426 protein-coding genes, 10 pseudogenes and 2 riboswitches (2 of these 438 cut by a window edge) are annotated in these 450,307 nt (G+C 72.5%); of the genes and pseudogenes, 227 read left to right on the plus strand and 209 right to left on the minus strand.

The window, feature by feature from the left end; translation table 11 throughout:
- The 3 genes in view from AC4BDD_RS28140 to AC4BDD_RS28150 are tightly spaced (each overlapping or abutting the next) and all read left to right on the plus strand, a layout consistent with a single transcriptional unit that may run on beyond the window.
- On the plus strand, nt 1-436 hold the 3' end of the coding sequence (locus tag AC4BDD_RS28140; RefSeq protein WP_490688270.1) for an ABC transporter permease. The gene continues 518 nt to the left of window position 1, outside the view; only the last 436 of its 954 coding nucleotides appear in the window; the start codon falls outside the window, past its left edge; it ends in the stop codon at nt 434-436.
- The gene (locus tag AC4BDD_RS28145; protein WP_490688271.1) at nt 433-1,353 is read left to right on the plus strand and encodes an ABC transporter permease; all 921 of its coding nucleotides are present in this window, start codon (nt 433-435) and stop codon (nt 1,351-1,353) included. Before AC4BDD_RS28140 ends, AC4BDD_RS28145 begins: the two co-directional genes overlap by 4 nt.
- Nucleotides 1,350-3,053: an ABC transporter ATP-binding protein gene (locus AC4BDD_RS28150; protein ID WP_490688272.1), complete on the plus strand. Its 1,704-nt coding sequence runs from the start codon at nt 1,350-1,352 to the stop codon at nt 3,051-3,053. Before AC4BDD_RS28145 ends, AC4BDD_RS28150 begins: the two co-directional genes overlap by 4 nt.
- Here the strand turns inward: AC4BDD_RS28150 and AC4BDD_RS28155 are convergent.
- On the minus strand, nt 3,017-3,583 hold the full coding sequence (locus tag AC4BDD_RS28155) for a putative glycolipid-binding domain-containing protein (protein WP_490688273.1): 567 nt from the start codon (nt 3,581-3,583) through the stop codon (nt 3,017-3,019). The genes AC4BDD_RS28150 and AC4BDD_RS28155 overlap by 37 nt on opposite strands.
- 191 nt (nt 3,584-3,774) lie before the next feature.
- Here AC4BDD_RS28155 and AC4BDD_RS28160 point away from each other — a divergent pair, with 191 nt between their 5' ends.
- From AC4BDD_RS28160 to AC4BDD_RS28170, 3 genes are all read left to right on the plus strand, one after another.
- Entirely contained in the window at nt 3,775-4,674 is a 900-nt protein-coding gene (locus tag AC4BDD_RS28160; protein ID WP_490688274.1) for an Fpg/Nei family DNA glycosylase, read from the plus strand.
- Nucleotides 4,675-4,853: 179 nt separating this feature from the next.
- Nucleotides 4,854-5,351: a nucleotide exchange factor GrpE gene (gene grpE, locus AC4BDD_RS28165; protein WP_490688275.1), complete on the plus strand. Its 498-nt coding sequence runs from the start codon at nt 4,854-4,856 to the stop codon at nt 5,349-5,351.
- A gap of 122 nt (nt 5,352-5,473) precedes the next feature.
- Entirely contained in the window at nt 5,474-6,727 is a 1,254-nt protein-coding gene (locus AC4BDD_RS28170) for an FAD-dependent monooxygenase (RefSeq protein WP_490688276.1), read from the plus strand.
- A 151-nt stretch (nt 6,728-6,878) separates the two neighbouring features.
- On the opposite strand, the gene AC4BDD_RS28175 is transcribed toward AC4BDD_RS28170, so the two are convergent.
- Nucleotides 6,879-7,112, minus strand: a complete 234-nt coding sequence (locus AC4BDD_RS28175; protein ID WP_490688277.1) for a dodecin — start codon at nt 7,110-7,112, stop codon at nt 6,879-6,881.
- A 248-nt stretch (nt 7,113-7,360) separates the two neighbouring features.
- Here AC4BDD_RS28175 and AC4BDD_RS28180 point away from each other — a divergent pair, with 248 nt between their 5' ends.
- Nucleotides 7,361-8,212: a metallophosphoesterase family protein gene (locus tag AC4BDD_RS28180; protein WP_490688278.1), complete on the plus strand. Its 852-nt coding sequence runs from the start codon at nt 7,361-7,363 to the stop codon at nt 8,210-8,212.
- Between the two features lie 2 nt (nt 8,213-8,214).
- Nucleotides 8,215-8,913 carry a phosphatase PAP2 family protein gene (locus AC4BDD_RS28185; protein ID WP_490688279.1) on the plus strand — a complete coding sequence of 233 codons (699 nt, stop codon included), beginning with the start codon at nt 8,215-8,217 and terminating at the stop codon, nt 8,911-8,913.
- Nucleotides 8,914-8,931: 18 nt separating this feature from the next.
- On the opposite strand, the gene AC4BDD_RS28190 is transcribed toward AC4BDD_RS28185, so the two are convergent.
- The 23 genes from AC4BDD_RS28190 to AC4BDD_RS28300 form a co-directional block, all read right to left on the minus strand.
- Complete coding sequence (locus AC4BDD_RS28190; RefSeq protein WP_490688280.1) at nt 8,932-10,257, minus strand: glutamate-1-semialdehyde 2,1-aminomutase; 1,326 nt, start codon at nt 10,255-10,257, stop codon at nt 8,932-8,934.
- A 7-nt stretch (nt 10,258-10,264) separates the two neighbouring features.
- Nucleotides 10,265-10,816 (minus strand): dTDP-4-dehydrorhamnose 3,5-epimerase family protein, encoded by a 552-nt coding sequence (locus tag AC4BDD_RS28195; RefSeq protein ID WP_490688281.1) that lies wholly within the window; start codon nt 10,814-10,816, stop codon nt 10,265-10,267.
- Complete coding sequence (locus AC4BDD_RS28200) at nt 10,813-12,075, minus strand: polysaccharide pyruvyl transferase family protein (RefSeq protein WP_490688282.1); 1,263 nt, start codon at nt 12,073-12,075, stop codon at nt 10,813-10,815. The genes AC4BDD_RS28195 and AC4BDD_RS28200 overlap by 4 nt, the downstream gene beginning before the upstream one ends.
- Nucleotides 12,072-13,019: a glycosyltransferase family 2 protein gene (locus tag AC4BDD_RS28205; protein WP_490688283.1), complete on the minus strand. Its 948-nt coding sequence runs from the start codon at nt 13,017-13,019 to the stop codon at nt 12,072-12,074. The genes AC4BDD_RS28200 and AC4BDD_RS28205 overlap by 4 nt, the downstream gene beginning before the upstream one ends.
- Nucleotides 13,016-14,323 carry a hypothetical protein gene (locus AC4BDD_RS28210; RefSeq protein ID WP_490688284.1) on the minus strand — a complete coding sequence of 436 codons (1,308 nt, stop codon included), beginning with the start codon at nt 14,321-14,323 and terminating at the stop codon, nt 13,016-13,018. Before AC4BDD_RS28210 ends, AC4BDD_RS28205 begins: the two co-directional genes overlap by 4 nt.
- Complete coding sequence (locus AC4BDD_RS28215; RefSeq protein ID WP_490688285.1) at nt 14,320-15,618, minus strand: DUF4910 domain-containing protein; 1,299 nt, start codon at nt 15,616-15,618, stop codon at nt 14,320-14,322. The genes AC4BDD_RS28210 and AC4BDD_RS28215 overlap by 4 nt, the downstream gene beginning before the upstream one ends.
- On the minus strand, nt 15,615-16,640 hold the full coding sequence (locus AC4BDD_RS28220) for an NAD-dependent epimerase/dehydratase family protein (RefSeq protein WP_490688286.1): 1,026 nt from the start codon (nt 16,638-16,640) through the stop codon (nt 15,615-15,617). Before AC4BDD_RS28220 ends, AC4BDD_RS28215 begins: the two co-directional genes overlap by 4 nt.
- A gap of 3 nt (nt 16,641-16,643) precedes the next feature.
- Complete coding sequence (locus tag AC4BDD_RS28225) at nt 16,644-17,309, minus strand: PIG-L deacetylase family protein (protein ID WP_490688287.1); 666 nt, start codon at nt 17,307-17,309, stop codon at nt 16,644-16,646.
- A complete protein-coding gene (locus tag AC4BDD_RS28230; RefSeq protein ID WP_490688288.1) occupies nt 17,306-18,100 on the minus strand; it encodes a glycosyltransferase family protein in 795 nt (264 codons plus the stop codon). The genes AC4BDD_RS28225 and AC4BDD_RS28230 overlap by 4 nt, the downstream gene beginning before the upstream one ends.
- A complete protein-coding gene (locus AC4BDD_RS28235; protein WP_490688289.1) occupies nt 18,097-19,380 on the minus strand; it encodes a class I SAM-dependent methyltransferase in 1,284 nt (427 codons plus the stop codon). Before AC4BDD_RS28235 ends, AC4BDD_RS28230 begins: the two co-directional genes overlap by 4 nt.
- Complete coding sequence (locus tag AC4BDD_RS28240; RefSeq protein WP_490691966.1) at nt 19,381-20,655, minus strand: glycosyltransferase; 1,275 nt, start codon at nt 20,653-20,655, stop codon at nt 19,381-19,383.
- 2 nt (nt 20,656-20,657) lie between these two features.
- Entirely contained in the window at nt 20,658-21,908 is a 1,251-nt protein-coding gene (locus tag AC4BDD_RS28245) for an O-antigen ligase domain-containing protein (protein ID WP_490688290.1), read from the minus strand.
- Between the two features lies 1 nt (nt 21,909).
- Nucleotides 21,910-23,427, minus strand: a complete 1,518-nt coding sequence (locus AC4BDD_RS28250; RefSeq protein WP_490688291.1) for a right-handed parallel beta-helix repeat-containing protein — start codon at nt 23,425-23,427, stop codon at nt 21,910-21,912.
- A gap of 8 nt (nt 23,428-23,435) precedes the next feature.
- Nucleotides 23,436-25,424, minus strand: coding sequence for a heparinase II/III family protein (locus AC4BDD_RS28255; protein ID WP_490688292.1), 1,989 nt, complete (start codon nt 25,422-25,424; stop codon nt 23,436-23,438).
- Nucleotides 25,421-27,634, minus strand: coding sequence for a bi-domain-containing oxidoreductase (locus AC4BDD_RS28260; RefSeq protein ID WP_490688293.1), 2,214 nt, complete (start codon nt 27,632-27,634; stop codon nt 25,421-25,423). The genes AC4BDD_RS28255 and AC4BDD_RS28260 overlap by 4 nt, the downstream gene beginning before the upstream one ends.
- Nucleotides 27,635-27,651: 17 nt before the next feature.
- Nucleotides 27,652-29,586, minus strand: a complete 1,935-nt coding sequence (asnB, locus tag AC4BDD_RS28265) for an asparagine synthase (glutamine-hydrolyzing) (RefSeq protein ID WP_490688294.1) — start codon at nt 29,584-29,586, stop codon at nt 27,652-27,654.
- A gap of 3 nt (nt 29,587-29,589) precedes the next feature.
- Nucleotides 29,590-31,179, minus strand: coding sequence for a Wzz/FepE/Etk N-terminal domain-containing protein (locus AC4BDD_RS28270; protein WP_490688295.1), 1,590 nt, complete (start codon nt 31,177-31,179; stop codon nt 29,590-29,592).
- Entirely contained in the window at nt 31,176-32,573 is a 1,398-nt protein-coding gene (locus tag AC4BDD_RS28275) for a Wzz/FepE/Etk N-terminal domain-containing protein (protein WP_490688296.1), read from the minus strand. Before AC4BDD_RS28275 ends, AC4BDD_RS28270 begins: the two co-directional genes overlap by 4 nt.
- On the minus strand, nt 32,570-33,835 hold the full coding sequence (locus AC4BDD_RS28280) for a glycosyltransferase family 4 protein (RefSeq protein WP_490688297.1): 1,266 nt from the start codon (nt 33,833-33,835) through the stop codon (nt 32,570-32,572). Before AC4BDD_RS28280 ends, AC4BDD_RS28275 begins: the two co-directional genes overlap by 4 nt.
- Nucleotides 33,825-35,150 (minus strand): nucleotide sugar dehydrogenase, encoded by a 1,326-nt coding sequence (locus AC4BDD_RS28285; protein ID WP_490688298.1) that lies wholly within the window; start codon nt 35,148-35,150, stop codon nt 33,825-33,827. The genes AC4BDD_RS28280 and AC4BDD_RS28285 overlap by 11 nt, the downstream gene beginning before the upstream one ends.
- A 76-nt stretch (nt 35,151-35,226) precedes the next feature.
- Entirely contained in the window at nt 35,227-36,705 is a 1,479-nt protein-coding gene (locus AC4BDD_RS28290) for a sugar transferase (protein WP_490688299.1), read from the minus strand.
- A 545-nt stretch (nt 36,706-37,250) separates the two neighbouring features.
- Entirely contained in the window at nt 37,251-38,006 is a 756-nt protein-coding gene (locus tag AC4BDD_RS28295; protein WP_490688300.1) for a bestrophin-like domain, read from the minus strand.
- Nucleotides 38,007-38,025: 19 nt separating this feature from the next.
- Entirely contained in the window at nt 38,026-38,247 is a 222-nt protein-coding gene (locus tag AC4BDD_RS28300) for a hypothetical protein (protein ID WP_490688301.1), read from the minus strand.
- 624 nt (nt 38,248-38,871) lie between these two features.
- Here AC4BDD_RS28300 and AC4BDD_RS28305 point away from each other — a divergent pair.
- Nucleotides 38,872-39,255 carry a YciI family protein gene (locus AC4BDD_RS28305; RefSeq protein ID WP_490688302.1) on the plus strand — a complete coding sequence of 128 codons (384 nt, stop codon included), beginning with the start codon at nt 38,872-38,874 and terminating at the stop codon, nt 39,253-39,255.
- Between the two features lie 151 nt (nt 39,256-39,406).
- Here the strand turns inward: AC4BDD_RS28305 and AC4BDD_RS28310 are convergent, their stop codons facing one another.
- A complete protein-coding gene (locus AC4BDD_RS28310) occupies nt 39,407-40,216 on the minus strand; it encodes a crotonase/enoyl-CoA hydratase family protein (protein WP_490688303.1) in 810 nt (269 codons plus the stop codon).
- Nucleotides 40,213-41,859: an acyl-CoA dehydrogenase family protein gene (locus tag AC4BDD_RS28315; protein WP_490688304.1), complete on the minus strand. Its 1,647-nt coding sequence runs from the start codon at nt 41,857-41,859 to the stop codon at nt 40,213-40,215. The genes AC4BDD_RS28310 and AC4BDD_RS28315 overlap by 4 nt, the downstream gene beginning before the upstream one ends.
- 116 nt (nt 41,860-41,975) lie before the next feature.
- Here AC4BDD_RS28315 and AC4BDD_RS28320 point away from each other — a divergent pair, with 116 nt between their 5' ends.
- Nucleotides 41,976-42,884, plus strand: a complete 909-nt coding sequence (locus AC4BDD_RS28320; RefSeq protein WP_490688305.1) for a PaaX family transcriptional regulator C-terminal domain-containing protein — start codon at nt 41,976-41,978, stop codon at nt 42,882-42,884.
- Between the two features lie 12 nt (nt 42,885-42,896).
- On the opposite strand, the gene AC4BDD_RS28325 is transcribed toward AC4BDD_RS28320, so the two are convergent.
- The 3 genes from AC4BDD_RS28325 to AC4BDD_RS28335 all read right to left on the minus strand — a co-directional run bounded on the left by AC4BDD_RS28325 (nt 42,897) and on the right by AC4BDD_RS28335 (nt 45,872).
- The gene (locus AC4BDD_RS28325) at nt 42,897-43,577 is read right to left on the minus strand and encodes a class I SAM-dependent DNA methyltransferase (RefSeq protein WP_490688306.1); all 681 of its coding nucleotides are present in this window, start codon (nt 43,575-43,577) and stop codon (nt 42,897-42,899) included.
- Nucleotides 43,578-43,640: 63 nt separating this feature from the next.
- Complete coding sequence (locus AC4BDD_RS28330; RefSeq protein ID WP_490688307.1) at nt 43,641-44,645, minus strand: LacI family DNA-binding transcriptional regulator; 1,005 nt, start codon at nt 44,643-44,645, stop codon at nt 43,641-43,643.
- 186 nt (nt 44,646-44,831) lie between these two features.
- On the minus strand, nt 44,832-45,872 hold the full coding sequence (locus tag AC4BDD_RS28335; RefSeq protein ID WP_490688308.1) for an isopenicillin N synthase family dioxygenase: 1,041 nt from the start codon (nt 45,870-45,872) through the stop codon (nt 44,832-44,834).
- Nucleotides 45,873-46,254: 382 nt separating this feature from the next.
- Between AC4BDD_RS28335 and AC4BDD_RS28340 the strand changes: the two genes are divergently transcribed.
- From AC4BDD_RS28340 to AC4BDD_RS28350, 3 genes are all read left to right on the plus strand, one after another.
- Nucleotides 46,255-46,863, plus strand: a complete 609-nt coding sequence (locus tag AC4BDD_RS28340) for a TetR/AcrR family transcriptional regulator (protein ID WP_490688309.1) — start codon at nt 46,255-46,257, stop codon at nt 46,861-46,863.
- A 35-nt stretch (nt 46,864-46,898) separates the two neighbouring features.
- Nucleotides 46,899-48,056: an acetyl-CoA C-acetyltransferase gene (locus AC4BDD_RS28345; RefSeq protein ID WP_490688310.1), complete on the plus strand. Its 1,158-nt coding sequence runs from the start codon at nt 46,899-46,901 to the stop codon at nt 48,054-48,056.
- Nucleotides 48,057-48,137: 81 nt separating this feature from the next.
- Nucleotides 48,138-49,562 (plus strand): FAD-binding protein, encoded by a 1,425-nt coding sequence (locus tag AC4BDD_RS28350; protein ID WP_490688311.1) that lies wholly within the window; start codon nt 48,138-48,140, stop codon nt 49,560-49,562.
- A 270-nt stretch (nt 49,563-49,832) separates the two neighbouring features.
- Here AC4BDD_RS28350 and AC4BDD_RS28355 read toward each other — a convergent pair whose 3' ends face one another.
- The 6 genes from AC4BDD_RS28355 to AC4BDD_RS28380 all read right to left on the minus strand — a co-directional run bounded on the left by AC4BDD_RS28355 (nt 49,833) and on the right by AC4BDD_RS28380 (nt 59,670).
- Nucleotides 49,833-52,880 carry an alpha-mannosidase gene (locus tag AC4BDD_RS28355; RefSeq protein ID WP_490688312.1) on the minus strand — a complete coding sequence of 1,016 codons (3,048 nt, stop codon included), beginning with the start codon at nt 52,878-52,880 and terminating at the stop codon, nt 49,833-49,835.
- 110 nt (nt 52,881-52,990) lie between these two features.
- Nucleotides 52,991-55,144, minus strand: coding sequence for an endo-beta-N-acetylglucosaminidase (locus tag AC4BDD_RS28360; protein WP_490688313.1), 2,154 nt, complete (start codon nt 55,142-55,144; stop codon nt 52,991-52,993).
- 123 nt (nt 55,145-55,267) lie between these two features.
- The gene (locus tag AC4BDD_RS28365) at nt 55,268-56,497 is read right to left on the minus strand and encodes a glycoside hydrolase 5 family protein (protein ID WP_490688314.1); all 1,230 of its coding nucleotides are present in this window, start codon (nt 56,495-56,497) and stop codon (nt 55,268-55,270) included.
- 25 nt (nt 56,498-56,522) lie between these two features.
- Nucleotides 56,523-57,344 (minus strand): carbohydrate ABC transporter permease, encoded by an 822-nt coding sequence (locus tag AC4BDD_RS28370; RefSeq protein WP_490691967.1) that lies wholly within the window; start codon nt 57,342-57,344, stop codon nt 56,523-56,525.
- A 50-nt stretch (nt 57,345-57,394) separates the two neighbouring features.
- Nucleotides 57,395-58,351 carry a carbohydrate ABC transporter permease gene (locus AC4BDD_RS28375; protein ID WP_490688315.1) on the minus strand — a complete coding sequence of 319 codons (957 nt, stop codon included), beginning with the start codon at nt 58,349-58,351 and terminating at the stop codon, nt 57,395-57,397.
- Complete coding sequence (locus tag AC4BDD_RS28380) at nt 58,351-59,670, minus strand: ABC transporter substrate-binding protein (RefSeq protein WP_490688316.1); 1,320 nt, start codon at nt 59,668-59,670, stop codon at nt 58,351-58,353. Before AC4BDD_RS28380 ends, AC4BDD_RS28375 begins: the two co-directional genes overlap by 1 nt.
- 165 nt (nt 59,671-59,835) lie before the next feature.
- Between AC4BDD_RS28380 and AC4BDD_RS28385 the strand changes: the two genes are divergently transcribed.
- Complete coding sequence (locus AC4BDD_RS28385; protein WP_490688317.1) at nt 59,836-60,891, plus strand: LacI family DNA-binding transcriptional regulator; 1,056 nt, start codon at nt 59,836-59,838, stop codon at nt 60,889-60,891.
- Here the strand turns inward: AC4BDD_RS28385 and egtD are convergent.
- From egtD to egtA, 4 genes are read right to left on the minus strand one after another with little or no spacing between them, the layout of a single operon-like run.
- Nucleotides 60,871-61,830: an L-histidine N(alpha)-methyltransferase gene (gene egtD / locus AC4BDD_RS28390; RefSeq protein ID WP_490688318.1), complete on the minus strand. Its 960-nt coding sequence runs from the start codon at nt 61,828-61,830 to the stop codon at nt 60,871-60,873. The genes AC4BDD_RS28385 and egtD overlap by 21 nt on opposite strands.
- Entirely contained in the window at nt 61,827-62,582 is a 756-nt protein-coding gene (gene egtC, locus AC4BDD_RS28395) for an ergothioneine biosynthesis protein EgtC (RefSeq protein ID WP_490688319.1), read from the minus strand. Before egtC ends, egtD begins: the two co-directional genes overlap by 4 nt.
- 28 nt (nt 62,583-62,610) lie before the next feature.
- Entirely contained in the window at nt 62,611-63,990 is a 1,380-nt protein-coding gene (gene egtB / locus AC4BDD_RS28400) for an ergothioneine biosynthesis protein EgtB (protein WP_490688320.1), read from the minus strand.
- Entirely contained in the window at nt 63,987-65,255 is a 1,269-nt protein-coding gene (gene egtA / locus AC4BDD_RS28405) for an ergothioneine biosynthesis glutamate--cysteine ligase EgtA (protein WP_490688321.1), read from the minus strand. The genes egtB and egtA overlap by 4 nt, the downstream gene beginning before the upstream one ends.
- 286 nt (nt 65,256-65,541) lie before the next feature.
- Here egtA and AC4BDD_RS28410 point away from each other — a divergent pair, with 286 nt between their 5' ends.
- From AC4BDD_RS28410 to AC4BDD_RS28425, 4 genes are all read left to right on the plus strand, one after another.
- Nucleotides 65,542-66,570 carry an NADPH:quinone oxidoreductase family protein gene (locus AC4BDD_RS28410; protein ID WP_490688322.1) on the plus strand — a complete coding sequence of 343 codons (1,029 nt, stop codon included), beginning with the start codon at nt 65,542-65,544 and terminating at the stop codon, nt 66,568-66,570.
- The gene (locus AC4BDD_RS28415) at nt 66,567-67,760 is read left to right on the plus strand and encodes an acyl-CoA dehydrogenase family protein (protein ID WP_490688323.1); all 1,194 of its coding nucleotides are present in this window, start codon (nt 66,567-66,569) and stop codon (nt 67,758-67,760) included. The genes AC4BDD_RS28410 and AC4BDD_RS28415 overlap by 4 nt, the downstream gene beginning before the upstream one ends.
- The gene (locus AC4BDD_RS28420) at nt 67,757-68,902 is read left to right on the plus strand and encodes an acyl-CoA dehydrogenase family protein (RefSeq protein WP_490688324.1); all 1,146 of its coding nucleotides are present in this window, start codon (nt 67,757-67,759) and stop codon (nt 68,900-68,902) included. The genes AC4BDD_RS28415 and AC4BDD_RS28420 overlap by 4 nt, the downstream gene beginning before the upstream one ends.
- A 190-nt stretch (nt 68,903-69,092) precedes the next feature.
- Nucleotides 69,093-69,287, plus strand: a complete 195-nt coding sequence (locus tag AC4BDD_RS28425; RefSeq protein ID WP_490688325.1) for a hypothetical protein — start codon at nt 69,093-69,095, stop codon at nt 69,285-69,287.
- Nucleotides 69,288-69,337: 50 nt separating this feature from the next.
- On the opposite strand, the gene AC4BDD_RS28430 is transcribed toward AC4BDD_RS28425, so the two are convergent.
- From AC4BDD_RS28430 to AC4BDD_RS28440, 3 genes are all read right to left on the minus strand, one after another.
- Nucleotides 69,338-70,726, minus strand: a complete 1,389-nt coding sequence (locus AC4BDD_RS28430; protein ID WP_490688326.1) for a family 2B encapsulin nanocompartment shell protein — start codon at nt 70,724-70,726, stop codon at nt 69,338-69,340.
- 57 nt (nt 70,727-70,783) lie between these two features.
- Nucleotides 70,784-72,196: a family 2B encapsulin nanocompartment shell protein gene (locus AC4BDD_RS28435; RefSeq protein ID WP_490688327.1), complete on the minus strand. Its 1,413-nt coding sequence runs from the start codon at nt 72,194-72,196 to the stop codon at nt 70,784-70,786.
- A 165-nt stretch (nt 72,197-72,361) separates the two neighbouring features.
- Nucleotides 72,362-73,633, minus strand: coding sequence for a phosphodiester glycosidase family protein (locus tag AC4BDD_RS28440; protein WP_490688328.1), 1,272 nt, complete (start codon nt 73,631-73,633; stop codon nt 72,362-72,364).
- Between the two features lie 218 nt (nt 73,634-73,851).
- Between AC4BDD_RS28440 and AC4BDD_RS28445 the strand changes: the two genes are divergently transcribed.
- Complete coding sequence (locus tag AC4BDD_RS28445; protein ID WP_490688329.1) at nt 73,852-74,697, plus strand: phosphatidylinositol-specific phospholipase C/glycerophosphodiester phosphodiesterase family protein; 846 nt, start codon at nt 73,852-73,854, stop codon at nt 74,695-74,697.
- 62 nt (nt 74,698-74,759) lie between these two features.
- On the plus strand, nt 74,760-75,248 hold the full coding sequence (locus AC4BDD_RS28450; RefSeq protein ID WP_490688330.1) for a GNAT family N-acetyltransferase: 489 nt from the start codon (nt 74,760-74,762) through the stop codon (nt 75,246-75,248).
- Nucleotides 75,249-75,340: 92 nt separating this feature from the next.
- Here AC4BDD_RS28450 and AC4BDD_RS28455 read toward each other — a convergent pair whose 3' ends face one another.
- The 6 genes from AC4BDD_RS28455 to AC4BDD_RS28480 form a co-directional block, all read right to left on the minus strand.
- On the minus strand, nt 75,341-76,798 hold the full coding sequence (locus AC4BDD_RS28455) for an FGGY family carbohydrate kinase (RefSeq protein ID WP_490688331.1): 1,458 nt from the start codon (nt 76,796-76,798) through the stop codon (nt 75,341-75,343).
- Nucleotides 76,799-77,283: 485 nt separating this feature from the next.
- Entirely contained in the window at nt 77,284-78,669 is a 1,386-nt protein-coding gene (locus tag AC4BDD_RS28460; protein WP_490688332.1) for an SWIM zinc finger family protein, read from the minus strand.
- Nucleotides 78,666-81,662 carry an SCO1167/SCO6262 family helicase gene (locus AC4BDD_RS28465; RefSeq protein ID WP_490688333.1) on the minus strand — a complete coding sequence of 999 codons (2,997 nt, stop codon included), beginning with the start codon at nt 81,660-81,662 and terminating at the stop codon, nt 78,666-78,668. Before AC4BDD_RS28465 ends, AC4BDD_RS28460 begins: the two co-directional genes overlap by 4 nt.
- A 114-nt stretch (nt 81,663-81,776) precedes the next feature.
- Nucleotides 81,777-83,189: a tannase/feruloyl esterase family alpha/beta hydrolase gene (locus AC4BDD_RS28470; protein ID WP_490688334.1), complete on the minus strand. Its 1,413-nt coding sequence runs from the start codon at nt 83,187-83,189 to the stop codon at nt 81,777-81,779.
- A gap of 175 nt (nt 83,190-83,364) precedes the next feature.
- Nucleotides 83,365-84,183 carry a hypothetical protein gene (locus tag AC4BDD_RS28475; RefSeq protein ID WP_490688335.1) on the minus strand — a complete coding sequence of 273 codons (819 nt, stop codon included), beginning with the start codon at nt 84,181-84,183 and terminating at the stop codon, nt 83,365-83,367.
- A gap of 166 nt (nt 84,184-84,349) precedes the next feature.
- A complete protein-coding gene (locus AC4BDD_RS28480; RefSeq protein WP_490688336.1) occupies nt 84,350-84,886 on the minus strand; it encodes a PadR family transcriptional regulator in 537 nt (178 codons plus the stop codon).
- Between the two features lie 190 nt (nt 84,887-85,076).
- Between AC4BDD_RS28480 and AC4BDD_RS28485 the strand changes: the two genes are divergently transcribed.
- The gene (locus AC4BDD_RS28485; protein ID WP_490688337.1) at nt 85,077-85,835 is read left to right on the plus strand and encodes an alpha/beta fold hydrolase; all 759 of its coding nucleotides are present in this window, start codon (nt 85,077-85,079) and stop codon (nt 85,833-85,835) included.
- A gap of 24 nt (nt 85,836-85,859) precedes the next feature.
- Here AC4BDD_RS28485 and AC4BDD_RS28490 read toward each other — a convergent pair whose 3' ends face one another.
- On the minus strand, nt 85,860-86,459 hold the full coding sequence (locus AC4BDD_RS28490; protein WP_490688338.1) for a class I SAM-dependent methyltransferase: 600 nt from the start codon (nt 86,457-86,459) through the stop codon (nt 85,860-85,862).
- A gap of 154 nt (nt 86,460-86,613) precedes the next feature.
- Here AC4BDD_RS28490 and AC4BDD_RS28495 point away from each other — a divergent pair, with 154 nt between their 5' ends.
- The gene (locus AC4BDD_RS28495; RefSeq protein WP_490688339.1) at nt 86,614-87,024 is read left to right on the plus strand and encodes a roadblock/LC7 domain-containing protein; all 411 of its coding nucleotides are present in this window, start codon (nt 86,614-86,616) and stop codon (nt 87,022-87,024) included.
- A gap of 52 nt (nt 87,025-87,076) precedes the next feature.
- Here the strand turns inward: AC4BDD_RS28495 and AC4BDD_RS28500 are convergent, their stop codons facing one another.
- From AC4BDD_RS28500 to AC4BDD_RS28510, 3 genes are all read right to left on the minus strand, one after another.
- Nucleotides 87,077-88,465 carry an FAD-dependent oxidoreductase gene (locus tag AC4BDD_RS28500; protein ID WP_490688340.1) on the minus strand — a complete coding sequence of 463 codons (1,389 nt, stop codon included), beginning with the start codon at nt 88,463-88,465 and terminating at the stop codon, nt 87,077-87,079.
- A gap of 107 nt (nt 88,466-88,572) precedes the next feature.
- On the minus strand, nt 88,573-89,436 hold the full coding sequence (locus tag AC4BDD_RS28505) for an acyl-CoA thioesterase (RefSeq protein WP_490688341.1): 864 nt from the start codon (nt 89,434-89,436) through the stop codon (nt 88,573-88,575).
- A 57-nt stretch (nt 89,437-89,493) separates the two neighbouring features.
- On the minus strand, nt 89,494-92,010 hold the full coding sequence (locus AC4BDD_RS28510) for a DEAD/DEAH box helicase (RefSeq protein WP_490688342.1): 2,517 nt from the start codon (nt 92,008-92,010) through the stop codon (nt 89,494-89,496).
- Nucleotides 92,011-92,147: 137 nt separating this feature from the next.
- On the opposite strand from AC4BDD_RS28510, the gene AC4BDD_RS28515 reads away from it, so the two are divergent.
- Entirely contained in the window at nt 92,148-92,939 is a 792-nt protein-coding gene (locus AC4BDD_RS28515) for a metal-dependent hydrolase (protein WP_490688343.1), read from the plus strand.
- A gap of 87 nt (nt 92,940-93,026) precedes the next feature.
- On the opposite strand, the gene AC4BDD_RS28520 is transcribed toward AC4BDD_RS28515, so the two are convergent.
- A complete protein-coding gene (locus AC4BDD_RS28520; protein WP_490688344.1) occupies nt 93,027-94,808 on the minus strand; it encodes an ABC transporter ATP-binding protein in 1,782 nt (593 codons plus the stop codon).
- Nucleotides 94,805-96,763, minus strand: coding sequence for an ABC transporter transmembrane domain-containing protein (locus AC4BDD_RS28525; RefSeq protein WP_490688345.1), 1,959 nt, complete (start codon nt 96,761-96,763; stop codon nt 94,805-94,807). The genes AC4BDD_RS28520 and AC4BDD_RS28525 overlap by 4 nt, the downstream gene beginning before the upstream one ends.
- 233 nt (nt 96,764-96,996) lie before the next feature.
- Between AC4BDD_RS28525 and AC4BDD_RS28530 the strand changes: the two genes are divergently transcribed.
- Nucleotides 96,997-97,737, plus strand: coding sequence for a L,D-transpeptidase family protein (locus AC4BDD_RS28530; protein ID WP_490688346.1), 741 nt, complete (start codon nt 96,997-96,999; stop codon nt 97,735-97,737).
- A 26-nt stretch (nt 97,738-97,763) separates the two neighbouring features.
- Here AC4BDD_RS28530 and AC4BDD_RS28535 read toward each other — a convergent pair whose 3' ends face one another.
- Nucleotides 97,764-98,225, minus strand: a complete 462-nt coding sequence (locus AC4BDD_RS28535) for a MarR family winged helix-turn-helix transcriptional regulator (RefSeq protein WP_490688347.1) — start codon at nt 98,223-98,225, stop codon at nt 97,764-97,766.
- Between the two features lie 114 nt (nt 98,226-98,339).
- On the opposite strand from AC4BDD_RS28535, the gene AC4BDD_RS28540 reads away from it, so the two are divergent.
- The gene (locus AC4BDD_RS28540; RefSeq protein ID WP_490688348.1) at nt 98,340-100,202 is read left to right on the plus strand and encodes an ABC transporter ATP-binding protein; all 1,863 of its coding nucleotides are present in this window, start codon (nt 98,340-98,342) and stop codon (nt 100,200-100,202) included.
- On the opposite strand, the gene AC4BDD_RS28545 is transcribed toward AC4BDD_RS28540, so the two are convergent.
- The gene (locus AC4BDD_RS28545; protein ID WP_490688349.1) at nt 100,192-102,249 is read right to left on the minus strand and encodes a phosphocholine-specific phospholipase C; all 2,058 of its coding nucleotides are present in this window, start codon (nt 102,247-102,249) and stop codon (nt 100,192-100,194) included. The two genes, AC4BDD_RS28540 and AC4BDD_RS28545, sit on opposite strands and share 11 nt — an antisense overlap.
- A gap of 132 nt (nt 102,250-102,381) precedes the next feature.
- Entirely contained in the window at nt 102,382-102,996 is a 615-nt protein-coding gene (locus tag AC4BDD_RS28550) for a TetR/AcrR family transcriptional regulator (protein WP_490688350.1), read from the minus strand.
- 164 nt (nt 102,997-103,160) lie between these two features.
- Between AC4BDD_RS28550 and AC4BDD_RS28555 the strand changes: the two are divergent.
- Nucleotides 103,161-104,081, plus strand: a pseudogene (locus tag AC4BDD_RS28555) (DMT family protein); the annotation flags it as partial.
- On the opposite strand, the gene AC4BDD_RS28560 reads toward AC4BDD_RS28555, so the two are convergent.
- The 6 genes from AC4BDD_RS28560 to AC4BDD_RS28585 form a co-directional block, all read right to left on the minus strand.
- A complete protein-coding gene (locus tag AC4BDD_RS28560; protein ID WP_490688351.1) occupies nt 104,036-105,169 on the minus strand; it encodes a CaiB/BaiF CoA transferase family protein in 1,134 nt (377 codons plus the stop codon). The pseudogene AC4BDD_RS28555 and the gene AC4BDD_RS28560 sit on opposite strands and share 46 nt — an antisense overlap.
- Before the next feature lie 6 nt (nt 105,170-105,175).
- Nucleotides 105,176-106,147 carry an acetylxylan esterase gene (locus AC4BDD_RS28565; RefSeq protein ID WP_490688352.1) on the minus strand — a complete coding sequence of 324 codons (972 nt, stop codon included), beginning with the start codon at nt 106,145-106,147 and terminating at the stop codon, nt 105,176-105,178.
- A 78-nt stretch (nt 106,148-106,225) separates the two neighbouring features.
- Nucleotides 106,226-107,104 carry an amino acid ABC transporter ATP-binding protein gene (locus AC4BDD_RS28570; RefSeq protein WP_490688353.1) on the minus strand — a complete coding sequence of 293 codons (879 nt, stop codon included), beginning with the start codon at nt 107,102-107,104 and terminating at the stop codon, nt 106,226-106,228.
- A gap of 8 nt (nt 107,105-107,112) precedes the next feature.
- Nucleotides 107,113-107,898, minus strand: coding sequence for an amino acid ABC transporter permease (locus AC4BDD_RS28575; protein ID WP_490688354.1), 786 nt, complete (start codon nt 107,896-107,898; stop codon nt 107,113-107,115).
- Nucleotides 107,899-107,951: 53 nt separating this feature from the next.
- Entirely contained in the window at nt 107,952-108,743 is a 792-nt protein-coding gene (locus AC4BDD_RS28580) for a basic amino acid ABC transporter substrate-binding protein (RefSeq protein ID WP_490688355.1), read from the minus strand.
- A gap of 139 nt (nt 108,744-108,882) precedes the next feature.
- Nucleotides 108,883-109,890 carry a hydroxyacid dehydrogenase gene (locus AC4BDD_RS28585; RefSeq protein ID WP_490688356.1) on the minus strand — a complete coding sequence of 336 codons (1,008 nt, stop codon included), beginning with the start codon at nt 109,888-109,890 and terminating at the stop codon, nt 108,883-108,885.
- A gap of 89 nt (nt 109,891-109,979) precedes the next feature.
- On the opposite strand from AC4BDD_RS28585, the gene AC4BDD_RS28590 reads away from it, so the two are divergent.
- The 3 genes from AC4BDD_RS28590 (at nt 109,980) to AC4BDD_RS28600 (ending at nt 113,863) form a co-directional block, all read left to right on the plus strand.
- A complete protein-coding gene (locus AC4BDD_RS28590) occupies nt 109,980-111,149 on the plus strand; it encodes a CobW family GTP-binding protein (protein ID WP_490688357.1) in 1,170 nt (389 codons plus the stop codon).
- A 117-nt stretch (nt 111,150-111,266) separates the two neighbouring features.
- On the plus strand, nt 111,267-111,422 hold the full coding sequence (locus tag AC4BDD_RS28595; RefSeq protein ID WP_490688358.1) for a hypothetical protein: 156 nt from the start codon (nt 111,267-111,269) through the stop codon (nt 111,420-111,422).
- A 41-nt stretch (nt 111,423-111,463) separates the two neighbouring features.
- Entirely contained in the window at nt 111,464-113,863 is a 2,400-nt protein-coding gene (locus AC4BDD_RS28600) for a glycoside hydrolase family 65 protein (RefSeq protein ID WP_490688359.1), read from the plus strand.
- Here the strand turns inward: AC4BDD_RS28600 and AC4BDD_RS28605 are convergent.
- The gene (locus tag AC4BDD_RS28605) at nt 113,838-114,425 is read right to left on the minus strand and encodes a TetR/AcrR family transcriptional regulator (RefSeq protein ID WP_490688360.1); all 588 of its coding nucleotides are present in this window, start codon (nt 114,423-114,425) and stop codon (nt 113,838-113,840) included. The two genes, AC4BDD_RS28600 and AC4BDD_RS28605, sit on opposite strands and share 26 nt — an antisense overlap.
- 109 nt (nt 114,426-114,534) lie before the next feature.
- On the opposite strand from AC4BDD_RS28605, the gene AC4BDD_RS28610 reads away from it, so the two are divergent.
- On the plus strand, nt 114,535-114,993 hold the full coding sequence (locus AC4BDD_RS28610; RefSeq protein ID WP_490688361.1) for a nuclear transport factor 2 family protein: 459 nt from the start codon (nt 114,535-114,537) through the stop codon (nt 114,991-114,993).
- 35 nt (nt 114,994-115,028) lie between these two features.
- Here the strand turns inward: AC4BDD_RS28610 and AC4BDD_RS28615 are convergent, their stop codons facing one another.
- From AC4BDD_RS28615 to AC4BDD_RS28625, 3 genes are read right to left on the minus strand one after another with little or no spacing between them, the layout of a single operon-like run.
- Nucleotides 115,029-116,057 carry an alpha/beta hydrolase gene (locus tag AC4BDD_RS28615; protein ID WP_490688362.1) on the minus strand — a complete coding sequence of 343 codons (1,029 nt, stop codon included), beginning with the start codon at nt 116,055-116,057 and terminating at the stop codon, nt 115,029-115,031.
- A gap of 32 nt (nt 116,058-116,089) precedes the next feature.
- Nucleotides 116,090-120,409, minus strand: coding sequence for a beta-ketoacyl synthase N-terminal-like domain-containing protein (locus AC4BDD_RS28620; protein WP_490688363.1), 4,320 nt, complete (start codon nt 120,407-120,409; stop codon nt 116,090-116,092).
- On the minus strand, nt 120,406-122,175 hold the full coding sequence (locus tag AC4BDD_RS28625) for a fatty acyl-AMP ligase (RefSeq protein ID WP_490688364.1): 1,770 nt from the start codon (nt 122,173-122,175) through the stop codon (nt 120,406-120,408). Before AC4BDD_RS28625 ends, AC4BDD_RS28620 begins: the two co-directional genes overlap by 4 nt.
- A 389-nt stretch (nt 122,176-122,564) precedes the next feature.
- Here AC4BDD_RS28625 and AC4BDD_RS28630 point away from each other — a divergent pair, with 389 nt between their 5' ends.
- Nucleotides 122,565-123,815, plus strand: coding sequence for a PucR family transcriptional regulator (locus tag AC4BDD_RS28630; protein WP_490688365.1), 1,251 nt, complete (start codon nt 122,565-122,567; stop codon nt 123,813-123,815).
- A gap of 80 nt (nt 123,816-123,895) precedes the next feature.
- Here the strand turns inward: AC4BDD_RS28630 and AC4BDD_RS28635 are convergent, their stop codons facing one another.
- Nucleotides 123,896-124,783 carry a GNAT family N-acetyltransferase gene (locus AC4BDD_RS28635; protein ID WP_490688366.1) on the minus strand — a complete coding sequence of 296 codons (888 nt, stop codon included), beginning with the start codon at nt 124,781-124,783 and terminating at the stop codon, nt 123,896-123,898.
- A gap of 308 nt (nt 124,784-125,091) precedes the next feature.
- Here AC4BDD_RS28635 and AC4BDD_RS28640 point away from each other — a divergent pair, with 308 nt between their 5' ends.
- Nucleotides 125,092-125,580, plus strand: coding sequence for a hypothetical protein (locus tag AC4BDD_RS28640; protein WP_490691968.1), 489 nt, complete (start codon nt 125,092-125,094; stop codon nt 125,578-125,580).
- Nucleotides 125,581-125,668: 88 nt separating this feature from the next.
- Nucleotides 125,669-126,352, plus strand: a complete 684-nt coding sequence (locus tag AC4BDD_RS28645) for a DUF6766 family protein (RefSeq protein ID WP_490688367.1) — start codon at nt 125,669-125,671, stop codon at nt 126,350-126,352.
- 76 nt (nt 126,353-126,428) lie between these two features.
- Here AC4BDD_RS28645 and AC4BDD_RS28650 read toward each other — a convergent pair whose 3' ends face one another.
- Nucleotides 126,429-127,040 (minus strand): TetR/AcrR family transcriptional regulator, encoded by a 612-nt coding sequence (locus AC4BDD_RS28650; RefSeq protein ID WP_490688368.1) that lies wholly within the window; start codon nt 127,038-127,040, stop codon nt 126,429-126,431.
- A gap of 209 nt (nt 127,041-127,249) precedes the next feature.
- Nucleotides 127,250-128,095: a thioesterase family protein gene (locus tag AC4BDD_RS28655; protein WP_490688369.1), complete on the minus strand. Its 846-nt coding sequence runs from the start codon at nt 128,093-128,095 to the stop codon at nt 127,250-127,252.
- Between the two features lie 507 nt (nt 128,096-128,602).
- Here AC4BDD_RS28655 and AC4BDD_RS28660 point away from each other — a divergent pair.
- Nucleotides 128,603-128,917: a hypothetical protein gene (locus AC4BDD_RS28660; protein ID WP_490688370.1), complete on the plus strand. Its 315-nt coding sequence runs from the start codon at nt 128,603-128,605 to the stop codon at nt 128,915-128,917.
- A 201-nt stretch (nt 128,918-129,118) separates the two neighbouring features.
- Here the strand turns inward: AC4BDD_RS28660 and AC4BDD_RS28665 are convergent, their stop codons facing one another.
- Entirely contained in the window at nt 129,119-131,317 is a 2,199-nt protein-coding gene (locus tag AC4BDD_RS28665; protein ID WP_490691969.1) for an MMPL family transporter, read from the minus strand.
- 86 nt (nt 131,318-131,403) lie between these two features.
- On the opposite strand from AC4BDD_RS28665, the gene AC4BDD_RS28670 reads away from it, so the two are divergent.
- Nucleotides 131,404-132,057 (plus strand): TetR/AcrR family transcriptional regulator, encoded by a 654-nt coding sequence (locus tag AC4BDD_RS28670; protein WP_490688371.1) that lies wholly within the window; start codon nt 131,404-131,406, stop codon nt 132,055-132,057.
- Between the two features lie 57 nt (nt 132,058-132,114).
- Here AC4BDD_RS28670 and AC4BDD_RS28675 read toward each other — a convergent pair whose 3' ends face one another.
- Entirely contained in the window at nt 132,115-132,912 is a 798-nt protein-coding gene (locus AC4BDD_RS28675) for a VOC family protein (RefSeq protein ID WP_490688372.1), read from the minus strand.
- 220 nt (nt 132,913-133,132) lie between these two features.
- Between AC4BDD_RS28675 and AC4BDD_RS28680 the strand changes: the two genes are divergently transcribed.
- The 11 genes from AC4BDD_RS28680 (at nt 133,133) to AC4BDD_RS28730 (ending at nt 142,933) form a co-directional block, all read left to right on the plus strand.
- Nucleotides 133,133-133,549, plus strand: a complete 417-nt coding sequence (locus tag AC4BDD_RS28680) for a VOC family protein (RefSeq protein ID WP_490688373.1) — start codon at nt 133,133-133,135, stop codon at nt 133,547-133,549.
- Nucleotides 133,550-133,772: 223 nt separating this feature from the next.
- Nucleotides 133,773-134,411, plus strand: coding sequence for a hypothetical protein (locus AC4BDD_RS28685; RefSeq protein WP_490688374.1), 639 nt, complete (start codon nt 133,773-133,775; stop codon nt 134,409-134,411).
- The gene (locus tag AC4BDD_RS28690) at nt 134,398-136,083 is read left to right on the plus strand and encodes a GH3 auxin-responsive promoter family protein (RefSeq protein ID WP_490688375.1); all 1,686 of its coding nucleotides are present in this window, start codon (nt 134,398-134,400) and stop codon (nt 136,081-136,083) included. The genes AC4BDD_RS28685 and AC4BDD_RS28690 overlap by 14 nt, the downstream gene beginning before the upstream one ends.
- Before the next feature lie 11 nt (nt 136,084-136,094).
- A complete protein-coding gene (locus AC4BDD_RS28695; protein WP_490688376.1) occupies nt 136,095-136,949 on the plus strand; it encodes an SAM-dependent methyltransferase in 855 nt (284 codons plus the stop codon).
- Complete coding sequence (locus AC4BDD_RS28700) at nt 136,946-138,469, plus strand: FAD-dependent oxidoreductase (protein ID WP_490688377.1); 1,524 nt, start codon at nt 136,946-136,948, stop codon at nt 138,467-138,469. Before AC4BDD_RS28695 ends, AC4BDD_RS28700 begins: the two co-directional genes overlap by 4 nt.
- On the plus strand, nt 138,469-139,593 hold the full coding sequence (locus AC4BDD_RS28705) for a hypothetical protein (RefSeq protein WP_490688378.1): 1,125 nt from the start codon (nt 138,469-138,471) through the stop codon (nt 139,591-139,593). Before AC4BDD_RS28700 ends, AC4BDD_RS28705 begins: the two co-directional genes overlap by 1 nt.
- Entirely contained in the window at nt 139,590-140,363 is a 774-nt protein-coding gene (locus tag AC4BDD_RS28710; RefSeq protein ID WP_490688379.1) for a DUF6182 family protein, read from the plus strand. Before AC4BDD_RS28705 ends, AC4BDD_RS28710 begins: the two co-directional genes overlap by 4 nt.
- Before the next feature lies 1 nt (nt 140,364).
- Complete coding sequence (locus tag AC4BDD_RS28715; RefSeq protein WP_490688380.1) at nt 140,365-141,012, plus strand: LysR family transcriptional regulator substrate-binding protein; 648 nt, start codon at nt 140,365-140,367, stop codon at nt 141,010-141,012.
- Nucleotides 141,009-141,806 (plus strand): alpha/beta fold hydrolase, encoded by a 798-nt coding sequence (locus tag AC4BDD_RS28720; RefSeq protein ID WP_490688381.1) that lies wholly within the window; start codon nt 141,009-141,011, stop codon nt 141,804-141,806. Before AC4BDD_RS28715 ends, AC4BDD_RS28720 begins: the two co-directional genes overlap by 4 nt.
- Nucleotides 141,800-142,672, plus strand: a complete 873-nt coding sequence (locus AC4BDD_RS28725; protein ID WP_490688382.1) for a class I SAM-dependent methyltransferase — start codon at nt 141,800-141,802, stop codon at nt 142,670-142,672. The genes AC4BDD_RS28720 and AC4BDD_RS28725 overlap by 7 nt, the downstream gene beginning before the upstream one ends.
- Nucleotides 142,673-142,747: 75 nt before the next feature.
- Nucleotides 142,748-142,933 (plus strand): DUF6381 family protein, encoded by a 186-nt coding sequence (locus AC4BDD_RS28730; protein ID WP_490688383.1) that lies wholly within the window; start codon nt 142,748-142,750, stop codon nt 142,931-142,933.
- A gap of 173 nt (nt 142,934-143,106) precedes the next feature.
- Here the strand turns inward: AC4BDD_RS28730 and AC4BDD_RS28735 are convergent, their stop codons facing one another.
- From AC4BDD_RS28735 to AC4BDD_RS28745, 3 genes are all read right to left on the minus strand, one after another.
- Nucleotides 143,107-144,402: an MFS transporter gene (locus tag AC4BDD_RS28735; protein ID WP_490688384.1), complete on the minus strand. Its 1,296-nt coding sequence runs from the start codon at nt 144,400-144,402 to the stop codon at nt 143,107-143,109.
- Nucleotides 144,399-145,463 carry a PLP-dependent cysteine synthase family protein gene (locus tag AC4BDD_RS28740; RefSeq protein WP_490688385.1) on the minus strand — a complete coding sequence of 355 codons (1,065 nt, stop codon included), beginning with the start codon at nt 145,461-145,463 and terminating at the stop codon, nt 144,399-144,401. The genes AC4BDD_RS28735 and AC4BDD_RS28740 overlap by 4 nt, the downstream gene beginning before the upstream one ends.
- Before the next feature lie 426 nt (nt 145,464-145,889).
- On the minus strand, nt 145,890-146,375 hold the full coding sequence (locus AC4BDD_RS28745) for a DUF6153 family protein (protein WP_490688386.1): 486 nt from the start codon (nt 146,373-146,375) through the stop codon (nt 145,890-145,892).
- A 158-nt stretch (nt 146,376-146,533) separates the two neighbouring features.
- Nucleotides 146,534-146,771: riboswitch (cobalamin riboswitch) on the plus strand.
- 132 nt (nt 146,772-146,903) lie between these two features.
- Here AC4BDD_RS28745 and metE point away from each other — a divergent pair.
- From metE to AC4BDD_RS28760, 3 genes are all read left to right on the plus strand, one after another.
- A complete protein-coding gene (metE, locus tag AC4BDD_RS28750) occupies nt 146,904-149,261 on the plus strand; it encodes a 5-methyltetrahydropteroyltriglutamate--homocysteine S-methyltransferase (protein ID WP_490688387.1) in 2,358 nt (785 codons plus the stop codon).
- Complete coding sequence (locus AC4BDD_RS28755) at nt 149,258-149,710, plus strand: acyl-CoA thioesterase (protein WP_490688388.1); 453 nt, start codon at nt 149,258-149,260, stop codon at nt 149,708-149,710. The genes metE and AC4BDD_RS28755 overlap by 4 nt, the downstream gene beginning before the upstream one ends.
- A 215-nt stretch (nt 149,711-149,925) precedes the next feature.
- Nucleotides 149,926-151,071 carry a site-2 protease family protein gene (locus tag AC4BDD_RS28760; RefSeq protein WP_490688389.1) on the plus strand — a complete coding sequence of 382 codons (1,146 nt, stop codon included), beginning with the start codon at nt 149,926-149,928 and terminating at the stop codon, nt 151,069-151,071.
- 61 nt (nt 151,072-151,132) lie between these two features.
- On the opposite strand, the gene AC4BDD_RS28765 is transcribed toward AC4BDD_RS28760, so the two are convergent.
- The 3 genes from AC4BDD_RS28765 to pdxR (AC4BDD_RS28775) all read right to left on the minus strand — a co-directional run bounded on the left by AC4BDD_RS28765 (nt 151,133) and on the right by pdxR (AC4BDD_RS28775) (nt 155,698).
- Nucleotides 151,133-153,622: a helicase associated domain-containing protein gene (locus AC4BDD_RS28765; RefSeq protein ID WP_490688390.1), complete on the minus strand. Its 2,490-nt coding sequence runs from the start codon at nt 153,620-153,622 to the stop codon at nt 151,133-151,135.
- A gap of 72 nt (nt 153,623-153,694) precedes the next feature.
- A complete protein-coding gene (locus AC4BDD_RS28770) occupies nt 153,695-154,105 on the minus strand; it encodes a hypothetical protein (protein ID WP_490688391.1) in 411 nt (136 codons plus the stop codon).
- A 9-nt stretch (nt 154,106-154,114) separates the two neighbouring features.
- Nucleotides 154,115-155,698: a MocR-like pyridoxine biosynthesis transcription factor PdxR gene (gene pdxR, locus AC4BDD_RS28775; RefSeq protein WP_490688392.1), complete on the minus strand. Its 1,584-nt coding sequence runs from the start codon at nt 155,696-155,698 to the stop codon at nt 154,115-154,117.
- Nucleotides 155,699-155,726: 28 nt separating this feature from the next.
- Between pdxR (AC4BDD_RS28775) and AC4BDD_RS28780 the strand changes: the two genes are divergently transcribed.
- Nucleotides 155,727-156,566: a methyltransferase domain-containing protein gene (locus AC4BDD_RS28780; protein ID WP_490688393.1), complete on the plus strand. Its 840-nt coding sequence runs from the start codon at nt 155,727-155,729 to the stop codon at nt 156,564-156,566.
- Nucleotides 156,567-156,631: 65 nt separating this feature from the next.
- Here the strand turns inward: AC4BDD_RS28780 and AC4BDD_RS28785 are convergent, their stop codons facing one another.
- On the minus strand, nt 156,632-157,846 hold the full coding sequence (locus AC4BDD_RS28785; RefSeq protein WP_490688394.1) for an MFS transporter: 1,215 nt from the start codon (nt 157,844-157,846) through the stop codon (nt 156,632-156,634).
- Nucleotides 157,847-157,893: 47 nt separating this feature from the next.
- On the opposite strand from AC4BDD_RS28785, the gene pdxR (AC4BDD_RS28790) reads away from it, so the two are divergent.
- Complete coding sequence (gene pdxR / locus AC4BDD_RS28790; protein WP_490688395.1) at nt 157,894-159,432, plus strand: MocR-like pyridoxine biosynthesis transcription factor PdxR; 1,539 nt, start codon at nt 157,894-157,896, stop codon at nt 159,430-159,432.
- Nucleotides 159,433-159,468: 36 nt separating this feature from the next.
- Nucleotides 159,469-159,792, plus strand: coding sequence for a plasmid stabilization protein (locus AC4BDD_RS28795; RefSeq protein WP_490688396.1), 324 nt, complete (start codon nt 159,469-159,471; stop codon nt 159,790-159,792).
- A 72-nt stretch (nt 159,793-159,864) separates the two neighbouring features.
- On the opposite strand, the gene AC4BDD_RS28800 is transcribed toward AC4BDD_RS28795, so the two are convergent.
- Nucleotides 159,865-160,131, minus strand: coding sequence for a GlsB/YeaQ/YmgE family stress response membrane protein (locus AC4BDD_RS28800; RefSeq protein ID WP_490688397.1), 267 nt, complete (start codon nt 160,129-160,131; stop codon nt 159,865-159,867).
- Between the two features lie 105 nt (nt 160,132-160,236).
- Here AC4BDD_RS28800 and AC4BDD_RS28805 point away from each other — a divergent pair, with 105 nt between their 5' ends.
- From AC4BDD_RS28805 to AC4BDD_RS28815, 3 genes are all read left to right on the plus strand, one after another.
- Entirely contained in the window at nt 160,237-160,821 is a 585-nt protein-coding gene (locus tag AC4BDD_RS28805) for a TetR/AcrR family transcriptional regulator (protein WP_490688398.1), read from the plus strand.
- On the plus strand, nt 160,818-162,230 hold the full coding sequence (locus AC4BDD_RS28810) for an MFS transporter (RefSeq protein ID WP_490688399.1): 1,413 nt from the start codon (nt 160,818-160,820) through the stop codon (nt 162,228-162,230). The genes AC4BDD_RS28805 and AC4BDD_RS28810 overlap by 4 nt, the downstream gene beginning before the upstream one ends.
- 150 nt (nt 162,231-162,380) lie before the next feature.
- Entirely contained in the window at nt 162,381-163,505 is a 1,125-nt protein-coding gene (locus tag AC4BDD_RS28815; RefSeq protein WP_490688400.1) for an amidase domain-containing protein, read from the plus strand.
- Nucleotides 163,506-163,592: 87 nt separating this feature from the next.
- Here the strand turns inward: AC4BDD_RS28815 and AC4BDD_RS28820 are convergent, their stop codons facing one another.
- A complete protein-coding gene (locus AC4BDD_RS28820; protein ID WP_490688401.1) occupies nt 163,593-164,354 on the minus strand; it encodes an SDR family NAD(P)-dependent oxidoreductase in 762 nt (253 codons plus the stop codon).
- Nucleotides 164,355-164,566: 212 nt separating this feature from the next.
- Here AC4BDD_RS28820 and AC4BDD_RS28825 point away from each other — a divergent pair, with 212 nt between their 5' ends.
- Both AC4BDD_RS28825 and AC4BDD_RS28830 read left to right on the plus strand, forming a co-directional pair.
- The gene (locus AC4BDD_RS28825) at nt 164,567-166,147 is read left to right on the plus strand and encodes an FAD-dependent oxidoreductase (protein ID WP_490691970.1); all 1,581 of its coding nucleotides are present in this window, start codon (nt 164,567-164,569) and stop codon (nt 166,145-166,147) included.
- Entirely contained in the window at nt 166,147-167,187 is a 1,041-nt protein-coding gene (locus AC4BDD_RS28830) for an SDR family oxidoreductase (RefSeq protein WP_490688402.1), read from the plus strand. The genes AC4BDD_RS28825 and AC4BDD_RS28830 overlap by 1 nt, the downstream gene beginning before the upstream one ends.
- A 66-nt stretch (nt 167,188-167,253) precedes the next feature.
- Here AC4BDD_RS28830 and AC4BDD_RS28835 read toward each other — a convergent pair whose 3' ends face one another.
- A complete protein-coding gene (locus AC4BDD_RS28835) occupies nt 167,254-168,264 on the minus strand; it encodes an SDR family oxidoreductase (RefSeq protein WP_490688403.1) in 1,011 nt (336 codons plus the stop codon).
- 181 nt (nt 168,265-168,445) lie between these two features.
- Between AC4BDD_RS28835 and ctaD the strand changes: the two genes are divergently transcribed.
- Nucleotides 168,446-170,155 carry an aa3-type cytochrome oxidase subunit I gene (ctaD, locus tag AC4BDD_RS28840; protein ID WP_490688404.1) on the plus strand — a complete coding sequence of 570 codons (1,710 nt, stop codon included), beginning with the start codon at nt 168,446-168,448 and terminating at the stop codon, nt 170,153-170,155.
- Complete coding sequence (ctaF, locus tag AC4BDD_RS28845; RefSeq protein WP_490688405.1) at nt 170,152-170,556, plus strand: aa3-type cytochrome oxidase subunit IV; 405 nt, start codon at nt 170,152-170,154, stop codon at nt 170,554-170,556. The genes ctaD and ctaF overlap by 4 nt, the downstream gene beginning before the upstream one ends.
- 4 nt (nt 170,557-170,560) lie before the next feature.
- Here the strand turns inward: ctaF and qcrB are convergent, their stop codons facing one another.
- The 5 genes from qcrB to AC4BDD_RS28870 all read right to left on the minus strand — a co-directional run bounded on the left by qcrB (nt 170,561) and on the right by AC4BDD_RS28870 (nt 175,489).
- Nucleotides 170,561-172,228 carry a cytochrome bc1 complex cytochrome b subunit gene (gene qcrB, locus AC4BDD_RS28850; protein ID WP_490688406.1) on the minus strand — a complete coding sequence of 556 codons (1,668 nt, stop codon included), beginning with the start codon at nt 172,226-172,228 and terminating at the stop codon, nt 170,561-170,563.
- 86 nt (nt 172,229-172,314) lie between these two features.
- Nucleotides 172,315-172,875, minus strand: a complete 561-nt coding sequence (locus AC4BDD_RS28855) for a hemerythrin domain-containing protein (protein ID WP_490688407.1) — start codon at nt 172,873-172,875, stop codon at nt 172,315-172,317.
- 300 nt (nt 172,876-173,175) lie between these two features.
- Entirely contained in the window at nt 173,176-173,700 is a 525-nt protein-coding gene (locus AC4BDD_RS28860) for a hypothetical protein (protein WP_490688408.1), read from the minus strand.
- A 91-nt stretch (nt 173,701-173,791) separates the two neighbouring features.
- A complete protein-coding gene (locus AC4BDD_RS28865) occupies nt 173,792-174,190 on the minus strand; it encodes a ChaB family protein (RefSeq protein WP_490688409.1) in 399 nt (132 codons plus the stop codon).
- Nucleotides 174,191-174,253: 63 nt separating this feature from the next.
- Entirely contained in the window at nt 174,254-175,489 is a 1,236-nt protein-coding gene (locus AC4BDD_RS28870; RefSeq protein WP_490691971.1) for an MFS transporter, read from the minus strand.
- Nucleotides 175,490-176,393: 904 nt separating this feature from the next.
- On the opposite strand from AC4BDD_RS28870, the gene AC4BDD_RS28875 reads away from it, so the two are divergent.
- The 12 genes and pseudogenes from AC4BDD_RS28875 to AC4BDD_RS28930 form a co-directional block, all read left to right on the plus strand.
- On the plus strand, nt 176,394-177,419 hold the full coding sequence (locus tag AC4BDD_RS28875) for a glycosyltransferase family 9 protein (RefSeq protein WP_490688410.1): 1,026 nt from the start codon (nt 176,394-176,396) through the stop codon (nt 177,417-177,419).
- Nucleotides 177,420-177,558: 139 nt separating this feature from the next.
- Entirely contained in the window at nt 177,559-178,422 is an 864-nt protein-coding gene (locus AC4BDD_RS28880) for a polysaccharide pyruvyl transferase family protein (protein ID WP_490688411.1), read from the plus strand.
- 159 nt (nt 178,423-178,581) lie between these two features.
- Nucleotides 178,582-179,544, plus strand: a complete 963-nt coding sequence (locus tag AC4BDD_RS28885; protein WP_490688412.1) for an NAD-dependent epimerase/dehydratase family protein — start codon at nt 178,582-178,584, stop codon at nt 179,542-179,544.
- A 69-nt stretch (nt 179,545-179,613) separates the two neighbouring features.
- Nucleotides 179,614-181,425 (plus strand): carbamoyltransferase family protein, encoded by a 1,812-nt coding sequence (locus AC4BDD_RS28890; protein ID WP_490688413.1) that lies wholly within the window; start codon nt 179,614-179,616, stop codon nt 181,423-181,425.
- The gene (locus AC4BDD_RS28895; protein ID WP_490688414.1) at nt 181,422-182,483 is read left to right on the plus strand and encodes a glycosyltransferase family 2 protein; all 1,062 of its coding nucleotides are present in this window, start codon (nt 181,422-181,424) and stop codon (nt 182,481-182,483) included. Before AC4BDD_RS28890 ends, AC4BDD_RS28895 begins: the two co-directional genes overlap by 4 nt.
- A 237-nt stretch (nt 182,484-182,720) precedes the next feature.
- Nucleotides 182,721-183,620, plus strand: coding sequence for a D-glycero-alpha-D-manno-heptose-1,7-bisphosphate 7-phosphatase (locus tag AC4BDD_RS28900; protein WP_490688415.1), 900 nt, complete (start codon nt 182,721-182,723; stop codon nt 183,618-183,620).
- Nucleotides 183,617-184,693, plus strand: a complete 1,077-nt coding sequence (locus AC4BDD_RS28905) for a glycosyltransferase family 9 protein (protein WP_490688416.1) — start codon at nt 183,617-183,619, stop codon at nt 184,691-184,693. The genes AC4BDD_RS28900 and AC4BDD_RS28905 overlap by 4 nt, the downstream gene beginning before the upstream one ends.
- Nucleotides 184,690-185,655 (plus strand): glycosyltransferase, encoded by a 966-nt coding sequence (locus AC4BDD_RS28910; protein WP_490688417.1) that lies wholly within the window; start codon nt 184,690-184,692, stop codon nt 185,653-185,655. The genes AC4BDD_RS28905 and AC4BDD_RS28910 overlap by 4 nt, the downstream gene beginning before the upstream one ends.
- Nucleotides 185,652-186,887, plus strand: a complete 1,236-nt coding sequence (locus tag AC4BDD_RS28915) for a glycosyltransferase (protein ID WP_490688418.1) — start codon at nt 185,652-185,654, stop codon at nt 186,885-186,887. The genes AC4BDD_RS28910 and AC4BDD_RS28915 overlap by 4 nt, the downstream gene beginning before the upstream one ends.
- A 222-nt stretch (nt 186,888-187,109) precedes the next feature.
- Nucleotides 187,110-187,694 (plus strand): annotated as a pseudogene (locus AC4BDD_RS28920) (D-sedoheptulose-7-phosphate isomerase); the annotation flags it as partial.
- Nucleotides 187,691-189,096, plus strand: a pseudogene (gene rfaE2 / locus AC4BDD_RS28925) (D-glycero-beta-D-manno-heptose 1-phosphate adenylyltransferase). The pseudogenes AC4BDD_RS28920 and rfaE2, both read left to right, overlap by 4 nt.
- A gap of 63 nt (nt 189,097-189,159) precedes the next feature.
- A pseudogene (locus AC4BDD_RS28930) lies at nt 189,160-189,459 on the plus strand (glycosyltransferase family 2 protein); the annotation flags it as partial.
- 76 nt (nt 189,460-189,535) lie between these two features.
- On the opposite strand, the gene AC4BDD_RS28935 reads toward AC4BDD_RS28930, so the two are convergent.
- Nucleotides 189,536-190,720, minus strand: a complete 1,185-nt coding sequence (locus tag AC4BDD_RS28935; protein WP_490688419.1) for a zinc-dependent alcohol dehydrogenase — start codon at nt 190,718-190,720, stop codon at nt 189,536-189,538.
- Between the two features lie 200 nt (nt 190,721-190,920).
- Between AC4BDD_RS28935 and AC4BDD_RS28940 the strand changes: the two genes are divergently transcribed.
- Complete coding sequence (locus tag AC4BDD_RS28940) at nt 190,921-191,151, plus strand: DUF6480 family protein (protein WP_490688420.1); 231 nt, start codon at nt 190,921-190,923, stop codon at nt 191,149-191,151.
- A 72-nt stretch (nt 191,152-191,223) separates the two neighbouring features.
- Here AC4BDD_RS28940 and AC4BDD_RS28945 read toward each other — a convergent pair whose 3' ends face one another.
- Nucleotides 191,224-192,291: a YihY/virulence factor BrkB family protein gene (locus AC4BDD_RS28945; protein WP_490688421.1), complete on the minus strand. Its 1,068-nt coding sequence runs from the start codon at nt 192,289-192,291 to the stop codon at nt 191,224-191,226.
- A 366-nt stretch (nt 192,292-192,657) separates the two neighbouring features.
- Here AC4BDD_RS28945 and AC4BDD_RS28950 point away from each other — a divergent pair, with 366 nt between their 5' ends.
- Nucleotides 192,658-193,620, plus strand: a complete 963-nt coding sequence (locus AC4BDD_RS28950; RefSeq protein WP_490688422.1) for a hypothetical protein — start codon at nt 192,658-192,660, stop codon at nt 193,618-193,620.
- A 109-nt stretch (nt 193,621-193,729) separates the two neighbouring features.
- On the opposite strand, the gene AC4BDD_RS28955 is transcribed toward AC4BDD_RS28950, so the two are convergent.
- The 4 genes from AC4BDD_RS28955 to AC4BDD_RS28970 all read right to left on the minus strand — a co-directional run bounded on the left by AC4BDD_RS28955 (nt 193,730) and on the right by AC4BDD_RS28970 (nt 197,387).
- Nucleotides 193,730-194,191 carry a GNAT family N-acetyltransferase gene (locus AC4BDD_RS28955; protein WP_490688423.1) on the minus strand — a complete coding sequence of 154 codons (462 nt, stop codon included), beginning with the start codon at nt 194,189-194,191 and terminating at the stop codon, nt 193,730-193,732.
- A 9-nt stretch (nt 194,192-194,200) separates the two neighbouring features.
- A complete protein-coding gene (locus AC4BDD_RS28960; RefSeq protein ID WP_490688424.1) occupies nt 194,201-195,385 on the minus strand; it encodes a S1 family peptidase in 1,185 nt (394 codons plus the stop codon).
- Nucleotides 195,386-195,607: 222 nt separating this feature from the next.
- Nucleotides 195,608-196,300 (minus strand): RraA family protein, encoded by a 693-nt coding sequence (locus tag AC4BDD_RS28965; protein WP_490688425.1) that lies wholly within the window; start codon nt 196,298-196,300, stop codon nt 195,608-195,610.
- Between the two features lie 115 nt (nt 196,301-196,415).
- Complete coding sequence (locus AC4BDD_RS28970) at nt 196,416-197,387, minus strand: ArsR/SmtB family transcription factor (protein WP_490688426.1); 972 nt, start codon at nt 197,385-197,387, stop codon at nt 196,416-196,418.
- A 79-nt stretch (nt 197,388-197,466) separates the two neighbouring features.
- Between AC4BDD_RS28970 and AC4BDD_RS28975 the strand changes: the two genes are divergently transcribed.
- The 11 genes from AC4BDD_RS28975 (at nt 197,467) to AC4BDD_RS29025 (ending at nt 207,969) form a co-directional block, all read left to right on the plus strand.
- Nucleotides 197,467-198,750 carry an MFS transporter gene (locus AC4BDD_RS28975; RefSeq protein WP_490688427.1) on the plus strand — a complete coding sequence of 428 codons (1,284 nt, stop codon included), beginning with the start codon at nt 197,467-197,469 and terminating at the stop codon, nt 198,748-198,750.
- 4 nt (nt 198,751-198,754) lie between these two features.
- Nucleotides 198,755-199,012, plus strand: coding sequence for a hypothetical protein (locus tag AC4BDD_RS28980; RefSeq protein ID WP_490688428.1), 258 nt, complete (start codon nt 198,755-198,757; stop codon nt 199,010-199,012).
- 339 nt (nt 199,013-199,351) lie between these two features.
- Nucleotides 199,352-199,972, plus strand: a complete 621-nt coding sequence (locus AC4BDD_RS28985; protein WP_490688429.1) for a carbonic anhydrase — start codon at nt 199,352-199,354, stop codon at nt 199,970-199,972.
- A 35-nt stretch (nt 199,973-200,007) separates the two neighbouring features.
- Complete coding sequence (locus tag AC4BDD_RS28990) at nt 200,008-201,528, plus strand: SulP family inorganic anion transporter (RefSeq protein WP_490688430.1); 1,521 nt, start codon at nt 200,008-200,010, stop codon at nt 201,526-201,528.
- 242 nt (nt 201,529-201,770) lie between these two features.
- Complete coding sequence (locus AC4BDD_RS28995) at nt 201,771-201,923, plus strand: hypothetical protein (protein WP_490688431.1); 153 nt, start codon at nt 201,771-201,773, stop codon at nt 201,921-201,923.
- 135 nt (nt 201,924-202,058) lie between these two features.
- A complete protein-coding gene (locus AC4BDD_RS29000) occupies nt 202,059-203,327 on the plus strand; it encodes a hypothetical protein (RefSeq protein ID WP_490691972.1) in 1,269 nt (422 codons plus the stop codon).
- Nucleotides 203,324-203,845 carry a glycine-rich domain-containing protein gene (locus tag AC4BDD_RS29005; RefSeq protein ID WP_490688432.1) on the plus strand — a complete coding sequence of 174 codons (522 nt, stop codon included), beginning with the start codon at nt 203,324-203,326 and terminating at the stop codon, nt 203,843-203,845. The genes AC4BDD_RS29000 and AC4BDD_RS29005 overlap by 4 nt, the downstream gene beginning before the upstream one ends.
- A 40-nt stretch (nt 203,846-203,885) precedes the next feature.
- Complete coding sequence (locus AC4BDD_RS29010; protein ID WP_490688433.1) at nt 203,886-205,175, plus strand: MFS transporter; 1,290 nt, start codon at nt 203,886-203,888, stop codon at nt 205,173-205,175.
- 131 nt (nt 205,176-205,306) lie between these two features.
- Nucleotides 205,307-206,272 carry an LLM class F420-dependent oxidoreductase gene (locus AC4BDD_RS29015; protein ID WP_490688434.1) on the plus strand — a complete coding sequence of 322 codons (966 nt, stop codon included), beginning with the start codon at nt 205,307-205,309 and terminating at the stop codon, nt 206,270-206,272.
- Nucleotides 206,273-206,375: 103 nt separating this feature from the next.
- Complete coding sequence (locus AC4BDD_RS29020; protein ID WP_490688435.1) at nt 206,376-206,795, plus strand: hypothetical protein; 420 nt, start codon at nt 206,376-206,378, stop codon at nt 206,793-206,795.
- Between the two features lie 586 nt (nt 206,796-207,381).
- The gene (locus AC4BDD_RS29025; RefSeq protein WP_490688436.1) at nt 207,382-207,969 is read left to right on the plus strand and encodes a TetR/AcrR family transcriptional regulator; all 588 of its coding nucleotides are present in this window, start codon (nt 207,382-207,384) and stop codon (nt 207,967-207,969) included.
- Between the two features lie 27 nt (nt 207,970-207,996).
- Here AC4BDD_RS29025 and AC4BDD_RS29030 read toward each other — a convergent pair whose 3' ends face one another.
- From AC4BDD_RS29030 to AC4BDD_RS29040, 3 genes are all read right to left on the minus strand, one after another.
- Complete coding sequence (locus tag AC4BDD_RS29030; RefSeq protein WP_490688437.1) at nt 207,997-208,977, minus strand: DMT family transporter; 981 nt, start codon at nt 208,975-208,977, stop codon at nt 207,997-207,999.
- Nucleotides 208,978-209,086: 109 nt separating this feature from the next.
- A complete protein-coding gene (locus AC4BDD_RS29035; protein ID WP_490688438.1) occupies nt 209,087-210,646 on the minus strand; it encodes a CocE/NonD family hydrolase in 1,560 nt (519 codons plus the stop codon).
- Between the two features lie 135 nt (nt 210,647-210,781).
- Entirely contained in the window at nt 210,782-211,759 is a 978-nt protein-coding gene (locus AC4BDD_RS29040) for an NADP-dependent oxidoreductase (RefSeq protein WP_490688439.1), read from the minus strand.
- Between the two features lie 128 nt (nt 211,760-211,887).
- On the opposite strand from AC4BDD_RS29040, the gene AC4BDD_RS29045 reads away from it, so the two are divergent.
- On the plus strand, nt 211,888-212,859 hold the full coding sequence (locus AC4BDD_RS29045) for a GlxA family transcriptional regulator (RefSeq protein ID WP_490688440.1): 972 nt from the start codon (nt 211,888-211,890) through the stop codon (nt 212,857-212,859).
- A 25-nt stretch (nt 212,860-212,884) separates the two neighbouring features.
- On the opposite strand, the gene AC4BDD_RS29050 is transcribed toward AC4BDD_RS29045, so the two are convergent.
- The 3 genes from AC4BDD_RS29050 to AC4BDD_RS29060 all read right to left on the minus strand — a co-directional run bounded on the left by AC4BDD_RS29050 (nt 212,885) and on the right by AC4BDD_RS29060 (nt 214,686).
- The gene (locus AC4BDD_RS29050) at nt 212,885-213,709 is read right to left on the minus strand and encodes an alpha/beta fold hydrolase (RefSeq protein ID WP_490688441.1); all 825 of its coding nucleotides are present in this window, start codon (nt 213,707-213,709) and stop codon (nt 212,885-212,887) included.
- Nucleotides 213,706-214,293, minus strand: coding sequence for a TetR/AcrR family transcriptional regulator (locus tag AC4BDD_RS29055; RefSeq protein ID WP_490688442.1), 588 nt, complete (start codon nt 214,291-214,293; stop codon nt 213,706-213,708). Before AC4BDD_RS29055 ends, AC4BDD_RS29050 begins: the two co-directional genes overlap by 4 nt.
- A 153-nt stretch (nt 214,294-214,446) precedes the next feature.
- On the minus strand, nt 214,447-214,686 hold the full coding sequence (locus tag AC4BDD_RS29060; RefSeq protein WP_490688443.1) for a hypothetical protein: 240 nt from the start codon (nt 214,684-214,686) through the stop codon (nt 214,447-214,449).
- Nucleotides 214,687-215,001: 315 nt separating this feature from the next.
- On the opposite strand from AC4BDD_RS29060, the gene AC4BDD_RS29065 reads away from it, so the two are divergent.
- From AC4BDD_RS29065 to AC4BDD_RS29085, 5 genes are all read left to right on the plus strand, one after another.
- Nucleotides 215,002-216,021, plus strand: coding sequence for an aKG-HExxH-type peptide beta-hydroxylase (locus AC4BDD_RS29065; protein ID WP_490688444.1), 1,020 nt, complete (start codon nt 215,002-215,004; stop codon nt 216,019-216,021).
- Nucleotides 216,022-216,049: 28 nt separating this feature from the next.
- Entirely contained in the window at nt 216,050-216,811 is a 762-nt protein-coding gene (locus AC4BDD_RS29070) for a class I SAM-dependent DNA methyltransferase (RefSeq protein ID WP_490688445.1), read from the plus strand.
- Nucleotides 216,812-217,260: 449 nt separating this feature from the next.
- Nucleotides 217,261-218,595, plus strand: a complete 1,335-nt coding sequence (locus tag AC4BDD_RS29075; protein ID WP_490688446.1) for a YcaO-like family protein — start codon at nt 217,261-217,263, stop codon at nt 218,593-218,595.
- A 36-nt stretch (nt 218,596-218,631) separates the two neighbouring features.
- On the plus strand, nt 218,632-219,045 hold the full coding sequence (locus AC4BDD_RS29080) for a hypothetical protein (RefSeq protein ID WP_490688447.1): 414 nt from the start codon (nt 218,632-218,634) through the stop codon (nt 219,043-219,045).
- Entirely contained in the window at nt 219,042-219,884 is an 843-nt protein-coding gene (locus AC4BDD_RS29085; protein ID WP_490688448.1) for a hypothetical protein, read from the plus strand. The genes AC4BDD_RS29080 and AC4BDD_RS29085 overlap by 4 nt, the downstream gene beginning before the upstream one ends.
- On the opposite strand, the gene AC4BDD_RS29090 is transcribed toward AC4BDD_RS29085, so the two are convergent.
- Nucleotides 219,805-220,878 (minus strand): serine/threonine-protein kinase, encoded by a 1,074-nt coding sequence (locus AC4BDD_RS29090; RefSeq protein WP_490688449.1) that lies wholly within the window; start codon nt 220,876-220,878, stop codon nt 219,805-219,807. The two genes, AC4BDD_RS29085 and AC4BDD_RS29090, sit on opposite strands and share 80 nt — an antisense overlap.
- Nucleotides 220,869-222,146: a cupin domain-containing protein gene (locus tag AC4BDD_RS29095; protein ID WP_490688450.1), complete on the minus strand. Its 1,278-nt coding sequence runs from the start codon at nt 222,144-222,146 to the stop codon at nt 220,869-220,871. Before AC4BDD_RS29095 ends, AC4BDD_RS29090 begins: the two co-directional genes overlap by 10 nt.
- 175 nt (nt 222,147-222,321) lie before the next feature.
- Here AC4BDD_RS29095 and AC4BDD_RS29100 point away from each other — a divergent pair, with 175 nt between their 5' ends.
- On the plus strand, nt 222,322-223,485 hold the full coding sequence (locus AC4BDD_RS29100) for a mechanosensitive ion channel family protein (protein WP_490688451.1): 1,164 nt from the start codon (nt 222,322-222,324) through the stop codon (nt 223,483-223,485).
- A 37-nt stretch (nt 223,486-223,522) separates the two neighbouring features.
- Here the strand turns inward: AC4BDD_RS29100 and AC4BDD_RS29105 are convergent, their stop codons facing one another.
- On the minus strand, nt 223,523-223,876 hold the full coding sequence (locus tag AC4BDD_RS29105; RefSeq protein ID WP_490688452.1) for a MerR family transcriptional regulator: 354 nt from the start codon (nt 223,874-223,876) through the stop codon (nt 223,523-223,525).
- A 71-nt stretch (nt 223,877-223,947) separates the two neighbouring features.
- On the opposite strand from AC4BDD_RS29105, the gene AC4BDD_RS29110 reads away from it, so the two are divergent.
- Nucleotides 223,948-224,412: a nitroreductase/quinone reductase family protein gene (locus tag AC4BDD_RS29110; RefSeq protein ID WP_490688453.1), complete on the plus strand. Its 465-nt coding sequence runs from the start codon at nt 223,948-223,950 to the stop codon at nt 224,410-224,412.
- A 90-nt stretch (nt 224,413-224,502) separates the two neighbouring features.
- Nucleotides 224,503-224,724, plus strand: a complete 222-nt coding sequence (locus tag AC4BDD_RS29115; protein WP_490688454.1) for a hypothetical protein — start codon at nt 224,503-224,505, stop codon at nt 224,722-224,724.
- A gap of 175 nt (nt 224,725-224,899) precedes the next feature.
- Here AC4BDD_RS29115 and AC4BDD_RS29120 read toward each other — a convergent pair whose 3' ends face one another.
- Nucleotides 224,900-225,130, minus strand: a complete 231-nt coding sequence (locus AC4BDD_RS29120; RefSeq protein WP_490688455.1) for a hypothetical protein — start codon at nt 225,128-225,130, stop codon at nt 224,900-224,902.
- Between the two features lie 349 nt (nt 225,131-225,479).
- On the opposite strand from AC4BDD_RS29120, the gene AC4BDD_RS29125 reads away from it, so the two are divergent.
- The 3 genes from AC4BDD_RS29125 (at nt 225,480) to AC4BDD_RS29135 (ending at nt 227,500) form a co-directional block, all read left to right on the plus strand.
- Complete coding sequence (locus AC4BDD_RS29125) at nt 225,480-226,001, plus strand: MarR family winged helix-turn-helix transcriptional regulator (protein WP_490688456.1); 522 nt, start codon at nt 225,480-225,482, stop codon at nt 225,999-226,001.
- A gap of 118 nt (nt 226,002-226,119) precedes the next feature.
- Nucleotides 226,120-226,581, plus strand: coding sequence for a hypothetical protein (locus tag AC4BDD_RS29130; protein WP_490688457.1), 462 nt, complete (start codon nt 226,120-226,122; stop codon nt 226,579-226,581).
- 52 nt (nt 226,582-226,633) lie between these two features.
- Nucleotides 226,634-227,500, plus strand: a complete 867-nt coding sequence (locus AC4BDD_RS29135; protein ID WP_490688458.1) for an NmrA family NAD(P)-binding protein — start codon at nt 226,634-226,636, stop codon at nt 227,498-227,500.
- 107 nt (nt 227,501-227,607) lie between these two features.
- On the opposite strand, the gene AC4BDD_RS29140 is transcribed toward AC4BDD_RS29135, so the two are convergent.
- From AC4BDD_RS29140 to AC4BDD_RS29150, 3 genes are all read right to left on the minus strand, one after another.
- Nucleotides 227,608-227,829 (minus strand): hypothetical protein, encoded by a 222-nt coding sequence (locus AC4BDD_RS29140; protein WP_490688459.1) that lies wholly within the window; start codon nt 227,827-227,829, stop codon nt 227,608-227,610.
- A gap of 49 nt (nt 227,830-227,878) precedes the next feature.
- Complete coding sequence (locus AC4BDD_RS29145; protein WP_490688460.1) at nt 227,879-229,354, minus strand: membrane-associated oxidoreductase; 1,476 nt, start codon at nt 229,352-229,354, stop codon at nt 227,879-227,881.
- A gap of 92 nt (nt 229,355-229,446) precedes the next feature.
- Entirely contained in the window at nt 229,447-230,805 is a 1,359-nt protein-coding gene (locus AC4BDD_RS29150; RefSeq protein WP_490688461.1) for a helix-turn-helix domain-containing protein, read from the minus strand.
- A gap of 141 nt (nt 230,806-230,946) precedes the next feature.
- Here AC4BDD_RS29150 and AC4BDD_RS29155 point away from each other — a divergent pair, with 141 nt between their 5' ends.
- The gene (locus AC4BDD_RS29155; protein ID WP_490688462.1) at nt 230,947-231,153 is read left to right on the plus strand and encodes a hypothetical protein; all 207 of its coding nucleotides are present in this window, start codon (nt 230,947-230,949) and stop codon (nt 231,151-231,153) included.
- Here the strand turns inward: AC4BDD_RS29155 and AC4BDD_RS29160 are convergent.
- Complete coding sequence (locus AC4BDD_RS29160) at nt 231,146-231,574, minus strand: tautomerase family protein (protein ID WP_490688463.1); 429 nt, start codon at nt 231,572-231,574, stop codon at nt 231,146-231,148. The two genes, AC4BDD_RS29155 and AC4BDD_RS29160, sit on opposite strands and share 8 nt — an antisense overlap.
- A gap of 114 nt (nt 231,575-231,688) precedes the next feature.
- On the opposite strand from AC4BDD_RS29160, the gene AC4BDD_RS29165 reads away from it, so the two are divergent.
- Nucleotides 231,689-232,609 (plus strand): LysR family transcriptional regulator, encoded by a 921-nt coding sequence (locus tag AC4BDD_RS29165; RefSeq protein ID WP_490688464.1) that lies wholly within the window; start codon nt 231,689-231,691, stop codon nt 232,607-232,609.
- Between the two features lie 102 nt (nt 232,610-232,711).
- Here the strand turns inward: AC4BDD_RS29165 and AC4BDD_RS29170 are convergent, their stop codons facing one another.
- Nucleotides 232,712-233,452 carry an SOS response-associated peptidase gene (locus tag AC4BDD_RS29170; protein WP_490688465.1) on the minus strand — a complete coding sequence of 247 codons (741 nt, stop codon included), beginning with the start codon at nt 233,450-233,452 and terminating at the stop codon, nt 232,712-232,714.
- Nucleotides 233,453-233,604: 152 nt separating this feature from the next.
- Between AC4BDD_RS29170 and AC4BDD_RS29175 the strand changes: the two genes are divergently transcribed.
- Complete coding sequence (locus AC4BDD_RS29175) at nt 233,605-234,021, plus strand: hypothetical protein (protein ID WP_490688466.1); 417 nt, start codon at nt 233,605-233,607, stop codon at nt 234,019-234,021.
- Between the two features lie 195 nt (nt 234,022-234,216).
- On the opposite strand, the gene AC4BDD_RS29180 is transcribed toward AC4BDD_RS29175, so the two are convergent.
- The 3 genes from AC4BDD_RS29180 to AC4BDD_RS29190 form a co-directional block, all read right to left on the minus strand.
- Nucleotides 234,217-235,008 (minus strand): N-acetyltransferase, encoded by a 792-nt coding sequence (locus AC4BDD_RS29180; protein WP_490688467.1) that lies wholly within the window; start codon nt 235,006-235,008, stop codon nt 234,217-234,219.
- Between the two features lie 65 nt (nt 235,009-235,073).
- Nucleotides 235,074-235,958, minus strand: coding sequence for an aldo/keto reductase (locus tag AC4BDD_RS29185; protein ID WP_490688468.1), 885 nt, complete (start codon nt 235,956-235,958; stop codon nt 235,074-235,076).
- A 1-nt stretch (nt 235,959) separates the two neighbouring features.
- Nucleotides 235,960-236,928 (minus strand): NAD-dependent epimerase/dehydratase family protein, encoded by a 969-nt coding sequence (locus tag AC4BDD_RS29190; RefSeq protein ID WP_490688469.1) that lies wholly within the window; start codon nt 236,926-236,928, stop codon nt 235,960-235,962.
- 154 nt (nt 236,929-237,082) lie between these two features.
- Between AC4BDD_RS29190 and AC4BDD_RS29195 the strand changes: the two genes are divergently transcribed.
- Together AC4BDD_RS29195 and AC4BDD_RS29200 are read left to right on the plus strand one after the other, a co-directional pair.
- Nucleotides 237,083-237,535 (plus strand): Lrp/AsnC family transcriptional regulator, encoded by a 453-nt coding sequence (locus tag AC4BDD_RS29195; protein ID WP_490688470.1) that lies wholly within the window; start codon nt 237,083-237,085, stop codon nt 237,533-237,535.
- Between the two features lie 105 nt (nt 237,536-237,640).
- Nucleotides 237,641-238,573, plus strand: a complete 933-nt coding sequence (locus tag AC4BDD_RS29200) for an NADP-dependent oxidoreductase (RefSeq protein WP_490688471.1) — start codon at nt 237,641-237,643, stop codon at nt 238,571-238,573.
- Between the two features lie 97 nt (nt 238,574-238,670).
- On the opposite strand, the gene AC4BDD_RS29205 is transcribed toward AC4BDD_RS29200, so the two are convergent.
- The 3 genes from AC4BDD_RS29205 to AC4BDD_RS29215 form a co-directional block, all read right to left on the minus strand.
- Nucleotides 238,671-238,940 carry a hypothetical protein gene (locus tag AC4BDD_RS29205; RefSeq protein WP_490688472.1) on the minus strand — a complete coding sequence of 90 codons (270 nt, stop codon included), beginning with the start codon at nt 238,938-238,940 and terminating at the stop codon, nt 238,671-238,673.
- A gap of 66 nt (nt 238,941-239,006) precedes the next feature.
- Entirely contained in the window at nt 239,007-239,372 is a 366-nt protein-coding gene (locus AC4BDD_RS29210) for a hypothetical protein (protein WP_490688473.1), read from the minus strand.
- Nucleotides 239,373-239,389: 17 nt separating this feature from the next.
- Complete coding sequence (locus AC4BDD_RS29215) at nt 239,390-239,701, minus strand: hypothetical protein (protein WP_490688474.1); 312 nt, start codon at nt 239,699-239,701, stop codon at nt 239,390-239,392.
- A gap of 6 nt (nt 239,702-239,707) precedes the next feature.
- On the opposite strand from AC4BDD_RS29215, the gene AC4BDD_RS29220 reads away from it, so the two are divergent.
- Nucleotides 239,708-240,250, plus strand: a complete 543-nt coding sequence (locus AC4BDD_RS29220; protein WP_490688475.1) for a hypothetical protein — start codon at nt 239,708-239,710, stop codon at nt 240,248-240,250.
- On the opposite strand, the gene AC4BDD_RS29225 is transcribed toward AC4BDD_RS29220, so the two are convergent.
- Nucleotides 240,148-241,182 (minus strand): phospholipase A2, encoded by a 1,035-nt coding sequence (locus AC4BDD_RS29225; protein ID WP_490688476.1) that lies wholly within the window; start codon nt 241,180-241,182, stop codon nt 240,148-240,150. The genes AC4BDD_RS29220 and AC4BDD_RS29225 overlap by 103 nt on opposite strands.
- A gap of 237 nt (nt 241,183-241,419) precedes the next feature.
- Here AC4BDD_RS29225 and gvpO point away from each other — a divergent pair.
- The 13 genes and pseudogenes from gvpO to AC4BDD_RS29290 all read left to right on the plus strand — a co-directional run.
- A pseudogene (gene gvpO / locus AC4BDD_RS29230) lies at nt 241,420-241,683 on the plus strand (gas vesicle protein GvpO); the annotation flags it as partial.
- Nucleotide 241,684: 1 nt separating this feature from the next.
- Nucleotides 241,685-242,035, plus strand: a pseudogene (locus tag AC4BDD_RS29235) (gas vesicle protein); the annotation flags it as partial.
- A 3-nt stretch (nt 242,036-242,038) separates the two neighbouring features.
- Nucleotides 242,039-242,779: a GvpL/GvpF family gas vesicle protein gene (locus tag AC4BDD_RS29240; protein WP_490688477.1), complete on the plus strand. Its 741-nt coding sequence runs from the start codon at nt 242,039-242,041 to the stop codon at nt 242,777-242,779.
- Nucleotides 242,780-242,788: 9 nt separating this feature from the next.
- Complete coding sequence (locus AC4BDD_RS29245; protein WP_490688478.1) at nt 242,789-243,082, plus strand: gas vesicle protein GvpG; 294 nt, start codon at nt 242,789-242,791, stop codon at nt 243,080-243,082.
- Nucleotides 243,083-243,096: 14 nt separating this feature from the next.
- Entirely contained in the window at nt 243,097-243,702 is a 606-nt protein-coding gene (locus AC4BDD_RS29250) for an ABC transporter substrate-binding protein (RefSeq protein ID WP_490688479.1), read from the plus strand.
- On the plus strand, nt 243,695-244,870 hold the full coding sequence (locus AC4BDD_RS29255; RefSeq protein WP_490688480.1) for an SRPBCC family protein: 1,176 nt from the start codon (nt 243,695-243,697) through the stop codon (nt 244,868-244,870). Before AC4BDD_RS29250 ends, AC4BDD_RS29255 begins: the two co-directional genes overlap by 8 nt.
- Nucleotides 244,871-244,915: 45 nt before the next feature.
- The gene (locus AC4BDD_RS29260) at nt 244,916-245,389 is read left to right on the plus strand and encodes a gas vesicle protein (protein ID WP_490688481.1); all 474 of its coding nucleotides are present in this window, start codon (nt 244,916-244,918) and stop codon (nt 245,387-245,389) included.
- A 5-nt stretch (nt 245,390-245,394) separates the two neighbouring features.
- The gene (locus tag AC4BDD_RS29265) at nt 245,395-246,210 is read left to right on the plus strand and encodes a GvpL/GvpF family gas vesicle protein (protein WP_490688482.1); all 816 of its coding nucleotides are present in this window, start codon (nt 245,395-245,397) and stop codon (nt 246,208-246,210) included.
- On the plus strand, nt 246,207-246,446 hold the full coding sequence (locus tag AC4BDD_RS29270; RefSeq protein WP_490688483.1) for a gas vesicle protein: 240 nt from the start codon (nt 246,207-246,209) through the stop codon (nt 246,444-246,446). Before AC4BDD_RS29265 ends, AC4BDD_RS29270 begins: the two co-directional genes overlap by 4 nt.
- Nucleotides 246,443-246,931 (plus strand): gas vesicle protein K, encoded by a 489-nt coding sequence (locus tag AC4BDD_RS29275; protein WP_490688484.1) that lies wholly within the window; start codon nt 246,443-246,445, stop codon nt 246,929-246,931. The genes AC4BDD_RS29270 and AC4BDD_RS29275 overlap by 4 nt, the downstream gene beginning before the upstream one ends.
- 58 nt (nt 246,932-246,989) lie before the next feature.
- Nucleotides 246,990-247,193: a cupin domain-containing protein gene (locus AC4BDD_RS29280; RefSeq protein WP_490688485.1), complete on the plus strand. Its 204-nt coding sequence runs from the start codon at nt 246,990-246,992 to the stop codon at nt 247,191-247,193.
- 159 nt (nt 247,194-247,352) lie between these two features.
- Nucleotides 247,353-248,054 (plus strand): ABC transporter ATP-binding protein, encoded by a 702-nt coding sequence (locus tag AC4BDD_RS29285; RefSeq protein WP_490688486.1) that lies wholly within the window; start codon nt 247,353-247,355, stop codon nt 248,052-248,054.
- Nucleotides 248,051-249,772 (plus strand): hypothetical protein, encoded by a 1,722-nt coding sequence (locus AC4BDD_RS29290; RefSeq protein WP_490688487.1) that lies wholly within the window; start codon nt 248,051-248,053, stop codon nt 249,770-249,772. The genes AC4BDD_RS29285 and AC4BDD_RS29290 overlap by 4 nt, the downstream gene beginning before the upstream one ends.
- Nucleotides 249,773-249,850: 78 nt before the next feature.
- On the opposite strand, the gene AC4BDD_RS29295 is transcribed toward AC4BDD_RS29290, so the two are convergent.
- The gene (locus AC4BDD_RS29295; RefSeq protein WP_490688488.1) at nt 249,851-250,597 is read right to left on the minus strand and encodes a tyrosine-protein phosphatase; all 747 of its coding nucleotides are present in this window, start codon (nt 250,595-250,597) and stop codon (nt 249,851-249,853) included.
- A 159-nt stretch (nt 250,598-250,756) separates the two neighbouring features.
- Between AC4BDD_RS29295 and AC4BDD_RS29300 the strand changes: the two genes are divergently transcribed.
- The 6 genes from AC4BDD_RS29300 (at nt 250,757) to AC4BDD_RS29325 (ending at nt 257,238) form a co-directional block, all read left to right on the plus strand.
- On the plus strand, nt 250,757-251,728 hold the full coding sequence (locus AC4BDD_RS29300) for an ArsR/SmtB family transcription factor (RefSeq protein WP_490688489.1): 972 nt from the start codon (nt 250,757-250,759) through the stop codon (nt 251,726-251,728).
- A gap of 57 nt (nt 251,729-251,785) precedes the next feature.
- On the plus strand, nt 251,786-252,403 hold the full coding sequence (locus tag AC4BDD_RS29305) for a hypothetical protein (protein ID WP_490688490.1): 618 nt from the start codon (nt 251,786-251,788) through the stop codon (nt 252,401-252,403).
- A 71-nt stretch (nt 252,404-252,474) separates the two neighbouring features.
- Complete coding sequence (locus AC4BDD_RS29310; protein WP_490688491.1) at nt 252,475-253,116, plus strand: class I SAM-dependent methyltransferase; 642 nt, start codon at nt 252,475-252,477, stop codon at nt 253,114-253,116.
- Between the two features lie 222 nt (nt 253,117-253,338).
- On the plus strand, nt 253,339-254,307 hold the full coding sequence (locus tag AC4BDD_RS29315; RefSeq protein WP_490688492.1) for an AAA family ATPase: 969 nt from the start codon (nt 253,339-253,341) through the stop codon (nt 254,305-254,307).
- Entirely contained in the window at nt 254,307-255,692 is a 1,386-nt protein-coding gene (locus AC4BDD_RS29320) for a DUF58 domain-containing protein (RefSeq protein ID WP_490688493.1), read from the plus strand. The genes AC4BDD_RS29315 and AC4BDD_RS29320 overlap by 1 nt, the downstream gene beginning before the upstream one ends.
- Nucleotides 255,679-257,238: a transglutaminase domain-containing protein gene (locus AC4BDD_RS29325; protein ID WP_490688494.1), complete on the plus strand. Its 1,560-nt coding sequence runs from the start codon at nt 255,679-255,681 to the stop codon at nt 257,236-257,238. Before AC4BDD_RS29320 ends, AC4BDD_RS29325 begins: the two co-directional genes overlap by 14 nt.
- 9 nt (nt 257,239-257,247) lie before the next feature.
- Here AC4BDD_RS29325 and AC4BDD_RS29330 read toward each other — a convergent pair whose 3' ends face one another.
- Both AC4BDD_RS29330 and AC4BDD_RS29335 read right to left on the minus strand, forming a co-directional pair.
- Complete coding sequence (locus tag AC4BDD_RS29330; protein ID WP_490688495.1) at nt 257,248-258,183, minus strand: hypothetical protein; 936 nt, start codon at nt 258,181-258,183, stop codon at nt 257,248-257,250.
- 66 nt (nt 258,184-258,249) lie between these two features.
- A complete protein-coding gene (locus AC4BDD_RS29335) occupies nt 258,250-259,200 on the minus strand; it encodes a hypothetical protein (RefSeq protein ID WP_490688496.1) in 951 nt (316 codons plus the stop codon).
- Between the two features lie 260 nt (nt 259,201-259,460).
- On the opposite strand from AC4BDD_RS29335, the gene AC4BDD_RS29340 reads away from it, so the two are divergent.
- The 6 genes from AC4BDD_RS29340 (at nt 259,461) to AC4BDD_RS29365 (ending at nt 266,005) form a co-directional block, all read left to right on the plus strand.
- Complete coding sequence (locus AC4BDD_RS29340) at nt 259,461-260,000, plus strand: hypothetical protein (RefSeq protein WP_490688497.1); 540 nt, start codon at nt 259,461-259,463, stop codon at nt 259,998-260,000.
- A gap of 164 nt (nt 260,001-260,164) precedes the next feature.
- Nucleotides 260,165-262,141 (plus strand): serine/threonine-protein kinase, encoded by a 1,977-nt coding sequence (locus tag AC4BDD_RS29345; RefSeq protein WP_490688498.1) that lies wholly within the window; start codon nt 260,165-260,167, stop codon nt 262,139-262,141.
- Between the two features lie 130 nt (nt 262,142-262,271).
- Nucleotides 262,272-263,087, plus strand: coding sequence for a serine protease (locus tag AC4BDD_RS29350; RefSeq protein WP_490688499.1), 816 nt, complete (start codon nt 262,272-262,274; stop codon nt 263,085-263,087).
- 275 nt (nt 263,088-263,362) lie between these two features.
- Nucleotides 263,363-264,397: an esterase/lipase family protein gene (locus tag AC4BDD_RS29355; protein WP_490688500.1), complete on the plus strand. Its 1,035-nt coding sequence runs from the start codon at nt 263,363-263,365 to the stop codon at nt 264,395-264,397.
- 166 nt (nt 264,398-264,563) lie between these two features.
- On the plus strand, nt 264,564-265,361 hold the full coding sequence (locus AC4BDD_RS29360) for an alpha/beta fold hydrolase (protein ID WP_490688501.1): 798 nt from the start codon (nt 264,564-264,566) through the stop codon (nt 265,359-265,361).
- 137 nt (nt 265,362-265,498) lie between these two features.
- The gene (locus AC4BDD_RS29365) at nt 265,499-266,005 is read left to right on the plus strand and encodes a DUF6174 domain-containing protein (protein ID WP_490688502.1); all 507 of its coding nucleotides are present in this window, start codon (nt 265,499-265,501) and stop codon (nt 266,003-266,005) included.
- A gap of 7 nt (nt 266,006-266,012) precedes the next feature.
- On the opposite strand, the gene AC4BDD_RS29370 is transcribed toward AC4BDD_RS29365, so the two are convergent.
- A complete protein-coding gene (locus AC4BDD_RS29370; protein WP_490688503.1) occupies nt 266,013-266,936 on the minus strand; it encodes a LysR family transcriptional regulator in 924 nt (307 codons plus the stop codon).
- 93 nt (nt 266,937-267,029) lie between these two features.
- Here AC4BDD_RS29370 and AC4BDD_RS29375 point away from each other — a divergent pair, with 93 nt between their 5' ends.
- Entirely contained in the window at nt 267,030-267,986 is a 957-nt protein-coding gene (locus AC4BDD_RS29375) for a DMT family transporter (protein WP_490688504.1), read from the plus strand.
- Nucleotides 267,987-268,023: 37 nt separating this feature from the next.
- Nucleotides 268,024-268,899: an SCO4651 family lipoprotein gene (locus AC4BDD_RS29380; RefSeq protein ID WP_490688505.1), complete on the plus strand. Its 876-nt coding sequence runs from the start codon at nt 268,024-268,026 to the stop codon at nt 268,897-268,899.
- Nucleotides 268,900-268,969: 70 nt separating this feature from the next.
- Here AC4BDD_RS29380 and AC4BDD_RS29385 read toward each other — a convergent pair whose 3' ends face one another.
- Genes AC4BDD_RS29385 through AC4BDD_RS29405 form a run of 5 tightly spaced genes read right to left on the minus strand, consistent with a single transcriptional unit; the run spans nt 268,970 to nt 276,651 of the window.
- Nucleotides 268,970-271,516: an acyl-CoA reductase gene (locus AC4BDD_RS29385; protein ID WP_490688506.1), complete on the minus strand. Its 2,547-nt coding sequence runs from the start codon at nt 271,514-271,516 to the stop codon at nt 268,970-268,972.
- A complete protein-coding gene (locus AC4BDD_RS29390; protein ID WP_490688507.1) occupies nt 271,513-272,700 on the minus strand; it encodes a LuxE/PaaK family acyltransferase in 1,188 nt (395 codons plus the stop codon). The genes AC4BDD_RS29385 and AC4BDD_RS29390 overlap by 4 nt, the downstream gene beginning before the upstream one ends.
- Nucleotides 272,697-273,917: a GNAT family N-acetyltransferase gene (locus AC4BDD_RS29395; RefSeq protein WP_490688508.1), complete on the minus strand. Its 1,221-nt coding sequence runs from the start codon at nt 273,915-273,917 to the stop codon at nt 272,697-272,699. Before AC4BDD_RS29395 ends, AC4BDD_RS29390 begins: the two co-directional genes overlap by 4 nt.
- The gene (locus tag AC4BDD_RS29400) at nt 273,914-275,386 is read right to left on the minus strand and encodes an MFS transporter (protein ID WP_490688509.1); all 1,473 of its coding nucleotides are present in this window, start codon (nt 275,384-275,386) and stop codon (nt 273,914-273,916) included. The genes AC4BDD_RS29395 and AC4BDD_RS29400 overlap by 4 nt, the downstream gene beginning before the upstream one ends.
- Nucleotides 275,383-276,651, minus strand: a complete 1,269-nt coding sequence (locus AC4BDD_RS29405) for a phenylacetate--CoA ligase family protein (RefSeq protein ID WP_490688510.1) — start codon at nt 276,649-276,651, stop codon at nt 275,383-275,385. Before AC4BDD_RS29405 ends, AC4BDD_RS29400 begins: the two co-directional genes overlap by 4 nt.
- Nucleotides 276,652-277,132: 481 nt before the next feature.
- Between AC4BDD_RS29405 and AC4BDD_RS29410 the strand changes: the two genes are divergently transcribed.
- From AC4BDD_RS29410 to AC4BDD_RS29420, 3 genes are all read left to right on the plus strand, one after another.
- Entirely contained in the window at nt 277,133-278,041 is a 909-nt protein-coding gene (locus AC4BDD_RS29410) for an oxidoreductase (RefSeq protein ID WP_490688511.1), read from the plus strand.
- 76 nt (nt 278,042-278,117) lie between these two features.
- The gene (locus AC4BDD_RS29415; protein WP_490688512.1) at nt 278,118-278,642 is read left to right on the plus strand and encodes an ArsR/SmtB family transcription factor; all 525 of its coding nucleotides are present in this window, start codon (nt 278,118-278,120) and stop codon (nt 278,640-278,642) included.
- A 3-nt stretch (nt 278,643-278,645) separates the two neighbouring features.
- The gene (locus AC4BDD_RS29420) at nt 278,646-279,749 is read left to right on the plus strand and encodes a serine hydrolase domain-containing protein (protein WP_490688513.1); all 1,104 of its coding nucleotides are present in this window, start codon (nt 278,646-278,648) and stop codon (nt 279,747-279,749) included.
- Between the two features lie 25 nt (nt 279,750-279,774).
- On the opposite strand, the gene AC4BDD_RS29425 is transcribed toward AC4BDD_RS29420, so the two are convergent.
- Nucleotides 279,775-280,503 (minus strand): DUF4097 family beta strand repeat-containing protein, encoded by a 729-nt coding sequence (locus AC4BDD_RS29425; RefSeq protein WP_490688514.1) that lies wholly within the window; start codon nt 280,501-280,503, stop codon nt 279,775-279,777.
- Nucleotides 280,504-280,597: 94 nt separating this feature from the next.
- Here AC4BDD_RS29425 and AC4BDD_RS29430 point away from each other — a divergent pair, with 94 nt between their 5' ends.
- Together AC4BDD_RS29430 and AC4BDD_RS29435 are read left to right on the plus strand one after the other, a co-directional pair.
- Nucleotides 280,598-280,987, plus strand: coding sequence for a hypothetical protein (locus AC4BDD_RS29430; RefSeq protein ID WP_490688515.1), 390 nt, complete (start codon nt 280,598-280,600; stop codon nt 280,985-280,987).
- A 40-nt stretch (nt 280,988-281,027) separates the two neighbouring features.
- The gene (locus tag AC4BDD_RS29435) at nt 281,028-281,693 is read left to right on the plus strand and encodes a class I SAM-dependent methyltransferase (RefSeq protein WP_490688516.1); all 666 of its coding nucleotides are present in this window, start codon (nt 281,028-281,030) and stop codon (nt 281,691-281,693) included.
- Nucleotides 281,694-281,704: 11 nt separating this feature from the next.
- Here AC4BDD_RS29435 and AC4BDD_RS29440 read toward each other — a convergent pair whose 3' ends face one another.
- Both AC4BDD_RS29440 and AC4BDD_RS29445 read right to left on the minus strand, forming a co-directional pair.
- Nucleotides 281,705-283,618, minus strand: a complete 1,914-nt coding sequence (locus AC4BDD_RS29440; protein WP_490691973.1) for a bifunctional serine/threonine-protein kinase/glutamate ABC transporter substrate-binding protein — start codon at nt 283,616-283,618, stop codon at nt 281,705-281,707.
- A 174-nt stretch (nt 283,619-283,792) separates the two neighbouring features.
- Complete coding sequence (locus AC4BDD_RS29445) at nt 283,793-284,995, minus strand: MFS transporter (RefSeq protein WP_490688517.1); 1,203 nt, start codon at nt 284,993-284,995, stop codon at nt 283,793-283,795.
- A 115-nt stretch (nt 284,996-285,110) separates the two neighbouring features.
- Here AC4BDD_RS29445 and AC4BDD_RS29450 point away from each other — a divergent pair, with 115 nt between their 5' ends.
- A complete protein-coding gene (locus tag AC4BDD_RS29450; protein ID WP_490688518.1) occupies nt 285,111-286,097 on the plus strand; it encodes an ArsR/SmtB family transcription factor in 987 nt (328 codons plus the stop codon).
- Nucleotides 286,098-286,169: 72 nt separating this feature from the next.
- Here AC4BDD_RS29450 and AC4BDD_RS29455 read toward each other — a convergent pair whose 3' ends face one another.
- From AC4BDD_RS29455 to AC4BDD_RS29485, 7 genes are all read right to left on the minus strand, one after another.
- On the minus strand, nt 286,170-286,439 hold the full coding sequence (locus tag AC4BDD_RS29455) for a hypothetical protein (protein WP_490688519.1): 270 nt from the start codon (nt 286,437-286,439) through the stop codon (nt 286,170-286,172).
- Nucleotides 286,440-286,467: 28 nt separating this feature from the next.
- A complete protein-coding gene (locus tag AC4BDD_RS29460) occupies nt 286,468-286,623 on the minus strand; it encodes a hypothetical protein (protein WP_490688520.1) in 156 nt (51 codons plus the stop codon).
- Between the two features lie 193 nt (nt 286,624-286,816).
- Nucleotides 286,817-288,535, minus strand: a complete 1,719-nt coding sequence (locus tag AC4BDD_RS29465) for an acyl-CoA dehydrogenase family protein (protein ID WP_490688521.1) — start codon at nt 288,533-288,535, stop codon at nt 286,817-286,819.
- Between the two features lie 108 nt (nt 288,536-288,643).
- Nucleotides 288,644-289,192 (minus strand): PadR family transcriptional regulator, encoded by a 549-nt coding sequence (locus AC4BDD_RS29470; RefSeq protein WP_490688522.1) that lies wholly within the window; start codon nt 289,190-289,192, stop codon nt 288,644-288,646.
- An 88-nt stretch (nt 289,193-289,280) separates the two neighbouring features.
- A complete protein-coding gene (locus AC4BDD_RS29475) occupies nt 289,281-289,904 on the minus strand; it encodes an isochorismatase family protein (RefSeq protein ID WP_490688523.1) in 624 nt (207 codons plus the stop codon).
- 138 nt (nt 289,905-290,042) lie between these two features.
- Entirely contained in the window at nt 290,043-291,035 is a 993-nt protein-coding gene (locus AC4BDD_RS29480) for a GlxA family transcriptional regulator (RefSeq protein WP_490688524.1), read from the minus strand.
- A gap of 49 nt (nt 291,036-291,084) precedes the next feature.
- Nucleotides 291,085-291,828 carry an AraC family transcriptional regulator gene (locus tag AC4BDD_RS29485; protein WP_490688525.1) on the minus strand — a complete coding sequence of 248 codons (744 nt, stop codon included), beginning with the start codon at nt 291,826-291,828 and terminating at the stop codon, nt 291,085-291,087.
- 54 nt (nt 291,829-291,882) lie between these two features.
- Between AC4BDD_RS29485 and AC4BDD_RS29490 the strand changes: the two genes are divergently transcribed.
- From AC4BDD_RS29490 to AC4BDD_RS29500, 3 genes are all read left to right on the plus strand, one after another.
- Nucleotides 291,883-293,043, plus strand: a complete 1,161-nt coding sequence (locus tag AC4BDD_RS29490; protein ID WP_490688526.1) for an MFS transporter — start codon at nt 291,883-291,885, stop codon at nt 293,041-293,043.
- A gap of 175 nt (nt 293,044-293,218) precedes the next feature.
- Nucleotides 293,219-294,145 carry an NADP-dependent oxidoreductase gene (locus AC4BDD_RS29495; RefSeq protein ID WP_490688527.1) on the plus strand — a complete coding sequence of 309 codons (927 nt, stop codon included), beginning with the start codon at nt 293,219-293,221 and terminating at the stop codon, nt 294,143-294,145.
- A 5-nt stretch (nt 294,146-294,150) separates the two neighbouring features.
- On the plus strand, nt 294,151-295,092 hold the full coding sequence (locus AC4BDD_RS29500; RefSeq protein ID WP_490688528.1) for an AraC family transcriptional regulator: 942 nt from the start codon (nt 294,151-294,153) through the stop codon (nt 295,090-295,092).
- 104 nt (nt 295,093-295,196) lie between these two features.
- Here the strand turns inward: AC4BDD_RS29500 and aspA are convergent, their stop codons facing one another.
- Complete coding sequence (gene aspA / locus AC4BDD_RS29505; RefSeq protein ID WP_490688529.1) at nt 295,197-296,672, minus strand: aspartate ammonia-lyase; 1,476 nt, start codon at nt 296,670-296,672, stop codon at nt 295,197-295,199.
- 60 nt (nt 296,673-296,732) lie between these two features.
- Nucleotides 296,733-297,755: an asparaginase gene (locus AC4BDD_RS29510; RefSeq protein ID WP_490688530.1), complete on the minus strand. Its 1,023-nt coding sequence runs from the start codon at nt 297,753-297,755 to the stop codon at nt 296,733-296,735.
- A 132-nt stretch (nt 297,756-297,887) separates the two neighbouring features.
- Between AC4BDD_RS29510 and AC4BDD_RS29515 the strand changes: the two genes are divergently transcribed.
- Both AC4BDD_RS29515 and AC4BDD_RS29520 read left to right on the plus strand, forming a co-directional pair.
- Nucleotides 297,888-298,343 carry an Lrp/AsnC family transcriptional regulator gene (locus AC4BDD_RS29515; protein ID WP_490688531.1) on the plus strand — a complete coding sequence of 152 codons (456 nt, stop codon included), beginning with the start codon at nt 297,888-297,890 and terminating at the stop codon, nt 298,341-298,343.
- Nucleotides 298,344-298,504: 161 nt separating this feature from the next.
- Entirely contained in the window at nt 298,505-301,276 is a 2,772-nt protein-coding gene (locus AC4BDD_RS29520; RefSeq protein WP_490688532.1) for an ATP-binding protein, read from the plus strand.
- On the opposite strand, the gene AC4BDD_RS29525 is transcribed toward AC4BDD_RS29520, so the two are convergent.
- On the minus strand, nt 301,263-302,690 hold the full coding sequence (locus AC4BDD_RS29525; protein WP_490688533.1) for an MFS transporter: 1,428 nt from the start codon (nt 302,688-302,690) through the stop codon (nt 301,263-301,265). The two genes, AC4BDD_RS29520 and AC4BDD_RS29525, sit on opposite strands and share 14 nt — an antisense overlap.
- 299 nt (nt 302,691-302,989) lie before the next feature.
- Here AC4BDD_RS29525 and AC4BDD_RS29530 point away from each other — a divergent pair, with 299 nt between their 5' ends.
- Nucleotides 302,990-303,112 (plus strand): hypothetical protein, encoded by a 123-nt coding sequence (locus AC4BDD_RS29530; protein WP_490688534.1) that lies wholly within the window; start codon nt 302,990-302,992, stop codon nt 303,110-303,112.
- 96 nt (nt 303,113-303,208) lie between these two features.
- Here the strand turns inward: AC4BDD_RS29530 and AC4BDD_RS29535 are convergent, their stop codons facing one another.
- On the minus strand, nt 303,209-303,490 hold the full coding sequence (locus AC4BDD_RS29535; RefSeq protein WP_490688535.1) for a hypothetical protein: 282 nt from the start codon (nt 303,488-303,490) through the stop codon (nt 303,209-303,211).
- Nucleotides 303,491-303,656: 166 nt separating this feature from the next.
- Between AC4BDD_RS29535 and AC4BDD_RS29540 the strand changes: the two genes are divergently transcribed.
- The 8 genes from AC4BDD_RS29540 (at nt 303,657) to AC4BDD_RS29575 (ending at nt 310,535) form a co-directional block, all read left to right on the plus strand.
- Nucleotides 303,657-304,094, plus strand: coding sequence for a peptidoglycan-binding protein (locus tag AC4BDD_RS29540; RefSeq protein ID WP_490688536.1), 438 nt, complete (start codon nt 303,657-303,659; stop codon nt 304,092-304,094).
- Nucleotides 304,095-304,136: 42 nt separating this feature from the next.
- Nucleotides 304,137-304,403 (plus strand): peptidoglycan-binding domain-containing protein, encoded by a 267-nt coding sequence (locus AC4BDD_RS29545; protein WP_490688537.1) that lies wholly within the window; start codon nt 304,137-304,139, stop codon nt 304,401-304,403.
- 24 nt (nt 304,404-304,427) lie between these two features.
- Nucleotides 304,428-305,234, plus strand: a complete 807-nt coding sequence (locus tag AC4BDD_RS29550) for an SDR family oxidoreductase (RefSeq protein ID WP_490688538.1) — start codon at nt 304,428-304,430, stop codon at nt 305,232-305,234.
- A 175-nt stretch (nt 305,235-305,409) separates the two neighbouring features.
- On the plus strand, nt 305,410-306,306 hold the full coding sequence (locus AC4BDD_RS29555; protein ID WP_490688539.1) for a GDSL-type esterase/lipase family protein: 897 nt from the start codon (nt 305,410-305,412) through the stop codon (nt 306,304-306,306).
- Between the two features lie 144 nt (nt 306,307-306,450).
- Nucleotides 306,451-306,636 (plus strand): hypothetical protein, encoded by a 186-nt coding sequence (locus AC4BDD_RS29560; protein WP_490688540.1) that lies wholly within the window; start codon nt 306,451-306,453, stop codon nt 306,634-306,636.
- A 260-nt stretch (nt 306,637-306,896) separates the two neighbouring features.
- Nucleotides 306,897-307,829 (plus strand): S41 family peptidase, encoded by a 933-nt coding sequence (locus tag AC4BDD_RS29565; RefSeq protein WP_490688541.1) that lies wholly within the window; start codon nt 306,897-306,899, stop codon nt 307,827-307,829.
- A 42-nt stretch (nt 307,830-307,871) separates the two neighbouring features.
- On the plus strand, nt 307,872-308,702 hold the full coding sequence (nadE, locus tag AC4BDD_RS29570; RefSeq protein WP_490688542.1) for an NAD(+) synthase: 831 nt from the start codon (nt 307,872-307,874) through the stop codon (nt 308,700-308,702).
- Nucleotides 308,703-308,918: 216 nt separating this feature from the next.
- Nucleotides 308,919-310,535, plus strand: coding sequence for a beta-N-acetylhexosaminidase (locus tag AC4BDD_RS29575; protein WP_490688543.1), 1,617 nt, complete (start codon nt 308,919-308,921; stop codon nt 310,533-310,535).
- Between the two features lie 76 nt (nt 310,536-310,611).
- On the opposite strand, the gene AC4BDD_RS29580 is transcribed toward AC4BDD_RS29575, so the two are convergent.
- The gene (locus AC4BDD_RS29580; RefSeq protein WP_490688544.1) at nt 310,612-311,007 is read right to left on the minus strand and encodes a cupin domain-containing protein; all 396 of its coding nucleotides are present in this window, start codon (nt 311,005-311,007) and stop codon (nt 310,612-310,614) included.
- A 52-nt stretch (nt 311,008-311,059) separates the two neighbouring features.
- On the opposite strand from AC4BDD_RS29580, the gene AC4BDD_RS29585 reads away from it, so the two are divergent.
- Entirely contained in the window at nt 311,060-312,058 is a 999-nt protein-coding gene (locus AC4BDD_RS29585; protein WP_490688545.1) for a GlxA family transcriptional regulator, read from the plus strand.
- Here AC4BDD_RS29585 and AC4BDD_RS29590 read toward each other — a convergent pair.
- Together AC4BDD_RS29590 and AC4BDD_RS29595 are read right to left on the minus strand one after the other, a co-directional pair.
- Complete coding sequence (locus AC4BDD_RS29590; RefSeq protein ID WP_490688546.1) at nt 312,051-313,067, minus strand: DUF6670 family protein; 1,017 nt, start codon at nt 313,065-313,067, stop codon at nt 312,051-312,053. The two genes, AC4BDD_RS29585 and AC4BDD_RS29590, sit on opposite strands and share 8 nt — an antisense overlap.
- Nucleotides 313,068-313,069: 2 nt before the next feature.
- Nucleotides 313,070-314,089 carry an MDR family NADP-dependent oxidoreductase gene (locus tag AC4BDD_RS29595; protein ID WP_490688547.1) on the minus strand — a complete coding sequence of 340 codons (1,020 nt, stop codon included), beginning with the start codon at nt 314,087-314,089 and terminating at the stop codon, nt 313,070-313,072.
- A 209-nt stretch (nt 314,090-314,298) separates the two neighbouring features.
- On the opposite strand from AC4BDD_RS29595, the gene AC4BDD_RS29600 reads away from it, so the two are divergent.
- The 9 genes and pseudogenes from AC4BDD_RS29600 to AC4BDD_RS29640 all read left to right on the plus strand — a co-directional run bounded on the left by AC4BDD_RS29600 (nt 314,299) and on the right by AC4BDD_RS29640 (nt 321,524).
- The gene (locus tag AC4BDD_RS29600) at nt 314,299-314,688 is read left to right on the plus strand and encodes a cupin domain-containing protein (RefSeq protein WP_490688548.1); all 390 of its coding nucleotides are present in this window, start codon (nt 314,299-314,301) and stop codon (nt 314,686-314,688) included.
- Nucleotides 314,689-314,735: 47 nt separating this feature from the next.
- Nucleotides 314,736-315,950: a beta-ketoacyl-[acyl-carrier-protein] synthase family protein gene (locus AC4BDD_RS29605; RefSeq protein WP_490691974.1), complete on the plus strand. Its 1,215-nt coding sequence runs from the start codon at nt 314,736-314,738 to the stop codon at nt 315,948-315,950.
- On the plus strand, nt 315,947-317,269 hold the full coding sequence (locus AC4BDD_RS29610) for a ketosynthase chain-length factor (protein ID WP_490688549.1): 1,323 nt from the start codon (nt 315,947-315,949) through the stop codon (nt 317,267-317,269). The genes AC4BDD_RS29605 and AC4BDD_RS29610 overlap by 4 nt, the downstream gene beginning before the upstream one ends.
- Nucleotides 317,266-317,436, plus strand: a pseudogene (locus AC4BDD_RS29615) (phosphopantetheine-binding protein); the annotation flags it as partial. The gene AC4BDD_RS29610 and the pseudogene AC4BDD_RS29615, both read left to right, overlap by 4 nt.
- Before the next feature lie 75 nt (nt 317,437-317,511).
- On the plus strand, nt 317,512-318,015 hold the full coding sequence (locus tag AC4BDD_RS29620; protein WP_490691975.1) for an SRPBCC family protein: 504 nt from the start codon (nt 317,512-317,514) through the stop codon (nt 318,013-318,015).
- Between the two features lie 26 nt (nt 318,016-318,041).
- On the plus strand, nt 318,042-318,395 hold the full coding sequence (locus AC4BDD_RS29625) for a TcmI family type II polyketide cyclase (RefSeq protein ID WP_490688550.1): 354 nt from the start codon (nt 318,042-318,044) through the stop codon (nt 318,393-318,395).
- A gap of 51 nt (nt 318,396-318,446) precedes the next feature.
- Complete coding sequence (locus AC4BDD_RS29630) at nt 318,447-319,514, plus strand: methyltransferase (RefSeq protein WP_490688551.1); 1,068 nt, start codon at nt 318,447-318,449, stop codon at nt 319,512-319,514.
- Nucleotides 319,515-319,630: 116 nt separating this feature from the next.
- Complete coding sequence (locus AC4BDD_RS29635) at nt 319,631-320,764, plus strand: methyltransferase (RefSeq protein ID WP_490688552.1); 1,134 nt, start codon at nt 319,631-319,633, stop codon at nt 320,762-320,764.
- 13 nt (nt 320,765-320,777) lie between these two features.
- A complete protein-coding gene (locus AC4BDD_RS29640) occupies nt 320,778-321,524 on the plus strand; it encodes a SchA/CurD-like domain-containing protein (RefSeq protein ID WP_490688553.1) in 747 nt (248 codons plus the stop codon).
- Here the strand turns inward: AC4BDD_RS29640 and AC4BDD_RS29645 are convergent.
- A complete protein-coding gene (locus AC4BDD_RS29645; protein ID WP_490688554.1) occupies nt 321,494-322,042 on the minus strand; it encodes a hypothetical protein in 549 nt (182 codons plus the stop codon). The genes AC4BDD_RS29640 and AC4BDD_RS29645 overlap by 31 nt on opposite strands.
- Nucleotides 322,043-322,387: 345 nt before the next feature.
- Here AC4BDD_RS29645 and AC4BDD_RS29650 point away from each other — a divergent pair, with 345 nt between their 5' ends.
- A complete protein-coding gene (locus AC4BDD_RS29650; RefSeq protein WP_490688555.1) occupies nt 322,388-323,020 on the plus strand; it encodes a LysE family transporter in 633 nt (210 codons plus the stop codon).
- A 39-nt stretch (nt 323,021-323,059) separates the two neighbouring features.
- Here the strand turns inward: AC4BDD_RS29650 and bla are convergent, their stop codons facing one another.
- Nucleotides 323,060-323,986, minus strand: coding sequence for a class A beta-lactamase (bla, locus tag AC4BDD_RS29655; protein ID WP_490688556.1), 927 nt, complete (start codon nt 323,984-323,986; stop codon nt 323,060-323,062).
- 168 nt (nt 323,987-324,154) lie between these two features.
- Between bla and AC4BDD_RS29660 the strand changes: the two genes are divergently transcribed.
- From AC4BDD_RS29660 to AC4BDD_RS29670, 3 genes are all read left to right on the plus strand, one after another.
- On the plus strand, nt 324,155-325,087 hold the full coding sequence (locus AC4BDD_RS29660; RefSeq protein ID WP_490688557.1) for a LysR family transcriptional regulator: 933 nt from the start codon (nt 324,155-324,157) through the stop codon (nt 325,085-325,087).
- Nucleotides 325,084-325,986: a serine hydrolase gene (locus AC4BDD_RS29665; protein ID WP_490688558.1), complete on the plus strand. Its 903-nt coding sequence runs from the start codon at nt 325,084-325,086 to the stop codon at nt 325,984-325,986. The genes AC4BDD_RS29660 and AC4BDD_RS29665 overlap by 4 nt, the downstream gene beginning before the upstream one ends.
- A gap of 122 nt (nt 325,987-326,108) precedes the next feature.
- Entirely contained in the window at nt 326,109-326,885 is a 777-nt protein-coding gene (locus AC4BDD_RS29670) for a MerR family transcriptional regulator (RefSeq protein ID WP_490688559.1), read from the plus strand.
- A 67-nt stretch (nt 326,886-326,952) separates the two neighbouring features.
- Here AC4BDD_RS29670 and AC4BDD_RS29675 read toward each other — a convergent pair whose 3' ends face one another.
- From AC4BDD_RS29675 to AC4BDD_RS29690, 4 genes are all read right to left on the minus strand, one after another.
- A complete protein-coding gene (locus AC4BDD_RS29675; protein ID WP_490688560.1) occupies nt 326,953-327,891 on the minus strand; it encodes an aminoglycoside phosphotransferase family protein in 939 nt (312 codons plus the stop codon).
- A gap of 65 nt (nt 327,892-327,956) precedes the next feature.
- The gene (locus AC4BDD_RS29680) at nt 327,957-329,159 is read right to left on the minus strand and encodes a DUF418 domain-containing protein (protein ID WP_490691976.1); all 1,203 of its coding nucleotides are present in this window, start codon (nt 329,157-329,159) and stop codon (nt 327,957-327,959) included.
- A gap of 143 nt (nt 329,160-329,302) precedes the next feature.
- The gene (locus tag AC4BDD_RS29685) at nt 329,303-331,141 is read right to left on the minus strand and encodes an IclR family transcriptional regulator domain-containing protein (RefSeq protein WP_490688561.1); all 1,839 of its coding nucleotides are present in this window, start codon (nt 331,139-331,141) and stop codon (nt 329,303-329,305) included.
- Nucleotides 331,138-331,683: an RNA polymerase sigma factor gene (locus AC4BDD_RS29690; protein ID WP_490688562.1), complete on the minus strand. Its 546-nt coding sequence runs from the start codon at nt 331,681-331,683 to the stop codon at nt 331,138-331,140. Before AC4BDD_RS29690 ends, AC4BDD_RS29685 begins: the two co-directional genes overlap by 4 nt.
- 527 nt (nt 331,684-332,210) lie before the next feature.
- Between AC4BDD_RS29690 and AC4BDD_RS29695 the strand changes: the two are divergent.
- Nucleotides 332,211-332,774, plus strand: a pseudogene (locus AC4BDD_RS29695) (serine protease); the annotation flags it as partial.
- A 194-nt stretch (nt 332,775-332,968) separates the two neighbouring features.
- Here AC4BDD_RS29695 and AC4BDD_RS29700 read toward each other — a convergent pair.
- The 3 genes from AC4BDD_RS29700 to AC4BDD_RS29710 all read right to left on the minus strand — a co-directional run bounded on the left by AC4BDD_RS29700 (nt 332,969) and on the right by AC4BDD_RS29710 (nt 336,250).
- A complete protein-coding gene (locus AC4BDD_RS29700; RefSeq protein WP_490688563.1) occupies nt 332,969-333,931 on the minus strand; it encodes an ornithine carbamoyltransferase in 963 nt (320 codons plus the stop codon).
- 88 nt (nt 333,932-334,019) lie between these two features.
- Nucleotides 334,020-335,084, minus strand: a complete 1,065-nt coding sequence (locus tag AC4BDD_RS29705; protein WP_490688564.1) for a hypothetical protein — start codon at nt 335,082-335,084, stop codon at nt 334,020-334,022.
- The gene (locus tag AC4BDD_RS29710; RefSeq protein WP_490688565.1) at nt 335,081-336,250 is read right to left on the minus strand and encodes a pyridoxal-phosphate dependent enzyme; all 1,170 of its coding nucleotides are present in this window, start codon (nt 336,248-336,250) and stop codon (nt 335,081-335,083) included. The genes AC4BDD_RS29705 and AC4BDD_RS29710 overlap by 4 nt, the downstream gene beginning before the upstream one ends.
- Before the next feature lie 668 nt (nt 336,251-336,918).
- Between AC4BDD_RS29710 and AC4BDD_RS29715 the strand changes: the two genes are divergently transcribed.
- From AC4BDD_RS29715 to AC4BDD_RS29725, 3 genes are read left to right on the plus strand one after another with little or no spacing between them, the layout of a single operon-like run.
- The gene (locus AC4BDD_RS29715) at nt 336,919-337,845 is read left to right on the plus strand and encodes a methyltransferase domain-containing protein (RefSeq protein WP_490688566.1); all 927 of its coding nucleotides are present in this window, start codon (nt 336,919-336,921) and stop codon (nt 337,843-337,845) included.
- Nucleotides 337,838-338,989: a carboxylate-amine ligase gene (locus tag AC4BDD_RS29720; protein WP_490688567.1), complete on the plus strand. Its 1,152-nt coding sequence runs from the start codon at nt 337,838-337,840 to the stop codon at nt 338,987-338,989. Before AC4BDD_RS29715 ends, AC4BDD_RS29720 begins: the two co-directional genes overlap by 8 nt.
- Before the next feature lie 36 nt (nt 338,990-339,025).
- Nucleotides 339,026-339,316 (plus strand): CDGSH iron-sulfur domain-containing protein, encoded by a 291-nt coding sequence (locus AC4BDD_RS29725; protein WP_490688568.1) that lies wholly within the window; start codon nt 339,026-339,028, stop codon nt 339,314-339,316.
- Nucleotides 339,317-339,338: 22 nt separating this feature from the next.
- Here AC4BDD_RS29725 and AC4BDD_RS29730 read toward each other — a convergent pair whose 3' ends face one another.
- From AC4BDD_RS29730 to AC4BDD_RS29740, 3 genes are all read right to left on the minus strand, one after another.
- The gene (locus AC4BDD_RS29730; protein ID WP_490688569.1) at nt 339,339-340,385 is read right to left on the minus strand and encodes an iron-containing redox enzyme family protein; all 1,047 of its coding nucleotides are present in this window, start codon (nt 340,383-340,385) and stop codon (nt 339,339-339,341) included.
- 133 nt (nt 340,386-340,518) lie between these two features.
- Nucleotides 340,519-341,721: an ABC transporter substrate-binding protein gene (locus tag AC4BDD_RS29735; RefSeq protein ID WP_490688570.1), complete on the minus strand. Its 1,203-nt coding sequence runs from the start codon at nt 341,719-341,721 to the stop codon at nt 340,519-340,521.
- 90 nt (nt 341,722-341,811) lie between these two features.
- A complete protein-coding gene (locus AC4BDD_RS29740) occupies nt 341,812-342,339 on the minus strand; it encodes a DUF4188 domain-containing protein (protein WP_490688571.1) in 528 nt (175 codons plus the stop codon).
- Between the two features lie 182 nt (nt 342,340-342,521).
- Here AC4BDD_RS29740 and AC4BDD_RS29745 point away from each other — a divergent pair, with 182 nt between their 5' ends.
- The 4 genes from AC4BDD_RS29745 (at nt 342,522) to AC4BDD_RS29760 (ending at nt 346,557) form a co-directional block, all read left to right on the plus strand.
- Nucleotides 342,522-343,145, plus strand: a complete 624-nt coding sequence (locus AC4BDD_RS29745) for a TetR/AcrR family transcriptional regulator (RefSeq protein WP_490688572.1) — start codon at nt 342,522-342,524, stop codon at nt 343,143-343,145.
- Between the two features lie 297 nt (nt 343,146-343,442).
- A complete protein-coding gene (locus AC4BDD_RS29750; RefSeq protein WP_490688573.1) occupies nt 343,443-344,186 on the plus strand; it encodes a L,D-transpeptidase family protein in 744 nt (247 codons plus the stop codon).
- Between the two features lie 181 nt (nt 344,187-344,367).
- Nucleotides 344,368-344,901 carry a GNAT family N-acetyltransferase gene (locus AC4BDD_RS29755; RefSeq protein ID WP_490688574.1) on the plus strand — a complete coding sequence of 178 codons (534 nt, stop codon included), beginning with the start codon at nt 344,368-344,370 and terminating at the stop codon, nt 344,899-344,901.
- Nucleotides 344,902-345,045: 144 nt separating this feature from the next.
- Nucleotides 345,046-346,557, plus strand: coding sequence for a serine/threonine-protein kinase (locus tag AC4BDD_RS29760; protein WP_490688575.1), 1,512 nt, complete (start codon nt 345,046-345,048; stop codon nt 346,555-346,557).
- 21 nt (nt 346,558-346,578) lie between these two features.
- Here the strand turns inward: AC4BDD_RS29760 and AC4BDD_RS29765 are convergent, their stop codons facing one another.
- The gene (locus AC4BDD_RS29765) at nt 346,579-348,003 is read right to left on the minus strand and encodes a short-chain fatty acyl-CoA regulator family protein (protein ID WP_490688576.1); all 1,425 of its coding nucleotides are present in this window, start codon (nt 348,001-348,003) and stop codon (nt 346,579-346,581) included.
- 365 nt (nt 348,004-348,368) lie between these two features.
- Between AC4BDD_RS29765 and aceA the strand changes: the two genes are divergently transcribed.
- From aceA to AC4BDD_RS29780, 3 genes are all read left to right on the plus strand, one after another.
- Nucleotides 348,369-349,649, plus strand: coding sequence for an isocitrate lyase (aceA, locus tag AC4BDD_RS29770; protein ID WP_490688577.1), 1,281 nt, complete (start codon nt 348,369-348,371; stop codon nt 349,647-349,649).
- Between the two features lie 322 nt (nt 349,650-349,971).
- Entirely contained in the window at nt 349,972-350,790 is an 819-nt protein-coding gene (locus tag AC4BDD_RS29775; RefSeq protein WP_490691977.1) for a 3-hydroxybutyryl-CoA dehydrogenase, read from the plus strand.
- A 533-nt stretch (nt 350,791-351,323) separates the two neighbouring features.
- A complete protein-coding gene (locus tag AC4BDD_RS29780) occupies nt 351,324-351,557 on the plus strand; it encodes a chaplin (RefSeq protein WP_490688578.1) in 234 nt (77 codons plus the stop codon).
- A gap of 620 nt (nt 351,558-352,177) precedes the next feature.
- Here AC4BDD_RS29780 and AC4BDD_RS29785 read toward each other — a convergent pair.
- The 5 genes from AC4BDD_RS29785 to AC4BDD_RS29805 form a co-directional block, all read right to left on the minus strand.
- Entirely contained in the window at nt 352,178-352,327 is a 150-nt protein-coding gene (locus AC4BDD_RS29785; RefSeq protein ID WP_490688579.1) for a hypothetical protein, read from the minus strand.
- 361 nt (nt 352,328-352,688) lie between these two features.
- On the minus strand, nt 352,689-354,074 hold the full coding sequence (locus AC4BDD_RS29790) for a helix-turn-helix domain-containing protein (RefSeq protein WP_490688580.1): 1,386 nt from the start codon (nt 354,072-354,074) through the stop codon (nt 352,689-352,691).
- A gap of 667 nt (nt 354,075-354,741) precedes the next feature.
- The gene (locus AC4BDD_RS29795; RefSeq protein ID WP_490688581.1) at nt 354,742-355,392 is read right to left on the minus strand and encodes a TIGR03086 family metal-binding protein; all 651 of its coding nucleotides are present in this window, start codon (nt 355,390-355,392) and stop codon (nt 354,742-354,744) included.
- Between the two features lie 65 nt (nt 355,393-355,457).
- Nucleotides 355,458-356,114 carry a maleylpyruvate isomerase N-terminal domain-containing protein gene (locus tag AC4BDD_RS29800; RefSeq protein ID WP_490688582.1) on the minus strand — a complete coding sequence of 219 codons (657 nt, stop codon included), beginning with the start codon at nt 356,112-356,114 and terminating at the stop codon, nt 355,458-355,460.
- A gap of 95 nt (nt 356,115-356,209) precedes the next feature.
- On the minus strand, nt 356,210-358,600 hold the full coding sequence (locus tag AC4BDD_RS29805; RefSeq protein ID WP_490688583.1) for a SpoIIE family protein phosphatase: 2,391 nt from the start codon (nt 358,598-358,600) through the stop codon (nt 356,210-356,212).
- 435 nt (nt 358,601-359,035) lie between these two features.
- On the opposite strand from AC4BDD_RS29805, the gene AC4BDD_RS29810 reads away from it, so the two are divergent.
- Nucleotides 359,036-359,188, plus strand: coding sequence for a hypothetical protein (locus AC4BDD_RS29810; RefSeq protein WP_490688584.1), 153 nt, complete (start codon nt 359,036-359,038; stop codon nt 359,186-359,188).
- Nucleotides 359,189-359,373: 185 nt separating this feature from the next.
- On the opposite strand, the gene AC4BDD_RS29815 is transcribed toward AC4BDD_RS29810, so the two are convergent.
- Nucleotides 359,374-359,862 carry a MarR family winged helix-turn-helix transcriptional regulator gene (locus tag AC4BDD_RS29815; RefSeq protein WP_490688585.1) on the minus strand — a complete coding sequence of 163 codons (489 nt, stop codon included), beginning with the start codon at nt 359,860-359,862 and terminating at the stop codon, nt 359,374-359,376.
- 91 nt (nt 359,863-359,953) lie between these two features.
- Here AC4BDD_RS29815 and AC4BDD_RS29820 point away from each other — a divergent pair, with 91 nt between their 5' ends.
- Together AC4BDD_RS29820 and AC4BDD_RS29825 are read left to right on the plus strand one after the other, a co-directional pair.
- Nucleotides 359,954-360,835: an NmrA/HSCARG family protein gene (locus tag AC4BDD_RS29820; protein ID WP_490688586.1), complete on the plus strand. Its 882-nt coding sequence runs from the start codon at nt 359,954-359,956 to the stop codon at nt 360,833-360,835.
- A 48-nt stretch (nt 360,836-360,883) separates the two neighbouring features.
- Entirely contained in the window at nt 360,884-361,306 is a 423-nt protein-coding gene (locus AC4BDD_RS29825) for a MarR family winged helix-turn-helix transcriptional regulator (RefSeq protein WP_490688587.1), read from the plus strand.
- Between the two features lie 43 nt (nt 361,307-361,349).
- Here AC4BDD_RS29825 and AC4BDD_RS29830 read toward each other — a convergent pair whose 3' ends face one another.
- Nucleotides 361,350-362,336 (minus strand): GlxA family transcriptional regulator, encoded by a 987-nt coding sequence (locus AC4BDD_RS29830; RefSeq protein ID WP_490688588.1) that lies wholly within the window; start codon nt 362,334-362,336, stop codon nt 361,350-361,352.
- A gap of 71 nt (nt 362,337-362,407) precedes the next feature.
- Here AC4BDD_RS29830 and AC4BDD_RS29835 point away from each other — a divergent pair, with 71 nt between their 5' ends.
- A complete protein-coding gene (locus AC4BDD_RS29835) occupies nt 362,408-363,802 on the plus strand; it encodes an MFS transporter (protein ID WP_490688589.1) in 1,395 nt (464 codons plus the stop codon).
- A gap of 209 nt (nt 363,803-364,011) precedes the next feature.
- Nucleotides 364,012-364,638, plus strand: coding sequence for an HAD family hydrolase (locus tag AC4BDD_RS29840; RefSeq protein ID WP_490688590.1), 627 nt, complete (start codon nt 364,012-364,014; stop codon nt 364,636-364,638).
- Nucleotides 364,639-364,822: 184 nt separating this feature from the next.
- Here AC4BDD_RS29840 and AC4BDD_RS29845 read toward each other — a convergent pair whose 3' ends face one another.
- Nucleotides 364,823-365,698, minus strand: a complete 876-nt coding sequence (locus AC4BDD_RS29845; RefSeq protein WP_490688591.1) for a universal stress protein — start codon at nt 365,696-365,698, stop codon at nt 364,823-364,825.
- Between the two features lie 230 nt (nt 365,699-365,928).
- Here AC4BDD_RS29845 and AC4BDD_RS29850 point away from each other — a divergent pair, with 230 nt between their 5' ends.
- Nucleotides 365,929-367,293: a cytochrome P450 gene (locus tag AC4BDD_RS29850; protein WP_490688592.1), complete on the plus strand. Its 1,365-nt coding sequence runs from the start codon at nt 365,929-365,931 to the stop codon at nt 367,291-367,293.
- 77 nt (nt 367,294-367,370) lie between these two features.
- On the opposite strand, the gene AC4BDD_RS29855 is transcribed toward AC4BDD_RS29850, so the two are convergent.
- Nucleotides 367,371-368,024: a TetR/AcrR family transcriptional regulator gene (locus tag AC4BDD_RS29855; RefSeq protein WP_490688593.1), complete on the minus strand. Its 654-nt coding sequence runs from the start codon at nt 368,022-368,024 to the stop codon at nt 367,371-367,373.
- A gap of 127 nt (nt 368,025-368,151) precedes the next feature.
- Between AC4BDD_RS29855 and AC4BDD_RS29860 the strand changes: the two genes are divergently transcribed.
- The gene (locus tag AC4BDD_RS29860; protein WP_490688594.1) at nt 368,152-369,630 is read left to right on the plus strand and encodes an MFS transporter; all 1,479 of its coding nucleotides are present in this window, start codon (nt 368,152-368,154) and stop codon (nt 369,628-369,630) included.
- A gap of 96 nt (nt 369,631-369,726) precedes the next feature.
- Here AC4BDD_RS29860 and AC4BDD_RS29865 read toward each other — a convergent pair whose 3' ends face one another.
- Nucleotides 369,727-370,311: a TetR/AcrR family transcriptional regulator gene (locus AC4BDD_RS29865; protein ID WP_490688595.1), complete on the minus strand. Its 585-nt coding sequence runs from the start codon at nt 370,309-370,311 to the stop codon at nt 369,727-369,729.
- A 105-nt stretch (nt 370,312-370,416) separates the two neighbouring features.
- On the opposite strand from AC4BDD_RS29865, the gene AC4BDD_RS29870 reads away from it, so the two are divergent.
- A complete protein-coding gene (locus AC4BDD_RS29870) occupies nt 370,417-371,031 on the plus strand; it encodes a DUF2867 domain-containing protein (RefSeq protein WP_490688596.1) in 615 nt (204 codons plus the stop codon).
- A 72-nt stretch (nt 371,032-371,103) separates the two neighbouring features.
- Here AC4BDD_RS29870 and AC4BDD_RS29875 read toward each other — a convergent pair whose 3' ends face one another.
- Nucleotides 371,104-371,541: a nuclear transport factor 2 family protein gene (locus AC4BDD_RS29875; protein WP_490688597.1), complete on the minus strand. Its 438-nt coding sequence runs from the start codon at nt 371,539-371,541 to the stop codon at nt 371,104-371,106.
- 138 nt (nt 371,542-371,679) lie between these two features.
- Here AC4BDD_RS29875 and AC4BDD_RS29880 point away from each other — a divergent pair, with 138 nt between their 5' ends.
- The gene (locus AC4BDD_RS29880; protein WP_490688598.1) at nt 371,680-372,249 is read left to right on the plus strand and encodes a PadR family transcriptional regulator; all 570 of its coding nucleotides are present in this window, start codon (nt 371,680-371,682) and stop codon (nt 372,247-372,249) included.
- A 190-nt stretch (nt 372,250-372,439) separates the two neighbouring features.
- A complete protein-coding gene (locus tag AC4BDD_RS29885; RefSeq protein ID WP_490688599.1) occupies nt 372,440-372,700 on the plus strand; it encodes a hypothetical protein in 261 nt (86 codons plus the stop codon).
- Between the two features lie 97 nt (nt 372,701-372,797).
- On the opposite strand, the gene AC4BDD_RS29890 is transcribed toward AC4BDD_RS29885, so the two are convergent.
- On the minus strand, nt 372,798-373,265 hold the full coding sequence (locus tag AC4BDD_RS29890; protein WP_490688600.1) for a C40 family peptidase: 468 nt from the start codon (nt 373,263-373,265) through the stop codon (nt 372,798-372,800).
- A 28-nt stretch (nt 373,266-373,293) separates the two neighbouring features.
- Nucleotides 373,294-373,470, minus strand: a riboswitch (cyclic di-AMP (ydaO/yuaA leader).
- Nucleotides 373,471-374,058: 588 nt separating this feature from the next.
- On the opposite strand from AC4BDD_RS29890, the gene AC4BDD_RS29895 reads away from it, so the two are divergent.
- On the plus strand, nt 374,059-374,526 hold the full coding sequence (locus AC4BDD_RS29895; RefSeq protein WP_490688601.1) for an RICIN domain-containing protein: 468 nt from the start codon (nt 374,059-374,061) through the stop codon (nt 374,524-374,526).
- A 118-nt stretch (nt 374,527-374,644) separates the two neighbouring features.
- On the opposite strand, the gene helR is transcribed toward AC4BDD_RS29895, so the two are convergent.
- Nucleotides 374,645-376,807, minus strand: a complete 2,163-nt coding sequence (gene helR, locus AC4BDD_RS29900; protein ID WP_490688602.1) for an RNA polymerase recycling motor ATPase HelR — start codon at nt 376,805-376,807, stop codon at nt 374,645-374,647.
- Nucleotides 376,808-377,109: 302 nt separating this feature from the next.
- Here helR and AC4BDD_RS29905 point away from each other — a divergent pair, with 302 nt between their 5' ends.
- Together AC4BDD_RS29905 and AC4BDD_RS29910 are read left to right on the plus strand one after the other, a co-directional pair.
- A complete protein-coding gene (locus tag AC4BDD_RS29905; RefSeq protein ID WP_490688603.1) occupies nt 377,110-378,231 on the plus strand; it encodes an amidohydrolase family protein in 1,122 nt (373 codons plus the stop codon).
- A 99-nt stretch (nt 378,232-378,330) separates the two neighbouring features.
- Complete coding sequence (locus AC4BDD_RS29910; RefSeq protein ID WP_490691978.1) at nt 378,331-379,197, plus strand: AraC family transcriptional regulator; 867 nt, start codon at nt 378,331-378,333, stop codon at nt 379,195-379,197.
- 57 nt (nt 379,198-379,254) lie between these two features.
- On the opposite strand, the gene AC4BDD_RS29915 is transcribed toward AC4BDD_RS29910, so the two are convergent.
- The 4 genes from AC4BDD_RS29915 to rox form a co-directional block, all read right to left on the minus strand.
- On the minus strand, nt 379,255-380,175 hold the full coding sequence (locus AC4BDD_RS29915; protein WP_490688604.1) for a LysR family transcriptional regulator: 921 nt from the start codon (nt 380,173-380,175) through the stop codon (nt 379,255-379,257).
- A gap of 10 nt (nt 380,176-380,185) precedes the next feature.
- Nucleotides 380,186-381,367, minus strand: coding sequence for a glycine C-acetyltransferase (locus AC4BDD_RS29920; protein WP_490688605.1), 1,182 nt, complete (start codon nt 381,365-381,367; stop codon nt 380,186-380,188).
- A gap of 22 nt (nt 381,368-381,389) precedes the next feature.
- A complete protein-coding gene (gene tdh, locus AC4BDD_RS29925; RefSeq protein WP_490688606.1) occupies nt 381,390-382,418 on the minus strand; it encodes an L-threonine 3-dehydrogenase in 1,029 nt (342 codons plus the stop codon).
- 205 nt (nt 382,419-382,623) lie between these two features.
- Complete coding sequence (gene rox, locus AC4BDD_RS29930) at nt 382,624-384,090, minus strand: rifampin monooxygenase (RefSeq protein ID WP_490688607.1); 1,467 nt, start codon at nt 384,088-384,090, stop codon at nt 382,624-382,626.
- Between the two features lie 367 nt (nt 384,091-384,457).
- Here rox and murJ point away from each other — a divergent pair, with 367 nt between their 5' ends.
- Nucleotides 384,458-386,041 carry a murein biosynthesis integral membrane protein MurJ gene (gene murJ / locus AC4BDD_RS29935; protein ID WP_490691979.1) on the plus strand — a complete coding sequence of 528 codons (1,584 nt, stop codon included), beginning with the start codon at nt 384,458-384,460 and terminating at the stop codon, nt 386,039-386,041.
- Between the two features lie 37 nt (nt 386,042-386,078).
- Here the strand turns inward: murJ and AC4BDD_RS29940 are convergent, their stop codons facing one another.
- On the minus strand, nt 386,079-386,990 hold the full coding sequence (locus tag AC4BDD_RS29940) for a potassium channel family protein (RefSeq protein ID WP_490688608.1): 912 nt from the start codon (nt 386,988-386,990) through the stop codon (nt 386,079-386,081).
- 209 nt (nt 386,991-387,199) lie between these two features.
- Between AC4BDD_RS29940 and AC4BDD_RS29945 the strand changes: the two genes are divergently transcribed.
- The gene (locus tag AC4BDD_RS29945) at nt 387,200-387,910 is read left to right on the plus strand and encodes a helix-turn-helix domain-containing protein (protein ID WP_490688609.1); all 711 of its coding nucleotides are present in this window, start codon (nt 387,200-387,202) and stop codon (nt 387,908-387,910) included.
- Nucleotides 387,911-388,032: 122 nt separating this feature from the next.
- On the opposite strand, the gene AC4BDD_RS29950 is transcribed toward AC4BDD_RS29945, so the two are convergent.
- Together AC4BDD_RS29950 and AC4BDD_RS29955 are read right to left on the minus strand one after the other, a co-directional pair.
- Nucleotides 388,033-388,389 (minus strand): GntR family transcriptional regulator, encoded by a 357-nt coding sequence (locus AC4BDD_RS29950; RefSeq protein WP_490688610.1) that lies wholly within the window; start codon nt 388,387-388,389, stop codon nt 388,033-388,035.
- 1 nt (nt 388,390) lies between these two features.
- Nucleotides 388,391-389,386 carry a hypothetical protein gene (locus AC4BDD_RS29955; RefSeq protein WP_490688611.1) on the minus strand — a complete coding sequence of 332 codons (996 nt, stop codon included), beginning with the start codon at nt 389,384-389,386 and terminating at the stop codon, nt 388,391-388,393.
- Between the two features lie 280 nt (nt 389,387-389,666).
- Between AC4BDD_RS29955 and AC4BDD_RS29960 the strand changes: the two genes are divergently transcribed.
- From AC4BDD_RS29960 to AC4BDD_RS29970, 3 genes are all read left to right on the plus strand, one after another.
- Nucleotides 389,667-390,425, plus strand: coding sequence for a hypothetical protein (locus tag AC4BDD_RS29960; RefSeq protein ID WP_490688612.1), 759 nt, complete (start codon nt 389,667-389,669; stop codon nt 390,423-390,425).
- Between the two features lie 293 nt (nt 390,426-390,718).
- Entirely contained in the window at nt 390,719-392,848 is a 2,130-nt protein-coding gene (locus AC4BDD_RS29965; protein ID WP_490688613.1) for a hypothetical protein, read from the plus strand.
- Nucleotides 392,849-392,876: 28 nt separating this feature from the next.
- On the plus strand, nt 392,877-393,920 hold the full coding sequence (locus AC4BDD_RS29970; RefSeq protein ID WP_490688614.1) for a ferritin-like domain-containing protein: 1,044 nt from the start codon (nt 392,877-392,879) through the stop codon (nt 393,918-393,920).
- A 62-nt stretch (nt 393,921-393,982) separates the two neighbouring features.
- Here AC4BDD_RS29970 and AC4BDD_RS29975 read toward each other — a convergent pair whose 3' ends face one another.
- Together AC4BDD_RS29975 and AC4BDD_RS29980 are read right to left on the minus strand one after the other, a co-directional pair.
- On the minus strand, nt 393,983-394,369 hold the full coding sequence (locus tag AC4BDD_RS29975; RefSeq protein ID WP_490688615.1) for a hypothetical protein: 387 nt from the start codon (nt 394,367-394,369) through the stop codon (nt 393,983-393,985).
- A 42-nt stretch (nt 394,370-394,411) separates the two neighbouring features.
- Nucleotides 394,412-394,843, minus strand: a complete 432-nt coding sequence (locus tag AC4BDD_RS29980; protein WP_490688616.1) for a PaaI family thioesterase — start codon at nt 394,841-394,843, stop codon at nt 394,412-394,414.
- A gap of 284 nt (nt 394,844-395,127) precedes the next feature.
- Between AC4BDD_RS29980 and AC4BDD_RS29985 the strand changes: the two genes are divergently transcribed.
- Nucleotides 395,128-396,306: a winged helix DNA-binding domain-containing protein gene (locus AC4BDD_RS29985; RefSeq protein WP_490688617.1), complete on the plus strand. Its 1,179-nt coding sequence runs from the start codon at nt 395,128-395,130 to the stop codon at nt 396,304-396,306.
- Nucleotides 396,307-396,363: 57 nt separating this feature from the next.
- Here the strand turns inward: AC4BDD_RS29985 and AC4BDD_RS29990 are convergent, their stop codons facing one another.
- Together AC4BDD_RS29990 and AC4BDD_RS29995 are read right to left on the minus strand one after the other, a co-directional pair.
- On the minus strand, nt 396,364-396,525 hold the full coding sequence (locus AC4BDD_RS29990; protein ID WP_490692006.1) for a hypothetical protein: 162 nt from the start codon (nt 396,523-396,525) through the stop codon (nt 396,364-396,366).
- A pseudogene (locus tag AC4BDD_RS29995) lies at nt 396,477-396,587 on the minus strand (HTH domain-containing protein); the annotation flags it as partial. The gene AC4BDD_RS29990 and the pseudogene AC4BDD_RS29995, both read right to left, overlap by 49 nt.
- A gap of 93 nt (nt 396,588-396,680) precedes the next feature.
- Between AC4BDD_RS29995 and AC4BDD_RS30000 the strand changes: the two are divergent.
- Nucleotides 396,681-397,394, plus strand: a complete 714-nt coding sequence (locus AC4BDD_RS30000) for an NADPH-dependent F420 reductase (protein ID WP_490688618.1) — start codon at nt 396,681-396,683, stop codon at nt 397,392-397,394.
- A gap of 133 nt (nt 397,395-397,527) precedes the next feature.
- Nucleotides 397,528-398,205 carry a superoxide dismutase family protein gene (locus AC4BDD_RS30005; protein WP_490688619.1) on the plus strand — a complete coding sequence of 226 codons (678 nt, stop codon included), beginning with the start codon at nt 397,528-397,530 and terminating at the stop codon, nt 398,203-398,205.
- Nucleotides 398,206-398,221: 16 nt separating this feature from the next.
- Here the strand turns inward: AC4BDD_RS30005 and AC4BDD_RS30010 are convergent, their stop codons facing one another.
- Entirely contained in the window at nt 398,222-398,704 is a 483-nt protein-coding gene (locus tag AC4BDD_RS30010) for a hypothetical protein (RefSeq protein WP_490688620.1), read from the minus strand.
- Between the two features lie 691 nt (nt 398,705-399,395).
- Between AC4BDD_RS30010 and AC4BDD_RS30015 the strand changes: the two genes are divergently transcribed.
- Nucleotides 399,396-400,499, plus strand: coding sequence for a glycoside hydrolase family 113 protein (locus AC4BDD_RS30015; protein ID WP_490688621.1), 1,104 nt, complete (start codon nt 399,396-399,398; stop codon nt 400,497-400,499).
- Nucleotides 400,500-400,586: 87 nt separating this feature from the next.
- Here AC4BDD_RS30015 and AC4BDD_RS30020 read toward each other — a convergent pair whose 3' ends face one another.
- Complete coding sequence (locus AC4BDD_RS30020) at nt 400,587-401,417, minus strand: TSUP family transporter (RefSeq protein ID WP_490688622.1); 831 nt, start codon at nt 401,415-401,417, stop codon at nt 400,587-400,589.
- 85 nt (nt 401,418-401,502) lie between these two features.
- On the opposite strand from AC4BDD_RS30020, the gene AC4BDD_RS30025 reads away from it, so the two are divergent.
- A complete protein-coding gene (locus AC4BDD_RS30025) occupies nt 401,503-402,291 on the plus strand; it encodes an AraC family transcriptional regulator (protein WP_490688623.1) in 789 nt (262 codons plus the stop codon).
- Nucleotides 402,292-402,327: 36 nt separating this feature from the next.
- Here the strand turns inward: AC4BDD_RS30025 and AC4BDD_RS30030 are convergent, their stop codons facing one another.
- The 4 genes from AC4BDD_RS30030 to AC4BDD_RS30045 all read right to left on the minus strand — a co-directional run bounded on the left by AC4BDD_RS30030 (nt 402,328) and on the right by AC4BDD_RS30045 (nt 406,542).
- Nucleotides 402,328-404,124 carry an ABC transporter ATP-binding protein gene (locus AC4BDD_RS30030; protein ID WP_490688624.1) on the minus strand — a complete coding sequence of 599 codons (1,797 nt, stop codon included), beginning with the start codon at nt 404,122-404,124 and terminating at the stop codon, nt 402,328-402,330.
- 96 nt (nt 404,125-404,220) lie between these two features.
- Complete coding sequence (locus AC4BDD_RS30035; protein WP_490688625.1) at nt 404,221-405,180, minus strand: dimethylarginine dimethylaminohydrolase family protein; 960 nt, start codon at nt 405,178-405,180, stop codon at nt 404,221-404,223.
- A 27-nt stretch (nt 405,181-405,207) separates the two neighbouring features.
- On the minus strand, nt 405,208-405,948 hold the full coding sequence (locus AC4BDD_RS30040; RefSeq protein ID WP_490688626.1) for a phosphatidylserine decarboxylase: 741 nt from the start codon (nt 405,946-405,948) through the stop codon (nt 405,208-405,210).
- A gap of 306 nt (nt 405,949-406,254) precedes the next feature.
- The gene (locus AC4BDD_RS30045) at nt 406,255-406,542 is read right to left on the minus strand and encodes an acylphosphatase (RefSeq protein WP_490688627.1); all 288 of its coding nucleotides are present in this window, start codon (nt 406,540-406,542) and stop codon (nt 406,255-406,257) included.
- A 166-nt stretch (nt 406,543-406,708) separates the two neighbouring features.
- Here AC4BDD_RS30045 and AC4BDD_RS30050 point away from each other — a divergent pair, with 166 nt between their 5' ends.
- Nucleotides 406,709-407,365 carry a GNAT family N-acetyltransferase gene (locus AC4BDD_RS30050; RefSeq protein ID WP_490688628.1) on the plus strand — a complete coding sequence of 219 codons (657 nt, stop codon included), beginning with the start codon at nt 406,709-406,711 and terminating at the stop codon, nt 407,363-407,365.
- A gap of 116 nt (nt 407,366-407,481) precedes the next feature.
- On the opposite strand, the gene AC4BDD_RS30055 is transcribed toward AC4BDD_RS30050, so the two are convergent.
- Together AC4BDD_RS30055 and AC4BDD_RS30060 are read right to left on the minus strand one after the other, a co-directional pair.
- Nucleotides 407,482-408,624, minus strand: coding sequence for an ABC transporter substrate-binding protein (locus tag AC4BDD_RS30055; RefSeq protein WP_490688629.1), 1,143 nt, complete (start codon nt 408,622-408,624; stop codon nt 407,482-407,484).
- Between the two features lie 195 nt (nt 408,625-408,819).
- The gene (locus AC4BDD_RS30060) at nt 408,820-411,693 is read right to left on the minus strand and encodes a SpoIIE family protein phosphatase (RefSeq protein ID WP_490688630.1); all 2,874 of its coding nucleotides are present in this window, start codon (nt 411,691-411,693) and stop codon (nt 408,820-408,822) included.
- A gap of 297 nt (nt 411,694-411,990) precedes the next feature.
- On the opposite strand from AC4BDD_RS30060, the gene AC4BDD_RS30065 reads away from it, so the two are divergent.
- The 3 genes from AC4BDD_RS30065 to melC2 (AC4BDD_RS30075) all read left to right on the plus strand — a co-directional run bounded on the left by AC4BDD_RS30065 (nt 411,991) and on the right by melC2 (AC4BDD_RS30075) (nt 414,910).
- On the plus strand, nt 411,991-413,049 hold the full coding sequence (locus tag AC4BDD_RS30065) for a PP2C family protein-serine/threonine phosphatase (RefSeq protein WP_490688631.1): 1,059 nt from the start codon (nt 411,991-411,993) through the stop codon (nt 413,047-413,049).
- Nucleotides 413,050-413,538: 489 nt separating this feature from the next.
- Nucleotides 413,539-414,054 (plus strand): tyrosinase family oxidase copper chaperone, encoded by a 516-nt coding sequence (locus AC4BDD_RS30070; RefSeq protein ID WP_490688632.1) that lies wholly within the window; start codon nt 413,539-413,541, stop codon nt 414,052-414,054.
- A 37-nt stretch (nt 414,055-414,091) separates the two neighbouring features.
- A complete protein-coding gene (gene melC2 / locus AC4BDD_RS30075; RefSeq protein WP_490688633.1) occupies nt 414,092-414,910 on the plus strand; it encodes a tyrosinase MelC2 in 819 nt (272 codons plus the stop codon).
- 36 nt (nt 414,911-414,946) lie between these two features.
- Here the strand turns inward: melC2 (AC4BDD_RS30075) and AC4BDD_RS30080 are convergent, their stop codons facing one another.
- Entirely contained in the window at nt 414,947-415,549 is a 603-nt protein-coding gene (locus AC4BDD_RS30080) for a GNAT family N-acetyltransferase (protein WP_490688634.1), read from the minus strand.
- Nucleotides 415,550-415,666: 117 nt separating this feature from the next.
- Entirely contained in the window at nt 415,667-416,083 is a 417-nt protein-coding gene (locus AC4BDD_RS30085) for a nuclear transport factor 2 family protein (RefSeq protein ID WP_490688635.1), read from the minus strand.
- Between the two features lie 114 nt (nt 416,084-416,197).
- Between AC4BDD_RS30085 and AC4BDD_RS30090 the strand changes: the two genes are divergently transcribed.
- Complete coding sequence (locus tag AC4BDD_RS30090) at nt 416,198-417,067, plus strand: LysR family transcriptional regulator (protein WP_490688636.1); 870 nt, start codon at nt 416,198-416,200, stop codon at nt 417,065-417,067.
- 22 nt (nt 417,068-417,089) lie between these two features.
- On the opposite strand, the gene AC4BDD_RS30095 is transcribed toward AC4BDD_RS30090, so the two are convergent.
- Entirely contained in the window at nt 417,090-417,215 is a 126-nt protein-coding gene (locus tag AC4BDD_RS30095; protein WP_490688637.1) for a hypothetical protein, read from the minus strand.
- A gap of 3 nt (nt 417,216-417,218) precedes the next feature.
- Between AC4BDD_RS30095 and AC4BDD_RS30100 the strand changes: the two genes are divergently transcribed.
- Complete coding sequence (locus AC4BDD_RS30100) at nt 417,219-417,569, plus strand: GvpU-like protein (RefSeq protein ID WP_490688638.1); 351 nt, start codon at nt 417,219-417,221, stop codon at nt 417,567-417,569.
- 41 nt (nt 417,570-417,610) lie between these two features.
- Here the strand turns inward: AC4BDD_RS30100 and AC4BDD_RS30105 are convergent, their stop codons facing one another.
- The 3 genes from AC4BDD_RS30105 to AC4BDD_RS30115 are packed head-to-tail and all read right to left on the minus strand — an operon-like array spanning nt 417,611 to nt 419,014.
- Nucleotides 417,611-418,063, minus strand: coding sequence for a hypothetical protein (locus tag AC4BDD_RS30105; RefSeq protein WP_490688639.1), 453 nt, complete (start codon nt 418,061-418,063; stop codon nt 417,611-417,613).
- Nucleotides 418,060-418,581, minus strand: a complete 522-nt coding sequence (locus AC4BDD_RS30110) for an RNA polymerase sigma factor (protein ID WP_490688640.1) — start codon at nt 418,579-418,581, stop codon at nt 418,060-418,062. Before AC4BDD_RS30110 ends, AC4BDD_RS30105 begins: the two co-directional genes overlap by 4 nt.
- Nucleotides 418,562-419,014, minus strand: coding sequence for a DUF3995 domain-containing protein (locus tag AC4BDD_RS30115; RefSeq protein WP_490688641.1), 453 nt, complete (start codon nt 419,012-419,014; stop codon nt 418,562-418,564). Before AC4BDD_RS30115 ends, AC4BDD_RS30110 begins: the two co-directional genes overlap by 20 nt.
- 236 nt (nt 419,015-419,250) lie before the next feature.
- On the opposite strand from AC4BDD_RS30115, the gene AC4BDD_RS30120 reads away from it, so the two are divergent.
- Both AC4BDD_RS30120 and AC4BDD_RS30125 read left to right on the plus strand, forming a co-directional pair.
- A complete protein-coding gene (locus AC4BDD_RS30120; protein WP_490688642.1) occupies nt 419,251-419,796 on the plus strand; it encodes a phospholipase A2 in 546 nt (181 codons plus the stop codon).
- A 41-nt stretch (nt 419,797-419,837) separates the two neighbouring features.
- Complete coding sequence (locus AC4BDD_RS30125) at nt 419,838-420,368, plus strand: GNAT family N-acetyltransferase (RefSeq protein WP_490688643.1); 531 nt, start codon at nt 419,838-419,840, stop codon at nt 420,366-420,368.
- 83 nt (nt 420,369-420,451) lie between these two features.
- On the opposite strand, the gene AC4BDD_RS30130 is transcribed toward AC4BDD_RS30125, so the two are convergent.
- Nucleotides 420,452-421,081: a TetR/AcrR family transcriptional regulator gene (locus tag AC4BDD_RS30130; RefSeq protein ID WP_490688644.1), complete on the minus strand. Its 630-nt coding sequence runs from the start codon at nt 421,079-421,081 to the stop codon at nt 420,452-420,454.
- A gap of 96 nt (nt 421,082-421,177) precedes the next feature.
- Here AC4BDD_RS30130 and AC4BDD_RS30135 point away from each other — a divergent pair, with 96 nt between their 5' ends.
- The 5 genes from AC4BDD_RS30135 (at nt 421,178) to AC4BDD_RS30155 (ending at nt 425,702) form a co-directional block, all read left to right on the plus strand.
- Nucleotides 421,178-422,236, plus strand: a complete 1,059-nt coding sequence (locus AC4BDD_RS30135; protein ID WP_490688645.1) for an aldo/keto reductase — start codon at nt 421,178-421,180, stop codon at nt 422,234-422,236.
- A 341-nt stretch (nt 422,237-422,577) separates the two neighbouring features.
- A complete protein-coding gene (melC1, locus tag AC4BDD_RS30140; protein ID WP_490688646.1) occupies nt 422,578-423,003 on the plus strand; it encodes an apotyrosinase chaperone MelC1 in 426 nt (141 codons plus the stop codon).
- Nucleotides 423,004-423,066: 63 nt separating this feature from the next.
- A complete protein-coding gene (melC2, locus tag AC4BDD_RS30145; protein ID WP_490688647.1) occupies nt 423,067-423,888 on the plus strand; it encodes a tyrosinase MelC2 in 822 nt (273 codons plus the stop codon).
- Between the two features lie 171 nt (nt 423,889-424,059).
- A complete protein-coding gene (locus tag AC4BDD_RS30150; protein WP_490688648.1) occupies nt 424,060-424,968 on the plus strand; it encodes an ABC transporter ATP-binding protein in 909 nt (302 codons plus the stop codon).
- Nucleotides 424,965-425,702 (plus strand): ABC transporter permease, encoded by a 738-nt coding sequence (locus AC4BDD_RS30155; RefSeq protein ID WP_490688649.1) that lies wholly within the window; start codon nt 424,965-424,967, stop codon nt 425,700-425,702. Before AC4BDD_RS30150 ends, AC4BDD_RS30155 begins: the two co-directional genes overlap by 4 nt.
- 54 nt (nt 425,703-425,756) lie before the next feature.
- Here AC4BDD_RS30155 and AC4BDD_RS30160 read toward each other — a convergent pair whose 3' ends face one another.
- Together AC4BDD_RS30160 and AC4BDD_RS30165 are read right to left on the minus strand one after the other, a co-directional pair.
- On the minus strand, nt 425,757-426,200 hold the full coding sequence (locus AC4BDD_RS30160; RefSeq protein ID WP_490688650.1) for a cupin domain-containing protein: 444 nt from the start codon (nt 426,198-426,200) through the stop codon (nt 425,757-425,759).
- Nucleotides 426,201-426,447: 247 nt separating this feature from the next.
- Nucleotides 426,448-427,317 carry a helix-turn-helix transcriptional regulator gene (locus tag AC4BDD_RS30165; RefSeq protein ID WP_490688651.1) on the minus strand — a complete coding sequence of 290 codons (870 nt, stop codon included), beginning with the start codon at nt 427,315-427,317 and terminating at the stop codon, nt 426,448-426,450.
- Nucleotides 427,318-427,507: 190 nt separating this feature from the next.
- Between AC4BDD_RS30165 and AC4BDD_RS30170 the strand changes: the two genes are divergently transcribed.
- Complete coding sequence (locus AC4BDD_RS30170) at nt 427,508-428,563, plus strand: aldo/keto reductase (RefSeq protein ID WP_490688652.1); 1,056 nt, start codon at nt 427,508-427,510, stop codon at nt 428,561-428,563.
- 58 nt (nt 428,564-428,621) lie between these two features.
- A complete protein-coding gene (locus AC4BDD_RS30175; protein ID WP_490688653.1) occupies nt 428,622-428,918 on the plus strand; it encodes a putative quinol monooxygenase in 297 nt (98 codons plus the stop codon).
- A 57-nt stretch (nt 428,919-428,975) separates the two neighbouring features.
- Here AC4BDD_RS30175 and AC4BDD_RS30180 read toward each other — a convergent pair whose 3' ends face one another.
- Nucleotides 428,976-430,112, minus strand: a complete 1,137-nt coding sequence (locus AC4BDD_RS30180; RefSeq protein ID WP_490688654.1) for an LUD domain-containing protein — start codon at nt 430,110-430,112, stop codon at nt 428,976-428,978.
- Nucleotides 430,113-430,263: 151 nt separating this feature from the next.
- Here AC4BDD_RS30180 and sigJ (AC4BDD_RS30185) point away from each other — a divergent pair, with 151 nt between their 5' ends.
- The gene (gene sigJ / locus AC4BDD_RS30185) at nt 430,264-431,217 is read left to right on the plus strand and encodes an RNA polymerase sigma factor SigJ (protein ID WP_490688655.1); all 954 of its coding nucleotides are present in this window, start codon (nt 430,264-430,266) and stop codon (nt 431,215-431,217) included.
- 125 nt (nt 431,218-431,342) lie between these two features.
- Here sigJ (AC4BDD_RS30185) and AC4BDD_RS30190 read toward each other — a convergent pair whose 3' ends face one another.
- Together AC4BDD_RS30190 and AC4BDD_RS30195 are read right to left on the minus strand one after the other, a co-directional pair.
- The gene (locus AC4BDD_RS30190) at nt 431,343-432,014 is read right to left on the minus strand and encodes a DUF2278 family protein (protein ID WP_490688656.1); all 672 of its coding nucleotides are present in this window, start codon (nt 432,012-432,014) and stop codon (nt 431,343-431,345) included.
- A gap of 427 nt (nt 432,015-432,441) precedes the next feature.
- The gene (locus AC4BDD_RS30195) at nt 432,442-433,482 is read right to left on the minus strand and encodes a vWA domain-containing protein (RefSeq protein WP_490688657.1); all 1,041 of its coding nucleotides are present in this window, start codon (nt 433,480-433,482) and stop codon (nt 432,442-432,444) included.
- A gap of 264 nt (nt 433,483-433,746) precedes the next feature.
- Between AC4BDD_RS30195 and AC4BDD_RS30200 the strand changes: the two genes are divergently transcribed.
- The gene (locus AC4BDD_RS30200; RefSeq protein ID WP_490688658.1) at nt 433,747-433,986 is read left to right on the plus strand and encodes a hypothetical protein; all 240 of its coding nucleotides are present in this window, start codon (nt 433,747-433,749) and stop codon (nt 433,984-433,986) included.
- A gap of 90 nt (nt 433,987-434,076) precedes the next feature.
- On the opposite strand, the gene AC4BDD_RS30205 is transcribed toward AC4BDD_RS30200, so the two are convergent.
- Nucleotides 434,077-434,529, minus strand: coding sequence for a winged helix-turn-helix transcriptional regulator (locus tag AC4BDD_RS30205; RefSeq protein ID WP_490688659.1), 453 nt, complete (start codon nt 434,527-434,529; stop codon nt 434,077-434,079).
- 250 nt (nt 434,530-434,779) lie between these two features.
- Between AC4BDD_RS30205 and AC4BDD_RS30210 the strand changes: the two genes are divergently transcribed.
- Both AC4BDD_RS30210 and AC4BDD_RS30215 read left to right on the plus strand, forming a co-directional pair.
- Nucleotides 434,780-435,943 carry an MFS transporter gene (locus AC4BDD_RS30210; RefSeq protein ID WP_490688660.1) on the plus strand — a complete coding sequence of 388 codons (1,164 nt, stop codon included), beginning with the start codon at nt 434,780-434,782 and terminating at the stop codon, nt 435,941-435,943.
- A 70-nt stretch (nt 435,944-436,013) separates the two neighbouring features.
- Complete coding sequence (locus AC4BDD_RS30215; RefSeq protein WP_490688661.1) at nt 436,014-436,778, plus strand: NAD(P)-binding domain-containing protein; 765 nt, start codon at nt 436,014-436,016, stop codon at nt 436,776-436,778.
- Nucleotides 436,779-436,788: 10 nt separating this feature from the next.
- Here AC4BDD_RS30215 and AC4BDD_RS30220 read toward each other — a convergent pair whose 3' ends face one another.
- On the minus strand, nt 436,789-437,268 hold the full coding sequence (locus AC4BDD_RS30220) for a hypothetical protein (protein ID WP_490688662.1): 480 nt from the start codon (nt 437,266-437,268) through the stop codon (nt 436,789-436,791).
- A 107-nt stretch (nt 437,269-437,375) separates the two neighbouring features.
- Nucleotides 437,376-437,831, minus strand: coding sequence for a MarR family winged helix-turn-helix transcriptional regulator (locus tag AC4BDD_RS30225; RefSeq protein WP_490688663.1), 456 nt, complete (start codon nt 437,829-437,831; stop codon nt 437,376-437,378).
- A 52-nt stretch (nt 437,832-437,883) separates the two neighbouring features.
- On the opposite strand from AC4BDD_RS30225, the gene AC4BDD_RS30230 reads away from it, so the two are divergent.
- Nucleotides 437,884-438,519: a TIGR03086 family metal-binding protein gene (locus tag AC4BDD_RS30230; protein ID WP_490688664.1), complete on the plus strand. Its 636-nt coding sequence runs from the start codon at nt 437,884-437,886 to the stop codon at nt 438,517-438,519.
- Nucleotides 438,520-438,530: 11 nt separating this feature from the next.
- Nucleotides 438,531-438,941, plus strand: coding sequence for a RidA family protein (locus AC4BDD_RS30235; RefSeq protein WP_490688665.1), 411 nt, complete (start codon nt 438,531-438,533; stop codon nt 438,939-438,941).
- 114 nt (nt 438,942-439,055) lie between these two features.
- Here the strand turns inward: AC4BDD_RS30235 and AC4BDD_RS30240 are convergent, their stop codons facing one another.
- The gene (locus AC4BDD_RS30240; RefSeq protein WP_490688666.1) at nt 439,056-439,616 is read right to left on the minus strand and encodes a hypothetical protein; all 561 of its coding nucleotides are present in this window, start codon (nt 439,614-439,616) and stop codon (nt 439,056-439,058) included.
- A gap of 47 nt (nt 439,617-439,663) precedes the next feature.
- Entirely contained in the window at nt 439,664-440,275 is a 612-nt protein-coding gene (locus AC4BDD_RS30245; RefSeq protein WP_490688667.1) for a TetR/AcrR family transcriptional regulator, read from the minus strand.
- A gap of 86 nt (nt 440,276-440,361) precedes the next feature.
- On the opposite strand from AC4BDD_RS30245, the gene AC4BDD_RS30250 reads away from it, so the two are divergent.
- Together AC4BDD_RS30250 and AC4BDD_RS30255 are read left to right on the plus strand one after the other, a co-directional pair.
- The gene (locus AC4BDD_RS30250) at nt 440,362-440,790 is read left to right on the plus strand and encodes a nuclear transport factor 2 family protein (protein WP_490688668.1); all 429 of its coding nucleotides are present in this window, start codon (nt 440,362-440,364) and stop codon (nt 440,788-440,790) included.
- The gene (locus AC4BDD_RS30255; protein WP_490688669.1) at nt 440,787-441,674 is read left to right on the plus strand and encodes an NmrA family NAD(P)-binding protein; all 888 of its coding nucleotides are present in this window, start codon (nt 440,787-440,789) and stop codon (nt 441,672-441,674) included. The genes AC4BDD_RS30250 and AC4BDD_RS30255 overlap by 4 nt, the downstream gene beginning before the upstream one ends.
- Nucleotides 441,675-441,728: 54 nt before the next feature.
- Here AC4BDD_RS30255 and AC4BDD_RS30260 read toward each other — a convergent pair whose 3' ends face one another.
- Complete coding sequence (locus AC4BDD_RS30260) at nt 441,729-442,058, minus strand: hypothetical protein (protein WP_490688670.1); 330 nt, start codon at nt 442,056-442,058, stop codon at nt 441,729-441,731.
- 334 nt (nt 442,059-442,392) lie between these two features.
- Here AC4BDD_RS30260 and AC4BDD_RS30265 point away from each other — a divergent pair, with 334 nt between their 5' ends.
- From AC4BDD_RS30265 to AC4BDD_RS30285, 5 genes are all read left to right on the plus strand, one after another.
- Nucleotides 442,393-442,593, plus strand: coding sequence for an SCO3870 family protein (locus tag AC4BDD_RS30265; RefSeq protein ID WP_490688671.1), 201 nt, complete (start codon nt 442,393-442,395; stop codon nt 442,591-442,593).
- Nucleotides 442,594-442,633: 40 nt separating this feature from the next.
- Nucleotides 442,634-443,008: a VOC family protein gene (locus AC4BDD_RS30270; RefSeq protein WP_490688672.1), complete on the plus strand. Its 375-nt coding sequence runs from the start codon at nt 442,634-442,636 to the stop codon at nt 443,006-443,008.
- Nucleotides 443,009-443,098: 90 nt separating this feature from the next.
- A complete protein-coding gene (locus AC4BDD_RS30275; protein ID WP_490688673.1) occupies nt 443,099-443,317 on the plus strand; it encodes a hypothetical protein in 219 nt (72 codons plus the stop codon).
- Nucleotides 443,318-443,526: 209 nt separating this feature from the next.
- Nucleotides 443,527-443,778 (plus strand): NfeD C-terminal domain-containing protein, encoded by a 252-nt coding sequence (locus AC4BDD_RS30280; protein ID WP_490688674.1) that lies wholly within the window; start codon nt 443,527-443,529, stop codon nt 443,776-443,778.
- 13 nt (nt 443,779-443,791) lie between these two features.
- On the plus strand, nt 443,792-444,928 hold the full coding sequence (locus tag AC4BDD_RS30285; RefSeq protein ID WP_490688675.1) for an SPFH domain-containing protein: 1,137 nt from the start codon (nt 443,792-443,794) through the stop codon (nt 444,926-444,928).
- 77 nt (nt 444,929-445,005) lie between these two features.
- Here AC4BDD_RS30285 and AC4BDD_RS30290 read toward each other — a convergent pair.
- A pseudogene (locus AC4BDD_RS30290) lies at nt 445,006-445,452 on the minus strand (ABC transporter permease); the annotation flags it as partial.
- Nucleotides 445,453-445,454: 2 nt separating this feature from the next.
- Nucleotides 445,455-445,742, minus strand: a complete 288-nt coding sequence (locus AC4BDD_RS30295; protein WP_490688676.1) for a DUF8746 domain-containing protein — start codon at nt 445,740-445,742, stop codon at nt 445,455-445,457.
- On the opposite strand from AC4BDD_RS30295, the gene AC4BDD_RS30300 reads away from it, so the two are divergent.
- Complete coding sequence (locus AC4BDD_RS30300) at nt 445,711-446,322, plus strand: response regulator (protein WP_490688677.1); 612 nt, start codon at nt 445,711-445,713, stop codon at nt 446,320-446,322. The genes AC4BDD_RS30295 and AC4BDD_RS30300 overlap by 32 nt on opposite strands.
- Before the next feature lie 55 nt (nt 446,323-446,377).
- Here AC4BDD_RS30300 and AC4BDD_RS30305 read toward each other — a convergent pair whose 3' ends face one another.
- Together AC4BDD_RS30305 and katG are read right to left on the minus strand one after the other, a co-directional pair.
- The gene (locus AC4BDD_RS30305) at nt 446,378-446,791 is read right to left on the minus strand and encodes a PaaI family thioesterase (protein ID WP_490688678.1); all 414 of its coding nucleotides are present in this window, start codon (nt 446,789-446,791) and stop codon (nt 446,378-446,380) included.
- 134 nt (nt 446,792-446,925) lie between these two features.
- Nucleotides 446,926-449,115 (minus strand): catalase/peroxidase HPI, encoded by a 2,190-nt coding sequence (gene katG, locus AC4BDD_RS30310; RefSeq protein ID WP_490688679.1) that lies wholly within the window; start codon nt 449,113-449,115, stop codon nt 446,926-446,928.
- Nucleotides 449,116-449,469: 354 nt separating this feature from the next.
- Here katG and sigJ (AC4BDD_RS30315) point away from each other — a divergent pair, with 354 nt between their 5' ends.
- Nucleotides 449,470-450,307 carry the 5' portion of an RNA polymerase sigma factor SigJ gene (sigJ, locus tag AC4BDD_RS30315; RefSeq protein ID WP_490688680.1) on the plus strand. 104 nt of this gene lie beyond the right edge of the window, so 838 of the gene's 942 nt are visible here — the first part of the coding sequence; its start codon is at nt 449,470-449,472; the stop codon falls past the right edge of the window.

Below are 450,307 nucleotides of genomic sequence, written 5' to 3' on the forward strand. Positions count from 1 at the left end.
CACCGACCTGGCCGCTCATCCGGCGGCGCTGGTGCTGCCGGTGCTGGTGCTGCTGTCCCGGCCGGTGTGCTCGATCAGCCGGCTGGTGCGCGCCGGCATGATCGACGCGCTGGCCTCGCCGTACGTCGCCCAGGCGCGCCGCTACGGGGTCTCCCGAGCCCGCGTCCGCTATGCCCACGCACTGCCCAACGCCGTCTCGCCGGCGGCACAACAGCTGGCCCGCACCGTCGACTGGCTGCTGTGCGGGGTGATCGTGGTGGAGGCGCTCTTCGTCATCCCGGGCCTGGGCACGGTCCTCATGGACGCGGTGGCGGCGCGGGACGTGCCGGTGGTCCAGGGCCTCGCGGTCGTCTTCGGGCTGGTTTCCGTCACGCTCAATCTCGGCGCCGACCTGGTCGCGCACCGCTTGGCGCCCCGGGCGGGGGTGGCGGCATGACCGGTCGGACGAAGCGGGGCGGACCGAAGCCGGGCGGACCGCGGCAGACCGGGGCGCGGCCGGGTACCTACGGGCCGGCCGGGCCGGGGCGGGGCAGATGCGGACCGGCCAGGGCGAGGCTGGGCAGATACGGGCTGGGCGCGCTGCTGGTCGCGGCCCCGCTGCTGCTGGCCCTGCTCGGGCCGCTGTTCGCAGGTGACCCGGGCGACCGTGCGGCCTCCTTCACCCTCGGCGGCGGCCACTGGCTCGGCACCGACTTCGTCGGACGCGACGTGTGGCGGCAGGTGCTGCTCGGCGGCCGGTCGGTGGTGGTGGTCGCGCTCGCGGCGACCGCGCTGGCCTACGCCGTCGCCCTGCCCCTGGGCCTCACTGCCGCGCTCACCCACCGGCCGTGGCTGGAGGAGGTGCTGATGCGGCCGCTGGATGTGCTGCTGGCGGTGCCGTCCCTGCTGGCGGTACTGCTGGTCGCCTCCGTCTACGCGCCAGGTGCGGCGGGACTGGCGCTGCTGGTCGCCCTGGTGAACATCCCCGACGCGGCCCGCATCGTGCGGGCCACCGCGGCCGAGGTGGCCGCCCGCCCGGCGGTGGAGGCGCTGCGCATGCAGGGCGAGAGCTGGGGGCGGATCGCGCTCGGCTACGTCGGCCGGGCTGTCTTGCGCACCCTCACCGCCGACGCGGGCGTCCGCCTGACCGGGGTCCTCTACCTGGTGGCGACCGCCGCCTTCCTGGGGGTGGGCGTCGAACCGGACGCCGCCGACTGGGCCGTGATGGTGGACCGCAACCGCACCGGGCTGTTCGTGCAGCCCTGGGCCGTGGTCGTCCCCGCCTTGCTGATCGTCGCCCTCTCGATGGGCACCAACCTGCTGTTCGACGCCGCGCTGGCGCGCGACGGCCGGCGAAGGGAGTCCCACCGATGAGCGCGGTGGCCGAAATCCGGGAACTGCGGGTCGAGATCGCCGGCCGGGCCATCGTCGACGGGGTGAGCCTGACCGCCCGTCCCGGCGCGGTGACCGCCCTGATCGGCGCGTCCGGCAGCGGCAAGACCACCACCGGCCTGGCGCTGCTCGGCGAGTACCCGCCCGGCGCGGTGGTGTCGGGCGAGGTCCGGGTCGAGGAAGGGCTGGTCGGCTATGTGCCGCAGCACCCCGCCGCCGTACTCAACCCGGTCCGCCGCGTCGGGGCTCTGCTGCAGGACATCGCCCGCACCCGGGCGCGCGCGCTGCCGCGCCGCGAACGGCGGGACGCGATCCGGGCACGCGTGCTGCGCGCCCTGGAACTCGCCCAGCTCCCGGACGGTGAGGAACTGCTGCGCCGCTACCCGCACCAGCTCTCCGGCGGCCAGCAGCAGCGGGTCGTCATCGCCCAGGCTCTGCTGCTCGGCGCGCGGGTGGTGGTGGCCGACGAACCCACCACCGGACAGGACGCGCTGACCAAGCGGCGGATCGTCGGCGAACTCGCCGCGCTCGCCGCCCAGGGCATCGCGGTGCTGTTGCTCAGCCACGACCTGGAGGTGGTCCGCGAACTCGCCGATGAGATCGTGGTGATGAAGGACGGGCGGGTGGTGGAGTCCGGCCCGGCCGAGCGGATCCGGCTGGCGCCGCGCCACCCGTGGACCCGCGAACTCCTCGCCGCCGCGGCCGCCTCCGCCGCCCGGCCCGCCGCCACCGGGGCCCAGCCTGCCGCCACCTCAGGGCCCGCCGGCGCGCCCGGCTCGGCCGCCCCGGGCGCCGAGACCGCCGCATCCGGCGGATCGGCCGCGCCGCGCCGGCCCGCGGCGCCGGGCGCGGCTGCCGCGCCCGGCGCCCGGCCCTCCGGGGGCGACGGCGCGGTGGTGCTGCGGGCGCGGGCGCTCACCGCGCGGCACGGCCGCGTCGCCGTGCTGCGCGAAGCCGGCCTCGCCGTGCGCTCCGGCCGCTGCCTGGCCGTCGTCGGCCGGTCCGGCAGCGGAAAGACCACCCTCGCCCGGTGCCTGGCCGGGCTGCACCGCGACTACCAGGGCGAGGTGCGACTGGACGGCACACCGCTGCCGCGCAGCCTGCGCGCCCGCAGCCGCGCGCAACTCGCCGCGGTGCAGTACGTCTTCCAGGACGCCCGGGCGGCCTTCGACCCGTACCGGCCGGTGCTCGGCCAGGTGGCCCGTACCGCGGTGCGGCTGCGCGGCGCCACCCCCGGCGAGGCCGCCGCCGAGGCGCGGGAGACGCTCGCCGGGATGGGGCTGGACGAGAAGCTGGTGCGGCGGCGGCCCGGCGAACTCTCCGGCGGGGAACTCCAGCGCGCCGCGCTCGCCCGCGCGCTGCTGGCCCGGCCCCGGGTGCTGATCTGTGACGAGATCACCTCCGGCCTGGACCCGGTCACCCGGCGCGGCATCCTCGACCTGCTGGCAGGGCCGCTGCGGGAACGCGACGACCTGGCCCTGGTGCTGATCACCCATGACCTGGACGCCGCGGCGCCGGCCGACCGGATCGCCGTCCTCGACGCGGGCGAGATCGTCGAACAGGGCCCCACCGCCCAGGTGCTGGACCGGCCCGCCCACCCGTTCACCGCGGCTCTGGTGGCGGCGTCAGGCCGACCGCCGGGGCATCAGTCGGTGCGGAGCAGGTGTCCGATGCCGGGGTAGGTGAGCACCAGCCCGTCCCGGCCGAACTCGACATCGCTGGAGAAGTCCCCCGACGCGTAGCGGATCCGCGCCCCGCGCTCCGTCACCCCCACATGCGTGTACGTCTGCCGGGACGGTCGGACGGTCAGATCGGGCACCGACACCCAGGCCATCAGGAACTCCCGCTCACCCGGATTGGTGTGCAACTGATGGCGGAGCACCGGCATCGTGTTGGTCATCGGCGACATGCCCAGATCGCAGTCGAGCGCGCCGTCCACCTCGGGCAGCGGCTTGCCGCCGGCCGTCCAGGTGCCGCCGTCGTGCCGCAGGTCCAGGCGGCGGCTGCCGGACACCGTCTCGGCGGTGATCTGGAGGCGCCGGGTCACATAGCCGTGGCCGGTCTCCAGCTCGTACGCCATCCAGTACGGCTCGGGGCGCAGCGCCAGCACCCGGCCCTGGGCCCGCAGTCCGGTGCCCGAGATCGTCACCCACGCCGTCTCGTACCCGCCGCTCCCGGTGACCTCCCAGGTCACCACATGCTGCTCGGTCATCCGTCCCCTCCAGGGCAGCCGGGCGCAAGGAGCACTCGCGCATGAGCCGGACATACCGCCATCGCGCAGGCTACCGGCATCGCCCAGGGGCGCCGGATGCCATGTCACCGCCGGATCGACCGCCGTCAGCACCGGCAGACCGGGAGGCCGGCTGCGGTTGCCGGGCGGGCGGGCTGCGGCAGACTGGTGCCATGCCGGAGCTGCCCGAGGTGGAGGCCCTCGCCGGGTTTCTGACCGAGCACGCCGTCGGCCGGGAGATCGCCCATGTGTACCCGGTCGCGGTGAGCGTGCTGAAGACCTACGATCCGCCGGTCGGCGCGCTGGAGGGGCGTACCGTCCGCGCGGCCCGGCGGCACGGCAAGTTCCTCGACCTCACCACCGAGGACGGTCCGCATCTGATCGTCCATCTCGCGCGGGCCGGCTGGCTGCGCTGGCGGACCGATCTGCCGCCCATCCCGCCGCGCCCGGGCCGGGGGCCGCTGGCGCTGCGCGCCGTGCTGGCGGAGCCGGCGGGCGGCCCCGCCGGGGAGGGCGCGGGGCAGGGCAGCGGCTTCGACCTCACCGAGGCGGGCACCAAGAAGGGGCTCGCGGTGTACGTCGTGCACGACCCGCAGGCGGTGCCGGGCATCGCCCGGCTGGGTCCGGACCCGCTCGCCGAGGGTTTCGGCCCGGAGGTGTTCGCCGGGCTGCTGCGGGGTGTGCGGCACCAGATCAAAGGGGTCCTGCGTGACCAGTCCGTCATCGCGGGCATCGGCAACGCCTACTCGGACGAGATCCTGCACGCGGCGCGGATGTCACCCTTCCGGCTCGCGGCCGACCTGACCGAGAACGAGACCGAAGCCCTCTACCAGGCGCTGCGTTCCACACTGTCGGACGCCGTCGAGCGCTCCCGCGGGCTGGCGGCCGGAGATCTCAAGGCGGAGAAGAAGACCGGGATGCGGGTGCACGGGCGGACCGGCGAGCCCTGCCCGGTCTGCGGTGACACCATCCTGGAAGTGTCCTATCGGGACTCCTCCCTCCAGTACTGCCCCACCTGCCAGACCGGTGGCAAGCCGCTGGCCGACCGACGGATGTCCCGCCTGCTGAAGTAGCCGGGACACGCCGGTGAAGGAACATGGCGATGTGCTGTACGCGCCGGTGGCCTGGCGGCACACTGGGCATCCCCACCACCGCCTCCGTACGGAGACCGCCCTTGGCCCCCGCCTTGGCATGATCAGGATGAACCGACGCCGTCGGCGATGGCCCGGACATCGCCACAGGGGAGACGACGATGTCATGGAACCCACTCACCCGAAGCCGGCTGGCCCGGCTGCGCGCCGAGAACGAACTGCTGCGCGCCGAGGCCGCCGAACTCCGCGCCGAGCAGCTGAGCCGGCGCGCCGAGGCGGACCAACCGCACCCGGTGGTGCCCGAACTGCTCCGGCTGGCCGACTGGTTGACCGACCTCACCGAGGGCGGCGACGGACCGGCCGACCCTGAGCAGGCGGCGGTCGCGTTGCGCTGGCTGGACGGCCGGCTCATCCGGCTCTTCGCCGCCTGCGACGTCGCCGATGTGCACGACGAGGGCGCGATCGACCCGTCCCGGCACGAGATCGTCGGCAGCCGGCCGGCGGACGACGGCCGTCCGGTCGGCTCGATAGCCCGGACGGTGCGGCGCGGATACGTCTGGCGCGGCCAGGTGCTCCGCCCCCAGCAGGTGATCGCCTACACCGAGGCCCCCTCCGAGCAGCTCGCCGAGAAACCCGCTGACGACGCGCAAACCGGCTGAACTCCCCCTGCTGCTCGCACGGTTGACCGGCTCGTAGCCGGTCCGGGGTCTGGACGGTGCGGATCGGTCCTGATAGCGCTGTTCCGCGAACGCATGCCCGACCCCGACCCGTATGGAGCAGCATGACCAACGCCCTGATCATCGGTGGCGGTATCGCCGGAGTGGTGACCGCCATGGCCCTGCGGAAGGCCGGGATCGACGCGGTCGTCCACGAGGCGTACCCCAGTGGCGCGGACGACGTGGGCGCGTTCCTCACCGTCTTCGCCAACGGGGTCGAGGCGCTGCGCACCATCGACGCCCACGAGCCGCTGCTCGCCCACTCCTTCCCCGCCGACCGGGTCGACTTCGTCAGCAACACCGGCAAGCGGCTCGGCTCGCGGCCGATCGCCGGACGCCGGGACCGCGCACCCGGCGCGGCGGGACCCCGCACGCTCAAGCGCGCCACCCTCTACCGGGTGCTGCACGAGGAGGCGGAGCGGCGTGGGGTGCGCATCGAGCACGGCAAGCGCTTCGTCGCCGCGCACACCACGCCGCACGGGACCATGGTTGCCTCCTTCGCCGACGGCGGCCGCGCGCAGGGCGACGTGCTCATCGGCGCGGACGGCATCCACTCGACGACCCGGAAGTTCATCGACGCGGCGGCGCCGCGGCCCCGGTACACGGGCCAGACCACGGTCTGCGGCTACACCCGGGACGTCCCCGAACCCCCCGAGCCCGGCGCCTACACCATGATCTACGGCAGGCACGCCTTCTTCGGCTGCACGGTGGCCCCGGACGGTGAGGTCTGGTGGTTCGCCAACGTGCCCGGCCCCGAACTGCCCAAGGAGCAGCTGGCGGCCGTCACGCCGGACCAGTGGCGGGACCGCGTCGCCGGGCTCTTCGCGGAGGACCGGACCCCGGCCGCCGGCATCGTCCGCGCCACCGGGGACTCCATCGTCGCCAGCGGCGCCTACGACATCGCCTCCACCCCCACCTGGTCCCGCGAGGCGATGATCGTCATCGGGGACGCGGCGCACGCCGCCGCGCCCAACGCCGCCCAGGGTGCCTCGATGGCGATCGAGGACGGTGTGATGCTCGCCAGGTGTCTGCGCGACCTGCCCCCGCGACGGGCGTTCGCCGCCTTCGAGGCGCTGCGCCGGGAGCGGGTGGAGCGGGTGGTGGCCGCCAGCGCCGCGATGTCACGCCACACCACCCCGGGCCCGGTGGGCCGGATACTGCGGGACACCGTGCTGCCGTACCGGCTGGGCCGGGCGAGCGCGGGCGCCGACGACTGGCTCACCGGCCACCGCATCGACTGGGAGGCGCCCGTCAGGGACCGCCCCGCCGGTCAGGGGGCGTCCGGGGCGTCCGACGGGGCCGCGCGGCGTCGGGCCTGAGGCGCCTGTGTGCCCCCGCGTCAACTCCCGTACGCTGCTGCTCAGGCAGGACGCGCGGCACGCGCGGGCCGGACACGGATGAGCGGGACGATGCCGGACCGCTGAAGAGGGGGAGACATGGGGAAGCACAGGCGTGGCGACTGAGGGCGCCTCAGGAGCCGCTGGAGCCGCTCCCCGGGTCCTCCAGACGGAAGCCGACCTTCAGACCCACCTGGTAGTGCTCCGGCCTGCCGTCCAGCATCTGGCCGCGGATCTGCGTGACCTCGAACCAGTCCAGGTTGCGCAGGGTCTGCGCGGCGCGCGCGAGGCCGTTGCGGATGGCGTCGTCGAGGCCCTCGTGCGAAGAGCCGACGATCTCGGTCACCCGATAGGTGTGCTGGGACATGGCGGCCCTTCCGTTCCGTGCCGTGGTCCGGTTCGCGCTCCGTGCGGTGGTCCGGTTGTCCCTCCCACGGTGCCCCAGCGGGCCGGGGTGCGCGAGCCGGACGTGGCGATGGTGCCGCCGGGGCCCGCGGCCCGCCGGCCGGGCGGCCACCGCACCGCGGCGGGCCGGGGCACCGGACGGTGTCCCGCCGTGGCAGGACACACCGCGACCGAACCGACGACGATGACCTTCGGGAGACAGGAGAAGTAATGGGCGGCACGCACCGGGGCGAGCTTCTCGCCATCAGCGACCTGCACGTGGCCTACGAGGAGAACCGGGCGATCGTGGAGCGGCTGCGGCCGGGCTCCGACGACGACTGGGTGATCGTCGCCGGGGACGTCGGCGAGTTGTCCACGGACATCGAATGGGCACTGGGCCTGCTGAGCGAACGGTTCGCCAAGGTCATCTGGTCGCCGGGCAACCACGAGCTGTGGACCCATCCCAAGGATCCGCTCGACCTGCGCGGCGTCGCCCGCTACCAGCACCTGGTCGAGATGTGCCGCGCCAAGGGAATCGTCACCCCCGAGGACCCGTACCCGGTGTGGCGGGGCAGCGGCGGCCCGCTGACCATCGCGCCGCTGTTCCTCCTCTACGACTACACCTTCCGGATCGACGGCATCCACACCAAGGAAGCGGCGCTCGCCCACGCCCACGAGGCCGGTGTGATCTGCACCGACGAGCACTTCCTGCACCCGGACCCGTACCCGACCCTCGACGCCTGGTGCCGGGCCCGGGTCGCGGAGACCGAGCGGCGGCTCGCCGCCTGCGACCCCGAGCTGCGGACCGTGCTCATCAACCACTGGCCGCTCACCCGGCTGCCCACCCAGGTGCTCCGCTACCCCGACTTCGCGCTGTGGTGCGGCACCGAGCTGACCGCCGACTGGCATGTGCGGTTCCGCGCCGAGACGGTCGTCTACGGCCATCTGCACATCCCGCGGGTGACCGTGGAGGACGGGGTGCGCTTCCAGGAGGTGTCCGTCGGGTACCCCCGGGAGTGGAAGCGACACGGCAGGCTCCCGCAGGACCCGCTGCGCCGCATCCTGCCCGTCCCGGTGAGCTGACGGTGACCGGCCGGCCGGCGCCCGCGGTGCTGCCCCGGGGCCTGCGCGCGTGGCTCGGGCTGATCGCGGCGCTCGCCGCGCTGGTGGTCGCCGTGCTCGGGGTCGTGTACGCCGGGCACGGCGAGCCCGGCGGGGTGGATGGATGGATCGTCGAGCCGACGGCGGACAGTGTGCGACCGCCGTGGCGGCGCGTCGCCCTGGCCATCGACTTCCTGGGGGAGCCCGCCGGAGCGGCGACGCTGGTCGTGGCCGCCGTGACGGGCTGCCTGCTCCTTCGGCGTCCTCGCGCGGCGGTGCTCCTCGTCGCCGGCGCCGGCATGGCCGTGGGGACGGCGACGCTCCTCAAGCACCTGGTGGGACGCACCATCCACGGCGACGCCAACCTGTCCTACCCGAGCGGGCACACCGCCTTCCTCACCGCGCTCGCGCTCGTGGTGGCGCTGCTCGTGACCGGCCGGCTCGGCCTCGGCAGGACGGCCGGCATGTCACTCGTGCTCGCCGCGGCCCTGGTTGCCGGCGCCGCCATGGGCTGGGCGCAGGTCGCCCTGGGCGCGCACTACCCGACCGATGTCCTCGGCGGCTGGTGCACCGCGCTGGCGGTGACACCCGCGGCCGCCTGGCTGGTCGACCGGCTGGCCGATCGGATGGCCGATCGGATGGCCGATCCGATGGCCGACGCCGGTCGGCAGGAGTGCCGCTGACGGCCCGTCGCGCGGGCGTCACGCCAAGCGGCGGAACACGGGCTTCACCGGTCGTCCGGCCAGCCAGGGGGTGGGGTCGGCGGCGTCCAGTGCCTTCCGGTACACCGCACACGCCTGGGCCACCACGTCGACGGTGTGGTCGATGTCGGCGTCGGTGAGCGCGCTGCTCACCACGAACGACGGGGCCAGCACCCCGCCCGCGAGGAGCCGCCGCAGGAACAGGGTGCGGTACTGCTGCGAGGGCTGCCGGTTCTCGTCGAGGGTGGCGAAGACCAGGTTGCTGGCCCGGCCCCGGACGACGACGTGGTCGCCGACGCCCATGACGGCCGCGGCGTCGCGGACCCCGGCGGCCAACCGCTCGCCGAGGGCGTGCAGCCGCGCGGTGACGCCCTCTTCGGCGTAGGTGGTCTGCACGGCCATCGCGGCGGCCAGGGAGTGCGTCTCCGCACCGTGCGTGGTGGACAGCAGGAACACCCGGTCGCCGGAGTGACGCAGGCCGCCCCGCTCCATCAGGTCGCGGCGCCCGGCCAGCGCGGAGACGGCGAACCCGTTGCCCAGCGCCTTGCCGAACGTGGAGAGGTCGGGGACGACGCCGTACAGGCCCTGGGCGCCCGCCTCGGACCAGCGGAAGCCGGTGATCATCTCGTCGAAGACCAGCACGCAGCCGTGCCGGTCGGCCAGTTCGCGGAGGCCCTCGAGGTAGCCGGGCGGAGGCTCGGTGTGGGTGGCGGGTTCGAGGATCAGGCAGGCGACCTCGTTGTGGTGGCGGGTGAGCAACTCCTCCGTGGCGGTCAGGTCTCCGTACGGGAACGTCACGGTGAGGTCGGACGTCGGCGCCGGAATGCCGGCGGACATCGGCGTGGTGGCGATGAACCAGTCGTCGGTGGAGAAGAACGGATGGTCGGCGCAGATGGCCACCCGCGGGCGCCCGGTGGCGGCGCGGGCGAGGCGCACCGCGGCGGTGGTGGCGTCGGAGCCGTTCTTCGCGAACTTCACCATCTCGGCGGTCGGCACCGTGGCCAGGAAGCGTTCCGCGGCCGCCACCTCCATGATGGACGGCCGGACGAAGTTGCTGCCGCGGTCGAGTTCCCGCCGCACCGCCTCGATCACCCGTGGGTGGGCGTGGCCCAGGCTGACCGACCGCAGGCCGGAGCCGTACTCGATGTAGCGGTTGCCGTCGATGTCCCACACGTGGGCGCCGTGGCCGTGGCTGATGACCGGGGCCAGGTTCTCGGGGTACTGGTCGTCGCCCTTGGCGTAGGTGTGCGCGCCCCCGGGGATCATGGCGTGCAGCCGCTCGTTGGCCGCCCGCGACCGGGGCAGGCGGAACTCTTCGGGTCCCAAACCGACTTCACCCTTCCTTGTGCCGCAGTATCTCGGCAAGGCTCGGCGCCTTCCGGTCCCGCTGGGACATCGAGGTGACCGGCAGCGGCCAGGGGATGGCGAGCTCCGGGTCGTCGAAGGCGATCGTCACGTCCTCGGCCGGATCGTGCGGGCGGTCGATCCGGTAGGAGGTGTCAGCGGTTTCGGTGAGCGCCTGGAAGCCGTGCGCGCACCCCGCCGGGATGTAGAGGGTCGCCTGCGTCTCGCCGGACAGCTCGAAGAAGGCCCGGCCCCGGTACGTCGGCGAGTCGGGCCGCAGGTCCACGACGACGTCGAAGATCCTCCCGTACGAGCACCGCACCAGCTTGGCCTCGCCGGCGCCGGAGCGCAGGTGCATGCCGCGCAGCACGCCCCGGACCGAGCGGGACAGGCTGTCCTGGACGAAGGCGTCCGGGTCGAGACCCACCGAGCGGGCCACGTCGGCGTCGAAGGTGCGGCAGAAGAAGCCGCGCTCGTCGGCGTACGGCGTCGGCTCGAACAGGTACGCCCCGGCGATCTCCGGGACTTCGGTCGCTTTCATGGGGCCTTCCGTAGGGCGTGGGTGTGGGCGTGGTCTGTCGTCGGGAACAGGGCCGCGGTCAAGGCGGTGAACTGGTGCTCCAGTTGCCGGGCGGCGGCCTGGTTCCGCTCGGTGAGGGTCTGCCGCAGCTCGGCCGAGTGCTTCTCCAGCGCCCGGAACTGCTCGAGCAGCCGGTCGGCGTCGACCTCGCGCGCCGGGTGGCAGTAGGCGCCAAGGCCCATCCGGTCCATGAGCGCGTCGCTCTTCGCCGCATAGCTGAGGGCGAGCACCGGTGTGCCGGTCTTCAGCGCGCAGATCAGGTTGTGGTAGCGGACCGCGACCACGGTCTCGGCGGCCGCCATCTCCTTCATCAGATCGGCCAGTGAGGCCGGCTCGGCGGCGGTGACCAGCGGCGAGTCCACCGCGTCGAGGATCGCGGCGACCACCGACGCGTCGCACTGGTCGCCGGTGAGCAGCCGGACCGGCCTGCCCTCCTCGACCAGCGCGCGGACGAACCGGATCGTCCCGTCGAGGTAGCGCCGGTGTATCTCCTCGGCCCGGGCGCGGTCGTCGTCGCCGCCGTGGAAGTCCATGACACCGACGCAGACTCGGCCCGGCGCGCCCGGAGGCGCTTCCCCAAGCTCTCCGACAAGCTCCGAGCAGGGGATACCCCAATCCGGCGCCGGCAGGGAGAACGCGAGGTCCGGGTAGACCTCGTCGCGCGCGGTGTCCACGCCCATCGCCCGCATCGCGTCGCGCGACTGGGCGTCCCGGTACGACCGGTACGCGGCCAGCCGCGCCGACCAGCGCACCAGGGCCCGGGTCGGCCGGTTGCCGATCTCGGCGGCACCGACGCTCACCAGCGCGACCTTGGTGCCGAGCACCCGGCCGCTCGCGCAGAGCAGGAACAGCGAGTACGGGAAGCCCCACGGCCGCAGTGGTAGTGTGGCCTCCAGGACGCCCATGCCCGGCACGATCACCACGTCGTGCCGGCGCACCCAGGCGGCGGTGCGGAAGACGTCGACGAGCTTGCCCAGGCCCTTCCCCGCGATCGCGCCCGCACGCGACGCGGTCCGGTACTCCCCGCGGTACCAGTGCAGCCGCGTCGCGGGGATGCCGAACCGGGCCGTGACGGCCTCGGGTCCGCCGCACAGCGCGTCCACGACCGCCTCCGGGTGCTCGGCGCTCAGGTAGCCGAGCACGGCCTCGAGCGACCCGTCGTTGCCGAGGTTGCCGGAGCCGAGCAGCCCGAACACCCCCACCCGTGTCGCGCGCTTCACGCCCGCCTCCCCTCACGGCCGGCGACGAGGGCGTCGACGGAGATCGTGAGCCCGCCCGGGTCGACCGGGGCGCGGTCCTCGACCCGCTCGCCGGCGCCCGGCCGGACCCGGCTGGTCATCCACGCGGCCAGGTGGCGGTAGCAGGCGCGCCGGTCGGCCGCGGAGAGCGGCGCCCGCCGGATCGCCGAGGCGAAACCCCAGACGTACTCGGCGAGCAGCCGGGGCGTCGGGTGCAGCGGCCCGGCCCGGCGCGGGTCCAGGTTGACGCACCGGGCGCGCTTGGAGGGGTTCGCCCGCTCGGCGCGGGTGGGGTGGTCGCGGCGGAAGTACAGCAGCTCCGGCACCTGGTGGAAGCGCCCGTGCAGGGCGATCTCGGCGACGAACGTGCGGTCCGCGTGGTGGTAGCTGTCCATCGGCTTGACCCGGCGCAGCGCGTCGGCCCGGATCACCCCGTAGAAGTCGTCACCGCCGGGCTCGAACAGCATGCTGCGGAAGCGCTCCGGCGGGTGCGGTGAGTCGGTGGCGAGCGTGTACTCGTAGGGGACCTTCACCTGGCCGTCGCCGTCGATGACGGCCTGGTCGGCGTGGGCGAGGATCACGTCCGGCCGCTCGTCCAGCGCCTCCACGCAAGCCCGCAGCAGGTCCCGGCCGTAGAGGTCGTCGTGCGAGGCCCACTTGAACAGCTCGCCGCGGCACTCGGCGAACACCCGGTTGTGGTTGGGTGTGGCGCCGATGTTCCGGCGCAGCCGGAGGTACCGGACGCGCGAGTCCCGCGCGGCGTACTCGCGGCAGATGCCCTCGGTCCCGTCGGTCGAGGCGTTGTCGGAGATGACCAGTTCGAAGTCCTCGTAGGTCTGGCCGAGCAGGGCGTCGAGCGACTCGGCCAGGTACTCCTCGCCGTTGTACACGGGCAGGCCGATGCTCAGCCTGGGTCGGTCGGTCATGAGGTCCTCACTTCGGGAACGGAGTCGTGGTGGTGCTCGCGCAGGGCGGACCGCAGTTGCAGCCACCACACAGCCGAGCCGCTGACGGTCGCGGCGGCGACGCCCCAGGCCGAGCCGACCGTGCCGGCCGCGGCGGCTCCGCCGAGCCCGCCACCGACGTAACAGCAGGAGGCGAACAGCTGGCAGCGCAGGCTGTGCCGGGCCGCGCCGAGCGCACGCAGCCCGGCCGCCGCGCCGGTGCCGAGGCCCGCGCCCGCGACGCCGAGGGTGATCGGCAGGATGAGCTGCGAGGCGGAGTGCCAGACGCCGCCCAGGACGAGCTCGCCGAGCCGGTCCGGCATCAGCAGTAGCGGCCCGCCCCAGATCAGCGCTGCGGCGGCCTGCCCGCCGCCCAGTCGGAGGCAGAACGGGCCGAGGCGGTGCGGGGCCTGCCGCAGCACCCGTGCCGCCTCCGGGACGGTGACCAGCGACAGACCCATCAGCACGGCGAGGAACGGGCCCATCAGGAGCTCGGCGCCCCGCACCGCACCCACCGCGCCGACCCCGGCGATCGCGCCGAGCCCGTACGCCCGCAGCTGGCTGGCGCCGCTGAGGCTGACGTTCTCGACCAGGTACCGGTAGCCGAGGTCGCGCTGCTCGCGAAGCCACCCGCGCGCCTCGGCCATCCGGGGCCGGATGCCGGACTGGACGTAGCCGTACCCCGCCGCCACCGTGGCGGACGCGCCCCAGGCGAGCAGATACGCGGCCACGGTGCCCACGCGGGCCGCGACGACCATGGCGGGGACGAGCGCGACGCCCCACACGAGGTCGTTGAGACACGCCTTCCGCCCGGCGCCCGCGGCGAAGAACGAGAACCGCCAGGCGTCCTGGAGCAGCAGCCCCGGCAGCATGACCCCGAGGCAGACGAACGCGGGCCCCACCCGGCCGCCGAGGCCCAGCCCGGCCAGCACGGACACCACGCCGAGGGCGGTACCGACGCCGAGCGCGGTACCCGACGACCGGGCCACCGCCCCGCGCCAGGAGGTGTCCGACACGCCGCTGAAGCGCACCACGAGCGGGTCGGTGGAAAGGCCGCGGGAGACGTTGAGCACCACGCCGTAGGTCACCCAGGCCAGGCTGAACACCCCGAACGCGGACACCCCCAGCGAGCGGGCCACGTAGATGCCCACCGCGAAGTTGGACATGCTGGAGACCGCCTGGTCGGCCAGTCCCCAGGACAGCCGGCCGGCGAGGGTCCGCTTGGCGGATCCGGCCGGTGGCGCTGTTGTCCGCGGATTCTCCCCCTCGGTGGTCATCGGCGTCATGCCTTGATCAACCCGGCGCCGAGCAGGGCGCCGGCCGCGGCGGCGACGGTGGCGAACGGCAGCCCGGACCGCTCGGCGACCTCCAGCAGACTGTGCTCGCCGTCGGAGAGATTGAGCACCCAGAGCATGGCCATCTGGGCCTGCTTGGTGTCGCTGCGGCCGCCGAGCGCGTCGTACAACCCGCGCCGGCCCAGCTGCGGTTCGCCGTAGGGGCTGAGGTTGACGTACCGCCGGTTGCGGTCGAGGACGGCGAACGCCTCCCGGCAGACCGCGAGGGTGTCGGCCATCGCCTCCGGGGAGACGAAGTGCAGGTTGTCCGCCGAGGTGTGGTACTCGGGGTAGCCCGCGTACGGGGTCCGGGTGAGCGAGCCCACGCCCAGATCGAACCCGGGCGAGCAGAACTGCCGCTCGTCATAGCCGTACGGAGTGAACTCGGCGACGCGGTGCGGGCGTTCGGACGCGGCCAGCACGTGCTCCATCACCCGGTCGATCTCCGCGTCACCGCGCCTGCTCTGCTTGTACGTAAGTTGACCCCGGTCCCCGGCGCAGGCCAGCACCAGCCCGTGCTTGACCCGGTTCACCCGCTCCGCGTTGCGGGCCAGCCAGGTGATCGCCCCGATGGTGCCGGGCGCGAACAAGAACCGGTAGGTGTAGTAGGGCGTCTCCCGCGCCAGCGCCCGGGCCAGGAACGTCGCCACCGCGATGCCGGCCAGGTTGTCGTTGGCCAGCGACGGGTGGCAGACGTGGCAGGAGACGATCACCTCGTCGGGGACCTGCCCGGGGACCACGTGCTCGGCGTAGGTGAGGTGGCCGTCGGCGAGTGTGGAGTCGACGCGCACCTCGTACTCGCCGTCCGGCATCGCGTCCAGGGTCTCCTGGGCCAGGCAGAACCCCCACTCCGGCTTGTAGTAGCTGGTGCGGTACGGCACCCAGGACGGGTGGTCCGGCAGGGTGTGCAGGTGCGCGCGCAGCTCGGCCAGCGGCATGGTCGCCGACACCGGCACGCTGTAGCCGAGCACGTGCAGGCTGGACGCGGCGAAGTCGACGACCCGGTGGCCGTCGGCGTCGGCGATGTACGCGTCCCGGATGTTCCACTCCTGCGGCACCGTCCAGTCGAGCACCTGGGTCCCGGTCGGCACCTCGTGCACCCGCAGCGGGATGTACTCCCCGACGATGTCCAAGGTGGCGCGCACCCCGTCGCCGGTGATGCTGCGGCACAGCGGGTACAGCCGCTCCACCAGCGCGTACATCTCGTCGCCGGTCGAGGTCACCGGCTGTTCGCCGGCCGCGGTCATCCGCGCCACCGCAGGGTGTCGTCGACTGCGCCGGCCTCGGACGCGGCGCGCAGCACGGCGAGCCGGGTGAAGCGCCGCTCGAAGTCCTCCCGGGTCAGCCCGTGTTTCCGGTAGGCGTCGGCGAGGTCGAGGGCGCCCTGCTTCACCGTCCACTCGCACTCGAAGCCGGGGATCGCGGCGCGGAACCGGGAGAAGTCCACGCGGTACGACCGCGGATCGGCACCGGTCTCCCCGGTGATCACCACCTTCGCCCCGGACACCGCCTCGGCTACCTGCTCGGCGATCTCGGCGACCGTCACGTTGTTGATCTCGCTGCCGATGTTGAACGCCCGGTCGTGCACCGCTTCGCGCGGCGCGGTCAGCGCGGCGGTGAAGGCCCGGGCGATGTCGGCGGCGTGCACCAGCGGGCGCCAGGGGGTGCCGTCGGAGAGCACCAGGACCTCGCCGGAGAGGAGCGCGTGGCCCACCAGGTTGTTCAGCACGATGTCGGCGCGCAGCCGGGGTGAGTAGCCGAAGGCGGTGGCGTTGCGCATGTACACCGGGGTGAAGTCGGCGTCCGCCAGCTCGTGCAGGTCGTCCTCGACCCGCACCTTGGACTCCGCGTACGGCGTCACCGGGCGCAGCGGGGCGTCCTCGCCGACCAGGTCCTCGCCGCCGGCGGCGCCGTAGACCGAGCAGGTCGACGCGTACAGGAAGCGCCGCACGCCGGCGTCGCGGGCCAGCCGGGCCAGCGTTACGGACGCGTGGTGGTTGATGTCGTAGGTGAGTTCCGGCGCCAGCGATCCCAGCGGGTCGTTGGAGAGCGCGGCCAGGTGGATCACGGCGTCCACCCCCGCCACGTGCTCGGCCGTGACGTCGCGCAGGTCCACCCGGTGCCCCTTCGGGTCCGCGGGTGCCGGGCCGAGGACGCAGTCGGCGAACAGGCCGGAGTCAAGGCCGACGACTTCGTGTCCGGCGGCGGCGAGGACCGGGGCCATCACGGTGCCCAGGTAGCCCTGGTGTCCGGTCAGTAGTACGCGCAAGGTTCAGTCCCCCACAGTGAAAGTGCCCAGGTCGAGCGTGAGTTTGGTGACGGCGAACGCCTCGGCGTAGCGCTCGTGGCATTCGATGCCGCGGATCCGGGCCAGGCCGAGGAAGGCCTCCCGGTCGTACCAGGGCCGGTGGAGCTGCGAGGGGTAGTGCTCCTGCAGCAGCCGTACCTTCTCTTCGGCGATCTCCGGCGACAGCGGCTGGTACGCGGCCATCCGGCCGAGGTCGCCGTCCCACTTGACGATCTCGTAGCCGAGGACCAGGTGGTCGCGGAAGGCGGTGGGTATCAGCTGCGCCAGGCCGCGGTGGTCCTGGTGCGCGTCGTCGGTGCGCGGGGCCAGGATCAGATCCGGGTCGGTCCGCTCGCGCAGCTCCTCGACCGCGGCCTTCGCCTCGTCCCAGTGCACGGGTATCCGGCCGTCCGGCAGCTTGTGCACGGTCAGCCGCAGGTCGGCGCCCGGGCAGAAGGCGGCGAGCGCGGCCCGCTCCTCCTGCTCCCGCTCGGTGCCGCCGCCGGAGAGCACCAGCGCGTCGACGCGGATACCCGGCCGCGTATGGCAGAGCGTCAGCAGCGTGCCGCCGGCGCCGATGGCGATGTCGTCGCAGTGCGCGCCCACCGCGACGATCCGGTCCGGGCGCCGCCCGGCCCCGAGCCGGATCACGCGCTCACCGCCGCGCTGTCCCGCTCCCACACGGCCCACGGGCGGTCGCCCCGGGCGTAGGCCTCGTCGAGCGCGGCCCGCTCCTTCACGGTGTCGGTCGGCTTCCAGAAGCCGCGGTGCTGGTGCGCCACCAGGCGGCCCCGCTTGGCCAGTTGGGCGCATCCGTCGGCGACCAGGTCCCCGTTCTCCGGTATGTGGTCGAAGACCTCCTGGCGGAGCACGAAGTAGCCGCCGTTCTCCCACAGCGGCAGTTCGCTCACCGCGGTGATGCCCCCCACCAGGCCGTCCTCGCCCAGGTCCACGCAGTGGAACGAGGACTGGGGCGGCACCACCATCATCGACGCACCGGCGTCGCGCCGGGCGAAGTTCTCGATCATCTCCGGCAGCGGGGCGTCGGTGAGCACGTCGGCATAGTTGGCGAGGAACATCTCGTCGCCGTCCAGGTGGTGCCGCACCCGGCGCAGCCGCTCGCCGATCGGTGACTCGATGCCGGTCTGCGCGAAGGTGATCGTCCACTCCGCGATGTCGGTGGACAGCAGCTCGGTCCGCCCGCCTCGCAGCACGAAGTCGTTGGAGGTGGTCTCCTCGTAGTTGAGGAAGAAGTCCTTGATGTGGTGGGCGCCGTAGCCGAGGCAGAGGATGAACTCCTTGTGCCCGAAGTGCGCGTAGTAGCGCATGACGTGCCAGATCAGCGGCCGCGGGCCGACCATCGCCATCGGCTTGGGCACGTCGTCGGCGGCACCGCTGCGCATCCGCATCCCGTAACCGCCGCAGAACAGCACGACCTTCATCGATTGACCTCGACAATGCTCAGTTCCGGGATGGGGAAGACCAGCCGGCCGCCCCACTCGTGCACGAAGGACAGCTGCTCGGTCAGCTCGGCCCGCAGGTTCCACGGGAGGACGAGGACGTAGTCCGGTTTGTCGGCGGCTATCCGCTCGGGCGGCAGGATCGGGATGCGGGTCCCCGGGGTGAACCTGCCGTGCTTGTAGGGGTTGCGGTCGACCGTGTACGCGAGCAGGTCGGGCCGGATGCCGCAGTGGTTGAGCAGGGTGTTGCCCTTGCCCGGGGCGCCGTAGCCGACGACCGTCCTGCCCTGCTCGGCCGCCTCGATGAGGAACTTGAGGAGGTCCCGGCGCACCTTGGCCACCCGGGCGGAGAACTCCGCGTACCCGGACAGCTCCTGCAGCCCGGCGGCCTTCTCCCGGGCCAGCACGTCCGCCACCCTTTCCCAAGCTCTCGGCTCCGCTCGAGCAGGGGATACCCCATCCGTCGGCTCACCGGCCACCTCGGCCGGCCGGGCCCACAGCCGGATGGAGCCGCCGTGCGTGGGCAGCAGCTCGACGTCCACGAGCGTCAGTCCGCCGCTCGCCAGCGCCCGGATCGCGGAGGCGACCGTGTAGTACTGGAAGTGCTCGTGGTAGATCGTGTCGTACTGGTTCTCCTCGATCAGGGTCAGCAGGTGCTGCACCTCGATGGAGACCCAGCCGTCGTCGGCGACCAGGGCGCGCAGCCCCTGGGTGAACCCGACCACGTCGGGGATGTGCGCGTACACGTTGTTGGCCACGACGAGATCCGCCGGACCGTGCTCTTCGCGGACGGCCGAGCCGGTCTCCGGGCTCAGGAACTCCGTGAGCGTGGGCACCCCCGCCTCCCGCGCCGCGGCGCCGACGTTCACCGACGGCTCGATGCCCAGGCAGCGGATTCCCCGGTCCACCACGTGCCTCAGCAGGTACCCGTCGTTGCTCGCCACCTCGACCACGAAGGCGTCGGAGCCTTCAGCGTCGAGTCCGACCCGCTGTACGGCGTCGGCGACGAACGTGCGCGCGTGCTCCACCCAGGAGGTCGAGTAGGAGGAGAAGTACGCGTACTCGCTGAACGTCTCCTCCGGCGTGATCAGCGGCGGGATCTGCGCCAGCCAGCAGTCGGTGCAGACCCGCAGGTGCAGCGGGTACGCCGGCTCCGGCCGGTCCAGTTGGTCCGCGGCGAGAAAGCTCTCACATGGTGGCGTCGCCCCGAGGTCGACGACGCTCGCCATCGCTTCCGAGCCGCAGAGTCGGCATCGTGTCATCTACTGTCTCCATCCCCCCTGCTCGCGCGGGCGTCCCGTCGCGAGCCGGTGCTTTTCGTTTCCTGTCGGCGGCGGGCTGTCCCCGCCGCCTGACCGCACCGCGATCGCGGTGCGGTACCCCTCCACCAGGCGCTCCAGCCCGACGGCCGGGCTGAAGCCCTGCTCGTAACGGCGCCGGGCCGCCTGGCCCATCTCCCGGTTGCGGGCCGGCTCGGCCGCGATCCGGCGTATGCGGGACGCGAGCGAGGTGGACTCGCCCGGCCGGTGCAGCAGCCCGGTCACGCCGTCCTCGACGAGTTCGACGAAGGCGCCGTGACCGGCGGCGACGGCCGGGACCCCGGCCGCCATCGCCTCCACGACCACCAGGCCGAACGCCTCCAGCCACGTGGAGGGAGCCACCACGGCGACCGCTCGCGCGACGGCCTTCCGGCTCTCCGCCGCGTCCAACAGGCCGACGCAGCGCACGTCGTCCCGGCCCGCCGCCCAGGCGGTCACCTCGCGCTCCAGCGGCCCCGCGCCGGCGACCACGAGCGGCACGCCCACACCACCGCCCGCCGCGATCTCGTCCCACGCGGCCATGAGCAGCCGCACGCCCTTGGCCGCCGCGAGCCGGCCCAGATAGAGCAGATGCTCGCCCTCGCCCACCCGGCGGTCGTCCGGATCGGGCACGAAGTTGTGCTTCACCGCCAGCCGCTCGGCCGGCATGCCGGACCGCACCAGGACCTCGCGCTGCGCCGCGGAGATGCAGAAGAACCGCTCCACGCCGGACCACCACCGCCGCCGGTTGACCGACAGGCTGACCGCGAGCGGCACCGTCGCCAGCCGGGAGTCGCGGTAGCAGCCGTGCCGGACGGCGGGCAGCGGCGCGGCCCCGACGCACTCGGTGCACGGCCGTCCGTCCCGCTGCAGCGTGCCGGGCGGGCAGACCTGGGTGTAGTTGTGCAGCGTGGCGACGACGGGCACACCGGCGTCGGCGCAGGCGGCCAGCACCGCCGGCGACAGCAGCGGGAAGACGTTGTGGACGTGCACAACGTCCGGCCGCTCGCTGCGCAGCCGGGCGGCGAGCTCAGCGCGGACCGCCGGGTTCCACGGCACCAGCAGCGGTACCGCGGCCTTGCCCAGCAGGGACCGGGCGGCGATGTCGTCGCTGCGCCGCTCGAACACCTCGACCCGGTGGCCGGCCCCGCGCAGCAGCGCCACCTCCTGGTCGACGACCTTGTTCTCCCCGCTCGGCTGCGCCGAGGCGTAGCGGTTGTGCACCACGAGGACGTGCATGCTCAAGGAACCTCCGATCTGCGGGCCCATCGCGGGACGCGTTGCCGTGGGACTTCGGGCGTCGAGGGGGGAGTGGCCGCGGCAGGTGCCGCCAGCAGCGAGGCGGCCACGGCCAGGTGCAGCAGATACGGCGAGGCGTCCCCCAGCCCGGCCTCGGTGTACGACGCGATCGCGCAGTAGCTGATCAGGAAGATCGCGCAGGCCCGCTGCAACGACGGTGGCCGCAGCAGCGCGACGCCGCCCAGCACGATGATGATCGCCGCCACGAGGGCGACGCCGGTCAGACCCTGCTCGTGGTAGACGGCCAGCCAGCTGTTGTCGATCGGCAGCCCGCCGAACGACTTGTCGCCCAGGCCCACGCCGAACAACTTCTCCGAGGTCGACCGGGGCGCGGCCAGCAGGGCGTCCCAGACCTTGGCCCGACCGGTGAGGTTGGAGAAGTTCTCCTGGCTCTGTCCGCGCAGGAACCACGCCCGCAGCGCGGAGGCGAAACCCACCGCGGCCACCACGGCGCACAGCACCGCCCAGGTGAAGAACCGGCGGGCGGCGGCGCTGGTCAGGATGAGGGAGCCGATCGCCAACGCCAGACCGATGATCATGCCGAGCGTGGCCGTGCGGGTATGGGTCAGGGCGAGCAGGACGAGCGACGGCACGATGACCACCACCGCACTGGCCCGGTCGATCCGGCGGCCCAGCACGAGCAGCACGGTGAGCCCGGTGATCACCGCCGCGTACTGTCCGATCTGCGGCGGGGTGAGCGGCCACACCGCGCCGACCAGCCGCCCGCCGTAGAGCTCGGGCAGGGCCGCGCCCGGTGAGATGACCAGGCCGGCGGCGACCGTCCCGAGCACCGCGAAGTACATCCGGATGTGGTGCCGGACGAACGACAGGCCGCCGTCCCACCAGCGGCTGAGCAGCCACAGCGTGCCGACGAAGAGAGCCAGTCGGGTGCAGCGGAACAGCGCGCCGAACCCGGACTCCAGGTTCGCGCTGGAGATCACGCTCGGTACCAGCAGCAGGGTGAGCAGGAACACGTAGGCGCTGGCCCGGACGCGCAGCCGGAGATTGAGTATGAGCGCCAGCGCGAACGCGGTGACCAGCGCGCCCATGGTGACCATCTGGATGAGGGACCGGGGGAGCGGGACGATGGTCTTCGCCCCGGCGGAGCCGAGCGTGTTGAGGACCAGCAGCCCCCAGACTGTCCCGACGATCTTCGGCGTGTGGTCGGTGTGGTCGGTGTGGTCCGGGCTCATCTCAACCACCGTCCCGTGCGCGGAAGGTGCTGCCCGCGTCCTGCCGGTACGGCGTGCCCTGCCACTGCGCGGAGTCCAGGGTCCGGCTCGGGTCGTGGGCGACGAACGTCCATGGTCCGAGGTAGACGTTGTCGTGCCAGCGGTTGTGCTGCTTGCGGGTGATCGCCTCGGCGACCCGCTCGCCCTTGTACGGCGACCAGTCCGGATAGGTGCCGTAGTTGGCCAGCACCGCCATGCGGTCGCACTTCACCGTGCACTTGACGACGGACTTGTCCAGCACGAAGCGGTTGTCGTGGATGTCCACCCGCTGGGTCTTCCACCGGCAGTCGGCGTGGAGCGGTGGCTTGGCGATCGCCGGCTGTGCGCAGCGTGCGGTCTTCTTCACCAGCAACGTGCAGTCACCGGAGGAGGTGTTGGCCGGGCTGTTGCAGAACCGGTCGGCGTTCTCCCACAGGGTGATCCCGGACCAGTTGTTCTCCAGCACGTTCCGGTAGATCTCGATCTTGTCGGTGCGGGCTCGGATCCGTGGTTCGCCACCGGACTCGGACAGGTAGATGGCCGGGTACGGGAAGTTGTCGCCGCGGGAGGCGCCCCCGCGGCCCTCGACCCAGTTGTTCCGCCGGATCCTGTTGTTCCGGATGACCGCGTTGTAGCTGGTCTCGTAGATCAGCGCCGCACCGTCGTTGGCCTCGAGCACGTTGTTCTCGATGCGGAAGTCGTTGTTGTTGGTGTCCGCCCACAACCCCGTTCCGCGGTTGTCGTGCACCCAGTTGCCGCGGATGTCGGCGCCGTCGACGGCCCAGAACTTGATGCCGCCGGTGCAGCCGCAGCCCTTCCGCCGCCGCTCCCAGCCGCCGGTGTTGTTGCCAACGATCTCGTTGCCCTCGACCACCAGGCCGCTGATACGGCCCTTGGCCTTGTACGCGTTCATGCCGTACTGACCGTTGCCGCGCAGGCAGCTGGCGCGGACCCGCTGGCGGGCACCGGCCATCAGCCCGGCGGCGGAGTTGTACTGGATCGTCGCGTGCTCGATCACCCACCCGTCGGCCGAGTCATGGTTGACCACGCCCTCGTCGTGCGGCGCGACGAAACGCTGCACGGTCAGGTGGCGGATGGTGACGTCGCGGGCGCCACCGCCGAACGCGTACTGGTTCTTCTTCCCGCCGTCGAGCACCGCGCCCGGCGCACCGAGGTAGCGGTCGCCCTCCTTGGGGATGACCTGGGCATAGCGGTCCGAGGCGAGCCTGTGCCGGCCCGGTCGAAGCCAGAACGTGGTGTGCGCGGGGTTGCTCCTGGTCTTCGCCGCCAGGTCACCGACGACCGCGGGGTCGACCGTCACCGCGCCCGCCGGTGCCTTCGCCGGCCCGGCCGCGGGCTTGGCGCACACCCGGGCCACGGGCGTGGACGACGCGGCGGTCGGCTTCGCCTCGGCGTGCGAGGTGCTCTCACAGCCGGTCGCCGCCGGCAGGGCCAGTGCCAGCGATGCCGCCCACGCCCAGTGCCGCTTCTTGATCCCCACGCGCCCCCCTAGCCGCGGAACCTGAGCACGGTGGTGAAGCCCTCCGCGCCGTCGGTGAAGCCGGTGCCGACCAGCGTGGTGGCGGGTTCCTTGCGCCCGAATCCGGCGGAGTACCAGCCCAGCATGGGGTATCCCCTGCTCGAAGAGCTTGGGGAAGGATCGGTCTCGCCGCGGTGCGCCCGCCAGGACAGCTGTCCGGGCAGGTCGAGCACCGCGGAGCGGTCCTCGCCGTCCCGGGTCCAGGTGAGCTGTGCCCGGTTTCCCGCCAGGTCCGCGGCGATCGCCGGGCCGAGGTGGAACGCCAGCTGCACGGCCCGGCGCGGGCCGCGCACCTCGTCGACCACCCGCAGCTCCTTGGCTGCGGCGGTCAGCTCCACCCGGCGGCGGTGCACGGAGGGCTGGTAACCGTCGTGCTCGGCACACCAGCGGGCCACACCCGCGCCGGAGGTCTCCGCGACCAGGACCCGGCTCCTGGCATGCCGGGTCCACAGGAACGGGCCGCCGGAGACGGACTGGTCAGCGCCGTCCAGTCGCAGGGTGTTGTGGCCGAGGGTCGACCTGAAGTACTGCCGCCACTCGGGCTGCCCGTGGTAGCAGAACGTCCCCGGGTCGGCGAGCACGTCGACCCCGTCGTGCCGGACCTCCACGGACAGCGCGTCCGCGTGGGCGTGCGCGGCGATGGACAGGAAGCCGTGCGGACCCCCGTCGCAGCGGCACCAGATCTCTCCCGGACCGCGCAGGATGGTGAGCCCCGCGTCGGCGAAGTGGGCCGGTCGGCTTGGAGGACGGGACACGGCCGGTGCGGTTCCGTCTTTCGAGTACGGCCGGATGAGCGCGGCCAGCAACGGGGTGCGCACATCGGTGCCGGTCACTGCCGGCCACCAGGCGAGCCGGCCGAACACGGCGTCCCCGGTGGCCAGCAGCGAGCCCCAGCGGTCGGTGCCCACGCCGTCCAGGATCAGACCGTGCCCGTCGTCCGCGTCCCCCTGGCGCGGCGGCCGCAACCGGCTGTCCACGACGGCCGCGAGCGCGTCGGTCATCCGCAGCAGCACCAGCCGGACCGTCGCCGGGACCGGCACGCCCGCGGCATCCGCCTCGGCCACCGCGGCCAGACCGAGTTCCAGCACCAGCCCGTGGTACTCGGAGGCCAGCTCGCGGTTGAGGCCGGAGAGGAAGGTGTTGCCGCGCAGATGCCGCTCCAGCGACCGCAGCGCGTCGGCCCGCCAGCGCTCCGAGGAGGGGAACCAGCCGAACGCGCAGGCCGCGGCGAATTGCCCGGCGGCCTCGGCGATGACGTGGTTGTTCGCCGATGACCCCCGGCTGGGGAAGGCGGCCAGCCAGCGCTGGTGGTGCCAGATCTGGTTCAGCGCCACCGGGTTGTCCTCGAACAGACCGGCCGCGCCCGGCCAGCCGTCGAGCAGCCGGCGGATCCACACCCAGGACAGCAGCCGGATGCCCAGCTCGATGCCGCTGATCCAGTGCACGCCGCGCAGCGGCGGGTTGGCCGCCCACCACGACCGCAGGTGCTCGGCGACGCGCTCGGCGTACCGCTCGTCCCCGGTGATCGCGTAGGCGGCGGCGAGCCGGGTGAGGTACTGATGCCGGGACGGCTCCCAGATCTGCTTGATGTCGCCGACCGTGTCCTCGTTCCGGTACGGCACGTCGAAGGCGTAGCCCCCCGGCGCCCGGCGCCCGGTCTTCGGGTCCGACCACCAGTCCGGATCGGCCAGGTCGTCGCGGACCACCCCGAAGAACTCGGCGTGCCCGTCCATCAGCCGGTCCGCCTCGGCGATGAGGCGTTTCGCGGCGTCCGGTGGCACCGCGGCGATCGTCCCCGCGGGCAGTACCGCGGTGAACCGGGCGCCGGTCACGCTCGGGCAGTCGGGCAGCGCGGACCGCCACCGCCGTCTGCGCACCGTGTCGCTCACCCGGCCGGCGACCTCCTGCGGCCCCATCCGGGACAGCCGCCGCAGATACCAGCCCGCGCTCATCGTCATCGTGCCTGCTCCAACGTCACCGGCGCACCGCTCGCCAGGCCGGCCTGCACGGCGAGGGTGGCGGCAGTGGTGGCGGCCAGCGACTGAAGCGGCACCGGCATCGGCCCGCCGGTCCGCACGGCCTTGACGAACGCGGCCAGTTCGGCGTTCTGGCCCTTGTCCCGGGCCTTGGGCAGCCGCGAGCTGATCCACCGCTTGCGGCCGGCTGTGCTGTTCTCGAAGTACACCGAGGCACGGACGAAGTCGTCGAGCCGCAGCGCCTTGCCGTCGGCGACCAGGTCCAGCGTCTCCTTGGGGAGGCCGGCCGGGCCGGTGGTGAGGTAGCTGATGGTGGCGGTGGATCCGTCCGGGTAGCCGAGCACGACCTGCAGGTCCTCGTTGCCGGAGGTGGCGACCGTGTACACCGAGACCGGGTCGGCATCGAGCAGCCAGCTCGCCGTGTCGATGAAGTGTCCGCCCTCGCCGGCGAACCGCGAGCCCTCGGTGCCCTGCCGGAGGTACCAGCTGCCGGGCTGCAGCCGGCCCGCGTTGACCAGGTAGCGGAGGCTCGCCGGACCGGTCCGGGCGCCGAACCGCCGCTTGGCCTCCCGCAGCAGCGGCGCGAACCGGCGGTTGAAGCCCACCTGCAGCCGGTCGTTGCCGGACTCCTCCACCGCCGCGAGCACGCCGGCCAGTTCGTCCTGGTCAAGCGCCAGGGGCTTCTCCACGAAGACCGTCTTGCCGGCCAGCAGCGCCTGTCGGGTCAGTTCGGCGTGCGAGCTGTGCCGGGTGACCACGAACACCGCGTCGATGGACTTGTCGCCGAGCACGGCGTCGAGATCCGTGGTCGCCTCGGCGAAGCCGAACTTCCGCTGCGCGTTGGCCGCGGAGAGCGCCGTCGTGGTGACGACGGTCGACAACTCGATACCCTCGCGCTGGGCCAGGTGCGGCAGCAGCATCGACGTCGCGTAGTTTCCCGCGCCGACGAACGCGAGCCGCACCGGCGTCGTGGCGGCCCGGGCCGGACTCCGCTTCATGCCTTTGGTGGGCACAGCCACCGCGGGCACGACCACCGCCGGGGCCCCCGCCTCCTCCGCCCTCCCCTCCTGCTGGGGATACCGGAACAGCACGGCCACGGCCTTCAGGTCGCCGTCCTTCAGGCGCTGGTACGTCTCGACGGCGTCGTCGAAGTCGGCGATGTGGGAGATCAGGGGCTCCACGTCGACGCTGCCGCGGGCGAGGAGATCGAGGAAGCACGCCAGGTTGCGGCGCTCGGTCCAGCGCACATAGCCGATCGGGTAGTCGCGCCCCTGAAGCTCGTACTCCGGGTCGTAGCGTCCGGGGCCGTAACTGCGGGAGAACCGGACGTCGAGCTCCTTCTCGTAGTACGCGTTCCACGGCAGGTCCAGGCGGCACTTGCCGATGTCGACGACCCGGCCGCGGTCCCGGCACAGCTTGGCGGCCAGCTCGACGGGCTGGTTGCTGCCGCCGCCGGCGGCCAGGTACACCTGATCCACGCCGTGTCCGTCGGTGAGTTCGGCGACGGCGGTCTCCACGGCCGCGGAGGCGGGATCGCCGCAGGCCGCGGCACCCAGGCGCGCGGCGAGCTCGCAGCGCACCGGGTCGGGGTCGGCGCCGACGACGCGGACCCCCGAGGCGGCGAGGAGCTGCACCACCAGCTGGCCGATCAGCCCGAGGCCGATGACCAGCGCCACTTCGCCGAGGTGCGGCTCGCCCTGGCGGACGCCCTGCATGGCGATCGACCCGACGGTGCCGAAGGCCGCGTGCCGCGGCGCGAGGGCGTCCGGCACGGGGACGTACAGGTTCTTCGGCACCCAGTTGAGCTCGGCGTGCAACGCGTGCTCGTTGCCGGCGCAGGCCACGAGGTCGCCGACCTTCACGTCGTCGATCCCGGCGCCCACCTGCTCCACCACCCCGCACAGCGAGTAGCCCAGCGGCGTGTAGGAGTCGAGCTTGCCCATCACCTTGCGGTAGGTGGCGGGGACCCCGTTGGTGGCCACGCTCTGCATGACCTTGGCCACCTGGTCAGGCCGGGAGCGGGCCTTGCCCAGCATCGACATGCCGGCCTCGGACACCTTCATGAGCTCGGTCCCGGTGGAGATCAGCGAGAAGGCGCTGCGGACCAGCACACCACCCGGCTTGCACCCCGGCACCGGCACGTCGAGCACCGCCAGCTCGCCGCTCTTGTAGTTCTGTACAACCTGCTTCACCCGAACTCCTCTGATTCCTAAGCCGTCAACCGAGTGCGCTGGCCGGACCCAGAGGTCGCGTCGCGATACCAGTACTCGAGGGTCAGTACGTGCCACAGATGCTTGGAGTAGTCCCGCTGCCCGGAGGCGTCCTCGGCGACGAGCCGCTGAAGCGCGTCGCGGCGCAGGATCCCGGAACGGACGAGCACGCCGTCGTTGACCACCTCGCGCACCAGCGGTGCCAGATCCCGGCTCATCCAGGCGCGCAGCGGGGCGCTGAAGAGGCCCTTGGGCCGGTACACGATCTCCCGGGGCAGGATCGAGCAGGCCGCCTCCTTGAGGACGGCCTTGCCCTGCCGTCCGACGATCTTGCGATCACCGGGCACGGCGAACGCCGCCTTGACCACCTCGACGTCCACATACGGCACCCGCACCTCGGTCGACGCGGCCATGCTGGAGCGGTCCGTGTAGGCGAGGTTCAGACCCGGCAGGAACATCCGGGCATCACCCAGGCACATGCGGTTGACGAAGTCGTCGAGATCGTTGTCCTGGTAGACGTCCGCGTGCTCGGTCAGCACGTCCTCGACCGTCCCGGCCAGGTCCGGATCGACCAGGGCGAGCAGCTCGTCCTGGTCGTACATGGTGTAGCTGCGCCGGAACGCGGTCTCCTCCGGCAGATCGGCGAAGGAGAGGAACCGCTTCGCGAAGCGCACCGACCGGAACCCCCGGCGGCGCGTCGCGACCGGCAGCCGGTCCACGGCCGCGGACACCCCGCGCCGCAGCGGCCGCGGGACGCGCTGGTAGCGCAGCGCGATCAGATTGGCCAGGTGCTTGCGGTAACCGGCGAACAGCTCGTCGGCGCCCATCCCCGAGAGCATCACCTTCACCCCCGCCTCCCGGGCGGCCGAGCAGATCAGGAACGTGTTGATCGCGGCGGGATCGCCGATCGGCTCGTCCAGGTGGTACGTCATCCGCGGCAGCAGGTCGAGCACATCGGGAGCGATCTCGATCTCATGCAGGTCGACGCCGAACCGCTCGGCCACCCGCCGGGCATAGCGCAGGTCGTCCGGCATCGCCTCGAACCTGGCGTCCGCTGCGCGGAACCCGATCGTGTAAGCGGAGATCCCGGGCCGGTCGCGGGCCGCCAGCGCGGTCAGGTAGCTGGAGTCGAGACCGCCGGAGAGGAAGGTCGCCACGGGTACGTCGGAGAGCAGGTGGCGCCGGGTCGACTCCTCGACGATGGCCGCCAGGTCCGGCTGCTCGCCGCCGCGGGCCCGCTCCCGGCCCTCGGCGGCGACGTCCCTCAGGTTCCAGAACCGGCCGCGCTCCACCCGGCCGTCGGGCCGGCACCGCAGCCAGCTCCCCGGCGGCAGCTTCTCCGCCTCGCGGAACGCGCACCGCGAGTCCGGCACCCAGTAGTACAGCAGCGAGGCCACCAGCGCCGCATGGTCCACCTCCAGCGACCCGCCGGTGGCGGCGGCGAGCGCCTTGAGCTCGGAGGCGAACACCAGACCCTCGCCGCGCCGGAGCAGGAACAGCGGCTTGATGCCGAGCTGGTCGCGGGCGAGCACCAGGTCGCCGGTGCGCTCGTCGAAGATCCCGAACGCGAACATGCCGCGCAGCCGGGGCAGGCAGTCGGTGCCCCAGCGCCGCCAGGCCTCCAGCAGCACCTCGGTGTCGGAGGTACCGCGGAAGCGCACCCCGGCGGCCGCCAGTTCGGCACGCAGCTCGGGCGCGTTGTACAACTCGCCGTTGTAGGTAAGGACGAGGCCGCCCGAGACCATCGGCTGGGCGCCGGTCTCGGACAGGTCGACGATGGCCAGCCGGCGGTGCCCGAGGTGCACCTCGCCGTCACCGACGGGATGGCCGTACCGGCCCGCCCCGTCCGGACCGCGGTGGGCGAGGGTCTCGGTGAGCCGGTCGGTCACCACCTTCCCGTCCGGCCATCGGTACGTGCCTGCGATGCCACACATGTACTACCGCGCCTCCTGGTTGCTGTCCGCGACCCGTGCCGCCCACATCGGCAGCCACTCCGTCCGCCGCCGGCCCTCTCCCACTGCCTGAACGGCGTGGGTGGGGGTGCCCCCAGCGGTAGCTGGGGGAGTACCCCCACCGTTCTGCCGGGCCGGCCGCTCGTGGTGGCCCCGCGGCGTGATGTGCGGCCCGTCCCACAGCGTGCCGTCGGTCCGGTCACGCGGATCGGGGTCGATCAGCACCACACCGATCACCTCGATGCCCTGCTCCGCGAGCTGCCGCGCCACGGTGTGCAGCCATGCGGCGCTGCCGTGCCCGGCACGCACCACGAGCACGGTCCGGGTGCCGAGGTACTGCAGGTCGGTCCACGCCGTGCCGGGCGCGACCGAGCCGACGCCGAGCCGGAGCCCCTGCGGCGACGCGGCCGCGGCACGGTCGCCGCTGACCACGTCCGGGTCGCCTGGCTTCGGGCTGCGGGACGCGAGCTGCTGGCCGGGCAGAGCATCGATGACGACCACTGGCCCCTCCTCCGCCAGCGCCCTGGCGACGTTCAGGGCGATCACGCTCGTGCTGCGCGCACAGCCCAGTTCCAGCAGCGACACCGGTTCCGCGGAGCGGCGCACGGTGCGGGCCAGGGAGGCGGTGAGCCTTGTCCGCGCCGCCCGGGTCCTTCGGCGCTGCCACAGCCTGGCCGGCCGGCGGGGCGCGCGGGGCAGCTCCGCGATGACCGAGGCGCCGAGGTTCGCCGCGATCTCCCGGCGCAGTACGGGGCGGTCCGCCACCACCGCGCCGACCGCGGCAACCGCGAGCCCGAGGGCCAGCCCCAGGACGAGCCCGATCACGGCGTTGGTGACAGCGGCCCTGGGCAGGGAGTGCCGCACCGCGCGCGGGGCGTCCACGATCTGCGTGCCGGCGATGACCTGGGGCGTGCCGATGCGCGCCTCCTCGGCGCGCTGGTCGAAGTCGGCGATCCTTGACGCGAGCTCGGCCCGGCGGGCGAAGAGCGACTCCATGCTCGCCGACGTCTTCCGGCCGCTGACCGGCGGCCCGTCTCCGATCGCCTCGTTGACCTCGGCGAGTTCCTTCCGCATGCGGTCACGCTGGTCGAGCAGGGCCTTGGCCTCGGCCTTCGCGGTCTCCCGCATCCGCCTCACATGGTCCGCGACGAACGCGTCGGCCAGAGCCTCGGCCCGGGCCACCGCTTCCTCGTCGCTGTCACCTGTCACCTCGATCTGCAGCAGGTTGTTGGTCAGGCCGGTACCCCGGTAGTCCTGCATGAAGTCCTCCGGGTTCTCCGGGGACTTCAGGGACTGCAGGGCCTTGTCGGCGATCCGCGTGGTCTGCAGCAGCGCGACGTCGGTGCGGATCAGCGTCCCGGTGTCGTTCGGCTGGTCCTCCTTGTGCACGACCAGCACCTTGGTCACCGCGGTCGGCGGCGGCGGTCGCAGGACCGCCACCGCCGCGCCGACCAGCAGCCCCAGCAGCGCCAGGGAGCACCACAGGCGGCGGCGCCGGCGCACTGCCGCCACCAGTGCCTGAAGGTCCAGCAGCGGAGCGGCGGCCGACGACTTCGGCGTCTCGCTCGTCGTCACACCGAACCTCCCGTCGCCTGGCCGCGACCCGCGAGCGCCAAGGTGGCCTCGTCGGGAGGAGGGCCGGCGGACCGCGTCGGACGGGCCCGGACCGTGCCGGCGACAACGGTGCCGACGACCTCATGCCCCGCCTCCGCACACGCCTCGGCGATGCCGGCGAGCTCCTCCGCGGTCCAGCTGCCCGCGCTGAGCACCACCAGGGCACCGGACTCGGTGTCGCGGTCCGGCACCAGCGGCCGGGACACCGAGACCCCCACCACCCGCAGCACGGGGTATCCCCTGCTCGAAGAGGTCGGGGAAGGATCGCTCTCGGCCTCGGCGACGAGCTGCCCGGTGGCCCGGCGGGCGATCTCGTCGCCATCCGGTACGACAACCAGCAGCCGCCGGGGGGCCGGCGACTGGTCCCGCAGGCGAGCACACACCCGCCGGTAGCGGATCCGCCTGCCGGCCTCGTCGCCGGACATCCGCGGGGCCGGCACGTCCCACCGGGTGTCGACGCCCAGCAGCCAGTGGATCCAGGCCCGCGGGCCACCGCCCTTCGGCCGGTGCGCGGGCCGTTCACCGGTCACTTCGACGCTACCCAGCAGCGCGGAGCCCAGCGCCGCGGCGATCTCCGGCGCGGTGCGCAGCCGGCGACTCACCCGTGCGGCGGCGAGATGGCCGATGACCGCGAACAGGAAGAACAGCAGCGCTCCGCCGACGATGAACTGCGTCCTCGTCGGCGCCGCCTCGCCGGTCGGCCGGGCCGCCGGCCCCATGACGACCATGCCGGCCTGGTTGGTCGCCGGGTCGGCCTCGTCCAGCTTCCGCATGGCCTCCTGCAGCGCCGTACGCAGCTTTTCGAGCTCGGTGCGGGCCTGCACGCTCTCCACCGTCCGCCCTGGATCGGCCGCCTCGGCCAGCTCGGTGATGTGGCGGTCGGTCTGTACCACCATCTTCCGTAAGTCCTCGGGCGACACCGCTGATTCGGGGTCGGTGGCATCGCCCGCGAGCCGCGCGGCGAAGGCGACGAACTCCTGGGCCACCTGGTCGGAGAGCCGCTGCGCACGCTCCGGGGTCTCGGCCGTACCCGAGATCTTGATGATGTTCCCGTTGGCGGCCTTGGCGCTCACTCGATCCCGCAGCTCGCTTCCGCTGACCCCGGACCAGCCGAGGGCTACGGCCGCGCGGTCGACCACCACCGAACTGGTCGCGACCTCCACCTGGGTCAGCAGCTCGCGTTCCTCCCACTGCCCCGGCAGCAGTACCGATGCCGACGTCGTGTACCGCGGCGGAAGCAGCAGCGAGGCGCCGTAGCCGACGAGCGCGCCCAGCACGGCGAGGATGGCGAGAAGCCGCCGGCGCCGACGGAGAATCCGCCCGATCGTGACCAGGCGTATCGTCTCATCGCTCAACTGCGCGGCCTCTTCCCTGTCCTGACCGGGACGCCCGACGACACCGGAGCGTGGTCACGGCAGGCAGCGGCGTAGGCGGCGAGCAGCGATGCTTGCGAGTTCCGCCAGGAGAGCGGCCCGCTGATCCGCTCCTGGCCGATCTTGCCCATCCGGGCCCGCTTCTCCGGATCGTCCAGCAGCAGCGCGATCAGCCCCGCGAACTCGGCCTCGTCATCGGCGGGCGCGTAGACGGCGGCCTCACCGGCGGAGACGCGCGCCTCCTTCAGGTCGAACGAGACGATCGGCCGGCCCATCGCCATGTACTCCAGGACCTTGTTCATGGTCGACACGTCGTTGAGCGGGTTGCGCGGGTCGGGGGAGAGGCACACGTCCGCGGTGGACAGATAGCGCACCAGGTCGGCGTCCGGAACGCGCCCGGTGAACTGCACCTGCTCGGCGAGCCCGAGCCGCCGGGACAGCTCCACCATCGCGTCGAAGGCGTCGCCGGCGCCGACGAACACCGCATGCCAGTCGGTCCGTCCAAGCTCGTCGCGCAGCTTCGCCAGGGCCCGCAGGGCGTAGTCGACGCCGTCCTGAGGGCCCATGACGCCGAGGTAGCAGAGCAGATGGGGCTTGCCGCGCTTCAGCTCCGGCTCGGGCGGCACCGGCTGGAACCGCTCGATCGCGGGCGCGCTGCGCACCACGAAGACGTCCTCCGGCCGCTGTCCGCCGCGGCGCACAGCGACGTCCCGGTAGCTCTCGTTCGTCGCGAGCACGACGTCCGCGGCCCGGTAGGTCCGCCGCTCCAGCGCGCACACGGCGCGGTAGAGCAGATCCTCGCCACGGTCGAACCGGGAGAGGTACAGCTCGGGTACCAGGTCGTGCTGGTCGAAGACGAACCGCGCCCCGCGCCGCTTCAGCCACAGCGCGGGCAGGAACAGCAGGTCGGGCGGGTTGCAGGCGTGGACCACGTCGACCGGGCCGACCTTGCGGGCCAGTCGCATCGTGTGCCACAAAGCCGATCCGTACTCCCGCAGGTACCCGGCCGGACCCCCGGTGGCCGCGCGTAACGGGTAGCGGTGGATCCGCACCCCGTCGATCACCGCCTCCGGCTCGGTGTCCCGCTTCTCCCCCCGCGGGCAGATGACGTGCACCTCCCAGCCCGCGTCGCGCAGCGTCGTGCACTCCTGCCACACCCGCCGGTCGAAGGGCACCGACAGGTTCTCCACCAGGATCAGCGCGCGCCGGGCCGGCCCGGCGCCGCTGGTTATGTCACCAAGCAAGACCCATGTACCCCGGTTCGGTCCGGCGCGCCTCGGCGTCGGGAAGGCGGACGAGATCGACGATCACCGGGCTGTCACCATGGGGCAGCGCCGACAGCACGGCCGGATCCCTGGTTCCGACCAGGCACACCTCGGCGTGTTCGAGCACCTCCTCGACGGAGTCCGCGAGCAGCTGCGCGAGGTGCGGCAGCCGGCTCTCGATGTACTCGCGGTTCGCGCCGAGAAGCCGGGAGAGGCTCACGTTGGCGTCGTGGATCTTGAGGTCGTAGCCCTTGCCGAAGAGCCTCTCCGCCAGCTCGACCAGCGGGCTCTCGCGGAGGTCGTCGGTGCCGGGTTTGAAGGACAGCCCGAAGAGGCCCACCCGGCGCTTGCCGGTGCGCTCGACCAGCTCCACCGCGCGCTGCAGATGGTCGGAGTTGGAGGGCAGGACGTGGGCGAGGATGGGCACCGAGACGTCGGCCCGCTGCGCCGCGTGGACCAGGCTGCGCAGGTCCTTGGGCAGGCAGGAGCCACCGAAGGCGAAGCCGGGCCGCAGGTAGGCGGGGCTGATGTTCAGCTTGCGGTCGGCCAGGAACACGTCCATCACCTGGTGCGAGTCCACCCCGAGCGCCTGGCACACCGCGCCCAGCTCGTTGGCGAAGCCGATCTTGAGGCCGTGGAACGCGTTGTCCGCGTACTTGATCGCCTCGGCGGTCGGGACCGGCACTCGGAACACCTCGCCGGGCAAGCCGTCGTACAGTGCCATCACCGCGTCGCCGCTGGCCGCGTCGAGCTCGCCGATGACGGTCTTGGGCGGGTCGAAGAAGTCCCGCACGCTCGTGCCCTCGCGCAGGAATTCCGGGTTGACCGCGACCCCGATGTCCACCCCGGCCGTGCCGCCGACGTACTTCTCCAGGATCGGCACCAGCAGGTTCATACAGGTGCCCGGCAGCATGGTGGAGCGGAACACGACGGTGTGCCGGCCCCCCTGCTCGGCCGCCTCGGCCAGCGCGGCGCCGATCTGCTCGGTGACCCGCTCCAGGTACGTGGTGCACAGGCTGCCGTTGGCCTCCGACGGCGTGCCCACGCAGACCAGCGACACCTCGCTGCCCATGATCGCCTCGCGCACGTCGCCGGTGGCGCGTAACGCTCCGGTGCGCACGACCTCGGCGATGAGCTCGCCGATCCGCTCCTCGACCACCGGGGCCTTGCCGCTGTTGACCAGGTCGACCTTCACCTGGTTGACGTCCACCCCGATGACCTCGTGCCCCAGGCTCGCCAGGCACGCGGCCGACACGCAGCCCACGTAGCCGAGCCCGAAAACGCTGACTCTCATGACCCGTTCCTCCCCCCAGGCAGGCCCCTGCGGCCTGCGGTCCGTGCGCCGGCTGTACGGCGCCGCCCCCCGCGCATCAGTAGGCCCCCTGCCCTTGGAGCACCGCACGCAGCGTCTTCCACAAGATCACCGTGTCCAGGGCGAGCGACCAGTCCTCCACGTACCGCAGGTCCAGCCGGACGGCCTCCTCCCACGGCAGGTCGCTGCGTCCGCTGATCTGCCACAGGCCGGTGAGTCCGGGCTTGACCAGCAGCCGCCGCCGGATGTCCGGGCCGTAGGCGGCGGACTCCTCCGGTAACGGAGGCCGCGGTCCGACGAGCGACATCGATCCGGTGAGCACGTTGAAAAGCTGCGGGAGCTCGTCGATCGAGTACCGGCGCAGCACCGCTCCCACCCGGGTCACCCGCGGATCCCGGCGGAGCTTGAACAGCAGGCCGGCGCCCTCGTTGCGGTGGGCCAGCCCGGCACGTGCCCCGTGGGCCCCGGCGACCATGGTGCGGAACTTGAGAATGGTGAACTCGCGGCCGTCCTTGCCGACCCTGCGCTGGCGGTAGAACACCCCGCCCCGGCTGTCCACCGCCACGAGCAGCCCGACGAGCACCATCAGCGGCGCGAACAGCATCAGCAGGATCGCCGCGCCCATCCTGTCGACGACCGCTTTGACCGCCCGGCGGCCCCCGGTGAAGGTCGGCATGCTGACCCGCAGCAGCGGAATCCCGAGCACCGCGTCGACGTGCAGCCGCGGGCCGGCCACCTCCATCAGCACCGGGGCCACGACCATCTCGGCATCGCTGCCCTCGAGGTTCCAGGCCAGCCGCTGCAGCCGGTCCGGTGACCAGTGCGGGTCCGGTGTGACCGCGACGACACGGTAGCCGTCGCGGCGGACGTTGCCCGCGACGTCCGTCAGTCGGCCGACGACCGGCACTCCGTCCAGTCGGTCACCGCCCGGCCCGGCACCGTCCGTGGTGCACACCGCGTCCACCCGCCAGCCGAGGTGCGGGAACTTACGGGTCCGGGTGATCAGGTCGCGCACGGTGGCCAGGCTCCCGGCAGCGAGCACCGATCGCAGGCACCGTCCTTCCTTCCGCTGTTTGTGCAGCCAGAGGCGGAGCAGATACCGCGCGGTCATGGTGACGAGCGCGATCGCGGGGATCGCGACGAAGATCCAGAGCTTGATGTTGCGCGAGGTGAGGGCGATCCCGCCGAGCGCCAGCACGACGGTCGCCATGAACAGCGAGCGGCCGAGCCGGCGGAATTCCTCGGCGCCCTGGCCGAGCACGGCCGGAGCCCACGACCGGCTCACCGCAAGCGCCCCCAGCACCAGCAGCTCGGTGCCGAACGCGAGAATTCCCCACTTCTCGTGCCAGTTGGCCGCGTCCCGGGCCCCGAAGAAGTTGCCGATCGCCGCCACCACGAAGGCGGTGGTCACGGTATCGCTGGTGATCACGGTACGGCGGTACCGCTGCTCCCAATCGATCGCGGGCCGACTGATTGCCCCGTTCGCCAGATGCCCGCACTCTGACGAAAACGGGCTGACTAATCCCCCTCGCCGCACAGAACCCCCCAGGTCCCCAGTGATTCGACGTGCTCGGAGCCGCTTGAACAACCCACCCTGGCGGCAGCCAACCCGCATGCCCTGCCAGATTTTTGAGGTGCGCCGGAACCCGTCCTGACCCCGGGTGCTCCCCACACCCAAGGCCCCCTCACGGGCTCCGAGAATTGATCACCCACACGTCCGGCGCCGCGGACGCGACTGCTGGCCATCCGTAGCGCCGGACCTGTAGACCACTAGTGCTCGCCTCGTGGAACAGCTGAAGCACGGTCAATCTAGACCATCGGGGCCCATATGAAGAGAGGGATGTGTGGAATTTGTGGTCAAGTTGTGAGGCTGGATCCGCCGATCGGTGACCGCCCACGGGTGCCTCGACACCAACGCGCGCTCAGCGGCTCGCCCGGCCCCCGGGCGCGGCACGCGGCCGGCGCGGGTCCGGAGGTGCGTCATGCTCCGCAGTGTGCTCGGCCAAATGCCCGGACCCGCGGCGCGCGGGCGCCGCGGGTCCGGGCAACCGGAACCTCCGCAACAGGTCAAGCACCTGCCCGTCAGGTGGGAAACAGGTCGGTGAACGCCCCCGTCGAATCGCTCACCGAATGCCCGAAGGGCGCGTCGAAGTCCCAGACCAGGAAGAGCAGAAAGGCGATGAGCATGCTGAACAGCCCCGCCAGCAGCAACTCGCGTCCGGAGCGCCGGATCTGCAGGGTGAAGATGAGACCGACGGTCAGCACCGCGCCGAGGAGCAGTCCGAACCAGACCACCCCCGGCAGGGTGGGTCCCGCGTTCTGCTGGCGGGCACCCCGCGCGTCGGCGGCCGCGGCGACCTGGTCCACCAGCGGCTGATAGGTCTGCGCCTCGATGTCGTTGCGCGGCGCGTGGTGGATCACGTCGAGACGGATCTGACGCAGCAGGTCGTCACCGCGCTCGGTCAGCTCCCCCTTGTCGATCATGACCTTCCACTCCGTGCCGACCACGTGGTCGACATAGGCGCTGACATCACCACGGATCCGGTCCCGCACCGGCGCGGGATAGGCGGCCGCCCGTTCACTCACCTCGTGGAGCGCCTGGGCTTCCAGCCGCACGCCGTCCTGGGCGGCCCCGCGTGACTCCCAGACTCCCGCGATCGCCAGCCCGAGCACGATCGCGTAGACCACCCCGACCATCATCGTCATGTACTCGATGACGTCCGGGGTCTCCGACGGGTCGTAGTCCTCGCCCACCCGCCGTTCCTTGAGCACGGTGATGATCAGGACGACCGCGCACGCCGCGGCCATCGCGATCAGCAGCACCAGCCATTCGGACATGGATGACCTCCCAGGGTCGTCAGCCGCGCCGCCGGCCACCGGAGCCGGCGCGCGAACGGGGACGGAGCGCGGCGGCCGCGAGCACGGCGGGCGCGGTGAGCAGCAGGGTGGAGGTGACCGGCGAGGTGCCGCGATCGGGCTCGCGGCGCGCCGACTGGTGATAAGTGGGTATGTCGACGGCCCGGTGTGGCGTGTCCGCCGGCTTGGGCACCGGTGCGCGGGTCGGGGACGGCTCGGTCACCGGGGCCGCCTGCCGGATCGGGGGCGGTGGCGCGGCGCGGCTGGGTTCGGGAGCCGGGGGAGCGGCGGGGGTCGGCCGCGGGGGGCTGGGGGACGGCCTGACGGCACTCGGGGTCGGGGTGGGCGTCGGTGTCGGGCTCGGCGTGGGTGTGGGCGTCGGGCTGGGTGTGGGTGTGGGGCTCGGGGTGGGGGTCGGAGTCGGGGTGGGTGTCGGCGTGGGGCACCGGCCCACCCAGGCTTCGCCCCGGCCCGGGCTGGCGGACGCGATGGCGCACAGGCCCGGGGGACCTCCGCGCCGCCCGTGTCCATGCCCCCTGCCGTTACCGTCGTCCGCGATGGCTATCGCCGCCGCCGAGGCGACGAGCAGCGCCGTTGTTGCCAGGCCCGCACGTCGTGCGCGCTTCCATCGGTTCACGATGATGATGTTGTGCCGTGCGCGAGACCGGCACCCGTTCGGGCGCGATGATTCGCCCGATAGGCGGAATCGAGGCCTGATTCGCCTGCGTGGTGTTTAAGGCTGGTCCACGGATCCGGTGGCTCGGCCGACGCATGCCCTCGACTGCGCGGAGCCCACCTGGAGCGAGAAGCCCGCCCCGGGACGAGGAGCTTGAGAAGGATGCAGTTCATGGTGCAGCTGTTCGGAAAGCAGAACAGCTGGGACGCCGATATCGATGCCTACTCCGCCGAGGAGTTCCAGGCCATGGTCGAGCACATGGTCGCCATCAACGACGACCTGTCGCGGACCGGGGAGCTGGTGGAGGCGCGCGGGCTGGGCGGGCCGAGCCAGGTCACGACGGTACGGGCCACGGAGGGCGAGGAGCCCGAGGTGACGACGGGGCCGCACGCCGCGGCGGAGGAGATCCTCGCCGGCTACTGGGTGATCGACGTGGCGAGCCGGGAGCGCGCGGTCGAGATCGCCGCCCGCGCCTCCGCGGTCCCCGGGCGGGGCGGACGGCCGGAGAACTGCCCGGTCGAGCTGCACCTCCTGCCCTCCGGCCCACCTCGCTGACCTGGCCTGCGCCGAGCCGGACTCCCGCTGATCCGCCTGCTGCCGAACCGGCCTCCTGCTGACCTGGCCTGCGCCGAGCCGGCCTGCCACGGAGTGGCCGCCGCCGCATCGCCCCCGGCGACGCCGTCGCGGGTGGTGGTCAGTGCGCGGCCTAGCGGCCGTCCGCGATCCCGCTCTCGGTTCCCAGGGCGGTGAAGTCGCCGTGCCGGCCCGCTCCCGCCGCGAAGCGGGCGGCACCGGCCAGCCCCTCGGCGAGCACGGCCTGCCCACCGCGCAGTTCGGCCGCCATCGCCTCCGTCTCGCCCAGCCCCTGCTGCGCCAGCAGGGACTCCCGGTCGGCGCGCAGGCAGCGCTGCGGGAAGCGCGCGATCTCGGCGGCCAGCCGCTCGGCCTCGGCCCGCGCCCGGCCGGGCGGTACGAGGCGGTTGGCCAGCCCCATCGCGTACGCCTCGGCGGCCGGGACCGGACGGCCGGTCAGCACCAGATCCATGGCACGGCTCATCCCGATGAGGCGCGGCAGCCGCACCGTGCCGCCGTCGATCAGCGGTACGCCCCAGCGGCGGCAGAACACGCCGAACACCGCGTCCTCCTCGACGACCCGCAGATCGCACCAGAGCGCCAGTTCCAGCCCGCCGGCGACCGCGTGCCCGCTGACCGCCGCGATCACCGGCTTGGACAGGCGCAGCCGGGTGGGCCCCATCGGCCCGTCCCCCTCCGCCGCCACCCGGTTGCCCCGCTCGGTGCCCGCGGCCTTGAGGTCGGCGCCCGAACAGAAGGTGCCGCCCTCGCCCCAGACCACCGCGACCTTGGCCGCCGGGTCGGCGTCGAAGGCGCGGAAGGCGTCGGTCAGCGCGGCGGCCGTCGCGCCGTCCACCGCGTTGCGCACCTCGGGGCGGGAGAGCACGACCGTGGTGACCGGGCCCGCCCGCTCGGTACGCACCGTGGCCGGGCGAGCCGTCACCGCGCCTCCTTGAACCGCGCCCGGTCGAGGATCCGGCCGGTGTCGACGCCCGGCGGCAGCGTGCCGAAGGCGTGCCCCCAGTCCCCGCTCAGCCGCGAGGCGCAGAAGGCGTCCGCCACCGCCGGGTCGCTGTACCGCACCAGCAGGCTGCCCTGGAGCACGAGCGTCAGCTGTTCGGCGAGCCGCCGGGCCAGCGCCTGCGCGGACTGCGGATCGGCGAGCTGCGGCAGCAGCTTGTGCAGCCGGGAGATGGCCGCGTCCAGCCGCGGGTCGGCACCCGCTGCCGTGTCCACCTCGGCGAAGAACGCCTCCAGCGCGCCCTGCTCGCGGCTGAGCGCCCGCAGTACGTCGAGCGCGGCCACATTGCCCGAGCCCTCCCAGATCGACAGCAGCGGCGCCTCCCGGTAGAGCCGGGGCATGCCCGAGTCCTCGACGTAGCCGTTGCCGCCGAGGCACTCCAGCGCCTCCGCGGCGTGCGCGCTGCCCCGCTTGCACACCCAGTACTTGCCCGCGGCCAGCGCCAGCCGGCGGAACGCCGCCTCGGCCATGTCCCCGGCCTCGGACCGGTCCAGGGCCGCCGCCAGCCGCATCGCCAAGGTGGTGGCCGCCTCGGACTCCACCGCCAGATCCGCCAGCACATTGCGCATCAGCGGCTGGTCGATCAGCTCGGCGCCGAACGCCCGCCGGTGCTCGGCGTGGTGCAGGGCCTGCCGCAGTCCGACCCGCATGCCCGCGGCCGAGCCGATCACACAGTCCAGCCGGGTCACGTTGACCATCTCCACGATGGTGCGCACCCCCCGGCCCGGCTCGCCGACCCGCCACGCCACGGCCTGCTCGTACTCGACCTCGGAGGAGGCGTTGGAGCGGTTGCCCAGCTTGTTCTTGAGCCGCTGGAGCCGCATCGGATTGAGCGAGCCGTCGGGCAGCACCCGGGGGACGAGGAAGCAGGTCAGCCCCTCCGGCGCCTGCGCCAGGGTGAGGAAGACATCGCTCATCGGGGCCGAGGTGAACCACTTGTGCCCGGTGAGCAGATAGCTGCCGTCGGCCGCCGGCACCGCGGCGGTGGTGTTGGCGCGCACGTCCGAGCCGCCCTGCTTCTCGGTCATCGACATGCCCGCGATCAGTCCGCGCTTGCCGAGCGGCGGCCGCAGCCCGAAGTCGTAGGCACGGGCGCCCAGCAGCGGCTCGTAGACGGCGGCCAGGTCCGGCTGGGCGCGCAGCGCCGGGACCGCGGCGTAGGTCATCGAGATGGGGCAGCCGTGGCCCGGCTCGGCCTGCGCGAAGGCGTAGAACTTGGCGGCCCGCACCAGATGGGCGCCGGTCAGGGACTCCCGCCACGCCGCGGCGTGCTGGCCGCTGTTCACCGCGGCGGCCATCAACTGGTGGTAGGCCGGGTGGTACTCGACCTCGTCCACCCGGTGACCGTAGCGGTCGTGGGTGTGCAGCACCGGCGGGTGCGCCTCGGCCAGCCGCGCCCACTCCTGCACCTCGGCGGAGCCCGCCAGCGCTCCCAGCTCCCGGACCTCCGGCTCGCCCCACTCGGCTCCCTCGCGGCGCAGCGCCTCCAGCAGCGCGGCATCGTCCGCCGTGCTGAAGCCGATCAGCGGCGGAGTCTGGTTGAGGACCTCGTGCGTTGCGCTCACAGCAACCTCCGGACAGCGGGGCACGGCGGTAGATCAGTCTGACAACAGTCGGACATCGGTCTTACACTTCCATCATGCGTGATGAGGAACTGTAAGGGATAGAGTTCCGGACACCCATGGAAGAGATCGCATCCGACACGCCACCGACCGGCGGTGCCCCACGAACCGGCGACCGGCCCGGGGCGGAACACCCCCCGGCGACCGAGACCGCCCCGCCCGGCGCGGCCCCGCCCGAGGCTGCCCGGCCCGGTGCCGCCCGGCCCCGCCGCGCGCCAGACGCCGCGGACGGCGGCGCCGACCTGCCGGCGCCGCGCCCGCTGACCGCCCGATCCATCGTGCTCAGCACCCTGCTGGGGCACCATCCGCCCCAGCTGCCCGCTCGTTCCCTGGTGCGGGTGGGTGCCCTCTTCGGCACCGCCGAGGGCACCATCCGGGTCGCCCTGACCCGTATGGTCGCCGCCGGCGACCTTGAACAGCACGAGGGGACGTACCGCCTCACCGAGCGCCTGCTGTCCCGTCAGGCCCGGCAGGATGACAGCCGTGTCCCGCGCACCCGCCGCTGGCACGGCGGCTGGGAGATCGCGGTGGTCACCTCGGACCGCCGTCCTCCCGCCGAGCGCGGCGCCCTGCGCGCCGCCATGGCCGACCTGCGCCTCGCCGAGCTCCGCGAGGGCACCTGGCTGCGGCCGGACAACCTGGTCCGCCCGTATCCGGCCGTGGTCACCGAGCAGTGCACCCTGCTCAGCGGCGCGCCCAGGGACGACCCGGAGCGGCTCGCGGCACACCTGTGGGACCTGGACGGCTGGGCCCGGCAGGCCCGGGGCCTGCTCACGGCGCTGGCCCGGGCGGACGGCCCGGCCGGCCGGTTCACCGTCGCGGCGGCCATCCTGCGCCATCTGCTCACCGATCCGGTGCTGCCCGCCCGGCTGCTGCCCGCCGACTGGCCGGGGGCCGAGCTGCGGGCCCGCTACGATGACTTCGAACGCGAGCTGCGCGCCCTGCTGCCCCGCCACACCGGCGCTTGAGCCTCTCGCCGCTCATACCAGCACGGCGCCGGACGCCTCCTCGCGGTCCATCGGCTTGCGGGCCAGCAGGTGCGCCTGCGGGGCCGTCTCGGCCCCCTCGCGCTCGCGCAGCAGCCGGGCCCCCACCTCGAAGCCGGCCGCGCCCAGCAGCTCGGCGACCCGGTCGGGCTGCCACCGGCGGAAGTCGAGCGACACGGCGTGGCCGAACGGCCGGTCCAGCCGCAGCGGCTCCTCACCGACCTGGAAGCCGAGCAGCAGGCGGCCACCCGGCGCCAGCATCCGGTGGAACTCGGCGAAGACGGCCGGCACCCGCTCCGGCGGGGTGTGGATGATGGAGTACCAGGCGACGATGGCGCCGAGCCGGCCGTCCGCCAGGTCCAGGGCGGTCATCGAACCCTCCTCGAACCGCAGCCCCGGATGCGCCTGCCGGGCCAGGGCGACCATCGCCGGTGACAGGTCGACGCCGAAGACGTCGAGCCCGAGGGAGTGCAGATGGGCCGTCACCAGGCCGGGGCCGCAGCCCAGATCGGCCACCGGCCCGCCGCCGTCGGCCCGTACGAGCTCGGCGAACGCGCCGAGCGTGGCCCGGTCCAGCGGCCTGTCGTCGAGCACGGCCTTGAAGTGTTCGGCGTACTCCACGGCGACGGTGTCGTAGAAGGCCCGGGTGGTTCGCAGGTATGAGGGTTCGGTCATGCCCGAGGAGCGTAGCGAGGCCGGGCCGCCGGATCGCCGCCTGCTGCGCTTCAGGCCGCGCTTTCAGGCCGACTCGCGGACCACCAGCCGCGTCGGCAGCACGACCGACGGCTCGATGGACTCACCCGAGGCCAGCCGCAGCAGCTGACGGGCCAGCCGGCTGCCCATCTCGGTGATCGGCTGGCGGACGGTGGTCAGCGGCGGCTCGGTGTAGCGGGCGGTGTCGATGTCGTCGAAGCCCACCACGGCGACGTCGTCCGGCACCCGGCGCCCCGCCCGGCGCAGCGCCCGCAGCACCCCGACCGCCATCAGGTCCGAGGCGACGAAGACCGCGTCCAGCGCCGGGTCCTTCTCCAGCAGCTCGAGCATCGCGGCCACCCCCGACTCCTGGGTGAAGTCGCCCACCGCGACCTGGCCGGCCAGCCCCGATTCGGCCAGCTCCGCCCGGTATCCGGCGAGCCGGTCGATCCCCGCGACCATGTCCTGGGGACCGGCGACCGTCGCGATCCGGGTCCGCCCGGCGGCCGCCAGATGGCGCACCGCGGCGGCCGCGCCCTGGGCGTTGTCGACTCCGACGTACGGCAGCGACACCGACCCGAGCAGCCGCTCGTTGCAGACCACCGGAATGCCCATCCGGGCCAGCGCCGCGGGCAGCGGGTCGTCGCCGTGCAGCGAGGCGACCATCACCCCGTCCACGTGCCGGGCCAGCGCGAAGCGCTCGATCCGGTCCCGGCTGGCGGCCGAGCGCGCCATCATCAGCACCAGCTGCTTGTCCGCCTCCTCCAGCTCCTGGCTGACGCCGCGGACGATGCCGGGGAAGAACTGGTCGTCGGAGAAGACCCGGCCGGGCTCCTCCGGCAGCACCAGCGCGAAGGAGTCGGTGCGCTGGGTGACCAGGCTGCGCGCCGCCTGGTTCGGGACGTACCCCAGCTCCTGGATCGCGCGCAGTACGGCCTCCCGGCTCTCCTCGGCGACCTTGGGGGAGCCGTTGACCACGCGGGACACCGTGGCGCGCGAGACGCCGGCGTGCAGCGCGACGTTCTCCAGAGTGGGCCGGGTCCGGTACATGCGCGCATACCTCACTCGTCGTCTGGCCGCGTCCACGCGGGCGGGGGCCGCGGACCACCTCGGTCCACAGACCCAGCATGGATCACGCGGCCGGACCGGTGGCCCGGTTCGCGCGAACTGCGGCCGCTCAGGGGGTGCCGGGAGGGCCGCCGCGACGCCGCGCGGCCCCCCCGACGCCTCCTGGCGCTACGAGGCGACCGGCACCGGCCCGGGCTGGGCCGAGGCCTGCTCCAGGAGGGCGGTGTGGTGACGGAGGGCGACCCCGGGGTGGGCGCGCAGCCAGCCCTTGAGCTCGTTCCGGCCGAACTCCGCGAAGAGCGGGTTGGCCGGATCCTGGGTGGCCCCGGGCGCGTGCTGGGCGTGGGCGAACGGCAGCGGCTCGATCCTGGCGTCCAGCCGCGGGTTGAAGAAGAACGGAACCGAGAAGCGCTCGCGCTCGCCGGGCGGGCTGACCACCCGGTGATGGGTGGCCTTGAGGTAGCCGTCGGTGGCCACCTCCAGCAGCTCGCCCAGGTTGACCACGAAGGCGCCGGGTAGCGGCGGCACATCGTGGAAGAGGCCGTCGGACCGCTCCACCTGGAGCCCGCCGATGTCGTCCTGGAGCAGCAGGGTCAGGAAGCCGTAGTCCTTGTGGGCGCCCACGCCCTGGTCGGCGCCGTCCGGGGCGCGGCCCGGGTAGCGCACCATCTTCAGGTGCAGATGCGGCTGGTCGCCGAAGGCGTCGTCGTAGAAGTCCGGCGGGGCGCCGATCGAGGCCAGCAGCTCGTGCAGCAGGCGCCGCGCGACGCCGCTGAGCCGGTCGACCCAGGCCAGCGCGCGGGTCCGCAGCTCCGGCAGCGCGTCAGGCCACTGGTTCGGGCCCTCCAGCCACCAGTACCCGGGATCATCGGGGCCGGGGATGCGCGGCGGGCGCTCGGCGCCGATGTCGAGCTGGTCGCGCCAGTCCCGGCTGCCGCCGGTCTGCTCGTCGCCTATGCGGGTGTAGCCGCGGAAATGCGGCGAGTGGAGGTTGGAGATCGCCATCCGGTCGGCTTCCGGGAGGGCGAAGAAGGAGCGCATGACGCGCATCAGCGCGGCGGTCTCCTCGGGGCTGATGCCGTGACCGGTCAGTTGGAAGAAGCCGACGTCGTGCGCGGCCGAGTGCAGATCGGCGTGGAGGCGGGCACGGTCCTCGGGGCCACGCGAGGCGGCGGAGAGGTCGATCACGGGAAGCTGCTGGAAGGACATGGGTACATCCGCGGAAGTGAGGACCCGGCACTGCCCGTGATGAACGGGCCTTGCGCGACGGCGCGCCGGGGTGGGGCGGGGCCGCGGAACCGGGTGGGCTGAGCTGGAGACAGGGGGCCGGCCCGAGATCGGGCGGCCGGGAAACGCACGTCAGCGGGTGCGCGGACAGGACATGCTCGTGACGCGGACGAAGTCCACGTGGCGGCGGCGAACGAGCGGGGTCATGTCGGACAGGTTACTGCCTGTCGCGGGATACGTCGGTGACGCCGGTCACGTCCACCGCCCCTCGGGCTCGCGTGGAGCCTCTCCGCGCGCCGCTGACCTGCGGACGACCGCGTCCCGGAGCCTGTCTAACAAGTGTTTGGTAGGTTACCGTGCTGGTGTGAACAGCAAGAAGACGGCCGTGAGCGCGTCCCCCGAACGCCGCCGCGAACTGCTGGCGACCGCCGCCGAGGTCTTCGCCGCGCACGGCTACAACGCCACCACCGTCCGCCGGATCGCGGACGAGGCCGGCCTGCTCGCGGGCAGCCTCTACTACCACTTCGACTCCAAGGAGTCGATGATCGACGAGATCCTCTCCACCTTCCTGGACGAGCTGTGGGCGGGGTACGACGCCGTGCTGGCCGCCGGGCTCGGCCCCCGGGAGACCCTGGAGGCGCTCGTCACCGAATCCTTCCGGGAGATCGACCGGCACCGCGCCGCGGTGGCGATCTACCAGAAGGAATCCCGGCACCTGGCCGCCCAGCCGCGCTTCGGCTACCTCGCCGAGTCGCAGCGGCGGTTCGAGACGGCGTGGCTGAGCACCCTGGAGCGCGGCGTGGCCGCCGGGGTCTTCCGCGCCGACCTCGACATCCGGCTCACCTACCGGTTCGTGCGCGACACCGTCTGGGTCGCCGCCTCCTGGTACCGGCCGGGCGGCCTGCACACCCCCGAGGAAATCGCCCGCCAGTACCTGTCGATGGTGCTGGACGGCATCGCCCTGCGCGAATGACGACGGTCACGGACACCGTGACATAGGGAGCGGACATGGCTGAGGCATACATCGTCGAAGCGGTACGCACACCGGTCGGCCGGCGGCGCGGCGGACTCTCCGCCGTCCACCCCGCGGACCTCGGCGCTCATGTGCTGCGCGCCCTGATGGAGCGCTCCGGCGCCGATCCCTCCGCCGTCGAGGACGTCGTCTTCGGCTGCCTGGACACGGTCGGCCCGCAGGCCGGGGACATCGCGCGCACCTGCTGGCTGGCCGCCGGGCTGCCCGAGGAGGTTCCCGGGGTGACCGTCGACCGGCAGTGCGGATCCTCCCAGCAGGCCCTGCACTTCGCGGCCCAGGCCGTCCTGTCGGGCACCCAGGACCTGGTCGTCGCGGGCGGCGTGCAGAACATGTCGCAGGTGCCCATCGGCTTCGCCAGCCGCCAGGCCGCGGTGCCGCTCGGCCTTGACCGGGGGCCGTTCGCCGGCTCCGAGGGCTGGCGGGCCCGCTACGGCGACCGGCCGGTCAGCCAGTTCCACGGAGCCGAGCAGATCGCCACCGAATGGGGCATATCCCGGGCCGAGATGGAGGAGTTCGCGCTCACCTCCCACCAGCGGGCGGTCACTGCCCTGGACACCGGACGCTTCGTACCGGAGACCGTGCCGTACGCCGAGGTGACCGCCGACGAGGGCCCGCGGCGCGACACCTCACGGGAGAAGATGGCGGCACTGCCCCCGCTGCTGGAGGGCGGCCGGATCACGGCCGCGCTCTCCTCCCAGGTCTCCGACGGGGCCGCCGCACTGCTCATCGCCTCCGAACAGGCCGTCCGCGACCAGGGCCTGCGGCCGCGCGCCCGGATCCACCAGCTCGCCGTGCGCGGCGAGGACCCCATCCGGATGCTCACCGCGCCCATCCCGGCCACCGCGCACGCCCTGCGCAGGGCCGGGCTGACCATCGACGACATCGACCTGGTCGAGATCAACGAGGCGTTCGCGCCGGTGGTGCTGGCCTGGCTGAAGGAGACCGGCGCCGACCCGGCCCGGGTCAACGTCAACGGCGGAGCCATCGCGCTGGGCCACCCGCTGGGCGCCACCGGCGCCCGGCTGATGACCACCCTGCTGCACGAACTGGAGCGCACCGGCGGCAGGTACGGCCTGCAGACCATGTGCGAGGGTGGCGGCCAGGCCAATGTGACCATCATCGAACGGCTGTGAGCCGCCTCGTCACGGCCGACGGCGACTGACCGTCAGAGGCCGGGGGATCGGCCGTACTTACGCGGGGCGCGGGGGATTACGGTGGAGGACCGACCGATCACCACGCGTCCCGCGGAGGGCTCCCGGCACATGATCCCCGTTCCCGACGTCAACCTCCCCGCCCTGCCCGAAGTCGACGGCAGCTGGCACACCGGCCCGCACATACCGCCCTGGGCCTGCGACGACTTCGGCCACACCGTGCGCACCCGTCCGCTGGCCGTCCTCACCCCCGGCTCGGCGCGGGACATACGGGAGCTGATGGCCGCGGCCGGACCGCGGGGCATACCGGTCGCCGCGCGCGGCGGCGGGCACTCGGTGCACGGCCAGGGACAGGCCCAGGACGGTGTCGTCGTCGACATGCGCGGACTGGGCCGGATACTGCGCATGTCGGAAGACGAGGTCACCGTCGAGGCGGGCGCGCTGTGGCGGGACGTGCTCGCCGCCACGCTGCCGCACGGCCGCACCCCGCCGGTGCTCACCGACTACCTCGGCAGCAGCGTCGGCGGCACCCTCTCCGTCGGCGGCATAGGCGGGATGAGCCACCGTCACGGCATGCAGACCGACTCCGTGCTGCGGCTGGACGTGGTGACCGGCGCGGGGGAGGAGGTGAGCTGCTCGGCGGAGCACAACCGCGAGCTGTTCGACGCCGTCCGCGCCGGGCTGAGCCAGTGCGCGATCATCGTCCGGGCCACCATCCGGCTGGTCCGCGCCCCCGCCCGGGTCCGCCGCTACGAGCTGTCCTACCGCGATCCGGCGGCCTACCTCTCCGACCAGAGCCGGCTCGCCCACGACGGCAGGTTCGACTACCTGGAGGGCCAGGCCAGGCTCGCACCGGACGGCACCTGGACGTACCTGATCGAGGCCGTGGCGTACGACACCTGCGACCGCTCGGCCTGGCCGCCGCCGGACCGGGAGCTGCTGGGCAACCTGCGCCACGACCGCGCCACCGAGACCAGCGAGGACCTCGCCTACGCGGACTTCCTGGACCGGCTGGCACCCGGCGAGGAACTGCTGCGCGAGACCGGCGAGTGGTTCCACCCGCACCCCTGGCTCAACCTCTTCCTCCCCGAGGCGGCGGCCCACGCCCTGGTCACCGGCGAACTGGCCGGACTCACCCAGCACGACCTTGGCGACTCCGGGCTGGTGCTGCTCTACCCGGTGCCCACCGCGCGGCTGCGCACCCCGATGCTGCGCCGGCCGGCCGGGGAGCTGATGTACCTGTTCGCCCTGCTGCGCACCGCGCCCGCTGACGACCCGGCCGCCCGCGACGCGCTGATCGCGGCCAACCGCGCCGTGCACGACCGGGCGCTGGCCGCCGGCGCGGTGGCCTACCCGATCAACACGCTGCGGATGTCGGAGGAGGACTGGCGGGCCCACTTCGGGCCGGTGTGGGAGCGGTTGGCGGACGCCAGACGCCGCCATGACCCGTACGGCATCCTCACCCCCGGCCAGGGGCTGCCGCGCTGACCGGAGCGCGGGCCCGAAACCGGTCACCGTCCCCGCGAACGCCGCCTCGGCGGCGCCCGCGGGGACGGTTTCCGTGCCGGCTGCCGGGCGACGGCCGGATCCTGCCCGCGGCCGGCGGGGGAGGCGTCCGCCGGTGCGACGGCGCCGGCCAGCGGCTTTGCGAATGCGACCGAGTGTGAGCCGAGCTGTCGAGCGGCCACAGCGTAGACGGGCGCCTCTCCTGCCTACAAGGGCCTTGACCGATCATCGACTTGCCTGCGAGCGGACCTGTCACAGACCGGGCTTCTCCGCGCGGGACAGCCGCAGGGTGACGATCTCATGCGGGCGCAGCGTCAGCGCCACGTTCACCCCCTCGTGCTCGGCGGGCCCGGTCGGACGCTCCAGCAGATCGCACACCTCGACCGACGCGAACGCGAATCCGGCGGTCAGCCAGGTGCGGGCCCGGCCGCCCAGCGACTCGTACAGCCGCACCACCACATCGCCGCTGCCGTCGTCCGCGAGCTTGACCGCGCTCAGCACCACCGCGTCGTCGCCCGCCGACACCAGCGGCACCACCTCGGCGTTACCCGGCACCCGCCGCTCCGGCAGGTTGATGCGGTAGCCCTCGCGGACCGCGTCCTGGATCCCGGCGCCCGGCACCAGGGCATACCGGAAGCGGTGCATCCCCTGGTCGGTACGCGGGTCGGGGAAGCGCGGCGCACGCAGCAGCGACAGCCGCACCGTGGTGGTGGTCCCGCCGGTGCCCGGTGCCGGCGTCTTGGGGCGGACGGCGCGGGTGACGTCGTAGCCGTAGGTCGAGTCGTTGACCACGGCCACCCCCCAGCCCGGCTCCGCCACGTGGACGAAGCGGTGCGCGCAGGCCTCGAACTTCGCCGCGTCCCAGCTGGTGTTGGTGTGGGTGGGCCGGTACAGATGCCCGAACTGGGTCTCGGCCGCCGCCCGGTCGGCGTGCACATCGAGCGGGAAGGCGACCTTGAGGAACTTCTCCGTCTCGTGCCAGTCCACCTCGGTGTCGAACTCCACCCGCCGCTCACCCGCCGGCAGGGTCACCCGCTGCTCGACCCGGGAGGAGCCGAAGCCCCGCACGATCCGCACCGACCCGTCGTCCAGCAGCTCCACACTCTCCGCCCGCGTCAGATCGGTGACCGTGTTGCGGTAGAAGTGGTCGACGTCCCAGGCGTCCCACATGTTCGGGAAGTCGGTGTGCAACTGGAGCAGGCCGGCGGCCGTGCCCGGCGCCACCGTCTCGCGGTCCGCCGCGATGTCGTACACCGACACCAGCAGTCCGCGGTCGTCGACCGCCACCCGCAGCCGCCCGTTGTCCAGCACGAACCCGCCCTCGGCACGGGGGACCGCGGACACCGCCCGCCCGCCGTCCTCCACCGCCGGTGCCGCGCCGCCGGCCGCCACCCCGCCCCGCTCGTGCGGCGCCGCGTTGAAGACCACCGAGCTCCCCGCCGCTCCGTCACCGGCCAGCGCCGCCTGCGCCCGCGCGATGATCCGCTCCAGCTCTGCGGCCACCTCCGCGTACCTGGCCTCCGCCTCCCGGTGCACCCAGGCGATCGACGAGCCCGGCAGGATGTCGTGGAACTGGAGCAGCAGCACCGTCTTCCACAGCCGGTCCAGCTCCTCGTACGGATAGGAGAAGCCCGCCCGCACCGCCGCCGTCGCCGCCCACAACTCCGCCTCGCGCAGCAGATGCTCGCCGCGCCGGTTGCCCTGCTTGGTCTTCGCCTGGCTGGTCAGCGTCGCCCGGTGCAGCTCCAGATACAGCTCGCCCACCCACACCGGGGCGTGCGCGTACTCCGCCTGCGCCTTCTCGAAGAAGGCCGCGGGCCGCTCGAAGACCACCTTCGCCGAGCCTTCCAGATCCGCCAGCCGCTTGGCCCGCGCCAGCATCTCCCGGGTGGTGCCGCCCCCGCCGTCCCCCCAGCCGGTGGGCGCCAGCGAGCGGGTGGCGGACCCCTTCTCCCGGAAGTTGCGCACCGCGTGCGCCACCTCCCTGCCGGACAGCTGGGAGTTGTAGGTGTCGATGGGCGGGAAGTGGGTGAAGACCCGGGTGCCGTCCAGCCCCTCCCACCAGAAGGTGTGGTGCGGGAACGTGTTCGTCTGGCTCCAGGAGATCTTCTGGGTCAGGAACCACTTCGCCCCCGCCTGTTTGACCAGCTGCGGCAGCGCGGCCGAGTAGCCGAAGGTGTCCGGCAGCCACACCTCCTCGGTCTCGATCCCGAACTCCTCCAGGAAGAAGCGCTTGCCGTGGACGAACTGCCGGGCCAGCGCCTCCGAACCGGGCATGTTGGTGTCGGACTCCACCCACATGCCGCCCACCGGCACGAAGCGGCCCTCGGCCACCGCCTTCTTGACCCGCGCGTACACCTCCGGGCGGTGCTCCTTGATCCACGCGAACTGCTGCGCCTGCGACATCGCGTAGACGAAGTCCGGCTCGTCCTCCAGCAGCGCCGTCATGTTCGCCGTGGTGCGCGCCACCTTGCGCACCGTCTCGCGCAACGGCCACAGCCATGCCGAGTCGATGTGCGCGTGCCCGACCGCGCTCAGGGTGTGCGCCGAGGCGTGCGCGGGGGCGGCGAGCACATCCGCCAGCAGCTCCCGGGCGCGGCCCGCCGTGGAGCCCACGTCCTGCAGATCGACCGCGTCCAGCGCCCGCTCCACCGCGCGCAGGATCTCCCAGCGGCGCGGGGAGTCCTCGGGCAGCTCGACCATCAGCTCGCCCAGCACCTCCAGGTCCTGGACCAGCTCCCAGACCGTCTCGTCGAAGACGGTGAGATCCATCCGGCCCAGCCGGTACTGCGGCTCGCTGCCGGCTGTCTCCTTGTCGCCCAGCTCGGTCGGCCGGAACGGGTGGTAGTCGAGCACCACCGGATTGGACGCGGCCTCGATGTGCAGCTCCACCTCCTCGCCGCCGGCCACCGGCGCGCCCACGCGCACCCACTGGTTGCGCGGATGGAGCCCCTTCACCGGCGAGCCGTCGGGCCGGTAGACCAGCCCCTCGCACTGGAAGCCGGTCATGTTCTCATCGAAGCCCAGGTCCAGCACGGCCTCCACGGTCCGGCCCGCCCACTCCTTGGGCACCGTGCCGGTCACGGTGAACCAGCTGGTGCCCCACGGCGGGCCCCACGCCGCCCCGGCCGCGATCGGGGTGCGCGGGGCGGCCAGCCCCTCGGCGACCGGCACCGGCTCGTCGGGCGCCTGCCACACCCCGACGGTGAGCGGGACGGACGCCGGACGGACGGCCGGGCGGATCCTCTCCTGAAGGACACGCTGGAGACGGGCTTCGGTGACGGCGCGATCGTTGTGCACGGGGAATCGAGCTCCTCGAGTCGTGGCCGGCTGACCAGATGTGACGTGCTACCAGGTGAACGAGGCGGACGGGGCGGATAGCGGCGGCCTGCCGGCGCATTGCCGGCGGTTTACCAGCGGTACGAGACGGTGGCCGGTGCGGAGGAGGCGAACAGCTCGTCCACGGCCCGTATCTCCACCCGGGTCGCCGCCTCGCCGCCACCGCGGCGCAGCGCGGCGACATGGAACGCGCTGCCGCAGGTGCCGCCGAGGAAGCGGCGGCCGCCGCCCGGAAGCACCTGGTGCAGCTCGTAGTGGCGCACCGCGCCCGCGGCCTTGCCCCAGACCACCCGGAGCGCCGCGGTGCCGTCCGGGTTCCGCGCCGCGTCGGCCACCCGCGGCGCGGCCGGGCTCCCCGGCGCGGCGGGCAGCGCGTCGCGCACCGTCAGCGCGCCCAGCCGCCACCGGACGGTGCCCCCGTCGGGTGCGGTCAGCCGGACGCCCAGGGCGTGTACCGTGCCCGCGCGGGGCCCGTGCAGCTTCCGGCCGATCCGCAGCGTCGCGGTGGCCCATCCGCTCCGCGTCCCCGCTCCCTGCGAGCCCGGCCCCGCCCGGAGCGTGCCGGCCGGCACATAACTGAAGCGGTACGGCTCGCCCGGCGAGCCCGGCTGCTCCAGTGCCACCGCCAGCTCCACCCGCACCGCGGCCGAGCCGGCGTCGAGGCGGTGCGCCAGCTCCACCACCGTCGTCCCCGACAGCGGCAGCCGCACCGAGTGCAGTTCGACGGTGGCCGGGGAGGGCAGTGCCCCCTCCACCAGGACGCTGCTCCCGCCGCGCCAGGCGTCGGCGAAGTCGAAGCCGACGCGCGGCCGGGCGCCGTCGGTGCGCACCACCCAGCGGCGGCCGGGCAGCCGGTCCTGGAGCCCGAGATGGTTCCACTCGCTGTCGGAGACCGCCTTGCCCCGCTCATACCAGCGCACCCCGTGCCCGGTGTTGAAGGTGGTGGCGAACGGCAGCGCGGTGACCGTGGACCGGTCCGCGACCGAGAGCGCCGGCGCCCGCCAGCCCCCGCCGCCACGCGGCGCCCGCCGCACACCGGAGGCGGCCGGTGCCGAGGGGTCGAGCGACGCGCCGGTCCAGAAGCGGTCGTCGCGCCGGTGGAACGCGCCGGGCGTGCGCTGGTCGGCGGGGAGGCTGGTCCAGGTCCACTCCGGCCGGTAGAAGCCGTACGACGCCACGTGCGGCCCGTCCGCCGGCACGATGGCGTCCCAGTCCACCGGGGTGTCCCAGCCGCGCGCCTCGGTGTCGATCCCGGCCCACAGCTCGTAGCGGTCCCGCTCCAGGTCCTCGGCGAGACGTGCGGAGGAGAGCAGTCCGGAGGCGGACCAGCCGAAATTGACGAACATCGAGTCGGCGGCCCGGAAGAAGGCGGAGTTACGGTCGTTGAGCTCGTCCTGCCAGCTGACCGCCCCGGTGTCGATCATGGAGTCGTACCAGGTCACCCGGAGCCCCTCGGCCCGGTCGCGGAGGTGGTGCAGGAAATCCCGCATGTCGGCGGCGAGTAGCGCGTCCCCGCCGCCGGTCTCGGCGTTCACGAACCAGCCGTCGAAGCCGTACGCCCTGGCCACCTCGATCAGCTTGTCGGCGAGCGGGAAACCGCCGGACGCGTCGCGCCGCACCAGATCCCGCGTCCAGCGCAGCTGCCCGCCGTACGCCACCGGCGGCAGGAAGATGTTGCCGAGCACCGGGACGCCGTTGCGGTGCGCCGCGTCCACCACGGGGGCGTTGGGCGCCAGGATCAGGCCCTCGCCCGAGGAGCCGCCCCAGAACACCAGCTCGTCGATGTACGCCCAGTGGGTCGGGGCGTAGACGTCCGCCTTCGGCGCGCCCTGGGAGGGGTTGAGCGAGGTCGGGGCGAACGCGGCCAGCGCCTGGACGCGGGCCTGCCCGGCGCGCGCGGTGCGGTTGACCGGGACCGGGGTGAAGCGGGCGGCGAGGGGGACGGCCGCGGTGTTGTACGGCAGATCGGCGTCGGCCTGCGGGCTCCACGACGCAAGGCTCCGCCAGACCACGCCGGGCTCCGGACTGCCGCTGGGCAGGCTGTCGGGGAACCAGTACGAGGCGTACGGCTGGAGTGCGGGGGCGGCGCCGGCGCCGCGAGGTGTGGGATCCGCGGCGGCGCGGCCCGCCGCCAGCCCGGCCATCGCGGCGGCGGCGCCGACGGCCAGCACGCCCCGCCGCGCGGGGCCGGCCGGGGGGAGCGCTGTATGCGGTCTGTTGGCCATGAGGTGCTCCTTTCTGCTCAGCTTTCGAGCCCATTGAGGACACGCCCGGAGGGCGTTCGGGGGTCCGGGGGCTTGCCCCCGGTTACGGGAAAGGGCGGGGTGGGGAAGGAGCGGCCGGCACGGCTAGTCCGTTCCGGCCGGGGTGACCAGCTCCGTGATGCCGCGCGCCGCCAAGTACGCCGGATCATCCGCCCGCCCGGCGCAGACGCACGCCGGCCGCACACCGTCCGCCGCCAGCCGCATCCACGCCTCGAAGTACCTGCCGCCCGGCGCGCACGCCGCACGCGCCTCCGGCTCCACCACCAGCGCCGTGGTGCGCGGCGCCGGCCGCGGCGCCGCGGCCCGGTACTCCCGGACGACCGAGGCGACGGCGGCCCCGGCCGGCTTGACCCGGCGGTCGTTGGTGAGCAGCCCCAGCCCGTACTCCAGCTCGGGGAAGTCGGCCAGCGCCCGGTCGACGTCGTGCGAGCACCACCAGGTCACGCCCCACAGATCGGGGCAGTCCAGGGCGTGGGAGAGGGTCGCCTCGGTGAAGGCCGCGGCCCGGTCGGCCGGGATGTGCGGGGCCGGGGCGCCGACTTCCTGGAGCCAGACCGGGCGGTGCGGGTCGGCCGCCCACGCCTTGGAGAGCTCGATCAGATAGGCGGCGTGCCGCTCGGTGGCGGCGCCCTCGGCGCCGTGCAGCTGGGCGGTGCCGTTGAACACCCAGGAGTGCACCGCGGTCGCGGCGCCGATCCGGGCCGCGTGCTCCGGGGTGAAGGGGTGATCCGACCGGTACCAGGCGGCGTCGTAACAGGCGTGCACGTGCAGGCGGCCCGGGGCGCCCTTCTCGCACGCCTCCAGCATCCGCCGCAGCCACGCGTCGGCCTGCCGGGGGTTGATCCGGTCGGGGTCGGGGTGCGGGTCCGCCGCGAACTGGTTGACCTCGTTGCCCACGGTCATGCCGATGAAGTGTGCCCGGTCGGCGAGGGCCTCGGCCAGGGTGCGCAGATAGGCCGCCTGGGCCTCGATTATGTCGGGGTCGGTGAAGAGGTTGCGCCGGTGCCAGGTCGTGGTCCAGGACGGCAGGAAGTCGAAGCTCGACAGGTGCCCCTGGAGGCCGTCCACGCTCAACGCCAGGCCGCGTTCGCCGGCCGCGTCGGCCAGCAGCACCAGTTGCTCGACGGCGCGCGGCCGGATCAGGGCGCGGTTGGGCTGGAAGAGGGGCCACAGCGGGAAGACCCGGATGTGGTCGAGTCCGAGTGCCGCGATGGAGTCCAGGTCGGCGCGGACCTCGTCGAGATCGAAGTCCAGCCAGTGGTGGAACCAGCCGCGGGTGGGGGTGTAGTTGACGCCGAAGCGCAAGGAAGTCATCCCTTCTGCAACCTGCGGTGCCCGGTCAGCCCTTGACGGCGCCCTCGCTCACGCCGCGGAAGAAGTAGCGCTGGAGGCAGAGGAACAGCGTGATCAGCGGGGCGACCGCGATGATCGCGCCGGCCGCCACCAGCCGGGGGTTGTTGGCGAAGGTGCCGTGCAGATAGTTGAGGCCGACGGTCAGGGTGAACTTGTCGGAGTCGGAGAGCACGATCAGCGGCCAGAGGAAGTCGTCCCAGGCGAACATGAAGGAGAAGATGGCCACCACCGCCAGGGTGCCCTTGACCGACGGCAGCGCGATGCGGAGGAACCGCTGCCACACATTGGCGCCGTCGATGACGGCCGCCTCCTCCACCTCGTACGGCAGGCCGGCGAAGGCGTTCCGCATCAGCAGTACGTTCAGCGCGCCGACCGAGCCGGGCAGCACCACCGCGATCAGGGAGTTGTCGAGCTCCAGGTCCCGCACCATGGTGAACTGCGCGATGATGATGGACTCCACCGGGACCAGCAGCGCCACCACGAAGGCCAGCGAGGCGGCCCGCCGGCCGCGGAAGCGCAGCCGGGCGAGGGCGTATCCGGCCAGCGAGGCGCCGACGCAGTTGGTCACCACATTGGCCACCGCGACCTTCAGGGAGTTCAGCGCGTAGTCCCAGACGGGGATGATGTCGGCCACGGCGGAGTAGTTGTCCAGCGTCGGGTCCTCGGGGACGAAACGCGGCGGCGAGGTGTAGATGTCCTCCGTGGTGCTCTTGAGCGAGGTGGACAGCTGCCACAGGAACGGTCCGACGCAGATCAGCAGGACCACGACGAGCAGCAGGTAACGGAGCGCCTTCTCCCAGCCGGACATCCGCCTCGCCGGCCCGGCCTTCCTGCCTGCCCGCTTCACCGGCCCTCGCTTCACCCGTCCTCCTTCCGGTCGGCGCGCAGCACCAGCAGCATCAGCAGCAGCGCGATACAGAAGATCACCAGCGAGATCGCGGAGGCATAGCCGACCCGGCCGTTGAGCCCGGTGCCCACGCGCTGGACGAGCATCACCAAGGTGGTGTCCTCACCGGCCGGACCGCCGCTCGGCCCCGCCAGCAGGTACACCTCGGAGAACACCTTGAACGCGGCGACCGAGGAGAGCGCCCCGACCAGCACCATGGTCGAGCGGATCGACGGCAGGGTGACGTGGAAGAACCGCCGGACGGCGCCGGCCCCGTCCACCGCCGCCGCCTCGTGCAGCTCCTGGGGCACATGGGCCAGCGCGGCCAGATAAACGATCATGTAGTAGCCCAGGCCCTTCCACACCGTCAGCGCCATGGCGCTGAACAGCAGCAGCCACTGGTCGCCCAGGAAGGCCACCGGCCCGGCCCCGAAGACGTCGAGGATGGCGTTGATCAGCCCCCGGTCGTCCAGCATCCAGCTCCAGATCAGCGACACCACGACGACCGAGGCCACCACCGGGGTGTAGAAGGCGGCGCGGAAGAAGGCGATGCCGGGGATCTGCCGGTGCACCAGGAGGGCCAGCAGCAGCGGCAGCACCACGGTGAACGGCACCACCAGCGCGACGTACAGCAGGCTGTTGCGCAGGGCGATCCAGAACTGCTCGTCGTCCAGCATCGCGCGGAAGTTCTCCAGCCCCACCCACCGGCCCCCGGTGAGTGTGCGGGCGTCGGTGAACGACGCCTGCACCGTGCTCAGGAACGGATAGATCTGGAAGGCGACGATGACCGCCAGGCCCGGGAGCAGGAAGAGCCAGGGGCTCGCGGCCCGGTGGGTGCGCGGCCGCGATGCGCGGCGCCGCGCCGGGGCCGGGCGGCCGGGCACCGGCGGCGCGGCGGTGCGCACCGGCGAGGTGACGGGCCCTGCCATCAGCTCTGCTTCAGCAGCTTGTTGCTCTGCTCCACCGCGTCGTCGAGCGCCTGCCGCGGGGACTTCCTGCCTTGCAGGGCCTTGGCCACCTCGTTCTGCAGGATCGTCTTCATCTCGTCGCTCATCACGACGGGGGTGTAGTTCACCGCGTCCTTGAGCATCCTGGCCGCGGCCACCCGGACGCGGCCCTCGTCGGTGCCGTCGTCCTTCGCCCAGTACTCCTTCTCCAGCGACCCCTTGGTGCTGGGGAAGATCGCCACCTTGTGGGCGAACGACTCCTGGTGCCGCTGATCGGTCACGAAGTGGGCGAAGGCGATCGCGGCGGCCTTGTGGTCGCTTCGCTCGTTCACCGCCAGGCCCATCACATACATATTGGGCTTGCCGTTCTCGGTCGGGGTGTCGGTGATTCCGAGATTCCGGTACAGGCTCGGCGCGTCCCGTTTGAAGGTCGCCAGATCGTGGGCGCCGCCCGGATTCATCGCCACCTTCTGTTCCAGGAATTTCTGTCCGGCCTTCTCCGGGGTCATGATCAGCGCCTGCGAGTCCAGTCCGCCGTTGTCGTACAGCTCCTGGTAGCGGGTGAGCAGCTCGACGCCCCTGGGCTCGTTGTAGGTGAACTCGGTGGCGTCGTCGTTCATCAGCCGCACGCCGTACCGGCCGAAGTCCTCGATCGTCGGAGTGCCGGCCAGCGTGGCGATCCCGCCGCCCGACTCCTTCGCCATCGTGTTGGCGGCCGAGAAGAGTTCGTCGTAATTCCGCGGCGGCTTCGCGGGGTCGAGCCCGGCCTTGACGAAGAGCGCCTTGTTGTAGAACAGCGGACCGGTGTTGAGGTACCAGGGAAAGGCATAGCTGCCGTTCAGGCCGGGCAGCGACGTGCCCTGCCACGCCTGCGGGGTGTACTCATCCCTGAACCGGGAGCTTGCCTTCTCCTTGTCCAGATTCATCAGCAGCCCGGCCTTGGCCAGCGGATACGACAGGTCCGGCGAGACATTGACGACATCCGCGAGATTCCCCGCCCCCGCGTCCGCGCTCAGCTTCTCCGCGTAGTTCTCCCCGGGAGCGTCCTGCCACTCGACCTTCACATCCGGGTACTTCTCCTCGAAGTCACTGATCAGACCCTGGAAGTAGTCCTTGAAGTTCGCCCGCAGATTCCAGGTCTGGAAGGTGATCTCCCCCTCGATTTTCCCGTCCGCACGGGAGCCGCCGTCGTCACCGGAGCCGCAACCGGTCACTGTCAGGGCGGAGATGACGAGCGGGACGGTGAGGGCGACCGCGGCGCGGAGGGTTCTGCGGGAGGAGGTGCCAGATGAGTCAGACATGACCGACGAGCTCCTTCGCTTCTGTCCAGGAGGTGGCGGACCAAAAGCTGCCCCCAGGCCGCCGGTGGAGTCAAGACTGCCGTCGCGAACTAATGCGCTTTAGCATGAAGGAGCTCAAGCGCTTTAGTACAGACCCCCGTTCACTGCGGGGGCGGGAGGTGACCCATGCGCCGGACCCCGGCCCGACGCCCCACCATGAAGGACATCGCACGCCGCGCCGGAGTCTCCGAGAGCGCCGTGTCCTTCGCGCTCAACGACCGGCCCGGCGTCTCGTCCGCCACCCGCGAACGGGTGCGCCGCGTCGCCGAACAGCTCGGCTGGCAGCCGAGCACGGCCGCGCGGGCGCTCTCCGGCGAGGGCTCGGCCACGGTCGGGCTGGTGCTGGCCCGGCCCGCCAGCACCCTCGGCGTGGAGTCCTTCTTCCTGCGCCTGGTCTCCGGCGTCCAGGAGGCCCTCGCCCGCCGCGGGCTGGGGCTGCTCTTCCAGGTGGTGGAGGACATCGAGGCGGAGGCCGCGGTCTACCGCCGCTGGTGGGCCGAGCATCGGGTCGACGGACTGCTCGTCGTCGACCCGCGCCAGCACGACCCCCGCCCCGCGCTGCTGGACGAACTCGGCCTGCCCGCCGTGGTGATCGGCTCACTGCCCGCCCCGGCCCCGCCCGGCATCTCCAACCTCTGGGCGGACGACGCCGGCGCGATGGCCTCCATCGTCAGCCATCTGCACGACCTCGGCCACCGCCGGATCGTGCACATCGCCGGCCTCCCGGAACTCACCCACACCCGGCGCCGGATGGACTCGCTGCGCGAAGAGGCCGCCCGCCGCGGTCTGGCCGAGGTGCGCTCGGTGCCCACCGACTACTCCGACGCCCAGGGCGCCGCGGCCACCGCCCGGGTGCTCGCGGAAGGCCCGCCGCCCACCGCGATCGTCTACGACAACGATGTGATGGCCGTCGCCGGGCTGGCCGTCGCCGCCGAACGCGGACTCCGCGTCCCGGCCGAGTTGTCCATCGTGGCCTGGGACGACTCGGTGCTGTGCCGCAGCACCCACCCCTCGCTCACCGCACTGGTCCGCGACACCGCCGCCTTCGGGCGGCACGCCGCCGAGCAGCTGATCGCGCTGCTCGACGGCGGCCTGGCGGTGCGCGTCCAGGACGACCTGCCGCGGCTGGTCCCCCGGGGCAGCACCGCCGCACCCCCTGGCTCAACCGCGCAGCGCCAGTGACAGCGCGAAGCGGCCCGCCCGGTCCGTCCACCACTCGCGCAAGGCGAATCCGGCCGCCTCCAGCTCGGCGCCCACCCGCTCCCGGCGGAACTTCGCGGACACCTCGGTGCGCATCTCCTCACCGGCGGCGAAGTGCGCCGCCAGGTCGAGCGCCGGGACCTTCACGGTGAGGTCGCTCCGCGCCCGCAGCCGCATCTCGATCCACTCGTGCCCGCTGTCCCAGACCGCGACATGGTCGAACGCCTCCGGGTCGAAATCGGCCCCCAGCTCCCGGTTGACGACCGACAGGACGTTCTTGTTGAACTCCGCGGTGACGCCCTGGGCGTCGTCGTACGCGGCCACCAGCGTCGCCTCGTCCTTGACCAGGTCGGTGCCGAGCAGCAGCGCGTCACCGGGGGCCAGCAGACCGGCGACCGAGGACAGGAACGCGGCGCGCTCCTCGGGCAGCAGATTGCCGATGGTGCCGCCGAGGAACGCCACCAGCCGCGGCCCCGGGGCCTTGGGCAGCACCAGACCGGACTGGAAGTCGGCGATCAGGGCGTGCACGGTCAGCTCCGGATGCGTCTCCAGCAGCGCCCGCCCGGCCAGGGTCAGCGCGCTCTCGCTGACGTCCACCGGGATGTAGGTGCCCGGGCGCAGCGCGCGCAGCAGATGACGGGTCTTCTCCGACGAGCCGGAACCCAGCTCCACCAGGGTGCGGGCCCCGGTGGCCGCGGCGATCTCGCTCGCCCGGTCGCCGAGGATCTCCCGCTCGGCACGGGTCGGGTAGTACTCGGGCAGCTCGGTGATCCGCTCGAACAGCTCGCTGCCGCGCGCGTCGTAGAACCACTTGGGTGGCAGGGACTTGGGAACACAGGCCAGCCCGCGGGCCACATCGGCGCGCAGGGCCGCGGCCGTGGCATCGGCGGGAAGGGTGCGGGTGACGGTGAACGGGCTCACGGGGAAGGCTCCTTGAGCGGGGTGAGAAGTACCTCGGTGCGGGTGGCGGTCAGCAGGGTGCGATCGGAAACCTCCGTCCACAGCGGGTCGTCGTCGTACGGCTCGGAGGCGACCACCGTGCCCCGCGCCGGGTCGGTCCGGTACCACAGGGTGTCGCCCCAGGCGGTCGCGGCGATCGCCCGGTCCTCGAGGAGCAGCAGGTTCAGCCGCGAGCCGGGCGCAGCCGCGGCGACGGCCCGGGTGGTGTCGGCCAGCGCCTCCGGGGCGGAGTAGCCGTCCCGCAACCGGCGCAGTACCAGGGCCCACACCAGCGCCGAGTCGCAGCGGGCCGCGAGACCCAGCAGGTCGACCGGTGGCAGCCCGGCGGCCAGCCGGGCCACCGAGTGCGGCCAGCCGCGCACCGCCCCGTTGTGGCTGAACAGCCGCCCCTCGCCCGCGTACGGCGCCGCGGCGGCCTCCCCGTCCGGGTCGGCCAGCGTGGCGTCCCGGACCGCGCCGAGCAGCGCTTCGGAGCGCACCACACGCGCCAGATCGAGGAAGGAGGCATCCGCCCAGATCGGCCCGGCCCGCCGGTAGCGGGCCGGTTCCGGGTCGTCCGGGGCGTACCAGCCGACGCCGAAACCGTCGGCGTTGACGGTGCCGTGCGCCTGCCGGCGTGGCGCCCAGGACTGCCGGAACAGGCTGTGCTGGGGCCGCAGCAGGACCTCACCCAGGGGAATCCCGGGCCCGAGATAGGCCAGATGGCGGCACATCAGCGCCTCCCGCACGTCATGGCGGCCATCACGCCACCCCCTGCGGGCCGGCGTCCCGCGCGGTGCGGAAGCCGGAGAAGATCTGGCGCCGGACGGGCAGGTCCCAGTTGCGGAAGGTGCCCCGGCAGGCGACCGGGTCGACCGCGAAGGAACCGCCCCGCAGCACCTTGTAGTCGGCGCCGAAGAAGACCTCGGAGTACTCGCGGTAGGGGAAGGCGGCGAAGCCCGGATAGGGCAGGAAGTCGCTGGCGGTCCACTCCCACACATCGCCGATCAGCTGCCGGACCCCCAGCGGCGAGGCGCCCTGCGGATAGCTGCCGGCCGGCGCCGGCCGCAGGTGCCGCTGCCCGAGATTGGCGTGCGCGGGGGTGGGATCGGCGTCGCCCCACGGATACCGCCGGGAGCGGTCCGCCCCCGGGTCGTACCGGGCGGCCTTCTCCCACTCGGCCTCGGTGGGCAGCCGGCGCCCGGCCCAGCGGGCGTAGGCGTCGGCCTCGTACCAGCTGACATGGAGCACCGGCTCGGCCGGCGGCACCGGCTCGGTCACCCCGAAGCGGCGGCGCAGCCACTGGCCGCCCTCCCGCCGCCAGAACAGCGGGGCGCTCAGCCCCGTCTTGCGCACATGGGCCCAGCCGGTCCCGGTCCACCAGCGCGGCTCGCGGTAGCCGCCGTCCTCGATGAAACGCAGGTAGGCGCCGCAGGTCACCGGCACGGTGTCGATGAAGAAGGCGGGCAGTATCCGGCGGTGCGCCGGGCGCTCGTTGTCCAGCGCCCAGGGCTCGGTGGAGGTGCCCATGGTGAACGGACCGGCCGGCACCAGGACTTCGGGCGGCAGCAGCTCGGCGGTGCCGTCCGGCGGCCCCGGCGGCTCGGGCGCGGACAGTGCCGCCGGGCCGCGCCGCAGCTGATGGGTGATGAGCATGGTCTCGTCGTGCTGCTGCTCGTGCTGGGCGATCATGCCGAACGCGAAACCGGCGTCGACCAGCGGGGCGCCGTCCATTGGGGTGCGCTCCAGGACGTCCAGCACCCGTCCGCGGACCTCGGCGACATAGCGGCGGGCCTCGTCGGGCGGCAGCAGCGGCAGGGTGGGGCGCTCGGCACGCGGGTGCTCGAAGGCGTCGTACACCGAGTCGATCTCGGGACGCAGCGCCTCCCGGCCGCCGACGGCGCGCAGCAGCCACTGCTCCTCCTGATTGCCGATGTGGGCGAGATCCCACACCAGCGGCGACATCAAGGGGGAGTGCTGGGCGGTGAGGTCATGGTCGTCGACGCAGGTGGTGAGGGTGTGGGTGCGGTCCCGGGCGGTGCGCAGCACCTGCTCGGCGCGGCGCCGCAGCACCTCGGGGTCACCCTGCGGGCCGCCGGGCTTCCGGGCGGCGCCCGGGCGGGGGGTGCGGGGGGCGGTCATGACGGGCTTCCCTTCCCGGCGGTGGCGAGCAGATCGTCGGCCGGACATCGGCCACGGGCGACGTACCGGTCGGTGAAGGCGGCCACCGCGTCGCGGATGGACACCGAGGCACCCATCCGGGGCAGGGCCTCCTGGGCGGCGGCGAAGCAGGTGAGCGCCGCGGCGTGCAGCTCGGGATCGGCGAGCGCCTGCCGTGCGGCGCTGCGCCACAGCGGGTTGCGCGGCGCGGGGTGCCCGCCGGCCGTCTCGGCGAGCGGTTTGACGGCCCGGTAGACGGTCTCGGCGGCCTGCGGGTCGTCGAAGAGCGCGGCCGCGACGGCGAGCGGCACCACCCAGCCGTCGTCCCCCGACTGGGCGTCGATCATGCGCAACTCCAGATGGCCGCGCGGCCGGACCGGCGGGAAGAGGGTGGTGATGTGGTAGTCGAGGTCGTCCAGGGTGGGCGGGCGCGGGAGCCCGCCGCGCACCCACTCCCGGAAGGTGAGACCCTCGGGGATCGGCCAGGGCCCCTCCGGGGTCCGGAAGAACATCACCGGGGCGTCCATGACGTACGCCGCCCAGGCGGCGCGCGGATCGTGCCCGTCGGCGGGGGCGAGGGTGCGGCCGGGGTCCATGGTGGACCACAGCACCTGGCGGGTGGAGCGGTAGCCGGTGGGCACGCCCTGGCTGAGCGGCGAGTTGGCGAACGCGGCGGTGAGCACGGCGCCCAGCAGGTGCGCCAGCTGCCAGCGTCTGCCCATGCCCAGCGGCCCCGGCTCGGCGTGTCCGGCGTCGACGCACACCTGCACCGAGGCCGTGCAGCACATCATGGAGCGGCCGGACGGCCCCCAGCGGTCGAAGTACCGCTCCATCGAGGTGTACCGGTGGTCGGTGAGCAGCCGGCGCGGCGGATGCCAGGGATTGTGACCGTGGCCCGCGAGGGCGAGACCGGCTCCGGCGAGGAGGTTCCGTACGAGGGCGAGATCGGCCGCGGTGCCTTCCACGCAGGCGATCAGTGACGCGGTCGGCGGGGAGCTGAGCTCCAGCTGGCCGCCGGGCTCGACGGTGAGGGCGGACCGCAGGGGCAGTGCGCGCAGCGCGGCGAGGGCGGCGGTGAGCCGGTCCGGGGCCACCGGGGTCGCCGGGTCGTGCAGATCGTGGACGAGCCATTCGAGTTCGACGCCGATGAGCCGCGGCGGCCCGGTCTTGAAGCAGATGCCGCGCAGATGGGCCTCCAGTTCGGCCTCGGCTATCGGGTCCTGGTCGGTCACCTCGTGTTCGGGCACAGCTGTCATCTCCTGTCCCGTTCCGGTCCTCGGCCCGTCGTCGGATCCGGGCCGGAATGCCGCCCACCACCCTCACGCGCCGCGGTCGCCGGTCTCAAGGGCGCCTCCAGCCTTGCATAGGAGTTCTTGATGTGCAGGGCGAGGCGGTGACGGCATGGATACGCTCCGGAGTCGGCCGGAATCCGGACCGGCGGCGGAGACGGTTCCCAGGCGGCCAACCGACCGCTTAGTATGCCGCCGGGGCGGGACACCCCCTGTCCTCACGACCCTTGTGGGAGGCCACCGGATGCAGGCATGGCGAGTGCACGAGACGGGCGAGCCGCGCGAGGTGATGCGCCTGGAGGAAGTACCGGATCCGGTCGCCGGCCCCGGTGAACTCCTCCTCCGGGTCCGCGCGGCGAACGTCAACTTCCCCGACGCGCTGCTGTGCCGGGGCCAGTACCAGGTGCGGCCGCCGCTGCCGTTCACCCCCGGATTCGAACTCTGCGCCGAGGTCCTCGCCGTCGGCGACGGCGCGCGCGCCGAGATCGGCGCCCGGGTGCTGGCGACCGCGGCACTCCCCGCCGGCGGCTTCGCCGAGCGCACGGTCGTGCCCGCCACCGCGGTACTGCCCGCCCCCGACACCTTCGACGACGCCCAGGCCGCCGCCCTGCACATCGGCTACCAGACCGGCTGGTTCGGCCTGCACCGCCGGGCCCGGCTGCAGGCCGGCGAGACGCTGCTGGTGCACGCCGCCGCGGGCGGCGTCGGCAGCGCGGCCGTGCAGCTCGGCAAGGCCGCCGGAGCCACCGTCATCGGCGTCGTCGGCGGCCCGGACAAGGCCCGCACCGCCCGCGAGCTGGGCTGCGACCTGGTGATCGACCGGCGTGCCGAGGACTTCGTACCCGCCGTCAAGGAAGCCACCGGCGGCCGCGGCGCGGACGTCGTCTACGACCCGGTGGGCGGCGACGCCTTCACCCGCTCCACCAAGTGCGTCGCCTTCGAGGGCCGGATCGTCGTCGTCGGCTTCGCCAGTGGCACCATCCCCAGCGCGGCCCTGGGCCACGCCCTGGTCAAGAACTACGCCATCCTCGGCCTGCACTGGGGCCTGTACAACACCCACGACCCGGCCGCGGTGCGCGCCTGCCACGAGGCGCTCACCGAATTGGCGGCCAAGGGCGCCATCACCCCCCTGGTCAGCGAACGTGTGCCGCTCGGCGCCGCGGCCGACGCGGTCCAGCGGGTGGCCGACGGCACCACCACCGGCCGCGTCATCGTGCTGCCCGGCGAGGGGACCACCGGCCGGGGCCCGGGCGAGGAAGGCGGCGCCCGATGAGCCCCGTCGACGCCGAGGAGCTGCGCCGCCGCGTCGCCGCCCTGCTCGCCGACCACCCACCGCGCACCACCGCCCGGCTCGACTTCCTCCGCGCCCGCTTCGACGCCGGACTCGCCTGGGTGCACTACCCGGTCGGGCTCGGCGGACTCGACGCCCCGCGCTCCCTGCAGCCCGTCGTCGACGCCGCACTCGAAACAGCGGGCGCCCCCGACAACGACCCGCGCCGCATCGGCATCGGCCTGGGCATGGCCGCCCCGACCATCCTCGGCTTCGGCAGCGACGCGCAGCGGCAGCGGCTGCTGCGCCCGCTGTGGACCGGCGAGGAGGTGTGGTGCCAGCTGTTCAGCGAACCCGGCGCCGGCTCCGACCTCGCCGCGCTCGGCACCCGCGCGGTCCGCGATCCGGCCACCGGGGACTGGATCGTCGACGGGCAGAAGGTGTGGACCTCCAGCGCGCACCTGGCCCGCTGGGCGATCCTCATCGCCCGCACCGATCCCGACGTGCCCAAGCACCGCGGCATCACCTACTTCGTCTGTGACATGACCGACCCCGGCGTCGAGGTCCGGCCGCTGCGCCAGATCACCGGCGAGGCCGAGTTCAACGAGGTCTTCCTCACCGGTGTGCGGATCCCCGACAGCGCCCGTCTCGGCGAGGTCGGCGAGGGCTGGCGCGTCGCCCAGACCACTCTGATGAACGAGCGCGTCGCCATCGGCGGCGGCAGCGCCCCCAGGGAGGGCGGGATGATCGGCGTGGTCGCGGACCGCTGGCGGCAGCGGCCCGAACTGCGCACCCACGACCTGCACCAGCGGCTGCTGCGGCTGTGGGTGGACGCCGAAGCCGCCCGGCTGGCGGGCGCCCGCCTGAGCCAGCAGCTGGCACTGGGCCAGCCCGGCCCGGAGGGCTCGGCGATGAAACTCGCCTTCGCCCGGCTCAACCAGGAGATCAGCGGCCTGGAGGTCGAACTGCTCGCCGAGGAGGGGCTCGGTTACGACGACTGGACGCTGCGCCGCCCCGAACTCGTCGACTTCACCGGCCGCGAGGCGGGCTACCGCTACCTGCGGGCCAAGGGCAACTCCATCGAGGGCGGCACCTCCGAAGTGCTGCTCAACATCATCGCCGAACGCGTTCTCGGCCTGCCGCCCGAGCCGCGCAACGACAAGGACGCCGCCTGGAAGGACCTCCCGCGATGAGTGCACCGGACCTGCTCTACTCCGAGGCCGAGGAGGACCTGCGCGCGGCCGTCCGGTCCCTGCTCACCAACGACTGCCCGCCCACCGCGGTGCTTACGGCGGCCGAGACCGGGAGCCCGCACGACCCGCGGCTGTGGCAGTCGCTGGCCACCGGCATGGGAACCGCCGGACTGCTGGTGCCCGAGGACCTCGGCGGGCAGGGCGCCACCGCACGCGAGACCGCCGTCGTCCTTGAGGAACTGGGCCGGGCCGTCGCCCCGGTGCCGTATCTGACCAGCGCCGTCCTCGCCGCCACGGCACTGCTGGGCTGCGACACCGGGCAGCGGCGGGTGCGCCGGCTGCTCGGCGAGGTGGCGGGCGGCCACACGGTCGCGGCCCTGGCGCTGCCGCTGTCCACCGCACCCGGCAGCACCGCCGCGCCGGCGGTACGAGCCGGGTCCGGCGGCCGGCTCAGCGGCCAGGTCCGCGCGGTGGCCGGGGCAGCCGGCGCCCGGCTGCTGCTCGTCCCAGCGGACAACGAGGCGGACACCGGGGCGGACATGGGGCTGTACGCCGTGGACACCTCGGCCGACGGCGTCGTGATCGAGCCCGCCACCTCGCTGGACCTGACCCGCCCGATCGCCACCGTCACCTTCGACCGGGCCGCCGCCGAGCTGCTCGCCGAGGGCGACCGGGCGCGGGAGGCCGTCGATCACGCGCTGCTCACCGGGGCGGGGCTGCTCGCCTCCGAGCAGCTGGGGGTCGCCGAGTGGTGCCTGACCGAGACCGTCCGGCACACCGCCGAGCGGCACCAGTTCGGCCGCCCCATCGGCTCCTTCCAGGCGCTCAAGCACCGGATGGCGGCCCTGTGGCTGGAGTTGGTCACCGCCCGCGCCGCCGCGCGGGCGGCGGCCGACGCGCTCGCCACCGGCAGCCCGGACACCCCGGTGCTGGTCTCCGTGGCCCAGTCCTACGCCGCGCAGGTCGCGGTGCACGCGGCGCAGGAGTGCGTGCAGTTGCACGGCGGGATCGGGATGACCTGGGAGCACCCGGCGCATCTGTACCTCAAGCGCGCCAAGAGCGCGGAGATCGCGCTGGGCACGCCCGGACGCCACCGTGAGCGGCTGGCCGCGCTGGTGGACCTGCCCCCGCCGACCGGCTGATCCCGACGGGCCGACCGCGACCGGCCGACCCTGACGGGCCGGCCCGGCCGTTGGCCCTGACTGGTTTCGAACCGGCGATCTTCACCCGTATGCAGCACCTCGCCTGCCCAGGTCAGAGGCGTGCGGTAGGCGAGACTGGCGGTCCGACCACGAAACCGGTCCGGCGATGCGGCCGTAAGGAGGCCCCGTCATGGTCATCTCGATCTCCGCGGTCCTGCTGCTCCTGATCCTGGCGGTGGTCTTCCTGCGCACCGGCGGGCTGAAGTTCTCCCACTTCCTGATCTGCGCCCTGCTGGGCTTCTGCCTGGCGGGCAGCAGCATCGCGCCGACCATCTCCCAGGGCATCGCCGCCACCGCGGACGTGGTCAGCAGTGTGCGCCCCTGACCGGAGCCGGGGCGCACGACCGAGGAGGGCGGAGCTGAGGAGGCGTCGGATCAGCGGCCGATCTCGACGTCCTCCAGTACGCCCAGCGCGTCCGGGACCAGGACGGCCGCGGAGAAGTAGGCGCTGACCAGGTAGGACGTCACGGCCTTCTCGCTGATCCCCATGAACCGGACGTTGAGGCTCGGCTCGTACTCGTCGGGAATCCCGGTCTGGTGCAGCCCGATCACACCCTGGCTCTCCTCGCCGGTGCGCAGCGCCAGGATGGCGCTGGTGCCGGTCTCGCTGATCGGGATCTTGTTGCACGGCAGCAGCGGCACCCCGCGCCAGGCCCGCACCGCGGTCCCCATCACCTCGATGCCCTGCGGATACAGACCCCGGCTGTTGCACTCGCGGCCGAACGCGGCGATCGTGCGCGGATGCGCCAGCAGATACTGCGTCTTGCGGCGCCGGGAGAGCAGTTCGTCGAGGTCGTCGGGGGTGGGCGGGCCGGTGCGGGTGTGGATGCGCTGGGAGTGGTCGGCGTTGTGCAGGAGGCCGAAGTCGCGGTTGTTGACGAGTTCGTGTTCCTGTCGTTCGCGGAGTGCTTCGACGGTGAGCCGCAGCTGTTCCTCGACCTGGTTCATCGGGTCGTTGTAGAGGTCGGCGACGCGGGTGTGGATCCGGAGCACGGTCTGGGCCACGCTCAGTTCGTACTCCCGCGGCGCCGGCTCGTAGTCGGCGAAGGTCCCGGGCAGCGCCGGCTCGCCGGAGTGGCCGGAGGCGATGGCGATGTCCGCCTCGCCGCGCCGGTTCCGCGGCGGCTGGGGGCTGTCCGCCGCACTGTCGAGATGGGCGCGCAGCGCTGCCGAGCGGTCGGCCAGCTCCTGGAAGGCACTGCGGGAGAGCGCCAGCACCGTGGTGCGGGTGACCGCCTTGACGGTGAACTCCCAGTCCTGCTCCGGACCGGTCAGGGTGTCGTCGCCGAAGTGGTCGCCGTCCGCGAGCACGCCCACCGAGGCAGCCGCGTCGTACTCGCCGGGGCTGAGCTTGTTCACCTTGCCGTGCGCGATGAGGATCACCTCACCCGCCGGCCGCCCGGCCTCCACGATCACATCGCCGGGCGCGTACTGCCGCTGGATGAACCGGTCGGCGAGATTCTCCAGCACCCCGGTGTCCGAAAAGCCCCGCAGCAGGGGGAGTTCGCCGAGCTCCGGCGGGATGACCCGGATGTCCGGGCCGGTCGAGACGAACTCCACCCGGCCGTCCCCGACGGTGTAGGTCAGCCGCCGGTTGACCCGGTACGTGCCGGCCGAGACCTGCACCCAGGGCAGCACGCGCAGCAGCCACCGGGAGGAGATGCCCTGCATCTGCGGGACGGACTTGGTCGTCGTCGCGAGTTGCCGGGCCGCCGGAGTGCCAAGGCTCAGCTGTGGCTCTCCGGACTCGACTGACGTGGTCATAAGTGATCTTCACCCGTTTCTGTGCATGGACAGGAAGAAAGCTGAACCAGGACCCGCTCAGTGGCCGACTTCCACGCTCTCCAGAATTCCCAGCGCATCGGGCACCAGGACGGCGGCGGAATAGTACGTGCTGACGAGATAGGAGATGATGGCCTTTTCGCTGATCCCCATGAAGCGCACCGAAAGTCCCGGCTGGTATTCGTCGGGAATTCCCGTCCGGTGCAGCCCGACGACGCCCTGCTCCGCCTCGCCGGTGCGCAGCACCATGATCGAGCTGGTCCCGCTGCGGCTGACCGGGATCTTGTTGCACGGGAAGATCGGCACCCCGCGCCAGGCCGGCACACTGTGGCCGCCGACCTGTGCGCTCTGCGGCGCCAGACCGCGGCTGTTCAGCTCCCGGCCGATCGCGGCGATCGCCCGCGGATGGGCCAGGATCAGGCCCGGGTCCTTCCAGACGGTGGCCAGCAGGTCGTCGAGGTCGTCGGGGGTGGGCGGGCCGGTGCGGGTGTGGATGCGCTGGGAGAGGTGGGCGTTGTGCAGGAGGCCGAAGTCGCGGTTGTTGACGAGTTCGTGTTCCTGTCGTTCGCGCAGTGCTTCGACGGTGAGCCGCAGCTGTTCCTCGACCTGGTTCATCGGGTCGTTGTAGAGGTCGGCGACGCGGGTGTGGATCCGGAGCACGGTCTGGGCCACGCTCAGTTCGTACTCCCGCGGCGCCGGCTCGTAGTCCGCGAAGACGCCCGGCAGCGCCGGCTCGCCGCTGTGGCCGGAAGCGACGTCGATGTCCGCCTCGCCGTGCGCGTTCTGCGCGGGGTGCGGGGCCGACCGGAACGCCTCGAGGTGCCTGCGCAGCTCCGGGGCGCGCTCCAGCAGCTCCTGGAACTCCGCCCGGTCCAGCGCCAGGACGGTGACCGAGGTCGTGGCCCGGACGGTGAACTCCCAGTCGCCGCCCGCCTCCGTGGCCAGTTGCCGGTCACCCAGGTAGTCGCCGTCGGCCAGCGTGCCCAGCACGGTCGGCTGGTCGTACGCTCCGGGGCCGAGCTTGTCGAGCTTGCCGTGCGCGATCAGCACCAGCTCGTCGGCCGGCCGGCCCGCCTCGACCAGGACGTCACCGGGCGCCAGCTCGCGCTGGCGGAAACGGTCCGCCAGTGCCTGGAGCACCTCGGTGTCCTCGAAGTCGCGCAGCAGCGGGAGCTCGCGCAGCTCGACCGGGATGACCCGGATCTCGGCGCCGGTGGAGACGAACTCCACCCGGCCGTCGCCGAGGGTGTGCGTCAGCCGGCGGTTCACCCGGTACGTACCGCCGGGGACCTGCACCCAGGGAAGCAGCCGCAGCAGCCACCGCGAGGTGATTCCCTGCATTTGCGGGACGGACTTGGTCGTGGTCGCCAGATTCCGTGCGGCCGCCGTGCCGAGACTGAGCTGCGGATGCGGATTTTCGGCTCCGGAACGAGGGTCCACCGAAGTCGTCATGAAGAATGTCCACCCACCCTGTACGGACCTGCGGAATGCTTTCCGCTGAGCAACTCCGAAGCTAGCAGCGGACTTTGAGACTCCGCAGTCACTCAAATGGGTGGCATGATCTCTTGAGTTCGAGTCCCGGCCACTGTCCTCAAACTCCTTCCGCGGAGGCCCCGTTCACACCCGGGAGGCGCCCCCACCGGTGAATACCCCGATGCCATTGGGGACCGGCCGCTCGGTCCCCCCGGAGGGGTGGTTGCGTGCCGTGGCGCCCGCCTCGCCCGCCTCCCGCATGGCCAGGGTGGTGGAACCGCCGCCGTCCAGGTTGATCGCGTCCTCGGCGCCGAGCTCCACCATGAGGTCGGCCAGTTCGTCGACGGTCAGCCCGGTGCGGTAGTCCGGGCCGCCGTCCAGCGCCAGCAGGTAGAAGCGGTGTCCGTCCGCGCCGACACCCGCGCTGGTGCGCACCGCGGCGGTGCGGGTGTCCAGCCCGTCCAGCGGAGTGTCGTCACGCACGATGGGGAAGCCCCCGACCGCGAAGGTGAGCGGGACCCGCCCGGTGCCCCGCAGTCGGTGCCGGACCCGGACCGGATCGCCGACGCGCAGCTCGCGCAGCTGCCGCGCCCCCGCCTCCCGGCCCACCAGCACGGTCGCACCCTCGGGGATCGCCCCCCTGCCGGGGGTCTCGGCGACCGCCGTGACCCGTCCCTGCTCCACCGTCACCTCGTAGGTCTCCTCGCTGCACGGGGCGGCCCGGTCGGTGTCCGTGCCACAGGTGGCGCGGATCCGCGAGGTGGTGCCCCAGCGGGAGGTGAACGCCCCGATGCCGTCCACGGCGACCGCGTAACTGTTCACTCCGCGCAATGGCAGCCGGCCCCGGGCGGTGTCCACCGTGCCCTGGAGGGAGAGCCGGTCGAGCCGGGCGGTGCCGTCGGCGGCAACCCCGATGACGTCCTCGGCGGAGGTCCCAGGCGGCAGCGCGGGACCGAACCGCTGCCCGTCCGGCACCGCCGTCTTCAGATCCCGTCCGCCGGCCACGGCCGGGCCGACCGGCGCGCCCGTCGCCTCCACCCCCGGATGCTGGTTCTCCGAGATGTTGAAGAAGTCGCCGTTGACGGCCGCCACCGCACCGCTGGCGTCGGCGAGCCGGGAGACCGGGGCCCGGGCGCCCACCGCGTCCGGATACACCAGGTCCAGCGCCACCCGCGGATCGCGCAGGTCGATGGTGAGCAGATGGCCGTACGCCGTGCCGTGCGAGGCCTCCACGGCGAACTCCTGGTACGTCACCCCCGGCGCCGGCGCCTCTTGCTCGGTGAGGCGGAGCCGGGACGCGGCGCCCTGCGCCGGGGCCGCCGCGATCAGACCGGTGGCGAACAGCGCGGCCCAGGTGCTGAGGACCGCGACCGCCGCGCGCGACCCGACCCGGCGCCTGACGAGCCGTGGTGTCATGATCCCCCCAGAAGAGGCGACAACGGACAACTTTCCCATGCCATCGGCGAGTTCACCATGGACCGGTGGAATGCCGGGGAAATGTTCGAGGACCGGGCACGGAACTCTTCCCGCCCCTCTGCCCAACGGGCCCTGGGCGCCCGATACTCACTGGCGTCCACCGTGCACGACCGCGAGCACCCCCGGCCGTGCGCCGGGACGACAGCCAGGAGGTCCTCTTGATCCGTCACAGCCGCCGAGCCTTCGTCGTCACCCTCGGCACCGCCCTGGCCGGCTCGGCGGTGGCTGTCCTCGCGCACGCCGAGGTGGTCGTACCGGAGCCGCTGCCCAAGGCCCACGCCCACAACGACTACGAGCATCCGCGCCCGCTCGCCGACGCGCTCGCCCACGGGTTCGCCAGCGTGGAGGCCGACATCTGGCTGGTGGACGGCCGGCTGCTGGTCGCCCATGACGAGGCCGACCTCGACCCCGCCCGCACTCTGGAGGCGCTCTACCTCGACCCGCTCGCCCAGCGCGTCAAGGCCAACCGCGGCCGCGTCTACGAGGGATACGACCTCTCGCTCCAGCTGCTCATCGACATCAAGTCCGCGGGCGACGCGACCTACCGGGAGCTGTCCCGACGGCTGCGCCGCTACGCCCCGATGCTGAGCTTCGCCGTGGACGGACGGGTGCGCCGGGGCGCCGTTACCGCGGTCATCTCCGGTGACCGCGCCGCCCGGGTGCCCATGGAGGCGGAGCGGGTCCGCCGCGCCTTCTACGACGGACGCCTCGACGACCTCGGGGCAGGGGCCCCGGCGTCCTTCATCCCGCTCGTCAGCGGCAACTGGACGCAGAGCTTCACCTGGCAGGGCGATGGGCCGATGCCGCGGGCCGAACGGGCCAGGCTGCGGCAGATCGTGGCGGACGCGCATCGGGAAGGGCGCCGGGTCCGCTTCTGGGCCACCCCCGACCTGCCCGGCTCGGCACGCGAAGCGGTGTGGGGTGAGCTGCTCGCCGCCGACGTCGATCACATCAACACCGACGATCTGACCGGACTGGAGAATTTTCTTCGCAAAATACGCTGATCGGTCACGGTGGGCATGGTAAATGGCTGGCCCGCGACGAACTGTGAAGCCATGCTGATCACATGCTGATCAGAAGCGCGACCCCCGCCGACTGGCCCACCATCTGGCCATTCCTCCGTCAGATAGTCGCCGCGGGCGAGACATTCACCTATCCGCGGGACATAGGTGAGGAGCTGGCCCGGGACATCTGGATGATGACGGCGCCCGGCCGCACCGTGGTCGCGGTCGACGAGGCGGGGACCGTGCTGGGCACCGCCAAGATGAACCCCAACCAGATGGGGCCCGGCGCCCATGTCTCCAGCGCCAGCTTCATGGTCGACCCGGCGCACCAGCGCCGCGGGGTGGGCCGTGCGCTGTGCGGTCACGCTCTGGAGTGGGCGCGCGCCGAGGGCTACCGGGCGATGCAGTTCAACGCGGTGGTCGAGACGAACAAGCACGCCGTGGCGCTCTACCGCGACCTCGGGTTCGAGGTGATCGGCACCATCCCGGAGGGCTTCCACCATCCGGCACACGGATATGTCGGACTGCACGTCATGTACTGCCGTCTGTAGCCGGCGGGGGCGTGCGGCCCGGGGAAGCGGCTCGGGCGTGTGGCGGGTGCATGCGGCCCGGGCTTGCGACGGGGGAAGGCGCGCGGGGAGCGTCAGCCGTGCCGGAGCAGGCCCTCCGCGCCGGCCAGCACCGCCGCGATCCGCTCCAGCGCCTCGTCGTCCCGCGGCACCGGCTCGAAGAGGGGCCCGGCATCGGTGCCCCAGCGCCGGGCCACCGCCGCCGCGTCCTCGCCCAGCAGCAGGCCGGCCGCCTGGGCGGCCGCGCCGAGGGCGGCCAGGTCCCGTGCGCGCGGCACCAGCACCGGATGTCCGGTCAGCCGCCGGACCGTCTCCCGCCACGCCGCCCGCTGCGCGCCGTCGCCGATCAGCAGCAGCGGGGCCTCGGGCGAGCTGTCCGGTCCGGCGACCCGGCCGACCGCGGTGAGCTGGGAGAACACTGCCCCGTCATACGCCGCCTGGAGCACCTGGCCGGCCGTCGTGGAGTGCCGCAGGCCGTGCAGCAGACCGGAGGCGAACGGCAGTCGGGGCGTGCGCTCGCCGTCCAGGAACGGCAGCAGCACGGCCGTCCCGCCCGCCTCGACGGCCTCCCGGTCCCGCCCGAGCAGCTCCGCGACCCGGTCCACGGCGCGCGTGCAGTTGAGCGTGCGGGCCAGCGGCAGCCAGGCCTCGCGGGCGTCCGCGAACCCGGCGACCACGCCGGTGGGATCGGCCGGACGCCGCGTCGAGACGGCGAAGACGGTGCCGGAGGTGCCCAGGCTCAGCACCGGTCGGCCGGGGCGCAGGCCGAGCCCGAGCGCGGCGGCCATGGGAGCCCCGGTGCCGACCGCCACCAGTGCGCCGGCGGGCAGCGGCAGTCCGGCCCGGCCGTGCACCGTGCCGGCCGCCTCGCCGTGGCGCAGCACGCGCGGCAGCAGGGCCGGGTCCAGGCCGATGTGCCGAAGGATCTCCTCGTCGTAAGCCTCGGTGGCCGGAGCCCACCAGCCGGTGCCGGAGGCGTCACCACGGTCGGTGGTGCCCTGGCCGGTGAGCCGCTCGGTGAGGTAGTCGTGGGGGAGCCGCACGGCGGCGGTGGCCCGTGCCGCGTCCGGCTCGTTCTCCCGCAGCCAGGCCCACTTGGTGACGGTGAAGTCCGGGCCGGGGACGCTGCCGGCTCGTGCCGCCCAGGCCGCCGGGCCGCCCAGCTCGGCCACCAGCCGCTCGCTCTGCGGCGCGGAGCGCACGTCGTTGGCCGGCAGAGCGGGGCGTACCGGGCGGCCGGCGGCGTCCAGGGTGACCAGCCCGTGCTGCTGGGCGGCGACGGAGACCGCGGTGGCCTGGTGGACCGCCGCCCCGCAACTCCGCAGCGCCTCGCCCAGCGCCCGCCACCACTCCTCGGGGCCGGTCTCCTGGCCCGCTTCGCCCACCCCGCCGCCGAGCGCGTGCGGCTCCCGGCCACGGGCGACGATCCGCCCGGTCGCGGCGTCCACCACCAGCGCCGTGGTCGACCGGGCCGAGCTGTCCACGCCCACGACGAGTGGTCCCTGCGGAGCGGGCAACGGAGCTGCGGCCATCGCGTGCTCTCCCTCCTGCGTCGGTGACGCCACGCCGCGGACGTGGGCCGCGGCCCCGGCGAGCGACTGCCCGCCGGGACCGCGGCCCCGTGCCCGGTGACAAGTTCCCGGCGCCGGGATGAGACCAGCTCCTCCGGCTCCGAGGAGCGGGATCCGGTGCGGAGCCCCGGGGCGTGGCCGGTGCGGGACGCCGTTCCCGTCCCCCAGCATGCTGACGCATTCGGCTCCCCGGACGGCGGAGGCAGGCGCGCGCTCCGGCGGCGAGCCGGGCCGGCGCGCGCACAGGGCGTGCCCGGCGATCGTGCGGACGGGCGGTGCCGGGCCAGGCACCGGCCGCCGCCGCGACGCCGGCGTGCGGGCGGCTCGGGTCGACGCATGGCGTCGGCCCGCCGGGCGACATCCGCCGTCACGGTGACGGCACCAAGGGGCCACCGTGCCATGCGCCGCCGACGGCACCAGGGCGCCGCCGGCTTCCTGACGTCCGGTCAGGTCAGCAGGGTCGCCAGTGCGGCCGCCGGGTCGGTGTCGCCTGGGCCGGCCGGCCACCAGGTGCCGTGCTCCTTGCGGTACGGCCACCAGCGGCCGTCCGGCCCGTAGCGCAGCTGGGTGTCCGTGCCGACCGCCGTCCAGCGGTTGCCGGTGGCGCGCAGGGTCGGCGGGCGGTCGTCCTCCGCCCAGGCGGTGGCGAGCCGGTCGCGGGCGCGGGCCAGCTCCTCCGGGCCCGGCGCCCACTCCTCCTCCAGCACCGCCAGTGCCGGGGCACCGCCCAGCTGCCAGGCGCGTACGGCCCGGCCCAGCCCGGGTCGGTCGCGGCCGCAGCCCTCGACCAGCCGGGCGGATATCCGGGCGGTGATCGGGGCCCGCGAATCCGCCGCGGCGACCATCCGGACCGCGTCCTGCCAGACCGTCAGGCCGGCCGGCGGGGGAGTCGTGCCGTGGTCCGGGGAGAGCGCCTCCCGCAGCAGCCGGTGGGCGCGTGCGGCCGCGTCGGCCGCCAGGAACTCCAGCGCCGCCGGATCGAGACCGGCTGCCGGATCGGCGCCGTCCAGGCCCGGCGGCCGGCCGGGCGCGAGCTCGGCGGGCGGCGGACCGGGCAGCGGCGGCCGGGCGGCTTGTGCCGCCGCCGCGAACGCCTCGGCCGCCGGCACGCCCTCGGGCCGTGCCGCCGCGGCGCCGCGCACCGCATCCGCCTCCTCGGCCGCCCGCGCCGCGCCGTGCGCGACGCTGCGCGCCTGGAGTTCGTCCAGCAGCTCCCGCTCGCCCCGGCCACGCATCAGCAGCAGCACGAACGGATCCTGGTCCAGCAGCCTGGCCACCTGGTAGCACAGCGCCGCGGTGTGCGGGCAGTGGTCCCATGCCTCGCAGGCGCACTCCGGCTCCAGATCGCCGATGCCGGGCAGCAGCTCGACACCGGCCGCCGCCGCGTCCTCGGCCAGGTGCGGAGGCATGTCGCGGTCGAGCAGCGCGGCGATGTGCCCGGCCCGCTCCGCGACCACCCCCAGCAGCCGGTCCCAGGCGGCCCCGTCCAGCTCCTGGACCAGCACGTCCGCGCGGTGCGAGGTGCCGTCGCGGTCCCGGACGACCGCGGTGATCCGGCCCGGTCGCACCGACACCGCGCCCACCGCCCCCTCCCGGGCGTGCTTGCGGCCGCGCTTGAGCAGCCGCTCCCCGTCCAGCGCGGTGTCCTCCAGCGCCCGCAGCCACGCCTGGCCCCACCAGGTGTTCGCGAACCCCCGGCCGTGGATGGGGGGCAGCGCCGCGAAGGTCCGCTCCCGGCGGTCCGCCGGCCCGGCGTGCTCCTCCGGCTCCTCGTCCTCCTCGCCCCCGTACTCCCCGTCGGTCCAGATGTCGTCGTCGTAGCCCTCGGTCATCGTCCCGTCCCCCTCAACTCCACCAGCTCGGCCAGCTCCGCGTCGGTCAGTTCGGTCAGCGCGGCCTCCCCGGAGCCCAGTACCGCGTCCGCCAGGTCGCGCTTGCGCTCCAGCATCGCCGCGATCCGGTCCTCCACCGTGCCCTCCGCGATGAGCCGGTGGACCTGCACCGGGCGGTTCTGCCCGATGCGGTAGGCCCGGTCGGTGGCCTGCGCCTCGACGGCCGGATTCCACCAGCGGTCGAAGTGCACGACATGCTCCGCGCGGGTGAGGTTCAGCCCGGTCCCGGCCGCCTTCAGCGACAGCAGGAACACCGGCGCCTCGCCGCGCTGGAAGGCCGCCACCATCTCCTCGCGGCGGGCCACCGGCGTACCGCCGTGCAGCAGCAGGGTGGGCACCCCGCGGGCCGCCAGGTGCCGCTCCAGCAGGCGGGCCATCCGCACGTACTGCGTGAAGACCAGCACGCTCGTGTCCTCGGCCAGGATCGTGTCCAGCAGCTCGTCCAGCAGTTCCAGCTTGCCGGAGCGGCCCGCCAGCCGTGGCTGGTCCTCCTTGAGGAACTGCGCCGGGTGGTTGCAGATCTGCTTCAGCCCGGTCAGGAGTTTGACGATCAGTCCGCGGCGGGCGAAGGCGTCGGCGCCGGAGATCTCCGCCATGATCTCGCGTACCACCGCCTCGTACAGCGCCGCCTGCTCGGTGGTGAGCGAGACCGCGCGGTCGGTCTCGGTCTTCGGCGGCAGCTCCGGGGCGATGCCCGGGTCGGACTTGCGGCGGCGCAGCAGGAACGGGCGGATCAGGCCGGCCAGCCGCGCCGCGGCGGCCGGATCGCCGCCGGGGCCGCCGTCCGGGCCCGGGACGCCCCCTTCGACGGGGTCGGCGTAGCGCCTGCGGAAGGCGGCGAGGGTGCCCAGCAGCCCGGGGGTGGTCCAGTCGAGGATCGCCCACAGCTCGGTGAGGTTGTTCTCCACCGGGGTGCCGGAGAGCGCGACCCGGGCCCTGGCGCCGATGGTGCGCAGCGCCTTGGCGGTGGCCGAGTACGGGTTCTTGACGTGCTGCGCCTCGTCGGCCACCACCATGCCCCAGGGGCCGGCGTCGGCGAGCCGGGGCGCGTCCAGCCGCATGGTGCCGTAGGTGGTGAGCACGAACTCGCCGTCCGCCAGGGCGTCCAGAGCGCGCGCCGGACCGTGGAAGCGGCGCACCGGCGTGCCGGGCGCGAACTTCTCGATCTCCCGCTGCCAGTTGCCCATCAGCGACGCCGGGCAGACCACCAGGGTGGGCCCGGCGGCCTCGGGCGAGGTCTGCCGGTGCAGATGCAGGGCGATCACGGTGATGGTCTTGCCCAGGCCCATGTCGTCGGCGAGACAGCCGCCGAGCCCCAGCGAGGTCATCCGGTCCAGCCAGCGCAGACCGCGCAGCTGGTAGTCGCGCAGGGTCGCGGCGAGCGCGGCGGGCTGCGGCAGCGGCTCGCGGCCGGGCGCCTCCGGGTGGGCGATCCGCTCCCGCAGGGCGGCCAGCAGGCCCGTGGCCTCCACCTCCACGGTGCCGTCGGCGGTCTCGGTACGGCCGGTGAGCGCGGCGCCGAGCGCCTCGACCGTGGTGAGGCGCGGCTCCTTGGCGGCCTGGTCCCGGGCCCGGCGGACCGACTCCGGGTCGATCAGGACCCATTGGTCGCGCAGCCGGACGACGGGGCGGCTGGCCTCGGCGAGCCGGTCGAGTTCGGCGCGGGTCACCTCCTGGTCGCCCAGGGCGAAACGCCAGTCGAAGCGGAACAGCGCGTCGGCGGAGAGGAAGGACGGCAGCCCGGACTCCATCCGGTCGGCCGTGCCGCCGCCTTCCTCGCCGGTGCCGCCGATGCCGCCGGTTTCGCCGTCCGCGCCAACCACGGCGCGGGCGGTCAGGCCGCGCACCAGCTCCTTGGGCCAGTGCACCCGCACCCCGGCGGCCTCCAGCGACCGCGCGGCGGCCCCCAGCAGTTCGGTGACCTCCTCGTCGGCGAGGGCGATGGCGTCGGGGACGGCCGCGGACAGCAGCGGGGTCAGGGCGGGCCAGGCGCGGGCGGCGCGCCGCAGGGTGAGCAGGGCGTCCATCCGGGCCCGGGTGCCGAGCGCGGCGGCGACCGGGGTGCCGCCCGCCCAGACCTCGGCGGCGTCCGCGACCAGCGCCGGGTCGGTGAGGCTGTGCAGTTGGAGCACCGCGCGGAAGCGCGGCCCGCCGGCCGGGCCGCCGTCCGCGCCGCCGTCCGTCCGTGCGGCCCGGCCGTCGCCGTCCAGCAGCTCACCCGGCGCGCTCTCGGCGGTCAGTCCGGCGACCTCGATACGCAGCGAGAGCCGCACCCCGGCGTCGTGCCCGGCGGCGATGTCGGCGGCCCAGGCCCGCTGCCCGGGCAGGTGCTGGGGCTCGTCGGAGGCGAAGGCGGGCGCGCCGGCGGCCAAGGCGGCCGCGGGCGAGCGCGGAAGGCCGTCCGCCACGGCGTCCAGGAAGGCGCGGAGCAGTCCCTCGGGTTCGGGCAGCAGCACAGGGTCGGTGCCGGGCAGCGGCACCGCGTGAGCCTCGGGCGGCATGGCGGCGGCCAGTTCGCGGACCCGGCGCAGATCGTCCGGGGTGAGGGGCCCCATCCGCCAGGCGTCGTGGTCGGTGGCGGTCAGTCCTGGCAGCAGCCGTCCCCGGGCGGCGAGTTGCAGGCCCAGCACGGCGGCGGCGCCCCAGAACGCGGCCGTGGGATCGGCCTGCGCGGCGGCCCGTGCCCGGGTGAGCGCGGGCAGCGCCGCGCGGACGGGCAGCAGCAGGGCCGGTACGGAACGGGTGACGGTCCCGGTGCCTTCCGGGACGACGACGGTGAGGTCTTGGACGGTGCCGCAGGCGGCGGCCGGGGGACCGTCCTGGCTCCAGAAGGCGACCTGCCCGGTGCGTGCCGGGTCGGCGGGCAGGAACACGGCGGTGCGGTGGATGAGTTGGGCGATCTCACGGGGCGTTGCCGCAGAGGCTAGGGTCACAGCGATGACGCATTCCTCAAACTTGACTAGTGGAGACGTGGAGCCGCCGAGGGTACCCGACGCCCACCCCATCCGGACGCCGCCGCGGTGTGAGACACCTCACCCCCGGACGCTTCACCCCGGTCGTCCGCCCAGCGCGCAGGTGTTGACGACGTCTCCGGTCGGCGGCCGCTCCACGACGTGGTCGGACGGCGGGGTGCGGCCGTCCTCCACCCAGGCGGTCAGCGCGTCGAAGGCCGACCGGTAGCAGGGCAGGATCGGCCGCAGCCGGTCGGGATGGGTGTCGTAGAGGGCGTCGACGTGGTTGCCGTCCCGCACCGTGTAGTAGCGGTGCAGCCCGCCCCGGCCCTGGCCCCGCACCATGGCCGCGTACACATCGGAGTCGGTGGCGATCGGCAGCAGCGCGTCCAGGTCGCCGTGGAGGGTGATCAGCGGCTTGCCGATCCGCCCGGTGAGCCCGATCCGGTCGACGGCGCGCCGCACCGACGCCGGCCGGGAGGCGTAGTCGTACCGGGCGTCGGACGGGCAGGGTGCCAGGATCCGCTCCGGCGTCGAACCCGCCGACGCCCCCGGGCAGTCCGGGTCGTAGGTGGGGTCGAACTCCGCCCGGTACGTCTTCTGCGACACGCCCCAGTACGCCGACCAGTGGTACGGCCACAAGAACGCCGAGGCGGGCGCGAATCCGGCCGCGGCCATGTCCTGGTCGGTGGCCTGGCCCAGCCCGTAGGCGATCGCGGTCGGCATCGTGCGCAGCGGATTGGCGCCCCCGCCGGCCGCCCACAGCACGCCCTGCCAGTCCACCCCGCCGTCGTAGAGCTCGGGGTGGCGCTCCAGTTGGTGGCGCACCAGGTAACCGCCGTTGGAGACACCGGTGATGTACGTGTGGCGCGGCGCCCGGCCGTAGTGGCGGTCGACCGCCGTCCTGGCCGCCCGGGTCAGCTCGGTGGCGCGGCGGTTCCACTCGGCGACGGCGTCACCCGGGCGCTCGCCGTCGGTGTAGAAGTCCGGGCCGGTGTTGCCCTTGTCGGTGGCCGCGTAGGCGTAGCCCTGGGCCAGCACCCGGTCGGCGATCAGCACGTCCGTCGCGTACTGCCTGCGGGAGCCCGGGGCACCGGTGACCACCAGCCCGCCGTTCCAGTGGTCCGGCAGCCGGATGACGAACTGCGCGTCATGCTGCCAGCCGTGGGTGGGGTTGGACGACGAGGAGTCGGGGAAGTAGCCGTCGATCTGCATGCCCGGTACGCCCGAAGGGGTGATGGTGCCCTTCGCGGTCAGACCGGCCTGGTCGTCGGTGTCGGTGTAGCCGGTGCCGGCCAGCGCCGTCGTCGTCAGATCCGGCAGGCACACCGACTCCTGGTGCTCGGCCCCGGGCACCAGGGATTCCGGCCCCCGGCGGCAGGCGTCGGCCACCGGCGCGGCGGACGCGCCGCCCGTGCCGGGCAGGGACGTGCCGAGCAGCAGCGCACCGCAGACCGCGGTGAGAGTGCGGAATCGATGTCGGATGCGTACGGAACCGGGATCGGACATGGGTGTCCTCCGCGGTGCGGATGGGGAAGTGCCGGTCGCCGCTCCGCCCGGCCCGCGCCCCTCGCGGTCACGGGCGCGACGCGCGCCGCCCGGCATACCGTCCTACGCCTCGAGGGCGTCCTGTACGGCTCAATGGTAAGAGCGCATCACCTCGACCGACCAGTCGGGCAGTGGCTCAGCCCGGTCGGACCGCCAGCTTGTCCAGGGCGGTCAGCAGGCCGGGCAACTCCGGGCCCCTGCCGACCGGCAGCACCTCGCCGGGCGCGTCGTCCAGCAGGACGAAGGCGATGTCGTCGGTGCGCGCCACCATGCTCCACCCCGGTCCGTCGGCCCGCAGCGTGCGCGCCTCACCGGAGGCGAAGGCGGAGCGGATCCGGCCCAGCGGCGGCGGGTCGTCGAGATAGCCGCGGGCCTCCTCCAGCACCCGGCGCACGCCGTCGTGCGGCTGCTCCCCGGCGGAGACGAAGGTCTCGTCGTCGCTGATCTGCTCCCGCCAGGTCGCCCACTGGAGCGCTATCTCGTCCGCGCCCAGCCGCCGTTGCGCGGGACCCCACCGGTCGGTGTCCGGTGGAGCGAGCGGCGCGGAAGCCGCGTCCCCCGCCTGCGGATCGGGTGCCGGGTCGTGCGGCGCCGGCACATCGGGTGCGGCCACGGCGACCGCGAGCGGCCACCCCGGGAGGGAGGCCACCACCGACCGGTCGGCGATGGACAGGTCGTACTCCATACCGCAGTCCCAGGCGGCGATGGCGCAGGCGACCAGCGAGACGTCGTCGGTCACCACGGTCCAGCGGGCCCCGGCGCCGTCCTGGCCGAGGACCAGGCCGAACCCGGCCTCGTGCGGGGTCAGGCCGAGCACCGCGCACGCCTGGGGGAAGTCGTCACCGAGCACGCTCGGGAACTGCGCGGGCGTCAGCAGGACCGCCGTCAGCACATACAGCGCGTCGTCGCCGGACTCCTCCGGCTCCGTCGGGGACACCCCCACCGTCGCGGCCACGGCAGCCTCCTCTTCCCGAACCGTTCCGTCGTGCGGGCGCACCTTAACCAGCGAGTAGCCACGGCGTCGAGAGGTGGCGCGGCACGGAAGAACCGCTCGCCGGGAGGGAGGCGCGCGCCGGGTCCGGGCCGGGCACCCTCGCCGTCGGCCGGCCGCTCGCCGTCGATCAGTCGCCCGCCGCCGCGCCCAGCGCGTCCAGCGTCCTGCGCAACCACGCCAGCTCCGCCTCGCTGGTGGCGCGCGCGATGGTGAGCAGGCCGCTGCGGAACGGATCCGCGATCTCCTCGGCGCGCAGCGGCCGGTCGCCGTCGTAGAAGAAGCTCGTGGGCTGCCGGAGGAACTCCAGGCGGCGCCGGAGGACGGCCGCCTGGGCGCGCGGGTCGTCCAGATGGCGGAGGAACGCCAGCAGGGTGAACCAGCGGTTCTCGTCGCTGATCTCGCGGTCCGCCGGGTCGGCGAGGCGGCGGCGCAGCTCGGCGCGTCCGGCCTCGGTGGGCGTCAGCACGTGCCGGGGCGCGGCGCCGGCGCCCGGCTGCGTCTCGCGGGCCACCAGCCCGGCCTTCTCCAGCCGCTTGATGGCCGGGTAGAGCGTGCTCTCGGCCACCGGCCGGACGTGTCCGGTCAGCGCGGCGATCCGTTTGCGCAGCTCGTAGCCGTGCAGCGGGGTGTCGTAGAGGAAGCCGAGGATGACGAGTTCGAGCATGCCCGCATTCTGCCGCATCCGCTGTACCTCGGCTACGGGATGCATCGATACCGCAATACCTCGGAGACGATGTATGGTGAGCGTCCTCGGACGTCAGACCTCCGAGAGTCGAAGGTCAGAAGTCGGAAGTCAGAAGAAGTCGGCAAGACCGGTCGGACGATCGGTTACGGACAGGACGGCGGGGCGGGGCATGCGGCACACCGAGTTCACATCCAACGGGGATCTCATCGCCTGGACCGAGGCGGCCGGGGACGGCCCGCCCCGGGTCTATGTGCACGGCCTCGGCGCCGCCTGCGCCCCGTACCACGCGCATATCGCGGCGAGTCCGCGGCTCGCCGGGCGCCGTTCGCTCTTCGTCGACCTGCCCGGCCATGGACTCAGCGACCGGCCGCGGGACTTCGGCTACACCTTGGAGGACCACGCGGACGCGCTCGCCCGGGTGCTGGACGCAGCCGGAGCCGAGCGCGCGCAGCTGGTCGGCCACAGCATGGGGGGAGCCGTGGCGATCGTGCTCGCCCACCGCCGCCCCGACCTGGTCTCCCGGCTGGTGCTCGTCGAGGCGAACCTCGACCCGCACCCGCCGGTCACCGCCGGCAGCAGCGGCATCGCCACGCACTCGGAGGAGGAGTTCGTCCGGGGCGGCGGACGGGAGCGCACCCTGGAGCGGGTCGGGCCGGTGTGGCGGGCGACGATGCGCCTGGCCGATCCCACCGCCCTGTACCGCAGCGCGCGCGGCCTGGTACGCGGCACCGACCCCACCATGCGGCAGATGCTCCTCGGCCTGTCGATCCCGCGTACCTACCTCCAGGGCGAGCTGAGCGGCGAGTTGGACGGGCGCGGGGCGCTGGCGGCCGCCGGGGTGACGGTGGTGACCGTCCCCGGCGCCGGGCACAACGTGATGTTCGACAACCCGCCCGCGTACGCCGCGGCCATCGCCGAGCAGCCCTGACGCCTCGCCACAGGCGTCCGGATCTCAGCCCTGCCTGACCGCCAGGGCCAGGAAGCGGGTGTCCACGTCGGTGTACGAGACCAGCTCCCAGCCCGAACGCTCCAGCAGCGGGCGGAGGTTGGGCTCGGCGCGCAGATCGTCCGGGGTGATCTGCCGCCCGTGCCGGGCCGCCAGCGCCGCCCGCCCCACCGGGTGGAAGAGCGCCAGCCGGCCCTGTGCCCTCACGCATCTGGCCAGTTCGGCGAGGCCGGCGCCGGGGTCGGCGAGGTGGGAGATCAACCCGGCGGCGAACACCGCGTCCAGCACGCCGTCCCGCAGCGGCAGCCGGGCCACGTCGGCCACCATCAGCAGCCCGGTGCGCTCCCGGCCGGCGTCCACCGCCGCGTCCAGCATCGCCGGGGTCAGATCCGCGCCGAGGACCGTCCCGGTGCCGCCGACCGCGTCCCGCAGCGCGGGGAGTGCCCGGCCGGTGCCGCACCCCGCGTCCAGCACGGTGTCCCCGGCGCGCAGCCCCAGATCGGCGACGGCGGCGGCGTACGCCGGGCCGTCGTCGGGGAAGCGGGTGTCCCAGTCGGCGGCGCGGGGGGTGAAGAAGTCCCTCACCTCGTCGTGGTCGTCTCTCACGGGTCCTCCTCGGGTGCGGTCGTCCCACCCATGATCCACCGGAGGGCCGCCGTGTCGATCCGGGCGCCGCCGCGCGGGTCGGGTTGCTCCCAGGGCGCTGTTGAGCAAGGCTGGGCCGCTGAGTGGGGAACAGCTGTGAACGGGGAGGCGCTGCATGGCATTCAGCAAGGGACTCGACTGGCTGCTGGACGACCTGACCGAGCGGATCGAACACATACGGCACGCGCTGGTGCTGTCCAACGACGGCCTGGTGACCGCCGCGAGCACATCGCTCGCCCAACAGGACGCCGAACACCTCGCCGCCGTCTCATCCGGTCTGCACAGCCTCGCCAAGGGCTCCGGTCAGCACTTCGGGACCGGCCGGGTGCGGCAGACCATGGTGGAGTACGAGGAGGGCGTGCTCTTCGTGACGGCGGCGGGGGACGGCAGCTGTCTGTGCGTGCTCAGCGGCCCGGAGAGCGACGTGGGCCAGATCGCCTACGAGATGGCGCTCATGGTGAACCGCGTGGGGGAGCACCTGGGCGTCGAGGCACGGCAGCAGGGCGGCACGACCAGCCACCTGTGAGCCACGCCCCGCCCCGTGGCGGGACGGGGGAGGCCCACGGGCCGGCGCGAGGTCAGGTGGCGCCGCGACCGCGGCGGGACAGGGCCTGGCCCACGACCTTGGACACCACCTTGGGGTGGAACAGCACGGCGGGTGAGGCCACCATGTTGGCGACCCGCACAAAGCGCGACCACACATGGGCGTCACGGACGGACACCGCGAAGAGGTGCTTGTTGTACCAGTGGGCGATCCTCGCCCCGAGGGGCTGGTGGTGCGGGTTCCACATCAGGTCGGAGTTGACCGACAGGGTCCAGGGCACCAGCACCAGGCGCGCCACCGCGCGCTGATAGCTCCTGCTCAGCCCGTCCAGGCCGGTCCTGACCCGCCGGCGTGCGGCCAGCGAGCGGTGGAGGAGGTCGGCTTCCATCGCGGCCACCGTCAGGCCCTGTCCGTAGACGGGGTTGAACACGCAGACCGCGTCGCCGAGGGCGACCAGGCGGTCCGGCCAGTCCCTGACCTTGTGGTACGGGCGCCACTGGTTGTTGACGTTGGTGTACCGGTAGGTCGGCTCCTGGCTGGTGCGACGCTCGATCTGCTCGGCCAGGTGCGTGTTCTTCAGACTCTTCGCGAACGCCAGGTACGCCTCGTCCTCGGTCGGCGGCATGTGCTCCTCGAAGCCGAAGAGCGAGCACGTCCAGCGGTTCCGCTCCACGGCCAGCACCACACCGCCCCGCGGGGTGTGCGGGGCGAACACCATCTGGTAGGCGATGTGGAAGTCCCGGTCGGGCTTCTCTTCCCGGTCGAAGTTCATCGAGGTGTACGTGATCTTCGCCTTCACCACGCGCTTGTCCGGCACGGACAGGCCCATCTCACCGAGCCACTTGTCCAGTGCGCTGGACCGCCCCGAGGCGTCGACGACCAGGTCCGCCTCGACCTCCACCGGCCGCTCGGCGCCGTCCGTCCGGTACCTGACCCGGCTCACCCTGCCGGGCCTGCCCATCGTCAGCCCCTCGCACCGGGTGGCGGGGAGCAGTGTCACCTCGGGCAGGGCCAGCACCCTGCGGCGCAGGCGGCGCTCCAGCTCGTCCCGGGTGAACGTCTGGATCTCCACGCCCGTCCGGCTGCGCGGCGCGAAGCCGGACGGCAGCAGGAAACTGATGTGCTCTCCGTAGTCGAAGACCGGTGCCCCGATCTCCGCCAGCTCCGCGCGGAGGCCGGGGAAGAGCCGCTCCAGGACCTCCGCGCCCTTGGCCAGCATGGCGTGGGCGTGGTAGCCCTGCGGTACGTTCGGATGGGTGCCGGTGTGTTCGTCCACCGGGTCCCGCTCCAGGATGACCACGTCGCCGAAGTGGTCGGCCAGGACCCGGGCCGTGACCAGCCCGGCGTATCCGCCACCGATGACGACGGCCTTGCCCCACCGGGAACCGGATCGGGTTCTGGCCTGGGAAGCTCTGCTCTGCATGGGCACATCCCTCCCTCAAGGGGAGCGTAGGGCTTGCGCCGCCCGGAATCCGGCATTTGCGGCAGTGTCCCGGCGCGGGCGGCCCCAACCGGCCGGGAAGCCTCACCTCAAGGGAGCTTGCGGAACAGGCCCTCCTGGACGACGGAGACCAGCAGCCGCCCCTGCCGGTCGAAGATCTGACCCCGGGCCAGGCCCCTGCCGCCCGTGGCGATGGGCGACTCCTGCTGGTAGAGGAACCACTCGTCCGCCCGGAAGGGGCGGTGGAACCACATGGCGTGGTCCAGCGAGGCCATGTCGAAGCCGCGCGGCCCCCACAGCGGCTCGATCGGAATGCGCACCGCGTCCAGCAGCGTCATGTCGCTGGCGTAGGTGAGCGCGCAGGTGTGGACCAGCGGATCGTTGCCGAGCGGGCCCACCGCCCGCATCCACACCCCGCTGCGCGGCTCCACACCGGCCAACTCCGGCGCGGACCAGCGCAGCCGCTCCACATAGCGGATGTCGAACGCCTGCCGGCGCTCCATGCGCTGCAGGGCTTCGGGGAGTTCGCCCAGGTGCTCGCGGAGCTCCTCACCGATCCGCGGCAGACTCTCCGGATCCGGCACGCCCGGCATCGGAACCTGGTGCTCGAAGCCGGGCTCCGGCTCGTGGAAGGAGGCCGTGAGGTTGAAGATCGGGCGGCCCTGCTGGACCGCCACCACCCGCCGGGTGGTGAAGGACCGCCCGTCGCGCACCCGCTCCACCTGGTAGACGATCGGCACCCCGGGCACGCCCGGGCGCAGGAAGTAGGCGTGCAGCGAGTGCACCGGCCGCCGTCCGTCGGTGGTACGCCCGGCGGCCACCAGCGCCTGCCCCGCCACCTGCCCGCCGAACACCCGCTGCAGTGACTCATCAGGGCTGCGGCCGCGGAAGATGTTCAGCTCGATCTGCTCCAGGTCCAGCAGGTCGACCAGGCGCTCGGCGGGATTGGTCATGACGGGTGCCCTTCGCTTGAGGTACCGGTGCTCGCCGTGGGGGGCGCGCCGGTGAGACTACAGTTGCCCCACGTCGGTGACCCGGATGACCGCGCGGCCCTCCTCGTCGGAGGCCGCCAGATCCACCTCCGCGGAGATGCCCCAGTCGTGGTCGCCGCTGGGGTCCGCGAAGGTCTGCCGCACCCGCCACAGCCCGTGCTCCGGCTGCTCCTCGATGCTCAGCAGCTTCGGCCCGCGGGCGTCCGGACCGGTGCCCAGGTCCTCGTACTCGTCCCAGTAGGCGTCCATCGCCTCGGCCCAGCGGGCCTCGTCCCAGCCCGCCTCCTCGTCCAGCTCGCCCAGCTCCGCCACCTTGTCCAGGGCGGCCAGCTCCACCCGGCGGAACATCGCGTTGCGCACCAGCACCCGGAACGCCCGCGCGTTGGTGGTGACCGGCTTGACCTCGTCGGCCCGCTCCTGCGCCTCCTCGGCCGTCATCTCCTCCGGGTTGGCCAGCTGCTCCCACTCGTCCAGCAGGCTGGAGTCGACCTGCCGCACCATCTCGCCCAGCCAGGCGATCAGGTCTTCCAGGTCGTCCGACTTCAGGTCGTCCGGGACCGTGTGGTCCAGGGCCTTGTAGGCGCTGGCGAGGTAGCGCAGCACGATGCCCTCGGTGCGCGCCAGGTCGTAGAAGGAGGTGAACTCGGTGAAGGTCATCGCCCGCTCGTACATGTCGCGGATGACCGACTTGGGGGAGAGGGGGTGGTCGCCCACCCACGGGTGGCTCTTGCGGTACAGGCCGTAGGCGTGGAAGAGCAGCTCCTCCAGCGGCTTGGGGTACGACACGTCCTGGAGCCGCTCCATCCGCTCCTCGTACTCGACGCCGTCGGCCTTCATGGCGTTGACCGCCTCGCCGCGCGCCTTGTTCTGCTGCGCCGCCAGGATCTGCCGCGGATCGTCCAGCGTCGACTCCACGACCGACACCATGTCCAGGGCGTAGGACGGGGACTCCGGGTCCAGCAGCTCGAAGGCGGCCAGCGCGAAGGTGGACAGCGGCTGGTTGAGCGCGAAGTCCTGCTGGAGGTCGACCGTCAGCCGGACGATCCGGCCCTCCGCGTCCGGCGTCGCCAGCCGCTCGACGATCCCGCCGTCCAGCAGCGAACGGTAGATCGCGATGGCCCGCCGGATGTGCCGCAGCTGGTTGCGGCGCGGCTCGTGGTTGTCCTCCAGCAGCCTGCGCAGCGCCTCGAAGGCGTTGCCCGGGCGGGCGATGACGGACAGCAGCATGGTGTGGCTGACGTGGAAGCGGGAGGTCAGCGGCTCGGGATCGGAGGCGATCAGCTTCTCGAAGGTGTTCTGCCCCCAGTTGACGAAGCCCTCCGGGGCCTTCTTGCGGACCACCTTGCGGCGCTTCTTCGGGTCGTCCCCGGCCTTGGCGAGCGCCTTCTCGTTCTCGATGACGTGCTCGGGCGCCTGCCCGACGACGAAGCCGGCCGTGTCGAAACCGGCCCGCCCGGCCCGGCCGGCGATCTGGTGGAACTCCCGGGCGCGCAGCGTGCGCACCCGCTGCCCGTCGTACTTGGTCAGCGCGGTGAACAGCACGGTGCGGATCGGGACGTTGACCCCCACCCCCAGGGTGTCGGTGCCGCAGATGACCTTCAGCAGACCGGCCTGCGCCAGCTTCTCCACCAGCCGCCGGTATTTCGGCAGCATCCCGGCGTGGTGCACCCCGATGCCGTGCCGGACATAACGCGACAGATTGCGGCCGAACTTCGTGGTGAAGCGGAAATTGCCGATGAGCGCCGCGATCTCGTCCTTCTCGGCGCGGGTGCACATGTTGATGCTCATCAACGCCTGCGCCCGCTCCACCGCCGCCGCCTGGGTGAAGTGCACGATGTAGACCGGCGCCTGCCGGGTCTCCAGCAGCTCGGTGAGCGTCTCGGTCAGCGGCGTGGTGACGTACTCGTAGCTCAGCGGCACCGGCCGGGTCGCGGACCGGACCACGGCGGTGGGGCGCCCGGTGCGCCGGGTGAGGTCCTCCTCGAAGCGCGCCACGTCGCCCAGGGTCGCCGACATCAGGACGAACTGGGCCTGCGGCAGCTCCAGCAGCGGGATCTGCCAGGCCCAGCCGCGGTCCGGCTCGGCGTAGAAATGGAACTCGTCCATCACCACCTGGCCGATGTCGGCGTCCTTGCCGTCCCGCAGCGCGATGGACGCCAGCACCTCGGCGGTGCAGCAGATCACCGGAGCGTCCGCGTTGACCGAGGCGTCGCCGGTGAGCATGCCGACGTTCTCGGTGCCGAAGATCTTGCACAGCTCGAAGAACTTCTCCGACACCAGGGCCTTGATCGGCGCGGTGTAGAAGGTCACCTGATCGTTGGCGAGTGCGGTGAAATGGGCGCCGGCCGCCACCAGGCTCTTGCCCGAGCCGGTGGGCGTGGACAGGATGACGTTCGCCCCCGACACCACCTCGATCAGCGCTTCCTCCTGAGCGGGGTACAGCGAGATGCCCCGCTCCTCCACCCAGGTCGAGAACGCCTCGAAAAGCGCATCGGGGTCGGCGTCGCTCGGCAGCTGATCGATAAGAGTCTTCACGCTCCTATACTGCCTGGTCTTCCGCACCGCCCGGGACCGGCCGTGCCGGCGAAGATCACTCGCCGCTAGGGTGGGCCGCGCCGAGTACGACCAACTCCCGCAATCGCGGGCACGAAACACAGGGGCGGGATCAGACCATGATGGGACCGGCGCACTCGCTGTCCGGAGCGGCGGCCTGGCTGGGCGTGGGCGCGGCAGCCGGCGCGGCCGGTCACGCGATGCCCTGGCCGGTGCTCGTCGTCGGCGCGCTGATCTGCGCCGGAGCCGCCCTCGCACCCGACCTGGACCACAAGTCGGCGACCATCTCGCGGGCCTTCGGCCCCGTCTCCCGCGGCCTGTGCGAAGTGATAGACAAGCTCTCGCACGCCGTCTACAAGGCGACGAGGAAGCCGGGCGACCCGCGCCGCTCCGGCGGGCACCGCACCCTCACCCACACCTGGCTGTGGGCGGTGCTGATCGGCGCCGGCGCCTCGGCGCTGGCGGTGGCCGGCGGCCGGTGGGCGGTGCTGGGCATCCTCTTCGTGCACATGGTGCTCGCCGTCGAGGGCCTGCTGTGGCGGATGGCGCGCGTCTCCAGCGACGTCCTGGTGTGGCTGCTCGGCGCGACCAGCGCCTGGATCCTCGCCGAGGTGCTGAACAAGCCCGGCAACGGCTCCGACTGGCTGTTCACCGGGGACGGCCAGGAGTATCTGTGGCTCGGACTGCCCATCGTGCTGGGCGCGCTGGTACACGACATCGGCGACGCGCTGACCGTCTCCGGCTGCCCGATCCTGTGGCCCATCCCGATCGGCCGCAAGCGCTGGTACCCGGTGGGACCGCCGAAGGGGATGCGCTTCCGGGCGGGCAGCTGGGTCGAGCTGAAGGTGCTGATGCCCGCCTTCATGGTGGTCGGCGGGCTCAGCGGACTGGGCGCGCTCGGCTATCTCTGAGCCGCCCGGCCTCCTCCGGCACCGGCGCCAAGGGGGTGTCCGGTGGGTCGCCTCGAAGACCCACCGGGCACCCCTTACCGCTGCCGGTTACTGCTGCCAGGAGCGCCACAGCGCGGCGTACGCGCCGTCCGCCGTGACCAGCTCGTCGTGGCTGCCCAGCTCGGTGATCCGGCCGTCCGCCACCACCGCGATCAGATCGGCGTCGTGTGCGGTGTGCAGCCGGTGCGCGATGGCGATCACCGTCCGCCCCTGAAGCACCCGGGCCAGCGAACGCTCCAGATGACGGGCCGCCCGCGGGTCGAGCAGCGAAGTGGCCTCGTCCAGCACCAGGGTGTGCGGGTCGGCGAGGACCAGCCGGGCCAGCGCCACCTGCTGCGCCTGCGCCGGGGTGAGCGCCAGCCCTCCCGAACCGACCTCGGTGTCCAGCCCGTCCGCCAGCGCCCGCGCCCAGCCGTCCGCGTCCACCGCCGCCAGCGCCGCCCACAGTTCGGTGTCCCGCGCGGAGGTCCGGGCCAGCAGCAGATTGTCGCGCAGCGAACCCACGAACACATGGTGCTCCTGGTTGACCAGCGCGACATGGAGCCGCACGTGCTCCGCCGGCATCCGCGCCAGCTCCGCCCCGCCGAGGGTGACCTCGCCCGCCCGCGGCTGGTAGATCCCGGCGAGCAGCCGGCCCAGGGTGGACTTGCCCGCGCCGGACGGCCCGACCAGCGCCAGCCGGCTGCCCGGCCGCACCCGCATCGACACCCCGTGCAGCACATCGACGTCCGGCCGGTAGCCGAAGCGCACCTGATCGGCCTGGACCTCCCGGCCGTCGGGCGCCACCGCCGCGTCCCCGGCGTCCGCCTCGATCTCCCGCACCCCGACCAGCCGGGCCAGCGACACCTGGGCGATCTGCAACTCGTCGTACCAGCGGAGGATCATCCCGATCGGCTCGACCAGCATCTGAGCCAGCAGCGCCCCGGTGGTCAGCTCGCCCACCGTCATCCAGCCCTGGAGGACGAAGGCGCCGCCGATCATCAGCACCGACCCGGTGATCACCGTGAAGCTTCCGTTGATCACCGGGAAGAGCACACAGCGCAGCCAGAGGGTGTAGCGCTCCCAGGCGGTCCACTCGCGGATGCGCTGGTCGGACAGTGCGACCCGCCGCTCACCCAGCCGGTGCGCCTCGATGGTCCGCCCGGCGTCCACCGTCTCGGTGAGCGAGGCGGCCACCGCGGCGTAGCCGGCCGACTCGGAGCGGTACGCGCTCGGCGCCCGGCGGAAGTACCAGCGGCAGCCGATCACCAGGCCGGGCAGCGCCACCAGCACCGCCAGCCCCAGCTCGGGCGCGGTCACGGTGAGCGCGCCGAGCAGCAGACCCACCCACACCACACCGATCGACAGCTGCGGCACCGCCTCCCGCATCGCCTCCGCCAGCCGGTCGACGTCGGTGGTGATCCGGGAGAGCAGGTCTCCGGTGCCCGCCCGCTCCAGCACGCCCGGCGGCAGTTTCACCGAGCGGACCAGGAAGTCCTCGCGCAGATCGGCCAGCATCCGCTCGCCGAGCACCGCGCCGCGCAGCCGCACCTCCCGGACGAACACCGCCTGCACCGCCAGCGCCACCGCGAACAGCGCGACGGTACGCCCGATGTGGAGGTCCTCGGTGCCCTCCGCCATGTCCTGCACCAGCTCGCCGAGGAGGTAGGGACCGGCCATGGAGGCGAGCACGGCGGTGACGTTCACCGCGATCAGCACCGCGAAGGCTCTCCGGTGCCGGCGCAGCAGCTCCCGCGCATAGGCCCGCACCGTCGCCGGTGTGCCCACCGGCAGGATGGTGGACGACTCCGGGGCCGCCGGGTCGTACGCCGGTGGCGCCACGCCGATCATGCCGACTCCTCGATCTGCTCGGTCCGAGTGCTGTGTTCGCTGTGGTCGCCGTGCAGGCCGTGTTCGCCCTGGCCGACGGGGTGCCGGGCGGCCTCGCGCGGGCCGGGGGTGGCCGGCGCGTGCTCCGGCTCGGTCTCCCGGGTGACCTGGGCCCGGTAGCCGGGGTGGGTGCGCAGCAGTTCGCGGTGGGTGCCGGAGGCCGCCGCCGTGCCATCGGGCACGAACACCACCCGGTCGGCGCGGTCCAGCAGCAGCGGGCTGGAGGTGAGCACCACCGTGGTCCGCCCCTTGCGCAGCTCCCGCAGCCCGTCCGCGATCCGCGCCTCGGTGTGCGAGTCGACGGCCGAGGTGGGCTCGTCCAGCACCAGCACCTCGGGGTCGGTCACCAGCGAGCGGGCCAGGGCGAGCCGCTGCCGCTGCCCGCCCGACAGCGACCGTCCGCGCTCGGTGATCCGCGCGCCCATCGGGTCGGCCGGCCCTTCCCGGCCGCCCTGGGCGAGCGCGTCCAGCACATCACCGCACTGGGCGGCCGCCAGCGCGTCGGCCACCGCCACCGCGCCCGAGGCCGGCACGTCCAGCAGCTCGGCGAGCGTGCCCGACAGCAGTACCGGGTCCTTGTCCTGGACCAGGACGGCGGTGCGCGCGGCCGCCAGCGGCACCTCGTCCAGCGGCACCCCGCCCAGCCGCACCGACGGCGCCGAGGACCGCGCCGGCTCGCCGGTCCGGTCCTCGTCCCGGTCCTTGACCAGGTCCTCGCCCCGGTTTTCGTCCCGGGCCGGGTCCTCGTCCCGCGCGGGGTGCCCGCCGAGCCGCTCGGCCAGTCGGCCCGCCGCGTCCGGGTCTCCGCACACCACCGCGGTCAGGTGGCCGGCCGGCGCCAGCAGGCCGCTGGCCGGGTCGTACAGATCGCCGCTCAGCGGCTTGCCGCTCCAGGTGCCGCTCGGCTCGGCGGCCGGCGCCGACCGGGTGAGGGCCAGCACCCGGGCGGCGCGCTGTGCGGAGGGCCGGGAGAAGGAGTACGCCTGGGCGATCTCCTCGAAGTGGCGCAGCGGGAAGAGCAGGAAGGTGACGGCGCTGTAGACGGTGACCAGCTCGCCGACGCCGATCCGGCCGTCCCGGGCCAGCTCCGACCCGTACCAGACCACGCCGATCAGCAGCAGCCCGGGCAGCAGCACCTGTACGGCCGCGATCAGCGCCCAGGTGCGGGCACTGCGCACCGCCGCCGCGCGCACCTCCTGGGACGCCTGGCGGTAGCGGTCCAGGAACAGCTCCTCACCGCCGATGCCCCGCAGCACCCGCAGCCCGGCGACCGTGTCGGAGGCCAGCTCGGTGGCCCGGCCCGCCTTCTCCCGCTGCTCGTCGGCCCGGCGGGTCGCCCGCGGCAGCAGCGGCAGGACGGCAAGGGCCAGCGCCGGCACACCGAGCGCCACCACACCGCCCAGCGCGGGCTGATAGACCACCAGGGCCACGCTCACCCCGATGGTGGTGAGCAGGGCGGCCGTGAAGCGGGACAGTGCCTCCACGAACCAGCCGATCTTCTCCACGTCACTGGTGGACACGGCCACCACCTCACCGGCCGCGACCTGCCGGGTGAGCCCGGAGCCGAGCTCCGCGGTCTTGCGGGCCAGCAGCTGCTGGACGCGCGCGGCCGCGGTGATCCAGTTGGTGACGGCCACCCGGTGCAGCATCGAGTCGCCGAGCGCGGACGCCACGCCGAGCAGCACCATCAGCCCGCCGGCCAGCGCCAGACGCTCTCCGGAGCGGTCCACCACCGCCTGCACGGCGAGGCCGACCGCCACCGGGAAGGCCGCCACGGCCCCCATGTGCAGCAGGCCCCACAGCACCGCGCGGAGCTGACCGCCGAGCTGGTTTCTGCCCAGCCAGAGCAGGAACCGCGGGCCGGATCGGACGTCCGGCCGGCCCGGATCGGGATACGGAAGATCGCGAATCTGCATGACGTCCCAAAGCTCGGGTGCGGGCAGGGCAAGGGGCAGGGGCAGCGGGGGAAAGAGGGCATACGGGGGCCCTGGACAGCGGCACGGCCGCCGGGGGCCGTGAAAGGTTCGCTTCGTCAGGCGCCGGGATTCAACTGGTTTTCCGCGTCGGAACGCCGGATCTGGCCACAGTCGTCCGAGCGGGACGCCAGGCCGCGTGCGGCGCCGCGGCGGCGGGGTGCGACCATGGCGACATGCGTACTTCCGGCACGATGTGGAGCGTTACGGCCGCGCTGACCGCCGCGGTCGCCGTCCTGGTCACGGGATGCGGCGGCTCCGGCTCCGAGAGCGGCGGCGAAAAAGGCGGCGGCAGGGCCGGGAAGCCGGGGCGCAGCGCCTCACCCGCCGCCGACATGACGCGTATTCCGCGGGTCGGGGACGCACTCCAGTCCCGTATTCCGGCCAATTCCCGGCAGGTGGTGGCTGTGTACGGCGAGGGCGAGGACTCGGCCGAGGCGACCGTGGTCCTCTACGCCAAACGGGGCCGGGTATGGGAGCGGACCCGCAGCTGGTCCGGGCACAACGGCAAGCGCGGCTGGACCACCGACCACCGGGAGGGCGACAAGCGCAGCCCGGTCGGTGTCTTCACGCTCAGCGACGCGGGCGGTGTGCTGGCCGATCCCGGGGCCAAGCTGCCCTATGCGGGAGATGCGGCCTTCGCCGCCCCGCACTACTGGCCCAAGTCCCACTGGCACGACTTCGATTACGTCATCGCGATCGACTACAACCGGCTGAGGGGCACCAGCCCGCTGGAGCCGACCCGCCCCCAGGGCCGGCGGAAGGGCGGCAGCATCTGGCTGCACATGGACCACGGCAGCGGGACCTCCGGCTGTGTGAGCCTGTCCAAGTCCGGGATGGAGTACCTGCTCAAGACCCTGGACCCGGCCGCGCACCCGGTGGTGGTGATGGGGGACGAGGCCCATCTGGCCACCTGATCAGGGTGCTTGACGGGCGGGCCGCGTCAGCAGCCGTGGCCCGGGTCGCCGGCCAGCGCGTCCAGCAGTCCGCCCAGTGCTTCGCGCTGCGCTTGCGACAGCGGGGCGAGGATGTCCTCGGCGGCGGCGCGGCGGGCGTCGCGCAGGGTGCGCAGCGTCTCCCGGCCGGTGTCCGTGAGCTCGATGCGGATCACCCGGCGATTGGCCGGATCCGGTGCCCGGCGCACCGAGCCGTGCGTCTCCAGCGCGTCCACCAGCGAGGTCACCGCGCGCGGGACCACCTCCAGCCGCTGGGCGAGATCCGCCATCCGCGGCGGCCGGCCGTCCCGGCCGTGGTGGGCGACGGTGCGCAGCAGCCGCGCCTGCGCCGGGGTGATCCCCAACGGCTCCAGATGCCGCTGCTGGGCGCGGTGCAGCCGGCGGGTGAGGCGCAGCAGCTGCTCGGCGAGCTGGCCGGAGGTGTCGGGAGCGGGGACGGAGCTGGGCATGGCCCGACTGTATCAGGATGATGTTCATTGTGAGCTTAGGTAACAATGAGCTATGCTCGGCTCGCTGTGCCGGCCCCTGCCCGCAGCCGCCGTTCCCTGTCTCAGAAGGAGCCCATGCGACCCGACATACCCGAGTGGACCCCGCCCCCCGCAGACCCCGAGCAGCCCGCCCAGGTGCGGCGCATCCTCGGGCTCTTCCGCCCCTATCGCGGCCGGCTCGCCCTCGTCGGCCTGCTGGTCGCCGCCGCCTCGCTGGTGTCGGTCGCCACGCCGTTCCTGCTCCGCGAGATCCTCGACACCGCCATCCCCGAGGGCCGCACCGGGCTGCTGAGCCTGCTGGCCCTCGGCATGATCGCCGCCGCCGTGATCGGCGGTGTCTTCGGTGTCCTGCAGACCCTGCTGTCCACCACCGTCGGGCAGCGCGTCATGCACGACCTGCGTACCGCGGTCTACGACCGGCTGCAGCGCATGCCGCTCGCCTTCTTCACCCGGACCCGCACCGGTGAGGTGCAGTCCCGCATCGCCAACGACATCGGCGGCATGCAGGCCACCGTCACCTCCACCGCCACCTCCCTGGTCTCCAATCTGACCGGTGTCGTCGCCACCGTGGTCGCGATGCTGGCCCTCGACTGGCGGCTGACCGCGGTCTCGCTGCTGCTGCTCCCGCTGTTCGTGTGGATCAGCCGGCGCGTCGGCCAGGAGCGCAAGAAGATCACCTCACAGCGGCAGAAGCAGATGGCCGCGATGTCCGCGATGGTCACCGAGTCGCTGTCGGTCAGCGGCATCCTGCTGGGCCGCACCATGGGCCGCGCCGACTCGCTGACCGAGGCGTTCGCCCGGGAGTCCGACCGGCTGGTGGATCTGGAGGTGCGCTCCAGCATGGCGGGCCGCTGGCGGATGTCCACCATCGGCGTGGTGATGGCCGCCATGCCCGCCGTCATCTACTGGGCCGCCGGCATCGCCTTGGAGACCGGCGGCCCCAGCGTGTCCATCGGCACCCTGGTCGCCTTCGTCTCCCTCCAGCAGGGCCTGTTCCGGCCGACCGTGAGCCTGCTCTCCACCGGCGTGCAGATCCAGACCTCGCTCGCCCTCTTCCAGCGCATCTTCGAGTACCTCGACATGCCCAACGACATCACCGAGCCCGCCGATCCGGTGCGGCTGGAGAAGATCCGCGGTGAGGTGCGCTTCGACGCCGTCGACTTCCACTACGACCCGCCGGAGCCGGGCCGCACCGCGCCCCCGGCCCGCCCGACACTCAGCGGGATCGACCTGACCGTTCCGGCCGGCAGCAGCCTGGCCGTCGTCGGACCCACCGGCTCCGGCAAGAGCACCCTGAGCTATCTGGTGCCCCGGCTGTACGACGTGACCGGCGGGCGGGTACTGCTCGACGGGGTCGACGTCCGCTCCCTGGACTTCGACACCCTCGCCCGCGCGGTCGGTGTCGTCTCCCAGGAGACATACCTCTTCCACGCCTCGGTCGCGGACAATCTGCGGTTCGCCAAGCCCGACGCGACGGACGAGGAGATCGCCGCGGCCGCGGCCGCCGCCCAGATACACGACCACATCGCCGCACTGCCCGAGGGCTACGACACCGTGGTCGGCGAGCGCGGCTACCGCTTCTCCGGCGGCGAGAAGCAGCGCCTGGCCATCGCCCGCACCATCCTGCGCGATCCGCCCGTCCTCATCCTCGACGAGGCCACCAGCGCCCTGGACACCCGTACCGAACACGCCGTACAGCAGGCCATCGACGCGCTCTCCGCGGGCCGCACCACCATCACCATCGCGCACCGGCTCTCCACCGTCCGCGACGCCGACCGGATCGTCGTCCTGGACGGCGGCCGCGTCGTCGAACAGGGCACCCACGACCAGCTGCTGGAGCGGGACGGCCGCTACGCGGCACTCGTCCGCCGGGACGCCCGCCCGGTACCGGGTCCGGCCCGGGGCACGGACCCGGTACGCGAGCCCGTCAGCCGGTGATGATCGCCGGGTCGCTCACACCCGGTTGGCCGTTCTCGACGTGCCCGGCGAACCGCCGCAGATAGCCGCTGTCCTTGTCGGACACCACGGACACGTCGTACCAGCGCTTGCTTCCGCGCAGGTCGACGGTGTGCACCACGCGCGCGCCCGGGCGCACCGCGAAGGTCTCCCGGGCGCCCGTGTAGGCATGGGTGACCGTCAGCTGGCAGGTGGCGTTGGACGCGTTGGTCATGGTCAGCTCGAGGTTGCCGCAGGCGGTCAGGTGCCGGGCGGTGACCTCCGGGCCCGCGGTCCTGCCCGGGCCCTTGAAGGTGCGCAGGAAGCCGTTGGGGCCGTGCACCGTCAGATCGTGCTTCCCGCCGGAGTACTCCGAGTTCCAGGTGTCGGAGATCGTCTTGCCGGCGGCGGTGGTGTAGGTCCACGGGGCGTCGGTGCGGTTGCCGGAGGTGACGTAGAACTGCGCGCCCGCCTGGTCGCCGCTGCCGAAGGTCAGCGTGAGGCGGCCGGTCGAGGGGGTCGCGGAGGCGTCCACGAACGGCGCGTACGGCAGCGGCCGGGTAGGCCGGGAGCCGGCCTCCTGCTTGGGCAGCGCCGGACGGGCCGGAGGCTTGGGCACGTAGTCGGGGTGCCGCTCGTGGTCGGGCGGCAGGTAGCCGTCGGTGCCCGGCAGTGAGGCCGGGGCGGTGTCCTTCAGGCCGAAGTCGAAGGCCGAGGTCAGGTCGCCGCAGATGGCCCGCCGCCAGGGCGAGATCTGCGGTTCGGCCACCTTGAAGCGGCGCTCCATGAAACGCAGGATCGAAGTGTGGTCGAAGGTCTCGGAGCAGACGTAGCCACCGGTGCTCCAGGGCGAGACCACCAGCATGGGCACGCGCTGGCCCAGGCCGTAGGGCCCCGCGGCGTAGCTCGCGTTGCCGCCGAAGTAGTCCAGGGTGGTGTCCACGGTGGACAGGCCCTGGGAGGCGGAGGACGGCGGGTAGGGCGGCACGACGTGGTCGAAGTAGCCGTCGTTCTCGTCGTAGGTGATGAACAGGGCCGTCCTGCTCCACACCTCGGGGTTGGAGGTGAGGGCGTCCAGCACCTGGGAGATGTACCAGGCGCCGTAGTTCGCGGGCCAGTTGGGGTGCTCGGAGAAGGCCTCGGGGGCGGCGATCCAGGAGACCTGCGGCAGCTTCCCGGCCTTCACGTCGGCCCGGAGGATGTCGAAGTAGCCCTCGCCCGCCTTGGCGTTGGTGCCGGTGCGCGCCTTGTCGTAGAGCGGGTCGCCGGGCTTGGCGTTGCGGTACTTGTTGAAGTAGAGCAGCGAGTTGTCGCCGTAGTTGCCGCGGTAGGCGTCCTCGATCCAGCCCCAGTGCCCGGCCGCGTCCAGGCCGTCACCGATGTCCTGGTAGACCTTCCAGGAGACCCCGGCCGCCTCCAGGCGCTCGGCGTACGTCGTCCAGTCGTAGCCGAGTTCCTGGTTGCCCAGGACCGGCCCGCCGCCCTTCCCGTCGTTGCCCACATGGCCGGTGAGCATGTAGTAGCGGTTGGGGTCGGTGGCCCCGATGAACGAGCAGTGGTAGGCGTCGCACACGGTGAAGGCGTCGGCGAGCGCGTAGTGGAAGGGGATGTCCGCACGGGTCAGGTGCGCCATCGTGCCCACCGACTTGGCGGGTATCCACTGGTCGTACTTCCCCTGGTTGAAGGCCTTGTGGCCGCCTGCCCAGTCGTGGTCCAGGCCCGCGATGAACTGCATGCCGAGGTCCTCGACGTCCGGGTGGTACGGCAGCACCTCCTTGCCGCCGCCCTGCTGGTGCCAGACCGACTTGCCGCTCGGCAGCGTCACCGGGCGCGGGTCGCCGAAGCCCCGTACGCCCTTGAGCGAGCCGAAGTAGTGGTCGAAGGATCGGTTCTCCTGCATCAGCACCACGATGTGCTCGACGTCCTCGATGGTGCCGGACAGGCGCCGGGCGGGGATGGCCGCGGCACGGTCGATGCTGCTCGACAGGGCGGAGTAGCCCGCGGTGGCACCGGCGATCTGGAGGAACCGCCGCCGATTGAGTTCAGGCATGAGTCTGGGACCTCTTGGGGTGTGGGGAACAGCAGCGAGCGAAGTGTTCCAAGTCCAGTGAGCCCCAGGGAAGGGTCTGGTGTCCTCGACACCAACATCAGATGTCGGCGAGCGTTCCCCGCCGCGCGGCGGTTACTCCCGGATCCCGAGCGCGGGCAGCACCGCCGCCTCCAGAAAGCGGGTCAGATACGCCGCGTCCCCGTACCGCCCTTCCACCAGCGGCCTGACCCGCAGCACACCGAGGAGTTGCAGCGCGACGTAGTCGGCGGCCGGGTTGTCCGCCGCGATCTCGCCGCGCTCCACGGCCCGGCGGACCATCGCGCCGACACCCGCGAGGTAGGGCTCGATCAGCGCCTCGCGCAGCGCCTCCTGCAAGTCCGGATTGTGCAGGGTGGCATGGCTGAGGGCGTGCACCAGCGGCGTGTCGTGACACGCCCCCGCACCGACGGACCGCGCGACCTCGCGCAGGTCTCCGGCGAGCGTGCCGGTGTCGATCCCGGAGACGCGGCCCTGCTCCGCGCGGCGCAGTGCCGCGGCGACCAGCCGCGGCTTGGTCTGCCACTGCCGGTAGAGCGTGGCCCGGCTCGCCTTCGCCCGGGTGGCGACCGCGTCCAGGGTCAGGGCCTCGTACCCGCTCTCCCTGAGCAGGTCCAGTACGGCCTGGAAGATCTCCCGCGCCCGCTCCGGGGTGATCTTGGAGCGAGGCGACGAGACCGCGGTGTCCCGCGGCGCGTTCTCCGACGTCATCACTGCCTCTCCCTCGACCGAATCACGACCACCGATACATCAGTGTATCGGTACACTGATGTATCGATACAGGAGTGTCTCGATGTGCTGGGCGGTGCATCGACAGCGCGAGCGAAGGGCCGGTGGATGAGTCCCCGAACCGAACCCCCCGAAGTGAGGGCAGGGTGAGCGCCTCCGCGATAGCCGTGGCCACCTCGCTCGCCTCGGCCGTCGCCTACGCCACCGCGGCGACCACCCAGGAACGCCTCGCCTCGCGCCCCGGCACCGGGGTCCGGCGACTGCTGGCCACCGCCGCCTGGTGGGCTTCGGTCGGGCTGAACGCCCTCGGCGCGCTGCTGCATGTGGTGGCCCTGAACTACGGCCCGCTCACCCTGGTCCAGCCCCTGGGCGCGCTCACCCTGGTGGTCGCCGTCCCGCTGGGCGCGCACCTGGCCGGCCGCCCGGTGCGGCGCGCCGAGTGGTGGGGCATCGGCTGGACGCTGCTGGGCCTGGCCGCGCTGCTCGGCGTCACCGCCGGGCCCGGACCCCGCGACAGCCTCGCCGCGGGCGAGCTGGCGGCGGTGGCGGGAACGTCGACGGTGGTGATCGCGCTCCTGGCGTGCCCCGGCGCACGGATCGGCTTGCGGCACGCCGCCGCCTCCGGCATCGCCTCCGGGGTGGCGTCCACGCTCGCCCAGACCCTGACGGTCGCCGTCACCGGCCGCGGCGCGCACCTGCCCTCCGTATGGTTGGCCCTGGGCGTCCTGCTCGGCGTCGCCGCCTTCGCGGTGGCCGGACTCCTGCTCTCCCAGGTCGCCTACCGCAGCGGACTCGGCGGCCCGCTCACCGTGGTGACCCTGGCCAATCCGCTCGCCGCCTCGGCCATCGGACTGACCCTGCTGGGCGAGGGGGTCCGGGGCGGCTGGGCCGGGCTGCTCCTGGCCCTCACCGGAGCACTGGCGGCCGGCCGCGGCGTCATGCTCCTCGCCACCACTCCACCGGCCGACGCCACCACCCCGCCGGCCGGCGCGACCCCCGCCCGGGCCATCCCGGCACCCGCTCAGCCGAACTCCGCCCGGATCGCCTCCGTGTGCTCCCCCAACCCCGGCACCGCCCGCATGGGCGCCTCCCGCCCCAGCACCTCGACCGGCGGCAGCAACCCCCGCAACCGCCCCACCGGCGAGTCGAATTCCCGCCACCGGTCCCGCGCCGCCAACTGCGGGTGATCGGCGAACTCGCCCACCGTCCGCAGCCGCGCGCTCGCGATCCCCGCCCCGTCGAGCAGCGCGACCAGCCCGTCCGCGGTGTGCCCGGCGAAACACCGCTCCAGCTCCGCCGTCAGCTCCTCGTCGTGCGCGTGCCGCAGGGGGTTCTCCGCGAACCGCGGATCGCGCGTGAGGTCCGGGCGGCGCAGCACCCGCTCGCACAGCGCCACCCACTCCCGGTCGTTCTGCACGCTGAGGAAGACCCTGGCCCCGTCCCCGCAGGTGTACGGCCCGTACGGGGAGATCGACGGATGCCGGGCCCCGCTGGGCCGCACCGGCTCCCCGCCGAAGCCCTGCGCGTAGTAGGGGTGCCCCATCCACTCGCCGAGCGCGTCCAGCAGGGACACCGACAGCGCCGTCCCCTCGCCGGTCCGCTCCCGCTCGAACAGGGCGGTGAGGATGCCGCTGTAGGCGTACATTCCGCCCGCTATGTCGGCGATCGAGATGCCCGCTCGCGCCGGGGCCCCGGACTCACCCGTGACCGACACCAGCCCCGTCTCGCACTGCACCAGCAGGTCGTACGCCTTCTTGTCACGGTACGGCCCGGTGCTCCCGTAGCCGGTGATCTCGCAGGTGATCAGCCGCGGATGGCGGGCGCGCAGGACGTCCGCGCCGAGCCCCAGCCGCTCGCAGGCACCCGGCTTGAGGTTCTGCACGAAGACATCCGCCCCGGCGAGCAGCGCGTCCAGCAGCGCCCGGTCGCCGTCGTCCCGCAGGTCCAGGACCACGCTCTCCTTGCCGCGGTTGACCCAGACGAAGTACGCCGACATGCCCTTGACGGCGCGGTCGTAGTCCCGTGCGAAGTCGCCGCGCCCCGGGCGCTCCACCTTGATGACCCGGGCGCCGAGGTCGGCCAGCTGCCGGGTCGCGTACGGCGCCGCGACGGCCTGCTCCAGAGCGACGACGGTGATGCCTTGCAGCGGAAGCACGGTGCCTCAGACCCCCAGCAGTCCGGTCAGGAAGCGGACCTGCTCCGCCTCCTGGTGCACGTTCCCACCCTCGTGCCCGTTGAACGGCCACACTGTGAGCTCTTTCTCACCCGCGTAGTGGTGGTACGCGGCGAAGCCGCCGGACGGGGGAGTGACCTCGTCGCGCAGCGCCGTCGAGAAGAGCGCCGGCGCACCCGCGCGAGCGGCGAAGTTCAGACCGTCGAAATGGTCGAGCGTGTGGAAGACCCGCTCCACCAGACGCCGTTGCCCCGCCAGGAAGCGGGCCACCTCGCCGTAGGGGTCCGCGTCCGTGATCTCGACCGCCCGGCGGATGTGTGTCATGAACGGCACGTCGACCAGCGCGCCGGCCAGGTCCGGCACCAGCCCGGCCGCCGCCAGCGCCATCGCGCCGCCCTGGCTCTCGCCGCTGACCACGATCCGCGCCGGATCGGCCACCGGATGCGCGCGGGCGGCCTCCACGGCACGCACCGCGTCGGTGTACAGCCGCCGGTAGTAGTAGTCCTCGGGGGAGAGCACGCCTCGGGTCAGCAGCCCCGGCGCCTCCGGTCCGGTGCCGCCGGCCGGGTCCGGTGTGTCTCCCGGACGGGACCGGCTCCAGCCCTGGCCGCGGCTGTCCATGACGAACACCGCGTATCCGACCGACGGCCACAGCAGCCAGCTGTACGGCAGGCTCCGGCCGCCCTTGTAGCCGACGTACTGCACCACGCACGGCAGCGGGCCGGCGGCCTCGCGCGGCGCCAGCAGCCAGCCGCGGATCCGGTGGCCGCCGAAGCCGGAGAACTCCACGTCCCAGGTATCCAGGCGCGCCAGACCGACCTCGGACTCGGTGAACACCGCGTCCAGATCGTGCTCCCGCGCCTCGCCGAGGGTCCGCGCCCAGAAGGCGTCGAACCCCTCGGGCTCGGGCAGCGGCGGCCGGTAGCCGCGCAGTTCTTCCACGGGCAGGTCGACGAACACGCTGCTGAACCTCCGATGACGCGACGCCTTGAGACGGACCTCAGTGGTTCTCAGTGGTTCTCAGCGGCCTCAGTGGCCTCAGCGGTCGACTCGGGCGTCGTGCGGACCGGCGTCCTCCACCTCGCCGACGCGCGCGGCCGCCGGGTCCAGCACCCGGGTCAGGAACGCCCGCGTCCGCGGCTGCCGCGGCGCGCCGATAACCTGCTCTGGGCTGCCCTCCTCGACGACCATGCCATGGTCCATGAAGACGACACGATCCGCGACCTCCCGCGCGAAACTCATCTCATGGGTGACGACCAGCATGGTCATGCCCTCGTCGGCCAGGGAGCGCATCACCGCCAGCACGTCCCCGACCAGCTCCGGGTCGAGTGCCGAGGTCGGCTCGTCGAACAGCATCAGCTCCGGGCCCATCGACAGCGCCCGCGCGATCGCCACCCGCTGCTGCTGCCCGCCCGACAACTGGGCCGGGTAGGCCGACTCCTTCTCCGCGAGCCCGACCCGGTCCAGATTGCGCCGGGCCACCTCGGCCGCCGCCGCCTTGTCCCGGCGCAGTACCCGCCGCTGGGCGATGGTGAGGTTCTCCAGGGCGGTGAGATGCGGGAAGAGGTTGAACGACTGGAAGACCATGCCGATCCGCCGCCGCACCCGGTCGATGTCCACATCCGGATCGGTGACCTCGGTGCCCGCCACCCAGACCGTCCCCGCGGTCGGCTCCTCCAGCAGGTTGACGCAGCGCAGCAGCGTGGACTTCCCCGATCCGGACGGGCCGATGACACACACCACCTCACCGCGGCCGACGGTGAAGTCGATGCCCCGCAGCACCTCCGTCTCACCGAACGACTTGTGCAGCCCCTGGACCCGGATCGCGGCTTCGTCCACCGCACCGGTCCCGTCCACCGCGCCGGCTTCCGCTTCCGCGCCGGACCGCGGCTCCTTCTCCGTGCTCCCGGTCGCCATCGCCCGGTTCACCTCGCCTTCGCGGTACGGGCCTCCAGCCGCCGCACCAGATGGCCCAGCGGGAGGGTGATCAGCAGATAGCACAGCCCGGCCACCATGATCGGCGTGAGGCTGCGGTGCTGGTTGAGCGCGTCCCGGCCGAACTTGGCCAGCTCGTACTGGTCGAGGGAGAGCCCGAGCAGATACACCAGCGACGAATCCTTGGTGAGCAGGATCAGCTCATTGGTGAGCGGCGGCAGCACGATCCGGAACGCCTGCGGGATGATGATCGAGACCATCGCCCAGGTGTGTGACATGCCCAGCGAACGGGCCGCCTCCAGCTGCCCCTTGGGCACCGCCTGGATGCCCGCGCGGATCGTCTCCGCCATGTACGCCGCGCCGACCAGACCCAGCGCCAGCATCACGGTGACGTAGCGGTCCAGCGCCACATGGAAGGCCAGCGGCACACCGAAGCCCAGCGCGATGAACACCAGCAGCGCCGGCACACCCCGGAAGAACTCGATGTAGGCGATGGACAGCCAGCGGTACGGCGGCACCTGGGACAGCCGCATCAGGGCGAGCAGCAGCCCCAGCAGCAGGCCGAACCCGAAGCCGAACAGTGTGTAGACGACGGTGTTGACCAGCGCGGTGGTGATGATCTCGGGGAACAGGGCCTTGGCGACCTCGACGTCGAAGAACGCCCGGCGCAGCTCACCCCAGTCCGCTGCCAGCACGAAGACGAGCAGGGCGGCCACCAGCACCGCGTACTGCACCGTGCGTATCACCCGGGTCCGCTGCCGACGGGTCATTGCCATAAGCGGGCTTACTCCTCAACTCCGGCGGGACGACGAAGGGTGGGATAAGGACCTCACTTCTTCGGCGCGGTACCGAACCACTTCTTGTAGATGGCGTCGTACCGGCCGTCCGCCTTGGCCTCCTTGATCACCTTGTTGATCTTCTTGCGCAGCGCGTCGCTGCCGGTGCGCACCGCGATCCCGTACGCCTCGCCGGTGTCGAACTCGGCGGTCACCTCGGTGTCGGCGTTGGACTTGACGTAGTCGTAGAGCACGCCGTTGTCGTTGATCCCGGCGTCGACCTGTCCGGTCTTGACGGCGGTCAGCAGCAGCGCGAGATCCTCGAACTGCACCAGCTCGACGTCCTCGCCGTGCTCCTTGGCGTACTCCTCGCCGGTGGTCGACTGCTGCACGCCCAGCTTCTTGCCGCCCAGGTCGGCGAGGGACTTGTACGTGGCACCCTTCTTGGTGATCAGGGCCTGCGTCGCCTCGAAGTAGGGGACGGAGAAGTCCAGGTTCTTCTCCCGCACGTCGGTGATGGTCATCCCGGCGGCGGCCACATCGCACTTGCCGATGTTGAGGTCCTCGCCGGACTGGATCCCCTCGAAGGGCGTGTCCACGATCTCCTGCTCGACGTCGAGCTCCTTCGCGACGAGGTCGACGAGGTCCACGTCGAAGCCGACGACCTTGTTGTCCTTCTTCACCTGGAACGGCGCGTAGGGCAGATGGGTGCAGGTGGTCAGTTTCCCGGAGTCGACCAGTTCGATCTTCGAACCGTCCCCGGACGACTCGGTACTGGTGCAGCTCGCCACCAGCAGAACGGCGGCGGTCGTCGCTATGACGGGCAGTGCGGAACGAGCGGACACGGTACCTCCAGGGCACGCCAGGGCACACACGGTCGGCAGAACGTCACATCTGATCTTGCGGTTGGCCCGCATCCTGCCATCGACCGTGGCCCGTGTCGCGGCCGCGCGCGTTGCGAGCGCGTAACGACCCCGCCGCGGGTCAGGCGATCCGGTCCAGATCGCCGCGCAGCACCCGGTGCCGGGGCGGAACCCCCGAAAGCAGCCGCTCCGCTTCCTCCGTCACCGCCGTTCCCAGCCGCCGCAGTTCATTGCCGAGCGCGCCCGCGACATGCGGCGTCAGCAGCACGTTCGGCAGCTCGTAGAGGGGTGAGCCGGCAGGTAGCGGCTCCGGCTCGGTGACATCGAGCACCGCCGAGATACGCCCCGAGACCAGCTCCCCGGTGAGCGCGGCGGTGTCCACCAGCGACCCCCGCGCGGTGTTCACCAGGGCCGCGCCGTCCGGCATCGAGGCCAGCCGCCGGGCATCGAGCATGTGCCGCGTCTCCGGCAGCGCCGGCGCGTGCAGACTCACCACCGAGCTGGTCGCCACCAGCTCGTCCAGCGGCAGCGGGAGCACCCCGAGGCCCCGCGCCTGAAGAGGCGGCAGATGCGGGTCGTACACCGCCACCTCCAGGTCGAACGGCCGCAGCAGCTCGATCACCCGCCGGCCGATCCGCGACGCCCCGACCAGACCGACCCGCCGGCCGAGGTTGCCGACGCCCGCCGTGGCCTCCGCGGCGGGGAAGCGCCGGCGGGCCGCGTACCAGCCGCGCATCCGCAGCGCGTCCTTGCCGGACAGCAGGATCGCGGCGAGGGTGAACTCGGCGACCGGCAGCGCGTTGGCACCGGCCGCCGAGCACACCACCAGCCCGCGGTCCCAGCAGGCTTCGGTGATGTGCTCCTTCACACTCCCGGCCGCGTGCAGCACCGCGCGCAGCCGGGGCAGCCCGTCCAGCACCCCGGCGGTCAGCGGCGGGCACCCCCAGCCGGTGATCAGCACCTCCACCTCGGCCGGATCCACCCCGTCCACGGCCGCCGGCCGGGGCACGGCCCGGTGTGGAACGCGCAGCGAGGCGGACAGTCTTTCGAGCAGCGGCCCGGGGAAGAGCCGTGGGAGATGGACCGGATCCATCACGAACAGCGCGGCGGGCAGGTCGGGCACGGGCACTCCCGGTGGTGATCGGTGAGGTGCGGGTGACACTACGATGGCTGGCTCGGCGATTCAGCGATTTCTCGGCGTTTCATGGAGGCACCGCCTTGGCAGGGCAGCGGATACCGGTCATCCTCATCGCGGGCTTCCTGGGCTCCGGAAAGACGACACTCCTCAATCACCTGCTGCGCAACAGCGGGGAGACCCGTGTCGGCGTCATCGTGAACGACTTCGGCTCGATCAACATCGACGCCCTGGCCGTCGCCGGGCAGGTCGATTCGATGATCCCGATCGAGAACGGCTGCCTGTGCTGCGCCGCCGACGCCTCCGAGCTGGACCGGATGGTCGACCGGCTGGCCCGCCCGGCCGCGGGCATCGACGTGATCGTGATCGAGGCGAGCGGGCTGGCCGAGCCGCAGGCCATGATCCGGATGCTGCTCGCCAGCGGCGACGACCGCATCACCTACGGCGGTCTGGTCGAGGTCGTCGACGCCGCGGAATTCGACGCCACCCGCGACCGGCACCCGGAGGTCGGCCGGCATCTGAGGGCCGCCGACCTCGTCGTGCTCAACAAGACCGACCGGATCGACACCGCCGCCCGCGAGCGCGTCCTCACCACCGTGCGCGGCCTCAGCCCCGGCACCCCCGTCATCGAGGCGGAGCACGGCCGGATCGATCCCGCCTTCCTCTTCGACGAGCGCACCCGCCCGGCGGCCGAGGAGGCGTTCCGCCAGCTCTCCTTCGCCGACCTGTGCACCGACGACCACGGCCACGGCCACGAGCACGGCCGGCATCTGCACACCGCGTACCAGAGCGTGGAATTCCTCGCCGACCGGCCCCTGCACCCGCGGCGCTTCATGGAATTCCTCGACTCCCGCCCCGCCGGGCTCTACCGGATCAAGGGGTTCGTCGATTTCGCGCCGCCCGGCCAGGGCACGGCCTTCTCCCTGCACGCCGTCGGAGCGTTCCTCCGCTTCCAGCGGGAGCCACCGAGCGGCGACGACGGGCGCGGCACCCAGCTGGTCCTCATCGGCACGGACATCGACGCCGCCGCCGTGACAAAAGCGCTGGCCGCCTGCGTCGCCGATGAGCCCGACCGGGTCGACGAGCACCTGATGCTCGGCGTGCTGCGCTATGTGGACCGCCCGGCCGACCACGCCGCGTCCCCCGACCCCGCCGACCCCGCCGAGTACGTCGAGGACCCCGACCCCGAGGACGCGGCGGACCCCGAGGACCCGGAGGACGCCGAGGACCCCGAGGTCGCCGCGCACCCGTAGGCCGCCGCGGAGAACGGTTTGCTCCCGCCGACAGGCGTCGATCCCGCCCAGCCGGGTACCCGGGAACGTCGGCGACGGGGCGCAGCGGGCCCCGGGCCGGTCGGGTAAGGAGGAGCCATGTGGGAGCAGACCCCCTCCCAGGCCGAGGGAGAACGGGACGACGACGAGCAGAACGCGACGCCGGGTAAGCGACTGCCCGCGACGGAGAAGCATCCGGACGTGCCCCGGACCACCCCCTCCCAGGCGGAGGGCGAGGTCGACGAGAGCGGCTGACGGGCTCACCACGCTTCAGTGCGGTCTTCAGGGGTGAACGGATGCCGGACTGGACATGGGCTTACGAGGGCTATGACCCCGCCACGGAACGGCTGCGGGAATCCCTGTGCACGCTCGGCAACGGCTACTTCGCCACCCGGGGCGCGGCGTCCGAGTCCGACGCGGACGGCATCCACTACCCGGGCACCTACGTCGCCGGCTGCTACAACCGGCTGACCTCCGTCGTCGCCGGGCGTCAGGTGGAGAACGAGGACCTGGTCAACCTGCCGAACTGGCTGCCGCTGCGCTACCGCGCCTGCCCCGAGGACGCCCCGGCCGGGCCCTGGCTGACACCCGACGGGCAGGAACTGCAGGAGCACCGGCAGATCCTGGACCTGGAGTCCGGCACCCTGACCCGCCGGACCCGGTACGAGGACCAGGACGGCCGCGGCCTGGAGGTCGAACAGCAGCGCCTGGTCCACATGGGCGACCCCCACCTGGCGGCGCTGCGCACCACCCTCACCGCGTGGAACTGGACGGGCAGCGTCGAGATCCTCTCCGCACTCGACGGGGACGTCACCAACTCCGGTGTGGAGCGGTACCGCGACCTGGACGGTCACCACCTGACCCAGCCGGCCACCGGCGCCGAGGAATCCGACACGGTATGGCTGAGCTGCCGCACCGCCGACTCCGGCCTGCGTATCGCGATGGCGGCCCGCACCCGGCTGACCCGGGGCATGCCGGTGGCCTCCCGGCCCGCGCTGTCCGCCAGCACGGCCGCCTGGCAGCTCACCGTCCCCGTCACGCCGGGCACGCCGGTCACCGTGGAGAAGACGGTCGCCCTGCACACCTCGCGCGACGCCGCGATCAGCCGGCCGCTGCGGGCCGCGGTGGAACGGGTGGGGCACGCCCCCGGCTTCGACGAACTCCTCGCCGGGCACCGGACCGCCTGGCGGCATCTGTGGCGGCGCACCGAACTGGACGTGCCGGGCGAGGCCGGCCGGATCCTGCGCCTGCACCTGTTCCACCTGCTGCAGACCCTCTCGCCGCACACCGCCGAGCTGGACGCCGGCGTGCCGGCCCGCGGACTGCACGGCGAGTCCTACCGCGGCCATGTCTTCTGGGACGAGCTGTTCGTCCTGCCGTTCCTCAACCTGCACTTCCCCGAGGTGTCCCGGGCACTGCTGAGCTACCGGCACCGGCGGCTCGCCCGGGCGTGCCGGGCCGCCGCCGAGGCCGGGCGCCGCGGGGCCATGTACCCGTGGCAGAGCGGCAGCGACGGCCGCGAGGAGACGCAGACCCTGCACCTCAACCCGCGGTCCGGACGCTGGCTGCTGGACCATTCGCGGCTCCAGCACCATGTGGGCTCCGCCGTGGCGTACAACGTCTGGCAGTACTGCCAGGCCAGCGGGGACACCGCCTTCCTGCACGGCAAGGGCGCCGAGACGCTGCTCCAGATCGCCCGCTTCTGGGCCGACGCCGCCACCTGGGACCCCGACTTCGAGCGGTACCGGATCCGAGGGGTGATGGGGCCGGACGAATACCACGACGGATACCCGGACTCCGACGCCCCGGGCCTGGACGACAACGCGTACACCAATGTGACCGCCGCCTGGGTGCTGGCTCGCGCCCTCGACCTCGTCGGCGCGCTGCCCGAGCCGCACCGCCGCGAGCTGTTCGAACGCATGGCGCTGGACGGCGGCGAGCTCCGGCTGTGGGAGGACGTCTCGCGGCGGCTGCGGGTGCCCCATCACCGCGGAGTGATCAGCCAGTTCGAGGGCTACGGGGACCTGGCGGAACTCGACTGGGACGCCTACCGCGAGAGGTACGGCGACATCCGTCGGCTGGACCGCATCCTGGAGGCCGAGGGCGACACCGTCAACCGGTACCAGGCGTCCAAACAGCCCGACGCCCTGATGCTCGGCTACCTCTTCTCGCCCGGCGAGCTGGCCGGTCTCTTCCGGCAGTTGGGCTACCGGCTCGATGACGAGACCTGGCACGCCACGGTGGAGTACTACCTGCGGCGCACCAGCCACGGATCGACGCTGAGCGGTCTGGTGCACAGCTGGGTGCTGGCACGGGCGCGCCGGGGCGAGGCATGGCAGTACTTCCAGGAGGCGCTCGCCGGTGATGTGGCCGATCTCCAGGGCGGGACGACGGCCGAGGGCATCCACCTGGGCGCGATGGCGGGCACCCTGGACCTGGTCCAGCGGGGTCTGACCGGCCTGGAGACGCGCGAGGACGCGCTGTGGCTGGATCCGGTGCCGCTGCCGGAGCTGTCGGAGTACGGCTTCTGCCTGCGCTACCGGGACGACTGGGGTGTCCATGTGCAGATGCGCTCCGGCGAGGTGGGGATCAGTGTCCCCGCTTCGGACCCGGCGCCGATCCGGGTGATGCTCGCCGACCGCGCGGTGACCATCGCGCCCGGTGACTCCTTCACTCTCCGGCTGAGCTGCCGCTGAACGGCGGCTGAGCCAGCAGCGTGGTGGCCGCGGCCCGCGCGTGCCGGGCCGCGGCCGGGTCGCCGGTGATCGCGGCCGTGACGATGGCCCCCTCGACCAGCAGCAGCAACTGCTCGGCCGGCACCGAGGGATCACCGACCGGCAGACCCCGGCACAGACCGGTCAGATAGCCGCGCAGGGCCTGCTTGTGGTCGCGGGCGGCCCGCGCCACGCCCTCCGAGACCGCGCCCAGTTCGCCGAACGCGTTGATGAAGGCGCAGCCCCGGAAGCCGGGCTCGCCGAACCAGCCGTGCAACCAGTCGAACACCGCCAGCGGCCTGGCCTCGGCGGTGACGGCCTGGGCGGCGACATAGCCGGACAGGGAGGCGCGCCAGCGGTCGTCACGCCGCCGCAGATACGCCTCGACCAGATCCCCCTTGGAGGCGAAGCACTGGTAGAGCCGCTTCAGCGACACCCCGGAGGCCGCACGGATCTCGTCCATGCCCACCGCCTGGATGCCGCGCTCGTAGAACAGCCGCGCAGCCGCGTCAAGCAGCCGTGACCGGGCTTCCTCCTGATCCACCGGACCTCCCCACTACCGCCGAGAACGATCGTTCTCTAGAGTAGCCGACGCCTGGAGAACGCTCGTTCTCTGGGCAGGTTCCGATGAATCCGACGTAGAGGAGTCCGCCATGACGTCACGGCCGCCGTTCCCGCCCTTCGACGAGGAGACCGCGCTGCGGAAGGTCCAGGCCGCCGAGGACGCCTGGAACACCCGCGACCCGGAGCGCGTCGCGCTCGCCTACACCGAGGACTCGGTCTGGCGGAACCGCGACACCTTCATCACCGGCCGGGCCGAGATCGTGGCCTTTCTCCGCGAGAAGTGGGCCCGGGAGTCGGAGTACGCCCTGCGCAAGGAGCTGTGGGCCTACCAGGGCAACCGGATCGCGGTGCGGTTCCAGTACGAGTGCCGTGACGCGGCGGGCCAGTGGTGGCGCTCCTACGGCAACGAACTGTGGGAGTTCACCGAGGACGGGCTGATGAGCCGGCGGGAGGCCAGCATCGACGACGTCCGCATCACCGAAGCCGAACGACGCATCCTCGGCCCGCGCCCGGAGGCCGAGCGAGGAGCACGGATACCCGTCCGCTGAGGTTTGTACGGGGCCGCTGACCGGGCCGCGGCGGCTCAGGGCTGAACGCCCAGCCCGGCGGCGAGCACCGGCCAGGAGGCCCGGAACTCCCGCTGCCAGTACCGCCAGGCGTGCGACCCGCCGGAGTAGAGATGGACCTCGGCGGGGATGCCCAGCCGGTCCAGCTGCCGGGTGAAGCGCCGCGCCTGACCCCACAGGGTGCCCTCGAGCACGGCCCCTTCGAGGTTTCCGAAGTCGCCGCCCGGCAGCCCGCTGCCCTGGGAGATGTAGAGCCGGGTGCCGGCCAGCCGCCCGGCCTGGGCGTACGGGTTGTGCGCGGCCCAGATGTGCCGCTGGAGCAGCGCGTCCCCCCACAGGTCGAAGGGGCGCCGGCCCTCGCGGGCGACGATGGCGCGTACCACCGTCGGCATCCCCGGGGCCGTGGTGTCCAGCACCCCGCTGTAGGAGGCGGCCGCGCCGAACGAGCCGGGGTGCCGGGCGGCGAAGGCCAGCGCGCCGTATCCGCCGGTCGACACCCCGGCCACCGCGCGCGTGCCGCTCGCCCGGAAGTTCTCCCGCAGCAGCCGCATCACCTCCTCCACCTGGAACGTCTCGTAGTCCGGTGCCGCCGGCCGGCCGCCCTGCCACCAGGCGGTCGGGATACCGGTGGGCCCGGACGACGGCATCACCGTGATGACCCCCTTGTCCGCCAGGAAGTCCTCGGCATCGGTCTCCCGGGCCCAGGAGGTGTAGTCGTCGTGGGCGCCCTGGAGGAGATAGAGCACCGGCCAGGTGCGATCCGGCCGGGCGTCGAAACCGGCCGGCAGGACGACCCGGACCGGCAGTTCCGCACCGACGGCGGGGGAGCGCACCGTCAGGTCGACGGTGCGCCGGTCGAGCCACGTCTGCGACACGATCCGGGGCTCCTCGCCCTCCCGGGCCGGGGCGGTGGCGGTGGACGTGCCGAGCGCGGCGGGGGTGCCGAGCACGCCGCCGGCCGCCAGGAGAGCGGTGGCCGCCGCGAGTGCGGCGAGCCTCCGGCGGGCTCCGGCCCTGCGGTGGCGCGCGGAAGGGGTGATGGGCATGGCGGGGCCCTCGTCTCGTCGTGGCGTCGCGGTCACAGATCGGGCAGGTCACGGGCGAGCAGCTCGGCGAGCGTCCCGACGACCGGGGGGTCGAGCAGCGACAAGTGGTGGCCGGGCAGCGGGACCACGGTGAGCTCCGGGCAGTACGCGTCCCAGCCCAGCGCCTCGTCGGTCCGCTCGTAGCGCGGATCGCGCACGGTGTGCGGGGCCGGCTCGCTCGCCCGGTACAGCAGCGTCCGCCCGGCGAACCGGCCCGGAGTGTGGCGCTCGCCGCTGCGCAGATCCACGTAGGAGGCGCGCTGGTGCTCCAGCACGGCGGGCGGCAGCTCCACGGCCTGCTCCAGCACCTTCAGGACCAGGTCGACCTGCCCGGTGTCATCGAGCACGGCCAGCTCCTCGTACGGGAGCGGCAGCGGGGTGCCGTAGGCGCGCTCGACGAACTCGGCGAAGCCCGCGAAGCGTTCCCGCGCCTGCTCGGCGGCCGTCCGCCCGGCGGGCGCCGGCAGCGGCAGCACCGAATCGAGCAGGACCAGGGCGGCGACCGTGCCGCGCGCGGCCAGCAGCCGCGCGGCCTCCTGGGCCACGACCCCGCCGTACGACCAGCCGCCCACCAGCCAGGGACCTTCGGGCCGGACCTCGCGGACCCGCCGGGCGAACTCCGCGGCCCGCCCGGCCACATCCCCCGGCTCGGCCAGCCGGTCGAAGCCGAGCACCGGGCGGTGCCCGTCGAGATGCCCGGCGAGCCGCCCGTAGACATCCGAGCGGCCACCCGCCGCGTGGGCGAGGAAGAGCGGGGCCCGCTCGCCGGTGCCGGGGAAGACACGCAGCCGTCCCGGCGTGCCGGTGATGGCTGCTGACGGCGCGCCGGACGCGAGCCGGGGCCCCTCGGCCGGCGCCGCGCCGCTCGCGCCCTCGCCCGCTTCGCCGCCCGCCGCGTCGTGCGGCGCGGCTTGGGCGGCGCCGGGGGCTGACGCGCCGGTGGTGCCGGGCAGCAGGGCGGCGACGGCCCGCAGGGTGCCCTGCCGCAGCAGCAGCCCCGGCTCGATCACGGTGCCGAACTCCCGCTCCACGACGGTGCGGATCCGCACCGCGGTCAGCGAGTCCAGGCCCAGCTCGGTGAGCGGGGTGTCGGGATCGATGCGCTCCGGGCTGTACCCCATCACCCCGGCGACGCAGCCGCGCAGCCGGTCCATGGTGCTCGCGGCGCGGTCTGCCGGGAGCGGCGCGGCGGGCAGTTCCGGGGCCGGCTCCCCGGCCCAGAAGCGGCGGTGCCGCCACCGCGGCGTCGGCACATCGACGATCCGGCCGCCCGGATGGAGGCTTTCCCGGGCCGACGGCAGGGGCACCCCGTGGACCAGGAGGCAGGCGAGCGACGAGCGGAAGGTGAGCGCGTCATCGGTGTCCCGGCGCAGCGTCGGCACCACGAGCGCACCGGGGGCGTCCGCCTCCCGCAGGGTCTCGGTCAGCGGGTGCAGCAGGGCCGGGTGGGGCGCGACCTCGACGAACACCCGGTGGCCGTCCTCCGCCGCGGCCCGTACCGCCTGGGCGAAGCGGACCGGCCGGCGCAGATTGGCCACCCAGTACCGGACGTCGCGGGGCGCGGCCGAACGCGGATCGCCCAGGACGGTGGAGTAGGAGCGGCAGCCGGGCGGCGCGGCGGGCACCGAGCCCAGCTCCCGGGTGAACTCCTCCATCAGGGGCTCGACGGCGGGCGAGTGCCCGGCGACCGTCACCGGCAGCGGCCGGGCGAAGCCGCCCTCCGCGGTGATCCGGGCGATGAGCCCCGCCACGTCCGCGGCGGAGCCGGTGACGACGCTCTGCACCGGCGAGGAGTGCACCGCGATCTCCACCGTGGGGAAGTCGCGGGCCAGCTCCGGGAGGTCCGCGCCCGGGCGGTCCACCACGGCCATGGCACCACCGGTCAGCCGGGACAGCAGCCGGGAGCGGACGGCGACGATCCGAGCCCCGGTGGCCGGATCCAGCGCACCGGAGACCACTGTCGCGGCGATCTCGCCGAGAGAGTGGCCGATGACGGCGGCCGGCGCGAAGCCGTAGGACCTCCACAACGCGGCCAGGGCGAGCTGGATCCCGTAGAGCACCGGCATGACGGTGACGGGCGAGGACAGATCGGCGTCCGGTCGCAGGCCCGCCCGCAGGGAGATTCCGGCCGCCTCGCTCAGCAGCGGCTCCAGCTCGTCGACCGCGGCGGCGAACGCCGGCTCCGCGGCCAGCAGCCGCCGCGCCATGCCGGGCCACTGGGTGCCGTATCCGGAGAAGACCCACACCGGGCCGGGACCGGCCGGCAGCCGGGCGCCGGTGACCAGATGCGGATCCGGCGCGCCCGCGCCGAAGCGGGCCAGCGCCGCGACGGTCTCCGCACGGCCGCGCGCCACCACGGCCGCCCGGCGGTGTCCCCGGCCGGTGCGGCCGGCCAGGGTGCGGCCCAGATCGGCCGGCCGCACCGAGCGCGCCTGCGGGGTGCCCAGCCAGTGCGCCAGCTCGGCCGCGTAGCCGCGCAGCCGGTCCTCGGTCAGCGCCTCCAGCAGCACGACGGCGGGCCGGTCGGTGCCCTCCGTGGAGCCGGCGCGCGCCGGCCGGACCGGGGCGGCGGCCGGCCGGTGTTCGGCAAGCACCACATGGGCGTTGGTGCCGCTGAAGCCGAACGCCGAGACGCCCGCGGTGGCGGTGCCGGAGTAGCGCGGCCACGGCTCGGTCGCGGTGACCACGCGCAGCCCCAGGCCCTCCAGATCGGCGTACGGGCCGGGCGCGGTGAAGTGCAGCTGCGGTGGGAGCTCGCCGTGGTGCAGGGCGAGCACGGTCTTGATCAGACCCGTGATCCCCGCGGCGGCCTCCAGGTGGCCGAGGTTGGTCTTCGCGGAGCCGATGAGCAGCGGCTGGTCCGCGGGGCGGCCGCGGCCGCTGCCGAGCGCCGCGCCCAGCGCACCGGCCTCGATCGGGTCGCCCAGAGCGGTGCCGGTGCCGTGCGCCTCGACGTAGTCGACCGTCGTGGGGGCGGCGTGGACCTGCTCCAGCAGAGCCTGCTGGGCGGCGGCGCTGGGGGCGGTCAGCCCGTTGGAACGGCCGTCGGAGTTGACGGCCGAGCCATGGATGACGGCCAGCACGCGGTCACCGTCGCGTTCCGCGTCCGCCAGCCGCTTCAGCACCACGACCCCGCAGCCCTCGCCCCGGGCGATGCCGTCGGCCGCCGCGTCGAACGCCTTGCACCGGCCGTCCGCCGCCAGTGCTCCGGCCCGCTGGAGGCCGAGCGTGACCGCGGGAGTGAGCAGCAGGTTGACGCCCGCGGCGAGCGCGGTGTCGCTCTCCCCGGCGACCAGAGAGCGCACCGCCTGGTCCACGGCGACCAGTGAGGAGGAGCACGCGGTGTCCACCGACAGGCTGGGGCCGCGCAGATCCAGGGCGTACGACAGCCGTCCGGCGGCGACGCTCAGCGCGGCGCCGGGCGGTGTCCAGCCGTTCACCGCGCCCGGATCGGCCGTGGTCAGCAGGGCGTACTCGGTGCCGCTGATGCCGACGAAGACACCGGTGCGGGTGCCGGCGAGAGAGGCGGCGGAGACCGCGGCGTGATCGAGGGCCTCGCGGGCGACTTCCAGCAGCATGCGCTGCTGCGGATCCATGGCGGTGGCCTCGTCCGCGCCGATGCCGAAGAACTCGGCGTCGAATCCGGCGACGGCCTCGATGCCGCCGAGGAAGGCGCCGTGCCGGCTGATGTCCTCGGGCAGGCTGGTGGACGCGGGAACGAAGGGCGGCCAGCGGTCCTCGGGCACCGTGCCGACCGCGTCCCGCCCCTCGCTGACCAGGCGCCAGAAGTCGGCGGGCGAGGCGACCCCGCCCGGCATCCGGCACCCGATACCGATCACCGCGACCCCGGCCCCGGGACCAGCACCGGCTCCGGCCGCCGACCCGGGCCCGGGCGCGGCCCCGCCACCGTACGAGGGTCCGGCCCCCGCCCCGGTACCAGCCGCGGCCGCGGACCCAGGCCCGGACCCAGCCCCGGCCGCGGTCCCGCGCCCGCAGTCCTCACCGGCCTCGGAGCCGGAGCCCGCCTGCCCGCCCGGCTCCGCCGCCCGCCCCGGCTCCGCCGCCATGGACGCCTCGGCCCGGGCCAGCCGCTCCAGCAGGGCCCCGATCGTCGGCGCCTCCCAGATCAGCGTGGCCGGCAGCCGGAGGCCGGTGAGTTCGCCGAGCCGGGCCGCCAGGGCCACCGCACCGCGCGAGGTGAGCCCCAGCTCGGCCAGCGGCTGCTCATCGGTGATCGCCTCCGGCTCCAGCCCGTACCAGGCGGACAGCCGCTCGGTGATCTCGGCCCGCAGCTCGGCATCGCGCGAACTCACCGGCCACCCCCCACGGTGTCGAGGACGCCCGCGAGCCGCCGGGCGCGGCAGGCCGCACGCGCCACCTTGCCGCTGGAGGTCCTGGGCACCGAACCCGGCGGCACCAGCAGGAGTTCGCCGAGCCGCAGGCCGTGCCGGGCCGAGACCGCGGCACGGGCGGCGCGGACCGCCGCGCGTGTCTCCTCCTCGCCCGGCTCGGCATCCCGGCGTACCTCCGCCACCACCACCAGTTCCTCCGCCTCCGCGTCGGGGCCCGGCACACAGAACGCCGCCAGCCGGTCCCGGCGCACCAGGGCGACCGCCGACTGCACCGTCTCCTCGATGTCCTGGGGGTAGTGGTTCCGGCCGTCCACGATGATCAGGTCCTTGAGCCGCCCGGTGACCAGCAGCCGCCCCTCGTACAGCGCGCCGAGGTCACCGGTGCGCAGCCAGCCGCCGTCCTCGTCGGCCGCGCCGGGCTCGCGGGCGGCGAAGGTCTCGGCGGAGAGACCGGCCCGCTTCCAGTAGCCCAGGCCGACGTTGGGCCCCCGCAGCTGGATCTCGCCGACCTCTCCCGGCGCCAGCACCACGCCGGTGACCGGGTCGGTGACCCGAAGCTCCTGGCCGACCGGCGCACCGCAGACCACCAGCCGGGTGAACCGGCCACCGCCCAGGTCTTCGGCAGGCCGCGGCTCGATGCGTCCGGCGGCCAGGGCGTCGGCGTCGCAGAGCACCGTGCCGGGCGCGCCGGCGGGGGAGTCGGCGGTCACGAAGACCGTGGCCTCGGCGAGCCCGTACGCCGGGCAGTGCGCCTCGGGCCGCAGCCCCGCGGGCGCGAAGGCTTCCTGGAAGCGGTCGATGGTGCCGGGGCGGACCGGCTCGCTGCCGTTGATGAGGACCGCCACCCGGTCCAGGCGCAGCTCCTCGACCGCCGCCTCCTCCGCCCGCGCGGCGCAGTAGTCGAAGGCGAAGTTCGGGGCGGCGCTGATCGTCCCCGGGTACGAGCCGAGCAGCCGCGGCCAGCGCAGCGGCTGCTCCAGGAACGCGGGCGGGTCCATCAGCACGGACGGGAATCCGCCCACGACGGGAGCGGCGACGCTGAGCACCAGCCCCATGTCGTGGAAGAGCGGCAGCCAGCCCACCGCCGTGCTGGTACCGGCGCCGGCCCCGAACGCGTCGATCGCCTGCCGGGCGTTGGCGACCACGTTGGCGTGGCTGATCACGACCCCGGCCGGGGTCCGGGTGGAGCCCGAGGTGTACTGGAGGTACGCGATGTCCTCCGGCCGGGGCGGCGGCCCGAGCTCGGCAGGCGAGGGGGCGGGGGCGCCCGGCCGGTCCACCACGACCAGCGGGAGCGGCGGCAGGCCCTGCGCGGCGGTGAACGCCCCGACCGCCGCGGTGGTGGCCCGATCGGTGATCAGGCAGACCGGCTCGCAGTCCTCGATCACGGCCGTCAGCCGCCCCTCGTGGCCGGGGAGTTCGGGGCTGAACAGCGGTACGGCGATCACTCCCGCGTACAGGCAGCCGAGGAAGGCCGCGGCGTAGTCGAGCCCTTGCGGCAGCAGCAGAGCGGCCCGCTCACCGGGCCCCGCGACCGCGGCCAGCCGTCCGGCGATGGCACGGGCCCGCGTCTGGAGGCCGCGCCAGCCCAGGGTGCGGTGCAGACCGGCCGATCCGGCGTCGGGGAAGTCCACGAAGGTGAAGGCGCGTTGGTGGGGGCGCTGGTCGGCCCAGTGTCCGAGATGGTCGGTCAGCAGACCGGCCGCGGGGGGTGGAATATCCGTCATGGCGGCTCCAACTGATCAGGCGGGGGAGGCGATCGGCGGGGACATCCCTGACGGGGCCGATGATGAGGACAGGTTCCGCCGCCGCGGGCGGTGCGCAGAAGACGGACGGCTGACAGATCCCCCGGCTCCTTCTGTCACTTCGCTGACAACAAGCGGCGGCGGACACGCTCGGCAGAGCACGGGCGGCGCGAGGCGAGCGGCCATGACCGGCACCGCGTCGGCGACCGGAGACCCCCTGGGCAGTCACCTCCATGACTGCCGGCGGCCGCTGGTTGTCACGCGGGTGACAACCAGCGGCCGCGGATCTGTCCGCGCGGGTCGTGCCCCTGGCAGAGCGCGGCGAATATGGTCGCCAAGCCCCTGTCGTCGTGACCTGAGGAGCGTCGACCATGGCAAGCGCTTCCCGGCTGTTGGCGAGCCGAGCGGAAGAAGTGGAAGGACACCACCCGAATGACGAGCCGTACACGCCCTTCAAGGCGTTCCCTTCCGGCCTCCACGACCATCTGACGCCGTTCATCGGCGACATCACCGAGGAGGTCGTCCGAGCCATCCGGACGGAGATCCCCGAATACGCCCGCCCGATGGACGACACCTACATGCACGTCGTGCACAAGGGCGTGGCGGAGGCGCTCGACGGCTTCCTGGCCCGCATCGCCCAGCCGGACACCGGCTGGGACTCCGTCAAGGCCACCTACCAGAGCATCGGCCGCGGAGAGGCGGAGGAGGGCCGCAGCCTGGACTCCTTCCAGTCGGCGCTGCGCCTCGGCGCCCGCGTCACCTGGCGCAGCGTCAACGCGCTGGTCAGCGGCGGAGTGCTGCCGCGGCACATCCTCGCCCCGTTCGGCGAGGCGCTCTTCCTCCACCTCGACGAGATGGCGGCGGCGGCCACCATCGGCTACACCGAGGCCAGACTGCACGCCGCGGGCGAACTCCAGCTGCGCCGCACCCGGCTGGTCAACCTGCTCACCGCCGACCCGGCCGTCCCACTGGAGGTGATCAGCGACCTGGCGCACACCGCGCAGTGGCTGCTGCCGCGTGAACTGGCAGTCGTCGTCACCGACCAGGCCATGCTGCCGGAGTACGTCCGCCCCATCGTGCCGCCCGAGTTCCTCGCCCGTTTCGACGACGGGCCCGGCCGCATCGTCGTACCGGACCCGGACGGCCCGGGGCGGACCCGCGCCATCGCCGGAGCGCTGCGCGGAGTGCACGCGGTCATCGGCCCCACGGTCCCCCTCCAGGAGGGAGCCCGCTCGCTGCGCTGGGCACTGGACGCGCTGGAGCTGTCCCGCCGCGGCATCCTGCCCGCCCAGCCCATGCTGCGCTGCACCGACCACCTGGCCACCCTGCTGCTCTTCCGCGACGAGTCGCTGGTGGACGCGCTCGCCGAGCGGCACCTTCGACCGCTGGAGCAGGTGCGCTCCCCGCAGCGCGAGCGCCTGGCCGAGACGCTGCTGTACTGGCTCCGCTGCGGTCGCAACGCCAGCGAGGTCGCGACGCGGCTCGCCGTCCACCCGCAGACCGTCCGCTACCGGCTGCGCCAGCTGGACGAGGTGTTCGGCGACCGGTTGCACGACCCCGACGCGCAGTTCGAGATGCAACTCGCCCTGCACGCCCGCAGCCTGCGGCGGGCCGGCGGATGACGCGAGGCCGGGAGATGAGCCGGCGCCGGCGGGGATGATCCGCGGGCGGCGGACGAGCCGAGGGCCGGCTCCCGGCGGGATCAGAGCGTGCGGGTGAAGGAGCGGCAGACGTCGACCTCGGAGAAGCCCGTCGAGGCGCAGAGCCGGTGGGCGGCCGTGTCCCCGGCGTCCTGCGGGGACGGCTCGTCGAGGTAGGCGATGACCTCGCTCGCCTGGTGTTCGGCCAGGACCTTGAAGCACTGGGCGAGCAGACCATGACCGAGCCCGCGGCCCCGGCGCGCCGGGTCGGTGCTGAGCCACCGCAGCATCCCGACGCCCGCGAGGGGGCGGCAGACGCTCGCCTCGGCGACCCGGGTGCCGTCCGGTTCCCGCAGCCGCAGGTCCCAGCCGGGCGGGTCGGCGCGCTCGCTCACCTCGGCGACCGGGTAGGTGAGGACCCCCTCGGCGTCGGCTGTCCGCAGCGTCCGGCGCAGATACCGGTAGGCGTCCCGGCCGGTGAAGCCCGAGGCCTCCAGCGCCTTGCGGATCGTCGGCCGATGGCGCAGCGGCAGCCCCTTGAGCCCGAGGGTCAGGGCGGAGGCGGCCGCGAAGGCATGGACCGGGCGCGGACCCAGATGCTCCAGCGCGTGGCTGAGCAGCGCCTCGGCGAGCAGCTGGTCCTGGTGGAAGCAGTGCAGCCACAGGATCAGCCCGGCGCCGTCCAGAGGCCGCCGCGCCCATGAGACCGCGCCCAGCACCTCGCCCGCGGCGTCGGTCACCACTTCGGTGTGCGGCGGGTCCAGCTGCGCCCACCAGGCGGCGTCCAGCCGCGAGCGGCCCGCCAGCGCCGCGGCCAGCATCTCCCTGGTCGTCGGCGGCTGGCCGGCCAGCCGGTCGGCGTTGACCAGGGCGAGCACGGCCTGCTCGTCCGCCGCGGTGTACGGCCGGGCGGACAGGCGTGTCGCCGGGCCGAGCGTCCTGATCGCCACGCGGACCTCCTGGAATCACGCCCGCCCCGGCCCGGTTCCCGGCCCGGGCTTGCCGTGTCCTTCAGCGTAACCAGCGCTGAAATGAACGTCCTGTCGAGCGTGGCCGGATCGCGGCTGTCCGGGGAATCGGGGCGGTGCGCCCGGGCCCGGGGCGCCGGTGCGGCCCGGACCGGAACCCGGATGACTGACCGGTACGCCATTGGGGGAGGCGCTGGACGGGGGCCATGCGTCCATCGTGCTGGTTCGGGTGGTTATGGGTACCGTCGGACGACCGGTGGCAACGGACAAGGAGGCGGACTTTCGTGGAGATGCAGCGCGCTACCGCCCCGCCGACGGCGGCGGCCGTCCGGCGCGCGGTACGCCTTCCACGTCGGTGCCCGAGCGGTCCGGTCGTCCTGTCCGTCCGGGCCGCGATCTTTGTATGCGCCGTGCTGCTGCTCTGCGCGGGCTGCGCCACGCCCGGCGAGCGCCGTGCCTCCGCACGCGCCGAGGCGCTCCGCTTCGAGCGGGCGCTGGGGGAGCGGAACGTCGCCGGGCTCTGTGCGGCGCTCGCCCCGGGTACCCGGGAGGAGCTGACGCGGTCGGCCGGGACGAACTGCCGCGAGGGCATCCTCGAGGAGGACCTGCCGCCGGCCGGCGAGGTGCGCCGGGTCGACGTCCACGGCCGGCAGGCCCGGGTGGTGTTCGCCGCCGACACGCTCTTCCTGTCGCGGTTCTCCGGCGACTGGCGCGTGGTCGCCGCGGGCTGCGAGCCGCGCCCCGGCCGGCCCTACCAGTGCTCCCTGAAGGGCGGGTGACCCGGCGGATGAAGCTCATGTTCTGTCTGTGCCTGTTCGTCATCGTCACCGGTCTGACGTACAGCATCGTGATCGGGGCGATGCAGCGATGAGTGCCGTGCGGCGGTTCCTCAGGGACAACGGCCTGGGGCTGGCCTTCGGCACCGCCTTTCTGCTGGCCCTGGCCGGCCAGGCGATCGCCGGGCACGCGGAGTTCAACGACCAGCTCGAGGCCGATGGGCTCCAGTCGATCGGCATCGGCGCCTATCTGACGTCCTCGGACTTCGGCGTCGACGTCATGGAGAACTGGCAGTCGGAGTACCTGCAGTTCTTCCTGTACCTCTATCTCACCGTCTGGCTGGTGCAACGCGGTTCGCCGGAGTCGAAGGCGCCGGGCCGGGAGGGACGGGAGAGCGAGCGGGAACAGCGGTTGGGCGCTCACGCGTCCCCCGCCTCGCCCCGCTGGGCGAGGGCCGGCGGCATCCGGCAGAGGCTCTACGCCACCTCGCTGGGCCTGGTGATGGGTGGCGTCTTCCTTCTCTCATGGTTCGCGCAGTCCGTCACCGGCGTGGCGGCGTACAACGAGCAGCGGCTGCGCCGGCTTCAGGCGCCGGTGAGCTGGGGCGAGTATCTGGGCTCGGCCGACTTCTGGAGCCGCACCCTGCAGAACTGGCAGTCGGAGTTCCTCGCCATCGCCTCGATGGCCATCCTCTCCATCTACCTGCGGCAGCGCGGCTCGCCGGAGTCCAAGCCGGTGGGGGCGCCGCACAGCGCGACCGGGGTCGAGGGCTGAGCGGGCTGAACCGGCCGCCGGAAGCCGTGGCCGCCGGCTCCGGCTTCCCTGTCAGCCGCGACTGCCCGCGGTTGCGTCAGCCGCGAGTGCCCGCCGTTGCCCGCGGCGGGCCGAGCAGCTGGGCGGTGCACTGCTCGGCGAGGTCCTCGGCGTGGTCCGGCAGCGGTGTGCCGGTCCGCAGGTGGCGGCGGACCAGGGAGAGCGGCAGATCGATCACCGCCAGCGCCACCCGCTCGGTGGCCTGGGGGCCTTCCTCTCCCAGGGCCCGGGTGAGCGCGGCTACGCATCTGCGGACCCGCTCGTGGCCGCGGTCGGCGCGCTCGATGTGCTCCGCCGACCAGTCGGCGCGGCCGAAGTCCCTGGCGCCGTAGAGGAGGAGGGCGGCCTCCTGCGGGTTGGCGCGGCTCCAGGCGACGATATGGCGGGCGGCCGCGCACCCCGCGCGCAGCGCGTCCCCGTCGGCTTCGATCGCCGCGAAGTAGCCCTCCTGGAAACGCTCGACCGTCCGCAGCCACACCTCGGCGAGGAGTGCGGACCGGCTGGTGAAGCGGTGGTAGACCGAGCCGCTGGGCGCCCCGACCTCGCTCGCGACCGCGGACATGGTCACCCCGGCGGGGCCTGATGCCGCGGAGAGACGCACCGCGGCGTCGAGCAGCTGCTGAGCGTCGAAACGGGGAGGTCGGGCCATGAGTTGGAGGGTACCGCCCCAGTATTGGAGAGGCGCCTCTAGAATGGTGGGCGTCGGGGGACCGCGGCTGTCCGCGCCGCATCACAGGGGAATGCGGCGCGGACAGGCGTGCGGACGGGCCTGCGGACAGGCGTGCTTCGATCCCGTCGGCCGGGCCGTTCCCGCGAGCGGTGTCGTCGGGGCGGTGCCGGCCGACGGGCCTCGCGGTGTCAGTCGCGCGGTGCCTTCGCCAGCTGGCGGGACTGGGCCACCAGGCGGCCCGCGGTGTCCCAGACCTCCGCGTCCTCCTCCAGGAAGCCGCCGGCCAGGTTGCGGGTGGTGATGGCGACCCGTAGCGGTCCGGGCGCCGGGCGGCAGCGGACATGCGCGGTGAGCTCCACCGTGGGCGTCCAGCCGCGCAGGCCCAGTTCGAAGGCGGTCGGCGGCAGCGCGTCCACCGTCAGCAGCAGCGAGAGCGGGTCCGCGTCACGGCCGTCCGCGAGCTGGAACCATCCGCGCATCTCACCCTTGCCGGAGGGCGCGCCGACCGCCCAGCCGGAGGTGGCCGGGTCGAGCCGGATGCTCAGGCGCTCGGTGATCGCGGAGCTGCCGGGGATCGGGGCCGGGCCGTCCGAGGGGCCCAGACAGTGCTCGATCGGCGGGAGGTCCGGCGGCGTCGCGGTGGTGCGGACCTCCTCGGGCAGCGCGTCCAGGTCGCCGTACGAGGCGATGACGCGCAGCCGCTCCACCTCGCTGCCGTCCTCCGCGAGCTGGAAGAGGGACGCCTGGCCGGTGGAGAGCGTGCGGCCGGTGCGTATGACCTCGGTGCGGATCAGCGCGGGCCCCGGCTGGGACGCGGTGAGGTAGTGCGCCGAGACGGTGATCGGATCCGGGTGCGGCAGGGCCTCGCCGAGTGCGCGGCCGAGCAGGGCCAGCAGATAGCCGCCGTTCACGGCGGCGATGATGGTCCAGCCCGCCGAGAGTTCCGCGTGGTAGATGCCCGGTTCGCCGGGGGTGACGGCGGTGTCGCGGTCGAACTCGCTGTCCCCGATGGTTGCCTGTGTCGCCTGAGCCATGGCCGAAACGGTACGGGAAAAAACTACTGAGCGGTAGCTTTGTTTCTTCGTTGACGGGCGCCCCACGGGGAAACCGCTGGTGTGCCGCATGTGTGGCGCCCACGGCACAGATGAGCCGAACGGCCGATCGCCGATCAAGGTCATCGCTCGTTGACAGAGCGTGATCACTAACGCTGCGAAGACTGCGAAGACGGTGACGCGATGAGCAGACACAAGAAGGGGCGTAAGCACCGCACGGTCAACCGGACCCCCCGTCCGGTCGGCCCGGCGCGACCGTCGGCCGGCCGGGCCAAACCGCCGCCCGCGGCGCGGGCCGGCAGGGCGGCCTCGGCCGGGAAGACGGCTCCGACCGGGGAGGAAGTCCCCGCGGCGGAGCGGGCGCCGACCGATGAGGAGGCGCCGGCCGCAAGGCCCCCGGAGGCGGGGCCCGCGCGGGCCAGAACCACGACGGGGACCGCGACCGCGAACAGAGGATCCGCGCCTGCGGGAGCCACGCCCGCGGGAGCGGTGGAGAACGAGGCGGACGGGCCGCTCTTCTCCACCACGGCGCGCGACGGCGGGCTGGGCCAGCACGCGGCCCGCACCTGGGAGCAGTTGAAATCCATGGGGACCGCCGGGGCCACGGTCGACGATCTCTGCCGGACCGTGGGCTATCAGGCGCCCACCATCCTCAAACACCTCAAGGGCCTGGCCCGCTACGGAATGGCCGAGCAGCGCGAGGACCGGTGGGCCCCGACGGGCAAGAGCCAGTGGGAAGCGGCTTTCGAACACGGCCTGACGGAACGGCCGTCCCCCGCCGCCCGGGCCGTCGCCCAGGTCTGAACCCCGCCCGCCGCGCCGCCGCCGTGTCCGACGGCGGCCGGTGTCCCGGCGACGTCCGGAGCATGGCGGGCGGACGCAAGGCGGGCGCGCCTGCCCGGTCCCCTCGGGGGTGACCGGGCAGGCGCGCGAGCCGCCGGGCTCCGGACACTAGGGGGTGTCCGATGGGTCGCCGCGACGCCGCGCAGACCCACCGGGCACCCCCTAGACCCCGGCGGGTGTCCGCTCCGGCTCCGAGGGGGCCTCGGAGAGCCCCACCCGGCGGTGGAGTCCGCGCAGCCCGGGCGGCGCGTACCAGGCGGTGCGTCCCAGGACGCGCATCGCGGCGGGCACCAGCACCCCGCGCACCAGGACCGCGTCGATGACCACGGCCAGACCGCTGCCGAGGCCGAACATCATCAGGAAGCTGATCTGACTGGTGCCGAAGGCGAAGAAGCTCACCGAGAGCAGACCGGCCGCCACGCTGACGATCCGCCCCGTCCTGGCCAGGCCCTGGACCACCGAGGTCTCCTGGTCGGCGCCGGCGTCGTGGAGTTCCTTCATCCGGCTGGTGACGAAGACCTCGTAGTCCATGGAGAGGCCGAAGACCACGCAGAACAGCAGCACCGTCATCGAGGTGTCCAGCGGCTGCGGGGTGAAGCCGAGCAGCGAGGACAGATGGCCGTCCTCGAAGATCCACACCATCGCGCCCAGGGAGGCGGCCAGGCTGACGGCGTTGAGCAGCAGCGCGCGCAGGGGCTGGACGACGCTGCCGGTGAACAGGAAGAGCAGGAAGAAGGTGGTCACCGCGATCAGCGCGGCCGCGATCGGCAGTCGCACCGCGATGGAGTGCTTGGAGTCCACCAGTCGCGCGTCGGGTCCGCCGACGAGGGCCTCGGAGCCGGCCGGCGGGTCGACCGCGCGGATGTCCCGCACCAGCTCCTGCGCCCGGTCCGAGGCGCCCGTGAGGCCGGTGACCACGACCAGCCGCTGGGCGTCGGGCCGGCCGAGCGCCGCGGCGGCGGGTCCGGGCCGACCCGTCGTGCCGTGCCGGAAGCTCCCGGCGCTGGTGTCCACCCGCTCCACGCCGTCCAGCCGGGAGATCTTCTCGGCGTAACCGCGCAGCGGGGCGGGGGCGACGGCGCCGGTGGTGACGATCTGGACGGCACCGTCATCGTCCTGCGCGAAGTCCTCCGCCAGCTGGGTCGCGACCTGTCGGCTGGCCGCGTCCTTCGGCAGCACCCGCTCGTCGGGGGTGCCGAAGGTGACGCCGAGCAGCGGGCTGGCGACGAGCAGCAGCACCGCGAGGACCGGGAGCGCGATGAGGGCCGGGCGGCGCATGACCGCCCCGGCCAGCCGGCCCCAGGCGGGGGCGTCGGCCCGGGGCACCGAACCCGCCCAGGGCATCCGTCCCTTGTTGACCCGGTGCCCGAGGACCGCGAGCAGCGGCGGGATGACGAACAGGGCGCTCAGCGCGGCCACGATCACCACGCCGATGCCGGCGTAGGCGAAGGAGCGCAGGAAGAAGGGCGGGAAGATCAGCAGCGCGGCGAGCGCCGCGACCACGGTGGACGCCGAGAAGACGATGGTGCGGCCCGCCGTCCGCACCGTGCGGCGCAGCGCGTCCTCCACCTCGGCGCCCGAGGCCAGCTGCTCCCGGAAGCGGCTGACCAGCAGCAGCGCGTAGTCGATACCGAGACCCAGGCCGAGCGCGGTGGTCAGGTTGATGGAGAAGACGGAGACGTCGGTGAGGCTGCCGAGCACGAAGAGCTCGGCGAAGGTGCCCACGATGGCGATGACTCCGATGACCAGCGGCAGCAGCGCCGCGACGATGCTGCCGAAGGCGAGCACCAGCAGGACCAGGGTCAGCGGCACCGCGAAGCTCTCCGCCACCGCGAGGTCCTTGCCGACCTGCGCGGTGACGTCGTGAGTGACCGCGGCCTCCCCGCCGGCCTGGACCAGCACCCCGTTCCGCTCGCCGGTGTAGCGGTCGATCAGCGACTCGGTCCGGTCCGCGCGGGTGTCGCCGTCGCCCTTCACATGGGCCAGCACGAGCGCCTTCTCGCCGTCCTTGGAGACCAGCGCGGGGCTCTTGGTGTCCCAGTAGGACAGGACGCCCGTAACGTCCGGGTCCTTGGCGAGCTTCTCGGCGATCGAGCGGCCGCCCTTCTCCATGGCCGGGCCGTGCGGCCCCGATCCGTCGCTCGCCCGCACCAGGAAGACCAGATCGGTCTCGCCGCCGAACTTCTCGTCGATGACGGATTTCGCGCGGCTCGACGGAGCATCCGGATCGTCGAATCCGCCGCCCTTCAGCGCGCCGAACGCCCCCAGTCCGGCCGCTGCCATCGCCACCACGGCCACGGCGCTGACGACGAGCAGCAGCCGGGCCCTGCGCAGGGCCAACTCGGCGATCCTGCTCAGCACGGTCCCCACCCCTCTCAATGTTGACGGTATTAACATCGACTCTGGCATGCAATGTTAATGCCGTCAACATCGGGCAGGATGAAGCCATGGAGACGAAGCCGGGCACCAGGTCGGGGTACCACCACGGCGATCTGCGGAACGCGCTGATCGCCGCCGCGGTCGACCTGGCCAGTCAGGGAGGCCCCGAGCGGGTGGTGCTGCGCGAGGTGGCGCGGCGGGTCGGCGTCTCGCCGACCGCGGCCTACCGCCACTTCGACGGCCAGGCGGATCTGATGTACGAGGTCAAGACCCGCGGCCAGGTGGCGCTCGCGGACTGCCTGGAGCGGGCCGCGGCCGAGGTGCCCGGCACCGATGACCCGGGCGTGACGGCGGCGCTGCGGTTCACCGCCATGGGGCGCGGTTACATCCACTTCGCCATGGAGAGCCCCGGCCTGTTCCGCTCGGCCTTCTGCCACTTCCCCGGGGGTCCGGACGGCGACTGGGCCGGCACCGCGCCCGGCGGCTCCGGAGCCGAGTACCGCGCCTTCAACCTGCTCACCGCGGCGCTCGACGAACTCGCCGCGCACGGCAGGCTCGCCGCCCACCGGCGGGGCTCCGCCGAGGTCACCGCCTGGTCCGCGGTGCACGGCCTGTCCCTGCTGATACTGGAAGGCCCGCTCGCCCGCCTCCCCGACGAGCAGCGCGAGGCGCTGATAGAAGGCGCTCTGGAGACGATGCTGGCCGGCTTCACCGCGCCTTAGGACCGGCTTCACCGCGCCTTAGGAGGTGACCTGGGGGCTCTCGCCGGTCGAGGGCGTTCAGGACTCCCGCGTCATCGGCGGCAGCACGCCCGTCTTCGCGCTGACATCGATCACCGCGAACGTCGCGTCCTGCGGATCCGTCAGCACCGCGAACCGGCCGAACGGAGTGTCCACCGCCCCGAAGCGCAACGTCCCGCCGAGCTCGATCGCCCTGGTCACCGCCGCGTCGCAGTTCTCCACGGTGAAGAAGACGTTGATGTACGGCAGGATCTCCGGCGGGAACCTCTCGGGCATCCGCATCCGCCCCAGCACGGGCTCCTCGCCCAGGCTGAAGATCTTGAAGTTGATCGCGTCGTCCTCCAGGCGCCGCACGCCATAGGGGAAGACCGCGGGGAAGAAGGCGTCCGCCTTGTCGGGCTCGCGGGTGAAGACCTCCGCCCAGCAGTAGGCGCCCGGCTCACCGCGCTTCTCGAACCCTTCGTGGCTGCCCGCCTGCCAGACGCCGAAGGTGGCGCCGCTGGGCTCGCGGGCCAGCAGCATCGAGCCGAAGTCGCCGACCCGCATCGGCTCCATCAGCAGATCGCCGCCGGCGCCGCGGATCTTCTCCGCGGTGGCGGCGACGTCCGGCGACGCGAGGTACAGGCACCAGGCCGACCCGGCCTCCTGGCCGGGCATCGGGGGGACGACGGCCGCGACCGCCTTCCCGTCCGAGTACGCCTGGGTGTAGTTGCCGTACTCCGACGCCGCTTCGCCGAAGGTCCAGCCCAGCACCGCGCCGTAGAAGTGCTTCGCGCCCTCCAGGTCGGTGAACATCGCGTCGGCCCAGCAGGGCATTCCCTCGGGTGATGCGGCCACGACCTCAGCCCCCTTCCGCTCGGTGGGCGGTTCCTGCCTCTGTTTTCACGCTAACCAGACATGTGCCCTTCTCGCGCGGGGAGCCGGGACCGGCGGCCCCACCGGTCCCGCACCACTCGATGGGGTGAGAGTGCCCGCCGTCTTCTTTCGGAACAACCACTCAGGTAAGGCGGACAAGCGGCCCCGGCCTGCCGGGCCGCCCGAAACCCATGGAGCACTCATGTTGCGAGGACTGAGCACCGTCAGGTACCACACCAACGACCTCGTGGCGGCGAAGCGGTGGTACACCGAGCTGCTCGGCGTCGAGCCCTGTGTCGAGACCCCGGCCTATGTCGAGTTCCGGGTCGGCGACTACCAGCACGAGCTGGGTCTGTTCGACCGGAGGTACGCGCCGGAGCTGGGCCACGGCGACCGGTGGTCCAAGGAGACGGCCGGCGAGGTCACCTACTGGCACGTGGACGACGTGCCGGTGACCATGGAGCGGCTGATCTCCCTCGGGGCGACCGAGCTGGAGGCGCCCAAGGACTTCGGCGAGGGATACGTGGGCGCCTCCGTCCTCGACCCCTTCGGGAACGTGCTGGGGATCATGTACAACCCGCACTACCTGGACGTGCTGGAGACGGCCCAGGGGGCCTGACGCCCCACCCCACCCCGCCCCGCCCGCGCCGCCCGCCCACCCACCTCGCCCGGCCGGTCGGCCCGGCCGCTCCCCGCTTGCCCCCGGTCACGGCGCCGCCCGCTTCCTGCTGGTCACCGGCTCGAGCGGCGCCCGAGCCCCGGATGAACACATGAGAGACGGCAGATCACCGGGATACGAACGCACACCGGACACCGAGCCGGTCCGCGTTGAGGGGAGCGGAGTGAACAGTCGCCGGTTCGTCGTCCTGCTGGGCCCCGACGGGGCGGGAAAGTCCTCCGTCATGGCGGAGGTGGCGGCCAGACGCCCCGTCTGGCGCACGGCATCGGTGGACGACGCGTTCACCGAGGCCGAATACGGGCTCATACCGCGGCTGCGCCGGGCCGTGACCGAGGACGTACTGCCGCGCCTCGGAGAGGGATACTCCGTCGAATTCCTGGCCAGTCTGCTGCAGACCGCCGTGGTGCATCTGAAGGACCGCCTGGACCGGTCCGACCCCGGAACACCCCTGCTGATGGACTCCTATTACTACAAGATCCTGGCGAAGTGCAGGCTCGCCGGAATGGCGGAGAACCCCATGTACGCCTGGTGGCGTTCCTTTCCGCAGCCCTCCGCGGTGGTCTTCCTCGACGTCTCGCCCGAAACCGCGTGGCGGCGCGCGGCGAACGGGACCCGGCTCAATCGCCTGGAGTACTTCGGGCCCACCCCTGAGCCCAGCGGCTTCGAGAGCTATCAGGCGAGCCTGCGGAAACTGATGCTGGAGGAGGTACGGGAGTTGCCGGTGACGGTGATCGAGGAACAGCCCAGTGCGGCACGGGCCGCGGACGCGGTGCTGGAGGTGCTCGCCGATGAGCTCGCCTGACTGGACCGACCCCGGGCGGCTCGCCCGCTACCGCGACCGGGTCCGCGACGAGCGGGACGGGCTGCGGACCGCGCTGGCGGACGCCGCCGGCCATCAGCGCCGCACCCTCACCGAGCTGCTGCGATTCAACGCCGATACCGACTTCGGTGTCGAGCACGGCTTTAGCCGCGTCCGTACCCTGGACGACTTCCGCAAGGCCGTCCCCATACGGCGCTACGCGGACCTGGCGCCCTGGATCGAGCGCGCCGCCGCCGGTGAGCCCGGCGTGCTCAGCGCCGACCCGCCGACGGTCTTCTTCACCAGCAGCGGCAGCACCGGCGCGCACAAGAAGATCCCGGTGACCCCGCGCTTCATGCGCACCACCTTCTTCCCCTTCTACTACGCCGCCTGGGCACCGCTGATCGAGCACTTCCCGGACGTGCTCGGCCGCCCCGACGCCGCCCTCAACCTCAAGCACGATCCGCTCGCCGCGCCACCGACCACCGCCTCCGGCCGGCCCCATGTCGGCGCCAGCCAGGTCGACTTCGGCGAGCGGTTCGGCGAGCCGCTGTCCGCCGAGCCGGGCACCGGCGCCCCCTGGGCCACCCTCCCGGTCCCCGTCGAGGCGGGCGACCACCTGGAGAAGACGTACTTGAGGCTGCGCCTGGCCGTGGAGAGCGACGTACGCCTGGTCATCGGCATCAACCCGGCGATGGTCGCCGCGCTGCCGTACCAGCTGAACCTGTGGTGGCCGCGGATCGTCAAGGAGGTCCGCGACGGCACCCTCGGCGGCGTGCCGCACACCACGCCCAACCCGGCCCGCGCGGCCGAGCTGGAGCGGCTCGCCGAGCACTTCGGCACCGTCCGGCCCGCCCACGTCTGGCCGCACATGCGAGCCCTGTTCTGCTGGACCACCGGCGTCGCCTCCCTCTACCTGCCCCGGCTGCGGGAGGAGTTCGGAGTCGGCGTGACCGCGCTGCCCGCGCCCGTCGCCGCATCCGAGGGGCCGGTGGCCGTGGCCCTGGACCGGCACGGCTCGGCCGGCAGCCCGGTGGTGAACGCCGCGGTGTACGAGTTCGCCGACGCCGACGAGGACCTCCACCCGGACACCGCCACCCGCCGGCTGGACGAACTCGAACCCGGCCGCGACTACCACGTGGTCTTCAGCCACATCGGCGGCCTGTACCGCTACGCCGTCGGCGACGTCGTCCGCGTCGTCGACCAGGAGGCGGGCGTGCCGCGCCTGGAGTACGCCGGCCGCGACACGCGCTCCGACGCTGCCGGGGAGCGGCTGCGCGAAGCCCAGGTCATCCGCGCGCTGCGCACCGCGCTGCAGGCCACCGGGATGGAACTGCGCAACGTCAGCTGCCGGGTGGAGGACCGGACCCCGGGCACCCCCGGCTATGTCTTCGCGGTGGCCCCGCACACCCCCTGGCAGGACGAGGAGACGGCGCGCTTCACCGCCCGTCTCGACGCCGAGCTGGGCCGGGAGTCGCGGAGCTACGCGCGGGCCCGCGCCGACCGCCGGCTCGCTCCACCGGCGGTGCGGCCGCTCCCCGCGGAGGCGTTCCACCGCGACTGGCACACCGCCGTGGGCAGCGGCATCCGCCCCACCCAGGTCAAGGACCGCCTGTTCCGGCAGGACGACACCTTGTGGCAGCGGCTCACCGCCCGTACGACATCGGCCTGTTGAGGAGAGCGACGATGACCGACCTGAACCCCGTGGAGCAGACCGCCCTGCTCACCGCCGCCCTGCGGGCCGCGGAGACCCGGCGCGAGGACCGGCTCTACGAGGACCCCTACGCCGCGCGGCTGTGCGGCGAGAAGGGTCCCGGTCTGCTGGCCGAGGTCCGCGCCGCCACCTTCCCGGCCGACCGGGAGCGCACCCTGCCGAGCACCCCCGACTACAACGCCATCCGCACCCGGTTCTTCGACGACTTCCTCCAGGACGCGGCCCGCGAAGAGGGCATGACCCAGATCGTGCTCGCCCCCGCCGGCATGGACTCCCGTGCCTACCGGCTCGGCTGGCCGGAGCACCTCACCTACTTCGAGGTCGACCGGCCGGCCGTGCTCGACTTCAAGGCGGCCCGGCTCAGCGGCGTCCGGCCGCGGGTCAGCCACCGCTCCGTCGCCGTCGACCTGACCGCGGACGACTGGGAGAGCGAGCTCGTCGCGGCCGGCTACGACCCCACCCGGCCCTCCACCTGGCTGCTCGAAGGGCTGCTCTACTACATACCCGAGCCCGACACCCACCGCATGCTGGAGCGGGTGGCCGCCATCACCGCCCCGGGCAGCCGCATCGCCGCCGACATCGTCAACGCCGCCGCCCTCACCCTGCCGCACATGCGCGGGCTGCTGGACGTCTTCGAAGGCTGGGGCTGCCCCTGGCTCTTCGGCAGCGACGAACCCGAGCAGCTGTTCCAGCCGTACGGGTTCGACGTGCGGGCGGTCCAGCCCGGTGAGCCGGAGGCGGACTTCGGCCGCTGGCCGGACCCGGTCCCGCCACGTCACGTCAAGGACGTGCGCCGGGTCTTCTTCGTCCACGGGCGGCGCCGGTGAGCGGCCCGGCCGTCGTCGTCGGCGGAAGCCTCGCCGGCCTCACCACCGCCTGGGCGCTCGCCCGGCGCGGCCGGCGGGTGCGGATCCTGGAGCGCGCCGAGCCGCCGCCGCTGGGCCCGGCCGCCAAGGCCGCCGAGACCTGGGAGCGGCCCACCGTCCCCCAAGGCGCCCACTCCCACACCCTCACCTCGCTCGGCGTGCGCGAGCTGCGCCGCCACGCGCCCGAACTGCTCGATGCGGCGCTGGAGGAAGGGGCGCGGCTGCTCGACCTCACCGAGGCGGTGCCCCCCGGGGCGCGGGGCTTCGTCCGCGAGCCGGCCGACGACGAGCTGGTCGCCCTCGCCGTACGCCGCCCGGTGCTGGAACTCGTCCTGCACCGTGCCGTCTCCGCGCTGCCCGGCGTCACCATCAGCCATGGCACGACCGTCCGGGCCCTGAGCCTGGACCCGGCCGGAGCGCGGGTCACCGGCGTGGTGACCGGCAGCGGCGAGCACGTCCCCGCCCGGATCGTCGTCGACGCCACCGGGCGCAGGGCGGAGAGCCGGTCCTGGCTGGCCGCGGCCGGCAGACCGGTGGCGGACGACCTGACCAGCGCCACCCATATGCGCGGCTTCACCCGCTACTTCCGGCTCGGCTCCCCGGACGCCTGGCCCGGGCCGCTCAACCGGGGGAACGCCGCCGGAGGCATCTGGGACCACTACGCCGCCGTGGTGCACCCGTGCGACAACGGTGTCTTCGCCATCGCGCTCGCGGTGCCGACGGCCGACCGGGCCACCACCTGCCTGCGCGGGCCCGGCACCTTCACCGCTGTCGCCCGCCTCTCGCCGTACCTGCGGCCGTGGATCGCCCCGGGCGTCTCGGTGCCGATCAGTCCGGTGCGGGCCATCACGCTGCCGCCGAACATGCTCAGCGGCACCGTCAGCGGCCGCCGCGCGCCGGTCGCCGGACTCTTCCCGGTGGGCGACGCGGCATGCGTCACCGATCCGATCCACGGGCGCGGCATGTCGCTCGCCTTCCAGCACGCCTTCCGGCTCGCCGAGCTGCTCGACGACCACCCCGAGGGCGACTCCCGGACCGAGCGGGCGCTCGCCCTCGCGGAGGAGGTGTACCGACCCTGGTACGAGCAGGCGGCCCGGGACAGCGCGCTGCGCGCCCGGCAGTGGCGGGCACAGGTCGAGGGCGCGCAGCACCCGCCAGGCACGGCGGGCCCGGCGGACGGGAGCCGGCCGGAGCGGCCGGCGGGGACGCGGCCCCCGGAGAGCGCCACATGGCTCCCGGAGTCCGGGGCGGAGGCCGGCCGCCCCCCGCTGCCCGCCGTGGCGGCGGCCGCCGCCACCGACGCCGCCGTCTGGCGCGGCCTCACCCGGATCCTGATGAGTCTGGACACGCCCGCCGGGATCCTGGACGACGAAGCCTTCCGGGCCCGGGTGCGCGACGCCCCCGTGCCCGTCCCGGCGGGCCCCCGGCCACCCACCCGCCAGGAGCTGCTGCACGCCATCGCCGGGGCGGAGGAGGTCTGATGCCGTCCCGCCGGAAGGTGCTGCTCGCCCCGGTCACCATCACCCCCTCCAAACCGCTGACCCCCAGCCACCTCAAGGGGCTGCTGTGGACGGACGTGATGTACCGGGCGACCGGACAGCTGGCCGACGTCACCTACCGATGCAGCCCCACCACCTACCACCCCACCGAACAGACCCTGGGATTCTGGGAGTTCCTCGACCGCACCCAGGGCGAGGCGGACTACTCCGCGCTCTCGGAGGAGGAGATCGGCGAACTCTACGTCCGCTACCGGGCCGAGGACACGCGGCCCACGGCCGAAGCCCTGCGCCCCTACGCGGAGGCCGTCGAGAGCAACGGCTGGGTGCACCCCGCCGGCGCGCGGGTGCTGCGGATATGGACCGGCCACTACGCCCGGCTCGGCCTGCACGACCCGGGACTCCTCGCCCACACCCCGCCCGGTCTGGGGCTGGAGGAGATGATCGAGCGGCTGGTCGCCGCCGGGATGGGGCTAGACCAGCGGGAGTGCGGCGGCCCCGTCTACCTCGACGCGACGCGCTTCGGCCTGCCGCTCCGGCAGATCGTCTCGGCCGACGGGCGCCCCAACTACCTCGCCTGCGCGCTGCGCGAACTGCTGCCGCTCGCCCCTGGTTACGACGAGGTCGTGCTGCTGTACGACCGCGAGCTCGACCCGGACTACCAGTTCCTGGAGCGGGTGCTGACCGGGGCGGGGCCGGTGGTGCACCGGGTCCCGATCGGCCGGGTGCCGATCGACGGGAAGATCACCTCCGCCCGGCACGGCGGCTGGCACGGGCACACCGTCGGCGCGCTGCTGCGCGCGATGGGCGCCGACCACCCGCCCGAGGTGTGCCGCCTGGGCCTGCGGCTGTACTTCATCGCCACCCTCGGACCCGGCGACACCGAGTCCTTCCGGTACGAACTGCTGCACAAGTCGCTGACCCGCGCCGAGCAACTGCTGAGCCGCTCGGCGTCGGCGTCCGAGGCCGGCCACGAGGACCTGGCCGGCACCCTCGGCCGCCACCGGCGCGACCACACCCACGTCGACCCCTACCGGCTGACCTCCTCGCTGCTCGGCAGAAGGGGCCGGCCGCCCAGCCACCGACTCCTGACCGCGGTGTACCTATGACCTCTGTACTCCATGCCGTTCCCACGCCCCTCACGACACTCACCCCCGAACTCCTGCTCTCCGCGGCCGCCGCCCGCGTCCGTGCCGCCCGCCCCGACCTCCCCGGCGACCTGGACCTGTCCACCCCGCGGGCGCTGCGCGCCCTGAAGGCCGAGCTCGCCGAGGACTCGGCACACCGGGCAGGCGAGGCCGAGGTCGTCGCCGTCGTCAGCGGCTTCCGGCTCGCCGACTGGGTGCGCGAGAGCTGCCGGTTCGCCCTCTCCCTGGAGCCGGAGCGCGCCGAAGCCTGGCGGCGCTCCTTCACCCGGACGGTCTTCCTCGCCGGACGCCCGGCCAACCTGGAGGAACGATTCGCCTTCGACCACGTGGCCACCGACGGATCGGTGGCCTGGGCCGGCCCCGCACCCGCGCAGGCCACCAGCGGCCTGCGCAGGCTGCTCAAGACGTTCAGCGGCCGGCGGGGCCTGGGCACCTGGACCCCGACGACCGTCGCGATCCCGGCCGCCCCGGACACCGAGCGCCGCCCGGCCCGGCGTGAGCTGTACGTCGCCACCGCGCGGGTCACCGTCTCCGACGCCCTCGTCCAGCTGCATCACCTCCTCGCCGAGGCGGCCATGGACGGGCTCATCGCCCCCGGCGACCGGCTGACCCTGCGCTCCGCGCCCCGCCTGACGGGCCTGACCGCCCGCTTCGCGGCCCTGCGCGTCGACACCGACCGGCACCGTCCGGACGCACTCCAGGCATACGCCGCCCTGACCGAGGAGACGTGAGTTGCCCGAACCGTCCCTGCCCGCCTCCGAGCGGGCCGCCCGCCCCGTCCGCTTCGGCATCCACGGATCGTCGCTCCAGGCCGAGCACATCATCGCCGCGGCCGGCCATGACCCGGCCGGGGTCGACTTCGTCCAGTACGAGGTCGCCGACCCCTTCCGCCTGCTCCGCGACGGCGAGGCGGACGTCATGCTCGTCAAATACCCGCTGCGGGAACCGGACATCGTCTGCGGCCGGCCGGTGACCTTCGACGGCCGGGCCGCGATCGTCTCCGCGGGACATCCCCTGGCCGGCCGGTCGGCGGTGTCGCTGGAGGACGTCGCCGGCTACGACGCCTTCGAGTGTCCCGGGAACTTCCCGCCCTACGTCTGGGACGAGATGGTCCCGCGGCACACCCCCGCGGGCGTGCCGATCCGCCGGGTCCACCCGATGTCCACGGTGCGGGCCATGGCGGACATCCTCGCCAGGACCGACGCCGTGCACCTGTCCTTCCAGTCGCTCGAGGCCTTCGTGCCCCCGCACATCTCGGTGGTGCCCATCCGCGATCTGCCCCCCGCACCGGTCTCGCTCGCCTGGCTGCGCGACGCGGAACTTCCGCGGGCCGCGCGCACCCTCATCGCCGACGCCGAACGAGGGGCGGCGGCACCGTGAGCACCAGGAGCGACGCCCGCCTGCCCGTCGTGCTGCTGCACGCCCTGCCGCTGAACGCCTCGATGTGGGACGCCCAGGCCCGCGCCCTCGCCGCACGCGGGCACCCGGTCATCGCCTTCGACCAGCGCGGCTTCGGGGCCACCCCGCTGGGCACCGACCCGCCCTCGCTCGAGGTGGCGGCCGACGACCTCGCCCGCCACCTCGACGAACAGAACATCGACCGCGCCGTCCTGGCCGGATGCTCGATGGGCGGCTACCTGGCCATGGCCTTCCTGCGCCGCCACCGCCACCGCGTCCGGGGCCTGGCGCTGCTGGCCACCCGGGCCACCGCGGACACCGCGGAAGCAGCCGCCGGGCGCGAGGCGTTCGCGGAGCAGATCACCGACGACGCCCGGCGCGAGGCGCTGCTGGCCCGCACCACGCCGCTGCTGGTCGGCGCCACCACCCGTACCCGACGCCCCGCGACGCTGGCGCGCGTGCTGGCGCTGGCCGAGGCGGCCGACCCGCGCGCCGTGGCCTGGGCACAGCGTGCCGTCGCGGCCCGCCCGGACTCCATGGAGCTGCTGCGCACCGCCGACATCCCGGCCCGGGTCGTCACCGGGGAGGAGGACGAACTCGTCTCGCCGGACGAGGCCGGGGCCATGGCCCGGGCACTGCCCCGGGGCAGCCTCCACACCATCCCCGCAGCAGGCCACCTCCAGCCCCTGGAGACCCCCGACCGGATCACCGAACTCCTCATCGAACTGCTCGACGAGACCGCGACCGACGAACGTCAGGGGCCGCCGCCATGCTGACCGACGACCACGCGTCCTGGGGCTACACCGCCTCCACGGGCCTGGGCTTCACCCACGACCAGATCGTCGACGCCCACTTCGACGCCTGCGCCCCGCACTACCGGGCGGCCCTCGACCAGGCGGGGATCGAAGCCGGCTGGCATGTGCTGGACGCCGGCTGCGGCAGCGGCGCCTTCCTGCCCTGGCTGGCCGAGCTGGTCGGACCGCACGGCCGGATCTCGGCGATCGACCTGGCCGAGGAGAACGCGGCGCTCGCCGCCGCGCGGATCCGCTCCCGGGCACCGGGCCGGGCGGTGGACGTCCGGCAGGGCGACATCCTCGACCTGCCCTACCCGGACGACACCTTCGACGCCGTCTGGTGCGCGAACACCACCCAGTACCTGGGCGACGAGGAACTCCGGCGGGCCTTGAGCGAACTGCGCCGCGTCGTCCGGCCCGGGGGAGTCGTCGCGGTCAAGGACCTCGACGCCACCTTGATCACCGCCCGTCCCGCCGATCCGTTCCTCTTCACGGACTTCTTCCGGGCGGCGGCCGCGACGCCGGGGTACGCCCGCCAACTGCTCCGCACCCGGGACCTGTACCGGTGGCTGAGCGAGGCGGGACTGGCCTCGGTACGGCAGCGGACCCTGCTGATCGAGCACCACGCGCCGCTGGAGCCGAAGGTGCTGCGCTTCTACGGGCTCGCCTGCGCGCGCATCGCCGAGCAGGCGCGCACGGCGGGACTCGACGGCGACTGGGCACCCTTCCTCGACCCCGACGGGGCGGCCAACCCGCTGCGCGACCGGCACGGCTACATCACCGAGGGCAATGTCGTGGCCGTCGGCACCGTGGCGGAGGCGACGGTCGAGGGCGGTAGCGGTGGGTGACGGTTCGAGATGCGCGGGCGCGGGGGCGCTGGTTCGCTGTGGGGAGAGCCGCTCTCCCCACAGCAAGGAGTGACCATGAGTGAGGCACGCGAAACCCGCGGCCAGGCCCGGCAGCTGCGCGAGAAGGCCCAGGAGCTGAAGAAGGCCGCCGAGCGCTCGAAGGACCCCGACGAGCGTCAGCGGCTGATGGAGAAGGCCGACCGGCTGCAGTCGCAGAGCGAGCAGGCGAGCAGCGGCGGGGACATCTACCCTCCGGAGTGACGCCGTCGGCTTCGTCCTGGAGCACCCCGAGAGCCTCGGCGCGTACGGTCACAGTCAGGGCGCCGTCGAGTTCGGGTACGGCATCGTGCCTTCCCGGCGCGGCCGCGGCTACGCCACCGAGGCGGCCCGCGCCATCGTGGAGTTCGCCCTGACCACGCCGGGCGTGGTGAAGGTCAGGCCGCGGCGGGCCGCCTTGCCCCGGTCGTGGAGGCCGGGGTCAGGCGTCCGCCGCGGTGCAGAGCGAGGACGGCCAGCGCGCACCCCCCGCCGACGGCCGCCAGGATCAGCCACGGCACGGCGGGCGCCCCGGCGGCGCGGGCCGCGTCCAGGGCCGCGCCGGTGAGCAGGTTCCCGAGGGTGATGCCGACGCCGCAGATGGTGTTGTAGAGGCCGTAGTGGGTGGCGACGTACCGGTTCCCGGACAGGGCGACGATGGTGTCCATCTCGAAGGGATAGGCCAGCATCGTCCCCAGCGCCAGCAGCAGCGCCGAGGCGAGCGGCGGCAGCACGGCCAGCGCCCAGCGGGCCGGCCCGTCCGCCGGCACGGGCGCGGCGGTGGCGGCGAGCAGCGGCAGGAACGCGGCCCCGAGGGTGGCCAGCCCGGCGACCAGCGCGCGCCCGGCCCCCAGACGCCGCTTGCACCAGGCGGTCAGCCGGGTCTGCCACAGGATGGTCGACAGCCCCGAGGCGGCGAACAGCAGGGCCACCCCGACGGTGTTGAGCGTCCCGTCCCCGGCCACCCGTCGCACCTCCAGGGGCAGCGCGAGGTACACCTGGAAGGAGAGCGCGTAGGAGCCGATCATCGCGGCCGAGAAGAGCAGGAACGGCCGGTTGGTGATAACCGTGCGCCACTGGGCGAGGACCGGGACGACCGAGGCGCCGGAGTCGCGCGCGGCGGTGCGGTGCGGCAGCGCCCGTATCTGCACGGCGGCCAGCACGGTGAAGACGCCCGCGGCGACCAGGCAGGTGAGGCGGAAACTCACCCCCGTCAGTGCCAGACCCACCAGCGGACCCAGCAGTATCCCGGCCTGGTAGAAGACGTTGAACAGCGCGAACGCCTCCACCCGGCGGTCGCCGGAGTCCTGGGCCAGATAGGCCCTGACGGCCGGGTTGAACAGCGCGCCGGCCAGCCCGGTCGCCGCCGAGGCGGCCAGCAGCGCGGGCAGCGAGTCGACCAGCCCGAGCACCGCGAAGCCGACGATGCGCAGCGACAGGCCGGCAATGATCATCGGCTTGAAACCGAACCGGTCGGCCAGGGTCCCGCCGAACAGGAACATGCCCTGCTGGCTGAAGTTGCGCACCCCCAGGATCAGCCCGACCGTCCAGGCGGCCAGCCCCAGATCCCCGGCCAGATGCTGCGCCAGATAGGGCATGAGCATGTAGAAGCCGAGATTGATGGTGAACTGATTCACCATCAGCAGCTGCACACTGCGCGGATAGGAGCGCGCCTGCGCCAGGGTGCTCCTCACGCCTCCTCCCGCGCGGTCCGCCGGTCGGCGCCGGGCAGCGTCAGGGGGTCGGTCACGGTGGTGCACCGGGTCCAGCAGGTGACCTCCTTCTCGTCGACCCTGCCGACCACTTCGGGTTCCACCGCGGGCGGGGAGTCCAGCAGCCCGTGGGCGGCGCAGTAGTCGTCGTCGAAGACGGTGCTCAGATAGCGCTGCGGCCCGTCCGGGAAGACGGCCGCGATGCGGGTCTGGGCGGGCAGCGTCCGGGCCAGCCAGCCGGCGACCAGGGCGACCGCGCCGACGCTCCAGCCGCCGGTGGCGTAGTGCGAGGCGGCGAGCTGACGGCAGGTCCACACCGCCTCCGCGGGGGCCACCCAGTGCACCTCACCGAAGTGCTCGTAGGCGACGTTGCGCGGATAGATGCTGGAGCCCAGGCCGCGCATCAGGCGGGGGCGGGCGGGCTGTCCGAAGATGGTGGAGCCGATGGTGTCCACGCCGACCAGACGCAGTTCGGGGTTGAGCTGGCGCAGCACCCGGGAGACGCCGGCGGAGTGCCCGCCGGTGCCCACGCTGCACACCAGGACGTCGATGTGGCCGAGTTCGGCCGCGAGCTCCAGCGCGAGCGGGGTGTACGCGGCGACGTTGTCCGGGTTGTTGTACTGGTCCGGGCACCAGGAGTCGGGGTGCCGGGCCATGAGCTGGGCCACCCGGTCGCGGCGGGCCTGCTGCCAGCCCCCGGTGGGATGGGGTTCGGCGACGACGTTGACCTGGGCCCCGTAGGCGGTCAGCAGCCGGGTCATGGACCCCTCAAGGCCCGGGTCGGTGACCAGGGTGACGGGGTGGCCGTGGACCAGGCCGGCCAGCGCCAGCCCGAGCCCGAGGGTGCCGCTGGTGGACTCGATGATCCGGCCGCCGGGGCGCAGGTCGCCGCGGGCCCGGGCCCGCTCGACCATGTGCAGACCGGGACGGTCCTTGATGCCGCCGGGGTTGAACCCCTCCAGCTTGGCCCAGAAGCCCCGCCCGGCGGGGGCCAGCGGCTCGGAGACCCGCAGCAGTGGGGTCTGGCCGACCAGTTTGGACATGCCATGAGGCGTCGGTGCCGCCGCCGGCCCGGCGGGTCGGGCGGGCTCGGCGGGTGCGGAGTGCTGCGGGGACGCGGATGTGGGGGTGTGAGCGCGCATGGTTTCCTCTCGGATGCGGTACGCGTGCGGATTCCTCGGCCGTTCGCCGCGCGTGCCGGACGGGGCCGATCGGCCACCGTCGTGGGCGTCGGTCATCGCACCGGGCGTGCGAGGAGCGGCCGGTCGGGGCAGGGGACAGGGGGGTGTGCCGGAGGTGCTGGAGGTGCCAGGGGTGACAGGGCGCGCCGGAGCGCGGCCGTGGGCCGTGTCGGGGGCGCGTACGGGAGCGGGGGCCGGCAACGAGCGGTGTGGTCGGCCTGCTCGCGGGGGAGCGGCGCGCACAAGGGCGCGCCGGCGCGCCGACGGCCGGCTTGTCGGGCTGTCGGTCTAGATTCGCAGGATCGCTGGATCAGGGGGTGTCGGCGGTGGCGACTGGGCCGCACCCCATCGCGTCACCGCGCCCCGGGGAGCGGCCGGGAAGGCGGCCGTGCCGAAGACGGCCGTGCACGGATCCGGCAGGTCGAGACCGTGCTGCGGCTGGCCGGACAGGCAGTCCTGGGCCGCGTGGCCCGAGGCGCTGTCATGGTGGCCGGGACCGGGCTCGTGCCGGTGCGTCGCGGCAGAGGCCGGGGCGTTCGACGGCGGTGCCGTCGGCGTGCCGGTGAAGGCGTCCGTGATGACGAAAGCGCCGGTGGCGGACGAGGTACCGGTCGCGGACGAAGCGCCGGTGGTGTGCGCGGCGGTGCTCTCCCCGCTCAGGCCGTGCGAGTACAACAGGCCCAGCAGCAGCACCACAAGCCCCAGCACGCGCAGCGAGCCCGCCGGCGCGCGGCGGGTCCGCAGCAGGCGGCACAGGGGCCGGGCCGTGACCATGTCGTGATCCTAGCCGCACGCCGGATCGGTTCGTCAGCCAGTCGCCCGAACATTGGCGCGAACCCGCCGTCCGGTCGTCAACGGCGGTGCGGGCAGCGGAGATCGGTCACCTGATCGGTCATCTGATCGGTATTCGCCAACAGGTGCCGGTCGGCGGGTAGGCTGGCGCACGCAGCTGGTTCGCCCCGTCCGCCAGACGGGATGCGTCGTAAGAGGGAACCCGGTGGGAATCCGGGACTGCCCCGCAGCGGTGAGCGGGAACGACCGCCGTCATACGCACTGGACCCGGAAGTCCCGGGTGTGGGAAGCGACGGCCAGTAGGAGCCCCGCCCGTCCTCGTGACGGGCGGCAGGCATGCCCGTGAGTCCGAAGACCTGCCACTGCCCGCGCCCCGCAGCGGGGTGCGGTCCAACCGGGACCTCGTGGGCGGGTCCGCGGCGGCAGGGCTGCCCCTTCACAGCACGGGCGCCCGTCCTTCGCGTACCCACGCCGGCGTTGGTCCCCTCCGGACTCGCGAAGGAGAGTTCCGTGGCCCGACCCAACCCCACCACGCCCTGCGCACCGACCCGCGAGGCCCTGGCCACCGTGCACGGCTACCCCCGCCAGGGCCCGCACCGCGAACTGAAGAAGGCCATCGAGGGCTACTGGCGCGGACGTGTCACCGCCGACGCCCTGCGCGCCGACGCCGCGGCACTGCGCCGCGGCAACTGGCGGCAGCTGGCCGACGCGGGCATCGCCGAGGTGCCCACCGGTGACTTCTCGCTCTACGACCACGTCCTGGACACCGCCGTGATGGTCGGAGCCATTCCCGAGCGGCACCGCGCCGCCTTCCACGCCGACCGGCTGGACGGCTACTTCGCGATGGCGCGCGGCACCGAGGACGTGCCGCCGCTGGAGATGACGAAGTGGTTCGACACCAACTACCACTACCTGGTGCCCGAGCTGGCACCGGACACGGTCTTCAGCGCCGACTCCGGCAAGCAGGTGACGGAGTTCCGGGAGGCCGCCGCGCAGGGACACACCGGCCGCCCGGTCCTTGTCGGACCGGTCACCTTCCTGCTGCTGGCCAAGCCCGCGGCCGGCGCCCCGGCCGGCTTCCAGCCGCTGACGCTGCTGGACCGGCTGCTGCCTGTCTACGCCGAGGTGCTGGCCGACCTGCGGGCAGCGGGCGCGCGGTGGGTGCAGCTGGACGAGCCCGCCCTGGTCCAGGACCAGCCGCCGGCCGTACTGGACGCCGTCCGCCGCGCCTACGGCGACCTCAGCCTGATCGCCGACCGGCCCCGGCTGCTGGTCGCCTCCTACTTCGACCGGCTCGGCGAGGCCCTGCCGGTGCTCGCCGCGACGGACGTCGACGGGCTCGCCCTGGACTTCACCGGGCCCGCGGCCGCCAACCTCGACGCGCTCGCCGCGGTCGGCGGACTGCCCGGCAAGCGGCTGGTCGCGGGCGTCGTCGACGGACGCAATGTGTGGCTGGCCGACCTGGAGCGGTCACTCGCCACCCTCGCCACCCTGCTGGGCCTCGCCGACCGGGTCGACGTGGCGCCCTCCTGCTCCCTGCTCCATGTGCCGCTGGACGCCACGGCGGAGCGCGACCTCGACCCGCAGGTGGCGCGCTGGCTCTCCTTCGCCCGGCAGAAGACCGGCGAGGTGGTGACCCTCGCGCGCGGCCTGACCGAGGGCACCGACGCCATCGCCCCGCAGCTCGCCGCCAACCGGGCGGCCCGCGCCGCGCGCGCCGCCTCCGCCCTCACCCGCGACCCCGAGGTGCGGGCCCGCGGCGCCGCCGTCACCGACGCCGACACCCGGCGCCCGCAGCCCTACGCCGAACGGGCCGCCGCCCAGCAGGCCCGGCTCGGCCTGCCGCCGCTGCCCACCACCACCATCGGCTCCTTCCCGCAGACCACCGAAGTGCGCACCGCCCGCGCCGATCTGCGCGCCGGACGCATCGACGAGGCGGCCTACCAGGAGCGGATCGCGGCCGAGATCCGGGAGGTGGTCGGCTTCCAGGAGAAGGCCGGCCTGGACGTGCTGGTGCACGGCGAGCCCGAACGCAACGACATGGTCCAGTACTTCGCCGAACAGCTCTCCGGCTACCTCGCCACCCAGCACGGCTGGGTGCAGTCCTACGGCACCCGCTATGTGCGGCCCCCGATCCTGGCCGGTGACGTCTCCCGGCCGGCGCCCATGACGCTGAAGTGGACCTCCTACGCCCAGTCGCTGACCGACCGGCCGGTCAAGGGCATGCTCACCGGGCCGGTCACCATGCTCGCCTGGTCCTTCGTCCGCGACGACCTGCCGCTGGCCGAGACCGCGCGGCAGGTCGCCCTCGCCCTGCGGGACGAGGTCGGCGACCTGGAGGCGGCGGGTACGACGGTGATCCAGGTCGACGAGCCCGCGCTGCGCGAGACGCTGCCGCTGCGCGCCGCCGACCGGCCCGGCTACCTCGCCTGGGCCACCGAGGCGTTCCGGCTGACCACCGCCGGCGTGCGCGCCGACACCCAGATCCACACCCACATGTGCTACGCCGAGTTCGGCGACATCCTCGCCGCCATCGAGGAGCTGGACGCCGACGTGATCAGCCTGGAGGCCGCCCGCTCCCGGATGCAGATCGCCGGCGAACTGGCCGCCGCCGGATATCCGCGCGAGGTCGGCCCCGGCGTCTACGACATCCACTCGCCGCGCGTCCCCGACGGATCCGAGATCGCGGACCTGATCGGCCGCGCCCTGCCCGCGGTGCCCGCCCACCGTCTGTGGGTGAACCCCGACTGCGGCCTGAAGACCCGGCGGTGGGAGGAGGTCCGCCCGGCCCTGGAAGGAATGGCGAGCGCGGCCCGGCAGGCCCGCCGGAACCTGGACACCGCACCCGACGGGGGCCCGGCGTCATGACCACCTCCACCACGGCGGACGCGGGCCCGGGGCGCAAGACCCCGGACGCCTCCGGTGTCACCCTCGTGCACATCATGAGCGAGCACGACACCAACCTGTACGGCACCATCCACGGCGGCGTGGTGATGCGGCTGATCGACGATGCCGCCGCGGCGGCCGCGGGGCGCCACGCGGACGGCCCGGCGGTGACTGTCTCGGTCAACCGCATGGCCTTCATCGCCCCGGCCAGGGCCGGCGACCTGCTCACCGTGGAAGCGGTGCTGGAGCGGGCCGGCCGCACCTCGATGGACGTCGGCGTCCGGGTGTTCGCCGAGCGGTGGAACGCCTCCGGGCCCACCGCCGAGGTGGCCACCGCCCACCTCACCTTCGTCGCCATCGACGCCCAGGGCCGGCCGCGCCCGGTTCCGGCGCTCACCACACCGGCCCCGCAGACGGCGGACGGCGGGTGACGGACCGCGGATGACGGCATGGCGGGGGCGCCCACGGCGGCGCCCCCGCCTGCTTCCGCTGGACCGGACCGAAATCGTCCGGTTTACTGAAAGTGACGAGGAGGACAGACAGACGCGGGGTAGCGGAGAGAGACCGTGCACCGCGCAATCCGGATCCGCGAGAAGTGGATTGTCCTCCTCGCCTCTTGCATCGCGATCGCGCTTGAGGAAGTGCCGTGCGGGCGACGTTCGTACTGGGGCGGATCGCCGGGGTCCGCGTCGGCGTGCACTGGAGCGTCCTGCTCATCTTCGCCTTCATCGGCCTCGGACTCGCCGAGAGCCGCCTGCCGGACGCCTATCCCGGGCATCCGTGGCCGGTGTACTGGGCGCTGGGGCTCATCACCGCGGTGGTGTTCTTCGCCTCGCTGCTCGCGCACGAGCTGGCGCACGCCGCCGTCGCCCGGCGCAACGGCATCGAAGTGGAGGACATCGTCCTGTGGCTGCTCGGCGGCGCGGCGCGGCTGAAGTCGGAGGCCGCCACCCCGGGGGCCGAGCTGCGGATGGCGGGCGTGGGCCCGCTGGTCAGTCTGCTGCTCGCCGTGGTCTTCGGGCTCATCGCCTGGCTGGCCGACCTCGCCTCCGCGCCCGGACTCGTGGTCGAGTCCCTGACCTGGCTGGCGGCGATCAACTTCCTGCTGGCCCTGTTCAACGCCATCCCCGCCGCCCCGCTCGACGGCGGGCGGCTGCTGCGCGCCGTGCTGTGGTGGCGCACCGGGGACCGGATACGGGCCACCGCCGGGGCGAGCACGGCCGGCCGGATCTTCGGCTGGTTCCTGGTGGTGACGGGCTTGTACCTGTTCCTGCGCGGTGGCGGGTTCGGCGGGGTGTGGATGGCGCTGATCGGCTGGTTCCTGGTCGCGGCCGCCACCGCGGAAGGGCGCGAGGCCCAGCTGCGCGGAGTGCTCGGCGGGATCCCGGTACGGCAGGCCATGACATCGGATCCGGTCACCGTCCCGGTCGTCAGCCCGGTCGCGGACTTCCTGGCCGGGGACCGGTACCGCTACCGGCATTCGGCGTTCCCGGTCACCGCGCAGGACGGCACCCCGGTCGGATTGGTGACCTGGGACGCGGCCAAGCGGGTGCCCGCCGAGCGGCGGCCCGCGGTCACCGTGGGAGACGTCATGCTGCCGCTGGAGCAGGCCACGACCGCTTCCCCGGACGACCCGCTGGCGGACCTGCTGACGCGGATGGAGCCGGGCGCCGAGCACCGGGTGCTGGTGATCGAGGGCGGCCGCCTGGTCGGGATCGTCTCCTCCTCCGACGTCAACCGCACCGTGAGCCGGCTGATGAGACCCCCGCCGCCGCGCTGGGGCGGCCGCTGAGGCTCCCTTCGCCACGGACCTCCGGGGCGAGGGCTCCGGCCGATGCCCCGGTCGCCCGCCGCTACGCCCAGCGCATGCCGATCACGGAGAGTTCCTCGCGCCGCTCGGGCGTGAGCTGCCCGGCTCGCAGGCGGCTGTTGGAGATGAAGGTGCCCAGCCGCACGGCGTGCTCCCGACCGTCCTCGTCGACGACCCGCTCCACATGGGAACGGGGCACGGTCAGATGCCCCGTCCGCTCGCGGAACTGCCGGGCGGCGCGCACGTTGAGCGCCCACTTCTGCGCATGGCTCCGCCTGGGCTTCGGCTTCTCCTCCTCGTCCGCGGGCTCGATGCCCAGCACATGGGTGACCATCCACTGCTGCGCGGCGCTGAGCCTGTCGTACCCCAGCCGCTGCGCGGCGATCCACCGGCCGAGGTCCTCGCCCTGGGTGGTCACCTCGCCCGGCCCGGTGGGCAGCGCCCCGCCCGCCTCCACCCGCCGCGCCACGAGCCGGAAGGCGCGCAGCCAGTCGACCGGCCAGGCCGGGCACCAGCCCGGGTCGATGTCCTCCAGGGCCGCCTGGCGCTCCTCGCTCAGCGCGGTCACCCGGCTCGGCCCGGCAGGGCGTCCCTCCGCGCGGCAGCGCTCGATCTCCAGCGCGCGCCGGGCCGCGGCCCGCTGGTTCTTCAGCCACACCCCGACCGGATACCCCTCGAAGGCAGCGTCGACCGGCGCCGCCAGACCCACGCCGTGCAGCCGCGCCCACCCCTCGGCCGCGGCGAGCCCCTCCTCCCAGGCCACGTCGAAGTGGGACCAGGTCATCCCGAGCCTCGCCAGCTGCGCGGCACGCTCCGGATCCAGCCGCCCGGCGTTGTGGCCGCGCCGGCAGTCGGCGATCCAGCGGCCCAGCGGGAAGCCCGCGGGCGCGGCCTCCCAGTCCCTCGGCACCCGGAAACCGAACGGCACCTTCAGATCCCCGACCTCGCGCACATACGCGGCGGCCGCCTGCATCCCGCGCCGCCAGTGCTCCCGCTCCGGGTTCAGCACCCGCAGCTCGACGAAGGCCGCCAGTCGCGCCGGATCCCGGGGGGTGGAGAAGCGCAGCAGCTCCCGCGCCGGACCGCTGACCCCCTCCGGCGCGCCGGGCCCGCCCTCGCCCGCCTCCCGCCCCTCGCGCCGGTACCGGCTGGGGGCCTGCGGCTCGGCCAGCGCCTCCACCACCCGCGCGTCATGCGCGCGCAGCGCGGCGAGCAGTTTGGCGAGCCCGTCGTACGCCCGTGAGGTGAGCATCGAGTCGGGCGACTCTCCCGGCCCGAGGAGGACCGGCACGACCAGGCAGGCGAGCTTCCCCTGGCCCGGGTGCATGCGCAGCGCCCGGCCCACGGCCTGCACCAGGTCCGGCATCGAGCCGCGCACGTCCGCCCAGAACACCGCGTCGCACTCGCGGATGTCCACGCCTTCCCCGAGCACCCTCACCGAGCTCAGGAACGCCGCGTCGGCCACCGCGCCGTCCGGGCCGGCCCCCGCGGCGAAATCCGCCAGCACCCGGCGGCGATGGGCGGGCCGGTGCTCGCCGTGCAGCCAGTCGGCCCACACCGTGGGCGGATACCGCTCCGGATCCTCCGCCCGCAGCTTCGCCGCGACCTCGGGCAGCCCGTGGGCGAAGGCCTCCGCCTCGCTGACCCGGTGATGGAAGACCAGCACCCGCCGCAGGTCCTGCTCCGCGGCGGCCTTCACCACCGCGGTCTGCAACGCCGCCAGCCGGGCCCCGCGCACCCGGTCGGAGCGGGCGTCGCCCAGCAGCTGCGCCGCCTGCAACGCGGTGTCCGTGACGTCGACGCACACCACCTGGTAGGGGGCGACGATTCCCCGGTCGATGGCCTCCGAGAGCGACAGCCGGTACGCCACCGCGCCGAAGACCCCGGCGGGGTCGTCGTCCATCGAGGCGACCAGCTCGGCCGGCCCCCGGGCCGCCCCGCCCTCGCTCTCCTCCGCCTCCCTGGCCTGCCACAGCCGGGGCGTGGCGGTCAGATGGAGGCGGCGGGCGGCGGGGATGCGGGTGTTGTCGTGCACCGCGGCCCACGGCTTGCCCAGTCGGCCGCTGGTGCGGTGCGCCTCGTCCACCACGATCAGGTCCCAGGGCTCCAGACCGGCGGCATGGGCGCGCTCCAGGGTGCCCAGCCCCACCGAGGCGTAGGTGGCGAACACGGTCACCCTCGGCAGGCCGCGGGTCCACGCCACCAGCTCCGCCACGTCCGTGGTGCTGGGGAAGCCGAACTCGTCGCCGCGCAGCGAGGAGACCCCGAGCAGGGGGCCGGTGCGGCCGCCCTCCCGCCAGGCGGCCACGGTCTGCGCCAGCAGGTCGAGCGAGGGGACGAGTACCAGGACCCGGCCGGCTCCCAGCTCCTGCGCGGCCTCGACGGCCACCAGGGTCTTCCCGGAACCGGTCGCCATGATCACCTGGGTGCGGAGGCCGCCCGGCGGCAGCAGTACCCCGGCGGGCCGCTCCAGCGCACGCAGCACCGCGTCGACGGCTTCCCGCTGGTGGGGCCTGAGCTTTCTGTGCGCCATGCGGCCAAAGCTACCTGGCGGTGTTCCGCGACACGGCCGGTGACCGGATCGCCCCGGGGCGGGGCGCGCTGTTCAGTGCGGGTCCGGGCCCTCTTCGCCGTACTGCTCCCGCCAGCGGCGGTAGTGCTCGTTCTGCCAGGTGACGGCGCGTTGGATCTGGAGCGGGTCCAATCCGGTCTCCTCGATCAGGTTCTCCTCGTCGAGGCCCTGCGGATTCTCCTCCAGGGCGCGGGTGATCTTCCCCGCCCACAGCTCCTCGTCGACGAACGGACGCCGGCGGTACTGCTCCTGGAGTTCGGCGAGATGGCCGGTGCTGCACGCGGTCAGCAGGCGCCGCCCGTCCAGCTTGGGGTCATGGGCATGGAGAGCGGAGGAGTCCGGTACCAGCGTGTAGACCTCGGACCCGTTGGTGATCACCGCACCGCACAGGTCGCACAACTCGGGAAGCGGCTCCTCCTCGTCCGGCTCCTCAGCGTCACTCACCCTGGCTTTCTATCCGACGCCGGCGGCCTGATTCTCATTCGGCTCGCCGCCGCGCCCCGGACGGACTACGGGTGCCCGGTCGGTCTCCCGGCGCAGCTCCCGCAACGCGGCGCCGATCGCGGCCACCCCCTCGCCGATCGCGGTGGGCGCGCTCGCCGCGTAGCCGAGCACCAGCCCCGGCCGCTGCGGGCGCGGGCTGTGCCATGACAGCGGCTGGGTCTTCACCCCCCGGGCCAGCGCCGCGGCCGCCAGATCGGTGTCGGCGAAGCCGGCGTCGAAGGTGACCATCAGGTGCAGGCCCGCCGCGGCGCCGTGCACGACCGCGCTCGGCAGGTGGGTGCGAATCGCGTGGATCATGGCGTCCCGGCGGCGCCGGTGGCGGCCGCGCAGCAGGCGCAGATGACGCTCCAGGTCGCCCGATTCCATCAGGCGGGCCAGCACCAGCTGCGGCAGGGCGGCGTTGCCGAGATCGGCGAAGCGTTTGGCCGCGATCACGGCGTCCCGGTACCTCGGCGGCGGCAGCACCCAGCCGATCCGCAGCGCCGGGGCGAGCAGCTTGGACACGCTCCCGGCGTAGCAGACGTGCTCGGCGAGCATCGATCGCAGGGCGGGCGCCGGGGGCCGGTCGTAGCGGTGCTCGGCGTCGTAGTCGTCCTCCACGATCAGCCCGCCGGTATCCGCGGCCCAGCGCATCAGCTCGCGACGCCGTTCGCCGCCGAGCACCACGCCGGTCGGGAACTGGTGTGCCGGGGTGAGCAGCACGGCCCGGGCGCCGGTGGCGTACAGGGCGTCGACCCGCAGCCCCTCGGAGTCGACCGGCACACAGGGAGCGTCCAGCCCGCCGTTGCGCAGGTGCTGACGCGCTCCGAGTGATCCGGGGTCCTCCACGGCCATCGAGGAGATGCCGTCGGCGCGCAGCACCGGCCCGAGCAGGCTGAGGGTCTGCGCGGTCCCGGCCACGATGACGACCTCGGCCGGGTCCGCCTTGATCCCGCGGTTGCGGGCGAGCCAGTCGGCGACGGCACGGCGCAGCGCCGGTGTCCCGCGCGGATCCGGGTATCCCAGGCCGGGCGCCGCCAACTCCGCCAGCAGCGCCCGCTCGGCGCGCAGCCACGCGTTCCGCGGAAAGGCGGCGAGATCGGGCAGGCCGGGCGACAGATCGACACGGGCCGGCGCCGCGCGCATCGCGTCGAAGACGTCCACCCCGGGCGCGGCGCCGAACAGTTCGTGCGGCGGCGGCGCGACGGGCTCCGGAGGCGGGGGATCGGCCGCTGCCGGCGGCGCGGCGACGACCACCGTCCCCTGCCGCCGGTTTCCGGCGGTGTGTCCGTCCTCGGACAGCCGGCGGTATGCCTCGGTGACCACCCCACGGGAGACCCGCAGTTCGCCGGCGAGCACCCGGGTGGCGGGAAGTCTGCTGCCCACCGGCAGGCGGCCGTCCGAGATCGCGAGGCGGAGCTGCCGGGCCAGCCAGTCGGCCCGCCCGCCCACCGGTGCGTCGCCGATGGAGAGCTGGAGGAAGTCCGAACCGGACGCGCGGGCCGTGCCGGTGGTTATGGTCCGGTGCGAAGGGTCGTCATTGGACCTGTCCATCGGGCCATAGTGGCAGCAGGGTGAGGGCATGCACACAGCCACACCCTCTCCCGCCGGCCACCCCGCGATCGATTACGTGCACGGGTACTCGGAGCACGAGACCCGCAGACTGGGCGACCAGGCGGACACACTCGCGGCGTTGCTGCACACCGGCACGGCCTACCCCGCGGGCAGCCGCGTGCTGGAGGTCGGCTGCGGCGTCGGCGCCCAGACGGTCCACCTGGTCGAGTCCGGTCCGCAAGCCCGTATCGTCGCGGTCGACCACTCCGCCGAATCCCTGGCCCAGGCCCGTGCCCGCGTCGCGGAGCACGCCCCCGGGGCGGACGTGGAGTGGTACCGCGCCGATCTGTTCGACCTGCCCTTCCCCGAAGCCGAGTTCGACCATGTCTTCGTCTGCTTCGTCCTGGAGCACCTGGCGGACCCCCGGCGGGCGCTGGCCGGACTGCGGCGCCTGCTCAGGCCCCGGGGCACCATCACCGTGATCGAGGGCGACCACGGTTCGGTGCTGTTCCACCCCGACAGCGCCCCCGCCCGAGCGGTGATCGACTGCCAGGTCCGGTTGCAGTCCCTGGCCGGCGGCAACGCGCTGATCGGCCGGCGGTTGGGAGCGCTGCTGCGGGATGCCGGATACGCCGACATCGAGGTGCGACCCCGCACGGTCTACGCCGACTGGACCAGGCCCGCGCTGGTCGACGGCTTCACCCGGAACACCTTCATCGCGATGATCGAATCCGTCCGGGAGGACGCGCTGGCCGCCGGACTCATCACCGGCGCCGACTGGGACCGGGGCACCGCCGACCTGCGTCGCGCGGCCGAGAACGATGGCGCCTTCCACTACACCTTCTTCAAGGCCGTCGCGGTGAACTGAATCCCTCCAGCGCTCTTCGGTGGGGTGTGCGGGATTGACGACGGCCCGCCGCCACCGGCGGGCCGTCAGCCGTTGCCGGCCGGCGTCCCGTCGGGGGCGGCCGGGCGGTCCCGCCGGGCGGGGACGACGGCCGTGACCATCAGCGCGGCGGTCAGCACGAACGCCACCGGGTAGCCGGTCCGGTCCGCGAGCACCCCGAAGCCGACGGCGCCGAGGCCCATCCCGGCGTCGTAGGCGAAGTTCCACAGCGCGCTGACGGTCCCGTAGCCGGCGGGGGCGACGCGTGCGTACATCAGTGTCAGCGTGGCGTTCTGGGTGACGCCGAAGCCGAACCCGAACAGCGCCGCCCCGACGACGACCGCGGGCCCGCTGTGCGTCAGCGCGGTGACGAGCGTCCCGGCGGCCGCGAGGAGCAGCCCCGGCGGGATCAGCCGGGACTGTCCGCGCCGGTCGCCGAGCCTGCCCGCGATCCAGCGCGCCACGGTCGACGCCGCGGAGTGGGTGAACAGCGCCACGGTGACCACGCCGGTGAACGCCGACGGGACGGCGAGCGGCAGGAAGGTGACGATGATCCCGGCGCCCAGCGCGGTGACGCCGAAGACTGCGGCGGGCCGGGTGAGCGCCGGAGTACGGAAACCGGACCGCACGCCGACCGGCCGCCCCGGCATCAGCTCCCGGTCCGGCAGGCCCGGCACCGAGACGACCGCGCCCAGCGCGGCCACGCCACCGGCCACCGCGACCGGCCCGTAGCCCACCTGTTCGGCGAGCCACACCCCCAGCGGCAGGGCGACCAGCGACGGCACCCCGGACACGATGCCGACCAGGGCCAGCCCCTCGCCGCGGCGCTCGGCCGGGATCAGCGACGCCGTCAGCGCGCCCCCGGCGACGACCGTGACCGCGAACCCCAGCCCGCGCACCAGGCAGACCGCCACGATCCACGCCATGCCCTCGAAGGCGGTCAGCACCAGCGCGGGCGCGCCCATCAGGACCAGCCCGGCCGCCAGCGCGACGCGGTACCCCCAGCGGGCGACGAAACGGGGGGCGGCCAGCTCGCCGACGACCGTGGACAGCATCAGCGCTCCGGTGGCCAGCCCGGCCGCGTCACCCCCGCCGCCGGACGCCTCGGCGTAGAGCGGGACGACCGACAGCAGCAGCGAGAAGCTGGACGAGGCGCCGATCAGGCTCACGAAGCGCAGCAGCAGCGCCCGCGTCACCAGCGGCGGCCGAACTGCCTCGGCCGGGGCGGGGATTGGGGCTGGGGAGTTCGTCGATGGGGACATGGGATGGACGCTAGGGTCCAAGCGGATCGCCGGTAAGCTCCAATTCCATGCCTGTTCAGTGGTCCGGTTTCTCTCCCGACCTGTTGCTCACCATCGACCGGGAGAGCGCCGAACCGCTGCGCTCCCAGGTGGAACGCCAGGTGCGTGACGCCATCAGGACCGGGCGGTTGCAGGTCGGGGAACGACTGCCGTCCTCGCGCGAACTCGCCCGCGGGCTGGGACTCTCACGCGGTCTGGTCCAGGACTGCTACGCCCAGCTCCAGGCCGAGGGCTACCTCGTCTCCCGGGTCGGCTCCGCCACCCGGGTGGCGGCCGGGGCGTGCACGCCGCGGCCCTCCGCGACGCGGGCCGCGGCGCCCGGCCGGCCGCCGGTGGGCACCGACTTCCGGTGGGGAGTCCCCGACCTGAACAGCTTTCCGCTCGGCGACTGGATGTGGGCGATGCGGGAGGCGGGACGGGCCATGCCGGTGTCCGGGCTCGACTACGGTGACCCGGCCGGCAGCGCGGCCCTGCGCGAGGTCCTGGCCGGATATCTGCGGCGGGTGCGCGCGGCCGAGGCGACCGGTGACCGGATCGTGGTCTGCTCCGGCTACACCCAGGGCCTGGGCCTGGCGTTGCGCGCTCTGGCCCGCGCGGGCGTGCGCACCCTGGCGTACGAGGATCCCGGCTCACCCGCCCTGGCCTCCGCGGCCGCGGCCTCGGCGGGTATGACGGCCGTCCCCGTGCCGGTCGACGAAGCGGGCATCGACGTCCGCGCGCTCGCGGCCACCGACGCCCGAGCGGTCATCGTCACCCCCGCCCACCAGTGGCCGACGGGCGTCGCCCTGGCCCCCGAGCGGCGGCTGGCCCTCCTGGAGTGGGCGGCTCGCCGGGACGCCTTCGTCATCGAGGACGACTACGACGCGGAATTCCGCTACGACCGGGAGCCGCTGGGCGTCTTGCAAGGGCTCGCCGCGGACCGGGTGATCTCCATCGGCACCGTCAGCAAGTCCCTGGCGCCGGCGCTGCGCATCGGGTGGCTGCTGTGCCCGCCCGCGCTGACCGGACCGATCACCGCGGTCAAGCACCTGAGCGACCGCGGCTCACCCACCCTCGACCAGCTCGCCCTCGCCAGGCTGATCGAGTCCGGCCGGTTCGACCGGCACCTGCGCCGTATGCGGACGACCTATGCCGCGCGGCGCTCCGCACTGGTGGCGGCGGTCGCCGAACACGCCCCGGGCGTCGAGGTCACCGGCCTCGCGGCGGGCTTCCACGCCGTCGCCCATCTCCGCGGGCGAGCCGGCGAGCAGGAGCTCGTCACCGCCGCCCGGGCCCGGTCCGTCGGGCTGTACGGGATGAGCGTGTGCCGGTCGTCGCGGGCCACCTCGCCGGTGCAACTGGTCCTGGGGTTCGGCAACGTCGGCGAGCGAGCCATCGCGGCGGGCATCGCCGCGGTCGGCGACCTGCTCGGCGCCACGGACGACGCAGACGCCGACAAGTCGCCGGACAGGTCGCCGGATAAGTCGCTGGACGGGTCGCCGGACAAGGGCAACGGCTCAGATATGCGTGAGGGGTCGGAGGGTGATGTCATGGGCAATACCGGATGAAATAGATGAAATGGATGAAACAGAAGGGAGCCGGTCGTGCCCCGAGGATCGAGTGCCAAGCGCGAGCGACAGTACGAGCACATCAAGGAGAGTGCGAAGAAGCGCGGAGAGGGCGAGAAGAGGGCCAAGGAGATCGCCGCCCGGACGGTGAACAAGGAGCGGGCCAGGTCGGGGGAGTCCCGGACCGCGAGCCGCACCTCCACGCAGGACAAGTCCTCCTCCCGCCGCGGTGGCGAGCGGTCGTCGTCCGGGTCCCAGGGCCCGACCAAGGACCAGCTCTACGAAGAGGCCAAGAAGCGCAACATCGAGGGCCGCTCCCAGATGAACAAGTCACAGCTCAGGGACGCGCTCGGCAAGTGACAGGCGGCGCGGCCCGGCCGGCGGAGGGGGATCCGGCCGGATCGCGCGATCAACGGGCGGAGGGCCGCCGGCTCAGCGGCGCCGTGGTCGCCTCCGGTCCGCGAGGGAGATGCCGAATGCCGCCAGACCGATCTGGATCAGCCATTCGATCCAGTCGACGCCGTTGGTGTCATCGACGCTCAACGCATGGGCGAGGGCCGATCCGATGAGGGCGGCGACGATGCCGATGAGGATCATCAGCCAGACCGGAACCCGCTGCCTGCCGCGCAGCACCAGACGCCCGAGCAGGCCGATCACGAGTCCGATCACCAGTGCGCTGAGGATGCCGGAGATTTCCATGGGGGCCTCGTTTTTTCGCGTTCTCGGATGGCTCATTGTAGGACTTTTGCCGCATCGGGGCATGCTGGCGTAGACACTGTCTACTCACTCCGGTAGACAGTGTCTATGAATGAGCAGGAAGCGGGTCTGCGGGCCCGCCTGATCGATGTCGGCGTCGACTTGGTGACCCGGGAGGGGATCGCCCCTCTCACCCTGCGGGAGATCGCCCGCAGGGCCGGGGTCTCGCACGGGGCGCCGCGACGCTACTTCCCGACCCACCTGGCCCTGCTCTCCGCCATCGCGCGACGGGGCTTCGCGGACCTGTCCGGCAAGGTCTCCGAGACGATCGGCGACGGCCGTGCCGACCCCCGCGACCAGCTTCTGGCGCTCGGCCGGGTCTACCTCGACTTCGCGCTGACCCACCGCGGCATGTTCGAGCTGATGTTCCGCCACGACCTGCTGGAGAGCGACCACCTCGGCCTGCGGGAGACCAGCCTGCCGCTCTTCGAGGTGTTCACCGACCTGGTCACCCGGGCGCGGCCGCCGGCCGACGCGCCGCCGGCCGTCGTCGCGGGCGCGCTCTGGGCCAACCTGCACGGCATCGCCCAGCTGTGGGGATGGGGAAGCCTCTCCTTCGCCACCGGGACCGACGACGTCGAACCACTGCTGCGCGCCGCGCTGGACGCACACCTGGGGCCGGTGCGCCGATGAGTACGCGACGCCACCGGTACCTGGCCCTCACCGCCAGCATCACCGGCGCCGTGATCGTCGCCCTCGACGGAACGGTGCTCACCATCGCGCAGCCCGCCATGCAGCGGGATCTGCACGCCTCCTTCGTACAGGTCCAGTGGACCAGCACCGGATACCTCATCGCGGTGGCCGCCCTGCTGGTCTTCGGCGGCCGCCTCGGCGACCGGTACGGCCACTGGCGGATGTTCGCCGTCGGGATCCTCGGCTTCGGCGCCACCTCAGCGGCCATCGGACTCGCGCCCGGCGTCGGCTGGGTGATCGGCCTGCGCGTCGCCCAGGGCGTTTCCGGCGCGATACTGCAACCGGCCACCCTCGGAATGCTGCGCGCCGCCTACCCGCGCGACCGGCTCTCCATGCCCATCGCGGTGCGCACCAGTGCCATCGGGGTGGCGGCCGCGGCCGGCCCGGTCGTCGGCGGAGCGCTCACCGACCACTTCGGCTGGCGGGCCGTCTTCTTCCTCAACGTCGCTCCCGCTCTGCTGACCGGTGCGCTGGCGCTCGCCGTTCGCACCCCCGCGCCCGGGAAGGGCTCCGAGGTCCGGCTCGACCTGCCCGGCGCCTGCCTGCTCGCGGCGGCCCTGGCCTGCCTGGTCCACACCCTCGTCGGCATACCCGAACACGGCTGGACGACGGCGACCGCGCTCGGCCTGGCCGCCGCGGCGGCGGCCGGCGCCGCGCTCGTCCGGCACGCTCGGCGCACCACCAACCCCCTGGTGCCGCCGAGCGTGCTGCGGTCGGCCATGGTCACCTCGGCCCTGGGCACCCTGGTCGCCGCCTCGGCCTCGCTGTTCGGCGCGCTGTTCATCGGCACCTACTTCCTTCAGGACGTGCTCGCGCTGGACCCGGTGCGCAGCGCGGTGCGGGTGCTGCCGCTGGCCGTGACGATGGTGCTGGCCGCACCGCCTGCCGCGCTGCTGGCGCGCCGGTACGGGTCTCGCCGCACGGCTGTCGCGGGGATGGCGCTCCTCACCCTCGGCATCCTGCTGTTCTCCCGGCTCGACCAGGCGTCGACGGCCCCGGCGATCGGATGCTGCTTCCTGCTGATGGGCGCCGGCTTCGGCACCGTGATGGTCACCGCGACGGCCGTCATCGTGCACCACGCCTCGGCGGACGACGCGGGTGTCGCCGGCGGACTCCAGCAGACCGCCATGAACGTCGGCCCGGCCCTCGGCGTCGCCGCGGCGACCATGCTGATGAGCCTGACCGCGTCGGGCTCCGCCACCGGCCCGGCGCGCGGCGGGCTCAGCGGGCTCAGCGATGGCTTCCTGCCGGCGATGAGTTCCGCGGCGGCCGTCCTCGCGGCCGTCGCCGCGATCGGCACGCTACTGGCCACCAGACTGCCCGGCCGCACCACGGCGGCGTCCGGCTGAACGGTGCCGGCAGACCGTCAACGCCCTGCCGGACAACAAGGGAACCACGCACCCCGCACACCCCCTCCACGAGATCGGAGTTTGTGCGAAGATTCCGTGCCCAGGTCCGCTCCGGACCGGGAGAGCAAGGGGGTTCATCTCTTGAGATCAATGACGCTTCGGCCCGCTGTGGGAGCGGTGCTGACCGTGGCTCTCTCCGCTGTGCTGCTGCCCGCGACGGCAGCCGGCGCGGCGGAGAACACCACGGCCGCACCCGGCACCGCGGACCGCGCCACGGCCGAGTCCTTCGACCGCATAGCCGACGCCGTGCTGACCGACCGTACGGCGGCGCTGCTGGACGCCCGGCCGGCACGGCGGCTGGCACCGGGAGCGCACACCGGTGTCCGCCTCTCGGCGGGCCTGGCCCGGAAGGAGGACAGCGCGCTGTCCGGCCTGCGGGCCCGCAAGGCCCGACTGCGGGCCCTGGGTGAGGCGTACACCGCCGCCGACACCCGCACCACCGTGGACAAGGTCCGCGTCAAGGACGGCCGCGCCACGGTTCGCGTCACCGAGACCACGGTCCTCACCTACAAGAAGATCCGCGGTGACGAGCCGGCGACGACCGGCTTCCAGGCCCACCACAAGCTGAGCTTCGCCGCCAAGGCGGACGGGACGTGGGAGCTGACGGGCATCACTTCCGCGGACGACGGCCCCCGGGCCGTCAACGCGCCGGCCCCGAAGGTGGCGACGACCGCGGAGTCCGTGCCCCGCGCGACTCCCGCCTCCACCTCGTGGCCGGCCACGTCGAAGCCCAAGACCACCGGGGCTTACGACTACAAGGCCATGGCCGCCTATGCGGAGAAGTACTGGAAGAACTACAACCCGGCCTACCGGAAGTTCAACGACGCCGGCGGGGACTGCACCAACTTCGTCAGCCAGTCTCTGAAGGCGGGCGGCTGGAAGCACGATTCGGGCGTGTACTCGGACTACCGCAACTGGTGGTACGACGCCTCCTACCAGACCTCTTCCTGGGTGGGTGCCGACGAGTGGTCCTGGTTCACCCTCTCCTCCAAGCGGGCGTCCAACCTGTCCAACGTGTACCAGCTGGGCGTGGGGGACATCCTGCAGATGGACTTCGACAAGGACGGGTCCAAGGATCACTCGATGATCACCACTTACCGCAGCAGGACCGGTGTCCCCTACATGACCTACCACTCGGTCAACACCTACCGGAAGTCGGTGGCGAGCATCGTGGTGTCCAACCCGGACGCGGCGTACTACGCCTACCGCACCTGACGGTCGGCCGCCCGCCGAGGGCGCTTGACGGAACGCGGTAGTGGGCCCCGCCGGTGCGGGGCCCACTGTCGTTCCTCCGGCGCCGGGTCAGGTCAGATAGCCGCCGTCTATGACGAGGACGGTGCCGGTGATGAAGGACGCCCCCGGCCCGGCGAGGAACGCGATTCCCGCCGCGATCTCCTCCGGCCGGCCGAAGCGGCCCATGGCGTTGGTCGCGCGCTGCGCGTCCGCGAAGGGCCCGTCCGGCGGGTTCATGTCGGTGGCCACCGAACCGGACTGGACGACGTTGACGGTGATGCCCCGCGCCGCCAGGTCCCGGGCCGCTCCCTTGCTGTAGCCGACGATCGCGGCCTTGGTCGACGCGTAGTCGGCCGAGCCGGGGAAGCCGGGCCGGGTGGCCACACTGGATCCCACGGTGATGATCCGTCCGCCGTCGCCGAGGACGCGGGCGGCGGACCGGATCCCCGCGATGACACCGCCGACGTTGACGGCGAACTGCCGGTCGAAGGCCGCCAGATCGCTCTTCGGGTCGTCCACCTTGCCGCTGACGGCCATCCCGGCGTTGTTGACCAGGATGTCGAGCTGCCCGAAGTCGGCCACCACCGCGTTGACCAGGTCGCTGACCTGCCGCGGGTCGCCCTGGTCGGCGCGGTAGGCGGCTGCCCGCAACCCGGCGCGCGTCAGGTCCGCGACCACTGCCTCGGCCTTGTCCGGGGACGCGACATAGCTGACCGCCACCGACGCCCCCTCGGACGCCAGCGCCCGCGCCGTCGCCGCCCCTATGCCGCGCGAACCACCGGTCACCAAAGCGACCTTGCCCGCCAGAGTGCTGCCTGCGGTGTCCCCCACAAATCCCCCTAGTTCACCGTGACTTACCGGTCGGTATGCACGCTGACCAGGCTACCGACCGACCTCGAGTCCGGCTCCGCCGCCGGCTGAGCGCCCGGCGCGCGCCCCGCCGGGCCCGGTGCCGGCACCCCGCCGAGGCCGCCGCGGTTTCACCGGATCGCTCAGGGGTACCCGCGGGGGCCGGAAGCAGGAAGGGGCGTGCCTTGGTGACGATGCCCGGTGTGCCGCGCTCGTACTGGATGGACACCACGCCCGCGACCGCCTGCCCACGGCCGCCGGCGACCCTGCGGGTGGACGCGGCCGTCGTCGGGGGCGGCATCGCCGGGATGTGCACGGCGTGGGAACTGGCCCGCTCCGGGCGGTCCGTCGCGGTCCTGGAGGCGGACCGGATCGGGGCCGGCGTGACCGGCTTCACCACGGCGAAGGTCTCCGCGCTGCACACTCTGAGCTACGCCTGGCTGCGCGACCACCACGGCCCGCGCGCCGCCCGGCTGCACGCCGCCGCACAGACGGACGCGGTCGCCGCCATCGCCCGGACCACCGAGGAACTGGGAATCGACTGCGATCTGGAGCGCGTCCCGGCGTACACCTACGTCACCGAGGACGAGCGGCGGGACTCGGTGCGGCAGGAGGCCGAGGCCGCGGCGGCGGCCGGCCTGCCGGTGTCGCTGGTCAGCGAGACCGAGCTGCCGTTCCCGGTGGCCGCCGCGGTGTGCGCCCCCAACCAGGCGCAGTTCCACCCGCGCCGCTTCCTGCTCGCCCTCGCCGACGACATCAGGGCACACGGCGGGCAGATCTTCGAACACGCCCGGGTCACCGGCCTGCGACCGGGCAGCCCGCCGGTGCTCAGCACCGAGGACGGGGCGACCATAACCGCCCGCGACGTCGTCGTCGCCACCCACTACCCGGTCTTCGACCGGGCGCTGATGTTCCTCCGCCTGGAACCGGTCCGGGAACTCGTCGTCGCCGCGGCGATGCCCGCCGAGTCCGCGCCGCGCGGGATGTACATCACCCCCGAGCAGAGCACCCGCTCGGTCCGCACCGCCCCGATGGCGGACGGGCGACGGCTGCTCATCGTCACCGGGGAGAAGTTCACCCCGGGCGCCGGTGACGTCCCGGCCCGCTACCTGCGGCTGGCCGCATGGCTGCGGGAGCACTTCCCGGACGCGGAGATCACCCACCGCTGGGCTGCGCAGGACAACACCACCACCGACCGGCTGCCGTGCATCGGGCCGCTCCACCCCGGCGCCGCCCACACTTACGTCGCGGCGGGTTTCGGCGGCTGGGGCATCGCCTCCGGAGCGCTCTCCGGCCGGCTGATCCGGTCCCTGATCACCGGCGAACGGGTGCCCTGGGCGCGGCTGTACGACCCGCGGCGGCTGAAACCCTCGGTGGAGGTCCGCCCGGCGCTCGGGCTCCAGGCGAAGGCCGTCCGGCACCTGATCGGAGACCGGCTGACCGCTCCCCAGGTGACCTCGCTGAAGGACATCGCCCCCGGAACCGGGGGTGTGGTGCGCCTGAACGGCGCGCTCCGCGCGGTCCACCGCGACACCTCCGGCGCCCTGCACGTGCTCTCCGCCCGGTGCACCCACCTGGGCTGCGTGGTGAGTTTCAACGAGGCGGAGCGCACCTGGGAGTGCCCCTGCCACGGCTCCCGTTTCGCCGTGGACGGGGCGGTGCTCCAGGGCCCGGCGGTGCGTCCGCTGAGCAGGGCGACGGCCGTGGACGACAGCCCTCCGGCCGACCCTCCGGCCGAGCCCTCGACCGACCCTCCGACGAAGGGGATGAGCTGATGACGAGCCGGATCAGTGCGGATGACGGACCGCTGCGCGTCGTGGTCGTCGGAGCCACGGGCAATGTCGGCACCGGGGTGGTGCGCGCGCTCTCCCGGGACCCCGGCATCGGGTCGATCGTGGGCATCGCCCGGCGCACCCCCAGCTGGTCGGTGCCGAAGACCGAGTGGGTGAGCGCGGACGTGGCCGACGAACGGGCCGGACTCACCGGATACTTCGCCGGCGCCGACGTGGTGGTCCACCTCGCCTGGATGATCCAGCCCGCCCGCCATCCGGCCACCACCTGGCGCACCAACGTGCTCGGGAGCATCCGGGTCTTCGACGCGGTCGCGGCCGCGGGCGTGCCGGCCCTGGTCTACGCCTCGTCCATCGGCGCGTACTCGCCCGGCCCCAAGGACCGGGCGGTGGACGAGTCGTGGCCCACCCACGGCTGGCCGGAGGCCCCCTATCCCCGGGAGAAGGCGTACGTCGAACGCCTGCTGGACACCTTCGAGTTCCGCCACCCCGGGGTGCGCGTCGTGCGGATGCGGCCCGGCTTCATCTTCCAGCGGGAGGCGGCCGCCGAGCAGCGCCGCCTCTTCGCCGGCCCGCTGGTGCCGGGCCGGCTGGTCCGCGCCGAGACCGTGCCGGCGGTGCCCGACCTGCCGGGCCTGCGGTTCCAGGTGCTGCACACCGATGACGCGGCCGAGGCCTACCGGCTCGCTGTCACCCGCCCGGTGCGCGGCGCGTTCAACCTCGCCGCCGACCCGGTGGTCGACGCCCGGCTGCTGGCCGAGCTGCTGAACGCCCGGGTGGTGCGGCTGCCCGCCGCCGCGGCGACCGCCGCGCTGACCGTGCTCTGGCAGCTGCACGCCGTGCCCGTCCCGCCCGGATTGCTGCGTACCTTCCTGCGGCTGCCGGTGATGGACACGGCCCGGGCCAGGACCGAGCTGGGCTGGCAGCCCCGGTCGAGCGCCCGCGAGGCCCTGGACCAACTGCTGCGCGGACTGCGGGAGGCCGAGGGCGGGCGCACCCCGCCTCTGAAGGCCGGCGCCCGCTGAGCCGACGGCTCTCACCAGCCCCGCGCCGCCGCTCAGCCCCCGTAGCGCCGCCGCGCGAGAGCGAGCTCAGCCCCCGCGGTGCCGGCGCGCCAGAGCGAGCAGGGCGGCCGCCGCCCCGGTGCCCGCCGCCACCGCCAGCGTCCGCCGGTGCCAGGACAGCCACAGCTGCGGGGCCCGCTCGTGTGCCTCGTCGTCGAAGACGCCCCGCGCGCCGAAGTCGCGGCCGCCGTCGCCGTCCAGCGGATCCCACAGATTGTGCGGCCGTTCCCCCGCCATCTCCTCGCCGGTCTGCTGGGATTCCGTGCCGGTGCGCGCCAGGTAGCGGTCGAGCAGCCCCGGCACGGCCCGGTTGAAGGCAACCGTCGCGACCGTGGAGCCCCCCACCCAGTACTGCTTGCGCTCCGGATGGTCCGCGGCGCGCACGACGCCCCGGGCCGCCACCTCGGGCTGGTAGACGGGCGGCACCGGGCGCGGGTGCCGCGGCAGCCGGTTCAGCACCCAGGAGAACTGCGGGGTGTTGACCGCCGGCAGCTGCACCACGGTGATCCGCACCCCGCTCCCGGAGTGCATCAGCTCGGTGCGCACCGCGGAGGTGAAGCCGTTGATCGCGTGCTTGGCGCCGCAGTACGCGGACTGCAGCGGCACGGATCGCTCGCCGAGCGCCGAGCCCACCTGCACGATGGTCCCCGCGTCCCGGGGGAGCATCCGCGACAGCGCCGCCCGGGTGCCGTGCACACAGCCCAGGTAGGTGACCTCGGTGACGCGGCGGAACTCCTCCGGCGTGATGTCCGGGAACGGGGCGAAGACGGTGCAGAAGGCGGCGTTGATCCAGACGTCGATGGGGCCGAAGGCGGCGTCCACGGCCGCGGCGGCCGCCTCGACCTGCGCGTGGTCGGCCACATCGGTGGGAACGGCCAGCGCCCGGCCGCCCGCCTCCTGAACCTCGCGTGCGGCCGCCGCCAGCCCGGCCCGGCCGCGGGCGAGCAGGCCGACGGCCGCGCCGCGCCGGGCGTACTCGCGGGCCACCGCGCGGCCCACACCCGCGCTGGCCCCGGTGATGACGACCGTCCGGGCCATGCGACCACCTCCACAGCCCATCACACCACGCCGCTCGCCCCGGCACCGCCGGGCCGCGCCCGGCGGCCCGGCGCGGCCGAATGGAGCACAGGCCGGTTTGGAAAGACCAGGGCGCGGCAACACAGGTCAGGCCCGCTGGGGGACACGAGCTGTCACCACACGTCTGGCGTACGGAGGGCTGATGACGCGGCTGGGCCATCGGACAGCGGCCCCGCGCGCGGGGCCGGATCGCCACCGCGACATCGGCCACCGGCTGCGGGAGTGGCTCACCACGACCGATCACAAGACCATCGGCTACCTCTACATGGTCACCGCGTTCGGCTTCTTCGTGCTGGGCGGAGTGCTGGCCATGCTGATGCGGGCCGAACTGGCCCGGCCCGGGCTGCAGATCGTCAGCAGCGAACAGTACAACCAGCTGTTCACCATCCACGGCACCATCATGATGCTGCTCTTCGCCACGCCGATGTTCGCCGGATTCGCCAACGCCGTCATGCCCCTGCAGATCGGCGCCCCGGACGTCGCGTTCCCCCGGCTGAACGCGCTGACGTACTGGCTGTTCCTGCTCGGGGGTCTCACCGTGGCCTCCGGATTCCTGGTGCCGGGCGGGGCGGCGTCCTTCGGCTGGTTCGCCTACGCCCCGCTCAACAGCGCCGTGCGCTCGCCCGGCGCGGGCGGCGATCTGTGGGCCATGGGCCTGGTGCTCTCCGGGCTCAGCACCACCCTGGGATCGGTCAACTTCATCGCCACCATCGTCTGCCTGCGCGCGCCGGGCATGACGATGTTCCGGATGCCGATCTTCACCTGGAACGTGCTGTTCACCTCCCTCCTCGCCCTGCTGGCGTTCCCGGTCCTGACGGCCGCCCTGCTGGCCCTGGAGGCCGACCGGAAGTTCGGCGCCCATGTCTACGACCCCGCGAACGGCGGCGCCGTGCTGTGGCAGCACCTGTTCTGGTTCTTCGGCCATCCGGAGGTCTACATCGTCGCCCTGCCGTTCTTCGGGGTCGTCAGCGAGATCATCCCGGTCTTCAGCCGCAGACCGCTCTTCGGATACGCCGGGATGGTGGGGGCCACCATCACCATCACGGTGCTCTCCGCGGCGGTGTGGGCGCACCACATGTTCGTCACCGGCGCGGTCCTGCTGCCGTTCTTCTCCATGATGTCCTTCGCGATCGCGGTACCGACCGGGGTGAAGTTCTTCAACTGGATCGGCACGATGTGGCGCGGCAGCCTCTCCTTCGAGACCCCCATGCTCTGGGCCGCCGGATTCCTGGTGACCTTCCTCCTCGGCGGCCTCAGCGGCGTCCTCATCGCCTCCCCGCCGCTGGACTTCCACGTCACCGACAGCTACTTCATCGTCGCCCACCTGCACTACGTCCTCTTCGGCACGGTGGTCTTCGCGATGTTCGGCGGCTTCTACTTCTGGTGGCCGAAATGGACCGGCCGCCGGCTCGACGAACGCCTGGGGAAGATCCACTTCTGGACCCTCTTCGCCGGATTCCAGACCACCTTCCTCGTCCAGCACTGGCTGGGGGAGACCGGCATGCCGCGCCGGTACGCCGACTACCTCGCCGCGGACGGCTTCACCACGCTCAACACCGTCTCCTCGATCGGGGCGTTCCTGCTGGGACTGTCCACCCTGCCCTTCCTGTACAACGTGTGGCACACCGCCCGGTACGCGCCGCCGGTGGACGTCGAGGACCCCTGGGGCCACGGCCGCTCACTGGAGTGGGCCACCTCCTGCCCGCCGCCGCGCCACAACTTCCACGCCCTGCCGCGCATCCGGTCCGACTCCCCGGCCTTCCAGCTCCACCACCCCGAGGTCGCGCGGCGGGAGCAGCCCGTGGCGGGCCCGTTGCCGGTCCGCGAACCGGACGGGGAGCAGCGCCCATGAAGATGGAGGCCCTGCTGTTCGCCGGGGTGGCGGCGTTCTTCCTCGTCACCGACATCGTCTACGCGTGGTCGGCGCAGGAGCCGGCCGGGACGGCGGCGCTGACGGTGTCCTGCGTGATGCTGTCCCTGCTCTCCTTCTTCTGCGCCATGAACCACCGCCGCAGGGGCGCCCGGCCGGAGGACCGGAAGGAGTCCGAGATCGCCGAACGCAGCGGCCGGCTCGACTTCTTCCCGCCGCAGAGCGTCCATCCCGTGGTGACGGCGCTGGGCACCTGGCTCGCCGCCCTCGGCATCGTCTACGGCCTGTGGATCTTCGTGCTCGGTATCGGGCTGCTCGCGGGCGGTGTCTTCGGGATGGTCTTCCAGTTCGCCGGGCGCGAGGACGACGCCGAGTCCGACTGAGCGTCTAGTCCTTCTGCTCCGCTACCGGTTCCGTGACCGGTTCCGCGACCGACTCGGCGCCCGGCTCGGCGAACCGTTCGGCGATCTCGCGCCGCTGCTTGGAGGTGACCGGCAGGTCCACCCGGTCCCGGTAGTACCACGCGCTCAGCGCCGCGCGCAGCCGCTGCCGCCGCGGCGCGCCCTTCTCCGGCGCCACCAGGGGCTCGGGCATCTCCCGGGCGAGGATCGTGTAGCGGCGGCGGCGCGGCAGCGCGCGGCGCCCCTCGCTCAGCCCGCCGTACACGCTCTGCGTCACCTCACCGGTCTCCGCGCCCTCGCCGAGCAGCCGGCGGTCATGGGCCTGCAGGGCCAGGCAGATCCGTTTGGTGAGATAGAAGGCGAGCGGCGGACCGGCGAGAAACGCGACGCGGAGGATCCAGGTCAGGGTGTTGACCGAGATCTCGAAGACGAAGGCGGTCACGTCATTGCCGCCGGCGAGCAGCAGCACGGCGTATCCGACGACTCCGGCGACGCCCAGACCGGTCCGGGTGGGACGGTTGCGCGGCCGGTCGCAGAAATGATGCTCGACCAGGTCCCCGGTGACCCATTTCTCCAGGAACGGATAGGCGTACAGCCCGAGGAAGAGCACCCCCGGGAGCACCACCGTCGGCAGCAGCACGTTCCACATGAGGGTGTGTCCGGCCAGGCTCGTCTGCCAGGGTGGCATGACGCGCAGCGCCCCCTCCAGGAAACCCACGTACCAGTCGGGCTGCACATCGGTGGAGACATGGTCGGTGCGGTACGGCCCGTACGCCCAGACCGGATTGACCTGCGCGATCGCGCTGAGCCCGGCCAGCAGCCCGAAGACCATCAGGAACAGCCCCGTGGAGCGGGTCATGAACTGCGGGAAGAACGGCTGCCCCAGGACGTTGCGGTTGGTCCGCCCCTGGGCCGGCCACTGGGTGTGCTTCAGATAGACGACCAGCAGCAGATGCACCACGATCAGCGCGATCAGCGCCCCGGGGACGAACAGCACATGCATGATGTACAGCCGCGGAATGACGCTGTGCCCGGGATATTCGCCGCCCCAGATGAAGAAACTCAGGACGGTACCGACCACCGGGATCGACATCACGATGGTGTTGGCGGTGCGCATCCCGGTGCCGGAGAGCAGGTCGTCGGGGAGTGAGTAGCCGCAGAAACCCTCCAGGAGCGCCAGGACGAAGAGGGTCATGCCGATCAGCCAGTTCGCCTCGCGCGGCCTGCGGAAGGCGCCGGTGAAGAAGATCCGCAGCATGTGGACGGCGATGGCGGCGACGAAGACCAGCGCGGCCCAGTGGTGGATCTGCCGGACCAGCAGTCCGCCGCGGATCTCGAAGCTGATGTGCAGCGTGGACGCGTACGCCTGCGACATGCGCAACCCGTGCAGCGGCACGTACGCCCCGTGGTACACGCTCTGCGCCATGCTCGGATCGAAGAACAGCGTGAGGAACGTCCCGGTGAGGAGCAGCACCACGAAGCTGTAGAGGGCCAACTCGCCGAGCAGGAAGGACCAGTGGTCCGGAAACGCCTTGCGCAGCAGCCCCCTGGCCAGATCGGCGGCCGGCAGCCGCCGGTCGAGCGCGATGAAGCCGCCGGCCGCCGCCGGCCCGGCTTCCGCCCTCCAGCGCGACAACCGCTTCCGGAACAGCATGCACCACCCTCCCTCTCAGCCCGGGCCGGGCGTGGTCGCGGCCCAGGCCGCGCCGCGGCGGGGGACACCTGGCGAGGACGGTGCCTTCAGGACTTGCCGCGCCCGCTGAGCGCGTCGCGGGCCCGGTCCACCAGGCCCATGCCGGGCGCGAGGAGCTTGTTGGCGGGCGGGGTGTGGGGTGCGGCGGGGTGCGGACGCGTCGGCGCCATCTTCTTCGCCTGCCGCACCCGGTCGCCCAGCTTCTCCAGGAAGTCCTCGGCGCAGGCCCCGCGCAGCAGCGTGAACAGCCGCTGCTCCTCGTCCTGCACATGGGCGGTGACCTCGTTCATCAGCTGGGTGACGAGGCCGTCGAACGCGGAGTCGGTGGCCTCCCGCCGCTCCAGCTCCTTCAGGAGCTTCTCCACCCGCGCGTGGTCGGCGAGCTCCTTGTCCGCCAGGGCGTTCCCCTCCTCGACGTGTTCGCGCACCGCCGGATACAGGTACTGCTCCTCCGCGACGGCGTGCCGCACCAGCTCGATCGTGACCTCGTTGACCAGCCGCTTGCGCTCGGGGTCACCGGGCAGCACCGACCGGATGCGTTCGAACAGCCCTTCCACCTCCCGGTGGTCGGAGGTCAGTTCCGCGATCACGTCTCCGCCATGAGCCATGGTCTTCCACCTTCCGTAGGGTCCAGCGCGGGTGGGCCCGGGCCGCCGGGCGGGCCCCGGTGGCGGCCGGAGCCTCGCCGCACGGGCGCACGGCTCGCCGCACCGGGCGCAGAGGGACAGCGGACCTCACTCACTGGGCGTGCCCGCCCGAATGGACCGCCCGTGGGCGTGTCGGCCGGCCCGCGCCGGCGGGCAGCGGCTGATACCGGCGGGCAGCGGCGGCCCGGCCCTACGGCGGCGGGCCAGGCGGTGCCGGCGGTGTTCAGGCGGTACGGGGCGGGTCAGGCGGTACGGGGCGGCTCAGGCGGTGTGGGCCGGGCCGGTTCCGAGGAGCTCCACGAGCTGGGCCCGGTGCAGCCGGGCGACCCGGGCCATCAGGTCGGGATGGCGCAGCAGGCGGGTGGCGAGGTGGTCGTGCTCACCCGGCGCGGTCAGACGGCCGAATTCCACGGTGGCCGTCGAGCCGTGCTCGCTGCCTGCCGCCGCGGCCACCGCCGCCCGGGCCAGTGCGGGATCGGTGAGCAGGCAGGCGGCCCAGCTGGCCACCACCTCGTCCACCCAGGAGCGCCAGGCGTCAGCCTCCGGATCGGGCGGCACGGCGTCCGCGCCCGCCTGCCCGTCCAGCCGGTCGGAGCCGCCCGGCCCGAGCAGGGCCACCAGCCCGGCGTCCATCGAGGTGGGGTAGCGGAGCCAGGCGGCGACCGTCACCGCCTGGCGGGCCTGGGCCTCGGCGAGCGCCGCGCTCAGCGGGCCGCCGACCGGGGGATAGGCGCGCAGCAGCCACTGGGTGGTCGCCGCGATGACGGAAGTGAGCTCCACGTGCATGGCGTGGCGGACCCTCCTTCCCAGCGCCGGAGAGCCCCGGGCCGGTGGGGGCGCTCAGCCGCACCCTGGCCATGAGCCACCGGTCCGGGCGTCACCGGGCCTCGCGGGTGCTGCGCCGGTTGGCCTTGCGGATCGCCTCCAGCAGCTGAGGCTTGTCCATGGTCGAGCGGCCCTCGATGTCCAGCCGCTTCGCGATGCCGTACAGATGCGCCTTGCTGGCCTGCTCGTCGACGCCCTCCCCGCTGCGGCCGCCCACCTGCCGGGGCCGTGCGCCGAGCGGGTCCGACGGGCCCTTCCGGCCGCCTTCCTTGCGCTCCCAGTGGTCGCCGACCTTCTCGTACGTGTGCTTGAGCGCGGCGAACGCCACCCGGTGGGAGCGTTCGCCCTCTCCGTACTGCTCCACCGCCGCGTCATGCGCCTTGATCCAGGTGCGCTGGGCGTCCCTGGGCGAGCGTTCCAGCGTCGACGGCAGTTCCTGCTCCCCTGGCATGCCGATTCACCTCCGGTCTGCCGGTACGGGTCCCCGGCATCGGCCCGGTGAAACCGGCCCTGGCTACGCGGTGGCCGGAGCGAGCGCGGCCGGACGGCCGCGCAGGGCGGCGCCCGCGCCGATCGAGGCCGCGATGATCAGCCCGCCGACGACCAGCGCCCCGCGGGCACCGGCCAGCTCCATCAGCAGTCCCAGCAGCGGCGGCCCGGCCAGCCCCCACAGGGTGCTCGCGCTGCGCCACACACCCAGCACCCGTCCGCGCATGTGCGCCGGCGGGTCGGTCTGGAGCACGGTGGTGCCGGCGGTGTCGGAGATCGACTCGACCACGGCCATCGGCAGCACCAGGATCAGCAGCACCGACATGGAAGGCGAGAGACCGGCCACCATCTGGAGCACCGCACCGGCGGCCGCCAGTCCGGCCACCAGCCGCACCGAGGGGCTGCGCAGCCGGGCGGCGAGCACCGCGCCGACGATGCCACCGGCGGCCAGCACCGAGGAGACCATGCCGAAGGCACCCTCGCCGCCGCCCAGCGGGCCGGTGACGAGGACGGCCAGCGTCAGCTGGTAGTTCCGTCCGAAGATCGCGCTCAGCCCGGTGACCACGGCCAGGGCCACCAGGCGGGGGCGGCGCCGGAAGAAGGACAGGCCCTCGCGGGCGGTCATGCCGGTCTCCGGCTTCCCCGGCCGCTCGGAGGCGGTCTTCCCCGGTCGCGCGGACGGGGCCTTCGCCTCGGCCGGGCCGTGCTCCGCCCCTGGCACCAGGACGAGGAACGGGATGACCGCGGCGACGAAGAGGAACGACAGCCCGTTCGCCGCGTAGGCGGCCTGGGTGCCGAGGAAGGCGACGACCACGCCCGCCGCGGCCGTGCCCGCCAGCCGTCCGACGCTGTGCACCAGTGAGCCCACCGCGATCGCGGACGGCACGTCCTCCTTCGGTACCAGGTCGTTGCCGAGCAGGGCGCAGGCCGGGGCCTCGACCGTGGCGATGAGACCGGTGACGGCGGCCAGCGTCATCAGCACGGCCACATTGAGCTGGTCGAAGGCGACCAGGGCGGCGGTGGTGAAGGCCACCAGGGCCAGGGCCACCTGGCTGACCGCGGCGGTCACCTTCCTGGGCCACCGGTCGACGGCGGCACCGCCCAGCAGCCCCATGAGCAGACCGGGCGCCGCCTGCACCGACAGTGACAGTCCGGTGGCCGCGGCCGATCCGGTGACCTGGAGCACCAGCAGGTTCTGCACGGTCAGCTGCATCCAGGTGCCGGCGTTCGACACCAGATTCGCCAGGGACCACCAGCGCATGCTGCGGTGGCGCAGCGAACGCCACGGGGCGCGGTCCGGGCCGTCGGCCGACCGGCGCCGCCGGAGACGGCGCCGCGGGCCGGGCACCGTGGCCCGGCCGGCGGGCTCGGCTCGGTCGGCGCGATCCGCCTGGGCGGGGATGGTCCGCGCGGTCGCCGGGGTCTTGATGACGACGGTGTCGAGGGTGTCGATGGCTTCGGGGGCCTCGGGGGCCTCGGGGGCCTCGGGGGCCTCGGGGGCCTCGGGGGCCTCGGGGGTGACGTCGCGAGGGGCAGCGTCGGGGCAGGTCACGGTGGCAGTGGACACGGTGAGCACTTCGTGAAGAGCCCAGCAGGCTCGGAAAGCGGAATCGGCGTCTGCGGAGACCGGCGGAGGGCCGCCGGGCAGATGCCGGTTTCGGTCAGTGCTGCGCCGCGGAGCACTGCCTCGCAGTCGTTCTCTTCGCGAGGCTGTCCCGGCCAGCAGTCCTACATGTTCACAGACGAAGGGGCGCAGTGGTCTGTCAATCCACGGCCACGCCCCAACCGAGGGCCTCGGATCCCTTGGTACGCAAGGGATCGGGCACCCTCGGTGAGCTTGACCACACGGTTCGCCAAGGGCCGCGCGGCCGGCGTCCGCCCGCCGGCGACCGGCGCACCGCCGTGCCTGGCGATCACCCCGTCGGAACGCCTGAGCGTCAGGCGTGCAACTCTGCGTCCGCATAGGGGAAATGGCACACTTTCCACAGCTATCGACAGCCATGCTCGGGCATGGGCTGTGATGGGCGGACAGTCGTGATGTGACCTGGATCCCCGCCGGATCCCCCGCCGCAGGAGGAGATGCCCATGCGCGGCTCTCGACGGACGCCGCACTCCACCCCCACCGCGCCCCGCGGCCAGGCCGCACCGGCCGACGGGAGGGGCCGATGACCGGCCGCCGGGACGACCGGGCGCGCGCGGGCCGGCCCGCCCTGCTGGTGCTGCGGGCCCTGGGCCTCGGCGACCTGCTCACCGCGGTACCCGCGCTGCGGGCGCTGCGCCGGGCCCATCCCGACCACGAACTCGTGCTGGCCTCCCCGGCCCGGCTTGCCGACGCGGCCGCGGCGACCGGAGTGGTCGACCGCGTACTGCCCACCGCGGCAGGCCCCGGCCGACCGGTGCCGCAGGCCCTCGACTGGTCCGGCCCGCCGCCCGAGGTCGCCGTGGACCTGCACGGCAACGGTCCGCCCAGCCACCGGCTCCTGCGCTCCCTTGCCCCGGCCCGGCTGCTCGCCTACGCGCACGCCGAGACCCCGGACATCCCCGGGCCCGAATGGCGGGAGGACGAGCACGAGCGCGCCCGCTGGTGCCGCCTGGTCGCCTGGTACGGCGTCCCCGCCGACCCCGCCGACCTGCGCATCCCGCCTCCGGCGGGTGCCTCCCCGGCGCCCGGAGCGGTCGTGGTCCACCCCGGTGCGGACGCCGCGGCCAGGCGCTGGCCGGCGGAGCGCTTCGCCGCGGTGGCCCACGCCCTGCACGCCGCCGGCCGCCGGGTCGTCGTCACCGCGGGGACCGGCGAAAGCCCGCTGGCCCAGCGCGTCGCCGCGCTGGCCGGCCTTCCCCCGGCCGCCGTGCTGGGCGGGGCCGCGGACGTGCCGTTCGCGGACCTCGCGGCGCTGGTCGGCCAGGCCCGGGCCGTGATCGCCGGGGACACCGGGCTCGCGCACCTCGCCAGCGCCCTCGGCACCCCCTCGGTGACCCTCTTCGGACCGGTGGCCCCCCGGCTGTGGGGGCCGCCCGCGGACCACCGGCACCAGGTGCTCTGGCATCCGGACCCGGGCGACCCGCCGCGCCCCGGCGACGCGCACGGCGACCGGCCCGACCAACGGCTGCTGCGCATCACCGCGGCCGAAGTCCTCACCGCCCTGAACCGGCTGCCCGCGGCGGACAGGCCCCCCGCCCCCGTGCCATGAGCGCCGGTCGCCCCCCCGGAATCCGGTCGCCCCCCGGATGCCGCCCGCCGCCCGGAAGCCGGCCGCTCCCCGGATGCCGCCCGCGTGCTGCTCACCGGATGGTTCAGCTTGCTGCACGGCGAAGGTGACGGCGGGCGACATGCTCGCGGCGGACAGCGTGCGGCGGGCGCTGCGCGCGGCGGCCATCGACGTCGGCACCGCCTGGTCGCCGGTGTTCCGGCCGGAGGCGCTGCACCTGGCGGCGGCCGACCCCGCCGACTACACCCACCTGGTCTTCGCCTGCGGGCCGGTGCACTCCACCTCCGCGCCCGGCGCGGGCCCGAGCCCGCTGCTGGAGCTGCACACCCGCTTCGCCCACTGCCACCGCATCGCCGTCGGCGTCTCCGTCCCCGATCCGGACGATCCGGCCCTCACCGCCTTCCACGACGTGCTGCCGCGCGACACCGTGCACGCAGCGGCCGCGGCCGCCGACCTGAGCGTGCACGTCCCCGCACCGACCCGGGTGCCGCCGATCGACGGTGTGATCCTGACGCACGGTCAGCTGGAGTACGGACCGCGCCGGCGCCACGACGAGGCCGCCTCGGCGCTGACCCGGTGGCTGGGCTCCGCCGACGTGGCCACCCTTCCGCTCGACACCCGTCTGGACGCACGCGACTGGCGCCTGCCCTCCACCCCGGACCGACTCCACGCCGTCCTCGCCCGAACGGACGCTGTCGTCACCACCCGGCTGCACGGCATGGTGCTGGCGCTGCGGGCCGGTACCCCGGCGCTGGCCGTCGACCCGGTGACCGGCGGCGCGAAGGTCAGCGCGCAGGCCGCCGCGCTGGACTGGCCGGCCGTGCTGCCCGGCGAGCGGCTGCGGACCACGGACCTGGACCGGCTGCTGTCCTGGTGCCTGTCCCCGCGGGGCCGCGCCCGGGCCGCCCGGCACGCCACGCCGCCCCCGTGCAGCGGCCTGCTGACCGGACTGGTGCGCCGGATCCAGGCAGGCCCCCAGCGGTAGGGGTGTCCCGGCCGCCCGCCCGCGCGGTTGCTGCCTCGAACGGAGGATCTCGCCTCGCAACTCGGGGCATTTCCACCTCATCCTGATGGGGGACCCGGAGAGATCCGCAACCCGGGCGCCCCTGCCCGGAGTCCGCCCGACGAGCCTTGAGGAGACCGCATGAGCACCGCACTCTCGCGCACCTGGCAGCACGCCGTGGTCACCGGCGGCGCGGGATTCGTCGGCTCGCACCTGTGTACCGCCCTACTCGACCAAGGCACGTCGGTGACCTGCGTCGACGACTTCTCCACCGGCTCGCCGGAGAACATAGCCCACTTGCGGGACAGGCCGGGGTTCACCGTCCTCGAGGCCAATGTCGCCGAGCGGTTCGAGACAGGCCCCAACGCCGACCTGGTGCTGCACTTCGCCTCTCCCGCGTCCCCGGCCGACTATCTGCGGCTGCCCCTGCACACCCTGGAGACCGGCAGCCTCGGCACCCGCAACGCCCTGGCGCTGGCCCGGTCCCGCGGCGCCCGCTTCATCCTCGCCTCCACCTCCGAGGTGTACGGCGACCCCCAGCAGCACCCGCAGAGCGAGAACTACTGGGGCAACGTCAACCCGGTCGGTCCGCGCAGCGTCTACGACGAGGCCAAGCGCTTCGGTGAGGCCCTCACCACCGCCGAGGCCGGCAGCCACGGCACCGACACCGGCATCGTGCGCCTGTTCAACACCTATGGGCCGTTCATGCGCGGCCACGACGGCCGGGCCGTCCCCACCTTCATCCGGCAGGCCCTCGCCGGCGACCCGCTCACCGTCACCGGCGACGGAAACCAGACCCGTTCGCTGTGCTACGTCGACGACACCGTCCGAGGCATCCTCGCGGCAGCGGCCTCCGACCTCCGCGGCCCGGTGAACCTGGGCAACCCCACCGAGATCAGCATGCTCGAACTGGCCCGCACCGTCGTGGAACTGACCGGGTCCCGGTCCACGATCACCTTCATCGAGCGGCCGACGGACGACCCGGCGGTCCGCTGCCCGGACATCACCCTGGCCCGCGGCAAGCTCCAGTGGGAGCCGCGCGTGGGGCACCGGGACGGCCTGCGGCGCACCATCTCCTGGTTCCGCGAGCGTCTCGCCGCCTGAACTCGACCGCCGCCCTCCCGCTCCAAGGAACCGGCGCCCCACGCACTTGACGGAAAGGCCGCCAATCCCATGCGCGTTCTCGGCATCAACGCCCTCTTCCACGACCCGGCCGCCGCTCTGGTCATCGACGGCAGGACCGTCGCCGCCGCGGAGGAGGAGCGGTTCTCCCGGCGCAAGCACGGCAAACGCCCGGTCCCCTTCTCGGCCTGGGAACTGCCGGAGAAGGCCGCGGCATGGTGCCTGGAGCAGGCCGGGCTGCGCCCGGCGGACCTCGACGCGGTGACGTACTCCTTCGACCCCGCGCTGGCCCAGCCGGCCGAGCAGATGGGCCTGGACGACCCCTGGGACCACCTCCGCCTCAGCTACGCGGCACAGGCACCGGACTTCCTGCGGACCGTACTGCCGGGCCTGGACCCGGAGATCGTGCGCTTCGTCCCGCACCACATGGCCCACGCGGCCTCCGGAGCCTTCGCCGCCCCCGACGCCGGCTCCTGCGCCGTCCTCGTCCTCGACGGGCGTGGCGAGTCCACCTCGCACCTCGCCGCCCGCCGCGTCCAGGACAAGCTGGAACCCCTCCACGGGCAGCGGCTGCCGCACTCCCTGGGGCTCGTCTACGAGGAGCTCACCGAACACCTCGGATTCCTGCGCTCCAGCGACGAGTTCAAGGTGATGGCGCTCGCCTCGCACGGCACCCCCCGGATGCTGGCCGAACTCCGCCGCCACATCCACCCCACCGGCGACGGCGGCTTCCGCGCCACCGGCGTCCCCTGGCGCGAACTGTGCCCGCCCCGCCGCCCCGACCAGGCGTGGACCCAAGACCACGCCGACCTCGCCGCCAGCGCCCAGGCGTGCCTGGAGGAGACGCTGCTGGACCTGGTGCGCTGGCTGCACGGCCGCACCCACGACACCCTGCTCACCATGGCCGGGGGAGTCGCCCTCAACTGCGTGGCCAACGCGCGGATCGCCCGCGAAGGCCCCTTCGACCGGGTCTGGGTGCAGCCGGCCGCCGGCGACGCCGGCACCGCACTGGGCGGGGCGCTGCTGCACGCCGCCGACGGCGGTGACCAGCCGCTGCCGATGCCCGGCGCCGACCTCGGCCGCGGCTGGTCCGACGCCGAGATCGAAGCCTGGCTGAAGACGGCCGCGGTGCCCTTCGAACGCTGCGAGGACATCGCCGAGACCGTCGCCGAGGCGCTGGCCGGCAACGCCATCGTGGCCTGGTTCCAGGGGCGTTCGGAGTACGGGCCCAGGGCGCTGGGGCACCGCTCGCTGCTGGCCCACCCCGGCCACTCGGGCAACCTCGAACGGCTCAACGACGTCAAGGGCCGCGAGCAGTTCCGTCCGGTCGCGCCCATGGTGCTCGCCGACCGGGCGGACCGGATCTTCGACGGACCGCTGCCCAGCCCGTACATGCTCTTCGTGCACGACGTCGCCCCGCGCTGGCGGACGCGCATCCCCGCCGTCGTCCACGTCGACGGCACCGCGCGCATCCAGACCGTCGACGCCGCGAGCGAACCGCTGGTGGCCAGGATGCTCGCCGCGTTCGAGCGCCGCACCGGGCTGCCGGTCGTCGTCAACACCAGCCTCAACACGGCCGGCCGGCCCATGGTGGACGATCCCCGGGACGCCCTGGAGTGCTTCGGCTCGGCGCCGGTCGACCTGCTCGCCATCGGACCGTTCGCCATCCGCCGCCGCGACTTCTTCGCCACGCGGGCGCCGGACGCGGGCCACACGGCGAAGACCCTCCCCACGGCCTCCGCGGTGGCCGCGGCGTCCGCCGCCAGGGACGCCTTCGCCGCCCTCTCCGGCCACGAACGCATGGCCGACGCCGACGGCCACCCGCTGCGCCTGGCCCCGGACGAGGGCGGGAGCACCCGATGAGCCCGGCCGGAACCGGCAGCACCGACTACGCCGTCGTCATCCCCACGCTCGGCAGGCCGAGTCTGGCCGTCTGCCTGAAGGCGCTCGCGGCCGCGCCGGGGCCGCGGCCGGCCCGCGTCGTCCTCGTCGACGACCGGCCGCCGGACGCCTGCGACCCGCTCCCGGTGCCGGTGCCCGAGGCGCTGCGGGACCGCGTCGAGACCGTCTCCGGCTGCGCCCACGGCCCGGCCGCCGCGCGGAACACCGGCTGGCGGGCCGCCCCGGAGACGACCTGGGTGGTCTTCCTCGACGACGACGTGGTGCCCGGCCCCTCCTGGGCCGCCGACCTCGCCGCCGACCTCGCCGCGGCGACCCCGGGCACCGCCGGTGTCGCCGCGCGTATCACCGTCCCGCTGCCCTGCGAGCGCAGGCCCACCGACTGGGAACGCAACACCGCCGGGCTCGCGACCGCCCGCTGGATCACCGCCGACATGGCCTACCGCCGCTCCGCGCTGGAGGCCGTCGGCGGCTTCGACGAGCGGTTCCCGCGCGCCTTCCGGGAGGACGCGGATCTGGCCCTGCGGGTGCTCGCGGCCGGCTGGACACTGGCCACCGGCAGCCGCCGCACCACGCATCCGGTGCGCCCCGCCGACCGCTGGGTCTCCGTACGGCTCCAAGCGGGCAACGCCGACGACGTGCTGATGACCCGCCGGCACGGCCGGGACTGGTGGGACCGGGCGGGCGCACCGCGCGGCCGCCTGCCCGGGCACCTGGCCGTCACCGCCGCGGCCACGGCCGCACTGGGCTGCGCCGCGGCCCGCCGCTTCCGCCCCGCCGCCGCCTGCGCGGCCCTCTGGCTCGCCGGCACCGCCGAGTTCGGCTGGGCGCGGATCGCCCCGGGGCCCCGGACCCGCGCCGAGATCTCCACCATGCTCCTGACCAGCGCCCTCATCCCGCCGGTGGCCACCGGCCACTGGCTGCGGGGCCTGATCCGCCACCGGCACACCGAACGCCACGCGCCGCCGGAGACCGCCGGGCCGGTGCGGGAGCGGCCCGGCGCGGCCCGGGAACGGGTGTAGCCGATGGACACCCACCCCCGTTCGCGGCCCCGAGCCGCCGCTCACCACCAGACGCCCGGCACGTGCCCCGCCTGCCCGACCCGCGCCGATGGCCCCGGCGGCCGTGCTGTCCTTTCCGCGGACCGTGCCGGTCTGCCTGGCGGCCGTGCCGGTCTGTCTGGCGACCCTGCCGGCCTGCCTGCGGGCCGTGCCGCCTTGCCTGGCGACTGCGTCGGCTTGTACGGCGACCGCGCCGCCGTGCCTGGGGACCGTGCTGCCCTGCCCGCCGACCGCGCCGGTCTGCCCGGCGGCCCGGGCCTCCGGCCGGATGGGCCGGCTCCCGGTCCGGATGGGCCGGCTCTCGGACCGGAGGGACTGGCCCCCGGGCCGGACGAGCCGGCCCCCGGGCCGGAGTGGCTGCCCACCGGGCCGGAGGGTCTGCCGCCGAGGCGAGATGGTCTGCTCCCCGGGCCGGACGTGCCGCGCACGCTGACGGACGGGCCGCGCCTCTTCGCGGAGCGGCCCGGGACGACCCCGCCCGGGCCCTGGTTGTACGTCCCGGGGCCCGGTGCGGCCGGCACCGGGCGGCCCCCGGCGTCGCCGAGCGGGACCGACGAGGAACTGCCGCAGGCTGTGCTCTTCGACCGGGACGGCACGCTGGTCGCCGACGTGCCGTACAACGGCGACCCGGAGCGGGTCCGTCCGATGGAGTCGGCGCTCGCCGCGGTGCGGGCCGTCCGCGCCCGAGGCATCCCCGTCGGCGTGGTCAGCAACCAGTCCGGGGTGGCGCGCGGGCTGCTGACCCGCGATCAGGTGGAGGCGGTGCAGCGGCGGGTGGAGCGGCTGCTGGGCCCGTTCGACGTCTGGGCGGTGTGCCCGCACGGGCCCGGCGACGGGTGCGGCTGCCGCAAGCCCGCCCCCGGACTCGTCCTCGCCGCCTGCCGACGGCTCGGTGTCTCCCCGTCCCGCACCGTCGTCATCGGCGACATCGGCGCCGACCTCGCCGCGGCCCGCGCCGCCGGCGCGCGCGGGGTGCTGGTGCCGACGTCCGTGACCCGCCCGGCGGAGACCGCCGAGGCGAAGGAGTGCGCCGAGGACCTGCTCGGCGCCGTCCGGCTGGTGCTGGCCGGGCGCCGCCCGCCCGGGGGCGGGTCATGACCGGCCCGCGCACCCTGGTCGTCCGGCTGGACAGCGCCGGCGACGTCCTGCTGGCCGGCCCCGCGGTACGCGCGGTCGCCGCGAGCTCCTCCCACACCACCCTGCTCTGCGGCCCGCTGGGTGAACCCGCGGCACGGCTGCTGCCGGGGGTCGACGAGATCCTGGTGCACGACGCGCCCTGGGTGGGACTGCGGCCCGCGCCCGTCAGCCGGGCCGCCACCGACGCCCTGATCGACACCCTGGCGGCCGGCCGCTTCGACCGGGCGCTGATCCTCGTCTCCTACCACCAGAGCCCGCTGCCGGCCGCGCTGCTGCTCAAGCTGGCCGGCATCCCCTGGACGGGGGCCGACAGCGAGGACTACCCCGGCGCCCTGCTGGAGTTGCGGCACCACCGCGCGCCGTACCGCCACGAGGCCGAGGCGGCGCTGGACCTCGCCCGGGCCGCCGGCTTCACCCTGCCGCCCGGCGACGACGGGGCGCTGCGGGTCGTCGACCCGCCCGACACCAGCCACCTCACCGGCCCCGGCCCGTACGTCGTCCTGCACCCCGGGGCGGCGGTCCCGGCCCGCGCCTGGAGCGCCGAGCGGGCCGCGCGCGCCGCCGCCGCGCTGGCCGCCGCGGGCCACCGGGTGGTGGTCACCGGGGCCGCGGGGGAGAAGGAACTCACCGCCAAGGTCGCCGGCGACCACTCACTCGACCTGGGCGGGCGCACCGACGCGCACCAGCTGGCCGGGGTGCTCGCCGGGGCCCGGGCCGTGGTCGTCGGCAACACCGGACCGGCGCACCTGGCCGCCGCGGTGGGCACCCCGGTGGCCTGTCTGTTCGCGCCGGTGGTCCCGGCCGCCCTGTGGGCCCCGTACGGCGTGCCGCACGTGCTCCTCGGCGACCAGCGCGCACCCTGCGCGGGCAGCCGGGCCCGGCGCTGCCCGGTGCCCGGCCACCCCTGCCTCGACGCGGTACCCGACTGCGCGGTGGTGGCCGCGGTACGGGTGCTGGCCGCGGGGGCGGACCACGGCCGCCCGCCGGCCGCCACCGACCGAACATCGGACACCGAACGAGGGGCGAGCGTATGAACATCCTGCTGTGGCATGTGCACGGCTCCTGGACGACCGCGTTCGTCCAGGGCCCGCACACCTATCTGGTGCCGGTCACCGAGGACCGCGGGCCGGACGGGCTCGGCCGGGCCCGCACCTTCTCCTGGCCGGACTCGGTACGCGAGCTGACGCCGGAGCAGCTGCGCGACGAGCCGGTCGACCTGGTCATCCTCCAGCGGCCGCACGAGGTGGAGCTCGCCACCCGCTGGCTGGGCGGCCGCCGCCCGGGCCGCGACCTGCCGGCCGTCTACCTGGAGCACAACGCGCCGGACGGCGACGTACCGCGCACCCGGCACCCGTTCGCCGACCGCGACGACCTGACCCTGGTGCACGTCACCCACTTCAACCGGCTGTTCTGGGACAACGGCTCCACCCGCACCGAGGTGATCGAACACGGCATCGTCGACCCCGGCCACCAGTACACCGGCCGGCTGGCGCGCGCCGCGGTCGTGATCAACGAACCGGTGCGCCGTGGCCGGACCGTCGGCTGCGACCTGCTGCCCGCCCTGGCGGCCGCCGCCCCGCTGGACGTCTTCGGCATGCGCACCGAGGACCTCCCCGCGCACCTGGGCCTGACCTCGGACTGCTGCCGCACCGCCGACCTGCCGCAGAGCGAACTGCACACCGCGATGGCCGAGCGCCGCGTCTACCTCCACCCGGTGCGCTGGACCTCGCTGGGACTGTCCCTGCTGGAGGCCATGCACCTGGGCATGCCGGTGGTCGCCCTGGCCACCACCGAGGTCACCGAGGCCGTACCCGCCGGGGCCGGGACCCTGTCCAACCGGCCGCAGACCCTGGCCCGGGCCATCCGCACCTACCTGCACGAGCCGGAGGCGGCCGCCGAGGACGGCGCCCGGGCCCGCCAGGCGGCGCTCGGCCGGTACGGCCTCAAACGCTTTCTCCACGACTGGGAACGCCTGTTGACGGAGGTACGCACATGACCGCCCTCGGTACCACCGGCCTGTCCATCGCGCTGGTCTCCGAGCACGCCAGCCCGCTCGCGACCCTGGGCGGAGTCGACGCGGGCGGGCAGAACGTCCATGTGGCGCGCCTCGCCGGCGCGCTGGCGGACCGCGGGCACCGCGTCACCGTCTACACCCGGCGGGACAGCACCGACCTGCCCGCCCGGGTCCCGCTGCGGCCGGGGGTCCAGGTCCAGCACGTCCCGGCCGGGCCCGCCGAGCACATACCCAAGGACGCGCTGCTGCCGTACATGGTGTCCTTCGGGCGCTTCCTGGCCGAGGAGTGGCGGCTGCGGCCACCCGACGTCGTCCACTCGCACTTCTGGATGTCCGGCCTCGCCGCGCTGCGGGCGACGCGCGCCCGCGGCCTGCCGCTCGCCCACACCTATCACGCCCTGGGCACCGTCAAACGCCGTCACCAGCGGGACGCCGACACCAGCCCGCCCAGCCGCGTCCGGCACGAGACCCAGGTGGGCCAGGGCTGCCGGCGCATCATCGCCACCTGCCACGACGAGGTCGCGGAACTGACCTGGATGGGCATCCCCGGGGAACGGATCAGCGTGGTGCCCTGCGGAGTCGACACCGACCACTTCACCCCCAACGGGCTGACCGCCCGCCGCGGCCCGCACCGCCACCAACTCCTCCAGATCGGCCGGTTGGTGCCGCGGAAGGGAGCCGCGGTCTCCATCGCCGCCCTCGCCCAGCTGCCCGACGCCGAACTGGTGATCGCCGGCGGCCCGCCGGCGGACCGGCTGGAGGAGGATCCCGAGGTGCGGCGGCTGCGCGCCCTCGCCCGGGAGGCCGGGGTGGCGGACCGGGTCCGCTTCACCGGCGGCGTTCCTCCCAGGGAGGTCCCGGCTTTGCTGCGCGCCGCGGATGTGGTGCTGTGCCCGGCGGACTACGAGCCGTTCGGCATCGTGCCGCTGGAGGCGATGTCCTGCGGCACCCCGGTCGTCGCCAGCGCCGTCGGCGGCCAACTGGACACCGTCTCCGACCCGGAGACCGGCCGGCTCGTCCCGCCCGGCGACGCCAAGGCCCTGGCGCGCGCCACCGCCGAACTCCTCGGCGACCGCGAACGGCGCCTCGCCTGCGGCGCGGCGGGCCGCCGACGGGTCGTCACCCACTACCGCTGGGAGAAGGTCGCGGCCGCCACCGAAGGCTGCTACCTGGACATCCTCGCCCGGCGACCCGCCGTGACAGGAGCGGCCTGACCCGACGTACGCCCCGGTCCACGCCGCCGAATCCTCAACTCCGAAGGAGGTGCGGGCACCGCCGGCGTCCGAACGGGACACGGCCGCCCGATCAGCCATGAGCCATTCCGCAAGCCCACCGAGCCCGTCCAGCCCGTCGAGCCCCTCGAGCCCCTCGGACCCGTCAGGCCCCACCAGCCCGTCGAGCCGGTCGAGCCCGGCGAGCGCGTCGAGTCCCCCTACGAGGCCGCCCACCAGCACTGCCAGTCGCTCCAGGACGCGCTCGGCCGCTTCCGCCGGCACAGCCTGCCCCGGATCGCGGAGTGGGGCGCCCACCTCGCCGCCGTACTGCCCGTCGGCGGGCGGCCGCTGGCCGCCGGAAACGGCGGCAGCGCGGCCCAGGCCCAGCACCTGACCGCCGAACTGGTCGGCCGCTACCAGCAGGACCGGCCCGCGTACTCCGCCATCGCCCTGCACGCCGAGACCTCCAGTGTGACCGCCATCGGCAACGACTACGGCTTCGACCAGGTCTACGCCCGGCAGGTCGCGGCGCACGGTCGCCCCGGAGACGTCCTCGTGCTGCTCTCCACCTCCGGCCGCAGCGCCAACCTCCTCGCCGCCGCCGAGACCGGCCGGGCCGCCGGGCTGCGGGTGTGGGCGATGACCGGCCCGCGGCCCAACCCGCTGGCCGCGGCGGCCCACGAGACCGTGTCCATCGACGCGGACAGCACCGCCACCGTCCAGGAGGCCCACCTCCTCGCGGTGCACCTGCTCTGCGAGACCCTGGACGCCGCCGGCGCCCGCCCCACCGCCCGGAGGTGCCCGTGAGCACCCGGCAGCCCCTGGTGATCGTCGGAGACGTCCTGCTGGACCGGGACATCGAGGGCGTCTCCTCACGGCTGGCACCCGACGCGCCCGCCCCGGTGGTGGACGTCACCGGCAGCCGGACCCGCCCCGGCGGCGCAGGCCTGGCCGCCGCGCTCGCCGCCCGCGGCGGACGCGAGGTGGTCCTCGTCACCGCGCTCGGAGACGACCCGGCCAGCGGCACCGTCCGCCGCGCGCTGCGCCGCGTGGTCCGGCTGGTGGAGATCCCGCTGAGCGGATCGCTGCCGGTCAAGACCCGGGTCATCGCCGGCGGCCGCCCGCTGGTGCGGGTGGACCGCGGCGGCGGCTCGCCCGGGGCGCCCAACGACGACGTGCGCACCGCACTGGCCGAGGCGGGCACCGTACTCGTCGCCGACTACGGCCAGGGCGCGGCGAGCACGGTCCGGGACCACCTGGCCGACGCCGCGCACCGGATGCCGCTGCTGTGGGACCCGCACCCCAAGGGCACCGAGCCGTCGCCGGGGCCCGGCTGATCACCCCCAACGCGGCCGAGGCCTGCGCGCTGTGCCCGGACGACGACGAGTCGCTGCGCGCCTACGCGCTGCGCGGTACCCGGCTGGCCTCCCGGTGGCAGGCCGCCGCCGTGGCGGTGACCCTCGGCGAGCGCGGCGTGCTGCTGGCGCGCGCCGGAACCGACACACCCATGCTCATGCCGGTGCCCTACCGGGCCACCGGCGACCCGTGCGGCGCCGGCGACTGCTTCGCCACCACGGCGGCCTGGGCCCTGGCCGACGGAGCGCTGCCCGAGGAGGCCGTGCAGCGCGCCGTCGCCGAGGCCGCGGCCTTCGTCGCGGCCGGCGGCGCGGGCAACCGCTCCCTGTGGCACGGCCCGCGGGCCGAGCCCGCCCGTCCGGTGCGGGAGACCGACCCGTTCGCCCTCGCCGAGTCAGTCCGCGCCCGCGGCGGCACGGTGGTGGCCACCGGAGGCTGCTTCGACCTGCTCCACGCCGGCCATGTGGGCCTGCTGGAAAGCGCTCGCAGGATCGGCGACTGCCTCATCGTCTGCATCAACTCCGACGAGTCCGTCACCCGGCTCAAGGGCCCCGGCCGCCCCCTCACCCTCGCCGCCGACCGCGCCCGGGTGCTCGCCGGCCTCGGCAGCGTCGACGCGGTCGCCGTCTTCTGCGAGGACTCCCCGGAGGAACTGCTGCGCCGGCTGCGCCCGGATGTGTGGGTCAAGGGCGGGGACTACGCCGTCGACGCCCTGCCGGAGGCCGAGACCCTGCACGAATGGGGCGGCCAGGCGCTCGTGCTGCCCTACCTCGACGGGCGGTCGACCACCGCGCTGGCCGAGCGGGCCGCCCGTGCCGCGGCCGCCACCGCCAGGCCGGGCGGCCGGCCATGACCGGCCCCGCCGCCGGCCGCCGCGGACCGCACCCCGCACCCCCCCGCGAGCCACCCGGCGGGGACCGTCCACCACCGCGCCTCCCCGCACCGGGACCCCACCCTCAGGCGCCGCCAGGGCATCCGCAACACCCTGTGGTTCACCTGGCTCCGGCGGCCCTGGCCCACCGCGCTGCGCCGGACCGTGCGGCTGGCCGCCACCGTGCCCCGGGCCGCCGCCTCGGCGCGCGCCTTCGCCGAAGCCGCCGGCGGGCTGCCGTGGGTGCTGCGGGAGCGGCGCCCGCTGCCCCGGGAGGTCGAGAGGCGGCTGAAACCGCTCGACGGCCCCCAGCGCACCTCGACCGCCCGCCGCTACCGCGGCTGAACCACCCGGGGCACAGGACGCACCTCGCACGCGACCGGCAGGGCGCAGGTGATCAGCAGGACTCACCGGGTCGGACTCAAGGAATCAGCAGGGTCTTGATCATCCCGTCCTGCTTGGTCTGGAAGGTCCGGTACGCCTGCGGCGCCTCCTCCAGCGGGAGTTGGTGCGTCGCGAAGCCCTCCACCCCCAGCGGGTCGCCGTCGTCGAGCATCGGCATCAGGTCGTCCACCCACCGCCGGACGTTCGCCTGGCCCATCCTCAGCTGGATCTGCTTGTCGAACATCGTCAGCATCGGCACCGGGTCCGTCATGCCGCCGTAGACGCCGACCACGGAGACCGTACCGCCGCGGCGCACGGCGTCGACCGCCGTGGTGAACGCCGCCATCCGGTCCATGCCCACATGCTCCATCAGCCGCTCGGCCAGGGCGTCCGGCAGCAGCCCGACGAACTGCTGCGCCGCCTTGGTCCCCGGGGCGCCGTGGGCTTCCATCCCCACGGCTTCGATGACCGCGTCCGTGCCCCGGCCCTCGGTGAGCCGGCGGACCTCTTCCCCGACGTCCTTGCCGAACTCGTTCAGATCCAGGGTGTGCACACCGTGGGCCGCCGCCCGGATCAGCCGCTCGGGCACCAGGTCCACGCCGATGACCTGCCCGGCGCCCCGGTGCAGGGCGATCCGGGCCGCCATCTCGCCGATCGGGCCAAGACCCAGCACGGTGACGCTTCCACCGGGGGGAATGTCCGCGTAGACGACGGCCTGCCAGGCCGTGGGCAGGACGTCGGAGAGGTAGACGAACCGCTCGTCCGGCGGGCCGTGCGGCACCTTGATCGGCAGGGTGTCACCGAACGGCACCCGCAGGTACTCCGCCTGACCTCCCGGCACCTCTCCGTAGAGCTTGGTGTAGCCGAAGAGGGCCGCGCCCATTCCGCGGTGGCGCACCTGCGTGGTCTCGCACTGAGAGTGCAGCCCCTGCTCGCACATCCAGCAGGTGCCGCACGAGACGTTGAACGGCACCACCACCCGGTCGCCCGCGGACACCGTGGCGACCTGCGAGCCCACCTCCTCGACGATCCCCATCGGCTCATGTCCCAGGATGTCGCCCGGCTCCAGGAAGGGCCCCAGGACCTCGTAGAGATGCAGGTCGGAACCGCAGATACCGGTGGACGTGACCTTCACGATGACGTCGGTCGGCTCGGTGATCTGCGGATCGGGGACGGTCTCGACGCGCACGTCCCGCTTGCCGTGCCATGTCAGTGCCCGCATGGACTCCTCCTGTCGCCTCCTGCCCGGCGCCGCGGGCGTTCGGCTTGGCGGGTAACCCCGAGCGCGCCGGGGAAACCCGGCCGATCGCGACGGTGTGCCGGTTTCCCCCGGCCGCACCCGGGAACCCGGCTGGGCACACAGGCATCGGACGCATGTGCCGGCGGCAGGCGGGACGGGGGCCCGCCGGAAGGAGAGCGGTCATGGCTCACAACCCCGATCCCGACCCCTGGGACACCCCCGGACTGGAGCCCGGCGGCGGTGTGCCGCCCGGCGAGACCCCGCCGGGCGAGTCGAGCATGTCCGGGGCGGGGCCCGAGGAGATCCCGCACAACCCCGCCAAGGGCTGGGCCGCCGGGCCCACGCTCCTCATCGTCGTCCTCTCGCTGCTCTTCGTGGTCTTCTTCGTGGCCTTCGCCGTGGCGCTGTGGTGAGCCGCTGTCGTGGTGAGCCGCCGTCGCAGTGAACGCTGCCGCAGTGAACCGCGGTCGCAGTGAGCCGCCGCGTCAGAGTTTGCGGGTGTCGCGGGGCTCGACGTACGGCTCCTCGCCCGGTGGGTGGCCGGTCTCGATGGCGCGGCCACGCTCGATCTCGGCGTTGAACTCCAGGCCGAGCAGGATCGCGAGATTGGAGATCCACAGCCAGACCAGGAAGACGATGACCGCGGCCATGCTGCCGTACGTCCTGTCGTAGCCGGCGAAGCTCGCCACGTACAGCGCGAAGACGGTGGAGGCCACCATCCAGATGAGCACGGCGAGCACACTGCCGGGGGTGACCCAGCGGAAGCCGTGTCTGACGTTCGGACTGGCCCAGTGCAGCACGGCGATGACCAGGCTGAACAGGAAGACCAGCACCGGCCACTTGGCGAAGTTCCACGCCGTGATCCCCGCGTCGCCCACGCCCAGGACCTCCCCGGTCTTGCGGGCCAGGTTGCCGGTGAAGACCACGCCCACCGCGATGAGGGCCAGCAGCACCACGACGACGAGGGTGATGGCGAGCCGGATGGGCAGCGTCTTCCACACCGGCCGGCCCTCGCCGATGTCGTAGACGGCGTTCGAGGCGCGCATGAAGGCCGCGATGTAGGCCGAGGCGGACCACAGGGCGACCACGATGCCGACGACCAGCGCGAACCCTGCCCGGCCCTGGTTGCGCTCCAACTGCTCCAGCATGCTGGTGAGCGTGGAGCGGGCCGCCCCGGGAGCCAGGTCGCCGAGGTTGTCGATCAGCGGCCTGATGCTGGAGCTGCCCAGCAGGCCCAGGATCGACATCAGCACCAGCAGGGCCGGGAAGAGCGACAGCACACCGTAGTAGGTCAGGGCGGCGGCCCAGTCGGTCAGGCCATCGTCCTTGAACTCCTTGACGGTCCGTTTGAGCACCGCCCACCAGGAGCGCTTGAGCAGATCCGTCGGCTTCTCGGCCGGTGGCCGTGCATCGGCCTGTGACCCGTCCTGCGCCCCGTTCTGCGAATCGCCCTGCGCCCCGTTCTGCGAATCGCCCTGCGCCCCGTTCTGCGAATCGCCCTGCGAATCGCTCTCCACCTCGTCACCCTCGGGCTCGTCCGCTTCGCGTGGCATGGTCGGCACCTCCTCGTCCTTCCAGCATCTGCCTGACGGGCGAGGCGGACCACTTGTGCGCATACCGCTCGACATTGGCCGGTGTATGCCTCATCCACGCATGGGAACAGGCCGATTTGCCGGTGCGCCCGCTCCTCGGCGCCGCCCCGAGCGGACGCCGGGGCAGCCGTGCGGCGCCCGCACCCCCCGGGCTTCACCCAGGTGGGCGGCCGATCACCAGGACGGGCCACGTCTCGACGCACCCGCGGAGGCGGTGTCAACACCGCATGTCGCGGCATATGCGCATCTTGGTGACACGGCTAGCTTTCTCCTCGCCCCGACGCCTGGTCAGGGAAAACGAGAAAACTTCGCGAGAGAGGCTGGTCGATGAAGAACAGAAGAGAAGTGCTGAGGGCGGCAGGCGCCATCGCCGGAGCCGCCGCCGTCACGGCCGTGGGCAGCGGGGCGGCGACCGCCGCACCCAGATCCGCGGTGAGACAGCCCAGACGGGTGCTCAGCTCGGTGGGGACACGGCTCAACACCTTCCGCGACGCGTCGGGCAAGGTGACCGTTTCGGTCTTCTCCCACCACGGAAACCCCGCCCAGCAGCACTGGATCAACGAGACCGTGCTCGTCGGCGACGGCGACATGATCGCCATCGGCGGCGGCGCCCGGGCGACGGACACCGGCAACGGCGCGCTGCTGACCGCCTCCCACCCCACCGACGACCTCTCGGGCTGGACCGTCAGCTCCAAGGACCACATCGACCCCCAGGCGCATGAGCTGGAGACCTACGTCATCGGCATGAAGATCGCCGGGATGAGCCGCGACCAGCTGCTGCGCTCGGTGTACGTCTCCCGCGCGGACAGCGGCACGGCCCCGCATCCGGAGGCCGAGGCCGGCATCCCCTCGTCCAACGACTACGTGCTCGTCGGCGGCGGCTTCCGGGTGGACTGGCACGGTTCGGGCAACCTCGGCACGGCCTCCTTCCCCGCCACCGAGACCTCCTGGAAGGTGCGGTCGAAGGACCACATCGTCTCCGACCCGGCCAACATCCGCGCGTACGCCATCGCGCTGCGCCGGTACCTGCCGGTCGGCACCGTCCTGAACAGCTTCTCCCGGGCCGACTCCGGGCAGTCCCCGCACCCCGCCGCGGTGGCGTCGGTGCAGCAGGGATACGCGCTCACGGGCGGCGGCGCCGAGGTGCACTGGCGCGGCGCGGGCAACCTGCTGTGGTGCCTGGAACCGGCCACCACCCAGACCCCCAGCTTCAGTGCGGCCTCCAAGGACCACCACATATCGGACCCGGCCACGATCACCGCCTGGGCCCTCGGCATCCGCATCGTGTGACCCGGCGGCCGCGGCTCGGCACACCGCCACCGCACGGCTGATCGCCGGACGGCCGGGGCGTCCACCGGAAGTGGACGCCCCGGCCGCCGCTCAGCGCCCGGCGGGGCGCTCAGCGCGGCGCGTAGCGCACGGTGCCGAAGGGCCAGCTGGTGGCGAGCCACTCGGACACCGCGTCGTACAGCACCTTGTCGAGCTCGGCGCGGTCGGCCCGCACCCAGGAGCGGACATCGGTGACACCCGCTTCGGTACGGGAGGGGTAGATGTACAGACAGCCCAGCACCTCGCCTTCGGCCACCGGGTCGAGCACGGTGTAGGTGAAGCCGGTGCGCTCCCGGAAGTCGGCCGCGTGGCGCTCCAGGTCGCGGAGGTTGTCAGCCGCGGACATACCGCCGGGCGGCGGCCAGTCCCGGCCCTCGAAACCGGGCGTGGACCGGATGTGCTCGATCCCCGCGGTCCAGGCGGCGAGATCGGCGGTGTTGTGCTGCGGGCCCAGCGGCTCCAGCCGGAACCCGGGGGTGACCAGCTCCTCGGGCACGGCGAAGTCGGCAGGGACCAATGGCGCGTTCGACATGGACCGAGGCTACGGGAGCCCGCCGGTCGGAGGGGCGCCGGCCTGAGGGCCGCTGGTCTGGGAGCCACCGTCCTGGGAGGCACCGTCCGGGGCAGCGAGGACGGCGCCGGTGGCCTCCAGCGCGTCGGAGACCGGCTGGAAGAAGGTCTCGCCGCCCCGCGTGCAGTCGCCGCTGCCGCCGGAGGTGAGACCGACGGCCGCGTCGCCGGAGAACATCGCGCCGCCGCTGTCGCCCGGCTCCGCGCACACGTCCGTCTGGATGAGGCCGTTCACGATGTCGCCGTTGCCGTAGTTGACCGTGGCGTCGAGCCCGGTGACCGTCCCCTGGCTCCGGCCGGTGGTGCTGCCGCTGCGCTGCACCTCCATGCCCACCGCGGCCTCGGCGACCCGGGTGATCTCCTGGGTGCCGCCGTCCTGGAGGTCGACGCTGCCGGAGGCCCCGGCGGCGGGGTCGTCATACGTCACCAGCGCGAAGTCACTGCCCGGGAAGCGGGATTCGCGCGTGGTGCCCAGCGGCCGCAACCCCTGCTGGTCGCTGGTCCAGCTCCGGGCGATATTGCCGCAGTGCCCGGCGGTCAGGAACGCCGGAGCTCCGTCGACGGTGACGTTGAAGCCGAGCGAGCAGCGGGACCCGCCGCCGAATATCGCGTCGCCGCCGTTGACGCCGCCGTCCGTGTCGAAGGCCCGGAACTCGCCACCGGACCGCCGCACGGACACCAGGCCGCCCATCCGCTCCAGGTCGCGGGTCCAGGCGCGCAGCCGCTGACCCGTCACCGTCCTGTCGGCGAGCACCCGCACCTTGTTGGTCCGCGGGTCGATGGACCAGGCGGTGCCGGGCGGCGCCGCCGAGGCGCGCAACGCGCGGGTGGTGGAGCGCAGTTCGGCCATGCTGTGCCGCACGGTCCTGGCCACGGCCCCGGTCTCCCGGACCCGCCGGGCGGCGCTCTCCTCCGTCACGTTCACCACCAGCCGCCGGCTGCGGCCGTCGTAGTACCAGCCCGCGGCGTCCGCGCCCAGATCGGACGCGAGGGTGGTGCCGAGCCGCGTCGCGGACCGGGCGGTGAAGGCCCGCACGGCGGACTTCTCGTCCGGGCTCGCGTTGGCGTCCGGGAGCAGGATCGCCGCCGCCAGGAGGGCGGTTCCGGCGGCCGCCGCCATCACAGTCGTCCGCTTGTTCACTCGTCGGTGGCTCAACTCACACAACCTCCGGTCGGGGGAGCGCAGCGAAGCCGACCGGAGCCGGGCTCGGCCCCTTCGGCGTTCCGCTGCGCGCTGGCCACCCATTGGTACGAGCTGCGCGCACCCCTGGCTCGGGACCACTCAAGGTGTGATGAATTCCGCCACCCGGGGCTTCCCGGGGGGTAGGGTCGCCCGGCCCCCGACGGCAGCCCATCGGACCCCCTTAGGGGGTGTCCGCTACTCCTCGATGGCCCCGCCGACGCGCCGCAGGTGCTGCCGGAAGGTGTAGGACGGATCGGCGGCGCGACGCGCCAGGAAGTCGTCGAAGGCGGTCTGCTGGCGCAGCGTCCGCCCTTTCTCGATCCCGCGCGCCTGTTCGCGCTCGGTCCGCCGGATCCGCTCCGCCGTGGCCAGCACTTCCTCGGCGCGTCCGGCCGCGACGAACAGCACGCCGTCCGCGTCGCCGAAGACGAGGTCCTCCGCGCTCACCAGGTGCGGTCCGAACCGGGCGGCCGTCAGCGCCTCGGCCTCCCGCTCGTCCAGCCGCACCGGCCCGGCCGGGCAGCTGCCGTAGCTGAAAACGGGCAGGCCGATCTCGGCCAGCTCCGGCGTGTCCCGGTGCAGTCCCCACACCACCAGCCCCGTCAGACCCGAGGCCCGGGCCTCCAGTACGGCCAGATCGCCGACGCACGCCTCGTCCAGCCGCCCACCGTTGTCGATGACCAGTACGTCACCGGGGTCGGCGCTGCCGAACGCCTCCAGGAACACGTCCACGCTGCCGTAGTGCCGCGCGGGCAGGGCTCGTCCGGCGATCCGCTGCCCGGCCAGGACCGGGCGGATGCCGGGCGGCGCGACGCGCAGTGGCACCTCCAACCGGACGCAGGCATCGGCCAGCAGCGGCGTGGACAGGTCGGCGAAGGTCTCCAGCACGGCATCCCCCTGGCTCGAAGAGTCCCGTCGCCGTCGCCGGCCCGGGTGCCGGGCCGGCGCGGCGGACGGCTCTGTGATCGTAACCGCGGACGCGGCGCCCGGGGCCGGATCCGGTTCAGCCGGCCGCGGTGAGCAGCGACTCGGCGATGGCCGTACGGGCGTAGAGCACCGAGCGGCCCGCCCGGTGCGCGCTGACCATGCCGGCGTCGCGGAGCGCGGTCAGCTGCTGCGACACGCCGGCCGCCGAGATCCCGGTCCGGCCGGCGAGTTCGGTGGTGGAGGCGGGGGCGTCCAGCTCGGTCAGCAGCCGGGTCCGGGAGCGCCCCAGGACGGCGGCGATGGCCTCGGCCCGGGGCACCGGGCGGGTCTCCCACAGGGTGCCGATGCCCCGGGCGGGGTAGGCCAGCTGCGGTGGCTCGGGCGCCCGCGACCAGGTGAGCACCTGCCGGGCGAAGACCGAGGGGACCAGCAGCAGCCCCGCCCCGGTCGACTCCCGGGACAGGCAGCAGTGGCCCTGGACCATCCGGAGGGTGTTGTCGTCCCAGCTCACGGTGGCGTGCAGATCGTTGAGCAGATGCCCCGCGCCGTACTCGGCGGCCTGCCGGGAGCGGTGGAAGACCTCGGCCTCCAGCACCGTCCGGATCCTGGCCCAGTAGGGGGCGAGGGCCAGCTCCCAGTACGTCTCGATCTCCTCGGCGACCCGGGCCAGCCGGGACGGCGGATCGGCGCGCAGCGCCTGGCAGCGGGGTGTGGTGCTGCCCAGCTTGTCGAGATCGTCCGCCACCAGGCCGTCCGGAGTGGCGCGGATGGCGGCCAGCTCCGCGTCGAGCGTCGGCGCCGGCTCGGCGGGGAGGGGGTTGAGGAAGTCGCAGAGATAGCCGCGCGGCGGGATCAGTTCGGCGAGCCAGCCGGAGTCCAGTCCGGCGGCGGCCACCCGCGGCCGGACCTGGTCCACCCAGTTCCGGTGCACCGGGTGCGCGGAGCCGGAGGCCAGGACGCGGAAGCTGGTGACCACCTCCCACATCGGGGAGACCGCGAAGCGGGTGAGCGCCAGATCGCCTGCGGAGAAGGCCAGTTCGGTGGGCACAAAACCTCCGGGGTGCGGTGGATTAAGACTGTCCTTAATCAATGGCGGCCACCATAGCGCCGGACGCAGCATTCCAGCCATGCTCTCCACCTTCAGCGGGCTGCCCCGCACCGCCTGGATCGTCTTCGCCGGGACCGTGGTCAACCGACTCGGCTACCTGGTCACTCCCTTCCTCGTCTACTACCTCGGCTCGCGTTCCATTCCCACCTCGCAGGTCCCCTACATCCTGGGCGCGTTGGGCGCGGGAAACCTGATCGGACCGGTGCTCGGCGGGGTGCTCGCCGACCGGGTGGGCCGGCGGCCCACCATGGTGGCCGGGCTCGTCGGCACCGCCGCCGGGCAGGGCCTGCTCTTCGCCGCGCCGGGCGTCGTCACCCTCGCGCTCGCGGCCGTCCTCCTCAGCGGCGCGGGCAGCATGGTCGGCCCGGCGGCGGGCGCGCTGCTCACCGACAGCGTCGGTGCCGACCGGCGCCGGGCGGCGTTCTCGCTGTTCCACTGGGCGGTCAACATCGGCACCGCGGCGGCCGGAGTGCTCGGCGGCTTCCTGGCGGAGCACGGCTACTGGCTGCTGTTCGCCGTGGACGTGGCCACCTCGCTCGGGTACGCCGTGATCGCCGCGACCCTGCTCCCCGGCGGGCGCGGCACCCGGCCCGCCACCACCGGCGCCACCCGGCCGGGCAACGGAGCCGGTTACGGCGTGGTGTTCCGGGACCCGCTGATGAGAGCGCTGCTGCCGCTGTTCTACATCGCCCTGGTGATCTACACGTTCACCGAGGTCGCACTCCCGCTGGCCATCCGCGACGACGGTCTGCCCGCCACCACGCTGGGTCTGATGGCCACCCTCAACGCCGCGCTGGTCGTGGTCCTCCAGCCGGTCGCCACCACCGTGCTGGCCCGACTCGGCCAGATCCCCGTCTACATGGCCGGCAGCGCCCTGGTCGCCATCGGTGTGGCGCTCACCGGCATCGCCGACGACGCCTGGAGCTACGCCGCGAGCGTGGCGCTGTGGTCGGTGGGCGAGGCGGTCGTCGGCGGAATCGCCGGTTCGATCGTCGCCGGCCTCGCGCCGGAGGACGCCCGGGGTCGCTACCAGGGCAGCTACCAGTGGACCTGGGGCATCGCCCGGTTCACCGCGCTGGGCCTGGGGACCACCGTGTACGCCACCGTCGGACCGGCCGTCCTGTGGTGGTTCAGCGCGATAGCCGGAGTGGCCGCCGCGCTCGCCATCGGCGCGCTCGCTCCCGCCCTCGCCCGCCGCACCGCCGCCTCCGAGCAGCCCGCCACGACGCCCGCCGAGGTCGATCCCGCGCCGGTGCCGGCCGAGACCGAGCCCGCGGCGGCGGTCGGCGAGAACGTACGGTGATCCCATGCGCATTCGAGAAGTCGACCCCCGGGACACCACCTGGGAACAGGACCACGCCGAGTACCGGGCCTGCTTCTGGGACAAGCCCACCATGACCTCCCACGAGTACGAGGTGTCGGGCGCCGACGTGGAGGACGTGCTCGCCTGGACGCGCGCCAAGGCCGAGGAAGAGGGGTGGGCGTACACCCTCTACGCGAAGGTCGTAGGGGAAGGGCCGGGGCTCGTGCGCCTCAGCGGGGTGGCGGGAGATCCCTTCCGGTAGCCCGGCGGCGAGAGCCGGTCCTCCGGCCGCGGGAGCCGATCTTGCGGCGGGGGGCCGGCGCGCCGGAGGGGATCGGTCCGAGTCCAACCACCCAAGACCGATCCATTACCTGTTCAAGTGGCTGCCTTTGTACGGTCTTTGGCGTCGATTTAATCTGTCACGCAGGGGTAATGCGCTGGTAAAGTGCCAGTCGCGGCCGTCCTGCAGCATGAGCCGCAGCGGCGTGGCGCCCTCCGGGGGCGCGGTCCCCGGCATGTCGCCGCCCGCCGATACCTGTTGACCGACCCGACCACACCGCGCCCCGGCAGCACGCCGCAGCGGCGCAGGAGGCAGGCCATCATGAAGTCCCTGATCGACAACGCGCGTTCCTTCTCAGCCACGCATGTGGCCGACCCCCGGCATGCCGAGAGCTTCCGTTCCCTGGAGGCCGGGCAGTCCCCGGAAGTCCTCTTCATCACCTGCTCGGACTCGCGTGTCGTCCCCGCTCTGTTCACCGGGGCACGCCCGGGCGAACTCTTCGAACTGCGCACCGCGGGGAACATCGTCCCTGTGTACCCCGGTGACGACCGCCCCACCGGTGAGGCGGCCACCATCGAGTACGCGGTGCGCGTGCTCGGCGTCCGCGACATCGTCGTCTGCGGACACTCCCACTGCGGCGCGGTGGGCGCCGTCGTCCGCGGTGACGACCTCGACGCCGTACCCGCCGTCCGCGGCTGGCTGGAACACGCCGTGCCGCCGCACGCCTCCGTCCGCTCCGTCACCGCGGACCCCATCGACGTCGCCGAGGCCGTACAGGCCCACGCCGTCGCGCAGTTGGAGACGCTGCGCGGCTACCCCTGCGTCAGGGAGCGGATGGACCAAGGCACGCTCGCCCTGCACGCCTGGTACTACGAGGTGCACACCGGAGTGGTCTCGGTCCACCGACCCGAAGAGGGCGACCTGGCGTTCGGAGCCCTGTGAACCGGCCTGATACGAAGACCGAGAGATCCTCACCCATGTTTTCCGCGTTCTCCGCTTTCAAGAGCCCGGCCGTCCTGCGTCAGGACGCGCTCGCCTCGATCGTCGTCTTCCTCGTGGCCCTGCCGCTGTGCGTCGGCGTGGCCGTGGCGTCGGGCGTGCCCGCCGAACTCGGCCTGATCACCGGCATCGTCGGCGGTCTGGTCGTCGGCTGCATGCCCGGCAGCACCATGCAGGTCAGCGGGCCCGCCGCCGGCCTGACGGTGCTCGTCTTCGAGGCCGTCCGGGAGTTCGGCCTGAGCATGCTCGGTGCCATCGTGCTGGTCACCGGAGCGCTCCAGGTCGCCCTCGGCCTCCTGCGGTTCGGCCGCTGGTTCCGGGCCATCTCCGTCTCCGTCGTCCAGGGCATGCTGGCCGGCATCGGACTGGTGCTCATCTTCGGCCAGCTCTACACCATGGCCGGGGTGAAACAGCCACGCTCGGGCCTGGACAAGATCTTCGGCATCCCGGGGCTGATCGAGTCCATCGCCACCAGCCGCGCCGCGCTGACCGCCTTCGCGGTGGGCCTCGGCACCATCGTCGTGCTCGTCGGGTGGAAGAAGCTGCCCGCCAAGGTGCAGCTGGTCCCCGCCCCGCTGGCCGCGGTGGCGCTCGCCACGGCCGTCACGGCGGCCGGTGGTCTGGACGTCGCCAACGTCGAGGTGCGCGGCCTGGTCGACGCCATCCAGCCGCCCGCGCTGAACGACCTCACCTCGCTGGGCGATGTCGCCGTTCTCGGCACGGTCCTCGCCTTCACCCTCATCGCCTCGGCCGAATCGCTGTTCAGCGCCGCGGCGGTGGACCGTATGCACGACGGCCCGCGCACCCACTACGACAAGGAACTGGTCGCCCAGGGCGTGGGCAACACGCTCTGCGGCGTGCTCGGGGCGCTGCCGATGACCGCGGTGATCGTCCGCAGCTCCGCCAACGTGCAGGCGGGCGCCCGCACCGAGGTCTCCCGCATCCTGCACGGACTGTGGCTGCTGCTGTTCACCGTGCTGCTGCCGGCGGCGATCGGGATCATCCCGCTCGCGGCCCTGGCCGGTGTGCTGGTGCACGCGGGCTGCAAGCTGATCCCCGTCAAGGACATCGGCCCGCTGTGGCGCGATCACCGGGGAGAGGCCGTCGTCCTCGCCGTCACCTCCGTCGCCATCGTGACGACCAGCATGTTCGAGGGCGTGGTGCTGGGCCTGGTGCTGGCCGTGGTGAAGTCGGCCTGGGAGACCTCGCACATTCACCTCAGCACCCGTGAACTCACCGGCGGCAGGCTGGTGGTGACGCTCACCGGCAACGCCACCTTCCTCCGGCTGCCGCGCATCCTGGAGACGCTGGAAGCCCTGCCGAAGGACCGGCCCATCGAGCTCGACCTGTCCGCCGTCCGGCATCTGGATCACGCCTGTCGCGCCGCCCTGGAGAACTGGGCCGCCCGGCACAACGACAGCGGTATCGAGCCGGTGTTGATGCGGGAGTGTGCCGGGGAGGACGAGGAGACCGCCTCACCGGTGCCGGTGGCCGGCTGACCGGAGATCCAGGCACCACACAAGGGGCTGCCCGTAGGCGAACGGCCGCGGGCAGCCCCGGCGTGCCCGTGCGCGCGCACCGGCAGCCGCCGAGGGCATCCCGCCACGCCCCTTCCGGACTGGCTTGATTGACACCACATCACTTGGTGATCCATTGACACTTCATTGACCATCGCTTTACCGTTTTGGGTGGCGGGACAAAGCCAGTCTTCGTCACATTTCCCTTATTCCGGAGGTTTGCCATGGAACAGCTGATCAAGAAGATGGCGCAGGACCAGGTCTGGCAGCGCTGGGTCGCCGCCAACTCCGCCCAGGGTGCGAAGGACGGCTGCATCAGCGCGTCCCCGAAGGCCGGTTGCATAAGCGTGGCGGGCAAGACCGGCTGCATCTCCTGACCGGACGCTCCACCGCCTGACCGGAGTGGGCCGGCCACGGCCGGGCACCGCGGCGAGCCGACCGGCCCACTCCGGCCCCGCCCCGTGCCGCACCTACGGGGCGTGAAGCTTCTTCCAGGACAACCGAGGGTGGCAATGCACGGTCAGCCGACGGCCGACATCATCGACCGCGTACGGGACATTCCGATCTACCGCACCTCAGTCGAGCGGGGACACTTCCCCATACTCGAGAAACCCGAGATAGCCCGCGGCTTTCCCGACAACTGGATGACCCCGGGACTCGCCAGGGCGCTGGAGACCGGCGAGGCGGAGTACGTGCTCTCCACCGGCACCAACCACGCCCGGATGCGGCTCATCCGGCCCCCGTACTTCCTGCTCCACTCCTACTACCGGCTCTGGAGCGAGCACCCCGACATCGCCGACACCTGGCGGCAGGGCTGCCGGCGGGTCTCACTGACCACGGTGCTGGCCACCGAGCACGTGGCCCGGGTCAACGCCGGCAAGCGCGGGTCCGAACCCGAGGCGGTCCCCTCCCTCGACGAGCGCAGGCTGGACGACCGCACCCTCTACCTCAATCTGCGGCTCGACCCGGCGGGGTGGGAGCGCGCGGAGGTCGAGCGGATGCTGGCCGAGATCCGCGCCGTCTGCCAGGAGCATCCGCAGGGCCGCTACCACCTGGACTGCTCCGGTTACCACCTGGCCCACCTGGTACGGAAGGTGGACGAGTGGGACCTGTGGGACGCCTTCCCGCGGCCCGCCAGCATCATCCACGCCTACGAGTACACCCCGCGGGGCGTACGGCGGTATCTGCGCGAGCACTTCGACTGCCCGGTCATCGACCTCTTCGGCAGCACCGAGCTGGGCTATCTGTACTACAGCGACCGCGACGGCCGGTACCGGCCCTACCTGGACCGGATGAGCGTCGAGCTGATCCCCGTGGAGCCCGGAAGCGAGATCCACAGCCTCATCGTCACCAGCGTCCGCAACCCCTACATGCCGCTGGTCCGGTACCGCTCGGGCGACTGCGTGCGCACCCTGGACGGCACGCCCGACCCGGAGAAGATCGCCGCCTTCTGCGGCCGCGAGAAGGAGCTGCTCGGCTCGGACCGCGGTCCCGTGGCACAGGCGGACCTCGACGAGAGGATCAGCGCCGTCTCCTCCCGGGTCTTCCTCCACCAACTGCGGCTCACCGGTGCGAAGGACTGCCGCCTGAGCCACACCACCTTCGACGGTGAACCGCTGGACGCCACGGAGACCACCGCCCTGGAGCAGGCCGTCGGCGATCTGACCGGACGCCGCTGCCGCCTTGACCACCGCGCGCACATCCCCATCGGACCGTCCGGCAAGTACACCTGGCTCACCACCGACCCGAAGACCCCCACCGCACGACGGGACCACCCATGACCGCACAGACCACCCAGCCGCGCCTCACCCCCGAGGAGCTGAAGGACCTCCTCGGCGACCGCCTCCACGACGAGGTGGTGCGGTACGCCACCGGCAGGACCGGGGCGGAGCGCGACCACGTCGAGCGCCAGGTCCTCGAATGCCTCCGCTACCTCTACCTCGTCTCCCGCCACCGCGAACAGCTCGGCGGCCTCTTCCTCCCCGTCGAGCAGGAGATCGACGAGATCTGGCACTACCTCATCCTCCAGACGCGCGAGTACCGCGAGCTGTGCGAGGAGCGCCTGCCGGGGCGATTCTTCATCCACCACCGCAGCATCGCCTACGAGACCTACCAGGAAGAGCCGGGCCGCGAGCAGGTGATAGAGGAGGCGCTGCGCTGGATACCCCTGTACCGCGCCGCGTTCGGGCCCTTCGACGAGGGCGTGCTGCCGCACTGGACCATCGTCCGCTTCCTGCACGAGCGGATGGACATGTCCCTCGCCGAGATCTCCGCGCTCGAACCGCTCACGGCCGCATAAGGGTCTCCGGAGTACCGGAGACCGAACAGAAGGGACGGCCATGGGCGCTGCGCCGGCCGGGCAGACCACGCACGGCACCGCGGAGCCGACCGCGCCACCCGAGCAGAGACGCATCCTGACCGTCCTGGTGATCTCCCAGATCCTCAGCGGCGCCGGGATGGCCGCGGGCATCACCGTGGGGGCGCTGCTCGCCGAGGAGATGCTCGGCTCCACCAGCCTCGCCGGCCTGCCGACCGCCCTGTTCACCGCCGGAGCCGCGCTGGGCGCCATCGCCATCGGCCGCCTCTCCCAGCGCTGGGGCCGCCGGCCCGGACTGGCCCTCGGCTATGCCACGGCGGCCGCCGGCAGCCTCGGTGTCGTCGTGGCGGCCGCCGCGGACAGCGTGCCGCTGCTCTTCCTCACTCTCGTCGTCTACGGCGCGGGCACCGCCACCAACCTGCTCGCCCGGTACGCGGGCGCCGACCTGGCCCCGCCCACCCGGCGGGGCCGGGCGGTGAGCACGGTCCTGCTCGCCACCACCTTCGGCGCGGTCGTCGGCCCCAACCTCGTGGACGTCACCGGGGACGTCGCCGCAGCCTGGGGCATCCCGCGCCTCGCCGGCCCGTTCCTGCTGGCCACCGTCGCCTACACGGCGGCCGGGATCGTGCTGGCCGGCTGGCTGCGCCCCGACCCGCTGCGCCGGGCCCGCGAGCTGGCGGGCGAGGAGACGGCGGCCCCGGCCGCGAGCCCGGCCGCGGCCCCGGCCTGTGAACCGGACGCACCGGACAGCCGCGGCGGCGCCGGCCTCGTCACGGGCGCGGCGGTGATGATCACCGGGCAGCTGGTGATGATCGCCATCATGACGATGACGCCGGTCCACATGACCGACCAAGGCCACGGCACCCAGGCGGCCGGTCTGGTCATCGCCCTCCATGTGGGCGCGATGTTCCTGCCCTCGCCGCTGACCGGCCTGCTGGTCGACCGGATCGGCCGGCTGCGGGTGGCCGCGGCGTCCGGAGTGGTCCTGCCGGCCGCCGGCGTCCTCGCCGCCCTCTCCCCGCCGCACAGCACCCCCCTCCTCGCCACGGCCCTCGTCCTGCTCGGCATCGGCTGGAACATGGGCCTGGTCAGCGGCACCGCCCTCATCACCGACGCGGTGCCGCTGGCCACCCGGGCCTCCACCCAGGGCCTGGTCGACGTCGGCATGGCGATCGCCGGCACCACCGGCGGCATGGTCTCCGGCCTGGTCGTCGCGGGCAGCGACTACCCGGTCCTGGCCGCGGGCGGCGGCATCCTCGCGCTGGCGGTCATCCCCCTCGTCTCCCTCACCACGCGCCCCAGGCCCGCGTGACCGCGTTTCACCGTGGGTGAGGTCCGGTGACGACGAGGCCGGGGCCGGGTGACGACGAGACCGGGGGCCGGTGGCGAGGGAGGCCGGGTCGGGGTCCGTTTCCCTTGGGAGAGCAGGGGAACCCGCCCGGCATGACGGATATCGGATACACGATGATGACGGAACAGGCCGGGCCCCGGCAGTTGGTCCGGGACGTCCAGCGTGCCGAGGACGCCGGCTTCGACTTCTCCGTGGCCTCCGACCACTACTTCCCCTGGCTGGACTCCCAGGGGCACGCCCCCAACGTCTGGGCGGTGCTCGGGGCAGCGGCCCAGGCGACCTCCCGCATCCCGCTGATGACCTATGTGACCTGCCCGACGATGCGCTATCACCCGGCCCTCGTCGCCCAGCAGGCCTCGACCGTCCAACTGCTCGCCGAGGGCAGGTTCCGGCTCGGCCTCGGGTCCGGGGAGAACCTCAACGAGCATGTCATCGGCGGTGGTTGGCCGCCCGCCGACGTCCGCCAGGAGATGCTGGAGGAGGCGATCGTCATCATCCGGGAGCTGTTCGCCGGCGGATACGTCAACCACCGTGGCCCGCACTACGACGTGGAGTCGGCGAAACTGTGGGACCTGCCGGACAGGCCGCCCCCGATCGGCGTCGCGGTCTCCGGGGCGCAGTCCTGCGCACTCGCCGGACGGCTGGCCGACCTGGTGATCGCGGTGGAGCCGGACGCCGAGCTGCTGAACGCCTTCGACCGGCACGGCGGTTCGGGCAAGCCCCGGGTCGGACAGCTCCCCTTGGCCTACGACACCGATCGGGAGGCGGCGGTACGGCGCGCGCACGAGCAGTTCCGCTGGTTCGGCGGAGGCTGGAAGGTCAACTCCGAGCTCCCCGGCCCCAGCGCCTTCGCCTCCGCCACCACGTATGTGCGCCCGGACGACGTGGCGGACTCCATCCCCTGCGGCGATGACGTGGACGCGGTGGTGGATGCCGTGCGCGCCTTCTCGGACGCGGGCTTCACCCAGGTGGCCCTGGTCCAGATCGGCGGGGAGCACCAGGCGCCGTTCTTCGACTGGGCGGAACGCAAACTGCTGCCCGCGCTCAGCGGGGTTTGACGCTTTCGGTGAGAAAAGCGCGGCACGGGACGGAACCCATCCCTTCACCCTGCCCTCTATCAGGGCGAAGGTCATTCAATCGTCCTGATTCGGAAGAAAAGCCATGAAGCGCACACACCGCCTCGCTGTCGCCGCCACCCTCACCGCCGCCCTCCTCACCGGTGGCGCCGCGACCGCGATGGCCGCCACCGCCGCCCCGGCCAAGCCCGCGACGCAGGCGAAGGTCCACACGAAGGTTCAGCCGAAGGCCAAGGCCGCCATCACCGCCAAGCCGTCGGTGAGCGCCGTCCGCGCCTGGCAGGAGTTCCGGATCACCGGCAAGGCCACCGGTATCCCGGCGGCGAGCAAGGCCGCCCTCCAGCAGAAGCAGCGCGGCAAGTGGGTCACCCTGCCCGCCACCACCGTCATCAACAAGGGCGGCGGCTACTCGCTGCGTGCCAAGCTCGGGATGAAGGGCAAGAACGAGCTGCGCGTCGTCAGCGGCGCCACCGCCTCGGCCGCCTTCGCCGTGACGGTGCGCTGACCGCTCGACGGTGCGCTGACCGCTCGCCGTTCCGGGGCGCGGTCTGGGATCGTCGCGCGGGCCGCTCCCTCCGGTCCGCGCGACGATCTCCACGCGACGATCCCCTTCAGCGGCCGCCTCGGGCCGGCGTTCGCGTCCCCGGGGTCAGGGTCGCGGCCGGGGCGGGAGGCGGCCGGCTCCCGCCCGGACGCCCGGCCTGCCGGTCACGGCCGATGCGCCGTGATTCTCGAGTCCGTGGCATGCGCGTATCTCACCTGCTCCACTCGTACGACTCGTCGTCCTCCCATCCGGCGTCGCGTTCGTCGTCGCTGAGGAGGTCGTTCACCTCGTCCTGGGTAAGGAGTTCACGCGTCTCGTCCATGGCTCCATGATGCAGAGCCCACACCCCATCGAGGCGCGGATGCCTCGGTCCCGGGCCGACCAATTGCCCCGTGTAGACGGCTTGTTGAGCCGAACGAGTGATGTGACGCTGGGCCGGTCGCCCACCCCCCCCGCCGGGACCCGTCCGCCCCGACCCGTCCTGGCGTGTGGGTCCGCTAGTACATCTGTACTACAGTGGTGGGTTCAGTGAGACCGGAGGACCGACATGCCCGACCAGCCCGCCGCCAAGCGGCGGCGCGACCCGCGGCGGCGGGTCGCGGAGATCACCGCCGCCACCGAGCGCGTCATCGCCGCACGCGGCATCGAGGGGCTGACCCACCGGGCGGTCGCCGAGGAGGCCGGCGTCCCGCTGGGCGCGACGACGTACCACTTCGCGACCAAGGACGACCTCATCCACGCCGCGCTGAGCCGCGCCGTCGACGCTTACGCCGCCTACCTGGAGGACTGGGTCGCCCGGCGCCCCGGGCTCACCCCCGAACAGCTCACCGTCCTGCTCACCGACGTCCTGATGGGCGTCTTCGGCCCCCAACGCGACCAGCAGACGGTGCAGCTGGAGCTGTTCGTGGCCGCGCTGCGCCGCCCGGCCCTGCGGCCGATCGCCGACCGGGACGTCGAGCTGACCACCAACGCGCTGCGCGCCTATGTGGACCAGGACACCGCCGAGGCCGCCGGAGCCGCCATGCTCGGGCTCACCCTGCGCGGCCTCGCCGCCGGAGAGCCCCCCACCCGCGGCCAGGTGGAATCCACCCTGCGCCGCATCCTCATCCCCAACCCGGCGCTGCGGCAGGCATGACCGGCGACCACCCGCGCGGCTCCACCCTCACCGGTCCGCTTCCGCACGGTCGCCTCGAGGACGATCAGCCGCTGCCGGGGAAGCGGACGGCGCCGCCGTGCGGCGGCCGGCCGACCTGCCGGAGGAGGAGCGGCGGGAGACCGCGACCCCGGCCAGACAGAGCGCGCCGCCGGCCAGGGTGAGCGCGCCGGGGATCTCGTCCAGGGCGACCCAGGACATCACCACCACCAGCATCGGCACCGCGTAGGTGGTGGCGCCCATCCTGCCCGCCGTGGTGCGGGACAGGGCGAAAGCCCAGGTGGTGAAGGCGATGGCGGTCGGAAAGACCCCCAGGTAGACCATGTTGAGGGTCGCCGGCAGCGGGGCCCGCGCCGCCTCCCGCACCAGGACACCGGTGAAGGGCAGGCACGCGACGGCGCCGGTCAGGCAGCCGAAGAAGGTCACCTGCAGCGCACTGGCGTGCCGGAGCGCGGACTTCTGAGCCACCACACCCGTGGCATACGACAACGCCGCCAGCAGGCACAGCACCACGCCGAGCACCGAGGCCCCTCCCGACCCGGACATCGAGAACCCGACGACCACCGCACCCGAGAAGGACACCGCCATGCCCGCGAACAACGCCGGCGGCAGCCCCTCGCCCAGCAACCGGCTGCCCAGCAGGGCGATGAGGATCGGCCCGATGTTCGTCAGCATGGCGGCCGTGCCGGCGTCCACCTCCCGTTCGCCCCAGTTGAGCACCACCATGTACGCGCCGAACCACAGCACCCCGGAGCAGAGGATGCCCGGCCACGCCGCCCGGGGCGGCCACCCCTCGCGCCGGACCAGGACGAGCGCCCCCAGCACCACGGAACCGGCGGCGATGCGCCCCAGCGCCAGGGCGCCGGGGGAGTACGCGGTCCCCACGCTGCGTATGGAGACGAAGGCCGAGGCCCACAGCGCCACCGACACCACGGCCGCCCCCAGGGCGGCCCCATTCCTCGAACGGACACCGTCCGGCAAGATCGTCATGGGCAGACCGTACGGGGCGGAATCTTCGGCGCGCACCGAATAATGGCGGGCGCGGGTGCGATGGCGGTGGACCGGTGAGTCGGTGGGGCGGCGCCGTGGCGACGCGCGGTCACCGCAGCGGAAGACTCAGTCGCGTGGCCGCGCTGTCGAAGGACATCGTGGCGTGCGCCGGGTTCCGGGACAGGTAGAGCGGGTCGGCGCCGTCGATGACGAGGGCCAGCCGGTGCCCGGCGGGCAGCTCGTAGCCGGTGGCGAAGAGTTCGAGCTCGACCGGGCGCGGCGCGTGCGGGCGGTGGCGGGCGAACGAGTACGGCGCATGCGTGATCAGCTTGCCGATGCCCGAGGGGCCGACGTCGTAGAGATAGGCGATGAACGTGCCGCGCGACGCGGACGGGGTCACCACGGTCCGCAGGCGGGGGATGCCGCGCAGGTGCTGGGTCCGGCCGGCCGGGGCGGTCCGCCAGACCGCCGCGGCCCGTCGCGGGAGCAGCGCGGGCAGGCTGATGGGGGGTAGCCCGAGCCCCTGGTCGAGCGCCCCGGAGAGGATGATCACGCCGCCGTTGGCGCCGGAATCCCGGCGGGCGTGGATGAGGGGATGCGCGCCGGCCGATGGCCCCAGGGCAGGGGACAGCCACCGCGAGGTGGCCGCCCGCCAGCTCGGGTAGTGCTCCTCGGGATGGCGGGGAAACCGCCCGCGGGGCTGCAGGACGACCGACGGCCCGCCGCCGCCCTTCCGCGGTCCGCCCAGGTGCCGGCTCAGCCACTGGTAGGCGCTCGTCCACGACGCGGTCGGCAGCCCGGTCAGCGCGAGACCCTCCGCGACCCCGTGGTCGCCCGGGCGGAATTCCAGGCGGTTGTCCCCGCGGAGGCGGCCGAAGAAGCGGATGACCTGGTTCGGCGGCTGGAGCCCATCGGACCAGGTCTGCGCCAGCAGCACCCGCGTACCGTGGGCGTTGAGCCGGTCGGTATAGGTCATGGGCGACCGCACCCGCATCCACTCGCGCAGGAAGGGGGTCGGCTCCGGGCTGCCGAAGTAGTCCGCCATGGCCCTGCGCAGATCGGGGCTCGGCCGCGCCTCCAGGCGTGCGATCGTGGACTGGAAGAGCGACATCTGCAGCCGGCGCGTGCCGCCTCCGACGAACGTCTCCAGGGTGTCCGCCCAGCCGGCCATGGCCGCTACCGCCCGCACCCTGGAGTCCGCGGCGGCGGCCAGCAGACTGACGCCCGCCCCGTACGACACGCCGCACATCCCGACCCGGCGCGGGTCGGCCCCGGTGTGACGCAACGCCCAGGAGATCACCTTCGACGCGTCCGCCACATCGGTGGGCCCGGCCATGCCGAACACCCCGCCCGAGCCGAGCAGTCCGCGCTCCTCGTAGGCGACCACGTCGTATCCGGCAGCCGCCCAGCGCGAGGCGATGACGGCCATGGTGCCGACCGGGAACAGCAGGGGACCGGGCACGACGATCAGCGCGTGCGGTCCCGGGCCCGCTCCCCGGTACACCTCGGCCTTCAGCCGCACTCCGGGATCCACCGCGATCCGGGCGACCGACGGCAGTATCGCGCCGCCGGGCTTCGCCGCCGGCCCGGCGGCGGGGGTGGCGACCGCCGTCGCGACGACCAGGACCACGGCCCAGACGACGACCAGGACACGCATGGCCGCACTCATGCGCCGGTGTCCTCGGGCATGGATCCTCCTCGCTCCCGGCAGAGGTGACGGGCCGTGCGGGCGGCCCTGACACCAGCATCGCCGAGGATGGCCGGACGGCACGCCGACGAGCCCCTCGCTAGCCCGGGCGGGTGGTCACCGGGCGATCGAGAGGACGATCTTCCCGGTGGTCCGGCCGGTCTCCCCGAGCCGGTGGGCCGCGGCGGCGTCCTCCAGGGGGAAGACCGCGTCGGCGATCACACGCAGCCGGCCGTCCTCGACCAGGGCGCTGATCTCGCGCAGCCCCGCCTGGTCGGGCTCCACGAGCATGAACACCGCGCGCACCCCGGCCGCTTCGGCCTCGGCGGCGGGGAAGGTGTGATCCGGCGGCAGGATCGACACCAGGGTGCCGCCGGGGCGCAGGGTGCGCAGGGAGCGCGCCCAGTTCGGGCCGCCGATGGAGTCCAGGACCACGTCCACGTCCCGGAGCGCCTCGGCGAAGTCCTGGGTGCGGTAGTCGATGAGCTCGTCCGCGCCGAGCGAGCGCAGCAGGTCGTGCTTGGCGGCGCCGGCGGTGCCGATGACGTAGGCGCCGCGGGCCTTGGCGATCTGCACGGCCAGATGGCCGACTCCGCCGGCGGCCGCGTGGATCAGGACACGCTGCCCGGGCCGGACGCCCGCGGTGTCGACCAGCGCCTGCCAGGCGGTGAGGGAGGCCAGCGGGAGGGCCCCGGCCCGGATGTGGTCCAGGCCCTGGGGGAGCGGGGCGAAGTGGCGGGCCGGGGCGGTGACGTACTCGGCGTAGGCGGCGGCCGGATACGGGAAGCGCGGCATCCCGAAGACCGCGTCGCCGGGCCGGAAGACGGTCACCCCGTCACCGACCGCCTCGACCACGCCGGAGACGTCGTAGCCCAGGGTGAACGGGGGCGTCTCGCCGGTGGCGAACGCGCCACGAGCGCGGGTCTTCCAGTCGGCCGGGTTCACCCCCGCGGCGTGCACGCGGACCAGGATCTCGCCCCGGCCCGGCTCCGGGCGGCTGGTCTCGATGACCTTCAGGACCTCCGGGGGGCCTGCGATGTCCTGGGAGACGGCGCGCATCGTGGTCGGGGACGGGGTGGCGGCGGCCTGGGCCATGCTGACGTTCTCTCTTCCGGGGTGCTTTTTCTGGTGGTTCGTGCCGGTTGCTCGGCACGTCCTCAGCCTGCCGGTGCCGCACGCCCCCCAGTAGTGGCCTCCTGGTCATGGCCTGAAAGGATCCGGCCATGCACCACGTCGGCGTTCTGGCCCTGGACGGTGTCGTCCCCTTCGAGCTCGGCATCCCCGCCCGCATCTTCGGCGCCGCCCGAGACAGCGAGGGCCGCCCGCTCTACTCCGTGACCACCTGCGGCCTGGACGGCGGCCCGGTGCGCGCCGAGGCCGACTACGAGCTCGCCGTCACCCGCGACGCCTCCCTGCTGGCCACCGTCGACACCGTCGTCATCCCGCCCTCCCACGCCCTCGGCCCGATCCGGGAGGAGGGGCGCCTGCCCGAGCCGCTGCGCGAGGCCCTGGCCGCCATCCGCCCCGGCACCCGGATGGTGGCGATCTGCACCGCCACCTACGTCCTGGCCGCCGCCGGTCTCCTCGACCACCGGCCGGCCACCACCCACTGGCGCGAAGCCGGCCGGCTGCAGCGGATGTTCACCACCGTCCGCATCGACCCCGACGTGCTCTTCGTCGACGACGGCGACGTCCTCACCTCGGCCGGGGTGGCCGCCGGGATCGACCTGTGCCTGCACATCGTCCGCCGCGACCACGGCAGCCGGATCGCCAACGAGGTGGCCCGCTCCTGTGTCGTACCGCCCTGGCGCGACGGCGGCCAGGCCCAGTACATCCAGCGGCCCGTCCCCGACCCCGAGGCACCGGGCACCGCTCCCACCCAGGCCTGGGCGATGGAACGCCTCGCCGAGCCGCTCACCCTGGCCGACCTGGCCGGGCACGCCAAGATGAGCGTGCGCACCTTCACCCGCCGCTTCCGCGACGAGGTCGGCACCAGCCCGGGCCAGTGGCTCACCCGGCAACGCGTCGACCTGGCACGCCACTTCCTGGAAACCACCGACTGGCCGGTCGACCTCGTCGCCCACCGCGCCGGTTTCGGCACCGGTGTCTCGCTGCGGCAGCACCTGCACGCCGCCATCGGGGTCACTCCGCAGGCGTACCGCCGCACCTTCCGCCCCGCGCCCATGGGGGGCTGAGCGCACGGGAGCGGCCGCCGCGGGCTCAGCCGAGCACCGCCAGCAGCTGCTCGGCGAACTCCCTGGGCTGTTCGGTGCATCCGAGGTGCCCGCCGGGGAACTCCACGATCTCGCTGCCGAGCAGCTCCGCCAGCCGGGCGGCCGGCCCGTACAGCGGCAGCTGCCCGCGCGACTCCCGGCCCGCCGCCAGGACCAGCCGGTCCGCGGCCTTCCGCAGCGCGGGGACGTCCGGCGCGGTCGAGGAGAACGGGCACAGCACATGTTCCAGGAAGACCGGCAGGTTGGCGTGCATGCGGGGAGCCATCTCGCGGATCTCGGGCGGCAGTTCGGTCGCCCGCTCCGCCGGCCGCCCGCCCAGCCCCTCGCTGAACCGGGCCATCGCGGCGCCGGCCCCCTGGGCCCGGGACACCTTGCGGACCTCGGCGAAGAGGGCCCGGTGCGGCGCGGGATCGTCCAGGAGCTCCAGCAGCGGCGGCTCGTGCGCGACCACTCGGCGCAGCCGCTCCGGGTGGCGGGCCAGCAGGTCGAGCGCGACGATCGCCCCCGAGCTGCTGCCCAGAACGTACGCCTCCTCGTCCGGGCCGAGCAGGTCCAGCAGCCGGTGCGCGTCGTCGCTCCAGACCCGCACCCGCTGGTCGGTGAGCGGGCCGTCGAGGGGGCTGCGGGACAGGCCGCGGGGGTCGTAGGAGACCAGCGTGTACCGGGTGGCGAGGTCCGCCGCCATCCCTTCGTAGAGTCCCGCGTCGGCGGCACCGCCGGGTATCAGCAGCAGAAGCGGGCCGCGGCCGCGCTTCTCGTAGTGCAGGCGGGCGCCCGGTACCTCCAGGGTGCCGGTCAGGGGCTTGGTCATGGTGTGTTTCCCTCGTGCTGGGACGGCCAGTTCTCCAGCAGGACGTGGAGTGCGTCGAGCGAGCGCGACCACGACCGCTGCACCTCGCGCGGGTGTCCGAACCCGCTGTTGAGCTCCAGATGGATGTATCCGTGGAACGCGCTGCGCAGCAGGCGGCCGGCGTCGGTCAGGTCGGGCTCGACGAGGCCGTAGGCGCGCAGCATGCCGTAGGTCAGCTCCACGCCGCGGTGGAATCCGGGGGAGTCGGCGACCTCCTCCGGCTCGAACTGCAACTGGGTCGCCGCATAGCGGCCGGGGTGTTCGAGCGCGTATGCCCGGTAGGCGTCGGCGAAGGCGACGAGCGCGTCCTTCCCGGCCCGGCCCGCGACCGCCGACGCGATGCGGTGGGACATCTCCTCGGCGGCCTGCCGGGCGATCCGCACGCGCAGCTCCCGCACGTTCTTGATGTGTGAGTACAGACTGGCGTCCCGGACGCCGAAGTGTCGCGCGAGCGCGGAGACCGTGACCTTGTCGAGCCCGACCTCGTCGGCCAGCTCGGCGGCCGCCTCGGTCAGTCTCGCCGCGGTGAGCCCGGCGCGCACCATGGAACCACCTCCTGTTTCCTAGGGCCTCTAGGTAAAAACCTACCATCCCCTGGAAGTGTGCGGTGGTGCGCGCCCATGTCGAAGGCCCCGCCGGGAGAGGCGGGGCCTTCGAGGGCGGGGTGCCGTCCCGGCGCCCCGGTGACGACCGGGTCGTCAGTCGTTGTCGTCTCCGGTGGAGCAGTCTCCCTCGCTCGCCGGGGCCAGCGTCGGGGCGTGCGCGAAGACCGAAGTGTCGTTGTGGGGCATGCAGATGGGGCCCTTGAAGTTGAAGTTGAGGTTCGCGACGGGGGCGGGAGCGGGGGCCGGGCCGCCGTCGGCCAGGGCGGTGGCCGCTCCGGCGGCGCTCAGGGCAAGGGCGATGGTCACCGGGGCGAGGACGGAACGAAGGCGCATGGTGATGTTTCTCCTGATTGAAGGTCAGTCATCAATGGGGAAATGTAAGTAGTCCGTCCGCGATGTTCACTTTAGACGCGCCTCGCTGCCTCGAATGGCGGCTCTTATCATCCCGTCGGCTTTTTCCCGCGGCTTTTCACACGCCGGCACCCATTCCGTAGGCGCCGGCGCGGCTGGGTTCGTGGCTTTTCGGCCAGGCGGGTTTCCCGCCTGGTGCCCCCGCGCCGAGGCTCCATAGCGTTGCGGGGGCCGCCGCCACCCGGGGTGCCCCCGGTGGCGGCCGCGGCCGGACGCCTGAGCGAGGAGGTGCCGATCGTGCACAGCGCTCCCGATCCCGACGCAGCACAGCACGACCAGACCGCGGTCTTCCGGATCGTCGACTCGCTGCTCGACCCCGCGGCGCGGCCCCCCGCGCGCGCCACGGCGCACCACCCGGTCATGGCGGAGGCGGCCGGTCCGGCCGCCGCCCGCGGGCCGGCGGACCGGGTCCGCTGGACATATCCGGGCCGGGTGGCCACCGCCTTCGCGGTGCAGCGGCTGGCGCGCAAGGCTGCGAGCGCCGGCGAGCTGCTGTCGCGGGCCCGAGCCGTCGAGGCGCAGGCGGCCGCCTGCGCCAGGCGCGTGGCACGCGGCGGGCCGCCCAACTGGCCCGTCGACCTCGCGCCCCCGCAGCCGCACCTGGTACGCAGCCTCGACGTGGCCGTGCGGCAGCTGCCGGACCGGGCGCGGACATCGCGGCTCGCGGTGTGGACGGACCAGGAACGGGCCGTCTTCCAGCAGACCGCGGCGACCCTCGCCGAGCACTGGCCGCTGATGCGTGACGAGCTCGCCGTGACCGTACGCCAGCTGGCGCTGCTGTCCGGGACGGGGATCAACGGCTACACCGACTTCACCGTGCACGGCGCCGTCTTCGTCGCCCGCGACCGGCTCGCCGAGGCCGACGGGCTGCCAGGACACATCCGTCTCGCCGAGTCCCTGGTGCACGAGGGGACCCACACGCGGTGCAACGCCGCGGCCGCCCGCGAGCCCTTCCTCCGCGACGGGGAGGAGGTGGCCCGGCTGCGGGTGGCGACCCCGCTGCGCGCCGACCACCGCCCGCTGGCCGGGCTGTTCCAGCAGTTCGTCGTGGTCGTGCGCTGCGCCGAGCTCTACAGCCGGTTGCGGGGGGCTCACGGGGTCGACGAGGACGCGGCCCGCCGGCGCCAGGAGCGGCTGACCGCCCAGGCGCGGCAGGCCGCCGACGGGCTGGACGCCCACCGGTCGCTGCTCTCCCCGCGCGGCATCACCGTCCTGGACGGACTGCGCGACCACACCGCCCGCATCCCGCAGTCCTGACCGACGAGACGAGGGGAAGCCCGCTGCCGTGACGACCACGAGTCCCCAGCCCGGGGCCGGCGGCTACGCCGAGAACTTCGCCGCCTTCTACGACACCTGGTTCGGCAAGCCCGCCGTCACCGGCCCCACCGTGGAGCTGCTGGCCGGTCTGGCGCGGCGGTTCGACGGCACCGCACCCGTGCTGGAACTGGGCGTGGGCACCGGCCGCGTCGCCCTGCCGCTGCGCGCCCGCGGGATCGAGGTGCACGGCGTCGACGGATCTCCCCAGATGGTGGCACGGCTGCGCGCCAAACCCGGCGGCGCTGAAATGCCGGTCACCATCGGGGACTTCGCGGACGTCCCGGTCGAGGAGGCGTTCTCGGTGATCTACCTGACCGCCGGCACCTTCGCCGAACTCCCCTCCCAGCGGCGCCAGTCGCACTGCTTCACGGCGGCCGCCGGACGCCTGCGGCCGGGCGGCCTGTTCGTCCTGGACGCGCATGTCCCCGAGGCCCTGGCCGTCACGGCGGCGCGCGGCCCCCAGGTGATGGACGGCCCGGCCGACGGCCTGGTCGTCTGTCACCGCACCCTGGACCACGCCGCGCAGCGCTACACCTCCGACTACCTGATCACCACCGAGGGGCGCACCCACCATGTGCGGGTGGCCTTCCGGTACGCGAGCCCCGGCGAACTCGACCTGATGGCCGCGGCGGCCGGACTGAAGCTGCGGAACCGGTGGGGTTCCTGGGCAGGCGCCGCCTTCACCCGCGACAGCACCTACCACGTCTCGGCGTACGAGCGGCCCGCATGAGCCGCGGCCGGCCGGGGCGCCGGGCGGCGGATACCGGTCCTTCTCGACCATCGGCGCGGATCACGCCCTGGCGCGATCTGTCCGGATCGCGCCCTGGCCCGCCCGGGGCACCGGCCCCACGCTGGTCGATGGTTCGGTACGCGACGTGTGCTGCCGCGAACGGGAGCACACGGTCCGAGACACCAGGGAGGCCACATGGAAGACACCCGCGACATCGAGACCGAAGCGCTGGAGCCCGTGGACGACCAGGAACTTCCCGAGTTCGCGTTGATGGTCGACGTCCCCGACTGAGCACCGGGCGGAGACGTCCAGCGCCACCGGGTGTGCGGGGGGGCCGGGTGCGAACGCCCGGCCCCGCCGTCATGGACGAACCGGCCCCGCCGTCATGGACGCAAAGGACCGCGGGGCGCCGCGACCGGCTCAGGCAGGAGGAGGGAGGAGCGGGAGGCATGGGCAGCGGCGGTTCCCCCGGCCATGGGCCGACGGCCGAGCCCTGGCCGGTCCAGCTCCTCACCCCCTACCCCGACTTCCCCCGGCTGGTGTTCGGGCGGACCGCGGTCCGCTCCGCCGCCTTCGCGGCGAACGACGCGGCAGGCGGTCAGCGCGTGCTGATCGGCTCCGCGGCCGGCACCGACGGCGCCGAGGTGGCGGTGCGGGCGCGCGGAGAACTCACCGAGCGGGTGCACAACGTGCTCGCCGGTCGCGCCGCCGAGGCGGACCCCCGCGCGGTCATCGCCACCCACGCCGCGCTGCGCCGCCGCGGCGTCCCCGCGCTCGATCCGCTGGCCTGGCCCGAACTGGCCGCCCGCCCCGCACCGGTGCGGGAGACCTCCCTGCTCTGGGTGCCCGGCGAGTCGCTGACCGGCGGCGGCCAGGTGCTCGTGCCCGCGTGCGCCGTCTTCCTCGCGCACCGCCCACCTCCCGGCTGCGCCGCGCCGATGCGACCCGGCTCCGCCGGCGTGGCCGCGCACCGCACCCGGGACGCGGCGGTGGCCCACGCGGCGCTCGAAGTCCTCGAACGCGATCTGGTGTGGCGGGCCTGGTACGCGGGCGGCCGCCGGCCCGTCATCGCGTCCGGCGACGGCGGGCTCCCGCTGTCGGGCGAGCTGGCGGCGCTCGGACTCACGGCGACGGCCCTGCTGCTGCCGGGCCCGGGCCGGACGGCGTGCGTGCTGGCCTGCCTGCACGGCGAGCGGGGGACCGGGCAGACGTTCGGGGCGCGGGCGACCGTGGTGCCCGAGCCGGCAACAGCACCGGACGCGGCCGTGCGGGCGGCGGTGTTCGAGGCCCTGATGGTGCGGTGGAGCCTGTCGACGCCCGCCGCCCAAGCGGCCCGGCGGCGTGCGGACCGGGGCGGCTGGCGGATGCTCGACGGCCCGCTGGAACACGCCCTGTACGCCTTCCACCGGCAGGACGCGCTCGCCCGGCTCCTCGGCGGAGGCGGGAGCCGCGGCGCGGACGACCCAAGCGCCGGTGCGGCCGTCGGCGCCGGTGAGGCCGGCGGGCCGCCGGGGGAGGGGGCGGCGCGGCAGACGCGGACGGCCGGGGCAGCGGCTGCGCCGCCGGAGTCGCCGGCCAGGCTCCTCGCCGAGCACACCGGTGAGGACGTCGTCCTGGTCGGCACCGGCGCCCCGGGTGCGCTGGGAGTGCCGGACGGCGTGGACGGTGATCCGGCCGTGGTGCGGGTCGTCGCTCCCGGCGCCCGCCGTCTGCCCGCCCGTGAACGCGCGGGTCCGCCGTGCTCCGGTGCGGCGCCCGGCCACCCGCCGCACCCCCTCGGCTGACCGCACCCCCACCACCCGCCGCAGCGAAGGACGCTCATGCCCCTGGTGTCTGCCGAGACCGCCGCCGTCACCCTGGCCCTCGCACTCCTCGCCTGCTTCGTGGCATGGGGCGCCCGGACCGGTCCGCACCGGCCCTTCTCCTGGGGGATGTACTCCGGATCCTCCAAGGGGTTCCTGTGGACCCGGCACGGCAGCGCGGACCGGCGGCCGCGTCTCGTCACCCACCATGAGCTGGGACTCTCCCCGGAGGCACACTTCCTGACCGTCCCGGAGCTGCGCCGCCTGCTGGAGGTCACCCGCCCCGCCTTCCCCTTCGAGGGGCTGATCATCGGCTCCCAGGGCGACTGGTGGGTGCGCTACGACGAGGTGAGCGGGCGGCTCCGGGTCGCCCGGATGCCCCCGGGCAGCGGACTGGCGCGGCTCTGTGCCCAACTGCGGCGGCCGGCGTGAGGTGGCAGGTCCCGGCGAGCGGGGCCGTCGCCGTCGGCGTGTGCGCGCTGGCGATCGCCCTGTTCTGGCGTGCCGGACTGGTCCTGCTCGACGCGCGGACCGTCCGGCGCGACTACCCGCGCGCCGGGGCCTACCGCCCGGGGCGAGGCTGGACCGGGCCCGAGGCGCTGGCGGCCGAGCGCCGCCGGGCGGTGCCCGCACTGGTGGTGGGCCTGCTGCTGCCCGCCGCCGCGTTCGGCGCTCCCGGGCGGTGGGCGGCCGCGGCCACCGTGGCGTGCTGCGGGGCCGCCGCATGGCTGGTCCGCGGGGAGCGGCGTCTGCGGCAGGCCCGCTACACCACCGTGTGCCTGCTGCTGCTCACCGCCGCGCTGGCCCTCGACGGGGTGCTGCGCCTGGTGCACGCGCCCGCCGCCCCGGCGGCCACCGGCGCCTTCGCCTCCTTCTTCGCCACGCAGCTGTACCTGGTCGCGGGGGTGCGCAAGGTGCGGTCACGGCACTTCATGTCCGGGCGGGTCCTCGTCGACAACCTCGCCTACAACGCCTGCCAGGCAGCCGCCGGATCCCGGGACTTCCCGCCGGTCCCGAGCCTCCCGGTGCTGGCCGCACTGCTGGAGGGGCGGGCCTTCCCGGCACTGTGCCGCGCGGCCGCCGTCTCCACCGCGGTCAGCGAACTCTGCCTGGGCCTCGGCGCGTTGGGGGTGCTCCCGGCGGCCCCCACCCTGCTGCTGGCGGTGCCGGCGCATCTGGCGTTCACCGCCATCAGCCCGCGCCGTATCGTCCCGTTCTCGGCCGCGGCGCTCGGCCTGCTGACGCTCGCCACCGCGCACCCTCTGCTGTGAGCAGCGGGACCGCGGCGCGCAGGCGGGGCAGCGCCGGGTCGGTGATGCCCCGCACGACGGACCGTTCGGCCGGGCCGAGGGCGGGGCGGTGGTGCGCACCGGAGGGGTCGAAGGGCTCGCCGTCGGCGGACTTGGCGTAGCGGCCGCACAGGTCGGCGAAGCCGTCGGGGAGATCGTCGGTGCCGCCGACCCCCAGCCAGCCTTCGGCGGCCAGCAGCGCACCCGCCGAATCGGCGGTGAGGGTCGCGTAGTCCAGGGTGCGCAGCGGCGTCTCGTGGCCGGCCCGCGGCGGGGGACCGGTGAACGCCTCCACGAGCGCCCGCCACAGGTGGGCGTGGAACACCACGTCCCCCTCGGCCCCGCCCCCGCGCGGCGGGCCCAGGCCCAGCGCGGCGCGGAGCGCCGGATCACTCCGCAGCGCGCCCCAGCTCGGCGGGGAGCCCTTGGCCGATGCCACGACCTCGGCCGGGTCGCGCCAGACCAGCAGCCAGTGGGCCGGACCGGTGCGGCCGCCCAGCGCGCGGAGGACCACCAGCGCCGTCCAGCTGGTCAGCTTGACGACCAGCCGGCGGCCGTGGGCCTCGGCTGTCGCGTCGCAGTACGCCAGCAGGGCGCGCACCAGTTCCAGCGCGGCCCGGCGCTCGTCGGGGTGCCGGGCCCGCAGGGCGTGCAGGGCCGCGTCCAGGAGGAAGAGGGGTTCTTTGAGGACGAGGGTGCCCGGGCGCAGGGACAGCTGGTTGGCCAGCATGGTCGAGCCGCAGCGCGTGGTGTGGGCGATCAGCCGGACGGTCCGCGGCGGGGCGGAGCGTGCCCGGTCGGCCTCGGCCCAGCCGAGCAGGTCCGCCAGCGGCCGGGTGCGCGGCGGTTCGCTCGCCTCCCGGTGGGCGTAGTCGAACCAGGGCTCGTGGAAGCCGTGCCGGGCCAGCGGGCGCAGGGCGATGCGCCCGGCTGGCGGGTCGAGCGAGACCGGCAGCAGGCCGTCGGTCAGATCCACCGCTCCTCCGATCGCCGATCGGGCTGCTCGACGGTGAGCAGACCGGCTGTGAGCAGGTCGCGGACCGTGTCGTGGACCGCTGCCGGTGCCGCGTCCACGGCGCTCGCGGTCAGCTCGGCCAGGGTGACCGTCCGGCCGGTCAGCAGCGCGGACAGCGCGGGGCGCAGCGCCGGGTCGTAAACGTGCGCGGCACCACCCGCCCGCAGCACCACCCCCCGCGCCGACTCCTTCAGCACCGCCCGGGCGGCCGTCAGCCGGACCCCGGCCGCCGGGCCGAGCACCGCGCCGGCGCCTTCCGCCGCCGCGACGGGGAAGGCGAGGGCGGTACGGGCCGGATGGGCGGCGTCGCGCGCGGTGAAGAACGCCTCCAGCAGCGCCGGGTCGGCCAACCGCTCGTCGATGACCGCGCGCAGCCGCGACAGCACCGCCGCCGCGCCCTCCGGGCCCCGGTCGCGCGCGTAGGCCACGTCCAGCGCCGGGTCGTCCGGCAGTGCCGAGCCGAGCCAGCTCAGCAGCTCCGCCGGGGTGGGCCGCCACACGCCCAGCGTCAGATGGAGCGACGGGCCCCCTTCGGCCCGTGCCTCGTGCCACCAGCCCCGCGGCACGTACAGCACCTGGCCCGGTTCCAGCAGCAGATCCGCCAGCCGCGGACCCGGGTGGCCCCCGGCCTCCTCCCCGGCTTCCTCCCCGAGGCCCTCCCTGGCTGGGTCGGCGGCCAGCGCGGCCCCCACCGGCCCGTCCGCGCGGCCGTGGAGACGCCACCGTTTGCGGCCGCTGAGCTGGAGCACGAACACGTCGTGGTCATCGCGGTGTGTCCGGTACCCCGACGAGCCCGGCCACGCGGCGTACGCGGTCACCTCGACGCGTTCACGCAACCGGTGCTCGACCGCCGCGGCCAGCCGCCCCACCCCGGCGTGGAAGGCGTCCACCTCGCTCAGGGCGAGGGTCGCGCCGGAACGCGTCAGCGCGGTGAGGGCGGGGGCGTCCAGCCGATGCCAGGGAATCCCCCGCCGGGTCACCTCGGGCAGCGTGTACTCCTCGGCGGGGACCAGCCGGCCATCGCGCACCACCCGCAACTGGCGCGGCGTCAGCCGGTGCAAGGACAGCAGCGCGTTGAGATCCCGCCAGCCGAAGAGGGCGTCGAAACGGTCGGGGGGACCGTCGGCGAACAACCGGAACGCCCGGCCCATCAGCTCGCGCCGGAACGCGGCCGCGCCCAGCGGAGCGGTCAGCTCGTCCAGGTCGTACGCGCGCACCGGTGAAGACACACCCACCCCCGAATCGCGGCCCGGCGAGGAGAGTTGTCGAACCGCCTCAGCGTACGGGCGTGGCCCCGGCCCTGCCAGGGCGCCCCCGCCGCCCCGGCGCACGCCACATTCACCGGCTTTCTTCGCGCAGACCGGGTACGCGCACTGTGCCAGACCAGGGAAGGAGGACCCGTACATGGAGGACGTCACCCGTCCGCTCATCGTCGGCGGCGCCTCGGTCGCGATCACGCTGCTCGTGGGCTGGGCGGCCGACCAGCTGCTGCGGCGCGCCGACGCCCGGCACCCCGAGACCCCGTTGTGGGGCCTGCTGCGCCGCTGCGGACCGCCACTGCGAGCGCTGGTCTGCACGGCGGCGCTGCGCGGCTCCTACGACAAGGCGCGTATCGCCGAAGAGCACGCGGTGGCCATCGGCCGGATCCTCACGCTGGTCCTGATCGCCGCCGCGGCCTGGCTCGCGGTGCGCGTGTCGGCGGCCGTGGTGGAGTCCACGTACTCCCGCTACGCGGCCGGCGCCCGTGATCCGGCGCGGGTGCGCCGGGTACGCACGCAGCTGGCGCTGATCCAGCGGGTGGTGACGGCGGTCGTCGGGGTGGTGGCGGGGTCGGCGATACTGCTGACCTTCCCCGCGCTGCGCACCTTCGGTACCTCCATGCTGGCCTCCGCGGGCATCGTCGGCATCGTGGCCGGGATCGCCGCCCAGTCCACGCTCGGGAACATGTTCGCCGGGCTGTCGATCGCGTTCGGCGACATGGTGCGGATCGGCGACACGGTGGTGGTGGACGGCGAGTGGGGCACGGTCGAGGAGATCACCCTGACCTTCCTGTCCGTACGGACCTGGGACGAGCGCCGGATCACCATGCCGGTGTCGTACTTCACCAGCAAGCCCTTCGAGAACTGGTCGCGCGGCGGCACGCGGAAGACCGGCACGGTCTTCCTCCATCTCGATCACGCCGCGCCCATCGAGGCGATGCGCGAGAAGCTGCACGAGATCGTCCGCGCCTCCCCGGCCTGGGACGGGCGTGACTGGGGGCTCGCCGTCACCGACACCACCCCCACCACCATCCAGGTGCGCGCCCTGGTCACGGCGCGGGACGCCGACGACGCATGGACGCTGCGCTGCGAGGTGCGGGAGCGGCTGATCGGCTGGCTGCGCGAGGAGCACCCGCACGCGCTGCCGCGCCTCGCCATGGCCCCCGCTCCCGAGCACCCCCGGGAGTCTCCCGAGCGCCCGCGGGAGAAGTCTCCCGAGCGCCCGCGGGAGAAGTCTCCCGAGCACCCGCGGGAGGACGCCCCGGGGCCGGCGCGGGAGGAGGCGGCGCGGAACGCCGACGTGGCGTAGAGCCCTCTTCCGGCAGGCGGAGGCGGCCGAACACCCCCTAGGCCGATCGGCCCTCGCTCGCCGCGACGATCGCCGCCAGGGACGTCCGGCTCCTTCGCAGCTCCTCGATGCGCTGCTCGATCGCGTCCAGCTGTTCGAGGAGCATCGGGCTCAGACAGGGCTCGACCTCGGCGTCGCTCCCGCAGACGCAGTCCAGGACCTCCCGGATGACCCGCGTCGGCAGTCCCGCGTCGAGAAGGCCGCGGATGCGCCGGACGTTCTTCGGGGCGTCGTCGCCGTAGGTGCGGTGGCCACCCGGGGTGCGCTCCGGGACCAGCAGGCCCTGCTCCTCGTAGTAGCGCAGCAGCCGCACGCTCACGCCCGTCGCCCGCGACAGTTCACCGATCTTCACTCGTGATCCACCTCACATTGGCCCTGGCCGGCTTGAACCTCACACCGGTGTGAGCTCCTAGCGTTCCCTCCATGACGAACACAGCGACGCACGCCCGGCCCAATCCCTTCAACGAACGCGTGATCGCCGAATTCCGTGCCCGTTCCGGCGTGGTGGGCGGAGAGTTCGAAGGGGTACCGCTGCTGCTGCTGACCACCACGGGCGCCAGGTCCGGGCAGAGACGGGTCACGCCGCTGGTGCATCTGGCGGACGGCGACCGGCTGGTGGTCTTCGCTCTCAACGGCGGCGATCCCCGCACCCCGGCGTGGTTCCACAATCTCCTCGCCCATCCGGAGGCGCTGACGGTGGAAGCCGGCACGGACCGCTTCCGCGTACACGCCGAAGAGGTCACCGACCCGGCCGCCTACGAGGAACTGTGGCGGCGGCAGATCGCGGCGCAGCCGGTGTTCGCCGACTTCCGGGCGCGGGCGGAGGCGGCCGGGCGCCGGGTGCCCCTGGTGGCGCTGCGCCGCGTGCCGGCTTCCGCCGCCGGGTGACCGGCCGGGCCGCACGCCGCCCCGGCGCCGGCTGACCCGGACGGCGGTCCTTCGGGTGCGCCTTCCGTGCTCAGGCCCGACGATGGGGGCATGTCCGGAACGTCTGTCATCGTGCATCCGCCGCTGCCGACCGGCGGCCGGGAGGTCACCATCGGCACGACGTTCCTCGGGGTGGCCTACGGGACCACCGATGTGACCGAGTTCCTGCGCAGAGCCGGCATGGACGACGTCGACGAGCTGGTGGTGGAGACGACCGCGCTGATCGAGTGGCGCGGCGGCGGCCCGGAGGACTGGCCCTCACCGGCCGCGTGACCAGCGCTTACGGCCGTATGCCCAGGCGCGGTTGGGCCCGCCACTGGCGGACCCAACCGCGGAGAAGAGCGCCCACCAGGCCGAGCGGGCATCGGCTCGCAGCGGCTCGCAGCGCGACCCTGACCAGGCAGGATCGACCCGGCACCCCGGCGAAGCCGCACGTGTGGCGACCTGCTCAACAGCCCATCCGCGCCGGGGCGCTGTCGTGTGTGGGCTCCATCGGTGTGTTCAGGGGGACGTCCACCGCGACCTGGTCGAGAGTGGACGCGTCGAGGCGCGCCAGGCCATGGTTGGCCGAGCAGATGGGGAGGTCCGACGGCTGCGCGTACGCGACCGCGGCGGAGCCGAGGGAGCCACAGGCGAGGGCGAGCATGCCCACGCTCATCCGGACGGGGGCCGCTCGCAAACTGCTGAATCTCAAGGGAGAACCGCCTCATGTGTGCTGTCGATCCGCGCCCTTTCGCTGAGCACGGTGAGCTTGCCTGAAGCCTGCTTCAGGGCGGAGCGGTCCGCGAGTTGGGGCATCCAGAGGGGTGAGTGCCGGTCACGAAGCCGATGCCCGCCCAGGGCGCCCGCGGCCGCCTCGGCCGCGTACGGGGCGACAGGGTCGGCATCCGTCAGGGCGCCGATGACCAGGTCTGCGGTGAGGCTCCCGGGCGCGGCGGGCTGTAGTCGGGGGCGGAGCGTCCGGAGTCTGCGGCTGCGAGGCTCTCGGCGACTTGACTGGCAGATGGTTAGCCGCCATATTACTTCTCATGAGTGACGAGGATGCGAACCCCGGCGCTGCACCCACGCTCGAACAGGCGCGGAAGCAGATCGCGCGGTACGGGCTTGAGGCCGACCCGCAGGCGGTGCTTGTCGCGGTGCGCCTGATGGCTGCCGGAGCGCGCCTGGACCGGGCGTCCGAAGTGCACTTTGCGCGTTCCGGGCTGTCGACCGGGCGCTACCGCCTCCTGGTGGATCTCGAGGACGGTGACGGGGAGAAGTCGCCGTCGCAGCTCGCAAAGAGTCTTGGCGTCTCGCGCGCCACAGTGACCGGCCTGGTCGTTGGCCTGGAGCGAGAGGGTCTGGTGGCTCGCCGCGCCTCAACGGAGGACGGGCGGGGCGCAGTGGTCGTCCTCACGGCGCGCGGCAGCCGGCGGTTGCGCGATATGGCCGCGGACCACTTCGCACGGCTTGAGGCGCTGGTCGGTGGACTGGCCGCCGACGAACGCGGGCTGTTCCTCGACCTCCTGGATCGGATCACTCAGCGGATCGGCGCATTGACTGCCGAATAGCTGCGGCATCACTTCCGCGCGGGGGCGGCTGTCTCGACCGCGCGGCACCCTTTTCCACACCCTGATAGTTAGCCGCCTAAGCAACTAGTTAGCCAGCTAATTATTTTCGAGGAGTCACATGAGTCCCCCTCCCGGAACCGCCCAGCGCGTTTTCGCCACGCGTCCGTTCACCCTGTGGAAGGAAGTCGCGACCGCCTACCTGGCCCCCGCGCTCACCGCCGGGCTCGGCGGATTCCTCAGCGGCCAGCCCGAACTGACCAGGGCCGCCTTCACCTCCATCGGGGCCACATCGGCCTTGGTGGCCTGCGTCGTCGGCGCGTGGCTGCACCGCCGTGGCCGACCCCGGCGCTGGACAGCCTCGGCGCCGCGACCGGTACTCACTCTCGGACTTGCCATTACAGCGGCCGGAATCGCCGGCTTGGCCGGATGGTTCGGATCCGACTGGCTGCCGTCGCACACACCGGTGCCCGATGCCGGATGGCTGGAGCGGCTGCGGGTCGACCTGCCGCTGTCGGCCAGCCTTGCCGCCGCCATCGTCACCTGGCGGTGGCACGGCACGACATCCCGGCAACAGGCCTGACCCAGCCCTTCCCGTCCGATTCTCCAGACCCCTCACTCACGAAAGGCACACTGTGATCACCATCGTCGGCGCCACCGGCGCCACCGGCAGCGCCCTGCTCCGGCGGCTCATCGAACTCGAAGTCCCCTGCCGCGCCGTCAGCCGTACGCCCGACAATCTGCGCGCCGCCGTCGGCACAAACGCGCCAGTCGGGATCGTCGGTGTGGACGCCGCAGACCCTCAGACGCTCCGCGAGGCGTTCGAGGGATCCACGCAACTGTTCCTCGCCATGGCCAACAGCCCGCGTCAAGCCGAGCTGGAGACCAACGTGATAGACGCCGCAGCCCACTGCGGGGTACGGCACGTGGTCAAACTCTCCGCCCCAGCAGCCGAGCCCGCCTCACCGGTGGCCATCTCGCGCAGCCACTGGCGGGTCGAGGAACACCTGGCGACAACCGAAATGGCGGCTACGCTGCTCCGGCCCTACGCATTCATGCAAAAGCTGCTCCTGAACGCCCCAGCGATCGCCGAGGGCGTACTCATCGGGGCCATGCGCGAGGCACCCTGTAACTACATCGACGTCCGAGACATCGCCGACGTCGCCGCCGAGACCCTCCTGCGCCCCAGCCTTGCCGGCGCCACCTACACCCTGACCGGCCCGCGGGCCTTCAGCCACCCCCAGCTCGCCCGTCTACTCGGCGAGCTGACCCGCCGCCCCGTTCGCTACATCGACCTGCCACCGAGCGAGTTCCACAGCCACCTCCTGTTCACCGCACATATGCCGCCCTGGCTCGCCGGCCACGTGGTAGAGATCCAGCAACTGGCCATCGCCCGCCCGGAATCTCCCAACGACACCATCGAGACCATCCTCGGCCGCCCCGCCAGGACACTGCACACCTTCCTCCGCGAACATCTCCACACGTTCACCAAGACCGCCTGACCGACCGCCCAACCGACTGTCAGAATCGAGCCTCCGCCCGCAGCCCCGCGATGTCGGAACCCGCGGCGCCGGAACCCGCGGCGGACGGCTGGCCGAGCCGAGCCGGATCAGCCGCGGTTCCGCGGATGGTTCCGCGCGGCCCGTTCGTTGCCGTGCTTGTACGCCCCGGTCCAGCGGGCCATCACCAGCTGGTCGTCGCCGGACTCCACCTCGGAGAGGAATCGCGTGGCGCGGGCACCGCGCAGTGTCCCGGCGGCCCGGTTGTGGTGGGTGATGACGACGGTGCCGTCGGCACGGTGTGTGTAGCGGAATCCGCTGGGTCTGGGCATGGCCGGATACTAGGACCGGCCACGAAGCCGCCGGTACCGGATTTTTGCGCTACTGGCGGCTCAGGGAGCGGGTGATGCCCGCCGCGATCGTCGTGGCCAGGGTCCAGCCGGTGACGATCAGCAGATACGAGAGCCACTGGTACCAGCCTCCGGGCGCGAAGGCCGCCTCCTGCCCGAAGCCGATGATCGGCACCAGCAGATCGAGGGTGTAGAAGACGGGATTGAAGCCGGGAGCCTCGTCGGCCTTCAGCGGGGCCGGATGCTCCACGGCGAAGGCGAGGGAGCCGAGGAGCAGCAGGGCCAGCAGCCAGCCGGCGGCGCGCATCGGACGGAAGCCGTAGCCGACGGTCGCGTCCTGCAGGTGGCCCCAGACCCTGGCGTACCAGGGCAGGGTGCGGCGGTGACGGCGGAGCTTGGCGAGCTGGACGGTGCGGGCCGCGGCCTCGTCGCCCGCCGTGCGGTACGCGGCGGCCAGCTGCTCGTAGGAGTACGACACGTATCCGGCGCGTTCGCGCTCCAGCACCGGGAGACGCTCGGCGGCGGGCAGATGCGGCAACAGCGAGCCGTAGGTGAGCCGGTCGAGCTTGACCTCATCCGGCCAGACCTCCGGTGGGACGTACAGGACGTCGAACTGGGCGCGGCGGAGGTTGATGGTGCCGACGATGGGCTTCGCCTCGCGCAGCCACATCTCGCCCGCGACGCAACTGCTGACGCGTAGCGCGACCCCGTCCGGGTGGGAGAGCTCGGCATAGGCGAAGTTGAGCTGACCGCTGATTCGGGCCCCGCGCAGATCGACCCTGCCATCGGTGCGCAGCCGCATCGCGTGCAGGTCGGTGCCGACGCTGAGGGTCTCCGCCTGGAGCGCCGTGCCGCCCGGGGAGCACACCCGCGCGTCGTTGAGGGTGATCTGTCCGGCGACGGTCGCGCCGTTGAGCCGGATCTGGCCGTGGGCGACCAGGTCGGGGGCCCACAGGTCGGTGCCGATCTCCGCGTGGTTGAGCTGGAGAACCGGTTCCTCGGGCGGCTCCGCGGAGCCGGCATCGCCGAGGTGGGCCCCGTTGAGGAAGACGGCACCGGAGATCTGCGCCCCGGCCAGCTTCACCGGGCCGCTGAAGCGGCAGCAGGTGAGGCGCAGCACCCCGTCGACGTGGAGGTGTCCGCCCGTGAGCCCTGGCAGGACCGAGTCGTTCAGGGCCAGTACGCGCAGCTGCGCCCCGTACATGTCCGGGGCGTTGTCGAAGTGGCAGGAGCGCAGCCGCACCGGATGGCCGATCGCGCCGTACTTGAGGTTCAGCTCTCCGGTGATGCGCGCGCCCCACACCTTCAACCCCGCTATCTCGCCGTCCCGTAACGGCCCGTCGAGCAGCAGCGCCCGCAGCACCTCGGCGCGAACGGTCCGCTCCGGGCCCCATGAAGCGCCGGCCCCCGGGTCGTCGTCGGGGCTCGCCCGGAAGTCGACGCCCTCCCCGAGCGGGAACGCCTCCCATACGCGGCGTTCCGCGGGCGTCAGGTCGTTGATCTCCACCGGCAGGATGCTGTCGCGGGGGTGTTCGCACTGTCAACGCCGGGCGGGTCTGCCGCAGCGCGCAACGGCCGGCCGCGGCCTCGGCGCCGGACTCATGGCTTCGGCAGTCTCTTGGCGACCGCGGTCGCGAGCGCCTCGGCGGTCTCGCACAGCTCCTCCTCCGGCTGCGGTCCGTCCACGGTCAGCAGGAGCAGCTCGACGGTGGGCTCGCCGGCCGCGTCGGTGTAGGCGCGGTGCTCGGTCCCTACCACGCAGGTGTGGTCGCCGCCGTCGCCGGGGGCCACATAGCCGCGCCTGCCGTCGAGCCTGGTCGGCCGCCCTTCCCCGGACTCCGTCCGGCGGTGCCCCCAGCCCGTCACCTCGTTGTCCTGGCTGAACTCCAGCGAGACCCCGGCACCGCCGTCGCCTGGCCAGTCGCACTCCCAGTCGGCGAAGCCGGGGTCCCGATCCCGTACGTCGAATCCGGGGAGCACGCTGAGCGCCGCTGGGTCCAGCAGCTCACAGGCGTGTTGTCGCGCCAGCGAGTTGGCGGGGAACGGTGCCGGACGCCGGGGTACCGGGCCGCGGGCGAGCACCTTCACGGCGTGGTCGGTGGCGGCCCGGGCGAGGGCGCACAGGTCGGGCGCCGGGGAGTCGGTCTCCTCGACCACGATCCAGATCTGGTTGCCGTCGGCGAGCTGGAGGTTCCGGACGCACTCGTCCTCGTCTCCCGGCACCTCGGCGACGGTCACCCCGCGGACCCGCTTCCTACGCGCCCGGGCGTCCGGATCCATCGGATCACTGGCGAAGTTGAGATTGACGTCGGCGACCACATCGCCGTCGTCCCCCTGGTGCACCAGGACATCGCAGCGGTCGAACTCGCCGTAGTCGGTGTCCATCGTGGTGGCGCCGAAGCGGGCGAGCGCCTTGGCGTCGAGCAGCGAACAGGGGTCGGCCTCGCGGACGTCGCCCAGGACGGCCGCCGGCCCCGCGCTCGGCGACCCTCCGCCGCCTTCGTTGCCAGAGCCCCGGCTCCACCAGCCGAAGGGGTCGATCAGCGCCATGACCGCCAGCACCACGACGGCCGCGGCGAGGGCCGTCACCGCGCGGGGCCGGCGTAACCGGCGCGGCGGCCACCGGAGCCCAGGCACCCGCGAGCGGCGGTGGTGCGGCTCACCGGTGGGCCGCCCCGGCTCCGCCGGCGGGTCGGGCGGAGGGGCGGGCGGCGGGTCGGCCGAGTCCTCGCGCAGCAGCAGGAGCAGCGGCCCCGCGTCCAGTGCCAGGGCCTTCGCCAGCGCCGCCACCGTCGCCTGGCTGGGGGGCCGCTGATTGTCGCTGAACGCCTGGCTGATCGTGGTCCGTCCCAGCCCCGTCCGGCGCGCCAGCTGCGTCTTCGTCAGCCCCTGCCGTGCCTGCGCCTGCCGCAGCTGCTCGCGCAGCGCCGCCAGGTGCTGCCCCCGTTCCGTCTCCACCCTCGCCTCCGAACCGTGTGTCCGGTGTTCGCCGGTGTTCATCTTCGTCCGCCCGGGCCCCTGCGAACACCCGAATCGGAAAAGGTCACCGACACACCGCCGTGGTCGACACCGAGGGTCGACACCGAGGAACGGAGCCCCATGTACCTGCCCATCGCCGCTGTCGTACTGATGGCCGTGGCCTTCGCGGTCATCGTCGCGCTGCTGGCCGCCTACGCCGCTGCCCGCCTGGCCCGCGCCGACGGCGCCAGCCACCCGGCCGCCGTCAGCCGCGCCGCGGTCGCCTTCGCCGGCACCCTGACGCTGCTCGCCGTCCTCACCACCACCGTTGCCGACCTCCTCAGCTGACGAGGTGGCGGCCGCCTGTCCCGGAGGGCGCCTCCTCGGCCCGGCGGTAGAAGTCGAACTGGGTCACCCCCTGGTAGCCGTAGCTCTCCGGGTGCAGTTCGTGCAGCGCGACCCCGGCCCGGGGGAGCGGGCCGAGGATGTCCGCGAGCAGCTCACCGGCGGCGGCGATGAAGGCGGCCTTCTCCGCGGCGCTGTTGGTGCCGGCGGTGATGCTGACCTCCACGTGCGCGTCGCGGCCGCCGGTCAGCGGCTTGCCGCCGATGAAGTAGCCGGCGGCCGGCACCAGGTTGAGGTGGACGATGGTCCGCGCGCCGGACTTGCGCAGGACCGAGACCGCGAGTCCGGTCAGCCCCTCGGCGAGGGCACGCTGGACGTCGGCGGGAAGGCGGGGGTCGGTCACGGTGACCCGGATGTACGGCATGGCTCTCCTGGGGTTGCTTCTCGGGCGTCCGCCGGGGTCGGCGGCACGGCAAGCCTGGCTGACCTGGCAGCATTGATCCAACGCATGGATGTCATGGATGTATGAGGCGGGCGCATGACTGTGAACATCCCTCAGCTGAGGGCCTTCGTCGCCGTTGTCGACGCGGGCGGCTTCAGCGCGGCCGCCGCCGAGCTGGGCATGAGCCAATCCGCGGTGTCGCACGCCGTCGCCTCCCTGGAACGCGAGTTGACCGCCCCGCTGCTGGTCCGCGCCGCGCCGGTGCGTACCACGGCGCTTGGCGAGCGGGTCCTGCCGCACGCCCGCAGCGCGCTGTCGGCGGCCCGGTCCGTGGAGCGGATCGCCCTCGATGCCGGCGAGACCATGACGGGCACCGTGCGGCTGGCCTCCACCCCCACCGTCTGCCAGGGGCTGGTCCCGAGCCTGCTCCGGCACTGGCGCGAGGACCAGCCGCGGATCACGGTGCGGGTCTTCGAGGGCGACAGCGCCGAGGTCGCGGCCTGGCTGGAGGACGGGGTGGCCGACGCGGCGGTGCTGATCGACCCTCCGCCCGGCCCGGGCATCCAGCTCGCCCAGGACCACTACCGGGCCGTGCTGCCCCGGGACCATCCCCTGGCGGGCGAGCCGTTCGTCGACATCCGCGACCTGGAGGACGACCGGTTCCTGATCTCGCCCAACGGCTGCGAGGCCCGTATCCGCACCCTCCACAGCCTGGCCGGGTTGCGCTTCACCCCCGCTCACCGGGTACGGGACCTGGCGACGCTGATCAGCATGGTGCAGGCCGGCATCGGGGTGACCGTGCTGTCCGAGGTCTCCCGCTCGCTGATCCCGCCCGACCTGGTCCTGCTGCCGCTGGAGCCGGGGATCTCACGCCGCCTGGTGCTGGCCGGGCCCCGGGCCCGGCCCTGGCACCCAGCGGTCCGCGCCCTTGCCGAGTCGGCTGTCGGCCACCTGGCCCGCACCCTGTCCCCGTATCCGCCCGTGGTCGTACCGGAGGGCGCGCCACGTCCCGACTGACGAACCCTCCCCGTCCGCTCCGCCCGCTCGGGGCGCTCCCGTCCGGCTCCGGCACGGCTTGACGCCGGGTCACCGCTCACCCGCCTGCCGGCCGGCGCGGCGTCAGCCGCCGGCGTCCGGGGCCGCGTCCGCCAGCAGCTCCGGGCCGTTGTTGCCGACGTTGTTCACCGCGGCCGACACCGGGCGGGCGTTCAGGCGGCCACCGGCGGGAGTGGTCAGCAGTCGGCGCAGCTCCCGTGGGTCCTGGTGGGCGGGGTCGAGCCAGGCGTCGTAGTCGTCCGGGGCCAGGGCCAGCGGCATCCGCGGGTGGATCCGGCCGGCCGCGTCCTCGGCCCCGGTGGTGATGACCGTGCAGGTCGCCCACCAGGCGGCCGGGTCGTCCTCGGCGACCTGCGGATCCCGCCAGAACTCGTAGAGTCCCGCCATCGCCATCACCGCGCCGTCCTCCGGGCTGATGAAGTACGGCTGCTTGCGGGGCGTCGCGCCGCCGGTCCTGACCGTCTGCCACTCGTAGAAGCCGTCGGCAGGCAACAGGCAGCGGCGGCGGGCGAAGGCGGTGCGGTAGGCGGGCTTGCTGTCGACGGACTCCACCCGGGCGTTGATCATCCGCGCGCCGATCTTCGGATCCTTGGCCCACGAAGGCACCAGGCCCCAGCGCAGCGGCCGCAGCCGGCGCAGGACCTCGCCACTGCCCCGGTCGGGCCGCTCCAGCACCGCCCACACCTCATCGGTCGGGGCGACGTTCCAGCTCGCCGCGAGAGTCTCCTCGGGGTTCCAGCGCGCCACTTCGAACAAGCGGGCCAGCTCCTGCGGGCTGCGGGTGGAGACGTATCGGCCGCACATGCCTCCACCGTGCCACGCGGCCACCGCCCATCGGGCGAGCCGGGCGAGCGACTTTCCCGATCTTCTGGGAATGTCACCCGAAGGTGTTATTTCACTCGATCATGCTTCATTGGAGCGTGATTTTGATCGGATCTGATCGCATGGTGGGCGATATGGACACGAAAAAGATCGCTGCAGCTTTCCTGATGGCGGCCCTGGGCGTGGCCGGGCTCGCCGGTTCGGCCACGGCGGCCCCCGGGCCCGCGGCCAGTGACCCCGCCCCCGCCGTCTCCGCGTCTCCCGCCCAAGCCGAGTCCGACGCCCCCGCCGAGGCCGACGGCTCCGACTCCTCCGACGCCTCTGACCCCTCCGGCCGTCAGGAGGCCCCCGACGCCTCCGACCGTCAGGAGGCCCCTGACTCCTCCGGCCGCCAGGCCACTCCGGTCACCGATGACGACGACATCGGCGGCATCGGCGACGTCGGCGGCCTCAGCGACCGCGAGAGTGCCGGCGACCGCGACAGTGGCGGCGACCGAAGCAGCAGCAGCGACGACGACGAGGAGGAGGACGAGGACGGCCTCGGCGTCTGAGCCGCGGTCGGACCACCGGGATCAGGCCGGGCTCCCGGGCCGGGCCGCACCGACAGCGCATGGCCGGCGGGCCGTTGAGGTCCGCCGGCCATATCGCGTCCCTGGAGAGTGCGTGGGGGCCGCGAGCGGTCTGCGGGGGCGGCACCGCCCCGCCGCGGAGAGCGGCCGCACACCCTCCCGCGCCTGCCCCGTCGTTCAGCCGTCCGAAGCCGACGGCTCTCCGGTGGTGGCAGGGCGCGCAATATGCCGGACCCATACGTTGGGCTCCACGTAGACCGCCCGGTCATGCGCGGTGTCGCAGACCACCGGGACGAGAGCACCGGGCACCTCGACCTCACCGTCGCGGTCGAAGGGGAGGCCGGTCCAGTGCCGCCATTCCTCCAGGGACCCGCTGATCGTCATCGACGCGGGAGCGATCTTCTCGATGCTGCCGCCGGCCTTGACGTGGACGCGCAGCCACGGGTCCGCCGGCAGCCCGTCGGCGCGCAGCCGGCCTATGTAATGGGCCATGGGGACACCGGGCTCCAGGTGCTTGGCGTTCGGGCGGACCGGCGCCAGCAGCGCGTCGTGGCCCTGGCGGCCGACCGCGTCGCGCATCGCGGCCAGCATGCGGTAGGACAGGCCGCGTCCCAGGTAATCGGAGTCCAGCGTGATCTCGATCGCGCTGGCCACTGTCGGCGCGTTCCCGTACCGCAGGTCGCGGAAGGCCCACACCAGCACCCGGTCCCATCCGCGTTCCGGCATCTCCTCGCGGCCGTCGAGCTCCGCGTTGAAGGGCACGCTGAGGCCCCGGGCGATGACCCGGTCGCCGTCCGTCGCCACCACGCAGTACTGCGGGAAGTCCTCAACCACCCGGCTCCACAAGGCTCCTGCGACCAGATCGTGCTGCACGAAGACCGGCCAGGTGTCCACGATCTCGTGGACACGGGTGGTCAGCTCCGGTCGCTCGGCGAGCGAGGTGATCTCGATTCCGTCGTTCTCTGTCACGGCGGGGCACGTTGTCACAGCGCCCCCGCCGTGACAACGGGTTTTCTCTGTCGGGGTAATCGGTGCTAACCGGCGTCCAGCGCCGCCAGCTCCGCCGCGTCCAGCACCAGCTCGGCTGCGCCCGCAGAGTCGCGGATGGAGGCGGGACGGCTCGCGCCTGGCACCGGTATCACCGTGGGTGACGCGGCCAGCAACCAGGCCAGGCAGACCTGTTGCGGACTCACCCCGCGCTCCCGCGCGACGGCGTGGAAGGGGCTCCGCGCCGGCGCCGCGCCCTCCGGCCCGGAGGGACCGTCCAGCGAACTGCGCGAGATGCCGCCCAGCGGACTCCAGGGCAGGAACGCCAGCCCCAGCTCCGCGCAGAGCCGCAGCTGCGGCAGGCTGTCCCGGACCGCCGGGGAGTAGGCGTTCTGCACCGACACCAGATGCTCGCCGAGGATCTCGCGGGCCTGCAGAATCTGCGCGGAGTCGGTGTTCGAGACGCCCGCCGTCCGGACCTTGCCCGCGTCGACCAGCTCGCGCAACGCCCCGAGCGACTCCTCGTACGGAACGTTCGGGTCGGGCTTGTGCAGTTGATACAGCCCGATCGCCTCCACCCCCAGCCGGGACAGCGAGGCATCACAGGCCCGGCGCAGATGCTCCGGACGCCCGTCCACCGTCCACGAGCCGTCGGCGGGACGCCCGCGCCCGCCCTTGGTGGCCACCAGCACCTCGCTGGTGTCGCCACCGTACGCGGCCAGCGCCCGGGCGATCAGCACCTCGTTGTGGCCCGGGTCGGAGCCCGGCTCGTGGTAGGAGTCGGCCGTGTCCAGCAGGGTGACTCCGGCGTCCAGTGCCGCGTGCAGGGTGGCGAAGGCCCGCGCCTCGTCCGGCCTGCCCTCGATGGACAGCGGCATGGCGCCCAGACCGATGGCGCCGACCGAGACCCCGCCGATCGTGCGATACCGCATCTCAGCCGTCCTTCCGTCGCTCATTGCCCGCACCGAGGCTGTCCGCGACCGCCGCCGGCAGCCACTCCGCGCACCGTGCGAAGCCGAAACCCAGCCCGGTCGCCCGGGAATTGTCCATGCCATACCGGCGTGCGAACGAGAACGGCGAGATCTCCGCACCCCCGCCGCCTTCTCCGCCGTCTCCGTCCACTCCGCCGGATCCGCCGTCCACGGTCACGAAGGACACCGCGGTTCCCTTCCCCAACTGCGCCGCGATTTCCGCGCAGATATCCGCGGTGCTCAACTCGCCGTGCGAGCAGGCATTCACCGGCCCGGTGAATTCCGCACCCGCCGCCCAGAACAGGAAATCCGCGATCTCCTCGACATGGATATACGTCGACGGATGGTTCACCTCATGCACCGCGACCGGCCGACCCGCCCGGATCCGCCGCACATGGTGGTCCAGCCGCCCGGTGAAGTCGTCATCGCCGCCGAGTACATGGCCGGTGCGCACCGCGACGAAGTCGAAGGGGGCCCGCTGGGTGAACACCGCCTCCGCCTGCCGCTTCCCCTCGCCGTAATGGCTCTCCACAAACGCCGCGTCACCCCAGGGCAGCTCCGGATCCACCGGCCACGCCGCGGTGTCCACCGCCGCCTCGTCCACCGGCCGGTCCGCGTCCAGCGCCTCGTACACCTCGATCGTGGACGTCATCACATAACGCCGGGTGCGTTCCGCGAAAACCCGCCGCGCGATATCCGCCTGGCGCGGGGTGTAACAGACCTGGTCCACCACCACATCGAAAGTCCGGTCACCGAGCGCCGCGGCCAGCGCACCCTCGTCATCCCGGTCGGCCACCACATGAACCGCCCCCGACGGCGGCGCCGAGGAGCCGCGATTGACCACCGTCACCTCGATGCCGGCCGTCAGCAGACGCTTTATGAGCCGCTTTCCGAAATAGCGGCTCCCGCCGATGACGCAGACCCTTTGCATGTGCCTTCTTCCACCAGTTCCCAGGGCGGCAACTTCCGCCAACAGTCACCAGTGTTACGGTTGCGGGCCACGCACTGAAGGGGGATTCATGGGAGATACGCCGTCCATACCGAAAGAACCACGGCGGTCACGCACGTCGGCCCTCGAATCCTCGGTGCCCTGCGACAACGTGGACCGGCACCTGCTCGCCCTGGTGCAGCGGGAGGGCCGGATCACCCTCAGTGAGCTCGGCCGCCGGGTGAACCTCAGCCCCGCCGCCGTCTCCGACCGGCTGCGCCGCCTGGAGGGAAACGGCGTCATCACCGGCTACGGCGCACACGTCGCTCCCGCCCGGCTGGGCTACGCCATCCAGGCGTTCATCCGTGTCAACCCCCACGCCGGATACACCTTGCACCACCCCCGGACCCTGGAGCTGCTGGAACGCCCCGAGATCCTGGAGGCCCATCACGTGGTCGGCGAGGACTGCTGGATCCTCAAGGCCGGCGTCGCCGACACCGCGCATCTGGAGGAGATCCTCGCCGAGATCACCGTCCTCGGCCGCACCACCACCTCGGTCGTCCTCTCCTCACCGATCGCCCGCAAGGTGCTGCTGCCACTCACCGACTGAGCGGTCGTGCCGGCGGCGGAAGGGAGCCCTCCGCAGGCGTACGCCGATCAGGTCACATTCCGGCGAATCGGAAATGACCTCGGACCGTCCGCGGTTGTACGGGCCATGAAGGCAATCATCGCAAAGGGCTACGGCGGCCCCGAGATCCTGGAATACACCGATCTGCCCGACCCGAAGGTGGCCCCGGACTCGGTCCTGGTCCGGGTCAAGGCGGCCGGGATCAACCCCGTCGACTGGAAGATCCTCGCGGGCTATCTCGACCCGATGATGGACGCGCACCCCCCGTTCATCCCCGGCTGGGACGTGGCCGGTGTGGTCGAGGCGGTCGGTGCGGACACCCCCGAGTACCAGGTCGGTGACGAGGTCATCGGCTATGTCCGCAAGGACGCCGTCCAGCACGGCACCTACGCCGAGCTGGTCGCCGCGCCGGTCCGGACCCTGGCGCGCAAGCCCGCCGCGCTCAGCTGGGAGCAGGCGGCCGGCCTTCCGCTCGCCGGCCTGACCGCTTATCAGTCGATCCAGCGGGTGGGCACCAAGCCCGGCGAGACGGCGCTGGTGCACGCCGCGGCCGGTGGCGTCGGCTCGCTCGCCGTCCAGATCCTCGTCGCCCAGGGCACCCGTGTCATCGGCACGGCCAGCGAGCGCAACCACGACTTCCTGCGCTCCCTCGGCGCCGAGCCCGTCGTCTACGGCGACGGCCTCGGCGAGCGGGTGCGGGCGCTGGCGCCCGAGGGGATCGACGTGGCCTTCGACTTCGTCGGCGGCGGTGTCGTGTCGGTCTCGCAGGAGCTGCTCAAGGACCGCGGTCGAGTGGTCTCCATCGCCGACGGCGAGGTCACCGAGAAGGGCGGCCACCTGGTGTGGGTGCGCCCGGACAGCGCCGGTCTGACCGCGCTCGCCGCGCTGGCGGACGCAGGGAAGCTGACCGTCCCGGTCGACGCGGTCTTCCCGCTCTCCCAGGCCGCCGACGCGATCCGCCGCGGCCAGGAAGGCCGGACCCGCGGCAAGCTGGTGCTGGACGTGGCTTCATCGCGGTAGCGGCACCACGCCCTCCCGGCATGCCGGGAGGGCGTCAGCGCACCCAGGGGGTGTACGACGGGTCTCCGCGGCGTCGCGGCGACCCATCGGACGCCCCCTAGGGGGTGTCCGGCTCAGGGTCCCGGCGTCCGACTCCGAGGAACAGCCGGGCGAGGAGCCCGGATCGGCGCCTCGCGGCGGGCACCTTGCTCAGCGTGGCCTGCGGCGGTGCTTCCGCGGGAGTGGGATCGGCCGCGCGCTCAGCCCGATCGGGATGGGGCGCGGGATCGGCGTCGGGCTCGGGCTCGGGAACGAGCGGTGGACGGTGGGCGAGATAGGTGTGGGCGCGCACATAGGCGTCCAGAGCGCGCGCGGGATCGATGGGCATGGCTTCTCTCCTGCTGTCGTGCCGGGGGGTGGCAAGCGGTCCCGCGGTGGCGGAACGCTGGTCCCCTCAGCAGCGCAGGACGGTGTGGCGCGCGCGGGCGGCGGCGAGCGCGGCCCGCTCGGGCTGCGGCACGGACCGCCGGGAGCCGGCGCCATGGCCGCGGGCGGCCCCCGGCGCGCGCGGCGATGAGCCGGCCGGTCGGCCCGGCAGGCGGCCGCGCCGGCGGGGGTGCGGCAGACGCCGCTGCGCCGGTGCGGTGGCGTCACACTCGTCGGCGAACGAGTCGATCACCGTGATCGCGGCGCTCTCGGCCGACCCCTCGACCCTCTCGGCCGCGTACGGAGCGCCGCCGAGGGCGAACAGCATGGAGACCAACGCAAAGGCGACGGCCCGCACCGCGGACCGCTGAGCCGTACGACCCCAGCCGTTCATGAACTCAGGGTAGTCAATCAACTACGCTGCGCGCCTTCACTCGATCGAGTGGTGGGGGCGGTGGCGCCCGCCGGCCGGCGGCGGGTCCAGCCGGCCCCCCTGCCGGTCCACCGGTACACGGCGCCGCCGTCGCGGGCGATGCCGTAGAGGTGGTCGCCGCCCACGGCGAAGCTCCTGCCGGGCCCGCCGACCCGGGTCCAGGCGTTCGGGCGGCCGGTGTAGCGGTAGAGGTCACCGGTGGTGGGGTTGGTGGCGAACGGCTCAGTTCGGACCCCACGCCCCCCGGCGCCCGGCCGAACGGTCCGCTCTACGCCGTCAGCCTGGACCACAGCAAGGTGCTGCGCTGGACCGGCCACGGCACCGACTGGGCCGAGATCGGCACCGAAGCGGCGGAGGTCTACGCGGGGGAGGCCGGGGTCTTCGCCGCCAACCCCGTCGACGCACGCATCTTCCGCTACGAGGAGCACTCCGGCACATGGACCCAGGTCGGCACCGCCGGGGCCGAGTTCGCCATCTCGGGCCGCACGCTGTACGGGCTCACCCCCAGCCGTCAGGCCGTCATGCGCTACGACGGCAGCCCCGGGAGGTGGTCGGCGATCGGCGGCCCTTGCCGGAAGCTCTACGCCGGTGGCGCCGGACTCTTCGCCACCGACCCCTCCGGCAAGCAGCTCCTGCGGTACGACGGCGGCTCCTGGGACCGTATCGGCAACAGCGGGGCGGACTTCGCCGTCGGTCCCGAGGACGTCTACGGCCTGGCGCATGACCACAGCGCCGTCTACCAGTGGACCGGCGAAGGCGAGATATGGCGGCGGATCGGCGGGCCGGGGTCGCCGGGAACGCCGCGCCGGAAGTTCTCCTCACCCAGCAGCTTCTTGTAGTTGCGGTATCCGAAGTCGTGCCGGATGCACGCCGCGGTGAAATCGAAGCCGAGGTACTTCTCCGGGAAGCTGCTGCAGCCGTTGTGTTCCCAGTTGAACTCGTACCGGTCTTCCGCCCCGTCGCTCAGATGGGCCGCGCGCACGGCGAAGAACTCCCCCCGCGACAGGTCACCGAGCGAGGTCAGCTCCTCCAGCCGCCGCAGCTTCTCCCGCGTCGTCACCCCGGCGGGGGTCAGCGGGCCGGTGTCCCGCCACCGCATCTCGAGGTCGCCCGCGGCGGAGGCCTGCTGGTACGTCCACCGGTAGACCCTCTTCCCGTCCGGTGAGACACCGAATCCCTCGCCACCTGCGTTGACGGCGAAGTCCGACCCGGAGTCACCGGCCTGGTGCCACTGCTGCGGCGTCCCGCCGTACTCGAAGATCTTGCCGCCGTCCGGGCTGGTGGCGAAGAGTCCGGCGTCTCCGGCGTAGAGGGCGTCGGCCGGGCCGCCGACCTTCGACCAGTCGCGCTCCAGGGTCCACTCGTAGACGGCGGAGCGGTCCTTGGTCAGTGCGTACACCGACCTGGCCGATGCGGCGATATCGCCCACAGCGGGTTGCGCCCAGCCGCGCTGCCGCCCCGCGCCCGCGGAGTCGGCGGAATCGGGCGGGGGGTCCGCGGCCGGTGACTCGGTCGGACCGGCAGCCGGTGGTTGCGAGGCCGAGGGGCCCGGATCGGCCGCCGGAGCACTCGGTGGGGCGGTCTCCGCCGCCGGCCGCTCCCCGCCGGGGCCGGGGTCCGAGTGCGCGGCCCACGACAGGCCGCCGATGGCGAGCGCGGCCACCAGGAGCAGACCCAGGGCGCGGGCGAACGCCTTGCCCTTGGTGGCCAGGGCTCTTGTGACGCCGCCACGACCCGCATGCGAGTCCTGGCGGCCGCTGGAGGATTTCACCAGTGGTCTCCCGATTCCGACGAGAACGGTGGGACCACCCTTCGCCGACGCCCGGATGTCCGCTGTCCGCACCGAGGAAACCCCTGATCAGGAGGCGGACAATCGGCGTTGTCCGCGGACGCGGGTCCGCCACGCAGCCATGGACCCGGGCGACATCCCAGCCGGACACGGCTTGAAATCGAGACTTCCGGACATATGGGGCAGGAGGGGTGATGAAGGGAAAGACCGAGAAGGTGAATGATCACGGAAGAGCGTGAGCCGAAGAAGGCGAAGACATCGAGGAAGGCGCCCGAGGAGGACCGCGTGCCGGCCACCGAGGCGCTGCGCAGCGCGGTGGAGCAGCTCACCGAGCTGCTCGGCAGGCCCCCGGAGGCCGTTTCCGCCCTCAAACCGACCGACCAGGGCTGGGAGGCCGAGGTCGAGGTCGTGGAGGTGGAACGCATCCCGGAGACGACCAGCGTGATGGCCGGCTACCACGTCGTGCTGGATCCCGTGGGCAAGGGTGGGCATCGAGCTGGTGAAGGTCGACGCCCGCGTCGTCGTGGCCAGCGTCGACACCTATCTGCGCTTCGCCGAAGCGTGCAACCGGCTGGACCTGTAGGCGGGCCGCAAGGCCCCCGCCCAGCTGTCGGACATCGTCGAGGACGCCTCCGAGGGAGGAGCCAAGTCCAAGAGCAAGGGCGCGCTGACCGGCGCGGTCGAAGCCGTCACCGAGTCGCTGCAGAAGGGCCGGCACCAGGACACGGAGAGTGACCGCGGCGAGGCGGAGGACAGCGGCGGGCGACGCCGGGAGAAGGAGCCCGAACACGCCAGGCGGTCGGAGCGCCGTGGCTCCAAGGACCGGGAGGAGTGAGCGATGTCCTTGTACGTCTACGCCATCACCAAGACATCGCATCCCCTGCGTCTGGACGCCCTCACCGGCGTCGGAGAGGCGCCCGCCGAGCTGCGTACGGTGCGCGGCGATTCGCTGTGCGCCGTGGTGAGCGAGACGCCGGAGGACCTGTCGGTCGGCCGCCGGGACCTCCAGGCGCACCACGAGGTGCAGGAGCGGCTCTGGGCGGACGGCGCCACTCTGCCGTTGAGCTTCGGTTTCGTGGCGCAGGACGAGGACGCCGTACGCGCCGTCCTGCGCGAGCAGGCCGAACACTTCGCGCGGGGCTTGGACGAGGTCACCGGGCGGGTGGAGTACAACGTCAAGGCCGTCCCCGACGAGGACGCCCTGCTGCGCCGGATCCTGGACGAGTCCGAGCGGGTCCGCGAGCTGAACGAGGCGACCCGCGGCGGCTCCGGCAGCTACGACGACCGGGTCGCCCTCGGGCAACTGGTGAGAGAGGAGGTGCGTGCCAGGCAGGAGGCCCTGGCCGCCGAGGCCCTGACGGCCCTGCGCCCGCTGGCCTACGCCGAGCAGCTCTCCCCGCCCTCCCCGCAGTACGCCCTGAACGTCTCCTTCCTGGTGGACGAGGGGCGTTCGGAGGAGTTCGCCGGGGTGTGCCGGGAGCTGGCCGAGCGGTACGGCGAGGCGGTCGAGGTCAGGGTCCGCGGCCCGCTGCCCCCGTACAGCTTCGTCGGACCACCCCAGCCGGGCGTCCAGGGATGAGGCCGCGCGGTGGGACTGGTGACCGCGATCCTGACGGCGCCGATCGCCCCCATGCGGGGCATCGGCTGGGTTCTCGACAAGGTGATCCGGGCCGCGGAGAGCGAGTACTACGACCCCGCGCCCGTGCAGGAGGAGCTGGCGGGGCTGGAGAGGTCCCGGACCGAAGGGGAGATCGAGGAAGAGGAGTTCCGGCGGCGTGAGGAAGCGCTGATGCGCCGGCTGGAGGAGATCAGGGCCTATCAGCTCCGGCGAGGAGCCCCGGAGGGCGGCCCGCAGGTGGGCCAGGGGCCGACGGGTGGGTGAGGAGGAAGAGTGTCATGGACAACGCCAAGCTTGGCACCGCTGTCCTCGGCGGCTATGTGCTGGGCCGCACCAAGAAGGCGAAGGTTGCTGTCGGGCTCGGCATGCTGCTGGCCGGATCGAGGATGAAGCCGGGCCAGATCGGCGGGGCCGTCGCCCGGTCCCCCTTTCTGAAAAGCCTCAACCAGCAGGTGCGTACCGAGCTGACGGACGCGGGCAAGGCCGCGGCGACGTCCGTGCTGACCGCCAAGGCCGGCAGCCTGGCCGACACACTGCACGAACGCACCGCCGGACTGCGGGAGAAGGCAGGCACGCACGAGGAGTCGGGCAAGGAGAGCGAGGAGAGCGAGGGAGGCAAGGCACGCAAGGGGGGCGAGGCGGATACGGCAGGCAGGGAGAAGGGCGACGGCGGGCGCGCCGCCGCACGCCGGCAGGACGAGTCACCCAAGGGCACCTCCAAGGACAAGGGCACCGCCGAGCACAAGGGCACCTCCGGGAAGGGGAAGCAGACCTCCGGCAGGGCCCGGCAGGACTCCGGCGAGGGCAAGGACACGACGTCCGCCGGCCGGGAGCGGCGCTCCTCGGGCAGTGGCACCAAGCCGAGGAGGTCGGACGATGGCTGAGGGCAGGACGGCAGAGGGTGGCTCGGCGCAGGGTACGGGCACCGGCACCCTGAGCAGGTTGCGTGATCAGAATCCCGGCGCCGACCGGCTGGTGGAGGAGGTGGAGAGCTACATCCAGACGCGGCTCGACATCATGCTGAACCAGATGGGCCACCGGCTGGGCGAGGCGGCGAGCCGGCTGGGCGAAGCGCACGTCAGTCCGCACGGGCTCGTCTCCGCGGTGGGCAAGGGCGGAAAGAAGCTCGGCGAGCGGGTGCCGTCGGGCGCCGCCTTGGCGCTGACCACGACGGCGGCGCACGCCAAGGACACCCTGCTGGAGAAGGCGAAGGACGTCGCCGGGAAGACGCACGGCACGTCGCACGAGAAGCCCGGGCCGGGCCCCGCCGCCGGCAAGGGGGTGACCGTGATCGAGGACATCGACATCGGCGTCCCGGTGCGGGAGGCGTACAACCAGTGGACCCAGTTCCAGGAGTTCGGCCGCTTCGCCAAGGGAGTGGTCAGCGTCGAGCAGGAGGACGACACCACCACCCAGTGGCAGGTGAAGATCGCGAAGGCGAGCCGGCACTGGCAGGGGACCATCACCGAGCAGGTGCCCGACGAGCGGATCGCCTGGACCTCCGAAGGCCCCAAGGGCACCACCAAAGGCGTCGTCACCTTCCACCCGCTGGCGGAGAACCTCACCAAGGTGCTGCTCGTCATGGAGTACTTCCCCAAGGGAGTGGTCGAGAAGACCGGAGCGCTCCTGCGGGCCCAGGGCCGCCGCACCCGGCTCGATCTGAAGCTGTTCCGCGCGTTCGTGATGACGCGTGGCGAGGCCACCGGCGGCTGGCGCGGGGAGATCCGCGGCGGCGAAGTGGTCCGCGAACCGGAGGAAGCCGGGGCCGGGGGAGACGAGGAACCGAAGACCGAGGGGGACGAGGGGGACGTGGAGGACGAGGAGGAGTACGAGGAAGAGGAAGAAGAGGACGAGGACGGGGGAGACGAGGAGCCGTCCTACGAGGACCGCGCCGAGGAAGACGAGGGCGAATGGGAGGACGGGGACGAAGACGAGAACGGCGACGAGGACGACTGGGAGGACGGGAAGCCCGGCGCAGAGGCTGACGAACGCTACGCCGAGGACGAGGACGAGGAAGAACCGCTGGACGAGGAGCGCCCGCGCCGCGGCTAGCGCCGGCGTGCTGAGCTGCTGAAGGGAAACGAGGTCGAACACGCCGTGACCGAGCCCGGCTTCACCGGCCCTCCGCCGTCGCGGACTCTCTCGCCCTACGGCCAGGAGTCCGGCGCGAACCTTGCCGACATCCTTGAACGGGTGCTCGACAAGGGCATCGTCATCGTCGGCGACATCAGGATCAACCTGCTCGACATCGAGTTGCTCACCATCAAACTCCGGCTGCTGGTGGCCTCTGTGGACAAGGCGAAGGAGATCGGGATCGACTGGTGGGAGCACGACCCCGCGCTGTCCTCGCGCGCCGATGGGCGGCACAGTCTGGAGGAGCAGAACGCACGGCTGCGCGAGGAGGTCAGGTCGCTCCGGGAGCGCGTCGAGAAGTCCCGGGCCGAACTGCCGGAGGGCGAGGGCTCCACCGGCCGCCGCCGCTCGCACGCCTCCGGCGACGCTGAGCGGGAGCCCGGCGCGGAGCCACGGCGCCGGCGGCGGAAACCCCCGGACGACGAGGACCGGAGCTGACGGCCATGGACGCAGAACTGAGGTACGCGTACGCCGTGGTACGGCCCTCCGCCGGGTTGGACGAGCGGGTGCTCGCCGGTGTGCGGGGGGTCGCGAACGCTCCGGTGTCACTGGTCCGCTCCGGCGCGGAGGTGGCCGCGGCGGTCAGCCCGGTACCGCGGGCGGACTTCACCGAAGCGGCTCTCAAGGTCCGGCTGGAGAATCTCGACTGGCTGGAGACCACCGCCCGGGCGCATCACTCCGTCATCGAGGCGCTGGCCGCGCACACCACGGTCCTGCCGCTGCGGCTGGCCACCGTCTACCTCGACGACGCCAGGGTCAGCGAGATGCTGAGCGAGCGGCAGGAGACGTTCACCGCCCTGCTGGACCGGTTCTCCGACAGTGTGGAGTGGGGGGTGAAGGTGTACGCCGACGCCCGCCCCGCCGAGCCCCCGCCGTCGGCGGTGAGTGGTCCGGCGGACGAGCAGGACCCCGGCCGGGCCTATCTGCGGCGCCGCCGACACCAGCACCAGGCGCGTGAGGACGCCTGGCGGTTCGCGCAGGAGGCCGCCCACCGGATCGAGATCCAGGCCCGTGACCTGGCGGTCGAGCGTGCCCGTCACCGGCCCCAGCAAGGAGGGCTGGCCGTCGCCGAGGGCGAGAACGTCGTCAACGACGCGTATCTCGTCCCGGCCCGGCTCGCCGAGGAGTTCCGGGGCCGGATGCGCCACATCGCGGACGACCTTCCCGGCGTGCGGGTGGACGTCACCGGCCCCTGGGCCCCGTACTCCTTCGCCGTACTCCCCGCCTCCGGCACCCAGCAGGGAGCGCCGCAGCGGTGACCGCGTACGAGGAATCTCCCCTGGCCGAGCGGCAGGTGGCCCTGATCGATCTGCTGGACCGGCTGCTGAGCGGCGGTGTGGTCCTCACCGGTGACCTGGTGCTCTCCATCGCCGACATCGATCTGGTCCGGATATCGCTGCGCGCGGTGATCGTCGCCATCAGCGAGCAGACGGACGGGCAGTGGGTGCCGGCCCTCCCGGCGGCGACCTTCGCGGCAGAGCGGCCGTCGCCATGACACCCCTGCCCGACCGGCCTCCCGACGACCGCGCCCGGGCCGACGAGCGCGCCCGGCCCGACGACCGCGTCCCGGCCGACGATCGGGCGACCGTGGCCGGCCGGGGGCGGGAAGTGGCCGAGGCGGCGGCACGCGCCTTCTCCCTGCTGCCCGCCCGCCCCGAGGACATCCCCGCACCCCCGTCCACCAGAGGACAGCAGGCCGCCCACCGCCTCCATACCGACCCGGACACCGTGGAGCGGGACCTGGTGAAACTCGTCCTCACCATCGTGGAGTTGCTGCGCCAGCTGATGGAACGACAGGCCCTGCACCGGGTCGACCAGGGCGACCTCACCGAGGAGCAGGAAGAACGGCTCGGCCTGACGCTGATGACCCTGCACGACCGGATGGGCGCCCTCTGCGACCGCTACGGCCTCACCCTGGACGACCTCAATCTCGACCTGGGCCCCCTCGGCCCGCTGCTCCCGCCACCGGCCGGCTCGTAGCCCCACGACCCGGGGCGGCCGCGAGATGGCGGGGACGGCCCGCGTCAAGGTGCTGCGCATGGACGCCATGCCGGGTGAGGAGGAGGTACACGGCACGGCCGAGCTGCTGGTCGTCCTCGACGGCCGGCTTGAACTCACCGTGGAGGATGCCGAGGTGACGGTAGGGCCGGGGGAGATGTACCTCGTGGAGGCGGGCTCCCGGCACGCGGTCCGCGCGGGGAGCCAGGGCACCTTGGTCATCGTGGAAGCCGCCGGGGGATGAGCCGAGTTGAGGCGCCCCGCGGGGGGTGACCACTGGGATTCGCCTCGCCGTCGCCGAGTTGAGGGTGAAGCCGCTGGTGGGGGCGGCGCGGGCGTCGCCGGTTGAGGCGGTTAGGGTCGGTTTCGGAAGCGACATCGAACACGAGGGCACGGAGCGCGGATGGCTGGGGACGACGGGAGAGCACTGCTGAGCCTGAGGGGGGTCAGCCGGGTGTACGGCGAGCGGCAGGCGCTGCATCCCCTTGACCTGGACGTGCCCGCCGGCACCTGCACGGCACTCTTCGGCCACAACGGCTCCGGGAAGTCCACTGTGCTGCGCATCGCCGCCGGCCGCTCCACCCCCACCACCGGCGAGGCGCTGTTCGCCGGCCGCGAGGTCGATGAGGACGACCCGGAGGTCCGGGCCCGCGTCGCCGTCGTCGGCGACATGGTCGCCTGCTATCCGGACCTCACCGTCCGCGACCATCTGGAACTGGTCGCCGTGGCGCACGCGGTGGATGACGCGGACGCCTGGATCGACCACGTACTGGCCGACCGGCGGCTCTCCGACCATGCCGCGGCCCTGCCCGGATCACTGTCCTCCGGACAGATGCAGTCCCTGCTGCTGGCCGCCGCGCTCGTCCGCCCCCGGGACCTGCTCATCCTCGACGAGCCGGAGCAGCGCCTGGACCCGGCGGCCCGGGGCCGCCTCGCCGAACTCCTCGCCGCCGAGAAGGCCGACGGCGTCGCGGTGCTCCTCGCCACCCACCAGGCCGAGCTCGCCGAAGCGGTCGCCGATCGCATGGTGGCCCTGGAAGACGGCCGGGTGATCGCCGAGGGCACCCCGGCAGAGGTGCTCGCCCGGCTGGAGCCGCGCCCGTGACCGCGCCGGAGATCGACGTCGCCGACCCGGCGGAAGCGGACGGCGCGGCCTGGTCGGAGTCCGACGGCGCCACCTGGTCGGAGGCGGACGACGACCGCACCCAGGAGACCTTGCGCCGACTGCGCGCCAAGCGGCGGGCCCACCGCCGCCGCAAGGGCCGCGACCTCGCCGTCTCCGTCTACGGCGTCCTGCTCCTCGTCGGGTGCTACGGCTGCGGTGCCGTCTACCACTTCCTGCGGCAGGTGGAGCTCGGCGCCGACTACACCGGCCCGGGCGACGCCGCCCGGCGCGCCCTCCCCGCCGCCTTCGCGCTGCTCACCGGCGCCGTCGCGCTGCTCGCCGCCCGTGACGCGCTGTGGCGCGGCCCGGTCGTCGTCCCCGGACCGACCGTCGGCTGGGTGCTGGCCCAACCGGTCCGCCGGGCCGTGGTGCTGCGGCCGTGGCTGTGGCTCTCGGCCGGACTCGCCGTGCTCGTGGCCCTGGTCCCGGCGGTCGTCACCGCCCTCTTCCTGCACATCACCGGCACCGCCACACTCGGCGCGGCGCTGCTCGCCCTGCTCCCCGCGGCCGTGTGCCTGCCATCGCTGGCCGTCGCGCTCGCCATGGCCGTGGAACGCAGGCCCGGCTGGGCCGGACGGATACGGCGGTGCACACCCGGTGTCGTCGCGGCGCTCCTGCTGCTCGGCGCGCAGACGGTGCTGGCCGCCCTCGGCCACCGAAGCGGCGTGGCGGAGCAGTGCGAGCTGTGGTCCGGCCCCTGGGGCTGGGCCGCCCAGCCCGTGGTCCAGGCAAGCGGTGGCGGCGCCCCCGCCTGGCCGGTCGCCCTGGCGCTGCTGCTCATCGCCACCGCCGCCGCCCTCACACAGGCGCACCGGGACGCCGCACTGCTGTCCACCACCGAGCTGCGCCGCCGGTCTTCGACCGTCTCCGCCGTCACCGCGGGCCTGTGGACCATGGACCCACGGGCGGCCAAGCTCGCGCTGGTGGCGGCCACCGGTGGCACGGCGGCGCGCCGCATCCGGTTGCGGCCACCACGCGGCCGCCGGGCGGCAGTTTTGTGGCGGGACGCGCTGGCGCTGCTGCGCGCGCCGGGCCAGATCGGCAAGGCGCTCGCCTGGCTGGTCTGCGCGTCCGCGGCGGCCGGTGCGGCGGCCACGCTCGACGACCGGGCACGGCTGGTCCTGCTGGCCGGGGCCGTACTGCTCGGCTACGCGGGGGTGGCGGCGCTCGCCGAGACGGCGCGCCTGGAGACCGACGACGTACGCCGCTCGGCCTGGTCACCGATACGGCTGCGCCATCTGATGCTCCAGCACGCCATCGTGCCATCGGTCGTCGGCATGCTGCTGGCCCTGGTGGTCGCGGTGCCGTACGCCGTCGCGGGCGCCTTCTGGCCGCTGCTGCTGATGCCGCTGTGCGCACCGCCGCTCGCGGCCGCCGCGGTCCACGGGGCATGCCGCGGCCCGGCCCGCACGGAGCTGCTCTTCACCGGCGCCGCCACCCCGCTCGGCGACCCCGGCCCGCTGCTCTACGCCTTCTGGTACCTGGCCGGACCGCTGATCGCGGCCGGGTCGCTGACCTTCGCCCTCGCCCCCGCGGTCGGGGCGCACGGGGCCGGCGCGGGCACGGCCGTACGGGTCGTCGCCGTCACCGTCGCCCTCACCGCCGGGCTACTGCTGCGCGCGGCCCGCGCCGCGGACCGGCTCGTCCGCCACAACTGACCGCCCAGGGCGAGCGCCTTGCCGGGATGACCCCGATCCGGCGGGTCAAACGGGCGACGATTCCCGGCCCCGGACCCCCTAGGGGGCGTCCGGGGCCGGTTCGAGGAGGTTCCGCCGCAGTGCGGCGATGGTGTCCTCGCCGATGCCCAGCAGCCCGGTCACGTAGCCGCGCACCGAGCCGTGCTCTTCGCTCAACGCCGCGAGGAACAGCCGCATGACGTCGGCGGGCGCCCGGCCGAACCCCGGCCAGCTGGGCTCCTGGCCGGGATGGCCGGCCCGCCAGTCGGCGAGCAGCCGCTCGGAGGCGAGCTCGGTGAGCGTGAAATCCTCGACGATGTCGGCCTCGGACACGCCCAGCAGCTCCAGGACCAGGGCCGCCAGCAGCCCCGTACGGTCCTTGCCGGACGCGCAGTGGAACACCATGGGCCCGTTCCCGGCGGCGGCGATCAGCTCAAGTGCCCTGCGGATCTCCTTGACGCCGTCGTGCGCCACCTCCATGTACCGCTCGGCGAGGAACGGCCCGGTCTCCACGTCGGCCCCGAGAGCCGCCTGGTCGTAGGGGCGGTGCTCGATGCTGAGGTTGTGGTAAGCGAAGGAGCGGTGCTCGGGGACACGGCCCTTGGCCTCGATCTCCCACGGGTAGCGCAGGTCGATGACCGCCCCGACGCGCAAGGCCAGGAAGCGTTCCCAGTCCCCGTCCCGGAGCTTGCCCAGCGAGTCGGACCGGTACAGCCGCCCCCACCGCACGACCTGGTCGTCCGCCGTGCGGTAGCCGCCCAGATCGCGGAAGTTGTGCAGTCGTCGGAAGGCGATGTGTCTGTTCATGCGTGGCACTCCTCAAGCGGGTCGCGGGCGTCCGGTCGGAGAAATCGATCCCGGCAGCCCACCGACGGCGGCGGACATGATCGCCATCCTGCGCTCCTGCGTACACCGAGGGCCATGGATTAGGCTCACACCGAATCCAGCGGAAGGGCGCGTGCTGTTGTGGGCTCCGAACTGACCTTCTCCACAGACGATCTGGCGCACACCCGCTTCGCGATCTCCCCGATGTGGGAGGTGGTCACCAGCTACGGACTGCTCGCCTCCGGCTCGCCGCACCCGGTGCACCGCGAGTGGATCGAGCAGGTACGGCCCCGGGTGGCGGCGGCCGGGCTGGACCGCGGCTGGCTCGCCGAGCTGGTCCCGGCGCGCGGCTACGTCTGCGACTTCCTCACCCCCTTCCCCCGCGTGCCGTCCCCGACCCTCGACGCGGAGCTCACCGCGATCCGCGCCACCCCGGCCGACCAGGTGCGGGCCGATCTCGACACCCTGGGCGGCGCCGGCCCCCGCCGCCAGGCGCTGCACGCCGACCCGCCGGCCCGGTTGGGCCCGATCGCCGATGAGATCGCCGCGTACTGGGAGCTGGCCCTCGCGCCCTACTGGGCGAAGATCCGCACGGTGCTGGACGCCGAGGTCTTCCACCGCGCGCGGCAGGTCGCCGAGCACGGCACCGGGCGCCTCTTCAACGACCTGCACTCCTCGGTGAGCTGGCGCGACGACACCCTCCGGGTGGTCCGGCGATGCTGCGCCGTCTCCCGCCAGACCTCCGGAGTCGGGCTGCTGCTGGTGCCCTCGGTGTTCGCCACGTCCGTGCTGACCTGGTCGCGGGCGCCGGAGCCGCCGCAGCTCGCCTACCCGGCCCGGGGCACCGGCACCCTGTGGGAATCCCGCGCGGTGCCCCGCGCCGACGCGATCGCCGCCGTCCTGGGCCGGTCGCGCACCAGATTGCTGACCGAGCTGGCGGCCCCCGCCTCCACGACCGAGCTGGCCGACCGGATCGGCATGTCCGCCGCCGGCGTCTCCGAGCACCTGACCGCACTGCGCGGCGCCGGTATGGTCAGCGCGCACCGCGCGGGCCGCTCAGTCCTCTACGCCCGTACCGCGATCGCCGAGTCCCTGCTCACGGCAGGCGTCTGACAGCCCCCCTGCCACCGCGCCCGTCCCACCGCGGCGGGCTGTGGCAGAGTCCCTCCCATGGTGAACTCGAAACCCGGACGCCGCGGACATGTCGCCGCGGCCGCTCTCCTCCTGGGCGCCGTCATATCCCTGACCGCCTGCGGTGAACAGCGCGGCACGGACGCGGCGGCCGTTCCCCCCGGCCCGCGCCCGAGTGCCAGCTCCCCTCCCGCCGGCTCCCCTTCCCCCGGCGCCTCCCCCTACGTCGAGCCCGGAGTCATCGACGGCGCCCCGCACAACGGCGAGAACAACGCCTACCGCGGCTCCGGCGAGATGTCCGCCGACGCCGCGGAGGACGCGCGGAAGGAAGCCGATCGCATCGAGCCGGTGCTCAAGCGGCTCTGGGAACAGAAGAAGTGGGACCCCGAGAGTGTGCGCGGCGCGCTGCTCAAGCTGGGATACGAGGAGGAGCGGACCGGGCCGCAGGGCGAGCGGCTCGGCGGCACGCTCACCGTCCGGGGCATGACCCCGCGCTACGACGTCGACCACTACGTCACCCCCGAGGGCGCCCGGGTCGGCCTGCGCGTCCGGGACGACGCCTGCGTCACGGCGTGGGTGCAGAAGACCAACTACCAGGTCAAGACCAACGGCCCGTTCATGGAGACCGGCTGCTTCGAGCCGCCCTACGGCCACTGAACGAGCGCCGCAGCGGGGTCGGTCCGCCGCCGAAGGCGGGACGCCCTGGTCGCGGTGGCATCCTGGTCCGCATGGATGATCACGCATATCAGGAGTCGGTACGCCGCAGCTATGACACCGTGGCCGAGGAGTACGCGGTCCGGCTGCACGACGAGCTCGCCGGGAAGCCGCTCGACCGGGCGCTCCTCGCCGGTCTCCTGGAACAGACGGCACCGGGCGCCGCGACAGCCGACCTTGGCTGCGGCCCCGGGCATGTGGCCGCCTGGCTCGCCGAGCAGGGCGCGCGTACGGTCGGGATCGATCTGTCCCCCGGCATGATCGAAGCCGGCCGCCGCCGGTTCGCGCGGGTGGAGTTCCGCGAGGGCGACCTGCTGGAACTCCCCGCCGCCGACGGAGAATTCGGCTCCGCCGTCGCCTTCTACACGATCATCCACCTCGCCCCCGCTGATCTGCGCCGCGCTTTCCAGGAGGCGAGGCGGGTACTGCGCCCCTCCGGGGTTCTTCTGCTCTCCTTCCACATCGGCGAGGAGGTCCGCCACCTGGACGAGTGGTGGGGACACGAGGTGGACGTCGACTTCCGCTTCCTCGACACGGCGCATATCGCCGGACTGCTCGAACAGGCCGGGTTCGCCGTCGAGATGCGCATGGAACGCACCCACTACGCCCACGAGGCCGAGACCCGCCGCGCCTACCTGCTGGCCCGCCGCGCCTGACGCCGCCGCATGCCCGGTCCGGCGGGCGTGCGGGCGGGCCCGGAGCACGGTACGGCTCGTCAGGAAACCGCGCCCTGCTCCGACGCGGGCGGGACCAGGTCACAGCACGGCCTCACCTCGGCCGATGGGCTGCGGTCACCGCTCTGGGGTGTCTAGAGTGCCGCGCCAAGGGTGGTTTGCGCCGGTGGGCGAGCCGGCCGTACGGGGGGCGGGGGCGTACCGATGAGCGGTACGGAGGTGGGCCGGGCGGGGAGCGGCGACTGGGCCGAGTGGCTGCGTGACCGGCTGCTCGCTCCGATCGGCGCGGTGTTCGCCGGCAGCCCGGAGACGGTGGAGCAGACGGTCATCTGCGTGTTGGCCGGGGGGCACGTACTGATCGAGGGGTTACCCGGAAGCGGGAAGACGACCCTGGCCCAGGCACTCGCGCGGGCGATGGCGGGCACCTGCCGGCGGATCCAGTTCACCCCGGACCTGCTGCCCGGCGAGGTGACCGGCGGCGCCGTGCCCGACGGTGTCAGCGGCCGGCTGCGGTTCCAAAAAGGTCCGATCTTCGCCAACGTCGTGGTGGCCGACGAGATCAACCGCGCGTCGCCCAAGACCCAGTCGGCGCTGCTGGAGGCCATGGAGGAGCGCCAGGTGACGGTGGACGGCAAAACCCGGCCGCTGCCCGAGCCGTTCCTGCTGGCAGCCACCCAGAACCCGGTCGAACTCCAGGGCACCTACCCGCTCCCCGAGGCACAGCTCGACCGCTTCCTGATGCGCGTGGTGGTCGACACCCCCGACGAGGCGACCGAGTGCGCGATCGCCCAGGGCCGCTTCGGCAGAGCCGCCGACGTAACCCCCCGGATGACGCCCGGCGAACTGACCGCCGCGCTCCGCGCGTTCGGCACCGTGCCCGCCCCCACACCGCTGACCGCCTACGCCGTGCGGCTCGCCAGGGCCACCCGCGGCCACCCCGACACAAGCCGGGGGGTGAGCGTCCGGGCCACCGCGGCGCTGGTCCGCGCGGCGCGGGCACGGGCCATGCTGGACGGGCGCCGCTATCCGGTGGCCGATGACGTGCAGGCACTGGCGGTGCCGGTGCTCGCCCACCGCATGGTGGTCCGGCCCGGGGCCGGGAGGGAAGCGGCCGACGTGGTCGCCGAACTGGTCCGGCGGGTGCGCGTCCCCGAACGTACGGCGGTGCGGTGATGGACCGGTCGACGGGGCGGCCGGCGGAACCGGGCCGGTGGACGGGGCGGCTCGCGGCCCGAGGCCGGTCCGCGCGAAGGGAACGGCCGGCGGGGAGCGGCCGGTTCGCCCGAGGGCAACGGCCGGCGGGGAGCGGCCGGTCCGCGCGAAGGCGCCGGTTCGAGCGGAGGGGCGGGGCCTCGGCGCGCACCACGGTCCGGCCGACCACCCGCGGACGGTGGCTGCTGGGCCTGTCCGCCACCGCGCTGGCCGACGCCTGGATCCTGCGCCACCATCTGCTCGCCGGCCTCGGCGCGGCGGGCCTGGCCGCCTGCGCGGCGGCACTGCTCGGCGCTCCCCGCCACGCGCCGCTGGACATCGTGCGCCAACGGCTCGCGCCGTCCCCCGCGGTCCGCGGACAGCGGATCGAGATCGGCTACGTGGTCCGGGGCGCCACCCGTGCGGCGGGCGCCACGGTCGTCCGCGAACGCTGGCGCGCCACTGCGGACGGTACGGCCCGGGAATGGACGGTCCACCTCTCCGGCACCGGGGGCCGGGCACTGTCACCGCCGCTGCACCGGGGCATCTGGGAAGCCGGCCCGCTCGCGCTGGAGTGGCGGGACCCCACCGGTCTGGCCCGCGCCCGGGCCCACGCCGACCCGGGCGCCCGGCTGACGGTCCACCCCGCGGTCGTCGAGGAACTGCCCTGGCCCCGCGAGGTGGCGGGAGAGCTCTCCGGTACCACCCGCCGCGCCGACCCGGAGGACGTCTTCGAGTTCCATTCGCTGCGCCCCCGTCAGCCGGGCGAGGACCTGCGCCGGGTGCACTGGCCGGCCTCGCTGCGCACCGGCACCCTCCAGATCCGGCAGAGCCCTTCGGCCACCGGTGGAGGCGCCGCGGTACTGCTGGACCTGGCCCCCGCGCGGACCCGAGGGGACCAGGACCGGCTGGAGGCGGCGGTCGACTGCGCGGCGAGCCTGGCGGTCGCCGCGTTGCGTGCCGGCTCGCCGGTCGCGCTGTGGCACTCCGCGCTGACCGGCGGGCCGCTCGGCTGCCCGCCCGGGGCGGCGGGGCGCCGGATGGTGCTCGACGAGCTTGCCGCGGTGGCGCCCCCGCCCGGCTCCGGAGCGGGGCGTACGCCCGCCATGGCCCTGCCTGAGGCCGCCCGGGCCCTGGCCACCGGGCCGCGCGCCGCGCTGGCGGCGGTGTGCACCACCCGCGACCTGAGCGCCGCCGAGCCCGCCCTGGCGCTGCTGGCCAACCGCTTCCGCTGGGTGGTGGTGGTCCGAGCCGCAGAGGCCGCCACCGGGGCGTTCCGGCACGCCGGGCGGGTGCGGTACGGCCAGGTGAGCCGGGCGGCGGAGCTGCCCCCCCTGATGCTCTCCCTGGCCCATGAGCGGGCCTGAGGCGTCCGGGGCGGCCGCGGTCGCCGCGGCCTGCCTGATGGCGGTGCTGCTGCTCACCGGCCGCCGCGCCCCGCGACGACACCGGCGCGGGCCGACCGCCGTGGTCGTGGTGACCGTCGTGCTGGCCGGTGCCGCCGCGGCGCTGCTCCCGCTACCGTCTCGGGCACCCCAACGCCCCGGCCCGGCCCCGTCGTCCCCGGCGCCCACCGAGCAGGACCCCCTCCACCGGCTCACCCGCCCGGCACCCCAGGGCGACGCGGAGCTCTTCCGCGCGACCTTGACCGGCCGGCTGCGGAACCGGCCGCCGCCGCTCTGGCCGCTGCTGGCCTATCAGGACTTCTCCGGCGGCCAGGGCTGGTCGGCCCGCCCGGTGCTGCGCCCGGCCGCCCGGCGCGGGCCGGCGGCGGGGCAGGACCCGGTCACCGTGACGCTGGCCCACCCGGCGCACCTGTTGCCACACCCCTGGGGCGCGGTCACGGCCGAGGACTTCCGCGAGGACTTCCGTGAGGACCCTCGCCACGAGGCGCTGTACGCGCCCTCGGCGGTCACGCGGTACGAGCTGACCGCCCCCGTCCGTCTTCCGCCGTCCCGCGCGCAACGCCGAGCCGCGGCACCGGTACCCGCCGCCGGCCGCGTACCCCGCTGCGCCGCCCGCGCGCTGGAGGGCCTGCGCAGGGACGCGCTGCGTGCCGGCCCCGCTCCCGGGGACCGGCTGGAGCGGCTGCGCACCAAGCTCGCCTCACCCCCGTACCGGTACCGCCCATCGGCCGGTGCCGGTGCCGGTACCGACTGCGCCGCCCTGAGAAGGCTGCTGACCAGCCATCAGGGCGACAGCGCCCAGTACGCGACCGCCTTCGCCCTGACCGCCCGCATGCTGGGCGCCTCCAGCAGGGTGGTGGCGGGGTACCGGCCCCGGCATGCCCCGGCCCGGGGCGTGCTGAGGGTCACCGGGAAGGACGCGCTGGCCTGGCCGCAGGTGCGGTTCACCGGGCTCGGCTGGACGGACTACCTGCCGCTGCCGGGACCGGCCGGGCGTCTGCCCACCGCGCCCGAGCCTGGATCCGGAGCCGCCACCGCGCACCCGCCCCAGCCCTCCGTGACGCACCCGGCCGGCTCCCTGCCCCGACTCCCGCTCCACGTCCGCCTGCTGATCCTCCTCGGCGCGCTGGCGCTGTGGCCGGTGCTCGCGGGCGTGCTCCGGGCCGTCCGCCGGCGCCCCCGCGGCGGCCGGCGTGCCCCCGCGGACCAGCGCGTCCTCGCCGCCTGGCAGGACGTCGTCCGCGCCGCCGAGTCCGGGCGACCCCGGCCGGCCGGCTGGACGGCCCGTCAGACCGCACAGGCCACCGGCCTCGCTCCGGCGCGTGCCCTCGCCCGGCTGACCGAACGCGCGCTCTACGACGAGGTGGATGACGATGACGCCCGGCGCGCCGTCCGGCTGGCGGCCCACTGCCGCCGTGTGCTGCGCGCCCGCCGCCGCCGTGCCCGGGTCGCGGCGGTGCTGCGCCCCGGCGCCCGTCGGTGGCTGCGCTCCGGGGCCCGTCGGTGAGAGAGGCGATCAGCAGCCGGGGCTGAGGGTGACGGTGGCCTGGTCCAGCAGTGTGCTGTGGGCGGGAATCGTGATGGTGACTCCCGGCCGCCACTTCTCGGCTTCCTTGGCGCCGCTGGGATCGAGCCAGTACACCGAGAGCTCCGTGGGCCCGTAGTCGTGGCAGGTCTGGAAGACGAAGAGGTTCTTCTGCCAGGTCGTGGTGGTGAAGTGGTCGGCGGTCTTGCGCTCCACCGGGTACTGGCCATAAAGCGGTTCGTCCGCGAGCGGCATACCCGCGCCGTTGGTGAGGATCCTGGAGACGATCCAGATCCGCCCCTGGGAACCGTCCCCGGCGGGGTACCGCGGCACCGCGAGGGTGACGGTGGGGTACGGGGCGGTGGCGGAACCCCCGTCGCAGGGCGCGATGAACGCGGCGCGGAAGCCGTGCGCCGCCTTGGCGGAACGGCACGGCTTCTCCACCGTCGGCGAGGGCGTCGGCGAGGGCGTCGGCGAGGGCGTCGGTGTTGGTATCGGTGTCGGCGCCGGTGTCGGCGAGGGATTGGGGCCGCTGGAGGGGGCGGTGGGCGCGGGTCTGGCCTCGTCGCCGCCCCCGCCGGTGAGCCAGGGGGTGAAGGCCGTGACCAGGGCGGCGAGCGCGGTGGCGATGGCGACGCCGCTGCCGATCGCCACCGGCCAGCCGACCCGCCGGGACCGCTCCGCGCCCGGATCCCCGCCCGGATCCCCGTCGGGTTCCCCGCCCGGCTCCACGCCCGGATCCGCGTGGGGCTCCCCGCCTGACCGCTCGTCCGGCTCCGCCCTTCGTCCCTCGTCCGGCCGCGCGTCCGCGGCGGCGGAGGCGGTGTCCGCACCGCCCTCGTCGGCAGGGCCGGACCGGGTGCCGGACCGGGCGTCCTCAGCTCTGTCGTCGTCCGAAGGGTCCGGGGTGCCGGAGGGTGTGCTCATGCGGATCTCCTTCGCGCCGGGACGGGCCGGCAGTCGTGGCCGTACGGGCCGAGGCGCTCCGCACGGTCAGCGGCAGGCGTCGTGCCGGGTCACGGTGATCCGGTCCATCAGGACGCTGTCGCGCGGGACGCGCACCGGGGTGGACTGGCGCCACTCCCGCTCCGCGAAGGTCAGCCCGGCGGGCGACAGCAGATAGAGCCGCAGCTCGACCCGGGTGCGATCGGTCTGCGGAGCGCAGCGCGTCCCGACGATGACGTTGTTCTGCCAGATGCCCGGACGGCCTGTCTCCTCGGAGGTCCCGGGGTCGAGCGCCAGGGGATGGAACTCGGCGAAGGTGAAGGGCTCGGGAAGCCGCCGGCCGGTGGCGTCGGTGAGCACGGTGCCGGTGATCACGAACGCGCCCTGGTCCTCGGCCGGGTACTCCGGCACCTTCAGCCGGACCGGTACCAGCTGCGGGACCGTCGCCCCTTCGCAGGGCGAGGTGAAGGCGATCCGCAGCCCCTGCCACGGGCGGGCGTGCCCGCAGCGGTCCGGCCCGGGCGCGGAGGGGCCGGTGGGGGACGGGGGAGCGGTGGTGCCCGGCGCCGGGGTGCTGGGCCCGGGGGAGGCCGGTCCGCGTGACGGGTGTCCCCCGGTCTTCGGGTCGGTGGGCGAGGCTGACGGCCGGCCGGATGTGGCTGCCGGGGCGGAGGACCGCTGCCCGCCGTGATCCGTGCGGTGGCTGGGGCTGTCGGGCCCGCTCGATAAGTGGGTGGAGCGGGAAGGCCCGGTCGGGCCGGTGTCGGGGGGTACGGACAGCGGCGGGGGAGCGGTCAGCGAGGCGCTGCCGGATGCCGTGGCCGAGCCCTCCGCGTGCGGCGAGACGGCGATGCCCTCTCCGCCGCGGGTCAGCGACAGCCCGGTGGTGGCCCGCGCGGACGGTCCGTCGGACGCGCTGGGCGCCGCGGAGAGTGCCGCTGCCACCCCGAGGGCGCACACGGCGCCGATGGACAGGTCGGACCTTCGGATCCGTCTCATGATCCCCCGTGCCGAACTCGCTGGGAAACAGCGGAAATTGGCTCACTTCAGCCTATCCGAAGACGCACCGAGAGGAGAGGGGACGGACGGCACTACCATCGGGTAACGGGGCGAAGGTGTACGAGCTGCCGATCAGGGGCGAGGAATCCGTGCGCAGCGTCCGCGCAAAACGCGTGCGGAGGACTGGTGGTGATCAGTACACTCATGCCGGATCTTCACGAAAGATCCGGCAACCTCACACACAAGGAACACAAAACAATATGCGTATACGAACGGCCGCTCTTCCCGGTCTGCTCGCCGCCGCCGCGGTGACGGCCCTGGCCTCGCCGGCCTCCGCGGCGGGCGCGACGATCACGCCGACCGAGTACGGCAAGGTCAAGCTCGGCTCCACGATCTCGTTCATGCACTCCACCGCCGGCTCCGGCGCGTGCAAGAAGATCAGCGAGTCCCGCTACGGCGGCCACACGTACAAGTCGTACCAGTGCAAGGGCTCGAAGGCGTACAGCGTCGCCCAGTTCTCCTTCGACAACGGCAAGGCGTACACCAAGGCGCAGGCCGGGCTGATCGTCTCCAACGGCAAGATGACGAAGGCCAAGTACGACCGGCTGAAGAAGAACGACTCCGTGGCCACCATGCACCGCAAGGCCGGATCCGGAGTCTGTGTGCGCACTGCCGAGTCGCGGATCGCCGGTCACAGCGGTTACGCCTACCAGTGCGACCAGTCCTCCACCTACGGCTCCGCCTCGGTGATCTTCGCCGACGGCAAGCTGACCTCGAAGTCGCAGCAGGGCCTGCGCTGAGCCCGCGCTGACGCAAGCGGACGGCTTTCGACCGTACGAGGCCCCGGGGCACCCGCCCCGGGGCCTCGGCCATGCTCACCGCCCTGCTGAGCGGCTGGACAACTACCCTTTATCCTTGCGCGAGTTCAGCGACCAAGCGGGGACGATCGGGGGGCCAGTCCAGCATGAGCAGTGCCGACGGGGACGAGCGGGGCGATCACCTGGTGGGGATGGCGCCGCTGGCGCCGGGCGACCCGCAGCGGATCGGGCCCTACCTCCTGCTGGGCCGGCTCGGTGCCGGGGGGATGGGCCGGGTCTACCTGGCCCGGTCCGCGGGCGGGCGCACCGTGGCCGTCAAGGTGGTGCATGAGGAGCACGCGTCGAGCGAGCAGTTCCGGGCCCGCTTCCGCCGGGAGATCGACGCGGCGCGACGCGTCGGCGAGCGCCACACCGCGCCCGTGCTCGACGCGGATCCCGACGCCGAAGCGCCCTGGGTGGCCACGGGTTATGTGCCCGGCCCCTCCCTGGAGCAGGTGGTCCGTCAGTACGGCCCCCTGCCCGCCGACTCGGTGCGCGCCCTGGCTCAGGGACTGCTGCGGGCACTGAAGGACATCCACGCGGCGGGGATCGTGCACCGCGACCTGAAGCCGTCCAATGTGATGCTCACCGTGGAGGGCCCGAGGGTCATCGACTTCGGTATCGCCCGCGCCCTCGACGCCTCGGTGGAGTCCCTGCTGACCAGCACCGGCATGGTCATCGGCTCGCCCGGCTTCATGTCGCCCGAGCAGATCCGCGGCCGGCGGGTGGGGCCCGCGAGCGACGTCTTCACGCTGGGCTGCGTCCTGATGTACGCGGCGACGGGACTGCTGCCCTTCGGGCGGGGCGTGAGCAATCAACACGCCGTGATGTACCAGATCGTCGAGGGCGAACCGGATCTTGCCGCGGTGCGGGACGAGCCGCTGCGGACCCTGGTGGAGCGTTGTCTGACCAAGGAGGCCGACCGGCGGCCGAGCGTGGAGGAACTGCTGCGGTCGGCCGACGGTATGAGCCCCGCCGAGTCCGGCGGCGGATGGCTGCCCGCGGAACTCGTGGCGGACATCGCGCAGCAGGCGGCACGGCTGCTGGACGCGGAAGCGTCTGGGCTGCGGGAAGAAGACGATGCCCACGACCCTCGGTCAGGGGCGGATCCCCGGCCAGGGGCGGAGGAGGCCCCGCCCGCGCCGAGGCCGCCCGACCGTTCGACGGTCGGCCTTCGGCCCAAGGGCGCGGGCCCTGAGCGCGCGGGAGAAGCGGAGCCCAAGCCGCCGGGGGACCGGACACCGGACCCGTCGGCGGACCAGGCGCCGGACAGGACACCGGACAAGAGGCCGGAGCGAACCCCCGGGCGCGAGCGCCGGCCCCGCAGGCCGGTGGTCATCGGGATCGCCGTCGTCGCCGTGGTGACGGTCGGCGGCGGCGCCATCACCCTGCTCCCGCACATCGGGAAGCCGCAGGCCGCGTCCCCGGACCACAGCCGCTCCGCCGAGCCGCCGGGCTCCGGCACCTCCTCGGCGTCCGGGTCGCCGAGTGCCGCGCCCTCGAAGACCCGGGCCGCCAAGAAGCCCAAGGGCTCCGCGGAGGACAAGGGCAAGGGCGAGGACACGGCCGGTGATTCGGGACCGGCCGCCGGCCAGGGCGGTGCGGGCTCCGCCGGCGGCGGAGACTCCGATGACGGCCGGACGGACTCCTCCGACAGCACCACGGGAACGGGCACGGCCGACAGCGGAGGCACCAGCACATCCGGCGGCGGCAGCCGTCCCGCTCCCAAGCCCACCGCGGACGGCAGCCAGGTGCCGTCGTACTTCGTCGGAACCTGGAACCTGACCGCGCAGTACTCCCAGCAGCCGGGCAAGGTGGTCATCTACCGGGCCCGCACCGGCGAGAACGCCGTCCGGCTCATCAACGACACCGTGGGCCACTGCGAGAACGTCGCCAAGCTGGTCTCCGTGACGGACGGCGGGCGCCGCATCAACATCGGGACGGCCGTGGTGGACGAGCCGCGTTCCCCCAGTGTCTGCGCCGACATGGACCCCTCCTCCTTCCTCGTCGACGACCCCAGCGGCATCCGCCACGACGTGGGACCCGCGCACGGCGACGGGTACCACTACGAGCGGTCCGGCTGACCGCGCCCGGCCCCGCCGGGCGGCGGAACACGGAAGGACGGAAGGCGGAACGCACTCCGCTGGTCATCGACCCTTCACCCGAGATCGCTATACTCACGCCTCGCATCCGATCGATCTCAGGGAGTGACGAATGGGTGGCGGGACGCGCCGATCTCTGATGGCCGGCCTGGCGGCGGCCGGGCTGGTGGCAAGTACGCCGCCGGCGCACGCCATCGTCAACGGCACCGAGGTGACATCCCCGGAGCAGTTCCCCTACGCGGTGCAGGTCCAAGCCATCGAGTCGGACAACGAGTCCGACTGCGCCGGGACCCTGGTCAGCGACCGGTATGTCGCGACCGCCGCTCACTGCGTCCGGCCGGACGCGCGGATGGTCGTACGGATGGGCGGAGTCGACCGGAAAGAGGTGCTCGACGACCAGGACGACCCGCGCATCCACCAGGTCAAGAGGTCGATCGCCCATCCTGACTACAAGCCGGGTCGCAATGAGCGGAACGACATCGCGCTGCTGGAGTTGGCCGATCTCGTCACCTTCGGCTCCGACGTCCTGCCGGCCCGCCTGCCGTCCTCGGCGGAGATCCGCCGCGACTACGGGACGTTTCTCGTCGCGGGCTGGGGAAAGCTGGGAAACGACGAACCCGAGCCCGACGGCCTGACGTTCTTCGAGGAGACGCAGAGCCAGCACTGCTACAAGTCCTCGAAGGTCAGTGAGCGGGCGCACCTGTGCGGAGATCCCGGGGACGACAAGGGCATCTGCTCCGGCGACGGGGGCGGACCGGCCATCGAGGTCGTCGACGAGGTGCACTACCTGATCGGCATCCCGTCGGTGCGCAGCAACGCCTGTGACGGGAAGGTCGACTACTACACCCGTGTCTCCACCTACCTCGAGTGGATCACCCAGTACACCGGTCCACAGCCCGAGTCTGCGGGAGTGCCGGGGGAGGGCTGACCGTGGTCCGGCGGGTCGATGGATTTCCGTCGACCCGCTGATCACTGAGACTCGGAGTTCTCCGCTCCCCGGCTCGTGGACATGCGACGCCTCGCCTCGCTGCGCCGGCGTTTCGCAGAAGTGTCATGCCAATGACATCTTTCGCCCGGCCTCCGTCGCATCGCTAGTGCGGTGCAAGCCCGTGGGGCCAGCGTGGTCCTGATGCTACGCGCCGGTAGCTTTCGCGGCACCGCGGTGCGGCGGGTGTGACGGCGCCTCGGGACGAAGGAGAACTCATGCGGAGCAACGGGACCACGTCCGTGCGTACACGCGGGCACCGGCACACGCGGCGCCGACGATGGCTGATCGCGAGCACCGCCGGCCTGGCGGCGGCGATCGGCCTGAGCCTGTCCGGTCTGGCGGTCGACCACGCGTCGGCATCGCCGGACGCCGCCCACAGAAACCCCCCGACCGCCGCCGGCGCCGAGCAGACCGCCCAGTCCGCCGAGGACGTCACCGATCGCCCCGGCCCCGCGCAGGACGACTTCATGTCCGCGTTCCAGTACTCCCTGACGCACCCCACGGCCGTCCCGGCCGGGGCGAACGACTGGGCCTGCCGCCCGAGCCAGGCACACCCGAACCCGGTCGTCCTGGTGCACGGCACCTTCGAGAACCGCTACGCCAACTGGGCCGCGCTCGCGCCCCGCCTGAAGGAGGCCGGGTACTGCGTCTACGCGCTCAACTACGGGGGCGCGCAGGGTGTCCCGCTGATCGGCACCGGTGACATGGCCGCCTCGGCCAGGCAGCTCGCCTCCTTCGTCGACCGGGTGCGCACCGCGAGCGGCGCCGCCCAGGTCGACCTGGTCGGCCACTCCCAGGGCGGCATGATGCCGCGCTACTACATCGACAGGCTCGGTGGCGGGGACAAGGTCGGCAAGCTGGTGGCCCTGACCCCGCCCAACCACGGCACCACCTTCCACGGGATGGGCCTGATGTCCCGTCTGATCCCCGGCGCCGACAAGGTGCTCGGCGTCTCCTGCACCTCCTGTGAGCAGCAGGTCGTCGGCTCCGACTTCCTCAAGGACCTCAACGCCGCCGGCCGTGCGCACCCGGACGTCGACTACACCGTCGTCGCCACCGTCCACGACCAGGTGGTGACCCCCTTCGCCTCGTCCTACCTCCCGTCGTCCGCCAACGTCACCAACCACACCGCACAGGCGTACTGCCCGGCGAACAGCAGCGACCACATCAACATCAGCTACGACCCGCTCGCCGCGCGGCTGGTCTTCAACGCCCTGGACCCGGCGCGCGCCCAGCGCCCCACCTGCTGACCCCCACGCGCGATCCACGCCCCGGCCACCGGCCGGGGCGCACCTCCCTCCCCGACCCGGTCAGGTGTCGGTGGATCCCGCCTCCGCTCAACCACCGTTCCACGGTGAGCCGTTGCCCGCAGCCCCGCCGGTCGGGCACCCTGAAAGGCTTATGGAGACAGGGACGTTGACCGCACCCGGGGCCGAGATCCACTACGAAGTGCGCGGATCGGGCCCGCCGGTGCTGCTCATCAACGGTGGTGACGGTGACGCGGCCATGTTCGGCCCGCTGGCCGCGCTGCTGGCGGAGGGCCACACCGTCATCACCTACGACCTGCGCGGCAACTCCCGCAGCCGCCTCACCGGCCCGCCCGAGGCCCAGTGGATCGAGGAGCACGGCCACGACGCCCACCTGCTGCTGAAGGCGGTCGCCGGCGGTGAACCGGCGTATGTCTTCGGCACCAGCTACGGCGGCATGATCGGCATGGACCTGCTGGCCCGGCACCCCGGCCAGGTGCGGGCGATGGTGGCGCACGAGCCCTTCCTGATCGAGCTGCTTCCCGACGCCGGCCGGTGGCACGCGTTCTTCCAGGAGGTGTACGAGCTGTACGAGCGCGAGGGCGTCGACCCCGCGCTGCGGATGTTCTGCGCGGAGATCGGCGTGGAGGCGGCGCCGGAACCGTCCGAGAACCTGCCGGCCCCGGCGCGGGAGATGCTGGCCCGTATCCGCGCCAACACGGCGACGTGCCTGGCGTATGAACTGCGCTCGTTCGTCCGCTTCCGGCCCGACGTCGACGCGCTCAGCGCCGGGCCTTTCACGCTGGTGGTCGGCGGCGAGGGACCGAAGACGCTGCTGCACCGCACGGCGGAGGTCCTGGCGGAGCGTACCGGCACCGGGATCGTGGAGTTCCCGGGCGGACACGTGGGATTCCTCTCGCACGCGGCGGAGTTCGCCGTGGCGCTGCGCGGCGCCTTCGGGGACTGAGCCGAGCCGGCGCGCCCGGCCGGCCGGGGAGGCGGCACCGCTGGTGGAACCCGTTCATCCCGGTGGACGTCACAGCGGCGACTGTTTCTTCCCAGGGGGCTGCCGAGATGAATGGTGTACGTGTCAACTGTCGTTCGGTGATTGCCGCGGTGCTGGTCGCGGCATCGGGATGGGCGATGGCCGCTTGCGGCTCGGGGTCCGCGGAGCGCTCCGAGTCCGCACAGCACTCCGGGTCCGGTCAGGCCCCCGGCCATGGCTCTGAGGGCAAGACGAAGGGCGGTGTGTCGGTGCGGAGCGCGACCTGGCAGGAGCCCGCTTCGTACACGTACACCCTGGAGTCGTTCCAGGGGCTGCGGGCGCTGATCGGGACGTTCCGGGTGACGGTGCGGGACGGCAAGGTGGCCAAGGCGGTCGGTCTCGACGAGAGCGGGCGGCGGGTGGTGCAGGAGAACCCCGAGGACGTGCCCACCATCGGCGGGTTGATGAAGGATGTGGAGCGGGCCGAGAAGGACGGAGCGGACAAGGTCAAGGTCGAGCACGCGGCCGACGGGCGCCCCTCCCGCATCACCGTGGACTGGTATGAGAACGCGGTGGACGACGAGGCGTTGTACGCCATCAGCGACTACCAGCCGGTGCGCCGCTGAGACGAGCTCACTCCGACCACTGTGAGGCGTCCCGGCCCTGGATCGCGGCGGCCGCCCGGCGCAGATCGGTGAGCACCGTCCGTACGGCCCGCCGGGCGGCGCGTTCGGGGCGGTGGAGCACATCGATGTGACGCCGGGCGTGGACGCCGCTGAGCGGCTTGAGTACCAGGGCGGGATGCGGCCGTGTCGTCCAGCGGGGCATCAGGGCCAGGCCGCCCCCGGCGGCCACCGCTTCGGCGACCACCACGAACTCATTGATGCGGTGCGCGATGTCGAGCCGCCGGTTCGCGGCCGCCGCGATGGCTTCGATGGTGGCCATCAGCGGAAAGCCGTCGTGCACCGTGATCCACGGCTGATCCGCCACATCTCGCGGGGTGAGGCGTCGCTTGCCGGCCAGCGGGTGGTCGGCCGGCATGGCGACGTCGAGCGGCTCACGCAGCAGGGTGGTGACGGTGACCGCGCGCGGCCACGGCGGCGCATGGTCCAGACGGTGGGCGAGCACCAGGTCGTAGTCCCGGGTCAGCCGCGGGAAGTGGTCCTGCGCGACGTCCTCGTCGGCGAGGACGAGCCGCGGGCGTCCCGGGCCGGCGGCCTCCTGGCGCAGCAGGACGGGGAAGAACGCCGCGGCCGCGCTGTGGAAGGCCGCCACCGAGACACCTCCGTCCGGCTGGTCGACGAACTCGTCGACGGAGTGCCGCGCCCGGGCCAGCGCGGTCTCCACCTCGATCGCGGCGCCGGCCAGGGCGCGGCCGGCATCGGTGAGCACCAGCCGCCGGCCGTCGCGCTCGGTGAGCGGAACGGGGATGGAGCGCTGGAGCAGCCTGAGGTGCTGGGAGATCGCCGAGGGGGTCATCAGCAGCGCCTCCGCGACCGCGGTGACGCTGCCCAGCTCGCCGAGCTCCCGCAGGATCCGCAACTGCCGTTCGTTCACCGGCCCAGTCTAGGGACACCGTGCAGTGAAGCTGAAAGATCACTGAAGAAGGTCGCACTGGGCTTCAGGGTGGAGCTGGTGCAGCGTAGGGGCGTGTCGCATGCCCGCCGCACTGATGCGGTCCTCCTCCTTGTCGCCATCGTCTGGGGTTCCAGCTACCTGGCGGCGAAGACGGCCACCCATGCCCTTCCGGTACCGGTGGTGCTCTTCGCCCGCTACGCGCTCTCCGCCGCCGCATGCCTGGCTCTCGTCGCCGTCCGGCGCGGGCGCGGACGCCTCACCCGGGACGAGGTCCGGGTCGGGGCGGTGCTGGGCGTCAGCCAGGCGGCCATCCTGGTCCTGGAGACCTACGGCGTCGCGCACACCAGCGCCGCCAACGCCGGCCTGATCATCAGCCTCACCATCGTGCTCACCCCGCTGCTGGACCGCACCGCCGGCAACAGCCGGCTGCCCGCACGCTTCTTCGCCGCGGCCGGTGTCTGCCTCCTGGCCATCGGACTGCTCATGTCCGGCAGCGGCTTCCACACCCCCCGGGTCGGCGACCTGCTCGTCCTCGCCGCCGCCCTGGTGCGCGCGGCACATGTCGCGCTCGTGGGGCGGCTGACAAGCCGCCGGGCGGTGCGGCCCTTGCAGCTCACGGCCGTCCAGACGGTCGTCGGCACCGCGCTGTTCGCGGCGCCCGCGGCGAGCGGGCTGCCGGCACTGGGCCGCGGCGGGCCCGACCTGTGGGCCCAGTTGCTCTATCTCGCCCTGTTCTGCAGCGTCTTCGCCTTCCTCGCCCAGACCTGGGCGGTCCAGCGCACCTCCGCCAGCCGGGCCAGTCTGCTGCTGGGCACCGAACCGGTCTGGGCCCTGGCGGTCGGCATCGGCCTCGGCGGCGAACGGTTCACCGTCCTCGCCTTCCTCGGCTCGGCGCTCATGATCAGCGGCACCTACTGGGGGCAGGCCATCGAACGCGCCCACCGCACCGCCCGGCATGAGGAGATCCCCGAACGCCGAGCCATAAACGAGATGGCGGAGGAAACCGGTCGCGATAGGGTCAACCTCTGACGTAAGCGAACAGAATTTTCTCCATAAGGGTGGGTACATGACCAGCACGGGACCCGGCAGACGTACCAGAGTGGCCGGGGCCGTCCTCGTAGCCGCGCTGCTGTGCGGCGGCGCCGTCGGCTGTGGATCGGACGACCCCAAGGGGGCGTCCAAGGCGGAATCCGGACAGAAGGCGGCGAAGGGTGCGGCGCAGCAGCCGCAGATGGAGCCCGTGGCGGCCGTCCGCAAGGCCGTGGCGAAGAACGAGAAGCTCACCTCCGTCCGCTACCGGATGACCGGCCAGAGCCCGGAAGACGGCCGCGTCGAAGGCGAGGCCGCGATGAGCTTCAAGCCTCCCGCGATGTCGATCAAGATGCGCTCCCTCGACGACGCCGAGGCCGCGGGGGAGATCCGGATCGTCGACGAGGCGATGTACATGGGCGACGGGAAGAACTGGATCAAGTTCGACGCCTCTGCCATGAAGCGGGCGGGCGGTGGCCGGTCGAGCGCGGACGCGCTGTCCGGCAAGACGCAGAACCCGGTGGAGGAGTCGGCCGGTCTCGCCGACGCCAAGGACGTGAAGCGGCTCGGCACCGAGACCATCGACGGCGTCCGGACCACCCACTACCGGGGCACGGTCACCTTCGCCCAGCTCCGCGAGGACATGAAGAAGCAGGACCGGCGGACCCGGGAGCGCCGCGAGAAGAAGCTGCGGAGCTACGAGGCCATGGGCATCGACCGGATGACGATGGACATGTGGATCGGACCGGACGACCGTGCGAAGCAGCTCCGCACCCGGGCCAAGGGCGACAAGGGATCGCTGGACATGACGATGACCGTCCTCGCCTACAACGAGCCGGTCACGGTGAAGGCGCCGCCCGCCGACCAGGTCATGGACCTCGCCGACCTCGCCAGGGAATCCGGCAAGAACTGAGCCGGGGGCCGGCCGGTCCGGGCGTGCGCACCGCGCACGCCCGGACCGGCGACGGCCGCCGGCCGGCGGCTCAGGCCGTCACCGCGGCCGGCTGGTGCCGGGTGTCGACCACGGTGCGCAGCTTGCCGGTGGCCGGCGTCCGTTCGAACCCGGGGCTCTCCACCTCCGTCACCTCAAGCTCCAGCAGCCCCTCGGCGACGGCCGCCCGCAGTTCGGCGTAGCCCGCCAGGAACACCTCGCGGGCCCGCGCGGCGCGTGGCTCGCCGCCCGCCCGCTCCAGCCGGACGGTGAGCCGCTCCCGCCGCCCGTCATGGGCGAGCACCAGCTGCGTCTCGCCGCGATGGCCCAGGCTCTCCTCGGCGAGCGCCACGAACCGCCGATAGTTGAGGAAGTACGTCGCCACCCGCACCACGTCCCCCAGCCGCCCCAGCAGCTCGAAGCGCGGGGCAAGGCTTCCGCAGGGACACCGGCCCGGCACGGCCCGGCCGAGATCGCCGATGACGTACCGGCCCAGATCCTGGCCCCGCCGCGCGCGCGTCGAGAAGACCAGCCGGCCGGTCTCCCCCTCGGCCACCGGCCGGTCCTCGTCCACGTCGAGGATCTCCAGGGCGTGCAGATCGGCGTGGAGGTGGTGCACGCCGCCGGTGCTCTCGGTGCACTGGTAGCCCAGCGGGCCCAGGTCCGTGCTGCCGTAGGTGAGCGAGCGGACCGTCTCTATCCCGAACTCCTCGGCGAGCACCCGCCGCTGCTCGGCGGTGAAGTGCTCGCCGCCGTAGAAGATCCGGCGCAGGCCGCCGTAGGCGCGCAAGAGGTCGGCCTGGTCGTGCAGCAGCTGCCACAGGTACGAGGGCATGCCGAACAGCGTGTCGACCTCGTACTCCACCAGCGCCTGCGCCGTGGCCCGGTGGTCGGGGCCGGCGGCCAGCGGGATCTGCACACCGCCCAGCCGCTCCAGGATGGAGAAGAAGCTGATGAACCCGCCGTACATGCCGCCGCAGTAGAGGAGGTTGGCGGTCCGGTCGCGGCGCGGGTCGTACCCGGCCGCGAGCAGGCCCCGGGCGGCGGCGTGCATCTGCGCGTCGTAGTCCTCGTAAGCGAACAGCGACAACGCGGGCGTGCCGGTGGAGCCGCCGCTGCGGAAGTACAGCTCGGCGTCGGCCCGGGAGACCTTCCCGTTCGACTCCTGCACCGCGGCCTTGTCGCGCAGCGGGCCGCCCGGCGCGGGCGCCGGCACCCGGCGCGTCAGCTCATCGAGGCAGGCCACGGTGGCGAACCGCTCGTCGGCCCGCACCGCGACGCGGCGGCTGTAGCGCTGGAGCGCGTACACCCCGTCGTGCGGCTCGCCCGAGTAGCCCGACGGCATCCCGCCCAGCGGCGTGACCCGGGTCGCGCCCGCGGCCAGCACCAGCTGGGACAGCTCGGCGACATCGGCACGGCCGCCCGCGACGCCGGCCGTCTGCAGGTAGCGGCGCATCGGCCGCAGCACGCCCAACGCGCGCCCCCGCGCCAGCGGCTTGACCCACAGGCTCCGATACAGCGGCGAGGCGGTGAGCGCGGGCCGGGTGTCGGCGATCACCCGCCAGGAGCCGTCCGCCGCGGCGTGCACCCGGGTGAGCCCGAGGTGCTCCTCCAGCCGGGCGATCAGCTCGGTGGTGGTGACCTCCGCCTCCTCCGCACGGCCCGGCGCGTCCGCGGCGGCCGCGGCGGGCATCGCGGCGAGCACCCCGGCGAAGCGCTCCGCGAACGCGAAGACCTCCTCCTCGTCCTCGGTGTCGAGGTAGACCACCTGCGGGCTGGAGCACGCCTGCTGTTCGTACGCGCAGACGTCGGCGGCCAGCGCCGCCAGCGCCCGCTCGTCGTGCCAGGCATCCCGCGCCAGATAGGCGAAGGAGATCTTGTGCCCCCACTCCACCAGTCGGCAGCCCGGCGGCACATGCGCGGCGACGCCCTCGACGGCCGCCTCCCCGCCCCACACCGCGACCGCGTCCGCGGGCGCGCACATCATCCGCAGCCACTCCTGACGCGAGGAGGGGAAGCGCAGCACGATCACACGCTCGGCGACCGCGCCGGTGGGGTCCAGCGCGGCCAGTTCGGCCAGCACGGCCTGCGCGAACAGGGTGTCGCCGGAGCTGGTCTTGAGCACGTTGACGTTGCCGGTGAGCAGGCCCTCGACGACGCTGAGCGGCGCCACCGTCGCGGCGTTGCCGGGCGCGATGTGGGCGACCAGGCCCACCGGCGCCCACGCCTCGTACACCGTCTCCCGGGCGACCGGGCGGGTCAGCCGCTGGGGCGCGGTGGAGCCCAGCTCGCGGCGGAGCTTGGCGGTCAGTTCGGTACGGGTCAGCGCCAGGCCCAGTTCGGCCAGCACGCCCTCGTCCTCGCCGGCGGGCAGGTGCGCGGCCAGGCGCACCCGCGTCGGATGGGCGGGGTCGCTCAGGGCGCCGGCCAGCGCGTCGCACGCGGAGAGCACGGCCGCGGTGTCCAGCGGCTCGGCCAGCACGGCTGTCACGGTGGCGGCCAGCTCGGCCAGGCGGCGGCCCGCCTCCGCCTCGCCGAGACACGAACCCTGCCAGTAGTGGGGGCGGTCGGCTGTGGGGCTCGGGGGCGAAGTCGTCACGACAGTCCCTTCATCAGTTCGGCGGCGGCCACCGCGCAGCTCTTGTTCCGGCTCACCCCGGCCCGGCCGAGGACGGTGAACCAGGGGGTCGACAGGTCGCAGGGGCACTCCCGGCCCGGCTGAAGCGTCGCCAGGTCACCCATGAGGACGCTCTGCGCCGGTACCGAGGTGATGTACGGGGAGACCAGGTGCAGGAAGCCGGGCTCGCCGTGCGGCAGCGGCTCCAGGGTGCGCGTCGAGCGGATGGACACCCGCGACCACACCGGGGCGTGCAGCCGGTGGTGGTCGCACTCGATGTACGGAACGCAGTGCTCCACCGAACCGAAGGTGTCGCGGATCCGCTCCGATTCCACGCCCAGCTGCTCGGTGACCCGGGCGTACAGCTCCTCCTTGCCGATCTGCCGGTCGGCGTGGCCCTTCCAGCCACCGCCCAGGACGATCAGGGAGCCCTCCGGCAGGGTCAGCGGCGGCAGCTCCATGGCCCGCATCCGCTCCAGCGTGAACCACAGGAAGGCGGGGAAGCCCAGGATGCGCACCGGCACGTCGTCCTCGGCGAACCGCCGCAGCGCCGCCACCGAGCCGAACGGGTCGAACTCATGGCCGCTGCCGGTGTGCCGCAGCGCGTACTCCACCCGCCGGGCGGGTGCGAAGTCGCACAGGTAGTTGTCGGTGAAGGAGGTGCCCAGCTTCATGCCGGGCGCGGGCTCGTAGCTGTAGAGCAGGTAGTTGACCTCCTGCTGCGGGGTGATCCAGCCGTTGCGCTCGAAGATGCGGGCGACCATGCGCTGGGCGGAGCGGATCGTCCAGCGGTCGAAGAACATCTGCGACTTCTGGCCGGTGGTGCCCGAGGAGGTCAGGTGCAGCTCCACCGCGTCCCGGGGGATCGAGAGCACCTCGTGCCGCTTGAAGAAGTTGGCGTGCACCGGCGGAGCGCCGTACGGCTCGGCCGCTGCCCGGTCGGCTCGCCCGGCCAGCGAGCGGAAGAACGGGGAGCGGTCCGCGTGCCAGGCGTTGACCTCCGCCATGGCCGCGGCGAACAGCTCGTCCACCTCGGGGCCGCAGGCGTACGGATCGGTGAGATCGCACAGCTCCTGCACCCGCGGCAGCAGGGCGGGGTCGGGGACCTCGACGGGGGCGAGGTGGGGATTGAGGACCGGGGAACCGGTCGAGGGGGTCGGAGTCATGAGGCAACCTCGAAAGGGGGCAGGTAGGTCGACGCCCAGGCCGACAGGTAGGCGTCCAGGTAGGGCTGCAGCGGCCCGTCGGCGACCACGCCACGGAAGTCGATCTGCTCGGCGGTCCGCGACATCACCACGTAGTCGTGGAAGCCGTCACCGCCGGGCTCGGGGCGCATCGCCGGGTAGAGCGCGCTGGGGATGAAGCCCTGCGCCAGGAACGCGGACAGCAGGTCGTGCCGCGCCAGCGGCAGCAGCGCCTCGACGTAGCCGGCGCCGGCCCGGGTCAGGGCCCGGGTGATGGGCTCCAGCCAGGCGGCCGCCGCCTCCGGTGCGGGGTGGGCGGCGACCAGGGAACCGTAGCGCCCGGCCCGGTTGAGGTACGCGTACACCTCGAAGCCGTCGTCGTCGGGGACGAGCAGGGTGTTGGGCGTGTGCAGCGGATAGAACCAGCGCTCGGTGCCCGGGAACCGGTCGCGGAACCGGCGGCGGACGAAGCCGGGCGCCTCGATCATCTCCAGCCGGGCGGCGGGCGCGGCCGGGGCGGCGGGAGCGCCGGGGTGGGCCGGAGCCGCAGGGTGGGCCGGAGCCGCCGCAGCGGTGGGATCCGCCGGGTGGGCCGGCTGGGCGCGCGGCGGGGTGGTGCGTGTGGCCAGGTAGTCGACGCCCACACTGCGCTCGGCCGCGCGGAGCAACGGGCTCAGCGGGGCCGGCACTTCGGCGACGGGGAGGCGGCGGTCCAGCACCCCCGCGGCATGTCGCGCGTAGACGGCGAGGCTTTCGCGGCTGCTGAGATCCACGGCGTTGGCCAGCAGGCCCAGCGGCCGGAACCCGTTGCGGGCCACGACGCGCTGCGGACCCGCGCTGACGGTGCGGACGGTTGCGTACACCGAGTCCAGGCGGCCGGCCTCCAGCGTGCGCCGGCACAACCCGTCGGTGAGGGCCGAGGCCAGCCCGCCGGTCCGGTGACCGGGGTGCACGGCGAGTCCCTCCAGCCGGCCCACGCGACCGCCCGGTTCGCCGTGCACGGCGGCCGACGCGGTGAGGGCGCCGGTCTCCGGGCAGCGGGCGACCAGCCAGAGCGTGTCCGGGTCGCCGATGAGCCGGGACATCTCGGCGGGGTCGGTGCCCAGGGCGCTGGGGTAGTGCGGCCCGTAGACGGCGTAGTAGAGCTGGCGCAGCTCGGCGATGTCGGCCGGCGACGCCCGGTCGATCACGGGGGTCATCGCTCTCCTCCGGCGGCGGTCAACTCCGGTGACCGGCCCGGCCGGTCGGTCTGGACGGTCTCGCCGGTCCGGCTGGTCCGGCTGGTGTGGTCGTGCCGGCCGGTCTGGTCTTGCTCGCCGGTCTGGCCGGTCTTGTCTTGCTGGTCGGCCGGACCGTCGCCGTCACCGCTGTCGACCCCGCTCGGCGTTCGCAGCAGAGCCAGCGCGATCGCGGCGGGGACCAGCCCCGCGGCCTGGATCAGGCAGAGCGTCCGCGCCGGGAGCTCGTCGCCGAGCAGGCCGAAGAGCAGCGAGGCGACGGGGAAGGAGGCGCCCAGCACGGCCTGCATGACGGCGAAGAACCCCGGCTTGTCCGCGGGTGGGACGAGCCGCTGGAACAGCGCGACGAAGCGCACGCCGATGACGCCCACGCACCAGCCGGCCACCACCAGGCAGCCCGCCAGGACCAGCCGCCCGGCCACCAGGCCCGCCAGGGCGAACGCCGCGGCCATCACACCCAGCAGACAGGCCCCGAGACGCGTGGGCCGACCGGGGACCCGGGTGCCGGTGACCGAACCGAGCAGGGTGCCGGTGCCCAGCGCCGCCTCCAGCAGCGCCACGGTCGGACCGCCGGCGCCGAGTTCGGACTTGGTGTAGAGCGGGATGACCACGAAGACGGCGGTGGTGAAGAGGTTGGCCGCGGCGAAGCAGATCAGGATCTTCCGGATGACCGGCAGCCCGGCCAGCACCTCGCGCAGCCCACGGGCCCTGCCTTCTTCGGCATCCTCGGCTTCCCCGGGTTCGTCGCCTTCCCCGGGTTCGTCGGTGGCCCCGGTTTCCGCGGCGGCCTGCTCGCCCGGCTCCCGCGCGTCGGCGGCGCGGAAGCGGACCGTCGTGATCAGCAGCGCGGCGGCCAGGTAGGCGGCGGCGCAGCCGGCCGCCAGCCCGGCCACCCCGGCCGCGTCCACGATCAGCGCGCCCAGCAGCGCGCCGCCCAGGCTCGCCAGCGACTGCGTGGACAGCTCGAAGCCGGTGGCGGCCTCGATGTCCTCGTCGTCGACGAGCTCGGGCACGGACGTGGTCAGACAGGGGTCGAAGAACGCCTGGCAGGAGGCGAGCAGCAGCGCCGCCGCGTACGCGGCCGCCGCCGGAGCCGTGCCGCTGTGACTCCACAGCGCCAGCACCGCGACGGCACCACCGGCCGTCGCCGCGGCCGTACGCAGCACCGACCGGTGCGCGAAACGGGCCACGGTCCGGGCGACCACGGGCGCCAGTGCCACGGCCGGCAGTGTGCTGACGGCCATGAACAGCCCCGACGCCAGGCCGCGCCCGGCGTCGACGGCGTAGGCCACCAGCCACCACGAAACGCCGACCTGGAACATGCGGACCGCGGCCTGGGTCAGCACCTGGCCCAGCCAGACCGCGCCGAATCCACGGTTGCGCAGGACGAGGGGCAGCCTGCGCGGCTGGCTCCCGGTGGTGGCGCTCACGCGGTCGGCCTCTCGTCGACCACCCGGACCAGCTTGCCCGAGCGGGAGTTGACCACCAGGTCGGCGTGGCGTGCCCACTCGACGGCGAGTGGATGGACGTGCCCGGCGGCCACGCTCTCCGGGTACATCGGCCGGGCCCGGTTCAGCCCGTCCACGACCGTGCGGCCCAGTTCGGCGAGGCCCTCGGTGCCCTCGCCGGGAGCCGTGGCCAGGCGCAGCACCAGCCCGTCGCGGCCCTCCCAGCGCCGCACCACCAGCTGGCTGCCCACCACGCGGCCGCCGGAGTCGGCTTCGGCGACGGCGGTCAGCGCGTCCCGCGCGTACAGCGACACGGGCCCGACGCGCACGCCCTCCTCGGCCCGGCCCAGGATCTTGAAGTGGCCGGCCTCGGGGTCGGTCCACTCGGCGCGGTCCCCGGCGGGGTAGCGCAGGACGGGCATCAGGCGGCGGTACAGCTGGGTCACCACGACCCGCCCTGCCCGCCCGGCCTCGCGAATCGGCTCCCCGGTCGTCTCGTCGAGGATCTCCACGACGGTGTGCGGGGTGAACGCCCGGTGCACGCGCGAATCCGGCCCGGGGACGGGACGGCCGAGGAGACCGGCGTCGACGCTCGCGTAACCCAGCGAACGCGCCTCGGCGTTGGGGAACGCGGCGGCCAGCAGCGGCCGCTGGTCGGCGAAGAGTGCCTCGCCGCCGAAGAACAGCAGCTCCACACAGGGGAGTCGGTGTCCGGTGGCCACCAGGTGGGCGGCGAGCCGGCACAGCGTGGTCGGCGTGCCAGCCACCACCTGCGCCCGGAAGTCCCTCAGCGCGGGGACGGTGGTCTCGAGGGGCGCGGCTCCGCCGATGGGGAGGCGGACGTTGCCGACGGGGGCCTGGGCCAGGGAGTCCAGGACGAACAGGAAGCTGGCGTACAGGTCGCCGGCGTAGAACAGGTCGGCCACGCGGTGACCCGGACGCAGCCCCGCGTCCACCAGACCCTGGCCGAAGGCGGTGGTGAACTCCCGCCACTCCTCACGGGTGTAGCAGGAGAACTTCGGCGCGCCGGTGGTCCCGCCGGTCTTGTAGACGACCGCCTCGCTGAGGGGGCCGGTCAGGACACGGTTGTCCTGGAGGGTGTTGGCCGCCCAGAAGGCGTCCTGGTCCACGACGGGCAGTGCGGTCAGGTCGGCCACGTCGGGCGGGAGAGCCGCGTAGAGATCCGAATAGAAGGGAGAGTTATGACGGGCATAACGGATGAGGTCCGACAACGGATGAACGGACATTCGGCCTTTGCCTAGGGATACGGACGGTAACGGTAGGGGTCTGCCGGCACGGCGATGCCGCGACGCGGGCGCAGGAGGTTCTCGGCTGCGTCCGTTCGTCACGTACCGGTGCTCGGGGGTGTTCCGCGGGGGGCGTGTGCACGGCCCTCCCGGCGTGGTGCCGTCGTCGCGTCCGACGCTCGATCACCAGGGAACGCCATAGAAGATATCGCAGAAGTGGGCGTCTCCTGACCACTTGTCAGGCTAAAGTGGCCAGAAACCTTTGTTTTCTAGGATTTCAGGGAATGTCGTCCGCGTGCGGCGGAGCTTGTGGCAGGCGCTTCGCCCGGGGCGGGCCAGGTGCCGGACGGACCCGCCGCGGCCGTCCGGATGATGTCGTCGCGTCAGCCCGCGATCGCCTCGCGGCGGTGAAGTGGGCCCGCGGATTCAGCCGTGCCTGAATCCTTGGCGGACCCTCCCGCGGTAGGTAGATCATTCCGGCATGACTCCTCAGACGATCACCGCGGCGGCATCAGGCACCTGGAACCTCGGCGACCTGCCGGTCAACCGGATCGGCTTCGGCGCGATGCGCCTGCCGCAGACCGGCGAAGCGCTCGTGCCGGATGCCGTCCCGCGCGACCGCGGCCAGGCGATCAGCGTGCTGCGCCGCGCGATCGAGCTCGGTGTGAACCACATCGACACCGCCGCGTTCTACTTCTCGCCGCTCCGCTCCGCCAATGAGCTGATCAACCGGGCCCTGGCCCCTTACCCGGACGACCTGGTCATCGCAACCAAGGTCGGGCCGGGGCGAGGGCCGTCGGGTGAGTGGCTGTCGCACGCCACCCCCGAGCAGTTGCGCGGGCAGGTCGAGGAGAACCTCCGCCAGCTGGGCCGGGACCACCTGGACGTGGTGAACCTGCGGATCGTCGGGAGCGGTTCGATCGCCGAGCGCTTCGGCGTGCTCGCCGAGCTGCGCGAGGCCGGACTCATCCGCCACCTCGGTCTGTCCAACGTCGCTCCCGCGCACCTCGCCGAGGCGCGAGCCATCGCACCGGTGGTGTGTGTGCAGAACGTGTACGGCATCGGAACGCGCGCCGACCAGGACGACTTCGTCCGGGAGTGCGGCGAGCAGGGTGTCGCCTTCGTGCCCTTCTACGCGATCGCCGGTTCCGGGCGCGAGGGTGGGGCGAGCGGCACCGACGATCCGGTGATCGCCGAGATCGCCCGGGCGCACGGGGCGAGCCCGGCCCAGCTCCGGATCGCGTGGACGCTGCACCGTGGCCCGCACGTGCTGGCCATCCCGGGGACCGGCAATCCGGATCACGTGACCGCCAACGTGGCCGCCGGTGCCCTGCGCCTCTCCGACGGCGAACTGGCCGCCCTCGACTCCCTCCACCGCGAAGGGCGTTGAGCGTCTGAGCCGGGCGGCCGCGGACAGCCCCGAACCCGCTTGCTCTGTTATTCCGTAATAGCGTAATGTCACACCCATGGCTGACGACTCTCTCCATGAGCGGATCGCCGCGCTCGAGGAACGGGTGGCGCGGCTGGAGTCCGGTCCGGAGGTGTCCGGACCGGACATCCCCCGCAGCGAGCTGTTCTGGGCTCTTGAGGGGCTTCGTCAGCGGCTCACGGGCAACGGCCAGGTGCTCTTCACCGGTGCGGTGGACCTGCCCACCGGCGAACACTACGAATGGCAGCAAGGCGCGGTGACGGACGGGCTGCTCGAAGCGGACTGGTCGGAGCACTCCGCACCGTACGCCGCGCTCGGGCACCCGGTACGGCTCACCCTGCTGCGCGCGGTGCTGCGCGGCACCCGTTCGGCGGCGGAGTTGCAGGAGACCGCCGCCCTGAACACCACCGGCCAGCTTTACCACCACCTCAAGCAGCTCACGGCGGCCGGCTGGCTCCAGGCCGAGGGGCGGGGGCACTACCAGGTGCCCGCGGGCCGGGTCGTGCCGCTGCTCGTGCTGCTCTCCGCGGTGGTGCCCACGACAACGACCACGGGGGAGTGACCCATGGACCGACGCACATTTCTCACCACGGCGACCGCGACCGCGGCAGCGGGCATACCGCTGCTGTCCGGGACCGCCGCCGCCGACAGCGGTCTGCCCGCCCGCGTCCGGCACTATCTGGACCGCGCGCTGGCCGCCGGCAGCCCGGGCGTGGTCTGCGGGGTGATCCACCACGGCCGGAGCTACGTGGCGGGCGCCGGCAGGACCGCCGCGGGCGGGAAGGCGCCGGACGGCAAGACGGTGTTCCAGCTCGGCTCCATAGCCAAGACCCTCACCGCCACCGCCCTCGCCCGTGCCGTGTGCGCGGGCACCACCCGCCTCGACGCGCCGCTCACCCTGCCCGCCCGGTTCCGGATTCCGCGCAAGGGCCTCCGGCGGATCACCCTGGCCGATGTGGCGACCCACTCCTCCGGTCTGCCCTCGCTGCCGCCGAACCTCCTCGCGGGAGCGGATCCGCTGGATCCGTACGCCCACTACACGCTGGACGACCTGGCCGCCGGCCTGCGCCGCACCCGGCTGGCCACCAGGCCGGGCAGCAAGTACGCCTACTCGAACCTGGGCTTCGGACTGCTCGGCCAGGCGCTGGCCTTCGGTGACGTGGACGCGATGCTGCGGCGCACCGTCGCCTCCCCGCTCCGGCTGTCCGACACGACGACGACGCTGCGGCCGGACATGGCGCACCGCAAGGCGGTCGGCCATCTCGAAGGGGAGCCCGTTCCCGACTGGCGCGACCGGGTCCTCAGCGCCGCGGGCACCTCGATGTACAGCACCGCCGACGACATGGTGCGCTTCCTGACCGCACAACTGCACCCGGCGCACTCGCCGTTGCGGGCCGCCATCGAACTGACCCAGCGGCCGCACTTCACCGATCCCGAGAGCCATCTGCGGATCGGGCTCGGCTGGCACCTCAGCCCGCTGCCCACGGGCCGCACCATGACCTGGCACAACGGTGGCACCGGCGGCTTCAGCACCTGCGCGGCGTTCAGCCGGGAGAGCGGCGCCGCGGCGGTGATGATGGTGAACACCTTCAGCGAGGAGACCGCGACCGAGGCCCGACCGGTCGACGCACTCACCCTCGAGCTGCTGGCGAAGCTCGACGAGGCCTGAGGCGTCAGGGGTTCGGCGCCCTCCGTCAGGAGCGCTTGACGGTGATGGCGCCGCTGCTGGTGGTCAGGTCGAGCCGGTGCGCGCCGGACGGGTCGTCGGAGACGGCGATGTCCTTGCCGCCGCTGTCGCTCTTGGCATGCACCCGGTACCGTCCGTCGGGCACGGTCACGGTGACGGCACCGGCGTCGGCCTCCGCCTCGACGTCCTGGGGTGAGGACAGCTCAAGGGCGATGGCTCCACTGGAGGTTGTCGCGCGGACGGGCCCGCGGTGGAGCCCGCTTCCGGTGATCGCGCCGCTGGAGGACTGCACCTCCACCGTGCCGTCGATGTCGTCCAGGTCGATGGCGCCGGAGCCGGTCTTCACCTTCACCGCGCCCGCCCTGGAGAGGCTGATCGCGCCGCTGGAGGTCTCACCGGTCACCGCGACGCCTGCGGGCAGATCGACGGTGTAGGTCACCGCGCAGTCGTCGCCGCAGCCGCGGAGCACCAGGACACCGCCCTCCACGCGGTGCGTCGCTCCGGCCGGGCGGTCTCCGCCGTACTCCACGGAACGGTGCAGCTTCACCTCGGTGGCGCCCCCCGCGCCGCGCAGGGTGATCGCGCCGGAACCGCTCTCCAGCCGCACGGAGGTGATGTTCCGCGTCAGCGTGCTGTCGTCCTCGAATGTCTTGTCGGACAGTCCGCACCCACTGATCCCGCTGACGGCTGTCCCGGCCGCCGCGAAGGCAGTGAGCAGACGAAGACGCGCACGCATGTACTTTCCACCGTTCTCGAGTGTGCTTGTCCGATGATCCTTACACGACCGCGCGGCGGCGTAACCCAACCCCGCGCCCGGCGTTGGTCCGGCCATGCGCTACCTCACCCAGAAGATCACCGCGGGGATCGGAACAGCGGCCGCGGCCCTCGGCTGCGTCATCGTGGCAGGGCCGCCCGCGGCCGCCGCCGGCAAGTGGTGCAACAACTCCGTCTGCATCGAGACCTACGACTCCGGCACCTACCTGGGCAGGGTCGAGGTGTCGGTCGTCAACACCAACCAGCCGCACCGCATCAGCGCCCGCGTGTGGACCACCGACGGCTGGAGTGCCCGCACCAAGGTGGAGGACGTCGCCAAGTTCAGGACCTACCGGGACCAGGCGTACCCCCAGCGCCACTTCCCGCCGGGAACCCGGCTCTGCGCGGAAGGCTTCCGCGGCGGCGCGAGTGTCGGCCTGCCCTGTGTCACCATCACCGACGGATGACGGCTCCGGTACTCGGCCGGGCGGTGAGAAGGGCGTCGGTATGTCGGAACACGAGCGGGAGCTTGCCCGGGCCCAGCGGGAGCACTGGCAGCAGACCTACGGCGAACACCCCGGCATGTACGGAGAGGAGCCCTCCGAGCCGGCCGTGCACGCCGCCGCGGTCTTCCGGGCCGCCGGTGCGCGCCAGGTGCTGGAGCTGGGCGCCGGGCACGGCCGTGACGCCCTGCACTTCGCCCGGGCGGGCCTCACCGTACTGGCCACCGACTTCAGCCCGGTCGGCCTGGAGCAACTGCGCGCGGCCGCACGAGCCCAGGGCGTGGCCGAGCGGGTCGCCACGGCGGTGCACGACGTCCGCGAGCCGCTGCCGCTCGCGGACGATTCGGTGGACGCGGTGTTCGCGCACATGCTGCTCTGCATGGCGCTGTCCACCAAGGAGCTCCACGCCCTGACCGCCGAGGTGCGCCGGGTGCTGCGGCCGGGCGGCGTCTTCGTCTACACCGTCCGGCACACCGGGGACGCGCACTACCGGGCCGGTATCGGGCATGGCGACGACATCTGGGAGCACGGCGGCTTCGCCGTCCACTTCTTCCCCCGCGACCTGGTCGACCGCCTCGCCGAGGGCTGGAGCCTGAAGGAGGTCCACGCCTTCGAGGAGGGCGGACTTCCACGGCGGCTGTGGCGGGTCACCCAGAGCCTGCCGCGGTGACGCCACGGGTGTCACGAGGTCGGCGGCGTCGTCTGGAGGAGGGGGAGATTCTTGTTCACCGCCCTGTCCCAGGAGCCGTCCGCCGCCATCTTCTCCAGCGCCCGCTGGATCCGGCCCTTGAGCGGACTGCCCTTGGGCAGACCCACGCCGTAGCGCTCGTCGGTCATGTGGAAGCCGCCCAGCCTGAACTTGTCCCCCTCCCGGGCGGCGTAGCCGGCGAGGATGGCGTCATCGGCGGTGACCGCCTCCACCTCGCCGTCCGCCAGATCGGTGAGGCAGCGCGAGAAGGTGTCGCGCTCCTCGAGCCGCGCCTGCGGGGCGACCTTCGCCCGCAGGTTGAGCGCGGAGACCGAGCCGGTGACCGAGCACACCTTCCGGTCGTTGAGGTCCTCGGGAGCGTCGATCGACGTGTCGTCCGCGCGCATCATGACGTCCTGGTGGGCCACCAGGTAGGGGCCCGCGAAGTCGACCTTCCGCGCCCGCTCGTCATTCATCGCGTACGTGGCCACGACGAAGTCGACGTCGCCGCGCCGCAGCAGCGCCTCGCGTTCGCTGCTGGGGGCCTCCTTCCATTCGATGTCGGCGGGGCTGTGGCCCAGCGCTTCGGCGATGTACCTGGCCACGTCCACGTCGAAGCCCCTGACGGTGCCGTCCGGTGCCTGGTACCCGAGGCCGGGCTGATCGAACCTGACGCCGATGGTGATCTTGTCGCCGCTCGACCGGCTCGGTCCGCTGGATCCGCTGCCTGAACCGCCCGACGAGGCACCGGCCGTCGCCTCGTGGGGCGTACCGGAGGCGCCGGGGCCCCGGGATCCGCTGCCGCGGCCCTCGCTGCCGTCCTTCTCGGAGCCGTTGCCGGTGGGCAGCAGCACCCACAGCAGGGCACCGGCGAGAGCCACGGCGCCGAAGGCCGCCACCCCCTGCGCCCAGCCGCGCCTCAGCCAGGGCGCCGACGGCCGAGCCGGCGAGGTCCGCGGCACCGGTGAAGCCTGCGGCACCGGCGGGGGCGGGGCAGATGCGGGCGGGGCTGATCGGGGCGGAGCCGGGGAATGTGCCGGTGCCGGGTCTGGGCGCGGGGGCGGGGGAGCGTTCCCGGGCACGTCGGCCTGCTGGGCCGGGGGCCGCGGCGGCTGCGGTCCGGCCCTGCCAGGCGAGGCGAGCGCCGCCTCCGCCCGGGCCAGCAGCTGGTCCAGCGCCCGCGCGTCCGGGCGCTGTCGCGGGTCGCGTACGAGTAGGGCCGTCAGCGCGTCGGTCAGCGGCCCGGCCTTCGTCGGCGGTGGCACGTCCTCACCGAGGACGGCCGCGAGCGTGGCGAACGTGTTGCCGCGCCGCATCGGATGGCGCCCCTCCACGGCGACGTAGAGCGTCATGGCCAGCGACCACAGGTCGGCCGCGGGCCCACCGTGCTCTCCGGCGACGCGCTCGGGCGCCATGTAGTCGGGTGTGCCGATCAGGGAGCCGGTGGCGGTCAGGACGGTGGCTTCCCGGATGGCCGCGATGCCGAAGTCGGTGAGGACCGGGCTGCCGTCGGCCCGCAGCAGGATGTTGGCGGGCTTGATGTCCCGGTGCTGGATGTCCGCCGCGTGAGCCGCCCCCAGGCCCGCCAGTACGCCTCGCCCCAGCCGGGCCGCCTCGACGGGGGCCAGCGGCCCGCGGGCGAGCCGGTCCTGCAGCGAGCCGCCGGTGACCAGTTCCATGACGAGCCACGGATAGGCGTGCTCGCCGCCGTCCACGATGTGATGGATGGTCACCACGTTGGGGTGGACGATGCGTGCCAGCGCCCTGGCCTCCCGCAGCACCCGGGCGCGCAGGACACCGGCGGCCTCGGGGTCGTATTCGGCCAGGCCCGGGTCCGACGGGCGCACCTCCTTGAGCGCCACCTCACGGTGGAGCGCAAGGTCACGGGCTCTCCACACCAGTCCCATGCCGCCACCGCCGAGCCGCGCCAGCAGTTCGAAACGGTCGTCGATCACCCGCGCCACACGGCCCCCTCACCCCGACGAAGGCCCTGGTCGGTGCGCGATACCGGGCCCCCGGTCCAAAGCCCTGCCCAACTCTGCCAGAGCCGCGGCGCGGACGGGCAGAAACCTGCACACCGGTCAACGCCGGGTCGCCGCCGGGGCCGTGCCGAACCGGGCCCTGCGGCCGTACAGCGTCAGGAGGTGGTGGGCCAGGGAAAGGGCGGCGAGCGATGCCACCAGCGCGCAGACGCCCCGCCACCCGGCCTGGCCGTAGACCCGGATGCCGACCCAGGACCCCGCACTGCCGCCTAGGTACACGCAGGTCATATAGGCGGTGTTGAGCCTGCTGCGGGCGTCCGGACGCAGGGCGAAGACCCGGGCCTGGTTGGCGACCATGCCGGACTGCATCGCGATGTCGAGCAGCAGCGTGCCGAGGACGAGGGCGGCCAGACCCGGCGCACCGCCCCGCGTGCCCGCGGCGAGAACCGCGGCCGAGACCAGGACGCCGAGCATGCAGACCAGGTTCACCGCGTCGGGTCCCCTGCGGTCCACCAGTCGACCGGCGAGCGGGGTGCACACCATGGTCGCCGCCCCGACCAGGGCGAGCATCCCCACCGCCGGGGCGCCCAGGTGGTACGCCGGGCCGGTGAGCAGGAGCGTCACGCAGGTCCAGGTGGCCGAGAACCCGGCGAAGACCGTCGCCTGGTAGAGGCAGGAGCGGCGCAGTTCCGGCTCGGCGAGGAACAGGCGCAGGGGCTCGGCCAGGAGTGCCGGGTACCGCTGGCGCGAGGTCGGGGTGGTGACCGGCAGGGTGCGGGCCAGTACGGCGGCGAGAAGCAGCACCAGCACCGCGGCCACCAGGTAGGGGGCGCGCCACCCCAGCCATTCGCCGAGCGTCCCGCTGAAGGTGCGAGCCAGCAGCATGCCGCCGATCGATCCGCTCAGCAGGGTGCCCATCACCGCTCCGCGGCGGTCAGCGGCCACCAGCCCGGCCGCCAGCGGAGCGATGACCTGGGCGGCCACGGTCGTGACGCCGACGAGGACGCCGGCCGCGACGAGCGGCGGCAGGGCCGGAGCACAGCCCGCGGCCAGCAGACCCACCCCGCTGAGGGAGAGCAGGGCGACGAGGAAAGGGCGGTGGGGGAGCCGGTCGCCGAGCGGCACCAGCAGGAAGATCCCGGCTGTGTAGCCGACCTGGGTCGCGGTCACCACCAGGGCGGCGGCCGCGGGCGACTCATGCAGTCCCGCGGCGACCAGCGGGGTGATCGCCTGCGGAAAATAGATGTTGCCCACGCCGACGGCGCAGGTGAGAGCCAGGAGCAGGACCAGTCGGCGGCTCATCTCGATCCACCGGCCCGGTCACGACCATGACGACTTCGCGTCTGAACCTCATCTGCCATGCGGGGAAGTTCACGGCACCGGCGCCCCGCCGCCAATCGATGTAGCGTAGGGCTTAATGATCACCTTCGAGCTGGGCGTCGAGGACCTCGCGGACACCCGGTTCGCCCTCTCGCCCCTGAACGAGACCGTGCTCAGCCTGCGGGTGCTGCGCGAGCCGGGGCTGTCCGCGCTGCACCTTCCGTGGCGCAGGTCCGTGCTCGGTGCGCTCGGCGCGCTCGACACCGACCTGCTGATGTCCCTGGTCGCGGCGCGGCGAACCCTTCCCGACTTCCTCACCCCGCGGCCCGCGAGCTTCGCCGCGTCCTTCGAAGAGGAGCTGGCCGTCGTCCGCCGGACCTCCCCCGCTCTGGTCCGCCGCGATCTGCTGGCCACACACGCCCCCGACCCGCTCCCCGAAGCCCTGCGCGATGCCACCGCCGCCGACGACGGCCCCGTCATCGGACTCCGCGACGCCCTCTGCGAACTCCTGCGGCGGTACTGGGAGGCCGTCATCAGGCCGGTGTGGCCGCAGATGCGGCTCCTGCTGGAAGCCGACATGACCTACCGCGCGCGGCAACTGGCCATCGGCGGCGCCCGTCTGCTCTTCGCCGACATGCACCCGAATCTGCGGTGGCACAACGGCGTACTGCACATCGAGAAGATGATCGGCAGGCACCGCGTCTCCGCGGCCGGCCGGGGTCTGCTCCTCGTGCCGTCCGTGTTCGCTCACAAGCCCGCGCCCCCGGTCAGCCCGGAGGAGCCGCCGATGCTGGCCTACCCCAGCCGGGGACTGGCGACGCTCTGGGCCCCGGCACCCGTCGTCGACGCGCCTGAGCTGGCGGCCCTTCTCGGCGCGCCCAAAGCGGGACTGCTCGGCCTCCTCGCCGAGCCGCTGCCCACCGTCGAGATCGCCCGCCGCCTCAGGGTCACCCCGAGTGCCGTGTCCCAGCATCTGCGCGTGCTGTACGCCACCGGCCTCGTCACCCGGGCGCGGGACGGACGGCAGGTCCTGTACCGCCGCAGTCCCCTCGGCGACCAGCTGACCGGCGCCGATTCGAAGTGAGACGCGATGCCCGCCGGCCCTGGAGGCGCCGATCCAGAGCCGACCGACGAGGGGGAGCGCCTCGGAGCCGGGCTAGAGGAGCTTGCTGCGGGCCCCGGTGGGGCTCGCGGGGCGACGGCCGCGGGCTCGCCGGGCCGTCCGGGGCCTGCGGGGTTCGCCGGCCAGCCCGGCGGCCCGCAGCGCCATGTCCGCGATCCTCTCCACCGGGATGCCGGTCTGCCCGAGGATGGCCTCCACCGTGGCGCGGCACATGGGGGCGCCGCAGTGGACGGGGCTGTGCGGCCGGTCGGGCGCGGGGAGGTAGACGCAGGCGCAGCCGAGACAGATGTGAATGGGGCGCATACTCGTCCTTCTGGTCCGCCTGGTCCTTCTAGTCCGCGGTGCCGCTGCCGTGGCAGGTGTTGCACTGGCCGGTCCAGGTGCGGGTGACCGGGATCTGGCGACCGTCGTCGTCCAACTCGACGGTGTGTTCGGTGTGCTCGGTGACCCGGTCACCCAGGCACGCGGGGCAAGGCTGGTTGGGCACGGACCCAGGATGCCGCAAAGGCAGGGCCGACGTGAACGGTGCGTGAGCTTTCGGTCACGCTTCTGGCGGCCGGCGCCTCCTGCGATCGCGGCGAGTCGTCCCTGCTCATCGACGGTTCGGGCGTCGGCATCCGGTCCGCGCGATTCTCGCGCCTTGCGGATGCCGCCGCCCGGTCACTTCGTTGCCACAGGGCTTACGGCGCCATCTCGTACGCCCCGGACAGGGCCTCGACACGCTCCCAGACGCGCGCCGAGCGAGCCTCGTCGATCACCGGACGCCGGACCGCGCCCAGCGCCCAGCCCTGCTGCTCCGAGGTGGCGGAATCCTTGCCGTGCAGCTCGACGGCGTACGCGGAGAAGTCCCGCACGAGAACGGCGAACAGCTCGTCGAGCACGTCCTCCTCCAGGCCGGTCAGGCGCGCCTGCTCCAGAATCAGCTGGCCGTGCACGACCAGCGCGAACAGCTGGCCGACGGCGAGCAGCAGGTCCAGGTCACGGCTCTGCTCCTCGTCGGGGGCCGCGGTGGTGACGAACTCGCACAGGGCGTCCGCCTGCTCCCGGAAGCGGCCGACGTTGGGCACGTGGGCGTAGGCGTCGTAGGCGGTGCGCCAGTCGTGGAAGCGCACCGCGCCCAGGCCGCGAGCGGGCCCCTGCCGGAAGAGGAAGTCGTCGTCGGCCGCGTCGAGCCGGGTCGGAACGGGCGCGTAGTCGGCCGGGTTGAGCAGGTGGTTGCCCATGAACTTCAGGATCAGCGCGAGGTTGACGTGGACGGTGCCCTCGAGCTTGGGCAGGCCGCGGATCTCGGAGGCGGCCTGGGCGAAGTAGGTGTCCTTCTCGAAGCCCTTGGCGGCGATGACGTCCCACATCAGGTCGATGACCTTCTCGCCCTCGGTGGTCACCTTCATCTTCGTCATCGGGTTGAAGAGCAGGTAACGGCGGTCGTCCGGACCGGCGGAGCGGAAGTAGTCGACGGCGCGGTCGCTGAAGAGCTTCATCCCGACGAGACGGACGTAGGCGTCGGTCAGCTCGCGGCGCACGTGCGGGAAGGCGGTGACGGGGCGGCCGTAGAGGACGCGGTTGTGCGCGTGGGTGACGGCCTCGTACATCGCGTGCTCGCAGATGCCGATCGAGGCGGTGCACAGGTTGAACTTGCCGACGTTGACGGTGTTCAGGGCGGCGTCGAAGGCGGCCCGGCCGGTGTGCAGGATGTCCTCGGCCGCGACGGGGTAGTCCTCGAGGCGGAACTCGCTGACGTACTTCGAGGAGTCGACGACGTTCTTCACCAGGTGGTAGGCCGGGTGGCGGCTGTCGGCGGCGAAGAAGACGTAGCCGTCGGGGCCCTCGATGTCGGTGCGGCGACCGAAGACGGAGACCAGCCCGGCGGCGTTGCCGTTGCCGATGTAGTACTTCGAGCCGCTGGCGCGGAAGCCGCCGTCACCGTCGGGCTCCAGCAGCATGTCGGTGGAGTAGATGTCGGCGCCGTGGGTCTTCTCCGACAGGCCGAAGGCGAACACCTCGCCCTGGGCGAGGAGTTCCGCCGCCCGGGCGCGCGCGGCGGCGTTCTCGCTCTGCCAGACCGGGCCGAGGCCGAGGATGGTGACCTGCCAGGCGTACCAGTAGTCGAGCCCGTAGAAGCCGAAGATCTCGTTGAGGGCGGCGATCCGGGCGGTGTCCCACCGCTGATCCGGCTGCCCGGCGGCGGAGGCCGGGGTGAGGAAGGTCGCGAACAGCCCTTCCTTGGCGGAGAACGCGAGGAAGTCCGCCAGCCAGGCGCGGGAGCGGTAGTCCTCGATCAGCTTGCGCTTGCCGCGCTCCTCGAACCAGTCGACGGTGGCCCGCAGCAGCCTGCGGGTCTCCGGGTCGAAGTGTGCCGGGTCGTAGGTGCGCGGGTTGAACAGCAGGGGATCGGCCATGGTTGATCGCCTTTCCGGCGTGAGGGTGGGCGGGGTGGGGCAGGGAGGTTCGGCGGGTGAGGGGCGCGCGGCGCCGGTGAGGCGGTGGTGCGGCGGCGCCCGCGCGGCTCAGGGACGGAGGCGGTGGAGGGTGGCGAGCACGTCGTCCAGCCAGGCCAGCATCATCCGCTCGTACGCGATGCCGCCGCGGAGCACGACGTGCTGGAGCTCGCCCCCCGGGGTGGGTGCCGGCGCGTCGGGGCCGGTGAAGTCCCGTCGCTCACCCGCGAGGTAGTGCGCCAGCTGGTCGCTGTGCGTCCGGCGGTGCCGCTCGACCTCGCTGATGAGCGCGGCCGGGTCGTCGAACGCCGCGCCGCGGATCTTCACGGCGAGGTCGTGCCGGACGCTCTCGGGCTCGATCGGATCGTGCAGCCACTCGGAGAGGGCGGTCCGGCCGAGGCCGGAGACGGAGTACTCCTTCTTGTCCGGCCGGCCCTGCTGCGGCACCTCGCGGACGTCGACCCAGCCGTCGCTCTCCATGCGCTTCAGCACGCGGTAGATCTGCTGGTGGGTGGCGGTCCAGAAGTAGCCGATGGACCGCTCGAACCGTCGGGCCAGCTCATAGCCGGAGCCCGGCTTCTCGAGCAGGGAGACGAGGATCGCGTGTTCGAGCGCCATGCCCTCATCTTGCTATGCAACTCGTTGCATAGCAAGGGTGCCCCGGTGCGCGGCCGGGGCCGGCCGGCCGCGCACCTGTTGTGCCCGCTCAGCCGCGGAGCGTGTCGCCGGTGGGGACGACAAGGCCGAACAGGTCGGTGATGGTGGTCAGGGCGGCCGTGCGGAGGGCGGTGGCGGTCAGGACGGTGCCGTCCGGGGCGGTGAGCGCGCGGGTGGCGGTGGTCTCGGCGACGACGGTGGGCCGGTAGCCGAGGTTGAAGGCGCCCTGTGCGGTGAAGGCGACGCACATGTGGGTCATGAACCCGGCCAGCACCAGGTCCTTGCCGCCGCCCGGGCCGAAGCCCAGCCCGCTCAGGGTCTTCTCCAGCTCGGTGGCGTGGAAGGAGTCGGGGAACTCCTTGACCACCACCGGCTCGCCGTCGACCGGCGCGACCTCGTCGCTGATGGCGCCGATGTGGGCGCGGATATCGTAGGGGGTGTTCTCGCCGCCGTCGTTGACGATGTGGATGACCGGGGCGCCCGCGGCGCGGGCGCGCCGCAGCAGGCGGGCGGCCGCCGCGAGGGCCTCCTCGGCGCCGTCCAGGGCCATGACGCCGGTGCGGTAGGTGTTCTGGAAGTCGATCATGATCAGGGCGGACTCGCTCAGCCGGGGCGGGGCGTTGTCCAGTCCGATCACGTCGCGCAGGGTCGTGGACGCGGTGTCCGTGCTCATCAGGGACCTTTCATCACAGGGAGGGGCACGCCGGAAGAGGGCGTGCCGTCAGGGAAGAGGGCATGGCGGTGGAGGCGGAGGGCATGGCGAAGCCCGCCGCCTCGGGCCGGGCCCGGGGGATACAGGTGGTGCGGCAGGTCAGGCGACCTGGGTACGGAAGCGGCGCCGGTAGGCCGCCGGGGTGGTGGCGAGCTGCCGCCTGAACGCCCGGTGCAGGGTCTCCGCCGAGCCGAGCCCGGCGGCGGCCGCGACCTGGTCGAGCGGGCAGTCGGTGGTCTCCAGCAGGCGCCGGGCCACCTCGATGCGCGCCGCCTCGACGTAGGCGCCGGGGCTGGTACCCGTCTGCTGGGTGAAGACGCGCGCGAAGTGGCGTTCGCTCAGGCACATCCGGGCGGCCAGGGCCCCCGTGGACAGGTCCGCATCGAGGTGGTCGGCGATCCACAACCGCAGCTCGTCGATGTCCCGGCGGGTGGCGGCGGGGCGGCTGAGCGGCACCGAGAACTGGCTCTGGCCGCCCTGCCTCTTGAGGTACATCACCAGCTGCCGGGCCACCGCCAGCGCGGTCTCCTCACCCAGGTCCTCGGCCACCAGGGCCAGGGCGAGATCCAGGCAGGCGCTGATCCCCGCCCCGGTCCACAGCCGGCCGCGGTCGGTGCGGACGAAGATCGGGTCCGGGTCGACCGTGACCTCCGGGTGGTCGACGGCGAGCTGGGCGGCGGTCGACCAGTGGGTGGTCGCCGTCTTCCCGTCCAGCAGCCCGGCCGCGGCCAGCAGATGCGCGCCCACACACACCGACGCGACCCGCCGGGCGTGCGGGGCGGTCTCCTTCACCCACGCCACGACTCCGCTGTCGATACGCGCCCGGGGGCCGTCATCGGCCATGTCGACCGCCCCCGGCACCAGCAGGGTGTCCACCTCCCCGCCGACGTCGTCGAACGCCACATCGGTGAGCAGCCGCACCCCCGCCGACGTGCGGACCGCACCGGCGACCGGCCCGGCGAGGCGGACCCGGTAGCCGGCGCGGCCGGCGGTCTCCCGGTTGGCCAGCGCGAAGACCTCGGCGGGGCCGGTGACATCGAGGAGATCGACATCGGGGAAGACCGCGATGACGACACGGTGCGGAAGGGGCATGCGCCCATCCTCACCGCCGCCGGTCCATGGCGGCAATGACGATTCCCTGTCACATTCGGACATGCGCTCCCGGGGTGTGCCCGAAGGCACGCCGGAAGACGTCGATGAACGCGCTGGCGGACGACCAGCCACACCGATGCGCCACGGTGGTCACCGGGGTGTCCTCGGCCAGCAGGACCAGGGCGTGGTGGAGGCGCAGCTGCGTGCGCCACTGCGGGAAGGTCATGCCGAGGTCGGCCCTGAAGAGCCGGGACAGGGTCCGGTCACTCGCGCCGACCTGTCTGCCCAGCGCGGCCAGGGTGCGGTCGTCGGCCGGATCGGCGTGCAGGATCGCGCACAGCGCCCGCAGCCGGGGGCTGGTGGGGGTGGGCAGGTGGAGAGGGTGCTGGGGGCAGGCACGGACCTGGTCGAGCAGCACGGCCCGGAGCCGGGATCGTTCGGGGCTGTGGTCGTCCGGGGCGCGGGTGTAGGCGAGGAGCAGCTCACGTAGCAGGGGGCTGACGGCGAGGACGGTCGGCTCGTCCAGGGAGAGCGGGTTCTCGGACGCGGGCAGACCGACGAGATGAAGCTCGAGTCCGCCGTGGGCCTGGTGGGCGTGGACGGTTCCGGCCGGTACCCAGATGGCGCGGGTGGCCGGCGCGATCCAGGAGCCCGCGTGGGTGGTGACGGCCAGCACCCCGCGGCCGGCGTAGACGATCTGGTGGTCGTCGTGGCGGTGGGCGTCGACGGCGGCGCCGGGCGCCAGCCACTGGACGCGGGTCGGCGCGATCGGCTGATGGCGGACTTCCGGCATGGATTGGCAGCTTATCGAAAGCGCGACACCGCGAGCCGCCATGAGCATGGCGAGGTGTCAAGAAGACGTTCCATCATCCTGCTGTCCCTCGGGCACGCCTGCGTGGACGTGTACCAGGGCTCCGTCGCGTCGCTGGTGCCGTTCTTCGTGGCCGAGCGCGGATACACCTACGCCGCGGCCTCGGGCATCGTGCTCGCCGCGTCACTGCTCTCCTCGGTGGTGCAACCGTTGTTCGGGGTACTCACCGACCGGTGGGCGCTGCCCTGGCTGCTGCCGGTGAGCACGATCCTCGGCGGGGCGGGCATCGCGCTGAGCGGCCTTTGCGGTTCCTACGCGCTGACGCTGACCTTCGTGGCGGTCTCCGGGATCGGCGTCGCCGCCTACCACCCCGAGTCCGCCCGCGTCGCCCGGCTCGCGAGCAAGGGCAGCAACACCGCGATGGGCTGGTTCTCCCTCGGCGGCAACCTCGGCTTCGCCGCCGCGCCCCTCGTGGTCGCCGCCACCGTCGCCCCCGCCGGGCTGCGGCTGACCCCGCTGCTGGTGATACCGGCGCTGGCCGGCAGCGTGCTGTGCCTGCCCGTGCTCCGCGCCCTGGCCAGGACGGTGCCCGCCCCCGCCGGCACCGCGGCGCCGGCGGGGGCGGACGACAGGGCCTCGTTCGTGAAGCTCTCCCTGGCCGTGGTCTGCCGGTCCATCGTCTTCACCGGCCTGGGCACGTACATCGCCTTCTACGCCCAGCAGCGCACCGGAGGCGGGACGGCGGCCGGCACCGCGGCGCTGTTCGTGCTGTACCTCGGCGGCGCGGTGGGCACGCTACTGGGCGGCAAGCTGGCCAACCGCTGGGACCGGGTCACCGTCGTGCGCTGGTCGTACCTGGTCACCGTCGCCACCGTCGCCGGCATCCTCCTCGTTCCCGGCCCGGCGCTCTACCTGTTCGTGGCCCTGACCTCCGCCGGTCTCTACATCCCGTTCTCGCTGCAGGTCACCCTCGGCCAGGACTACCTCCCCACGCGCGTCGGCACCGCCGGCGGGATCACCCTCGGCCTGACGATCAGCATCGGCGGCCTCGCCGGCCCGCTCATCGGCGGCCTGGCCGACGCGGTCTCCCTGCGGGCGGCCCTGGCTCCCCTGATCCTGATGCCTGCCCTGAGCTGGCTGCTGGCCCGGACCCTGCCCGAACCGACCGCTCCGGAAGCCGGAGGGCCGCTCGCCTGAACCGTCGGCCGATCGCCCGTCACCGGCCTGCCGGAGCCCGGCCGGTGGGCGATGGCCGAGAGCACCAGCCCGCGAGACGATGGGACATGTTCCTGAGACGGCAGGCCATTACGCGGCTCATTCGATCTCCGTAAGGTTGAGGACATCAACCCGAACGAAACAAGGGAGAGTTACCGTGCGTGCTGTCATCCAGAACTCCTTCGGCGGCCCCGAGGTTCTCGAGACCGTGGAGATCGACCGGCCCGAGCCGCTCGGCGGCGAGGTGCTCATCCGGGTCCAGGCCAGCGGCGTGAACCCGGTGGACATAGCCGTCCGCTCCGGGGCCTACCCGCTGCTGGGCGAGCCGAGTTTCGGGGTGGGCTGGGACATCTCCGGCGTTGTGGAAGCGGTCGGTCCGGGCGCCCGGTTCAAGGTCGGCGACGAGGTCTTCGGGATGCCGTTCTTCCCGCGCGCCGCGACCGGGTACGCCGAGTACGTCGCCGCCCCCTCGCGGCAGGTGGCGCGGAAGCCCGCCTCGCTCGACCATGTGCAGGCCGCCGCCGTGCCGCTGGCCGCGCTGACCGCCTGGCAGGGACTGGTGGACGCGGCGCGGGTGAAGGCCGGCGACCGGGTGCTGATCCACCGTGCCGCCGGGGGAGTCGGGCACTTCGCGGTGCAGATCGCGAAGGCGCGCGGGGCCCATGTGATCGCGCTGGCGAGTGAGGCGCGGCACGAGTTCCTGCGGGGTCTCGGGGCGGACGAGGTGATCGACTACCGGGTCACCGACTTCACCGAGGTGGTGCGTGATGTCGATGTCGTCTTCGACTCGAACTCCCAGGGTTCGGCCTCGCTGAGCGTGCTGCGGCCGGGCGGCACGCTGGTGTCGATCATGGAGCACTGGAACCAGGAGCTGGCGGCCGAAGTCGAGGCGGCCGGACGCAACTTCGCGGGCGTCTCGGTCGAGCCCGACTACGCCTCGCTGGAGGCGATCGCCGAGCTGATCGACGCGGGGCGGATCCGGCCGCACGTCCAGGAGACGTTCCCGCTGGAGGAGGCCGGCAAGGCTCATGAACTGGTCGGTTCCGGTCGGGTGCAGGGCAAGGTCGTACTCACCGTAGGCTGAGCCCCGTGGACATCCTGACCGAGGCGCTGAGTTCGATGCGGACGGGCCGGCCGACGTCCGTCCGCACCGACGGCCGTGCCCCCTGGGGGCTTCGGCTCCCACCCGTGGCGGGGGCGGGCTTCCATGTGGTGCTGTACGGGACGTGCTGGCTGGTGCCCCTGGAGGACGACACCACCGCCACCGCGGAGCCGATCGCGCTGAGCCCCGGGGATGTGGTCTTCCTCCGCGACGGGCGTGGCCACATCCTCGCCGACCACCCGTCCACCCCGGCCGAGGTGGAAAGGCCCGAGCAGTTCCACCCGGGAGCGCCGATCGGCACCGTGCGGCTGGGCGGCGACGGCCCGCTGACCAGCCTGCTGTGCGGCAACTACCACCTCGACCAGGGGCGGCCGCACCCGTTGGTACGGCAGTTGCCCGAGGTGATCCATCTGCGCACCCGCCACGGCAGCCACCCGGAGCTGGGCGCCGCCGTCCAACTGCTGGGCGCGGAGCTGGAGAATCCGCGCATCGGATCGGGCGGCATCGTCCCCACGCTGATCGACTCGCTGCTGCTGTACATCCTGCGGGCCTGGCTGGAGGCCCAGCCCCCGGCGGCCGCGCGGGGCTGGGCCGCCGCGCTCGGCGACTCGGCGGTCGCCCCGGCGCTGGCGGCCATCCACCAGCAGCCCTCGGCCCAGTGGACAGTCGAGTCGCTGGCCGAGCGGGCCGGGCTCTCCCGCGCGGCGTTCGCCCGGCGGTTCGCCGCACTGGTCGGGGAGCCGCCCATGGCCTATCTGACCCGTTGGCGTATGACGACCGCGGCCCGGCTGCTGCGCGAGACCGACGCCCCGCTGACCACGGTCGCCACACAGACCGGATACGGATCCGACTTCGCCTTCGCGAAAGCCTTCAAACGCGAATACGGCCTGGCCCCCGGCGGCTACCGCCGCCAGGCCCGCACGGCCTGACGCCACAGGCCGGTGCGGCCTACCGCACCGGCCCGGGAGCCAACGGGATCGCGCCGCCGTAATACGACCAGTGTGCACCGTCTCGGCCCCGGCGGGCGCGAGCGCTATCCGGCGGGACGGACGTGGGGGCGGGCGAGGTTGTCCGGGTGCAGGATCCGCTGGAGCTCGTCCCTGGTCAGCAGCCCCTTGTCGAGGACGAGTTCATGGACGCTCCGGCCGGTGCGCAGGGCCTCCTGGGCGACGGCGGTGGCCTGCTCGTAGCCGATGTGCGGGTTCAGCGCGGTCGCGAGTCCGATGGAGCGGGCGACGAGGTGCGCGAGGTGTTCGCGGTTCGCCGTGATGCCGGTGACACAGCGTTCGGCGAGTGTCAGGGCGCCGGCCCGCAGGTGCGTCAGGCTCTTCAGCAGGCTGTGCGCGATGAGCGGTTCGAAGGCGTTCAGCTGGAGCTGGCCGCCCTCGGCCGCCATGGTCACCGCCATGTCGTTGCCGATCACCTCGAAGGCGATCTGGTTGACCACCTCGGGGATGACCGGGTTCACCTTGCCGGGCATGATGCTGGAGCCGGCCTGGACCGGGGGCAGGTTGATCTCGGCGAACCCGGCGCGCGGCCCGCAGGAGAGCAGCCGCAGATCGTTGCAGGTCTTGGAGAGCTTGACCGCGATCCGCTTGAGCACCCCGGACAGCTGGACGAACGCCCCCGCGTCCTGGGTGGCTTCGACCAGGTCGTCGGCGACGGTCAGCGGAAGCCCGGTGAGGTCACGCAGATACCCGCAGGCGAGCGCCGCGTACCGGGGGTGGGCGTTGAGTCCGGTGCCGATGGCGGTGCCGCCGAGGTTGATCTCGTGGATCAGCTCGCAGGCCTCGGTGAGGCGCTTGCGGTCCTCCTCCAGCATCACCGCGTAGGTGGCGAACTCCTGCCCCAGCGTCATGGGCACCGCGTCCTGCAGCTGGGTGCGGCCCATCTTCAGGACGTCGGCGTACTCCGCGGCCTTGGCGTCGAAGGCGGCGCGGAGCACCTCCAGGGCGTCCAGCAGCCGCCGGGCGGTGAAGTCCAGAGCCACCTTGACGGCGGTCGGGTAGACGTCGTTGGTGCTCTGCCCGGCGTTGACGTCCTCCAGCGGGTGCAGGTGCCGGTACTCGCCCTTGCGGTGCCCGAGCAGCTCCAGCGCTCGGTTGGCGATGACCTCGTTGGCGTTCATGTTCGTGGAGGTGCCCGCACCGCCCTGGATGACGTCGACCACGAACTCGCCGTGCAGCTTCCCGGCGCGGATCTCCTCGCACGCGGTCACGATCGCGTCGGCCTTGCGGGCGTCCAGCAGGCCCAGCTCCCGGTTGGCCAGCGCCGCCGCCTGCTTGACGCAGGCCAGGGCGGTGACGAGCTCGGGGTAGGCCGATATCGGGGTACCGGTGATGGGGAAGTTCTCGACCGCGCGAAGGGTGTGGATGCCGTAGTAGGCGTCGGCGGGGACGTCCCGGTCACCGAGCAGATCGTGCTCGGCGCGGAACCCGTGGCCGGGGTCGTGGCCGGGGTCGCGGTCGGGGCGGGCGTGGGGGTGCGCGGTCTCGGGCGTGGTGGCCATGGGGTGCGGGTTCTCTCTTCTCGGGCGCGTGCGAGGTGCGGCGGGTGCGGCGGGTGCGGGCTAGGCCCGGACGAGTTCGGGCGACGGGCCGGAGTCCGCGGGCAGCGCCGCATCGAGCGCCTGGCGGAGCACCCGTTCGCGCTCCGGCCGGCCGGTGGCGGCGAGCAGTGCGCTGAGCACCGCGATCCGGGCCTGCCCGGCCCGCAGCGTGCCGGTGGGCACCGCGCCCGCGGCGACGAGGTCCACCGCGCCGCCGTGGGTGTAGATCTCGGTGACCGGTCCGGACTGGACGCGGGTGGTCAGGGCCACCAGGACGCCGCGGGAGGTGGCGGCGGCGACGGCCCGGACCATCTCGGGGGTGGCGTTCCCCGCGCCGGTGGCCACCAGCACGATGCCCTGTGCCCCGGCGTCCACGGCCGCGTTCAGCAGCAGGGGATCGGCGTCGGCGTGGTGCATCACCATGTCCACGCGCGGCGGCACGTCCACCACCTCGGGCAGCGGCAGCGCGGGCGGGCGCCGCGGCTGGTGCAGCACGGAGACCTGGCCGAAGCCGACGTTCCCGACGCGCGCGCCGGACGGATCGGCGAAGGCGTCCGCGGCGAGCGTCTGCGTCTTGACCGTGCCGCGGGCGGCGTGCACCTTGCCGTCGAAGACGACCAGCACACCGAGGCCGCGCGTCCGCGCCGCGGTCAGCAGCGCGTCGTGGAGGTTGCCGGGGCCGTCGCCGTCCTCGGTGCCGAGCGGCAGCTGCGCGCCGGTGAAGACGACCGGGCGCGGGTCGTCGTGGTGCAGGTCGACCAGGAACGCCGATTCCTCCAGGGTGTCGGTGCCGTGGGTGACCACGATGCCGTCGACGCCGGGGTCGGCGAGCACCTCGTGCACCGTGCGGAGGAGCGTGAGCTGATGCGCGGTGGTCAGCCGCGGGCTGTTCACGCTGAACAGATCGACCACTTCCACGGTGACACCCTCGGGCACCGCGGCCGTCGCCATGATCTCCTCGCCGTGTGCGTCGGCGGCGAAACCCGCCCCCTGCCAGCGGCTGGCTATCGTCCCGCCGGTGCTGATGACGACGACCCGTCCCACCGTGCGCCCTCCTCGTTCACATGCTGTTTCGGCCACCTCCTGCGGCCGGGAAGCAAGAATAGGAGTATTGCCGCGCATTTTGATTGCTAATTCTGCCCGGCAGGACCGTTAATCCTGGTGGATAATTGCGCTGTGGATGAGATTGATCGAGCCATCTTGCGCGAGCTTCAGCGGGACGGCCGGCTGAGCAACCAGGAACTCGCCCAGCGGGTCGGGCTGACCCCCTCGCCGTGCATGCGCCGCGTCCGGCAGCTGGAGCAGGACGGAGTGATCCAGGGCTACCGGGCGGTGATCGACCCGGAGGCGGTCGGCCGTGGCTTCGAGGTCCTGGTGTCCATCGAGGTGAGGCGTGACCGCGCGACGGTCGAGGCGTTCGAGGCCGCCCTCCAGGACATCCCCGACGTCATCGAGGCGCACCGGCTCTTCGGCAGCCCGGGCTGTCTGCTCCGCATCGCGGTGGCGGACCTGCGCGCGTACGAGCGGCTGTGGATCGAGCAGCTGACCGCGCTGGCCGGTGTCACCGAGGTCAACTCGCAGATCATCATGAAGCGGCTCAAGGAGCCCCGCGGCCTGCCCGTCGACGGCTGACGGCGTGGGCGGATGTCCGTCTTCCGCTGTCGCGAGCGGGCCGAGTGGGGATGATGGAGCCCGATGACGGGCCGTCAGCGGGGAGACGGTGCGGAGCGCGACGCTTGGCACGGCTCGTACGGGCACCGGACGCCCGTGCGAGAACTGACGACGGGGGGACCGTGAGCGAGCCGTTCTTCATCGATCGGGACCAGGAACTGACCTGGTTGAGCCGGCTGCTGACCGACACGGCCGAAGGGCGCGGGCGGGCCGCCGCGATCTCGGGTTCCGCGGGGATCGGCAAGTCCAGCATCCTACGGGAGCTGGAACGGCGGGCGGGCGAGCCGGGCGCCGCGGGCGGCTGCCGCCTGGTGCGGGTGCCCTGCTACAGCGGGATCGGGGAGGTGAACGCCTACGGCCCGTTCCTCGAGCTCTTCCGCGGACTGCAGCGGCCGCAGCCGCGGCGCAGGGGGCTGCTGCGCCGGAGCGCGCGCGGGGTGTCCCTGGCCGCCCCGGATGTGCTGTCCCTGGTTCCGGCGGTGGGGCCGCTGCTGCAGGCCGGCGCGCTGGTGACCAAGGCGGCGTTCGACGGCGGCGCGGAGGCGCAGGCGGGCAGTGGCGGGGTGCCGTTGGCCGCGGCCGTGCGGCAGTCGGTGTGCGAGGCGGTCCTCGCGCTGGCGTTGGAGCACGGCCCGCTGGTGGTCGCGGTCGACGACGCCCACCTGATCGACGAGAGCTCGTCGCTGGTCCTGCGGAGCCTCGCCGAGGAGCTGGCCGAGCGGCCGCTGGGGTTCATCCTGGCCTACCGGCCCGAGGAGGTCGGGGACGGTCACCCGCTGCACGAGGTGCTCCACGCGCTGGACTGGGACGACGGAATGCTCCATCTGCGGCTGGAGGGATTCCCGCGCCCCGTGGTGTCCGACTACCTGAACCGGCTCACCCGCAGGACGAACGCCACCACGGCCACGGACCGCCTGCTCAATCTGACCGGTGGGCACCCGATCCTGCTCGCCCAGTACCTGCGGCTGCTGGAGGAGCGCTCAGCCCTGCACCTGCTGACCTCGACGGGGGCGGGCCCAGGAGTGGAGCTGCCCGGGCTGCCGGCCGGGCAGGAGGACGAGGACGCCGTGCTGCTGCCCGCGAAGGTCGCCAGAGTCCTCCAGGAACGGATCAAGAGGATCGATCCGGAGACCGTGCGGCTGCTGGTGATCGGTGCGACCCAGGGCGAGCACTTCATGTCCGCGGTGGTCGAGCGGGTGTCGGGCGCGGCACGCGGCGACGTCCTGCACCGCCTCCACCAGGTCTCCCGGGACTTCGGCGTGATCCGCGCGGTACGCCCCCCGGCCTGGGTGGTGGACACCGGCTCCGACTACTACCTCTTCGACCACGCGCTGCTGCGGCTGGCGTTCTACAGTCGGCAGAGCGCGCAAGCCCGGCGGGACCGGCATGCGGCGATCGCCGACATCCTCGACCGGATGGGCGAAGCCGTTCCGGGCACTCCGCAGGAATTCATCCTCGACGTGTGCCACCACTACCATATGGGGGGAAAACCCATGCTGGCGGCTCGACATGCGCTCCACACCGCCCGTGACCTGGCCATGCGGACCTCGTCCTTCAGCGAGTCCGCCGCGTTGTGCCACCGCGCTCTGGACGAGCTCAACACCATCTCGCCCCCCACCCCCGAAGCCGATCGGCTCCGGGTGGAGGCGATCGAACTCCTCCTGGTGGTGACCGCGTTGCGCTGGCGCGGCCGGATCGACCTCCAGCAGAGCCGCGGCATGGCGCTCGCCGACCTCGCCGCGGAAGCCAGCGTGGCCGCCGCCCGGACCGGTGACCACGCCCTCCGCGCACGCGCGCTGTTCCTGGAGGGCAAGACGCTGCTGCGGACCGACGGGGTCAACGCCGCCCTGCCCAAGCTGCGGGCCGCCATGGACCTGGCCGGCTCCGACGGCGATACGGTCACGCGCTTCATCGCGACAGCCGAGTACGGTCACCAACTGACCAAACAGGACCTGACGGCCGGGCTGCAGCTGCTGCGGCAGGCCGAAGCCATGCACGAGCGACACCAGGAGCTGCGGACGTCCGAGGACCCCACCGTGCGCCTCATCGTGGACGAGGTCCGTATGCAGCTGGGCGTCAACAGCTTCGACGCGGGCGACTTCGGCGAGGCCGACCGCCGCCTGCCCGCCTGCGTCGACAGCCTCCGCGACCGCAACCGCCACGCCGAACTGACCGCCGCGCTCAACTACCTGGCCCAGATGCGGATCGCCCTGGGCGACCTGGCCGGCGCGGCCGCCGCGCTGCGGGAGGCCATCGCGGTGGAGGAGAGCCGGACCGAGGAGCGCACCGGGTGGTACGGCTGCAACCTCTCCTTACTCGGCCGGACCACCGCTCAGCTGGGCGACCTTGCCGAAGCGCGCCGCCTGGTCGGCCTCGGTTGGGAGGTGACCGAGCGGTTCATGCTCGTCGACATCGTGCCGATCGTGCGGATCCATCACGCGGAGGTCTCCCTGCTCTGCGCGGACCGGGCCGCACTCGACAGCGCCGAGACCATGCTCCGGTCGGCGCTGCGCGAAGCCCACGACGGAGGACTGCCGCGCAGCGAGGTCAACGCCCTGGCACTGCTCGCCCGGCTGCGCCTGCACACAGGGGATCCGTCCGACGCCTTGTCGCTCAGCACGCGGGCGGTCGACCTGCTCGACCACCACGGTCAGCTGTCCACCGTGCGGAGCGAGGAGGTCTTTCTCCACCACGCCCGCGCGGTGGAGGCGTCCGGCGACCGCGACGGGGCGCGGGAGTGGGTCGTCCGGGCCTGGGACGAGGTGCGGCGCAAGGCGGAGAGTATTCCGGACGCCGATCCGCGCCGCCGGTTCGTCGACGAGGAACGCGTGAACCGGCTGGTCTCCCGGGCGTACCGGGACGGCCTGGGCTCGACCCCGTTCACCGAGATCTGACTCCCTCGCCGCCCGACCTCGCGGTCGGCTGCTTGGCCGGTTGGCGGCGTTCGCCGGCGGCCGGCGCCATCAGGGCCACGACGAGGACCAGCAGCCCGCAGCCGGCGATCAGGAGCCAGCCGGGACGCGACGCCCGGGCGAGCTGCGCGGGCGCCGCGTCGGCGATGATGCCGCCGGTGAGGGCGATGCCCAGGGCCGAGCCGAGCTGGCGGGCGGCGGAGGTGATCCCGCCGGCGAGGCCGGCGCGGGCCGGCGGCAGGCCGCTGACCGCGGTGTTGGTGATCGGCGCGTTGGCGAAGCCGAACCCGATGCCCACGAGCAGGCAGGCCAGCGACAGCGACCACAGGCCGGTGTGGTTGCCGATCCCCACCAGGCACAGCCCGCCGGCCGTGAGGAAGCCCCCGGCGAGCACCAGCGGCGGGCGCGGGCCCACCCGGCCGACGAGCATCCCGGACAGCGGCGCGCAGACGGTCGCCGCGATGGCCATGGGAAGCGTGACGACCCCCGCCGCCACCGGGGACATGCCTCGCGCGTGCTGGAGGTAGAGCGTGTTGAGCAGCAGCGTCGCGCTGAGGGCCACGAACACCACGACCGCGCCGACCACGGCCGCGATGAACGGCGGCCGACGGAAGAGCCAGGGGTCCACCAGTGGCTCGGCCCGCCGCGCCTCGACCCTGCCGAAGGCGGCCGCGGCGACGGCGATGACGACGTACCCGGCGATCGCCACGGGCGAGCGCCACCCGATGTGCGGTCCCTCGATCAGCACGGCGACCGAACAGCCGACCACGACGGTCAACAGCAGCTGTCCCGGGCCGTCCAGCCGCCGCGGTCGCTCGGCACGGGACTCCGGGACGAAGACCGCGGTCAGCACCAGCGCCACGGCGACGACCGGCACGTTGATCCAGAACACCGACCGCCATCCACAACCCGTGACCAGAGCGCCGCCCACGAGCGGGCCGGCGGCCATGCTGACGCCGAAGACGGCCGCCCACACCCCGATCGCACGCGCCCGCTCCTTCGGCTCGGTTATCACGTTGACGACGATGGCGAGCGCCACCGGGCTGAGCATCGACGCGCCCACACCCTGCACCGCGCGGGCCGCGACCAGCACACCCACGCTCGGGGCGAGCGCGCACGCCACCGAGGCGGCGCCGAAGACGACCAGCCCGGTCCGGAAGACGCGCCGCCGTCCGATGCGGTCCGCCAGCGCGCCGGACGAGATCAGCGCACTGGCCAGCACGAGCGTGTACGCGTCGACCGTCCACTCCAGGCCGCGGGTTCCGATGTCCAGGCCGGCACCTATCGACGGCAGGCCGACGTTGACGATCGTGGTGTCCAGCCCGACCAGGAACAGGCTCAGGCAGCAGACCGCCAGCACCGTCCAGCGTCTGGGCGCGCCCGGTTCCGTATCCATGTTGCTCCTTGGTTGCTCTTCGCGGCTCTTCGCGGGTGCTCGCGGAATCGAGCCCTCACCGGCCTGGGCAGCACTGTCGGGCCATGGTCAGCGGATCGGGTAAGAAGTTTGCGAAGACGGCAAAACGGCCGGGGAGTCGCTCGCCCGCCGGGCGGCATGCGGGATGCGCCCCGGCGGCGTACCTCCGAACAGCCTTGAAGAATCGATTCACTCACCACGCGTGAGTGACGCTCCGCACCCCTTGGCGGCGGGCCCTGCAGACTGCGGCGAACCCACCGCCCCACCAAGGAGGCCCCACCATGCGCCGTATCGCCGCCGTCGTCCTCGGAGCCGTCGCACTCCTGGGACTGGCCACCATCCCCGCCAGCGCCGACGGCATCGCCTTCTTCGACGAAGGCAGCACCAACGTCATCTTCTCCTAGCCCCGCGGCCGTTGGGCTGGCGAGGCTGTCCGGCGATCGTTTCCGGGGGGGGGGGGGGAGTGGCCAGCCGCCGTGGCGGGCGGCTGGCCCGGCCGCCTATTCGGCAGGAGGTTTGGGAGGCGGCGCCGACGACCGTGCCGCGGACCTGTTCTGAGCGGTGTTGGAAACGGCGCGGATGCCGAAGTAGGCCGTGGTCATGGTGGAGACGGCAGTGAACCCACTGGTGAGGATGGCGACGGACTGAGCGCCGTCCGCCCCGCTGACACCCCAGATCGCGGCGACGGTGATCGCCGCGTTCCCTGTCACGACGGCCATGAGGCCGGCCCAGGTCCGGGTCTTCTGCACCCCGATGTCGGGGTGGCTGTCCGGGTCACCCATCGATCCGATCCTCTCGACTGCCGACCGGGCGGGAGCGGCGCATGCGATCCGCGGCCCGCCGCTGCGTTCCCCGGCCGGCCGCGGCGTTCACCCACCCTCAGAATGACCCCATTCGGTCCGGCTGTCCCGACATGCGAGGGCCAGTCGGCAGATCTAGCATGAAAAGATGAAGACAGAAGATACCTATTACGTCGTCAAAACCGGTGACACGCTGTACGCGCTGGCCAAGCAATTCGGGACCACCGTCGAGCAGCTTCAGGCATGGAACCACATACCGGACCCCAACAAAATCCAGATCGGGCAGCGACTGCTCGTCAAGAAAGTGGAATCCGGTTACGTTCCTTTTCCCGGTGCCGAGTGGTTCAAGAGTGACCCCGACAGCCCCATCATCACCAGCATGGCCATCCGCCTGGTCGAAGAGGGCTGTTCCGCCTACGGCCCGGGTGGCCCGACGGGGCACTGGGCGCCCGCACACCGCAATTCCTACTCCCTGTGGCAGCAGAAGCTCGGGTACCGGGGCGCGGACGCCGACGGCTGGCCCGGACCGACCTCCTGGGCAAAACTGAGGGTCCCTTATCCGGAATCCGATTACCTGGCAGCCTGATGCCGATCGAAAGTCTGATACCGATCGATCCGGGGACGCACCATGGTCACCGAAGTCTGCAACCACACCAAATCACGGCCCACGATCAAACGTGGCTCGTCGGGAGCTGCCGTAAAACAGGCGCAGTGTTATCTCAACAATTCGCTGACGGGCGAAAAGCTCGTCGACGACGGAATCTTCGGCCCGATCACGGAGACCGCGACGCGGAGATTCCAGATGTGTGCGGAGATCACCGTCGACGGCATCATCGGGGCGCAGACCTGGTCCCATCTCACGCTCTGGGCCAACAGCCCCGACTTCGTCTGCTGAGCGAGTCCGAGGGGGATGAGAGGCATGACCGCGACGCGGACGGCGGACACCGTGGCGGTGGTGACCGGCGCCGACTCCGGCATCGGCCGGGCCACCGCCGTGGCGCTCGCCCGCCAGGGCATGCACATCGGCGTCACCTGGCACAGCGACCTGACCGGCGCGGAGGACACCGCCGGGGAAGTGCGGGCGCTGGGGCGGCGCTGTGAGCTGGAGCGGATGGACCTCACCCACCTGCCGGAGGCCGCCGAGGCGGTCGACCGGCTCGCCGACCGGCTGGGCCGGATCGACGTCCTGGTGAACAACGCCGGCATGGGCACGGCCACCGCCTTCGTCGACCTGGACCCCGGCACGGTGCGGGACGTCCTCGACGTCGATCTGGTCGGCCCGTTCCTGTGCGGCCAGCGCGCCGCCCGCCGCATGATCCGGCAGGGCGACGGCGGGCGCATCATCAACGTCACCAGCGTCCATGAGCACCAACCCCGCGTCGGTGCGGCGCCGTACTGCGCGGCCAAAGGCGGGCTGGGGCTGCTCACCCAGGTCATGGCGCTGGAACTGGCGGAGCATCGGATCCTGGTGAACGCGGTCGCGCCGGGCGAGATCGCCACCCCGATGACCGGGCAGGAGGACATCGACGTCAGCAGCGTCCACCGGCCCGGCGTGCCGCTCGCCAGGCCCGGGGACGCCCGCGAGGTCGCCGCGGTGATCGGATTCCTGGCGGGGGAGGGAGCCGGATACGTCACCGGCGCCTCATGGGCCGTCGACGGCGGGATGCTGCGCATGGGGCCGATGGCGGGCTCGCATCTGACGGACGACTCCTGGCGTCGCCCCTGATGAGTCGGTGAACGCCCCTGGCGAGCGGGGGGACGCCGTCACCGCGGCGGCGGTGCGGGAGGGCTGATCCGGCGGCGTGGTTCGCCCGTTAGGGTGGTCCGGTCCATCCTGATGAAAGGCCGCGCAGCTCACGGTGACCGACTCACGACCCCATAACCTGTTTTCCTTCGGCACGTTGAGGGACGAGCGGGTCCAGACCGCTCTCTTCGGCCAAGCCGTTCCCTCGTCCCCGGCGTCGCTGGTCGGCTACACGACCAGGCCCCTGCGGATCACCGACGAGTCCGTGATCGCCGCAAGCGGGCTGGAGGTGCATCTGACCCTGGAGCGCAAGTACGGCTCCGTGGTCGAGGGCGCCGTCCTGCGCCTCACCGACGAAGACCTCGCCGCGGCCGATGCCTACGAAGTCGACGACTACGCCCGCCGGCGGGTGCTCCTGGCCTCCGGGGAGACCGCCTGGGCCTACCTCGACGCGAAGCCGCTGCGCTCGGCGGCGCGCATCGTGATCGTGGGCGACAGCATCGCCTACGGGCGCTGTGATCCGCGTGGCGGCTGGGCAGCCCACCTGTCGGCCGACCACATCGCCGGCAACGAGGCCGAACACCGGGTCTTCAATCTCGCCATTCCCGGCAGCACCCTGGTCGGTGTCAGCGAGCAGACGCCCGCGCTGCTGGCTCCTCGCCTGCCCGACACCCTCCTCGTCGCCGCTGGCATCAACGATTCCGCCCTGCCGCTCGACGTCTCGCCGACTCGAGTCGACGGGCTGGCGCACGTCGCGGACAGCCTCGGCTCGCTGGCGGCCGCGGCCCAGAGCCACAACGCACGACTCGTCGTCGCCGGACCGACCTGGGTCGACGAGGAACGCACCCGCGACTACGAGGGCCTGTGCTTCACCCAGGCGCGAGCGCTGGCCCTGCGCGAGTCCATGCGGGCCTGGTGCGACGCGAACCACGTCGACTACCTCGACCTGTGGGAGCCGTTGCGGGGGCGCGCCGAACTGCTCGTCGACGGAGTGCATCCCACGCCCGAAGGCCACCAGGAGCTCTACCGGCACCTGAACGCCCTCGCTCGCTGAGCCCGGCGACCGGCCGCCTGCGGACCACCGGCTCCAACCGACACAGCACACTGGGCGATTGGTGCATTTTTGTCCGTTTCGTGGCAGTCTGTGCCGCGACATGGACCAGGGTTTCTCATCGTGCTGTCAAGAACGGAGCTCACCATGCGTCGTATCGCAGCCGTCTTCCTCGGCGCCGCCGCTCTCCTCGGCTCTCTCGCCACGCCTGCCGGCGCGGAGAGTCGGGTAGGGGCCGTCGTCGGCGCCGCTTCCGTCCCCGCCGCCAACCTCGTGTCGGGCGCCCTGCACGCCGGCCAGGGCGCCCTGAACGTCGCCACCGGCGCTCTGTAGCCCTGCGGCGAGGAGCAAGTCGTGGGCGAACCGTGGATCCTGTATGATCTTCCACGTAACTCCGGTGCACGGCACAGGGGTCGCGCGTCTGTGGTCCAAGGAAAGACGCCCACCAACCGGTGGGAAATGTAGGTGCAAGGCCTGCCGGGCGCTCCACTCACCAAGTCCCCGGACTCATCACGAGTCCGGGGACTTGGCCGTTCACGCCCAGGAAGAAAATCGCTCGTCATCAGCGTGCGCGCGATCTAGCATGGCCCGCCGTGCTCACCAACCAACAGATAGTCGGACAGGCCCTGGACCGGATCGAGGCAGGGTACGTCTTCCCCGGGAAGGCCGCGGACATCGGCGCCGCGATGCGGCGCCGCATCACGGCAGGCGAGTACGACGACCTGGACGGGCCGGCGCTCTGCGAGACCGTGACCGCTCACCTCCAGCAGACCTGCCCCGACAAGCATCTTCGGCTGTTGTGGACCAACCAGCCGCAGTCGGTGGATCCCCAGGACGACGACGAGGGGCGGTCCGCCTTCCTCGCCCTGCTCCGGGCGGAGAACCAGGGCATCCGTCGCGTCGAGCACCTGGACGGGAACATCGGGTTCATCGACGTCCGGCGCATCGCCTCCGCCGACGAAGGCGCCGCCGCGATCGGCGCGGCCATGCAACTGGTCGCCGGCACCTCCGCGCTCATCCTGGACCTGCGCGAATGCCGCGGCGGGGTACCGGAAGGAGCGGCGATGTGGTGCAGCTACTTCTTCCGCGACGACCAGGTGCACCTCAACGACATCCACGAACGGTCCACCGGTGCCACCCGGCAGTTCTGGACGATCGCGCACCTGCCCGCGCCGCGCTATGCGGACCGCCCGGTCTCCGTGCTCACCAGTGCGACCACCTTCTCCGGGGGCGAGGACGTGGCGTACACCCTGCAGGCGCACGGCCGGGCCGTCCTCATCGGTGAGACGACGCGCGGCGGCGCGCACCCGACAGCCCGCCACGCGCTGACCGAACACATCCTCGTGACCGTGCCGACCGCCCGGACCGTCAACAGCGTCACCGGCACCAACTGGGAAGGCGTCGGAGTGATCCCCGACATACCCGTCCCGGCGGACCAGGCGCTCGACGCGGCACTCGAGGCCGCACGGACGCCGCCGGCCCGCGGCGACCAGGTGCCGCCGATCGCGCCTGGTCGCCCTGGGTAGGGTGGGCGCGACAGTACATCGCGAAGCGAACAAGGAGCAGACGTGAGCGAGCCGGCGTCCATCGCCCTGCAGCAGGAGATCGCCCGGGAACTCCAGGTCGCCGAGGACTTCGAGGCCGAGCGGGAGATCGAGCGCCGGGTGGCCTTCCTCGCCGAGCGGCTGACCTCCACCGGTCTGCGCTCCCTCGTGCTCGGCATCAGCGGCGGCGTCGACTCCACCACCACCGGCCGGCTCTGCCAGCTCGCCGTCGAGCGGGCCCGGGCCGCCGGGCACGAGGCGCGGTTCTACGCGATGCGACTGCCCTACGGGGTCCAGGCCGACGAGCAGGACGCCCAGCTCGCGCTCTCCTTCATCCGGGCCGACCACGTGCTGACCGTGGACATCAAGCCCGCCGGCGACGCCGCGCTGGAAGCCGCGCTGGCCGCCGGCGTCAGCTTCCGCGACGCCCACCACCAGGACTTCGTGCACGGCAACATCAAGGCCCGGCAGCGCATGATCGCCCAGTACGCGGTGGCCGGCGCGCACGACGGCCTGGTCGTGGGCACCGACCACGCCGCCGAGGCGGTCTCCGGCTTCTTCACCAAGTTCGGCGACGGCGCCGCCGACCTCGTCCCGCTGACCGGCCTGACCAAGCGCCGGGTGCGCGCCGTGGCGGACGCGCTGGGCGCCCCCGCCGAGCTGGTGTGGAAGACCCCGACGGCCGACCTGGAGACCCTCGACCCGGGCAAGGCCGACGAGGACGCGCTGGGGGTCACCTACGACGACATCGACGACTTCCTGGAAGGCAAGCCGGTGGACGAGCGGGCCTTCGAAACGATCGTCCGCCGCTACCGCCTCACCGACCACAAGCGGCAGCTGCCCATCGCGCCGTAGATCGGTGTCCGGCGGGATCCCGCTCCCTGGGCGGTCCGGCGGGCTTTCGGGAGTCACCGGCTCCCAAAAGCCCGCAAAGAGGTCTAGACCCTTGACCCTGTCTCGCGCCGCGCGGTACCCATGGTGCCCTTCGGTCGCTGCCTGAGTACCCATGCGCAGCACGGGAGCTGTTGCTCAGCGTCAGAGTCATGATGCCTCTCGGAAGGGATCCAGCTCGTGAGACAGCGCAGAACGTTCCCCCGTCTCCTGTGTTCGTTATCGCTGGTCGTGGTGGCCGGCATCGGTGGTGCGGGGGCCGGGCCCGCCCTCGCCTCCGCACCCGCCGCCGACGCGGCCGTGCGGCCGCTCGGCGAGGTCGTCCCGGCGCCCGCGTCCGTGTCCCCGGCCGGCTCGCCGTACGCCATCACCCCCGCGACCCGGATCCTGGTGGACGACGACTCGCGCGAGGTGCGGCGCATCGGCGCCCACCTCGCCGCGGGCTTGCGTCCCTCCACCGGCTTTCCGCTGCCCGTCACCGACGACGGCGGCAGCGGCGGCATCCGGCTCGCGCTCGGCACGCGCGACAAGAGCCTCGGCGAGGAGGGCTACCGGCTGGTGTCCGGCCCCGGCGGCGTCACCATCACCGCCGTGAAACCCGCGGGGCTCTTCCACGCTATCCAGACGCTCCGCCAACTGCTGCCCGCCGCCGTCGAGAAGGGCACCCGGCAGACCGGCCCGTGGCTCGTCCCGGGCGGCACCGTCACCGATTCCCCGCGCTTCGCCCACCGGGGCGCGATGCTCGACGTCTCCCGGCACTTCTTCACCGTCAACCAGGTCAAGCGCTACATCGACCAGCTCGCCCTCTACAAGATCAACAAGCTGCATCTGCACCTCTCCGACGACCAGGGCTGGCGGATCGCCATCGACTCCTGGCCGCGGCTGGCCACCTACGGCGGTTCCACCCAGGTCGGCGGCGGCCCCGGCGGTCACTACACCAAGGCCCAGTACAAGGAGATCGTCGCCTACGCCGCCGCCCGCTACCTGGAGGTGATCCCGGAGATCGACATGCCGGGCCACACCAACGCGGCCCTCGCCTCCTACGCCGAGCTGAACTGCGACGGCGTCGCCCCGCCGCTGTACACCGGCACGGACGTCGGCTTCAGCTCCCTGTGCGTGGGCAAGGCCGTGACCTACGACTTCGTGGACGATGTCGTCCGCGAACTGGCGGCCCTCACGCCGGGGAAGTACCTCCACATCGGCGGCGACGAGGCCCACTCCACCAGCCACGAGGACTATGCGGCGTTCATGGACAGGGCGCAGGCCGTCGTCGGCAGATACGGCAAGACGGTGCTCGGCTGGCACCAGCTGGTCGGCGCCACGCCCGCGAGGGGCGCCGTCGCCCAGTACTGGGGCTTGGACACCACCAGTGACGCCGAGAAGGCCCGGGTGGCACAGGCCGCGCGGAACGGTACCCAGCTGGTCCTGTCGCCTGCCGACCGGCTGTACCTCGACATGAAGTACACCAAGGACACCCCGCTGGGCCTGGACTGGGCCGGCTATGTGGAGGTGCGGCGCTCCTATGACTGGGACCCGGGCGGGTATCTGCCCGGGGTACCCGAGTCGGCGATCGCCGGCGTCGAGGCGCCGCTGTGGTCGGAGACCGTGTCGACCAGTGACCACATCGAGTTCATGGCCTTCCCGAGGCTGCCGGGAGCCGCGGAACTCGGCTGGTCCCCGGCGTCCACGCACGACTGGGACGCGTACAAGGTGCGGCTCGCGGCGCAGGGGCCGCGGATGTCGGCGCTCGGGATCGACTACTACCGCTCGCCGCAGGTGCCCTGGCCCGCGGAGTGACGCACGCGGGGGCCGGCCGCCGGGAAGGCCCTTTCTCCCTCAGGAAATCGAAGCACCCTCAGGAAATCGAGCACCCTCAGGAGTCGAGCGGGTGCCCGGTCGTCGCGTCGATGTGGTCGGGGATCTCGTCGTGGCGGTCACCGACCGTCGGGGTCCCGGTGGGCTCGAAGAGGAGGATCGCGGCACCGGTGGGAGCGTAGGGCCTGTGCTCGGTGCCCCGGGGGACGGTGAAGACCGCCCCCCGGGGGAGCCGGACCGTGCGCTCCCCGGCGGGCTCGCGCAGGGAGATGTGCAGCTCCCCGTCGAGGACCAGGAAGAACTCGTCGGTGTCGTCGTGGACGTGCCAGATGTGCTCGCCCTCGACCTTGGCGACGCGTACGTCGTAGTCGTTGACGCGCGTGACGATCCGGGGGCTCCACAGGGCGTCGAAGGATGCCAGGGCGGTGCGCAGTGCGATGGGTTCCTTGCTCATGGGGGGATCCTCGCCGGTTGAGCGCGGCCGCCGTGAGTGCTAGGAATCGCACATGCCGCAAGATTCCTCGCAGGACGTGCGTGCGGCGGCCCCGCACCGGGTCGTCGTGGTCGTGGACGAGAACTCCAACCCCTTCGAGCTCGGCTGTGCGACCGAGGTCTTCGGTCTGCGCAGACCCGAGATCGGCCGCGATCTCTACGATTTCCGCCTCTGCTCGCCCGAGCCGCGCACGCTGATGCGAGACGGCTTCTTCACGCTCACCTCAGTCGCCGATCTTCAGGCGGCCGACTCGGCGGACACCCTGATCGTCCCCAACCGGCCCGACACCGACGTGCCCCGTCGCCCGGCCGTGCTCGACGCCGTGCGGCGGGCGCACGCCCGCGGTGCGCGCCTGGTCGGCTTCTGCAGCGGCGCCTTCACCCTCGCCGAGGCCGGCGTCCTCGACGGGCGGCGCGCCACCGCGCACTGGCAGTGGGCGGACTCCTTCCGGGCCCGCTTCCCCCGGGTCCGGCTCGAAGAAGATGTGCTCTTCGTGGACGACGGCGACATCCTCACCGCCGCCGGGAGTGCCGCCGCCCTCGACCTCGGGCTGCACATCGTCCGGCGTGACCACGGCGCGGAGGTCGCCAACACCGTCAGCCGGCGGCTGGTCTTCGCGGCGCACCGGGACGGTGGGCAGCGGCAGTTCATCGAGCGCCCGGTGCCCGACCTGCCGGACGAGTCCCTGGCGCCGGTCCTGGCGTGGGCGCAGGAGCGGCTGGACGCACCGCTGGCCGTCGCCGACCTCGCGGCGCGCGCGGCCATCAGCCCGGCGACACTCCACCGTCGCTTCCGGGCGCAGTTGGGCACCACGCCGCTGGCCTGGCTCACCGCGGAACGGCTTGCCCTGGCGTGTCGGCTGATCGAGCGGGGCGAGGCGCGTTTCGAGGTGGTCGCACGGCGCAGCGGGCTCGGCACGGCGGCCAACCTGCGCGCCCTGATGCGCCGCGAGACAGGGCTGACCCCGTCGGCGTACCGGCACCGGTTCGGTCCGGCGGCGGACCTCACCTAGCGCGGCGCCCCTGGCGCTTGCGCCGGTTGTCGACGTACTCGCCGTATCCGATGCCGGACACCGGCTTGCCCTGGAGGACGCCCTCGTAGTCATAGCCGGCGGCGTAGCCGCCGAGCGGGCCCTTGGCCCAGTCGGCGCGGGTGGTCGCGGTGATACGGAAGACCTCGTCGCGGTCGTCGTCGCTCACCGCGACGGAGAACGCGGCGGGCAGTTGCCACGGCAGGCCCCCGCGGCCGGTGTGTGGCGGGCCGGGCGGGGCCGGCGTGAAGGTGAAGCCGGTGCGGTAGGTGCGACTGCCCTCGCCGAGTCTGCGGACGTATGCGGCCCGGGACACCGGGACCCCCGCGGGCCCGAGCACTTCGGTGAACAGCACCTGGGTGCGGTCGTCGATGTTGATGACGTGGTAGGTGAACCACCGGAACGACAGGCCGGCGCCCTTCCCGCGAGCGTATTCCAGGGCGCACAGCCCGGTCACCGCACGCTCGCCGCCGTGGTGGGTCACCGTGCCCTGGTAGCGGCAGAGCACGGACTGGTGGTCGTACAGGCCGCCGCGCATGGCCGCGAAGGTGGTCACCACGTCGGTGGCGGTGATGGTCAGGTCCACGCCCAGCCCGGGTAGCTCGCAGCCCAGCCGGAACCGCGGATAGCGGCCGGTCAGAGCGATGCCGTCGCCGAACCGGAACACCGTGCCGGCGGTGTTCACCTCGCTCGCCGCGACGCCGTGGTCAGCCGAATGCCACGCCTGCGGGGCGGCGGTGCCGACGAACACCGAGGCGGTGGTCCGCGCGCTCGTCGCCGCCGGCCCCTGGCGGCGCAGCCGGATCGGGGGCCTGCCGAACATCGTGATCACGCTGAGGAAGCACAGCGGCCGGGGCAGTTCGGGAATCACGATGCCGTGGTGCGCGGACCGGTAGGGGCCGCTCGGCGCGGCCAGCGGAGCGTCGACGTCGAACCGCTCATCGGTCAGCCGGCTCGGCGGGTTCATCCAGTCCTGCACCCTGCGGAACATGCTCACGCCTCGTGGAGACGCACCGCGACATTCCCCCGGTACTCGCCGTCCAGCAGCGCGATCAGAGCGCCGGGAGCGGCCGCGAGTCCCCCGCCGACGACCGTCTGCGGCAGTACGAGCTTCCTCTCCCGCAGCCATCGGCTGGAGTCCGTGTACCAGGCGGTCAACTGTTCGGGAGTGTGGGCGGTGGCGAACGGCCGCAGGCTGATCTCCTTCAGGATGGCGGTGAGCAGATCGAGTCTCGGGAAAGCGCCATCGGCGGGGCCCAACTGGCCGGAGAGCGCACCGCACAGGGCGAACCGCGCCCGCGGGGCCGCGACCTGGACGGCCGCCTCGAACTGCTCACCACCGACGTTGTCGAAGAAGACGTCGATCCCCTCAGGGGCCCATTCGCGCAGACGTTCCGCCACCGGCCCGTCGTGGTAGTCGAAGGCGGCGTCGTAGCCGAGCTCGCTGACGAGGTACCCGACCTTGTCCTTGCTGCCCGTGCTGCCGATCACGCACCGCGCGCCGCGGCACCGGGCGATCTGTCCGGCCAGTGAGCCGACCGCCCCGGCGGCGCCGGACACGAAGACCACGTCGCCCTCGCCCACCCGGGCGATGTCGGCCATCCCGTGGTGCGCGGTCGGTCCCTGCGTGAGGAAGTACTCCGGCCGGGGGTACAGCGTGGTGTCGAGTTTGGTGTACCGCTCCGCCGGGCCCACCGAGTGCTCGGTCCATCCCGCGAGTGAGAAGACCACGTCGCCGGGGAGCACATTCGGGCTCCGGGAGGTCAGTACGGTGCCGATGCCCGGGCCCCACAGCCGCGCGCCGACCTCGTAGGGCGGCATCGGCAGCACCGGAGCCGGGGTCATCAGATCCCTCATGACGGCCCACAGTTGCAGGTAGTCGTGGCGCACCAGGATCTCGCCCTCTTCCGGCGGCGCCAGTTTCCGCTCCTGGAGCACGAAATGCTCAGGCGTGAGGGGCCCCGCGGTGAGCCGCCGGGCCAGGCAGACCTCCCGGTTGAGCGGCCGGGTCATGACGCGCTGTCATCGGGTTGAGGGGGCACACGGCAACCACTACACGAGAGGAACGACGAGCTCAACGACCTCCGGTGCGGTGTGTCCCAGCTACCTGTACGCCCATCAAGTGACACAGGGTTACACCGCGGAGTATTTGTAGGACATATATACAGATCACATATCCGGGTCACGTCCAGCACGGCCGTAGGAAGCCGCCGAGGAGGATCATGGGCCACCCATCCCACGCCGTCGTCTCGCTCACCGACGCCGCACCCAACCGCCGCCGCGGCGGGGAGCTGCGGATCCTGCTCAGCCCCAAGACGGTGGGCTGCACCTCGGGCTTTTCGGGTATGGCCCGCCTGGAGCCCGGTGAGTACGTCGTGGAGCACTACCACCCGTACTCGGAGGAGTTCCTGTTCGTGGTGGAAGGGGACATCACGGTCGACCTCGACGGCGAGCCGCACCCCCTCGGGGCCGACCAGGCGCTGATGATCCCCATCGGAACCCGGCACCGGGTCCGCAACACCGGCACCGCCCCGGCCAGGATCGTCTTCCACCTCTCGCCGCTCGCCCCTCGCCCGGAGCTCGGGCACGTGGACACCGAGACGATCCGGTGAATCGCTCCGTGGTGGTCACCGGGCTCGGCGTCGTCGCGCCCGGCGGCATGGGGGTCAAGTCCTTCTGGCAGTTGCTCACCGAAGGGCGCACGGCCGTCCGCCGGATCACTCTGTTCGACCCCGGCGGGTTCCGCTCGCAGATCGCCGCCGAGTGCGATTTCGACCCGGTCACCGCCGGGCTCACCCCGCAGCAGATCCGCCGGATGGACCGGGCGGCGCAGTTCGCCGTGGTGGCCGCGCGCGAGGCGATGGCCGACAGCGGTGCTCAGTTCGCGCGGCTGCGGCGCGACCGTCTCGGAGTCAGCCTCGGCAGCGCGGTGGGGTGCACCACGGGCCTCGAAGAGGAGTACGTCGTCCTGAGCGACCGGGGGCGCCTGCACCTGGTGGACGCCGAGTACGCCGTCCCGCACCTGTACGGGTACATGATCCCGAGCACGCTGGCGGTGGAGACGGCCTGGGCGTGCGGTGCCGAGGGCCCGGTGAACCTCATCTCCACCGGATGCACCTCGGGACTGGACGCCATCGGCTACGGCATGCACCTGGTCGCCGAGGGCAGCGCCGACGTCGTCCTCGCGGGTGCCACGGACGCGCCGATCTCGCCGATCACCTCGGCCAGCTTCGACGCCATCAAAGCCACCTCCGCCCACAACGACGACCCCGCCGGCGCCTCCCGCCCCTTCGACGCCCGGCGCGACGGCTTCGTGCTGGGGGAGGGGGCGGCCGTGATGGTCCTGGAGGAGCGCGCGCACGCCGAGGCCCGTGGCGCACACGTGTACGCCGAGATCGCCGGGTTCGCCGGGCGCAGCAACGCCTTCCACATGACCGGCCTCAAACCCGACGGCCGCGAGATGGCCGAGGCGATCAGGGCGGCGCTGGACCGCGCCCGGCTCGACCCGGCGGACATCGACTACATCAACGCGCACGGATCGGGGACCCGGCAGAACGACCGGCACGAGACGGCCGCGTACAAACGGAGTCTGGGCGAGCGCGCCTATGAGGTGCCGGTCAGCTCCATCAAGTCGATGATCGGCCACTCCCTGGGCGCCATCGGGGCGATCGAGGCCGTCGCCAGCGTTCTCGCCCTGGAGCACCAGGTGGTACCGCCCACCGCCAACCTGCGCGTCCCGGACCCCGAGTGCGACCTGGACTACGTGCCGCTGGTCGCCCGGGAGCACACCATGGACGTGGCCCTGTCGGTGGGAAGCGGATTCGGCGGCTTCCAGACCGCGCTGCTGCTCGCCCGCCCGGGACGCACCCGGTGAGCGAGCGGAGGCGGCCCGCCGTCGTCACGGGCATCGGGGTGATCGCGGCCAACGGCATCGGCACCGAGGAGTACTGGAAGGCGACCCTGCACGCGCAGAGCGGCATCGCTCCGATCAGCCGCTTCGACGCCTCCCGCTACCCGGTGACGCTGGCGGGCGAGGTGACCGGCTTCACCGCCGAGGAGCACGTGCCCGGACGCCTCGCCGTACAGACCGACCGCTGGACCCATCTGGCCCTCAGGGCAGCCGAGTTCGCGCTCGCCGACGCCGGGGCCGGCCCCTCGCGCGCGGCCCCGGCCGAGTCCCCGGACCCGGCCGGGGACGAGCCGGAGACGGTGGCCGGCCGGACCGGCTACGACGAGTACGAGATGGCCGTCGTCACCTCCTCGTCCTCCGGCGGCACCGAGTTCGGCCAGCGGGAGATCGAGGCGCTGTGGTCGCGCGGATCCCGCCATGTCAGCGCCTACCAGTCCATCGCCTGGTTCTACGCCGCCACCACCGGGCAGCTGTCCGTGCGCCACGGCCTGCGCGGCCCGTGCGGGGTCGTGGCGGCGGAACAGGCCGGCGCGCTGGACGCGCTGGCGCACGCCCGCCGGGTGCTGCGGGACGGCACCCGCCTGGTGGTCAGCGGCGGCACCGACGCCTCGCTGTGCCCCTACGGACTGGTCGCCCAGCTGCCGACGGGCAGGCTCAGCACCGCTCGCGACCCGGAGACCGCCTACCTGCCCTTCGACCTCCGGGCCCGCGGCCATCTGCCCGGAGAGGGCGGGGCGATCCTGATCGTGGAAGACGGGCCCAGCGCCGAACTGCGGCGTGCGCCGCAGGTGTACGGCGAGATCGCCGGGCACGCCGCGACCTTCGACCCGCCCCCGGGCTCCGGCCGTCCACGCACCCTCCGCCAGGCCGTGCGGGGCGCCCTGGCCGACGCCTCGATGGCGCCCGAGGAGATCGACGTGGTCTTCGCGGACGCGGCCGGAGTGCCCGCCTGGGACCGCGCCGAGGCCAACGTGCTCACCGACCTCTTCGGCCCGCACGCCGTGCCCGTCACCGCGACCAAGACCCTGACCGGGCGGCTGTACGGCGGGGCGGCACTGGACGTGGCCACCGCGCTGCTGGCCATCCGGGACGGTGTCATCCCGCCGTCCGCGCATGCGATCCGGCCGGATCCCGAGCTCGGCCTCGATCTCGTCGTGGGAGAGCCGCGACCGGCTCCGGTCCGCGCCGCTCTCGTGGTCGCCCGCGGCCACGGCGGCATGAACTCGGCCCTGGTGGTGCGCGCACCCCTGCGCACCCCCGCCAGAGAGGAACACACCCGATGACCACCCCCTTCACCCTGGAAGACCTGCGGCTGATCATCCACCGCAGCGCGGGTGCCGACACCGCCGTGCACCTGGACGACGCACGGGCCGACAGCCCCTACGGCGACCTCGGCCTGGACTCGCTCGCCCTGCTGGAGATCTCCGCGCGGGTGGAGAACGCCTTCCACACCAGCCTGCCCGAGGGCTCCCTCACCCCGGCCACCACGCCGCGGCAGACCGTCGACCTGGTCAACACCCACCTGATGCCCGGGCGGCCCGGCTCGCCGGCCCCGGCGGCCCGGCATGCCGGGCGTGCCCGCACCGAGAACTCGATCGTCATCGACGCCCCCCTCGACCTGGTGTGGGAGATGACCAACGACGTGGTCTCCTGGCCCCGGCTGTTCAGCGAGTACCAGCGGGCGGAGATCCTCCACCGGGACGGCGACACGGTGCGCTTCCGGCTCACCATGCACCCCGACGAGCAGGGCCGCGTCTGGGCTTGGGTCTCCGAGCGCACCCCCGACCCGGCGACCCGCACCGTCCGGGCCCGCCGTGTCGAGACCGGACCCTTCGAGTCCATGGACATCTTCTGGGACTTCACCGAAGTTGACGGCGGCGTACGGATGCGGTGGGTGCAGGAGTTCCACATGAAGCCCGAGGCCCCGGTGGACGACGCCGCCATGACCGAGCGGATCAACCGCAATTCCCGCATCCAGATGGAGCTCATCCGGGACCGCATCGAGGAACGCGCCCGGTCGCGGGAGTGACCTGCACCGACAACCAAGGAGCCCTGGTGACCACCACCCTCATCGTCGCCCGCCTCAGGCCGGGGGACACCGCCTGCCGCGAGGAAGCGATCAGCAAGCTGTTCGCCGATTCGGACGCCACCGAACTGCCCCGGTGCATCGGCGTCCGGGAGCGGCGCCTGTTCACCTTCCAGGACCTGTACCTCCACCTGGTGCGGTCGGAAGCCCCGCTGTCCCGGACACTCACCCCGCAGCGCGACAACCCCCTGTTCAAGTCGATCAGCGCGGCCATGGACGAGCACGTCACCCCCTACAACGGCGCCTGGGGGAGCGTCGGTGAAGCCTCTGCCCGGCAGTTCTACCACTGGCGGCAGGACGCCGGAGTCCTCATCCGCCCCTGAGACCGTCCCTGCCCGTACCGCGGCACCCGCCTCCTACCGAACGGAAACACCGTGGCGCTCACCGAGTCCTGTACCAAACCCGCCTTCGCCCCCCAGTTGGCCACCGCCGCCCGCGTCAAGGAGCTGGCGATGGGCCTGTGGGTCTCGGCCATGCTCACGACCGCGGTCGAACTGCGGATCCCCGACGCGATCGACGAGGAACCGGTAGACGCCGACGAACTCGGCAGCCGGCTCGGCCTCCACCCCGGAGCGCTGGGCCGGCTGCTGCGGGCGCTCGCGGCTCACGGCATCTTCGAAGAGGTCACCGAGGACCGTTACGCGCACACCGCGTACTCCCGCGTCCTGCGCGAGGACGACCCGCACAGCGTGCGCTACCAGGTGCTGTGGACGACCGCCCCGTGGACCTGGCAGGCATGGCCGCACCTCACACAGGCCCTCCGCACGGGCCGGCCCGTGGTGCCGGAGCTGTTCGGCAAGGAGTTCTTCGCCTACCTGACCCAGGACGCCCCCGAGTCCGCCGAAGTCTTCAACAAGGCGATGACCCAGTCCAGTTCGTTCACCTCCGCCATGGTCGCCGACGCGCTCGACCTCTCGGGCGTCCACCTGGTCGTCGACGTCGGCGGCGGCAGGGGACACCTGCTCCGCACGTTGCTGGAGCGGCACCCGGAGCTCAGCGGGGTGCTGTACGACATGCCCACCGTCATCGCCCGTGCCGATCCGGCACTCCGCGACGGTGGTGAACTCGCCGACCGCGCACGCGTCGTCGGCGGCAGCTGCCTGGAAGGCGTACCGCCGGGCGGCGACCTGTACATCCTGAAGAACCTGCTCGAATGGGACGACGAGCGCACCGTCACCACGCTGCGCCATGTGGCCGAGGCGATGGGCGACGCGGGCCGGGCGGTCCTGGTGCAGAACCTGGTCGAGGACAGCCCCGAGCCGAAGGTGACCACGGGGATGGACCTGCTGCTCCTGCTCAACGTGGGTGGCAGGAAGCACACCCGGCGGCAGATCGAGGCCCTGCTCGCCCAAGCGGGTCTGCGGATCGCCGAGGTCAGGCCCACGGCGAGCAGCCTGTTCGTGATCGAGGTCGCACGCCGCACGACCGACGGCGAGCCCTGACCGCTCGACCGGGCTCGCCGACGCCCCTCCCCCCAGCCCCGCTGTCATCCCCCCAGTGCCATCCTCCCCGGCTGCCCCCACACCGCGATCCGAGACCGAAGAGGAAGACCGAGACCGTGCTCGACAACCCCCCAACCCGCGAGACCGCCCACAAGGCCCCCCGCGAGACCCCCCGTGAGACCGTCGGCCAGGCACCGTACGAGGCCGGCGACCCGCCTTCCGGTGGCGCCCCCGTGACCCCCCTGCCGCTGCTGCGGACGCTCTCCGGGGTGCACGGCTCCGCCGCCCTGCGAGCCGGCATCGAACTGCGCCTCTTCGACTCCCTGGCCGACGGCCCGCGCGAGGCCGGCGCCGTGGCCGAGGCGATCGGCGCCGACCCCCGCGCCACCCGGATCCTGCTGGACGTCCTCACCTCGCTCGACGGGATCCTCGTCCGGAACGGCGGCCGCTACGGGCTGACCGACATGTCCCGCGCCTACCTGCTCTCGGGCAGCGACGACTACCTCGGCGCCACCGCCGGCATCCCGCTGCACGACTTCGTCTGGGAGGCCGAGCGGCGCCTGGCCGAGTCGGTACGCGCGGGCGGCAGCGTCGTCACCGGTGTGGGCAACCCCCACGAGCACCCGTTCTGGCGGAACTTCGCGCAGGCCAGCGGCTGGATCGCCGACCAGGGAGCGCGGCGGACCGCCGAACTGCTCGCCCCCTGGGCCGAGGGCCGTGACGAGCTGAGGATCCTGGACCTGTGCGCCGGCAGCGGTCGCTACGGCTGCCACCTCGCCGCGGTGCTGCCGCGATCCCGGGTGACCCTGCTCGACTGGCCCGGCGTCCTGGACGTGCGCCGCGACGCCGCCGAACGCCAGGCGGTGCAGGGGCGGGTCTCGGAGATCGCCGGGGACCTGTTCACGGTCTCCTACCAGGGGCAGTACGACCTGGTCCTGCTCAACAACGTGCTGCACAACTTCGGCCCCGAGCAGTGCGCCACCCTGCTGGAACGTGTGGTCGCGGCCCTCAGGCCGGGAGGCCGGGTGGTCGTCCAGGAGATGACACCGACCGGCGATGACCCCGAGCGGGACCATGTCGCCCAGGTGTTCTCCATGATGATGCTCGCCATCTCGGAGCGGGGGCAGACCTACTCCCTCGACGAGCTGACGGCGATGCTCACCGCGGCCGGCCTGGAAACCCCGTCCGTACACGATGCCCCGGCGCCCATGTTCACCGTCTTCCTGATGGCGGACCGGAAGCCGGCGTAGCGGGCGGCGGACCATGGAGACCGAACGCATCGCACTGAGCCTGCGCGTCCGGCCCGGTGAGGAGCGCACGCTGGCGCGGCTCCTCACCGCGGCGCCCGTGGACGACCGGGACGGCGGCCGGGCCCCCGCCCCGCCGGCACGTCCGGTGGCCACCTTCCTCGCCCCCGGCCGGGTGGTGCACCTCACCGAGCGCCCCGGCCGGGGCCGCTCCACGGCGCCTGCCGGGGCGCCCGACCGGGACGCCGAGCTGCGGCACCTGTGCGAAGTGCCGGAGGGGCTGCCGACGGCCACCTTCCTGGCCCGCGCTTGCCTGGACCGCCGAGCCCACTACCGCCGCCCGGAACCACCGGGCAAGGACCTACAGCGCCGTGCCCTGCTCTACCCGGTGCGACCCGGCCACGGCGAGGAGCTGTGCCGTCTGCTCAGCGCCGGCGTCGCCCCCCGTACTCCGCAGCGGCTCGCCTCGGCCCTGGTCAGCAGCACGGTGTACGCGCGAGAGGACACCGTGGTGCGGTACTGGGAGGCCACCGCCTCGGCGGAGGAGGAGCTGGACAACATCGCCCGTGTGGTGCCCCGCTCGCCTCTGGGCGCCGCCCTCAACCGGCTGCTGTCCTTCCCCGCCGACCTCACCACCGCCGAGGGATTCCGCGCCTTCTTCACCACCTGCGCCATGAACCCCCACCCCGTCGATCCCCGGCTCGGCGACGGGGACGGGGATGGGGACGGGGATCAGGAAGGACGCTTCCGCGCGGTGACGTAGCCGAACGGCGCCGAGACTCCGGAGCTGTGGTGGTTGGCGGCCGCGAGGGCCAGCGCCAGCCGCTTGCGCGGTTTGAGACCCAGGCCCGCCGTGGCGTGCAGCGCGCCGAGTGCGAATTCCTCCCCGCACCCGACGGCCGCGTATCCGTCGGCGGGCTCGGCTATCTGGTAGTCGGCGTACACGGCGAACAGGCGGCCGTCCACGCCGACCAGGAACGTCCCGCCCTCCTCCTGCTCGGAGTCCTTGCGCGCCCAGCCGCCCTTCTTGAGGCAGGCGCGCAGCGCGTCGACGAAAGTGGTGGCCATGAACCGGTCCAGGTCGCCCTTGGGTTTGGGCGCCTTGAACGCGTGATGCAGCAGCTGCCCCATGCGGAAGCTGGTGGTGAAGCCCATGGCGTAGGGGCCGTTGCGGAAGATCTTCGGATCCCGGCGGATGGTGAGGCTGTAGCCGCAGACGCCGGCCGAGTCCCCGCCCAGATGCACCCGCTTGTTGTGTACCAGCCCGACGATGACGGTCATGTGCCTCCCCCTCTGCCGTACCACCCACTCCACCTGCCCGGTCAGGCAACGGTCGCTCGCCGAGCCTGGGATTCGGTCGGGGCGGGATGGTGCGCGTTCCCCGGTGTCCAGCCGATGGTCCGCCCGGATGCGGCTTTCGGGAAGCACATCGGCCGACCGCGGCTGAGCACCGGGACCGCTCCGCCTGCCCGAGCGAGAAGAAAACGAGTTGTCGCGGGCAGCCGGACTGCCCGAGCATCTGCCCATGACCACGATCACCGCCTGCCTGCCGCCGACCTCCACCGTCCGATCGGTGCGAGGCCGACAGCAGCCCGGTCGACCGCGGAGGCCGATACTCGCGCACACGTGACCGCCGCCCTGGTCGCGGGCCTTCTCGCCGGCTACGGCATCGCCGTGCCGGTGGGGGCGGTCGCGGCGTATCTGGTGGCCCTCACCGCCCGGACGTCATGGAAGGTCGGTGCCGCCGCTGCTCTGGGGGTCGCGACCGCCGACGGCCTTTACGCCTTGATCGCCGTGGTCGGCGGCTCCGCGCTCGCCCAGGTGATCGGGCCGATCGCCCTTCCGCTGCGATGCGCTTCGGCCGTGGTGCTGATCGCGCTGGCGGCCCACAGTGGCGCAAACGCGATCACCCGGTACCGCGCGCGCCGGACGGCGACCCGGGCCGATGAGACCCACGTCAGCCCCGCCCGGGCCTATCTGGGATTGCTGGGCATGACGATGATGAACCCGCTGACCGTCGTCTACTTCGCGGCGCTGGTGCTCGGCAGCCGGACCGCGGCGGATCCCAGCCGGCTGGAGCAGGCCGCGTTCGTCCTCGCGGCTTTCCTGGCATCCGCAAGCTGGCAACTGCTTCTCGCCGGCGGCGGAGCACTGCTCGGCCGGGCGCTGACCGGCGACCGCGGGCGGCTCGTCACCGCCCTGGCCTCCAGCGCGCTGATCGCCGTACTCGCCGTCCAACTGCTGATGTCGGTGCCCTGACCCGCGTCGGCCGCGCTCACCCGCGGACGCCCCCGCCCGCTACGACAGCGAGTCGGCGACCACGGATGCCGCGTCCGCGATCAGCTTGTTGTCGAAGCGGGCACCCTTGTCGTGACGGTTCGACAAGATCGCCATCACGATGGGGGCGGCGTTGGGGCGCCACACCACGGCGATGTCGTTGCGGGCACCGTAGTAGCTGCCGGTTCCGGTCTTGTCGCCGACCACCCAGCCCCCCGGCATCCCGGCCCTGATGAGCTCGTCTCCGGTGACGTTGGTCCGCAGCCACTTCGTGAGCCGGGCGCGTTCGGGCTTGCCGAGCACGTCCCCGAGCACGTACGCGCGCAGGTCCTTCGCGATCGCCCGCGGCGTCGTCGTGTCCCGCGTCTCGCCCGGTACCCAGCGGCTCAGCTCGGGCTCGCGGCGCTCCATGCGGGTCACGTCGTCACCGATCTTCTCGAGTGCGGCGTCGAGGGCCTTGGGCCCGCCGAGCGCGTCGAACAGCAGGTTGGCCGCCGTGTTGTCGCTGAAGCGGACGGCGGCCTCGCACAGCTCACGCAGCGTCATCCCGGTCTTGACGTGCTTCTCGGTCACCGGGGAGTAGTCGATGAGGTCGCCCTTCGAGTAGGTGATCACTTTGTCCATTCCCTTCAGGGAGTACCGGCGCAGCACGGCACCGGCGGCGAGCGCCTTGAACGTGGAGTTGTAGGCGAACCGCTCGCCGTCGTTGTAGGCCACCTCGCGGCCGGTGCCGGTGTCGATGGCGTAGACACCCAGTCGGGCGCCGAACTTCCGCTCAAGGTGCTTGAACTCGCGGGTGTACGGTTGCGCGGCCTTCCCCGGCCGCGCCGCCGTGGCGGATGGCGATGGCGAGGCCGCGGAGCCGTCTTCGCCGCAGCCCGCGAGCGGGACGATGGCGAGCGCGGCGAGCGCACCGAGAACGGCGCGCCGGGCACGGGTGTGCTGCATGGTCCAAACCTCCTGGGCGCCCGCACGCAGGGCGCGGTAGCGGAGGGAGCGCAGGCGGCTCCATCCGGTGAGTGGTCGTTGGTGCTGGGACCACCCTGATCGTCGGCGGCCATGCGGTCCAATACGCTTATGCGCTGTTCCATGCCGATCTGGCATAGGGTTCAGGCTGTGGATCTTGTGGGAGCGTGTCGCGCGTTCGTCAGCGTCAGCAAGCACGGCAGCTTCACCGTCGGAGCGGCCGCGGTCCGGATGTCCCAGTCGGTGGCCAGCCGTCGCGTCGCCGCACTGGAGGAACACTTCGGTGAGCAACTCTTCGAGCGCACCTCGCGGCGAGCCGTCCTCACCCCCTTCGGACGGGACATGCTGCCGGTGGCCGGGCAGCTCGTGCGGGCGGCCGATGTGCTGCTGCACGAGGCGGAAGCCGCCAAGCGCAAGCCGTGGCGGCTCGCGCTGCCCGCCATCTGCTCCACGGTCGATCTCGCCCGCCTCGTGGCCGAGGCCCGCGGGCACGGCGTCAACCTCGAACTCCACCCCGCCGCGCCCACGCGGCGCGGGGAGCTCGTCCACGCCCCGTCGGGGGCACTCCCCGGGGTGGCCGGGCGAGTGCGCGCCGCCGTGCTCGCGGTGCCGCCGGACGAGGCGAGGTGGTCCGTGCCGCTCGGGCTCGCCGCTGCCCAGGACCCCGGCGTGAACCGCGTCTACCTCGAAACACTGCGGATACGGCGGGCCCGCCCCGGCCCCGCCCGCCATATCTGGATCCAACCGGAAGACGACGTCCCGCACATCCGCGACCCGCTGACGCGGCTGCGCGACGCGGTCGGCCTGCGGCCCGCGCAGGTCCTCGCCGCGGCCGACGTGACGACCGCCGCGGCGGAGGTCCTCTGCACAGGCGACCTGCTGCTCTGCTCTCCCGCACAGGCCGCGGAACTCGCCCTGGAATGGCGGCCGATCGGCGAGATCACGCTCAGCCGGGGATACGCCCTCGCCGTCGCCGCGGAGGGCAACCCGCACCCCATCGAGGCGCGCCTGGGTGACGCCATCGCCCGCTGCCTCGGCGCGGACGGCACCCGGGCGGGCACCACCGGAGGGACGACGGCGTGAACACCGAGGCACTCCTTGACGACCTGCGCCGGCAACTGCGCGACGGCGGCCTGCACGGCTGCCTGCTGGTACGGGACCTCCACTCCGGCGAGGAACTGGGGATCGATCCGGACACCCGGCTCCCCGCCGCGTCCCTGGTCAAGATCCCGCTCGCGCTGGCGACGGCGGAGCGCATCCGACGGGGCGAACTCGACGGAGCCACCCTGCTCGACGTGCCACCAGGGCGGATCACCACCCCCGGCCCCACCGGGCTCAGCCGCTTCCGCCACCCCGCCCGGATCGCCATCGACGACCTGCTCTACCTGAGCACCTGCGTCAGTGACGGTACGGCCGCCGACGCGCTCTTCGCCCTCACCCCGCCCGCCCGGGTCGCCGACATCCTCCACGGGCTCGGCCTCCGCGGCGTCACCGTCCGACACGGCATGCGCGAGCTCTCCGACACCCCCGTGGAACGCTTCGACGCCGCCCAGGCCCATCTCGCCCACGCCCTGGCCATCGACTCGGGCACCAGCGGCCGCGGACACCGGGTGGAGCAGCTCGACACCAGCCGTGCCAGCACCGGCAGCGCACGCGCCTGGGTCGAACTGCTCCAAGCCCTGTGGACCCCTTCGAAGATCCACCCCGAAGTGGCGAAGCGGGTGCGCGACCTCATGGCCCACAACCTCATCCGGCACCGGCTCGCCCCGGACTTCAGCTCCGACGCCACCACCTGGTCCTCCAAGACCGGCACGCTGCTCAACCTCCGCCATGAGATCGGTGTCGTGGAGCACTCCGACGGCCAGGCCTTCGCCGTGGCCGTCCTCACCGAGTCACTCGTCCCGGCCGGCACCCAGCCCGGCGCCGAAGCCCTCATGGCGGAGGTCGCCCGGACCCTCCGCGACCACCTCCGGCAGTTCTAGCCACCGCGACCGCCGGCCGGCTCCGCGGAGGGGCCCGTTCCGGCTTGCGGTTGCCGTTGCGTCAACTTCTACCGTCTTGTCGTGGGGCCGGAGAGACCGGCCCGGCGATGGGAGGCAGGGCAATGGCCTGGTCGATCGCGGATGTGGCCCGGATGTCCGGGGTGACGTCCCGGACGCTGCGGCACTACGACGAGATCGGCCTGCTGCCGCCGGCATGGATCGGCGGCAACGGGCACCGCCACTACCAGGAGGCCGAGCTGCTGCGGCTGCAGCAGATCCTGCTGATGCGGGAGCTGGGTGTCGGGCTGCGGGAGATCCGGGCGGTCCTGGACAGCCAGGTCGATCAGGTGGCCGTACTCCGCGAGCACCACCTAAGGCTGCTGGCGGAACGGGACCGGCTGGAGACGCTCGCCCACACGGTCGGCCGCACCATCGCCGAACTGGAGGAAGGCAAGGACGACAACGACATGGCGAAGATCAACAGGCCGGAGAACCTCTTCGAGGGCTTCGAGGCCTCACGCGCCGAGCTCTCCCGCTCCGAGATCGAGGCGCGCGAGCGGTGGCCGGAGCAGTGGGAGCAGTCCCGCCAGGTCATCGAGACGATGACCACCGAGGAGACGCAGCGGTGGCAGCGTGAGGTGACGGCGCAGATGATCCGCATGGCGGAGTTCATGGTGGCCGGCACACCGGTCGCCGACCCCGGGGTACAGGCCGAGGTGGACGCCCATTACCAGGGCGTGTGCCGCTTCTGGACCCCGAACGCCGCCGCGTACAAGGGACTGGGCCAGACCTACGTCGACGACCCGCAGTTCCGGGAGAACTTCGACAAGATCGCCGACGGGCTGGCCCCCTACCAGCGCGACGCGATGGCCTGCTACGCCGACGCTCGGCTGAGCTGACCGACGGGCCGCATCGCCGGGGGGCTGCAGACCCCCGGCGACGGGCCCCCTCTCCCTACCGGCAGGTTCACGACCAGGCGGGGTCCGTGAGGAACTCCGCCAAGCGGTCGGCCGCTTGCGTGAGCCAGTCCAAGCGCGCACCGTCGCGGGCGATACGGAATCCGTGGCGGCGCCCCCAGAACGCGGCCTGGACCGCATGGAGCTGGGCCCAGCGCCGCACGCGCTCGCGATCGAGCTCCGCCGCCTCCGCGAAGACGCACAGCGCGCGGTGCAGCGCCTTGCGCAGGTCGTCCGCTCCGAGCAGCGTCAGCGCGCGCGACTTGAGCAGTGTGCCGCCGTCGTACGCGAGGTCTCCCACGTACCCCTTGGGGTCGACGGCCAGCCACGCCTCACGGTCGGCGCGCAGGATGTTGCGCGGGTGCAGGTCACCGTGGATGAGGGTGTCCGGCTGGACGCGGCCCAGTTCGCGGACGGTTGCCACGGCGGCGTCCAGCACGTGGCGCGGCAGGGTGTGCGACAGCTCCACGGCATCCTTGCGGAGCTGGTCCTCCCACACATCGGCCTGCTCCTGGAGCCGGGGCAGTCCGGGCGGCGCGGGAATGGCCAGCCGACGACCGACCCGCCCCGCGACGCTCACCACCTCATCGCCGTCCTCGACCTCTTCCAGGGTCGATGACCGGACCCGCTCCAGCAGCATCGCGAAGCGTTCGTCGTCGCGCTCGTGCAACAGCACGGCACCGCGCCCGCCCCACGCCGTGAACGCGTCCGGCTCATGGACGTTGCCGGGGTGGGGGAAGGACACCTTCACCACGGCGGCTCCCTCGACCGGCCGTCGCACCGGAACGACGACTCCCACGCCGCCGTGCATGACGTCGCCGTCCGGCACGCACCCCCAGCGCGCCAGCAACTCCTCCACCATCCCGGGCAGTTCGGCAAGCCATGCCGCGCCGGGCTCTCCCTCACGCTCGATCGTGGTCCGTGCGAACGCCTCTGGAATATCGACCATTCGGGCACCCTACGCACCGGCCCGACGCCGCCCCGGCTCGGCCCCGGGCAAAACCCTCGTACCCCTCAACCCGTTCGCGGGCGACGGCCCGGCCGCAGCAGTCGCTTCTGCACCGATTCCAGCGGCCCGTGCTCGAACCTCCGCAGCCACAGGCTCGAACCCACCACCAGCACCAGGCAGATCGCCGCCCACAGGCCCATCACCCACCACGGCCCGGCGTCCGCCCGACGGGACGCCAGTCCCAGGCCGATGCCGTAGCAGGCCAGCATGGCGAGCACGTTCTGCAGTACGTAGCAGGACAGGGCGGTACGGCCGACGGAGGTCAAGGCGGAGACCAGTGGGCCCGGCCGGCGGAGCCGGTCCATCAGCATCCCGATGAGACCGAGGTAGCCCATCGCCAGTACCGGCGCCACCCCGTACCGCTCCAGCAGGAAGAAGTCCGAACCGCCCAGGACCGCCAGGACTTCGAGGGGCAGGCCGACCCCGAGCCCCCACCCGGCCATCCGGCGCCGGATACGCCGCCCGGCCGCGTCGTCCGAGAAGGCCCCGGCCCTGAAGAGCCGTACGCCGAGCAGGAAGAGGAACACCAACAGCCCGAAGGTGAACACCGGTTCCACGCGCAGCGCCCCCGCGTGCGACAGCCGGAACGCGACCTGCTCCCCGTATCCCCCCTCGGCGTACAGCTCCACCGCTTCGGCGTCGGGGGCGCCGTCCGAATCGCCGTCCGAGGCGAGCAGCGCGGCGGCCGTGAGCAGCGTCACCGCCGTCAGGTGGAGGCCGCCCATGGTGATCCACGTGACGCGCTGGGCCCGCGCGGACCGCGTGAGCAGCCAGGCCACCAGCAGCGCGACCACCGCGTAGCCCATCAGCACGTCCCAGGCGAAGACGAAGACGAAGTGCACGGTCCCCTCGACGAAGAGGAACAGCGCCCGCCACTTGTACCGGCCCGGCCACGGCTGCCCGCGCCGGGCGGCCGACCGGAACTGGATGGCCAGCCCGACTCCGAAGAGGATCGTCAGCATCGACAGGAACTTGCCGTTCGCCAGGGAGCGGAAGACCGCCTCCGCCACCCCGGCCGGGGAGGACAGGTCCACCGCTTGGATCCCGGCGTTGCCGCTGAGGACGCCCCACTCGGCGCCCGGCCCGGCGAAGATCCAGACGTTGCTCATCAACGTCCCCAGAATCGCCACCCCGCGCAGCACATCCAGCAACGGCAGGCGCGCTCGCGCTCCGTCGCCCGCTCCGCCGGCGGCCCGCTCCGCCGCCATCACTGCCCCCGTGCCCACCGTCCTGGCCTCCTGATCCCGCCCGTGATCTCCGCTTTCCACCATGGTCGGGGCGATCAGAGCCGGATTCCTCGTCCGCGGCGACGAATGACCACTACATCCTTCGATGCAGTGTCACGACCCGGTCAGGTGCGGTGGACGAGGAGCCGGTCGATCGGTGTCCGGTCGGCCCAGGGGCGTGGTGGCGGGCCGGGGAGCGCTGTCAGGGGTCCGAGGGTGGGGGCGGCGGTGTAGGCGTTGCCGGGGGGCAGCAGCGGGCCGTTGTTCTCGGCCGGGGCGCCGGTGGGGAGCCCTCCGGTGAGCAGGAGGGTGAGCAGGACGGGCACGGCCGCGCGGGCCAGGGAAGCGGTCGCGGTCCTCAGCCGGTCGCGGTGGGCGAGGGGCATGGACAGCGCGAGGCTGCCGGTGTGGCTGCCGGCGGTGAGGGGCACGGCGGAGCAGACCGTCTGCGGGGAGTATTCGCGCAGGTCGTAAACGGGTTGGTTGGGTGCGATCCGGTCCAGGGTCTGGAAGAGAGTGCGGCTGTTGGTGATGGTGCGGCTGGTGAGCCGGGCGATCTTGTAGCGGGCGAGGTGCTCGGCCCGGCTGTCGTGGTCGAGCTGGGTGAGCAGGCACTTGCCGACCGCACTGGCGTGCGCGGACGCGCGGAAGTCGACCCACTCCTCGACGCGGGGGGCCACGGGGCCGTCCGCCACGTGGGTGATCCGGACATCGCCGTCCGCGTAGTGGCTGAGGTAGACGGCGGCGCCGATGCCGTCCCGGGCGAGGGCGAGGGTGCGCTGTAGTTGGGCGCCGACGCCGGAGCCGCCGGGTGCGGCGAGGCGGTCCAGGGCGGGCCCGGGGAAGTAGACCCTGCCGGCGATCCGCCGGGCGAAGTCAGACGCGCACAGCATGGCCAGCAGCGGGCCGAGTTGCTCGTCGGCGAGATGGCATTCACGGCCGATCTGCCCGCTGTCGACGCCCAGGCGGTGGTGTTCGAGGGTCTTCACCACCCCCAGGGCGAGGCGGGCCGTGCGGAGGGCGTCGTAGTCGTCGACGGCGGGGCTGGTGGCCTGCTGGGCGGCTGCCGTGACGCTGGGGTGGCGGAGGGCGAGCTCGGACCATCGGGGCCGCGTGGCGGGTGTGGTCTGCCCGGGCACCGCGAGCGCGAGCTTGGGCGCGACGGCGGTGGCCGGCGGAGCGGGAGCCAGCGGGCACGGGTGCTCCTCGGACCGCTGCCTGCCGGAGCCGGGGGCGTCGGGCGCGTGCGTGACGGGTGCTTTCCGGATCAGCTCCGCCACGGCGGCGGGGAGGCTGGGCCGGGGCTCGGGGGCCGGGCCGAGGTCCTCGTGATCGTGGTCGGTGACGCAGGCCAGCAAGGTGGGCGGCAAGGTGCTGTTGGCCGGTGCGGCGGCGCGCCGGCCCCACGAGGCGTGCGGGGAGAATCCGCGGCGGGCCAGCGGCCGGGCCCACAGCGCGGCGTCGTGGTACTCGCCCTGGCGCGCGTGGTCGAGGAAGAGACAGTAGGCGGCCGCGTCGCTGTCGGCTCCGGCGGCGAACTGCCACCAGAACCGCGCGCCCTCCTCGTGCCCGATCAGGTAGAGCAGGCAGGCGAAGACCAGGGCACCGTGGGCGTCGGCCGGCCCCGCCTCGATGAACTCACCCAGCCGGTCGGTGGCGTCCTGGCCTTGGAGGACGAGCACGCTGACGGCGTTCAGATCGCGCCAGGCCGTTTCCGCGTCCACGAGCTGGTCCTGGCCGGGGTCGCTCCACTTCAGCGGGACCAGCGGCACCAGCGGGACCGAACCGTGTCCGAGGTGGCCGGTCTGCCGGCAGGCGCACCCGCTCGTCGGTGCCTGGCGCTGGGCCCTCCGGCGAAGGAGCCGGCTCATGGCTGCGGAGACGTCGTACCGGGAGTACCGGTCCGAGACCCTGGCCCTGGTGAAGAAGTCCTCCAGGTGCCGGAAAAGCTGGCGGTCCCTCATGATCTGGTCTTCCCGTCTCCGCTGGGGTCGGTGGGGATGTCGAGTAGCCGGACGAGGCGGTTCCGTGCCAGGCGGAGGTGGGATCGGGCGGTGGCCTCTTCGATGCCCATCATCGCTGCCGCCTCGCGGGCGGTGCAGTCCAGGCCGTAGCAGAGGATCACCGCGTCCCGCTGGCGCTCGCTCAGCCGTCGCACGGCCGTGTAGAAGTGGATCGTGCCGGTCAGGACCTCGTACGGATCGATGACCGTGTCCTTGACGGCGGCCTCGAAGGCGGTGATGTCCATCGGTTCCGGGCGCAGCCTCCGCCTGCGCTGCTGATCGATGATCCGGCGCTTGAGGATCGTCCAGGCGTACCTCTCCAGATGCTCCATCTCCAGCATCCGCGGCCAGGCGTCCATGATGGCGTCGAAGGTCTTGTCGACGGCTTCCTCCGCGTCCGCGTCCGAGCCGAGTTGCAGGTAGGCGAAGCCCAGGTACGCCTTGAACCGGTCGGTGTGAAAGGCACAGAACGACAGCCGCTCCGCGGGCTTCCACTGGCTCATGGGGGTGGGTTGCTGACGGCGACTGGGCAGGCTCACGGCTCCACCGGATTCCTCCGGTCCGCCCTCGCTCACCGGTCCGCCTCGCGACGGCTGTACTGCACGTGTCCTCCCTGTGACGTGGTGGCGGCGCCGTCCTCCCCCCGGCGCGGGAGGCGACCGCCTCCACCTATAAAGCGCCTGGGAGGGCGCGGAGCGTGCAGGCGAAAAGCGATCAATATGACGGTCGGTTACCGAACCCATCCGATCAGCATCAGCCGTTGACGTGAGTCGGCTCGACGGTCATGTGTTCTCTCGGTCGTCCGATGGTGCCTGTGTGCCGTGCTCGTGGAATGACGGCACGCGCGGCGGGGACTTGTGGTGTCATGTTCGCGAAATTGCGGCGGATTCTGATGACAGTGCTCGCGGCAGCCGCGTTGGCGGTGGCGGCTATGCCACCGGCCCAAGCGACCGGGGGCGGCGACGGCGAATACGTCGTCAACGGCGAAACGGTGGCCAGCGCCGGCAGATATCCGTGGATGGCGCAGGTGATGTTCCTGAATTACGGGCGCCCGGTGGGTTCGTGCACGGGCAGTGTTCTCGGCGACGAGTGGGTGATCACCGCGGGGCACTGCGTCGAGGACCGGTCGATGGGGATCGTGGTGCATGTGGGGGACGTGCGGCTGAAGACGTCCCCGACGGGCGGTATCGGCGTGACGGACGTCATCCGCCACCCCCGGTACGCCGACTCCGGCTTTCTGCAGTACGACGCCGCGCTCCTGCACCTGGAGCGGCCGCTCACCTTCGGCCCGGCCGTCTGGCCCATCAAAGTGCCGTCCTCGCGACTCGTGGCCTATCAGCGGCCCCTGACGGTGGCCGGCTGGGGCCGTACGAGCGAGGAGGGGCCACAGGCCCCCGTCCTGCAGGAGGTCAGCCAGCCGGAGAGCCTCACCTGCTTCTCGCACGCGGGCATGGACCGCGGCCTCCATGTGTGCACCCGGATCGAGCACAACAGGGCCACCTGTTACGGGGACTCCGGCGGGCCGCTCATGGACGAGGTCGACGGCACCCACCACCTCGCCGGCCTCGTCTCAGGGATCGTCGGCTCCTACCGCTGCGGTACGGACGGGGCCGAGAACTACTTCACCCGAGTCTCCGCCGTCGTCGACTGGATCAGCCGGTACGTTCCACCGCAGCCGCCCGGGGCCGGCCGTCGTTGGGAGGACGCCAACCGGCCCGACCCGGAGCGGGTCGGGGTGTCGGTGGACGTGAGCGGCCATACCGACGCCCAGGCCGGGCCGGTGTCGAGTCAGTCGGGCAGCAGGCCCGCGGTGCTCTCCAGGACGGCCATGGCACTGGACAGTTTCATCGCGGCCTGCGCCCAGGCGAGGGAGTGCGGCCCGTCGAGTACCTCTCCCGCCACCTCGTCCCCACGATGAGCGGGCAGGTCGTGCAGGAAGGACGCTCCCGGCCACCGGCGCATGAGCGCCGCGTCCACGTGGAAGGGACGGAACACCTCCCGCCAGGCCGGATCCGCTTTGCGGGTTCCGGTGGTCTGCCACCGGGTGGTGTAGACGACGTCCACCTGGTCCGGCAGGGCGGCCAGGTCGTGCGACTCGGCCAGCGAGGCGCCGGTGCCCTCGGCCAGCCGCCGGGCGTGCGTCAGCGTGCCGGCCGGGAGGCCGTACCCGGGCGGCGTGACGAAGGTGGTGTGGGCGCCGGGCACCGTGGCCATGCCGTACGCGAGCGCGGTGGCCGTGTTGTTGCCCTCGCCGATGTACAGCACACGGATCCCGCTCAGGTCGCCGTGGGCGAGGGTGAGCGTGGCGAGGTCGCACACGCCCTGGGTCGGGTGCTCCTCGGCCGCCATCGCGTTGATCACCGGCAGGCCGCCCTCGCGGGACAGCTCTCGCAGTTCGGCGACGGGGCTCGCGGTGCGTGTGACGAGCAGGTCCAGCATGGCCCCGAACACCCGCCCGGTGTCGCCGACCGACTCCCCGGTGTTGAGCTGGAGGTCATGCGGGCCGTAGGCGATCGGCGTGCCGCCGAGCCGCGCGGTACCCACCTGGAACGCGGTCCGGGTGCGCGTGGAGGTGCAGCTGAACAGGACACCGACGACACGCTCGCGCAGCGGCCGATCATGCGCCTGCCGGTTGTGGAACAGCTCGACCGACCGCGCGACGAGCTTGCGCAGGGCGGCGGGCTCCAGGTCCATGAGCGAGAACAGCCCGCGCTCGCTCGCGGGGACCGGCCGGCCGTAGAGGTTGTTCACAGGGTCTCTCCCTCCCTAAAGGCACATCCGTCGGACGCCACACACATCAGGCGTAATGGCGCGTTCGTCAGGCGTGAGAGCGCACCCGTCAGTACAGGCGCAGCCGCTGTCCGAGCCCGCGGCGTACCGCGACCCGGTGCACGGCGTCCAGCAGGGCGACGTCCAGGATCGCCATGCCGAACGGATTGCTGATGACGTGGCCGCCACGCGGCCGAACGGCCGGCACCTGACCGGTCAGCACCTGCCCGAGCGTCCCGTTCACCACGGGCGCGGCGCCGGCCTGTGGACCGGCGGCTCCATGGCCGGCCTCGGGCGCGACACCGGGCGCGCTGACCAGCCCGTCCCGTAGCAGAGCCCCCAGGACGCGCCGCGGGTTCTCCGCCACCAGGGCGATGTCGTCCACATAGAGCGCCTCGGCCGTCAGGAAGGCGTCGGGCAGCAGGTCGGCCAGGGAGACATGAGCGACGAAGGTGCCCGGCTCAAGCCACCCGGCGGGCAGATACCCGGCGTCCGCGGTCGTCGTGGTCACGATGACGGGGGCGGCTCCCACGGCCGCCCGCGCGCTCTGCGCGATGTTCGGCAGCAGACGGGGGCAGTGCCGCGTGAGCCACTGTGCCAGGCGCTCGGCACGCGCCGGATCGGTGTCGTACAGGTGCACGGTCTTCGCCTGCGGGAAGGCGGTGTCGAGCATCTCCAGGTGGAGGCGGGCGAGCGTGCCGCAGCCGATGACGCCGAGCGTGTCCCAGTCCGTGGGCCCGAGGTGGCGCAGGCTCACCATGGTGTACCCGGCGGTGCGCGCGGCGCTGAGCCAGCCGGCTTCGGCGATCACGACCGGGCGGGCCGTGTGGTGGTCGAAGAGCAGGCTGATGCCGGCCGCGCGCTCCCTGCCGAGAGCGGGGTTGCTGGTGGCCGCGTTGATGAGCTTCACACCGCGCACCGGAGTCTCGCCCGCTGCCTCCACCGCACCCAGCATGGCCAGCGAACGGCAGTAGGCGCCCGCCTCGTTGGTCCAGGGCAGGTATCCCTCCGGCGGCATACGAACGGCGCCCTCGGCGTGGTGCCGGAGGGCGCCGGCGATCGTGTCGCACACGTCCACTTCGCTCGCGCACGCCAGCATGGCCGCGCGGTCGAGAAAGAGCAGCTCTTCGGTCACGTGCCGCACTCCTTTACGCTCATGGGTCCGGACGATGTCGCCTGCGACGGCCGGCACGCGCGGTCCTTCGGCGCGTCGCCGCCCACTCGGCTCGGCTCCCCGAGGAGCGAATCGACGGCGGCGGCCCTGGGCCGCGGAGGTCGCGCCGGGACGACCTCGGCTTCGTCGCCGGCGTCCCGGTCGCCGATCCCCTGGCCGAGCCGCCAGGCCCCGGAGTACACGGTCTCCTCGTAGCGGTCGGCACCGTCCGGGCAGACGCAGGCCGCCGCCGTCCGCCCGGGGTCGGTACGGAAGACGCGCAACGCCGCCGCGACGAGCGCTCCCGAGCTCGCCCCGATGCCCAGGCCCGTTTTCTCCCGCAGCCACAGGCAGGTGCTCACGGCCTCCTGCGGTGTGACGTAGAGGGTCGGGCGGTGGCCCTGGGGCAGGAAGGAGGAAGTGCAGCTCGCTCCGATCCCGGAGAGCACTCGCCTGCCCGGCGGGCCGCCGAGGGCGGCCGACCCGGTGACGTCGACGCCGATCAGTTCCCAGTCGGGTCCGGCGCCGGAGAGGTAGCCGCGGAACCCGGCGAGCGTGCCGCCGGTGGAGACCGCGACCAGGACGCTCATACGGGCACCCGCGGTCTGGCGGTGCAGTTCGGGGGCCGTCCAGCGGGTGTGAGCGGCCGGGTTGGCGGGGTTGGTGTACTGGTCCGTCCAGACGAGCCGGGGGTCGTGGCGCAGGCGGTCCCGGATGTACCGCAGGCGGTTGAGCAGGTAACCGCCGGCGTGATCCGGGGCGTCCACGCTCACCACCCGGGCGCCCAGCGCCCGGATCTCCCGCACCAGCGAACCGCTGACGCGCGGGTCCACCACCGCCGTGAACGGAACCCGGTGCGCCGCCGCGATGGCGGCCAGGGCCAGACCGAGGTTGCCGGACGTGGACTCGATGACTCCGGCCTGCCCGTCGATACGCGGGGCGACGTCCTGCCACAGTGCCAGAGCGGTGCGGCCCTTGATCGATCCGTACGGGTTGTACGCCTCGAGCTTCAGCCACAGAGTCCGCGGCACGCCGCCGATCCGGAGGCGGACGGGGACGACGGGGGTGGGTGGGCAGTCCATGGCGGGGTCCCTGGCGCGGTGCGGGTCCGTTGCGGCCCTCTCCTCGTGCCCGCCGGACGTGGCCATGGTCGCTCCTTGCTGCCGCTCGCGGACTGGGGCGAAATCGAATGCCGGTGGCGCCGGAACGCGCTCAGGCTCGAGGGTCTCAGCGCGCTGCCAGGCGGTCACCAGCGTGAACGCGCCGTGCTGAGGGAGGCGATGATGACCGGAAACCATGGCCTTGCGGCGGATGGCCCCGTCCCGTGGCCTTGACCGGGTCAGGGTGGGCCGGACGCACACCGGAAAGCCGAATTCCTCACCCGGACGCATTTCTCGCCGAGGCTGAAACCACCTGCACCGCGATCGAAACGGGCACCCGCTATACCTGCTCGTCGAAGGAAGGACGAGACCATGCCCGCGATTTCACGCCAATGGGCGCTGGCCGACCACGGGTTGCTTCTCCTGCCCCACTGACACCGTCCGTCGGCATCCGACCGGACCGGCCAGTCGCAGCATATGCCCTGCGGATAACTGCTGGGCCGTGCGGCCGTACCGGACCACCAATTCAGTCAAATGTCTTTCGACGGGGTTTTCCTCTCGGGCCGGACCTGTTCGCGGTTTAGCATGAGGAGCTCGGTCCTGACACATCTTTCGTAGGAGGACTGGTGGGCGCCCCGCTGTCGAACGACGCGACACACCTCACCGCAGAGTCGGCCACTGAAGATCGCCAAGGGCGCGGGACCGGAGCGTCCCACGTGCCGTCACGGAAACCTGACACCCTCACGGTGCGGGTCTCCACCTACCGCCATCTCCGCCCGGCGGACCTGGTTCCCCCCGCGCGGCCACACGTGTTCTTCGACCCGGTGGACACCGAGATCACCGTGTGGGCGACCGCCGACCTCATCCGCCCCGGCCGCACGGTGCTCGACCTGGGCTCGGGAAGCGGCGCGGCGGCCGCGGCGATGGCCCGGGCGGGCGCCCGCCAGGTGCACGGCGTCGACATCTCCGACGACAGCCTCACCTGGGCGATGGAGCACTACGCCAGGGCGGGCGACGACGGGCGGGTGTCCTTCGGCCGCGCCGACTACACCCGGCTCTCCTCCGCCGAACTCCTCGCCACCTGCCCGTTCTCCGCACCGCCGGACGTGATCACCAGCAATCCGCCCTATGTGCCGCTGCCCTCCCACGAGGGAGCGGGCAGGACGTCCATCGACGGGGGAGCCGACGGTCTGCGACTCGTCCGGTACGTGGTCCGGCACGCCGAGGCCCTGCGGTCCGACCTCGCCATCACCATCGGCAGTTACACCTCGCCGCGCCACGCGGCGGCCCTGCTGCACCAGCACGGCTACCGGCTCTCCGCCATCACGCTCGGCGCGCTGCGGCTGGGCGACCACACCCGCGACAACGTCGCCAGGGTCCGCGACCTGGAGGCCGGTGGCGAAGCCCCGCTGTTGCGACTCGACGACGGCACCCCCTACTACCTCGTCATCGGGCTGTCCTGCGGCCGTCAGGACAGCGCACCGGCCGCGGCCCTCCCACCCGAGGACCTGCTGCCGCTGCTGCGGACGGCCTGCCGCTCGCGCACACCGATGCTCGAGGCGCTGGACGCCGACCCACTCCGGTGGCGCGTTCCGGTGCGGGTCGTGGCCCTTCCCGACGAATCCCGACGCCGCCATGTCTGACCCGGCGGCACAGGGCGGCACCGGCGTGTGGACCCCGAGCCGACCGCTGTCGGTGGGGGTCGAGGAGGAGTTCTTCGTAGCCGACGGGAAGAACCACGAGCTGTGCGACATAAGCCCCCTGCTCGACTCGGTGGTGGGCAGTCGCGGCCCGGACGGCACCGAGGAATACAGCACGGAGCTGCGCTCGTGCATGGTCGAGAGCCGTACCGGGATCTGCTGGAGCCTGGCCGAGCTCCGCGCCGACCTCCGGACCCGGCGGGACGCCCTGGTGCGGGCCGCCACGGATGCCGGATGCGCGATCGCCGCCGCCGGTACCTACCCCTCCGGTGACTGGCGACAGGTGGGTTTCACACCCAAGCCCCGGTTCGACCACATCGCCGGCACCTACGCCCGGCTCGCCGCCGAGCAGCTGATCTGCGCCTGCCACGTACACGTCGGTGTGGAGGATCGCGACACGGCCGTGGCCGTGATAAACCGAGTGCGCCCATGGCTTCCGGTGCTGTTGGCGCTGGCGGGCAGTTCGCCGTTCTGGACGGGTGAGGACACCGGCTACACGAGCTACCGGAGCATGCTCTGGGCCCGCTGGCCGATGGCGGGCGTCCCGCCGACCCTGTCGACCTACGCCGACCACCGCGCCCGGGTGCGCCGGCTCATCGACGTCGGCGCCAGCGCCGACACCGGTCAGCTCTTCTGGGATGTCCGGCCCGGCACCCGGTACGACACCGTGGAGTTCCGCATCGCCGACGCCTGCACCACGATCGACGAAGCCGTTCTGCAGGCCGCACTCTCCCGGGCCCTGGTCCACCGCTGCCTGACCGGCATCGCACACGGCGAACCGGCTCCACCGGTGGACCCCGAACTCCTGGCGGTCGCCAAGTGGCGAGCCGCCCGGTTCGGACTCGGCGGAGAGCTGGTCGACCCGATGGCGGCCGAACTCGTCCCCGCCACCGTGTTCGTGGACCGGTTCCTGGACCACGTACGAGGACCGCTCACCGACGCCGGGGACTGGGCCGAGACGACCGGCCTGGTGGAGCGGGTGCTCCGCCGGGGCAACTCCGCCGACCGCCAACGACGCGTCCTGGCCGACAGCGGCCGCCTCGCCGACGTGGTCGAGCTGCTGGTCACCGAGACCATGGCCACGTGAGCCCCGCTGATGGACCGCGAGCAAGGAGGAACCGCCATGCCGAAGGTGCCCGAATGTGTGATCACCGCCTACCCGGACGGCCCCCTCCTGGTACGCGGCGCCCACCGTGTCATCGACGCCAACGGCAACGAGTTCGAGGTCACCCGGCCGACGGTCGCCCTGTGCCGCTGCGGACGCTCCGGTCAGAAGCCGTGGTGCGACAGCACCCACAAGCTGACCCGCTTCCGTGACCCGGTACGCCCCCGCCGGCGCGACCCGGAGGAGAAGGCCGGCGACGCCGCGCAGGTGCCCGATGAGCCTCAGCGGCGACCATCGGACACCCCCTGACCGCTTGAACTTGTCGCCCCGCTCAACCCGCTGAGGGCGTCCCGGCCGTGCGGCCGGGCGTCCCCGGGGCGAGTTCGCCCTTCGCCCAGCGGGTGAGCAGGTACTCGGCGGAGAGGCCGTCGAGGCCGGTCCACGCCGACGCGCCGAAGAGCACCTCGGCCGCGATGGAGGGATCCTGCTCCAGCAGGGCGCCGACCAGGTCGTGCAGAGCGATCATGTCGTGCACGGAGTCGGCGATCACATGCTCGTCGAAGAAGCCGGTGGCCCGCGGGCCGAGGCCGAGCCTGCGCATTCCCTCCGCGACATTCCTGTTCGCCAGCGCCGAGGTCATCTCCGCGACCGCGAGATGGCCCGCGAGGGCGCCACGCAACCGCCGGTGCAGCCCGAACATCGACATGATGTTGACCGTCGCCAGGACCGGGCCGGGAATCAGGTCCACATGGGCGCCGTAACGGCTGTCCAGGCCCAGCGCGTCCATGGTGTTCCGGTACAGCACCGCGTGGATGCGCTCGGCCCGTCCGCTGCCGAACTCGTCGAACACGATCTCCAGCAGGGCCGCTTTGGCCTTGCCCGTCATACGGGGAATGGTCCAGGCGTGCGGGTCGGCCTCCTTGAGCTGATAGGCGGAACGCTGAATGACGTAGTCGCGTACCTCCGCGAGGGTGGCCTCGTCGCGCAGGTAGCGCGACAGGGACGGCCCGGGCTGGTTCGCGATCTCCGTCAAGGCGGCCACGACGTCCGGCTCGCCCCGCGCGACGGAACCGCCGAACCGGTCCCGGAGCGCGGCTTCGAACCTCTCCTCCAGCCGTCCGCGCAGCCGCATCAGCGCGGGCTGCCACTCCCAACGGTCGTCAACGCCGGAAAACCCGCGGTAGTGCAGCTCGTAGCAGACGTAGAGGGCAAGGTGCAGATCGTCATCGATCAGCGCGTCGCCCTCGACGACCTGGGGACACGAGAAGTCCCCCGGCCGGCGCGCCAGCGCGGAGAAGAGGACTTCGGTTACCGGACCCCGGGGCTCCGGCAGTACCGCGATCCCGTGCTCCGACGGTCCGACAGAATCAGATGCCACACCTGCCTCCTCATCCCCGTACCGGGTGCGCCCGCACGAGCTCGACGCGCTCAGCGACAGTAGAGCGCGGTGCCCGCGCCCATCAACACCGTCACTCTCGCCGCGCGCCCAAGGGGACACATCCGGTCGGAGGTCAAAGGGCCAGCCGCAGGGGCGCGGTGACGGGCAGCTCGGGCCATTCCGTGTTGGTGACGATGGCGAGTTCCCAGGGATGGCGTGTCCCGCGCTGCCACTGGCCGCCCGCCAGACGGACGGTCGCGACGTTGGGGACGGGGCCCGTTGTCCAGTCGAGATGGCCGGCCATGGTGTCCAGTCGGGTCCGGCCCAGCGCGGCGGCGATCGCGTGGCGGTCGGTGGGGTCGTCGGCGCCGGCCAGGGCGTGTACGGCCACCTCGAACAGCGCGTAGGCCAGCCCCAGGGGCTGGAGCCACTGCTTGCCGGTGCTCCGCTCGTAGCCGGCGGCCAGCTGGGCGGCGGTCAGGTCGCCGAGCGAGGAGCGGTAGGGGTGGTGGGGGCTCCAGTAGACCAGTGTGGCCACGTCCCCCGCCGCGTCCGGGTCGATCGCGGGGGAGCCGACCGGGTAGGTCAGCCAGCGTGAACAGGTGAGCAGCGCGGGGCGCAGCCCGCGCGCCGCGGCCTGTTGGCGGAAGAGCGCCAGATCGGCCGCGGTCGCGGCGCTGGTCACGATGGACACGTCCGCGTCGAGGAACGCTGTGATGTGGTCACCGAAGTCGGAGGTGTTCTCCTCGTAGCCGCCCGGGTCGACCACCTGGTGGCCCCGGCGGGCGGCCGTCGGCGGCACTCCGTGTTCGCCGTCGCGTGACCAGGTGCCTTGTGTACCGGCGTTCCACAGGCAGCCGACCCGCTGCCCCGGGCCGACGACGTCCCACATGTCGGCGAACACCGACGCGATGTCACCCAGGCCCCAGCAGAAGTGGTAGGTCCAGGTGAAGGGGCGGGATGCGGTCGCTCCGCGTCCGAAGTAGTAGACCTGCCACGGAAAGGTGCTGCTGACACACGGGACGCCGAGCTCTTCGCAGGCATCACCCACGGCGGGCAGGACCTGGGTGCCGGCCAGCGTCACGATGATGTCGGCCCGCTCGTCCTCCACCAGTTCCCTGACCGCGAGCCGGGCGGCCTCCGCCTCCGAGCGGCTGTCCCGGACCGCCAGGCGCACACCGCGGGCGCGTTCGCCGACGCGGATGCCGGACAGCGCAGGGCGCAGGTGCTCGGCCGCGAAGACCAACGGGTCACCCAGACTCGCCAGCCGGCCGCTGCGCGCGGCCACCACACCGATGACGAGTGTGGTGCGCGCTGGTCCCTGGGATGAGGCCATGGACGTCGGTCCTTTCGAGCACTGGACAGGCGGCAGGAGACCCTACTCGGAAGCCGCCTTCAAAGGCTCCGCGGACACGGCCCGAACTCGTCAGTTCCCCTGATCCGGGGACGGGGCCGCCGCCGTCGAGCGGTAGGCGAAGCGGTCCTTGGCGCGCCGTCCGCGCTCTTCCACGGGCAGCACTCCGGTCGCCTTCGCCAGTCCGAAGGGCGGCATGTCGAAGTAGATCGACTCGTAGGACCCCTCGGGCACGATGTACGCCTCGTGCCACAGCCCCACATGCCCGCGGAGCTTCCCCGCACGCTGCTTGCGGTTGGCTATGCCCCACACCTTGTGGTGGAAGGCGTCGGGCGCGGAGGCGTACGCGTAGAGCTTCTCCTTGGACTCCCAGTACTGCACCACGTAGTAGGTGCGCGGCGAGGCGGTCAGCAGCACCCGGCCCAGCAGTCCCCGGCTGGGATCCTTGGCCAGCTCGCGGAGCATCCGTGGCATGGCGAGCAGCACCGGCAGCCACTGGTGGACCGCCCAGAAGTGATTGATGCGCATACCGATCAGCAGCACCACCGTGTCTCCCTCGGCAGCCGCGGTGGTGTAGCCCAAAGAGGGCTTGGCGAACATCGCTGCCTCCAGATCATCCGAGGTATGTGAGCGGTGATTACATCAGTGGGCGGGAGAGCGTGCAAGGCTTTCGACGAACCCGGAGCCACCCCAACTCCCCTGATTCCGCAGGCATCTTCAGAGCCGAGCGATGGCCCGCGGGCGACCTTGATGGTCCGCGGCCATGTGGTAGCACTGCATGCATGAAGGACAAGCCCGCCGAACGCACCGGTTACCACCATGGTTCCCTGCCCGAGGCCCTCACCACCGCGGCGCTCGAACTGCTGGACTCCCATGGCCTGGAGAAGGTGACGATGCGTGAGGTGGCGCGCCGGGCGGGGGTGTCACCGGGGGCCCCGTTCCGCCACTTCGCCGATCGTCGGGCGCTGGTCATGGCGGTTGCCGACCGGGTCCTGGCCGACTTCGAGCAATGGCAGCTCGCCGCGGTCCGGGCCGCCGACGGTCCCGCCATGCGTGCGCTGGGGCTCGGCTTCATCCGCTATGCGATTCGCCATCCGCACCGCTTCGAACTCGTCAGGTCCAGGGTCTTCGCCCCCTCCCAGCCGCCCGAACTCCGGCGCCGCCTCTCCGGTCTCGATCAGGCGCTGACCGATTTCGTCGTGGCCGACCAGCAGGCCGGCCGGCTGCGTCCGGGCGACCCGGCACTGGTGCGCCTGGCCGGACAGGCACTCGTCTACGGCCTGTCCCAGATGATCGTCGACGGGTATCTGCCCGCGGAGACGGCCGAGCAACTGGCCGAGCGGGTTCTCGACACCGCGGGCCTGAGCATCACCGACCCGCGCCAGGGGATGTCCGGTCCCACCTGAAGCCTGCCCGCCCCCCGGTACGGCGGGGGGCGAGTCGTCACCCGCGGTATGGGGTCGTGTCGCCTGCGTGGGCAAGCCGTGGCAGCGGCCTGGCGGGGAGCGAGCTCAGGGGTGTCCGATCCCCTGAGCAGGGAACCCGACACCCCGGCTCCTCGCGGAGACCGGAATGATCACGATATTCCGGGCAACCATTCGCATGCCTCGGCCGTCCTCTGGGCAGGGGCCCGTCCCCACCGTGGAAAACCGTCGAAACGAGCGCGGCCCAAGAGCCCGCCCGGGGGCATTGAGAGGTACATCATGAGAGCACGATCGGCCGCGGCGCGCCGTACTGGCGCGGCCTGCGCAGTGGCGCTGGGCCTGGTGGGTATCGCCGGTGCCGTGACCGTCGGCCCGGCGGCCGCGTCGGCCAAGGCGGCACCCGCCAAGGCGGCCGCGGCCAAGGCTGTCCCGGCCAAGGCGGCCGCCGCCTGCACCGCCCCGGCCGGCCCGTACCAGAAGCAGGCCGAGAAGTTCCTCCGCCTGCCGGTCGACGGCAGGCAGTCGGCCAGGGACTGCGAGGCGATACGTTCCTTCCAGACCGTGAACGGCATAGCACCCGCGGCCGGGTACGCCGGGCCCGTCACCTGGAAGGTCATGGAGCGGCAGCAGCGCACGGGCGACCGGTCCAGCTGCCCGACCAACAAGGGCCGCATCGCCTGCGTCGACCTCACGCGCCAGATCAGCTGGATACAGGACGGACGCAAGCGGATCCACGAGCCGGTCCCGGTCCGCACCGGCCGGAACGGCTACGAGACGCGCACCGGCATGCACAAGATCTACTGGCGGCACAAGGACCACGTGTCGTCGATCTACAACGTGAAAATGCCCTACAGCCAGTTCTTCGACGGCGGGCAGGCCTTCCATTCGATCTCGGGCAACATCTACTCCCCGCCCGGCTCCCACGGCTGTGTCAACATGCGCCCGGCGGATGCCGCCGCGTACTGGAGGCTGCTGCACAACGGCGACGACGTCTTCGTCTACGGACGCAAGCCCGGCACCTGACGCTCACATCGGCCGGGCGCCCACCACGGGAAGGGTGGGCGCGCCGCGCGGGGCGGCGCACGCAGGCGTCGGCCTGGCGGAGCTTGGCGGCCAGGCCCCAGCTCTGCCGGCTCAGCCCGATCCACCGGTGATCCGTGATAATTCGATCGCTTCGCGTTCCGGGCGGCGTTAGCTTGACGCGATGTCCGAACTGAGAACCGATCGTCTTGTGCTCCGTGGGTGGCGAGAGAGCGATCTCGCTCCGTGGGCGGCGATGAACGCCGATCCCGAGGTCCGCCGGTACTTTCCCGATGTGCTGACCCGGGAGCAGAGCGAGGCGTCCGCGCGCCGCTTCCAAGCGGACATCGACCGGCGCGGCTGGGGGTGGTGGGCGGTCGAGGTGAGGGAGACGGGGGAGTTCATCGGCTTCACCGGTCTGGACCCGGTGGAAGAGGGGATGCCGTTCACGGGTGTGGAGGCGGGCTGGCGGCTGGCTCACTCGGCGTGGGGGCACGGCTACGCGACCGAGGCCGCCCGTGCGGTCGTGGCCTTCGGCTTCGAGTCCCTGGCGCTGCCGGAGATCCTCGCGATAACGGCGGCCGGCAATCTGCCGTCCCAGGCCGTGATGCGCCGCCTGGGCATGAGCCGTGATCCGGCCGATGACTTCGACGACCCGACGGTGCCGCCCGGGCCGCTGCGCCCCAGCGTGGTGTACCGACTGCCTCGCGGAGGCTGAGCATCGTCGGACGCACGGTGCGATCCCCGGCCAGGCGAAACCGGGGATCGCCCGCACCGCCGCCTCCTCCGTCACATGGGCTATCGTGCCTCTCCGACCTTGACTGTCCGTGAAGGGGGAAGCGGAGAAGGAGAAGATCTCGCGGTGTCCGATCTGGGGCGGCTTGTCGCCGGCCGGTACCTGCTCGTGGAGCGGGTGGGCAGCGGCGGCATGGGCACGGTGTGGCGCGCCGAGGACAGACTGCTCGGCCGCCATGTCGCTGTGAAGAAGCTGCGTATACCGCCTCACCTGCACGATGACGAGGTCCGGACGCTCTACGAGCGCACCCGCCGGGAGGCTCGCAGCGCCGCGCGGATCGCTCACCCCAACGTGATCGTGGTGCACGACGTCGTCGATGACGAGGGTCTGCCGTGCATCGTCATGGAGTACATACCCTCGGTCACGCTCAGTGACGTGCTGAAGCGGCAGGGCGCGCTGCCGCCCGCCGAAGCCGCCCGGATCGGCCGCGCCATGACGGCCGCCCTGCGAGCCGCCCACGAGGCCGGCGTCCTGCACCGGGACGTCAAACCGGCCAATGTGCTGCTCGGCGAGGACGGGCGGATCGTGCTCACCGACTTCGGCATCGCCGTGGAGGCGGGGACGTCCTCGCTGACCAAGCCCGGCGAGTTGATCGGCTCCATCCACTACCTCGCGCCCGAACGCCTCAGGAACGGGAATGCCGGACCCGGCCCGGCCTGCGACCTGTGGGCCCTCGGCGCAACCCTGTACCAGGCGGTCGAGGGGCGGCAGCCTTTCCACCGCGACACCCCGATCGAGACCGCGTACGCCATCGCCACCGAACCTTACGAGCCCCTGCGCAACGCCGGCGAGCTGACGTCGGTGATCGAGGGCCTGCTCGTCAAGGAACCCGGACAGCGCCTGGACGTGCACGAGGTCGAACGCCTTCTGGGCGAGGCGGACGGCACTCCGACCGCTCGGGTGGAATCCGCGACCCGGACGGACCCCGCCCCCGGCCCCGCGCCCTCTCGGCGAGGGGGCAGTGGTGGCCGCCGAAAGGTGTTGTGGTCCGCCCTGGCGGTGGCACTGGCCGCCGCCGTGGCCGGCGGCGCGCTGTGGTGGCCGGACGGCGGCACCGATCGGCCGGCCGCCCAGCGGCCGGCGGAGAGCGCCTCCCCCTCCGCCCCGCCCAGCACTCCCTCCTCACCTCCGCCGCTGCCCGCCGGATACCACCTCGAAAAGGAGGACTCGGGCTTCTCCGTCCCCGTGCGGGACGGCTGGAAGCGCAAGCGGATGCGCGGTGGTGAAGTGGCCTACATCGACCCGTCCCGCCTGGTGGGCCTTCGGGTCAACGTCGTCCACTTCGCGGGTTCCGACCCCCTGCGGCACTGGCGTGAGACCGAAGAGGACCAGGCCCGCCGGGACAATCCGGGCTATGAGCGGGTGAGGATGGCCGCGACGACATTCCGGGGACGACCCGCCGGATACTGGGAGTTCACCTTCGACGGCAGGGCGCGGGAGTTCCGGGCGGCGGAGCTGGCTTTCGCCGGTGCGGACGGCACCCAGTACGTGGTCTACCTCTCCGCGCCGGATGCCCAATGGCATCAGTACCGGGCGGTCTTCGACACCGCCGTCGACGGAGTTCGCGTGAGTGAGTAGCGGGTTGCCCGGGAGCGGCGATCATCGCCGCTCATCCGGGAGATTCCGGACGCGTACCGGATACGGGACGAAGGTGCTGCTGTTCTCGTCGATGGCCAGCGGCTGCCCGAGTGGGGGAACGGCGCGCTGCGGGCAGTCGAGGCGTTCGCAGACACGGCAGCCCATGCCGATCGGGGTGGCCGCGGAGGCGTTGTCCAGGTCGAGTCCGTCGGAGTAGACCAGCCGCGCGGCGTGCCGGATCTCGCAGCCCAGGCCGATGGCGAAGGTCTTGCCCGGCTCACCCCAGCCGCCGCGGCTGCGGCTGACGGTGCGGGCGGCCCACAGATACCGCTGTCCATCGGGCATGGCGGCGATCTGGACGTGGATGCGGCCGGGCGCGGCGAACGCCTCGTAGACGTTCCACAGCGGACAGGTGCCGCCGGCCCGGGAGAAGTGGAAGCCGGTGGCGGACTGCCGCTTGGACAGGTTGCCCGCACGGTCCACCCGGACGAAGGAGAAGGGGACCCCGCGCAGCCGTGGCCGTTGCAGGGTGCTCAGACGGTGGCAGATCGTCTCGTAGCCGAGGCCGAAGCGGTCGGTGAGGCGCTCGATGTCGTACCGCGTCTCCTCGGCAGCGGAGTGGAAGTCGCGGTAGGGGAGGACCAGGGCGGCGGCGAAGTAGTTGGCCACGCCGATACGCGTCAGCTTCCAGGTCGGACACGCCTCGTCGAAGTCCTCGGAGGCGAGCCGGGAGATTTCGCCGCCGTACTCCAGCAGCGCCACTTGGGTAGCCATGCGGAACGCCTGCTGGCCGGGGCGCAGGCGGGGCGAGAGGTGCAGGGTGCGGTCCTGCGGGTCGTAGTGGTGCGGCCGGTCGCCGTCGGAGGTGACGCGCACCGCGTGCCGGTCCGCGAGACGGGCGGCCAGTGCCTGACGGATCTCGCCGGGCCGGACGCCGATGGCGCCTGCCAGCTCCTCGGCGGCGGTGTCCGCGTCGTGCAGGTAGTTCTGGCGGCGGTAGAAGAACTCGCGGATCTCCTCGTGCGGTGTGCGCGGGGTGGCGGTGCCGGGCACACCGGCGCGCCCGTCGGCCGCCTCGGCGAGCCGCTCGGCGAGCTCCTGATTGCGGCGGCTCAGGCGCAGCAGTACGTCCGCGACGCCGGGCAGCCGGGTGGCCAGCTCCGACAACTCCGAGGGCGAGACGCGGCCGTCGGCCATCTCGTCCGCCACGGCCTCCCGCAGGTCGGCCATGAGCCTGCCGGCGTCCCGTTCGGAGAAGAACGCGGCGTCCACGCCGAACGCCTCGGTCAGCCGGAGCAGGACGGGCACGGTCAGCGGGCGGGAGTCATGCTCCATCTGATTGAGGTAGCTCGGCGAGATCGCCAGGACGCGCGCCAGCTCGGCCTGGCTCATGCGCCGCTCCTCGCGCAGCCGCCGCAGCCGCGCCCCCGCGTAGGTCTTACCCACCCCGGCCTCCTCCCGCCGCCCACAGCCTAAGCCACACCACCGGAGAGTCGATCTTCGCAACCTTGGCAAGGTACGCCGGGAAGATTCACGGAAGTTGGCAGACGGCCAACGTTGATGGCACTCGGTGCCAGTGCCAGAGTCGTACCGCGGCCCACCGGACCCCACCCCAAGGGCGCGGCGTCAGGCGCCAATTCCCTTCCCATCCGGGCGCGTTGGGGCGGTCCGGCGCAAGCCCGCGAGCGCACACCGCACGCCGCCCCGCACACCGAGGGGCGGGCGGGGGTGGCGCGCGTGTCGCAGCCCAGAAGGCCGCGAGGCCCACTTCACACTCTTCACAGATCTTCGAACCGAACCAGGAGACGACCATGGCGCAGGCAGCGACGACGGCCGAGGCACTGGCCCAGCGGTGGGCGACCGACCCGCGGTGGAAGGGCGTCGAGCGGACATACGGCGCGGAGGACGTGATCCGCCTGTCGGGCAGCGTCCGCGAGGAACACACCCTCGCCCGGCGCGGAGCCGAGCGCCTGTGGCGGCAGCTGCACGACGAGGAGTACATCCACGCCCTCGGTGCCCTCACCGGCGGCCAGGCCGTGCAGATGGTGAAGGCCGGGCTCCAGGCCATCTACCTCTCCGGCTGGCAGGTGGCCGCCGACGCAAACCAGGCGGGTCACACCTACCCGGACCAGAGCCTGTACCCGGCCAACTCGGTGCCGCAGGTGGTGCGCCGGATCAACAACGCGCTGCTGCGCGCCGACCAGATCGCCACCGCCGAGGGCGGCACCGACACCACGGACTGGCTGGCGCCGATCGTCGCGGACGCCGAGGCCGGATTCGGCGGCCCGCTGAACGCCTTCGAGCTGACCAAGGCGATGATCGCGGCCGGGGCGGCGGGTATCCACTACGAGGACCAGCTGGCGTCGGAGAAGAAGTGCGGCCACCTCGGCGGCAAGGTACTGGTGCCCACCGCCCAGCACATCCGCACCCTCAACGCCGCCCGCCTCGCAGCCGACATCGCCGACGTCCCGACCCTCATCGTCGCCCGCACGGACGCACTCGCCGCCAACCTGCTGACCAGCGACGTCGACGAGCGCGACGCGCGCTTCTGCACCGGTGAGCGCACCGCGGAAGGCTTCTACCGGGTACACAACGGCATGGCCCCGGCGATCGCCCGCGGCCTGGCCTACGCCCCCTACGCCGACCTGCTGTGGATGGAGACCGGCACCCCCGACCTCGCCCAGGCGCGCGAGTTCGCCGAGGCGGTCCACGCCGAGTACCCGGACCGGATGCTGGCGTACAACTGCTCGCCGTCCTTCAACTGGAAGGCCGCCCTGGACGACGACCAGATCGCGAAGTTCCAGCGCGAGCTGGGCGCGATGGGCTACCGCTTCCAGTTCATCACGCTGGCCGGCTTCCACTCCCTCAACCACGGCATGTTCGACCTGGCCCGCGGCTACGCCGAGCACGGCATGACCGCCTACGTCGACCTCCAGGAGCGCGAGTTCGCCGCCCGGACGCACGGCTTCACCGCGGTCAGGCACCAGCGCGAGGTCGGCACGGGCTACTTCGACCTCGTCTCCACCGCGGTCAACCCCGCCTCCTCCACCACCGCGCTGACCGGCTCCACCGAGGAAGAGCAGTTCCACTAGGGAGCGCCAGGCGTCTCGACGCCGCGCAGACCCAACGGGCTCCCTGCCAAGGGCCCGCCGGCCGGGACGCCCACCCCACCCCGCGCCGGGCAACCCGCAGCCAGGTGGGGGCCGGCCGACTCCGCTCCACCGGCCCCCACCGCTCCCTTTCGAGGAGACCAGCCATGCCCACCACCGCCCTCGGAGCCGACCTGCCCGCCTTCTTCACCAGCGACGCCTACACACGCCACCTCGTACGCCGCCCCGTGCGGCCGGAAACGGAGCGATCGTGAACACCGAAGTCACCGGCATCCAGCGCGTGGGCGTGGTCGGCGGAGGCCAGATGGGGGCCGGGATCGCCGAGGTCTGCGCCCGCGCCGGGCTCGATACCGTCGTCTGCGAAGCGGATGCCACCGCGGCCCGCGCGGCCCGGGAACGAGTGGCGGCCTCCTTCGAACGCGCCGTCCGGCGCGGCAAGCTCGACCGCGTCAGCGCCCAGGACGCCCTCGCCCGGCTCGTCTTCACCGGCAGCCTCGACGAACTGGCCGACCGGCAGCTCGTCATCGAGGCCGTCGTCGAGAACGCGGAGGCCAAGACCGAGGTCTTCGCCGCTCTCGACAAGATCGTCGAGGATCCGGCGGCGATCCTCGCCACCAACACCTCCTCCATACCGGTCATGCGCCTGGGGATGGCGACCCACCGCGCCGACCGCGTCCTGGGACTGCACTTCTTCAACCCCGTGCCCGTCCTACCCCTGGTGGAGGTGGTGGCCTCCCTGCACACCGCGCCCAAAGCCATGACAGCCGTCGAGGACTTCGCCACCCGCACGCTGGGCAAGACGGTCGTCCATTCCCAGGACCGGGCCGGCTTCGTCGTCAACGCCCTGCTGATCCCCTATCTCCTCTCGGCGATCCGGATGGCCGAATCAGGCTTCGCCACCGCCGCCGATGTGGACGCCGGCATGGAACTGGGCTGCGCCCATCCCATGGGCCCGCTCAAGCTCGCCGACCTCATCGGGCTGGACACCGTCGCCGCCATCGCCGAGTCGCTCTACGAGGAGTTCAAGGAACCCCTCTACGCCCCGCCGCCGCTGCTGCACCGCATGGTCGAGGCGGGCCTGCTCGGCCGCAAAACAGGCTCGGGCTTCTATCCGTACGAATGACCACCGCAACGGACGGGGCATGGGGAGCGCTCATTGGCTCGATGAGGAAGCTGGCGGCTCCGGCATGTGCGACCCAGAGTCCGTCCAGGAGGGCTTCGTCGAACGCGGAATTCAACGCCGACTGCGCTGCTTCGAAGCCTTCGTCGAAGTCACCGAGGTCCACTCGGGTGCCACCGGCGAGCGTCCAGTAATTCTTCATCAGGAATTCCTGGTAATTGCGTGTCGACGCCCTGACGTCGATCCATCTCCGGATGGAGGCTTCGCGGTCGCTCTTTCGCTCCCGATCCAGCTCACGTTGCTCGGCCCTGGCCTCTTGGACCCGACGCTCGTCGGCCTGCCGGTGGTGCAGAAGTTCGGCGGTTGGGGGCAGGCGTCCCGGCGCCAGTGCGGTCCGCACGCGTCCAGGGCGCCGTGCCTTGCGGGGAGATCCGCGAGGAGCTCACTCGAACGGGTATGCCGCCGTCCGGCGCCGTGCCCTGGGGCATCGGCGGGCGGTTTGGTTGTCCGACGATCCTCTACCCGTAGGAGATGACATGACCGCTCGTATGGCCATCGCTGCCGCCGGCCTGGCTGCTGCCGCGACCCTTGGGGGCGCGGCCACGGCCGTCGCCCATGAGGCGGACGGCAAGGCCCAGAACTCCCCGGGCGTCGTCTCCGGCAACGTCATCCAGGTGCCGGTGGAGGTGGGTGCCAACGTTTGCGGCAACACGATCAACGTGGTCGGGCTGCTCAACCCGGCCACTGGTAACACCTGCGTGAACAAGTGAAGTAAGGCGAACCTCGCGCCTTGTCCCATGAGTAGCGTTGCCCTTGCGTCACCTGCGCCGACGCAATTCCTAAGCTCCTTCGGTGACATGACTGCCACCGGTGCGGTCGCCTGGCCGACTAGCGGCGCTAGCGATTCCGCGACCCCGCGCCGATGGGGCGCGGACTTCGCGGCCGCACGGGAACATGGGGTCATGTGTCCGGATATGGAGACTGAGGCTTGCCTTATCGGGCGGGCCAAGGTGTACTAGCCTCTGCTCGGCGTGGACCGCATTTTTGCGTCCGGCGTCGCGGGGGTGAACGGGGGATGGGTTGCTTTCTGGGTCGGGGTCGAGCCTGGCCGTGCTGATGAATGTCCGCGCTTGGCGCCGAGGATTGCATCAGTTCGATTTGGCGCTCATTCGAGGGAATTCCTGGCGTGGACGGAGTGCCACGCGGCATGATGACACCGCTCACCGCTGCATAGTGCTGTAGATCACAGCGGCTGCCTGTGGTGGGCGTAGAACGCGGGCATGAAGGAAGCCCCACCCCGACCGATGCTTGGTGGCTGGGAGGGGCAGGGCTTCCCGCTCTTACCGCTGAGTCGTGGCCCTGGCCGGAGTCTCCGGCCAGGGTCGCGGCGCTACGACAGCCACTCCAGCAGTGCGCGGAGTGCGGCAAGATACCTCGCCGCCCGCACCGCCTTCGTCGCTGCCAGGAGGGCGAGCTTCCTCACCCGTGGCCAGTTGACCCTGCGGCGGCCCTCGTGGCGCTGTTCCTTTTGGGAGGCCATCTCAGGCGCTCCTCCTTTCCGGGCCCCGGCCTTCGGCGCCCTGCAGGGGCGTCGAGGTTTGCAGTTGGGGAGCGGTAGGGAGGTTCAGGGGCAGCAGCCTAGCCCGGTGCAATGACATATGGTCAATCCGCAGAGTTACGTGCGAGTAGCTATCTGACCTGCAGTCATGACACTGCGTGCCGCCGCTGGTTGTGGTGTAGACCCGTGCACGTCGATCACCAGGGCAAACGTTCTGCAAATCTGAAACGGATCAGGGGGCTCCGTTTCAGGGAGCGCTCCCATGGCGGGCCGGCCCGCCCATGGTCGAGCTTGCTCGTTCCCGGTGGTCGGCTCGCGGCCGGGCGCTGGCGGGAGCCGACCACTAGGTCCCCAGGCGAGGCAGCAGCAGTCGGCCCAGGCGGGCCTTGACCATGGCGTCGAACCGGGCCTGATGGTGGTCGGCGGCCTGTTCACGTGTTCGCTCCGCGCTGTCCGGCCCCCGCGTGAAGAGCTCCTCGGGTCCGGCCATCAAGGCCTGCCCGAACCGCACCAGAAGCTCGTCGAGCCGTTCGCCACCGCTGGCGCCCTGTCCGTTGGCAGGCTCATCGGTGGGCTCGTCGGTGGACTCCTCGGTGGGCTCTTCGGACCCCGGGCGCGGTTCGACGGCGGTGGCCGGGAGCGGCTGGGCCGGATCGGAGTGATCAGCGGCCTGTGCGGCGAACTCCCACAACTGGCGGAAGTATTCGGGGGATCCGTCCAGTACGGTGACCAGGGTGTGCACGTGATCCCAGCAGGGCACGTGCGCTCCCTCCAGCAGGCTGAGGATTTCCTCCTCCGTCAGGCCGGCCACGACCGCGATCGCCCGAGGGGAGGGCGACCCCGCTCGACGGTGCAGGCTGCCCAGGGCGTCGTGCAGCGGCTCCATGCACGCGATCTCCTGGATGGTCCGGCCGGGTCCGGGCAGCAGCGGCGGGGGCTCGTACGTCGCGGAACCGCGCCCCTGGCGCAGCTTCTCGTTCTCCCAGACGCGCAACAGCGGCATCGGATCCGCTCCGCACGCGCGCGCGAACCGCTCCGTGAGCTCCCAGCTCGGGAACTTCTCCCCGCTCAGGATCCGGGACACATAGGAGGACGAGACGCCGATGCCCCTGCCCAACTGCCGCAGCGACGCGTCGGAGGCACGCTGCAGATGAGAGAGAACAGGCGCCAACTGGTTGCCGGCCCTGCGCGACGATCGCGCTAACTTCGGCAAGGACTGGGCCGGATCGCGGCTCCCGCCACCTGCCTGGGAGGGTGCGGCCCTCGGGGGGACGGGCTGGGGGCGCCGCTGGAGGCGGCGGTCGATGGCGCCCTCGCGGAACTGCCGTCGCGCGGTCCCGGGGCTGACGGCCAGCAGGTTCCCGATCGTCTCCCACGACACCTTGCGCCGCCGCGCCTGGCCGACCACGCCCGCGGTCAGCGTGTCGACCTGGCGGCGGAGACGAACCACGGTCTGCAGCGACTGGATCACCGTGTCCCGGTCGTGCGGAGACAGCAGTCTGATCAGGTGCCGGACCTCCTCCTGGGCATCGGCTGCCAGCTCTCGCAGCGCCTGGTCCATCACCTCGTCCGGGCCGGCGGGCTCCTCGGTCCTCTTCTCCCGCTTCCGGTACGCGGCCTGCCGGCAGGCCGTACCGCAGTACCGAGGCCGGCGCCCCCGGCCTTTCCGCGCCGTCAGCTCCCGCTGGCAGTTCAGGCACCAGGCGTGAGGCAGGTCTGCTTCCTGCATCGCGTCCCTCACCGTCGGAATTTCGTCGGCACCATAACGTCACTCAGGTGCCCGCGATGGCGCGGAGCGGACGACGAATACACCGCCCCGCCCGACGGTGCGTCCGCTGGGCGGCCCTTCCCGGCCTCAGCCGCCTGGCCGGCGACCGGAACACGGGCTGAGCTGGGACGCCGGGAGCCCTTCGGAAGCCGGGCGCACGGTGCACCGGGCGGGGTGGACGGCGCCGGTAGGCGGGAATCGAGGGACCGGACGGTGAAACGACGCGCCGCGCTCGCTGCTGACCAGTCAGCTACCGGCGGGAGGAATTTCGTAACGCTGGTAGCTTCGATGTCCCGAAGCCGCCTTCCGCAGGGAGGTTTGGCCTCGCGGAGACTCGGGGAGTCCACGTTGGTCTGCTCCTTCGTGTCAGTAGGAGAAGCGCGCGGTCCCGCAGGGTCGGCAAACCGGAGGCGGGACCCGCACGCTCGGGCTGTGACCATAACCTCACGCAGCGCAAAGGCCAATTGCGTAAATCGCCCCGCATGTAACGGAATGTGAGGCGGCATTCCGGTCTAAACGGTCATTACATAACACCGCGGCGACCAGGTTCAGTTGCCTTTTCGCGAACTCACCTGTAACGGCAAGTCAAAGTGGTATATCCCGACACGAGGGGGCAGCCGCCGGAAGCCTACGGCTTGCGCCCCATCGCTCTCAGGAGGCGGTCCTGTCCGGAACCGTCCGACGCCGGAGCCTGCGTCGGCGTCCCGTAGTAGCGGTCGCTGTCCGTGATCGGGCTTTCGCTGACGCCGTGGTAGATCCACTCGAAGTTGTCGAGGATCCAGCCCACCGTGCGGGGGTCGAGTCGTTCGTCGAGCCGTACCGCTCGGGCCAGATCCCAGGTGTGAGTGATCGCGTCGACCACGTAGAGGCCCAGCAACTGCCGGCCCGGCACGGGACCGAACGGGTAGTCGACGATCCGGTCGAGCGCGCCGGCGAGACGGAACGCCGCCCGGCAATCGGCCACCGCTTCCTGATAGGTGGCCACCGGGTCGCCGTCGAACGTGCCCTGGTTCAGATTCGCCATGAACTCCGCACTGCTGCCGCCCCGCAGCAGCGAGGTGTAGATACGGCTTCCCTGGATCATGTGGTCGACCAGTTGACGCACGTTCCATTCGGTGCAGGGCGTGGCGTCCTCCCAGCGCGTGTCCGGGACCGCCCGCAGCCGGTCGCCGAAACCCTCCGCCGCGGTGTCGAAGTGGCTGAGCAGTGTGCTGTCCGTGTCATGCATGGTGCCGAGTCTGGCCGCCGCACGCTGCTGGATCCGGCGGTAATCGGACATCGAAGTGATCATGCCGTGACCATGGTCCCGCTCCTCGCGGTGCTCACCCTGCTCCCGCCTCGGCCCTATCCGAGGACGAGCGGGAGTTTCGCCGCCAGCTCGCCCAACGCGGCCCGCTCCGCGTCGCTCGGGGCACGCCGCCCGGTGCCGACCAGCAGCGCGTCCGTGTCGGAGAACGACGCGGGGAACGCGGCCCCGGCGATCCGCTCCAGCATCTCGCGTGACCGGGCCAGCCCCTCCGCGGGCGGCCCCGCAACGCGCGGCAGGTGCGCGACCAGGTCGAGGTGGTGCAGCGTCCACTCCAGGACGTAGGCGGAGAGGTAGTCGCCCGCGGTGATCACGATGTCCTGGGTGCTGACCCGGAGGGCCGGGTCGGCGAGTTCGGCGGCGCGTCCGGCGGCGGAGCCGACGTCGTCGAGGTGGAACGTGAGCAGCCCTGGCTCCTGGTAGGCGGCGGCCAGCCGGACGATCAGCGCGTCAAGGGGGTCCTCACCGGTCGGCAGGGTCTCGGCGACCTGCCAGTAGGTCACCGCGTCGCGGGTCGGCTCGGTCTCGGCAGGGGTCACCAGGGTGATCAGGACGTCCTGGGCGTCGATGATCAGGTGGCACACCAGGTCCCGTACGAGCCAGCCGGCGCATCCGGAGGGCTGTGCGAAATCCTCGTCCGCCAGCTCGGCGACCGCCGTGCGCAACGCTGTCCAGGAGCGTGAGAAGAGATCCACATCGGCACGGTAGTGCGGTGCCGGAATGACGGACAACCGGATAACTCCCCGGCCACCGCACCGCACCGCGCCATACCGCATCGACGGACTCGTTGTCATGCGGCGAGGCCGGTGGAGGGCGGAAGCCACTGCTCGGTCCAGATGGTCTTGCCGTGCGGGGTGTAGCGCGTGCCCCAGCGCTGGGCGCACTGGGCGACGAGGAAGAGCCCCCGGCCGCCCTCGTCGGTGCTGCGGGCGTGGCGCAGGTGCGGCGAGGTGCTGCTGCCGTCGGAGACCTCGCAGATGAGGTTCCGGTCCCGGATCAGGCGGAGATGGATCGGATCCGCGCCGTAGCGGACCGCGTTGGTGATCAGCTCGCTGACGATCAGCTCCGTGGTGAAGACCACTTCGTGCAGGCCCCACGCGGCCACCTGCTGCCCGGCCATGTGCCGGGCGTCGGCGACGGTGGCGGGGTCCGCGGGCAGGTCCCAGGAGGCGATGTCCTCGCTCGGCAGGCCCCGGGTGCGGGCGACGAGGAAGGCGACGTCGTCGTGCGGGCGGTCCGGCAGCAGCGTGCGGACCATGGTGTCGCAGATTTCCTCCAGCGGCCGGTCGGGATGGGCCAAGGCGAAGAACAGGCGCTCGAAGCCGGTGTCGATGTCGCGGTCGCCGGCCTCGATGAGCCCGTCGGTGAAGAAGGCGAGAACGGATCCCTCCTCCAGCTCCAGTTCGGTGGACTCGAACGGCAGACCGCCCAGGCCGAGGGGCGGCCCGGCCGGCACCTGGGGGAGCTCGACCGGGTCGTTCATGCGGGAGATCACCGGCGCCGGGTGCCCCGCCCGGGCGATGGTGGCGCGGCGCGTGATGGGGTCGTAGATCGCGTAGACGCAGGTGGCACCGATCACGCCGACCTCCTTGTCGGAGGTGCTGCGGCTCTCCTCCTCCTCGGAGAGCCGGATGACCAGGTCGTCGAGGTGGGCGAGCAGCTCGTCCGGGGCCAGGTCCAGGTCGGCGAGGGTGAGGACCGCGGTGCGCAGCCGGCCCATGGTGGCCGCCGCGTGGATGCCGTGCCCGACCACGTCGCCGACCACCAGTGCCACCCGCGCCCCGGAGAGCGGGATGACGTCGAACCAGTCCCCGCCCACCCCGGCCTGCGCGTCGGCGGGCAGGTAGCGGTACGCGATGTCCACCGCGCTCTGCCGTGGCACGCTGTGCGGCAGCAGGCTGCGCTGCAGCGCGAGCGCCGCGCTGTGCTCGCGGGTGAAGCGCCGGGCGTTGTCGATGCACACGGCCGCACGGGCCACCAGCTCCTCGACGAGCAGCAGGTCGTCCTCGTCGAAGGGATCCGGGTTCTTCCACCGCGTCAGCGACACCACACCCATGGTGATGCCTCTGGCCTGCAACGGCACGGCCATGGCGGAGTGGATGCCGAACTCGCGCACCTTCGTGGCGCGCGGAGCGTCGGCCAGGAGCGCAGGCTCGTCGTGATCGATCGAAGCCCTCAGGATCGGCCGTCCCGTCCTCAGGCACCGGTTCGGCAGGGAACCCGGGTAGTGGCGGGAGGGCTCCCCCGGTTGGACGACCGCCTCCGGCGCATCCTTGCGGATCGACCGGTGCGCCGTCCGGCGGAGCACTTCCTCCTCACTCACCGGCCCCGGGCGCAGCTCCTCGGCCCGCACCACGGCATCGAGGAGATCGATGGTGACGAAGTCGGCGACGCGCGGCACCAGGACGTCGGTGAGCTCGCGGGCCGTCTCGTAGAGATTCAGCGTCGTGCCGATGCGCCAGCTCGCCTCGTTCACCAGAGCCAGCCGCTGCCGCGCCCGGTAGTGGCTGGTGACGTCGACGACCGTCTGGCACACCCCGAGCACCCGCCCCGAGGGGGCGTGCAGCCGGAAGGACGACCCGGACCGCACCTGGCCGTTCCGGTCCGGGACGTCCGGGCCGGCGAGCGCCGAGCGGATCCGCTCGGCGACCGGGCTCGGCTTTCCGGCCTCCAGCACCTGCTGGGCCTCCCGCTCGATGGCCGCGCCTTCGGCGCCCGGTATCGCCTCGCCTGGGCGGCGACCCAGCCGCTGCCGCGCGGCCACGCCGTCCATGCGCTCCTGGGCGGGGTTGATCAGCATGTACCGCAACTGGGCGTCCATCACGGACATACCGAAGGGGCATTGGGCGAACACCGCGCGGAGCACCTCCTGCTCCCGCTCCCACTCCTGCACCCGAGCCGCCTCCGTGGCGACCACCAGCCAGCTCGACGCCCCCGGCGCCTCCGACAGCAGACAGGCCCGCACGGCCAGATCCAGGCGGTGTCCGTCCCGGTGACGCACGGACACCAGCGTCTCCCCGCCGCCGGCCACGCGCAGACGCTCGGAGAGCGCCGGCGTGCCCTCGCCGTCATCGGCGAGCAGTGCCGTGGCCGGGCGCCCCACGACGTCAGCGGCCCGATAGCCGAGCATGGCGCGCGCGCCCCGGCTCCAGCGCTCGATCAGACCGTGGGCGCCGATCACGGCGACAGCCGAACGTGTCGTGTCGAACGGGCTGCTCGACGCGGCGAGTGGACCGCTCGGGGGCTCCCCGAGCGCACCGTCAAAGGGGCCGGGTGTGCTCATCAGTGCCTGCCCATCCATGGCCACACTTCCTGCAAAATTAACCATATCGGTCTTTTGTGACAGAGCGCCCAGTCCTCGGCGGTGCCCCTGGAGGAGAGTCTGGTGACCATGTGTGTGTCGCCGGTGACGCACCGCACGCCCCGCCTGGCGGAGGTCATGGCCGGTGCCGCTCGTGCGAGTGCGTCCGATGGTTGCGGCGCCGCGAGACGAACTGCCCGTCACCACGTATCTGGCTCCCGAAAACCGGTCGTTCACGGGGGGATTGCACTTCTTCGGCCGCTCGCGTCTGAGCAAATGTCCGCACACACCTCCTTTTTGTCGTAGGTTGAACCGGTGAGTTCACAAGATCTGGAGCCCCGACACCGGTCCACACTGGCGGGCAAGATTGACAGCGTGCTGGCGGTGCTGATCCTCGTAGGTATCGGTTTCGGAGTGCTCTGGTTGGCCGCGGGCCTCGCCTCGGCCTACATATGGTTCTTCAGCTGACCGGGCCGGCGTTCCGCAAGCCGGCCGAGCCGGTCGGCGGGCCGAAGTAGGGCGGCGCGGCCCTTGGGGGGTGTCCGGCGGGTCCGCGCGGCGTCGACCCACCGGACACCCCTGGCCGCGCCAGCGTTCCCGGCCGGGCTCGAAACCCGGCCGGGCTCGAAGCGGCAGTCGGATCCCCGTGCCCCTCAGTCCGGCTTCGGGCGGGATCGCAGGTGCCGCATCTGGGCGTGGCTGAGGTCGTGCGCCCGCCGCATATGACGGATGATCACCTCCAGCTCCTCCTCGGTGTGCTCCTCCAGGAGTGCCTGCCATGCCGGCCCGAGGTCGTCCCACACCGCGGTGACGCGGGCGATGCGCTCCGGGACCGGGGTGACCAGCACCCGGCGGCGGTCCTGCCGGTCGGGCGCGCGGACGACATAGCCCCCTCGCTCCAGACGGTCCACCAGCCGGGTGGCCGAGCCCGTGGTCAGGCCCGTCATGTCGGCGATCTGCCGGACGGTGAGCGGCTCGGGCTCGGCCGTCAGCAGGCTCAGGCACTGCACGTCCGTCGGATGCAGTCCCAGGTGATCGGCGATGGCCTGGTTGAACAGCACATACGCCGCCAGATAGCGGCGGGACTCCGTCGACAACTCCTCGTACAGCCGGGTCCGGCGCGAGTCTGTCACCTGGATCACACTCCTAAACGCTGCGCGACGCAGCAATATGCCGTAGTCTCCTGCGTAACGCACTAGCTGCGCCACGCAGCGATCCTACCTCTGGAGAACCATGCTCACCATCGCCGTCACAGGAGCGACCGGAGCCCAGGGCGGGGCCACCGCCCGCGCCCTGCTGGCCGCCGGCCACCGCGTGCGCGCGCTCACCCGCCGCCCCGAGTCGCCCGCCGCCGACGCCCTGCGCCGCCTCGGCGCCGACGTGCGCCGCGCCGACTTCGACGACACCGGCTCCCTCGACGCCGCCCTCGCCGGTGCCGACTCCCTCTTCGCCGTCACCACCCCCTTCGGCGCCGACACCGCCACCGAAGCGCGGCAGGGCAAGGCCCTCGTCGACGCCGCGGCGGCCGCCCGCCTCGGGCACATCGTGTTCACCTCCGCCGCCCACGCCGACCGCGACACCGGTGTCCCGCACTACGAGAGCAAGCGCCTGGTCGAGTACCACCTGCGCGCGGCCGGCGTGCCCTGGACGGTGATCGCTCCGGCGGCCTTCATGGACAACTACGCCAGCGGCTGGACCCTCGACGGACTCCGCGAATCCACCTTCGCCTGGCCCATGCCGACCGGCGTGCCGCTCACCCTCATCCCCGCCGCCGACATCGGCGCGTTCGCCGCACTGGTCCTCCAGCGCCGCGAGCAGTTCGCCGGGCAGCGCATCGACATCGCCTCCGACGAGCGCACCCCCGGCCAGATGGCGGAGATCCTCGCGGTGGCCATCGGCCGCCCGATCGCCCACCAGGAAGTGCCCCTGGCCTACGTTCGGACCCGGTCCGCCGACCTGGCGGCGATGTTCGAGTACTTCACCACCCGTGGCCTGGACGTCGACGTCGCCGGGCTGCGCCGAGACTTCCCCGAAGTCGGCTGGCACCGCTTCACCGACTGGGCCGCCGGCCAGGACTGGTCCGCGCTCCTGTCCTCCGCGCCCGCGCATCACTGACACCCCCCGCGCGACCCGCGGGCCGCGCCCCACCTCCGGAGAAAGCACGTGAAGCCCATCGGCTACTGGCTCAACCGCACTGACAAGGCCCTCACCCACTACATGGACGACATGCTCGACGGCTTCGGCCTCACCCGGATCGCCTGGCAAGTCCTCAACGTCATCGACGACACCGGCGAGGCCACCGACGCCGATGTCCTGTCGACTCTCTCCGCCAACGCCGACGCCCCCACGCTGGCCGCCGCCATCGACACCCTGCTCGCCGACGACTGGGCAACTCGCCCCGCCGCGGGCAGCCTCGCCCTCACCCCCGGGGGCCGCCGGCGCCTGGCCGACGTCGCCGAACGCGTCAAAGCGTTCCGCGAGCTGGTCGCGACCGGCATCTCCCCGGAGGAGTACCGCACGGCCGTCCTCGTCCTGGAGCGCATGACCCACAACCTCGAAACAGCGTCAGGCGCCCACCCCCGGTAGCCCCGGGAATCCACAGGCACAGCGGGGCGGTGACATCCGCCCGTCAGGGTGCGCTTGCCGCCGGCGCGGGGGCGAGGCGGCTGAACTGGGCCCGGTAGGCGCTCGGGCTGAGTCCGGTGCGGCGGGTCAGATGACTGCGCAGGGAGTCCGCCGTGCCGAGGCCGCAGGCCCGGGCCACCTGGTCCATCGGCAAGGTGGTCGTCTCCAGCAACTCCTTGGCCCGCTCGATGCGCTGGTGCAGCAGCCACTGCAATGGGCTGACCCCGCTCTCGGCGTGGAAGCGGCGAGTGAGGGTGCGCACGCTGACACCCGCGTGCCGGGCCAGGTCGGTGAGGGTGAGCGGCTCGTCGAGGTGCCGCATCGCCCAGCCCCGGGTATCGGCACAGGCGTTGCCGCGCTCGGGCGGCAGCGGGGTCTGGGTGAACTGGGTCTGGCCGCCCGGCCGCACCGGGGCCACCAGCGCCGCGCGGGCCACCCGGTTGGCCACGGCGGCACCGTAGTCGGTGCGGATGATGTGCAGGCACAGATCGATCCCGGCGGCATACCCCGACGAGGTCATCACCGACTCGTCCTGGACGTAGAGGACATCGCCCTTGAGATCGACCGCCGGATAGCGGCTGCGCAGCTCCTCGGCGAGCTCCCAGTAGGTGGTGGCACTGCGCCCCTCCAGCAGCCCCGCCTCCGCCAGCACGAACGCGCCGCTGCAGATGGAGGTGATGCGCTTGCCCGCGGCGGCGGCCTCGCGGACCGCGGCGACGGTCCGCGGATCGGGTTGGTAGCGGTGCCCGGTGCCCGCGATCAGCACCGTGTCGGCGTCGTCCACCGCGTCCAGGCCGCGGTCCACCTCCAGCGAGAGGCCGCCGGTCGTGGCGATCCGGCCGGGCACCGGCGTGCAGACGACCACCTCGTAACCCGGTCGCCCGTCCACCTCCGTCTTCTCGAAGAGCATCTCGGGGATGGCCAGGTTGAACATCGACACGGGGGATGGGGCGATCACGGCGACGCGGTGCGCCCGGCTCGGCTGCGGCATGGCCAGAACCTCCGGATGTATGGCATTCAGGCCGCTACTCTACGCCGCCCGGCATCGCCAGAGTGAAGGGCATGGCTACGCACCACCTGACCCAGACCGCGGAACACCGCCCCACACCGGAGGAGTTGCCCACCGGCACACGTCTGCCCTCACCCGGCCTGACCCTGGCCGCCGCCCTCCTGGGCTTCACCCTGACCTGCCTGGACGCGTCCATCGTCAACGTGGCCCTGCCCTCGATGGAGCACGCGCTGGGCGGTGGCACGGCCGGACTGCAGTGGGTGGTCGACGCCTACACCCTCGCCTTCGCCGCGCTGATGCTCTCCACCGGCGCCCTGGCGGACCGGGCGGGCGCCACCCGGACGTACGCCCTCGGCATCACGGTGTTCGCCCTGGCCTCCGGGGCCTGCGGCCTCGCACCGAACCTGCCGGTCCTGATCGGCGCGCGGGTGGCGCAGGGGGTCGCGGCCGCTGTCATGCTGCCCGCCTCGCTCGCCCTCGTCCGCCAGGCCTACCCGGACGACGCCGTCAAGCGGGCGCGTGCCGTGGCGCTGTGGACTGCGGGCGGCTCGGCGGCCGTCGCGGTCGGCCCGGTCGCGGGCGGGGTGCTCACCACGGTGTGGGACTGGCGCGGGATCTTCTTCGTCAATCTGCCGCTGGCGGCGCTGGCCCTGGCCCTGCTGGTCCGCGCGCCCCGGTCGGAGCGCCGGCCCGCTCCCCTGGACCTGCCCGGGCAGGTGACCGCCACCGTCACCCTCGCGGCACTGGCCTTCGCGGTGATCGAGGGAGGTACGACGGGTCTGATCGCACTGGCCGTGGCGCTGGCGGCGGGCACCGCGTTCTGGTGGGTGGAGTCGCGGCAGGCACACCCGGTCGTCCCGCTGAGCCTGTTCCGCGACCGCACCGTGGTGATCACGGTCGCGGCGGGTGCGGCGGTCAGCGTGGCCTTCTACGGCATGGTCTTCGTCTTCAGCCTCTTCTTCCAGCAGGTGCAGCACCGTTCGGCACTGTCGGCCGGGTTGATGTTCCTCCCCATGACGAGCCTGATCGCGGTGACGAACGTCGTGGCGGGCAAGATGGCAGCCCGCTTCGGACCCCGCCTGCCCATGCTCGTGGGTCAGCCGCTGGCGGCGGCGGCCCTGCTGCTCCTCCTCCTGGTCGACGAGACGACCCCCGCCCCCTGGCTGGCCGTCATGCTGATCCCGCTGGCGCTGGGGTGCGCGCTGACGGTGCCTCCGGTCACCACCGCGATGATCGACGCGGTGCCCGCCGAACGGGCCGGACTCGCGGCAGGCGTGCTCAACGCCGCCCGCCAGGTCGCCGGTGGCCTGGGCATCGCCGCCTTCGGCGCCCTGATCGCGGACGGGTTCGTCGCCGGCCTGCGGGTGAGCCTGCTGATCAGTGCCGGATTGCTGGCGGTGACGTCGGTGGCGACGGTGTGGATGCGGACGGGCCCCTGGCGGGCGTGAAACCTCCCGCGACACGCGCGGCCCGACCCGCCGGCAGCCCGGCAGCCCGACAGCCCGGCACCCGGCTTCTTCCGCCGCCGGCCTTGGGTCGACGCAACTCCCATGCCACCGGGGCCCGGTCGTTACGATCACCCGGATTTTTCGGGTATGGCCGCACGAGCTGCTTGAAGTGCGTACGATCTTGGCCGCTCGAACGGAAAGGGATGCCGATGACGAAGACCTCCGCTCACAGACCCCGCCGCCGACTTCTGCTCGCCCTCGGCGGGGCGGTGGCGATGACGATGGCGGGCGCGGCCGCGGGCGCCGCCGAGCGCGAACCGGACGGAGGTGGACAGGGAACGCGAGGCGCCGGCTGCGTCGTGGCCTACTTCGACCTCGGTGAGACGCTGGTGCACACCGCCGGCGACGGGAGCATGGGCTATCTGCCCGGTGCCGCCGAGCATCTGCGCGCGCTGCGCGCCCGCCACGTCCCCGTCGGGCTGATCACCAACGTCCCCTCCTCCTGGGGCGCCACCGACGCGGAGCGGGCGGCGCGGCTGCGGACGGTGGTCGACGCGGCGTGGAAGGACTCCCGCCCGTTCGCCTGGTCGGACTTCGGCGACCGGATCCTCACCCCGCGGACCGAGGCGGAACGGAAGCCGGCCCCGGTGCTGTGGGAGCGCGCGAAGGAGGCCGCGGGCGGCTGCCGCGTGGTCTACCAGGGGGAGAACGCCGAGGAGGTGCGGGTGAGCGGCACCCTGGGGTACTTCGCCTACCAGGTGGGCAGCCCCCAGCGGCCCGCGTACCTGCCCGCCCCGCTCATCGCCGCCCTCGCGCACCTGCCCCGCGCGAGGTGACAGAGCGGGCTGCGGATCCTGTACGATCTTTCACGTAACTCCGGCGCAGGCATGGCGCGGGAGTCACGCGTCTGTGGTCCAAGGAAAGACGTCCACCAACCGGTGGGAGATGCAGGTGCAAGGCCTGCCGGGCGCTCCACTCGCCAAGGCCCCGAGCTCGATATGAGCCCGGGGCCTTGGCCGTTCAGCCGGGGATGACCGCCACGGCGGCCGTGGCGTGGTGGAGTACGGCGTGGACGGTGGAACCCAGCCGCCGCAGCCGGCCCCCGGGGTGGTGCTCCCCGACCACCACCAGGGCGGCCCGGCCGCTGTTGGTCAGCAGCACCTCCGGGGCGGAGCCGATCTCCACGTGCTCGACCACCTCCACCTCCGGGTACTCCTTGCGCCACGGCTCCAGGGCCTCGGCCAACTCCTGCCGCTGCCGCGGCTCCAGCCCGCCGGCCTCGTCGGACAGCCGCATCGAGGCGGCGCTCCAGGCGAAGACGGGCGGAATGGTCCAGGCGCGGATCGCCCGCAGGGTGGTGCCGCGCGCGGCCGCTTCGGCGAAGGCGAACTCCAGGACCGGGTTGACGTCGTTGTCCCGTGAGCCGGTGTCGCCGACGCCGACCACCACCTCATCGAGCCGCCGCGGTGCGTCCGAGGGCCGCACGGGTCGGGCCACGACGACCGGGCAGGTGGCCTGACGCAGGACCCGCAGCGAGACCGAGCCGAGCAGGTAGCCGAGTACGGCGCCGTGCCCGCGTGAGCCCAGCACCAGGATGTCGGTGTCGGCCGCCGCGGCGACGAGCGCGGGCACCGGTTCGTCGGCCAGCAGCCCGGTCGTCACCTCCAGCTCCGGGTGGGCGGCGCGCACTCGGGCCTCGCCGTCGCGCAGGACGCCGCGGGCGAAGCGCTCGGGCGCGTCCCTGTCCTCGGCGACGGCGGTGTCGATCGGGTTCTCCACCCAGGCGTGGACCAGGCGCAACCGCTTGCCGCGGCATACGGCCTCGTCCGCGGCCCAGTCGGCGGCGGCGAGGGAGTGGTCGGTGCCGTCGAGTCCGACGGTGATGGTGCCGGTCATGGACTGTCTCCAAGGCTCGATGAGGGCGGACCACCACCATCCCCCCTGGGCGGCCGGCTCGCATCAGCCCCGGTCGCGCGCGCCGAGCCGGACCCGGTCCGGACGGGTGACGCCCGGTCGACGCACGCCGGCAGTGGGCGGGCTGTCACCGGGCACGCCGGTTCCCGTACAGTCCGTGATGCTCACGCTCCGTCAGGGGCCAAGCCCAGCGGTCGAACAGGAGAAGATCTGTGGCCACCGAAGCCCGTTCCGCCGACCTCTCGCCGAACGCTTCCGGAGCGCCTCGGCCGGTCCCTGAGCTGGACTCCGCCCTTGTGGAGCGATGGCGATCAGAGGGAGAGGAACTGGTCGACCTGCTGACGCTGGCCCGTGAGCGGCTCGGCGGTATCGCCGCGTTCCGCCTCGGTCCACGCCCCACGGTCCTGGTCACCGAACCGCAGGCCGTCCAGCATGTGCTCGCCCAGCATCCGGACCGGTACGTCAAGCGCTCCCACCGCGCCCGTCTGCTGATCGGCGACGGTGTCCTCGCCGCCACCGGCGAGGCGTGGAAGCGACAACGGCGGCTGTTGCAGTCCCAGTTCACCGGCACCGGCATGCGCCGCTACGAGCAGCGGATCACCGAGGCCGCCCGGACCACCGCCGAGCGCTGGGCCGGGTACGCCCGCACCGGGCAGACCCTCGACGTCGGTGAGGAGATGCGCCGCTTCGCCCTGGACACCATCTGGCGCTCCCTCACCGGCCACCCCCTGGACGCCGAAACCGAGCACGAGCTGGCCGCCGTGGCAACCGTGGTGGCGGCCCTGCCGAGCCTGCCCGCCGACGCCGCCGACGTCCAGGGGGCCGTCGCCGCCGACCTGGCCAGGATCGACGCGGTCGCCCGGCACGCCATCGAGGCCGCCCGCCACGGCGCTGCCGGCCCCGATGGCCCGGGCCTGCTGCACGTCCTGCTCGACGCGGCAACCGAGCGCCCGGAGTACACCGACGGCCTGATCCGCGATGAACTGGTCACCCTGCTGGTCGCCGGCCACGAGACCACCGCCACCACCCTGACCTGGCTTTACCTGCTCCTCGACCGCCACCCCGCAGCCCGTGAACAGGCCCTGGCCGCGGGCGCGGAAGGCTCACCGCGGCGCCGGGCGGCCATCCAGGCCCTGGTCCACGAGACGCTGCGGCTCTACCCGTCCGCCTGGATCCTGCCCCGCCACGCTACCGAGGACGACACCCTGGCCGGCCACGCCATCGAGGCCGGCACCGATCTTCTGGTCTGCCCCTACCTCGTCCACCGCGACCCGCGGCTGTGGCCGGACCCGGAGCATTTCGACCCGCGGCGCTTCACCACCCCAGGCGGCCGCCCCGCGACGCCAGGCGCCTACCTGCCCTTCGGGATCGGTCCTCGCGCCTGCCTCGGCCTGCAGTTCGCCCTCCGCGAGTCGACCATCCTCCTCGAACACCTGCTGCCCGCCCACGCCCTGACCTTCCGCTCCACTCCCGCCAAGGCCGCCTACAGCATCACCGTCCGCCCGGACGGCCCGACCCCCGCCATCCTCACCGCCCCCGACTCCACCGGGACGGCTCGTCCTCTTCCGGACGCCTGACGCCATCGGGCCACGGCCGCCTACCTCACCGGCCGCCCGCAGACTGGCTGCCCGGAGACCGGTCAGTCAGGGACCGGTCAGCCTGCGGCCGGTGAGTCGAGCACGCCGGCGAGCAGACGAGGCAAGGCCCAGCCGAAGTCGGCCCGGGACGCGTCGGTCGGGTGAGTCGCCGCCACCGGCTCAACCTCCTCGCCGCCGGGCCGCCGACCCTCGGCGGTCTCGGCAGTCTCCGGCGCCGCGGTGTCCTGGAGGGTGTGCCCGACGGGGTGGGCGTTGAGCAGGTGCCCCAGCAGGAGGTGCCACAGCGCGCGATACGCGCGCGACGCGTCGTCCGGTGAGAGCCCCGCGTCGGCGAGCGTCCGCAACGCGCTCTCGGCGAAGCGGCGGCCGCTGTCCACCACATGCTCGCCCTCCGCGATGATCCTCGCCGCCCACAGATGGTCGGCCAGGTAGTCGTATGCCGCCAGCCACTGGCTCTGGATCCGCGTACGGACGTCGGGATGGTCCTGCGGCAGCGGCAGATGCACGGCCACGTCGTCGGCGAGCAGGTGGAGCAGTTCTCCGCGGTCGGCGATGTGGCGGTAGAGGGAAGCCTGCCCGGTGTTCAGCTGCTGGGCCACCCGGCGCACGGTCAGCGCCTCGATGCCTTCCTCGTCCGCGATGCGCCGCGCTGCGGTGACGATGAGAGCCCGGGAGAGGATGCGCGGGCGGCCGGGGCCCCTGGGATTCACGGCGGTCACTCTACACAGCGCTCCTCTCGGCAAAGCCTTGCGACCAATGTTCGCTTAACCTAACCTCGCTGCGTAGCGAACGTTGTTCGCTAATGGTGTGTCCGCAGCCGACCCCGAGGAATGTCCCTTGGCCACCGCCCGCTCCCGTACCGGAAACGCACCGTTGATCGCGCTGATCCTCGCGGTCCTCTCCTACTCCCTCGTACAGACCATGCTGGTGCCCACCCTCGGCATCCTGCAGAGGGAGCTGAACACCAGCGCGGCGGCCGCCTCCTGGGCCGTGCTCAGCGCCACGCTCCTCAGCAGCGCGGTGCTCACGCCGCTGATCAGCCGCCTGGGCGACATCCACGGCAAGCGCAAGATGCTGCTCATCACGCTCGCCATCCACCTCGCGGGCACCCTGGGAGCCGCCTTCGCCTGGGACGTCGCCTCCCTCATTGGCTTCCGCGCGGTGCAGGGCGTCAGTCTGGCGCTGCTGCCGCTCGCCCTCGGGCTGGTGCGGGAGGCGCTGCCGCCGCACCGGGTCGCCTTCGGGTTGGGACTGACCTCCGGCCTGGTGGCCGGCGCGGCCGGCGCCGGGCTGCTGGTCGGCGGCCTGCTGGTCGACTACGCCTCATGGCGCTGGCTGTTCGTCGCCGGCGCGGTGCTGGTGGCCGCCGCTCTCGTCGCCGTGGTGCGCTGGGTGCCGCCCAGTCCGCCCACCTCGCGGGAGCCGCTGGACGTGTGGGGTGCGGTGCTGCTCGGCGCGGCGCTGGTCTGCCTCCTGCTCGCGCTGACCCAGGGGCCGCGCTGGGGGTGGGATTCAGGCCGGGTCCTCGGCCTCTTCGCCGGCTGCGTCGTGGTGGGAGCGGTCTTCCTGGTCTGGGAGCGGCGCACGGTGCATCCGCTCATCGACCCCGCTCTGCTGCTGGGCCGGTCCATCGGCCCCGTCCACCTGGGGGCCTTCCTGCTCGGCGCCACCCAGTTCGTGTTCTACGTGCTCATCCCGAAGCTCGCCGAACTGCCCACCGGCCTCCCGGAATCGCTGCACCACCTGGTCACTTACGGCTTCGGGGCCTCGGTGACCGCGGCTGGACTCATCCTGCTGCCGGGTACGTTGCTGGGCCTCCCCGCGAGTTCGCTGGCCGGGCGGGTGGAGCGCCGCCTCGGCCCCCGCGCGCCGCTCTCCCTGGGCCTGGCGGTCAGCGCCGCGGGCGGGGGACTGCTGTCGCTCTTCCATGAGGCGGTATGGCAACTCGTGGTCTGCTACGCCGTGATCGGCACCGGCTTCGGCTTCGCCATGGCCGCCCTGCCCAAGCTCGTCCACGACGTGACCCCGGCCGACCGCATCGCCACCGCCAACGGCATCAACACGGTCGCCCGCACGGTCGGCGGCGCGGTGGGCAGCCAGCTGGCCACGGCGATCCTGGCCTCGCGGACGATCGGAGCCACCGCCGTGCCGGCCGCCTCGGGCTTCACCATCGCGTTCTGGACGGCCACCGCGATATCCGGCGCGGGGGCAGTGCTGATGCTCGTACGGGTGCGCGGCCGGGCCGCGGCGGTGCGGGCCGGCGCGGAGCAGGCCCCGACCGCGCAGCGGCCGGAGGAAGTGCCGGCGGCGAAGTAGGCCGCCCCGGTCCGGTATCCGGCGCCATGACCACCGCCGCCATGGGCTGCACGCTCGGCGCCGGCCGGGGCCCTCCCCGTCCTCCCGGCCCGCGCCCTACCGGCCGCTGGTGCGGTCGAGGATCAGGTCGGCGGCCCGGGCGAGAACCTCGGCCCGGGCGCGGCCCTCATGGTCGGCGGCGAGGGAGTGGCGCCCGATCGCCATACAGAAGGCGAGCAGGCTGCGGGCCTCCACCTCGTCGGGGTCGGAGCAGAACGTGCCGATCATTTCGCGCAGCAGGGCCATGCGCCGGTTGTCCACCCGGCGCAGGCGCTCGGCGACCGCCTCGTCACGCCGGGCCCAGTCGCGCACCGCCAGGTCGATGGGGAGCAGGCGGTCGCTGGAGAAGGTGAGCACACCCGCGCGCTGGATCTTGGTCCTCGGGTCGCCGCCCTCGCGCTCGACCCGGTCGATCACCTCGTCGGTGCTCTCCCGCTCCCAGGTGTCCAGGATGGCCTCCAGCAGCGCGTCGCGGTCGGCGAAGTACCCGTAGAACCCGCCCTTGGTGACGCCCAGTCGCTTGGCCAGTGCCTCGACCCTGACGGCGTCCGGCCCCCCGTCGGCCAGCGCGCGCAGACCTTCCTCAACCCATCTGTCGCGCGGTGTGCGAGCAGCGCCCACGATGTGTCCCACCTCACCCATCCACCGGATATACGCAACCGCATATTCGATCTAGTCTCGCTTTATACGCAAGCGTATAACGGGGATGGGGGACGACGTCCCCGAGCAGGAAAGGCGGCAGTGGCCATGAAGCTTCCTCTCACAGCGCATACCGATCAGCCGTGGCGGGTCCACGAGATCACCCCCGACTTCCGGGTCGAGGACGTGTGGTCTTTCCGTACCCCCGGCGCCGGGCCGGACGACTTCCCCCTGATGCTCGCCGCGCTGCGGACGGGCGGCGGATTCGCCAAGCAGAGCCCTCCGGTCCGGTTCCTGTTCGACGTGCGCTGGAAGCTCGGCGCCCTGTTCGGGTGGGACAAGCCCAAGACGGGTCTTGGGACGCGAGTCAAGCCGCTGCGCGACCGTCTGCCGCGTGACCTCCGCGAGACCGTCGGCGACTCCGACTCCGACGACACCCCGTTCACCCCCGTCTACGAGCTCGACAACGAGTGCGTCCGGGAGCTGGCGAACAAGACCGTCCACACCCTCATGCACCTGGGATGGGTGCCGTCCGGCGACGGCGATCACGAACTGCGGATGGCGGTCCTGGTCAAGCCCAACGGCCGGTTCGGACGGCTGTACATGGCCGTCATCGCACCGTTCCGCTACCTGATCATCTACCCCGCGCTGACCCGCCAGTGGGAGCGCGCCTGGCGGGACCGCACGCCTGTGCTCCCCGAGGGCGCCGACCCTCGACCGTGAGCGCCGCGGGGGAGGGGCCGGCAGGCGTGGCCGCCGGCCCTCGCGACGTCGCGCATCCGTCGCCCGCCGCTTCTACGAGGCTTCCACGAGGCCGTCGGCGACCAGTCCGGCGAAGACCGCCTCACCCAGGGCCTGCACCGCGGAGTGCGGGCGGACCATCACCGTGAACTCCTTGATCAGCCCCGTCTCGTCGAAATGCAGCAGGTCGATGCCGTGGATCTGCTTGCCGTCGACGGTGGCCCGGAAGAGCAGGACCGCCGACGGGGCCTCCCTGCCGTCGGCGCCGGTCTCGGCCGCGCCGTCGTAGCGTCCGACGTAGCGGAAGTCGTCGAAGGTGCGCAGCAGGACGCCGAAGAGGCCGAGCACCATCGGCTTGCCCTCGAACGGCCGGAACTTCACGGGGCTGTAGAAGCGGATGTCCTCGGTGAACAGGTCATCCAGGGCGGCGAGATCACGCTGGTCGACGGCGGCACGGAAGCGGTCTGCGGTTGCGGTTGCAGTGGCGGTCATGGCTCTCCTCGGCGGTCGATGGCGATGACGACGGCGTCGCCCGCATAGTCATCAATGTGACTAGTCACTTTCTTGTCTATCATGGGCCTCGGGCCGTGCACAGGGGCCGAGGCGACCAGGCAGGGAGGAAGTGACCGGATGGCTTTGCGTCATGCCGTACTGGCGGCGCTGCTCGATGAGGAGCTGAGCGGATATCAGCTGGCCAAGGCGTTCGACATGGGAGTGGCGAATTTCTGGCACGCGCTGCCGCAGCAGTTGTACGCCGAGCTGGCCAAGCTGGAGGAGGAAGGGCTCATCGCGGGCCGGCGGGTGATCCAGGAGACCCGGCCCAACAAGCGGCTCTTCCAGGTCACCGACGCGGGCCTGGCCGAGCTGGAGCGGTTCACCGCGAGCGCTGCCAAGCCTTCGTTCATCCGCGACGATCTGCTCGTGAAGGTACAGGCCGCCGAGCGCGTCGACAGCGAGGAGCTGATCGCACAGCTCACCGAACGAGCCGGCTTCGCCGAGGCCAAGATCGGGCTGTTCGAATCGCTCCTGCGGAAGATGCGCGGCGACCTCACCGAGGAGGAGTTCCTGCGCCACGGGAGCCGGATCGGTCCGTATCTGACCTGTCTGCGCGGCCTGGCGTTCGAACGGGAGAACCGGGAGTGGTGCGAACGCAGCGTCGCGGTACTGCGGGAGCGGCAGTCGGCGAGGCTGCGCGGCTGAGCCGGCGGCTTCCGGCGGGGCAGCCGCCGGGCCGGCGCCCGCTTCCGGGGATTCGTCGCCCCCTGCTGCTCCGAACGGCTGGCGTTGGACGTGAATGCGGGTGGCCGACGCCGGCCGCCCGGAGCCCGGCACCTACTGTCCGACATACAGGAAAATCCAGGACTTCAGCCAGCCAGAATGAGGTGGCATCATGCCCGCACCCCTGCGTCGTCTGCTCTCCATCGCCGGCCTGGCCGTGGCGGCCGCTCTCCTGCCGGGCGCCGCCACCGCCGTCGCGGCCCCTGCCAAGGCCGCCGTGCCGGCCTGCCCGTGCCACCACCACGACCATCAGCAGCAGGCGCCACAGGATGCCTGGATCCACTACCTCACCAACGTCGCCGGCGCCACTCAGCAGTTCGCGCCTCGGCAGGTCACGCCTGGGACCAGCGCACCGGCGAGCGTCTCTTTCTGACCCGGTATCCACCGTCCCCGATCGCCGGAGAGTGCGGCGTATTCGGTGCCGCGAGCCTGTCCGGCGATCGGGGACGGGTACGGAGTCGCGAACGCGCTCAGTTGACCCGTCCGTACCAGACCTGACGGGTCCATATCCTTTCCAGCCGGACGGACTTACCAGGCTTGGGGGAGTGCCAGATCCGGTTGTTACCGGCGTAGATCCCGACGTGGTAGACGCTGCCACCGGAATGGAAGAACACCAGGTCGCCGGCTTTACGGGAACGCGCGGAAAGGTGGCGCGTCTTGTTGTACTGCGCGGCCGCCGTACGCGGCAGCTTCTTGCCCGCCTTCTTGTAGGAATACAGCGTCAGCCCCGAGCAATCGAACCGGTTGGGGCCCGCCGCTCCGTAGACGTAGGGAGCGCCTTTCTTGGAGGCGGCGACCTTCAGCGCCATTGTCGCCGGAGTCGCCGCCTGTGCGTCGGAGCTCATACCCGGGACCAGCAAGGACGCGGTGACGGTCGCCGCGGTGAGCGCCGAGACCTGCCCGGTCCGGGATATGAGCGAGGGTATGCGGGGAAGCATGGGTTTGCGAGGAAACGCGGACATGCTGAAGCCCTTCGTCATCCGCCTGCGAAAGATGACCTGTCGGGTTCGGACGGCGAAGTCGCCCGGCCACCTCAGTGGCTTCACCCCAAGGACCACCGCCTTCGTGGTCCGTCGTGCTTGGGTCTCCCGCTCCTGCCGCTGTACGCATCTCTCCGGCAATCCGGTGCGGCGGCAGGATTAGGCGTCGCCCGGACGGTCCCGCCTCGGTGACGGGATCTTGTACCGGGAGCAGATCCTGCACCATCAACCGTCGGATTCCAGAGCCGAGATGGCCTTCTGTGAACTTCTTCACGTCAGCCCGCATTGCGGAATTCCGGCATCACGGGGCCCACTGCGCTCCTTCATCGAGGGGCATGGACATGCCTTGGACCAGCGGAGACGTTATGTCACGGACGAGTTGAATCTGCCCGGTGGAGGGGTGGATTCCGGTGGTGCGCCGGGGGTGTTCACACCACCGAACACGGCGCGCGGGGGGAGTGCGAGGCCGGCGTCGGTCGGCAGTCGACGCATGGCTTCGGGCGTGCTCTGGCGCCATCGGCTCTGTATGTCCAGGGCTCGCTCAGACGCTTCGCGATTGCGCCGCGGCGGCGAGCCGCACACCACGGATTCGGCGCACGGGGAGTCGCGGGGGCGCTACTTCAATGACATTGCATGCGTTGATCACGTCGGGGTAACGTGACGCCGACCTTAATGCTCAATTCGCGTGCCAGGGCCGCTGTCGCCATGGTGTGGACACCGGTTCCAAGGTAACGGATTCAGGGGGAACTCCATGAAGAAGCGCCTGATAGGCACGTTCGTCGCTGCCGCGGTTATCGCCCCGGCGCTGGCCTTTGCGGGTACGGCGCAGGCCTTTGCGAGTGCGCCGCAGACAGTCGCCGCCAGCCAGACCGTCACCTGGAAGAACAAGGGGGACGGCAAGTACCTGGCGTACTTCAACGGCCGGGTCCGTACGACCTCTGCCACCGGGGCCAGCATGAAGTGGACCGAGACCAAGCAGTCCGACGGTACCTTCACCATGAAGCAGCAGCTTTCCGGGAAGTGCCTCGACAGCAACGGCCAGGGTGCCGTTTACGTCGGTACCTGCAACGGCGGCAACTACCAGAAGTGGCACGAGATCCAGACCTCCAGGGGCTGGCAGCTGAAGAACAAGGCCACCGGGCGCACCCTCGGGGTGCAGGTCAGCGGGGTCGTGTACACCGCTTCCGACACGGCCGTGCCGCGCCAGCGCTGGAGCTGACGCGCGGCCTGTACTCGGCTCGCCTTCGCGGCCGATTCCGGCTGCGTCAGCGGCAGGTCCTCCCATCGCCGTCCGGTGATGGGAGGACCTGTGCTTTCGGCAGCGAGAGACCAGCGGGCTAAACGCCTGAACCCGCGGCGCTCGTGAGAACGACCAGTTGCCGGGTCGCCCGGGTCATCGCGACATAGCGGTCGACCGCCCCTTCGACACCCTCGCCGAACGCCTCCGGGTCGACGAGTACGACCAGGTCGAACTCGAGCCCCTTCGACAGCTCCGGGGTCAGCGACCGGACGCGGGAGGTCGCCCGGAAGGCGGGATCGCCGATGACGCAGGCGATGCCTTCGTCATGCGCCGCGAGCCAGGTGTCGATGATCGAGTCCCGATCCGCGACGGAGCCGTGTAGGACGGGGATGCCGCCGGCGCGGACGGAGGTCGGCACATTGGCGTCCGGGAGCGCCGCCCGGATGACCGGCTCGGCTTCCGCCATGACCTCCTCCGGGGTCCGGTAGTTGGTGCTCAGGGAGGCCACGGTGACCCGGTCCACCCCTACCCGCGCCAGCCGTTCCCGCCATGACTCCGTGAAACCGTGCCGGGCCTGGGCGCGGTCCCCGACGATGGTGAAGCTGCGGGAGGGGCAGCGCAGCAGCAGCATCTGCCACTCCGCGTCGGTCAGTTCCTGAGCCTCGTCGACGACGATGTGGGCGAACGGGCCGGCGAGCACGTCTCGTTCGGTGCCGGGCAGTGCGCTCTCGTCGATCAGGCCGGCCTGGAGGTCCTGTCCGCGCAGCATCGTCACCGCACCCTCGCCGTCGTCGTCGGCCGCGAGCATGTTGTCGATGACGCCGGCCATGCGCTCGCGTTCCGCCGCCACGGCGGCTTCGCGCCGACGTTTGCGCCGTGCCGCCTCCGGGTCGCCCAGCCGCTGCCGCGCCGCGTCCAGCAGCGGCAGGTCGGACACCGTCCAGGCCTGGGCGTCCGCGCGCTGCAGCTTCCGGACGTCCTCGCGGCTGAGCCAGGGAGCGCACATCCGCAGGTAGGCGGGTACCGACCACAGGTCCGAGACGAGGTCGGCCGCCTCCAGCAGCGGCCACGCGCGATGGAGGGTCGTCACCAGCTCTTCGTCGTGCAGCAGCGACCTTCGGAACACCTCCCGTGAGACGTCCTCGTCGTCGTGCTTGTCCATCAGGATCGTGACCAGCTCCTCCCAGATCAGGTCGCGCGCCTCGTTGTGCGGAGTGCCGGGTTCCGGTGCTTGGAACGCTTCCGCCCAGTCGTCGGCGCTCAGCCAGATGTCGGACCAGTGGGTCGTGACCGTCATCCCTTCGGCGGGCGGCTCCTCGTAGAACCGGACGGCTGTCTCGATGGCCTTCACCATGGACGCGGAGGACTTCAGGGCAGCGACCTCCGGGTCGCTCTCGATCGCCGCTCCGGCCCCCTCGGCGACGAGATCCCGCAGGGTGCAGGTCCGCACGCCCTCCTCTCCGAGGCTGGGCAGGACGTCACTGACGTAGGCCAGGTAGGGCTGGTGCGGACCGACGAACAGTACGCCGCCCCGGCGGTGACCGAGGCGAGGATCGGAGTACAGGAGGTAGGCGGAGCGGTGCAGGGCGACGACGGTCTTCCCCGTGCCCGGACCGCCGTCGACGACCAGAGCGCCGCGGGATCCCGCCCGGATGATGGCGTCCTGGTCGGCCTGGATGGTGGTGAGCACGTCTCGCATCCGGGCCGACCGGTTGCCGCCCAGACTGGCGATGAAGGCGGACTGGTCGTCCAGCGCGGCATGCCCTTCGAGTCCGTCAGCGCTGAACACCTCGTCCCAGTAGTCGCTGATCCGGCCGCCGGCCCAGCGATACCTGCGGCGGCTGGCCAGCCCCATCGGGTTGGCGTGGGTCGCCGCGAAGAACGGCTCGGCCGCGGGGGACCGCCAGTCGAGCAGCAGCCGACGACCCGCGCTGTCGGTGAGGCCGAGCCGTCCGATGTACACGGGCTCGGGGTCGTCCGCGCTGACGATGTGTCCGAGGCACAGATCCAGACCGAAGCGACGCAGGGCGCGCAGGCGGCCGGTCAACCGGTGGATCTCCATGTCCCGGTCCATCGCCTGCCGGCCGATGCCGCCGGGAGCCTTCAGCTCGGCATCGAGGCGATCGGACAGCTCGGCGATCGACTGATCGAGGCTCTCCGCGATGGCCGCGAAGTGCTGCTCGTCATGGGCGATCAATACCGGGTCGGCCTTGGGGGAGAGGTGGTCAGGAAGTTCAAAGGCGCTGGTCAGAGGCTTCATTGACAGGGATTCTGCGGCATGACGGAGGCCTTGCCACAAGCCCCCCGGTGCGCTATAAGTTGAGAGTGGCAAGGGATGGTGTTCTCTCCCTTGCCTTTGTTTTTGCCGTCAGCCGTGGCCGGCCAGGCCCTGCCCGAAGCGGCGACCGGAACCTGGAATCGTCTGATCGTGTGATCACATCCGGGTGATCGGCGCGGCCGCCATGGCCCGCCGAGAGCGGATCGCAGAATTCAGGAGTCTTCGTCCCTGTGCGCGCACGGCCGCTGCGCCCTGCGAGCGAGTCAGCGTAGGAGAGTCCTGAGGTGTTCCTTCTGCCCCGCCGCTTCGGTGTCCCCGCGTCGGCCATGGCCGCGGCCGTGGTCATCGCCTCCCCCGCCGGTGCCGGCTCCGCGGTGGCCGAGGGAAGCTGCTTCGACCGCACGACGCGGCCCTACACCTCCGTCGTGGACAGCCATCTCCACTTCCGCCCCTTCGGCGGCAAGTCCCTCTCCTTCGACGAGGTCAACGCGTACCTGAGAAAGAGCGGTGTCCGCTACGCGAACGTGTTCGGCATCGGCCAGAAGCTGCCGGCCGGTTCCGGCTGCACCTACTACCTGGACTGCCCCGGCACCCCCGTACTGCCGAGCATCAAGAACGACATCGTCAACGGCGAGAGCTACCTGGAGTCCAGACCCGAGGACCCGCGCCTGACACTGGCGATGACCTCCTTCGACCTCGCCCGTCCGGAGACCGTGCCGGCGCAGATCGCCCTGTACGACAAGGAGTTCCCGGGTCTGTTCCGCTGGGCCGGAGAGGTCAACCTCATCAAGGGCGCGCTCCTTCCCAACCAGCATCAACCCGCGACGGTCGAGGACATCAGAGGCTGGGCGCCCTTCATGCGGGAGCTGGAGCGGCGCGGCATCCCGATCACGATCCACTCGGATCTGGGCACGGACGCCGAACCCACGAAGTACCTCCACCTCTTCCGCGAGGTGCTGACCCGCTACCCCAGGAACAAGATCGTCTGGGCGCACATGGGGCTGTCGAAGGAACTCTCCGCGATGGACCCCGCCGCCCACATCGCCCTCGTCAAACGCCTCCTGGACCGGCACCCCAACCTGACCCTCGACCTGAGCTGGCGGGTCCTGGAGGACCAGTACTTCAGCAAGCCGGGCGTCCGGAAGAAGTACGCCGCCCTCTTCGACGCCTACCCCACCCGCGCCATCCCCGGCACGGACTTCGTCGCGTCACGGGACAAGAACTACGCCGTCTACAAGGAGGAGCTCGAAGTCACCAGCCGCATCAACAAGGCGCTGGGGGACGAGGCGTTCCGCGGCATCGCGCTCGGCCAGAACTACTTCCGCCTCCTCGGTCTGGAGACCAAGGCCCCTGTGGTGTGCAAGCGCACCCCGGACAAGCGCACCCGGGAGGTCTCGGGAGCCTGAACACCAGCGTCTTCACCACCCGACCGGACCGGGCACAGGATGTCGGGTCCGGAAGGATGAGCCCTCCCTAACGTTATGGGCGCAAGTGAGGGAGATGAAGTGCTGGAGCGGCTGAACGAGGCCCTGGAACACATCGAGTCGCATCTCGATCAGCGGATCGAGGCGGCCGATCTGGCCCGGATCGCCATGACGTCGGAATACCACTTCCGCCGGCTGTTCTCCTCCCTGGCGGGTATCCCGCTGTCGGAGTACATCCGGCGCAGGCGGCTCACCATCGCGGGTGCCGAGGTGCTCGCCGGAGAGCGGACGCTGCTGGATATCGCGGTGCGGTACGGATACGGCTCGGGGGAGGCGTTCGCGCGTGCGTTCCGGGCGGTGCACGGTGTGGGTCCGGGCGAGGCCCGGCGGACCGGTGCCTCGCTGCGCTCCCAGGCGCGGATGTCCTTCCGTCTCACCGTCGAAGGCAGCAGCAGTATGCGATACCGGGTCGTGGAGAAGGAGCGGTTCCGCGTGGTCGGCTCGAGGGCCCGTGTCCCTCTCGTCCACGAGGGCCCGAATCCGGCGATCGCCGATTTCATCCGGGGCATCGACCAGGAGACGATGCGGCGCATCGCCGCTCTGTCCGACCAGCAGCCGGAGGGGATCGTGGGGGTGAGCGACGACCTCGACCCGAGCCGGGCGGAGGGGACCGAGCTCGACTACTACCACGGTGTGGTGACCGGCGCCGCCGTGCCGGAGGGCATGGACGCGCTCACCGTGCCGGCGGGGGCCTGGGCGGTGTTCGAGAACTCCGGTCCGTTCCCGCAGGCGCTCCAGTACCTGTGGCGGGACGTCTTCACGCAGTGGTTCCCGTCCAACCCGTACCAGAGCCGACCGGGACCCGAGATCCTGCGCACCCGCCTCTCGCAGGACGGGACGAAGGCGGACGCGGAGCTGTGGATACCCGTGGAGCGGACCACGGTCTGAGCCGGCGGTCGGTAAGGGGGTCTCCCGCACCCGGGACACCCCGGCCGGGGAATCGCCTCAGACTCCCGGCGTCGTCAGGCCCCGCGCCGCATCCGCCAGGGCGTCCAGCACCGGGCGGATCAGGGGGTGGTCCTCCGCCCCGCGGCGCACCGCCGCGAACACGCGGCGGAACGCGGCCGGGCCGGCCACCGGGCGGACCACCACATCCCTCAGCTCCATGCCGCGCAGTGCGGAGCGCGGCACCAGGGCCACCCCCGCCCCCGCCCCGGCGAGAGCCACCACGGCCCGGAAGTCGTCGGAGGAGTGGACGAGCCGCGGGTCGAAGCCCGCCAGTTCGCAGGCGAGCAGGACCATGTCGTGGCACGGGTTGCCCGGGTACGGGCCGATCCAGTCGCTGTCCGCGAGCGCGGCCAGGGCGACCTCCGGCTCCTTCTCCAGCGGATGCCCGGCGTGCAGCACGGCGTCGAACGGCTCCGCGTACAGCGGCACGCGGGCCAGCCGCCTGTCGCCTATCGGCGGTGCGCCCCGGTACTCGACCGCCAGCGCCACGTCGGCCTCGCCGTCGAGGACCATCGGCAGCGACTCGTCGCCCTCGGCATCGCGCACCCGCACCCGGATGCCCGGGTGCAGCTCACCGAGCCGGCCGATCGCCGGGGCCAGCACCTCGGCGATGCCGGTCGCGAACGCCGCGACCGTCACCTCACCGGCGGTCCCGCCCGCGTACGCCGCGAGCTCCGCCTCGGCCCGCTCCAGCTGGGCCAGTACCTCGTTGGCGTGCTCCAGCAGGATCTCGCCGGCCGCGGTCAGCCGTACGCCCTTGCCACTGCGGGTCAGCAGGGTGTGCCCGGTCTCCTGCTCCAGCGCGGCGAGCTGCTGGGAGACGGCGGACGGAGTCAGGTAGAGCGCCGCGGCCGCGGCGGTCACCGTGCGGTGATCCGCCGCGGCGCGCAGGATGCGCAGACGCCGAGGGTCGATCATTCGACGATTGTCACCCAGCCATGGCGGCCCGTGCGTCGACGAACGCCGCCACCGCCCGCTCCACGTCCTGCGTCGAGTGGGCCGCCGACAGCTGCACCCGGATGCGGGCCTGCCCCATCGGCACCACGGGGTAGGAGAACCCGATCACGTACACGCCCCGCTCCAGCAGCAGCTCGGCCATCCGCGCCGCCTCGGCCGCGTCGCCGATCATCACCGGGGCGATGGCGTGCTCGCCGGGCAGGATCTCAAAGCCCGCCTCCGTCATCCGGCTACGGAACAGCTTGGTGTTCGCCTCCAGCTTCTCCCGCAGGTCACCGGCGGACTCCAGCAGGTCCAGCACCTTCAGCGAGGCCGCGGCGATCACCGGCGCCAGCGAGTTGGAGAAGAGGTACGGGCGGGAACGCTGGCGCAGCAGCTCGACGATCTCCGCGCGCGCCGCGACGTACCCGCCGGAGGCGCCACCCAGCGCCTTGCCCAGCGTGCCGGTGATGATGTCGACGCGGTCCATGACGCCGTGCAGCTCGGGCGTGCCGCGCCCGCCGGCGCCGACGAAGCCGACCGCGTGCGAGTCGTCGACCATCACCATCGCGCCGTAGGCGTCGGCGAGGTCGCAGATCTCCTGCAGCGGCGCGACGTATCCGTCCATCGAGAAGACACCGTCGGTGACGATCAGCCGGCGCCGCGCGTCCTGCGTCTCCTTGAGCTGCTTCTCCAGGTCGGCCATGTCGCGGTTGGCGTACCGGTGGCGGCGCGCCTTGGACAGGCGGATGCCGTCGATGATGGAGGCGTGGTTGAGGGCGTCGGAGATCACCGCGTCCTCGGGACCGAGCAGCGTCTCGAAGACGCCGCCGTTGGCGTCGAAGCAGGAGGAGTACAAGATGGTGTCCTCCTGCCCCAGGAACGCCGACAGCCGCTGCTCCAGCTCCTTGTGGATCTCCTGGGTGCCGCAGATGAAACGCACGGACGCCATGCCGTAGCCCCAGCGGTCCAGCGCCTCCTTGGCCGCGGCGACGACCTCCGGGTGGTCGGCGAGTCCCAGGTAGTTGTTGGCGCAGAAGTTCAGGACGTCGCCGGAGGGCACGGACACCGTGGCGCTCTGCGGGGTGCCGATGACCCGCTCGGGCTTGTAGAGACCGGCATCGCGGATCTCGTCGAGGGTGGCGCGCAGCTCGTCGCGGACGGAGGCGTACATGAGGGGAACTCCTAGGGGAAGGTCAGGCGGTCCAGTCGAGGATGATCTTGCCGCTGCGGGCGGTGGCGGCCTCGTCGAAGGCCGCCTCGAAGTCGCGATGGGAGTAGCTGCCGGTGATCACCGGGCTGAGGTCGAGGCCGCCCTCGAGGAGTACGGTCATCGCGTACCAGGTCTCGAACATCTCGCGGCCGTAGATGCCCTTGATGGTGATCATCGAGGTGACGATCCTGGACCAGTCGACGGCGAAGTCCTCGGCGGGCAGACCGAGCATCGCTATCCGGCCGCCGTGCGTCATGTTGGCGACCATGCCCCGCAGGGCCTCGGGGCGGCCGGACATCTCCAGGCCGATGTCGAAGCCCTCGCGCAGCCCCAGCTGCCGCTGAGCCTCCTCGATGGTGCCGCGCGACACATCGACCGCGAGCGTGGCACCGACCTTGCGGGCCAGCTCCAGCCGGGACTCGCTCACATCGGTGATCACCACGTTGCGCGCACCGGCGTGCCGGGCGACCGCCGCCGCCATGATCCCGATGGGCCCGGCGCCGGTGATGAGCACGTCCTCGCCGACCAGCGGGAAGGACAGCGCGGTGTGCACGGCGTTCCCGAACGGGTCGAAGATCGCCGCGACGTCCAGGTCCACCTTCGTGCGGTGCACCCACACATTGCAGGCGGGCAGCGCCACGTACTCGGCGAACGCGCCGTTGCGCCCCACACCCAGCCCGACCGTGCGCCGGCACAGGTGCCGCCGCCCGGCCAGGCAGTTGCGGCACTTGCCGCACACCAGGTGTCCCTCGCCGCTGACCAGGTCGCCGACGGCGATGTCCCGCACGTCCGCGCCGACCGCCGCGACCTCGCCGACGAACTCGTGGCCCAGCACCAGCGGCGTCGACACCGCCTGCTGCGCCCAGCCGTCCCAGGAGCGGATGTGCAGGTCGGTACCGCAGATGCCGGTGCGCAGCACCCGGATCAGCACGTCCCCGGGGCCGGTCTCGGGCTCGGGGACGTCCATGAGCCACAGGCCGGGCTCGGCCTTGTGCTTGACGAGTGCCTTCATGGGCATGACTCCAGGCGGGAAGTGCGGGGGAAGATCAGAGACGTGCACAATCTGCGCGAGCCCCGCCCGCCGCGTCCATCGAGGATTTCTTAAGCCGGGCAACAGCACAGCTTCACGCGCCCCGCCCGCGGGCAGCGCCCGGCCCGTCGCGGACCTCGGCCGCGCGGGCCCGGGCCGCGACGCGGGCCGGTGCCGCACCGCACGCTCAGCCGGCGGCCGCGCCGAACCACTCCGGCAGCCGGCCGAGCAGATCCTGCTGATCTTCGCCGACCCAGGCCACATGGCCGTCCGGCCGCAGCAGCACCGCGGGCGCGTCCAGCTCCTCGCTGACGTCGACGACGTGGTCGACCCGGTCCGCCCAGCCCGCCACCGACAGCCGGCCGGTCTGGTCGAGCAGCAGTCCGCGGCCGCCGTGCATCAGCTCGTAGAGGCGCCCCCGCTTCAGCGCCACGTCCCGCATCCGCCGGCCGAGCAGTTCGTGGCCCTCGCCGAAGTCGTAGCGGACCCCGACCGCGGTGATCATCTCCGTCACGTACCGGTTCACCTCCGCGAAGTCCATCAGCCGCGAGAACAGCTCCCGCAGCGCGGTCGCACCCGGATCGGTCCCCAGCAGCGTGATCTGCGCCCGGGTGTTGTCCAGCACGCGGGCGCCCACCGGGTGCCGTTCGGCGTGGTAGCTGTCCAGCAGCCCCTCAGGTGCCCAGCCGTTGATCTCGGCGGCCAGCTTCCAGCCGAGGTTGAACGCGTCCTGCACGCCGAGGTTGAGCCCCTGCCCGCCGGTCGGCGGGTGGATGTGCGCCGCGTCGCCGGCCAGCAGCACCCGGCCTACCCGGTAGCGCTCGGCCTGCCGGGTGGCGTCGCCGAACCGGGACAGCCAGCGCGGCGAGTGCGCGCCGAAGTCGGTGCCGGCGACCGCCCGCAGCCGCTGCTTGAACTCCTCCAGGGTCGGCGCGGCCGTGCGGTCCTCGGCCACGCCGTCGGCGGGCACGACAAGGCGGTAGACCCCGTCCCCGCTGGGGACGGCGCCGAACCGCAGCTGGGTCTTGCGGACTTCGGCGACGACGGCGGCGATCCTCGCCGGATCCTCGGTCAGTTCCATATCGCCCAGCAGGGTCTCGACCTTGGCCGGCTCGCCGGGGAAGCCGACGCCGATCTGCTTGCGCACCGTACTGCGGCCTCCGTCGCACCCGACGAGGTAGCGCGAACGCAACCGCGTGCCTCCCCCGCCGGCTACGCGCCCATTGGTGGGGGTGCCCCCACTCCGGAGCTCGACGGTCACCGATTCCTCGTCCTGGCTCAGCCCGACCACTTCGCAGCCGCGCCGGATCTCGGTACCGAGTTCCAGGGCACGCTCGTTGAGCAGCCGCTCGGTGACCGGCTGAGGATGGGCCAGGCCGTACGGGTGACCCGTGTCCAGCTGCTCCGGCCACGGCTTGGCGATGCCGCCGAAGAGACCGCCGACCTGGAACTTCTCACTGACCGCGAGGAAGCGGTCCAGCAGGCCGCGCTGGTCCATCATCTCGACGCTGCGCGTGTGCAGGCCCTGCCCGCGGGACTGCCCGGTCGGCTCGGTCAGCTTCTCCAGTACCACCACGTGCACACCGTGCAGCCGCAACTCGCCGGCCAGCATCAACCCAGTCGGTCCACCGCCGACCACGATCACGTCGATCATCGCAATTCCCCCTGTGTATCCCCGCATGTCCGCGGGTTCTCGCATCGGTGGGTGATTCTGCGGCACGACGGGGGTCTTGCGGCAAGGCCCCCGGTGCGCTATACGTTGAGAGTGGCAAGGAGCGGGTATCCCTCCTTGCCTTTACGTTTTCGGCCTTCGCCTTTCGACCCCTCAGGTTGACCCTTCGGGGGCTTCTTGACCTGAAGGCGTGCGTCCCGCAAGTGATCATCGGCCGTAGATTGATCACATGACGGAGGAGACGCAGACGGGGGCGATACCCCGGCCGCCGAGGAAGCAGAACCCGAAGCGAAACCGCAAGCGGGGGCGGCATGCCGCGCCGAAGTCCAGGGCGGGCGGGGGCGGGTTGATGCGTTCCTCCCTGCTGATGGCGGCGGGGACGATCGTCTCCCGGGCGACCGGGCTGTTCAGGCAGGTGCTCCAGGCCGCCGCGCTCGGCACCGGGCTCCTCGCGACGACGTACAACCAGGCCAACACCGTGCCGACGAGCCTGTACTTCCTCTTCATCGGCGGGGCGCTGAATTCGGTACTCGTGCCGCAGCTGGTGCGGGCCAGGACCGAGCAGCCCGACGGCGGGCGGGCCTTCGAACAGCGCCTGGTCACCCTCGTGCTGTCGGTCCTCGCACTCGGCACGGTGCTGGCCGTATGGGCCGCCCCACAGATCGTCAGCCTCTACCAGAGCGACACGCCGGAGAACCATGCCGCGTTCGAGCTGACCGTGACGTTCGCGCGGTTCCTGCTGCCGCAGATCTTCTTCTACGGAGTCTTCAGCATCCTGGGACAGGTGCTCAACGCCCGGAACCGCTTCGGGGCGATGATGTGGACTCCGGTCCTGAACAACGTCGTCCTGATCGCCGTGTTCGGCGCCTACATCACCCTCATGACCGTCCCGGACAGCGTGCGGGACATCACCCAGACCCAGGTGACGCTGCTGGGCGTCGGCACCACGACCGCTCTCGCGGTCCAGGCGCTCGCACTGATCCCCTTCGTCCGCGCCGCCGGCTTCCGCTTCCGCCCGCGCTTCGACTGGCGCCGCACCGGCTTGCGCAAGAGCATCAGCGCGGCCCGCTGGACGCTGCTGTTCGTGCTGGTCAACCTGGTGGCCAGCACCATCGTGACGCGCTACGCCTCCGCGGCCGACCAGGCCCTGCCCACGGACGGCGTGGGCTTCACCGCCTACTCCAACGCGCAGACGATCTGGATGCTGCCGCAAGCCATCATCACCGTCTCGCTCGTCACCGCTCTGCTGCCACGGATGAGCCGGGCCGCGGCCGAGCGGCGCCTGGACGACGTCCGCGGCGACCTCTCCCGCGCGCTGCGGATCAGCGGCGTGGTCATCGTCCCCGCCGCCTTCTTCTTCCTCGTCTTCGGGCCGGAGATCGCCCAGCTGCTGTTCGCCCACGGAGCGGCCGACGCGGATTCCGCCCGGCCGCTGGGCCACATGCTCCAGGCGTTCGGCCTCGGCCTCATCCCGTTCTCCGCGCAGTACCTGCTGCTGCGCGGCTTCTACGCCTTCGAGGACACCCGGACCCCGTTCTGGATGGCCGTCTGGATCGGCGCCGTCAACATCGCCCTGGCCACCTCCTGCCACCTGCTGTTGCCCGCGCGCTGGGCGGTGACGGGCATGGCCGCCGCCTACGCCGCCTCCTACGGCATGGGTCTTCTCATCACGGCCGCGCGGCTGCGGCGACGGCTGGAAGGCCGCCTTGACGGCAGGCGACTGTGCCGCACCTACGGCAAACTCACCGGTTCGGCGGTCCTGGCCGGCGCGCTCGGCTGGCTCGTGGCCCACTCCGTCCCCGGGTACCTGGCGGCGGACGGGGCCCCGGCCATGAACCTGGCCGCGGGCGGTACCACGATGGCGCTGCTGTTCCTGCTGCTCGCACGCCTCCTGAACGTCGGTGAGCTGCGCCGTCTGCCCGGCCTGAGGTAGCCGACGGGGAGTGTCGATCGCGACCTGACCAGCGGACTCAGTCCTTCGGGCCGGCCCGCGCGGGACTGCGGCCGTGGTCCGCGGCGTATGCCGTGAAGATCTCCTCGGTCGAGCCGCCGGTGTGCAGGAAGTGCTGGTCCAGGACGGCGGCGAGGTCCTCCATGGCGTCGCCGAGGACGGCGGCGGCCAGCCGTACCTCCTCCTGTCGGGCCGCCTTGCCCCGCTCGGCGAGGTGCGTGGCGTAGCCGGTCATGGCGGCGAGGGAGGTCCGGTCCTCGCCGTCGTGGAAGTAGTACGACTCGGCGTGCTGGGTGAAGTCGACACGTACCCGCATCACGTCGGTGGCCAGACTCTCCAGCAGCGCGGCGTCCAGGGCGGATTCCAGCCGGCCCTGCGAGCGGTTGGTGCCCTGCAGCAGCGCCAGCCGCAGGGCCAGGACTCTGCGGCGGGAGAGCGCCGGGTAGATCTCCAGCACCCAGGAGACGGTGGCCGTCAGCAGGGCGAAGCCGATCAGGGCCTCGGCCGGCGCGGTGACACGCAGCCAGGCCGCGCTGGGCGCCACGTCCCCCAGGCCAAGGGTGGCGACGGTGACCAGGGAGAAGTACAGCCCATCGAGGAAATCCGCCCGCTGGGGCGCCTTCGCCCCGGTCGCGAAGGTGAAGCCCTCCGGCATGTGCGGCCAGTAGATCATCGCCCAGCCCAGCACGACCGTGGCGGCCCACATGCCGACCACGGTGACCATGGCCAGCGGGCCCGCCAGCCCCGCCGCGCCCCCGCGGACGTGCACGTGCCGGGAGAGGCGCCACAGCGCCGTCATCACCAGCCGGCTCACGCCTCCCCGGCGGGTGGGGTGCCACAGCGTGTGGAACACATCCCGCAGGGCGGCCATGACGAGCAACGCTCCCAAGAGCGAGACCAGCCACTCCATCCGCTTCTCCCACCACGGCACGACCGCGCAGAGTATTTGAGTCAGGTGTGAGGGCCGCCGGCCCGCGGCCGGGTCGGCATGACGTGAGCCGAAGCCTAGGGGGTGTCCGACGGACGCAGGCCCGCGACACGATCGGTGGACGGGTCAGCCGTTCCGCTCTGTGTGCGCTGGCGGGCCCGCGACCGGTCTGCTCCCCTGAAGGAAGACGGGACGAAGTGAGGTGAGCGGCCGTGCACGGCAATCCCGCGGACCGGTCCGGGCCGGCGGGCGGTGCCTCGCCCGGCGAGGACGGCATCGCCACCCGCGTCGCGCTCCGCCGGGAACAGCTGGGGATGTCCCGTGAGGACCTGGCCAGGCGGGCCGGGATGTCGACGGCGTACCTCCGCCACATCGAGGAGTTGGGAACCGGCTTCGATCCCGGGGCGCTGATGCGGCTCGCGGCCGTGCTGGAGATGACGTACGAGGAGCTGACGGCCGGTCGCCGCGACGCGCCGCCGGGCCGGGGCGGGCCGGCGGCCCACCCGGTTCTGACGCGGCTGTCCGAGCGGGAGTGCTGGGATCGGCTGGGCACGCACGGCATCGGACGCCTGGCCCACACGGCCGGCACGACCGGCGGGGCTCCGGTGCTGCTGCCGGTCAACTTCCTGGTGGACGGGCACAGCGTCGTCTACCGCACGGACCCGGCCGGCGCGGCGGCGGTCGGCGCGGGAGCCGAGGTCGCCTTCGAGACCGACCACGTGGACGAGGTGAGCGGGCTGGGCTGGAGCGTGTCGGTGGCGGGCACGGCCGAGCACCTCACCGACCCCGAGGTGCTCGACGCGCTCGCGCGGCGCCCCGGCGCCGAGCCCTGGGCCGGTGGCAGGCGCGAGCTGTGGATCCGCATCCTGCCCCGCCAGGTGACCGGCCGCGTCATCCGGGCGCTGCACGGGCCGAGCCCATGACCGAGGACCATGCCGGCACCCGACGAGGCCCCGCGGCCACGAGCACGTCGATCGGCGCCCGGGGGCGAAGACACCCCCATCGGGTCGCCGCCGCTGCCGTGACCGCCGCGCCCGGTCGACCCCTACCGGGCCAAGGACGTGTGGACGAGGCTGATGATCTCCTCGTCGTCGAGTCCGAGCCGGCGGGCCTGCGCGACCAGTTCGCGGGCGTGGGCCGCGAGGCGGGCGCGGCCGGAGGGCTGGGTGCCGGTGACGACCGCGCCCCGGCCGCGGCGCAGGTCCACCAGCCCCTCGTCCCGCAGGAGTTGGTAGCCGCGCAGCACCGTGTGCATGTTGACGTCGAGAGACGCGGCGAGTTGCCGGGCGGGCGGCAGGCGGTCGCCGCCGTGGAGTTCGCCGTCGGCGATGGCCTGGCGTACGCGGCCGGCGATCTGATCGACGAGGGAGAGTGGCGAGTTCGGATCGAGGCGGAACAGCATGTCACGTCCCCTGCTGGTCCTGTGCGCGGGCGGCGAGGGCGTTGAGCAGGGCTGCCGCGGTGGGGGCGTCGTCCACGGTGACGACGAACTCGCTGCCGTGCGCGAGCCGCGCCGAGATGGCGGTGCCGCGGCGGAGGATGATGCCGCTCGCTCCGGCGCGGGCGCGGTAGCCCCAGCCCGAGAAGTCGCGCAGGGGGTCTATCTCGCGACTGGTGGCCTCCTCGATCCGTTCCAGCGGAATGGTCAGCCGGGGGCGGGGGAGCAGGGCCGGGGTGACCGTGATGCCCCGCCGGTCCACGGTCACCCGCGCGGCGGTGAACAGCGCCAGCGGGGCAGCGCCAGCGAGCAGCCCGATTCCCGTCCCCCAGTCCGCGGTGCAGGCGGTCACCGCTCCCGCCACGGCGAGCGCCGCCGCGGTGAGCAGGATCGCGGGTGAGCCGGCGGTCCGCGTCCAGACGGCCGTCTCACCCACGGCCAGCTCCAGCCGGGGGGCGGTCGCGGAGGGGCCTCGCCGCACGGCCGGCACCGGAACGCCGGGGCCGGCCAGCAGCCAGCTCAGCCCGCCGCCCACGGCGGCCGCCGCCAAGGCGAGGAGCAGTTGCGAGGTGGGCAGGGTGACGGCCGCCGCGTCACCGGATGCGGTGTCGGCGTTGGCCCGCAGCGTGACCGCGAAGGCGGTGGCAAGGAGCGCGGCGACGGCGCACCCCGTGGCGGTCAGGGCGCGTTGCAGCGCCGGGGCGGTCCCGGTGAGGTGCGTCAACACGGAGAACAGCGTCCCGGTGGCCGTCAGTACGCCGAGTGCGGTGCCGAGGAAACCGCCGGTCCCGCTGAAGCCGTCCGCGCCGCCGTCGGCCTCGAAGTGGGTGGCCAGTGGGTCCGGCAACCGGTCCCGCACAGCGGCGAAGACGACCGTCACAGCGACGATGGCCATGGCGAACGAGGCCGAAACCACCAGCGTCCGGCGCAGGTTCACCGCACCCGTCGAACTTTGGAACACGACCAACCATCCCTTCATTGTTCGCCTAACACTAGAACAATGAGGGCGCACAAGTCATGCGAATCGCCAGAGGGTGTCCGGCGGGTCGCCGCGACGCCGCGCAGACCCGTCGGACACCTTCCAGGCCCGATGGGGAGTCCTGATCGGGACACAGCCCCGAGACCGTACCGTGGCGCGGTCATGTCAGAGTTGTGACGAAGTTGCTGATGAGGGGCGTGTAAGTGGTGATTGAATGGGCAACAGCATGATCATTTCGAACCGCACTCACACGGGGGAACTCATGAAGAACACGCGTGGCTCATTCGCCCGGCGCACCGCCACCGCAGCCGCCTTCGTCGCCGTACTGCTGCCGTTGGCGGCCTGTGACGAGGACGCCGACGCGGATGCCGGCGGTACCGCCAAGCCGTCGCAGAGCGCCCCGGCGCAGACCGATGCCCAGCCGAACGGTGTGGAGAAGCTCTCCGGCAAGGAGATCTACAACAAGGGCATGCGGACCAACGCCGAAGCCGGCTCCTTCCACGAGAAGATGAGCCGCAAGGACGCCAAGACCGACGTGAAGATCTCCGCGACGGAGTGCGTCGGCACGGTCGAGCAGATCGGACACGGTTCGTTCCAGGTCATTCGCAAGGGTAACGACGTCTGGGCCAAGGTCGACGCGGCGTTCGCCGGTTGGGCCCAGGAGAACGGCAGCAGCGTGCCCGCCGACAAGTGGATGCACGGCACCCCGGAGAACGAGGTGATGCAGGCACTCAGCAGCTTCTGCCACCACGAGCAGTTCACCAAGCCGGACACGGCCTCGGTGGACATGGCCAAGGGACAGGTCGCCACGGTGGACGGAGTCTCGGTCGTGCCGGTCTCCGTCAAGGGCAACGGCAATGCCGCGACCTACTACTTCGCCACCACGGGCAAGCCCTACCTGCTCAAGCGGGACAGCACCGCGGACAGCCCCGAGAGCCCGGACATCGAGTACTCCGAGTTCGGCACTCCGGTCGGTGCGAAGGCGCCGTCGGGCGTGATCGTGGAGGCGCCGAAGAGCTGAACGGCGCGAGGGCGGCGACGCGGCGATGCGCGTGACTGACGGTCCGGCGGGCAGCTCCCGCCGGACCGATCCCCTGACCGCGCGGATCACCGCCCTTGCCCCGAATGGGGCACTGCGCCACCGCGCGCACGAATGAGTGGCGCTGGTCGTCGATCGGCCTATCGGCCGCATTTTCTTCCGGAGGTGCTGGTACACGGAGCGCATAGCCCGCCCGCAGCCAGGAGCCGGACATGAGCGTCCTTTCGATCCCCCGCATCTTCTTCCGAGGTCAGTCGGCGTGGAATCCCGCGACGATGAACAACAATGCCCGGTTCCCCACCTATGACTACCGGACGGCGGATCTCAACTGGGACTATCTGGGGACCCAGAAGGTCGACGGGCAGGCGATCACCAGGAAGAACTTCCGCGAGCTGTTCCCCAAGTGGGCGCACACCTTCCAGAAGCCAGGGCGCCCCGAATGGGAAGAGGAACCGCCGGCGGAATGGGGTTTCTACGGCGCGAGCGACTGGTGGCTCCACACCCCGCCGCGGTACACCCTCGACGGCAAGGGGGTGTACACCCAGATCACCGGCGGGCAGACCGAATACGGCGGCGATCCGAACGGCGTGAACGGCGACCCGCTGGTGGGCGCCGTGATCAACCTGGCCGGCGACCCCTTCCCGGTGGCGAGTCGCTCCACCGAGGAGGCGATGGGTGCCGACTGCGAGTTTCCGCGGTCGGCCTACCACACCAACTGCACCATGGTGGACACCAACCCGTACGGCACCTGGAGTACGTCCTTCTTCGCGCGCAGACTGCAGATCGGAAGCAGGACGAGCCCTGAGGAGTTCTTCTTCGGCGACATCGACGAGGGGACGTGCCTGAGCTCGCGCTGGATCAACTTCGGGCGCAACCTGAACATCGACCCGCTCAATGGAATCCTCCTCGACGGTGTCGGCGGCGCGGTCTTCCAGATCGGCATCAGGAAGGAGAAACTCACATTCGCCGATGACGGATCGCCGCTCCTGCTCCGGCTGCGGGACGAGATGGAGCGCACCGGCGCGCAGGGCATCATGATGCGTTTCTGCGCCTACCTGACCACCTATTTCCCCGGCCCGGACTTCGCCGACCTGCCCGATGTGAAAGAGCGGTACAAGAAACTGCTGCGGCTGTGGGAGGAGGACCGGAAAGCGGGGAGTCCGCCGCGGCGCAATCCCTGTGTGTCGAAGGTCGTGGGCTCGATCGGCCTCTGGCACGCCAAGGAGCTCGCCACCGTGCCCGGAGGCCGCTTCCTCGCCCCGCGGCAGTCGCTGCGCGTCGAGGTCCCCGAGGATCGCACCAAGCCGTACCGCGACGCCTGGTTCGGCCCGGCGGCCGCCGAGGTGCACAAGGCCGATGGCGACCTGCATGTCAGCCTCGACATGGGGATGACCGTCCCCGAGCGGGGCGCCACCGGGGAGAAGGAGGACGCGTTCGGCGCGCTGGAGCTGGTCCTTTCGCCCGCGGGCCCGGAGGGCGACGCCGCCCCCAGGGTGCTGGCCGAGATCAAGCCGCAGGAGTACGCGCGCCCGGCCTACGAGAGGACCGCGGGCATCCTCGACATCCCGGTCGGTGACCTGGCCACCGAGGAGGAGCTCGCGAGCGGCCTCCTGAGCTTGCGTTGCCGGCCCGACGGCGAGCAGCTGACCATGCTGGCGGAGACGGAGCTCACGGCGCAGACCGACGACCGCGGCGTCTTCGTCGAAGAGGACGAGACCGTGACGGTCCCGGTGGAGGTACGGCTCAAGGGCGAGGTGCCCGGGCCGGACGCCGCGATCCTGGTGCGCGCGCAGGAGTACCTCCAGGTGCCCCGGCCGCCCGCCGCGTGCGCCATGGACTGGAGCCTGCCGGAGTCCGACGACGAACGGACCCTGGACATCCTTGAGGAGACCGTCCCCGTGGTGGACGGACGGGCCGAGATCCGCTTCCGGCCGGTCACCGGCGAAGGGAAGCTGCCGGGCATCCCCACCGTCGTGTTCTTCCCCTACCGCGAGGTCGAGCAGCCGCCGGAGCCGCCGCGGGAGATCAGGTACGCCCCTGGCCCGGTGTCCCACACCACGGCCTTCTACTGCGCCGTACGAGTGATGCCGTTCGACAACGGCCTCCCGGGGGAGTTCAGCGACCACTGCGAACAGCACGGCAACGACCCCGTCAAGGCGTGGGAGTTCGTCTACGACCGCATCCTGTACGCCTACGACATGGTGTTCCCGGTCATGAAGCACTACGCCGCCCTCGACCTGGGGAACCGCGAGGTCGTCGACCGCAACATCGAGCTGATCCTGGAGCTGAGCTCCCCTCAGATGCGGCATTCGTCGCTGTTCATGCCGATCAACCGCGATCTGTCGAAGGGCAGACGGCAGGTGCTCGCGATGTACCGCGACCTGATCCGGGCCGGCAGGACGTAACCCCCAAGACGATCAAGGAGGTCGGCCCATGGCCACATTCGACGACGACATCGCCGCGCTGCACACCAAACTCCAGCAGGCGTGCCTGATCGAGTACACGACGATTCCCGCGTATCTGACGGGCTGGTGGACGATCCGCGACCGCCGGTCGCCGGCCGCCAAGCTGATCAGGGAGATCGCCACGGTGGAGATGCGGCACCTGGCGATCGTCTCCAACGTCCTCACCGCGACCGGCGGGCAGCCGGACATCCACGCCGCCGCCGAACCCGCCTTCCCCCGGTTCGTTCCCCTGCCGGGCTGGGAGCCCTACCCGATCGGACTGCTCGGCTTCGGCGACGACTTCCTGCGCATGGGGATGTACATCGAGCACCCCGAGGGCTTCTTCCGGGAGGCGCCCGTGCGGACCGAGGCCACTCCGCGGTTCCGCGAGGACGTCCACCTCCTGCTCGGCATGGGCTTCTCCAGTCTGGGCGAGTTCTACAAGGCACTGATGAAGACCATCGCGGCCTGCGTCGAGCGGCACGGCGAGAGCGCGGTGTTCCCCGCGGGCGGCCGCGTCGAGCGGCAGTACGCCTACTTCGGCCAGGACTGCATCTCCGTGGCGGGCTGGGAGGACGCCCGGCTGCTGCTGGAGGACCTGGTGTGGGAAGGCGAGGGGAACGGGGGCGGCATCCTGGACTCCAACCGCGACCTGTCGCACTTCTTCACCTTCGACCAGATCGACCGACGCACGTACTACAAGCTGACCGACAAGCCCTCGGTGCCCACCGGCAGCGCGCTTCCCTACCCCACCGAGAGCCAGGTGGTGCGGACGCTGCCCAACCCGAAGGTGGCCGACTACGCCGACTACCCGGAAGCCGTCAAGCGCGCCGACGCGTTCAACGACTTCTACGCCCGGGTCGTGGACAACCTCCACGCCGGACTCCGTGGCCGGCCGGACCGGGTGGACGTGGCCGTCGGCCAGATGCGGCAGCTGCTGGCCCTCGCCGACGACCTCATGGAGTGCGAGGTGTCCGGGCCCGGCGAGCAGAGGGTCTTCGCGTCACCGACCTTCGAGCTGCCGGAGCGCTGACCCTGCGTGCCTCGCCGGTGCGAGGAGGAGACGACCCCCGCACCGGCCGGCCGCCCTACGGCTCAGGGCTCCCGCTCGACGTACAGGAACTCCGGTCCGTAGGTCATCCGGGGGGCGGCGGGCAGCGGGATCCTCATCAGAACGCGTGCCAGGGTGCGCAGGGCGCCCATGGACTTGATCGCGCGGCCCACCAGGGCGGTGCCCTCCTCCCGCGCCGTCGTCCGCCAGGCGGCCTCCAGCGAGCGCAGCATCGAGCTGTAGTGGGCGTTGAACTCGTCGAGCACGGCTTCGACGGCGACGGTGGGAGCGTTCTCCGGGTCCTTCGCCCAGCCCCCTTCCGGCACCTCGGCCATGGGGTAGGCCCCGGGCATCGCGATGGGAGCGCCGGTGAAATCCCACCTCGGCGGCTCCACTTCCTCCGGGCTCTTCTCCAGCTTCCTGCCACGCACCGGCCACCCGGGCGGCAGGCCGACGCCTGCCGTCCGCCGGTCTCAGGTGCCCTGCGGGAGTTCCGGAACCGCGATCGTGCCCTGGGCGACGGCACACAGGGTCTCCACCCCGCCGTCGTCCACGGCCGAGATGTCGCAGCGGCACACGATCCGGGACCGGCCGGCCCGCACGACCCGCGCATGGGCCCGCAGCAGCGCGCCCCTGGCCGGTCGCAGGTAGTCGATGGTGAACCCGGCGGTGAGCAGCCCGGCGCCGACCACGGTGCCGGCGGCGAAGGTCAGCGTGTTGTCCGCCGCGTAGGCGAGTACGCCGCCGTGCACGAACCCGTTCTGCTGAAGCAGGTCGTCACGGATGTCCACCTCCAGCGTCGCCTCGCCCTCGCCGAAGGCCACCAGGCGTGCGCCGAGCAGATTGCTGAAGGGCTGGGCCGCCAGCACCTTCTGCGCGACCGCCAAGTCAGGAGTGTCCTTCACTCCACACCTCGTTTCCCAAGTCGACCGCTTCGATGGCGAGTTACGGCCACCGCCGTACGCGGACGGTACCTCGCCCGGCCCGCCGGACACCGGCCGGCCCCCGGGGAACGCTCGGCGATGCGACCCGCAGGTGTTGCGGAATGCTTCATATATCCGTATTGCGCAACTCGCAGGCGAGCAGTACAGTACAAATGTACTGTTACTTGGGTGGTCGCCCCTCGTGCCCTGAGTCACGCTCCGAGCCGTACCGGGTCAGGCCCCAGCCCGCTCCCGAAAGCAGCCCTATGTCCTCCGCCCTGCGTCGCATCACCCCTGCCGAACGCCGCGACCGCCTGGTCCGCCGGCACCTGCTGAGCCCCGCGGGCCGGGTCGCGGGCGCCGAGGGGGTGGCCGACGCCCTCATCGGTCTGCACGCCACCGACCCCGCGACCGTGTTCCTCAGCGCCGCCGCCCGCATGCACGCCGCGACACCCGAACGCGTCGAGGCGGCCCTGTACGACACCGGCGCCCTGGCCCGCATACGGTGCATGCGCCGCACCATGTTCGTCGTGCCCACCCGGCTCGCCCCCGCGATCCAGGCCGCCGCCGTCACCGACACCCACCGTCACCGGCCCAACGCCCTCACGCGACTGAACGAGGCGGCTGGCTGGAACGAAGCCCGCTACGCCGCCGTGGAAGCGGACCTCCTCGCCGCCCTCGGCGCACGCGGCGAGGCCACCGCCGCCGAACTCGCCACCGACGTCGCCGCCCTGCGCGAGCAGATCGTGACGTTTCCCGGCAAGCCGTACGAGTCCCGCCAGCGCGTCAGCGCCACCCTCCTCGGCGTCCTCGCCGCCGAAGGACGCATTCGCCGCGCCCGGCCCGCCGGCTCCTGGACCTCCGCCCAGTTCCGCTGGACCCTCGCCGAGCCGATGCCGCAGATGCCCGTCGAGGAGGCCCGGGCTCTGCTCGCCCGCCACTACCTCGCCGCGTTCGGACCGGTCACCGTCGACGACCTCAAGTGGTGGACCGGCTGGACCGTGACACAGACCCGCAAGGCGATCAGCGCGACCGGAGCCGAAGCCGTCGAAGTCGACGCGGGCACCGGCTACCTCCTCCCCGAGGACACCGAACCGCCCACCGCTCCCGGACCCTCGGCGGTCCTGCTGCCCGGTCTCGACCCCACCGCCATGGGCTGGCGGCACCGCGACTGGTACCTCGACCCCGAACACACCCGGGCCCTCTTCGACCGCAACGGCAACATCGGCCCCACCATCTGGTGGAACGGCCGCATCATCGGGGCCTGGGCCCAGCACACGCACGGCCACCTCAACCACCACCTCCTCACCGACCCCGGCCGCGAAGCCCGCAACGCCATCGACGACGAGATCACGCGCCTGACCGCCTTCCTCGGCCCCACTCGCATCACCCCCTGCTACCGCACCCCCCTGGAACGCCGACTCGCCACACCGGAAGCCGCCTAGCTTGCGACGTCCGGCTGCCGGGCGCCCGCCGCACGGCAGATGAGCTCGTCCCACCGTTCACGCGGTGGCGCGCAGGGTGCGGTGGGCGGCGGCGCGCAGGTGGTCGAGGACGTCGGGTTCGGCGTCGAGGGTGTAGTCGGCGTCGAGGGCGGCGAGGGTCCGGGCGATGCGGTGCGGACGGTCACCGAGAGACGGTCGGCCAGGTCGGCGCCGGACCACTCCCGGCGGGTCTGCAGCAGGGACAGCAGCCGCAGCATGCGGGCGGTCATATCGCTCGTCATGGATTCCATGGTGCCGCGTTCAAAGGACACGTCCTGTCCTGAAATGCCTCTACGGTGGACCTGTCCACAACGGAGCAAAACGGGAGGTTTCCCATGAAAATCGCTGTTCTCGGTACCGGCGGCGGTGCCCGCGCCCACATCGCCCGGCTCGCCGCACTCGGTCACGAGGTCCACGTCGGCACCCGCGACCCGCAGGCCACCCTGGCCCGCACCGAGCCCGACATGATGGGCACCCCGCCGTTCAGGGAGTTCCTCGCCGAGCACCCCGGCGTCGAGCTGCACACCTTCGGCGACGCCGCGGCCGCCTCCGACAGCCTGGTGATCAACGGCATCGACGGAGGCAACGCGGTGGCCGCCCTGTCCGCCATCGCCGACGAGCTCGCCGGCAAGACGCTGATCGACTACGCGGTGCCTTACCACTACAACCCCGACATCGAGCACCCCTGGCCCACCCCGTGGGGCGTGATGCCCACCTTCGCCGTCTGCGACAGCGACAGCCTCGGCGAGCAGATCCAGCGCGCCCTGCCGCGTACCAGGGTCGTCAAGGCGTTCGTCACGCAGGAGCAGGCCACCGTGGTCAACCCCGAGGCCGTCGGCGGCGGCGATCACACCATGTTCGTCGCCGGTGAGGACGCCGACGCCAAGCAGCAGGCCACCGACCTGCTCAAGTCCTACGGCTGGACCGACATCCTCGACGTCGGTGGCATCGTCGCCGCCCGCGGCATGGAGATGTACGCCCACATGCACAGCGTCATCGGCTTCGCCCTCGGATTCGGCACCCACTTCGGCATCAAGGTCGTCCGCTGACCCCTCCTGTGGAACAGGTACCTCGCGCCGTTGACGTGGAAGGCGCAGGCGGACACCTCTCCTCCCACCAGGGCCCCGCCATCGCGCCGTGACGCCGGGCCGGTGCGATCACCACATCACCTGCCCCGTTGCCATGGAGCCGGTCGCTCGTTGGGCTGAACGAGTGAATCTGGCGGCAGGGGAGGCAGAGAAGGTGGCACAGGCGGCGGTCGGATGGGGAAGGGCGGTGAGCGCCGTGGCGATGGTGGGACTGGTGGCGGTCCCCGCCGCGGCATCGGCGGACACGGATCCGACGTCTGGCGGGCCCGACAAGCCGTACTGGATGCGCGCGGACGGCCGCTTCGCGCCGCCGACCGCCTTCATTCCGTCCAGCGCGGTGACGTACGACATGACGGGGGTGCCCGCGGCAGCCTCAATCACGGTCAGCGAGTTCTCAGACGCCGAGGGCACGGCTGTCGCACTGAGTGTCAGTGGTTTCCCGGCGAACCGCGCGTATGGCGCGCATGTGCACACCGAGCCGTGCGGCTACCGGCCGGCGGATTCGGGACCGCATTACCAGGATCGTCAAGACCCGCACCAACCCTCCACCGACCCGGCATACGCGAACCCCGACAACGAGGTCTGGCTGGACTTCACCACGGACCCCCTGGGCCACGGCTCCTCGGCGTCGCTGACCAACTGGCGGTTCCGGTCCGGGGAGGCACGCTCCGTAGTGATCCACGAGGGAAAGGCCGTGACCGGACCTCACCACGCGGGCAGTGCGGGCGCGCGGCTGGCCTGCTTCACCGTGCCCTTCGGTCGCACGGACTGAAGCGTGATGTTCGACCTCAGCCCAGGGTCGAGGTCGGCGGACCAGCCGGGGCGTCGGCCCCTTCATATGCTGCCAGGGCCACCTGGCGGGCTTCGAACAGCTCGTCGAGGTCCTCGGGGCCCAGGTGGTCCTGCGTCAGCTTCACGGTTGCCTTGGCTTCGAGGGCGGCCCACGCCTGCCGGGAGCGCTTGTTGCCCAGGCGCCGGTGGTCGCTCCGCAGGAAGGCCGCGCCCGCCGCGAACCCCGCGGCTGCCAGGGCCACCAATGCCGCGGGGACACGCGCGTTGGCCGAAGCCAGTCCCGCGGCTCCGGAGGCGCCCGCCAGCAAAGCCGCGGGGAAACCCAGAATGATGTCGACCTTGACCCAGAAACCGGCCCTTTGGTGAGCGAGGTTCTTCTGCCGCGCCCCCTCCTCGCGTAACCGCTCGATCTCGGCACGCAGCGCACGCGAGCGGTCGTCAGGCGAGGGCGGCAGGGGGCCGACCGTGGTGGTTGCCATGCCCGATTTCAACACGGCCACGACAGGCGGGAGTTGGTCCGGGCCGACAGCGTTGCGGGGTGTCGGTGGTGGACTCCCGCCAATCGCCCGGACAACGCACCGGGCGACGCGCAGGACGCGGAAGCGGGGGCGCACGTGCCTGCGGGGACGCCCGCGCCCGACCGCTCACCGAAAGCGCGGCCGGGCGCGGGTTCGTCCGGCTGGGGAGCCGTGGTCAGTTCTGTCCTGGTGGCGCCGAGTTCCCCCACTGGACGGCCGACGCGATCGACGATCCCGCGGGCACCGTCCCCGGGGTATCGGCCTGATCGGAGACAGGGGCGACGGGCAGCAGCCTGCCCGGTGTTTCCACGATCGGCAGGAGGGACGCTGTCGTCGGACCATCGGGCAAGGGGGCGGGGGCTGGGCTGCTGGCCTGCGCGGGAGCTGCGACGAGGACGATGCCGGAGGAAGCCAGCGCGGCCGCCAGGAGTTTGGTGTTCATGCTCGGCGCAACGAGCGACTGCCTGATCGGAAACCGTCACGCTCCGAATCCTCCCCGTGTGGCCACGTCTCCGGCCGGTTCCGCACGTCTCCTGGATGACCATCGCGGACGGCACTCGCGCCGAAAGTCGGCACGGCGGCGACGTAGGTCTACGCGTGCGAGCCCTTCGGCCGACAGCGTCGCCGACCGCACCGCGTACAGGCTGGCCGTATGACATCAGCACCGATCGCCCGCCGGGCCCTGCTCGCGGGCGCCGCGGCCCTGGCCACCGCCTGTGCCACCGACAACGCACGTGCCCGTACGACGTCCACCGCCGCGGCGACGCCCTCGCCGTCCGCCGGATCCCTCGCCTTCAAGGGCGTCAACTTCGATACGGACCGCGACGTCTGGCGCACGGCGTATGTCCGGCGGGAGATCGCGGCGATCAAGAAGCAGCTGCACTGCAACGCGATCCTGCTGCTCGGCCACGACCTCGACCGGCTGACGGAGGCAGCGTCGATCGCGGCCGCGCAGGGCCTGTTCGTCTGGTTCGAGCCGCGGCAGTTCGACAAGGACGCGGAGCAGACCCTGGCCTTCCTCGGCTCGGTGGCGCGCGCTGCCGAGCGACTGCGCGCCCGGCACCCCGGCGTGGGCATCGCGGTCGGCACCGAGCTGACCATCTTCATGTCCGGCCTGGTACCGGGCAAGGACTACATCGAGCGCGGCCAGGCACTGGGGCGCCCCGAGTCGGCCGGCTACCAGGAGCGGCTGAACGCCTTCCTGGACCGGGCGCTGAAGACCATACGGCCGCTGTTCCAGGGGCGCGTCACGTACAGCTCCGGGGAGTGGGAGCAGGTCGACTGGCGCGGCTTCGACGTCCTGGGGGTCAACCTCTACCGGAGCGCGGAGAACAAGGCCGGATACGCCAGGAGGCTGCGCGCCCTGCGCCGGCACGGCAAGCCCGTCGTCATCACCGAGTTCGGCTGCTGCACCTTCACCGGGGCCAAGGAGCAGGGTGGGATGGGCTTCACCGTGGTCGACTGGGAGCGGGAACCGCCCGTGGTCAAGGACGGCTACGTGCGCGACGAACGAGAACAGGCCGAGGAGATCGGCGCGTTGCTGGACCTCTACGCGGCCGAGCGGGTGCACGGCGCGTTCGTCTACAACTTCATCGCGCCCGACTCGCCCTACTCCCCGCAGCGCCGCCACGACCTGGACATCGCCAGCTTCGCTCTGGCCAAGACCTTCCCCACCGGGACGCGGCGCGGCTACGCGGAGACCGGGCAGTGGGAGCCCAAGCACTCCTTCCACGCGGTGGCCCGCCGGTTCGGGTGACACGTACCGACACCGGTGCCACGCGCCGCCACTGGTGCCACGTGCCGCCACCGGTGCCACGGGAGCCGGCGCTCCCGTCGTTGCGGTTCAGCCGGTGAGGTCGGCGCGCAACCCCTGGCTCGACGGCAGCATCGCCACCGCCACCAGCGTGAGCAGTCCGATGTACGCCCAGGCGTGGGTGCGGTCCGGGATCCGCGGCGGGCGCCGCCGGAGCACCGCGATCACCGGAAGGGCCCCGAGGAGCAGCGCCGCGGCGGCCCGGGCATCGACCAGGCCCACCAGGTGCAGGTGCGCGTCCGCGGCGGCCGGGAGCGCGGAGCCGCCCAGGGAGACCGCGGTGGCCGGGATCGTGATGGCGAGGGTGAGGGGGCTGGCCAGCGCGGTCGCGACGTGCATCGTGTGCCCGGCCCGCCGCATCGCGGGGACGGTCATCACGCTGCCCCCCACGCCGAGGAATGCGGCGATCGCGCCGATCGGCGCGCCGAAGAAGGCGGGCAGCGCTCGCGGTGCGTCGCAGGCCGCCTCGCCCGGTGCGCGCGAGCGGAGGAAGCCGGGCCGCAGGAGGAGGTCGGCGACGGTGAGAGCGAGGTATCCGACGAACGCCCAACGGGCCAGGGCGGGCGGGGCGACACGCGTGGCGAGTGCGCCGGCCGAGGCGCCGGCCGCCAGCAGGAGGAGCAGCGTGCCGCTGCCACGGAGGGCGGCGAGCACCCGCCGCGGCGTGACGGCCGTCGCGAACCCCGCGTTCACCACCATCACCAGGGCCGAGGTGGCCGTCGCCACGCGTATCGCGTCCGCGCCGAGCGCGGCGTCCGCCCACACCACGACCGGGACCGCGACGAACCCGCCGCCGAACCCGAACAACACCGTCGTCGCCCCGGTGAGGACCCCGATCCCGATCAACGCCACAACATCCATGCGCCCCACCCCACCACCCGCACCGGCCTTCCCGCATGCGAAGCTCGGCACGATTCCTTCGATTCTCGGCCGGTACGGTGGCCGGGTGAAGAACGTCTCGCTGGCCGACATCGACCACATCGAGCGGGCCGTCCTGCCGCTCGGCACCGACTACCCGCCCGGCCACGTCCTGGACTGGCACGAGCACCGGCGCGCGCAGTTCCTCTACGGCGCCACCGGGGTCATGGTCGTCGACACCGCCGAGGGCACCTGGACCGTTCCGCCCGAGCGCGCCGTCCTGATCCCGCCCGCCATCCGGCACCGGGTGCGCATGCTGGGCGTGAGCACCCGGAGCCTGTACATCGAACCGGCCGCCGTCCCCTGGTGGCCCGCCGTCTGCATGGTCGTGGACGTACCGCCACTCCTGCGCGAACTGCTGCTGGCCGCTGTCGAGTTCGACACCGACTACAGCCTGTCCGGGCGAGAGGGGCATATCGCCTCGCTCATCCTGCACGAGATCGCCGCGCGCGCCCCGCTCCCCTTCCACGTCGAAATCCCCGCCGACGCCGCCCTCGCGACGCTCTGCCGCGCGTATCTCGCCGACCCGGACGCGGGGGTCACCAACGCCGCTTGGGCCGCGAAGATGTCCATGAGCGAACGGGCCTTCACCCGGCGCTTCCGCTCGCAGGTCGGCGACAGCCCCGCCCTCTGGCGGGCCCGCGCCCGGCTCCTCGCGGCCGTCCCGCTGCTCCGCGGCGCGTCGGTCAGTGAGGTCGCCGGCCGCCTCGGCTATGCCTCTCCCGCCGCGTTCACGGCCGCCTTCACCCGCGCCTTCGGCATGCCGCCGTCCCGCTTCACCGCGGGTCGTGCCGGCGGCGGGCCCAGCCGCCCCTGACCCCGGTCTCCGCCGCGAGCACCAGGGGGGTGTCCTTCAGCCCGAAGGCGTCGAGGGCGACACGTGGTCGTCGGAGGCGGCGAGCGCCTGGTAGAGCGGATCGGTGTCGAGAAGTTCCTGGTGTGTGCCCACCGCGCGGATACGGCCGTCCTCCAGCACGATGACCCGGTCCGCGTGAACGGCGAGGGAAAGCCGCTGGGTGACCGCGATGACCGTGCGCGTCCTGGCGTTCTCGACGATGGTCCGCAACAGCACCCGTTCGCTCCGGCCGTCCAGTTGTGAGGTCGCCTCGTCCAGAAGCAGCACTTCGGCCTGGCGCAGCAGGGCCCGGGCCACCGCGAGGCGCTGCCGCTGCCCGCCGGACATGGTCACGCCGCGCTCGCCCACCGGAGTGTCCAGGCCCTGGGGGAGCGAGCCGATCCAGTCGTCCAGCCCGACCGCGCTCAGCACGTCCGCGACCTCGGCGTCACCGGCACCGGAAGCCCCGTAGAGGACGGCCTGGCGCAGGGTCGAGCCCAGCAGCGGCGACTCCTGCTCCACATAGGCGAGCCTTCGGCGCAGGTCGCCCCTGTGGAAGTGCCGTATGTCCAGGCCGTCGAACCGGATACGGCCGCGGTCCGCGTCGACGAACCGCTCGATCAGGCTCAGCACCGTGGTCTTGCCCGCACCCGACGGGCCCGCCAGGACGGTCAGACCGCGGCCGAGATCCAGCGACAGCCCCTTGATCACGTCCGTCCCGTCATAGCCGAACCACACGTCCTCCAGGACGACGTTTCCCCTCTCCCGCTCATCGCGCGGGCCTCCGCCCGGCGTGTCCGCGGTGCGGGCACCCTCGCCCTCCTCGAGGGCGCACTCCACCGGCAGCTTCCTGATCTGCTCGATCCGCTGGACGGCGGCGAGGCCCGACGAGACAGAGGGGGCCGCCTCAGTCAACGTCTCCACCGGCTCGCGCAGATACATGGTGTACAGCAGGAACGCCACCAGACCGCTCAGCGTGAGCTGGTCGGAGGAGACTCGGAACGAGCCGATACCCAAGGCCACCAGGAAGGAGACTTCCACCGCCCCGAGGCCGACCGCATCCACGACGGCGGCCCACTTGGCGGTCCGCACGCCGGAGCGGTAGGCGGCGGCAGCCTCCCTGTTGATCCGCCGTCGCTCGTCCGGCTGGGTGGCGGAGGCCTTCACCGTTCGGAAGGCGATCAGGACGCGTTGCAGCGCGGTGAGCATGCGGCCGACCCGGCTCTGGGTGGCCTCGGCGGCTTCGAAATGGCGTCCGATCGCCCACCACTCGACCATCGTGGCGCCCGCCAGCAGCGCGACCAGCACCAGGGTGAGGAGGCCGTCGATGGTGGCCATCAAGACCAGCGCGGCCAGCAGAGCCAAGGGCGCGACGGCGCCGCGCACCAGCGCCTCGGTCAGGGTCTGCTGCAAGAGGGTGGTGTCGCTGCCGACCCGGGACAGCAGGTCACCGCTGGGCAGTCTCTCGACCTCCGTGACCTGGCCGTCCAGGATCCGGTCCGTCGTCTCCCGCCGGATCCTGAGCACCAGTCGCTGTCCGAGGCGGCCCAGGAGGAACACGGTGACAGCGGCCATCGCCACGCCGACGACGGCGATCCCGCCCAGCGTGAGCACTGGCGTGATGAGGGCGCCATCGTCCTGCAGCGCGTCCAGTACCCAGATGACCACCAGTGGCTCTGCCAGCACGGCGGCGTTGGACAGCAGTTCCAGGGCGACCAGACCCGCGAGCGCGGCACGGAAGCCGTGTGTGTGGCGCCACAGCGCCAGGAGCGGGTTCTCGTTCCCGTCTGCGGCGCCCTTCGGCTCGTCTGCCACGCCCGAAACGGTCAAGTTCCTCTCCTCGAACCCTTCGAACTCTTTGAATCCCTCGAACCTCTTGAGTCCTTGAACGCGCAAGAGATACGCCGGTGGTCAGATCAACTGGAACCTGTAGGAGAACCGGTTGAGGTGCATCACCATGCACGACAGAAGAGCGCCGCCCTTGAGGTACTCGCTGAGATTGATCAGTTGAATCTCGAAGGCGAACTTGCGGGCGATGTCCTCCAGCGTCCGGTTCTTCAGGACCTCGGACTCGTAGTCCTTGTCGCTGACCGGAAGTTCATGCAGGTGCGAGGCGTTGACGATGACGTTGTGCAGCCGGACGCAGTTGCAGGCCCCGGCATAGGCGGCGTCCACCGGCACGTCGACGATCTCGGTGTGCCGCTCCAGCTCGCGCATCTCTTCGCGGGTGTAGAACTCGGTGCTCACCAAGGTCTGCTCGCTGGTGAGCGGGAAGACGGTGCAGTCGAGGTGGTACAGGTACGGGTCGGTCAGCGGCAGCTTGACGATCTTCATGTCAAAGGTGCGCTCGAGCCAGTCGTATGTCTCTCGCTCCGACCGCAGCCCGTACCCGCCCACGTACACGTTGTCGTGCAGATGCTTCAGCTCGGCCTCCCCCTCGAATCTCGTGTCCGGCACATAGGTCCGGTATCCCATCGACCGGAAGAACTGGACTCCCACTTCCGTCTCGCCGCGCCGGGGTTCGCTGGTGAAATTGGACAGCACCACCGTGTCGCCCCCGGGGACGTGCTCGAGGACGATGCCCAGATTGGAGGTGAAGACCAGGTCCTGGAGGCCGTAGGTGCGGGGTGTCGGCAGCAGATAGACAAGTGCCTCACCGGCGAGGTAGCTGTAGAGCGTGAAGAACTGGGCGAAGGCTCGCAAATGGTTGGGCGCCCGCTCGGCTTCCGGCAGCTCCTCCATCCACACGTTGTTGGCGACCTCTGTGGAATAGGAGAACGGCGCGTTCATCAGAAAGGCCGGCTGGTCGAGGAGCGTGGGATTTCGGGGAGGTGTTTCCGGCCGCTCGAAGCCGAATTCATCGGATGTCATAGATGACTCCTCCATGGCTCCTCCACCTTACGGTCCGATGCGGTCGCCCGGGCTGCCGCGCCCGATCTTCACCAATGGATCGAGACCTGCCTCCACGTGACAGCCAGTGGGAACGACAGGGGTGAATTCCCATTCCCCGGACAGCGGGATGATGAGGTCGACCTGCGATCCGAAGCGAATCTGGGAAAAGCGCTGCCCCTGCGTGAACGGGCGGTTCTGCTCCAGTCCGAACGGCGTGATCGAGTCGACGTCGTAATCGGCGACCTGGAGCACGTAGTAGGACCTGCCCAGGGTGGGGGCGTCGATCCGGTTGACCACCCGTTGGTTGTGGTGGAGGTAGCCCGCCTTCCGGGTGTCGACCCGCAGGGCGTCCAGAATCATCCGCTCCGTCGGCAGCATGGGGTGGTTGAACGTGTGGATGGGGCTCACCGCGCGGTACGAGAGCCGGCCGGAGAACGGGATCCTGTTCACGTGGACGTCGAAAAACGTCATGAATATCCCGACGACCAGGCTGTATTTATCGTAAGAGGTATCCCGCAGCGCATGGCGCAGGGTGTATGCCTTGCCCTTGATGTCCAGCAGGTCGGCATCCGGCTTGACTGCCTTCTGGTACAGGACGATTCCATCGGCCGGCGAGAAGAAGTATGTGTCGTCGATGAAGGCCGCACGGACCGGATCCCGGAAGAAATAATTCTCGGACAGCCAGGGGAGTGGTCTGTCCCGCAACGGTAGAACGTCTGAGTCCATCCAAGCTTCGAGCGTTTTCACGATAATCCCTGCCGTGAGGTGAGCACCACGACACGACCGGTGATGGGCAGGGCCGCGGTGAACGATCTCATGGTCTGGATGTCCGGCACGTCGGCCATGGCTGTCCGTCAGGTACCCGGAACCGGAGAGCCCCGGGTTGATGCGCCTGCACGTGACGCGCATGGCCGCACGGACCGACTCGGTGTCCCCACGCGCAGTGGTCCGCGCCGGACAATGAGTGCATCTTGCCTTATACAAGGACTCTTTCACTGCCACTTGGGGCTGTCAAACAAAGCCGGCCGCCACCTGCGAGGCGGCGGCCTTGGATCAGTAGTCGTGCGGCGAGGACCGCACCGCGAAGCCCTCCAGTCCCTCGGGTTTCTCGTCCGTCACGGCGACCCGCTCCACCCGCGCCGCCGGCGGTCCCTGCCCGGCCCATCGGACCATGGCCTCAACGGCGTCCTCGGTGCCCTCGAACACCGCCTCGACCTCGCCGCCCGGCAGGTTCCGCACCCATCCCGACACCCCGAGTTCCCCGGCCGCGCGCCGGCACGTGTCCCTGAAGAACACGCCCTGAACGACCCCGGTCACGACCACCCTCTGACGTACAGCCATATCCGGATCGTAGGGTCCCGGGGCCGCCGGAAGCGGTTGCGGGGCACGGCGACACGGCATCCAGGGCGGCCCTCGGCGCGGGGTGGATCTGGCACGGAGCGGTCTTTCAAGCAGTGGGGCATGTAATAATCACACAACACTTTGATCTATTACACGGGGGATGTGGATGGACGCGGAGCTCGTTCGCTCATGGGTCGAGGGCTGGGTCGTCTCGCGCGGAGCGGCGCCGGCCGAGGAGGAGCCGTGGGGCCTCACCGTCGACGTGGGGCTGAGCGGTCAGGTGACCCGGCACGTCCTGCCCGACGCCGACGAGCCGCTGATACGCAAGCTCACCGAGACGGCCACCGCCCCCGGCACCTGGCTGAAGTTCTTCCTGCCGCCGGAGACCGTCGCGCCGTGGGTGGCCCCCGGTTGGCGCTTCGACAGCGAGGGCTTCTTGATGTCCACCCGGCTGCACCCGGCCTCGGTCGCCGCTCCCGGCGGCTACCGGATGCGCACCTGGAGCCGGGGTGGCGTCACCCGAGTGCTCGTCCTGGCCGAGGACGGCGCGTTCGCCGCCCGCGGTCAGGTCGCCGTGCCCGCCGCCGGGCGCACCGCCGTTGTCGACCAGGTCGAGACCTCTCCGGCGCACCGTCGCAAGGGACTCGGCAGCCTGGTCATGCGTGCGCTCGCCAACGCCGCCGTCGACGCGGGCTCCACGGCGGCGGTGCTCGGCGCGACGACTGAAGGGCGGGCGCTGTACGAGTCCTTGGGCTGGCGCACGCACGGCCCGCTGACCGGCCTGATCCGTGACACTTCCCTGGACGCGCCTCTTGGTGGCTAGGGTTCCGTGGCGGTCGACAGGGTGAGGCTCTCCAGGAGGGCTGAGCAGGCGGCGCGCAGGTGGACGGCGAGAGTGCCGCCGGTGGGGGTGTCCGGCAGCGGGGGGCGACTCGGATCTCAGCCCGATACGGCGCTGTCCCAGCCCCGGGCGACCCGCTCCTTCGCCTTCGCCGACTGCGCCTCGGTCGGGAACTGCGGCGTGCCCTCGACCGTCGGCAGCCGGGCGGCGGCAGCCTCGTCAAGGGTGCCGTCCTCCTCCATGGCGTCCGCCAGCACCGGGCGGGCGTAAGCCTTGAGACGGAGGTTCTGGCCCTCCGGGCTGAAGAGGTACTCCTGCCACAGGCGTGCGGCGGCGGGGTGCGGAGCGTCCTTGTTGATCGCCAGCGCGTAGTACTGACCGAAGCTGCCGTCGAAGGGGATGGCGACCTGCCAGTCCACACCCTTGCTGCGGAACTCCTCGGCGTAGCCGAGGTTGACGAAGTCCCAGTCGATGCTGATGGGTGTGACGCCCTTCGTGATGGCGGCCGGGGTGGACTCGGCGGGGTTGAAGTTGCCGATCTTCTCGAGCTCGGCGAAGAAGTCGATGCCCGGCTGGATGTCGTCGAAGGACCCGTTGTTCGCCAGGGCCGCCGCGTACACGCCGGCGAAGGCGGCGCCGGCCTGGGTCGGGTCGCCGTTGAGCGCGACCTTGCCCCTGTACTGGGGTTTCATCAGATCGGCGAAGGTCTGCGGGCAGGTCTTGACGCGCGTGGCGTCGCAGCCGATGGAGATGTAGCCGCCGTAGTTGTTGTACCAGCGGGACTCGGGGTCCTTCTGCCGGCTCGGGATCGAGCCGTACGGGGCGACCTCGTAGGGAGCGAGCAGATTCTGCCGGGCCGCGTCCTGCGCGAAGATGTCACCGACGTCGATCACGTCGGGCGCGTTTGCCCGACCCCGGTTCCTCTTGATGGCGTCGATCTCGCTCTGGCTGGAGCCTTCAGGATTCTCCACCCTGACGTCGATTCCGTACTTCTTTTCGAAGCCGTCCAGCAGGGCGCCGTAGCCGGCCCAGTCGCGCGGGAGTGCGATCGCGTTGAGCGTGCCCTCGTCCTTGGCCGCGGCCGCCAGCGCCTCCATGCCACCCACCTGCTCGGCGGAGGTGGCCGCCGACGGCTTCTCGCGCGTCGCGGTGGGGGTGTCGCCGCCGCAGGCGTTCACGGCCAGTGCGATGAGGGCGAGGCAACCGGAGACGACCCCTGCCCGGGCACGAAGTGCGGTCACGATGGTTCCTGGAAGGTCACAGAGGGTTCTGTTGTCTCCTTGGTCTGCCGCGTCGGCGAAGCGGTCACCGAGGCCAGCGTACCCAGTACGACGACCGCGGGGTGGGAACCGTATCGGTGCTGGTGAGGCGCGCGGAGACGGGAGGGGGACGGGAGGCTGTGGGCCGGTCGCGTGAGGCGCGGGGGAGGCCGCTTCTCACCACGCGGTGTCGTCCCAGAGGCCGGGGGCGATCTCACCGATGCCCTCACCGGCGGAGCCGTCGCCGTCATGGAGGGCCTGTTCGGCCCAGATGATCTTGCCGGTCGGGGTGTAGCGGGTGCCCCAGCGCTGGGCGAACTGGGTGACCAGGAACAGTCCACGGCCGCCCTCGTCTGTGACCTTGGCCCGGCGCAGGCGGGGGGAGGTGCTGCTGCCGTCGGCGACCTCGCAGATGAGGGCGCCCGCGGCGGAGCCGTTGATGGGCGCTGTGTGCAGCAGCCGCACGGTGACGGGCTCGGTGCCGTAGCGGATGGCGTTGGTGATCAGCTCGCTGAGGATGAGCTCGGTGGCGAAGGCGATCTGCTCCAGGCCCCAGTCCGTCACCCGGGACACGCAGGCGGAGCGGACCGAGGCCACCGCCGCCGGGTCATGAGGCACGTCCCACTCGGCGACCTGCGCGGGGCCCAGCCGACGGGTCCGGGCCACCAGCAGTGCGATGTCGTCGCGGGGCCGGGCGGGAAGCATCGCCTCGATCACCGCGGCGCAGGTCGCCTCGGGGGTGCGGTCGGGTCCTGCGAGGGCACCGCGCAGGGCCTCCAGGCCGGAGTCCAGGTCGCGGTCGCGGTCCTCGACGAGCCCGTCGGTGTAGAGCACCAGCCGGGAGCCCTCGGGCAGGGTCAGCTCGGTGCTCTCGAAAGGCAGGCCGGCGCCCAGGCCCAGCGGCGGGGAGACCGGCACCTCGGGGAAGCCCACGGTCCCATCCGGATCGACCACGGCGGGCCCCAGGTGACCGGCGGTGGCGGCGGCCACCTGCCCGGAGACGGGGTCGTAGATCGCGTACAGGCAGGTGGCCCCGGTGATCCCCTGCCAGTCCTCCTCGGCGGTCTCCTCGGTGTCGATGTGGGTCACCAGCTCATCCACATAGCTCAGCAGTTCGTCAGGGGGGAGGTCCAGGGTGGAGAAGTTGTGCACGGCGGTGCGCAGCCGGCCCATGGTGGCCGCGGCGCGCAGGCCGTGGCCGACGACGTCGCCGACCACCAGGGCGACCCGGGCACCGGACAGCGGGATGAGGTCGAACCAGTCGCCGCCCACCCCGGCCTTCGCCGGCAGATAGCGGTGCGCCACCTCCAGCGCGGTCTGCTCGGGCAGCTCGCGGGGCAACAGGCTGCGCTGCAGCGTGACGGCCATGGCGTGCTCGCGGGTGTAGCGGCGGGCGTTGTCGATGCAGACCGCCGCCCGAGCGGCCAGCTCCTCGGCGAAGGACACATCCTCCTCTTCGAACGGTGGAGAGGCGCCCGCCCGCCAGAAGTTCGCCACTCCCAGCACCATGCCCCGGGCCCGCAGCGGCACGGAGATCAGGGAGTGGATGCCCTCTTCCAGCACTCGCCGGGCCCGTTCCGGGTCCTGGGCCCGCCAGCCGTCGGAGGTGCTCAGGTCCGCGTCGAGGACGGCGCGGCCGCCGGTCACCCCGACGGCGACGGGGCTGTTGGGAGCGAACCGGATCAGATCACCGACGGGGTAGAGGGAGTGGTCGCCATCCAGCCCGACGACCGCGGTGCGGCGCATCTCGGTGCTCGCGCCGGGCGGTTCCTCACCGCGCAGCACCGAGTCCAGCAACTCGACCGTCACGACGTCGGTGAACCGGGGGACCGCCACCTCCGCCAGTTCCTCGCACGTGCGTGTCACATCCAGGGTGGTCCCGACCCGCATACCCGCGTCGTAGAGCAGCTTCAACCGCTCACGGGCTATCTCCGCCCTGCCGGAGAGCGCCCGCAGCTCGGTGGTGTCACGCAGCGTCACCACGCTGCTGAGCGGCCCATGGGGCGTGGTGAGCCGTTTGTTGACCGCCAGCAGCCGGTCACCGGCCGGGAGCACCTCGTCGGTGGCCGTGCGGGGGGAGGACAGCAGCTCGACGGCCGCCTCGGCGAGGCCCAGGTCGGTGACGTGGCGCCGCTCCGCGTCCACCGGCAGGTCCAGCAGCCGCCGGGCCTCGTCGTTGGCCAGCAGCAGCCGGCCGTCGCCCCCGATGATCAGCACGCCCTCCCGGACCGCGTGGAGAACCGCGTCGTGGTGCTCGTACATCCGGGTCATCTCGGCCGGGCCCAGGCCATGCGTCTGCCGCCGCAGCCGTCGGCTCGCCAGGCCGGCCCCGCCCGCGGCGAGCGCGAGAGCCCCGCCCGCGGTGCCGAACAGCACCGGCAGCTGCCGGTTCACCCGGTCCTGCACCTTCTCGACCGTGACCGGCACCGCGACGAGGGCGACAACCGAGCCGTCGGCATTCTTCACGGGGACCACCGAGACCACGGAAAGCCCCAGCGTCCCCTCGAAGGTCCTGGTGAACGCCTTGCCGGCCGCTGCCTCCGCGAAGGGGCCGATGACGCGTTTCCCGATCTGCCGCGGGTCACTGTGGGTGAGCGTGATCCCGTCGCGCCGGTACACGATGATCGCGTCGACACCGGCGCCCTTCCGGGCGGCCTCGGCCCGCGGCTGCAGGACCGCGGTCGGGTCGGGGCTGTCCAGGGCCGCCAGGACTCCCGGAGAGTTCGCGAACGTCTGGGCGGCGGCGAGCGTCCGGTGCTGGGCCTCGTCCTTGCTCTCGCTCCGCGCGTGGACGACCAGAGCCGTCAGAGTGGCGGCGACGAGCAGCACCACGACCACCAGCTGCAGCAGGAACACCTCGCCGGCGAGGCTGCGCACGCTCAAGCGCGAGCGCAGGCGCCGCGGCACCCGCGCGGAGTCCTGGCGGCGGGGCCGGCCGGACTCCTGGAGCCCGCGCTCGCCGCCTCCCGGACGAGGAGGCCGGCCCGGCACATGGACGCTCCTCGACGTGTGGAGCACCCTGCGCCAGGTCTGACCCAGAAGGCTACGCATAACCTATTTCTATCGCTTTCGGGTGATCACGGTAGGGATCGGCCAAGGTGCGCGGCGGCCCGGACGAGACGGACTGCCGGCCATCGCCCGGTGGGCGCACCGTCCGGGGGTGGTGGGTGCGCCGTTCGGGGGTCGGCGGCCGGCTCCGGCTCACCTCGCGACTCGGCGGAGACCCACCGGACACCGCCTAAAGCGCCATGTCCGCTCTGCATGGATATCCTGCGAAGTGTGATCAAGCCTGGACGGCTGCGCCTCCGTCGTCGCCACGGCCGGGGGCCACTTACTCTGCTGTCTCCGGTGATCCTTACCGTTGTCATCGCCAGCCTGGCGTACGCCACACCCCCGGAACTGGCCTTCAGCCGGCTCCTGCCCGCAGCGCCGGCCCTCGCCGCCGCCATGTGGCCCGTGCTCCCCACCATCCTGCTGGGGACGGTCTGCCTTCTCCTCATGATCGGCCTCGGCCTCGTCTTCCCCGGCCTGGGGACGTGGTGGACGGCGGGGGGAATCGTCGCCGTCACCGTGGCGGCCGCGTACGGAAGCCATGTCCGGCTCCAGCGGGAGCAGACGCTCTTCCAGGTCCGGCTCGTCGCCGACGCGGCGCAGCAAGTGGTCCTGAGTCCGATGCCGCGCCGCTTCGGGGGCGTCGAGATCGAGGCGCTGTATCTCGCGGCCGCGGCGGAGGCCAGTATCGGCGGCGACTTCTACGAGGTGGTCGACACCGAGTACGGGGTCCGGCTGCTCATCGGGGATGTGCGGGGCAAGGGGCTGCCGGCGGTGGGCTCGGCCGCGGCGATGGTCAACTCATTCCGGGAGGCTGCCTACGACGAGGCCGACCTGGTCAATATCGCGCGTCGCCTGGAGGCCAGCAGCAACCGCTACAACGCCGCATTTCCCCCCGAGGGCATGATGGAGCGCTTCGCGACCGCGCTTCTCGCCGAGATCCCCTACGGGGGCGGCAGTATCGGGATCCTCAACTGCGGACACCCCCCGCCGCTGCTCCTGAGCCGCGCCGAGCTCCGTGTCCTGGAGCCCACCGACCCCTCGCCGCTGCTCAACCTCGCGGAGCTGATCGGTGATCGCTACACCGTCGACACCTTCGCCTTCGCCCCTGGGGACCTGCTGTTCCTCTACACCGACGGTGTCGCCGAGGCCCGCGACCGCGACGGCGAGTTCTTCCCGGTGGCGGCCTGGTTGGGACGGCAGGCCCCGGGGCGGCCCCGCGAGCTGCTCGACGCTCTCCACCATGACCTCCTCCACTACAGCAGAGGGCGTCTCGATGACGACATCGCCGCCCTCGCCGTGCGCTTGTCCGCCGTCGCGGAGTCGCTTGACGGCCAGGGGGGTCAGCCCCGTTAGCCCGTGGACCGCCGCCCCGCGTGGCGTCGCACCGGGCCGTCGGCGGGGTGGCGCGGCGCCAGGACTCCCGTCTCACATCACCAGGCGCCGCCGCCCATGGTGTAGCTGAGCCCGGCCCCAAAACCAGGGCGCCTACCCAGGCACCCTCGAATCGCCCGTGCATTCACGTCGAGTTGCCGGGTCGGCCGAGCCGCGCCCCGACGGCGCCCGACCGGAAGATCTGCGGACAAAGGCGGTCTCACGGCCCGAGTTTCCGTCTGTTCCGGGCCGTCGGCAGGCTCGCCGGGAAGATCTCAGCCATTGAACGATGCACTGTTCATGCCATGTTGTCTCCTTCTGTCCAAGGCTTCGTGGCCTCCCTCTCCGTAACCGTCCACCGCTGCCAGCATGTGGCGACACGGGCAACGGGACGATCTCGTTCCGCCTCAACGGAAACGTTCCTGCCGCGGACCTTCCCGCCCGCGGTGGACAGACAGAAGGGAGCAGACCGTGCCACGTCTCACCCGCCGCGACATGGTCCAACGGTTCATGGTGGTGGCGGCCGGTACCGCGCTCGCCGGCCAGACCACCGTCGTGACAGCGAACGCCTCGCCGCACAGTCCGCACGGCCCACGCACCGGCCCGCCCCGCCGCTCCGCCGAGAGCGCCACCGAGGTACCGGAGGCGTTCGATGAGATGTACCTCGGCCGGCACATAGAGGGCTGGCCCGCCGACGGGCACGACGGGCACGACGGTCACGACGGAGACGGTCACGACGGGGACCGCGGCGGCCATGCCGGTCGTGGCCGAGCCGCCGGCCGCGCGCACGCCACCGAGGCCGACGGCCAGGCGCTCGTCGAGTTCACCGTCCGCGTCGACGACGACGATCTGCATGTGATGCAGAACGCCGACGGCACCTGGATCAGCGTCATCGACCACTACGAGAAGCACCCCACACCACGCGACGCCGCCCGTGCCGCCGTACGGGACCTCCACGGGGCATCACTGGTGCCCGTCACCGTCTGAGACCGCGCTCGGCACCCCCACCGAAAGGATCGTCGCCGTGGCAGACCGCAAGAACCAGGCAGACCTGTCGGCCGCCGAGAAGCGGGACTTCGTCGACGCGGTCCTCGAACTCAAACGTCAGGGCCGCTACGACGAGTTCATCACCACGCACAACGCCTTCATCATGAGCGACACCGACGACGGCGAGCGAACCGGACACCGTTCACCGTCCTTCCTGCCCTGGCACCGCCGGTTCCTGCTCCAGTTCGAGCAGGCGCTGCAGAGCGTCAACCCCTCCGTCACGCTGCCCTACTGGGACTGGACGGTCGACCGGACGCCCGGCAGCTCGCTGTGGGCGGACACCTTCCTCGGTGGTGACGGCCGCAGCGGAGACGGCCGGGTCACCTCCGGACCGTTCGCCTTCGCAGGCGGAAACTGGCCGATGAACATACGGGTCGACGGCAGGACCTTCCTGCGGCGGGCGCTGGGCGTCGGCACCCGCGAACTCCCCACCCGCGCCGAGGTGGACGCCGTACTGGCCATGCCCACGTATGACGCCGCCCCCTGGAACAGCAGGTCCAACAGCTTCCGCAACCACCTCGAGGGATGGCGAGGCCCCAACCTCCACAACCGGGTCCACGTCTGGGTCGGCGGTCAGATGACCAGCGGGGCCTCACCGAACGATCCGGTCTTCTGGCTGCACCACTGCTTCATCGACAAGCTATGGGCCGACTGGCAGAGGCTGCATCCGTCCGCCGGCTACGCACCCACCTCGGCCCCGCGCGACGTCATCGGCCTCCGCGACACGATGAAGCCCTGGAACGACGTCACGCCGCAGGACATGCTCGACCACACGCGGTTCTACACCTACCGCTGACCGGACGCCGGCCCGAGCACCAGCGTGCGCTGCCTGTCACACCCCCCTGGGGCGCGCCTCCCGCCACATCGACCAGAGTGCCGGGCCGCCCCCGGGTATGAGGATCTCGTCCCGCACGGTGAAGCCGAATCGCTTGTAGAAGGCGATGTTGGTGTGCTTCGAGGACTCGAGGTGGGCGGGCAGCCCGGCCGCGTCGGCCTTGGCCAGTCCCGAGCGCAGCAGGGCACTGCCGTGGCCGTTGCCCTGGGCGGCCGGGTCGGCGCCGAGCACCGCCAGGTACCAGTGGGGTTCCTGGGGCGTTGCCTTTCCGACCAGTTCCAGCATTTCTCCCAGCCGGGCCGCGTGCCGGCCCAGCAATCCGTTGATGCGCGCCAGCGTCGCCTCGTCCGGGTGCTGCTCGACCGTGCCGGGCGGTGTCCAGAACGCCGCCGCGGTGTCGGTGCGTTCGCAGTGGCCCAGTGGGCCGTACTTCTGCCCGAGCATGACGTCGAACCACTGGGCGAGACGGTCCTGGCGCCCCTCTTCGTCGGGGAAGAGCCACAGCATCATCGGATCGTCGGCGAAGGCGCGGGCGAGGATGTGCGTGATCTCAGGAGTGTCGCCGGTCTCGATCGGCTTGGGTGTGTTCGGTGATCGCATGCGGCCAACGTAGGCTCCACGATCTTCCGGCACATCGGTCGTTCTGCCGATTACCCAGGTCCCAGGCCCGCCGGGGGTGACCGGGCGGCGGGCCGGTGGCCTGGCCGGCCGGCCCGTTCAGCCTCGGTAGGCGCGGGCGAGAGCCAGGGAGTCCTCGTAGATGCGGTATGCGGTGATGCGCCCGTCGCGGACGGTGAAGCGCATGACGAACTCGTCGTCGTAGACCGCACCCGTGGCGTGCATGCGGAAGACGAACCGGCCGTTGACCAGAACCTGGTCCGGGCCGAGCGCCGTCATCCCGTACAACTCGAAGTCCTGCCGCTCCCCGGCGCCGGCGAGCAGGGGAAACCACTCGCGCATCGCCGCGTGCCCGGTGCGCCGCCCCGCCCAGGGCACCAGCGCGGCGTCACCGGGGACGAACCACTCGACCTCCGGGTCGAGCAGAGCGAACACCGCGTCCATGTCGCCGTGGCCGAGTGCCTCGAAGTACGCCTCGACGGTGCCGAGTGCGGTGGGCCGGGTGGAGGTGGTCATAAGGTCCTCGTTTCCTCTGTGGTGGGTCTGCTGCCTGACGTGATCCACCCTGCCCGCGCCCTGTTTTGCCCGCAAGGCAGTCTTGAGCAGATAATGCCTGCCTGGGAGGCATACATGGAGCTCAGAGTCCTCGGCTACGTCGTCGCCATCGCCGAAACCGGCACCCTGCTCGCCGCCGCCGAGCGCCTGCACATCACCCAGCCGACGCTCAGCCGCCAACTGCGCGACCTCGAACGCCGCCTGGGCACCCCGCTTTTCCGCCGCGAGGGCCGTCGTATGACCCCCACCCCGGCGGGCGAGGCGCTGCTCGCCCGTGCCCGGGTGATGCTCGCCGAGGCCCACGCCGCGCAGGAGGACGTGCGGTTGGCCGCCCAGGGGCTGTGCGGGCGGCTGACCATCACCTTCGCCGGGTCCGGGATCAACGGCCCGCTCGGCGCCGCCCTGCGCACCGCCCGCGAGACGCTCCCCGACGTCGAGCTGCGCCTGGTGGAGAGCTTCGACGACGCCCGGATGTCCGCCGAGGTGCTGGAGGGCCGCTGCGATCTCGCCGTGCAGCGGCTGCCCGCACACGATGAACGGCTCGCCGTGCAGGAGTGGTGGCGGGAGCCCTTCACGCTCTTCCTCCCCGCCGCACACCCGTTGGCCGCGGGCGATGACGAGCTGCCGCTCACCGCACTCGGCGAGGTGCCGCTGGTGCTGTGGCCCCGGGAAGCCTCGCCGTTGTCGTTCGACGAGATCGCCGCCCTGTGCCGGCAGGCCGGGGTCGTCCCGCGGGTCGCCGCCGAGGCCCGTACGGTGCAGACGCTTCTGGCGCTGGCCGCCGCGGGCTTCGGCGCCGCCGTGCTCGCCGACTCCTACCGCGTGCTGCACCGCACCGGCGTCACCCCGCGCCCGCTCGCCGGGGCCACCACCGCCAACTTCCTCGTCTGGCGCCGCAACGCGAGCAACCCGCTGGTGACCCGCTTCCGCGAATTGATCCGCTGAGCGCTGTTCCCTTGGCGGCCCGTCAGGCGCGGCTCGGTGCCGGCTCCGGCTCGCCGAGGACGAGCCCGAGCTCGACGCCCGTCACCAGCAGCAGCCCTCCGGAGGCGATCACCACGCAGCACCGCCTTCCGATGATCACTACAGTCATGGCATGGCCATACAAGACCAACTCCTCATCGACCTGATCAACCGGACCGAAATGGAAGGCGGTGGCCCGCGCATCACGGTCGTGACGGAGGGCGTGGTGATCGCGGGCCGCCTCGCCGCGCGCCGGCACTGGGCGACGCACATCGCCGGCCGGCTGAGCGACGCCGATCTGCCCGACGAACGCTTCGCCGAGGACTTCGCGCGGGAGGCGGCGGAGCCCCTGGACTATCCGCCCGCGTTCCTCCACCTCCAGGGCTGCCAGCTGATCTCCGGGTCCAGCAGCCTGCCCGCCGCGCTGGGCGAGTCCTTCCGGGTGCCGCTCTCCGCCGTGAGCGCATGGAGTGTGCGCTACTGACTTCGGCTCCTTCCCCATGAAGAGGGAAGACGCTGTCCGGCTCACAGCAGGGCCGTCAGGTTCTTCACGCTGCGGCTGCCCTCACGACGTACGCCCAGGGGGATCAGGGCGGCGCGGGACGGCAGCCGCACGCCCCCGGTGAACGCCACCCGGGTGCCCGCGCCTTCGGGCGCCGCCGCCACACCGATCAGCAGGAACCGGCTCTGCAGCCAGCACCAGCCCGGCCGGTGCACCCCGCGCAGCCGGGCCCGCATCCCGTACCTGCTGCGCGCCAGCGCCTCGACGCGCTCGCCCTGCCGGCGGACGACGCGCAGCCGCTCCATGTCGGTCACCACCTCTCCGAACCCGCCCTCCAGGTCGCCCAGCAGGGACCAGACCCGCTCGAAGGGCGCGTCGACGTGAGCCTCGGTCACATGGGCGCCGCGGATGCCGGCGGCCAGCGCGTGCAGGCGGCGTACGGGGTCGAGGTCGCTGGTGGGCCAGAACTCGTTCATGACGTCCACGCCTTCCGGAAGGTGTCGCGGGCCCGGTGCAGCCGCGACTTGACGGTGCCCGTGCGCACACCGAGCAGGGCGGCGGCGGTGCGCTCGTCCAGGCCCTCCACGTCACGCAGCATCAGCACCGCGCGATGCTCGGGGGAGAGCCTGTCCAGTACGTCCCTGATGTCGGCGGAGAGCTGGGGGTCGCCCCGGGCCGGGAGTGCGCTGAGGTCGGCCGGCACGGTGCGGGCGGCGCGGTGCGCGGTGCGGACCGCCTCGCGCACGGCGATGGCACGCACCCAGCCGTGCAGGGCGGCCGGGTCCTTGAGGGTTCGCAGCGATTTGAAGACCGCGACCAGGGCCTCCTGCGCCGCGTCCGCCCCCTGGCCCAGGGCGATGGAGGCGCAGACGCGGCCCACGTACGGGGCGAGGAGGTCCAGGAGTTCGGCCATGGCGAGGGTGTCGCCGCGCTGGGCGGCTCGCACGAGCCGGACCGTCCGGTCACCGGGTCGTTCATCGGGCACGGGCCTCATCCTTCCACCGCGCCACGCGCAGGGCGGCGAGGGCCAGGACGGCGCACAGCGGGGTGTAGAGCGCGAGGTTGAGCCGGTAGAAGGCGGTGCCGGTCTCCTTGGCGAACAGCCAGTAGATCCCCGCGAGGGCGCGCAGCGAGAGCCCCGCGGCCACGGCCAGGGTGCCGAGGCGGAGCACCGGGTGGCGGGGGTGGCGGGGGCAGGCGAGGACGAAGGCGGCGGCGGTGAGGAGGCAGGCGACGAGGGGGAGCAGGATCGGCGGTGTGAACGGCACGTCCGTACCGAGCACCGCTTGGGACAGGCTCCCGTCGTCGGCCGCGGGCCAGGTGGCGCCGGTCGTCCAGTACAGGTGGAGCAGCGCATCCGCGGTGAGTACCGAGGTGACGAGCGCGGCGGCGCGGGTCGGTGCGGGGGTGTCGGGCCGGTACGACATGAGTACTCCTGCGGAGACTTCGGGAATCCGTCACCCACCAGAGGAGCCGTCCAGCCGAAACGTTCCATCGGGAGTACCGGAATTCTTCGTCGGGCTCGAGGACCTGCCGGTCGGCACACGGGCCTGCCCCCGCGGGCACGCGAGGAGTCAGCCTGAGTTACATATCGTCACCTTGCCGTTACACTCAGTAGTGACGCCCTGTCATTCTGGCACCCGCACCTCCGGATCGGAGCAGCATGAGACCCCACACCCGACGGCGCGGTGCGTCACGGTTCCTCGCCGGGCTCACCCTCTGCGGATCGTTCCTGATCGGCGCATCGCCGAATGCCGCACCCGCGGCCGCGTCCGACGCCGCGTCAAGGGCGGCGTCCGCGGTGGCGCAGGCCGGGCCAAGCGATCGCGTGCGCGAGCGGGCCGACTTCCTCATGGCGAGGAGCTACCGGGAGTTTCCCGCGTACGCGCAGCGGCGCGAGGAGCCCTTCGACTGGAGCACCGACGGCTGCTCGCGCCCCACCCCTCTCCCGTGGGCCGAGCTCTTCCATGACGCATGCGTCATCCATGACTTCGGCTACCGCAACTACGGCGGACAGGGCCTGCGCCTGGATCCCGTCGAAGCCCGGCGCAACGCCATCGACGACCGCCTCCTCGAGGAGATGCTCCGGATCTGCCGCGACCAGCCGGACGCCTTGCCCAACTGCCCTGGCGCGGCACATCTGATGTACCAGTTCGTGCGGCAGTACGGAGAATCCGCCTTTGACTCCGAGGCAGCGACGCGGACCTGAGGCGGTCACATGATCCGCCGGGCAGGGCCTACGCTTCCGCCGTGAACGACAGCACAGATGGCATACGAATCAGGCCGGGCACCCTGGCCGACGCACCGGCGATTCTGGACATGCTCGACTCCGCGGTGGTCTGGATGAACGACCGCGGGAACACCGAGCAGTGGGGCACGACACCGTATTCGCAGCAGCCCGACGGGGTGGCGCGGGTCGAGCGGTACCTGACCGAGAACTCGCCGTTCATCGCGGAGTCGGACGGGGCGCCCGTCGGAGCCCTGGTGCTGGACGTCGGGCCCAGCCCCAACATGCCCATCGCGCCGGCCGAGGAGCCCGAGCGGTACGTCCGGCTCCTGATCTCCGACCGACGGAACGCCGGTCGCGGCATCGGGGCGGCGCTGCTCGCCCATGCCGCCGAGGAGGCTCGGCGGGCCGGTGTGGAGCTGCTGCGGGTCGACTGCTGGGCGGGCGGCGGGGGCGAGCTGGTCGCGTTCTACGAGCGCAACGGTTTCACCCCCACCGACCGTTTCCTCTCCGACTCCTGGCCGGGGCAGGTGCTGGCCCGACGGGTCGGCTGACGACGCGGCCGGCAGCGCGGCTCGCGGCGCGGCTGTCGGCGCGGCGACACTGAACCTCGTGGGCCCCGCCGCCCGGGCGGGCGTCATTCCTGCGACTGCTTCCGGCGCACGTAGACCCCGGCGCGCGCCGCCGCCACCGCCGCCTCGGCGGCGCGCTCCGCCGCCGCCTCGTCGAGCGGCGCACCGGTGGTGAGCAGCCGGTAGTACAGGGGGGCGGAGACGGCGCGGATCACCTCGGCCGCGTCGGTCTCCTCCGGCACCTCGCCGCGGTCGGCGGCCTGCCGCACACACGGGGCCCACTCCGCGACGCGGGTCCCATAGAAGCGGTGCAGCGCCTCCGCGGTCCGCGCGTCGGTGGTCGCCGCGGCGATCACCGCCTTGAAGAGCGCTCCCTGGCGGGGGTCGGAGAGAGTGCGCCGCACCAACTCGGCGTTGGCCTTCAGGTCGCCGGCCAGCGAACCGGTGTCGGTGCGGGGCAGTGACTGCTCGGCCATGTCGCCGAGCAGATCGGCGACGAGTCCGGCCACCGTGCCCCAGCGGCGGTACACCGTGGTCTTCCCCACCTCCGCGCGGCGCGCGACGTCGGCGAGGTCGAGCCGGTCGAAACCCTGCTCGGCGAGTGCGTCACCGGCCGCCTCCAGCACCGCCGCGCGCACCCGCGCCGTCCGTCCGCCGGGGCGCACGGTCCCGGGCTCAGCACCCTCGCTCGTCATAACGGGTCTCCAGTTCCATTAACTCGGGATCGTCTGCTACGTTGATCCCATCCTAAAGGGACGCCCGTCCCGTTAATTTCTTCGGAGGGATCGACCATGGAGTACCGGCAGTTGGGCGCGTCCGGCCTGAAGGTTCCCGCTCTGAGCTTCGGTGCCGGCACCTTCGGCGGACAGGGGCCGCTCTTCGGCGCCTGGGGCACCACGGGCCCGGAGGAGGCGCGCCGGCTGGTGGACATCTGCCTGGAGGCGGGCATCACCATGTTCGACACCGCGGACGTGTACTCGTCCGGCGCGTCCGAGGAGGTGCTGGGGGCGGCGGTGAAGGGCCGCCGCGACGAGGTGCTGATCTCCACCAAGGCCGGCCTCCCGATGGGGGACGGCCCCGGCGACGCGGGTACCTCGCGCTCCCGCCTCATCAAGGCGACCGAGGACGCCCTGCGCCGGCTCGGCACCGACTACATCGACCTCTTCCAACTGCACGCCTTCGACGCCGCCACCCCGGTCGAGGAGGTGCTCGCCACCCTCGACGAGCTGGTGCGCGCCGGGAAGATCCGCTACACGGGGGTGTCCAACTTCTCCGGCTGGCAGCTGATGAAGTCGCTCGCCGCCTCCGACCGGCGGGGATACCAGCGGTACGCGGCCCACCAGGTCTACTACTCCCTCGTCGGGCGCGACTACGAATGGGAGCTGATGCCCCTCGGTCTCGACCAGGGCGTCGGCGCGATGGTGTGGAGCCCGCTCGGCTGGGGACGCCTCACCGGCAAGCTGCGCCGTGGCCGCCCGCTGCCGGCCGGCAGCCGGCTCCACCAGACCGCGAACTACGGGCCGCCGGTGGAGGACGAGCACCTGTTCCGGGTGGTGGACGCGCTCGACGAGGTCGCCGAAGAGACCGGAAAGACGATTCCGCAGGTCGCCATCGCCTGGCTGCTCAGCCGCCCGACGGTCGCCACCGTCATCGTCGGCGCCCGTGACGAGGAGCAGCTCCGGCAGAACATCGGCGCGGTGGGCTGGGAACTGACCGGCGAGCAGGTGGCGAAGCTGGACGCGGCGAGCGGCAAGCCGGCGCCGTACCCGTACTTCCCCTATGAGCGGCAGGAGGGCTTCGCCCGCCTCAACCCCCCGCTGTTCCCGCACCGTTCCGCCCCGGCGGAGTGAACGGCCCCTCCCGCGATACTCATGTTCACGCCATCTTCACAGCGTGAGGTGGGTCACCGATCGGTGCCCTACACGCAAAATCCTTCGGTCAAGATCACTTTTTGACGGAGATGTTTCGGGTGTGACCGCCCGCGGGTGGCCGCACCCGAAACAACCTCTATAGAGCTAGTTCATCATTCATAGGCCCAATGTCCGCATTGGGAACTGTCGTTCTCTGTCCCCCTCGCGGTCGTGCAAGCATCCGGACTCGCGCGGATTGATCACGAAATACAACCGGCTACCGCCGCAAACGTGACATTCAGCGATTTTTCCGTCCAACGATTCCCGAGGGGGACTTCCGCATGCCTTCCCATGCCGCAGCGTCCGGCGTGACCCGCCGCGTCACGCTCCGAGGAGCCGCCGTCATCGCCGCCGGTGCCGTGCTGACCGCCGCGCCGAGCGCCCTGGCTGCCGGGGCGACGGACCACACCGGCCACGACGGGCACGGCGGCCACGCCCCGGCCCCGTTCGACGAGACGTACAAGGGCCGGCGCATCACAGGGCGCCCCGCCGAGGGGGAGCACGCGGCACACGGCGGCTACTCGGTGACCATCGACGGCCAGGAACTGCACGTCATGCGCAATGCCGACTCCACCTGGATCAGCGTCATCAACCACTACCAGCCGTACCGCGATCCGCTCTCCCTGACTCGCGCCGCCGTCGACAAGCTCCAGGGCGCCACCCTCGTGCCCATCGCGATGAACCCGGTCCTGTCCTTCTCCACCTGAGCCGGCACTGCCCGAGGCGAAACGTCACAGCACCGAGCCGTACACGAAAGGACCGCACCACCCATGGCAGTGCGCAAGAACCAGGCCACCCTCACCGCGACCGAGAAGCGCGCCTTCATAGGCGCCGTGCTGGAGCTCAAGAAGCGCGGCCGCTACGACGACTTCGTGCGGACGCACAACGCGTTCATCATGAGCGACCACGACGACAGCGACCGCGTCGGCCACCGCTCCCCCTCCTTCCTGCCCTGGCACCGTCGCTTCCTGCTGGAGTTCGAGCGGGAACTGCAGAAGATCGACTCCTCGGTCACGCTGCCCTACTGGGACTGGACCGCCGACCGCACCACCACCGCGTCCCTGTGGGGCCCCGACTTCCTCGGCGGCAGCGGCCGCAGCCGCGACGCCCAGGTGACGACCGGTCCGTTCTCGTACTCCACGGGCCAGTGGGCCATCAAGGTCTCGGCCGACAGCCGCCCCTACCTGCAGCGCGAGCTGGGCGCGGGCACCCGCGCCCTGCCCACGCGCGCCGAGGTCGACTCGGTCCTCGCCATGAACGTCTACGACATGGCGCCCTGGAACAGCGCGTCCAACGGCTTCCGCAATCACCTGGAGGGCTGGCGCGGCGTCAACCTCCACAACCGCGTCCATGTGTGGGTGGGCGGTCAGATGGCCACCGGCGCCTCACCCAATGACCCGGTCTTCTGGCTGCACCACGCCTTCATCGACAAACTGTGGGCCGACTGGCAGCGGCTCCATCCCACTTCCGGCTATCTGCCGACCGGCGGCACCGCCGATGTCGTGGACCTCAACGACACCATGCGGCCCTGGAACGACGTGACCCCGGCCGACGTGCTGGATCACACGAAGTTCTACACCTACGACCGCTGACGCCTGGGGTGCGCCGGGGTGGCCGGGCGCGCGGTCCGTCCACCCCGGCGGGGCGTCCGTCCGGACCGCGGATGCGCGGTCCGTCCGCCCGCGCGGGTGGTTCCTCCGGGTGCGCCGTGCCGCTGGGCGCCGCCGCTTGACGCGCGGCACCGGGGGAGAGATATTCAGCATATGGTGAATAAATTCCGGAGAAGCCCGCCCCCGTCCCGGCCACCGTCCTCGCCGCGCCAACCGCCGCACGCCCCGGGGGATCCACCCCACGAGCCCGGGAACCAGCCCGGTGACCAGGGGGATCGGCCCGCCATCCTCGCCCGCGGACTGACCGTCGAGCGCGGCGGCCGCCCGGTCGTCGACCGCCTCGACTTCACCGTTCCCCGGGGCCGTGTCACCGGACTCCTCGGCCCCAGCGGATGCGGAAAGTCCACTCTGATGCGCGCCGTGGTCGGCACCCAGGCCAGGGTCACCGGGACCTTGGACGTACTGGGCCGCCGCGCGGGCTCCGCCCCGCTCCGCGACCGCATCGGCTACCTCACCCAATCCCCGTCCGTCTACCTCGACCTGACCGCGCGCCAGAACCTCGCTTACTACGCGGCGGTCCTCGCGCCCCGCGACAAACGCCAGGACCAGATCGAGCGGGTGCTGGCCGAAGTCGACCTCACCGGCCACGCCGACTCCCTGACCGGCAACCTCTCCGGCGGCGAGCTGAGCCGCGTCTCGCTCGCCGTCGCCCTCCTCGGCAGCCCCGAACTGCTGGTGCTGGACGAACCGACCGTCGGCCTGGATCCCGTACTCCGGCGCGACCTGTGGACGCTCTTCCGCCGCCTCGCGCACGACAGCGGGGTGACGCTCCTGGTCTCCTCGCACGTCATGGACGAGGCCGAGCGCTGCGACGGCCTCCTGCTCATGCGCGACGGCCGACTGCTCACGGCGGGGGAGAGCCCGGACGAGCTGCGCCGCCACACGGGTACGGAGACGATGGAGGCTGCCTTCCTGCACCTGGTGGAGGCCGGGGCACGCGAGGAAGAACGGCCGCAGGACCCGGACCAGGCACCACACCGACGACGGGAGCCAGGCCCATGAGCCTTCAGCGCGTCCTCGCCACCGCCCGCCGGGTACTGCAACAACTGCGCCACGACCCCCGCACCATCGGTCTGCTGCTGCTCATCCCCGTCGCCCTGCTGACCCTGCTGCACTGGGTCTTCGACTCCGACCCCCGGCGTTTCGACTCCATCGGCGCCTCGCTGCTCGGCATCTTCCCGATGGTGTCGATGTTCCTCATCACCTCCATCACCACCCTGCGGGAGCGGACCACCGGCACCCTGGAGCGCCTGCTGTCGATGCCGCTCGGCAAGGCCGACCTGATCCTCGGCTACGCTCTCGCCTTCGGCCTCATGGCCGTCCTCCAGGCCGGCCTGGCCACCGGCGTCGCCATCTCGGCGCTGGGCCTCGACATCGCCGGGTCCCCCTGGCTGCTGCTGATCGTCGCGGTGCTGGACGCGCTCCTGGGCACCGCCCTCGGGCTGTTCGTCAGCGCCTTCGCGGCCACGGAGTTCCAGGCCGTCCAGTTCATGCCAGCGCTGATCTTTCCGCAGATCCTCCTGTGCGGCCTCTTCGCGCCCCGGGACTCCATGCAGCCGGCCCTGGAAGCGGTCTCCAACGTCCTGCCCATGTCCTACGCGGTGGACGGCATGACCGAACTTCTCCTGCATGACTCCGTCACGGACGACTTCTACCGCGACGTGGCGGTCATCGCGGGCAGCGCGGTGCTGGTACTCGGCCTGGGCGCGGCGACGCTGCGCCGCCGTACGGCGTGACCCCGGGCCCCGTGCGGGCCCGGCGTCCCCGCTTCGCCGCTCCGCGTCTTCTCCCTACCGCGCGTCTGTCTCCTTGAGCTGGTACAGCTCGGGCACGGAGACCTTGATCGGCTCTTGCGTCGTCCGGGCGATCACGACGACCGCGGGCTCGTCCGGGTCGGGGTTCTCCTCCCGGTGCGGGACGAACGGCGGGACGAGGAAGAAGTCGCCCGGACCGGCGGCGAGCCGTACCTCCTGGGTGCCGTCGTGGTAGACGAACACAGGGTGGCCGCTGACCACGAAGATCCCCGCCTCCGAATCGCCGTGATGGTGGTTGTCCGTCGCGCTCGCCGGCGGGTTCTCCACCAGCCCCATCCAGAGCTTCCTCGAACCGACGGTGCCGCCGCTGATGGCGGCGTAGCCGTCCAGGTTGCCGGATCGGATGTGATGGACGCGGTTGTTCAGCGGCGCGTCGTCACCAGAGCCCGGTGCGGTCCCCGTGCCTTCGTGCTGAGTCATCGTGCAGCCTCCCGGTTCTCGATTGCCTTGGCCGGACCAGCTTGTGACGACCGTGCCGCAAGCGACAACGGTTGTTGCCGTTATGGCAAATCGATCCGCTCGCGGGCATGGCGGACGCGGAGCCGAACCTCCCGGGTGGCCGCGGCCTGACCGATCGAGAAGCCGGCACCCGGTGCGTGCCGGGGGCGCCATCGGGGCATCTCCTCGGGCGGTGAACCTGTCTGCTCGATCGCGCAGCCGTGCAGGTTCAGCCGACCGGCGTCCCCTCCCCGGCCCAGGCGGCCAGCAGCCGCAGCGCGGTGTGCGAGGGCGAGCCTTCCTCGACGGTGTGCGCGATCAGGGCCTGGTCCGGGTCATCCGGCAGTCGCAAGGTCTCGAATCGGAGATCCAGTCGGCCCACCACGGGGTGCTGGTAGAGGTAGCTTCCGTGGGTCTTGTCCTGGAGGCGATGCTCCGCCCACACCTGCCGGAACACCGGGCTGGCGGTGGCGAGTTCGTCGAGCAGCTCCGCGGTGTGCGGATCGTCGGGGTGGCGCGCGGCGTCGAGACGCAGGTAGGCGGCCACGTCACTGGCCTTGCCGCGCCAGTCGGCGTACAGATCACGCGTCCCCTCGTCCAGGAAGACCAGGCGGGCCAGGTTCCGCTGCCGGGGAGGAAGCGCGCCGAAATCGGTGATCAGGGCTGCCGCGAGGCGGTTCCACGCCAGGACGTCGGTGTTGCGGCCGACGATGTACGCCGGGACGTCAGGCGTGGAGTCCAGCAGCCGGCGCAGGCCCGGCCGGACCTGCTGCGGGCCGGGTGAGCCCTCCTCGTGCCGTGGTTCCGACCGGGGCGCGGGGCGTGCCAGCCGGTACAGGTGCTCGCGCTCCACGGCGTCCAGGCGCAGGGCGCGGGCGACCGCGTCCAGCACCTCCTCGGAGAAGTGCAGCGTGCGGCCCTGCTCCAGCCGTACGTAGTGATCCACGCTCACCCCGGCGAGCCGGGCCAGTTCCTCCCGGCGCAGCCCGGGGACCCGGCGGCGGCTCCCGTAGTCCGGCAGCCCCAGTTCCTCGGGCCGCAACCGTGCCCTGCGGGAGCGGAGGAACTCGCCCAGTTCGGTACGTCGGTCCAGTGCCATGTGGCCAGTATCCACCGCCGGTGCCGTGCGGCGGCGGCGGCCTGAGCCTGGTCATGCCGTGCCCAGGCACGGGCCGGCACTGGGTGGGCCCGGCGGCCTGCACCACAGTGGTGGACGCCGGAACGGTTCCGGCCGACCGGAGGCACCCCTGGCCCCCGGTCCTCCTCAACCACACTGGGAGTTCCGCGACATGAGCGCAACCAACCTGCCCACCCGTCCGCTGGGAACCACCGGCATGGACATCACCCGCGTCGGCTTCGGCTCCTGGGCGGTGGCCGGCTCGGGATGGTTCTTCGGCTGGGGCGCCACCGACGACCACGAGTCCATCGCCGCGATCCGCCACGCGGTCGCCTCGGGCGTCAACTGGATCGACACCGCTGCCGTGTACGGACTGGGCCACTCCGAGGAACTGGTCGGCAAGGCCATCGCCGATCTGCCCGAGGCCGAGCGCCCCTACGTCTTCACCAAGGCCGGGCTGGTCTGGGACCCGGACAACCCGCAGGCCGCACCCCGCCGGACCATGAACCCCGCCAGCGTCCGCCGCGAGATCGACGACTCCCTCCGGCGCCTGGGCATCGACCGCATCGACCTGTACCAGGTGCACTGGCCGGACACCGGCGAATCGCTGGAGTACGCGGGCGACGGCTTTGGATCCGTCTCCCCGAACGCCACCCCGCTGGAGGAGTACTGGCAGGTCATGGCCGATCTCAAGGCCGAGGGGAAGGTCCGCGCGATCGGTCTGTCCAACCACTCGACCGAGCAGCTCGACGCCGCCGAGCGGATCGCCCACGTCGACGCCATCCAGCCTCCGTTCTCGGCCATCAACCGCTCGGCCGCGTCCGAGATCGCCTGGGCCCGTGCCCACGACACCGGCGTGATCGTCTACTCCCCGCTCCAGTCGGGTCTGCTCACCGGCGCCTTCTCCGCCGAACGCGCCGCGAGTCTGTCCGCCGACGACTGGCGCTCCGCTCACCATGACTTCACCACAGGACTGACCGCCAACCTCCGCCTGGCCGAAGCGCTGCGGCCCGTCGCCGACCGGCACGGCGCCACCGTCGCCGAGGTCGCCATCGCCTGGGCCCTGGCCTGGCCAGGCATCACCGGCGCGATCGTCGGCGCCCGCAACGCCCGTCAGGTCGACGGCTGGAGTGCGGCCGGTGCGGTCCACCTGACGCGCACCGATCTCGACGAGATCGCCACCGCGATCACTGACTCCGGCGCGGGCACGGGCCCCGCCCGCCCGTAGCCGCCGTACCCCCGCAAGACCGACCGCCGCCCCACCCCCATCAAGGAGATCGCCGCCCATGTCCCTCGTCGTCATTGCCGAATGCCTGGCCGCCCCGGGCCAGGAGGACCGCCTGCGCACCGCCCTGGAGGCGATGATCGAACCGTCTCTGGAAGAACCCGGCTGTCTCGCGTACAGCCCCTACGCCGACCCCAACCGCCCCGCCCGCATGGTCATTGTCGAGGAGTGGGCCGACCTGGAGGCTCTGCGGGAACACTTCGAAACCGCCCATTTCCTGCACGTCAGGCAAGTCCTGGACCACGTCCTGGCCGAGCCCATGACCCTGCGGACGCTGGTGGCCGCCCCCACCGGGTGACCACGCCGCCGGACGCGTCCGTTGGCGCGCGTCCGGACCTCCTCGCCGCGCGGGGTGTCAGAATCCCATGGCCTCGCGCAGCAGCAGGACGGTGCCGCGCCCGGGCTGCGGCTCGGCGTTGAGGACGAGCAGGCGGTTGACCGCGCTCGGCTGCCCGTAGACCGCCTGGGCGCGCGCGCTCTCCAGCACAAGGGCGTGCTCCTCGACCCGGCGGAGTGCGGTGCTCAGGTCGGGCACCACCTTCTGCGCCCCGACGACCCAGATCGCCTTCCCGGCACCACCGGCGGCGGCGGGCAGTTGGCTGCCGCTGCCGGAGGCCATGACGAGTGAGCCGGTCTCGGTGACGGCCGCGACGCTGGCGACGAAGACGTCGGGGGTGGCCACCAGACGGCGGATCCGGTCGGACTCGGTGGCGCGGTCCATCGTCAGCACGCGCGGCCGAACAGCCCGGTAACGGTCGCCCGCCTCGATGTCCTCCGCGATGCCGGAGAGCCGAAGCGTCTCGCTGGCCCCGGTGAACACGCCCGCCCCCTCCGGGATCAGATCCTTGATGCGGGCGCGGGCCGCCGCGGCGTCGTCGAGCAGTTCGGCGGCGAAGCCGTTCGCCCGCAGCGCCGCTATCGCCCGGTCCAGCCGTTCGGCCGGTGCCGGTGCGCTGAAGTCGTCGGCTGCCCCCGTGGCCGACGACTTCAGCGCACCGGCACCCGGTGCCCCGCCGGCGTCCCCGGCCTTGCCGGAGCCGTGCGTCCGAGCGTCGGGGCCGGGCGCGGAACCCCGCAGCGGGGTGGTGTCGACGTACCTGACCTCGTAGACCCGCTCGGCGAACTTCCATCCCTCCGGCGTACGCCGGTAGGTGTCGTGGTAGACGGCGAAGTTCAGGCCCGAGCGGCCGTCGAGCAGCCGCGCGACCTCCTGCATGTAGGTGCGACCGGTGGCGGCGTCGCCGTCGATCCGGATCATGCCCGGGTGGCTGTTCTGCACGAAGAAGTCCCACTGGCTCTGCAGGTGTTCGCCACCGGTCCGGATCTCCTCCCGGCCGATGAGCTCGACCGGGATCTCGGGCATGCGCAGAACGCCGTCGGGGGTGAACAGCGCGGCGAGTCGGGCGCGGTCTCGCATCATCGCCGCGTCGGTGAACTCGCCGCGCAGCGCCTCGATCTCGACGCGGTCAGCGATCTGCTGGAAGTCGTTCATGCTCAGCGTCCTGTCCTGTGGATGGCGTACTCGTCTTCACCAGTCCGACAACGCGGCCCCGCGGAATGTGAGGCGAGGCGCGGACCTCACATTCCGCCACTGTGATGTGTCGTACTGGAGAGAGCACGTGAACGAGGGAGCCGGAGAGCGTATGACCACCCTGTCGGAACAGGCGCGGCGGCAGGCAGCCGAGCAGCGGGACCCTGGCCTGGGCACGATCATGAGTGAGCGGCGACACCTGCTCAATCTCGGCTATCGGCTGCTCGGGTCCCTGGCCGACGCGGAGGACGTCGTGCAGGAGACCTACACCCGTTGGTACGCGATGTCCCGGGCGGAGCAGGATGCCATCGAGTCCCCGGGCGCCTGGCTTACGAAGGTGGCCGGCCGCATCTGCCTGAACCAGCTCGGCTCGGCGCGCGCCCGGCGGGAGACCTACGTCGGCGAATGGATCCCCGAGCCGCTGCCCGACCCGGCCGAGTGGATCGCCGGGGCGGCGGGCGGCGCCGGCGCGGACCCGGCCGACCGGATCACCCTCGACGAGTCGGTGACCATGGCCTTCCTGGTCGTGTTCGAGTCGATGACCCCGGCCGAGCGCGTCGCGTTCGTACTGCACGACGTCTTCCGCTACCCGTTCGCCGAGGTGGCCGAAATCGTCGGCCGCAGCCCGGCGGCATGCCGTCAGCTGGCGTCCTCGGCCCGCCGCCGCGTCACCGCCGCGCGGGCCGAGGCGAGCCCGAACGTGGCCCGGCAGGGGAGCGTCGTCCGGCGGTTCAAGGCGGCCTGGGAGGCACAGGACATCAAGGCACTGATCGGCCTGCTCGACCCGGGCGCCACCGCGATCTCCGACGGCGGCGGCCGCGTCATCGCCCACCTGCGGCCGATCGAGGGCGCGGAGCGGATCGCCCGCCTCTACCTGACGATCGCCCAGCTGGCACCGCCCCGCACGATCCTCGAGCGCACCGTCAACGGGCTGCCGGGCCTGGCGATCGAGTCCGGGGGCCGGATCGAGACGGTGTTCGCGTTCGAGGTCACCGACGCCGACCGGATCACGCACATCTGGGCGGTGCGCAACCCGGACAAGCTCTGCCCATGGCAGTTTTCGTGACCGTCCTCATAGGCCCGGTGACAGCTGCCGTGGCCGTGCCTCGTTTTCACCACTGGCCCCGTCAGGCGGCCCCAAGCCGTAGACGTCTCCGCATCCCAAGAGTGACCGCCGGCGCGGCCAGGTGTTCAGGTGACGGGGTGCCCCGCACTGTCCGTGTACCCGGCCTGGCTGGAGAACTTGTTCAGGAACACGTCGTACCGGCCGTCGGGGCGCTGGGTGAGGGTGGCACCGTCCTGCCAGATGCCGTTCTCCGGCCACCACTGGGAACCGACCGGGTCGCCCTGGTTCTGGTGGATGTTGTGCATGCCGAGGTCACCCTCGGGATCGTCGACGAACGGCTCGCCGAAGACGAGGGTGCGCCGCCCTTCCACCAGGATCGGCTCCAACGCGTCGGCGGCGTCGATGTTGGTGCCGGCATGCCAGGGCCGCGAACCGAGCAGGTCGAGCAGGTCCTGCAGCCAGGACGGCGGGCGGCGCTGGAACAGGACGCCGGACCGGTCCACCAGCTCCGGGTGGCGCAGGTAGTCCAGGGCTCCGGAATCCGGGAGGGAGTCGAGGTCGTGGTAGCCGGGGGCCAGGGCCGCGGCCGGCCCGAGCGCACGGGCGTCCAGAGTGAACAGCTTCCACTGCACACCCACGTTGGACTTGTGGCTGTCGACGTCGATGGCACAGTGGTATCGCCCGCCGGGCGCGTCCACCTCCACGTTGATGTGGAACCATCGGCCCTGGCTGTCCGGCTGGTCGCGGTAGTGACGGTAGAGGGTTCCCACGAGCACGCCGTAGTGGTCGAAAGGCATGTCGTCAGTGAACCACCCGCCACCGCCCTGCGCCGGGTAGCGGTGAGGATCCGTACGGGTGCCCTGTTCCGCCTTGGGCCGAATGGCCTACGGGCCTACGGGGTCGGGTGACCGCACGTGACGTCGCCTCAAGTAGACCCTCTGGCGGGGGACCGGGGGACCGGGGAGCCACGGGCGGGTCAGGCGACGACGGGCACGGCCGCCGCCATCCGGGCAAGCGCGGCGGTGCCCGTCATACGGACCTACCTCGCGGTGCGGAACGAGCCGCCGCGGGCCCCGCTTGCGCCCTGATCGAAGCCTGCCACGAGGCAGTCGACGGCGGCGCGGACGAACGCGGACCGGTGTCGTTCAGCAGGTGACGGAGTCGGCTGGGCCGCGTGAACGTGTGGGGAGCCCCGCCGGTCGGGCCGGCGGGGCCTGGAAGGCGTCAGATCATCAGCAGGAGCCGCGTGTGGGGCACCAGCTTCCGGTTCACGCTGGTGCTCTGCACGAAGATCGTGAAGTCGTCGTTGTGGTCCGGCTTGACGCGAACTTCCATGTCCGGAAGGCCGAGCAGGGCCCGGGCCTCCGGCCCGGTGTACACCCGGTCCGTCTTCTTCTCCAGCACCGCGATCTGCTTTCGTGCCTGGATCTTCTCCGACTTGCTCAGCTGGTAGAACGCGCAACCGGTGCGGTAAGTGTGCCCGCATTCGATGACCCAGTCCCGTATCGCCGCTTCGCGAGCCACCGGAACAAGCTGGTACTTGGACGGATTCACCGCGGTGAGACCGGCTGCCTCGATGGTGTCCTTGTTGACCGCTTCCGCACCGGTGGAGAACACCGCTCGTGATCCCCGGATGCCTCGGGCGCGGCCCACCATGAAGTTCTCGGTGGCCTGCCGGATGACCTGCCCGGCCTCCTCCAGACCCTGTGTGCTCGTGGCGTCCCAGACAGCGATGTTGTCCTTCGGGAAGCCGCACTGCATGGCCTCGCGCTTGCCCATCTGGTCCGGCACCAGGACGGCCAGCGTCCAGTTGTCCTGCTGGGTCTCGATCATCTCGGCCACGGCCTGCACCAGGGCCCGCGGATCCTTGTTGGGCGCGTCCGGGCAGCGGTGACTGACGTTCTCCTGCCCGTCGGTCAGCACGAACGTCAGGAAGCTGTGGTCGCCGTAGAGTTGAGCCGTCTGCGCCAGCTCCCGCTGCGACTTCAGCGTGGCCGCCAGCAGAGCCGTCATGCCACCGACCCGGTACAGCTGCTTCAGGGACGGCATCCGCAGCACGTCCTTGTCGTAGATGACGCACTCCACCTTGTCCGCGAAGACGTACACCGTGACGCGCGTTTCCTGGTCCAGTTCCTTCGACCGGCGAGCCAGATAGGCAATCTGCTGGTCGGCGACCTCGACGACCTTGCGGCTCAGGTGTGACATGGATGAACTGGCATCCAGCACAAGAGCAACGTGATTGATGTAGTTCTGGTTTCCGGACATGGCCACTCCCCGTCTTCCGACTCGATGCTTCGATCCTCTCAGCCACCACTGACAATCGATCTTGTCCCGGACCGGACGCGGACCACCGGGGGACTGCCCCGAGCCGGTGCACCAGAACGGCATGGCCTTGCCCAGGAGGCGGGCCTGACCGCTGCGGGCTGCGAGGCCGCCGTTGTCCGGCAGCCGGTCGAGGGACGCCGCTCCCGTGCTCCGGACGGACTTCAGCGACCCTGCCGGCTGGGCTCGCCTGCTGCAGGCCTGGAGATGCCCGTCACCTTCGAGGAGGGCTCGCAGGACGCCTGTGACTACGGCCGGGCCATCTCGTATGTCACCCCGATCGACAAGGAGAAGTACCGGGGCCTGCTGCCGGAGACGGTGCTCGCCGCCGCCCCGACACCGGCCACGACCTGCTCCGACTGGTCGGACTCCGGCGTCCATGTGGCGGGGCCAGGCACGGCCGTGTACGAGGAGTTCCGCCGGATGGATCAAGAGGACGACGACTGACGGAGCGTCAGCCCACGTGCTTCCGCAGGACGAACTTCCGGGTCGGCGACGCGGCTCGACGCCGGGCGGGCTCGTGAGCAGCGGCGTGACTCACCGGGCGGAGACCTTGTGGACGGTGGTGTCGTCGGGGCTCAGCTGCCGCCCGTCCGCGGACAGCACCTCCAGTGCGCGGAGGCGGCGCCCCTGCCGGCGGTCGACCAGCTCTGAGTGCGGTTCGCCGGGGGCGAAGAAGTTCTGTTCGCCCCACTGCCGCAGCGCCACGATGACGGGGAAGAGCGCCTTGCCCTTATCTGTCAGTACGTACTCGCGGTAGGCGCTGCCGTCCGAGGCGGGGACGGACTCGAGGACACCGCCGGCGACCAGGGTGCGCAGGCGCGCGGTGAGGATGTTCTTCGCCACGCCGAGGCTGCGCTGGAACTCCCCGAAGCGCCTGCTGCCGTCGAAGGCGTCCCGCACGATCAGCAGGGACCACCAGTCGCCGATCGCGTCCACCGACCGGGCGACGGGGCATTCACTGTCGTCGAAGCGTGTCCTGGTGACCATGCCGTCCCTCACTCTCACGATGGTTGCAACATGCTACCAATAGCGCTACCGTCGCCGTTGGTTGCAAGATGAAACCAGAATCGGGGAGGGAGTGCTGATGCCCGGCGACGGTGAGGCTGTGACACGACGGACCGGGGGCCGAGGCGCCGAAGCCGGAAGCGCCGAAACCGGAAGCGGGGGAGCCCGAAACGGCGAGGTCCGAAGCGGGGAGGGTGAGGGGCCCGCGTTCGTCCTGTCCCGTGGCGTCGTCATGCTGTTCGCCGTCGCCTGCGGCGCCGCGGTGGCCAACGTCTACTTCTCCCAGCCGCTCCTGGTGACCATGGGCCATGACCTCGCCATGAGCCCGGCACTCGTCGGCAGCGTGGTCACCCTCACGCATGTCGGATACGGACTGGGACTCTTCTTCCTCGTGCCGCTGGGCGACGTGGCCGACCGCAGACGGCTCATCGTGGTGCAGTTGCTGCTCCTGGTGGTGGCGCTGACCGTGGTTGCCGCCGCCCACACGGCGGCGATCCTGCTCGCGGGCATGGCCGCGACAGGGCTCCTCGCGGTCGTCACGCAGACGCTGGTGGCCTTCGCGGCATCACTCGCCCCTCCCGCCGGGCGCGGACGGGTCGTCGGTCTGGTCACCAGCGGCGTGGTCATCGGAATCCTGCTCGCCCGCACGGCATCCGGCCTCATGGCCGATCTCGCGGGCTGGCGCTCCGTCTACCTCGCCTCGGCGTCGCTCACCGCTCTGCTCGCCCTGGTCCTGCACCGAGTGCTGCCGCGCCACAGTGACGCCTCGCCGACAGCCCTGCGGTACGGACAGCTCCTGCGCTCCACGATCACCCTGTTCGCGCGGGAACGACTGCTACGGCTCCGGGCCCTGTTCGGCCTGCTGATCTTCGCCGCCTTCAGCACCCTGTGGAGCAGTGTCGCGTTGCCGCTCAGTGAGGCCCCGTACTTCCTCTCCCACAGCGCGATCGGGGCGCTGGGGCTGATCGGTGTCGCCGGCGCCGTGGCCGCGACCGCGGCGGGCCGCCTGAACGACCGCGGTCTCTCCCGGCGGACCACCGGCATCGCCCTGGCACTGCTCGCCGCCTCCTGGCTGCCCTTGGCCTTCATGCGCAGCTCGCTCTGGGCCCTGTTCGTCGGGGTGATCCTCCTCGACCTCGCCGTGCAGGCGGTCCATGTCACCAACCAGACCCTGATCTACGCGCTGCACCCGGACGCCGGCAGCCGGCTGATCGGCGGATACATGGTCTTCTACTCGATCGGCAGCGCCACCGGCGCCATCGCCGCGACCTCCCTCTACACGGTGGCCGGCTGGGGCGCCGTATGCGCACTGGGCGCCGCGTTCAGCTGCCTCGGACTCGCGCTGTGGGCGTTCACACGACACAGCACCCCGGACCCGACCGCAGGTCTGAACTGATGGAGACTCAACATCACCAGACCCGGATCACCATGGGTCACGACCACCACGCACCATGGAGGTAGACGCGGTGAAGCGCATCGGCATCATCGGAGTGGGCGAGATCGGCCGGGCCATCGTGATGGGCCTGCGTCACGGAGGCGGCAAGTCGCCGGAGGTCTTCCTCTCTCCCCGGGGAGCCCGCACCGCCGCGGAGCTGGCCGAGCGCTACGAGGGTGTGCGGGTGTGCGCCGACAATCAGGAGGTGGTGGACCGCTCTGAGCTGGTGATCATCGCCGTACGCCGCCAAGACCGGCAGGGTGCCCTGGCCGGGTTGAGGGTTGACGGCGAGAAGGTGGTGGTCAACGTCATGGCCGGCGTCGGCAACGACGACCTGCGACAGACACTCGCCACCGAAGCCCCGCTGGTCCGGGCCATTCCTCTGCCGGCCATACGCGAACGCCGTTCCGTCACCGTGGTGTACCCGTCGCACCCGGAGGTGAACTCCCTCTTCGAGCAGATGGGTGGAGCACTCCCCGTCGCCGACGAGGCCGCCTTCAACGTCTTCTCCGCACTGACGGGGACGCTGACCGCCCACTACTGGTATCTCGCCACGCTCAGCTCGTGGGCCGCCGAGCAGGGCATCGCCTCCGGCGAGGCCGACCGCTACATCCGCGGCCTCTTCCAGGGCGTCGGTCGCTCCCTCGGTGACGAGACCCGCTCCCTGCGCCAACTCGCGGGCGACCACGAGACCCCGGACGGAAGCAACGAACGTATCCGCACGACGTGGTTCGACCCGGCCAACTCCGAAGCTCTTCTGAAGGCCCTCGATGGCCTCCTCGCCGATCTGAAGTAGCCCGGACCGGTCAGGGGCCCGGGGGTTCCACTGACGGGTCCCGACTGGCGAGGGCGGCCTGGCGCGCCTGGAACAGGGCCCGAAGCGCTTGCTGCGCGCCGTCGCGGTCCAGCTCGGGCTCCTGGACGAGGAGCAGACGAGCCCCGGCCTCGACCTCGCCCCAGGCGCGGCGGCTGCGGCGGTTGGCCGTGCACCTCACATCGCTGCGGAGGAAGCCCGCGCCGGCCGCGAGCCCGGCGGAGACCAAGGCCAGCAGGGCCGCGGGGACCCGGGCGTCGGCCGACGCGAGTCCGGCGGCCCCGGAGACGCCGGCGAGGACGGCCGCGGGGAAGCCGAGCCCGATGTCGACGACGGTCCAGAAGCCCACACGCCGGTCGGCGTGGCGCACTTCGCGCCGCGCCTCCCGCAGAAGGCCTTCCACCTCGGCCCGCAGGCGTGTCTGCCCACCCGGTGGGGTCCCGTTCGGCTGCCGCGCGTCAGCATCGGTCACACGCCCGAGTATTCCAGGCGGCCGGTGGCGGGATGGTCGGCTCGGCTCGGCCTGCGCCCCGCCGCGCCACCGCCCACCGGGCGAAAGGCATGACCCGGCAGGTGAACCTAGCCCCCGCTGATCTCGGAGGGAGGCAGCGCGGCGAGCACCTGTAGCGCGTTGAGGAAGCCGCGCCGATCCTCCTCCGGCAGGCGCGCCAGCAGCCGTTCCTCGCGCTGCTGGATCGCTGACTGGACGGCGTCGCGCAGCCGGCGCCCCGCAGGCGTGAGGGAGAGGACGCGCGCCCGCCGGTCCGCCGGATCCGGCTGCCGCCGGATCAGCCCACGTTCCTCCAGGTCGTCGAGGACGCCGATGATGCGCGTCTTGTCGGCACCGATGTCCCGCGCCAACGCGGCCTGCGTCCGTACCGGTTCGTTCTCGAGCCCGAGCAGTACCGCGTACGCCCACATGGCCAGCCCATGTTCGCGCAGCACCGGCAACTCGGCGGCCACCAGCGCGCGGCCCAGCGGGACGATCATCGCCGCCAGGTCAGGGCGCCCCTCGGATGCGGTGTTCCCAGCCATGGAGAAGAACATACTCGTTGACGTATGGTAGGCGGCTGCTTATCGTAAGCGCATGCATATGAATTTAACGGCCGTCAAGGTCTTCAATGACCGTGCGGTGCGCGAGAGCATCGCCGTGGTCCGCCGGGTGAGCGTGGAGGACCTCACTCGTTCGACCCCCTGTTCGGCCTGGAACCTGGGGGAGCTGCTCGCACATATGGCAGCCCAGCACCGGGGTTTCGCGGCGGCGGCGAGAGGGGACGGCGGTGACCTGGCGCACTGGAAGGCCGAAGCGCCGGGGCCGGAAGTCGTCGGGCGATACCTCGCGGCGGCCGAAGCGGTCCTGGTCGCCTTCGCCGAAGTCGGCGCGGAGGAGCAGGAGTTCGCCCTCGCCGAATTCGGCGCAGGCGCGGTCTTCCCTGCGATCCGGGCCATCGGCTTCCACTTCCTCGACTACGTGGTCCACGCATGGGACGTCGCCCGCGCCCTCGATCTGCCCTTCGTCCTGGAGCCAGACATCCTGGATGCCGCCCTCCCCATCGCGCTGGCCGTACCGGACAGCGTCGGCCGCACGCAGCCGGGTGCCGCGTTCGCCCCGAGCCGCCCAGGGCCAACCGATGCCGACACCCTGACCCGGATCCTCCTGCACCTGGGCCGTTCCGTCTCCTGGAACGCGTCTTCGCCACCGAGCCCCCGGATCCACCCGTGAAAGGAATGCTCATGCCACGTGCCGTCAGGCTGATTCGCTCTGGTTCCCTTTCCGATGTCGCCGAGTACGCCTACGCGGCCACGGCCCCGGCCGAGTCACGGCTGATCTTCCTCGCCGGAGCATGCCCGCTGAACGAGGACGGCTCCACCGCGGCGATCGGGGATGTCGCGGGGCAAGCGGCCAAAGCCGTGGAGAACATGCGGACCGCTCTGGCGGACGCTGGTGCGTCGCTGCACGACGTCATCAGCACCCGGGTTCTCGTCGCCTCCCACCGGCAGGAGGACCTGGTGACGGCGTGGGAGGTCGTCCGGGACTCGTTCGGCGACCACGACGTGCCCAGCACGCTGATGGGCGTCACCGTGCTCGGCTACAGCGACCAGCTCGTAGAGATCGAGGCTGTTGCCGCCGTGCTCGATTCCTGAGCCGACAGAGCGTCCCGTCAGAACGTCCCGCCAGAACGTCCCGGCGGGGCGGCCGGACACCCCCCTAGGCGTCGCCGGCAGCCGAGCGAGGCCAGGGCGCTGTAGTGCGCTCCCTCACCGGCTGCCGGTCGTCGCGCGCTTGATCAGCTCTATCGCGGCGGCTGGTGCGTCGGCGCTGAAGTGGACGCGTCGGGCCGCCACCGTCTCGCCCCGTCTCAGGGCCACCGGCAGGGCTTCGGCGAGGTCGAGGACGAGCGCCGTGGCGCTGGAGGTGGAGCACGCCACGGCCTCCTCGTCGTCGGGCACACGCCGCAGTCCGCGGCCTGCGACCGCGCCGTGTCTGACGTGGAGCGACGCGACCGACTCCAGCGGCACCGTCAGCTCTCGAAACGGCCCGGTGCGGATGCGCAGCACCTGGTCGTCGACGAGGTGAGGGGTGCGCGCGGTCATGGCGCACAGCCCGAGGCAGAAGGTCAGCACCGCCGCCTCCCACAGGACATGCGGTATGCGGAAGGCCGGCGGGATCATGAGGTCGATGACAACGGCGGTGACGACCTCCACGCCGATCACCGCCCAGAGCAGCATGCGCACGTCCGCCGAGTGGGTGATGTACTGCTGGCCGGCGGCCTGCGCGATCGGCTTACGGGCGAACCAGTCCTTCAAGTCCCGCAGCATGACCCGTGTCCACCTGAGCCTTCTGCCAGGTGATCGGCCGTCACCTTTCACCGGCTCATCCCTCCGCTCGCCGCCCGTGTCCCGACGCCGAGAACCCGGGTGGCGAAGGCGGCCAGCTCTGCCCGCAGACGCTCACGGGGCAGGTTCCGCTGGCCGGCCAGGTGGTCGACGAGGTCGGCACGGACCGCCGCGAGCAGTGCGTGCGCGGCGAAGTCGCTGCCGTCGAACCCGGGTAGCCGGTCCAGTACGCCTCGGAGCGTGTCATGCCACCAGTCGTAGTGCCGCGCGCTGTAGGGGCTGCCCGTCCCCGCGTCTTCCAGCGCCAGCGAGAGGTGCCGGTGGTCGAGCTTGAAGCACAGGAGGGCGTCGAGCAGGGCGAGGGCGCGTTCCAGCGGCGGAGTGTCCGGCCCAAGGGGGCGAGGTCCGTCCGTGATGGCATGGCGGATCGGTTCGAGTCGGGCCTCGTAGAGGGCGCGGATCAGGCCGTTGCGGTCTCCGAAGCCGCGGAAGAGGGTCCCCTTGCCGACGCCGGCGGCTGCCGCGATGTCGGCCATGGTCACCTGCTCGGGCTTGTCGCTGCCGGCGAAGAGCCGGTCGGCTGCCGCGAGTACGGCCTCGCGGTTGCGTGCGGCGTCCGCGCGGGGTTTGCGCTCGGGCACGGGCCTCCTCCGGTTGCATAAGCGGACCACAGGTCCGTATCGTCAAGCAAGCGGACCCGGGGTCCGTATCTTAACGGAGGTGCTCCATGCCCACGTACCGGCAACCGGCGGACCTGTACCGACACGGCCTGCGGTTGCTCCTCGAAAAGAACATCACCGACTGGGTCGAGCTCTGGCACGACCACGGTGTCCTCGAGTTCCCCTTCGCGCCCGAAGGGTGGCCCGAGCGGCTGGAAGGCAAGGCCGCCGTCGCCGACTACATGCGCGGCTACCCCGACCACATCGACCTCCATGACTTCCCTGACCTGAAGATCCACCACACCGGCGATCCCGAGACCATCGTGGTCGAGATGCGCGGAGTAGGGCGGCTGGTGAAGAGCGGAGACCCCTTCGACATGAGCTACATCGCCGTGGTGACCGCCACCGACGGCTTCATCACCCACTACCGCGACTACTGGAACCCGCTCGCCATCCCCCAGGACGGCGCGGCCGACTTCACCCGGAAGAGCCGATGACCGCTCCCACCGGCTCCCTGATCCTCGGGGCCACGGGCACCACCGGCAGCCGCGTGGTCTCCCGCCTCGCCGCGCGAGGACACCTGGTCAGAGCCGCCAGCCGAGGCGCCACACCCGTCGAGGACGCGGAGCCCGTACGTTTCGACTGGTACGACCCCGCGACGTACGACGAGGCGCTGACCGGCGTCGACCGCATCTACATCGTCCCGCCCCTGGCCACCGCGGACCCGGCCGACGTCATGCTGCCCTTCCTGGAGCGGGCCCGCGCCGGGGGAGTGCGCCGCGCCGTACTGCTCAGCTCCTCGGCCATCCCCGCCGGAGGGCCGGCCGTCGGCCAGGTGCACCAGGCGCTGCCCGGCCTGTTCGATGAGTGGGCGGTACTGCGGCCGTCATGGTTCATGCAGAACTTCACCGGCAAGCACATGCACGCTCAGAGCATCCGGGCGGAGAGCGCGATCCTGACCGCGGCGGGAGAGGGGCGCGTGGCCTTCGTCGACGCCGACGACATCGCGGCCGTCGCCGTCCACGCGCTGACCGATGCGCGGGCCCCCGGCACCGACCTGGTCATCACCGGTCCCGAGGCGCTGAGCCACACCGATGTCGCAACCGTCCTCACCGAGGTGACCGGGCGCAAGATCACCCACCGGCAGCTGACGTACCAGCAGATGCGCGATCGCCTGGCCATGACGATGCCGCCTCCCTTCGCCGCCATGCTCGCCGGCATGGACCGAGCCATCGCCGAAGGAGCCGAGGACCGCACCACCGACACCGTCCGCCGCATCACCGGCCGCCAACCGCGCGACTTCCGCACGCACGCGGAAGAAGCGGCGCGACAGCCGATCCCACCGCGAGCCCTGACGCACACGCTGACGAGCTCGGCGTAGCGCGGATACGGGCACGGTCCCGCCCTTGGAGAGGCGGGGCCGTGCTCTACCGGCTTACGGGCGCCAGATCTCCTTGATGCTGTTGATGTTGCCCTCGGCGTCCATCGTGACGTCGTAGATGTTCCCGGAACAGCTGTACGGCTCCTTCACGTTGTCCGGGTTGGTCTTGCAGTCATCGGCGTGCGTCTCCAGCTCGCCGACCGACACCGACTTCGTGACACCACCGCCGCCGTTGGCCACCTCGGCCTTCGCGTCGTCGGCGATCTTGACGAGCTTCCTCTCGCCCACACCGTGCCACTGGTAGTCGTTGGGCGTGCACTGCGCCTTGGTCTCCTTGATCCCCGTCGGGCCACCGTGCGTCGAGTGCTGAACGATCTCGATCATCTTGTGGCCGGCCGGGAGCTTCGGCTCCGGGCCGCAGTCGTTGGGGCCGTCGGCGGTGTCCTCGGAGCCGCCGTCGTCCGAGACCGCCTTCTTCGACGGCTGGGCCGAGGAGCTGGAGCCGCTGCTCGTGTCGGAGGTGTCGTCAAAGGGCCGGTGATCCTCCTTCCTCCGAGCGTCTCCCAGGTGGCTGCCATCGGCGCAACTGGCGGACGCGGGGCGGAGTTTGATGCCGGGCTGACCGCCGGCTGACCGTCACAACCGCTTCCGGCGGCGGCGTCGCGATGCATGTAGTCTCGGTGTTGATCAATCGTCTCGTGGCTTGGAGGAAGCACCAATGACGAAGGCTCCGTTCGTCTCCCTGTCCGTCGCTACCGCGGCGCTCGGCACCGCGCTAGGTTCCCTCGCGCTCCAGCTGCGTGCGGACGGATACGAGCAGTACGTCGAATCCGTGGCCACCTTCAGCGTGCTGATGTACATCACCGCGGCTCTGGTTGTGGTGACATGGGTCCGAGACGGTCGGCAGCACTCGAACTGAGTTCTTCGTTGAAGCGGCCGGAGAGTGAGGGGTGTCGGAAGTGATTCGAAAGCTGCAGGCAATCGCGCTGGACTGTGACGACCCGGTCCGGCTCGCGGAGTTCTACGCGGAACTGCTCGGCGGACGGGTGGTCGCGGACCCGGAGGATCCCGACTGGGTCGAGGTGCACGGCTTCGAGGGGACGCCGCTGGCCTGCCAGCGGGTGGACGGCTACCGACCGCCCCAGTGGCCCGGCCAGGAGCGCCCGCAGCAGCTGCACCTGGACTTCGACGTCGACGACCTCGATGGGGAGGAGAAGCGGGCGCTCGCCCTCGGCGCGACCGTGCTGGAGCGGACGGACCAGCTCCGCCCGGAGGCCAACTGGCGGGTCTACGCGGACCCGGCGGGCCATCCGTTCTGCCTCTGCTTCCACTGAGTTCACCGGGAACTGCCTGTCTCCGGTATCCGTCCTTGGAGTCGAGAGAAGTATTCAGGCTGCGCGTCCTATCCAGGGAAGTGAGCTTCGATGCAGGCGAACGACTCCAGCAAGCTTGAGACGACCATGGCCGACGGCCGACGCTTGACGCTGTCCCTCCCGCCGACGGATGCGCAGTGGGCCACCGACGGTGTCCGCGCGCTGCGCGTTGTCCCGCCCACCCATACCGGCCGCGGTGAAGAGCCTCCGGCTCTCCCCGAGCAGCCTGCGGTCCCCATTGAAGTGGCGCTTCTCGGCCTGGGCTTCTGAGACCGTGTCCTGAACCAACCAACGTGACGACACTCCCGAGCGGCGCGGCGAGTACGACGCTGCCTACCGCGTCTTCCGGGAAGCCTGTGTGACGCTCACCGGCTTTGCGCGAGGAGCGCCGGAGGCCAGAGGCGAGGGCGGATGGCCCCTCTCAAGGCGCGCGCTATGGTCTGAGTCGGAGAACGGATTTCACGGGGGGACGGCCGTCAATGGCGCCGGACGAGGCAGTGATCGGCTGTACCGGGGTGCTGGTCATCGGCACCCGGGGAGCCACCGGCCCCGGCGAAGTGCTGGTGCGGGTGAGGGGCGGGTCCGAGACGTTTCTCGCGTGGTCCGACGCGCCCCTGGCCGCGGGGGCGTCGGTGCTGGTGATCGACTCCCGTGGCAGTCGCCAGGTCGACGTCATCGAGTGGGCCGACCCATGGAACGCGTCCGCCGGTGGAGCCGGCGACGCAGCTTGAGGAGACGAAAGAGATGTTCGGTTACCGCGTGCCCGCCCCCGACGAGGCGATGCTGATATCCGGTGGCAGGCGTGGACAGGGGGGCGCGCCGTTCCGCGTGGTAACCGGGCACGGCAAGTTCGTCCTCCCGGTCTTCCGCAAGGTACGGTTCCTGACGCTGGCGATGTGCGAGGCCGAAGTCGCCGAGAAGTGCGTGACCAAGCAGGGAATCGCGCTGACCGTGCGCGCCGTGATCGCGTTCAAGGTGGGCAACGACAGCGAGAGCATCGTCAACGCCGGTCAGCGGTTCCTCTCCGACCAGGACCAGATGTCGGTCCTGACCGGCCGGATCTTCGCAGGTCACCTGCGCGCCATCATCGGCTCGATGACGGTCGAGGAGATCATCACCGAGCGTCAGAAGCTCGCCACCGAGGTGCTGGACACCTCGAAGGCCGAGATGGCGAAGATCGGTCTCATCGTGGACGCGCTGCAGATCCAGTCGATCGACGACGGCGGCACCGGCTACATCGAGGCGATGTCGGCCCCGCACCGGGCGGCCATCCAGCGGCAGGCCCAGATCGCCCAGGCGCAGGCCACCCAGGCGGCGGCCGAGGCGGAGCAGGCGGCGGCTCGGAAGCAGGCGGAGTACGCCCGGCAGACCGCCATCGTGCAGGCGGAGTACTCCGCCGAGGTGGATCGCGCGCAGGCCAACTCCGCCCAGGCCGGGCCGCTGGCGCAGGCGCACGCGCAGCAGGAGGTGCTCGCCGCGCAGACCGAACTGGCCCAGCGCGCGGCCGACCTCCGCCAGCAGCAGCTGGTCGCCGAGATCGTGAAGCCCGCCGAGGCCGAGGCCGAGCGGATCCGGGTCCTGGCGCTGGCCGAGGCGGAGCGGATGAAGATCCAGGCCGAGGCCGCGGCCTCGCACGGCCGGGTGGCACTGGACCGGATGCTCATCGACCAGCTGCCGCAGATCGTCAAGGAGGCCGCCAAGGGGCTCTCCACGGCCAACGTCAACGTCCTCAACGGCGCCGACGGTCTGGGCGAGATCGCGGCGGGCCTGGTCGGACAGGGCCTGACCATCCTGGACTCCGTCCGGCGGAACCTCGGCCCGGCCGAGAACTCCGACAGCTCCGAGCAGCCCGCGAAGCGGGAGAGCGTCGAGGTCCAGTAGGGGCTCCTGCGGCAGCGCGCCCCAGGCCCGTGCGCGCGGGCCCGGGGCATGCCAGGAAGGCCGGAGTGCCGCCGAGGACCGGAGTGTACGCAGGCCCGCAGCGCTCCCGGCTCGCCGAGGCCGATGGCGTACTGCCCCAGGAACGCCTGGCCCACCAAGAAGGTGGTGAACCCCGTGGCGAGCCCCACGACGAGGGCGGCGGCGGCCACGACTGCCGTTTCGCTCGCGTAGAACAGGCCCCGCTGCGGCACGGCCGACAGGGAGATCCGCAGGGCACCGCCCGTGTAATCGGAGGAGACGGCGGTGGCCCCGAAGGCGATCGCGGCGATCTGCGCGAAGTTGATCGCGTAGAAGGCCCCGAAGACGGGATCCCCACCGCCTTCCGCCTCGGCCCGGCCGACGGTGGCGAAGACGAGCAGGGTGATGGCCAGTGTGGCGGCGAAGACCGCGAGGAGCGATCCGAAGCTCGCCCGGACCGACCTGAGCTTGATCCACTCGGAGTGGAGCACCGCTGTGACGGACATGGTCAGCCCTCCTGCGGGAAGGTCGGGGAGGTGGGAGCCGCGGCGGCGAATTCCGTCTCGGCCGTCGTGAGAGCGAAATAGGCCTGCTCCAGACAGGCGCGTTCGTCGGCCAGTTCGAGAACGGGGACGCCCTCCCGGGCCGCGACGGCCCCGACCTGCTCGGCTGTGGCGCCTTCGACCACCCATCGGCCGTCCTCGCCTTCCGCGACCGCGTGGCCCTGAGCCAGCAGCGCGGCCCGCAGCCGGACGGGATCACCGGTGCGCACATGTACGCGCGCGTGGCCGGACATCGAAGTGGTGGGCGAGGCCGCCGACGGAGCCGCCGTGATCCCCCTGGTACGGCAACGACGCCCCGACGTCGTCGTCATGGACGTACGCATGCCGCTGATGGACGGCATCGAGGCCACGCGGACGGTGCTGCGCACGGTCCCGGACCCGCCGAAGATCGTGGTGGTGACGACCTTCGAGAACGACGACTACGTGTACGGGGCGCTCCGCGCGGGCGCCGACGGCTTCCTGCTCAAGCGGGCACGGCCGGCGGAGATCGTGCACGCCGTACGGCTGGTGAGCGAGGGCGACTCCCTGCTCTTCCCCGCGGCGGTGCGGCAGTTGGCCGCCTCCTACGGCCGGGACCACGGCAACGCCGCGGCCCGGACCACCATGGAGCGTGCCGCACTCACCGAGCGGGAGGGGGAGGTGCTGCGTCTCATGGCGCGCGGCCTGTCGAACGCGGAGATCGCCGCGCGCCTGGTGGTGGGGACCGAGACCGTCAAGTCGCACGTGAGCTCCGTACTGGCGAAACTCGGCGCACGGGACCGCACTCAGGCGGTCATCGCGGCGTACGAGTCCGGCTTCGTCTCCCCGGGCTGAGGGGCGGGCGGCGACCGGCGCCCGTCTTCGGCAGCAGCGGTGGGGGTGACGGCGGTCAGCCGGGGAAGGCGTACACGGTGCCGGCATGCGCCACCGGCTCCGCCGCGCTCTCGGTGGTCACTGTGATGTCGACGAAAGCCAGCCGCCGACCGAGTTTGGTCACCCGCGCCGTGATGAGGGCGTCCGCGTCCATGACCGGGCGCTGGAAGGTCGTGGACTGCTGGACGGTGGTCATCGGGCCGTAGCCGCCGCGCGCGGCCGAGACCGCGATGACGCTGGCGGTGTCGGCGGCGGCCATCAGCGCCTGGCCCGACATCGCGCCGCCTTCCCGCGCGAGCCGCTCCGACCAGGGCAGCCGCAGGACGGCATGCCGGTCGCCGGTCTCCACCACGATGAGGCCCAGATCCCGCACCCAGGGCGCGAAGTTGTCGGCGAGGATTTTGTTGGCGTCTTCGGCGGTCAGCGTCACAGCGCCATTGTTCACACCGTCGGAGGCCCGCACCAGACCCGCGCCGAACGGTCCGGTGCGGTGGCCTGCGTGCCCCCCGCCCCTGCTGTTCGTCCCTGTCGGCCGACGAGCGGCCGGCAGGGACGAAAACGGGCTCAGGCCAGGTCGAAGCGATCGAGGTTCATCACCTTGTCCCACGCCGCCACGAAGTCACGCACGAACTTCTCTCCCGCGTCCCTTGACCCGTAGACCTCCGAGACCGCTCGGAGCTGGGAGTGGGAACCGAAGACGAGGTCGACGGCCGTGGCGGTCCACCTGGCCTCGCCCGTGGCGCGATCCCGGCCTTCGAACACGTTCTCTTGCGAGGCCGACGCCTTCCACTCGGTGCCCATGTCGAGCAGGTTGACGAAGAAGTCATTGGTCAACGTCTCCGGCCGGTGGGTGAAGACGCCGTGCGGGGATCGCTTGAAGCCGGTGTTCAGGGCGCGCATGCCGCCGACCAGAACCGTCATCTCGGGCGCGGTCAGTGTCAGCAGGTTGGCGCGGTCCAGCAGGAGGGTCTCCGGCGACAGCTTCTCTCCCGCCCGGAGGTAGTTGCGGAAGCCGTCCGCCCTGGGTTCGAGCACGGCGAAGGACTCGACGTCGGTCTGCTCCTGCGAGGCGTCCGTGCGCCCCGGGGCGAACGGGACGGTGACGTCGTGCCCGGCCTTCTTCGCGGCCTGTTCGACAGCCGCGCATCCGCCCAGGACGATCAGGTCAGCGAGGGAGATCCTCGCTCCGCCGGTCTGCGAGCCGTTGAAGTCCTGCTGGATCCGCTCGAGGGTCCGCAACACCTCGGCCACCTCGGGGAGGTCATTGACCTCCCAGTCCCTTTGCGGCGCGAGCCGGATCCGAGCCCCGTTGGCCCCGCCGCGCTTGTCGGTGCCGCGGAAGCTCGCCGCCGACGCCCAAGCGGTGGTGACCAGCTGGGCGATGGACAGTCCCGAGGCGAGGATCCTGCCCTTGAGCGCGGCGATGTCCGCGTCCCCGACCAGTGCGTGATCGACCTCGGGGACGGGGTCCTGCCACAACTGCGGCTCGGGAATCCACGGGCCGAGGTAACGGGAGACGGGCCCCATGTCGCGGTGCAGCAGCTTGTACCACGCCTTGGCGAACGCCACCGCGAGCCGGTCCGGGTTTTCGTGGAAGCTCTTGGCGATCGGCCCGTAGACCGGATCCAGCTTCAGCGCGAGATCCGTCGTCAGCATCATGGGAGCGTGGCTCTTGGACGGATCATGAGCATCGGGCACGGTGCCCCTGGCCGACGGGTCCGTGGGAGTCCACTGATGTGCGCCGGCGGGGCTCGTCGTCAGCTCCCAGTCATACCTGAACAGGTTGTCCAGGTATCCGTTGTCCCACTCCGTCGGCTTGGAGGTCCAGGCGCCCTCAAGCCCACTGGTGAGCGCGTCGGCGCCCTTGCCGCTGCCGTATGTGTTCCTCCAGCCGAGTCCTTGCTGCTCGATGGGGCCGGCCTCGGGTTCCGGGCCGATATACGAGGCATCGACCGCGCCATGGCACTTGCCGAAGGTGTGGCCGCCGACGATGAGCGCAACCGTCTCCTCGTCATTCATCGCCATACGCCCGAATGTCTCGCGGATATCCCTGGCGGCAGCGATGGGATCCGGGTTGCCGTTGGGCCCCTCCGGATTGACGTAGATCAGTCCCATCTGCACGGCACCGAACGGACCGGCGAGTTCCCTGTCACCGCTGTAGCGCTCATCTCCGAGCCAGGTGTCCTCGGGCCCCCAGAAGATCTCCTCGGGTTCCCAGATGTCTTCTCGGCCGAAACCGAACCCGAACGTCTTGAAGCCCATCGATTCCATGGCACAGTTGCCGGCGAAGACCAGGAGATCGGCCCAGGAGATTTTCCGGCCGTACTTCTGCTTGACCGGCCAGAGCAGACGGCGCGCCTTGTCGAGGCTCGCGTTGTCCGGCCAGCTGTTGAGCGGGGCGAAGCGCTGCGCGCCACTGCCGCCACCGCCCCGGCCATCGGCGATGCGGTACGTTCCCGCGGCATGCCAGCTCATCCGGATGAAGAGTGGCCCGTAGTGGCCGTAATCGGCGGGCCACCAGTCCTGGTCCATCGTCATCAGCTCGAAGACATCCCGCTTCAGCGCATCGACGTCGAGGGTCGCGAACTCCTTCGCGTAATCGAAGTCCTCACCCATCGGATTGGCGCGGGGCGAGTGCTGGTGGAGAACCTGAAGGTCCAGCTGATTCGGCCACCAGTCCCGGTTCGCCTTGGGGCGAGTCGACGTGGGGGCCGGGGAGGGGATTGCCGGGTTCTCGCTTTCGCTGCCGGACACGTCCGTCCTTCTTTCTGTCTCGGTGATTCCTTCTGCTGGCTGCTGCTCTTGACGTTGTGTGACTTACCGGTGTCGAGCACTGCTACCCGCGCTCGTGTTTGCGCCTGTGTCGGCGTCCGTATGGTCGCGCACCGCACACCGCACCGCTACGAGAACACGCAGAGCGCCCCGCGTAACAAGGACTCAAAATCCACGTGCTCGGCGGCTTGACTCAATGCTTGCCGACCATCCCGGCCTCCGCACCATCTGGGAAATGGCTCGCGATCCGAGTACGGGACATTGGGGTAAAGCCCACCATCAGGGTGACGAGACCTGCCTGCTCGCGCGGGGGCGAGAGGCCCTAGGATCGCGAGCATGGCCCTGATCATGAGTGACGTCGACCGGTTCGAGGCTGCCAGGCCCCGGCTGGAGGCCATTGCCTACCGGCTGCTCGGCTCGGCGAGCGAGGCGGAGGACGCCGTGCAGGAGACGTTCCTGCGCTGGCAGGCGGCCGACGTCGAGCGGATCGAGGTGCCCGAGGCCTGGCTGACGAAGGTCCTGACCAACTTCTGCCTCAACATGCTCACTTCGGCACGTGCCCGGCGGGAGACGTACGTGGGAAGGTGGCTCCCCGAGCCGCTGCTCGCCGGGGACCCGATGCTCGGCCCGGCCGAAACCGCCGAGCAGCGCGAGTCGGTGTCCTACGCCGTCCTCGTCCTGCTGGAGCGCCTGTCGCCCAACGAGCGGGCGGTGTACGTGCTGCGTGAGGCCTTCGACTATCCGCACCGCGAGATCGCCGAGATCCTGGACATCACCGAGGCCGCCGGCCAGCAGCTCTACCACCGGGCCAGGAAGCACGTCGCGGACGGCAAGGCGCGCACCAAGATCGACGAGGGCGCCGCCCGCAGGATCGTCGAGGAGTTCCTGGCCGCGGCGACCAGCGGCCGCACCGAACCTCTCGTACGCCTGCTCACGCAGGACGCCGTCTCGGTCGGGGACGGCGGCGGGAAGATCCCGGCCCGCGCGAAGGCCTTCGAGGGCGCGCTCGCGGTCGCCACGTTCCTGCGCGGCCTGTTCAAGCCCGGCAAGGCCAAGCGAGCCCATGTCGGCGGCGTGCCCGAGATCTACGCCACGACCGCCAACGGCGATCCCGCCATCGTGGCGGTCGTGGACGGCCGGGTCGTCGGGATCAGCTGCCTGGAGGTCACCGCGG

The organism is Streptomyces sp. JLBT605 (assembly GCF_058215555.1).

Coding starts and splice junctions, on each gene's coding strand:
- AC4BDD_RS28145 (WP_490688271.1), top strand. CDS start 433: ATGACCGGTCGGACGAAGCGGGGCGGACCGAAGCCGGGCGGACCGCGG.
- AC4BDD_RS28150 (WP_490688272.1), top strand. CDS start 1,350: ATGAGCGCGGTGGCCGAAATCCGGGAACTGCGGGTCGAGATCGCCGGC.
- AC4BDD_RS28155 (WP_490688273.1), bottom strand. CDS start 3,583: ATGACCGAGCAGCATGTGGTGACCTGGGAGGTCACCGGGAGCGGCGGG.
- AC4BDD_RS28160 (WP_490688274.1), top strand. CDS start 3,775: ATGCCGGAGCTGCCCGAGGTGGAGGCCCTCGCCGGGTTTCTGACCGAG.
- grpE (WP_490688275.1), top strand. CDS start 4,854: ATGTCATGGAACCCACTCACCCGAAGCCGGCTGGCCCGGCTGCGCGCC.
- AC4BDD_RS28170 (WP_490688276.1), top strand. CDS start 5,474: ATGACCAACGCCCTGATCATCGGTGGCGGTATCGCCGGAGTGGTGACC.
- AC4BDD_RS28175 (WP_490688277.1), bottom strand. CDS start 7,112: ATGTCCCAGCACACCTATCGGGTGACCGAGATCGTCGGCTCTTCGCAC.
- AC4BDD_RS28180 (WP_490688278.1), top strand. CDS start 7,361: ATGGGCGGCACGCACCGGGGCGAGCTTCTCGCCATCAGCGACCTGCAC.
- AC4BDD_RS28195 (WP_490688281.1), bottom strand. CDS start 10,816: ATGAAAGCGACCGAAGTCCCGGAGATCGCCGGGGCGTACCTGTTCGAG.
- AC4BDD_RS28205 (WP_490688283.1), bottom strand. CDS start 13,019: ATGACCGACCGACCCAGGCTGAGCATCGGCCTGCCCGTGTACAACGGC.
- AC4BDD_RS28210 (WP_490688284.1), bottom strand. CDS start 14,323: ATGACGCCGATGACCACCGAGGGGGAGAATCCGCGGACAACAGCGCCA.
- AC4BDD_RS28215 (WP_490688285.1), bottom strand. CDS start 15,618: ATGACCGCGGCCGGCGAACAGCCGGTGACCTCGACCGGCGACGAGATG.
- AC4BDD_RS28230 (WP_490688288.1), bottom strand. CDS start 18,100: ATGAAGGTCGTGCTGTTCTGCGGCGGTTACGGGATGCGGATGCGCAGC.
- AC4BDD_RS28235 (WP_490688289.1), bottom strand. CDS start 19,380: ATGACACGATGCCGACTCTGCGGCTCGGAAGCGATGGCGAGCGTCGTC.
- AC4BDD_RS28240 (WP_490691966.1), bottom strand. CDS start 20,655: ATGCACGTCCTCGTGGTGCACAACCGCTACGCCTCGGCGCAGCCGAGC.
- AC4BDD_RS28245 (WP_490688290.1), bottom strand. CDS start 21,908: ATGAGCCCGGACCACACCGACCACACCGACCACACGCCGAAGATCGTC.
- AC4BDD_RS28255 (WP_490688292.1), bottom strand. CDS start 25,424: ATGACGATGAGCGCGGGCTGGTATCTGCGGCGGCTGTCCCGGATGGGG.
- asnB (WP_490688294.1), bottom strand. CDS start 29,586: ATGTGTGGCATCGCAGGCACGTACCGATGGCCGGACGGGAAGGTGGTG.
- AC4BDD_RS28285 (WP_490688298.1), bottom strand. CDS start 35,150: ATGAGAGTCAGCGTTTTCGGGCTCGGCTACGTGGGCTGCGTGTCGGCC.
- AC4BDD_RS28295 (WP_490688300.1), bottom strand. CDS start 38,006: ATGTCCGAATGGCTGGTGCTGCTGATCGCGATGGCCGCGGCGTGCGCG.
- AC4BDD_RS28305 (WP_490688302.1), top strand. CDS start 38,872: ATGGTGCAGCTGTTCGGAAAGCAGAACAGCTGGGACGCCGATATCGAT.
- AC4BDD_RS28320 (WP_490688305.1), top strand. CDS start 41,976: ATGGAAGAGATCGCATCCGACACGCCACCGACCGGCGGTGCCCCACGA.
- AC4BDD_RS28325 (WP_490688306.1), bottom strand. CDS start 43,577: ATGACCGAACCCTCATACCTGCGAACCACCCGGGCCTTCTACGACACC.
- AC4BDD_RS28330 (WP_490688307.1), bottom strand. CDS start 44,645: ATGTACCGGACCCGGCCCACTCTGGAGAACGTCGCGCTGCACGCCGGC.
- AC4BDD_RS28335 (WP_490688308.1), bottom strand. CDS start 45,872: ATGTCCTTCCAGCAGCTTCCCGTGATCGACCTCTCCGCCGCCTCGCGT.
- AC4BDD_RS28345 (WP_490688310.1), top strand. CDS start 46,899: ATGGCTGAGGCATACATCGTCGAAGCGGTACGCACACCGGTCGGCCGG.
- AC4BDD_RS28360 (WP_490688313.1), bottom strand. CDS start 55,144: ATGGCCAACAGACCGCATACAGCGCTCCCCCCGGCCGGCCCCGCGCGG.
- AC4BDD_RS28365 (WP_490688314.1), bottom strand. CDS start 56,497: ATGACTTCCTTGCGCTTCGGCGTCAACTACACCCCCACCCGCGGCTGG.
- AC4BDD_RS28370 (WP_490691967.1), bottom strand. CDS start 57,344: ATGTCCGGCTGGGAGAAGGCGCTCCGTTACCTGCTGCTCGTCGTGGTC.
- AC4BDD_RS28375 (WP_490688315.1), bottom strand. CDS start 58,351: ATGGCAGGGCCCGTCACCTCGCCGGTGCGCACCGCCGCGCCGCCGGTG.
- AC4BDD_RS28380 (WP_490688316.1), bottom strand. CDS start 59,670: ATGTCTGACTCATCTGGCACCTCCTCCCGCAGAACCCTCCGCGCCGCG.
- AC4BDD_RS28385 (WP_490688317.1), top strand. CDS start 59,836: ATGCGCCGGACCCCGGCCCGACGCCCCACCATGAAGGACATCGCACGC.
- egtC (WP_490688319.1), bottom strand. CDS start 62,582: ATGTGCCGCCATCTGGCCTATCTCGGGCCCGGGATTCCCCTGGGTGAG.
- egtB (WP_490688320.1), bottom strand. CDS start 63,990: ATGACCGCCCCCCGCACCCCCCGCCCGGGCGCCGCCCGGAAGCCCGGC.
- AC4BDD_RS28410 (WP_490688322.1), top strand. CDS start 65,542: ATGCAGGCATGGCGAGTGCACGAGACGGGCGAGCCGCGCGAGGTGATG.
- AC4BDD_RS28415 (WP_490688323.1), top strand. CDS start 66,567: ATGAGCCCCGTCGACGCCGAGGAGCTGCGCCGCCGCGTCGCCGCCCTG.
- AC4BDD_RS28420 (WP_490688324.1), top strand. CDS start 67,757: ATGAGTGCACCGGACCTGCTCTACTCCGAGGCCGAGGAGGACCTGCGC.
- AC4BDD_RS28425 (WP_490688325.1), top strand. CDS start 69,093: ATGGTCATCTCGATCTCCGCGGTCCTGCTGCTCCTGATCCTGGCGGTG.
- AC4BDD_RS28430 (WP_490688326.1), bottom strand. CDS start 70,726: ATGACCACGTCAGTCGAGTCCGGAGAGCCACAGCTGAGCCTTGGCACT.
- AC4BDD_RS28435 (WP_490688327.1), bottom strand. CDS start 72,196: ATGACGACTTCGGTGGACCCTCGTTCCGGAGCCGAAAATCCGCATCCG.
- AC4BDD_RS28440 (WP_490688328.1), bottom strand. CDS start 73,633: ATGACACCACGGCTCGTCAGGCGCCGGGTCGGGTCGCGCGCGGCGGTC.
- AC4BDD_RS28450 (WP_490688330.1), top strand. CDS start 74,760: ATGCTGATCAGAAGCGCGACCCCCGCCGACTGGCCCACCATCTGGCCA.
- AC4BDD_RS28455 (WP_490688331.1), bottom strand. CDS start 76,798: ATGGCCGCAGCTCCGTTGCCCGCTCCGCAGGGACCACTCGTCGTGGGC.
- AC4BDD_RS28460 (WP_490688332.1), bottom strand. CDS start 78,669: ATGACCGAGGGCTACGACGACGACATCTGGACCGACGGGGAGTACGGG.
- AC4BDD_RS28470 (WP_490688334.1), bottom strand. CDS start 83,189: ATGTCCGATCCCGGTTCCGTACGCATCCGACATCGATTCCGCACTCTC.
- AC4BDD_RS28480 (WP_490688336.1), bottom strand. CDS start 84,886: ATGCTCGAACTCGTCATCCTCGGCTTCCTCTACGACACCCCGCTGCAC.
- AC4BDD_RS28485 (WP_490688337.1), top strand. CDS start 85,077: ATGCGGCACACCGAGTTCACATCCAACGGGGATCTCATCGCCTGGACC.
- AC4BDD_RS28495 (WP_490688339.1), top strand. CDS start 86,614: ATGGCATTCAGCAAGGGACTCGACTGGCTGCTGGACGACCTGACCGAG.
- AC4BDD_RS28500 (WP_490688340.1), bottom strand. CDS start 88,465: ATGCAGAGCAGAGCTTCCCAGGCCAGAACCCGATCCGGTTCCCGGTGG.
- AC4BDD_RS28505 (WP_490688341.1), bottom strand. CDS start 89,436: ATGACCAATCCCGCCGAGCGCCTGGTCGACCTGCTGGACCTGGAGCAG.
- AC4BDD_RS28515 (WP_490688343.1), top strand. CDS start 92,148: ATGATGGGACCGGCGCACTCGCTGTCCGGAGCGGCGGCCTGGCTGGGC.
- AC4BDD_RS28520 (WP_490688344.1), bottom strand. CDS start 94,808: ATGATCGGCGTGGCGCCACCGGCGTACGACCCGGCGGCCCCGGAGTCG.
- AC4BDD_RS28525 (WP_490688345.1), bottom strand. CDS start 96,763: ATGCAGATTCGCGATCTTCCGTATCCCGATCCGGGCCGGCCGGACGTC.
- AC4BDD_RS28530 (WP_490688346.1), top strand. CDS start 96,997: ATGCGTACTTCCGGCACGATGTGGAGCGTTACGGCCGCGCTGACCGCC.
- AC4BDD_RS28535 (WP_490688347.1), bottom strand. CDS start 98,225: ATGCCCAGCTCCGTCCCCGCTCCCGACACCTCCGGCCAGCTCGCCGAG.
- AC4BDD_RS28540 (WP_490688348.1), top strand. CDS start 98,340: ATGCGACCCGACATACCCGAGTGGACCCCGCCCCCCGCAGACCCCGAG.
- AC4BDD_RS28545 (WP_490688349.1), bottom strand. CDS start 102,249: ATGCCTGAACTCAATCGGCGGCGGTTCCTCCAGATCGCCGGTGCCACC.
- AC4BDD_RS28550 (WP_490688350.1), bottom strand. CDS start 102,996: ATGACGTCGGAGAACGCGCCGCGGGACACCGCGGTCTCGTCGCCTCGC.
- AC4BDD_RS28570 (WP_490688353.1), bottom strand. CDS start 107,104: ATGGCGACCGGGAGCACGGAGAAGGAGCCGCGGTCCGGCGCGGAAGCG.
- AC4BDD_RS28575 (WP_490688354.1), bottom strand. CDS start 107,898: ATGGCAATGACCCGTCGGCAGCGGACCCGGGTGATACGCACGGTGCAG.
- AC4BDD_RS28595 (WP_490688358.1), top strand. CDS start 111,267: ATGTGGGAGCAGACCCCCTCCCAGGCCGAGGGAGAACGGGACGACGAC.
- AC4BDD_RS28600 (WP_490688359.1), top strand. CDS start 111,464: ATGCCGGACTGGACATGGGCTTACGAGGGCTATGACCCCGCCACGGAA.
- AC4BDD_RS28610 (WP_490688361.1), top strand. CDS start 114,535: ATGACGTCACGGCCGCCGTTCCCGCCCTTCGACGAGGAGACCGCGCTG.
- AC4BDD_RS28615 (WP_490688362.1), bottom strand. CDS start 116,057: ATGCCCATCACCCCTTCCGCGCGCCACCGCAGGGCCGGAGCCCGCCGG.
- AC4BDD_RS28625 (WP_490688364.1), bottom strand. CDS start 122,175: ATGACGGATATTCCACCCCCCGCGGCCGGTCTGCTGACCGACCATCTC.
- AC4BDD_RS28630 (WP_490688365.1), top strand. CDS start 122,565: ATGGCAAGCGCTTCCCGGCTGTTGGCGAGCCGAGCGGAAGAAGTGGAA.
- AC4BDD_RS28640 (WP_490691968.1), top strand. CDS start 125,092: ATGCAGCGCGCTACCGCCCCGCCGACGGCGGCGGCCGTCCGGCGCGCG.
- AC4BDD_RS28645 (WP_490688367.1), top strand. CDS start 125,669: ATGAGTGCCGTGCGGCGGTTCCTCAGGGACAACGGCCTGGGGCTGGCC.
- AC4BDD_RS28650 (WP_490688368.1), bottom strand. CDS start 127,040: ATGGCCCGACCTCCCCGTTTCGACGCTCAGCAGCTGCTCGACGCCGCG.
- AC4BDD_RS28655 (WP_490688369.1), bottom strand. CDS start 128,095: ATGGCTCAGGCGACACAGGCAACCATCGGGGACAGCGAGTTCGACCGC.
- AC4BDD_RS28670 (WP_490688371.1), top strand. CDS start 131,404: ATGGAGACGAAGCCGGGCACCAGGTCGGGGTACCACCACGGCGATCTG.
- AC4BDD_RS28680 (WP_490688373.1), top strand. CDS start 133,133: ATGTTGCGAGGACTGAGCACCGTCAGGTACCACACCAACGACCTCGTG.
- AC4BDD_RS28690 (WP_490688375.1), top strand. CDS start 134,398: ATGAGCTCGCCTGACTGGACCGACCCCGGGCGGCTCGCCCGCTACCGC.
- AC4BDD_RS28695 (WP_490688376.1), top strand. CDS start 136,095: ATGACCGACCTGAACCCCGTGGAGCAGACCGCCCTGCTCACCGCCGCC.
- AC4BDD_RS28705 (WP_490688378.1), top strand. CDS start 138,469: ATGCCGTCCCGCCGGAAGGTGCTGCTCGCCCCGGTCACCATCACCCCC.
- AC4BDD_RS28710 (WP_490688379.1), top strand. CDS start 139,590: ATGACCTCTGTACTCCATGCCGTTCCCACGCCCCTCACGACACTCACC.
- AC4BDD_RS28725 (WP_490688382.1), top strand. CDS start 141,800: ATGCTGACCGACGACCACGCGTCCTGGGGCTACACCGCCTCCACGGGC.
- AC4BDD_RS28730 (WP_490688383.1), top strand. CDS start 142,748: ATGAGTGAGGCACGCGAAACCCGCGGCCAGGCCCGGCAGCTGCGCGAG.
- AC4BDD_RS28740 (WP_490688385.1), bottom strand. CDS start 145,463: ATGTCCAAACTGGTCGGCCAGACCCCACTGCTGCGGGTCTCCGAGCCG.
- AC4BDD_RS28745 (WP_490688386.1), bottom strand. CDS start 146,375: ATGGTCACGGCCCGGCCCCTGTGCCGCCTGCTGCGGACCCGCCGCGCG.
- AC4BDD_RS28755 (WP_490688388.1), top strand. CDS start 149,258: ATGACCACCTCCACCACGGCGGACGCGGGCCCGGGGCGCAAGACCCCG.
- AC4BDD_RS28765 (WP_490688390.1), bottom strand. CDS start 153,622: ATGGCGCACAGAAAGCTCAGGCCCCACCAGCGGGAAGCCGTCGACGCG.
- pdxR (WP_490688392.1), bottom strand. CDS start 155,698: ATGGACAGGTCCAATGACGACCCTTCGCACCGGACCATAACCACCGGC.
- AC4BDD_RS28780 (WP_490688393.1), top strand. CDS start 155,727: ATGCACACAGCCACACCCTCTCCCGCCGGCCACCCCGCGATCGATTAC.
- AC4BDD_RS28785 (WP_490688394.1), bottom strand. CDS start 157,846: ATGTCCCCATCGACGAACTCCCCAGCCCCAATCCCCGCCCCGGCCGAG.
- pdxR (WP_490688395.1), top strand. CDS start 157,894: ATGCCTGTTCAGTGGTCCGGTTTCTCTCCCGACCTGTTGCTCACCATC.
- AC4BDD_RS28800 (WP_490688397.1), bottom strand. CDS start 160,131: ATGGAAATCTCCGGCATCCTCAGCGCACTGGTGATCGGACTCGTGATC.
- AC4BDD_RS28805 (WP_490688398.1), top strand. CDS start 160,237: ATGAATGAGCAGGAAGCGGGTCTGCGGGCCCGCCTGATCGATGTCGGC.
- AC4BDD_RS28810 (WP_490688399.1), top strand. CDS start 160,818: ATGAGTACGCGACGCCACCGGTACCTGGCCCTCACCGCCAGCATCACC.
- AC4BDD_RS28815 (WP_490688400.1), top strand. CDS start 162,381: ATGACGCTTCGGCCCGCTGTGGGAGCGGTGCTGACCGTGGCTCTCTCC.
- AC4BDD_RS28825 (WP_490691970.1), top strand. CDS start 164,567: ATGCCCGGTGTGCCGCGCTCGTACTGGATGGACACCACGCCCGCGACC.
- AC4BDD_RS28830 (WP_490688402.1), top strand. CDS start 166,147: ATGACGAGCCGGATCAGTGCGGATGACGGACCGCTGCGCGTCGTGGTC.
- AC4BDD_RS28835 (WP_490688403.1), bottom strand. CDS start 168,264: ATGGCCCGGACGGTCGTCATCACCGGGGCCAGCGCGGGTGTGGGCCGC.
- ctaD (WP_490688404.1), top strand. CDS start 168,446: ATGACGCGGCTGGGCCATCGGACAGCGGCCCCGCGCGCGGGGCCGGAT.
- ctaF (WP_490688405.1), top strand. CDS start 170,152: ATGAAGATGGAGGCCCTGCTGTTCGCCGGGGTGGCGGCGTTCTTCCTC.
- qcrB (WP_490688406.1), bottom strand. CDS start 172,228: ATGCTGTTCCGGAAGCGGTTGTCGCGCTGGAGGGCGGAAGCCGGGCCG.
- AC4BDD_RS28855 (WP_490688407.1), bottom strand. CDS start 172,875: ATGGCTCATGGCGGAGACGTGATCGCGGAACTGACCTCCGACCACCGG.
- AC4BDD_RS28860 (WP_490688408.1), bottom strand. CDS start 173,700: ATGCACGTGGAGCTCACTTCCGTCATCGCGGCGACCACCCAGTGGCTG.
- AC4BDD_RS28865 (WP_490688409.1), bottom strand. CDS start 174,190: ATGCCAGGGGAGCAGGAACTGCCGTCGACGCTGGAACGCTCGCCCAGG.
- AC4BDD_RS28870 (WP_490691971.1), bottom strand. CDS start 175,489: ATGCGCTGGTGGTCCCTGGCGAATCTGGTGTCGAACGCCGGCACCTGG.
- AC4BDD_RS28875 (WP_490688410.1), top strand. CDS start 176,394: ATGACCGGCCGCCGGGACGACCGGGCGCGCGCGGGCCGGCCCGCCCTG.
- AC4BDD_RS28880 (WP_490688411.1), top strand. CDS start 177,559: ATGCTCGCGGCGGACAGCGTGCGGCGGGCGCTGCGCGCGGCGGCCATC.
- AC4BDD_RS28885 (WP_490688412.1), top strand. CDS start 178,582: ATGAGCACCGCACTCTCGCGCACCTGGCAGCACGCCGTGGTCACCGGC.
- AC4BDD_RS28890 (WP_490688413.1), top strand. CDS start 179,614: ATGCGCGTTCTCGGCATCAACGCCCTCTTCCACGACCCGGCCGCCGCT.
- AC4BDD_RS28895 (WP_490688414.1), top strand. CDS start 181,422: ATGAGCCCGGCCGGAACCGGCAGCACCGACTACGCCGTCGTCATCCCC.
- AC4BDD_RS28905 (WP_490688416.1), top strand. CDS start 183,617: ATGACCGGCCCGCGCACCCTGGTCGTCCGGCTGGACAGCGCCGGCGAC.
- AC4BDD_RS28910 (WP_490688417.1), top strand. CDS start 184,690: ATGAACATCCTGCTGTGGCATGTGCACGGCTCCTGGACGACCGCGTTC.
- AC4BDD_RS28915 (WP_490688418.1), top strand. CDS start 185,652: ATGACCGCCCTCGGTACCACCGGCCTGTCCATCGCGCTGGTCTCCGAG.
- AC4BDD_RS28935 (WP_490688419.1), bottom strand. CDS start 190,720: ATGCGGGCACTGACATGGCACGGCAAGCGGGACGTGCGCGTCGAGACC.
- AC4BDD_RS28940 (WP_490688420.1), top strand. CDS start 190,921: ATGGCTCACAACCCCGATCCCGACCCCTGGGACACCCCCGGACTGGAG.
- AC4BDD_RS28945 (WP_490688421.1), bottom strand. CDS start 192,291: ATGCCACGCGAAGCGGACGAGCCCGAGGGTGACGAGGTGGAGAGCGAT.
- AC4BDD_RS28950 (WP_490688422.1), top strand. CDS start 192,658: ATGAAGAACAGAAGAGAAGTGCTGAGGGCGGCAGGCGCCATCGCCGGA.
- AC4BDD_RS28955 (WP_490688423.1), bottom strand. CDS start 194,191: ATGTCGAACGCGCCATTGGTCCCTGCCGACTTCGCCGTGCCCGAGGAG.
- AC4BDD_RS28975 (WP_490688427.1), top strand. CDS start 197,467: ATGCTCTCCACCTTCAGCGGGCTGCCCCGCACCGCCTGGATCGTCTTC.
- AC4BDD_RS28980 (WP_490688428.1), top strand. CDS start 198,755: ATGCGCATTCGAGAAGTCGACCCCCGGGACACCACCTGGGAACAGGAC.
- AC4BDD_RS28985 (WP_490688429.1), top strand. CDS start 199,352: ATGAAGTCCCTGATCGACAACGCGCGTTCCTTCTCAGCCACGCATGTG.
- AC4BDD_RS28990 (WP_490688430.1), top strand. CDS start 200,008: ATGTTTTCCGCGTTCTCCGCTTTCAAGAGCCCGGCCGTCCTGCGTCAG.
- AC4BDD_RS28995 (WP_490688431.1), top strand. CDS start 201,771: ATGGAACAGCTGATCAAGAAGATGGCGCAGGACCAGGTCTGGCAGCGC.
- AC4BDD_RS29000 (WP_490691972.1), top strand. CDS start 202,059: ATGCACGGTCAGCCGACGGCCGACATCATCGACCGCGTACGGGACATT.
- AC4BDD_RS29005 (WP_490688432.1), top strand. CDS start 203,324: ATGACCGCACAGACCACCCAGCCGCGCCTCACCCCCGAGGAGCTGAAG.
- AC4BDD_RS29010 (WP_490688433.1), top strand. CDS start 203,886: ATGGGCGCTGCGCCGGCCGGGCAGACCACGCACGGCACCGCGGAGCCG.
- AC4BDD_RS29015 (WP_490688434.1), top strand. CDS start 205,307: ATGACGGATATCGGATACACGATGATGACGGAACAGGCCGGGCCCCGG.
- AC4BDD_RS29020 (WP_490688435.1), top strand. CDS start 206,376: ATGAAGCGCACACACCGCCTCGCTGTCGCCGCCACCCTCACCGCCGCC.
- AC4BDD_RS29025 (WP_490688436.1), top strand. CDS start 207,382: ATGCCCGACCAGCCCGCCGCCAAGCGGCGGCGCGACCCGCGGCGGCGG.
- AC4BDD_RS29030 (WP_490688437.1), bottom strand. CDS start 208,977: ATGACGATCTTGCCGGACGGTGTCCGTTCGAGGAATGGGGCCGCCCTG.
- AC4BDD_RS29035 (WP_490688438.1), bottom strand. CDS start 210,646: ATGAGTGCGGCCATGCGTGTCCTGGTCGTCGTCTGGGCCGTGGTCCTG.
- AC4BDD_RS29040 (WP_490688439.1), bottom strand. CDS start 211,759: ATGGCCCAGGCCGCCGCCACCCCGTCCCCGACCACGATGCGCGCCGTC.
- AC4BDD_RS29045 (WP_490688440.1), top strand. CDS start 211,888: ATGCACCACGTCGGCGTTCTGGCCCTGGACGGTGTCGTCCCCTTCGAG.
- AC4BDD_RS29050 (WP_490688441.1), bottom strand. CDS start 213,709: ATGACCAAGCCCCTGACCGGCACCCTGGAGGTACCGGGCGCCCGCCTG.
- AC4BDD_RS29055 (WP_490688442.1), bottom strand. CDS start 214,293: ATGGTGCGCGCCGGGCTCACCGCGGCGAGACTGACCGAGGCGGCCGCC.
- AC4BDD_RS29060 (WP_490688443.1), bottom strand. CDS start 214,686: ATGCGCCTTCGTTCCGTCCTCGCCCCGGTGACCATCGCCCTTGCCCTG.
- AC4BDD_RS29075 (WP_490688446.1), top strand. CDS start 217,261: ATGGGCAGCGGCGGTTCCCCCGGCCATGGGCCGACGGCCGAGCCCTGG.
- AC4BDD_RS29080 (WP_490688447.1), top strand. CDS start 218,632: ATGCCCCTGGTGTCTGCCGAGACCGCCGCCGTCACCCTGGCCCTCGCA.
- AC4BDD_RS29100 (WP_490688451.1), top strand. CDS start 222,322: ATGGAGGACGTCACCCGTCCGCTCATCGTCGGCGGCGCCTCGGTCGCG.
- AC4BDD_RS29110 (WP_490688453.1), top strand. CDS start 223,948: ATGACGAACACAGCGACGCACGCCCGGCCCAATCCCTTCAACGAACGC.
- AC4BDD_RS29115 (WP_490688454.1), top strand. CDS start 224,503: ATGTCCGGAACGTCTGTCATCGTGCATCCGCCGCTGCCGACCGGCGGC.
- AC4BDD_RS29125 (WP_490688456.1), top strand. CDS start 225,480: ATGAGTGACGAGGATGCGAACCCCGGCGCTGCACCCACGCTCGAACAG.
- AC4BDD_RS29130 (WP_490688457.1), top strand. CDS start 226,120: ATGAGTCCCCCTCCCGGAACCGCCCAGCGCGTTTTCGCCACGCGTCCG.
- AC4BDD_RS29140 (WP_490688459.1), bottom strand. CDS start 227,829: ATGCCCAGACCCAGCGGATTCCGCTACACACACCGTGCCGACGGCACC.
- AC4BDD_RS29155 (WP_490688462.1), top strand. CDS start 230,947: ATGTACCTGCCCATCGCCGCTGTCGTACTGATGGCCGTGGCCTTCGCG.
- AC4BDD_RS29160 (WP_490688463.1), bottom strand. CDS start 231,574: ATGCCGTACATCCGGGTCACCGTGACCGACCCCCGCCTTCCCGCCGAC.
- AC4BDD_RS29165 (WP_490688464.1), top strand. CDS start 231,689: ATGACTGTGAACATCCCTCAGCTGAGGGCCTTCGTCGCCGTTGTCGAC.
- AC4BDD_RS29170 (WP_490688465.1), bottom strand. CDS start 233,452: ATGTGCGGCCGATACGTCTCCACCCGCAGCCCGCAGGAGCTGGCCCGC.
- AC4BDD_RS29175 (WP_490688466.1), top strand. CDS start 233,605: ATGGACACGAAAAAGATCGCTGCAGCTTTCCTGATGGCGGCCCTGGGC.
- AC4BDD_RS29185 (WP_490688468.1), bottom strand. CDS start 235,958: ATGCGGTATCGCACGATCGGCGGGGTCTCGGTCGGCGCCATCGGTCTG.
- AC4BDD_RS29190 (WP_490688469.1), bottom strand. CDS start 236,928: ATGCAAAGGGTCTGCGTCATCGGCGGGAGCCGCTATTTCGGAAAGCGG.
- AC4BDD_RS29200 (WP_490688471.1), top strand. CDS start 237,641: ATGAAGGCAATCATCGCAAAGGGCTACGGCGGCCCCGAGATCCTGGAA.
- AC4BDD_RS29205 (WP_490688472.1), bottom strand. CDS start 238,940: ATGCCCATCGATCCCGCGCGCGCTCTGGACGCCTATGTGCGCGCCCAC.
- AC4BDD_RS29210 (WP_490688473.1), bottom strand. CDS start 239,372: ATGAACGGCTGGGGTCGTACGGCTCAGCGGTCCGCGGTGCGGGCCGTC.
- AC4BDD_RS29240 (WP_490688477.1), top strand. CDS start 242,039: ATGTCCTTGTACGTCTACGCCATCACCAAGACATCGCATCCCCTGCGT.
- AC4BDD_RS29250 (WP_490688479.1), top strand. CDS start 243,097: ATGGACAACGCCAAGCTTGGCACCGCTGTCCTCGGCGGCTATGTGCTG.
- AC4BDD_RS29255 (WP_490688480.1), top strand. CDS start 243,695: ATGGCTGAGGGCAGGACGGCAGAGGGTGGCTCGGCGCAGGGTACGGGC.
- AC4BDD_RS29265 (WP_490688482.1), top strand. CDS start 245,395: ATGGACGCAGAACTGAGGTACGCGTACGCCGTGGTACGGCCCTCCGCC.
- AC4BDD_RS29275 (WP_490688484.1), top strand. CDS start 246,443: ATGACACCCCTGCCCGACCGGCCTCCCGACGACCGCGCCCGGGCCGAC.
- AC4BDD_RS29280 (WP_490688485.1), top strand. CDS start 246,990: ATGGACGCCATGCCGGGTGAGGAGGAGGTACACGGCACGGCCGAGCTG.
- AC4BDD_RS29285 (WP_490688486.1), top strand. CDS start 247,353: ATGGCTGGGGACGACGGGAGAGCACTGCTGAGCCTGAGGGGGGTCAGC.
- AC4BDD_RS29295 (WP_490688488.1), bottom strand. CDS start 250,597: ATGAACAGACACATCGCCTTCCGACGACTGCACAACTTCCGCGATCTG.
- AC4BDD_RS29305 (WP_490688490.1), top strand. CDS start 251,786: ATGGTGAACTCGAAACCCGGACGCCGCGGACATGTCGCCGCGGCCGCT.
- AC4BDD_RS29310 (WP_490688491.1), top strand. CDS start 252,475: ATGGATGATCACGCATATCAGGAGTCGGTACGCCGCAGCTATGACACC.
- AC4BDD_RS29315 (WP_490688492.1), top strand. CDS start 253,339: ATGAGCGGTACGGAGGTGGGCCGGGCGGGGAGCGGCGACTGGGCCGAG.
- AC4BDD_RS29320 (WP_490688493.1), top strand. CDS start 254,307: ATGGACCGGTCGACGGGGCGGCCGGCGGAACCGGGCCGGTGGACGGGG.
- AC4BDD_RS29325 (WP_490688494.1), top strand. CDS start 255,679: ATGAGCGGGCCTGAGGCGTCCGGGGCGGCCGCGGTCGCCGCGGCCTGC.
- AC4BDD_RS29330 (WP_490688495.1), bottom strand. CDS start 258,183: ATGAGCACACCCTCCGGCACCCCGGACCCTTCGGACGACGACAGAGCT.
- AC4BDD_RS29335 (WP_490688496.1), bottom strand. CDS start 259,200: ATGAGACGGATCCGAAGGTCCGACCTGTCCATCGGCGCCGTGTGCGCC.
- AC4BDD_RS29340 (WP_490688497.1), top strand. CDS start 259,461: ATGCGTATACGAACGGCCGCTCTTCCCGGTCTGCTCGCCGCCGCCGCG.
- AC4BDD_RS29345 (WP_490688498.1), top strand. CDS start 260,165: ATGAGCAGTGCCGACGGGGACGAGCGGGGCGATCACCTGGTGGGGATG.
- AC4BDD_RS29350 (WP_490688499.1), top strand. CDS start 262,272: ATGGGTGGCGGGACGCGCCGATCTCTGATGGCCGGCCTGGCGGCGGCC.
- AC4BDD_RS29355 (WP_490688500.1), top strand. CDS start 263,363: ATGCGGAGCAACGGGACCACGTCCGTGCGTACACGCGGGCACCGGCAC.
- AC4BDD_RS29380 (WP_490688505.1), top strand. CDS start 268,024: ATGACCAGCACGGGACCCGGCAGACGTACCAGAGTGGCCGGGGCCGTC.
- AC4BDD_RS29390 (WP_490688507.1), bottom strand. CDS start 272,700: ATGACTCCGACCCCCTCGACCGGTTCCCCGGTCCTCAATCCCCACCTC.
- AC4BDD_RS29395 (WP_490688508.1), bottom strand. CDS start 273,917: ATGACCCCCGTGATCGACCGGGCGTCGCCGGCCGACATCGCCGAGCTG.
- AC4BDD_RS29405 (WP_490688510.1), bottom strand. CDS start 276,651: ATGTCCGTTCATCCGTTGTCGGACCTCATCCGTTATGCCCGTCATAAC.
- AC4BDD_RS29410 (WP_490688511.1), top strand. CDS start 277,133: ATGACTCCTCAGACGATCACCGCGGCGGCATCAGGCACCTGGAACCTC.
- AC4BDD_RS29415 (WP_490688512.1), top strand. CDS start 278,118: ATGGCTGACGACTCTCTCCATGAGCGGATCGCCGCGCTCGAGGAACGG.
- AC4BDD_RS29420 (WP_490688513.1), top strand. CDS start 278,646: ATGGACCGACGCACATTTCTCACCACGGCGACCGCGACCGCGGCAGCG.
- AC4BDD_RS29425 (WP_490688514.1), bottom strand. CDS start 280,503: ATGCGTGCGCGTCTTCGTCTGCTCACTGCCTTCGCGGCGGCCGGGACA.
- AC4BDD_RS29430 (WP_490688515.1), top strand. CDS start 280,598: ATGCGCTACCTCACCCAGAAGATCACCGCGGGGATCGGAACAGCGGCC.
- AC4BDD_RS29435 (WP_490688516.1), top strand. CDS start 281,028: ATGTCGGAACACGAGCGGGAGCTTGCCCGGGCCCAGCGGGAGCACTGG.
- AC4BDD_RS29440 (WP_490691973.1), bottom strand. CDS start 283,618: ATGGGACTGGTGTGGAGAGCCCGTGACCTTGCGCTCCACCGTGAGGTG.
- AC4BDD_RS29445 (WP_490688517.1), bottom strand. CDS start 284,995: ATGAGCCGCCGACTGGTCCTGCTCCTGGCTCTCACCTGCGCCGTCGGC.
- AC4BDD_RS29450 (WP_490688518.1), top strand. CDS start 285,111: ATGATCACCTTCGAGCTGGGCGTCGAGGACCTCGCGGACACCCGGTTC.
- AC4BDD_RS29455 (WP_490688519.1), bottom strand. CDS start 286,439: ATGCGCCCCATTCACATCTGTCTCGGCTGCGCCTGCGTCTACCTCCCC.
- AC4BDD_RS29465 (WP_490688521.1), bottom strand. CDS start 288,535: ATGGCCGATCCCCTGCTGTTCAACCCGCGCACCTACGACCCGGCACAC.
- AC4BDD_RS29470 (WP_490688522.1), bottom strand. CDS start 289,192: ATGGCGCTCGAACACGCGATCCTCGTCTCCCTGCTCGAGAAGCCGGGC.
- AC4BDD_RS29475 (WP_490688523.1), bottom strand. CDS start 289,904: ATGAGCACGGACACCGCGTCCACGACCCTGCGCGACGTGATCGGACTG.
- AC4BDD_RS29480 (WP_490688524.1), bottom strand. CDS start 291,035: ATGCCCCTTCCGCACCGTGTCGTCATCGCGGTCTTCCCCGATGTCGAT.
- AC4BDD_RS29485 (WP_490688525.1), bottom strand. CDS start 291,828: ATGCCGGAAGTCCGCCATCAGCCGATCGCGCCGACCCGCGTCCAGTGG.
- aspA (WP_490688529.1), bottom strand. CDS start 296,672: ATGGCCACCACGCCCGAGACCGCGCACCCCCACGCCCGCCCCGACCGC.
- AC4BDD_RS29525 (WP_490688533.1), bottom strand. CDS start 302,690: ATGGATACGGAACCGGGCGCGCCCAGACGCTGGACGGTGCTGGCGGTC.
- AC4BDD_RS29530 (WP_490688534.1), top strand. CDS start 302,990: ATGCGCCGTATCGCCGCCGTCGTCCTCGGAGCCGTCGCACTCCTGGGA.
- AC4BDD_RS29535 (WP_490688535.1), bottom strand. CDS start 303,490: ATGGGTGACCCGGACAGCCACCCCGACATCGGGGTGCAGAAGACCCGG.
- AC4BDD_RS29540 (WP_490688536.1), top strand. CDS start 303,657: ATGAAGACAGAAGATACCTATTACGTCGTCAAAACCGGTGACACGCTG.
- AC4BDD_RS29545 (WP_490688537.1), top strand. CDS start 304,137: ATGGTCACCGAAGTCTGCAACCACACCAAATCACGGCCCACGATCAAA.
- AC4BDD_RS29550 (WP_490688538.1), top strand. CDS start 304,428: ATGACCGCGACGCGGACGGCGGACACCGTGGCGGTGGTGACCGGCGCC.
- AC4BDD_RS29560 (WP_490688540.1), top strand. CDS start 306,451: ATGCGTCGTATCGCAGCCGTCTTCCTCGGCGCCGCCGCTCTCCTCGGC.
- AC4BDD_RS29580 (WP_490688544.1), bottom strand. CDS start 311,007: ATGAGCAAGGAACCCATCGCACTGCGCACCGCCCTGGCATCCTTCGAC.
- AC4BDD_RS29585 (WP_490688545.1), top strand. CDS start 311,060: ATGCCGCAAGATTCCTCGCAGGACGTGCGTGCGGCGGCCCCGCACCGG.
- AC4BDD_RS29590 (WP_490688546.1), bottom strand. CDS start 313,067: ATGTTCCGCAGGGTGCAGGACTGGATGAACCCGCCGAGCCGGCTGACC.
- AC4BDD_RS29595 (WP_490688547.1), bottom strand. CDS start 314,089: ATGACCCGGCCGCTCAACCGGGAGGTCTGCCTGGCCCGGCGGCTCACC.
- AC4BDD_RS29600 (WP_490688548.1), top strand. CDS start 314,299: ATGGGCCACCCATCCCACGCCGTCGTCTCGCTCACCGACGCCGCACCC.
- AC4BDD_RS29605 (WP_490691974.1), top strand. CDS start 314,736: ATGGGGGTCAAGTCCTTCTGGCAGTTGCTCACCGAAGGGCGCACGGCC.
- AC4BDD_RS29620 (WP_490691975.1), top strand. CDS start 317,512: ATGCCCGGGCGGCCCGGCTCGCCGGCCCCGGCGGCCCGGCATGCCGGG.
- AC4BDD_RS29640 (WP_490688553.1), top strand. CDS start 320,778: ATGGAGACCGAACGCATCGCACTGAGCCTGCGCGTCCGGCCCGGTGAG.
- AC4BDD_RS29645 (WP_490688554.1), bottom strand. CDS start 322,042: ATGACCGTCATCGTCGGGCTGGTACACAACAAGCGGGTGCATCTGGGC.
- bla (WP_490688556.1), bottom strand. CDS start 323,986: ATGCAGCACACCCGTGCCCGGCGCGCCGTTCTCGGTGCGCTCGCCGCG.
- AC4BDD_RS29670 (WP_490688559.1), top strand. CDS start 326,109: ATGGCCTGGTCGATCGCGGATGTGGCCCGGATGTCCGGGGTGACGTCC.
- AC4BDD_RS29675 (WP_490688560.1), bottom strand. CDS start 327,891: ATGGTCGATATTCCAGAGGCGTTCGCACGGACCACGATCGAGCGTGAG.
- AC4BDD_RS29680 (WP_490691976.1), bottom strand. CDS start 329,159: ATGGCGGCGGAGCGGGCCGCCGGCGGAGCGGGCGACGGAGCGCGAGCG.
- AC4BDD_RS29685 (WP_490688561.1), bottom strand. CDS start 331,141: ATGAGGGACCGCCAGCTTTTCCGGCACCTGGAGGACTTCTTCACCAGG.
- AC4BDD_RS29690 (WP_490688562.1), bottom strand. CDS start 331,683: ATGAGCCAGTGGAAGCCCGCGGAGCGGCTGTCGTTCTGTGCCTTTCAC.
- AC4BDD_RS29710 (WP_490688565.1), bottom strand. CDS start 336,250: ATGGCCACGTCCGGCGGGCACGAGGAGAGGGCCGCAACGGACCCGCAC.
- AC4BDD_RS29720 (WP_490688567.1), top strand. CDS start 337,838: ATGTCTGACCCGGCGGCACAGGGCGGCACCGGCGTGTGGACCCCGAGC.
- AC4BDD_RS29725 (WP_490688568.1), top strand. CDS start 339,026: ATGCCGAAGGTGCCCGAATGTGTGATCACCGCCTACCCGGACGGCCCC.
- AC4BDD_RS29735 (WP_490688570.1), bottom strand. CDS start 341,721: ATGGCCTCATCCCAGGGACCAGCGCGCACCACACTCGTCATCGGTGTG.
- AC4BDD_RS29740 (WP_490688571.1), bottom strand. CDS start 342,339: ATGTTCGCCAAGCCCTCTTTGGGCTACACCACCGCGGCTGCCGAGGGA.
- AC4BDD_RS29745 (WP_490688572.1), top strand. CDS start 342,522: ATGAAGGACAAGCCCGCCGAACGCACCGGTTACCACCATGGTTCCCTG.
- AC4BDD_RS29750 (WP_490688573.1), top strand. CDS start 343,443: ATGAGAGCACGATCGGCCGCGGCGCGCCGTACTGGCGCGGCCTGCGCA.
- AC4BDD_RS29755 (WP_490688574.1), top strand. CDS start 344,368: ATGTCCGAACTGAGAACCGATCGTCTTGTGCTCCGTGGGTGGCGAGAG.
- aceA (WP_490688577.1), top strand. CDS start 348,369: ATGGCGCAGGCAGCGACGACGGCCGAGGCACTGGCCCAGCGGTGGGCG.
- AC4BDD_RS29775 (WP_490691977.1), top strand. CDS start 349,972: ATGGGGGCCGGGATCGCCGAGGTCTGCGCCCGCGCCGGGCTCGATACC.
- AC4BDD_RS29780 (WP_490688578.1), top strand. CDS start 351,324: ATGACCGCTCGTATGGCCATCGCTGCCGCCGGCCTGGCTGCTGCCGCG.
- AC4BDD_RS29785 (WP_490688579.1), bottom strand. CDS start 352,327: ATGGCCTCCCAAAAGGAACAGCGCCACGAGGGCCGCCGCAGGGTCAAC.
- AC4BDD_RS29790 (WP_490688580.1), bottom strand. CDS start 354,074: ATGCAGGAAGCAGACCTGCCTCACGCCTGGTGCCTGAACTGCCAGCGG.
- AC4BDD_RS29795 (WP_490688581.1), bottom strand. CDS start 355,392: ATGTCCGATTACCGCCGGATCCAGCAGCGTGCGGCGGCCAGACTCGGC.
- AC4BDD_RS29820 (WP_490688586.1), top strand. CDS start 359,954: ATGCTCACCATCGCCGTCACAGGAGCGACCGGAGCCCAGGGCGGGGCC.
- AC4BDD_RS29830 (WP_490688588.1), bottom strand. CDS start 362,336: ATGCCGCAGCCGAGCCGGGCGCACCGCGTCGCCGTGATCGCCCCATCC.
- AC4BDD_RS29835 (WP_490688589.1), top strand. CDS start 362,408: ATGGCTACGCACCACCTGACCCAGACCGCGGAACACCGCCCCACACCG.
- AC4BDD_RS29840 (WP_490688590.1), top strand. CDS start 364,012: ATGACGAAGACCTCCGCTCACAGACCCCGCCGCCGACTTCTGCTCGCC.
- AC4BDD_RS29845 (WP_490688591.1), bottom strand. CDS start 365,698: ATGACCGGCACCATCACCGTCGGACTCGACGGCACCGACCACTCCCTC.
- AC4BDD_RS29865 (WP_490688595.1), bottom strand. CDS start 370,311: ATGGGTGAGGTGGGACACATCGTGGGCGCTGCTCGCACACCGCGCGAC.
- AC4BDD_RS29870 (WP_490688596.1), top strand. CDS start 370,417: ATGAAGCTTCCTCTCACAGCGCATACCGATCAGCCGTGGCGGGTCCAC.
- AC4BDD_RS29875 (WP_490688597.1), bottom strand. CDS start 371,541: ATGACCGCCACTGCAACCGCAACCGCAGACCGCTTCCGTGCCGCCGTC.
- AC4BDD_RS29880 (WP_490688598.1), top strand. CDS start 371,680: ATGGCTTTGCGTCATGCCGTACTGGCGGCGCTGCTCGATGAGGAGCTG.
- AC4BDD_RS29885 (WP_490688599.1), top strand. CDS start 372,440: ATGCCCGCACCCCTGCGTCGTCTGCTCTCCATCGCCGGCCTGGCCGTG.
- AC4BDD_RS29890 (WP_490688600.1), bottom strand. CDS start 373,265: ATGCTTCCCCGCATACCCTCGCTCATATCCCGGACCGGGCAGGTCTCG.
- AC4BDD_RS29895 (WP_490688601.1), top strand. CDS start 374,059: ATGAAGAAGCGCCTGATAGGCACGTTCGTCGCTGCCGCGGTTATCGCC.
- helR (WP_490688602.1), bottom strand. CDS start 376,807: ATGAAGCCTCTGACCAGCGCCTTTGAACTTCCTGACCACCTCTCCCCC.
- AC4BDD_RS29915 (WP_490688604.1), bottom strand. CDS start 380,175: ATGATCGACCCTCGGCGTCTGCGCATCCTGCGCGCCGCGGCGGATCAC.
- AC4BDD_RS29920 (WP_490688605.1), bottom strand. CDS start 381,367: ATGTACGCCTCCGTCCGCGACGAGCTGCGCGCCACCCTCGACGAGATC.
- tdh (WP_490688606.1), bottom strand. CDS start 382,418: ATGAAGGCACTCGTCAAGCACAAGGCCGAGCCCGGCCTGTGGCTCATG.
- rox (WP_490688607.1), bottom strand. CDS start 384,090: ATGATCGACGTGATCGTGGTCGGCGGTGGACCGACTGGGTTGATGCTG.
- murJ (WP_490691979.1), top strand. CDS start 384,458: ATGCGTTCCTCCCTGCTGATGGCGGCGGGGACGATCGTCTCCCGGGCG.
- AC4BDD_RS29950 (WP_490688610.1), bottom strand. CDS start 388,389: ATGCTGTTCCGCCTCGATCCGAACTCGCCACTCTCCCTCGTCGATCAG.
- AC4BDD_RS29960 (WP_490688612.1), top strand. CDS start 389,667: ATGAAGAACACGCGTGGCTCATTCGCCCGGCGCACCGCCACCGCAGCC.
- AC4BDD_RS29965 (WP_490688613.1), top strand. CDS start 390,719: ATGAACAACAATGCCCGGTTCCCCACCTATGACTACCGGACGGCGGAT.
- AC4BDD_RS29970 (WP_490688614.1), top strand. CDS start 392,877: ATGGCCACATTCGACGACGACATCGCCGCGCTGCACACCAAACTCCAG.
- AC4BDD_RS29985 (WP_490688617.1), top strand. CDS start 395,128: ATGTCCTCCGCCCTGCGTCGCATCACCCCTGCCGAACGCCGCGACCGC.
- AC4BDD_RS30000 (WP_490688618.1), top strand. CDS start 396,681: ATGAAAATCGCTGTTCTCGGTACCGGCGGCGGTGCCCGCGCCCACATC.
- AC4BDD_RS30005 (WP_490688619.1), top strand. CDS start 397,528: ATGGAGCCGGTCGCTCGTTGGGCTGAACGAGTGAATCTGGCGGCAGGG.
- AC4BDD_RS30010 (WP_490688620.1), bottom strand. CDS start 398,704: ATGGCAACCACCACGGTCGGCCCCCTGCCGCCCTCGCCTGACGACCGC.
- AC4BDD_RS30015 (WP_490688621.1), top strand. CDS start 399,396: ATGACATCAGCACCGATCGCCCGCCGGGCCCTGCTCGCGGGCGCCGCG.
- AC4BDD_RS30020 (WP_490688622.1), bottom strand. CDS start 401,417: ATGGATGTTGTGGCGTTGATCGGGATCGGGGTCCTCACCGGGGCGACG.
- AC4BDD_RS30035 (WP_490688625.1), bottom strand. CDS start 405,180: ATGACATCCGATGAATTCGGCTTCGAGCGGCCGGAAACACCTCCCCGA.
- AC4BDD_RS30045 (WP_490688627.1), bottom strand. CDS start 406,542: ATGGCTGTACGTCAGAGGGTGGTCGTGACCGGGGTCGTTCAGGGCGTG.
- AC4BDD_RS30050 (WP_490688628.1), top strand. CDS start 406,709: ATGGACGCGGAGCTCGTTCGCTCATGGGTCGAGGGCTGGGTCGTCTCG.
- AC4BDD_RS30060 (WP_490688630.1), bottom strand. CDS start 411,693: ATGCGTAGCCTTCTGGGTCAGACCTGGCGCAGGGTGCTCCACACGTCG.
- AC4BDD_RS30080 (WP_490688634.1), bottom strand. CDS start 415,549: ATGCGATCACCGAACACACCCAAGCCGATCGAGACCGGCGACACTCCT.
- AC4BDD_RS30085 (WP_490688635.1), bottom strand. CDS start 416,083: ATGACCACCTCCACCCGGCCCACCGCACTCGGCACCGTCGAGGCGTAC.
- AC4BDD_RS30090 (WP_490688636.1), top strand. CDS start 416,198: ATGGAGCTCAGAGTCCTCGGCTACGTCGTCGCCATCGCCGAAACCGGC.
- AC4BDD_RS30095 (WP_490688637.1), bottom strand. CDS start 417,215: ATGACTGTAGTGATCATCGGAAGGCGGTGCTGCGTGGTGATCGCCTCC.
- AC4BDD_RS30100 (WP_490688638.1), top strand. CDS start 417,219: ATGGCCATACAAGACCAACTCCTCATCGACCTGATCAACCGGACCGAA.
- AC4BDD_RS30105 (WP_490688639.1), bottom strand. CDS start 418,063: ATGAACGAGTTCTGGCCCACCAGCGACCTCGACCCCGTACGCCGCCTG.
- AC4BDD_RS30110 (WP_490688640.1), bottom strand. CDS start 418,581: ATGAGGCCCGTGCCCGATGAACGACCCGGTGACCGGACGGTCCGGCTC.
- AC4BDD_RS30115 (WP_490688641.1), bottom strand. CDS start 419,014: ATGTCGTACCGGCCCGACACCCCCGCACCGACCCGCGCCGCCGCGCTC.
- AC4BDD_RS30120 (WP_490688642.1), top strand. CDS start 419,251: ATGAGACCCCACACCCGACGGCGCGGTGCGTCACGGTTCCTCGCCGGG.
- AC4BDD_RS30130 (WP_490688644.1), bottom strand. CDS start 421,081: ATGACGAGCGAGGGTGCTGAGCCCGGGACCGTGCGCCCCGGCGGACGG.
- AC4BDD_RS30135 (WP_490688645.1), top strand. CDS start 421,178: ATGGAGTACCGGCAGTTGGGCGCGTCCGGCCTGAAGGTTCCCGCTCTG.
- melC1 (WP_490688646.1), top strand. CDS start 422,578: ATGCCTTCCCATGCCGCAGCGTCCGGCGTGACCCGCCGCGTCACGCTC.
- melC2 (WP_490688647.1), top strand. CDS start 423,067: ATGGCAGTGCGCAAGAACCAGGCCACCCTCACCGCGACCGAGAAGCGC.
- AC4BDD_RS30150 (WP_490688648.1), top strand. CDS start 424,060: ATGGTGAATAAATTCCGGAGAAGCCCGCCCCCGTCCCGGCCACCGTCC.
- AC4BDD_RS30155 (WP_490688649.1), top strand. CDS start 424,965: ATGAGCCTTCAGCGCGTCCTCGCCACCGCCCGCCGGGTACTGCAACAA.
- AC4BDD_RS30160 (WP_490688650.1), bottom strand. CDS start 426,200: ATGACTCAGCACGAAGGCACGGGGACCGCACCGGGCTCTGGTGACGAC.
- AC4BDD_RS30165 (WP_490688651.1), bottom strand. CDS start 427,317: ATGGCACTGGACCGACGTACCGAACTGGGCGAGTTCCTCCGCTCCCGC.
- AC4BDD_RS30170 (WP_490688652.1), top strand. CDS start 427,508: ATGAGCGCAACCAACCTGCCCACCCGTCCGCTGGGAACCACCGGCATG.
- AC4BDD_RS30175 (WP_490688653.1), top strand. CDS start 428,622: ATGTCCCTCGTCGTCATTGCCGAATGCCTGGCCGCCCCGGGCCAGGAG.
- AC4BDD_RS30180 (WP_490688654.1), bottom strand. CDS start 430,112: ATGAACGACTTCCAGCAGATCGCTGACCGCGTCGAGATCGAGGCGCTG.
- sigJ (WP_490688655.1), top strand. CDS start 430,264: ATGACCACCCTGTCGGAACAGGCGCGGCGGCAGGCAGCCGAGCAGCGG.
- AC4BDD_RS30190 (WP_490688656.1), bottom strand. CDS start 432,014: ATGCCTTTCGACCACTACGGCGTGCTCGTGGGAACCCTCTACCGTCAC.
- AC4BDD_RS30195 (WP_490688657.1), bottom strand. CDS start 433,482: ATGTCCGGAAACCAGAACTACATCAATCACGTTGCTCTTGTGCTGGAT.
- AC4BDD_RS30200 (WP_490688658.1), top strand. CDS start 433,747: ATGCCCGTCACCTTCGAGGAGGGCTCGCAGGACGCCTGTGACTACGGC.
- AC4BDD_RS30205 (WP_490688659.1), bottom strand. CDS start 434,529: ATGGTCACCAGGACACGCTTCGACGACAGTGAATGCCCCGTCGCCCGG.
- AC4BDD_RS30210 (WP_490688660.1), top strand. CDS start 434,780: ATGCTGTTCGCCGTCGCCTGCGGCGCCGCGGTGGCCAACGTCTACTTC.
- AC4BDD_RS30225 (WP_490688663.1), bottom strand. CDS start 437,831: ATGGCTGGGAACACCGCATCCGAGGGGCGCCCTGACCTGGCGGCGATG.
- AC4BDD_RS30230 (WP_490688664.1), top strand. CDS start 437,884: ATGCATATGAATTTAACGGCCGTCAAGGTCTTCAATGACCGTGCGGTG.
- AC4BDD_RS30235 (WP_490688665.1), top strand. CDS start 438,531: ATGCCACGTGCCGTCAGGCTGATTCGCTCTGGTTCCCTTTCCGATGTC.
- AC4BDD_RS30240 (WP_490688666.1), bottom strand. CDS start 439,616: ATGCTGCGGGACTTGAAGGACTGGTTCGCCCGTAAGCCGATCGCGCAG.
- AC4BDD_RS30250 (WP_490688668.1), top strand. CDS start 440,362: ATGCCCACGTACCGGCAACCGGCGGACCTGTACCGACACGGCCTGCGG.
- AC4BDD_RS30255 (WP_490688669.1), top strand. CDS start 440,787: ATGACCGCTCCCACCGGCTCCCTGATCCTCGGGGCCACGGGCACCACC.
- AC4BDD_RS30260 (WP_490688670.1), bottom strand. CDS start 442,058: ATGATCGAGATCGTTCAGCACTCGACGCACGGTGGCCCGACGGGGATC.
- AC4BDD_RS30265 (WP_490688671.1), top strand. CDS start 442,393: ATGACGAAGGCTCCGTTCGTCTCCCTGTCCGTCGCTACCGCGGCGCTC.
- AC4BDD_RS30275 (WP_490688673.1), top strand. CDS start 443,099: ATGCAGGCGAACGACTCCAGCAAGCTTGAGACGACCATGGCCGACGGC.
- AC4BDD_RS30280 (WP_490688674.1), top strand. CDS start 443,527: ATGGCGCCGGACGAGGCAGTGATCGGCTGTACCGGGGTGCTGGTCATC.
- AC4BDD_RS30285 (WP_490688675.1), top strand. CDS start 443,792: ATGTTCGGTTACCGCGTGCCCGCCCCCGACGAGGCGATGCTGATATCC.
- AC4BDD_RS30295 (WP_490688676.1), bottom strand. CDS start 445,742: ATGTCCGGCCACGCGCGCGTACATGTGCGCACCGGTGATCCCGTCCGG.